The 459,667-nt window shown below is 59.7% G+C and carries 430 protein-coding genes and 22 pseudogenes (2 of these 452 cut by a window edge); 249 read left to right on the top strand and 203 right to left on the bottom strand.

What is annotated here, in order from left to right:
• The 5 genes in view from BS630_RS32350 to BS630_RS32330 are tightly spaced (at most 47 nt apart) and all read right to left on the bottom strand, a layout consistent with a single transcriptional unit that may run on beyond the window.
• Positions 1–794, bottom strand: partial view of a dioxygenase family protein gene (locus tag BS630_RS32350; protein ID WP_077980705.1) — the 5' portion only. 55 nt of this gene lie to the left of the window's left edge; only the first 794 of its 849 coding nucleotides appear in the window; the start codon lies at positions 792–794; the stop codon falls past the left edge of the window.
• Positions 795–814: 20 nt separating this feature from the next.
• Positions 815–1,873, bottom strand: coding sequence for a maleylacetate reductase (locus tag BS630_RS32345; RefSeq protein ID WP_077980704.1), 1,059 nt, complete (start codon positions 1,871–1,873; stop codon positions 815–817).
• A gap of 1 nt (position 1,874) precedes the next feature.
• A complete protein-coding gene (gene tsdA, locus BS630_RS32340) occupies positions 1,875–2,855 on the bottom strand; it encodes a gamma-resorcylate decarboxylase (RefSeq protein WP_077980703.1) in 981 nt (326 codons plus the stop codon).
• A gap of 47 nt (positions 2,856–2,902) precedes the next feature.
• Positions 2,903–4,135: a flavin-dependent monooxygenase gene (locus tag BS630_RS32335; protein ID WP_077980702.1), complete on the bottom strand. Its 1,233-nt coding sequence runs from the start codon at positions 4,133–4,135 to the stop codon at positions 2,903–2,905.
• A 10-nt stretch (positions 4,136–4,145) separates the two neighbouring features.
• A complete protein-coding gene (locus tag BS630_RS32330) occupies positions 4,146–4,685 on the bottom strand; it encodes a flavin reductase family protein (protein ID WP_077980701.1) in 540 nt (179 codons plus the stop codon).
• A 201-nt stretch (positions 4,686–4,886) separates the two neighbouring features.
• Here BS630_RS32330 and BS630_RS32325 point away from each other — a divergent pair, with 201 nt between their 5' ends.
• The 4 genes from BS630_RS32325 (at position 4,887) to BS630_RS32310 (ending at position 7,670) form a co-directional block, all read left to right on the top strand.
• The gene (locus BS630_RS32325; protein WP_077980700.1) at positions 4,887–5,339 is read left to right on the top strand and encodes a MarR family winged helix-turn-helix transcriptional regulator; all 453 of its coding nucleotides are present in this window, start codon (positions 4,887–4,889) and stop codon (positions 5,337–5,339) included.
• A 182-nt stretch (positions 5,340–5,521) separates the two neighbouring features.
• Positions 5,522–6,823 (top strand): MFS transporter, encoded by a 1,302-nt coding sequence (locus tag BS630_RS32320; RefSeq protein ID WP_183594501.1) that lies wholly within the window; start codon positions 5,522–5,524, stop codon positions 6,821–6,823.
• Positions 6,824–7,000: 177 nt separating this feature from the next.
• Positions 7,001–7,234 carry a BrnA antitoxin family protein gene (locus BS630_RS32315; RefSeq protein ID WP_077980698.1) on the top strand — a complete coding sequence of 78 codons (234 nt, stop codon included), beginning with the start codon at positions 7,001–7,003 and terminating at the stop codon, positions 7,232–7,234.
• Between the two features lie 40 nt (positions 7,235–7,274).
• Complete coding sequence (locus tag BS630_RS32310) at positions 7,275–7,670, top strand: hypothetical protein (RefSeq protein ID WP_077980697.1); 396 nt, start codon at positions 7,275–7,277, stop codon at positions 7,668–7,670.
• 95 nt (positions 7,671–7,765) lie between these two features.
• Here BS630_RS32310 and BS630_RS32305 read toward each other — a convergent pair whose 3' ends face one another.
• The 6 genes from BS630_RS32305 to BS630_RS32280 form a co-directional block, all read right to left on the bottom strand.
• Complete coding sequence (locus tag BS630_RS32305; protein WP_077980696.1) at positions 7,766–8,665, bottom strand: carbohydrate ABC transporter permease; 900 nt, start codon at positions 8,663–8,665, stop codon at positions 7,766–7,768.
• 40 nt (positions 8,666–8,705) lie between these two features.
• Positions 8,706–9,638 carry a carbohydrate ABC transporter permease gene (locus tag BS630_RS32300; protein WP_017956497.1) on the bottom strand — a complete coding sequence of 311 codons (933 nt, stop codon included), beginning with the start codon at positions 9,636–9,638 and terminating at the stop codon, positions 8,706–8,708.
• Positions 9,639–9,721: 83 nt separating this feature from the next.
• Complete coding sequence (locus tag BS630_RS32295) at positions 9,722–11,026, bottom strand: ABC transporter substrate-binding protein (protein ID WP_077980695.1); 1,305 nt, start codon at positions 11,024–11,026, stop codon at positions 9,722–9,724.
• 148 nt (positions 11,027–11,174) lie between these two features.
• Positions 11,175–12,242: an ABC transporter ATP-binding protein gene (locus tag BS630_RS32290; RefSeq protein ID WP_077980694.1), complete on the bottom strand. Its 1,068-nt coding sequence runs from the start codon at positions 12,240–12,242 to the stop codon at positions 11,175–11,177.
• A gap of 166 nt (positions 12,243–12,408) precedes the next feature.
• On the bottom strand, positions 12,409–13,395 hold the full coding sequence (gene denD / locus BS630_RS32285; RefSeq protein ID WP_077980693.1) for a D-erythronate dehydrogenase: 987 nt from the start codon (positions 13,393–13,395) through the stop codon (positions 12,409–12,411).
• A 21-nt stretch (positions 13,396–13,416) separates the two neighbouring features.
• Entirely contained in the window at positions 13,417–14,145 is a 729-nt protein-coding gene (locus BS630_RS32280; protein WP_077980692.1) for a FadR/GntR family transcriptional regulator, read from the bottom strand.
• A gap of 207 nt (positions 14,146–14,352) precedes the next feature.
• Here BS630_RS32280 and BS630_RS38330 point away from each other — a divergent pair.
• Both BS630_RS38330 and BS630_RS32270 read left to right on the top strand, forming a co-directional pair.
• Positions 14,353–14,587 (top strand): annotated as a pseudogene (locus tag BS630_RS38330) (PRC-barrel domain containing protein).
• Positions 14,588–14,654: 67 nt separating this feature from the next.
• Positions 14,655–15,290: a hypothetical protein gene (locus BS630_RS32270; RefSeq protein ID WP_077980691.1), complete on the top strand. Its 636-nt coding sequence runs from the start codon at positions 14,655–14,657 to the stop codon at positions 15,288–15,290.
• Between the two features lie 63 nt (positions 15,291–15,353).
• Here BS630_RS32270 and BS630_RS32265 read toward each other — a convergent pair whose 3' ends face one another.
• Together BS630_RS32265 and BS630_RS32260 are read right to left on the bottom strand one after the other, a co-directional pair.
• A complete protein-coding gene (locus tag BS630_RS32265) occupies positions 15,354–15,833 on the bottom strand; it encodes an LBP/BPI/CETP family protein (RefSeq protein ID WP_077980690.1) in 480 nt (159 codons plus the stop codon).
• A 323-nt stretch (positions 15,834–16,156) separates the two neighbouring features.
• On the bottom strand, positions 16,157–17,035 hold the full coding sequence (locus tag BS630_RS32260; RefSeq protein WP_077980689.1) for an alpha/beta fold hydrolase: 879 nt from the start codon (positions 17,033–17,035) through the stop codon (positions 16,157–16,159).
• A gap of 214 nt (positions 17,036–17,249) precedes the next feature.
• Here BS630_RS32260 and BS630_RS32255 point away from each other — a divergent pair, with 214 nt between their 5' ends.
• Positions 17,250–17,804, top strand: coding sequence for a methyltransferase family protein (locus tag BS630_RS32255; RefSeq protein WP_077980688.1), 555 nt, complete (start codon positions 17,250–17,252; stop codon positions 17,802–17,804).
• Positions 17,805–18,144: 340 nt separating this feature from the next.
• On the opposite strand, the gene ligD (BS630_RS32250) is transcribed toward BS630_RS32255, so the two are convergent.
• Complete coding sequence (gene ligD / locus BS630_RS32250; protein WP_077980687.1) at positions 18,145–20,790, bottom strand: DNA ligase D; 2,646 nt, start codon at positions 20,788–20,790, stop codon at positions 18,145–18,147.
• A 143-nt stretch (positions 20,791–20,933) separates the two neighbouring features.
• On the bottom strand, positions 20,934–21,245 hold the full coding sequence (locus tag BS630_RS32245) for a DUF982 domain-containing protein (RefSeq protein WP_077980686.1): 312 nt from the start codon (positions 21,243–21,245) through the stop codon (positions 20,934–20,936).
• A 275-nt stretch (positions 21,246–21,520) separates the two neighbouring features.
• Here BS630_RS32245 and BS630_RS32240 point away from each other — a divergent pair, with 275 nt between their 5' ends.
• Complete coding sequence (locus tag BS630_RS32240) at positions 21,521–23,287, top strand: SLC13 family permease (RefSeq protein ID WP_077980685.1); 1,767 nt, start codon at positions 21,521–21,523, stop codon at positions 23,285–23,287.
• Positions 23,288–23,345: 58 nt separating this feature from the next.
• Here the strand turns inward: BS630_RS32240 and BS630_RS32235 are convergent, their stop codons facing one another.
• From BS630_RS32235 to araD, 7 genes are all read right to left on the bottom strand, one after another.
• On the bottom strand, positions 23,346–24,407 hold the full coding sequence (locus BS630_RS32235) for an Ldh family oxidoreductase (protein ID WP_077980684.1): 1,062 nt from the start codon (positions 24,405–24,407) through the stop codon (positions 23,346–23,348).
• Positions 24,408–24,478: 71 nt separating this feature from the next.
• Positions 24,479–25,999: an ABC transporter substrate-binding protein gene (locus BS630_RS32230; protein WP_077980683.1), complete on the bottom strand. Its 1,521-nt coding sequence runs from the start codon at positions 25,997–25,999 to the stop codon at positions 24,479–24,481.
• A gap of 93 nt (positions 26,000–26,092) precedes the next feature.
• Entirely contained in the window at positions 26,093–26,998 is a 906-nt protein-coding gene (locus BS630_RS32225; RefSeq protein ID WP_077980682.1) for a 5-dehydro-4-deoxyglucarate dehydratase, read from the bottom strand.
• 12 nt (positions 26,999–27,010) lie between these two features.
• Positions 27,011–28,528, bottom strand: a complete 1,518-nt coding sequence (locus BS630_RS32220; RefSeq protein WP_077980681.1) for an aldehyde dehydrogenase (NADP(+)) — start codon at positions 28,526–28,528, stop codon at positions 27,011–27,013.
• A 66-nt stretch (positions 28,529–28,594) separates the two neighbouring features.
• Positions 28,595–29,305: a ribonuclease activity regulator RraA gene (locus BS630_RS32215; RefSeq protein ID WP_017956481.1), complete on the bottom strand. Its 711-nt coding sequence runs from the start codon at positions 29,303–29,305 to the stop codon at positions 28,595–28,597.
• Between the two features lie 22 nt (positions 29,306–29,327).
• Entirely contained in the window at positions 29,328–30,518 is a 1,191-nt protein-coding gene (locus BS630_RS32210; protein ID WP_077980680.1) for an L-talarate/galactarate dehydratase, read from the bottom strand.
• Between the two features lie 9 nt (positions 30,519–30,527).
• Positions 30,528–32,264, bottom strand: coding sequence for an L-arabinonate dehydratase (araD, locus tag BS630_RS32205; RefSeq protein WP_077980679.1), 1,737 nt, complete (start codon positions 32,262–32,264; stop codon positions 30,528–30,530).
• Between the two features lie 143 nt (positions 32,265–32,407).
• Between araD and BS630_RS32200 the strand changes: the two genes are divergently transcribed.
• Positions 32,408–33,127, top strand: a complete 720-nt coding sequence (locus BS630_RS32200) for a GntR family transcriptional regulator (protein ID WP_077980678.1) — start codon at positions 32,408–32,410, stop codon at positions 33,125–33,127.
• Between the two features lie 27 nt (positions 33,128–33,154).
• On the opposite strand, the gene BS630_RS32195 is transcribed toward BS630_RS32200, so the two are convergent.
• From BS630_RS32195 to BS630_RS32165, 7 genes are all read right to left on the bottom strand, one after another.
• Positions 33,155–34,102: a 2-hydroxyacid dehydrogenase gene (locus tag BS630_RS32195; RefSeq protein ID WP_077980677.1), complete on the bottom strand. Its 948-nt coding sequence runs from the start codon at positions 34,100–34,102 to the stop codon at positions 33,155–33,157.
• Complete coding sequence (locus tag BS630_RS32190) at positions 34,099–35,733, bottom strand: ABC transporter ATP-binding protein (protein WP_077980676.1); 1,635 nt, start codon at positions 35,731–35,733, stop codon at positions 34,099–34,101. The genes BS630_RS32195 and BS630_RS32190 overlap by 4 nt, the downstream gene beginning before the upstream one ends.
• A complete protein-coding gene (locus BS630_RS32185; RefSeq protein WP_017996180.1) occupies positions 35,726–36,652 on the bottom strand; it encodes an ABC transporter permease in 927 nt (308 codons plus the stop codon). Before BS630_RS32185 ends, BS630_RS32190 begins: the two co-directional genes overlap by 8 nt.
• Positions 36,653–36,655: 3 nt before the next feature.
• Entirely contained in the window at positions 36,656–37,570 is a 915-nt protein-coding gene (locus BS630_RS32180; RefSeq protein ID WP_077980675.1) for an ABC transporter permease, read from the bottom strand.
• A 156-nt stretch (positions 37,571–37,726) separates the two neighbouring features.
• Positions 37,727–38,602, bottom strand: a complete 876-nt coding sequence (locus BS630_RS32175; protein WP_077980674.1) for a DMT family transporter — start codon at positions 38,600–38,602, stop codon at positions 37,727–37,729.
• A 272-nt stretch (positions 38,603–38,874) separates the two neighbouring features.
• On the bottom strand, positions 38,875–39,156 hold the full coding sequence (locus BS630_RS32170; RefSeq protein ID WP_025397396.1) for a hypothetical protein: 282 nt from the start codon (positions 39,154–39,156) through the stop codon (positions 38,875–38,877).
• A gap of 171 nt (positions 39,157–39,327) precedes the next feature.
• Complete coding sequence (locus BS630_RS32165) at positions 39,328–39,792, bottom strand: NUDIX hydrolase (RefSeq protein ID WP_025397397.1); 465 nt, start codon at positions 39,790–39,792, stop codon at positions 39,328–39,330.
• A 392-nt stretch (positions 39,793–40,184) separates the two neighbouring features.
• Between BS630_RS32165 and BS630_RS32160 the strand changes: the two genes are divergently transcribed.
• Positions 40,185–40,865, top strand: a complete 681-nt coding sequence (locus tag BS630_RS32160) for a redoxin domain-containing protein (protein ID WP_077980673.1) — start codon at positions 40,185–40,187, stop codon at positions 40,863–40,865.
• Positions 40,866–40,955: 90 nt separating this feature from the next.
• On the opposite strand, the gene BS630_RS32155 is transcribed toward BS630_RS32160, so the two are convergent.
• From BS630_RS32155 to melA, 9 genes are all read right to left on the bottom strand, one after another.
• The gene (locus BS630_RS32155) at positions 40,956–42,026 is read right to left on the bottom strand and encodes an ABC transporter ATP-binding protein (RefSeq protein ID WP_077980672.1); all 1,071 of its coding nucleotides are present in this window, start codon (positions 42,024–42,026) and stop codon (positions 40,956–40,958) included.
• Between the two features lie 66 nt (positions 42,027–42,092).
• Positions 42,093–43,391 (bottom strand): D-tagatose-bisphosphate aldolase, class II, non-catalytic subunit, encoded by a 1,299-nt coding sequence (locus BS630_RS32150; protein ID WP_077980671.1) that lies wholly within the window; start codon positions 43,389–43,391, stop codon positions 42,093–42,095.
• Positions 43,388–44,341, bottom strand: a complete 954-nt coding sequence (locus tag BS630_RS32145) for an SIS domain-containing protein (protein ID WP_017956466.1) — start codon at positions 44,339–44,341, stop codon at positions 43,388–43,390. The genes BS630_RS32150 and BS630_RS32145 overlap by 4 nt, the downstream gene beginning before the upstream one ends.
• A gap of 11 nt (positions 44,342–44,352) precedes the next feature.
• Complete coding sequence (locus BS630_RS32140; protein ID WP_020485889.1) at positions 44,353–45,186, bottom strand: carbohydrate ABC transporter permease; 834 nt, start codon at positions 45,184–45,186, stop codon at positions 44,353–44,355.
• Between the two features lie 23 nt (positions 45,187–45,209).
• On the bottom strand, positions 45,210–46,127 hold the full coding sequence (locus BS630_RS32135; protein ID WP_017956464.1) for a carbohydrate ABC transporter permease: 918 nt from the start codon (positions 46,125–46,127) through the stop codon (positions 45,210–45,212).
• Positions 46,124–47,380, bottom strand: a complete 1,257-nt coding sequence (locus BS630_RS32130; RefSeq protein ID WP_077980670.1) for an ABC transporter substrate-binding protein — start codon at positions 47,378–47,380, stop codon at positions 46,124–46,126. Before BS630_RS32130 ends, BS630_RS32135 begins: the two co-directional genes overlap by 4 nt.
• A 30-nt stretch (positions 47,381–47,410) precedes the next feature.
• On the bottom strand, positions 47,411–48,370 hold the full coding sequence (locus BS630_RS32125) for an N-acetylglucosamine kinase (RefSeq protein ID WP_077980669.1): 960 nt from the start codon (positions 48,368–48,370) through the stop codon (positions 47,411–47,413).
• Positions 48,367–49,161: a DeoR/GlpR family DNA-binding transcription regulator gene (locus BS630_RS32120; RefSeq protein WP_077980668.1), complete on the bottom strand. Its 795-nt coding sequence runs from the start codon at positions 49,159–49,161 to the stop codon at positions 48,367–48,369. Before BS630_RS32120 ends, BS630_RS32125 begins: the two co-directional genes overlap by 4 nt.
• A gap of 184 nt (positions 49,162–49,345) precedes the next feature.
• Complete coding sequence (gene melA, locus BS630_RS32115) at positions 49,346–50,662, bottom strand: alpha-glucosidase/alpha-galactosidase (protein WP_077980667.1); 1,317 nt, start codon at positions 50,660–50,662, stop codon at positions 49,346–49,348.
• A 99-nt stretch (positions 50,663–50,761) separates the two neighbouring features.
• Here melA and BS630_RS32110 point away from each other — a divergent pair, with 99 nt between their 5' ends.
• The gene (locus tag BS630_RS32110; protein ID WP_077980666.1) at positions 50,762–51,628 is read left to right on the top strand and encodes a helix-turn-helix domain-containing protein; all 867 of its coding nucleotides are present in this window, start codon (positions 50,762–50,764) and stop codon (positions 51,626–51,628) included.
• Between the two features lie 44 nt (positions 51,629–51,672).
• On the opposite strand, the gene BS630_RS32105 is transcribed toward BS630_RS32110, so the two are convergent.
• The 3 genes from BS630_RS32105 to BS630_RS32095 form a co-directional block, all read right to left on the bottom strand.
• A complete protein-coding gene (locus tag BS630_RS32105; protein ID WP_245310586.1) occupies positions 51,673–51,846 on the bottom strand; it encodes a hypothetical protein in 174 nt (57 codons plus the stop codon).
• 64 nt (positions 51,847–51,910) lie between these two features.
• Positions 51,911–52,870, bottom strand: coding sequence for an HD-GYP domain-containing protein (locus BS630_RS32100; protein ID WP_170269202.1), 960 nt, complete (start codon positions 52,868–52,870; stop codon positions 51,911–51,913).
• Between the two features lie 84 nt (positions 52,871–52,954).
• Positions 52,955–54,769 carry a putative bifunctional diguanylate cyclase/phosphodiesterase gene (locus BS630_RS32095; RefSeq protein WP_077980663.1) on the bottom strand — a complete coding sequence of 605 codons (1,815 nt, stop codon included), beginning with the start codon at positions 54,767–54,769 and terminating at the stop codon, positions 52,955–52,957.
• Positions 54,770–55,149: 380 nt separating this feature from the next.
• On the opposite strand from BS630_RS32095, the gene BS630_RS32090 reads away from it, so the two are divergent.
• From BS630_RS32090 to BS630_RS32060, 7 genes are all read left to right on the top strand, one after another.
• Positions 55,150–55,473, top strand: coding sequence for an antibiotic biosynthesis monooxygenase family protein (locus BS630_RS32090; protein WP_025397412.1), 324 nt, complete (start codon positions 55,150–55,152; stop codon positions 55,471–55,473).
• A gap of 123 nt (positions 55,474–55,596) precedes the next feature.
• Positions 55,597–56,607: a LacI family DNA-binding transcriptional regulator gene (locus BS630_RS32085; protein ID WP_077980662.1), complete on the top strand. Its 1,011-nt coding sequence runs from the start codon at positions 55,597–55,599 to the stop codon at positions 56,605–56,607.
• Between the two features lie 42 nt (positions 56,608–56,649).
• The gene (locus tag BS630_RS32080; protein ID WP_077980661.1) at positions 56,650–57,924 is read left to right on the top strand and encodes an ABC transporter substrate-binding protein; all 1,275 of its coding nucleotides are present in this window, start codon (positions 56,650–56,652) and stop codon (positions 57,922–57,924) included.
• A gap of 72 nt (positions 57,925–57,996) precedes the next feature.
• Positions 57,997–58,848 carry a carbohydrate ABC transporter permease gene (locus BS630_RS32075; protein WP_077980660.1) on the top strand — a complete coding sequence of 284 codons (852 nt, stop codon included), beginning with the start codon at positions 57,997–57,999 and terminating at the stop codon, positions 58,846–58,848.
• Entirely contained in the window at positions 58,845–59,696 is an 852-nt protein-coding gene (locus tag BS630_RS32070) for a carbohydrate ABC transporter permease (protein WP_077980659.1), read from the top strand. The genes BS630_RS32075 and BS630_RS32070 overlap by 4 nt, the downstream gene beginning before the upstream one ends.
• 13 nt (positions 59,697–59,709) lie before the next feature.
• Positions 59,710–60,768: an ABC transporter ATP-binding protein gene (locus BS630_RS32065; protein WP_077980658.1), complete on the top strand. Its 1,059-nt coding sequence runs from the start codon at positions 59,710–59,712 to the stop codon at positions 60,766–60,768.
• Positions 60,769–60,787: 19 nt separating this feature from the next.
• Positions 60,788–62,056 carry an MGH1-like glycoside hydrolase domain-containing protein gene (locus BS630_RS32060; RefSeq protein ID WP_077980657.1) on the top strand — a complete coding sequence of 423 codons (1,269 nt, stop codon included), beginning with the start codon at positions 60,788–60,790 and terminating at the stop codon, positions 62,054–62,056.
• Between the two features lie 13 nt (positions 62,057–62,069).
• Here BS630_RS32060 and BS630_RS32055 read toward each other — a convergent pair whose 3' ends face one another.
• From BS630_RS32055 to BS630_RS32005, 10 genes are all read right to left on the bottom strand, one after another.
• Complete coding sequence (locus tag BS630_RS32055) at positions 62,070–64,697, bottom strand: AAA family ATPase (protein WP_077980656.1); 2,628 nt, start codon at positions 64,695–64,697, stop codon at positions 62,070–62,072.
• A complete protein-coding gene (locus BS630_RS32050) occupies positions 64,694–65,818 on the bottom strand; it encodes a metallophosphoesterase family protein (protein ID WP_077980655.1) in 1,125 nt (374 codons plus the stop codon). The genes BS630_RS32055 and BS630_RS32050 overlap by 4 nt, the downstream gene beginning before the upstream one ends.
• A gap of 317 nt (positions 65,819–66,135) precedes the next feature.
• Complete coding sequence (locus tag BS630_RS32045) at positions 66,136–67,782, bottom strand: acetolactate synthase large subunit (protein WP_025396847.1); 1,647 nt, start codon at positions 67,780–67,782, stop codon at positions 66,136–66,138.
• Positions 67,783–68,073: 291 nt separating this feature from the next.
• Positions 68,074–68,601, bottom strand: a complete 528-nt coding sequence (locus tag BS630_RS32040) for a GNAT family N-acetyltransferase (RefSeq protein WP_025396848.1) — start codon at positions 68,599–68,601, stop codon at positions 68,074–68,076.
• Positions 68,598–68,876 (bottom strand): type II toxin-antitoxin system TacA family antitoxin, encoded by a 279-nt coding sequence (locus BS630_RS32035; protein WP_025396849.1) that lies wholly within the window; start codon positions 68,874–68,876, stop codon positions 68,598–68,600. Before BS630_RS32035 ends, BS630_RS32040 begins: the two co-directional genes overlap by 4 nt.
• Positions 68,877–69,096: 220 nt before the next feature.
• A complete protein-coding gene (locus BS630_RS32030) occupies positions 69,097–69,975 on the bottom strand; it encodes a DUF6030 family protein (protein ID WP_077980654.1) in 879 nt (292 codons plus the stop codon).
• 478 nt (positions 69,976–70,453) lie between these two features.
• On the bottom strand, positions 70,454–72,568 hold the full coding sequence (locus BS630_RS32020; RefSeq protein WP_077980652.1) for a carboxy terminal-processing peptidase: 2,115 nt from the start codon (positions 72,566–72,568) through the stop codon (positions 70,454–70,456).
• A 148-nt stretch (positions 72,569–72,716) separates the two neighbouring features.
• On the bottom strand, positions 72,717–73,196 hold the full coding sequence (locus BS630_RS32015; RefSeq protein WP_077980651.1) for an MEKHLA domain-containing protein: 480 nt from the start codon (positions 73,194–73,196) through the stop codon (positions 72,717–72,719).
• A 59-nt stretch (positions 73,197–73,255) separates the two neighbouring features.
• Positions 73,256–73,978 (bottom strand): response regulator transcription factor, encoded by a 723-nt coding sequence (locus tag BS630_RS32010; RefSeq protein WP_003562390.1) that lies wholly within the window; start codon positions 73,976–73,978, stop codon positions 73,256–73,258.
• A 13-nt stretch (positions 73,979–73,991) separates the two neighbouring features.
• Entirely contained in the window at positions 73,992–75,230 is a 1,239-nt protein-coding gene (locus BS630_RS32005) for a GAF domain-containing sensor histidine kinase (RefSeq protein ID WP_020046916.1), read from the bottom strand.
• A 280-nt stretch (positions 75,231–75,510) separates the two neighbouring features.
• Between BS630_RS32005 and BS630_RS32000 the strand changes: the two genes are divergently transcribed.
• From BS630_RS32000 to BS630_RS31980, 5 genes are all read left to right on the top strand, one after another.
• Complete coding sequence (locus BS630_RS32000) at positions 75,511–76,527, top strand: ABC transporter substrate-binding protein (RefSeq protein WP_077980650.1); 1,017 nt, start codon at positions 75,511–75,513, stop codon at positions 76,525–76,527.
• 70 nt (positions 76,528–76,597) lie between these two features.
• The gene (locus tag BS630_RS31995) at positions 76,598–78,049 is read left to right on the top strand and encodes a sugar ABC transporter ATP-binding protein (RefSeq protein ID WP_077980757.1); all 1,452 of its coding nucleotides are present in this window, start codon (positions 76,598–76,600) and stop codon (positions 78,047–78,049) included.
• The gene (locus tag BS630_RS31990) at positions 78,046–78,993 is read left to right on the top strand and encodes an ABC transporter permease (RefSeq protein ID WP_077980649.1); all 948 of its coding nucleotides are present in this window, start codon (positions 78,046–78,048) and stop codon (positions 78,991–78,993) included. Before BS630_RS31995 ends, BS630_RS31990 begins: the two co-directional genes overlap by 4 nt.
• Entirely contained in the window at positions 78,990–79,940 is a 951-nt protein-coding gene (locus BS630_RS31985; protein WP_077980648.1) for an ABC transporter permease, read from the top strand. The genes BS630_RS31990 and BS630_RS31985 overlap by 4 nt, the downstream gene beginning before the upstream one ends.
• Positions 79,941–79,954: 14 nt before the next feature.
• Positions 79,955–80,869: an SMP-30/gluconolactonase/LRE family protein gene (locus BS630_RS31980; RefSeq protein WP_077980647.1), complete on the top strand. Its 915-nt coding sequence runs from the start codon at positions 79,955–79,957 to the stop codon at positions 80,867–80,869.
• Positions 80,870–80,958: 89 nt separating this feature from the next.
• On the opposite strand, the gene BS630_RS31975 is transcribed toward BS630_RS31980, so the two are convergent.
• Complete coding sequence (locus BS630_RS31975) at positions 80,959–82,590, bottom strand: GMC family oxidoreductase (protein WP_077980646.1); 1,632 nt, start codon at positions 82,588–82,590, stop codon at positions 80,959–80,961.
• Between the two features lie 194 nt (positions 82,591–82,784).
• Positions 82,785–83,582: an alpha/beta fold hydrolase gene (locus BS630_RS31970; protein ID WP_077980645.1), complete on the bottom strand. Its 798-nt coding sequence runs from the start codon at positions 83,580–83,582 to the stop codon at positions 82,785–82,787.
• A 141-nt stretch (positions 83,583–83,723) separates the two neighbouring features.
• On the opposite strand from BS630_RS31970, the gene BS630_RS31965 reads away from it, so the two are divergent.
• A complete protein-coding gene (locus BS630_RS31965) occupies positions 83,724–84,191 on the top strand; it encodes a MarR family winged helix-turn-helix transcriptional regulator (RefSeq protein ID WP_077980644.1) in 468 nt (155 codons plus the stop codon).
• A 21-nt stretch (positions 84,192–84,212) separates the two neighbouring features.
• Here BS630_RS31965 and BS630_RS31960 read toward each other — a convergent pair whose 3' ends face one another.
• Entirely contained in the window at positions 84,213–84,992 is a 780-nt protein-coding gene (locus BS630_RS31960; protein ID WP_077980643.1) for an SDR family oxidoreductase, read from the bottom strand.
• Positions 84,992–85,312 (bottom strand): nuclear transport factor 2 family protein, encoded by a 321-nt coding sequence (locus BS630_RS31955; protein ID WP_077980642.1) that lies wholly within the window; start codon positions 85,310–85,312, stop codon positions 84,992–84,994. The genes BS630_RS31960 and BS630_RS31955 overlap by 1 nt, the downstream gene beginning before the upstream one ends.
• A gap of 94 nt (positions 85,313–85,406) precedes the next feature.
• Here BS630_RS31955 and BS630_RS31950 point away from each other — a divergent pair, with 94 nt between their 5' ends.
• Complete coding sequence (locus tag BS630_RS31950) at positions 85,407–86,309, top strand: LysR family transcriptional regulator (protein ID WP_077980641.1); 903 nt, start codon at positions 85,407–85,409, stop codon at positions 86,307–86,309.
• Positions 86,310–86,388: 79 nt separating this feature from the next.
• Here BS630_RS31950 and BS630_RS31945 read toward each other — a convergent pair whose 3' ends face one another.
• Entirely contained in the window at positions 86,389–87,615 is a 1,227-nt protein-coding gene (locus BS630_RS31945) for an MFS transporter (RefSeq protein WP_077980640.1), read from the bottom strand.
• 118 nt (positions 87,616–87,733) lie between these two features.
• On the opposite strand from BS630_RS31945, the gene BS630_RS31940 reads away from it, so the two are divergent.
• Both BS630_RS31940 and BS630_RS31935 read left to right on the top strand, forming a co-directional pair.
• Positions 87,734–88,324, top strand: coding sequence for a TetR/AcrR family transcriptional regulator (locus BS630_RS31940; protein ID WP_077980639.1), 591 nt, complete (start codon positions 87,734–87,736; stop codon positions 88,322–88,324).
• 192 nt (positions 88,325–88,516) lie between these two features.
• Entirely contained in the window at positions 88,517–89,854 is a 1,338-nt protein-coding gene (locus tag BS630_RS31935) for an epoxide hydrolase family protein (RefSeq protein WP_077980638.1), read from the top strand.
• A 124-nt stretch (positions 89,855–89,978) separates the two neighbouring features.
• Here BS630_RS31935 and BS630_RS31930 read toward each other — a convergent pair whose 3' ends face one another.
• Genes BS630_RS31930 through paoA form a run of 5 tightly spaced genes read right to left on the bottom strand, consistent with a single transcriptional unit; the run spans position 89,979 to position 95,354 of the window.
• The gene (locus tag BS630_RS31930) at positions 89,979–90,590 is read right to left on the bottom strand and encodes a nucleotidyltransferase family protein (RefSeq protein ID WP_077980637.1); all 612 of its coding nucleotides are present in this window, start codon (positions 90,588–90,590) and stop codon (positions 89,979–89,981) included.
• Positions 90,583–91,503, bottom strand: a complete 921-nt coding sequence (locus BS630_RS31925; RefSeq protein WP_077980636.1) for an XdhC family protein — start codon at positions 91,501–91,503, stop codon at positions 90,583–90,585. Before BS630_RS31925 ends, BS630_RS31930 begins: the two co-directional genes overlap by 8 nt.
• A gap of 54 nt (positions 91,504–91,557) precedes the next feature.
• The gene (paoC, locus tag BS630_RS31920) at positions 91,558–93,756 is read right to left on the bottom strand and encodes an aldehyde oxidoreductase molybdenum-binding subunit PaoC (RefSeq protein ID WP_077980635.1); all 2,199 of its coding nucleotides are present in this window, start codon (positions 93,754–93,756) and stop codon (positions 91,558–91,560) included.
• A 3-nt stretch (positions 93,757–93,759) separates the two neighbouring features.
• Positions 93,760–94,710: an FAD binding domain-containing protein gene (locus BS630_RS31915; RefSeq protein WP_077980634.1), complete on the bottom strand. Its 951-nt coding sequence runs from the start codon at positions 94,708–94,710 to the stop codon at positions 93,760–93,762.
• Positions 94,707–95,354 carry an aldehyde dehydrogenase iron-sulfur subunit PaoA gene (gene paoA / locus BS630_RS31910; RefSeq protein WP_025396878.1) on the bottom strand — a complete coding sequence of 216 codons (648 nt, stop codon included), beginning with the start codon at positions 95,352–95,354 and terminating at the stop codon, positions 94,707–94,709. The genes BS630_RS31915 and paoA overlap by 4 nt, the downstream gene beginning before the upstream one ends.
• 233 nt (positions 95,355–95,587) lie before the next feature.
• Here paoA and BS630_RS31905 point away from each other — a divergent pair, with 233 nt between their 5' ends.
• Positions 95,588–96,454: a creatininase family protein gene (locus tag BS630_RS31905; protein WP_183594505.1), complete on the top strand. Its 867-nt coding sequence runs from the start codon at positions 95,588–95,590 to the stop codon at positions 96,452–96,454.
• On the opposite strand, the gene BS630_RS31900 is transcribed toward BS630_RS31905, so the two are convergent.
• Complete coding sequence (locus BS630_RS31900) at positions 96,417–97,406, bottom strand: LysR family transcriptional regulator (protein WP_077980633.1); 990 nt, start codon at positions 97,404–97,406, stop codon at positions 96,417–96,419. The genes BS630_RS31905 and BS630_RS31900 overlap by 38 nt on opposite strands.
• Before the next feature lie 184 nt (positions 97,407–97,590).
• On the opposite strand from BS630_RS31900, the gene BS630_RS31895 reads away from it, so the two are divergent.
• The 6 genes from BS630_RS31895 (at position 97,591) to BS630_RS31870 (ending at position 103,649) form a co-directional block, all read left to right on the top strand.
• Positions 97,591–98,607: an ABC transporter substrate-binding protein gene (locus BS630_RS31895; protein ID WP_077980632.1), complete on the top strand. Its 1,017-nt coding sequence runs from the start codon at positions 97,591–97,593 to the stop codon at positions 98,605–98,607.
• A gap of 73 nt (positions 98,608–98,680) precedes the next feature.
• Positions 98,681–99,505 carry an ABC transporter ATP-binding protein gene (locus tag BS630_RS31890; RefSeq protein ID WP_077980631.1) on the top strand — a complete coding sequence of 275 codons (825 nt, stop codon included), beginning with the start codon at positions 98,681–98,683 and terminating at the stop codon, positions 99,503–99,505.
• Positions 99,505–100,347, top strand: coding sequence for an ABC transporter permease (locus BS630_RS31885; protein WP_077980630.1), 843 nt, complete (start codon positions 99,505–99,507; stop codon positions 100,345–100,347). Before BS630_RS31890 ends, BS630_RS31885 begins: the two co-directional genes overlap by 1 nt.
• A complete protein-coding gene (locus tag BS630_RS31880) occupies positions 100,347–101,660 on the top strand; it encodes a cytosine deaminase (protein WP_077980629.1) in 1,314 nt (437 codons plus the stop codon). Before BS630_RS31885 ends, BS630_RS31880 begins: the two co-directional genes overlap by 1 nt.
• Before the next feature lies 1 nt (position 101,661).
• A complete protein-coding gene (locus BS630_RS31875; protein WP_077980628.1) occupies positions 101,662–103,071 on the top strand; it encodes an FAD-binding oxidoreductase in 1,410 nt (469 codons plus the stop codon).
• On the top strand, positions 103,068–103,649 hold the full coding sequence (locus BS630_RS31870; RefSeq protein WP_077980627.1) for an NAD(P)H-dependent oxidoreductase: 582 nt from the start codon (positions 103,068–103,070) through the stop codon (positions 103,647–103,649). Before BS630_RS31875 ends, BS630_RS31870 begins: the two co-directional genes overlap by 4 nt.
• Here BS630_RS31870 and BS630_RS31865 read toward each other — a convergent pair.
• From BS630_RS31865 to BS630_RS31855, 3 genes and pseudogenes are all read right to left on the bottom strand, one after another.
• Positions 103,646–104,035 carry a RidA family protein gene (locus BS630_RS31865; protein WP_077980626.1) on the bottom strand — a complete coding sequence of 130 codons (390 nt, stop codon included), beginning with the start codon at positions 104,033–104,035 and terminating at the stop codon, positions 103,646–103,648. The genes BS630_RS31870 and BS630_RS31865 overlap by 4 nt on opposite strands.
• A gap of 232 nt (positions 104,036–104,267) precedes the next feature.
• Positions 104,268–105,291 (bottom strand): annotated as a pseudogene (locus BS630_RS31860) (methyltransferase).
• A gap of 223 nt (positions 105,292–105,514) precedes the next feature.
• Positions 105,515–107,392, bottom strand: a complete 1,878-nt coding sequence (locus BS630_RS31855) for a HAMP domain-containing methyl-accepting chemotaxis protein (RefSeq protein ID WP_077980624.1) — start codon at positions 107,390–107,392, stop codon at positions 105,515–105,517.
• A gap of 209 nt (positions 107,393–107,601) precedes the next feature.
• Here BS630_RS31855 and BS630_RS31850 point away from each other — a divergent pair, with 209 nt between their 5' ends.
• Positions 107,602–108,321 carry a 4'-phosphopantetheinyl transferase family protein gene (locus BS630_RS31850; RefSeq protein WP_077980623.1) on the top strand — a complete coding sequence of 240 codons (720 nt, stop codon included), beginning with the start codon at positions 107,602–107,604 and terminating at the stop codon, positions 108,319–108,321.
• Here the strand turns inward: BS630_RS31850 and BS630_RS31845 are convergent.
• The 3 genes from BS630_RS31845 to BS630_RS31835 are packed head-to-tail and all read right to left on the bottom strand — an operon-like array spanning position 108,294 to position 113,876.
• A complete protein-coding gene (locus BS630_RS31845; RefSeq protein WP_077980622.1) occupies positions 108,294–109,652 on the bottom strand; it encodes a lysine N(6)-hydroxylase/L-ornithine N(5)-oxygenase family protein in 1,359 nt (452 codons plus the stop codon). The two genes, BS630_RS31850 and BS630_RS31845, sit on opposite strands and share 28 nt — an antisense overlap.
• Positions 109,649–113,638 (bottom strand): non-ribosomal peptide synthetase, encoded by a 3,990-nt coding sequence (locus tag BS630_RS31840; protein WP_077980755.1) that lies wholly within the window; start codon positions 113,636–113,638, stop codon positions 109,649–109,651. Before BS630_RS31840 ends, BS630_RS31845 begins: the two co-directional genes overlap by 4 nt.
• 19 nt (positions 113,639–113,657) lie before the next feature.
• Positions 113,658–113,876 carry an MbtH family protein gene (locus BS630_RS31835; protein ID WP_077980621.1) on the bottom strand — a complete coding sequence of 73 codons (219 nt, stop codon included), beginning with the start codon at positions 113,874–113,876 and terminating at the stop codon, positions 113,658–113,660.
• A gap of 205 nt (positions 113,877–114,081) precedes the next feature.
• Between BS630_RS31835 and BS630_RS31830 the strand changes: the two genes are divergently transcribed.
• The 3 genes from BS630_RS31830 to BS630_RS31820 are packed head-to-tail and all read left to right on the top strand — an operon-like array spanning position 114,082 to position 117,687.
• On the top strand, positions 114,082–115,071 hold the full coding sequence (locus tag BS630_RS31830) for a GNAT family N-acetyltransferase (protein ID WP_077980620.1): 990 nt from the start codon (positions 114,082–114,084) through the stop codon (positions 115,069–115,071).
• A complete protein-coding gene (locus BS630_RS31825; RefSeq protein WP_077980754.1) occupies positions 115,068–116,489 on the top strand; it encodes an MATE family efflux transporter in 1,422 nt (473 codons plus the stop codon). Before BS630_RS31830 ends, BS630_RS31825 begins: the two co-directional genes overlap by 4 nt.
• Positions 116,490–116,499: 10 nt before the next feature.
• The gene (locus tag BS630_RS31820; RefSeq protein ID WP_077980619.1) at positions 116,500–117,687 is read left to right on the top strand and encodes a PLP-dependent transferase; all 1,188 of its coding nucleotides are present in this window, start codon (positions 116,500–116,502) and stop codon (positions 117,685–117,687) included.
• On the opposite strand, the gene BS630_RS31815 is transcribed toward BS630_RS31820, so the two are convergent.
• Positions 117,578–118,237, bottom strand: coding sequence for a sigma-70 family RNA polymerase sigma factor (locus tag BS630_RS31815; protein WP_077980618.1), 660 nt, complete (start codon positions 118,235–118,237; stop codon positions 117,578–117,580). The two genes, BS630_RS31820 and BS630_RS31815, sit on opposite strands and share 110 nt — an antisense overlap.
• Before the next feature lie 163 nt (positions 118,238–118,400).
• Here BS630_RS31815 and BS630_RS31810 point away from each other — a divergent pair, with 163 nt between their 5' ends.
• Positions 118,401–118,892 (top strand): GNAT family N-acetyltransferase, encoded by a 492-nt coding sequence (locus tag BS630_RS31810; protein WP_077980617.1) that lies wholly within the window; start codon positions 118,401–118,403, stop codon positions 118,890–118,892.
• A gap of 81 nt (positions 118,893–118,973) precedes the next feature.
• Here the strand turns inward: BS630_RS31810 and fhuF are convergent, their stop codons facing one another.
• From fhuF to BS630_RS31790, 4 genes are all read right to left on the bottom strand, one after another.
• On the bottom strand, positions 118,974–119,762 hold the full coding sequence (fhuF, locus tag BS630_RS31805; protein WP_077980616.1) for a siderophore-iron reductase FhuF: 789 nt from the start codon (positions 119,760–119,762) through the stop codon (positions 118,974–118,976).
• 4 nt (positions 119,763–119,766) lie between these two features.
• Positions 119,767–121,938: a TonB-dependent siderophore receptor gene (locus BS630_RS31800; RefSeq protein ID WP_077980615.1), complete on the bottom strand. Its 2,172-nt coding sequence runs from the start codon at positions 121,936–121,938 to the stop codon at positions 119,767–119,769.
• 299 nt (positions 121,939–122,237) lie between these two features.
• Positions 122,238–122,663, bottom strand: a complete 426-nt coding sequence (locus tag BS630_RS31795) for a type II toxin-antitoxin system VapC family toxin (RefSeq protein WP_077980614.1) — start codon at positions 122,661–122,663, stop codon at positions 122,238–122,240.
• Positions 122,660–122,914, bottom strand: coding sequence for a FitA-like ribbon-helix-helix domain-containing protein (locus tag BS630_RS31790; protein ID WP_065282799.1), 255 nt, complete (start codon positions 122,912–122,914; stop codon positions 122,660–122,662). The genes BS630_RS31795 and BS630_RS31790 overlap by 4 nt, the downstream gene beginning before the upstream one ends.
• A 648-nt stretch (positions 122,915–123,562) precedes the next feature.
• Between BS630_RS31790 and BS630_RS31785 the strand changes: the two genes are divergently transcribed.
• The 9 genes from BS630_RS31785 to BS630_RS31745 all read left to right on the top strand — a co-directional run bounded on the left by BS630_RS31785 (position 123,563) and on the right by BS630_RS31745 (position 133,139).
• A complete protein-coding gene (locus BS630_RS31785; RefSeq protein WP_077980613.1) occupies positions 123,563–124,849 on the top strand; it encodes a GGDEF domain-containing protein in 1,287 nt (428 codons plus the stop codon).
• Positions 124,850–125,024: 175 nt separating this feature from the next.
• Positions 125,025–125,768 (top strand): FadR/GntR family transcriptional regulator, encoded by a 744-nt coding sequence (locus BS630_RS31780; RefSeq protein ID WP_077980612.1) that lies wholly within the window; start codon positions 125,025–125,027, stop codon positions 125,766–125,768.
• Positions 125,752–127,350: an ABC transporter substrate-binding protein gene (locus BS630_RS31775; RefSeq protein ID WP_077980611.1), complete on the top strand. Its 1,599-nt coding sequence runs from the start codon at positions 125,752–125,754 to the stop codon at positions 127,348–127,350. The genes BS630_RS31780 and BS630_RS31775 overlap by 17 nt, the downstream gene beginning before the upstream one ends.
• Before the next feature lie 71 nt (positions 127,351–127,421).
• Positions 127,422–128,381, top strand: coding sequence for an ABC transporter permease (locus BS630_RS31770; RefSeq protein ID WP_077980610.1), 960 nt, complete (start codon positions 127,422–127,424; stop codon positions 128,379–128,381).
• A gap of 2 nt (positions 128,382–128,383) precedes the next feature.
• Positions 128,384–129,262: an ABC transporter permease gene (locus BS630_RS31765; protein WP_003550548.1), complete on the top strand. Its 879-nt coding sequence runs from the start codon at positions 128,384–128,386 to the stop codon at positions 129,260–129,262.
• An 18-nt stretch (positions 129,263–129,280) separates the two neighbouring features.
• A complete protein-coding gene (locus BS630_RS31760; RefSeq protein WP_077980609.1) occupies positions 129,281–130,198 on the top strand; it encodes a dihydrodipicolinate synthase family protein in 918 nt (305 codons plus the stop codon).
• 8 nt (positions 130,199–130,206) lie between these two features.
• Positions 130,207–131,223, top strand: a complete 1,017-nt coding sequence (locus BS630_RS31755) for an ABC transporter ATP-binding protein (protein ID WP_077980608.1) — start codon at positions 130,207–130,209, stop codon at positions 131,221–131,223.
• Positions 131,224–132,177: an ABC transporter ATP-binding protein gene (locus BS630_RS31750; protein WP_077980607.1), complete on the top strand. Its 954-nt coding sequence runs from the start codon at positions 131,224–131,226 to the stop codon at positions 132,175–132,177.
• Positions 132,178–132,203: 26 nt separating this feature from the next.
• Positions 132,204–133,139, top strand: a complete 936-nt coding sequence (locus BS630_RS31745) for a dihydrodipicolinate synthase family protein (protein WP_077980606.1) — start codon at positions 132,204–132,206, stop codon at positions 133,137–133,139.
• A 47-nt stretch (positions 133,140–133,186) separates the two neighbouring features.
• Here the strand turns inward: BS630_RS31745 and BS630_RS31740 are convergent, their stop codons facing one another.
• Positions 133,187–133,951 (bottom strand): IclR family transcriptional regulator, encoded by a 765-nt coding sequence (locus BS630_RS31740; RefSeq protein WP_077980605.1) that lies wholly within the window; start codon positions 133,949–133,951, stop codon positions 133,187–133,189.
• Between the two features lie 193 nt (positions 133,952–134,144).
• On the opposite strand from BS630_RS31740, the gene BS630_RS31735 reads away from it, so the two are divergent.
• From BS630_RS31735 to BS630_RS31705, 7 genes are all read left to right on the top strand, one after another.
• Positions 134,145–135,719 carry an ABC transporter substrate-binding protein gene (locus BS630_RS31735; RefSeq protein WP_077980604.1) on the top strand — a complete coding sequence of 525 codons (1,575 nt, stop codon included), beginning with the start codon at positions 134,145–134,147 and terminating at the stop codon, positions 135,717–135,719.
• Between the two features lie 146 nt (positions 135,720–135,865).
• The gene (locus tag BS630_RS31730; protein ID WP_077980603.1) at positions 135,866–136,720 is read left to right on the top strand and encodes an alpha/beta hydrolase; all 855 of its coding nucleotides are present in this window, start codon (positions 135,866–135,868) and stop codon (positions 136,718–136,720) included.
• Positions 136,717–138,327 (top strand): gamma-glutamyltransferase, encoded by a 1,611-nt coding sequence (gene ggt / locus BS630_RS31725; protein ID WP_077980602.1) that lies wholly within the window; start codon positions 136,717–136,719, stop codon positions 138,325–138,327. Before BS630_RS31730 ends, ggt begins: the two co-directional genes overlap by 4 nt.
• A gap of 66 nt (positions 138,328–138,393) precedes the next feature.
• A complete protein-coding gene (locus BS630_RS31720; protein ID WP_077980601.1) occupies positions 138,394–139,368 on the top strand; it encodes an ABC transporter permease in 975 nt (324 codons plus the stop codon).
• 3 nt (positions 139,369–139,371) lie between these two features.
• Positions 139,372–140,286, top strand: a complete 915-nt coding sequence (locus BS630_RS31715; protein WP_077980600.1) for an ABC transporter permease — start codon at positions 139,372–139,374, stop codon at positions 140,284–140,286.
• Positions 140,283–141,260 (top strand): ABC transporter ATP-binding protein, encoded by a 978-nt coding sequence (locus tag BS630_RS31710; protein WP_077980599.1) that lies wholly within the window; start codon positions 140,283–140,285, stop codon positions 141,258–141,260. Before BS630_RS31715 ends, BS630_RS31710 begins: the two co-directional genes overlap by 4 nt.
• The gene (locus tag BS630_RS31705; protein WP_077980753.1) at positions 141,260–142,285 is read left to right on the top strand and encodes an ABC transporter ATP-binding protein; all 1,026 of its coding nucleotides are present in this window, start codon (positions 141,260–141,262) and stop codon (positions 142,283–142,285) included. The genes BS630_RS31710 and BS630_RS31705 overlap by 1 nt, the downstream gene beginning before the upstream one ends.
• Before the next feature lie 27 nt (positions 142,286–142,312).
• Here the strand turns inward: BS630_RS31705 and BS630_RS31700 are convergent, their stop codons facing one another.
• From BS630_RS31700 to BS630_RS31690, 3 genes are all read right to left on the bottom strand, one after another.
• On the bottom strand, positions 142,313–142,738 hold the full coding sequence (locus tag BS630_RS31700; protein WP_027664465.1) for a CBS domain-containing protein: 426 nt from the start codon (positions 142,736–142,738) through the stop codon (positions 142,313–142,315).
• Between the two features lie 101 nt (positions 142,739–142,839).
• Positions 142,840–143,280 (bottom strand): DUF2267 domain-containing protein, encoded by a 441-nt coding sequence (locus BS630_RS31695; RefSeq protein ID WP_077980598.1) that lies wholly within the window; start codon positions 143,278–143,280, stop codon positions 142,840–142,842.
• Between the two features lie 91 nt (positions 143,281–143,371).
• On the bottom strand, positions 143,372–144,421 hold the full coding sequence (locus tag BS630_RS31690; protein ID WP_077980597.1) for an AI-2E family transporter: 1,050 nt from the start codon (positions 144,419–144,421) through the stop codon (positions 143,372–143,374).
• A gap of 142 nt (positions 144,422–144,563) precedes the next feature.
• On the opposite strand from BS630_RS31690, the gene BS630_RS31685 reads away from it, so the two are divergent.
• The 3 genes from BS630_RS31685 to BS630_RS31675 all read left to right on the top strand — a co-directional run bounded on the left by BS630_RS31685 (position 144,564) and on the right by BS630_RS31675 (position 146,906).
• The gene (locus tag BS630_RS31685; RefSeq protein ID WP_077980596.1) at positions 144,564–145,517 is read left to right on the top strand and encodes an alpha/beta fold hydrolase; all 954 of its coding nucleotides are present in this window, start codon (positions 144,564–144,566) and stop codon (positions 145,515–145,517) included.
• Between the two features lie 163 nt (positions 145,518–145,680).
• Positions 145,681–146,355 carry a L,D-transpeptidase gene (locus BS630_RS31680; RefSeq protein WP_077980595.1) on the top strand — a complete coding sequence of 225 codons (675 nt, stop codon included), beginning with the start codon at positions 145,681–145,683 and terminating at the stop codon, positions 146,353–146,355.
• A gap of 14 nt (positions 146,356–146,369) precedes the next feature.
• Complete coding sequence (locus tag BS630_RS31675) at positions 146,370–146,906, top strand: OmpA family protein (protein ID WP_025396922.1); 537 nt, start codon at positions 146,370–146,372, stop codon at positions 146,904–146,906.
• Between the two features lie 317 nt (positions 146,907–147,223).
• Here BS630_RS31675 and BS630_RS31670 read toward each other — a convergent pair whose 3' ends face one another.
• Positions 147,224–147,694 (bottom strand): Hsp20 family protein, encoded by a 471-nt coding sequence (locus tag BS630_RS31670; protein ID WP_025396923.1) that lies wholly within the window; start codon positions 147,692–147,694, stop codon positions 147,224–147,226.
• 253 nt (positions 147,695–147,947) lie between these two features.
• Here BS630_RS31670 and BS630_RS31665 point away from each other — a divergent pair, with 253 nt between their 5' ends.
• Positions 147,948–148,283, top strand: coding sequence for a hypothetical protein (locus BS630_RS31665; RefSeq protein WP_077980594.1), 336 nt, complete (start codon positions 147,948–147,950; stop codon positions 148,281–148,283).
• An 88-nt stretch (positions 148,284–148,371) separates the two neighbouring features.
• On the opposite strand, the gene BS630_RS31660 is transcribed toward BS630_RS31665, so the two are convergent.
• On the bottom strand, positions 148,372–150,855 hold the full coding sequence (locus BS630_RS31660) for a glycoside hydrolase family 3 C-terminal domain-containing protein (RefSeq protein WP_077980593.1): 2,484 nt from the start codon (positions 150,853–150,855) through the stop codon (positions 148,372–148,374).
• Positions 150,856–151,058: 203 nt separating this feature from the next.
• Here BS630_RS31660 and BS630_RS31655 point away from each other — a divergent pair, with 203 nt between their 5' ends.
• The gene (locus BS630_RS31655; protein ID WP_077980592.1) at positions 151,059–151,697 is read left to right on the top strand and encodes a TetR/AcrR family transcriptional regulator; all 639 of its coding nucleotides are present in this window, start codon (positions 151,059–151,061) and stop codon (positions 151,695–151,697) included.
• A 66-nt stretch (positions 151,698–151,763) separates the two neighbouring features.
• Here the strand turns inward: BS630_RS31655 and BS630_RS31650 are convergent, their stop codons facing one another.
• The gene (locus BS630_RS31650) at positions 151,764–154,790 is read right to left on the bottom strand and encodes an alpha-mannosidase (RefSeq protein WP_077980591.1); all 3,027 of its coding nucleotides are present in this window, start codon (positions 154,788–154,790) and stop codon (positions 151,764–151,766) included.
• Positions 154,791–155,147: 357 nt separating this feature from the next.
• On the opposite strand from BS630_RS31650, the gene BS630_RS38325 reads away from it, so the two are divergent.
• The gene (locus BS630_RS38325; RefSeq protein ID WP_025396930.1) at positions 155,148–155,336 is read left to right on the top strand and encodes a hypothetical protein; all 189 of its coding nucleotides are present in this window, start codon (positions 155,148–155,150) and stop codon (positions 155,334–155,336) included.
• Between the two features lie 208 nt (positions 155,337–155,544).
• A complete protein-coding gene (locus tag BS630_RS31640) occupies positions 155,545–156,684 on the top strand; it encodes an ROK family transcriptional regulator (protein WP_077980590.1) in 1,140 nt (379 codons plus the stop codon).
• A 27-nt stretch (positions 156,685–156,711) separates the two neighbouring features.
• On the opposite strand, the gene BS630_RS31635 is transcribed toward BS630_RS31640, so the two are convergent.
• On the bottom strand, positions 156,712–157,758 hold the full coding sequence (locus BS630_RS31635) for a Gfo/Idh/MocA family protein (protein ID WP_077980589.1): 1,047 nt from the start codon (positions 157,756–157,758) through the stop codon (positions 156,712–156,714).
• Between the two features lie 368 nt (positions 157,759–158,126).
• On the opposite strand from BS630_RS31635, the gene BS630_RS31630 reads away from it, so the two are divergent.
• The 6 genes from BS630_RS31630 (at position 158,127) to BS630_RS31605 (ending at position 164,522) form a co-directional block, all read left to right on the top strand.
• Positions 158,127–159,425 carry a type 2 periplasmic-binding domain-containing protein gene (locus BS630_RS31630; RefSeq protein WP_027664475.1) on the top strand — a complete coding sequence of 433 codons (1,299 nt, stop codon included), beginning with the start codon at positions 158,127–158,129 and terminating at the stop codon, positions 159,423–159,425.
• Positions 159,426–159,495: 70 nt separating this feature from the next.
• Positions 159,496–160,425 (top strand): carbohydrate ABC transporter permease, encoded by a 930-nt coding sequence (locus BS630_RS31625; RefSeq protein WP_003550501.1) that lies wholly within the window; start codon positions 159,496–159,498, stop codon positions 160,423–160,425.
• Positions 160,422–161,264 (top strand): carbohydrate ABC transporter permease, encoded by an 843-nt coding sequence (locus tag BS630_RS31620; RefSeq protein WP_011649125.1) that lies wholly within the window; start codon positions 160,422–160,424, stop codon positions 161,262–161,264. Before BS630_RS31625 ends, BS630_RS31620 begins: the two co-directional genes overlap by 4 nt.
• A gap of 38 nt (positions 161,265–161,302) precedes the next feature.
• Complete coding sequence (locus tag BS630_RS31615) at positions 161,303–162,541, top strand: ROK family transcriptional regulator (protein ID WP_077980588.1); 1,239 nt, start codon at positions 161,303–161,305, stop codon at positions 162,539–162,541.
• A gap of 42 nt (positions 162,542–162,583) precedes the next feature.
• Positions 162,584–163,438, top strand: a complete 855-nt coding sequence (locus BS630_RS31610; RefSeq protein WP_077980587.1) for a sugar phosphate isomerase/epimerase family protein — start codon at positions 162,584–162,586, stop codon at positions 163,436–163,438.
• A 22-nt stretch (positions 163,439–163,460) separates the two neighbouring features.
• Positions 163,461–164,522 carry an ABC transporter ATP-binding protein gene (locus BS630_RS31605; RefSeq protein ID WP_077980586.1) on the top strand — a complete coding sequence of 354 codons (1,062 nt, stop codon included), beginning with the start codon at positions 163,461–163,463 and terminating at the stop codon, positions 164,520–164,522.
• 164 nt (positions 164,523–164,686) lie between these two features.
• On the opposite strand, the gene BS630_RS31600 is transcribed toward BS630_RS31605, so the two are convergent.
• A complete protein-coding gene (locus BS630_RS31600; RefSeq protein ID WP_077980585.1) occupies positions 164,687–165,160 on the bottom strand; it encodes a ProQ/FINO family protein in 474 nt (157 codons plus the stop codon).
• A 277-nt stretch (positions 165,161–165,437) separates the two neighbouring features.
• Between BS630_RS31600 and panC the strand changes: the two genes are divergently transcribed.
• Together panC and panB are read left to right on the top strand one after the other, a co-directional pair.
• The gene (gene panC / locus BS630_RS31595) at positions 165,438–166,313 is read left to right on the top strand and encodes a pantoate--beta-alanine ligase (RefSeq protein ID WP_077980584.1); all 876 of its coding nucleotides are present in this window, start codon (positions 165,438–165,440) and stop codon (positions 166,311–166,313) included.
• Entirely contained in the window at positions 166,310–167,131 is an 822-nt protein-coding gene (gene panB / locus BS630_RS31590; RefSeq protein ID WP_077980583.1) for a 3-methyl-2-oxobutanoate hydroxymethyltransferase, read from the top strand. Before panC ends, panB begins: the two co-directional genes overlap by 4 nt.
• Positions 167,132–167,152: 21 nt before the next feature.
• On the opposite strand, the gene BS630_RS31585 is transcribed toward panB, so the two are convergent.
• Positions 167,153–168,067, bottom strand: a complete 915-nt coding sequence (locus BS630_RS31585) for a hydrogen peroxide-inducible genes activator (RefSeq protein WP_077980582.1) — start codon at positions 168,065–168,067, stop codon at positions 167,153–167,155.
• Between the two features lie 143 nt (positions 168,068–168,210).
• On the opposite strand from BS630_RS31585, the gene katG reads away from it, so the two are divergent.
• Complete coding sequence (gene katG, locus BS630_RS31580; protein ID WP_077980581.1) at positions 168,211–170,391, top strand: catalase/peroxidase HPI; 2,181 nt, start codon at positions 168,211–168,213, stop codon at positions 170,389–170,391.
• 64 nt (positions 170,392–170,455) lie between these two features.
• Here katG and BS630_RS31575 read toward each other — a convergent pair whose 3' ends face one another.
• The 3 genes from BS630_RS31575 to BS630_RS31565 form a co-directional block, all read right to left on the bottom strand.
• Positions 170,456–170,749: an antitoxin gene (locus BS630_RS31575; RefSeq protein ID WP_077980580.1), complete on the bottom strand. Its 294-nt coding sequence runs from the start codon at positions 170,747–170,749 to the stop codon at positions 170,456–170,458.
• A gap of 81 nt (positions 170,750–170,830) precedes the next feature.
• Entirely contained in the window at positions 170,831–171,388 is a 558-nt protein-coding gene (locus tag BS630_RS31570; RefSeq protein WP_077980752.1) for a DUF3299 domain-containing protein, read from the bottom strand.
• 256 nt (positions 171,389–171,644) lie between these two features.
• Positions 171,645–172,103, bottom strand: a complete 459-nt coding sequence (locus BS630_RS31565; RefSeq protein ID WP_077980579.1) for an SgcJ/EcaC family oxidoreductase — start codon at positions 172,101–172,103, stop codon at positions 171,645–171,647.
• Positions 172,104–172,289: 186 nt separating this feature from the next.
• Between BS630_RS31565 and BS630_RS31560 the strand changes: the two genes are divergently transcribed.
• From BS630_RS31560 to BS630_RS31545, 4 genes are all read left to right on the top strand, one after another.
• Positions 172,290–173,420 (top strand): sensor histidine kinase, encoded by a 1,131-nt coding sequence (locus tag BS630_RS31560; protein ID WP_131663377.1) that lies wholly within the window; start codon positions 172,290–172,292, stop codon positions 173,418–173,420.
• Positions 173,417–174,079, top strand: a complete 663-nt coding sequence (locus tag BS630_RS31555; protein WP_077980578.1) for a response regulator — start codon at positions 173,417–173,419, stop codon at positions 174,077–174,079. The genes BS630_RS31560 and BS630_RS31555 overlap by 4 nt, the downstream gene beginning before the upstream one ends.
• A complete protein-coding gene (locus BS630_RS31550; protein WP_077980577.1) occupies positions 174,076–175,998 on the top strand; it encodes a sensor histidine kinase in 1,923 nt (640 codons plus the stop codon). The genes BS630_RS31555 and BS630_RS31550 overlap by 4 nt, the downstream gene beginning before the upstream one ends.
• Positions 175,999–176,068: 70 nt before the next feature.
• The gene (locus BS630_RS31545; RefSeq protein ID WP_077980576.1) at positions 176,069–176,536 is read left to right on the top strand and encodes a response regulator; all 468 of its coding nucleotides are present in this window, start codon (positions 176,069–176,071) and stop codon (positions 176,534–176,536) included.
• 45 nt (positions 176,537–176,581) lie between these two features.
• Here the strand turns inward: BS630_RS31545 and BS630_RS31540 are convergent, their stop codons facing one another.
• Positions 176,582–177,049, bottom strand: a complete 468-nt coding sequence (locus BS630_RS31540; protein ID WP_077980575.1) for a nuclear transport factor 2 family protein — start codon at positions 177,047–177,049, stop codon at positions 176,582–176,584.
• A 137-nt stretch (positions 177,050–177,186) separates the two neighbouring features.
• On the opposite strand from BS630_RS31540, the gene BS630_RS31535 reads away from it, so the two are divergent.
• A complete protein-coding gene (locus BS630_RS31535; RefSeq protein WP_077980574.1) occupies positions 177,187–177,558 on the top strand; it encodes a winged helix-turn-helix transcriptional regulator in 372 nt (123 codons plus the stop codon).
• A gap of 12 nt (positions 177,559–177,570) precedes the next feature.
• Here the strand turns inward: BS630_RS31535 and BS630_RS31530 are convergent, their stop codons facing one another.
• On the bottom strand, positions 177,571–178,545 hold the full coding sequence (locus BS630_RS31530) for a zinc-dependent alcohol dehydrogenase family protein (protein ID WP_077980573.1): 975 nt from the start codon (positions 178,543–178,545) through the stop codon (positions 177,571–177,573).
• Positions 178,546–178,595: 50 nt separating this feature from the next.
• On the opposite strand from BS630_RS31530, the gene BS630_RS31525 reads away from it, so the two are divergent.
• From BS630_RS31525 to BS630_RS31515, 3 genes are read left to right on the top strand one after another with little or no spacing between them, the layout of a single operon-like run.
• Positions 178,596–179,012: an acyl-CoA thioesterase gene (locus tag BS630_RS31525; protein WP_011649139.1), complete on the top strand. Its 417-nt coding sequence runs from the start codon at positions 178,596–178,598 to the stop codon at positions 179,010–179,012.
• 29 nt (positions 179,013–179,041) lie between these two features.
• Entirely contained in the window at positions 179,042–180,565 is a 1,524-nt protein-coding gene (locus BS630_RS31520; RefSeq protein ID WP_077980572.1) for a class I adenylate-forming enzyme family protein, read from the top strand.
• Complete coding sequence (locus tag BS630_RS31515; RefSeq protein ID WP_077980571.1) at positions 180,543–181,745, top strand: thiolase family protein; 1,203 nt, start codon at positions 180,543–180,545, stop codon at positions 181,743–181,745. The genes BS630_RS31520 and BS630_RS31515 overlap by 23 nt, the downstream gene beginning before the upstream one ends.
• Positions 181,746–181,765: 20 nt before the next feature.
• Here the strand turns inward: BS630_RS31515 and BS630_RS31510 are convergent, their stop codons facing one another.
• On the bottom strand, positions 181,766–182,224 hold the full coding sequence (locus tag BS630_RS31510) for a carboxymuconolactone decarboxylase family protein (protein WP_077980570.1): 459 nt from the start codon (positions 182,222–182,224) through the stop codon (positions 181,766–181,768).
• 397 nt (positions 182,225–182,621) lie between these two features.
• On the opposite strand from BS630_RS31510, the gene BS630_RS31505 reads away from it, so the two are divergent.
• Positions 182,622–183,386, top strand: coding sequence for an SDR family oxidoreductase (locus BS630_RS31505; RefSeq protein WP_077980569.1), 765 nt, complete (start codon positions 182,622–182,624; stop codon positions 183,384–183,386).
• A gap of 49 nt (positions 183,387–183,435) precedes the next feature.
• Positions 183,436–183,849: a cupin domain-containing protein gene (locus BS630_RS31500; RefSeq protein WP_025396952.1), complete on the top strand. Its 414-nt coding sequence runs from the start codon at positions 183,436–183,438 to the stop codon at positions 183,847–183,849.
• A gap of 45 nt (positions 183,850–183,894) precedes the next feature.
• Here BS630_RS31500 and BS630_RS31495 read toward each other — a convergent pair whose 3' ends face one another.
• The 21 genes from BS630_RS31495 to oiaX form a co-directional block, all read right to left on the bottom strand.
• On the bottom strand, positions 183,895–185,178 hold the full coding sequence (locus tag BS630_RS31495; RefSeq protein WP_077980568.1) for a cystathionine gamma-synthase family protein: 1,284 nt from the start codon (positions 185,176–185,178) through the stop codon (positions 183,895–183,897).
• Between the two features lie 73 nt (positions 185,179–185,251).
• On the bottom strand, positions 185,252–186,331 hold the full coding sequence (locus tag BS630_RS31490) for a YihY/virulence factor BrkB family protein (protein ID WP_077980567.1): 1,080 nt from the start codon (positions 186,329–186,331) through the stop codon (positions 185,252–185,254).
• A gap of 2,625 nt (positions 186,332–188,956) precedes the next feature.
• Entirely contained in the window at positions 188,957–189,127 is a 171-nt protein-coding gene (locus tag BS630_RS37150; protein ID WP_158081440.1) for a hypothetical protein, read from the bottom strand.
• Between the two features lie 51 nt (positions 189,128–189,178).
• Positions 189,179–190,090: a protein-L-isoaspartate O-methyltransferase family protein gene (locus tag BS630_RS31480; RefSeq protein ID WP_077980565.1), complete on the bottom strand. Its 912-nt coding sequence runs from the start codon at positions 190,088–190,090 to the stop codon at positions 189,179–189,181.
• 275 nt (positions 190,091–190,365) lie between these two features.
• Complete coding sequence (locus BS630_RS31475; protein ID WP_077980564.1) at positions 190,366–190,875, bottom strand: GNAT family N-acetyltransferase; 510 nt, start codon at positions 190,873–190,875, stop codon at positions 190,366–190,368.
• A gap of 153 nt (positions 190,876–191,028) precedes the next feature.
• Positions 191,029–192,099, bottom strand: a complete 1,071-nt coding sequence (locus BS630_RS31470) for an ABC transporter ATP-binding protein (RefSeq protein ID WP_077980563.1) — start codon at positions 192,097–192,099, stop codon at positions 191,029–191,031.
• A 20-nt stretch (positions 192,100–192,119) separates the two neighbouring features.
• On the bottom strand, positions 192,120–193,640 hold the full coding sequence (locus BS630_RS31465; protein WP_077980562.1) for a DUF5060 domain-containing protein: 1,521 nt from the start codon (positions 193,638–193,640) through the stop codon (positions 192,120–192,122).
• Positions 193,641–193,673: 33 nt separating this feature from the next.
• Entirely contained in the window at positions 193,674–194,558 is an 885-nt protein-coding gene (locus BS630_RS31460; protein WP_077980561.1) for a carbohydrate ABC transporter permease, read from the bottom strand.
• On the bottom strand, positions 194,555–195,454 hold the full coding sequence (locus BS630_RS31455; RefSeq protein WP_077980560.1) for a carbohydrate ABC transporter permease: 900 nt from the start codon (positions 195,452–195,454) through the stop codon (positions 194,555–194,557). Before BS630_RS31455 ends, BS630_RS31460 begins: the two co-directional genes overlap by 4 nt.
• A gap of 93 nt (positions 195,455–195,547) precedes the next feature.
• Positions 195,548–196,801 carry an ABC transporter substrate-binding protein gene (locus BS630_RS31450; protein ID WP_077980559.1) on the bottom strand — a complete coding sequence of 418 codons (1,254 nt, stop codon included), beginning with the start codon at positions 196,799–196,801 and terminating at the stop codon, positions 195,548–195,550.
• A gap of 71 nt (positions 196,802–196,872) precedes the next feature.
• A complete protein-coding gene (gene dhaL / locus BS630_RS31445) occupies positions 196,873–197,517 on the bottom strand; it encodes a dihydroxyacetone kinase subunit DhaL (RefSeq protein WP_077980558.1) in 645 nt (214 codons plus the stop codon).
• Between the two features lie 3 nt (positions 197,518–197,520).
• Positions 197,521–198,525 carry a dihydroxyacetone kinase subunit DhaK gene (locus BS630_RS31440; RefSeq protein WP_077980557.1) on the bottom strand — a complete coding sequence of 335 codons (1,005 nt, stop codon included), beginning with the start codon at positions 198,523–198,525 and terminating at the stop codon, positions 197,521–197,523.
• A 55-nt stretch (positions 198,526–198,580) separates the two neighbouring features.
• Positions 198,581–200,443: a D-apionate lactonase gene (gene apnL / locus BS630_RS31435; RefSeq protein WP_077980556.1), complete on the bottom strand. Its 1,863-nt coding sequence runs from the start codon at positions 200,441–200,443 to the stop codon at positions 198,581–198,583.
• Positions 200,440–201,474 carry a Gfo/Idh/MocA family protein gene (locus BS630_RS31430; protein WP_077980555.1) on the bottom strand — a complete coding sequence of 345 codons (1,035 nt, stop codon included), beginning with the start codon at positions 201,472–201,474 and terminating at the stop codon, positions 200,440–200,442. Before BS630_RS31430 ends, apnL begins: the two co-directional genes overlap by 4 nt.
• Before the next feature lies 1 nt (position 201,475).
• Positions 201,476–202,540: an ABC transporter permease gene (locus BS630_RS31425; protein WP_025396967.1), complete on the bottom strand. Its 1,065-nt coding sequence runs from the start codon at positions 202,538–202,540 to the stop codon at positions 201,476–201,478.
• Positions 202,537–204,087, bottom strand: coding sequence for a sugar ABC transporter ATP-binding protein (locus tag BS630_RS31420; RefSeq protein ID WP_077980554.1), 1,551 nt, complete (start codon positions 204,085–204,087; stop codon positions 202,537–202,539). Before BS630_RS31420 ends, BS630_RS31425 begins: the two co-directional genes overlap by 4 nt.
• Positions 204,084–204,728 (bottom strand): DUF2291 family protein, encoded by a 645-nt coding sequence (locus BS630_RS31415; protein ID WP_077980553.1) that lies wholly within the window; start codon positions 204,726–204,728, stop codon positions 204,084–204,086. The genes BS630_RS31420 and BS630_RS31415 overlap by 4 nt, the downstream gene beginning before the upstream one ends.
• 73 nt (positions 204,729–204,801) lie before the next feature.
• A complete protein-coding gene (locus BS630_RS31410; RefSeq protein ID WP_077980552.1) occupies positions 204,802–205,743 on the bottom strand; it encodes a D-ribose ABC transporter substrate-binding protein in 942 nt (313 codons plus the stop codon).
• A 76-nt stretch (positions 205,744–205,819) separates the two neighbouring features.
• Positions 205,820–206,647, bottom strand: coding sequence for a phosphogluconate dehydrogenase C-terminal domain-containing protein (locus tag BS630_RS31405; RefSeq protein WP_077980551.1), 828 nt, complete (start codon positions 206,645–206,647; stop codon positions 205,820–205,822).
• 120 nt (positions 206,648–206,767) lie between these two features.
• A complete protein-coding gene (locus BS630_RS31400) occupies positions 206,768–208,105 on the bottom strand; it encodes a four-carbon acid sugar kinase family protein (protein WP_077980751.1) in 1,338 nt (445 codons plus the stop codon).
• 5 nt (positions 208,106–208,110) lie between these two features.
• Entirely contained in the window at positions 208,111–209,367 is a 1,257-nt protein-coding gene (gene oiaX, locus BS630_RS31395; protein ID WP_077980550.1) for a 3-oxo-isoapionate-4-phosphate decarboxylase OiaX, read from the bottom strand.
• A 177-nt stretch (positions 209,368–209,544) separates the two neighbouring features.
• Between oiaX and BS630_RS31390 the strand changes: the two genes are divergently transcribed.
• Together BS630_RS31390 and BS630_RS31385 are read left to right on the top strand one after the other, a co-directional pair.
• Entirely contained in the window at positions 209,545–210,249 is a 705-nt protein-coding gene (locus BS630_RS31390; protein WP_077980549.1) for a transcriptional regulator NanR, read from the top strand.
• 173 nt (positions 210,250–210,422) lie between these two features.
• Positions 210,423–210,737 (top strand): hypothetical protein, encoded by a 315-nt coding sequence (locus BS630_RS31385; protein ID WP_077980548.1) that lies wholly within the window; start codon positions 210,423–210,425, stop codon positions 210,735–210,737.
• A 165-nt stretch (positions 210,738–210,902) separates the two neighbouring features.
• Here BS630_RS31385 and BS630_RS31380 read toward each other — a convergent pair whose 3' ends face one another.
• Positions 210,903–211,784: an MBL fold metallo-hydrolase gene (locus tag BS630_RS31380; protein WP_077980547.1), complete on the bottom strand. Its 882-nt coding sequence runs from the start codon at positions 211,782–211,784 to the stop codon at positions 210,903–210,905.
• Between the two features lie 7 nt (positions 211,785–211,791).
• Positions 211,792–212,304 carry a ferritin-like domain-containing protein gene (locus BS630_RS31375; RefSeq protein ID WP_077980546.1) on the bottom strand — a complete coding sequence of 171 codons (513 nt, stop codon included), beginning with the start codon at positions 212,302–212,304 and terminating at the stop codon, positions 211,792–211,794.
• A 196-nt stretch (positions 212,305–212,500) separates the two neighbouring features.
• On the opposite strand from BS630_RS31375, the gene BS630_RS31370 reads away from it, so the two are divergent.
• The 9 genes and pseudogenes from BS630_RS31370 to BS630_RS38320 form a co-directional block, all read left to right on the top strand.
• Entirely contained in the window at positions 212,501–213,325 is an 825-nt protein-coding gene (locus tag BS630_RS31370; RefSeq protein WP_077980545.1) for a manganese catalase family protein, read from the top strand.
• Positions 213,326–213,388: 63 nt separating this feature from the next.
• Positions 213,389–213,886 carry a DUF4142 domain-containing protein gene (locus BS630_RS31365; protein ID WP_077980544.1) on the top strand — a complete coding sequence of 166 codons (498 nt, stop codon included), beginning with the start codon at positions 213,389–213,391 and terminating at the stop codon, positions 213,884–213,886.
• On the top strand, positions 213,883–214,854 hold the full coding sequence (locus tag BS630_RS31360; protein WP_245310582.1) for an alpha/beta hydrolase: 972 nt from the start codon (positions 213,883–213,885) through the stop codon (positions 214,852–214,854). Before BS630_RS31365 ends, BS630_RS31360 begins: the two co-directional genes overlap by 4 nt.
• Positions 214,855–215,162: 308 nt before the next feature.
• Positions 215,163–215,921, top strand: coding sequence for a FadR/GntR family transcriptional regulator (locus tag BS630_RS31355; protein ID WP_077980543.1), 759 nt, complete (start codon positions 215,163–215,165; stop codon positions 215,919–215,921).
• 23 nt (positions 215,922–215,944) lie between these two features.
• Positions 215,945–216,919 (top strand): sialic acid TRAP transporter substrate-binding protein SiaP, encoded by a 975-nt coding sequence (locus BS630_RS31350; protein ID WP_077980542.1) that lies wholly within the window; start codon positions 215,945–215,947, stop codon positions 216,917–216,919.
• Positions 216,920–217,036: 117 nt separating this feature from the next.
• Positions 217,037–217,609, top strand: coding sequence for a TRAP transporter small permease (locus BS630_RS31345; protein WP_077980541.1), 573 nt, complete (start codon positions 217,037–217,039; stop codon positions 217,607–217,609).
• A 4-nt stretch (positions 217,610–217,613) separates the two neighbouring features.
• The gene (locus BS630_RS31340; protein ID WP_077980540.1) at positions 217,614–219,020 is read left to right on the top strand and encodes a TRAP transporter large permease; all 1,407 of its coding nucleotides are present in this window, start codon (positions 217,614–217,616) and stop codon (positions 219,018–219,020) included.
• 9 nt (positions 219,021–219,029) lie between these two features.
• The gene (locus tag BS630_RS31335; RefSeq protein WP_077980539.1) at positions 219,030–220,064 is read left to right on the top strand and encodes an L-idonate 5-dehydrogenase; all 1,035 of its coding nucleotides are present in this window, start codon (positions 219,030–219,032) and stop codon (positions 220,062–220,064) included.
• Between the two features lie 23 nt (positions 220,065–220,087).
• A pseudogene (locus BS630_RS38320) lies at positions 220,088–220,323 on the top strand (FAD-dependent oxidoreductase); the annotation flags it as partial.
• Positions 220,324–220,416: 93 nt separating this feature from the next.
• On the opposite strand, the gene BS630_RS31325 reads toward BS630_RS38320, so the two are convergent.
• The 9 genes from BS630_RS31325 to BS630_RS31285 all read right to left on the bottom strand — a co-directional run bounded on the left by BS630_RS31325 (position 220,417) and on the right by BS630_RS31285 (position 230,936).
• Complete coding sequence (locus tag BS630_RS31325; RefSeq protein WP_077980538.1) at positions 220,417–222,072, bottom strand: alpha-keto acid decarboxylase family protein; 1,656 nt, start codon at positions 222,070–222,072, stop codon at positions 220,417–220,419.
• A gap of 38 nt (positions 222,073–222,110) precedes the next feature.
• Complete coding sequence (locus tag BS630_RS31320) at positions 222,111–222,935, bottom strand: MBL fold metallo-hydrolase (RefSeq protein WP_077980537.1); 825 nt, start codon at positions 222,933–222,935, stop codon at positions 222,111–222,113.
• A 114-nt stretch (positions 222,936–223,049) separates the two neighbouring features.
• Positions 223,050–224,078: a sugar phosphate isomerase/epimerase family protein gene (locus tag BS630_RS31315; protein WP_183594509.1), complete on the bottom strand. Its 1,029-nt coding sequence runs from the start codon at positions 224,076–224,078 to the stop codon at positions 223,050–223,052.
• Between the two features lie 128 nt (positions 224,079–224,206).
• Positions 224,207–225,145: a myo-inosose-2 dehydratase gene (gene iolE, locus BS630_RS31310; RefSeq protein ID WP_077980536.1), complete on the bottom strand. Its 939-nt coding sequence runs from the start codon at positions 225,143–225,145 to the stop codon at positions 224,207–224,209.
• Positions 225,146–225,184: 39 nt separating this feature from the next.
• Positions 225,185–225,673: a hypothetical protein gene (locus tag BS630_RS31305; protein WP_077980535.1), complete on the bottom strand. Its 489-nt coding sequence runs from the start codon at positions 225,671–225,673 to the stop codon at positions 225,185–225,187.
• A complete protein-coding gene (locus BS630_RS31300) occupies positions 225,670–226,788 on the bottom strand; it encodes a ferritin-like domain-containing protein (protein ID WP_077980534.1) in 1,119 nt (372 codons plus the stop codon). Before BS630_RS31300 ends, BS630_RS31305 begins: the two co-directional genes overlap by 4 nt.
• Before the next feature lie 81 nt (positions 226,789–226,869).
• Positions 226,870–228,741, bottom strand: a complete 1,872-nt coding sequence (locus BS630_RS31295) for a GMC oxidoreductase (RefSeq protein ID WP_077980533.1) — start codon at positions 228,739–228,741, stop codon at positions 226,870–226,872.
• Positions 228,742–228,836: 95 nt separating this feature from the next.
• Positions 228,837–230,264, bottom strand: coding sequence for a glycoside hydrolase family 15 protein (locus BS630_RS31290; RefSeq protein ID WP_077980532.1), 1,428 nt, complete (start codon positions 230,262–230,264; stop codon positions 228,837–228,839).
• A 327-nt stretch (positions 230,265–230,591) separates the two neighbouring features.
• Positions 230,592–230,936 (bottom strand): helix-turn-helix domain-containing protein, encoded by a 345-nt coding sequence (locus tag BS630_RS31285; RefSeq protein WP_077980531.1) that lies wholly within the window; start codon positions 230,934–230,936, stop codon positions 230,592–230,594.
• A 182-nt stretch (positions 230,937–231,118) separates the two neighbouring features.
• Between BS630_RS31285 and BS630_RS31280 the strand changes: the two genes are divergently transcribed.
• Both BS630_RS31280 and BS630_RS31275 read left to right on the top strand, forming a co-directional pair.
• Positions 231,119–231,757, top strand: coding sequence for an acyl-homoserine-lactone synthase (locus tag BS630_RS31280; protein ID WP_077980530.1), 639 nt, complete (start codon positions 231,119–231,121; stop codon positions 231,755–231,757).
• A 162-nt stretch (positions 231,758–231,919) separates the two neighbouring features.
• The gene (locus tag BS630_RS31275) at positions 231,920–232,645 is read left to right on the top strand and encodes a helix-turn-helix transcriptional regulator (protein WP_077980529.1); all 726 of its coding nucleotides are present in this window, start codon (positions 231,920–231,922) and stop codon (positions 232,643–232,645) included.
• Positions 232,646–232,661: 16 nt separating this feature from the next.
• Here the strand turns inward: BS630_RS31275 and BS630_RS31270 are convergent, their stop codons facing one another.
• Positions 232,662–233,126, bottom strand: a complete 465-nt coding sequence (locus BS630_RS31270; RefSeq protein ID WP_003550368.1) for an Lrp/AsnC family transcriptional regulator — start codon at positions 233,124–233,126, stop codon at positions 232,662–232,664.
• A 126-nt stretch (positions 233,127–233,252) separates the two neighbouring features.
• Between BS630_RS31270 and alr the strand changes: the two genes are divergently transcribed.
• From alr to BS630_RS31255, 3 genes are all read left to right on the top strand, one after another.
• The gene (gene alr, locus BS630_RS31265; protein ID WP_077980528.1) at positions 233,253–234,386 is read left to right on the top strand and encodes an alanine racemase; all 1,134 of its coding nucleotides are present in this window, start codon (positions 233,253–233,255) and stop codon (positions 234,384–234,386) included.
• 29 nt (positions 234,387–234,415) lie between these two features.
• Positions 234,416–235,666, top strand: a complete 1,251-nt coding sequence (locus tag BS630_RS31260) for a D-amino acid dehydrogenase (RefSeq protein WP_077980527.1) — start codon at positions 234,416–234,418, stop codon at positions 235,664–235,666.
• An 83-nt stretch (positions 235,667–235,749) separates the two neighbouring features.
• A complete protein-coding gene (locus tag BS630_RS31255) occupies positions 235,750–236,772 on the top strand; it encodes a helix-turn-helix transcriptional regulator (protein ID WP_077980526.1) in 1,023 nt (340 codons plus the stop codon).
• Between the two features lie 84 nt (positions 236,773–236,856).
• On the opposite strand, the gene aptA is transcribed toward BS630_RS31255, so the two are convergent.
• Positions 236,857–238,191: an omega-aminotransferase AptA gene (aptA, locus tag BS630_RS31250; RefSeq protein WP_077980525.1), complete on the bottom strand. Its 1,335-nt coding sequence runs from the start codon at positions 238,189–238,191 to the stop codon at positions 236,857–236,859.
• A gap of 144 nt (positions 238,192–238,335) precedes the next feature.
• On the opposite strand from aptA, the gene BS630_RS31245 reads away from it, so the two are divergent.
• Positions 238,336–238,884, top strand: coding sequence for a cupin domain-containing protein (locus BS630_RS31245; protein ID WP_003550363.1), 549 nt, complete (start codon positions 238,336–238,338; stop codon positions 238,882–238,884).
• Positions 238,885–238,979: 95 nt separating this feature from the next.
• On the opposite strand, the gene BS630_RS31240 is transcribed toward BS630_RS31245, so the two are convergent.
• The gene (locus BS630_RS31240) at positions 238,980–239,762 is read right to left on the bottom strand and encodes a pyrroline-5-carboxylate reductase (protein WP_077980524.1); all 783 of its coding nucleotides are present in this window, start codon (positions 239,760–239,762) and stop codon (positions 238,980–238,982) included.
• A 40-nt stretch (positions 239,763–239,802) separates the two neighbouring features.
• Here BS630_RS31240 and BS630_RS38600 point away from each other — a divergent pair.
• Positions 239,803–239,959: pseudogene (locus tag BS630_RS38600) on the top strand (SDR family NAD(P)-dependent oxidoreductase); the annotation flags it as partial.
• A gap of 89 nt (positions 239,960–240,048) precedes the next feature.
• Positions 240,049–240,906 carry a hypothetical protein gene (locus tag BS630_RS31230; RefSeq protein ID WP_077980523.1) on the top strand — a complete coding sequence of 286 codons (858 nt, stop codon included), beginning with the start codon at positions 240,049–240,051 and terminating at the stop codon, positions 240,904–240,906.
• Between the two features lie 38 nt (positions 240,907–240,944).
• On the opposite strand, the gene BS630_RS31225 is transcribed toward BS630_RS31230, so the two are convergent.
• From BS630_RS31225 to BS630_RS31210, 4 genes are all read right to left on the bottom strand, one after another.
• Positions 240,945–241,529, bottom strand: coding sequence for a TadE/TadG family type IV pilus assembly protein (locus tag BS630_RS31225; protein ID WP_077980522.1), 585 nt, complete (start codon positions 241,527–241,529; stop codon positions 240,945–240,947).
• 1 nt (position 241,530) lies between these two features.
• On the bottom strand, positions 241,531–242,061 hold the full coding sequence (locus BS630_RS31220) for a TadE/TadG family type IV pilus assembly protein (RefSeq protein WP_077980521.1): 531 nt from the start codon (positions 242,059–242,061) through the stop codon (positions 241,531–241,533).
• On the bottom strand, positions 242,058–243,419 hold the full coding sequence (locus tag BS630_RS31215) for a TadE/TadG family type IV pilus assembly protein (protein ID WP_077980520.1): 1,362 nt from the start codon (positions 243,417–243,419) through the stop codon (positions 242,058–242,060). Before BS630_RS31215 ends, BS630_RS31220 begins: the two co-directional genes overlap by 4 nt.
• A gap of 708 nt (positions 243,420–244,127) precedes the next feature.
• Positions 244,128–244,481: a MarR family transcriptional regulator gene (locus tag BS630_RS31210; protein WP_077980519.1), complete on the bottom strand. Its 354-nt coding sequence runs from the start codon at positions 244,479–244,481 to the stop codon at positions 244,128–244,130.
• 91 nt (positions 244,482–244,572) lie between these two features.
• On the opposite strand from BS630_RS31210, the gene BS630_RS31205 reads away from it, so the two are divergent.
• The 15 genes from BS630_RS31205 (at position 244,573) to BS630_RS31135 (ending at position 256,290) form a co-directional block, all read left to right on the top strand.
• Complete coding sequence (locus BS630_RS31205) at positions 244,573–245,115, top strand: hypothetical protein (protein ID WP_077980518.1); 543 nt, start codon at positions 244,573–244,575, stop codon at positions 245,113–245,115.
• Positions 245,116–245,118: 3 nt separating this feature from the next.
• Complete coding sequence (locus BS630_RS31200) at positions 245,119–245,781, top strand: lytic transglycosylase domain-containing protein (RefSeq protein WP_077980517.1); 663 nt, start codon at positions 245,119–245,121, stop codon at positions 245,779–245,781.
• On the top strand, positions 245,778–246,077 hold the full coding sequence (locus tag BS630_RS31195; protein ID WP_065282894.1) for a TrbC/VirB2 family protein: 300 nt from the start codon (positions 245,778–245,780) through the stop codon (positions 246,075–246,077). The genes BS630_RS31200 and BS630_RS31195 overlap by 4 nt, the downstream gene beginning before the upstream one ends.
• 4 nt (positions 246,078–246,081) lie before the next feature.
• On the top strand, positions 246,082–246,420 hold the full coding sequence (locus BS630_RS31190; RefSeq protein WP_077980516.1) for a VirB3 family type IV secretion system protein: 339 nt from the start codon (positions 246,082–246,084) through the stop codon (positions 246,418–246,420).
• Entirely contained in the window at positions 246,413–248,779 is a 2,367-nt protein-coding gene (locus tag BS630_RS31185; RefSeq protein WP_077980515.1) for a VirB4 family type IV secretion/conjugal transfer ATPase, read from the top strand. Before BS630_RS31190 ends, BS630_RS31185 begins: the two co-directional genes overlap by 8 nt.
• Positions 248,779–249,477 carry a P-type DNA transfer protein VirB5 gene (gene virB5 / locus BS630_RS31180; protein ID WP_077980514.1) on the top strand — a complete coding sequence of 233 codons (699 nt, stop codon included), beginning with the start codon at positions 248,779–248,781 and terminating at the stop codon, positions 249,475–249,477. The genes BS630_RS31185 and virB5 overlap by 1 nt, the downstream gene beginning before the upstream one ends.
• Positions 249,474–249,707, top strand: a complete 234-nt coding sequence (locus BS630_RS31175) for an EexN family lipoprotein (protein WP_077980513.1) — start codon at positions 249,474–249,476, stop codon at positions 249,705–249,707. Before virB5 ends, BS630_RS31175 begins: the two co-directional genes overlap by 4 nt.
• 3 nt (positions 249,708–249,710) lie before the next feature.
• Positions 249,711–250,631 carry a TrbL/VirB6 family protein gene (locus BS630_RS31170; RefSeq protein ID WP_077980512.1) on the top strand — a complete coding sequence of 307 codons (921 nt, stop codon included), beginning with the start codon at positions 249,711–249,713 and terminating at the stop codon, positions 250,629–250,631.
• A 52-nt stretch (positions 250,632–250,683) separates the two neighbouring features.
• Positions 250,684–250,968 (top strand): hypothetical protein, encoded by a 285-nt coding sequence (locus tag BS630_RS38315; protein ID WP_077980511.1) that lies wholly within the window; start codon positions 250,684–250,686, stop codon positions 250,966–250,968.
• Between the two features lies 1 nt (position 250,969).
• On the top strand, positions 250,970–251,641 hold the full coding sequence (locus BS630_RS31160; protein WP_077980510.1) for a VirB8 family type IV secretion system protein: 672 nt from the start codon (positions 250,970–250,972) through the stop codon (positions 251,639–251,641).
• Positions 251,638–252,492 (top strand): P-type conjugative transfer protein VirB9, encoded by an 855-nt coding sequence (virB9, locus tag BS630_RS31155; RefSeq protein ID WP_077980509.1) that lies wholly within the window; start codon positions 251,638–251,640, stop codon positions 252,490–252,492. Before BS630_RS31160 ends, virB9 begins: the two co-directional genes overlap by 4 nt.
• Before the next feature lie 9 nt (positions 252,493–252,501).
• On the top strand, positions 252,502–253,674 hold the full coding sequence (virB10, locus tag BS630_RS31150; RefSeq protein WP_077980508.1) for a type IV secretion system protein VirB10: 1,173 nt from the start codon (positions 252,502–252,504) through the stop codon (positions 253,672–253,674).
• Between the two features lie 7 nt (positions 253,675–253,681).
• Positions 253,682–254,722, top strand: a complete 1,041-nt coding sequence (gene virB11 / locus BS630_RS31145; protein ID WP_077980507.1) for a P-type DNA transfer ATPase VirB11 — start codon at positions 253,682–253,684, stop codon at positions 254,720–254,722.
• Positions 254,723–254,815: 93 nt separating this feature from the next.
• Positions 254,816–255,271, top strand: coding sequence for an NUDIX hydrolase (locus BS630_RS31140; protein ID WP_077980506.1), 456 nt, complete (start codon positions 254,816–254,818; stop codon positions 255,269–255,271).
• The gene (locus tag BS630_RS31135) at positions 255,268–256,290 is read left to right on the top strand and encodes an extracellular catalytic domain type 1 short-chain-length polyhydroxyalkanoate depolymerase (protein WP_077980505.1); all 1,023 of its coding nucleotides are present in this window, start codon (positions 255,268–255,270) and stop codon (positions 256,288–256,290) included. Before BS630_RS31140 ends, BS630_RS31135 begins: the two co-directional genes overlap by 4 nt.
• A 202-nt stretch (positions 256,291–256,492) precedes the next feature.
• Here BS630_RS31135 and BS630_RS31130 read toward each other — a convergent pair whose 3' ends face one another.
• Both BS630_RS31130 and BS630_RS31125 read right to left on the bottom strand, forming a co-directional pair.
• Positions 256,493–256,708 carry a DUF3072 domain-containing protein gene (locus tag BS630_RS31130; protein ID WP_077980504.1) on the bottom strand — a complete coding sequence of 72 codons (216 nt, stop codon included), beginning with the start codon at positions 256,706–256,708 and terminating at the stop codon, positions 256,493–256,495.
• 123 nt (positions 256,709–256,831) lie between these two features.
• Positions 256,832–257,740: a nucleotidyltransferase and HEPN domain-containing protein gene (locus BS630_RS31125; protein WP_077980503.1), complete on the bottom strand. Its 909-nt coding sequence runs from the start codon at positions 257,738–257,740 to the stop codon at positions 256,832–256,834.
• Between the two features lie 369 nt (positions 257,741–258,109).
• Here BS630_RS31125 and BS630_RS31120 point away from each other — a divergent pair, with 369 nt between their 5' ends.
• The gene (locus tag BS630_RS31120; RefSeq protein ID WP_077980502.1) at positions 258,110–259,243 is read left to right on the top strand and encodes an RHE_PE00001 family protein; all 1,134 of its coding nucleotides are present in this window, start codon (positions 258,110–258,112) and stop codon (positions 259,241–259,243) included.
• Positions 259,244–259,339: 96 nt separating this feature from the next.
• Positions 259,340–259,930 (top strand): sce7726 family protein, encoded by a 591-nt coding sequence (locus tag BS630_RS31115; RefSeq protein WP_077980501.1) that lies wholly within the window; start codon positions 259,340–259,342, stop codon positions 259,928–259,930.
• On the opposite strand, the gene BS630_RS31110 is transcribed toward BS630_RS31115, so the two are convergent.
• From BS630_RS31110 to BS630_RS31100, 3 genes are read right to left on the bottom strand one after another with little or no spacing between them, the layout of a single operon-like run.
• Positions 259,884–260,966: a beta family protein gene (locus tag BS630_RS31110; protein ID WP_077980500.1), complete on the bottom strand. Its 1,083-nt coding sequence runs from the start codon at positions 260,964–260,966 to the stop codon at positions 259,884–259,886. The genes BS630_RS31115 and BS630_RS31110 overlap by 47 nt on opposite strands.
• Positions 260,963–262,225, bottom strand: a complete 1,263-nt coding sequence (locus BS630_RS31105) for a helix-turn-helix domain-containing protein (RefSeq protein ID WP_077980499.1) — start codon at positions 262,223–262,225, stop codon at positions 260,963–260,965. Before BS630_RS31105 ends, BS630_RS31110 begins: the two co-directional genes overlap by 4 nt.
• Complete coding sequence (locus BS630_RS31100; RefSeq protein WP_245310580.1) at positions 262,212–262,742, bottom strand: DUF6932 family protein; 531 nt, start codon at positions 262,740–262,742, stop codon at positions 262,212–262,214. The genes BS630_RS31105 and BS630_RS31100 overlap by 14 nt, the downstream gene beginning before the upstream one ends.
• 280 nt (positions 262,743–263,022) lie before the next feature.
• On the opposite strand from BS630_RS31100, the gene BS630_RS31095 reads away from it, so the two are divergent.
• A complete protein-coding gene (locus BS630_RS31095; RefSeq protein WP_245310578.1) occupies positions 263,023–263,838 on the top strand; it encodes an alpha/beta hydrolase in 816 nt (271 codons plus the stop codon).
• Between the two features lie 45 nt (positions 263,839–263,883).
• Here the strand turns inward: BS630_RS31095 and BS630_RS31090 are convergent, their stop codons facing one another.
• On the bottom strand, positions 263,884–264,693 hold the full coding sequence (locus BS630_RS31090; RefSeq protein ID WP_077980497.1) for an SDR family NAD(P)-dependent oxidoreductase: 810 nt from the start codon (positions 264,691–264,693) through the stop codon (positions 263,884–263,886).
• Positions 264,694–264,739: 46 nt separating this feature from the next.
• On the opposite strand from BS630_RS31090, the gene BS630_RS31085 reads away from it, so the two are divergent.
• The 5 genes from BS630_RS31085 (at position 264,740) to BS630_RS31065 (ending at position 269,147) form a co-directional block, all read left to right on the top strand.
• Entirely contained in the window at positions 264,740–265,126 is a 387-nt protein-coding gene (locus BS630_RS31085) for a winged helix-turn-helix transcriptional regulator (RefSeq protein WP_077980496.1), read from the top strand.
• 77 nt (positions 265,127–265,203) lie between these two features.
• Positions 265,204–265,815, top strand: coding sequence for a TetR/AcrR family transcriptional regulator (locus BS630_RS31080; protein ID WP_245310577.1), 612 nt, complete (start codon positions 265,204–265,206; stop codon positions 265,813–265,815).
• Between the two features lie 80 nt (positions 265,816–265,895).
• Positions 265,896–267,314 carry an MFS transporter gene (locus BS630_RS31075; protein ID WP_077980495.1) on the top strand — a complete coding sequence of 473 codons (1,419 nt, stop codon included), beginning with the start codon at positions 265,896–265,898 and terminating at the stop codon, positions 267,312–267,314.
• A gap of 88 nt (positions 267,315–267,402) precedes the next feature.
• Positions 267,403–268,158 (top strand): SDR family oxidoreductase, encoded by a 756-nt coding sequence (locus tag BS630_RS31070; protein ID WP_077980494.1) that lies wholly within the window; start codon positions 267,403–267,405, stop codon positions 268,156–268,158.
• A 269-nt stretch (positions 268,159–268,427) separates the two neighbouring features.
• Complete coding sequence (locus BS630_RS31065) at positions 268,428–269,147, top strand: aspartate/glutamate racemase family protein (protein WP_077980747.1); 720 nt, start codon at positions 268,428–268,430, stop codon at positions 269,145–269,147.
• A gap of 19 nt (positions 269,148–269,166) precedes the next feature.
• Here the strand turns inward: BS630_RS31065 and BS630_RS31060 are convergent, their stop codons facing one another.
• On the bottom strand, positions 269,167–270,078 hold the full coding sequence (locus BS630_RS31060) for an AraC family transcriptional regulator (RefSeq protein WP_077980493.1): 912 nt from the start codon (positions 270,076–270,078) through the stop codon (positions 269,167–269,169).
• Positions 270,079–270,171: 93 nt separating this feature from the next.
• Here BS630_RS31060 and BS630_RS31055 point away from each other — a divergent pair, with 93 nt between their 5' ends.
• From BS630_RS31055 to BS630_RS31020, 8 genes are all read left to right on the top strand, one after another.
• Positions 270,172–270,999 (top strand): oxidoreductase, encoded by an 828-nt coding sequence (locus BS630_RS31055; RefSeq protein WP_077980492.1) that lies wholly within the window; start codon positions 270,172–270,174, stop codon positions 270,997–270,999.
• Between the two features lie 50 nt (positions 271,000–271,049).
• The gene (locus BS630_RS31050; RefSeq protein WP_077980491.1) at positions 271,050–271,640 is read left to right on the top strand and encodes a TetR/AcrR family transcriptional regulator; all 591 of its coding nucleotides are present in this window, start codon (positions 271,050–271,052) and stop codon (positions 271,638–271,640) included.
• 67 nt (positions 271,641–271,707) lie between these two features.
• Positions 271,708–272,334, top strand: a complete 627-nt coding sequence (locus BS630_RS31045) for a hypothetical protein (RefSeq protein WP_077980490.1) — start codon at positions 271,708–271,710, stop codon at positions 272,332–272,334.
• 110 nt (positions 272,335–272,444) lie between these two features.
• Positions 272,445–273,299 carry a cytochrome b/b6 domain-containing protein gene (locus BS630_RS31040; RefSeq protein WP_077980489.1) on the top strand — a complete coding sequence of 285 codons (855 nt, stop codon included), beginning with the start codon at positions 272,445–272,447 and terminating at the stop codon, positions 273,297–273,299.
• On the top strand, positions 273,296–274,072 hold the full coding sequence (locus tag BS630_RS31035) for a molybdopterin-binding protein (RefSeq protein WP_077980488.1): 777 nt from the start codon (positions 273,296–273,298) through the stop codon (positions 274,070–274,072). Before BS630_RS31040 ends, BS630_RS31035 begins: the two co-directional genes overlap by 4 nt.
• A gap of 34 nt (positions 274,073–274,106) precedes the next feature.
• A complete protein-coding gene (locus BS630_RS31030) occupies positions 274,107–274,436 on the top strand; it encodes a hypothetical protein (protein WP_077980487.1) in 330 nt (109 codons plus the stop codon).
• Between the two features lie 51 nt (positions 274,437–274,487).
• Positions 274,488–275,090: a hypothetical protein gene (locus tag BS630_RS31025; RefSeq protein ID WP_077980486.1), complete on the top strand. Its 603-nt coding sequence runs from the start codon at positions 274,488–274,490 to the stop codon at positions 275,088–275,090.
• A 24-nt stretch (positions 275,091–275,114) separates the two neighbouring features.
• Positions 275,115–275,408, top strand: a complete 294-nt coding sequence (locus tag BS630_RS31020) for a chorismate mutase (RefSeq protein WP_077980485.1) — start codon at positions 275,115–275,117, stop codon at positions 275,406–275,408.
• Between the two features lie 70 nt (positions 275,409–275,478).
• Here the strand turns inward: BS630_RS31020 and BS630_RS31015 are convergent, their stop codons facing one another.
• Positions 275,479–276,342 carry a LysR family transcriptional regulator gene (locus tag BS630_RS31015; RefSeq protein ID WP_077980746.1) on the bottom strand — a complete coding sequence of 288 codons (864 nt, stop codon included), beginning with the start codon at positions 276,340–276,342 and terminating at the stop codon, positions 275,479–275,481.
• 109 nt (positions 276,343–276,451) lie between these two features.
• Between BS630_RS31015 and BS630_RS31010 the strand changes: the two genes are divergently transcribed.
• From BS630_RS31010 to BS630_RS30985, 6 genes are all read left to right on the top strand, one after another.
• Positions 276,452–277,276, top strand: coding sequence for an oxidoreductase (locus tag BS630_RS31010; RefSeq protein ID WP_077980484.1), 825 nt, complete (start codon positions 276,452–276,454; stop codon positions 277,274–277,276).
• Positions 277,277–277,323: 47 nt separating this feature from the next.
• Positions 277,324–278,172: an alpha/beta fold hydrolase gene (locus BS630_RS31005; protein WP_077980483.1), complete on the top strand. Its 849-nt coding sequence runs from the start codon at positions 277,324–277,326 to the stop codon at positions 278,170–278,172.
• Between the two features lie 99 nt (positions 278,173–278,271).
• Positions 278,272–278,802, top strand: coding sequence for a VOC family protein (locus BS630_RS31000; protein WP_077980482.1), 531 nt, complete (start codon positions 278,272–278,274; stop codon positions 278,800–278,802).
• Entirely contained in the window at positions 278,799–279,530 is a 732-nt protein-coding gene (locus BS630_RS30995) for a L,D-transpeptidase (protein ID WP_077980481.1), read from the top strand. Before BS630_RS31000 ends, BS630_RS30995 begins: the two co-directional genes overlap by 4 nt.
• A gap of 108 nt (positions 279,531–279,638) precedes the next feature.
• Positions 279,639–280,397, top strand: coding sequence for an alpha/beta fold hydrolase (locus tag BS630_RS30990; protein WP_077980480.1), 759 nt, complete (start codon positions 279,639–279,641; stop codon positions 280,395–280,397).
• Between the two features lie 379 nt (positions 280,398–280,776).
• Complete coding sequence (locus BS630_RS30985; RefSeq protein ID WP_077980479.1) at positions 280,777–281,166, top strand: RidA family protein; 390 nt, start codon at positions 280,777–280,779, stop codon at positions 281,164–281,166.
• Positions 281,167–281,351: 185 nt separating this feature from the next.
• On the opposite strand, the gene BS630_RS30980 is transcribed toward BS630_RS30985, so the two are convergent.
• Positions 281,352–281,822 carry a nuclear transport factor 2 family protein gene (locus tag BS630_RS30980; RefSeq protein ID WP_077980478.1) on the bottom strand — a complete coding sequence of 157 codons (471 nt, stop codon included), beginning with the start codon at positions 281,820–281,822 and terminating at the stop codon, positions 281,352–281,354.
• A 223-nt stretch (positions 281,823–282,045) separates the two neighbouring features.
• Between BS630_RS30980 and BS630_RS30975 the strand changes: the two genes are divergently transcribed.
• The 10 genes from BS630_RS30975 (at position 282,046) to BS630_RS38310 (ending at position 289,714) form a co-directional block, all read left to right on the top strand.
• Positions 282,046–282,954, top strand: coding sequence for a LysR family transcriptional regulator (locus BS630_RS30975; protein ID WP_077980745.1), 909 nt, complete (start codon positions 282,046–282,048; stop codon positions 282,952–282,954).
• A gap of 570 nt (positions 282,955–283,524) precedes the next feature.
• Entirely contained in the window at positions 283,525–284,322 is a 798-nt protein-coding gene (locus tag BS630_RS30970; protein ID WP_077980477.1) for an NADPH-dependent F420 reductase, read from the top strand.
• A gap of 93 nt (positions 284,323–284,415) precedes the next feature.
• Positions 284,416–284,826 (top strand): nuclear transport factor 2 family protein, encoded by a 411-nt coding sequence (locus BS630_RS30965; RefSeq protein ID WP_077980476.1) that lies wholly within the window; start codon positions 284,416–284,418, stop codon positions 284,824–284,826.
• A gap of 119 nt (positions 284,827–284,945) precedes the next feature.
• On the top strand, positions 284,946–285,317 hold the full coding sequence (locus BS630_RS30960) for a DUF427 domain-containing protein (protein ID WP_077980744.1): 372 nt from the start codon (positions 284,946–284,948) through the stop codon (positions 285,315–285,317).
• Between the two features lie 135 nt (positions 285,318–285,452).
• Positions 285,453–286,373 (top strand): LysR family transcriptional regulator, encoded by a 921-nt coding sequence (locus tag BS630_RS30955; RefSeq protein WP_245310575.1) that lies wholly within the window; start codon positions 285,453–285,455, stop codon positions 286,371–286,373.
• Positions 286,374–286,693: 320 nt separating this feature from the next.
• Complete coding sequence (locus BS630_RS30950; protein WP_077980474.1) at positions 286,694–287,392, top strand: NADPH-dependent F420 reductase; 699 nt, start codon at positions 286,694–286,696, stop codon at positions 287,390–287,392.
• A 63-nt stretch (positions 287,393–287,455) separates the two neighbouring features.
• Positions 287,456–288,223: an SDR family NAD(P)-dependent oxidoreductase gene (locus BS630_RS30945; RefSeq protein WP_077980473.1), complete on the top strand. Its 768-nt coding sequence runs from the start codon at positions 287,456–287,458 to the stop codon at positions 288,221–288,223.
• A gap of 53 nt (positions 288,224–288,276) precedes the next feature.
• Entirely contained in the window at positions 288,277–288,987 is a 711-nt protein-coding gene (locus BS630_RS30940) for an NADPH-dependent F420 reductase (protein ID WP_280952180.1), read from the top strand.
• A gap of 8 nt (positions 288,988–288,995) precedes the next feature.
• Entirely contained in the window at positions 288,996–289,592 is a 597-nt protein-coding gene (locus tag BS630_RS30935) for an SDR family NAD(P)-dependent oxidoreductase (RefSeq protein WP_245310572.1), read from the top strand.
• Complete coding sequence (locus tag BS630_RS38310; RefSeq protein WP_245310571.1) at positions 289,511–289,714, top strand: SDR family oxidoreductase; 204 nt, start codon at positions 289,511–289,513, stop codon at positions 289,712–289,714. The genes BS630_RS30935 and BS630_RS38310 overlap by 82 nt, the downstream gene beginning before the upstream one ends.
• 130 nt (positions 289,715–289,844) lie before the next feature.
• Here the strand turns inward: BS630_RS38310 and BS630_RS30930 are convergent, their stop codons facing one another.
• Together BS630_RS30930 and ligD (BS630_RS30925) are read right to left on the bottom strand one after the other, a co-directional pair.
• Entirely contained in the window at positions 289,845–290,618 is a 774-nt protein-coding gene (locus BS630_RS30930) for an SOS response-associated peptidase family protein (RefSeq protein ID WP_077980471.1), read from the bottom strand.
• A 63-nt stretch (positions 290,619–290,681) separates the two neighbouring features.
• On the bottom strand, positions 290,682–291,746 hold the full coding sequence (gene ligD / locus BS630_RS30925) for a non-homologous end-joining DNA ligase (protein WP_077980470.1): 1,065 nt from the start codon (positions 291,744–291,746) through the stop codon (positions 290,682–290,684).
• Between ligD (BS630_RS30925) and BS630_RS30920 the strand changes: the two genes are divergently transcribed.
• The 5 genes and pseudogenes from BS630_RS30920 to BS630_RS30900 all read left to right on the top strand — a co-directional run bounded on the left by BS630_RS30920 (position 291,745) and on the right by BS630_RS30900 (position 298,125).
• Entirely contained in the window at positions 291,745–291,936 is a 192-nt protein-coding gene (locus BS630_RS30920) for a hypothetical protein (protein ID WP_077980468.1), read from the top strand. The two genes, ligD (BS630_RS30925) and BS630_RS30920, sit on opposite strands and share 2 nt — an antisense overlap.
• 91 nt (positions 291,937–292,027) lie before the next feature.
• A pseudogene (locus tag BS630_RS30915) lies at positions 292,028–292,781 on the top strand (ImuA family protein).
• Entirely contained in the window at positions 292,702–294,213 is a 1,512-nt protein-coding gene (locus tag BS630_RS30910; RefSeq protein ID WP_077980467.1) for a Y-family DNA polymerase, read from the top strand. Before BS630_RS30915 ends, BS630_RS30910 begins: the two are co-directional and overlap by 80 nt.
• A complete protein-coding gene (locus tag BS630_RS30905; protein ID WP_077980466.1) occupies positions 294,210–297,503 on the top strand; it encodes an error-prone DNA polymerase in 3,294 nt (1,097 codons plus the stop codon). Before BS630_RS30910 ends, BS630_RS30905 begins: the two co-directional genes overlap by 4 nt.
• A gap of 133 nt (positions 297,504–297,636) precedes the next feature.
• Complete coding sequence (locus BS630_RS30900) at positions 297,637–298,125, top strand: P-loop NTPase family protein (RefSeq protein ID WP_077980465.1); 489 nt, start codon at positions 297,637–297,639, stop codon at positions 298,123–298,125.
• A 106-nt stretch (positions 298,126–298,231) separates the two neighbouring features.
• On the opposite strand, the pseudogene BS630_RS30895 reads toward BS630_RS30900, so the two are convergent.
• The 3 genes and pseudogenes from BS630_RS30895 to BS630_RS30885 all read right to left on the bottom strand — a co-directional run bounded on the left by BS630_RS30895 (position 298,232) and on the right by BS630_RS30885 (position 301,368).
• Positions 298,232–299,222, bottom strand: a pseudogene (locus BS630_RS30895) (tyrosine-type recombinase/integrase).
• Entirely contained in the window at positions 299,219–300,139 is a 921-nt protein-coding gene (locus BS630_RS30890) for a tyrosine-type recombinase/integrase (protein WP_077980464.1), read from the bottom strand. The pseudogene BS630_RS30895 and the gene BS630_RS30890 overlap by 4 nt, the downstream one beginning before the upstream one ends.
• The gene (locus BS630_RS30885; protein ID WP_077980463.1) at positions 300,136–301,368 is read right to left on the bottom strand and encodes a tyrosine-type recombinase/integrase; all 1,233 of its coding nucleotides are present in this window, start codon (positions 301,366–301,368) and stop codon (positions 300,136–300,138) included. The genes BS630_RS30890 and BS630_RS30885 overlap by 4 nt, the downstream gene beginning before the upstream one ends.
• A 535-nt stretch (positions 301,369–301,903) precedes the next feature.
• On the opposite strand from BS630_RS30885, the gene BS630_RS30880 reads away from it, so the two are divergent.
• The 4 genes and pseudogenes from BS630_RS30880 to BS630_RS30865 all read left to right on the top strand — a co-directional run.
• Positions 301,904–302,266, top strand: a complete 363-nt coding sequence (locus BS630_RS30880) for a DUF5655 domain-containing protein (RefSeq protein WP_077980462.1) — start codon at positions 301,904–301,906, stop codon at positions 302,264–302,266.
• Between the two features lie 146 nt (positions 302,267–302,412).
• Positions 302,413–302,862 carry a DUF2383 domain-containing protein gene (locus BS630_RS30875; protein ID WP_025398059.1) on the top strand — a complete coding sequence of 150 codons (450 nt, stop codon included), beginning with the start codon at positions 302,413–302,415 and terminating at the stop codon, positions 302,860–302,862.
• A 43-nt stretch (positions 302,863–302,905) separates the two neighbouring features.
• Positions 302,906–303,481, top strand: a complete 576-nt coding sequence (locus BS630_RS30870) for an alpha-ketoglutarate-dependent dioxygenase AlkB (protein ID WP_077980461.1) — start codon at positions 302,906–302,908, stop codon at positions 303,479–303,481.
• Positions 303,482–303,611: 130 nt separating this feature from the next.
• Positions 303,612–303,785 (top strand): annotated as a pseudogene (locus tag BS630_RS30865) (NADP-dependent oxidoreductase); the annotation flags it as partial.
• Between the two features lie 498 nt (positions 303,786–304,283).
• Here the strand turns inward: BS630_RS30865 and BS630_RS30855 are convergent.
• Positions 304,284–304,646 (bottom strand): response regulator, encoded by a 363-nt coding sequence (locus BS630_RS30855; RefSeq protein ID WP_077980460.1) that lies wholly within the window; start codon positions 304,644–304,646, stop codon positions 304,284–304,286.
• On the bottom strand, positions 304,643–307,045 hold the full coding sequence (locus BS630_RS30850) for a PAS domain-containing sensor histidine kinase (RefSeq protein ID WP_077980459.1): 2,403 nt from the start codon (positions 307,043–307,045) through the stop codon (positions 304,643–304,645). Before BS630_RS30850 ends, BS630_RS30855 begins: the two co-directional genes overlap by 4 nt.
• A gap of 1,103 nt (positions 307,046–308,148) precedes the next feature.
• Here BS630_RS30850 and BS630_RS30840 point away from each other — a divergent pair.
• Positions 308,149–308,829, top strand: coding sequence for a response regulator transcription factor (locus BS630_RS30840; RefSeq protein ID WP_077980457.1), 681 nt, complete (start codon positions 308,149–308,151; stop codon positions 308,827–308,829).
• A 108-nt stretch (positions 308,830–308,937) separates the two neighbouring features.
• Positions 308,938–309,870 (top strand): LysR family transcriptional regulator, encoded by a 933-nt coding sequence (locus tag BS630_RS30835; RefSeq protein WP_077980456.1) that lies wholly within the window; start codon positions 308,938–308,940, stop codon positions 309,868–309,870.
• 48 nt (positions 309,871–309,918) lie between these two features.
• Here BS630_RS30835 and BS630_RS38305 read toward each other — a convergent pair.
• Positions 309,919–310,037 (bottom strand): annotated as a pseudogene (locus tag BS630_RS38305) (VOC family protein); the annotation flags it as partial.
• A 165-nt stretch (positions 310,038–310,202) separates the two neighbouring features.
• Between BS630_RS38305 and BS630_RS30825 the strand changes: the two are divergent.
• Genes BS630_RS30825 through BS630_RS30810 form a run of 4 tightly spaced genes read left to right on the top strand, consistent with a single transcriptional unit; the run spans position 310,203 to position 314,037 of the window.
• Positions 310,203–311,489 carry an epoxide hydrolase family protein gene (locus BS630_RS30825; protein ID WP_077980452.1) on the top strand — a complete coding sequence of 429 codons (1,287 nt, stop codon included), beginning with the start codon at positions 310,203–310,205 and terminating at the stop codon, positions 311,487–311,489.
• A 37-nt stretch (positions 311,490–311,526) separates the two neighbouring features.
• A complete protein-coding gene (locus tag BS630_RS30820; protein WP_077980451.1) occupies positions 311,527–312,336 on the top strand; it encodes an SDR family NAD(P)-dependent oxidoreductase in 810 nt (269 codons plus the stop codon).
• A gap of 34 nt (positions 312,337–312,370) precedes the next feature.
• On the top strand, positions 312,371–313,399 hold the full coding sequence (locus BS630_RS30815) for a D-cysteine desulfhydrase family protein (protein ID WP_077980450.1): 1,029 nt from the start codon (positions 312,371–312,373) through the stop codon (positions 313,397–313,399).
• 44 nt (positions 313,400–313,443) lie between these two features.
• Positions 313,444–314,037, top strand: coding sequence for an NADPH-dependent FMN reductase (locus tag BS630_RS30810; RefSeq protein WP_077980448.1), 594 nt, complete (start codon positions 313,444–313,446; stop codon positions 314,035–314,037).
• Between the two features lie 78 nt (positions 314,038–314,115).
• On the opposite strand, the pseudogene BS630_RS30805 reads toward BS630_RS30810, so the two are convergent.
• Positions 314,116–315,646, bottom strand: a pseudogene (locus BS630_RS30805) (aldehyde dehydrogenase (NADP(+))).
• 461 nt (positions 315,647–316,107) lie between these two features.
• Here BS630_RS30805 and BS630_RS30800 point away from each other — a divergent pair.
• From BS630_RS30800 to BS630_RS30790, 3 genes and pseudogenes are all read left to right on the top strand, one after another.
• Positions 316,108–317,193, top strand: a complete 1,086-nt coding sequence (locus tag BS630_RS30800) for an NAD(P)H-dependent flavin oxidoreductase (RefSeq protein ID WP_077980447.1) — start codon at positions 316,108–316,110, stop codon at positions 317,191–317,193.
• 178 nt (positions 317,194–317,371) lie between these two features.
• The gene (locus tag BS630_RS30795) at positions 317,372–318,604 is read left to right on the top strand and encodes a YbfB/YjiJ family MFS transporter (protein ID WP_245310569.1); all 1,233 of its coding nucleotides are present in this window, start codon (positions 317,372–317,374) and stop codon (positions 318,602–318,604) included.
• A gap of 197 nt (positions 318,605–318,801) precedes the next feature.
• Positions 318,802–319,098: pseudogene (locus tag BS630_RS30790) on the top strand (YybH family protein); the annotation flags it as partial.
• Positions 319,099–319,164: 66 nt separating this feature from the next.
• Here the strand turns inward: BS630_RS30790 and BS630_RS30785 are convergent.
• Positions 319,165–320,202 (bottom strand): LLM class flavin-dependent oxidoreductase, encoded by a 1,038-nt coding sequence (locus BS630_RS30785; protein ID WP_077980444.1) that lies wholly within the window; start codon positions 320,200–320,202, stop codon positions 319,165–319,167.
• Between the two features lie 173 nt (positions 320,203–320,375).
• Positions 320,376–321,413 carry an alpha/beta fold hydrolase gene (locus tag BS630_RS30780; RefSeq protein ID WP_077980442.1) on the bottom strand — a complete coding sequence of 346 codons (1,038 nt, stop codon included), beginning with the start codon at positions 321,411–321,413 and terminating at the stop codon, positions 320,376–320,378.
• 221 nt (positions 321,414–321,634) lie between these two features.
• Here BS630_RS30780 and BS630_RS30775 point away from each other — a divergent pair, with 221 nt between their 5' ends.
• Positions 321,635–321,856: a hypothetical protein gene (locus BS630_RS30775; RefSeq protein WP_143529543.1), complete on the top strand. Its 222-nt coding sequence runs from the start codon at positions 321,635–321,637 to the stop codon at positions 321,854–321,856.
• A gap of 298 nt (positions 321,857–322,154) precedes the next feature.
• On the opposite strand, the gene BS630_RS30765 is transcribed toward BS630_RS30775, so the two are convergent.
• Both BS630_RS30765 and BS630_RS30760 read right to left on the bottom strand, forming a co-directional pair.
• Positions 322,155–324,449, bottom strand: coding sequence for an FdhF/YdeP family oxidoreductase (locus BS630_RS30765; RefSeq protein WP_077980439.1), 2,295 nt, complete (start codon positions 324,447–324,449; stop codon positions 322,155–322,157).
• Positions 324,450–324,693: 244 nt separating this feature from the next.
• Positions 324,694–325,251, bottom strand: coding sequence for a VOC family protein (locus BS630_RS30760; protein ID WP_245310568.1), 558 nt, complete (start codon positions 325,249–325,251; stop codon positions 324,694–324,696).
• 303 nt (positions 325,252–325,554) lie between these two features.
• Between BS630_RS30760 and BS630_RS30755 the strand changes: the two genes are divergently transcribed.
• The 3 genes from BS630_RS30755 to BS630_RS30745 all read left to right on the top strand — a co-directional run bounded on the left by BS630_RS30755 (position 325,555) and on the right by BS630_RS30745 (position 327,244).
• Positions 325,555–326,265 carry an SDR family NAD(P)-dependent oxidoreductase gene (locus tag BS630_RS30755; protein ID WP_025398041.1) on the top strand — a complete coding sequence of 237 codons (711 nt, stop codon included), beginning with the start codon at positions 325,555–325,557 and terminating at the stop codon, positions 326,263–326,265.
• A gap of 73 nt (positions 326,266–326,338) precedes the next feature.
• On the top strand, positions 326,339–326,971 hold the full coding sequence (locus BS630_RS30750) for a DsbA family protein (protein ID WP_077980438.1): 633 nt from the start codon (positions 326,339–326,341) through the stop codon (positions 326,969–326,971).
• 36 nt (positions 326,972–327,007) lie between these two features.
• The gene (locus tag BS630_RS30745) at positions 327,008–327,244 is read left to right on the top strand and encodes a tautomerase family protein (protein WP_025398039.1); all 237 of its coding nucleotides are present in this window, start codon (positions 327,008–327,010) and stop codon (positions 327,242–327,244) included.
• Between the two features lie 129 nt (positions 327,245–327,373).
• On the opposite strand, the gene BS630_RS30740 is transcribed toward BS630_RS30745, so the two are convergent.
• A complete protein-coding gene (locus BS630_RS30740; RefSeq protein ID WP_245310566.1) occupies positions 327,374–329,401 on the bottom strand; it encodes an ATP-binding protein in 2,028 nt (675 codons plus the stop codon).
• A 146-nt stretch (positions 329,402–329,547) separates the two neighbouring features.
• A complete protein-coding gene (locus tag BS630_RS30735; protein WP_245310564.1) occupies positions 329,548–330,756 on the bottom strand; it encodes a hypothetical protein in 1,209 nt (402 codons plus the stop codon).
• Between the two features lie 391 nt (positions 330,757–331,147).
• On the opposite strand from BS630_RS30735, the pseudogene BS630_RS36895 reads away from it, so the two are divergent.
• From BS630_RS36895 to BS630_RS30730, 4 genes and pseudogenes are all read left to right on the top strand, one after another.
• Positions 331,148–331,291: pseudogene (locus BS630_RS36895) on the top strand (DNA polymerase Y family protein); the annotation flags it as partial.
• Positions 331,288–331,457 (top strand): annotated as a pseudogene (locus BS630_RS38790) (PHP domain-containing protein); the annotation flags it as partial. The pseudogenes BS630_RS36895 and BS630_RS38790, both read left to right, overlap by 4 nt.
• Positions 331,454–331,620: pseudogene (locus BS630_RS38785) on the top strand (ABC transporter ATP-binding protein); the annotation flags it as partial. The pseudogenes BS630_RS38790 and BS630_RS38785, both read left to right, overlap by 4 nt.
• Positions 331,621–331,931: 311 nt before the next feature.
• Positions 331,932–332,312: a RidA family protein gene (locus tag BS630_RS30730; RefSeq protein ID WP_025398035.1), complete on the top strand. Its 381-nt coding sequence runs from the start codon at positions 331,932–331,934 to the stop codon at positions 332,310–332,312.
• A gap of 193 nt (positions 332,313–332,505) precedes the next feature.
• On the opposite strand, the gene BS630_RS30725 is transcribed toward BS630_RS30730, so the two are convergent.
• On the bottom strand, positions 332,506–333,309 hold the full coding sequence (locus BS630_RS30725; protein WP_077980436.1) for an AraC family transcriptional regulator: 804 nt from the start codon (positions 333,307–333,309) through the stop codon (positions 332,506–332,508).
• A gap of 74 nt (positions 333,310–333,383) precedes the next feature.
• Here BS630_RS30725 and BS630_RS30720 point away from each other — a divergent pair, with 74 nt between their 5' ends.
• Positions 333,384–334,325, top strand: a complete 942-nt coding sequence (locus BS630_RS30720) for an NmrA family NAD(P)-binding protein (RefSeq protein ID WP_077980434.1) — start codon at positions 333,384–333,386, stop codon at positions 334,323–334,325.
• 201 nt (positions 334,326–334,526) lie between these two features.
• Here BS630_RS30720 and BS630_RS38590 read toward each other — a convergent pair.
• A pseudogene (locus BS630_RS38590) lies at positions 334,527–334,670 on the bottom strand (DUF1236 domain-containing protein); the annotation flags it as partial.
• Positions 334,671–335,098: 428 nt separating this feature from the next.
• The gene (locus tag BS630_RS30715; protein WP_077980431.1) at positions 335,099–335,425 is read right to left on the bottom strand and encodes an NIPSNAP family protein; all 327 of its coding nucleotides are present in this window, start codon (positions 335,423–335,425) and stop codon (positions 335,099–335,101) included.
• 525 nt (positions 335,426–335,950) lie between these two features.
• Between BS630_RS30715 and BS630_RS30705 the strand changes: the two genes are divergently transcribed.
• On the top strand, positions 335,951–336,268 hold the full coding sequence (locus tag BS630_RS30705) for a hypothetical protein (RefSeq protein WP_077980430.1): 318 nt from the start codon (positions 335,951–335,953) through the stop codon (positions 336,266–336,268).
• 290 nt (positions 336,269–336,558) lie between these two features.
• On the opposite strand, the pseudogene BS630_RS30700 reads toward BS630_RS30705, so the two are convergent.
• From BS630_RS30700 to maiA, 3 genes and pseudogenes are all read right to left on the bottom strand, one after another.
• Positions 336,559–336,782: pseudogene (locus tag BS630_RS30700) on the bottom strand (SOS response-associated peptidase); the annotation flags it as partial.
• Between the two features lie 109 nt (positions 336,783–336,891).
• Entirely contained in the window at positions 336,892–337,335 is a 444-nt protein-coding gene (locus BS630_RS30695; RefSeq protein WP_077980428.1) for a MarR family winged helix-turn-helix transcriptional regulator, read from the bottom strand.
• A 57-nt stretch (positions 337,336–337,392) separates the two neighbouring features.
• Entirely contained in the window at positions 337,393–338,019 is a 627-nt protein-coding gene (gene maiA / locus BS630_RS30690; RefSeq protein ID WP_077980427.1) for a maleylacetoacetate isomerase, read from the bottom strand.
• 129 nt (positions 338,020–338,148) lie between these two features.
• On the opposite strand from maiA, the gene hmgA reads away from it, so the two are divergent.
• From hmgA to BS630_RS30660, 6 genes are all read left to right on the top strand, one after another.
• Positions 338,149–339,486 carry a homogentisate 1,2-dioxygenase gene (gene hmgA, locus BS630_RS30685; RefSeq protein WP_183594514.1) on the top strand — a complete coding sequence of 446 codons (1,338 nt, stop codon included), beginning with the start codon at positions 338,149–338,151 and terminating at the stop codon, positions 339,484–339,486.
• 46 nt (positions 339,487–339,532) lie between these two features.
• A complete protein-coding gene (gene fahA / locus BS630_RS30680) occupies positions 339,533–340,801 on the top strand; it encodes a fumarylacetoacetase (protein WP_077980425.1) in 1,269 nt (422 codons plus the stop codon).
• A 4-nt stretch (positions 340,802–340,805) separates the two neighbouring features.
• A complete protein-coding gene (locus tag BS630_RS30675; RefSeq protein WP_077980423.1) occupies positions 340,806–341,756 on the top strand; it encodes an MBL fold metallo-hydrolase in 951 nt (316 codons plus the stop codon).
• A gap of 21 nt (positions 341,757–341,777) precedes the next feature.
• Entirely contained in the window at positions 341,778–343,412 is a 1,635-nt protein-coding gene (locus BS630_RS30670; RefSeq protein ID WP_077980422.1) for an FAD-dependent oxidoreductase, read from the top strand.
• The gene (locus BS630_RS30665; protein WP_077980421.1) at positions 343,405–343,602 is read left to right on the top strand and encodes a DUF2783 domain-containing protein; all 198 of its coding nucleotides are present in this window, start codon (positions 343,405–343,407) and stop codon (positions 343,600–343,602) included. The genes BS630_RS30670 and BS630_RS30665 overlap by 8 nt, the downstream gene beginning before the upstream one ends.
• Positions 343,603–343,851: 249 nt before the next feature.
• A complete protein-coding gene (locus tag BS630_RS30660) occupies positions 343,852–345,795 on the top strand; it encodes an acetoacetate--CoA ligase (protein WP_143529541.1) in 1,944 nt (647 codons plus the stop codon).
• Positions 345,796–345,960: 165 nt separating this feature from the next.
• Here the strand turns inward: BS630_RS30660 and BS630_RS30655 are convergent, their stop codons facing one another.
• The 3 genes from BS630_RS30655 to BS630_RS30645 are packed head-to-tail and all read right to left on the bottom strand — an operon-like array spanning position 345,961 to position 348,818.
• Positions 345,961–347,316 carry an aminotransferase class III-fold pyridoxal phosphate-dependent enzyme gene (locus BS630_RS30655; protein WP_077980419.1) on the bottom strand — a complete coding sequence of 452 codons (1,356 nt, stop codon included), beginning with the start codon at positions 347,314–347,316 and terminating at the stop codon, positions 345,961–345,963.
• Positions 347,317–347,345: 29 nt separating this feature from the next.
• Positions 347,346–347,993 carry an HAD-IA family hydrolase gene (locus tag BS630_RS30650; RefSeq protein WP_077980418.1) on the bottom strand — a complete coding sequence of 216 codons (648 nt, stop codon included), beginning with the start codon at positions 347,991–347,993 and terminating at the stop codon, positions 347,346–347,348.
• The gene (locus BS630_RS30645) at positions 347,994–348,818 is read right to left on the bottom strand and encodes an IclR family transcriptional regulator (RefSeq protein WP_077980417.1); all 825 of its coding nucleotides are present in this window, start codon (positions 348,816–348,818) and stop codon (positions 347,994–347,996) included.
• Positions 348,819–348,930: 112 nt separating this feature from the next.
• Here BS630_RS30645 and BS630_RS30640 point away from each other — a divergent pair, with 112 nt between their 5' ends.
• The 13 genes from BS630_RS30640 to BS630_RS30580 all read left to right on the top strand — a co-directional run bounded on the left by BS630_RS30640 (position 348,931) and on the right by BS630_RS30580 (position 365,745).
• Positions 348,931–349,869, top strand: coding sequence for a tripartite tricarboxylate transporter substrate binding protein (locus tag BS630_RS30640; RefSeq protein WP_077980416.1), 939 nt, complete (start codon positions 348,931–348,933; stop codon positions 349,867–349,869).
• A gap of 75 nt (positions 349,870–349,944) precedes the next feature.
• The gene (locus BS630_RS30635) at positions 349,945–350,526 is read left to right on the top strand and encodes a hypothetical protein (protein WP_077980415.1); all 582 of its coding nucleotides are present in this window, start codon (positions 349,945–349,947) and stop codon (positions 350,524–350,526) included.
• Complete coding sequence (locus tag BS630_RS30630; protein WP_077980414.1) at positions 350,523–352,013, top strand: tripartite tricarboxylate transporter permease; 1,491 nt, start codon at positions 350,523–350,525, stop codon at positions 352,011–352,013. The genes BS630_RS30635 and BS630_RS30630 overlap by 4 nt, the downstream gene beginning before the upstream one ends.
• Complete coding sequence (locus BS630_RS30625; protein WP_077980413.1) at positions 352,013–353,494, top strand: aldehyde dehydrogenase; 1,482 nt, start codon at positions 352,013–352,015, stop codon at positions 353,492–353,494. Before BS630_RS30630 ends, BS630_RS30625 begins: the two co-directional genes overlap by 1 nt.
• Positions 353,491–355,962: an FAD-dependent oxidoreductase gene (locus BS630_RS30620; protein ID WP_245310562.1), complete on the top strand. Its 2,472-nt coding sequence runs from the start codon at positions 353,491–353,493 to the stop codon at positions 355,960–355,962. Before BS630_RS30625 ends, BS630_RS30620 begins: the two co-directional genes overlap by 4 nt.
• A 26-nt stretch (positions 355,963–355,988) precedes the next feature.
• On the top strand, positions 355,989–357,230 hold the full coding sequence (locus BS630_RS30615) for a Tm-1-like ATP-binding domain-containing protein (protein ID WP_077980411.1): 1,242 nt from the start codon (positions 355,989–355,991) through the stop codon (positions 357,228–357,230).
• 7 nt (positions 357,231–357,237) lie between these two features.
• Positions 357,238–359,274 carry an oxidoreductase gene (locus BS630_RS30610; RefSeq protein WP_077980410.1) on the top strand — a complete coding sequence of 679 codons (2,037 nt, stop codon included), beginning with the start codon at positions 357,238–357,240 and terminating at the stop codon, positions 359,272–359,274.
• A gap of 20 nt (positions 359,275–359,294) precedes the next feature.
• Entirely contained in the window at positions 359,295–360,407 is a 1,113-nt protein-coding gene (locus tag BS630_RS30605; protein WP_077980409.1) for an aminomethyl transferase family protein, read from the top strand.
• A 15-nt stretch (positions 360,408–360,422) separates the two neighbouring features.
• Positions 360,423–361,172 (top strand): electron transfer flavoprotein subunit beta/FixA family protein, encoded by a 750-nt coding sequence (locus tag BS630_RS30600; protein WP_077980408.1) that lies wholly within the window; start codon positions 360,423–360,425, stop codon positions 361,170–361,172.
• Between the two features lie 150 nt (positions 361,173–361,322).
• Positions 361,323–362,252 carry an electron transfer flavoprotein subunit alpha/FixB family protein gene (locus BS630_RS30595; RefSeq protein WP_077980407.1) on the top strand — a complete coding sequence of 310 codons (930 nt, stop codon included), beginning with the start codon at positions 361,323–361,325 and terminating at the stop codon, positions 362,250–362,252.
• A gap of 27 nt (positions 362,253–362,279) precedes the next feature.
• The gene (purU, locus tag BS630_RS30590) at positions 362,280–363,164 is read left to right on the top strand and encodes a formyltetrahydrofolate deformylase (RefSeq protein WP_077980740.1); all 885 of its coding nucleotides are present in this window, start codon (positions 362,280–362,282) and stop codon (positions 363,162–363,164) included.
• Between the two features lie 3 nt (positions 363,165–363,167).
• Positions 363,168–364,070 carry a bifunctional methylenetetrahydrofolate dehydrogenase/methenyltetrahydrofolate cyclohydrolase FolD gene (folD, locus tag BS630_RS30585; protein ID WP_077980406.1) on the top strand — a complete coding sequence of 301 codons (903 nt, stop codon included), beginning with the start codon at positions 363,168–363,170 and terminating at the stop codon, positions 364,068–364,070.
• Between the two features lie 19 nt (positions 364,071–364,089).
• Positions 364,090–365,745 carry an electron transfer flavoprotein-ubiquinone oxidoreductase gene (locus BS630_RS30580; RefSeq protein ID WP_077980405.1) on the top strand — a complete coding sequence of 552 codons (1,656 nt, stop codon included), beginning with the start codon at positions 364,090–364,092 and terminating at the stop codon, positions 365,743–365,745.
• Between the two features lie 252 nt (positions 365,746–365,997).
• Here the strand turns inward: BS630_RS30580 and BS630_RS30575 are convergent, their stop codons facing one another.
• The gene (locus BS630_RS30575) at positions 365,998–367,278 is read right to left on the bottom strand and encodes a DUF3422 domain-containing protein (protein WP_077980404.1); all 1,281 of its coding nucleotides are present in this window, start codon (positions 367,276–367,278) and stop codon (positions 365,998–366,000) included.
• Positions 367,279–367,674: 396 nt separating this feature from the next.
• Between BS630_RS30575 and BS630_RS30570 the strand changes: the two genes are divergently transcribed.
• Positions 367,675–369,102 carry an aldehyde dehydrogenase family protein gene (locus BS630_RS30570; protein ID WP_077980739.1) on the top strand — a complete coding sequence of 476 codons (1,428 nt, stop codon included), beginning with the start codon at positions 367,675–367,677 and terminating at the stop codon, positions 369,100–369,102.
• On the opposite strand, the gene BS630_RS30565 is transcribed toward BS630_RS30570, so the two are convergent.
• Positions 369,096–370,025, bottom strand: coding sequence for a LysR family transcriptional regulator (locus tag BS630_RS30565; RefSeq protein ID WP_077980403.1), 930 nt, complete (start codon positions 370,023–370,025; stop codon positions 369,096–369,098). The two genes, BS630_RS30570 and BS630_RS30565, sit on opposite strands and share 7 nt — an antisense overlap.
• A gap of 297 nt (positions 370,026–370,322) precedes the next feature.
• Between BS630_RS30565 and argE the strand changes: the two genes are divergently transcribed.
• From argE to BS630_RS30550, 3 genes are read left to right on the top strand one after another with little or no spacing between them, the layout of a single operon-like run.
• Positions 370,323–371,447 carry an acetylornithine deacetylase gene (gene argE, locus BS630_RS30560; RefSeq protein WP_077980402.1) on the top strand — a complete coding sequence of 375 codons (1,125 nt, stop codon included), beginning with the start codon at positions 370,323–370,325 and terminating at the stop codon, positions 371,445–371,447.
• A 9-nt stretch (positions 371,448–371,456) separates the two neighbouring features.
• On the top strand, positions 371,457–372,380 hold the full coding sequence (locus tag BS630_RS30555) for a 2-hydroxyacid dehydrogenase (protein WP_077980401.1): 924 nt from the start codon (positions 371,457–371,459) through the stop codon (positions 372,378–372,380).
• A 28-nt stretch (positions 372,381–372,408) separates the two neighbouring features.
• The gene (locus BS630_RS30550; RefSeq protein ID WP_077980400.1) at positions 372,409–372,762 is read left to right on the top strand and encodes a cupin domain-containing protein; all 354 of its coding nucleotides are present in this window, start codon (positions 372,409–372,411) and stop codon (positions 372,760–372,762) included.
• Between the two features lie 342 nt (positions 372,763–373,104).
• On the opposite strand, the gene BS630_RS30545 is transcribed toward BS630_RS30550, so the two are convergent.
• Genes BS630_RS30545 through BS630_RS30520 form a run of 6 tightly spaced genes read right to left on the bottom strand, consistent with a single transcriptional unit; the run spans position 373,105 to position 379,171 of the window.
• Positions 373,105–373,548, bottom strand: coding sequence for an Lrp/AsnC family transcriptional regulator (locus tag BS630_RS30545; RefSeq protein ID WP_077980399.1), 444 nt, complete (start codon positions 373,546–373,548; stop codon positions 373,105–373,107).
• Positions 373,549–373,566: 18 nt separating this feature from the next.
• A complete protein-coding gene (locus BS630_RS30540) occupies positions 373,567–374,352 on the bottom strand; it encodes a homoserine kinase (RefSeq protein ID WP_077980398.1) in 786 nt (261 codons plus the stop codon).
• Positions 374,353–374,382: 30 nt separating this feature from the next.
• Positions 374,383–375,780 (bottom strand): aspartate ammonia-lyase, encoded by a 1,398-nt coding sequence (locus BS630_RS30535; RefSeq protein ID WP_077980397.1) that lies wholly within the window; start codon positions 375,778–375,780, stop codon positions 374,383–374,385.
• A complete protein-coding gene (gene dapA / locus BS630_RS30530) occupies positions 375,770–376,672 on the bottom strand; it encodes a 4-hydroxy-tetrahydrodipicolinate synthase (RefSeq protein ID WP_077980396.1) in 903 nt (300 codons plus the stop codon). The genes BS630_RS30535 and dapA overlap by 11 nt, the downstream gene beginning before the upstream one ends.
• A gap of 1 nt (position 376,673) precedes the next feature.
• Complete coding sequence (locus BS630_RS30525) at positions 376,674–378,110, bottom strand: aldehyde dehydrogenase family protein (RefSeq protein WP_077980395.1); 1,437 nt, start codon at positions 378,108–378,110, stop codon at positions 376,674–376,676.
• Entirely contained in the window at positions 378,110–379,171 is a 1,062-nt protein-coding gene (locus BS630_RS30520; protein WP_077980394.1) for a homoserine dehydrogenase, read from the bottom strand. Before BS630_RS30520 ends, BS630_RS30525 begins: the two co-directional genes overlap by 1 nt.
• A 492-nt stretch (positions 379,172–379,663) precedes the next feature.
• Here BS630_RS30520 and BS630_RS30515 point away from each other — a divergent pair, with 492 nt between their 5' ends.
• The 4 genes from BS630_RS30515 to BS630_RS30500 all read left to right on the top strand — a co-directional run bounded on the left by BS630_RS30515 (position 379,664) and on the right by BS630_RS30500 (position 383,916).
• On the top strand, positions 379,664–381,172 hold the full coding sequence (locus BS630_RS30515) for an NAD-dependent succinate-semialdehyde dehydrogenase (RefSeq protein WP_077980393.1): 1,509 nt from the start codon (positions 379,664–379,666) through the stop codon (positions 381,170–381,172).
• Positions 381,173–381,278: 106 nt separating this feature from the next.
• The gene (locus BS630_RS30510) at positions 381,279–381,632 is read left to right on the top strand and encodes a cupin domain-containing protein (RefSeq protein WP_077980392.1); all 354 of its coding nucleotides are present in this window, start codon (positions 381,279–381,281) and stop codon (positions 381,630–381,632) included.
• Between the two features lie 233 nt (positions 381,633–381,865).
• Positions 381,866–382,702: a GNAT family N-acetyltransferase gene (locus tag BS630_RS30505; protein ID WP_077980738.1), complete on the top strand. Its 837-nt coding sequence runs from the start codon at positions 381,866–381,868 to the stop codon at positions 382,700–382,702.
• A gap of 371 nt (positions 382,703–383,073) precedes the next feature.
• Positions 383,074–383,916 (top strand): GNAT family N-acetyltransferase, encoded by an 843-nt coding sequence (locus tag BS630_RS30500; protein ID WP_077980391.1) that lies wholly within the window; start codon positions 383,074–383,076, stop codon positions 383,914–383,916.
• A gap of 304 nt (positions 383,917–384,220) precedes the next feature.
• Here BS630_RS30500 and BS630_RS30495 read toward each other — a convergent pair whose 3' ends face one another.
• The 5 genes from BS630_RS30495 to BS630_RS30475 form a co-directional block, all read right to left on the bottom strand.
• Complete coding sequence (locus BS630_RS30495; RefSeq protein ID WP_077980390.1) at positions 384,221–384,697, bottom strand: Lrp/AsnC family transcriptional regulator; 477 nt, start codon at positions 384,695–384,697, stop codon at positions 384,221–384,223.
• A gap of 254 nt (positions 384,698–384,951) precedes the next feature.
• Positions 384,952–386,025, bottom strand: a complete 1,074-nt coding sequence (locus BS630_RS30490) for a tartrate dehydrogenase (RefSeq protein WP_077980389.1) — start codon at positions 386,023–386,025, stop codon at positions 384,952–384,954.
• A 229-nt stretch (positions 386,026–386,254) separates the two neighbouring features.
• Complete coding sequence (locus tag BS630_RS30485; protein WP_245310559.1) at positions 386,255–386,896, bottom strand: GntR family transcriptional regulator; 642 nt, start codon at positions 386,894–386,896, stop codon at positions 386,255–386,257.
• Positions 386,897–387,038: 142 nt separating this feature from the next.
• On the bottom strand, positions 387,039–388,409 hold the full coding sequence (locus BS630_RS30480; RefSeq protein ID WP_077980387.1) for an aspartate aminotransferase family protein: 1,371 nt from the start codon (positions 388,407–388,409) through the stop codon (positions 387,039–387,041).
• A gap of 8 nt (positions 388,410–388,417) precedes the next feature.
• A complete protein-coding gene (locus BS630_RS30475; protein ID WP_077980386.1) occupies positions 388,418–389,494 on the bottom strand; it encodes a phosphotransferase in 1,077 nt (358 codons plus the stop codon).
• 533 nt (positions 389,495–390,027) lie between these two features.
• Between BS630_RS30475 and BS630_RS30470 the strand changes: the two genes are divergently transcribed.
• On the top strand, positions 390,028–390,717 hold the full coding sequence (locus tag BS630_RS30470) for a haloacid dehalogenase type II (protein ID WP_077980385.1): 690 nt from the start codon (positions 390,028–390,030) through the stop codon (positions 390,715–390,717).
• Between the two features lie 606 nt (positions 390,718–391,323).
• Here BS630_RS30470 and BS630_RS30465 read toward each other — a convergent pair.
• Both BS630_RS30465 and BS630_RS30460 read right to left on the bottom strand, forming a co-directional pair.
• Positions 391,324–392,295 carry a threonine/serine dehydratase family protein gene (locus tag BS630_RS30465; RefSeq protein WP_077980384.1) on the bottom strand — a complete coding sequence of 324 codons (972 nt, stop codon included), beginning with the start codon at positions 392,293–392,295 and terminating at the stop codon, positions 391,324–391,326.
• A 2-nt stretch (positions 392,296–392,297) separates the two neighbouring features.
• Positions 392,298–393,293, bottom strand: a complete 996-nt coding sequence (locus BS630_RS30460) for an ornithine cyclodeaminase family protein (RefSeq protein WP_077980383.1) — start codon at positions 393,291–393,293, stop codon at positions 392,298–392,300.
• A gap of 357 nt (positions 393,294–393,650) precedes the next feature.
• Between BS630_RS30460 and BS630_RS30455 the strand changes: the two genes are divergently transcribed.
• From BS630_RS30455 to BS630_RS30435, 5 genes are all read left to right on the top strand, one after another.
• Positions 393,651–394,319 carry a haloacid dehalogenase type II gene (locus tag BS630_RS30455; RefSeq protein ID WP_077980382.1) on the top strand — a complete coding sequence of 223 codons (669 nt, stop codon included), beginning with the start codon at positions 393,651–393,653 and terminating at the stop codon, positions 394,317–394,319.
• 454 nt (positions 394,320–394,773) lie between these two features.
• On the top strand, positions 394,774–395,727 hold the full coding sequence (locus BS630_RS30450; RefSeq protein WP_245310557.1) for a phosphotransferase enzyme family protein: 954 nt from the start codon (positions 394,774–394,776) through the stop codon (positions 395,725–395,727).
• A 95-nt stretch (positions 395,728–395,822) separates the two neighbouring features.
• Positions 395,823–397,151 (top strand): aspartate aminotransferase family protein, encoded by a 1,329-nt coding sequence (locus BS630_RS30445; RefSeq protein ID WP_077980380.1) that lies wholly within the window; start codon positions 395,823–395,825, stop codon positions 397,149–397,151.
• Positions 397,152–397,215: 64 nt separating this feature from the next.
• Positions 397,216–397,692 (top strand): Lrp/AsnC family transcriptional regulator, encoded by a 477-nt coding sequence (locus BS630_RS30440; RefSeq protein WP_077980379.1) that lies wholly within the window; start codon positions 397,216–397,218, stop codon positions 397,690–397,692.
• Positions 397,693–397,755: 63 nt separating this feature from the next.
• Complete coding sequence (locus BS630_RS30435) at positions 397,756–399,030, top strand: NAD(P)/FAD-dependent oxidoreductase (RefSeq protein WP_077980378.1); 1,275 nt, start codon at positions 397,756–397,758, stop codon at positions 399,028–399,030.
• Positions 399,031–399,064: 34 nt separating this feature from the next.
• Here BS630_RS30435 and BS630_RS30430 read toward each other — a convergent pair whose 3' ends face one another.
• From BS630_RS30430 to BS630_RS30405, 6 genes are all read right to left on the bottom strand, one after another.
• The gene (locus BS630_RS30430) at positions 399,065–400,387 is read right to left on the bottom strand and encodes an NAD(P)/FAD-dependent oxidoreductase (protein WP_077980377.1); all 1,323 of its coding nucleotides are present in this window, start codon (positions 400,385–400,387) and stop codon (positions 399,065–399,067) included.
• A gap of 19 nt (positions 400,388–400,406) precedes the next feature.
• Positions 400,407–400,832, bottom strand: coding sequence for a RidA family protein (locus BS630_RS30425; protein ID WP_077980376.1), 426 nt, complete (start codon positions 400,830–400,832; stop codon positions 400,407–400,409).
• Positions 400,832–402,010: an alanine racemase gene (locus BS630_RS30420; protein WP_077980375.1), complete on the bottom strand. Its 1,179-nt coding sequence runs from the start codon at positions 402,008–402,010 to the stop codon at positions 400,832–400,834. The genes BS630_RS30425 and BS630_RS30420 overlap by 1 nt, the downstream gene beginning before the upstream one ends.
• 78 nt (positions 402,011–402,088) lie before the next feature.
• The gene (locus BS630_RS30415; RefSeq protein WP_077980374.1) at positions 402,089–402,817 is read right to left on the bottom strand and encodes a nitronate monooxygenase family protein; all 729 of its coding nucleotides are present in this window, start codon (positions 402,815–402,817) and stop codon (positions 402,089–402,091) included.
• 11 nt (positions 402,818–402,828) lie between these two features.
• Complete coding sequence (pdxA, locus tag BS630_RS30410) at positions 402,829–403,803, bottom strand: 4-hydroxythreonine-4-phosphate dehydrogenase PdxA (protein WP_077980373.1); 975 nt, start codon at positions 403,801–403,803, stop codon at positions 402,829–402,831.
• The gene (locus BS630_RS30405; protein WP_077980372.1) at positions 403,800–405,011 is read right to left on the bottom strand and encodes a four-carbon acid sugar kinase family protein; all 1,212 of its coding nucleotides are present in this window, start codon (positions 405,009–405,011) and stop codon (positions 403,800–403,802) included. The genes pdxA and BS630_RS30405 overlap by 4 nt, the downstream gene beginning before the upstream one ends.
• Positions 405,012–405,118: 107 nt before the next feature.
• On the opposite strand from BS630_RS30405, the gene BS630_RS30400 reads away from it, so the two are divergent.
• Positions 405,119–405,988 (top strand): LysR substrate-binding domain-containing protein, encoded by an 870-nt coding sequence (locus BS630_RS30400; protein ID WP_077980371.1) that lies wholly within the window; start codon positions 405,119–405,121, stop codon positions 405,986–405,988.
• A 197-nt stretch (positions 405,989–406,185) separates the two neighbouring features.
• On the opposite strand, the gene BS630_RS30395 is transcribed toward BS630_RS30400, so the two are convergent.
• Positions 406,186–406,854 carry a FadR/GntR family transcriptional regulator gene (locus tag BS630_RS30395; RefSeq protein ID WP_077980370.1) on the bottom strand — a complete coding sequence of 223 codons (669 nt, stop codon included), beginning with the start codon at positions 406,852–406,854 and terminating at the stop codon, positions 406,186–406,188.
• Between the two features lie 217 nt (positions 406,855–407,071).
• Here BS630_RS30395 and BS630_RS30390 point away from each other — a divergent pair, with 217 nt between their 5' ends.
• The 8 genes from BS630_RS30390 to BS630_RS30355 all read left to right on the top strand — a co-directional run bounded on the left by BS630_RS30390 (position 407,072) and on the right by BS630_RS30355 (position 417,607).
• On the top strand, positions 407,072–408,715 hold the full coding sequence (locus BS630_RS30390; RefSeq protein WP_077980369.1) for an ABC transporter ATP-binding protein: 1,644 nt from the start codon (positions 407,072–407,074) through the stop codon (positions 408,713–408,715).
• A gap of 57 nt (positions 408,716–408,772) precedes the next feature.
• The gene (locus tag BS630_RS30385; RefSeq protein WP_077980368.1) at positions 408,773–410,443 is read left to right on the top strand and encodes a peptide ABC transporter substrate-binding protein; all 1,671 of its coding nucleotides are present in this window, start codon (positions 408,773–408,775) and stop codon (positions 410,441–410,443) included.
• Positions 410,444–410,507: 64 nt separating this feature from the next.
• Positions 410,508–411,458: an ABC transporter permease gene (locus BS630_RS30380; protein ID WP_077980367.1), complete on the top strand. Its 951-nt coding sequence runs from the start codon at positions 410,508–410,510 to the stop codon at positions 411,456–411,458.
• A 32-nt stretch (positions 411,459–411,490) separates the two neighbouring features.
• Positions 411,491–412,369: an ABC transporter permease gene (locus tag BS630_RS30375; protein WP_024323559.1), complete on the top strand. Its 879-nt coding sequence runs from the start codon at positions 411,491–411,493 to the stop codon at positions 412,367–412,369.
• Between the two features lie 225 nt (positions 412,370–412,594).
• Positions 412,595–413,929: an NAD(P)/FAD-dependent oxidoreductase gene (locus BS630_RS30370; RefSeq protein WP_077980366.1), complete on the top strand. Its 1,335-nt coding sequence runs from the start codon at positions 412,595–412,597 to the stop codon at positions 413,927–413,929.
• A 146-nt stretch (positions 413,930–414,075) separates the two neighbouring features.
• Positions 414,076–416,025 (top strand): acetate--CoA ligase, encoded by a 1,950-nt coding sequence (gene acs / locus BS630_RS30365; RefSeq protein WP_077980365.1) that lies wholly within the window; start codon positions 414,076–414,078, stop codon positions 416,023–416,025.
• Between the two features lie 218 nt (positions 416,026–416,243).
• Entirely contained in the window at positions 416,244–416,918 is a 675-nt protein-coding gene (locus BS630_RS30360; protein ID WP_077980737.1) for an MreC domain-containing protein, read from the top strand.
• Positions 416,919–417,046: 128 nt separating this feature from the next.
• On the top strand, positions 417,047–417,607 hold the full coding sequence (locus BS630_RS30355) for a hypothetical protein (protein WP_077980364.1): 561 nt from the start codon (positions 417,047–417,049) through the stop codon (positions 417,605–417,607).
• 128 nt (positions 417,608–417,735) lie between these two features.
• Here BS630_RS30355 and BS630_RS30350 read toward each other — a convergent pair whose 3' ends face one another.
• The 3 genes and pseudogenes from BS630_RS30350 to BS630_RS30340 all read right to left on the bottom strand — a co-directional run bounded on the left by BS630_RS30350 (position 417,736) and on the right by BS630_RS30340 (position 418,692).
• The gene (locus BS630_RS30350; RefSeq protein ID WP_077980363.1) at positions 417,736–417,960 is read right to left on the bottom strand and encodes a hypothetical protein; all 225 of its coding nucleotides are present in this window, start codon (positions 417,958–417,960) and stop codon (positions 417,736–417,738) included.
• Between the two features lie 76 nt (positions 417,961–418,036).
• A pseudogene (locus BS630_RS30345) lies at positions 418,037–418,321 on the bottom strand (transposase domain-containing protein); the annotation flags it as partial.
• Positions 418,322–418,326: 5 nt separating this feature from the next.
• Complete coding sequence (locus BS630_RS30340) at positions 418,327–418,692, bottom strand: winged helix-turn-helix transcriptional regulator (RefSeq protein ID WP_077980362.1); 366 nt, start codon at positions 418,690–418,692, stop codon at positions 418,327–418,329.
• Between the two features lie 97 nt (positions 418,693–418,789).
• Here BS630_RS30340 and BS630_RS30335 point away from each other — a divergent pair, with 97 nt between their 5' ends.
• A complete protein-coding gene (locus BS630_RS30335; RefSeq protein ID WP_077980361.1) occupies positions 418,790–419,536 on the top strand; it encodes an SDR family NAD(P)-dependent oxidoreductase in 747 nt (248 codons plus the stop codon).
• Positions 419,537–419,896: 360 nt separating this feature from the next.
• Here the strand turns inward: BS630_RS30335 and BS630_RS37540 are convergent.
• The 4 genes and pseudogenes from BS630_RS37540 to BS630_RS30315 form a co-directional block, all read right to left on the bottom strand.
• Positions 419,897–420,013, bottom strand: a pseudogene (locus tag BS630_RS37540) (IS110 family RNA-guided transposase); the annotation flags it as partial.
• A gap of 30 nt (positions 420,014–420,043) precedes the next feature.
• Positions 420,044–420,476: pseudogene (locus tag BS630_RS30330) on the bottom strand (NUDIX hydrolase).
• Between the two features lie 298 nt (positions 420,477–420,774).
• Positions 420,775–421,644 carry a pirin family protein gene (locus tag BS630_RS30325; protein WP_077980360.1) on the bottom strand — a complete coding sequence of 290 codons (870 nt, stop codon included), beginning with the start codon at positions 421,642–421,644 and terminating at the stop codon, positions 420,775–420,777.
• A 1,494-nt stretch (positions 421,645–423,138) separates the two neighbouring features.
• Positions 423,139–424,251: an FAD-dependent monooxygenase gene (locus tag BS630_RS30315; RefSeq protein WP_077980358.1), complete on the bottom strand. Its 1,113-nt coding sequence runs from the start codon at positions 424,249–424,251 to the stop codon at positions 423,139–423,141.
• 435 nt (positions 424,252–424,686) lie between these two features.
• Between BS630_RS30315 and BS630_RS36875 the strand changes: the two genes are divergently transcribed.
• Positions 424,687–424,980 (top strand): hypothetical protein, encoded by a 294-nt coding sequence (locus BS630_RS36875; RefSeq protein WP_143529538.1) that lies wholly within the window; start codon positions 424,687–424,689, stop codon positions 424,978–424,980.
• Positions 424,981–425,604: 624 nt separating this feature from the next.
• Here the strand turns inward: BS630_RS36875 and BS630_RS36865 are convergent.
• The 3 genes from BS630_RS36865 to BS630_RS37715 all read right to left on the bottom strand — a co-directional run bounded on the left by BS630_RS36865 (position 425,605) and on the right by BS630_RS37715 (position 426,650).
• Complete coding sequence (locus BS630_RS36865; RefSeq protein ID WP_143529537.1) at positions 425,605–426,021, bottom strand: hypothetical protein; 417 nt, start codon at positions 426,019–426,021, stop codon at positions 425,605–425,607.
• A 117-nt stretch (positions 426,022–426,138) separates the two neighbouring features.
• Positions 426,139–426,240 (bottom strand): hypothetical protein, encoded by a 102-nt coding sequence (locus tag BS630_RS38780; protein ID WP_376774676.1) that lies wholly within the window; start codon positions 426,238–426,240, stop codon positions 426,139–426,141.
• A gap of 17 nt (positions 426,241–426,257) precedes the next feature.
• Complete coding sequence (locus BS630_RS37715; RefSeq protein ID WP_245310554.1) at positions 426,258–426,650, bottom strand: IS3 family transposase; 393 nt, start codon at positions 426,648–426,650, stop codon at positions 426,258–426,260.
• Between the two features lie 434 nt (positions 426,651–427,084).
• Here BS630_RS37715 and BS630_RS30300 point away from each other — a divergent pair, with 434 nt between their 5' ends.
• The 15 genes and pseudogenes from BS630_RS30300 to BS630_RS30245 all read left to right on the top strand — a co-directional run bounded on the left by BS630_RS30300 (position 427,085) and on the right by BS630_RS30245 (position 436,717).
• Positions 427,085–427,897, top strand: a complete 813-nt coding sequence (locus tag BS630_RS30300; RefSeq protein WP_077980356.1) for a class I SAM-dependent methyltransferase — start codon at positions 427,085–427,087, stop codon at positions 427,895–427,897.
• A 266-nt stretch (positions 427,898–428,163) separates the two neighbouring features.
• A complete protein-coding gene (locus BS630_RS37145) occupies positions 428,164–428,322 on the top strand; it encodes a hypothetical protein (RefSeq protein ID WP_158081439.1) in 159 nt (52 codons plus the stop codon).
• 154 nt (positions 428,323–428,476) lie between these two features.
• A pseudogene (locus BS630_RS36855) lies at positions 428,477–428,546 on the top strand (potassium-transporting ATPase subunit C); the annotation flags it as partial.
• Positions 428,547–428,658: 112 nt separating this feature from the next.
• The gene (locus BS630_RS30295) at positions 428,659–429,003 is read left to right on the top strand and encodes an ArsR/SmtB family transcription factor (RefSeq protein WP_077980355.1); all 345 of its coding nucleotides are present in this window, start codon (positions 428,659–428,661) and stop codon (positions 429,001–429,003) included.
• Between the two features lie 154 nt (positions 429,004–429,157).
• Complete coding sequence (locus tag BS630_RS30290; protein ID WP_077980354.1) at positions 429,158–429,403, top strand: transposase; 246 nt, start codon at positions 429,158–429,160, stop codon at positions 429,401–429,403.
• Positions 429,388–429,576: a hypothetical protein gene (locus BS630_RS30285; protein WP_077980353.1), complete on the top strand. Its 189-nt coding sequence runs from the start codon at positions 429,388–429,390 to the stop codon at positions 429,574–429,576. Before BS630_RS30290 ends, BS630_RS30285 begins: the two co-directional genes overlap by 16 nt.
• A complete protein-coding gene (gene tnpB / locus BS630_RS30280; protein ID WP_077980352.1) occupies positions 429,573–429,968 on the top strand; it encodes an IS66 family insertion sequence element accessory protein TnpB in 396 nt (131 codons plus the stop codon). Before BS630_RS30285 ends, tnpB (BS630_RS30280) begins: the two co-directional genes overlap by 4 nt.
• Positions 429,965–431,156 (top strand): annotated as a pseudogene (tnpC, locus tag BS630_RS30275) (IS66 family transposase). Before tnpB (BS630_RS30280) ends, tnpC (BS630_RS30275) begins: the two are co-directional and overlap by 4 nt.
• Positions 431,157–431,413: 257 nt before the next feature.
• Positions 431,414–432,223: a CE1 family esterase gene (locus tag BS630_RS30270; protein ID WP_077980351.1), complete on the top strand. Its 810-nt coding sequence runs from the start codon at positions 431,414–431,416 to the stop codon at positions 432,221–432,223.
• A gap of 132 nt (positions 432,224–432,355) precedes the next feature.
• On the top strand, positions 432,356–432,904 hold the full coding sequence (locus BS630_RS30265) for a hypothetical protein (RefSeq protein ID WP_077980350.1): 549 nt from the start codon (positions 432,356–432,358) through the stop codon (positions 432,902–432,904).
• A 100-nt stretch (positions 432,905–433,004) separates the two neighbouring features.
• On the top strand, positions 433,005–433,469 hold the full coding sequence (locus BS630_RS30260; RefSeq protein WP_077980349.1) for a YHS domain-containing (seleno)protein: 465 nt from the start codon (positions 433,005–433,007) through the stop codon (positions 433,467–433,469).
• A 153-nt stretch (positions 433,470–433,622) separates the two neighbouring features.
• On the top strand, positions 433,623–433,790 hold the full coding sequence (locus tag BS630_RS37140) for a hypothetical protein (protein WP_158081438.1): 168 nt from the start codon (positions 433,623–433,625) through the stop codon (positions 433,788–433,790).
• A gap of 43 nt (positions 433,791–433,833) precedes the next feature.
• Positions 433,834–435,657, top strand: a complete 1,824-nt coding sequence (dsbD, locus tag BS630_RS30255) for a protein-disulfide reductase DsbD (RefSeq protein WP_077980348.1) — start codon at positions 433,834–433,836, stop codon at positions 435,655–435,657.
• Positions 435,658–435,690: 33 nt separating this feature from the next.
• The gene (locus BS630_RS30250) at positions 435,691–436,308 is read left to right on the top strand and encodes a DsbA family protein (RefSeq protein ID WP_077980347.1); all 618 of its coding nucleotides are present in this window, start codon (positions 435,691–435,693) and stop codon (positions 436,306–436,308) included.
• A gap of 3 nt (positions 436,309–436,311) precedes the next feature.
• Positions 436,312–436,717: pseudogene (locus BS630_RS30245) on the top strand (DoxX family protein).
• Between the two features lie 107 nt (positions 436,718–436,824).
• On the opposite strand, the gene BS630_RS30240 reads toward BS630_RS30245, so the two are convergent.
• From BS630_RS30240 to BS630_RS30220, 5 genes are all read right to left on the bottom strand, one after another.
• Positions 436,825–438,042 (bottom strand): CaiB/BaiF CoA transferase family protein, encoded by a 1,218-nt coding sequence (locus BS630_RS30240; protein WP_077980346.1) that lies wholly within the window; start codon positions 438,040–438,042, stop codon positions 436,825–436,827.
• Positions 438,043–438,049: 7 nt separating this feature from the next.
• Positions 438,050–439,189 carry an OpgC family protein gene (locus BS630_RS30235; RefSeq protein WP_077980345.1) on the bottom strand — a complete coding sequence of 380 codons (1,140 nt, stop codon included), beginning with the start codon at positions 439,187–439,189 and terminating at the stop codon, positions 438,050–438,052.
• The gene (locus tag BS630_RS30230; RefSeq protein WP_077980344.1) at positions 439,176–440,807 is read right to left on the bottom strand and encodes a thiamine pyrophosphate-binding protein; all 1,632 of its coding nucleotides are present in this window, start codon (positions 440,805–440,807) and stop codon (positions 439,176–439,178) included. The genes BS630_RS30235 and BS630_RS30230 overlap by 14 nt, the downstream gene beginning before the upstream one ends.
• A gap of 88 nt (positions 440,808–440,895) precedes the next feature.
• Positions 440,896–441,378 (bottom strand): hypothetical protein, encoded by a 483-nt coding sequence (locus BS630_RS30225; protein ID WP_018069722.1) that lies wholly within the window; start codon positions 441,376–441,378, stop codon positions 440,896–440,898.
• Positions 441,379–441,394: 16 nt separating this feature from the next.
• A complete protein-coding gene (locus tag BS630_RS30220) occupies positions 441,395–442,735 on the bottom strand; it encodes a tetratricopeptide repeat protein (protein WP_077980343.1) in 1,341 nt (446 codons plus the stop codon).
• A gap of 256 nt (positions 442,736–442,991) precedes the next feature.
• Between BS630_RS30220 and BS630_RS30215 the strand changes: the two genes are divergently transcribed.
• From BS630_RS30215 to BS630_RS30185, 7 genes are all read left to right on the top strand, one after another.
• Entirely contained in the window at positions 442,992–443,708 is a 717-nt protein-coding gene (locus BS630_RS30215; RefSeq protein ID WP_077980342.1) for an SDR family NAD(P)-dependent oxidoreductase, read from the top strand.
• 226 nt (positions 443,709–443,934) lie between these two features.
• Entirely contained in the window at positions 443,935–444,096 is a 162-nt protein-coding gene (locus BS630_RS37530; protein ID WP_018069726.1) for a hypothetical protein, read from the top strand.
• Positions 444,093–445,184, top strand: coding sequence for a Rieske 2Fe-2S domain-containing protein (locus BS630_RS30205; RefSeq protein ID WP_077980340.1), 1,092 nt, complete (start codon positions 444,093–444,095; stop codon positions 445,182–445,184). The genes BS630_RS37530 and BS630_RS30205 overlap by 4 nt, the downstream gene beginning before the upstream one ends.
• Entirely contained in the window at positions 445,184–445,948 is a 765-nt protein-coding gene (locus BS630_RS30200) for a hypothetical protein (protein WP_077980339.1), read from the top strand. The genes BS630_RS30205 and BS630_RS30200 overlap by 1 nt, the downstream gene beginning before the upstream one ends.
• Before the next feature lie 2 nt (positions 445,949–445,950).
• Complete coding sequence (locus tag BS630_RS30195; protein WP_077980338.1) at positions 445,951–446,163, top strand: hypothetical protein; 213 nt, start codon at positions 445,951–445,953, stop codon at positions 446,161–446,163.
• A 181-nt stretch (positions 446,164–446,344) separates the two neighbouring features.
• Positions 446,345–446,536: a DUF2934 domain-containing protein gene (locus BS630_RS30190; RefSeq protein WP_077980337.1), complete on the top strand. Its 192-nt coding sequence runs from the start codon at positions 446,345–446,347 to the stop codon at positions 446,534–446,536.
• A gap of 50 nt (positions 446,537–446,586) precedes the next feature.
• Positions 446,587–449,238 (top strand): MGH1-like glycoside hydrolase domain-containing protein, encoded by a 2,652-nt coding sequence (locus tag BS630_RS30185; RefSeq protein ID WP_376774678.1) that lies wholly within the window; start codon positions 446,587–446,589, stop codon positions 449,236–449,238.
• Between the two features lie 68 nt (positions 449,239–449,306).
• Here BS630_RS30185 and BS630_RS30180 read toward each other — a convergent pair whose 3' ends face one another.
• The 4 genes and pseudogenes from BS630_RS30180 to BS630_RS30165 form a co-directional block, all read right to left on the bottom strand.
• On the bottom strand, positions 449,307–449,504 hold the full coding sequence (locus BS630_RS30180; protein ID WP_077980736.1) for a DUF2934 domain-containing protein: 198 nt from the start codon (positions 449,502–449,504) through the stop codon (positions 449,307–449,309).
• A gap of 111 nt (positions 449,505–449,615) precedes the next feature.
• The gene (gene msrA, locus BS630_RS30175) at positions 449,616–450,155 is read right to left on the bottom strand and encodes a peptide-methionine (S)-S-oxide reductase MsrA (RefSeq protein WP_077980335.1); all 540 of its coding nucleotides are present in this window, start codon (positions 450,153–450,155) and stop codon (positions 449,616–449,618) included.
• Entirely contained in the window at positions 450,152–450,601 is a 450-nt protein-coding gene (msrB, locus tag BS630_RS30170; protein WP_077980334.1) for a peptide-methionine (R)-S-oxide reductase MsrB, read from the bottom strand. Before msrB ends, msrA begins: the two co-directional genes overlap by 4 nt.
• A gap of 28 nt (positions 450,602–450,629) precedes the next feature.
• A pseudogene (locus BS630_RS30165) lies at positions 450,630–451,014 on the bottom strand (peptide-methionine (S)-S-oxide reductase); the annotation flags it as partial.
• A 487-nt stretch (positions 451,015–451,501) separates the two neighbouring features.
• Here BS630_RS30165 and BS630_RS30160 point away from each other — a divergent pair.
• The 7 genes from BS630_RS30160 to BS630_RS30135 all read left to right on the top strand — a co-directional run bounded on the left by BS630_RS30160 (position 451,502) and on the right by BS630_RS30135 (position 457,347).
• Positions 451,502–452,872 carry a tetratricopeptide repeat protein gene (locus tag BS630_RS30160; protein ID WP_077980333.1) on the top strand — a complete coding sequence of 457 codons (1,371 nt, stop codon included), beginning with the start codon at positions 451,502–451,504 and terminating at the stop codon, positions 452,870–452,872.
• A gap of 7 nt (positions 452,873–452,879) precedes the next feature.
• Positions 452,880–453,011, top strand: coding sequence for a hypothetical protein (locus tag BS630_RS38475; RefSeq protein WP_269207218.1), 132 nt, complete (start codon positions 452,880–452,882; stop codon positions 453,009–453,011).
• On the top strand, positions 452,977–453,627 hold the full coding sequence (locus BS630_RS30155) for a haloacid dehalogenase type II (protein WP_245310547.1): 651 nt from the start codon (positions 452,977–452,979) through the stop codon (positions 453,625–453,627). The genes BS630_RS38475 and BS630_RS30155 overlap by 35 nt, the downstream gene beginning before the upstream one ends.
• Positions 453,628–453,829: 202 nt before the next feature.
• Positions 453,830–454,219, top strand: coding sequence for an IS66-like element accessory protein TnpA (gene tnpA, locus BS630_RS30150; RefSeq protein WP_011651738.1), 390 nt, complete (start codon positions 453,830–453,832; stop codon positions 454,217–454,219).
• Positions 454,216–454,569: an IS66 family insertion sequence element accessory protein TnpB gene (gene tnpB / locus BS630_RS30145; protein ID WP_011651739.1), complete on the top strand. Its 354-nt coding sequence runs from the start codon at positions 454,216–454,218 to the stop codon at positions 454,567–454,569. Before tnpA ends, tnpB (BS630_RS30145) begins: the two co-directional genes overlap by 4 nt.
• Before the next feature lie 69 nt (positions 454,570–454,638).
• A complete protein-coding gene (tnpC, locus tag BS630_RS30140; RefSeq protein ID WP_077980332.1) occupies positions 454,639–456,195 on the top strand; it encodes an IS66 family transposase in 1,557 nt (518 codons plus the stop codon).
• Between the two features lie 318 nt (positions 456,196–456,513).
• Positions 456,514–457,347, top strand: coding sequence for a hypothetical protein (locus BS630_RS30135; RefSeq protein ID WP_245310545.1), 834 nt, complete (start codon positions 456,514–456,516; stop codon positions 457,345–457,347).
• A 950-nt stretch (positions 457,348–458,297) separates the two neighbouring features.
• On the opposite strand, the gene BS630_RS30130 is transcribed toward BS630_RS30135, so the two are convergent.
• Positions 458,298–458,996: a DUF1223 domain-containing protein gene (locus BS630_RS30130; protein WP_077980331.1), complete on the bottom strand. Its 699-nt coding sequence runs from the start codon at positions 458,994–458,996 to the stop codon at positions 458,298–458,300.
• A 183-nt stretch (positions 458,997–459,179) separates the two neighbouring features.
• Between BS630_RS30130 and BS630_RS30125 the strand changes: the two genes are divergently transcribed.
• A protein-coding gene (locus BS630_RS30125) for an alpha/beta hydrolase (RefSeq protein WP_206118250.1) crosses the window boundary here: on the top strand, positions 459,180–459,667 show its 5' portion. Its footprint extends 256 nt past the window's final position; only the first 488 of its 744 coding nucleotides appear in the window; the start codon lies at positions 459,180–459,182; its stop codon lies off the right edge, out of view.

Here is a 459,667-nt window from a genome sequence, read left to right as displayed (position 1 = left end):
GTCGGGTGATCGACACGCTCGAAAGGCGCGACCAGGCTGTTTTTAACGCCAAACACCGTATCGGATTCCAGATAAGGATCGTCGCCGACAAACGTGTGGGTGACGAGCTTCTGATAACCTGAAGCCGTAATCAGGTAATGGGTATGGGCTGGACGGTAGGGATGGCGGCCGAGGGACGCCAACATCTGGCCGACCGGGCCGTCATCCGGGATCGGATAGGAAACCGGCTTTATGCCAACGAAGCTATAGACGCCATCTGCGCCGGTGACGAAAATGCCACGGTTGTTCCACTTCGGCTGGATATCCGGCTGCTGGACGTCGTAGAAGCCATCGGAATTATCCGACCATACATCGATCCGGGCTCCCTCGATCGGATTGCCGTCAAGATCCAGCACCCGGCCGATGAAGAGACAACTCTCGCCCTTGCCGTCGAGCGAGATCTTTTCACCCATCTGCCGTACGGGCGCCCCTTCGACATGGAATGGTCCAAACACCGTATTTTCCGTGGCGCCTGGCGGATGCCGATTGTTGATCGCATCCACCAACATCGACAAACCCAACGTATCGCTGAGCAGGATGAACTCCTGTCGCTCATCATGACAGAGATGGCCGGTACGGGTCAGGAAGTGTATTGCCAGCTCCCATTCCTCCTGGGTCAGGCTGATATCCTTGGCAAAGGCATGCAGGTGCTTGACGAGCGACTCCATGACTTCGGCAAGGCGCGGATCAACGCCCTGCCCCATCCGCGAGTTGACGGCTTCCACGGATCTCTCTTCGGTGAAATATTCAGTCACGTGGCCATCCTCCTAAAGCATTAACGCGGCCGCGCGCCCTCCCAGGCGCTCTGCAACAAAGCCCGGATCGCTTTCCGTTCGATCGGGCGCGGGTTCCAGTAGGGATTCCGGGCGGCGAGTTCCGCCGCATGATCCAGATCGGCTTCCTTCATACCCAGATCCCGCAGCGCCATGGGCGCGCCGATCGAAGCGGCAAAATCATAAAGACCGCCGCCCAGCGAGCCGCCAAAAAGATCGGCAGCGGGCTTTAGCGCATCCGTCGCGGCTGCGGCATTGTAGGCAGAAGAATGGGGAAGAATGACCGCATGGGTTTCGGCATGCGGCAGGTCGAAGCTACCGCCCAGCGTATGGCAAAGCTTGTGATGCAGGGCCATGCCAACCGCTCCGAGCACCGTGCCGCACAGCCAGGAACCGTAAAGCGCTTCGCTTCGCGGCTCGATGTCCCCAGGTGCATTGACGATTTGAGGCAAAGCCTGCTTCAGCGCGCGCAAGCCCTCGACCGCCATCATCGACGAAATGGGGTTGCGATCCTGCGCGTAGAGACCTTCGACCGCATGCGCCATCGCATTGAGCCCGCTGCTGACGCTGATGTTGACCGGCAATCCCAGTGTCAATTCAGGATCGTAGATCACCACTTCAGGCAGGATGCCGGCCCCGCGGACCGTCGTCTTCTGCCCGTTCTCTGTCTGACCGAGGATTGGTGTTACCTCCGACCCCGCATAGGTCGTCGCCACCACGATTTGCAGCGCGTCGTTGCGATAGGCGATTGCCTTGCCGAGACCGATCGTCGATCCGCCGCCGATCGCGACGACGCAATCGGCACCGGCTGCGTTATAGGCCGCCATCGCGCGCTCGGTCACATCGACCGGCGTATGCATCGTCGCATCGTGGAATAGTCCAGCCGCAAGCGGGCCGAGGGAAGCGGCGATCCGTTCAGCCTCCGCTTTCTGGTGCGGGGTCGAAAGGATCAGGGCGCGTTTGCCGCCCTGCCCTGCAATCGCCTCGGCGAGACGGTTCAACGAGCCGCTCCCGAATATCACCTGGGCCGCGCTGGCCGTGTATCTGAAAGGTACAACCATGCTATCGATCGAGTTTGAAGAGTGAAACCGCGTTGGTGCGACCGATCTTCAGACGGTCGGCTTCGGAGATGGTCGTGCTGTCGAACCAGTTTGCAGCATGGTCGACGTTCTCGAATGGCCAATCTGTCGAGAACAGAATTCGGTCCGCGCCGATTTCCAGCATAGCATCGATAAGCGATTGGGTGCGGAAGTTCCCCGACGTCGTGATGTAGAAATTTTCGTTGAAATAATCAGCAATCGGGCGTTTGGCCGGATAGCTCTTTTCCACCTTGACCCACGCATTCCGGTTGTCGATGCGCCACATCATGTATGGCAGTCCCTCGCCCATGTGGCCAACGATGATCCGCAAGGCCGGATGTTCATCAAACAGGCCGGACCCCATCAGGCGCAGCGCATGAACAGCGGTCTCCTGCGCGAACGCCCAGGTCGGCCCCATCAGCCAGGAATGGCCGGCATAGATCCGGCTATCCTGCGGCAGCGGGTTGCGCGGATGCAGATAGAAAGGAACGTTGAGCTTTTCGACTTCGGCCCAGAACGGGCGGTATTGCGGCAGGTCGTAGTAGAGCGGCGTCGTTCCGTCGCCTTCCTGCGAGAAGCCATTGACTAGCGCGCCGACAAAACCCAGCGTCGTCACGCAGCGCTGCAATTCCTGCGCTGCGGCATCCGGATCCTGCAGGGGCAATGCTGCAAATCCCAGAAAACGGTTCGGGTTCTTGACGCATTGCTCCGCCAGGAAGTCGTTGGCGCGTCGGGAAATCTCCAGCGCCTTTGCCTTGTCCGGGATCGCCTGCACGGCCGGAGCGTTCAGCGACAGGATCATCTTCTCGATGCCGTGGGCATCCATCAGCCGCAAACGCTTTTCCTGGATATCTAGGAGACGGGCGGATAGTTCCGTCCAGTAGTCGCCCGGCACGAATCCGGCAGAATCCTGCAGCGTCTCGGGAATGGCGAAATGTTCTTCAAGCGCGATCTTGCCTTGCACGATATGTTCTCTTTCCTGTCTTGAATCGAAATGCTGAGGATGGCGGATCAGAATTGTCCCTTGGGCGGAAGACCGAGCAGTTGCTGGCCGGCCATGGTGCCGACGGCATCCCAGTTCATGGAAATGTGGCGCCCGACGGCATTTGCATCGCGCCACGCCCGCTGGACGGGGTTGGACATCTGGAGGCCGAGGCCGCCTGTCGATGCATTGAGTGCTTCGACCGCCCGAAGGGCCAGGCTGACCGCAAAGGACTGGCTGCGGCGGGCAAGAATCCGATCTTCCTCGGTGATCTCGCCGGTGCCATCCTCGCGGGCCTGGGCCAGTTGCTGCGCCCGGGCAATATCGCGCAGAATGATTTCGCGGGCGGCATCCACCGATGCGGAGGCTTCCGCCACGCGAAGCTGGATCGTCGGAAACTCCGCGATCTTGTTGTTGCCACCGGCCACTGCACCACGTGTCACACGGGTCCCGATCTGGTCGATATAGCTATCCAGTGCGCCCTTGGCCGCACCGACGGCGGCGCTGCCGAGGCAGAACGGAACTCCCATGAGGAGCGGAATGTTGAAAAGCCCGATACCCTTGTAGCCACGTCCGCCCGGCGTTCTGCCGGAGGTCGCATCCGGAAAGCTCAATATGCGGTATTCGGGAACGAAGACATCCTTAAGGATCAGGCTTTTTGAGCCGGTGCCTGCGAGGCCGACAACGTCCCAGGTCTCGGCGATGGTATAGTCGCTGGCGGGAACCAGAAGAAACGCCGGTACAGGATGCTCCCCCTCGCCGTTTGGCGGAATGATCGCCGCACAGAGCGCCCATTGGGCATTTTCGCATCCGCTCGCAAAGGCCCAATCGCCGGATAGCCGGAAACCACCCTCGACGCGTTCCGCCATGCGGACCGGCGCGTAGGAACCGCAGAGCAGCGCATCCGGATTGCTGCCCCACACGTCCTGCTGAACCCTTTCATCGAACATGGCAAGCAGCCATTGATGCGCGGAAAGGAGGCCGGCAACCCAGCCGGTGGAGGCGCAGGCCGACGATAGCTCGATATTTGCATCGACAAGCTCGGCAAAGGATCCTTCGTCGCCGCCGAAACGGGCCGGCTTGACGACATCGAAATAGCCGGCGGAGCGCAGCAGATCGATAGAGCGGACCGGCACACGGCCGGATTTTTCGGTATCGCGCGCGCCGGCACGGATTTCGTCCAGCACCGGGGCGATGCGATCTGCAAGACATGCGGTCTTGACCCGCGCCGAGGCGGGAAACAGGGCGGCTGTATTGTTCATGGGACTACCTTCAGTTCTGGGATGCAGGAAGCGCGTGCTGCGGCGCGCAATATTTCGAATTTTCGTACATCAGCGCGATCGTGTTTTCGGAATGGCGTGTATCCACCACCTGCCCGATGAAGATCGTGTGCGTTCCATAGGGAACTGCGCCCATGCGGCGGCAGACAACCGAGGCATGAGCGGTGTTCAGCACCATCATGCCGCGCTCATGGCGAACCCAATCGGCAGCGTCGAACCGACGCTCAGGCGCGATCTTGCCGCTGAAACCTTCCGATACGGCTGCCTGCCTGTCGGTCAGAATGCTGACTGCGAATTCCGGCACCTCAAGCAGCATGTCATGCAGGTAGGTGCGATTGTTCAGGCAGATGATGAGAGATGGCGGATCCATCGAAAGTGATGTGACGGCGGTCGCCGTCATTCCATGATCCGCGCCGTTGCGACAAGCAGAAATGACTGTCACCGTCGCCGGGAAACGGCGCATGGTCGATCGAAACGCATCGCTGATCGGTGCGGGGTCCGGCGCTATGCCGAGGGCAGCAGTGGCAGACATGATTTCCTCCCGTGTCTCCTCGGCATCTAGATTATTGCATTTGCAACTATTGTCAATGCAAGTTTATAAATTGAGCGGGAAAATGCTGGCCTTACTCGACCTTTCTCGACGGCTGAAAGCCAATCGTGTTGTCTTTCCGGTCATTTAGGTGCATGTCGGAGAGAGCCCTCAGCAAGCGAAATCCCGCCAGCAGACAGAGACATGTACAAACTTACCGATTCCGTTCCTTATCTTCTCAATCGCGCCGGCGTGCGGATAGCCGAGGTATTCGCGCAGAGAATCGCCGAAGACAATCTCAGCGTGGCGATGTACCGGGTTCTGGCCATGCTCAAGGAGCGCCGGGAGAGCACCCTTGGAGATCTCGCCGACGTCGTCTCCGTCGAGATTTCGACGCTGTCGCGCCTCGTCGGCACACTGACCAAGCGGAAGCTGGTGTCGAGAACACGTCCGGAAGATAATGGCCGTATCGTCATCGTAAGGCTGACCCCGCAGGGCGAGGCGCTGACCGAAAGGCTCATGCCGCTTGCCGTCGAGCTTGAACGCACCGCGGTTCAGGACATGTCGGACGAGGAGGTCGCAGCACTGAAGAAGGCGCTGCGCCGCATGCACAGCAACCTGCCGGCAATGTCCGGAAAGGGAAAAGTTGCGAGCTGAAAAGTTTGCAGTTGCAAATATTTTATTCGCAAGTATTTAATAGCGTGTCATCGTTGTCTTGACATAGCCCGTTTGCGGGTGAGTCTGGCGCTGGGAGGAACCACGCCGGCAACGATCCAGGAGGATTTGTACACGGATCGACGCGGACCTGCCGCTGGCAGGAGCGTACTTCCTGTACGCAAATGTATGGGGAGGGAACATTGGCCATACAAGATCTCGCTATTATCAACGAACGCGTTCGCAGCCCGAATATCATCATCGCCCTTTGCGGTCTGCTGATCCTGTTCGACGGCTATGACCTGATCGTTTACGGCGCAGTCGCGCCGGCTTTGCTCGGTGAAGCCAGTTGGGGCCTGACGCCGGGCATGGTCGGACGGGCTGCCTCCATCACCCTATTCGGTATGCTGCTGGGCGCTCTCGTTGCCGGAACACTTGCTGACAGGATAGGTCGTCGCAAGGTCATCATCGCCAGTCTGCTGAGCTTTTCCGTGATGATGATCGGCAGCGGTCTTGCGCCGAACTTTCTCGCTTTCGAGGGAACACGTTTTCTCGCCGGCCTGGGCCTTGGAGCTCTTTTTCCGACGGTAACCGCTCTAATCATCGAGTTTTCTCCGCCGAAACGGAAGGCAATGGCCTATTCGATTGCTCTTCTGGGTTACCTGGCCGGCGGCATCATCTCGGGTATCCTCGGAATGCTGCTGATACAGAAATACGGATGGCGTCCACTGATGATTATCGGCGGTGCACCGATCCTGCTTCTGCCTTTCTTCATCCGTCTCATCCCCGAGTCCCCCGAATGGCTGGCAACGAAGAACCGCCAGACCGAAGCGAACCAGATTGCAAACCAGTACGGGCTGCCCAATCCTATAGCCAGGCCTGCTGCGTTTCGACAAGTGGGCATCCGGTCGCTGTTTTCCGAAGGTCGCCTGCTGCCGACATTGAACGCATGGGGCATTCACTTCTGTTCGCTTCTGCTCACATTCGGCATGGTCAACTGGCTTCCGACCATCATGAACAAGATGGGCTATGACCTCGGTTCTGCCCTCCTCTTCTCCGTAACGCTCAATCTCGGAGCGGCCGTCGGCCTCCTGATCGGCGCAAGGATTGCCGACCGCGGAAATGTCAAAATAGTCGTGGCTGGGATGTTTCTTCTCGGTGCCTGCTCGATCTGGTTGCTGACGCAGGTGGATCAGGGCCTCCAGGTTTATGGTCTCGTCGCACTTGCCGGTACGGGAACGATCGGTACGCAGATCCTCGCCAACGTTCTCGTTGGAAACCTCTATCCGGTCGAGATCCGCGGAACCGGCCTTGGTTTCTCGCTCGGCATCGGCCGTATCGGAGGCATGATAGGACCGGCCATCGGCGGTGCGGTTCTGGGTGCAGGCCTGGCTCCGCAGTGGAACTTCTACATCTTTGCATCCGTCGGAGTCTTGGGATGCGTCCTCGCACTCATGACATTGCTGTATCGCAAAAAGGCTGATTGACGCCCAGATTGTCGGCAGGTCTGGCATCCAGAACCTGCCGGCAATGGCTCCCGCACGCCGGCGGTCGAGCAGGTCGGCTAAATCGCCCTGATGAAACGACCTAAATAGTCGACGAAGCAGCCGAGATCCCGTATGCCGCTCATATGTCGATCCGACAGGCAATAGAAAGTCATAACGATGGCAAACTCGCCCCGCAGACCTGTCAATCCAATGGATGCTGCCGAAGCGTTGTTCAATCCCGCGAAGAAGAAGCCGAAACAAGCTGTTGAGCGGCCGGCGCTGCCGAATACAAAGGAGCTTGTTTCGCTCAAGATCGACAGTGATGTGCTTGCCTATTTCCAGGAAGATGGCCCTGGCTGGCAGGATCGGATCAACGACATTTTGCGCGCCGCGATGAAGAACAGGCTCTGACCCTGTTGCACCATCTTGTCCGCCACGGGTGGTCGTTGTGATGCCGAATGCACTGCACCGGCTTCTCCGCAGCGGCCTTGTCCATGTTCTCTTCGCCTCTTTGGTAATGGGCAGCTGGGCGGTCTTCGCCAATCGGGCGCACGCCATGCCATTGCCGCTCTATGCCGGGCTTGTGCAGGGTACGATATCCGCCTGCCTGACGCTTTTCCTGAAATCTGTGATTGACTGGCTTTCCAAGCGCTTCGACGGATCGGTACGATTTTGGGCGCCGCCTCTCATTGCTTGTCTCGGCTCAGCCAGCATTCTCGTGGCAATCCATGCGGCGACCGGCACACCGGAAATACTCAAGACCATCGCATTTCCGCTGCTCGTATCGACGAGCTACGCGACAGTTTACAATTATTCGATCTCGGCAAGACGAGGTTTCGATACATGATGGGAAGGCACGTGATCCCATTTTCGCGGACACGCCTCCTGCAATAACAAGCAGTCGCATGCTGCAGGAAGCAAGGGCGTGTCCGGGGTAGAATGTCACTCCTTCACCGCCCCGGTCATCGATGAGACGTAGTAGTCCACGAAGAACGAGTAGAGGATGACCACCGGAAGCGAGCCGAACAATGCGCCCGCCATCAGTGCCCCCCATTCGAAGACGTCGCCGCGCACCAGTTCGGTCAGTACGCCCACAGGAATGGTTTTGTTTTCCGACGACTGGATGAAAGTCAGCGCATAGATGAATTCGTTCCAGGACAGCGTGAAGGCGAAAATGCCAGCTGAAATCAGCCCGGGTACTGCGAGCGGCAGAATGATCTTGGTGAGAATCTGCCACCTGTTGGCGCCGTCCACCAGCGCGCTTTCCTCCAGCTCGAATGGAATCGAGCGGAAATAGCCCATCAGCAGCCAGGTGCAGAAGGGAATGAGGAAGGTCGGATAGGTGAAGATCAGCGCCAGCCGCGAGTCATAGATCCCGAGCTTGAAGACGATGAAGGCAAGCGGGATGAAGAGGATCGACGGCGGCACGAGATAGGCGAGGAAAATGACGAGGCCGACCGAACGCGAGCCGGTGAAGCGGACGCGCTCGATCGCATAGGCGCCGAAGACTGACGCCACCAACGAGAGGAAGGTGGAGCAGACCGCCACCAGCATCGTGTTCCACAGCCAGCCCGGATAGGATGTCTCAAAGAACAGGTATTTGATGTGATCGAGCGTCGCCCCCACGACCCAGAAGGGGCTGTAGTTGTTATAGTCGGTCAGCTGATCGTTCGGCTTCACCGCGGTGATCGCCATCCAGTAGAACGGGAAGAGCAGCACGACGACGAAGACCGCCATCGGCAGGTAGAGCATCACGATCCGCCGCGGCAGGCGGTTCAGATAGCTCATACCTTCGGCATTGTCGGTCACGACCTGATCGGCGGCGTTTGAATTTATCGACATCGTCACTCTCCCTAACCCCAATTTGGCTCTAACCCTGGCCTTAATCCTGGCCGCCCTGTTGCCATTTGCGCCGTTGCAGCCCGAAGAAGCTGAACATGATGGCGCCGAGCAGGAAGGGCACCATGGCGACCGCGATGGCCGCACCCTCGCCGAGCTGACCGCCTGGAATGCCGCGCTGGAAGGATAGCGTCGCCATCAGATGCGTCGCGTTGACGGGTCCACCCTTGGTCAGCACGTAGATGAGCTGGAAATCCGTAAAGGTGAAGAGCACCGAGAAAGTCATCACCACGGCGATGATCGGCGTCAACATCGGCAGCGTCACATAGCGGAAACGCTGCCAGCTCGTGGCGCCATCGAGCGAGGCGGCCTCCTGCAGCGACGCCGGAATCGTCTGCAGCCCCGCAAGCAGCGAGATCGCCACGAAGGGAATGCCGCGCCAGACATTGGCGACGATGACGGATATGCGCGCATTTATGGGGTCCCCGAGAAAGTTGATCGGCCCGCTGATCAGTCCCAGCTGCATCAGCGACCAGGAGATGATCGAAAATTGGGAATCGTAGATCCACCAGAAGGCCAGGGCCGAAAGCACCGTTGGCACGACCCAGGGAAGCAGCACGATGGCCCGGAAGAAGGATTTGAACGGCAGGTGCTGATTGAGCAGCATCGCCAGCCAGAGGCCGAGCGCGAATTTCAGCACCGAGGCAACGGAGGTATAGAGAATGGTGTTGAAGACCGACAGCCAGAAGACGCCGTCGTCCATCAGGAACTGGTAGTTCTCCAGCCCGATGAAGATGCCGTCGCGGCCGATCCTCGTATCGGTGAAGCCGAGCCAGACGCCGAGCCCCAGCGGATAGGTGAGAAAGCAGACGAGGAACACCGCCGCCGGCAGCATGAACAGGAAGCCGAGCACGTTGTTGTTCTGCAGGAGCGAAGAGATCGGCCCGCGTCTATCCTCCGGATTCACCATCGACATTGCTTATCTCCAGATTACGTTTTGAACTCGCAGAGTGCTAGCGGCATGCCGAAGCCGGCATGCCGCTTGCTTTGAAGCGCGGCTCAGACGCGATAGTAGCGGTTTGCCCGGCGTTCAGCTTCCTTCATCGCATCTTCGGGCGACATCTGGCCGGTGACGGCGGCCGCATACATGTCGACCAGAACGTAGTCGGCCATGGTCGCTGCCGAGGCATAACCGAGTGGGCCGCCATAGCCGTTCGGGCGCAATTTTTCCGAGGCGCGCGCATAAGGCGCGTGGATCGGATCGGATGTCCAGATCGGGTTCTGGGCGAAAGCCTTGAGCGGCTGGCAGCAATAGGCGCTGGAGCCCTGGATCCAGGCATTCATCTGGTCGGCTTCCATCATGAACTTGATGTAGGCCTTCGCCGCTTCCGGATATTTGGTGTGCTTGAAGAGAAGCAGTGAGCTCGTCTGGAAAAGCTCGACGCTCTGGCCAACCGGGCCGACCGGGAAATTCGTCGTGCGGATGTCCTTGGCGATCTCGGCGAGCTTCGGGTCGTTCTTGGCTGTGTAATAAACCGAGACGCCGTTGGCGATCAGCGAAACCTGGCCGGCGAGGAAGGCACGGTTGTTGTTGACGTCCTGCCAGCTTTCCGTGCCTGGAATGAAGGTCGCATAGAGCTCCTTGGCATAGTTGATCGAAGCCAGCGTTTCCGGGCTGTTGATCGTTACCTTGCCGCCTTCGTCGACCATCTTGCCGCCGTGGCTCCAAAGCAGCCAATGGGCGTAGTTGTTGCCGTCGCCAACGGCCTTGCCGTGCGGGAAGCCTGCCGGCGTGCCCTTGGCTTTCATCGCCTTGCAAAGCTCAAGCAAGCCTGCCGTGTCTTTCGGGAATTCGCTGAAGCCGGCCGCCTTCACGTGAGTGTCGCGATAGACCACCGCATTGCCGATTGCGGCCAGCGGCATGGCGATGAATGTGTCGCCGCGCGCCGCATAGCCCTTCACACCATCATACCAGCCGCCATATTTGTTGCCGAGATAGTTGGCGAGCTCGGTCAGGTCGACCAGCTTGTCGGGATACTGGTGAGCGTCGTCGAACCAGCACATGATGAGGTCCGGGCCGGAACCGACATTGGCCGCGACGGCAGCCTTTGGGCGGATATCTTCCCAGCTTTCCTTGTCGATGCGCACATCTACGCCGGTCGCGTCTGTGAATTTCTTGGTGTTTGCAATCCAGGCCTCCTCATCGCCCTTGACGAAGGGTGTCCAGCGCAACAGCCGCAGGCTGGCGCCGCTTTCCGGTGTATAGGTCGGTTCGGCCTGCGCGAAGGTCGGCCGGATGCCTAGGCCGGCGGCGCCGGCAACGGCAGCCGAGGCGGCAAGAAAGTCACGTCTCTTAAAACTCATGATATTCCTCCTCTTCAGAAAAGCGGGTGCGAACTCCCCGACGTTCACCTCCCGCATTGCGAACGACGGTCCTTGAATCCCTAAAACGGGGTGCTGCCGGCTTGCGGGCGACGGGGGCTCCTCCGCCCCGCGCAGCCGCCGGACGGCGTCAGTTGGTCAATCTCCGGCCGCTCTCGGCATCGAAGAGATGAACATGCGCGGCGTCGATCGCAACGCGCAGGGTCTCGCCCGGCCGCGCGCTGACGCGTTCGCGGAAGACGCAGCTGAGGTCGCTGCCGCCGAGCCTGAGGATAAGATGCGTCTCGTAGCCGGTCGGCTCGATCACCACGATTTCGCCGGGCAGGCCATCGGCATCGAGCAGGATGTATTCCGGGCGCAGCCCATAGACGAGGTCGCGGCCCAGGGCGTCGGCAGGCGGATTGGAAACCGGGAGCGCCGTGCCGTCCGGCGCCTTGAAACTTTTAGGGTTTTCGGGGTCGATCCTACCCTTGATCATGTTCATCGCCGGCGAGCCGATGAACCCGCCAACGAAGAGATTGGCCGGCTTGTCGTAAAGCTCGAGCGGCGTGCCGATCTGCTCGACGACGCCGTCATGCATGACCACGATCTTGTCGGCCATGGTCATGGCCTCGATCTGGTCGTGGGTGACGTAGACCGTCGTCGTTTTCAGCCGCTGGTGCAGTTCCTTGATTTCGGCGCGCATGGCAACGCGCAGTTTCGCATCGAGGTTGGACAACGGTTCGTCGAATAGGAAGACTTCCGGATCGCGGACGATGGCGCGGCCCATGGCGACACGCTGGCGCTGGCCGCCGGAAAGCTGGCGCGGATAACGGTCGAGCAATTTGTCGAGACCGAGGATGCCGGCGGCATATTTCACCCGCTTCTCGGCTTCCGCCTTCGGCGCCTTGTTCAGCATCAGCGAGAAACCCATGTTCTCCTGTACCGTCATATGCGGATAGAGCGCATAGTTCTGGAACACCATGGCGATGTCGCGGTCCTTGGGCGGCAGCGTGTTGACCACGCGCCCGCCGATCTTGATCTCACCGCCGGAAATATTCTCAAGTCCCGCCAGCATCCGCAGAAGAGTGGACTTTCCACAACCCGACGGGCCGACCAGGATAACGAACTCCCCGTCGGCAATGTCGATATCCACGCCTTTGATCACCGGAAACGACCCGAATGATTTCCGCACATCCGCGAATTGAACGCCTGCCATACCCACTCCTCCCAGAAATCGAGCGCTACATGCTATGTCTTCGTATTTTCGTATATCTTGCCGGCGGCCTTATCTTCTCAAGTCCTTCTGCCGTTGCAATCCCGCATATGCGGGTGTGCCCTGGCGGTACTCTCCTCCTATGGCGCGGTTTTAGCCCAGCCCAATCTCATCCGGACGCACCCGGAGCGTCTTCGGCGAGATAGACCTCGATCAGCTCGTCCACCGTGGTTTCGGCGGAAAAACCCAGTTGCGTCGCGCGTTCGGGCGAAAAGGACTTCGGCCATCCGGCGACGATCCCTTCAATGACCTCGTCGCGGCGGTGATCGATCAAGTCCGCCGCCTCGGGACCGGCAGCACGGCGCAAGGCGGCAATCTGGTCGGCAACGGTGGCGGCGACGCCTGGCATGGTGAGCGTGCGCCGAACACCCAGCGCCGCCGTGTCGAGCGTCGCAGCATGGATCAGGAAGTTGATGGCGGATCGCGGGCTTGCCAGCCAGTGCTTGACCGTTTCTTCGACCGGAAGAACAGCCCGCTGGCCTGCGAGCGGTTCACGCAGGATTCCGGAAAAGAAGCCCGATGCGGCGGCGTTCGGCGCACCCGGCCGGATCACGATGGTCGGCAACCGAATTCCGACGCCGTCGATAAAGCCGCGCCGCGAATAGTCGGCAAGTAGAAGCTCGGATATCGCCTTCTGGACTCCGTAGCTGGTCAGAGGCGCCAGCACGTAATCGTCGGGAATGGGATCGGGAAACGGCGAGCCATAGACCGCGATCGATGAGGAGAATACGAAGCGGGGAACATAGGCCTGGCGGCTTCCTTCCCGGCGGATCGCTTCCAACAGCGATCGCGTGCCGTCGAGATTGACCCGGTAGCCGAGTTCGAAATTGCGCTCGGCTTCGCCGGAAACGATCGCGGCGAGATGGAAGATAACGTCGGCCCGGCGAGCCGCCAGGGCTTCCGCTGCGGCGCTTTCGGAAATATCGGCAGCCAGTGCTTCGACCGGCACGGAGGCGCCGGCCGGCACCAGCGGAGCCGTGACATCCGAGAGCGTCATGCGCGTGATTGCATGATCGCCGAGGGAACCGCTGCGCCCCAGTGTGGCGGCGAGCTTCCCGCCGATCATTCCTCCCGCCCCGATAATGAGAATATGCATCGTGTTTCGCCTCCCTGCGAACTACGAGAAGAGCAGTTTGGTGGTCGTATAAATGCGGGTTTCGTGTATCGCGAAGGCCGCGCATGCGGCGTCCGGATCCCGCGTCTCCAAGCCGGCGAGGATCATCCGGTGGTCGGCGATGCTCGTTGCGATACTCCCGGGCTGCGATACGACGCGCCTTCGGTGGCTCAGAAGATAGGAATAGAGGTCGGCGGCCATATCAGCCAGCACCGCGTTGCCGCCGGAACGATAGATAACGGTGTGAAATTCCCGGTCACATATCAAAAAACGAACAGGATCGTCACAGGCGGCCTCCTGCGCTGCGATCGACTTGCGGAGATAATCAAAAGTTGAAGGTTCCATCTTGAGCGCGGCAGCCCTGACGACCTGTGCTTCGATAAGAAGCCGAGCCTCATGAACATTGTCGAGACTGTAGGCCGCGATGTCGCGATACCGCGCAGCCTGAACGGCCAATTCGCCGACGTCCTCTGATGCCACCACCGTGCGCGTTCCTTGCACAACCGAGAGAATCCCATGCGTGGAAAGGATAAGGATCGCCCCACGGACGGTCTCGCGGCTGACCGAGAGTGCGGAGGCGAGTTCACGTTCGCTTGGCAGCGGATCGCCCACCTTGAGAATGCCGGTGGCAATGAAGGTCGCAATCTTCTGGACGACGAAGTCTTTCATCGACTTCTTCGGCGCTCCACCGAGCGCCGCAACCTCGTCTTCGAGCATCGCTCGAACGTCCATTGCTTTTCCCCTCCCCGCGCTCAGGTCTACTGGTCCGGTAAGTGGACCAGTAGACCTGAGCAAAAGAGGGTTGTCAACGCATGATGGCACGCGATTTACCAAACCGTTATTTGGAGCAGTTTTGCGAATGGCAATATCAGCACGCCGCGAAAACCAGCTGATCACATCGCCGGACGGGCGGACCCCTCCTTCACAAAAGAGGAAACGATCAGGGAACACACCAACCACGTACGCTTGACGACTTCAGATTACGCCTGCCGTCCTCGAAGGTGCCGCCATCTATGGAGCCGACCATCACAAGGTCGGCAAGGTCGATCATATCCATGGCGCGGGCGCCGGCGGCTCCGCGGTCATGCGCGATGAAGACGGCGACGTTCATGCCGTTACGAGCTGGACCAAGGACGAGTTCAAACAGATGCCCGAGTACCGCGACTGGGCGTAATCACATGATGCCTTCCGTCCTGACGTAGTCGTTGACGCTGCAGAGCGGAAGGCCCATCTACTCGTACATGGCAAAACCCAAAACCACCGACGATGCGGAGCTGATCAAGGAGTGGCCCCTATCGACCGCAGCCACGCTCGGATCATCCGTTCGCGCGAAGGGGATTCTGCTGGAGATTCGCGCACGTCTGCCTTTGGCGGTGAGAAAGTCGCTCGAAATCGAGGCGGGTGCTCTGACACTGGCGATGGCTGAAACGGCTAAGAGTGCGTTCCGTGCTGCTTCGTCAGTCGTTTCCAACGCGCTCGAAGACATCGAAAGCCTGCCTGTGATCCCCCGTGAAATCCAGGATATCCTGACGATCTCTACTACCGAGAGACTTCGCTGGCTCAGCGACGGGCGCTTGCCCAGTGCAGGAACCCGCACGGTGAAGCTGCGTGGGCGGGCGAGGAAGATTACCTTCCACGTATTCGACCCGCGCGTGGTGGAGGACATCCTCGACCGAGACATGGTGACAGTCTGGCGCGAAGAGGATGCTGAAGCGACGGCCGAGAAACGACGACGGGCAGCCTTGAAAGCGAAGTTGACGCGTTCGTTGAAGACCAAGGCCAAGACCCCTTCGAAACTTGATGCCGACCCCGACGATGCGTCACGTTCGAAACCTCTCGGCTGGGAAGAGTTCTGTCGCGATGGGTTGCTCCGCTGAGGCGGCGGCACCTCTGCAACGCAGTCTTCGATCCCTTCCTGTCTAACGGTGTCGATCCGCTGATCACTTCTCGCAAAGCTTGGCCACGTTCCTCTCCAGACTTCGCCGGAGGGCGCCAGAGATTTCAGTCTCAAGTCCTTTGACGATGTCGCCGAACCGGCCACCGGTCTTCACGATCTCGATGGAGGTCTCGGTCATCTTGCAGGTCGTAAGGTCGACCTTCAGCCGAACCTCAGCGGTCGCTGAAAACCCTCCTTGTACCAGCGCTTCGTCCGAGGTCTTGCAAGCAAGCGTGCCGCGGGCGCTCGCCTCCGCGGTGTTGCCATTGACCGACAATTGCAGGTTTTCGATCTTCACCGAATCGAGCTTGTCGACGCCTACCTCCACACTGATACCGAAGCTCGATACCTTGGTCTTCAACGACCTGCATGGCTGCGCATCTCCGATGGCCCTCTCCAGGGCATTCGGTGCCTGTGCGTTGGCGAAGGAGCATGGCTGGAGGAGAAAGACTCCTGCCGCTAACAGGCCTAAACGTTTCTGCATCGCTCTCCCATCTCCCTGGATTTCATGCAGGCGCCTCTGAATGATAGGGCGGGATCGGTCTGCGGGAAAGGCAATGGCGGTTGCCCGACCATGACCGTCGCATAATGAACTTAGACGTCAAATATTGTTTTACGACCGATGGAAACCACGTCGTTTGCAGTACGAGTTCGTGGCCGCGGCAAATGGCGAGCCACATCCCTCGCATTCCGATCCGATTACCTGCCCTGAAAGATCCTGTGTCGTCTTTCGAGCCGCTCGTCGATCTTCCCGCGACATGTTTCGGAAACTGTAAGCACAGGAGACCGCAGCTCCGCGTATTGCTCTTAGAACACTGATCTGTTCGAAAGAAAGTGATGATTCTTCAGATCGATATTGGCTTCATGAGCGGCGACTGTGTTCAGGAACCGGTCGAGCATCGAGTTGAAGCTCTCCGGCTTTTCCCAGAAAGGCGCGTGACCAGCACCTTCCATTACATGCGCTTTGCCTTCGAAGAGCAACTGGATGTTCAGGCCCGAAAAATAGCTGAGTTTGACAAAGGGGTCATGAAATCCATTCACAAAAGCAATGGGTATATCAGCCTGTTCGACGGTGCGGCGCTGATCCACCCCCTGCCCCCGCAACATTGCGCGAGAAAAAACGCTCCTTAGTCTCCCGTCTGCGCGCGCTATGGCGTCGCGAAAGGAGGGGTTGCTCGTGTCTCCAAAGCAAAGAGACTGAAACCGCTCCACGTCACGCGATGTAAAGTTCTCTTTTGATGCCAGAAGAATATCAAATGATGGATGGAATCCCCGCAGCATTCCGAGGAGACCGCTGGGGACCGGTGGCGTGCCGCACAACATCAGGCCCGAAATGCTGTTGCCGCTGCCCGCCATCTCAATCGCGACGTGACCGCCAAGCGACCATCCCAGCACGGGAAAGCGATGAAGCCCCAGGCGGGCTGCCACCTCTCCTATGCAGTCGGCAAGACCGGTGACGGTATAAGTTGACTGCGGATCTCGAGCGTCGCTCGATTCGCCATGTCCCGGAAGATCGAGCGCAATCAGACGCCAATTCCGGGACAAATGGCTGTGTAGTTGCCGTGAAAAGACCGTCCGTGAGCTGCCGGAACCGTGTATCATAACCAGTGGTGCAGCGCCATCGATAGTGTCACTGATGCCCACGGCGCCGTGGCTGGTGTCGATTGTACAGTGAAATACGTCCATAAGCTGCGACCCCTAAAGCCCAGCCCGAAGTCTTGCACGAAAATATCTACGGCCGGTGCATGATCATCGTAAACCAGATCTAAACCAGGTCGTGCAATCATGACTCGTTTCAGTGCGGTTGCGTATCATACATCAATCATTTGCCTAGGCGTTGTATACGGGCTAGGTCTGTCGCAGCAGCAATTGTAACCAACCTTTCAAGCCGGGCATCGAGATGCAATTTCTTCTGGACTTCATTATTTCGATCACCAGCCTGACTATCGTCGGGTCCTACGCGTGGTCGTTGCGAGGCCACTTCAACTCACCGAAGATGGAAGCCGGAGCAAAGCTGATCTCCGTCGGCGTCATCGCGACGACGGCGTTTTTCCTGTACCTGGTTTGGTCCGGGACCCAGATGCTATGGGTACAGGTAGTAGGACTGGGATTTGAAATCGGGTCGGCGGGCTTGTTCTGGTGGGCGGTGTCGGCCTCGCGACAGGCCAGGTTGCGCTTTGTGTTCACCCTCGATCATCCAGATAGTCTTGTCACCGACGGTCCCTATCGCTACCTGCGGCACCCTTTTTACACGTCCTACCTGCTCTTCTGGTCGGGGTGGGCGCTGGCATCTTGGTCGATATGGTCGATCCTGCCGGTCTTATTTTTTACGGTTGTCTACGTGATTGCAGCCCGCAATGAGGAGAGGAAGTTCTCCCTATCACCGCTGGCATCCGAATATGAAGCCTATCGGCGCAAGACGGGCTTGCTGACACCGTGGTTCGATTGGCGGTAAACCTGCTTCCGAGGGAGGGTACGCATGGCGAAACCGCGTCAGACGCGATGAAGCTGTACCACGAGGCAGCGGCTCGATAGGCGACTGACCTCCCGACGATGCGATAAAGCAATCAGCGTCGAAAGCCTCCGACCGATGGACTTTTCGGACTGCTCCACGGAAACTGTCGATCGTGGCCAGGCGAGTGTCGTTGCCTGCAACAAATCCAACTTGAACACATGGCATTAATCCGACGCCTGGCCCGGCTGTCGCCACGGTGGATCGCCGGGCGCGAACTCCCAAAGCAATTGCGGTTCGCGCTAACTATCACCTCGAACCCGGTCCGCGGTAAGCCCCTCAATCAAGCCGCGACCCGCGCCTTGGCGAAGCGCTTGATCGCCTGTTCCAGTGGCCGTTGGCCGTCGCAATAGTCTTCCCAGGCCGACGATTTCGCCAGAAGAGCAGGAACGGTGCGGATGGTGAAGCGCTTGGGGTCCAGGTCCGACTTGACCTGGGTCCAGGTCAGTGGCATCGAGACGGTGGCGCCCGGCCGGGCGCGCGGTGACAAAGGCGCCACCGCCGTCGCCATCCGGTCGTTGCGCAGATAGTCGAGGAAGATCCGGCCGTTCCTCAGGCTCTTCGTCATTTTGATCAGATAGAGATCGGGATTGTCGCGCGCCATCTGCTGGCACACATCGTGCGCAAAACCCTTCGCTTCAGCCCACGAAAGCGGCTTGCGCTTGTTGACCGCGAGCGGAGTGACAACGTGCAGACCCTTGCCGCCAGTCGTCTTGCAAAAGCTGATCAGGCCCAGCGCGTCGAGACGGTCCCGCATTTCCCGGGCCGCCGAAACCACAGCGGAGAACGGCACGTCCGGACCTGGATCAAGGTCGAAGACGAGACGCCCGGGCACCTCGGGCTGATGCGGTTCGCAATTCCAGGGGTGCAGCTCGACCGCGCCGATCTGCGCGACGGCGGCCAAGCCTTCGACCCGGTCGATTTGCAGATAGGGCTTTTTATCGCCGAAAACCTTGACCAGTTCGAGAAGGTTCGAGGTGCCGGGCATCGCATGGCGCTGGAAAAATTGCTCGCCGCCGATCCCGTCGGGTGCGCGGATGACCGAACATGGGCGTCCCTTGATGTGCTCGATCAGCCAGGAACCGACGGCTTCGTAGTAGCGGGCCAGCTCTTCCTTGGTGACCGCTTCGCCGTCATTCGCATCCGGCCATAGCGGCTTGTCCGGGTTTGAAATCAGCACCCCCATGACCTCGGCTTTGGCGCTTTTTCGGCGGACGGGCCTGGCCTTCGCCTGCACCGCCGGCTGCGGCACGTCAGTTCGCGCGGGTTTCGCCGGCCGTTCAGCCTTGACCTCTTTCGCCGGCTTGTCTTCCCTCAGCCCCTTGAAGGCCGCCTGCCGGACAATACCGTCTGAGGTCCATCCTGCGAATTCGATTTCCGCCACGAGCTCGGGCTTCAGCCACGTGACCTCGGCCTCCTTTTTCGGTGCGCCGACACCGGTGAAAGGCGATTTCGCCGTCTCGAGCGCCTTCAACTTCGGCAGCAGCGTTTCGACTTTCTTTGCGCCATATCCAGTGCCGACGCGGCCGACATAAACGAAGTGGTCGCCACGATAGACGCCGACCAGCAGGGATCGGAATTTCCCGTTGGTCTTTGCGTAGGCGCCAATTACCACCTCATGGCCGGCGCGGCATTTCGACTTCGCCCAGCTTTCAGTACGGCCGGATTGATAGGGTGCATCCGCTTGTTTGGAGATGATGCCTTCCAGCGAGAGCTTGCATGCAGACCGGAGAACTGCATCGCCGCCAGTCTCGAAATGTTCGACGAAACGAATGCGCGGATCGCTGCCGGCGTCGGACAGGAGGCTTTGAAGCCGCGCCTTGCGCTCGACGAGCGGCAGAGATCGCAAATCCTCCCCTCCCTCATAGAGTAGATCGAAGGCGAAATAGACGAGTTCGCTGGTCTTGCCTTCCGAAAGGGCAGCCTGCAGGGCCGCGAAATCAGGAGCGCCACTATCGTCGAGGGCGCAGATCTCGCCGTCGATGATCGCATCGGGCAATGCCGATGCCGCCTCGGCGATATCGGGATATTTTGCAGTCCAGTCGAGCCCTTTCCTGGTCTTCAGCGTCGCCTCACCATCGAGCACGCGCATCTGGATCCGGTAACCGTCGAACTTGATCTCGTGAATCCAGCCGGTGCCTGCCGGAGGGCGCTCCAGGGTCTGGCAGAGCTGCGGCGCAATGAAATCCGGCAAATCGACCTGTGTCACCGTCTTGGAGTCTCCTCCAGTTCGGGCATCCTCTTTTCTCTCGTCGGCAGCCAGTCCCTGATTGCTGTCCCAGACCGCATCGGCCCGAACATCGCCGCCCTCGACCATGAAAGGCTTGGGCTTTCGTCCTTTGCCGGCCGCGATCATTTCCATGGTTCGGCCGGAGGCAACCGATGTCTGATTTTCTTCGAGGATAGTCGCGCCGTTCTCGTCGACGGAGAACTCGTCGTGGTGTTTGATCAGCAGCCAGTTGGTGCGCTTGCCACGGTCGCGATCGTTGCGCATCCGCACCAGCACGAAGCTGCCGTGCAGGCGTTTGCCTTCCAGCGTAAACTTGAAATCGCCTTTTGCCAGCGCCTGCTCCGGGCTCTTCTTTCCTTCCGGTTCCCAATAGCCCCGATCCCACAGCATGACAGTGCCGCCGCCATACTGGCCTTTCGGAATGGTGCCTTCGAAATCACCATAGTCCAGTGGGTGATCCTCCACCTCGACGGCCAGCCGCTTGTCGTGCGGATCGAGGGATGGCCCTTTCGTGACAGCCCAGGACTTGAAGACGCCGTCCAACTCGAGTCTCAGATCGTAGTGCAGCCGGGTGGCATCATGTTTCTGGATGACGAAGCGACGGCGGTTGCTGCGCGTCAGGCGCTTTTCGCCGCTCGGCTCGGCCGTTTTTTGAAAATCGCGCTTCGATCGATAAGTCGATAGTTTGTCGCTGGCCATAATCGCTCCAGAAAGCAGCCCCGACAGCGAAATGCCGGCTGGCAGCTGGAAGTTCCATCAGGGCGTTTATACCGGCGCTCATCGGGAAAACGCGCGCTTCGGCAAGACCTCGCCTCATCGGAGGCGAGGTCATCACTGATACCCTAGATGGCCGCGTGACGCGCTGGCCGGGGCGGATGCGGAGCGGGCTTCCTCTTCCACGGGACCAGGACGGCCGGCATTCCGACTTCGAGACAGGCCGCCACGAAGGCCTCACGCGCGACGATGCCGGGAATGATCCCGTTAAGCGCGCCGCGGCACGTCTTCACCGCTCGCTCATGGCGCTCTCCATGACGCAGCGGCCATTCGTTCTCGAGAAAATCCAAGGCGTCGTAAACGCCTGTGAAGGTACGCTCTAAACCGCACTGCAGCCGGATCGTCACCGGCCGGATCCATGGAACATCGTTCAGCGGCATCTTTTCCTCCTTTCATGCCACCAATGGTCCTGACGAAATGATATTGTGGCTGTGCGCCGACGGTTCAAGGACCGCCGTGAAGCGTCTCTCAGATGATCTTCTCGATACCGGCATTGGCCCGTCCAGCTCCTGTAGCGCCTGCCTCGGCATGCGTCCTGGGATCAACCCGCCGCAACTGTCAGAAGATAGAGCGGTGAGTATCGGAACAAAAAATTCACCTCACCAAGCATCGTTATCCATGCTCAAGCGTTAATCGCTACCATCAGGATGCAAAGATGCGCTGGGATCAATGGCTGTCCGTTCTCGTCATCACGCTGATGATGGGTGCGTTTCTATGGGATCGTTATCGATATGATATCGTCGCCGTGAGCGCACTTCTCATCGCGATCATTATCGGGGTCGTCCCCGCCAAAAATGCCTTTACCGGCTTTGCCGACGACATCGTCATTATCGTCGGCAGCGCGCTCATCGTGAGTGCGGCGATATCCAGATCGGGGATCATGGATGTCGCCTTGCGCAGATTTTCGCCCGAACGACGTGGGCCAAGGATGCAGCTGATCATCTTGGTTGCCATAGTCGCAGCCCTGTCAGCCTTTATCAAAAACATCGGTGCGCTGGCGATCATGATTCCGGTCGCTGTGCAAATGGCGCGAAAGTCAAACGTATCGCCGTCCATGTTCTTGATGCCGATGTCTTTCGCCTCCCTGCTTGGAGGGCTCATGACGCAGATCGGCACGTCGCCAAACATCATCGTGTCCCGGGTGCGCGAGGAGATCACCGGGCAGCCGTTCATGATGTTTGACTATACGCCTGTCGGCCTGGCGCTCTCGGTCGCCGGCGTTGTTTTTCTGGCGCTCTTCTACAGGCTGCTGCCTGAAAGATCGCGTGTAGAGACATCGATGGACGAGGCGGTAGCGATCAAAAACTATACCACCGAAGCCAAGGTCGCAGCGCCGTCCGGGGCGATCGGGCAGTCGGTCAGCTGGCTGCAGAAACCTGCCGGCGGCGATGCGATGGTCACCGCCATTATCGGCGGCGGCGGGCAAAAGCGCACGCCCCTTCCCGACACCGTGCTCAAGGATGGCGACCTGCTTATTATCGAGGGCGAGCAGAGCGCGCTCGACAAGATCGTCAGCGAAGCCAAGCTTCAACTGTCCGATCGCAAGCACCAGCCGGAGGCGCGCCGCGACATAGGTTCTGTCGAAGCCATTGTCGGCGAACATTCCCGATTGATCGGCGTCAGCGCAAAAGACGTCTCGCTTTTTGACAATACCGGCCTCAACCTTCTTGCCGTCAGCCGCCGCGACAAACGCTTCACCGAGCGTCTGGGGGAGATCAAGATCCGCAACGGGGACGTCTTGGTCCTGCAGGGCAACCTGCAGAAATTACCGGATCTTTTGCGCGAGTGGGGATGCCTACCGCTCGTCGAACGAAATCTGAAGCTCGGCAGCGCCCGCAATGGCCTGGTCCCCGTCATCATCCTCTTGGCGACGATGGCGGCCACGGCCTTTGGCGGGATCCCCGTTGCGACGGCGTTTTTCGCCGCAGCTTTTTTGATGGTGGTCACCGGATCCATCCCTTTGCGGGAAGTTTATCAGCATCTCGATGCGCCCATTCTGATCATGCTGGCCGCTCTCATTCCGATCAGCGACTCGCTCAGGACCACAGGAACCACCGACATCATCGCGGACCTCCTTTCGCGAACCGCCGAAATGCTCCCGCCCTTCGGTGCGTTGGCTCTCATCCTGGTTGCGGCCATGGCCGTAACCCCGTTTTTGAACAACGCAGCGACGGTTCTGGTCATGGCCCCGATCGCCGCGACCTTTGCCGAGCAGCTGGGCTTTAGACCCGATGCTTTTCTGATGGCGGTGGCAATTGGAGCCGGCTGTGACTTCCTCACCCCCATCGGACACCAGTGCAACACGCTCGTGATGGGACCGGGCGGATATCGGTTTGGTGACTACGCGCGATTGGGTCTGCCGCTCTCGCTCATTGTGGTGGTCGTCAGTGTGCCGATCCTGCTATTGGTCTGGCCGATCTGATTGCACCTGACCGGGCGTTGCGGCGACCGATAGAAGTTTCGAAGCCGAGATGTTTTCGTCAAGCAGCGACGTCAGGAAGAGGCAAGCCCAGGATCTCGGCATGTTTACAAAGCTTCTGCCAAGCCACCTCGCCGACCGGCACGCCCTCTTCCAACGCCGAGCGGCGCTTTCGTGCGGCGCTGTCGCCCGGCATGCGAACGGGGCCATTGTTCCAGGGCGCCGGAGGATTGCTGCGGCATGCAGAGGCGAGAAAGTCAGACTGCGCCGTAAAGGCATCCAGCCCGGCAAAAAAGGCGGGATCGATGACCTGAAGGAAAGCGCTTTGCGAAAAGACACCGGACGGCGTGTTGGCCCGTCCCTTGCCGGAAAGCCCCTGCCCCAGCAATTCGACGATCAGCCCGAGCCCAAAACCCTTGTGCCCCTTCAACTGGCCGCCAAGAGGCATCATTGTCCCGCCCCGTTCGGTCACTTCGCGTGGATCATCGGTCGGCTCGCCTGCGGCGGTGAGAGCCCAGGCCTCAGGAAATTTCTTGCCGGCCTTCGCCAGGTTTTGCGTCATGGTCGTGGTGGTGATCGAGGCCGAGACGTCGATCAGGATCGGATCCCTGGACGTCGGGAAGCCGGCCGCCATCGGGTTTGGCGTCAGAAGCGGCTTCGTGCCGCCATAGGGCGCAACGCGGCTTGCAGCGGGATGCGAGACCGACAGCTGCACGATGAGGCCCCGGTCGGTCACCTGCCGCATGAACGCTGAAAGAGCGCAGGTATGATGGCAGTTGCGGATCGCGGCGGTGACGACGCCATGATCGCTTACGCGTTCGCAGGCTTGCTCGATCGCCTTGGTCAGCAGCCATGCACCCGGGAGGGATTTGCCGTCCCAAACAAAGGCTGCGCCGCGGTCATTGACGACCTCATAGCTGCCGGACTTCGCCAGCGAGCCGTCCTCCAACGCCTCGACATACCAGTTCAAAAGGCTGACGCCATGGGTTTCGTGGCCGATCATGTCGCCCTCCACCAGCACGGCGGCAGTCGTTTCGGCCTTGTCGGGCTCCATGCCGGCGCGGGTCAATATCTGCTCGGTGAATTGGGTCAGGGCAATGCGGTCAATCAGCGGCATAGGCATTCCTCCCTCACGTCATGGAAAGCACGGGCCGCTATTTGCGGGCGGCCCGTGCTTAAGTGCGGCAACCCGGCTTACTTGAAGCGGATCTGCGACAACTGCAGTTCGGAATTCGTCGCGATCGTCGGCTTGAAGTCGAGACGCGGCGAGACGCGGGTGAAACCGACCATGTGGAACATCGGGATGTCGGCGATGATTTCGGTATTCACTTTGGCGAACAGCTCCTTCCAGAGTTTTGTTCGCTCGTCGCCGGTGGCAGACGTCGCCTTGGCGATCAGCGCGTCGACGGCAGGATCGCGAACCATGGAGTGCGAGCCGTCGGTCGCGTATTTCACGAATGCGGTGAAGACGGGATCGCCGGTCGCATTGTCGTGCTGCGACTGGGTCAGCGTCGGACCGGAATCGGCGACAAAGGGTGCGACGAAGTAGCCGTTCCACACGGAAACGTCATACATGTCGAGCTTTACGTTCAACCCAACTTCCTGAAGCATTGCCATCATCGCTTCCATCGCTTCGGTGGCATTGGGATATTGCCCATTACGGCCGATGATGCGGATCTCGCGATCGACCGGCACGCCGTCCGTTTTCGCTGCTGCGACCAGTTCCTTTGCTTTTTCGGGATCATACGGCCAGGCGGGAATATCGGCATTGTAGCCGATCGTGGTCGGCACGACGAGCTGTGTCGCGATCTTGGCCTGTTCGGGGAACAGTGTTCCGAGCATCGCCTGACGATCAATAGCGAGGTTCATCGCTTCACGGATGCGCCGGTCGTTAAGGGGTGCTGCGCGCGTATCGATGCGCAGCGATGTCGTCTCCGAATTCGGATAGGCGAAATCGGTTTCCTTGTTGGTGGCATCCTGCACGGATACGGCCGGGACGATATCGGCTTCGCCGGCATCGACCATGGCGGCAGCAACGGCGCTGTCGGAGCGGAACAGATAGGTCGCCTGTTCCACCTGCGGCTTTTCCCCCCAATATTCCGGATTGCGTTTCAGCACGATCGACTGGCCGATTTCCCATTTGTCGAACGTATAGGGGCCAGTGCCGATCGGCTTGCGGGTGAATTCGTCTGCTGGTGTCGCCTCGGCCGATTCCACGGCCATCACGGTCATCAGAAGCGGAAGAATCGGTTGCGCCGGTTTTGTCGTAATCCGGATCGTGTTGGCATCCGGCGTTTCGAAGCTGAACTCGGTGCCGCCGAAATATTTGCCGCCGGTCTCACAGCTGAGCTTCTTGTTCTTGTTGCGCTCGATGGTGAACTGGACATCTTTGGCGGTGAACGGCTTGCCATCGTGCCATTTGACATTCGGGCGCAGCTTGAACTCCCAGGTGTCGTCGTCAATCTTCGACCATTCCGTCGCCAGGCGGGGCTTGAGGCCGCCATTGACGTAGTCGAATTCCACCAGCATCTCGTTGACGTTTTCAGAAATGACCCGGCCGACGTCCTGGCGGGCAGCCATACAGGGCTCGACGACATCGACCGTTTCGGCAAGCACAATAGTGACGTTGCTCTTGGCATCCTGCGCCTGAGCCGAGCCGAAACTCAGCGCGAGCACCGTTGTTGAAAAGCAGGCAGCTAACAAATGCAGTTTCATTTCGTTCTCCTCCCATGCGCCTTTGGCGCTCCTCACACTAAATCTGTGTCCCGTTTTCCGGTGCTCCGGCATCCACTCGGCAGGCGCGAAATTTTACCCGGCCGAAGCGATCAGTTCGCGCATCATCTCGACTTCCTCGTCGGTAAGATCCGTCAGCGGCGCCCGCACCGGACCGGCATCAAAGCCGCGCAAACGCACGCCTGCCTTGACCGCAGAAACAGCATAACCGGCCTTGCGATCGCGGATGCGGGCAAAGGGATAGTAGAAATCGCGCAGCATCTGCTCACAGGCCGCGTCTTCACCGGCGAGGAATGCCTTGTGGAATCTCAGTGCCGTTTCAGGCACGAAATTGAAGACCGCCGAGGAATAGGTCGGCATGCCGGCTCCGCGATAGGCTTGAGCAAACAGTTCGTGTGTCGGCATGCCGCCAATATAGGAAAGGCGGTCCCCGAGCGCGATCGTGACACGGCGTACCGTATCGATGTCGCCGGTTCCATCCTTGAAGCCGATCAGATTTGGGCATTCGTCGGCAAGCTGAGCAAGCTGCTCGGCCGAAACCCGCGCCTGGCCACGATTATAAACGATGACGCCCATATTGGTGGCCTTGCAAATGGCCCGTACACGCGCGGCAATGCCATCTGCCGGCGCCTCGGTCAGGTAATGCGGCAGCAGAAGAATGCCGTCGCCGCCCGCCGCCTCGATGTCGCGCGCCATGTCGCAGGCAATCCGCGTGCCGTAGCCGCATCCGGCAATAACGGGTGCATCGCCGGACACGGCGCGGGCGGCCTTTACCACCTCGACCACCTCACCCGGCGTCAACGAGAATAGCTCGCCGGTGCCGCCGGCAACGATCAGGCCGGCAACGGGGTAGGATGACAGCCATTCCAGATGCGCTGAAAATGGCCTGGCGGCAAACCGGTCTTCGGCATCAAAAGGCGTGACAGGGAAGGACAGCAGGCCGTTGCGAATGATCTCGCGAAGTTCAGTCGGGGCAATCAATTTGGCACTCCTTCAATTGCGCAGGTCTTGGGGCAACAGGTCCGCGGGGAAATTCTGGTAGGCAACGGGTCGCAGAAATCTGCGGATCGACATGGTCCCGACGCTTGTTGCGCCGAAGTTGGTCGAGGCCGGGTAGGGCCCGCCATGCACCATGGAATCGACAACCTCGACACCAGTAGGGAAGCCATTGACCAGCAATCTGCCCGCCTTTCTTTCGAGGATCGGCAGCAGGTCGCGGGCAAGGCCAAGATCGGCGTCGTCCATATGGATCGTCGCGGTCAACTGTCCCTGGAAGCTTTCGGCAAGGGCGAGCATCTTTTCAGGCGAGCCGACGCGTACGACGAGACCGAGAGGACCGAATACTTCTTCACTGAGCGAATGATCGGCAAGCCAGGCCGAGCCGTTGGTCTCGAACAGGTTCGGCGCTGCGTCCCGGCCGGCACTCTCTGCAGCGAGTACCGGCGCGACGGCATTGCTTGCCCGCAGGCGGTCCACACCGTCGTGATAGGCTGTGGCGATGCCGTTGGTCAGCATCGTCTGCGTCGCCACCTTTTCAAGAGCCGCCTTGGCGGCACTGGTGAACTTGTCCGCCTCCGGCCCGTCGACGACGACGGCGATACCGGGTTTGGTGCAGAACTGGCCGGCACCAAGCGTCAGTGAACCAGCCCAGCCTGAACCGATTGCCTCCGCCCGGGCAGCGGTAGCGGCCGGCAGCAGGAACATCGGATTAACGCTGCCCAATTCCCCGAAAAAGGGGATTGGCTCAGGGCGCTGGGCGCAAAGGTCAAAGAGCGCCCGCCCGCCGGCAAGCGAGCCGGTAAAGCCAACTGCTTTGATGGCCGGATGGGTCACCAGAGCCGTTCCGACATCACGGCGGCCGCCCTGGATCAGACTGAAGACGCCGGCCGGCATTCCGGTGCGTTCGCTAGCAGCGGCGATCGCCTCGGCGATAATTTCTCCGGTGCCGGGATGGGCTGAATGTCCCTTCACCACGACCGGGCAGCCCGCCGCAAGCGCGGCTGCCGTATCGCCGCCGGCGGTCGAGAATGCCAGCGGAAAATTCGAAGCGCCGAAGACGGCGACGGGGCCGATCGGCCGTTGCACCAGGCGGATCTCGGGGCGCGGTGCCGGTTGCCGGTCCGGTTGCGCCGCATCGATGCGCGCGTCGAGATGCGCGCCCTTGCGGATATGCTCGGCAAACAATCTGAGTTGGCCGGTGGTACGAGCACGTTCGCCGTTGAGCCGGCCCTCTGGAAGTCCGGTTTCCTGCGTTCCGATGAGGGTAACGGCCTCGCCACGCTTGTCGATCTCCTCGGCGATTGCCTCGAGGAAAATGGCGCGTTCCTCGCGTGTCGTTGCCGAAAATGCTGCAAAGGCAGCTTCAGCAGCGCGGCAGGCGCGGTCGACCAGTTCCGTTGTGCCGACAGCGAAGTCATGTGCCTGCCCATGCGCCGGCTCGGACCGAAATGTCGTCGTTCCGGCAATCCACTCGCCGGCGATGAAATGCCTGCCTGAAGGGGTCCAGCTCATTGTTATTCTCCTCGGCGGAGCCTTGCTCCGTCTTGATACGTGAAGTGGTGTTCAAGATGCGCCGCCCTAGCGGCCATTCACCTTCCGCCATTCGGCAAAGAGCGTCAGATTGCTTTCGTCGGTGGCCGGGTAAAGGCCAATGATCGTGTGACCTTGCTTGACGCGTTCTGTCACGAAATCCTCGTAAGCGGTCATCTCCACTGCTTCATCGGCGATCTCGTCGGCGATCTCGGCAGGGATGACGATCACGCTGTCGTCGTCGCCAACCATGATGTCGCCCGGGAAGACCGCAACATCGCCACAGCCTATCGGCACATTGATGTCGATTGCCTCGTGCAGCGTCAGGTTCGTCGGACTGGAGGGACGGTGGTGATAGGCGGGGATATCAAGGCCACCGATCGTCATGGCGTCCCGGAAGCCGCCGTCGGTGACGACGCCGGCTCCGCCGCGCATCATCAGGCGGGTAATCAGGATGTCGCCGGCAGACGCTGCGCGCGGATCCTTGCGGCTGTCCATCACCAGAACAGCGCCGTCCGGGCAAGTCTCGATCGCAAGCCGTTGCGGATGTTTCGGGTTCCGAAAGACGTTCATCGCGTTGCGGTCCTCGCGCGCCGGCATGTAGCGCAGCGTGAAGGCCGGTCCGACCATATTGCGACCCTTCGGCTGGACCGGCCGAACATCCTGTATCGTCTGGTTTCTCAGGCCGCGCTTGAACAGGGCCGAGCAGAGCGTCGCGACGGAGACACCCATCAGTTTTTCACGGGTTGCGGGGTTCATATTTCCTCCTCCTCGTTCTCGTTCAGGCGCCGAAGCTGCGGGTTTCCACAGTCCAATCACGCGCCTTGCCTGTCAGGCTGCAGCCGAGTCCAGGACGAGCCGGCACGATCATTCGGCCGTCCTTGATCTCGAGTTGTTCGTTAAACAGTGGCGCCAGCCAATCGAAATGCTCGACCCACGGCTCATGCGCATAGGCGGCCGCCAGGTGCAGATGGATTTCCATGGCGAAATGCGGCGCCAGGCGCATACGTTTCGCCTCTGCGTGCGTGCAGATGCGCAGAAAGGGCGTGATGCCGCCGACACGCGGCGCATCCGGCTGAATGAAGTCGACCGCATCGGCCCGGATCAGCGCCATGTGCTCGTCGGCGCTTGCCAGCATTTCGCCGGTGGCGATCGGCGTGGCAAGTTCCCGCGCCAGTGCGGCATGGCCCTCGGCGTCATAGGCATCGAGCGGCTCTTCGATCCATTCGAGGTTGAGCGGTTCGACCAGCCGGCCGAAGCGCAAGGCCGTCGTGCGGTCCCATTGCTGGTTTGCATCGACCATCAGCGGGACACGGCCATCGATATGGCTGGTCACCGCATCAAGCCGGCGAAGGTCGATCATCGGGTCCGGCTGTCCGACCTTGATCTTGATGCCGCCGATACCGGAGGCGATCGAGTGGTCGATGGCATCGCGGATTTCCTCGACGCTCGATGACAGGAAGCCGCCGGAGGTGTTGTAGCAGGCGACACTGTCGCGATGGGCGCCAAGCAGTTTTGCAAGCGGCAAGCCGGCGCGTTTCGCCTTCAGGTCCCAGAGGCAGATGTCGATGGCGGCGATTGCCTGTGTTGCAATGCCGGAGCGGCCGACCGAGGCTCCGGCCCAGCAGAGCTTGTCCCAGATGCGCGCGGTGTCGTTGGGGTCTTCGCCGATCAGGTTGTCGGCAAGCTCGCAGGCATGTGCATAAAGGGCAGGTCCGCCTGCCCGCTTCGAGTAACTGAAACCGAGACCGCTATGGCCGGCCTCGGAGACGATCTCGCAAAATAGAAAGGCCACCTGGGTCAGCGGCTTCTGTCGGCCCGTCAAAACCTTGGCATCGCTGATCGGCCGCGCCAAAGGCAGGTAAACGAGCGACAGGGTGACCGATCGGATGGCGTCCAGCTTGGACGGACCGGCAGCGAAGCCAGCCTTGGGAGGCTGTGCGGGAATCGTACGTCGATCGGGATCAAACATCGTGGTGCCTCAGTTGATAGCCGGTTCCGGCGTCTTGCCACCGAATTGCGTGGTCAGGAAATCAAAGTCGCAGCCTTTGTCGGCCTGCTCGATATGGCCGGAGAACATAAAGCCGTAGCCGCGCTCATAATGCCGCGTCGGCGCCACCCACCCGGCCCGCCGCGCTGTGATCTCTTCTTCGGAAACCAGCATATTGAGGCTGCGTGCCGGAATATCAAGCTCGACCATGTCCCCCGTTCTCAGCAGGGCCAAAGGCCCGCCAACATAAGATTCCGGTGCGACATGCAGCACGCAGGCACCGAAACTGGTTCCGGACATGCGGGCGTCCGAGATCCGCACCATGTCGCGCAGGCCGAGCTTCAACAGCGCCTTCGGCATCGGGATCATGCCCCATTCCGGCATGCCCGGTCCGCCCTGGGGGCCGGCATTGCGGAGCACGAGAACGGTGTCCGGCGTCAGCGGATAGTCTGGATCGTCGATGATCTTCTTCATCTCCGCATAGCTGTCTGCGACCAGCGCCGGGCCGCAATGGCGATGGAATTTCGGGTCGCAGGCCGCCGGTTTGATGACCGCGCCGTCGGGACACAGGTTCCCCTTGAGCACGGCCAGCGAGCCTTCGTGATAGACCGGGTTCGACAATGGCCGGATAACGTCGTCATTGTAGATCTTCACCTGGTCCAGACCATCCACCAAGGGTTTTCCCGTCACGGTGATCGCGGTGGGATCAAGCTTGTCGCCGAGCTGCTTCATCAGAGCGCGCAGGCCACCCGCATAAAAGAAATCCTCCATCAGGTAGGTCGAACCGGAAGGCCGGATGTTGGCGAGAACCGGCGTCGTGCGACCGATACGATCGAGATCATCAAGCTCCAGCGGGACGCCAGCGCGCCGCGCCATGGCAATCAGGTGAATGATGGCATTGGTGGAGCAGCCGGTCGCCATGGCGACGGTGACCGCATTGTCGACGGCCGCGGGCGTGATGATCTGGTCCGGCGTCAGATCCTCCCACACCATATCGACGATGCGGCGGCCGCAGGCCGCCGACATGCGCTGGTGGTTGGCATCGGCTGCTGGGATCGAGGATGCGCCCGGCAGCGTCAACCCCATAGCCTCGGCGATCGCCGTCATCGTCGATGCCGTGCCCATGGTCATGCAATGGCCGTAACTGCGGGCGATTCCGCCTTCGATGCCCTGCCACTCCTCCTGGGTGATCATGCCGGCGCGGCGCTCGTCCCAATATTTGAAGCCGTCGGTACCGGAGCCCAGCGTCTTGCCGGCATAGTTACCGCGAAGCATCGGGCCGGCCGGCAGATAAATGAAGGGAATGCCCATGCTGACTGCGCCCATGACAAGGCCTGGTGTCGTCTTGTCGCAGCCACCCATCAGAACGGCGCCATCGACAGGATGGCTCCGCAACAGTTCCTCGGTCTCCATCGCCAGCATATTGCGATAGAGCATCGTCGTCGGCTTGACGAAGTTTTCGGAAAGGGAAAGAGCGGGCAGTTCCATGGGGAACCCACCCGACTGAAGAATTCCCCGCTTCACCCATTCGGCCCGTTCACGGAAATGCATGTGGCACGGCTGCGCATCGGACCAGGTGTTGATCACGGCAATGATCGGCTTTCCCTGCCAATCCTCCGGTGCGTAACCCATCTGCATGGTCCGCGACCGGTGGCCGAACGAGCGCTGATCATCCGGCAGCATCCATCGGGCGGACCGCAATTGCTCGTAGGTTTTCCTCGCGGTCACGGCCTTCTCCCACCTTTTCGCTTGCTTATTTCAGCGTTTGCACCAACTGATATTTTAGTTTGACATATATATCAATGGAAAGTTTGCGTTCTTGTGCATTAGGTCGTGCAAAGCTATGAATGGAGCCGAAAAGGACGCCTCACATGAATTCCCAGTTCGCCTCTACATTCGGCCTGACCGCGCCCGGCTTCCCGGTCGTCGCTGGCAGTACCGTCCAGCGAGTCTATGATGATCTGCGCAAGCGCATCATCACCATTCAGTTGCCGCCGGACACCACGCTGTCGCGCACCGAGCTCACCGAGACTTATCAAGTCAGCCAGACTCCCATCCGTGACGCATTGCAGCTTCTCAAACAGGAGGGTCTGGTTCGCATTTATCCGCAGTCCCGCACTGTGGTGACCAGGATCGACGTCCTGCAGATTTACGAGGCGCATTTCCTCCGCGTTGCACTGGAAACCGAAGTTTGCCGCCGCCTCGCAACCGATCCGGACCCGGATCCGAGCGTCATTACCCGCGCCCGGTCGATCATCAAGATGCAGGCGGCAGTCGCCGACGACGCCGATCAGATCGCGATCTTCCAGGAGCTCGACGAGCTCTTTCACCAGACATTGTTCGCAGGCGCCAAGCGCAGCAGCCTCCACCAGTTGATACGCGAGCGCTCCGGCCATCTCGAGCGTATTCGTCGCCTGCATCTGCCCGAAAAGGGCAAGATCGTCAGCATTCTCGATGGGCATCACGCCATCATCGATGCGATTGCCGCGCGCAACGAACAGGGTGCCGTCGACGCGATCCGTGAGCATCTCAGCCGCACCGTCGCAAAAGTGGAAGACCTGCGGAAGGAGTTCCCGGACTACTTCGTCTGATCCGCCCCGCCGCGGGTTTTGCCGGAGTCAATTGACGGGCGTCAGCAGCGGCCTGCCTGCGAAGAAGGCTGCAAGGTTGTCGACCGTCAATTGCGCCATCCTGTCGCGCGTTTCCTCGGTACCGCTGGCATGGTGGGGATAGAGCACAACGTTGTCGAGCGCTGCGAAGCGCGGATCGGGATTGGGTTCGTTGAGGTAGACATCGATGCCGGCCGAGGCGATCCGCCTTTCCTGCAAGGCCTTGATCAAGGCCGGCTCATCGACCACGGTGCCGCGGGCAATGTTGATGAAGCTGCCGGTCGGTCCGAGCGCATTCAGCACGTCCGCCGAAATCAATCCTTCGGTGGCGGGGCCGCCAGGCGTCGCGACGATCAGGATATCGGCCCAGTCCGCCAGTTTTACCGGCGTGTCGAAATAGGCAAAATCGTTGCCTTCTTTCTTCGTCCTGCCGTAATAGCCGACCGTCAGTCCGACAGCTTCGCATCGCTTGGCAATCGCCATCCCTATGCGGCCGAGGCCGACGATCCCGGCCTTCTTGCCCGACGTCGATGTCGTCAGCGGCATCATCCCTTTCTGACCCCAGTCGCCGGAGCGCACATAGCGATCGCCTTCCGGCAGGCGCCGGCGTGCCGCAAGCATCAGAAGCAGTGCCATGTCGGCAACGTCGTCGCACAGCACCTCGGATGTATTGGTGAGCTTGATGCCGCGCCGTGTCATCGCCTCGACGTCCATCTGGTCGTAGCCAGCCGAGGAACAGGCGGCAAGCTTTAATGCCGGCAATTTCGAAAGCAGGGCTTCGTCGATCGTCACATGGCCGTTGCAGACCAGCGCGGAAGAGCTCGGGCCGGCTTGCTGCAAGAGAGCATCCCGCTCTTCGCCTTTGACCAGATCGAGCCGGTGCAGCGTGTAGGTCTCCTCCAGCATCGCCATCTGATGGGGCCGGAGCGGATAGGCGACGATAACATCGGGCTTCATGCGGAAACGAGTCCTTCCTGTCGTTGGCGGGCGGCGCGTCGGGTGGCCTGGATCTCAGGATCGGGATCGAGGCTCGCGGCAAGAAGCGCCTGCGTGTAGGGGTGGAAGGGCGCGTTGAAGATCTGCTCCACCGGACCCTCCTCGACAATCTCGCCGGCCTTCATGACGATAACGCGATCGGCGAAATCGCGAACCACCGGCAGGTCGTGTGCGATGAAGAGGTAGGACAGGCCGAATTCGCGACGCAGGCCCTCAAGCAAAGCGATCACCTGCGCCTGGATCGACACGTCGAGTGCCGAAACCGCCTCGTCGCAGATGATCAGTTTCGGCTCCATCGCCAGCGCCCGGGCAATCGCGATGCGCTGGCGCTGGCCGCCGGAAAACTGATGTGGATACCGGTCGGCCATATCCGGTTTCAGGCCAACCTTGACCAGCAACTCGGCCACTCTCTCCTTCCATCTCGCTTTCGGCAGGATATCCGGGTGAATGACCCAGGCCTCCGAAATCAACCGGAACACACTCATCCGCGGGTTCAGTGACTGGGTCGGGTCCTGAAAGACCATCTGCAAATCGCGACGCAGCCCGAATATTTCCCTCGGGGTCATCGCAAGCAGATCGTTGCCGCGGTAGAGAACCTGGCCCTCCTGCGGATCATCGAGGCGAACGATTGCCCGGGCAAGGGTTGACTTGCCGGAACCGCTCTCACCGACAACGGCAACCGTCTCGCCGGGCATAATGACGAAATCCACGCCCTTCAGCGCCTGGAATGCGCCAAAACTCTTTTTCAAGCCGATGGCGCGCAGCAGCGGTTCGCCCTGCCGGTCGCGCTCTTGCGCCATCGCACCCTTCCCCGGTGCGGCGGCTATCAGCTTCTTCGTGTAGGCGTTCTGCGGGTTGCGATAGACTTCGGCCGCATTGCCGGTTTCGACCACGCAGCCGGAATTCATCACCACGACCCGGTCGGCGATCTCGGCAACGACGCCCAGATCGTGAGTGATCAGCAACAGGCCCATGCCGGTTTCCTGCTGCAACTCCTGCAGAAGTTCGAGCACCTGCGCCTGTACCGTCACATCGAGCGCGGTGGTGGGTTCATCCGCGATCAGGATATCGGGCTTGCAGGCGATCGCCATGGCGATCATCAGGCGCTGCCGCTGGCCGCCGGAGAACTGGAATGGATACTTTCGCATCGCCGCCTGAGGATCGGTTATGCCGACGCGTCCGATCAATTCGAGCGCCCTCGCGCCGGCGCGCTCCGCCGACTGGCCATGTGTCGTCATCATCTCGGTGATTTGCCAGCCGACCGGATAGACCGGATTGAGGTGGGCGAGCGGGTCCTGAAAGATCATGGCGATCTTGGCGCCGTTGATCGAGCGCCGCTCCTCGGGCGTCATTTTCAGCATGTCGCGCCCGTTGAGGAGAATGGCGCCGCTGGTGATCTTACCGGGCGGCATGTCGATCAGATTCATGACCGCCGAGGCCGACACGGATTTGCCTGAACCGCTTTCCCCAAGGATCGCCAGCGTCTCGCCGCGATCGAGATGCCAGCTGACATCATGCACCGCCTTGACGGTCCCGCTGGCGGTGTGAAACTCGACCGAGAGGTCACGCACTTCCAAAAGATGTTCAGCCATTTTTCCTGCCCCTCATTTCAAGGCGCCAGCGTTGCGTCGGATCGAGCGCGATGCGCAGCCAATTCGACAGAAGGTTCAGCGACAGCGTCGTCAGGATGATTGCAAGGCCCGGCCAGAAGGAAAGCCACCACGCATTGGTGAGATAGGGTCGTCCTTGAGCAACCATGAGACCCCAGGTGATCTCCGGCGCCTGAATGCCGATGCCCAGGAATGACAGGGAGGATTCCGCCAGCATGACGAAGGCGAAATCCAGCGTCGCAATGGTCACCAGTGTTGGGAAGATCACTGGCAGGATGTGATGGAAGACAATGCGCCAATACGATGCTCCCATGACCTTCGCCGCCTGCACGAACATCCGCTCGCGCACTTCCAGCACTTCGGCGCGCGTGGTGCGCAGATAGATGGGAATGCGGGTGATCGCCAGGACGAGGACGATGTTGGTGACCGAGGGCTCGAGCATGTAGAGCACGATCACCGCCAGAAGCAGCGACGGAAAGGACATGATGACGTCGCCGAGGCGCATGATCCATTGAGCAGCAGAAGAGCGGCTATAACCTGCCACCAGACCGAGCGCCGTACCGACGACGGATGATGCCAGCACGGCTGCTGCGGCCACCAGGATGGTATTTTGCGCCGCCACGATGACGCGGGCAAGAAGCGGCCTGCCCAGCGCATCGGCGCCGAGGACATAAAGCATTCCGCGGGTGATATCGAACGGCGGCGCGTTGCGGCCCCGCAGGTTCTGCTTGGTGGCGATGGCCTCCAGCAGGAGCGGGCCAAACAGCGCACAGAGCAGAACGATCAAGAGGAACAGAGCCGCGAAAAAAGCGAGCTTGTCCGCCCACAGCATCGTCAGCCAGCGCCCGATCGGGCCGCTTGGTTTTTTCTCGGCGAGGATTTGTGTGTCGGCCATCGTCATCGCTCAATACCGGATGCGTGGATCGAGCAGCGCATAGGCGATGTCGATCAACAGGTTCATGATGAAGATCGCCAGTGCCGAGACCATGATGACGGCCAGCACGACGGCGAAATCGCGAAGCAAAATGGAATCGATCATCAGCTTGCCGATGCCCGGAAAGCCAAACACAGTCTCGACGACGACGGCACCGTTCAAGATGGCGGCCGCCTGGTCGCCGATGACGGTGATCACCGGCAGCATGGCGTTGCGCAGTCCGTGAATGAAGATGATTGATTTCGATCGGACCCCCTTGGCGCGGGCCGTCTTCACATAGGCGGAAGACAGAACACTGATCATCGAGCCGCGGACCACCTGCAGGATCAGGCCGAAAGGCCGGATGAACAGCACGCTGACCGGCAGGACCCAGTGCCAGAACGTTCCTGTTCCCGATGTCGGCAGGACATGCAGTTTGACGGCGAAAATGACGATCGCCACGATGGCCAGCCAGAAGTCCGGCGCCGCAGCGCCGATCAGCGAGAAGAAAGTGGCGAGACGGTCGAAGACGCCGCCGACACGAAACGCCGCGAGCGAACCGATGACGATCGCGGCGACCGTGACCAGCGCCATGGTGATGACAGCCAGCCAGAAGGTCCAGACGAAAGCCTCCAGCACGACATCCATGGCCGGACGGGCCTGTCGCAGTGACTGACCGAAATTGCCTTGGGCAAGATCCGAGACATAACGACCGAACTGGATGATCAACGGATCGTTGAAACCGTTCATCTCACGGAATTGCTGGCGCATTTCGGTGGTCGCATCGATCGGCAGATAGAGGTCGGTCGGATCGCCCGTCAGCCGGGACAGGAAGAACACGATGACGATAAGCACCACGAGCGATACGCCACTGGCGATCGCGCGTTTGCCGATGAAACTCTTCATGCACTCCTCCCGAGTGAACCCCATGGGGGTCGTGATGTCCGGTTTCGTCTTCGTCTGTGCTGCCTGTGATACCCCTCCGGCAACAGGCAGCTCGACGACCAGTCGCTAGAACTGAAATATTAGTGCATCTAAAATTTTTGTGAACCCCAAAAATGATCAGGGCTTGTCAACCGGCGGCTTGCGTCGCCATGTCATGCCGCGCGTTCCGATAATGGCCGCGCCGATGATCACCGCCGCGCCGATCCACGTCTGTGCGGCCGGAACTTCCGAGAAAAATGAGAAGGCCATAAGGGCCACGACGGGCAGTCGGAGAAAGTCGAGCGGTGCCAGAACGCTTGCGGCCGCCATACCGAAGGCGCGCGTGATCAGTGTCATGTTGAGCGCGCCGAGTGCCCCTTGCAGGGCAAGCAGTCCGAGTTGGCTCCAGGTCGGCATTGACCAGACCGGCAGCATGATGATCAGGCCAAGCGGCACCGTCGCTATCAGATTCCATGCAACCAGCCGGTCGGCACTATCCCTCAACGCCATCCGCCGCAGCATCAATTGGCTGGCCGCCGTCAAGACCGCTCCTGCCAGCGCAAAAAGCAGCCATTGGTCGAAACCGGACGCTCCAGGGCGAATGATGATCATGACGCCGATAAAACCTGCGACAATGCCGGCCACGCTGGAGATGCCGACATGCTCCTTGAGCACCAGCCACGCGCCGAGAACGAGAAACATGGGCATGGTGAAATTGATCGCCGTGGCATCGGCGAGTGGCGCGTGCGCAAAGGCGACGAACAAAGCAACCAGTGAGGCAAGCTTCAGACCTGCACGCACGACATGCAGAACACGATAGGGAGAGGATTTCAGGTCGACCCGTGACACGATCCAGGGCGTGACGACAAGAAGCCCGAAAAACGACCGGAAAAAGCCGATCATCAAGGGATGCACGTCGCCGGCCAGCAAACGCACAATGACCGCGTCGAAACTATTTAAAAAAGCGGCAGCCACCATCAAGCAGACGGCAAGGCCTGTGCGACCAGGCTGCATTACGCTGCTCCTGACCGAACAAAGGTGAACCCTGCTATATCGGCCACTCGACACGGTAGCGCATTGAACCGGCAATCCATTGGAAATAAAGCCTTCCCTGGCGTGTCTGCAATTCTCCCGCTGCCGCGGTTTGCCGCAGCGGAGACCACTCGTTCTCGCCAGGGGCCGGCGGCATCCGCTATTCCCCGGTACGGATCAACGGCTTTATCTCAATCCTTCAGCCTCCGTCACACTGACAGAGCGCATTGCTGACGGGAGCGCCTCGCTCACTGTTAGTGGATCATTCCGTTCGTCTTCGCCCGGTTCGAGAACTGGTGGACGAGCATGATGCCCTGCTCAAGGAGCAACTCGGCCGCCTGCAGATCGCGGGGCGTCATGTCCCCGGATAGACCGCGAATCGTATTGGCGACGCAGATGGAGTTGGCGACGAAGCGGGTGTCGCCTTCACCTTCCGCCTCCTCGGCCGTTGCTTCTAAGGCATCGGCGACGGTGTCGAGCAGGCTCGAGCGTTCGACAAGCGTCATGTCGTTCAGGGTTTTGGAAATGCCGTTCATGATTGTCTCCTCGCGCGTGCTCAAGGCGAATCGCAGCTCGATTTCTCGATTTCAGTCATATGGCGGTGACTGTCAGATAGGATGGCTGTCTTCAGAAGCAACTCATGGCTGCCGCGCACGTCATGCATGGGTGCAGCGAAATGGCGCGGCTCAATCAATAATTCGAGCCTATCATTTCAGATGTGTCAGGAGGTCGGCAAGCATCGATCGCTGCCCTTTCAACAGCTTTATGGCTGCGTCGGGAGGGGAAAACCACCCCGCCCGATCGACTTCAGGAAAGCTCTTTACCTGGCCCGACCGTGGTGGCCATTCCATTTCGAATTGGCAACTTTGTATCGCATTCACGTCGAGTATCGGATCGGCTTCGATCGCCCACGCGACGACTATCTTTCCGCCGGGTTGTCGGTATTCGCCCAACGGTGTGAACCTGCCATCGACTGCTACACTCAGCTCTTCGGCCGTCTCCCTTATTGCCGCCGCAAGCTCATCTTCTCCAGGTTCGACCAGCCCCTTCGGGATCGACCACGCAGCCTCGTCTTTCCCAGCCCAAAAAGGGCCGCCCGGATGGACGAGAAGCACTTCGATGTCGCTGGAAACACGCCGGTATAGCAGAAGTCCGGCGCTGCGGATTGCCATCGCCTTGTGCCCTTCTTGTGTCGATCAGGAGGCCAAGCATTCCTCACAGATGCCGCAGCCGTCATCGTCCATCCACTGACGCCGGCGCTTACAGCAAAGGCAAGCACGACTATCGGGTTGTTCCTTTGTGTCTTCCGGTGGAATGATCTCGATCGTCATGTCGATTAGAGTGTCGGCCACAAGCTCCGCCATCTCGTTGCTCCATCAGTCTATTCTAAATAAGATAGGAGCGGCGATCGATACCGGCAAGGCTCTCGACGCCGGTCGGAAGGCCAAATGGCATGCCGAACCACATTCGGCGATCTCAGCATCGAACGCTGGGCCTTCTTGCGACAAGTGATATAGTTAAATTTCGGTCGTCTACCTGGACGATACGACAAAGGAACTATTCCATGGAAGACCAGAAACGCCCGCTGCAACCAGGAGAAACCGCCCCCGCCTTCGCGCTCGCCACGGCCAACTTCGACGGAACCGTCTCTTTCGCCGATTTGAGCGGTCGCCCGTTCGTGATCGGGTTCTTTCGCGGGTTGCACTGCCCGTTCTGCCGGCGCCAGGTCGAACAGCTTGCTGGCATACAGCCCACCCTGCGCGCCGCCGGAGTGGAGACCGTGGCCGTTATCAACACACCGGTAGAACGCGCTCGCCTGTATTTCCGCCACCGTCCGACGCCAGTAACGCTGCTATGCGATCCCGACTGCCACACACATCGGGCCTATGGTGTGCCCCATGCTGAGTTCCTGCCCGATGGGAGCAGCAAGCAGCCCGAATGGCCTTATAGCGCGACGATGGCGCAGTTCCAGGCGGCGCGCATCAACCCCACGGGCGAGTTGCCGGAATTGCTACAACCCATGGAAGCCAATACTATACTCAACGCCAAGGACCACTTCGAGCTTGATGAAGCCGATATGGCGATCTTGGCGAACCACGCTACCCAGCTCGTCGGGCACTTCCTGGTCAATGCGAACGGCACCATCGCCTGGTCGCAAATCGAGGCGCTGGACGGGCCGGACGGTCTTGGCATCTTCCCGACTGCGGCGGAGATCATCGCCGCCGCCGGCAGCCTTGAACGCTGACTTTCAACGAACCATTGGCCAGCGTTGGCCAACTCTCCGACCTGTCATCAGTTGACCTCCGCGTTCCGCCAGCCCGAGAAAATAGTCACGTTAGACAGACTTCAACCGTTGCTCGGTTTTTGCGTCGAACAGATGCAGTTTACTGAGATCCGGCGCAATGACGATCCGGTCGCCGGCGCGGAGATCAAGGCGCTCTCTTACCGTCGCAACAAGATGATCCTCACCAAACTTCGTGGTGACCTGGATCTCAGCACCGGTGGGCTCGACGAGAACGACCTCAACGGCAACGGGACCTTGTCCGATTGTGAGATGCTCAGGGCGAATGCCGTAGATAAGCTGTGCACCGCGTTCCAATGACGCTGCTTCGGGTAGTGGCAGCCTACCTCCGCCGTCCGCGATCAACTCCAGCGGCCCTGAAGTGCTGACCTGGCCTCGAATAAGGTTCATCGCCGGCGAACCGATGAAGCCCGCAACGAAGAGGTTTGCCGGCCGGTCGTAGAGATCGAGTGGCGAGCCTATCTGCTCGACGAAGCCGTCCCGCATCACAACAATCCGATCGGCCATCGTCATGGCCTCGATCTGATCGTGGGTGACGTAAATGGTCGTTGTCTTCAGTCGCTGGTGCAGTTGCTTGATTTCCGAACGCATCTGCACACGCAGCTTCGCGTCCAGGTTCGACAATGGTTCGTCAAACAGAAAGACCTGCGGATTTCTAACGATGGCACGGCCCATCGCCACACGTTGACGTTGGCCACCCGACAGGTTTTTCGGATATCTATCGAGCAGATGCCCTAGCCCCAGAATTTCAGCGGCCTCCCGAACACGTTGCCTGGTCTGTTCCTTTGGGGCTTTCGCCAGCTTCAGCGAAAAACCCATATTCGCCTCGACTGTCAGATGGGGGTAGAGCGCGTAGGATTGGAAAACCATCGCGATATCGCGTTCTTTTGGCGCGACATTGTTCACGACCTTGCTGCCGATCGATATCCGGCCAGCTGAAATCTCTTCGAGGCCGGCGATCATCCGCAACAATGTCGACTTCCCGCACCCGGAGGGACCGACCAGGATTACGAATTCGCCGTCTTGGATATTAATATCCACCCCATGCAGAACTTCGAAGTGACCGTAGCTCTTGCGGGCATTCGCCACACTTACTGACGCCATAACTTTCTCCGGCTGAATGTTGGTATCTTCGGATGCAGCCGCTCGTTGGACACGGCTGTCGATTGCTCATTGGATTGCCGTGGCGGCTGAATAAGGCGCCAGTACCGCGTCGATCGCAGCAAGGCAGAGTTCGCGGGCCTTCGGAGCGACCCGCTTTGACACCACGTCGGAATAGAGTCGGCCGAGATATTGGCTGATCAGAGTTTCGGGAATTTCATCGGGGAGCCGGCTGAACAATTCGCCGACCGCGGCGGATGCGCGAGGATCCGGCCAGTAATAGCGAATTCGATCACTATAGCTGAAATGCCGTTGCAGTCGCTCCTCATCGGGACTTCCGCCATAGTGGGCCGCCCAGCTTGCCGGTTGCTCGACCATGATCTTTTCCATGGTCGTCACCAGTCCGGTTCGCGGGTTCCCCCCGGCAAGCACGTCAGCGATCGCATCGAGACCGTAGAGCGCTTCGCGCAGCGCGAAAGTCAGCCCCGGTCCGACCTTGAGGATTGCAAAGCCGCCGTCGACGAGAGCAGACAAGGCTTCGGCCGGCTGGTAGTCGGTGGAATGTGCTTCGAAAACCAAGCCCGGCATGTCGTCCAGCGAACGAATGAGGCTCTTGGCTCGTTCAGGCTTGTAGAGCGCCACGTCCGCGTTGCCAAATTCCACGCCCGGTTGAACCACGATTCCAATGACCCGCTCCATCGCCGACGCCAAACCTGCTTCGGCAAACGACGCCCGGTGTACCGCCAGCGTTTTCGTCGCCGCACCGGCCCGGGTAATTTCGATGTCTTCAAGTGCGTGCGTTGCACCACCTGGAGGCGGCACCTCGGTTCCGATGATATAGACCGGCGGACGGCGGCCTGAACGACGAGCGGCCTCCTCAGCGGCCTTTGCCAATCGAGCGGCCCGCGCCGCGGTCAATTCGTCATCGAGCGCCGCTGGTTCACCGGCACAGCCCATCGACGTATCCAGGTGAATCTTTTCAAATCCTGCCTCGACATAGGCCGTCACCATAGCCTCGGCGCGCAGCATTGCCTCCTTGGCCGCCAATTTTCTCCATGGGTTGGGACCGAGGTGATCGCCTCCCAGGATGATGCGTTCGGCTGGAAAATCAGTCGCTGCGGCGATGTCCTCGATGAAACGGCGAAAGTCCGCCGGCGTCATCGCGGTATAGCCGCCCTCCTGATTGACCTGATTGCAGGTGGCTTCGATGAGGACCGCCCGGTGCTCCATGCCGGCGCGCCGAAGCGCGGCCTCGATGACCAGCGGATGCGCCGAGCAGACCGAAGTGACGCCATGGGGAAAAGGCAGGTTTCGGGCACCGAAAAGCTTTCGGAGCGCGGTCTGCCGGTTCTCTTCGATCGACGTCATGCGAGCGTTACAACCTTCGTCAGGTGACGGGGAGAGACCGTGTCGATTTGCCGAGCCTGCGCGGCGCGTTCGCCGAGGACCTGCAGCGCCGGAAGGACAACGAGGCCCGCAAGCGACAGATCGACATCGACGGCGAGTTCCAGATCGCCTGGACCACCCACACCGATGACGACCGCGCCTTTTTCTCTCAGTTCTCCCACCAGTTTCGTCTCCGCCTCCCTCTGGTCGGAGCTGTACAGCATGACCGCAACCGTCTTTGCGTCAACGAGGCTGATCGGCCCATGACGGTATTCCAGCGGGTGGAAGGCCTGGGTCATGATCTGGCTCATTTCCATGAGCTTGAGCGCTCCCTCCAGGGCGATGCCGAAGAGCGGCCCGCCACCGAGAAAGACGAAGTGCGACCGGTCGGCGATAATTCCAGGAAGCGCCGCATCGAGAGCGCTCGCGAGCTGGCGGGCGGAATTCACCACAGAGGCAGGAACCTTCTGCCCGATCATCTGCAAACCGAGAAGGACCATGAGGCTAGCCGATACCGTCATGACGATACCTTCGTCCGGATGGGTTTCGGCCGCGATCATCCGATCGCAATTTTTCGCGAGAGAGCTTTCCGGTTCGACGGTTATCGCCGTCACGAAGGCGCCGGCGGCGCGGCTTGCCTTTGCCGCGGCGACTGTCTCCGTCGTCTCGCCGCTTCGGGAAAGCGCAACGACGTGTGTGTTGCGCCACTCCGGCCAGAAAGCCGAGGGCCGGTTTTGCCATTCCGCACCAGGGACCGCGATTGCCTTGCGTCCGGCCATATTGGCATAGGCTGCCAGCGAGAGTGCAAGATTGAAGGAGGTGCCGCAACCGACGAAGACGAGCAGCTCCGCGCGGTCGTCGGCAGAATTCAATTCAATGGCCTTCTCCCAATAGGGAAATTGCTCGAAAATAACCTTTTCGGTCGTGCTCATGAAGTCTCCGATTATTTGACGGAACCGGCCAACAGGCCGCTGACGAGGTAACGGTTGAGAAAAATGACGACGAGGGCGGGGATGACGATCGCGATCGAGCCACTCGCTGTGATGAGGCCGTAGTCGATGAAGTTCTTCGTTACGAATTCCGGAATCAGAACCGTTAGCGGCTTCGTCGCCTGCGGCGAAAAAATGAGCGGTACGAGATACTGCCCCCAGGCACCCAGAAACGTGAGGATTGCCGCTGCCGTCAGACCCGGTCCGGCCAGCGGCAGGACGATGTTGAAGAAGATGTAGAGCCGGCCCGCTCCGTCGAGTTGCGCCGCCTCTTCCAGTGCGATCGGAAGAGCTTCGAACACGCTCCGCAACAGCCAGAGCGACAGAGGCAGGAAGGCCGAGACATAGATCAGCGAAACACCCACATAGGTATCGACGAGATGCAGCTTGATCATGATCTGATAGAGCGGGATCAAGACAGCGTAGGCGGGAATGGCCAGCGTCGCGACAACGGCGACAAAAAGCGCTTTCCGGCCGGGAAACTGAAGCCTGGTGAACGCGTAAGCCCCCAGAGAGGATATCGCGACGCAAAGCAGCGTGGCAGCGATTGAAGTCACCACGCTGTTGAGCAATGCGGCCCGGAACTGTTTGAACACCTCCACACCCCCGATCCGCGCAATATTGATGCCGAGCAGCCGGGAGTAGTGATCGAGCGTAAAGTGCTGCGGGAAGAAGTTGATCGGCCGGGTCGAAAAGTCTTCGCTGGGCGTAACCGAACTCGCAATGGTCCAGTAGATCGGCCCAAGAGACCAGATCAACAGGACGACGACACCGGCCCAAATCATCATTCGATAGGCAATAGTAGATCTCATCAGTCGAACCGTGTGTTGCGATAGACACGAAGGACGTAGACCAGCGAAATCAGCAGAGACACGAGAGTGATCACGACCGAAAGCGCCATGCCATACGAGAAGCGGAGATTCTGGAAGGTTTCGAGGTAGATCTGGACGAGCACCGGTCGGGTCTCGAGGCTGGCGCCCGCCAGAACCCAGGCCTCGTCGAAGAGATTGAAAGCGTTCACGGTTGCGTTCGTCATGGCAACAGCGATCGCGCTGCGAACCAGCGGCAGGGTTACCCATCCGAACATCTGAACGCGCGTGGCCCCATCGATCCGCGCAGCCTCATAGAGATGAACAGGGATACTCTGCATCGCCGCAAGAACGATGACGATCGTCAAAGGCATCATGCGCCAGACATGGACGATCGTTACGGCGACGATTGCGCTGGTACGATCGTTGAACCAGACGTGATTTTCGAAGGGGAGCCCGAGCGCTGAAAGAATGCCGTTCAACAGACCCGCGCCCGGTTGATAAATCCAAAGCCAAATGACCGAATTCACAACGCCGGGCAGCGCCCAGGGCAAGATCACCGCAGCGAGAACCCATTGCCGCCCGACCTTGATCTGATTGATGAGAGCGGCTGCAAGAACGCCGAACACGGTTTCGGCGGCGACAGCCAGAACAACATACATGAGCGTGTTGCTCCAGGCCGTCGCGAGCTGGCCATCCGACAGCATTCGGCTGTAGTTCTCAAGACCGACGAATGGCGTGCCGGCCTGCATGGGGTTGACCCTGTGCAGGCTGTCCCAGACGGTTCTTCCCATGGGGTAGAAGACCAAAGCTGCCATCGTGATAACGATGGGCGACACCAACAGCAAGCCGAGCGTGGCGTCGGCGTTGAAGCCGACCCCACGTTTGCTCGTGGCCCCTTCGGACGCCAAAGCTGTCATTGCGCCATCGCCTGCTTGGCGGCGGAAGCGATAGCCTCCATCGCCTGGTCGACGCTCATCTGTCCCTTGGCAGCGCTGTTGATCGCCGTGTTTACGCCGCTGGAAAATTGCGGATACCAAGGCGGCGTGCCTTGCGGGAACAGCGGCTCAACCGTCTTCGACTGCGCCACGAGAGCGTCGCCGCTGTTCAGCTTTCCGGATTCGTTCAGTTCGGAAAGCGCCGACGTGCGTGTCGGCAGGAAGCCGTTCACGGCATTCTTCTTCTGGAAGTCCTTGCTGGTGAACCATTTGACGAAAGCGATCGCCGCCTCCTTGTTGGCAGAGACGTTTGGAATAGCCAGCGCTTCCGGAAGGCCGAAACTGCGCGTTTCACCGCTTGCCGTCGGCACGAGGATCGCCTCTACCTGGCCGGCGACTTTCGACTGCTTGGGATCGTTCATCTGGCCAAGACGACCGGGCTCACCGGAGATCATGATGCTGGTGATGCCCTGCGCGAACATGCTCTCATTGATCTGGCTGTCCTTCAGGCCGGTAGACGCCGGATCGACCAGCCCTTCCTTGAGGAGCATCAATTCGAAAGCAAGCGCCTTGTAACCAGCCGAATCCGGCGAGGTGAAGAGCGGATTGAAGTCCTTGTCGAAGAGTTCGCCACCGAAGGCCTTGGTCAGCAGGTACCAGCTCGTTGACGCGCCTTCCGTTGCTGAAACCGGCAGGCCAATCGGATATTCGACAATGCCTTTTTCCTTGATCTTCTTGGCGGCAGTGACCAGGGCGTCCAATGTTTTCGGCATCTCGGTGATGCCCGCATCCGTGAAATGCTTCTTGTTGACGAGCATCACCCGGAAGTCGTTGGTGTAGGGAATTCCCAATAATTTGCCGTCAACCGTGAAGATCTTGGCAACGCCGATATCTTTCACCGTATCGGCGTCGATCACGTCGTTGAGCGGCATATACCAACCGGCCGCGCTGAACTGACCGGTCCAGGACCAATCGAATTCGGTCACATCCGCTGGCGCTGTACCGGCAACCAAGGCTGTCACCAGCTTCGGGCGGATGTCGTCCCACGACAGGGTCTGCAGGTCGACGTGAATGCCGGTTTCGGCTTCGAAGTCAGAGGCGATGTTCGGTCCCTGCGGCGATGGCATGAGCACCGTGATCGACTGACCGGCAAGCGGCTTGGCGTCCTGGCCAAGAGCCGGTGCGGCGATTGCCAAGGCCGCCGATGCAAGTAGAGGCAAGATCAATTTATGCATGTTCCCATCCTTCATTATTCTTGAGCTCAATTACTGGGATGCGTAGTCACCGCCTTTGGCCGTGGCCACGATTTGCCCGAACCAGCCGTCGTCTAACGGCCAGTCGAGAAGTTGGGCGGCAGCCAGGAGCGCGCCGCCAATGGGGGGAAGTTTCGGCAAAGCCGGAGGCCTGCCAATTCGCCGTTCAAGCGCCTCCAAAAGCAGCCGGCTCGAAAAAGTACCGCCGGCATAGGTCCAGTCGGCATCCGGATCACAATGGCCGGCAATTGCCGCATGATGCTTCGCCAGTTCATCGGCCGCCTGCTCGATCAACCCGACCGCCCCTTTATCGCCGCCAAGTGCGACCTGATCGACGAGGGTCGAAATTGCTGCAATGTCCGCCCGTGGGTTTGCCAGGGAGCTGGCCCAATCGCCGAGCCCATTCATGGGATTGCTCAAGTCGATGCGAAGGTGGTCAAACAGGGCCTTCGCGAGAGCTGTTGCCGAAGCACGCCCATCCAAGCTTTGGCTGACGAGATTGAGCGCCCTCTGCCCGATCCAATGGCTGCTGCCCTCGTCACCGATGAGATCTCCCCAGCCGCCGGTGCGCGCCGATCGGCCTTCGGAGTTACGCGCCCATGCCATTGAACCCGTGCCGGAAAGAATGAGGATACCCGGCTCGCCCGCAAAAGCACCGAGGTGCGCCGCGTCCACATCGTTGAGGACGCGCCGGTGGACGTTTGGGAACAGCCGCTCGATCGCATCGCGCTGTAGAGCCGACAGGCGCTCAACCTCGCCGTAGGCGGGCAGCGCTGCGGCGACGGCCGCCAGATTTCCTTCATCGCGAAAGGGAAGGAGATGCTGCTCCAGCTCATGGAGCCAATTCGGATTGTCCATGGGATTGACGCCATGGCCGCGGGAACGCCGCAATATCCGGCCACGCTTGTCCGCGAGGGCAACCAGCACCTTGCTTCCGCCACCATCGATGCCGAGGATCAGCGCGTCGCTCACTCTTTCGCCCTCAGATCCGCGATCGTTGCGTCGACGCCGAAGTTGACGAGCTCGTCACGCCAATGCCGCGAAAGCCCGGAATCGGTAATGACTTTCGCGGTGTCCAGCGGTGCGACCTTGTAGGTCGCGGTGGTTCCGAATTTCGAGGAATCGGCCAGAACGAAACGATTGGCCGACCGAGCCAGCATGCGCCGGTTAAGGCTCGCCTCCGCACTGTCCACGCTGTAGATCGCGCCGTCGGAGCTGATGGCGCTGGCGCCAAGAAAGAGCTGGTCGAACCATAATGTTTCCAGCATTGCCTCCGCCTGAGGTCCGACGAGCGACGCATTTTCGCTACGCAGCTGACCGCCGAGAAGCACCACCTCCAAATTCGGAATATTCAGGAATTCCTGCGCTACCGTCAGGCCGTTGGTGAATATCCTGAGCGGCATGGGGTTGATGCGAACGAGGCGCGCAAGCTGCAGGACGGTGGTTCCCGCGTCGAGAAAGATCGCCGTACGCGGATGAAGCAAGCCATAGGCCGCGGTGGCAATCGCCCGTTTGGCCGATAGATGGCGCTTTTCGCGCTCCTGAAATGCAACCTCAACCGACGATCCTTCGGCAATGCGCGCTCCACCATGCACGCGATCAATGGCGCCTTCCTGCTCAAGGATCTGCAGGTCTCTACGAACCGTGGCAAGCGATGCTCCGATCGCATCGGCAAGCGCCTGAATGGTCGAAAAGCCGTTCGCGTAGAGGTGGCTGCGAATGGCATCCAATCGATCGACCTTCACTCCAACTGCCTGGCTCAACGAAAACCTCCCTCACGGCCGATCCCAATTTCGATCATGGTTTCATTTCAAATGATCAGTGTCAATCAATTTTCTGACGTTTTGTGATTTATTGGATGATGGCTGGAATGAAAAAAACGCGCCGTGAATTCACGGCGCGTCTAAACGAATGCCATACGCTTGTGGCTGGCTTATCCACGGGATCTCACTGATATCTCGGCAGCAAATCGCCGTGTGCGACGATCAGGTCGTCGACAAGGTTCCAGATTTGGTCTGGCGACAGTTCCGCAGACGTATGCGGATCGAGCAGAGCGGCCTGGTAGATGCGCTCGCGGTTTTTTGTAAGAGCCGCCTCGACCGTCAACTGTTGAACCGAAACGCTCAGGTTCATGACGGCGGAAAGCTGAGAAGGGATCCGACCGACCCGGACCGGCTGAATTCCATTTCTGTCGACATGGCAAGGCACTTCCACGATGCATTCATCGGGCAGATTCTCGATCAGGCCGTTGTTTGGGACATTGCCGTATATCAGCGCCGGGTTGCCAGTTACCGCGGCATGAATGATGCCGGCCGCGTATTCGTTGCTGCGGCACACCTCGATCGGCTTATCGCCTTCCAGTTCCTTGCGCAGGGCATGCCACTCTTTGATCTGCACCTCGCAGCGCCGGATGTATTCGTCCAACGGAATATTGAGCTGATCGATCAGGTCCCCTCGTCCCTCCTTGATGTACCAGGAGGTATACTCGGAGAAATGCTCGCTGGATTCGGTGACGAAGTGGCCGAGCCGTTTGAGAACATCGAACCGCACCCGATCGTCCGGCGGAACGCGGCCATCGGCGGCGAGAGCGTTCAGTCTCGGATAAAGATCTTCCCGCCGTCCGTCGCTATGAATTTTCTCATATTTCAGGAAGAAGGCGACGTGGTTGATCCCAGCCGAAACATAGTTCACGTCGGCAATGTCCTCGCCGAGGCATTGGGCGAGATGCCCGGCTGTGTGCTGCACACTGTGACACAAGCCGACGGTGCGGATTTCCGGGGCCAGATCCTTGATCGCCCAGCAGTTGATGGCCATCGGGTTGACGTACTGCATCAGAAGAGCCTGCGGGCAGACCTCCTGCATGTCTCGGCAGATCGCCTCAAGGACTGGTATCGTCCGCAAACCGCGGAAAATGCCGCCGATGCCAAGGGTGTCGGCGATCGTCTGACGCAAGCCATATTTTTTTGGAATGTCGAAGTCCGTGACGGTCGCCGGTTTGTAGCCACCGACCTGCATCATGAGGATCACGAAATCGGAACCGCGCAGCGCTTCCCGCCGGTCGAGCGTGGCGTCGATCCTGACGTTTGAAAGCTTAAGCGACTCGCAGATCCGGCGAGCGACGATCTCTGATGTCTTCAGTCGCTCTGGATCGACGTCGAAGAGGCTGATGACGTAGTCGCCGCCTCTCTGCGAGGACAGGACGTCTCCCAGAATGTTCTGTGCAAAAACGGTGCTACCAGCGCCTACCAGGCAAATCTTCGGCATTGCAATCTCCCTATCGGTTGTGATTGCTTAGTGCTCCTTCTAGGTCAGAATTTCCTCCCGGCATCGGCCTATTAATTCCGGAATTCGAGTCTTGGACGCATGAAACATACCCAAAGCCGCGGCGAATGGATTGGATCCCGAGGGGAGTTCCTGGTCGAGCGTCACATCGCTGATGCGATGGCAGCACCGCATTGGCACGACCACGTTGAATTAAACCTGCTGATGGCAGGCCAGATGACTTACCTTTTTAATGGAAGGCGGGAACAGGTTGAGGCCGGCCGCCTGGTTCTATTCTGGGCCGCGATTCCCCATCAGACGATCGCTGTTGCCGAAAACGCGCCGCTCGTATGCCTCTATCTTCCCCTTGTCGATTTTCTGGGTCTGCCGGTGGACAGAAAGGCAAGGCAGTCGATCATGCAGGGGAGATTTCTGTCGCAGGGAAATCGGGAAGCGATGGATGCTTTGACCCTCCCACGATGGGAAAAGGAATGGCAGCGCGGCAGTGCGGCAAGACGGAAACTGGTCGTGGAGGAAGCACGACTGCGAATACGACGTCTGATCCTGGACAATGCTGAAAGCGGCAATTCGCCAACCCATGTCTCTCCGACATCGTTGGCCGGCCAGGCAGTGCGCCACGTCGAGCTGCTGATCGACCTCATCAATTCCCGCTACGCGGATCCAGTAAGCGTAGCCGATCTCGCCAAGCTTGCGGGAATGCATCCAAGCACCGCCAACAGCGCTTTCCGAAAGGTTCTGGGAATATCAGTCAACGAATACCTGACCCGACATCGGATTGCCCGGGCGATGCAGCTGCTGACGGACACGGACGATCCGGTCCTCCAGATCGGTTTTGACTGCGGATTTGGTTCCAGCAGTCGCTTTTACGAGATTTTCAAGGAGCGAACGGGTACGACCCCCCGTCATTTCCGGGAAGCGGTGAACTCCAAGAATACTCCAGCGCCTTAATGAGATTCCAACAGACGGGGTTCGTGATGGCTCTGGGTGCCTACTTATTTCGGCTCACTACCTGAGCAGATGCGTGCGGCTTGCGCTTCGACCTCACGCGGATCAAGCGTCGCCGTTTGGTCCCGGCGATAGAACTCGGCGGAAATCACCGCCAGGCATCGATCAAAATCGGAGGGGCGGATGAGGATCGCGCCACCAACGATGATCGCGGAAAGCAAGATCGCCCCTGCCAGCAGAATATCACTTCTGATCATGTTCCCCCAGTGCGACCGCCGTACGGCTTTAGTGGAGCGTGCCGCTGATCACCATTTTTGACACGAATGCGGAAAGAAGCTGGCTATCGAAATGGCCCGGCGAATTCATCATCATGTTGATCGCCTCTGCTTGCGAGAAGGCGCGCTTATACGGCCTGATTGTGGTCAGCGCTTCGTAAACGTCACAAATCGCCGCAAGCCGGGCTACGTAAGGGATCTTCTTTCCGGCGAGCCGGCCAGGATAGCCCGAGCCATCGAATTTTTCGTGGTGGTAGCGACAAATGTCGAGCACCGGCTTCGGGATATGCGCGACATGGGAAACCAGCTCATATCCCCGCTGAGGATGCCCGCGGACAAGATCCATTTCCTCGGCCGTCAGCTTGCCGGGTTTCGTCAAAATCTCGTCCGGCAGCGCCATTTTTCCAAGATCGTGAACCAGTCCGCCGAGTCCCAGGACCCGCACATCCTCTTCTCCATGACCGAGGCTGCGCCCTAGGGTGATCATCAATGCGCTAACCGCCAGCGAGTGGAGAAACGTCAGTTCATCTTTTTCCTTCAGCTTTGCGACTGCGATAAGCGCGCCGGCATTGTCGAAGGCTGCCGACATGATCCGCTCCACAGCTGCGCTTGCCGCATCACTGGCGAAAGAGGCTTTGATCCTGGCGTGGGCAAGCATTTGACGGATCTGCGGTCTCGTATCCTCGACGCATTCCCTCGCCTGCTTGATATCCTTTGCCGAAAACACGGCACGAAGCTGGGCTTCAAACGCAGTCCGGTCGATGTCCTGTGCCCCGCCCGGGTCGACATCCGCGCCTTTTCCGACGTCGATAACAACCGTCATCAGGCGGTTTGCCATCAAACTCTCGACCTGACCGGCGGCCGAGATCAGGAACGGCTTGAACCGGCGTGTCCTGTCTTCTCCCTCGATTTCGACGTCCTCGACATACATTCCTACCCGCAATTGGCTGACATGTATCCGTTTTCGCATCTCTGATCCGTTCAAAATAATCTTGGTACTCAAGCGTTGTCTCAGCTATCCGGGGCTGGCCCGAGCGCGAAAACCTCGCTCAGGCTATCGGGCTCCGGCACGGGTCTTGTCTTGGTTGAGCCGTTGTCCATGCTGCTCTAAAATGGCCGCGGCAACCGTTCGATCGACTGCTTTCGAAAACAGATAGCCCTGCCCGAGCTTGCAGCCGAGCTGGCTCAATTGAACAGCTTGGGGTTCTGTTTCAATGCCTTCTGCGACGACCCGGATCCCCAGCTTGTGAGCTATTCCGATCAGGCCCTCAACGATGAAGGTCCCAGCGTCGCCCGGCACCATGCGGTCGATGAAGGACTTGTCGATCTTGATGATGTCGACCGGCACCGTCAGCAGATGGGTCAAAGACGCGTAGCCCGTGCCGAAGTCGTCGAGGGCAACCCGCAAACCCCTGGACCGAAGAGCCTTTATCTCGTCCGCTACGACATAGTCCCGTTGTCCGAGATAAACCGATTCCGTCACTTCGAGGATGATATGCTTGAGAGGAACCTCCGCTTCCCCGAAAATTCGGCACAGCCTGTCTTGCAGATTGCCGCCACGAAAATCTGCGGCGGACAGGTTGATGCCGACATGCTGGAGAGGAAGGCCCCGGGCGAGCCAGCTGCGGATGTCTCTCGCAACCCTCAGCAACATCCGTTGGGTCAGCTCAGCAGCAATATGCGCGTCTTTTGTCGCCTCATGGAAATGCGCTGCGGCTATGATTTCGCCTGAAGGCGTGGTCATTCGACACAAGGCTTCGAAACCGACAATTTCCCGCGTATCAAGGCGCAAGATCGGTTGGTAATGCGCGTCGATCCTATCGTCTTCCAGGGCGACGCCCACGTCCCGAACCGCCCTGAAGCGTCTGGTCAGGGCGGTGCCCAGGCCGGGATAGTGTTGCACGTATCGACCGCGGTTGTGTTCTTTCGCATGATAGAGCGCCACATCGGCGTTCTGGCGGATCTGGTCAGGGTTTGTTTCGGTCTCTGCCAACGCACCGCCAATCGTCGCGGCGGGAAAGACGACATGACCGTCGCACGTTGAAGGAGAAGACAGCGCTTTGAGGATGTCGGAGGCCCTCGCACTCAGATCAAGGTCTTTGTCGTCCGACACAATGACAGCAAACTCATCTCCGCCAAGCCTAAAGGTGTTTTTGGCGCCTGCTGCCGTAGCGACTCGGTCTGCAACCACTTGAATCAATGCGTCGCCGGCTGCGTGCCCGAACGTGTCGTTCACGAGTTTCAAGTTGTCGATGTCAACAAGCAAGATGCCCCAGGCGCGGCGGGATCGAGGCAGATCTTCGGCGAGAAGCTGGTTGAAACGAGCGCGATTAGACAGTCCCGTCATGGCGTCGCTATATGTCAGTCGCTGACGTTCCATCACCCGTTCTTCGCGATCGATGGCGATTGTGCAGAGATGGACACAAGCTTCGACGAGGTCTCGTTCGACGGCCTTCGGACCGCCGTGTTCTCGATAGTAGAAGGCAAAGGTGCCGATCACCCGCTCGCCACGCTTGATCGGGCTGGACCAGCAGGCCTTAAACCCCAGCGGAAGGACCAGGGACTTGAAGTCCTGCCAACGAGGATCGGTCTCGATATCGGTGACAACGACCGCTTCTCCGAAATAGGCGGCAGCGCCACAGGAGCCCGCAAGAGGACCGGCTTCAAGATTGTCGACAGCCGCTGAATAGTCAGGCGGAAGGGAGGGGCCAGCAAGTGTGTGAAGACGACTCCCATCAAACGTCAGCACCGAAGCGATGATTCCAGGAACGGCGGCCTCAACCCTGAGGCAAAGTTGCTCGATCGTTGCTGCCAGCGGTTCCCCTTTGGCAATCATTTCCAGAATGGCATTCTGCAACTGAAGGATCATGACGTTACTTCCCGGAAGGAGACCCTGCCTACCAAACCGACTTTCAAATCAGGTTACGCCGTTGATTAGATTTTGATCGAATAGACACACTCGCGAGCCATCAACGGCCGAGCCCCGAAGCGGAGTTAGAAAGTCCAGACCAGAGGCAGGGTCGATCGGCTCACGCGGGCCTTGAATAATCGATCGTGGGACTCATCTCCTTTTGCTCGTGGAACAGACGTTCCGGGCTGAATGGGTGTGATGCCCGGATTGGCGCATGCCTGGCGCATAATCGCCTCTGATTGGCAGGGCTTGATACCCTGTTCCACGATGCCGTGCCGTTTGAGGCAGACGTCCTCGACCGTCGGCTTGCTTCATTCAAATGTCACAGGGTGCAGAACATGACGAAAGTTCCAACTATCGCCCGTATCTGGCGCGGTCGCACGAAGCCGGAATTTGCTGATGAATACGAAGCTTACAATCGCGCTGAGGGAGTTCCGCCGCTACAAAAGACGGCACTCGGCGTCCAATTGCTGCGCGAAGATCGAAAGGATGAAACATGGTTCACGACGATCTCCTACTGGGCCGACATGGAATCGATGACGGCGTTTACGAAAGGTGATCCAGAGCAGGTTCATCATCTGGCGCGAGATGCAGAACTGCTGTGCGAACTTCCTGAGCGTATCCAGATACACAAGATAGTGGTTCCGCCAAACCTGCGTTGAGCGTTCCTAGCTGTCTCCTACAGCTCCCGCGCTTTTCCCGGCTAGAGATGATCGTTCCAAAACGTTTTGGCTTGACTCCCAAAACGTTTTGGAGAATGTTTTTCTCACTTCGGGAGGAAGGTCTTGGCCAATCTCAAACAACTCGCGCAATCGCTGGGACTGTCGATCACCACGGTGTCGCGTGCGCTCGACGGTTATGCCGATGTGTCGGCCACCACGCGCGAGCGGGTTCGCGAGGCTGCCGACAAGGTCGGCTACCGGCCGAATGCTTCGGCCCGCCGCCTCCGCAAGCAGCGAGCCGAGCTCGTTGCCGTCACGCTGCCGAGCGATCCCGGCCATATCGGCCCTCCGCATTTCCTCGATATGTTGTCCGGCTGCGCCGAACATCTTGCTGCTGCCGGCCTCAATCTGGTGATTGCACCGGTGCCGCGCGGCGAGAGCGAACTCGACATCTGCCGCCGCTTCGTCGATGGCCGCCGCGTCGATGCCATGCTTCTCGTCCGCACCAAGCGGAAGGACGAGCGCGTCGAATTCCTGCAGTCGCGCGGCATTCCCTTCGTCACCAACGGCCGCACCGAAAGCCTGGCGCCCCATCCCTATATCGATGGCGACGGCTTTGCCGGCTTCCGGGCCGCGACCTTGCGCTTCCATGCTGCCGGCCACCGCCGCATCGGCCATATCGCCGGCCCGCAGGAATATTACTTCGCACATGACCGCTGCCGCGGCTGGCGGGCGGCGATGGAGGAATGCGGCCTGGCCACCGACCTCTGCGCCGAAGGCGCGCCGCTGGAACAGGGCGGTTATCTCGCAGCACTCGAACTTCTGCGCCAACCGTCGCGTCCGACCGCCCTCGTCTGCGCCACCGACGAAATGGCGATCGGGGCGCTTCGGGCGCTGCGCGAGGTCGATGGCGGCAACCAGATCAGCATTGTCGGCCATGACGACCTGCCGATGGGCGCCTTCACCAGCCCGCCGCTCTCGACGATGCGTATGACCGGCGAACACCTCGGCGCAAGCTTCGCCTCGCTGCTGCTGCGTGCCATTGCCGGCGAAACCGCCGAAGAACTCCAGGAACTTCATGCGATCGAATTTGTCGATCGCGACAGCCATCGCCGTCCGCTTAGAGCGGCATAGACAGCAGTGCATCTCAAACAAAGAACAATGAAGGAGGAGAAGATGAAACATATCATGTCATTTGGAATTCTGGCTTCCACCGTGCTGGCCTTCGCCTCACCGGTGCTTGCCCAGACGGTTTTCGTGTCCACCCAGCTTCGTCCGATCGAGGAGGCGACCGTCGTCCGCGAAGAACTCCTGAAGGACGTCGGCCCGGTCGATTACGTGGTCGAGGAGCCGCCGCAGTTTGCCGTCCGCATGGAGGCCGAACGCCAGGCTGGCAAGCACACCGTCAGCCTCGTCGGTGCGCTCCATGGCGAGCTTTCGCCGCTCGCCGACAAGGACACGCTCGAACCGCTCGACGATCTCGCAAAGAAGCTGGCAGCGAGCGGCATGCCGCAGTCGCTGCTCGACCTCGGCAAGCTCGGCAAGTCGACCCAGCAATATATCCCGTGGATGCAGGCGACCTATGTGATGGCTGCCAAGAAGGAAGCCCTGCAATACCTGCCTGCCGGCGCCGACGTGAACGCGCTGAACTACGATCAGCTGATCGAGTGGGGCAAGAACATGCAGGAAGCGACGGGCCAGCCGCAGATCGGTTTCCCGGCCGGCCCGAAGGGGCTGATGGCGCGTTACTTCCAGGGCTATTTCTATCCGTCGTTCACCGGAGGCGTCGTGCGCACTTTCCAGAGTGCCGACGCGGCTGCCGGCTGGGAGAAGCTGAAGGCGCTGTGGGCCTATGTGACACCGAACTCCACCAGCTACGACTTCATGCAGGAGCCGCTGGCCGCCGGCGAAGTCATGGTCGCCTGGGATCATATCGCCCGCCTGAAGAATGCCATTTCCGCAGCACCTGACGATTATGTCGTCTTCCCCGCCCCCGCCGGTCCCAAGGGTCGCGGCTACATGCCAGTCGTTGCCGGTCTCGCCATTCCGAAGGGTGCGCCCGACAAGGCCGGTGCAGAAAAAATCATCGAACACCTCTCCATGCCGGAGACGCAGCTCCTGACCGCCTCCAAGGTCGGCTTCTTCCCGACCCTGAACGTCAAGCTGCCGCCGGATCTCGATGCCGGCGTCGCCCTGCTCGCCGGTGCGGTCACCGCCACCCAGGCTTCCAAGGACGCGGTCATCTCGCTGCTCCCGGTCGGTCTCGGCGACAAGGGCGGCGAGTTCAACAAGGTCTACATGGATAGTTTCCAGCGCATCGTGCTGCAGAACGAGCCCGTTGCAGACGTGCTGAAGACCCAAGGCGCGACGATGGCCAAGCTGATGACCGACACGAAGGCTGCCTGCTGGGCGCCCGATGCCAAGAGCGATGGCCCCTGCCCGGTTCAATAAATCCGCTTAGCAAGCGTCCGGGCGGAATGCCCGGGCGCTCTTTCAACCCTCTGCTCGTCTAGGCCGGAGCCGATGACCAACAGCCGACCCTGGATCCCTTATCTGCTGATCCTGCCATCCGTCGCCTTCCTGGCGCTGTTGTTCGTCGTGCCTCTGGTACAGACGATCTGGCTGGCGGTTTCGGACAATGGCGCGCCATCGCTCGCAAATGCCGAGCGCATGGTCACCGACATCAATTTCACCCGCTCGGTGAAGAACACCTTCCTGCTGACGATCGCGGTCGTGCCGGTGCAGATCGCCATTGCGCTGGCCATGGGCACGATGGTCGCCAAGGTCGGCCGTGGGCGGGAGACGATCCTGTGGATCTGGACGATTCCGCTCGGCATTTCCGATCTCGCCGCCGGTCTCGTCTGGCTGTCGATCCTGCAGAACACCGGCTATCTGAATTCGCTGCTCTTCGGCCTCGGCATCATCGGCAGGCAGGCAAGCTGGCTCTCCTACCAGACGCCGGTCGCGCTCTTCCTCGCGATTGCGGTTGCCGAAATCTGGCGCGGCACGGCAATCGTCATGGTCATCATCGTCGCCGGTCTCAATCAGGTGCCGAAGGAGTTCAAAGAAGCCGCCGAAATCTTCGGGGCTGGCCCGTGGACGCGCTTCTGGCGCATCACCCTGCCGCTGGTCCGCCCGGCCCTGCAATCGGCGTTGATCCTGCGCACCGTGCTCGCCTTCGAGGTCTTCGCGGTGGTCTATGCGCTCGGCGGACGCAACTTCCCGGTTCTCGTCGGCGAGGCCTATAACTGGCAGAACCAGAACCAGAATTACAGCGTCGCCGCCGCCTATGCGGTGCTGATCATGATCATCTCGCTTGCCGCCACGCTTATCTATCTGAAAGCCTTAAAGGTCGATCCGGAGCGCCTGCCATGACCACGGATACCGTCAACACGGCTGCGGACTACGCCGCCGGCTTCGTCTCCTCGCGGCGCTGGCTGCTGTGGAGCGGCATCGCCGCACTCTGCGCCTGGGTGCTGGTGCCGATCTATCTGGTCGCGCTCGGCGCGCTTGGCGGCCGCCAGGGCGTCTATATCTGGCCGAAGACCGGCCTTCCCACGGGCATATCGCTCGAGCCCTTCATTCTCTTCCTGAAGACCGAAGGCGTCGTCCAGTCCTTCCTGAATTCGCTGGGGGCAGCCGGCATCACGGTGGGGCTTTCGATCCTGCTCGGCGCGCCGGCAGGTTATGCGCTCGCCCGCTATGATTTCCGCGGCAAGGACAGCTACCGCCTCCTGGTGTTGCTGACCCGCGCCTTCCCGCTGGCGATCCTGGCACTGCCGCTGACGGTCTCCTTCATCCGGCTCGGCCTCTACGATACGATCCTCGGCGTCGGCCTTATTCATACGGTCCTCGCCCTGCCTTTCGCCGCACTCGTTACGCAGGGCATTTTCCTCGGCGTGCCGAAGGAGTTGGAGGAAGCCGCCTGGGTGTTTGGCTGCACCCGCATCCAGGCCTTCTTCAAGGTGGTGGCGCCACTCGCTCTGCCCGGCATCGTCGCGACCGCGGTCTTTGCCTTCGTCATCTCCTGGAACGAGGTTTTTGCCGCCTCGGTGCTGACGGTGCGCAATCGCACGCTGACCGCCTACCTGCTGACCGTGCTTTCGGAAAGCCCGATGCATTACCGCTTTGCCGGGGGCCTGATGCTCATCCTTCCCTCGGTTGTCTTCATCTTCGCGGTCAGGCGCTACCTCTTCGCGATCTGGGGCATTTCCTCCAAATAACGGGACCATCGATATGGCCAATATTGTCATCGACCGCATCCGCAAGAGCTTCGGAGCCTTCCAGGCGCTGAAAGAGGTCTCGCTGACGATCAACGACGGCGAATTCGTCTCGCTGCTCGGTCCGTCCGGCTGTGGCAAGACCACGCTGCTGCGCATCATCGCCGGCCTCGAGACGGCAACATCGGGAGATGTCCGTATCGGCGACAAGTCGGTGATCGGCCTGGCACCCCGGGATCGCGGGCTTGCGATGGTCTTCCAGAACTATGCCGTCTTTCCGCATATGACGGTCTACGAAAACGTCGCCTTCGGGCTGCGGATGCAGAAGGCCGACGACGCACGCGTGAAGGCGCAGGTCGAGAAGGCCGCCGGCCTCCTGCATATCGAGCAATATCTCGACCGCTACCCGAACAAGCTTTCCGGCGGCCAGCGCCAGCGCGTTGCGGTCGCTCGCGCCCTTGCCGTCGAACCGAAGGTTCTGCTGATGGACGAGCCGCTTTCCAATCTCGACGCGCTGCTCCGTCTCGAAATGCGCACCGAGCTTAAGACCGTGCTGCAATCGGCAGGCACCACGACGATCTATGTCACCCACGACCAGACGGAGGCCATGGGCCTTTCCGATCGCATCGCCGTCATGCATGGCGGCGTGGTCGAGCAGGTCGGCCATCCGGTCGAGATCTACAATCACCCGGCGACACGTTTCGTCGGCGGCTTCATCGGCAACCCGCCGATGAACTTCATCAAGGTGCCGGTGACGAACAGCCAGGTGGCGGCAGGCGCCGAACGGCTTGCAGCGCCTCAAGGGTCCGGCAGTGAAATAATCCTCGGCCTGCGCGGCGAGGCGGTCGAACTCGCGCCGTTGCCGCAGGGTCTCGAAATGCGGGTTCGCGTTGCCGAACCGATGGGCTCGCACCTGCTTCTGACCGGCTCGATCCACGACCAGCCGGTGCGCGTCATCCTGCCGGCCTCGGAAACGGTGAAGAGCGGCGACACGATCGGCCTGAGGCTCGACCAGAAGCGCATTACCTGGCTTTCGCCTGAAAGCGGCAAGTCCTTTCCGGCCGTGCTGGCCTAAGAATACCGGAGCATCCAGAATGAACACGCATATCGACCAGGCGAAGCGCATCCTCGCTGTGAACGATCGCGGCGGCTATACCGTGCCGACCGACCGGCTCTACCCTTTCCAGTGGAACTGGGATTCCGCTTTTGTCGCCATGGGCTTTGCGCTCTACGATACCGGCCGCGCCTATCGCGAACTGGAGCGGCTGGTCGAGGGCCAGTGGGCGGATGGAATGATCCCGCATATCGTCTTCCACGCGCCAAGCGAAACCTATTTCCCGGGGCCGGATGTCTGGCGCACGAAGCACACGATCCCGACCTCCGGCATAACCCAGCCGCCGGTCTTCGCGATCGCACTGCGCAAGCTGCATGAGGTCGCCGGCAAGGAGGACGAGACGCGCACCCTGCCCCTCTACGAGGCGGCGCTGAAATGGCACCGCTGGTGGTATTCCGCCCGCGACCCTGAAGGCACGGGGCTCGTAGCACTCCTTCACCCCTGGGAAAGCGGCAGCGACAATTCTCCCGCCTGGGACATCGCGCTTGCCCGCGTGCCCGTCACAACCGACACGCCTGTCGTGCGCAAGGACACCGGCCATGTCGATGCCGGCATGCGCCCGCGCGACGAGGATTACCGCCGCTTCATCCATCTCGTCGATACCTATGCCGCCTGCGGCTGGGAGCCGGCGAGGCAATGGGAAAAGGCGCCCTTCAAGGTCGCCGAAATCCAGACGACCGCGATCCTGCTCAAGGCGGGCGAGGACCTTGAGCACCTTGCCCGCCTGTTCGGCCGGACCGAAGACGCGATCGAGGTCGCTGCCTTCAACAACCGCACTCGCAAGGCGATGATGGCCCAATGGCGGCCGGGCCTCGCCCGCTTCGTCTCGCGAGACCTGATCTCCGGCGAAGATGTCGAAGCCGCAACGCAAGCCGGTTTCATCCCCCTCCTCTCGCTGGACCTCGACAAGCAGGTTGCCGACGCCCTGATCTCGGAAATGAAAGCCTGGTCCAAGGATCTCAAGGTTGCCTTCCCCACGACCAAACCCGGCATCGCCAGCTGGGAGCCGAAGCGCTACTGGCGCGGCCCCGCCTGGGCGATCATCAACTGGCTGCTGATCGACGGACTCAGGCGCAATGGCCATGCGGATGTGGCCGAAGACCTGCGGAAATCGACCGTCACAGCGATCGAAACGGAAGGTTTCGCCGAATATTTCGATCCGGTCACCGGCGAAGGTTGCGGCGGCCTCGGCTTTTCTTGGACGGCTGCAGCCTATCTGTGGCTTGAGCGTGGCAGAGTGCTCGCCTGAGCATTGATCCTCATCAATCCGGCTGCCACGGCTGCATCGTGAGCACATTGCCGCCCAGCTTGGCGAAGGCGCGCTGGCGGCAGGAGAAGACCAGGATCTGCTGGTCGCGCGATTGGCGGTGCAGCGCATCGAACATCCGCTCGATCCGGTCGTCGTCGGAATAAACAAGCGCGTCGTCGAGGATGACAGGCGCCGGCCGGCCGTCGCGGGCAAGCAGCCTTGCGAATGCGAGGCGGGTCAGCACCGAGAGCTGCTCCCGCATGCCGCCGCTCAGGCGATCGACATCCTCGTCCAGGCCATTGCGGCGCACGATCTGCGGCAGCAAGGTATCGCCGTCGAAGGTAATCGTGATGTCGTCGAACAGCAGGCCGAGCAGCGGGGCGAGTTCGTTCATAACAGGCTTGAGATAAAGGTCGCGCGCGGCTGCCCGCGTCGCCGTCAGCGCCTTGCGCAGGCGATCGAGCACGGCGACCTCCGTCTCGAAGCGCTTTACCTGTTCCCGCGCCGCGTCAAGCAAACCGCGAGTTTCCAACCAGTTTTCTTCCACCGCACTGTCCGAGCGGGTGCGGATCTGACCGCCGAGATCGGCAAGCTCTTCGCGAAGCCTGGCAATTTCGCGGCTTGCGGCGTCGGCGACCGAGCGCGCCCTGGCAAGGGCGGCCTCTGCGCCGGCGAGGTCCCGTCCTGTCCTGCGCAAAGGCCCGGCCCGGAGCTCAACCGCGTCGCATTGTTCTTTGGCGCTGGAAAGCCTTGCCGCAAGGTCCCGTTGCAATTCAGTTCGGCCGGCTTCGGGGCCGATGACCATCTCGATCGCCTCGAGTTCCTGGCCAAGCCTGGCGTGCTCGGTCTGCGCCCGCAATATGGCCTCGCCGGCTTCCGTGCGCATCACTGACGCCTCCCGCGCCCTGTTGCGCGCCAGTTCGATGCGCCGTGTCGCATCCGCGAGACCGGCACGCACCTCTTCCGGGTTGGCGTCGAGTTCGACCGCACCCTGGCTGAGTTCGGCAAAGCGTGCGGCGTCGAGGTGAAGCTCGTCAATGCCATTCGGGGCGAGATCGGCGAGCCGCTGGCGCGCCCGCACCAGTTCCTCCTGCTTATTCCGCGCAGCAATATCGCGCTGCCGCGCCGTCCGCAGACTGTCGACACCGAGCTTGGCAAGCAATGTTTGGCGCGTGGCTTCCGCGGTCTCCAACACCCCATTGTGATCGGCCTGCCGGCCGGAATGGATGGTCAGCGTGCCGACGCCCGCTATGTCGAGCCTCGCCATCCCGGCAAAGCTCTTATCCTCGCCCCCATGCAAAGGCTGGCGGTCCATGCTCACCAATCCGGAGACGTCCTTCAGGTAATCGATCCTGAGTGAGGGAAGGCCGACTTCGGCGGCTGCGCGCAAGCCGACGATCTTGATGTCGAGTGCTTCAAGTCGTTCGATGGCGTCGGCTGGAATGGCGAGCATTGCGTGCGCAGCCTCTCCGTCCTCGATCTGCTGCCGCGCCGCTTCCGCCTGTTCGAGATGCAGACGAACCTCCGCCAGCCGCTCTGCGGCGTGACGCGAACGGAGTGCTGCCTCCAGCCGCGCCAGCAATTCGCGGTTTACCCGCTCATCCTCTTCGGCTGCCTGAACCTCCGCCGTAGCGGCCTCGCTTTCGGCCAGCGATGCCGCGCGTCGCTCGGCTGCATTTGAAAGCTCCTTTTCCGCCAAGGCGAAACGCCGCGCGAGTTCGCCACTGCGGTTCAATGCCGTGTGGAAGCGGTCGAATGCCTGCTGCGCCTCATCGCGGCGACTGGCGGCCAAAGTAGCCTCGGCGTCGAGCGCCTTGAGTTCCCTGTCATGCAGTTTAGCGGCTTCGAGCACCGACTCGGCGTTGGCAATCGCCGTCTTCCGGCCGGCCTCTTCGTCCGAATTTTCCAGTTCGCTGAGTCTCGCCTGCACTGAGCGGCGGCGATCGAGTGCGCCGTGCAGCATCTCCACCTCCTTGGCCAGCCGCGCCTCCTCCGCCTGCAACCGGTCACACTCCTCGAGCGCGGCGGCAAAGCGGCCTCCGGCCTTTGGCCGGAGCGTCGCGGTGACCAGGCGATTGAGTTCATCCTCGCAGGCTTCGAGCACTGCCGACATGCGCCGCCCGCCCGTCAGCGCCTCCACCTCGCCCTGCACCGAAGACAGCAGGCTTTCGCGCACCCGCTTGTCGTTTTCTTCCTCGCTCTTGCTGCGATTTTCGATGCCGGTGACGCCCTGGCGCACCCAGAGCAGGCCTGCCGGGCCGGCCGTTCCGCCGGAAATGAGATCGCCGATGAAAGCCTCGGCCTCGTCGGCCTGGGCGACGAGCCGGCCGCTGCCGAGATCGGTGACGCTGGCGCGCCGTCCGCCATAGAACTGCTTGGTCAAGCGGTAGCGGCCGGCTTCAATCGTGATATCGGCCTCGACGATCGGATTGCCGCCGCTATAGGGGCGCAGCATCTGCACGCTCTTTGGCGTGCCGCCGTGCGGCTGGAAGAACAGCGCATGCAGCGCCTCGAAACAGGTCGATTTGCCGTGTTCGTTGGCAGCGCTCAGCACATTCACGCCGTCGGCGATTCCTTCGACGGATATGCCGCGGCCGGCGAAGCGTTTGACGTTGTGAAGGCGAAGAGCGTTGAGTTTCATCGATCGATCGCCTCGCAATAGGAAAACAGGCGGATCAACGCCTCACGCGCCACACCCCTGTCATCGCCAGAGCGGGATTGGTCGAGGCTTTCGGCAAGCAGCAAATCCGCAGTATCGCGCAACGCACCGGCTCGGTCGATGATCTCCAGATCATCGCTCTCGCAATCGGTCCCCAGCAGTTCCGTATCGATCTCCAGATGCGCAAATTCCGGCGCGACCTGCTGCAGCAGGCTGGTCATTGCCGTGCGCCCGTTCAATCGGGCACGGCCGGACAGCGCGACGCGCAACAGGGTTTGTCGCCGCGCGAACGGTTCCGGCAGCGCGGCCTTCAGCGCTTCAACACCGTCTTCCGCTGCCAGCAGCGGAAGCTGCAATGTCTGCCAGGAAAAGCTGGCAGTTGCCACAGCCGCCGTCGTCGGCATCGCCCCTTGTCCTGCAATGGAAACGACCATCGCCTGTCCCGGCCGGTCATGCTTGAAACGGTCCGGCTCGGGCGCGCCGCTGTAATACGTTCTGGCGTCCACCGCCACCGATCCGTGCCAATCGCCGAGCGCCATGTAATCGAGGCCGGCCAGCGCCGCGCGGTTCGGCGCAATCACGTTCGTGGCCGCGGCATCCTCCGAAAATTCCTGGATCGGGCCATGGGCGAGGCCAATGCGGATGGAGCCGTCCGGCGTGGCGGCACCCGTCATCCATTCGGTCAGGTCGCGGCCCGGCCTCCTGGTCGTGCAAGGCGCCGGCAGCAGGACGACATCCGGTCCAAGCGGAAGAGGCGTCGCTTCCGTCGCAAGGATGACATTGTCGGGCACCACGCCGCGCGCAGCACTCCAGAGCTGATCCGCCAGCAGTGAATCGTGATTGCCCGGAAGCAGGACCCAGCGCAGCGGTGCGTTTCGGGCCATCTCGCCAAGCGCTTGCCGAAGTACGGCCGGCGTCGGCGTCTCGGTATCGAACGTGTCGCCTGCGAGCAGGATGACACCTGCCCCATGCTCACGTGCCGCACCGGCAAGCCTGGCGATCACGCTATGCCGCGCCTCGCGCAGGCGCCCTCTCAAATCCTCCGGAAGATTGCCAAATCGTTTGCCAATATGAAGGTCCGAACTGTGCAGGAAGGAAAACATTAATCAGCCATGTTTGCGATGCGCCGCGAGCTTTCGAGCATGGCCTCCAGCGCCGCGCGTCTTTTCGGACACGCAAGGACACTGTAGCGCTTTGCAGTAGGCCTCGTCCGCGGTTCGCGATTCCGTTGTTCCGCGACAGACCATGCCTCCCGATATCAGGCGAGGCAAGCCTATCCTGGCTTAACAAGCTCTTATCCAACGCTTATCTAATTCTGCGGGATATTCGACACCGTAGCCATCCTGCTCACGGACGAGGACGGCTGCTAATACCGCCGGTAATCTCCGGGCGGAGTGCCGCCTGATCCGTCGGCCATCTCTCAGACCTCCAATATATCAGGGAGCCGTTCACGAAGCTCCTTCACCAGCACGCGCTCATTTTCCGAATAGTCGACCGGAACGTTCACCAGATGGACGCCACCTCCGGAGAATGCCTCTTCGAGAACCTGTTTGAACTGGCCGATATCGTCGACCCTGGTTCCCCTGGCGCCGTAGGATTCGGCATATTTCACGAAGTCGGGATTGCCGAAGGTCATCCCGAAATCCGGGAATTCGTCTACGGCTTGCTTCCAGCGGATCATCCCATAAGCATTGTCCTCGATGACAAGAACGACGAGGTTGAGCTTCAGCCTGACGGCGGTCTCGAGTTCCTGGGAGTTCATCATGAAGCCGCCGTCACCACAGATCGCCATGACCCGCCGCTCGGGGTATAGCATCGAGGCAACCATCGCCGACGGCAGCCCGGCTCCCATCGTTGCAAGAGCATTGTCGAGCAGCAGCGTGTTCGCCATCCGCGTTCGGTAGTTGCGCGCGAACCAGATCTTGTACATGCCGTTATCGAGCGCCAGGATGCCATCATGCGGCATCACCTCTCTTATATCGTAAACCAGTCGCTGCGGCGTGAAGCGATCCTCCGTCGCCCGCGCGGCAATGCGCTCGAGAATGCGCTCCCGCAGGTGAAGAAGCGCCTGCGCGTTTGGCAGCTTGCCCTCGAGGCGATCCGCCAGCGCCTTCAGCGAAGGGCCGATGTCGCCGATGACTTCGGATTGCGGGAAGTAGACCTGCTCAACGGTCGCCGGCTGATATCCGACATGGACGACCTTCGGGCCGCCCTTGCCCATGATGAAGGGTGGCTTCTCGATCGTGTCGTGCCCGATCGTGATGATAAGGTCTGCCTGTTCGATGGCCTCGTGGACATAATCCCGCTCCGACAGCGCGGCGGTGCCCATATAAAGTTCGGTTCCGCCGGGCACCGTTCCCTTCCCCATCTGAGTGGTAAAAAACGGAATGCGCGTACGGATCACAAACTGCGCAATATCCGATGTCGAGCGGGGACGCGAGGCGGCGGCCCCGAACATCAGAAGCGGACGTTTGGCTGCGGCGATGAGGGCGGCGGCGCGATCGAGGGCCGCATCGCTTGCCGTCGGCAGTTCGAGCTGATGCGGTGCAATCAGTGCCACTTCCTGGCATTCTTCAGCCGCAATATCTTCCGGAAGCTCCAGATGTACCGGCCCCGGCCTTTCCTCCTGGGCGATGCGGAACGCCTCCCTGACCGTCGTCGGGATCATCTGCGGCGACACGATCTGCCTTGCGAGCTTGGTCAGCGGCTTCATCGACGCGACGACATCGACCACCTGGAAACGCGCCTGGCGGGACGAGAGAATCCCCTTCTGACCGGTTATCATCACCATCGGCATCGCGCCGAGCAAGGCATAGGCGGCACCCGTCGAGAGGTTCAGAGCACCAGGCCCGAGCGTCGTCAGGCAGACGCCGGGCTTTCCAGTCAGGCGGCCATAGGTCGCGGCCATGAAAGCCGCCGCCTGTTCGTGTCGGGTGAGGACGAGCTCAATCGACGACTTTCGGATGGATTCGACGACGTCGAGATTCTCTTCGCCTGGGATGCCGAAAATGCGCTCGACACCTTCGTTCTCAAGCGCTGCCACTAGAAGATCGGAGCCTTTGGTCATTGGATGTTTGCCCGTGCTGTTTGGATCGAGGCTTCCAGAAAGGAAGGCCTCTTGAAGATATGTTCTTTTCCGGGCCTGTCCATGCGTTCGGCGGCATCGCCTCAATCTTAGTCGCCGAGGATTTCTGGATAGGACTTGCCGCGGGAATAAAAAAGCTCTCCGCGGTTCTGCTGGCAAACAGCTTTGACTGATGGTGTGAGATGTCGCGGTTCAAGCCGGCACCTCCCGCCCGCAACGCGCAGAGCCCTGTTTTGCTGTATCCAGGATATCAATGGCTTGGCGGCTAACCGGCTACAAGAGCCCCTTGGCCTTGAAGTCGGCGGCGAAGGTGGCAAGCGGCATAACGAGGGTGAGTGGTTTCCCTTGCAGCGGTTCGGCGCCATAGCTGGCATACCAATGGGCGGCGCGTTCGCTCTTGGCATCGATGATGAGCAGGATCCCGCCGCCCTCGCTGGCGAGCCGCAGGCAACGGAGCGCTGCAGCAGCGATGAGCTGGCCGCCTAAACCCTTTCCCGCCACCTTTATGTCGGTTGCCAAGCGCGCAAGCTTGAAGCCTGCGACTTCATGGCGTGCGAGGCCTCTCGTCAGCTTTGGAGGCACGGCCTCATGTGTAACGGCCGAAGGCGCGACTGTGTAGAATCCGAGGATGCGATCAGGTTGGGCCTTGTCGATGGCGCAGAAGGTCTTCGCCGCATTCTGCTCATGGCTCTGCCGAGCGAAGCGCCGAATGAACTCGTTCATTGCCCCATCGCCGCAATCGAATGAGGCCCGATCGTGCGACTTAGCGATCGGCTCTTCATGCCAGACGGGGAGGGTCACAGGGCATCCGGTAGAGCAGAGATCGCAGCGCGTAGTTTCGCGTTCGGTTTTGGCGGGTGTTCAAGCAGGTCGAGGATGCGGATGAAATCGCGGCTCGACACGGTCTCAACTTCAGCAGCCTGGATGACGGCTTCGGCTTCAGGTACTATCTTATCGAGAATGAAATCTGCCATATCCTTGTTCGAGAGGGCAGCCGCGCGCGCGATAATTGCCTTCTGCTTTGGCGGGATACGGAGCTGGTAGCGTTCGGTTTTGTTGTCCGCGGTTCTCGGCATAATTATCTCCTTAATCGCAATGTAGCGTACACATAGTATGTGTACAAGAAGTTCCTGAGATGATCGCAGCATTCATGGAATGGTTCAGCGAACACTACTTCGAGGGCCTTCGGCGGGCTTGCGACCTCCTGACCCATTGCCCGTCCATTATCCTTCAAGCGTCCAGTTCGGCTGCTCGGCGTGACGCTTTCATCGCTCAATACGATGAAATCGTCGATGTTCAGCCACAGTTGCTTGATCTTGGATTGTGACGGGTGCTAGCGACGTCATTGAGCGCAGGTGGCTGATATGGACGTGCCCGAGCGCTCCCTGAGGATGAAGCTCGCTGGAACACGACGGGCATTCGGAGCCAGCGCTCGGTCGAAAAATACGCCTTAGTCCTCACCTGCGAATCTGAAGTCGCCTTAAGACCAAGAACAAAATTGAAGATATTTCCGCTGCCGGCTTCACGCGTGAAGCTGAGATAGGAGCCGAATCGTTCGTATTCGACATCTTGAAGGTTTTGGATGGACGCAAGAGCATCCTCGAAATCACGCCAGCACGCCTGCTTCACGATGATCTCGAAAATCCGCAGGACGGCTGGGGCGAGACGCCCCTGAGCGTCGGTCGTCGGCCCAATGATCTTGGCGCGGAGCTCAAGAATATTGCCCAATTCATCTCCGCGAACCTTAACGAAGGTCGAGCTGAGTGGACGCACCTCGTCCCGTTCGTAGATGCGCTGAAAATAACATTCATAGCTGCGATTGCGCATCGATGCGGCTTTCCATTCGCTCATATCGATGCCGGCTTCTCGAAGAGCACCGCAAAAGTTCGACCCCGAGACGCGCCACATCCGCAGAAATTGACTTGCCAACTCCAACTTCGGGATCTCGATCAGCTGCAGCGATATCGGCGTCGGCGGGAGGGGAGAAGGAGCCGCCGGATCAGGGCGGGCGGCTATGCGAGGTGATCGGGCAGCTTTATTGAGAACTCGATTTTCGAAGGGACCGACCGGATCTTCGAGGTGATGGATTTCACGGTAAAAAACGACGGTGCCTGCAAGAAGCAAAATTAATATCAAAAGCCCTGGCCAAAGCAGGGACCAGCGGTTCCTCGGCATTGGGAAATTCCCGTGCCAAGGCGGGCTGTCGCGAGGAGGATCGACTGCTGATGGCACTTTATCCACGGCGCGACCTCACAAGCAAATAGGAGCGGCTGCGAGTTCGAACTCAATCAATCTCGATCCTATTTGCCGATCAACCGGTGTCAGTCGGCGCATGGACCAATCAAACCCTGCTGGCGACTCCCTCTGAGGTGAGCAACGGATGCGAAAAACGGTACAGTCTGTCCGACTCACCTTCGATACTGCAAGTGTGAAGTCGCGGGCGTGGAGCGTCAAGCAGCAACCCCAGTGGATGGCGTTCGTCCCCTTTCTTAGCAAGCAGCTCGGCGGCGCGATCGATCAGGTTGCGCGTCGCAGGTTTGATGGCATATTCAGTGGCGCGCTTGCATCCGGACAAGCGGCGTCAAGATTTTGTCGTTACACGATCGCGTTCCGAAATTTGTCACAGGACCTGAACCTACACCCGTCGGACTGACTATTTTCCGTCCGTGTTTCCCGATTGTTTTGCGGCTGCCTTGAGCACGCCTTCCTGCAGATCCGCCTGGTCTGCAAGAATGGCGGCGGCCTCGTCCAGCAAGACGTCTTTTGCATTCTTGCGGGCATTCTCGATGGCAATATCAGCGCTGAGGCTGCGCTCGCCTGCCTCCAGGCCATCATCTCCAAGATCCTCGCCATCCCCTGCTTTCGCTCGATCCTTGAACCGTTTCTCGCGAGCCGTCGCTTCTTTGCGTCTTTCGGCTTCATTGAGGGAAACGACCCCTTTTTCGCGCTGCGCCTTGAGGTCGGCAATGTCTTTTATCAGGCGTTGGAAATCCGGATCGCTCTCAACCCGCGCATCATGGCGGCTTTGCAATGTCGGCAGCAACCTCGTGACCGTGTCGGCGGCCGTGTACTTCGCAGGTTTGATCTGCGCCCACGGCAAGGCATTGTCATAACTGGTCTCGCCGAAGTTCGCCGGATCGAAAAGTCCTGGCAAGCTGATATCGGGCGTCACGCCGTGCAACTGCGTCGTACCGCCGTTGACCCGGAAAAACTGGGCAATCGTCACCTTTAGCTCCCCGAACTCGGGTTTGCTGTTGCGGACGATCCGGTCAAGATCGACGACGGTCTGAACGGTGCCCTTCCCGAAACTGGGTTCGCCGACGATCACGCCTCGGCCGTAATCCTGGATTGCCGCGGCAAAAATCTCCGAAGCCGACGCCGACCCGCGATTGATCAGGACACCGATCGGGCCTGTCCAGACAGGCGCTGCAAGCTCCGAGCTCCTGACCTCGACCTTGCCATCGCTGCCGCGTTGCTGAACGACCGGACCATCGCCGATGAACAGGCCAGTCAAATCGATCGCCTCGTCCAATGAACCGCCGCCGTTGTTGCGCAGGTCGATGAGAACGCTGTCGACCTTTTCTTGGCTCAGCTCGCCGAGAAGCTTGGCGACGTCGCGGCTTGCACTCTTGTAATCCTTGTCTCCTTTGCGCTTGGCTTCAAAATCCTCATAGAATACCGGCAGGGTAATGATCCCGATTTTACGCGTGACGTCGCCCGCTTTTACGGACAATACAGCCTTTCTGGCGGCTTGCTTGTCTAGGCTGATCTTATCGCGCACCAGGCTGATGACGCGATGCGTGGCATCAGCTCCGGCATCTGCCGGCAGGATGTCCAAACGCACGACGGAACCCTTTTTCCCGCGTATCATCTGCACGACTTCATCGAGGCGCGTGCCCACCACGTCCTTGATCGCGCCGTCCTTGCCTTGGCCAACGCCGGTAATCCGGTCTCCGACCGAGAGCTTGCCGGACAGTTGTGCCGGTCCGCCAGGCACGAGCTCGCGGATCGTCGTGTAGTCGTCGCGCTCCTGCAGGACCGCACCGATACCAAACAGCGAAAGCTTCATCGAGACATTGAAGTCGGCTGAAGCGGCCGTACCGAAATAGTCCGTGTGCGGATCGATCGACGTTGCGTAGGCGTCCATAAACGATTGGAAAACGTCGTCGCTTTTAAACTTGTAAGCGCGCTCGAGTGTGTTTTCATAACGTTTGTCGAGTGTTTCGCGAATGGCCGCGTCGTTTTGGCCGCCCAGTTTCAACCGCAACCAGTCGCTCTTGACGCGCTTGCGCCAAAGCTCATTGCTCTCGGCCTCCGACTGCGGCCACGGCGCTTTATCGCGCAGCACCGAATAATCTTCCTGCGCGCTGAAATCGAAGTCCTGCTTAAGCAGGTTGCGCGCATAGTTCATGCGGTCGACAACGCGCTGCTGATACGCTTTGAAGATCGCAAACGGGATCTTCAAGTCTCTCTCCTCGATGGCATCATCGATCTCGCTGCGGTCGGACATGAATCCGTCGATGTCGGCTTGCAGGAAGAGCATGCGGTCCGGATCAAGTGACTTGATGAACCCATCCATGATCCTGGCCGACAAGGCGTCGTCGAGTGGAACGGGCTTGTAGCTATACCGCGAAAGAAATTGTGCGCTCAACTCGGCGGCTTGCGCCTGTCGCTTTAGCGGCGCCAGAGCAGGCGGTGATGCAACTTCAGCATATGCGGACTGTGCAATTGCAAGAAATGCACCAAGGAAAAAGTAGGCTATGCGCATTCAGCGTTGATCCAATTCTTGATGCCGAGTGTCGATGGGCGATTTATGTGACGCAATCATGGTTTTTTGGCAACCAAATGGCAAACGACATGGTTTTGCAAAGCTGCGGACATTTCTGGCGCCTGGTTGGTGTCTCCGCAGCCGGCGCTCAATCCGCCTGCACGTCTTGCCAGGAATCGAATGTCGCAGCCTGACCACGACGGCATCCGCTGCGGTCGACAAGATCCCAAACGATGGCTTTTTCGATATAGAAACGCCGCCCTGACTTGGCGATGCGAAGTCCGCGATAGTCGGCGATAAAGCCATTCGCCGCCACGGCATTCAACAGCCTCTCACGTTCGGCGCGATCGGGCGCCTCCGCCGAAAGACGCGATGGCAAAGTGATGAACTCGTCCCATGAGTATTCGAAGCAGGCCTGGGCTGCGCGGTTCGCGTAGATGAAGCGCGGATCGGCGTCGGTGTTGTGGGCAAGGACGACAGCCGGCGACTGGTCATAAAGCCATTCGGCACCCTGGCCTTCCGGCGCCAGACGCCGTCCTACGCTTCGTTCGAAGCTTTCCGCCATAAGGGCGTAAAATTCGGGGTCGTATGACAGCTCGAGTCCAGAGTCGTTATAGTTGGCAATCATATCTGCGCATCCTGGATTACGGCGAGAGATGTTGACGTGATGGTCTCGGCTCCGGAAAACTACTTCCCCTCAAGCCACTCCTGCAGCTCTGCTTCAGCTCGCTCCAGAGCGCTGTAGTTCAGGAGTTTGCGCAGGAAAGCGACCGTAACGGCACGGGCGCGCAGATTGAAGCGGCCGTCCTCGTGGTCGTCGCCAGCGCTCTGGTAGACGTCGAGCTTGTCGTAGAGCTGCTGCAGGCGGTTCTGCACGCTGCGCAGCGAAAGGCCCCGACGTTTGGCGATGGCCCGGTCGGTGAGGCCAAGCGCGATATCGACGAGGATCTCGTATTCGGAATCGGTAAAGCCGTTCGTCTGGCCGAGGCTCTTCTGCTGCAGGCCCCGCACCTCGCGGTCGATGACGCATTGGCTCTCGATGAAGATCGAGCGTAGCGCAAGTTTCAGTCGCTCGTCGGAGGCGGATTTCAGCACATAACCATAGGCGGCGCCATCCGGCACGATGCGGGAGACGCCGCGCACATAGGCCTCGTCCGAGTAATTCGACCAGAACAGGATCCGGGTCTCCGGCCGCTCCTTCCAGATGGTGCGCGCCGCTTCGATGCCGTTGCGGTTCGCCATCTGCAGGTCCATGACGATATGCGCCGACTTGTGGTCGCGGGCGAGCTTCTCGCCGACGGTTCCGTTCTCCGCCTCGATCACCGTGTCGCATTCCGGCAGAGCCGCGTTGACCGCCTCGTGCAGATAGGACCGGTGCAGCGGGTCGTCCTCGACGATCAGAACCTTCATCATGCCCTTCTCCTCAGTTTGGCCCGCTCGGCGGGTCGTTCGGTACGAGCGGTAGCACGACGCGCACCACAGTGCCGCGATTGTTGTGGCCGGGGCCGGTCGTGAACCGCGCCGAAATCAGCCGCGCACGGGTCTTCATATTGTCGATGCCGCCGCCGATCCGTCCCCGCGCCTTGGCGAGGCCGGTTCCGTCGTCGGAGATTTCGATCGATAGCCGGTCGTCATCGGCCTCGAGCCGCACCGTGACGGCCAGTGGCGCGGCATGGCGCACCGCATTGTTGATCGCCTCCTGGGCGATCCGGAACAGCGCGACGCTGACGGTCGGTTCCAGTCGCTCCAGTGCGCCGTGCGTCTCGTCGACAAGGCCCCACTCGATCCCCGATCCCGTGTCGCGGGTCGATCGGTCCAGATGATGCTCGATTGCCTGGGCGAGGCCGAAGAGCTGGAGCACGGAGGGTTTTGCCTGCTCGATGATCTGCCGCAGATCCTGCATGCAATGCTGCAGGGAACGGGAGATCGGCTCCAGCGCCTCGGGCGCCACCTCGCCGTTGCGCGACAGCCGATCGATCCGGCGGGCGAGCCGCGTCAAGTCGGCGAGCGTCTGGTCGTGCAGGTCCATGCCGATGCGCTGGCGTTCCTGCTCCAGCGCTTCGGTAAGCTTCAGCGCACCTTGCCGCAAACCCTCCTCGCGGGCGCGGGCCTCTGCCTCGACAATGGCCGAGCGTTGCGCCTGCTCGGCCGCCTGCAGCGCGAAGAAATAGGGCGTCAGCAGGTCGGCGATGATGCGGGCGCGTTCGATATCCTCCATCGTATAGACGCCCGCCCTGTGCGACGAACAGGAGAGCGCTGCGATGATCGTGCCCTGCACTTTCATCGGCACATGTAAGCGGCTCCTCAGCGACTGTTCGACGATCGGCCGCTTGAAGGCGCCCTCGAAGTGGAAACGCGGGTCGGTCATGGCGTCGTCCGCCAGCAGAAAATCCACCTCGCCCCAGAGCAGCGAACGGATGGGGCTGTTGACAACAGGCGCGCCGGCAAGCCCGCCCCAGGCAGTTTCGATGCCCGTCTCGTAGGCCGTGTGGTAGTTGCCGCCCTCAAGCAGCACGCAGACATCGAGGTGGTCGTGCGGGATGATATGGGCGACCTCGGCGGCAACGGAACGGATAGCCGAGCGAAAGTCGAGCTGGCCCGCTAGCAGCCGGGAGATGCCGAGATAATGGTCGAACATGGCTGCGGGTACGAGATGCAGCATCGTCAGTTCCTCCCCGAGGCGGCGGCAGGCTCCTCAACCGGCCGCGACCCTTCGCAGTAAGCGCCCGCGGAAGCGCCGCCGTCTTGCGTAAACCCGCAGCTTGTTGCGCAAATCCCGCAAACGGATTGCCGCCTTGCCCCTGTACAGGCCGGTCGATCTCCCGCATCCTGCCCTTACTGAGAGGAGGAAGCTCAGTGCAAGAACAATTTTCACTCAGACCCAATTGGGCCGGCAGGAGTGAAGCGATCCGCCGACCAGCGCGATCATCAGGGAGGAAGACATGACAATCCGTAAGATGCTTCTGGCATCGGCCGCTATTGCTTGCGCCGCGATGCCCGTTTCCGCCTTTGCCGACACGTCGGCCAAGAAGATCGCCCTTTCCAACAACTATGCCGGCAACTCGTGGCGCCAGGCCATGCTGACGAGCTGGGGCAAGGTGACGGGCGAAGCCGTAAAGGCGGGCACCGTTGCCGCAGCCGACCCTTTCACCACCGCCGAGAACCAGGCGACGGAACAGGCCGCGCAGATCCAGAACATGATCCTGCAGGGCTATGACGCCATCGTGCTGAACGCCGCCTCGCCGACGGCGCTGAACGGCGCGGTCAAGGAGGCCTGCGACGCCGGCATCACCGTCGTCTCCTTCGACGGCATCGTGACCGAGCCCTGCGCCTGGCGCATCGCCGTCAACTTCAAGGAAATGGGGCGGAGCGAGGTCGAGTACCTGTCGAAGAAAATTCCGAATGGTGGCAACCTGCTCGAGATCCGCGGCCTTGCCGGTGTCTTCGTGGACGACGAGATCTCTGCCGGCATTCACGAGGGTATCAAGCAGTTCCCGCAGTTCAAGATTGTCGGCTCCGTTCATGGCGACTGGGCGCAGGACGTGGCGCAGAAGGCTGTCGCCGGCATCCTTCCGAGCCTGCCCGACATCGTCGGTGTGGTAACGCAGGGCGGCGACGGCTACGGCGCCGCCCAGGCGATTGCCGCGACCGACCGGAAGATGCCGATCATTATCATGGGCAACCGCGAAGACGAACTGAAGTGGTGGAAGGAGCAGAAGGACGCGAAGGGCTACGAGACCATGTCCGTGTCCATCGCGCCCGGCGTTTCCACGCTCGCCTTCTGGGTGGCACAACAGATCCTCGACGGCAAGGAAGTCAAGAAGGACCTCGTCGTGCCTTTCCTGCGCATCGACCAGGATAATCTCGAAACCAACCTCGCCAATACCCAGGCCGGCGGCGTCGCCAACGTGGAATACACGCAGGCAGACGCAATCAAGGTCATAGAGTCGGCAAAGTAATTCTCCCGGCGACTGCCGCGCGGCCGCAGAAGGTCGCGCGGCATTTTTTGCAGCAGGCATGGCGGGCAGCATGGATGACGTTTTGAAGGCGGTGATCGCCGTCGATGGCGCCAAGGTGAGTTTCGGCGCAGTCAGGGCACTCGATGGCGTGACCCTCCACGTCATGCCGGGCGAATGCGTCGGGCTGGTCGGACACAATGGCGCCGGCAAGTCCACCATCGTCAGCGTGATCAACGGCGGTCTCGCGCCGCATGAAGGAAGTGTGGCGAGCGACGGCGAGCGGCTGGAGCGCTACGGCATCAACGCCGCGCGTGCCCGCGGCCTGCGCTGCGTCTTCCAGGAGCTTTCGCTCTGCCCCAACCTTTCGATCATCGAGAACACGCGCATCATGCATCGCCATCTCGGTGGTTTGGGTTGGCGGAAGCGCGCCGCAAAAATCATCGAGACGAGCCTCGACGCCGTCTTTCCCGGCCACGGCATCGACAGCAGCCGGGCCGTGGGAGATCTTTCGATCGCCGAGCGGCAGATGGTCGAGATATCAATGGCCTTTTCCGACTCCGGCATTGCACCGAGGCTGGTGATCCTCGACGAACCGACCTCGTCGCTCGATGCAAGCCTTGCCCGCCAGATGCTCGACCATGTCCGCCGCTTCATTGCCGAGGGCGGGTCCGTCATCTTCATCTCGCATATCCTGCACGAGATCCTCGAAACCGCCGACCGCATCATCGTCATGAAGGACGGTCGCGTCGTCGCCGAGCGCCCGGCGCGGGGCTTTGACCACCACGGCCTCGTCGAAGCCATGGGCACGGTTGCGAAGGAGGAGACAGGGCAGCGCTCAGTGCGCGAACTGTCCGCCGCTCCGGTCATCCTATCCCATCAGGGGAAGGGCCTTTCCTTTGCGGCGCGCAAGGGCGAGATCATCGGCCTGGCGGGTCTGGCGGGCCATGGGCAGACGGAGCTCCTGCTCGCCCTGCATGCCGCCCAGTCCGGCAACTGGCTGCCCGAGCGCGATCCGCTCGTCACCTTCGTCGCCGGCGACCGCCGCCTCAACGGCATCTTCGAACTCTGGAGCATCCTGCGCAACTTCTCCATCGCCTCGCTCGGTGACCTCTCCCGACGCGGCCTCATCCTCGCGGGCGAGGAGGGCACGAAAGGCGCCGACTGGAAGCGGCGGATCGAGATCCGCACGCCCGATATGGACAACCGCATCCTGTCGCTTTCGGGCGGCAACCAGCAAAAGGTGCTCTTTGCCCGCGCGCTTGCAACGCGCGCGCCTGTTGTCCTGATGGACGATCCGATGCGCGGTGTCGACGTCGGCACCAAGCAGGAGGTCTACGCGATCATCCGCGAGGAAGCGGCGCGCGGCCGCACCTTCATCTGGTACTCGACGGAGATGGACGAGGTCCGCCTCTGCGACCGCGTCTACGTCTTCCGCGAAGGCCGCATCACGGCCGAACTCGCCGGTGATGCCGTCAACGAGAAGAACATCATCGCCGCCTCCTTCGAAGGGGTCGCCGCATGACGTTCCGGCTGTCGTCCGACGCCCTGCGTCTAGCCATTCCCGCCCTATCGCTGACGCTGCTGCTCGCCGCCGTCTTCTGGCTGCAGCCGCGCGCCATGAGCTATGTCGGGCTCAACCTGCTGTTCAACCTGGCTGTGCCGATCGCGCTTGCGACGATCGCCCAGATGGTCGTGATGGCGGTCAACGATCTCGATCTCTCGATGGGCGCCTTCGTCAGCTTCGTCGCCTGCGTCACCGCGACCTTTCTGCGGGATGCTCCGGTGATCGGCGTGCTGATCCTTGCAGGCGCGATCGCAACCTATGCAGGCCTCGGCGTCGTCATCTATCTGCGCAACCTGCCGTCCATCGTCGTGACCCTCGGCATGAGCTTCGTCTGGGGCGGCCTTGCCGTCCTGCTGCTGCCGGCACCGGGCGGGCAGGCGCCGGACTGGGTGCGCTGGCTGATGACCGTCAAGCCGCCGCTGGCGCCGATGGCGATCGTCGCCAGCATCGTCATCGCCTTGGTCGCCCATCTTCTCGTCATGCGGTCGTCGCTCGGCGTGCTGATGCGTGGCATTGGCGGCAACCAACGCTCGGTCGAGCGCGCCGGCTGGTCGATTGTCGGAGCGCGCGCTGCCGCCTATGGTCTTGCCGGCCTCTTTGCCGTGCTCGCCGGCATCGCCCTCGTCGGCCTGACCACCTCGGCCGATTCCAATATCGCGCTGCGCTACACGTTGCTGTCGATCGCCGGCGTGATCCTCGGCGGCGGCGAGTTCATCGGCGGCCGCGTCTCCCCGATCGGCGCCGTCATCGGCGCGCTGACGCTGACGCTTGCCGGCTCGTTCCTGTCCTTCCTGCGCATCTCGCCGGACTGGCAGATCGGGGCTCAGGGCGCGATTCTGATCATCGTGCTGGCACTTCGGCTGATGCTGAACCGCCTGGAGAAGCGGGAGAAACGCCGATGACCCCGCTCCTTCGCCTATTCCGCAAACCCTGGATCTGGTCGTGGCTTGCCGCCTTTGTCGTCTGGTTCCTGACGATCATGGTGACGCTCGGCGCCAGCGCTCTTGGCCTGTCGCAGGCAGCCCTCACCTTCGCGGCCTTCTCGGTCATCGTCGGCATCGGCCAGATGTTCGTCATCACGCTCGGCCCCGGCAATATCGATCTCTCGGTTCCCGCCACCATGACGCTTGCCGGCACGGTGGCGCTGAAGCTGATGAATGTCGAAAACGGCATGATCCTGCCCGGCCTTCTCGTCGCCATCATCATCGGTGTTGTCGTCGGTCTCGGCAATTATGCACTCATCAAGGCGCTGCGCATTCCGCCGATCATCGCCACACTGTCCATGAGCTTCATCGTGCAGTCCGCCGCCATCTGGACGAACCGGGGCTTGCGCATCAAGCCTCCGAGCGTGCTGGCGGAATTCACCACGTCGAACACGCTCGGCGTGCCGAATGTGGCGATCGTGGCATTCCTCATCTCGCTGCTTGCCTGGTTCCTGCTCGAAAAGACGATCTACGGGCGCTGGATCTCGGCGATCGGCCAGAGCATGCCGGCTGCGCGCATGGCCGGCATACCGGTCGATGGCACGCGCTTCGTCACCTATCTCTTCTGCGCCGTGCTCGCATCGGTCGCAGGCTATCTGCTCGCCTGTTTCTCCGGCGGCGCGGCGCTCAACATGGGCTCGGAATATCTGCTGATGTCGATTGCCGTCGTCGTGATCGGCGGCACGGCAGTCGCCGGCGGCGATTCCAACGTGCCGGGCATCTGGGGCGCATCGCTCTTCATGTTCCTGGTCGTTTCCATGCTCAACACTTACGGGCTCGGCGCGGGCATCCGCCTGATCATGACCGGCCTCATCATCATCAGCGTCATCATGCTCGCCGGCGGTCGCCGGGCCGGCATGCGATAAACGGAAAGACCGCCATGGCCGAGGCCAGCATTTACGAAATCCACGACCCGCGCTTCCGGCAGATGATCGTGACCAGCGCCGGTCTCGACGAACTCCATTCCGGCTGCCGCTGGGCGGAGGGTCCGGTCTGGTTCAACGATGCGAACCAGCTGCTGTGGAGCGACATTCCCAACCAGCGCATGCTGCGATGGACACCTGACAGCGGCGTCTCCGTCTATCGGCAGCCGTCCAACTTCACCAACGGCCATACGCGCGACCGGCAGGGACGGCTGATCTCCTGCGAACATGGGGCGCGCCGCGTCACCCGCACCGAGGTCGACGGCTCGATCACCGTGCTCGCCGACCGTTTCGAGGGCGCCAGGCTCAATTCGCCGAACGATGTGGTGGTGAAATCAGACGGCACGATCTGGTTCACCGATCCCACCTACGGCATCATGTCGGACTACGAAGGCTATCGCGCCGAGCCGGAGCAGGCAACGCGCAACGTCTATCGGCTCGATCCGACGACAGGCGCGCTTGCTGCTGTCGTCACGGATTTCATCCAGCCGAACGGCCTCGCCTTCTCGCCTGACGAGACAATCCTCTACGTCGCAGACTCAGCCGCCAGCCATGACGAAAGCCTGCCGCGCCACATCCGCGCTTTCGACGTGGTTAACGGCAGCAGCCTGGCAAACGGCCGCGTCTTCTGTCTCATCGACAACGGCATTCCGGACGGCATCCGCACAGACGTCAACGGGAACCTCTGGTCGAGTGCGGCCGATGGCGTGCATTGCTTTGACCCGGCGGGCAAACTGATCGGCAAGATCCGTGTACCCCAGACCGTCGCCAACCTCACTTTCGGCGGGCCTCAACGCAATCGGCTGTTCATTGCGGCGACGCGGTCGGTTTATTCGGTCTATGTCGCCGTGAGTGGGGCGCAGGTGCCGTGAGGTTAGTCGCCTTGAACCAATACAAACCCGTTGCTAAAAAAGCTCGGCGGCCCACGCATGCGCCGCCGAGCTCCACATAAATCTCTTCATCATATGAGCTGATTGAACCCTCCGCTCGAGTCCGTAAGGCCATGCATTTCCCGGATCAGATCGGCCGCCCGCTCTCCGATGACAACACAAGGCGCCATCGTGTTGCCGGTGGTGATGCGAGGCATGATCGAAGAGTCTGCGATGCGAAGGCCATCAATACCATACACTTTGAGCTCGTTATCGACCACCGACATGCTGTCGCGCCCCATCTTGGCTGTGCAGGATTGATGCCAATAGGTGACGGCCGAACGCCGTATAAAGTCGATCATCCCCGATCGGTCGCGCGCACCCGGAGCAGTCTCGGCCGTTACCAAGGGCTTGAAAGCGTCGCTATTTCCCAATTCCCGGCATAGCTCCACCGCGGCCAGGGCAGCAGCCATGTCTTCTGGTTCACTCAAAGAGTTGGGTTCGATCAGGATGGGATCGTTTGTATCCGGCCCGGAAAGCCGTAGTCGGCCACGGCTTTGCGGTTGGGCGAGACCGTTAAACATAGTCCAGCCATGTTCGGGCGTTTCGAGACCCGTCTCGATCGGCGATGGCACTGCGAACTCCAACTGGCACTGAAGAATGTCCGGCTGGGCAAGACGCGAGTCGCTCTTCCAATATAGTTTTGCTTCGCAGCCGCTACCACCGATTGTTTCAGGTTTTCGATATGCCCAGGTGCAGCCGAATGCGAGGTGATCCTGATGATTGCGACCGACACCAGGTAAGTGCTGAACGACAGGAATGCCATGAGCGTGTAACTCATCTTCCGGGCCTATACCGGACTGCATCAGAACTTTCGGCGTGTTGATCGCGCCAAGCGAAAGCACCGTCTCGCAACGCGCCGTGAACTGACGTCGCTGACCTTCGACGAGAACCTCGACCCCAATCACCCGCTTGCCATCGAAGATGAGACGCGTGACCAGCGCATCGGTCAGCACCGTCAGGTTCGGCCGCGACATGAGCGGACGCACATAGGATCCGAACACGGATTCCCGCTTGCCATCGCGGATCCGCAGTTCAGCGATCGATGCCCCTCCTGGCCCCTCCATCATTTCACCGTTCGAGCTATCGTAGACGGGAATGCCGATAGTGGATGCCGCACGCAACAGGGCCTCTGCGATCGGTTGGGGCGCCTGCGGCTGCGCTACGTAGGCAGGTCCTCCCACGCCGCGACGCGTTGGGTCCGGAGCGCCGTGCCAGTCTTCGATCCGGCGATAGTAGCCGAGGATCGACTGGTAGCCCCACGCGTCATCGCCGGCTTCAGCGGCAAAGTGGTCCCAATCTCCCTTGTGTCCTCTGGCCCACACCATGACATTGATGCTCGAACCGCCACCGAGCCCCTTGCCCATGCTGAGAGGGAGACGTCGTCCATCTAGGCCGGGGGTCGGTTGTCCAACAAGACCCCAGTCCCGGCTCGAGCCGAGATTGAGCGGCCACTGCGCAGGGTCCGTAACGGTTTCGGCCGCATCGTCCCCACCTGCCTCGAGCAGCAGAACGCTCGCGTTCCCATCCTCTGCCAGTCGCGCAGCGACAACGGAGCCGCTGGACCCGGCGCCGCAGACGATGAAGTCGAAAACAGCACCGACCTCGCGCTGAGGAATGGGCGGATTTTCGGGTGCATTTTGGTCATGACTATTCAGCTTCACGTGACTACCTCCGTGAATGGATTCAAAATAATAGCGAAATTGCTGGGGATCCCGGGGGCGAATGCGGGCAATGGATCCCAGTCCGAGATCGTGCGGCCTTCCATGTGCGCGCTTCGGCCCGACCTCGCTCGGTTCGACAGCCCCTGCTCGTCGTCATCGGGACAGTGCGGACTGTCCCGATGAGGCTACGTCTGTCATTGCTTCTTCGCCGAGACGGCCTTAGCGGCCTGATCAATGGTATCGGCGACGACCTTCGGCTGCGTCATGAACAGGGCGTGGCTTGCCGAAACCTTGGTGATCTTCGCCTTGATGCGCTCTGCCATGTGGATCAGCATCGCCTGATCGAATGCCTTGTCTTCGGTAGCGATGACGGCCCAGCTCGGCTTGGCGCGCCATGCAGCATTTTCCAACTTCGTGCCGAACGCCGACATGTTGATCGAAACCTGCGCATCCCTCATGAATGCAACATCCGCATCGCTGACGTCATGAGCAAAGCCAGTCTTGAACTTTTCCGGGCTGACATATCCAAAGCCATCTTTCGTGGTCTCAATGACGAATGCCGATGCAGGAGCAAATCCTTGGTATTGCTGTGCCGTTGTCTCGCCGGCACCGGGGGACAGAGCAGAAACATAGACGAGGCCAGCAACCTTTGCGTCGATACCCGCTTCCGTGATGACCGTGCCGCCCCAGGAATGTCCAACGAGAATGACCGGACCATCCTGCCGTTCCAACGCACGTTTGGTGGCGGCAACGTCGTCTTCGAGGGAGGTCAGCGGGTTCTGGACGATCGTAACGCGATAGCCGCGCTTGGTGAGATTGTCGTAAACACCCTTCCAGCCAGAACCGTCCGCAAAGGCGCCGTGGACAAGCACAACGTTTCTGACGGACTGGTCTTGAGGGATGGTGTCCGCTGCGTTCGCCGGCAATGCGGCAGCGGACAGTGAGGCTGCAGCAGCAATTGCGGCTACGGTGGTCGCGGTCTTGCGTGTCATGGCTATCTCCTATTAACTGCGATAACTGTTATCGCGATATATGTAAGCTCGCAGACTTTAGATTGCTCGTCAAGATAATTCTTATCGCGATATTTAATTTTGCTATTGCATAGGCTATATGGAGGTCTACAGGAGCTTAAAATGACCAAACCTCACAACGATCCACCGCCTTTACACGACCAATTGTGCTACGCGATTTACACCGCCGGCATCGCCATCCAGCGTGCCTACAAGCCCCTTCTCGATGAGTTGGGCCTGACTTACCCGCAGTATCTCGTGCTCAACGTGTTATGGAGCGAAGATGGGCAAACGGTGGGCTCAATTGCCAACGCCCTTGCTTTGGAATCCAGCACGTTGACGCCGCTTCTGAAGCGCCTCGAGGCATCCGGCCTGCTGCGCAGGACCAGAAACCTGAGCAACGAGCGGCAAGTGGTGATCGCGTTGACCGAAGAAGGCCGCGCCTTGCAGCACAAGGCAGGTTGTCTCAGCGACACTTTGCTTGCAGTCTCGACCCAAACACCGCATGAGTTGGCCGCGCTGAACCGCGACGTACGTCATCTCCGCAATGCAATCTATTCCCAAATTGGCGGGTGGGACGCACCCGCCTGATCTGCACGTGCATGGCAGCATCTATGCAGTGGGGACCGTCCCCCCATCAATCGTGAATTCGCTACCGGTGATCGAAGCAGCGCGGTCGGAGGCGAGGAATGCGATCAGATTCGCGACCTCTTCCGGTTTGGCCGGACGACCGAGCGGAATGCCGCCAAGCCCATCCATGATGATCTTTTTGCCGCCTTCAAGGTCAGTTCCGGCCTGCTTCGCCAAGCGCTCAGCAAGGCGAACGGAGGCTTCCGTTTCGATCCAGCCCGGCGACACCCGAACGACGCGGACACCCTTCGGCGACACCTCCTTGGACATGGCCTTGCTGTAGGTAGAAAGTGCTGCCTTGGCTGCAGCATAGGCGGTCGTCGATTCTGGAAGCGGCAGCACTCTCTGTATGGAAGTGACATGCACGACCACGCCGCTCCCTCGGGCGACCATGTCCGGGACGAGCAGCCGATCCAGTCGAACAGCTGGAAACAGATTGAGAAACAGCTCCTTTTGCCATTCGTCGTCTGTTAAAGCGGAAAATCCACCGCCGGCCGCTGACGAACCGCCCAGCATGTGAACGATGATATCAACGCCGCCGAGACGTTGGCGCGCGGCATCCGCGACCATTGCACAGCCTTCCTCGGTGGTCAGGTCCGCTTCAACGAACAATTCATCCGGCAGGGCTTCCGGACGCGCCCGCGCTGTCGTCAGCACCCGCGCGCCGAGTTCCCGAAACAAACTAACGGTCGCAGCGCCGGCGCCCTTGGTCCCAGCCGTAATGAGGACGCGTTTGCCTTCCAAATCGAGAAAGTCAGTCATTATCGGATCTCCAGGCTGACGATCTTGCCGCCTTTGATGGCGAAGTCGTAGGCGAGCGTCACCGGGCTACCGGGAAACTGGCCGCTCACCTTGGCTCGGAGAAGCGCTTTGTCGCCGTCGACCGTGCATTCCAAAGGCTCAGCAACGTACTGAGCCGCCTTCTTCGCAGCCACCCACCATTCTCGGATTGCGGCGACGCCCTGATGGCGCGCTCCTTCGTCTTCGACGACGGCTTCGATCGCAAAGGTGTCCAGCAGCGCATCCGCGTCATTGCGACGGTCTGCTTCAAAGTACGTGTTTATGATTCCGGGCGTATCCATTGTGTTCTCCTCATAACCTAACCGATACTTATCCCTCGACCATTGCATAAATAAGTGGGATAAAGCGGCATGCGATGATGAACAGTGCGGGACAATGGAGCTAGCCAGCCTGAAGGAACTTGAAGCTGCCATTGCAATTGCGAGGCGCGGGACTTTTCGAGCAGCGGCCATTGATCTCGGCATGTCCACGACCGCGTTGAGCCATACGATAAGCCGGCTCGAGGCTGGACTTGGCGTGCGGTTGTTCAACCGTACCACCCGCAGTGTGTCGCTGACGGATGCCGGCCGGTTGTTTGTGCAGCAGGTAGGGCCCACGCTTAAGGACCTCCATGCTGCTCTGGATCTGGTACGCGCCCACCGCGAGACTCCTTCCGGAACAATACGGATCAACGCAGCGCCGTTTGCGGCGCGCGCCATCATCTCACCGCTCGTGCTGGAGTTCCTGCGCCGCTATCCCGACATGAATGTCGATATCGTCACCGAGGGTAAGTTGGTCGATATCGTCAAGGACGGGTTCGATCTGGGCGTCAGGGTTGAGGGCCTCGTTCCCAGCGACATGATTGCCGTTTCGCTCGGCCGGCCTCAGCGACACGCAGTGGTTGGGTCTCCCGAGTATTTCGGGAAACATGGTAAGCCCATGGTGCCTCCGGATCTTCTCAATCACAGGTGCATTCGTGTGCGCCTGCCGGACGGCTCCTTGTTTCGATGGCGGTTCGAAAAAGACGGCGAGCCGGTGCAGATAGACGTGCGGGGGCCAATCGCACTCGATGAGGCCAGCCTTACGCGGACTGCTGTGCTCGAAAGCGCCGGCGTGGGCTACCTCTTCGAACAAGACATTCTCTCGGACATAGAGGCGGGGCGCGTTATTCGTGTTCTGGAAGATTGGACGCCGCCCTATCCAGGCCTATGCCTCTACTATCCTGGACGCCGGAATCTATCGGCCGGCGTCCGAGCATTCCTCGACTTAGCTCGTGAGTTCTCCCGAAAAGCTGCGTGAGCCACTGCCTTCACCTTGAACGGTTTCGAACCGTTCAAGGTGAATCCTCCTGCGTCGCTCCTGTCTACCGTCCGCCCTTCTACTGCGCCGGCTCCAGCATCGCGCAATCTTCCCCGCCGGTGCACTCGCCCGAGAGGGTACGCTGACCGAGGGTAATGATAAGGACGGTTACGGCCCCGGCGGCCGCAGACACCCAGAATCCGCTCTGGGGACCGTAGGTGTCGACGACCCAGCCCGAGACGAAGGCGCCGAGCGCCATACCGATGCCGATGCCGGTCATCACCCAGGTGACGCCCTCGGTCAGCACCGATTCCGGCACGCGACGCTCGATCAGTCCGAAGGCCGTTATAAAGGTCGGCGAGATCGCGATGCCGCTGACGAAGACGGCGACAGCAAGCAGGGTTACCGAGCTGCCGGCGACGAGCAGCGGCAGCGAGGTCAGTGCGAGGATCGCAACAGCGATCAGCAGCTGACGGTGCAAGGGGATGCGCAGATTAAGCGCGCCGAGGGTCAAACCCACTAGGAAGGAACCGAGGGCATAGACACCGATCACCAGGCTTGCCGCATTCGGCTGACCAAGCTCCTTGGTGATGGCGACAACACTCACTTCCGCCGTTGCGAAGATCGCGCCGACGAAGATCAGCGCGAGCGTGATGATCTGCACCGGACGCTGGCGGATCGCGGAGCCAACCGAAGCCGCGCCGGCGACATGACGCACCTTCGGCTCGGTGCCGCGCTGCAGGATGAAGGCGACCGTCCCGAGCGCCAGAAAAGCTGTGCTCACCATCATGCCGGCTTCGGGGAATAAGGCGACGGCCAGCCCGACCGACAGCGAGGCGCCGGCGATATAGACCAGTTCGTCCGCGGCACTTTCGAACGCGAAGGCGGTGTTGAGTTCGGGCCGGTTGCGAAACAGTTCCGTCCAGCGCGCCCGCATCAGCGCCGGAATGCTCGGCATGGCTGCCGCGAGGAAGGCTGTGGCGAAGAGTGTCCACACCGGCCAGTTCTGATTGGTCGCGGCGATCAGCGCGATAAACGCCAGCACGGATACGATGGTTGTGGGAACGACCACTGCCGTCTGGCCCAGCCGGTCGACCGCTCGCGAAATCTGCGGCGAGATCATCGCATTGGTGAGCGCATAAGTCGCCGACACGGCGCCCGCCAGCCAATATTCGCCATGTGCCTGGGAGAGCATGGCAACGATGCCGATCGGCGCCATGGCGATGGGAAGGCGTGCGAAAAAGCCGGCTGCGGAGAAGCCCTTGGCCCCAGATGCCGCGAATATTTGTTTATACGGATTTGACATGGGACGATCCTTCCAGCTATCGGATAGAACACTTATATACGGAGCGTATGTGTTTAGATAATGCATACGTCCCGTATGTCAATGAAAAAGATACGCGGCGTATGCCAATGGAGAAGCCATGCGCAAACCGCGCCAGGAGATGATCGCAGAGACCCGCGGCAAACTTATCGCAGCCGGGCGACGTGCCTTTGGCACGATCGGCTATGCCGAAGCCTCGATGGACGATTTCACCGGCGAAGCGGGGCTGACGCGCGGGGCCCTCTATCACCACTTCGGTGACAAGAGGGGCCTGCTCCAGGCCGTGATCATGGAAATCGACGCGGAAATGACGGAGCGGCTGAACGAGGTCTCGGCCGCCGCTCCGACGCGCTGGCAGGGCTTTGTCGACGAGTGCTCCGCTTATATCGAAATGGCGCTTGAGCCCGAAATCCAGCGCATCATGTTTCGCGATGGCCCGGCTGTACTCGGCGATATCTCGCAATGGCAGAACACTCCCGGCTGTATCGCCGCCCTCTCCCGCAGCCTCGACCGTCTCAAGACCGATGGCGAGATCATCGACATCGACACCGAAACCGCCGCTCGCCTCATCAATGGCGCCAGCAGCCATATGGCGCTTTGGATCGCGAATGCGGAGAATCCGGAGGCGGTTTCGAAGCGGGCGGTTGCGGGATTCAAGGCTATGCTGGGCAGCCTCCGCAGACAGCAATGAGGTATTGATTTTCTATTCAGGCGCCGTGGGGCCAGGTCGGTCCTCGACGACCGCGTTCCCGCCCCTGTGTAGCCGCCACTCCACACTCTGATACGTTTTTGGCATTTCTTGAAACATGCCAGATACGCAGACCCGTCAGACATCACTCCGTCACGAAATGTCGCCCCGGGCGACAAGAACATGGAGTGCCACATGAAGAAGTTTGACAATATTTTTGCCTGGCGCCGGCTTGCCCACGGAGCAATGGTGATGGCGGTTGGACCGATGTTGCTGTTCCCAGCCGGTTACCTTGTGCCAGCGAGTGCCGCCGATGTCACATCGGACGGGCCGACGACGCCGATCGAGGCCGACGAAACGATCCGCCCGTTCCAGATCCACGTTCCGCAGTCACAGCTTGACGATCTGCGCAAGCGCATTGCCGAAACGCGTTGGCCAGACAAGGAGACCGTGAGCGACACCTCGCAAGGCATTCAGCTTTCGCGCGTCCAGGATCTGGTCCGATACTGGGGCACTGATTACGATTGGCGCAAAGCCGAGGCTGAACTCAATGCACTTCCGGAATTTATCACGACGATCGATGGGGTCGATATCCAGTTCATCCATGTGCGATCGCGTCATCCCAACGCCCTTCCGGTCATTCTGACCCATGGTTGGCCGGGTTCGACCTTTGAGTTCATCAAGGCGATCGGCCCTCTTACAGATCCGACTGCTTATGGCGGTAAAGCGGAGGACGCATTTGATGTCGTCATCCCTTCCATCCCCGGCTACGGCTTTTCGGGTAAGCCGACGGAGCTTGGCTGGGGGCCTGACCGCGTTGCGCGAGCATGGGACATCCTGATGAAGCGGCTCGGCTACGCGCACTACGTTTCCCAGGGTGGCGACCACGGCTCCGTTATCTCCGACGCGTTGGCGCGCCAGGCACCCAAGGGCCTGCTTGGCATCCATCTCAACATGCCGGCGACCGTTCCGGGCAATCTCACCAAGGCGATCAACAGTGGAGACCCGGCTCCTGCGGGACTGTCGGCGCCCGAGCGGGATGCCTATGAATCGTTGAGCACCTTCTTCGGCCGGAATGCGGCGTATGGGGCCATGATGGTGACGCGTCCGCAGACGATCGGCTACTCGCTTTCCGACTCGCCGTCGGGTTTGGCTGCCTGGATCTACGAAAAATTTGCTCAATGGAGCGACAGCGAGGGCGTTCCCGAGCGCGTTTTTTCCAGGGACGAAATGCTGAATGACATCACTTTGTACTGGCTGACCAACACTGGGGCATCCTCGTCGCGGTTCTATTGGGAAAACAACAACAACAACTTCAGCGCAGACGCGCAGAAGACCAAAGAGATCAAGATCCCGGTGGCAATCAGCGTATTCCCAAAGGAGATCTACCAGGCGCCGGAGAGTTGGAGCAAGGAGGCCTATCCCACGCTGCATTATTACCACCGTGTCGATATGGGCGGTCACTTTGCCGCCTGGGAACAGCCCCAGCTTTTCGCTGAGGAACTGCGAGAGGCATTCAGGTCGGTGCGTTGATGACATCGGCTGCAGAATGACGGCTTGGCATATCCGCGGCTGAGAGTGGCGAATTCAAAGCCGCGGAGAATCCAGCTCGAACCGTTGCGTCAAATCATCCTCATCTCACTGTATTTTCCGCTGGTCAGTTCATTGCGCCACCAGCGGCCAATACCTCGTCCGGCGTATCGACGTCGAGCAAGGCCGCGTCGCCAACATCGACATCAAGCACGGGCAGGCCTGATGTGGCGATGATAGCGCGAGCGCCGACATCGCCTCGAAGTCGGAGGACTGCCTGAGTGAGAGAACGTGGCAGGATAACAGGATTGCCGGGCTTGCCCTGTGAAACGGCGCGCACGACGGCCTTGCCGCCCGCGTTGCGAAAGGCGGAAATCAGGGCGTCGAGATGCGTCGTGGAAACGCCGGGCATATCGGCCAGCATGACGAGAATGCCTTCGGCGCTGTCAGCGTCCCCCGATGAGAATCCTACTATGAGCGAGCTTGCCATGCCGCTGGCGTAATCGGGATTATCGATGAAAGTCAGATCGAGCCCATCGAGCGCGGCCTCGATCTCGCTCCTGCGATGGCCCGTGACGACAATCACGGACGCTGCATCCGCACCGAGCGCGGTCAATGCCGACCGCCGCACGAGCGGCACGCCGTCGAACTTGGCCAGCAGCTTGTGCTTCCCGCCCTCACCCATCCGGCTTGCCTTGCCGGCAGCGAGAATGACGATCGCGACCGACGCTTTACGCATAAGCCACCAGTCTTGCCGCGGCGACATCGGCCAGAACCGACAGGGCGAGCGAGGTTGCATCCCGGGTCGGGCCGAACATCCCGATGGGCGCCTTGATACGATCGATATCGTCACGTCTGAAACCCAAGGCTGTCAACCGCTCGACACGTCGACGATGCGTCCGGGTGCTGCCGAGCGCGCCGATATAAAAGACGGGCGAGTGAAGCGCGGCCTCGAGAATGACGGCTTCGGCGTCGAGGTCATGATGCAGGAGCACGACGGCGGTGAAGGGGTCGATGGTGTCGGCGGCACCCTCGCCCCGTCCTCTGACGATCACGTCGTAGCCGGAAGCCTCGGCCAGCCGTGCGACGGCCTGTGCTTCGATCGTCCGCCCGGAAACGACGACGCGGGTGCGGGGACGATAGACGGTCAGGAAATTACCCTCGGTCCAGCACGTCCGCAGCGGCGGGTCGACGGATATAAGCGTCTGCCGCTCCCCCGAGTAGACAAGAGCGGCTGCCTGCCGCCGTTCGAGACGATCGAGAACATGCCGCAGAGCGCCGACATCTTTCAGGACATGGATTGCAACGGTGATCCCGCCGCCGCAGGGAAGGACAATGTCGAAGAAGGGAGAGCCGTCGCCGAATTTCACCATACGGTCCCGTCCTTGCGCCATTGCCAGAAGCGCTTCTGCGGCGACGGCGGCTTCGACGCATCCGCCCGAGACATAGCCGCAGAAACGCCCGTCCGCGGCAACTGCCATATGGGCGCCAAGCGAGCGCGCAGCGCCACCGCGGATTTCGACAAGGGTTGCAAGAGCCGCCGCGCCGAGGCAACGGGCGTCTATCGCGAAGCGAAGCAGTTCCGCAGGATCGTCGGTGGACGAGGCCCTGACGGGAATTGGTGCCGCAATGGGCGCAAGTGTCTGATCCATGCAAGATCCTACAGAAATTGACGGCGGTCCGGCTTTAAGGCCGCCGCCGACTAATCAGGCCACATCCGGCAAGCCGCCGATCAGTTTGTCAAGGGTCAGCGGGTAATGCCGAACCCTGACGCCGGTTGCGTTGTAGACCGCGTTAGCAATCGCGGCCGCCACGCCGCAAAGGCCAAGCTCGCCGACGCCCTTGGCCTTCATCGGCGAGGACATCGGATCGGTCTCGTCCATGAAGATCACCTCCTGGTGCGGAATGTCGGCATGCACCGCCACTTCGTAGCTGGCGAGATCGTGGTTGACGAAGAAGCCGCGACGGGTGTCGACCGCCAGTTCCTCGGACAGCGCGCCGCCCGCCCCCATCGTCATCGCGCCGATGACCTGGCTGCGGGCCGTGATCGGGTTGAGGATCCGACCTGCCGCGCAGACTGCGAGCATTCTGCGAATACGGCTTTCTCCTGTGGCAACGTCGACGCCAACCTCCACGAAGTGTGCTCCAAATGTCGATTGCTGATGGGTCTCGGTGAGCTCGCCCCATTTGATCGTGTCCTCGCCGACAAGGCCATCGGGACCGGCAGCCTCGGCAAGCGGCACCGAACGATTGCCCGAGCGGACCTCGCCATTCTCGAAGACGATGTCTTCGGAGTTGAAGCCGAGCTTCTTGGCAATGGTCTCACGCAGCTTGACACAGGCTGCGTAGACGCCAGACGTGGAAGAATTAGCGCCGAACTGTCCGCCGGAGCCCGCAGAAACCGGAAAACGCGAGTCGCCGAGTTGGACGGCGACCTTGTCGATCGTCACTCCCATCATCTCGGCGGCGGTCTGGGCGATGATCGTGTAGCTGCCCGTCCCGATGTCGGTCATGTCGGTTTCGACCGTTACGACGCCTTCCTGGTCGAGCTTTACCCTTGCTCCGGAGGGAAGGACGAGGTTGTTGCGGAAGGCAGCGGCGACGCCCATGCCGACCAGCCAGTTGCCGTCCCGCCTGGAACCCGGCCTTCCCCTTTCACCCCAGCCAAACCGCTCGGCACCGAGCGTCAGGCAGCCGACGAGATTGCGCTGGGAAAAAGGCCGCTGCGGCTTTTCCGGATCGACCTGCGTGTCGTTGACGATCCGAAACTGCACAGGATCGATCCCAACTTTTTCGGCAATCTCGTCGATGGCTATTTCGAGCGCCATCAGTCCGGGGGCTTCGCCCGGAGCGCGCATGGCATTGCCCTCGGGAAGGTGAAGTGTCGCCAGCCGCATCGCGGTCATGCGGTTTGCCCCGGCATAGAGAAGACGGGTCTGATTGACGGCGGTCTCAAGCTGGCCGCCGGGTTGGTCGCCGGACCAGCTTTCGTGCGCAATAGCGGTTATCTTGCCGTCACGCTCGGTTCCAATACGGATCCGCTGGATTGTCGCCGGCCGATGAGTTGTGTTGTTTGGCATGAGCGGTCGTGGAAGAGCGACTTTTACCGGACGCCCAACAGCCTTCGCTCCGAACGCGGCAAGCACGGCGTCGGCTCGCAGGAAGAGCTTGCCGCCGAACCCGCCGCCGATGAACGGCGACATGAGATGGACCTTTTCCTTGTCTATGCCGAGTGTGGTCGCCAGATCCGTGCGCCACCAGTCGATCATTTGACTTGACGTCCACACCGTCAGTTCATCGCCGCTCCAGGCGGCGATGGAAGCATGCGGCTCCATCATGGAATGGGATTGGTCGGGCGTCGTGTAGGTCGCGTCCAGAGTGACGGGCGCTGACTTGAAGGCAGCATCGAAATCGCCGACCGCAGTATCGGGCTGCTGCGATTCGTCCGGCTTGACGGCGTTATCCTTTGCCTGCCCGAGGTCGTACGCACCCTTTTCTTCGGCGTAATCGACCTTGACCAGAGCGGCTGCGGCACGGGCCTGCTCGAAGCTCTCGGCAACGACGACGGCGACTGTCTGGTGATAGTGCTGAACCTCATCGCCACCGAAGAGCTTGGCGGTGTTGAACGTGCCCTTCTTCCGCTCGCCGACGTCGAGCGTCGTCACCACCGCAAGCACACCAGGAGCCTTTTTGGCGGTTGAAACGTCCATGGACGTGATGCGGCCTTTGGCGATGGCCGCGCCAACGGGATAACCATAGGCGTAGCGCATGTTCGGATCGTGCCACTCATAGGCGTACATCGCCCGGCCGGTCGTCTTGAGCTGGCCGTCGATGCGGTGGATCGGCTGGCCGACAACCTTCAGATTGTCGATCGGGTTGGTTGTCGCTGGCTTATCGAACTGCATGGCTCAACCCCTTGCTTCGGCAATGACCGCGCCGAGCGTACGCTCGACCAGGTCGACCTTGAAACGGTTCTGTTCGGTCGGATGGGCATCGGCAAGAAGCACGCCTGCAGCCGCTCGCGCGCCTTTAGGCAGCTCGGTTTCGGCTGCCTCGATGCGCCACGGCTTGTGGGCGATGCCGCCGACGGCGATACGTCCTGTCCCGTCCGGCTGGATGACCGCTCCGACCGAGACGAGTGCGAAGGCATAGGAGGCGCGGTCTCGCACCTTGCGATAGATTTGCTTGCCGCCGATCGGGGGCGGCAGCAGGACCGCCGTGATGAACTCGCCGCGCTCGAGAACGGTCTCGATGTGGGGCGTGTCGCCGGGCAACCGATGAAAGTCGGCGATCGCGATCGAGCGGCGACTGCCGTCGGCCTTGACCGTTTCCACAACGGCATCAAGCGCCCGCATGGCGATGGCCATGTCACTCGGATGCGTGGCGATGCAAGCTTCGCTTGTGCCGACGACGGCATGCTGGCGGCTGAAGCCGCCGATGGCGGAACAGCCGCTGCCCGGCTGCCGCTTGTTGCACGGCTGGTTCGGGTCATAGAAATAGGGACAGCGCGTGCGCTGCAGGAGGTTGCCGGCAGTCGTTGCCTTGTTGCGCAATTGCCCGGAGGCACCCGCGACAAGCGCCCTGGAGATCAGGCCGTAGTCACGGCGAACGGTTTCATGGGCGGCAAGATCGGTGTTGCGGACCAAAGCGCCGATGCGCAGCCCGCCCTCTGGCGTGGGTTCGATCTTGTCGAGGCCGACACCATTGACGTCGATCAGATGCGTTGGCGTTTCGATCTCGAGCTTCATCAGATCGAGGAGGTTGGTGCCGCCGGCGATGAATTTTGTTTCGGGATTGGAAGCGGCTGCTTTGGCCGCGGCCTCGACGGAGGAGGCGCGTTCATAGGTGAAGGCTCTCATGCTTTGATCCCCGCGACTTCAGCAATGGCATCGACAATGTTGGAATAGGCGCCGCATCGACAGATGTTGCCGCTCATGCGTTCGCGGATCTCGGCCGGAGTGACGGCCGCCTGAGCCGTAAGATCGCCGGTGACGTGGCTCGGTATATTCGCCTTGATCTCCTCGAGCACCGCCACGGAGGAACAGATCTGTCCCGGCGTGCAGTAGCCGCACTGGAAGCCATCATGCTTCACGAAGGCCGCCTGCATCGGATGAAGGTTTTCAGGCTGGCCGAGGCCCTCGATCGTGGTGATTTGATCGCCTTCGTGCATGACCGCCAGCGTCAGGCAGGAATTGATGCGGTGGCCGTCGACCATGACGGTGCATGCGCCGCATTGGCCGTGATCGCATCCCTTTTTCGTGCCGGTGAGATGCAGGTGCTCGCGCAGCGCGTCGAGCAGCGACGTTCTGTTGTCGACCTCGAGATCGCGGTTCTCACCGTTAACTGAGAAGGAAACTTTCGATGTATAGGCCATGTCATTTCCTGGGGACTGTGCCGCCGCGGGCGCGACGGCTCCGGTGACCGCAATCGTTGCGGCCGACGAGATAAGTAGGTCTCGCCGGGAAATTTCCAGTTGTGTCTGGCTTGGCATGAACTGTTCCACCTTGCTCGTTGGACATAGGCGCGCGTCAACGCCGTCTGCAGACTTAGTGCAACTCTGCCTTCTGATTAGGTCCTTTATTCTGCATACGGTTATCGATCTGGCTCATGAATTCCCCGAGCCGCGGTCATAAGATGCCGCGAGCCACAACTCAATGAAGTTGCCTTGGACGCGGAAGCGCCAGCGGAGCAACGCCCGCCGATGCGCGCGAAAAAAAGCAGCGCCATGCGCAAAAAATGATGCTTTTCCGGCTCATCATTATTTCCTACTCCCTATCGAAGCAGGTGACGAAAGGGGAAGACCGCATGCCCACGCCGTTTTACTGGAACGAGCTCAATACATATGATTTTGCCGGCCTCTCCCCCGAGACCACGATTGCCGTTCTGCCCATCGCCTCGACGGAACAGCACGGCCCGCATCTGCCGATCGCAACGGATGTCGCCATCGCGACCGGCATGCTGGCGGAGCTGAAGAGGCAGCGGCCGGAGGATCTGGACATGCTGGTCCTTCCGACACAGGAGATCGGCAAGGCCAACGAACATATCTACGGCCCCGGCACGCTGTCGCTCAGTGCAGAACTGCTCATCCCCGTCTGGACGGCGATCGGTGCAAAGGTTGCCGAAGCCGGGGTGCGGAAGATGGTGATCGTCAATTCCCACGGCGGCAATGTCGACATCATGAGCATCGTCGCGCGCGAACTGCGCGTGCGCTATCAAATGGCGGTGGTCTCCACGCAATGGGGCCGCTTCGGCCATCCGGAAGGCATGGTCAGCGATCACGAGAGCAAATACGGCATCCACGGCGGCGATGTCGAGACGTCGTTGATGCTGCACTTCCGCCCCGAGCTGGTGCGGATGGACAAGGCGCAGAACTTTACCTCGAAAGCCGAAGGGATGCGGGAGCAATCCAAATTTCTTCAGCCTCTGCCGCCGCATTCGCTGGCCTGGATCGCGCATGACCTCAATCCCTTCGGTGTGGTCGGCGATGCCTCGATTGCCACTGCCGAAAAGGGTGAGGCGATCTGCCGCCATCAAGTCAACGGGTTCGTCGAGCTGCTCCGGGACCTCAAGGCCTATCCGCTTTCGAATCTCTATGTGAAATAGGATCAGCCGCGGGTTTCAGATCTGGTGGGATATGACCCTTGGCCTGCAATTCCTGCACCAGGCCGAGCAGTTCGGCGAGCAGATATTCGACGAAAAGGCTGGTGGCCGCGTCGAGGGGCGCACGGGCACGGGCAAACAGTTTCATCTGCTGGTAACGCGCATGCGGCTCGGCGATCGGCCGGAAGACGAGTTCGCCGCGCCGGCATTCGGTGATGACGTCGAGCGGATTGAGCAGCGTCAGCCCGGTGCCGCATTTAACCAGCTGTTTCAGCATCTCCGATGCATTGGTTTCCAGTACCGGCTCGACCGAGATGGGCAGGCGCGCAAAAGCAAGGTTGATCACCTCGCGCAGGCTGGTGCCCGGCTGCGCCAGAACCAGTTTTTCCTGGGTGACATCGGCGAGGTTGATCGGCCCGGGACCGATCAGGTGATGCCCCGGCGGCAGCACGACGCCGATCGGGATATCGAAATTTCCGAGCGTGCGGATGCCGGGCATGGCGGGGATGTTGAAGCCGAGACCGATATCCACCTCGCCTGAAACAACGGGGCTGGCCGTCGTACCACCGGTGTCGTTGCGCAGCTGGACGAAGACGCGTGGATGCTCTGACAGAAAGCGCGCGATGATTTCAGGCAGTGGCCCGGCTGCAAGCCCAACGGTCGTCACCATACGCACCTTGCCCGCCTGCTGCATCTTGAGGCTGCGGATGCGCCCCTCCAGGCGCTCGTAATTCTTCAGCACGTCCCGAATATGCTCGATGCAGAGCTCGCCGGCAGCCGTCAGCCGCAGGCCACGCGGCAGCCGCTCGAAAAGCGGCGCCCCGATCTCCTCCTCCAGCGCCAAAATCTGCCTGTTGACCGCCGATGACGCCACGTTGAGGCGCGCAGCCGCCTTGCGGATCGAACCGCAACGGGCGATCTCGTTGATGTAGAGAAGGCGTCTGGAGTGCAGCATAGTCTCTCCGATGCATATATTTTGCGCAGGCCGCACAAATTATTTTCAGCTTTCCGACAGATGCCGAAAAGGCATCAATGTGCACGAATTTTGATGCTTTTCAAAGCGCATGGCAATGGCTCAAATTCTCTCAAAAGGGAGCCGGATAAGGCTTCCCTCGGTTACAAAAGGGGAACTGCCGACCATGTTGAAAGCACAGACGAAGACGCGATTCCTGAGCTGCCTCGGCCTCGCCTCGATGCTTGCCGCCGCCTCGCCGGCGCTTGCCCTCGACAAGGTGAGCTATGGGACGAACTGGCTTGCCCAAGCCGAACATGGCGGCTTCTACCAAGCCGTCGCCGACGGCACCTATGCGAAATACGGCCTCGACGTCACCATCGTCCAGGGTGGCCCGAATGCTGCAGGCAGCGCGCTGCTGATCTCCGGCAAGCTCGATTTTTACATGGGTGGTCCTCAGGGGGAGATATCCGCCGTCGAGCAGGGCATTCCGCTGGTCGATGTCGCCGCGATCTTCCAAAAGGATCCGCAGGTGCTGATCGCCCATCCGGACAACGGCGTCGGCAAGTTCGAGGATCTCGCCAAGCTGAAAACGCTGTTCCTCAGCAAAGACGGCTACCTCACCTATTTCGAATGGATGAAGGCCAACTTCAAGGGCTTCAAGGACGAGCAGTACAAGCCCTATAACTTCAGTCCCGCCCCCTTCCTCGCAGACAAGGATTCTGCCCAGCAGGGGTACCTGACCTCCGAACCCTACGAGATCCAGAAGCAGGCAGGCTTCGAGCCGAAGGTCTTCCTGCTCGCCGACAACGGCTACTCGCCCTATTCGACGATGATCACGACGACGCAGGCGATGATCGACGGCAAGTCCGACGTCGTGCAGCGCTTCGTCGATGCTTCGATCGAAGGTTGGTACAACTATCTCTACGGCGACAACACCAAGGCGAACGAACTGATCAGGAAGGACAATCCTGAAATGACGGACGGCCAGATCGCCTATTCGATCGCCAAGATGAAGGAATACGGCATTATCGAATCCGGCGACAGCCTCGACAAGGGCATCGGCTGCATCACCGACGCCCATTACAAGAAGTTCTTCGACGAGATGACCGCCATCAAGGTGTTCAAGGCCGATACCGATTACACCAAGGCCTTCACGACGAAGTTCGTCTGCAAGGGCGCCGGAATGGCACTGAAGAAGTAGGCCGACCGACGGCTCTCCTGGTCCGCCATCGACGATGTGGCGGGCCGTATCCTCCCGCATGAACGAGACAGCAATGCTCCCAGCAGACGCCCAGGCGGTATCCCCGAAAGAGACGCGCAAGCGGCCGCTTGTTGTCATGCAGTCGGTCTCGAAGGTCTTTTCCAGCGGCACTGTCGCCCTTTCGAATATGTCGCTCACGGTCGAAAGCGGCGAGTTCGTCAGCCTGCTCGGCCCTTCCGGCTGCGGCAAGTCGACGGCGCTGCGCATCATCGCCGGTCTCGGCGATGTCACCTCGGGAACGATCGACTGGCCGAGTTCGCGCATCAATTCCAGAGGTCTGCCGGAGGGCGATATCGGCTTTGTCTTCCAGGAGCCGACGTTGATGCCCTGGAAGAACGTGTTCGACAACGTCCATTTGCCGCTGAGGTTGAGGCGCGTTCCGAAGGCCGCCGCGCATGATCAGATCATCGAAGTTCTAACCACCGTCGGCCTTCAGGATTTTGCCAAGGCCTATCCGCGCGAACTTTCCGGCGGCATGAAGATGCGCGTCTCGATCGCCCGTGCGCTGGTGACGAAGCCGAAGCTGCTGCTGATGGACGAGCCTTTCGCCGCGCTTGATGAGATCACCCGTCAGAAGCTCAACGACGACGTGCTGCGGCTGTGGAAGGCGACCGGCATTACGGTGATTTTCGTGACGCACTCGGTCTTTGAGTCCGCCTATCTCTCGAACCGTATCGTCGTGATGAAGGCAAGGCCCGGGCGCGTGCATGCCGACGTCCCGCTGATCACAAGCCTCGAACGCGACGCGCACTACCGCACCTCGGAAGAATACCGCAAGGCCTGCGAAACGGTGTCGCATTCGTTGATCGGGGCGATCAATTCGGCAGGGGATCATTGATGAGTGACGAAACAGACACATCGCCGCTGCTCGTTAAGGGTACCGCAAGCGCAAGGCGCCGCGATCTTGCGCTGCGCATTGCCATCCCCTTCCTCGTCATCGCCCTGATGATCCTCGTCTGGTACGCCTATGTGAAAATGTCCGGCGTGCCGCCCTATATCCTGCCAGGACCGGCCGCTGTGGCAAACGCCTTCGTGACGGATTGGGGTACGCTTGCCCCTGCCCTCTGGGTCACCACCAAGATCACCTTCATGTCGCTGATGCTGGCGCTTGTCGGCGGCGTCGGTTTTGCGATCTTTCTCGTGCAGTCGCGCTGGGTCGAGCTTGCCTTCTATCCCCTTGCCGTCATCCTGCAGGTAACGCCGATCGTCGCCATCTCGCCGCTGATCCTGATCTATGCGCCGTCGACGCAGGTCGCGCTGCTCATCTGCGCCTTCCTCGTCGCCTTTTTCCCGATCCTTTCGAATATGGTCCAGGGACTGAAGAGCGTCGACCACAATCTGATCAACCTCTTTGAGCTCTACGGCGCTTCGCGCTGGCAGACGCTGCTCTTTCTCAAACTGCCTGCCGCCCAACCCTATTTCATGACCGGCCTCAGGATCGGCGGTGGCCTTGCGCTGATCGCCGCCGTCGTCGCCGAATTTGCCGCAGGCTCGGCCGGTGCCGGTTCCGGCCTCGCCTTCCGCCTGCTCGAAGCGCAGTACCGGATGAACATCCCGCGGCTCTTCGCAGCCCTTTTGATGCTCTCCATGCTTGGCGTAGCGATCTTCGGCCTCACCACACTGATCGCCTGGCTGAGCCTTCATCGCTGGCATGAAAGCAGCATTAAACGGGAAAACTGATGACCTATTCCTTCATATCCCCGCCGAACGCGGCCCGCTTCGTGCTGAGCAATGCGACAGTGCCTGCCGTCAGCCTCGAGCATGTCGACGTGCCGGTCACGGAAGGGCTGGCAACGGTCGATATCGTCATCAGTGACGGCATGATTGCCGCCATCCGGCCGGCCGGCGCCGCACCCGCCGATTATGCCAGGACCGATCTTAAGGACGGCATGGTCTGGCCGTGCTTCGCCGATATCCATACCCATCTCGACAAGGGCCATATCTGGCCGCGCCAGGCCAATCCCGACGGCAGCTTCATGGGGGCGCTCGATGCGGTCAGGGCCGACCGGGAAGCCAACTGGTCGGCGGCAGACGTCAAACGGCGCATGGAATTCTCGCTGCGCTCCGCCTATGCCCATGGCACCAGCCTGATCCGCACGCACCTGGATTCGCTTGCGCCCCAGCATCGCATCTCCTTCGAGGTCTTTGCCGAAATCCGGGATGCCTGGAAGGACAGGATTGCACTGCAGGCGGTCGCCCTCTTCCCGCTGGATGCCATGGCAGACGGCATCTTCTTTGCCGATCTCGTCACAACAATCCGACAGACCGGCGGCCTGCTTGGCGGTGTCACCAGGATGGGGCCGGAGCTTGTCTGGCAGCTTGACACACTCTTCAGGACTGCCGCAGAGCATGGCCTGGATATCGATCTGCATGTCGACGAGACGGATGATCGCGGCGCCGAGACGCTGAAGGCGATCGCCGAGGCCGTGTTGCGCAACGGGTTCGACGGCAAGGTGACCGCCGGCCATTGCTGCTCGCTCGCCCGCCAGGACGAGGACACCGCCGCGCGCACCGTCGAGTTGGTCGCCAAGGCACGTATCGCGGTCATCTCACTACCGATGTGCAACATGTATCTGCAGGATCGCTATCCCGGCCGCACCCCGCGCTGGCGCGGCGTCACGCTGTTCAAGGAATTGGCCGCCGCCGGTGTCGCGACCGCGGTCGCCTCCGACAATACCCGCGACCCCTTTTATGCCTATGGCGATCTCGATCCGGTGGAGGTCTTCCGCGAGGCCGTGCGGATCCTGCATCTCGACCACCCGCTCGATACCGCCGCCCGTGTCGTCACCACCTCGCCCGCCGCCATCGTCGGACGGCCGGACAAGGGCCGTATCGCCGCCGGCGATCCGGCCGATCTCGTGCTCTTCAGCGCGCGGCGCTGGAGTGAATTCCTTTCCCGTCCGCAGTCTGACCGCGTCGTGCTTCGCCGCGGCAAGGTGATCGACCGCAGCCTGCCGGATTACCGTGAACTCGATAACGTCGTTGGAGGCTGACATGGCCGATTATCAGAAGATCAAAAAGGAAATCGAGGGCATCGCCGTCGAGGACAATCCGGCGCTCGTTCGCCAGAAGAGCCGGGATTTCTATTGGTACTCGCCGATCCTGAAGGCGCAGCTCGACAATGTTTCCGCCGATCTCGTCGTTACGCCGAAGACCGAGGAAGAGGTCATAAGGACGCTGAAGGTCGCCTATGCCCATGGCGTGCCGGTCACGCCGCGCGGCGCCGGCACCGGCAATTACGGCCAGGCCATGCCACTTTCCGGCGGCATCGTGCTGAACCTTGCGGCGATGGACAAGATCAAGGAGATCCATCCCGGCCGCGTCATCTGCGAACCCGGCATCGTGCTTGCCCATCTCGACAAGCAGACCAAGGCCCATTCCGGCCAGGAGCTGCGCTTCCACCCCTCCACCGCCCAGACGGCGACGGTCGGCGGCTTCATCGCCGGCGGCTCGGGCGGCGTCGGCTCGATCACCTGGGGCGGCTTGCGCGACCTCGGAAACATCCTGCGCCTGCGCGTCGTCACCATGGAGGCCGAACCGCGCGTGCTCGACCTCACCGGCTGGGATCTCCAGAAGGTGAGCCACGCTTACGGAACCAACGGCATCATCACCGAGATCGAGATGCCGCTTGCACCTGCCTATGACTGGGTCGATGTCCTGGTTGGCTACGATGATTTCATGGATGCCGTGCGCTTTTCCGACGCGCTGGCGAAATGCAACGGCATCCTCGTCAAGGAGATCGCGCCGATCGCCGCTCCCATTCCTTACGACTATTTCACCCGCCACAAGCCCTACATCCGTCAGGGCCAGTCGATCGTCGTGCTGATGATCGCGCCGCACTCCCTGGATGCCTTTCTGGCTTTTACGGCGGCGCAGAAGGGCGAGATCATGTTCCGCTCCGACAAGGTGGAAAGCATGCGCGGCATCCCGCACGCCTATGAGCTTGCCTGGAACCACACGACATTGCGCGCGCTGAAGGTCGACCCGAGCTTCACCTATCTGCAGGTTCAATATCCCGGACCGGATCATGTCGCCAAGGTTCGGAAGATGGTCGAAATCTTTGGTGACGAAGTGCCGTGTCATCTCGAATTCATCAAATTCGACGGCCAGATCCAGTGCTCCGGCCTGCCGCTGGTGCGCTATACCACCGAGGAGAGGCTGGAGGAGATCATCAAGATCCACCAGGACAATGGATGCCCGATCTTCAACCCGCACCGATATACGCTCGAAGAAGGCGGCATGAAGCGCACCGACGCGGTTCAGCTCGCCTTCAAGCAGGAAACCGATCCGAAGGGCCTGCTCAATCCCGGCAAGATGATCGCGTGGGAAAATCCCGATTTCGACTTCAACGCCGGCAAGAACTATCTCTTCCCTGGCCTGGCGGCCCTGATGGAGGCCTCATGAGGGTTCTCGTCCTCCACTCTCACCCGGTCGAGGAAAGTTACGGCAAGGCGCTTTACCGGCAGACCGTCGAGAGCCTGCAGAAGGCGGGGCATAGAGTGGATGCCTGCGACCTCTATGAAGAGCAGTTCGATCCCGTGCTCTCGCGCCGCGACCGGCTCGTCTATCACGATTATCCGGAAAATCTTAAGCTGGTGGGATCGCATGTCGACCGGCTGAAAGCGGCCGAGGGGCTGGTGATCTGCACCCCGATCTGGAACTTCGGCTTTCCGGCAATCCTGAAAGGCTATTTCGACCGCGTCTGGCTGCCAGGCGTTTCCTTCGAGCTGGTCAACGGCAAGGTGGAATCGCGGCTGCGCCACATCCGCAAGCTCGCAGCCGTCCTGACTTATGGCGCAACGCCCTTCCGGGCCTTCGCCGCCGGCAACCCGCCGAAGAAAATCATCAAGCGCGTGCTGAGGGCGCAGATCAATCCGGTGAGGCCGGTGACGTTCCTCGCCCATTACGACATGAACAATTGCACGCCGGAGACGCGGGCAAAGTTCCTCGCCCGCGTCGGAGACGCGATGGAGCGCTTCTAGAAGATTTTCGCGGCCGTCACTTCCACTTCGACCAGGAACTCAGGGCGCGTAAAGCCGCCGATGACGAGCAAGGTGGAAACAGGCTTCGGATCGAGCGTATAGCGATCCCGCACCGCCATATAGGCCGGGAAATCCTCGCGGCGGGTGACGAAGCCCGAAATACGGATGACGTCGGCAAAACTCATCTCCGCCTCTTCGAGGATCGCCTTGATCGCCTCGAAGCAGAGTTCCGCCTGAGCAGTGATGTCGCTCGGAACAGCATCGTCAAGACCGATACCAAGCTGGCCCGACGTGACGAGAAGTGATGCGCCGGGCGGCACCAGCAGGCCGTGATTATAATTTCCAAAAGGCCGGCGCACCAAGGCCGGATTGAAAGTCTTTTTCATCGATCTGAAATTCCTGAGGGCTGCAGATATCAAGCCTACAGGATGCGGCGGGATATGAGAATATCGCCTGCGTCCATAATGTTTTGCGACAAAAAGCAGGACGACCGCCTTGAACGGAACCGCCGGGCACGAGCAAATGCGGCGAACGATAAGCGCTTTTTGTAGCGGCTACATGCTTCAGCGCAGCGACTCGGCAGGTGTCAGCTAGGCGACGCAAACGACGGTCGACCGGCTATTCAAAGAGAATAACGCTTGCCGGAGTTGGCGGCATCGATTTGATCGTGACGCCGGCAAGGCCGGCAAGTCTTGCCATCTCAGTCAACTCACTTTGCGTATAAGCCTGGCCAGCCGGCGTGCTGGCGAGCATCTCCCAGGAGAACGCTGCGGGAAAAGGCGGCGACACGCCATCTTCGTTCGGCACGAAATCGACCGCGACGATCCGACCATGCTCTGCAAGGCTGGCGATGATCTTTCGTAACAGTTGGGCACATTTCGGCAAATCGAAGTGGTGCAGAAAATTCGGAAGCAGGACAAGGTCATAACCCGTGCCCCACTCAACATCGAAAGCACTGCCGGCTATCGTCTGGTACCGGTCAGCCACGCCGGCTTTTTCCGCATTCTGCCTCGACAGTGCTAATACGGCGGCCCAGTCGACCGCGACGATCTCCGCCGTTGGAAAGGCCTTCGCAATTTCGATCCCGAAAACGCCTGGACCTGCAGCGATGTCCAACACCTTTTTTGGAGGCCTCGGCCAGCCGGAGATTTCGCCAGCCAGCATTTTGGCGCTGAGCCCGGTAAAGGAGCCCATGCCGCGCGCAAACTTCAACCAGACGGGGTTGTCTGCCGACACGTTCGCAAGCCCGGCCGAACCGCCGTTTCGCACGACGGCGGCCGGATCGCGCAGAAAATTATCCAGTATTTCGGGTGCGGCCGTGAACTCGACGGCCGCGCCCATATAGGCCGGCGAATTGCGATCGAGGAACATTCTGGTCGAGGGCGTCATTCGGTACTGTCCGCTCTCCTTTGTCAGAAAACCATGTACCACAAGGTAGTCGCACAGGATGCGCACCCCACGCTCCGAGGCGCTTGTTGCCGACGCCAGCGATGCTGCCGTCTCGCCCTCGTTTATATGAGTAAAGAGATCAAGCTCGATGGCCGCCTTTATCGCCGCCGTCTTTCGACACGCAAACAGTGCATCGACTACGAGTTCGGGCGACACTACGTCAAACACGGGCGTCCTCGACGATTGTTTCCATGGGATCTCCAGAGCCCTCGATCAATCTTGCCTAGCAGCGGCAGCCGCGGAAATTATGCGCATATCCGCATATTCTACAATACTTACCGCGCTAACCCTATCGGGTGCCCGCCTCAAATGGCCGAGCTGTCCTGCCGGCCCCCCGCCGACACTATGGTACGCGTTGCAGAAGCTCGAGACTACCAGGACAAAATTCGTGTATCTGATCTGACGTCAGCCGCGCGTCATCTTTGGATCACGCGCCGCTGAGCGACCAACTGGATTGGCCTGTTGCCTTCGAAGGGCCGCCGGCTGCGCTGCACGTCCGCCGTGCTTTTGTCGTCGTCCAATTGAAACTGATTGACCAGATCCCGCAGGCGGCCCGCCTCGGAGGACAATGAGGCAACGGCGGCCGTCGACTGCTCGACCATCGCCGCATTTTGCTGGGTCGCCTGGTCCATCTGATTGACGGCCGTATTGATCTCGGCAAGTCCAGTCGACTGCTCACGCGCCGATGTGGCAATCGCATCCATCAGTTGGTTGATCTGGACGACGTACTCACCGATCGACTTGAGCGAGGTTCCGGTTTCAAGAACCAGTTTCACGCCATTTTCCACATCAGCTGATGACTTTTGAATAAAGCCTTTGATTTCCTTGGCCGCTTGAGCGGCACGCTGGGCGAGTTCACGGACTTCCTGAGCGACAACGGCAAAACCCTTGCCCGCCTCACCCGCCCGGGCAGCCTCAACGCCGGCATTCAGCGCCAGGAGGTTCGTCTGAAAGGCGATTTCGTCAATTGCACCGATGATGTTCGAAATCTGCTGTGAACTGTCTTCGATGCGTCGCATGGCCTGTTCCGTCTGCGAGACGACATTTGCCGACCGCTGAGCGCTGATATCGGCTTCTTTGGCCACGTTGCGTGCCTCGTCGGTGCGTTTGGTCGACATCGTCACATTCGACGTGATCTCGTCCAAGGCTGCAGCCGTCTCCTCAAGAGAGGCTGCTTGTTGTTCGGTACGCTTGGAAAGATCCTGCGCGGCAGATGCAATCTCGCCGGTACCATTATCGATGCTGTGTACCGTCTCGAGCACGGCACCGATCGTCGCACCCAATTGCCGGAGCGAAGCGTTGAAGTCTTCCCGCAAAGTTTCGTATTGGGCAGCAAACTGCTCCGAAAGCTGGAAGGATATGTCGCCTGCTGCAAGCCGCCGGAGCCCTTCGCCCAAGGTCGTGGTTGCGAAGCGCAATTGTTCCGCCTCGCGTTCGGCGCGCTGCTGCGATGCGGCGCGCGCTGCCTCACTCTCGCTACGTGATTCAGCGGCTTCCTTCTCGAGCCTGACGACGTTCAGGGCATTCTGGCGGAAGATTTCAACCGCACCCGCCATCTCGCCGATTTCGTCGGCGCGACCGGCATAGGGAATATCGCTGTCAAGATCACCATCGGACAAGCGCCTCATGGCGGAGGCGATGCTTCGGATTGGGCTGGCGATGCCCGAAATGGCAAAGAAGATGCCTGCCACAGCAAGAAGCACGGCCAGCGCTGCGATCGTGGCCGTCAGCATGAAAGCGGATTGTGCGGAAGCACCGCTCGCGGCCACAAAGCCTTCGGCCTGGCTAAGAATAAAAGCGGCCAGATCTGCCACCGCCTTGTTCACCAACTCGGCTTGTGGCTCCATATTTTCCTTGAAGAAACGGATTGCTTCAGGCGTCTTTCCGTCATTTTCTAACGCGATCATCTGCTCTGCCAGCGCGCGATATTTGGTGAGTTCCGGCTTGATCTGATTGATCAGTTCGCGCCCCCGCTCGGTGCGGACGCCTTTTTCGTATTCGGTGACAACTTTCTCGAGTGCGGCAGCGGCGGCATCGATTCTTTGCTGCCCGAGATTCCGCTCTTCCGCTGTATCCTCCAGGAGGTAATGGGCATAAACCAATTTCAGGTCAAGAAAGTCATCCTTGATCTCGCGAGCCGTCACAAGCCGCTGCATCCAGAAGGTCCCGATCTGCTCAGTATTGCCGCGAAGTGTCGAAATCGTGCTCAGCGAGACATAGGACAGGCCAACCAGGAACAGGCTGATGATCGACAGCTTTAAGATCAGGGCTTGCTTGATACTCGGGCGCTTCATGCGGGTCTCCTCGAAGGTAGCTGGGACGACCGGCGTGCCGGCTGATGCAAGATCTCGCACCAGATTCAATAATTTAGTATTAACTAAACAATGTTCCCGCTTCATTTTCGAAGATCTTCTGAGTTGACCGATACTTCCGCGATCAATTAAACGCGTTACGACCCAGAGTTCTTGAAAATTCAGGAAGATAGCAGCCACGACGAGCGAAAATGCACCAACCTGAAGACCAAGCCGCCGGCATTGAAATCGCGCTTTGGCAGTATTCTGAGAACGAAGGCGACCGAAACCGCCGGATGCAGTCGCTTTCAACGGATGAACGGGAGCGCGCCGCGACCTACCTGTTTGACCGGGATCGGGCCTCTTTCATTGCCGGCCGGTATCTCCTGCGGCGGCTGTTGAGCGTGCATACCGGGATATCGCCGAGCAAGCTCCTGTTGTCCCCGGACAACCGCGGCAAGCTGAGGCTTGAGGGGCGTGAGAGGCCGCAATTCAGCCTCTCGAATACCGACGGGCTCGTGGCGGCCGCTGTCGCTTCAGCATGTGACCACCTGGGAATAGACTGCGAGCGCGCCGATACCGAGATCGAAGCGGCGGCAGTGGATAGCTATTGCAGTGCAGACGAACGGCGCTGGCTCGCGGAATTGCCTGCGTCCGAACGCGGGCGCGCGGCGGCCGCACTCTGGACGCTCAAGGAGAGTCATCTGAAGGCACTCGGCGTCGGGCTGCGCGAGGATCCCCGCAACGTCGCCTTTTCCTGGAAGGATGGTATCCCAGTGATGGTCGATGGCGGCGATCGTGACCGGCAATGGCATCACCGTCTGGTCGAAAGTGGCAGCCAGCACGTCGTTGCGCTGGCTGTTTGCTCTCAATCCGGGTTCCCCGGCATTTCGACACGCCTGTTTCAGGACGACAGCATGCCGTCGGAATAACCAGTCCGGAGCTGATGAGGCATTGCGGAAGCGATCTCCGTCGCCCAGGCGAGTTGCCCGTTGTCGGGTTCCGCATCGAAATGCTGCCGGCCGAGAAGCGTATTGACGATGGTTGCGCTGCGCCAAGCCATGAGGCTGAGCTGAGAGTCGGCGATACCGTGCGAGTACCGCCCCGCATTCTGCGCAAACAACCGGTTGGCCCTCGGACCCGTCCACTGCATCGTGTAGTCGTCATTGAGAAGCGGATAACCGTTTCTGTCGAGCGCTATCCTGTCGCCCAGCGAGCCGAGAGCATCCGGCAATCGGAACCGGTATCCGGTTGCCAGAACCACCGCATCCGCATGCAGCACCTCGATTCCGCCGTCGAATTGGTTCCTGACGATGAGCCGATAGGCATTGCCGTTCCGCTCCATCTGGATCACATCGCGATTTGGCGCCAGAGATGCATTGAGCGTGCTCGGTTCGAGATAACGCAACGCATAAAGGCGGCGATAGATCGAATGAATCGTCGAAATCGACAAGCCGTCGCTGGTCAGGATAGAGTTCCTCAACGCGGCCTGCTTCTGCTCGCCGCTAAGCTTCAGATAGGCCTGCACGTATTCCGGTGAGAAGACCTGGTTTGAAAACGGTGTATCGTTGATCGGCTCGAAATTATGACGCCGGCTGATCCATGTCAGCTCCGTCATGGAACCGGGATCGGCAAGCAAGGCTTCGACGACTTCGCCGCCGCTTTGACCGCCGCCGACCACGACGATGCGGGCGGCGCCGAGATCGCTGAGACGCGACTTGGCCTCGCTGTTATGAAAGCAATCGGCACTCAGGAACGGTTTTGCCCAGTCTGGCACGAAGGGCGACGACCCCGTGCCGATCACCAGGTTTCGCGCCTCCTCCTGACCGTTGTCGAACCGCAGGAAGAACCGGTCGTCGCGGTGCTCGACGTCGCGGATCTCCGTTCCAAAGCGCAGGCCGTCCACCCCGTTGGCGACCCAGGCGAGATAGCGCGCGAACTCCTGCCGGGGAACGGCGTCATAATTGGCGTTCAGGAAGGCGTAGAGCCTCTTATGGGCAACCAGATAGGAGACAAATGACCAGCGGCTGGTCGGCAGGACCGGGGTGACGAGGTCTTTCAAAAAGGACGACTGCAGTTCGACGCCGGGCATCATCATGCCGGGATGCCAATCGAAACATGGCCGCCGCTCGAAGAAGCAGCTCCTGATCTCGGGCACCGACTCGAACAGGCAGGCGAGGCTCAGATTGGAGGGCCCGATACCGATGCCGGCAATATCGAGCGGCTCGCTCACGGCATCCCTGCGGGCAAAAGCGACGGTCATGCGATATCCTTCTCTGTTTCCTTGAGACGCAGGGCAAGCCTTGAATGGAAGGCGGGAGACCCGATCATATGCAGATGGTTGGTGCCGGTGATGATTTCGGCCGCATGCGCCCGCGGCGACAGGCGGTGCCAGTCGATCAGATTGAGGCCGCGGTTGAGGCTGTCGTCGGCAGCCCAGGGATAGATCGGCACATCGTGAGGAACGAGCCGATGCTTGCGGAAAATCAGGGCATTGTCGATCAGCACCCAGAAGGTATGCTCCCGGCTGCTGATATCAGGCCCGTCGTTCGGAAGCGGGTCCTTCTCGTCGCCGACGAAACGCAGGAATTGATCGTAAGTATCCGCGTCCATCGTCGACAGCAGCCGGTCCCATTCGGGACGCATCGCCGTTTTTCCTAGCCACGCCTCTACGTCTCGATGAAGCTCGTCGCGCTCGCCCGGCCGGAACTTCGGCTTTGCGCCGATCGCGAATTCCGATCCGAGATCGCACACGTCGACCATCGCCATCATCCTGACGTCGACCTCGTTGCCGAGGGTGCGGGCAGCCTCATAGGCCAGAAGCCCGCCCCAGGACCAGCCGAGGAAATAGCAGGGCGCTCCCTGGCTATGCGTCCTGATATGGTCGACATAGCTCTCAATGATCTCTTCGACCGGAGCGCCGATTGCCTTTTTCTCGGAAAGCGAGTGGCAAATGAAGCCGGTCGCCGGCTGGTCGGCTCCGAGATAGTCGACGAGCTTGACATATTCACGGGTGCTGACGAGAAGGCCTGGGAAGCAATAGAGCCGCGGCTTGGCGCCGGAAGCACGCAGCACGATCACCTCTGACAAATCCCGTTGGTCACCCTGCTCCATCACGCCGGCAAATGAGCGCACTGTCGGATTGTTGAAGATATCGGCGAAGGTGAGCGGGGTTTTCGGCCGGCGCTGCCGCAGCTGCGAAAGGATGCGGATCGCGCCGAGCGAATTGCCGCCGATCGCGAAGAAATTGTCCTCGACGCTGATTGCTTCCAGCTTGAGAACCTGCCGCCAGACATCCAGCACCTCCTCTTCGAGCGCGGTCGCCGGCTCGACGATTGTGCGTTTGACCGGTTGTGGCGCTGGCAGCGCAAATCGATCGAGCTTGCTGTTCGGATTGGTCGGCATTTTCTCCAGTTCGACCACGGCAGCCGGCACCATGTAGGATGGCAGGCTGCGCTCGAGGCCGGCACGGATCGTCTCGACGTCCAACCTCTCGGCTTTCTTGGCAACGACGTAGGCGACGAGCGCCTTCTCGCTGGCATCGTCATCACGCAGGACGACAAGGGCTTCGCCGACGCCGGGTTGCTGGAGGAGAGCCGCTTCGATCTCGCCAAGCTCGATCCGGTAGCCGCGCAGCTTCACCTGATGGTCGACACGGCCGACGAATTCGACGGTTCCGTCATCACGCCAACGCGTCAGATCGCCGGAGCGATAAAGCCGGCCGCCGTCGCTCGAGAACGGATCGGGGATGAAGCGATCCGCCGTCGTATCCGGCTTGCCGAGGTAGCCGCGTGCGATACCTTCGCCGCCGATATAAAGCTCACCGGTCACGCCGATCGGGCACGGATTGAGGTCGGTGTCGAGCACATAGACGCGCCTCAACCCGACAGCGCGGCCGAGCGGAGCATAGACTCCCTGGAATTTCGTGCCAGCCCTCACCTTCCAGACCATCGGCGTCATGATGGTTTCGGTCGGCCCGTAGCCGTTGATCAGCCATTCCGATTTCAGCGCCCGCGACAGAAGATCGAAGGTCGGCTGCGCCAGCCCCTCGCCGCCGAAGGAATAAAGCCGCATCGGAGGCGCGCCGTCGGTAATATCCGCCCATTCCGCCAGCTGCTGCAGATAGGTTGTGGGAATGCTGGCATTGTTGGCGCCGTGCTTGCGCATGGCCGTCAATGTTTCTTCCGGGGTCCACAGCGGCTGATCGGGAAGAATGATACTGCCGCCCTCCATCAGCGGGTTCATCCATCGCTCATGGCCGCCATCCGAACTGAAAGGCAGGAACGGCAGCTCACGGGAGGCCGAGCTCATGCCGTAGACACGCGAGGTGTTCTGCAGATGGTGCGTCAGCGGGCCGTGCTCGACGGCCACGCCCTTCGGCAATCCGGTCGATCCTGACGTGTACATGACATAGGCGAGCTGATCCTTGTGAGTGGGAATATCAAGCGGCGTATCCGGCTCGTCGTCGAGGTCGATCTTGTCGAGTTCGAGGATAATGGCGTCGAGCTCTTCCGGCAGCCGATGGCGAAGCCAGCTATGGGTCAGGACGATCTTGACGCCGCCGTCGCGCAGAATGTGATGGTTGCGGACCGGTGGATGGTCGGGCTCGACCGGGATATAGGCGCCGCCCGCCTTCAGCGTCGCGAGGATTGCGACGATGGCCTCCGGCGATCGCTTGATGAAGATGGCGACCGTCACCTCGGCGCGAACACCCACATGCCGCAGCCGATGTGCGAGGCGGTTGGTGCTGGCTTCCAGCCAGCCATGGCTCCATTCCTCGTCACCGTAGACGATCGCCGTCTTCTCCGGCGTCTGGCGCGAATGGACCGATATCAGCTCGTGGACCGGCCTGTCGTCGTTGACGACCTCGTCTTCGTAGGGGGCCGACAGCTGGTTGAGCTCATCACTCCCCACGAGTTCGATATCCTTGATCCGCACATTGTCACGCACAACGATCTGTTCGAGTACAAGGGTGAAATGCCGGGAGACACGGGCAATCAGGGCGCTGTCATAGAGATCACCTGCATAATCGATCAGCCCGTATGCGGCGCCATCCAGGCACGCCTCGATCACCAGGGATAACTCGCTGTCGGCGCGCGCCCCCAGCGGCTCCAGATTGGTTGCGTGCCTGGGGACCGAATACGGCTCCCGGAATTCGAACAGGGCCTTGACCACGGCTTCCTGGGCAGCGGCTTCGTCGACGACCAGTTCCTGGGTGATGCGCTCCAGCGGAACGAGCCGGGCAAGGCCCTCCTGCGTTGCCGACGAGATCGCTGCGATGACATCGTCGAGAGAGCTTCTTGATGTCAGCGACAGGATGAGGGGAAGGACCTGTTCGGCACGGCCGCGGTTCGCAAGGTGTTCCTTCTCCGGCCGCGCGACCAGGAGCCCGGTCAGCAAGGCATAATTGCCGCTGTAACGCGCCAGCAGCGCACAAAAGGCGGCATGAAGCACGCGCTCGACCTGATATCCCTTATGCTGTGCATGCCGACTGAGCTTTTCCCAGAGATCGGGCTCGATCGAAAATCGGTGCTGAGCGCGCGCCACACCTGCCAGCCCGCCGCTGTTGAAGCGGGTGGGAAATGTCGAGGCCGAATAATCGAGACCGATCGTGTTCCGCCAATAGGAGAGGGATTCCTGCGCCTGCTCCGTCTGCAGCCAGTCAGCCTCCCGCGTTCCGGCCGAGATTTCAGCCGGCTGTGTGTCGCCGGCGGGTGCGCCGTCGAGAATTCGCGTCAGGGAGCCGACGAGAATAGACTTCTCGCGATCATCCGAGATCACAGGATGAAGCACGATCGTCAGAAGCGACTGCCCATCGGCAAGCAAGATAATCTGAATACGCGCAGGCGAACCAGCAAGGAGATCGAAGCGCCCGTCGCGGAAGGCTTTCTTGGCGGCCAACGCATCCGCCTCTGCAAGAGCAGCGCCTTCGCCGACAATCTCGATCGGTACTGCGGTCAATGTGCCGCAGTATTGCTCGACGCGGCCGCCCGCCAGCCGGCGAAACCGTGTGGCAAGCGACGGATGTTGCGCCACGAGCGTCCGGCAGGCGCCGGCAATGGTCTTGACGTCGACCGCCGGGCTCAATCGCAGCGAAATGACCTGGTCGGGAAACACCGTGTCATTGCCGATCTGCTCCAGCGACCAGATACGCTTCTGCGCGATTGTCAGCGGGAAGCTCTCGAAGACCGCGTCCGTTGCGACATCGGTCGGGTAGGCATCTGCGAAGTTTGTGATCTGTTTGTTCATCCGTGCCATCCAGCCGTTTTCAGAGACGCGCATCGCCGGCGACTGCCGAGCGCAAGGAGAGGGGGCGCGGATCCGCCCAGACGTCACGGATATGCGCCAGGCATTGCTGGCGCGAACCGGTAAAACCCGCCGGCTCCCAGCCGATGGGAATCCGCTTGTCCTGCGGCCAGACCGAGTAGCGACGCTCGGTGTCGATGACGGCGATCCAGAGATCGTTATGGGGCTCAAGATTGTCCATTCGCAGCTCCTGCGGTGATGATGGTCATGCGCAAGTGACGGATCAGGCGGGCTGCAGTTTAGAAAATTGATGAGAATTTTTTTCTTCGCTTACCCCTAAACCCAGGGGGAGATGGATCGTCATTCTACTAAATCGGCGCGAGAGCACGCTTCATGCTCGCAGCGCCAAAAGCCCGATCGGTCCTCGACCGGCCATGGAGAACATCATGGATTTCGACGCCGTCAAACAAAGGCGCGCTCTGCAGTCGCGCAGCTACGTCAGTCTCGCCCCCAATCTCATCCATCTCAAGACCGCTTACGGCCACCACGAAGCCGCATTCGAGGTCGAGGCCGGCATCGCGTCGGTGACCTTCTACCATGGAGATCCGGTGCAATCGGCAGAGCTTCTGATGGCAGCCGCCGAAGCGTTGACGGCAGAAGATCGCTCGATCACGTCAGTCGTTTTCGAAGGGCATCAGGCCAGCCTTTCGCCGCACATTGCGGCCCCGGACGGAAGGCTCGATTCGGCGATCCTATGGCAATGGCCCTCGCTATGGTTGCCGCAGCTGTCCTATCCGCTGCCGCCCGTGCAGGAGATGACCGCGGGCCGGTATCATCCGCGCCGGCCTGCAAAGCCCAAGGGCACGATCTACAGGCGTTTCATTCCGTGGCTGGAACGGGATATCGCCTTCACTGTGGCCGATCCCGAGACCGATCTTGCTGCATTTCATCGCTGGATGAACGACGAAAAGGTCAACACTATCTGGGAGGATGCGGGTTCGATCGACAAGCACCGGGAGATCCTGGAAGAAAGGATCGCAGATCCGCATGTCCTGCCGCTGATCGGCAGTTTCGCGGACATCCCCTTCGGCTATTTCGAAGTTTACTGGGCGAAGGAGGATCGTCTCGGTCCCTTTTACGATGCCGACGACTATGATCGTGGATGGCATGTCGCGATCGGCGAGCCCGGCTATCGCGGCAAGAAATGGATCAGCGCATGGCTTCCCTCGCTGATGCATTTCATCTTCCTCGACGATCCGCGCACGAAACGCATTGTCGGCGAGCCGCGCGCCAGTCACGAACAGCAGATCCGCAACCTCGATCGTTCCGGTTTTGCCAAGGTCAAACATTTCGATTTTCCGCACAAGCGAGCGCTCCTGGTGATGCTCGGCCGCGAGCGTTTCTTCGGCGATCGTCTTTGGGTGCCTGCATCATGAACGATATGAGCGACGTCAGCGGCAGCTTCCGGAGACGGCAGCGTCTCGCACCGGAAGACCTTGCCAGTCCTGAGCTTTTCAGGCTGCTGCTTCGGCTTGGACTGCCGGCCATGTTCGGCCTGTCGATCAACGCCGCCCATCATACGATCAACATGATCTTCGTCGGGATGATCGGTGACGACCAGATCGCGGCGATCATGATCGTCCTGCCGATCCTCATGCTCATAGCCGCCTTCGGCGAGGGGATCGGCGTCGGTGTTGCAACGGAGGTCGGACGCACGCTCGGCGCCGGCAACCGATCCCGGGCCGGCGCCATTGCCTCGATCAGTCTTGCTGCCGGCGTCGTTTTCGGCGCGGCAAGTGCCATCGCAATCGTCGCATTTCCAGATTTTTTGCTGTTCGGCGCCACGCCTGCCCTTCAGCCGCTCGCGCAGCATTATCTGATGATCATTGCGATCTCGGTGCCGCTGACGATGGCGCAGATCATTCTCGATTTCCTGGCGATCGCAGAGGGCAATGCCCGCTTCAGCATGTGGACGCTGGTCGCCTGCTTTGCGCTGAACATGATCCTCGACCCGATCATGATCTTCGGCTTCGGCCTCGGCCTGCAGGGCGTTGCAATCGCAACCATCCTGTCCCAACTGGTCGCGCTTTGCATCTACGGCGCCTACCACACCAGGCGGCTTGGGACGGTCCGGCTGACGTTTGGCTGGCGGTTGGGAGAAATCGGCTATCTCAAACCGGTGCTTGCTGTGGGCGCGCCGACGACGCTGACCAGTCTCGCAACCGCAGGCGCGATTGCGGCAATGGTATCGCTCGCCGGCACCTATAACGGAGAAGCCGGCATTGCCGGCGTCGGAATTGCCTTGCGGCTGCTGGCGGGGGGAACCCTCCCCGTCATCGGCATCTCACTCGGAGCACAGTCGATCCTGAGCTTTGCCTGGGGTCGAGGCGATACCGCGCGGATGCTGTCGGCAGCCCGCATCCTCACAGTGGTCACAACTGCCATGAGTGGCGCCTATGGATTGGCCGCGCTCGTTTTCTCCGAAGGACTTGCCTCGTTCTTCACCGACGATGCGGTGGTGATCGGGATCGCAGGGCAAGCGATCATCGCGACCCATCTTCCGCTTCTGCTGTTCGGCCTGCGGCAAACGGTGCTGATCCTCTTCCAGGCCCAGGGCAGACCAAAAGCGGCGGTTGCCATCGGTCTGGCGCAGAACGGCTATCTTCTCTTTCCGCTGCTTGCTCTTCTGCCGCCGTTCGTCGGCTTTTCAGGCTTGCTGGCGGCAATGTTCCTGGCCTCTGTCCTGACCGGCCTGTTGTCCGCCGTCTGCCTGGCGAGGACGCTCAGCGCGCTCCGGCAGCGCTCTGCCGACCATCTGACCGCCATCCGTCCATATCCCAGCTTTTGTCCATGAGAGGATGACCATGAACCAGTCGATCAATCCGCACGACCTTGGCGCCCATGCGGCCGCTGACGATCTCTTTACGCCTATCGATCCGGCGGCATTCAACGCCGTGTCTCCGCCGATCTTCCAAACGTCGCTCTTCACCTACGACAGTTATGAGGCGATGGAGGATGTTTTCGCCGGCCGCACGCGCAACTACATCTATTCGCGCGGCGACAATCCGACGGTCCGCGAATTCGAACTCCTGGTTGCCCGCCTCGAGGGCGCCGAGGATGGGCGTGCCTTCTCCAGCGGAACGGCTGCCATTACATCGACAATTCTCAGCCTTGTTGAGGCAGGCGACCGGGTCGTTGCGGTCCGCCATCTCTACAACGATGTCTACCGCCTTCTGGTGAAGCTGCTTGCCAGGCTCGGTGTCGCGGTGGATTTCGTCGATCCCGCCGACCATGACGAGGTCCGCAAGGCGCTGCAGGGCGCCAAGCTGCTCTACCTCGAAAACCCCACGTCCTTCGTCTTCGAACTCCAGGACATTGCGGCGCTGTCGGCCATGGCAAAGGAGGCCGGCGTCACCACCATCATCGACAATTCCTGGGCAACGCCGCTCTTTCAGAAACCGATCCAGCATGGCGTCGATATCGTCATTCACGCCGCCTCGAAATATCTCGGCGGTCACAGCGATACGGTCGCCGGCGTCGTCGTCGGCTCGAAAGAGGCCATCGCCAGGATCAATGCCACATCCTACCCCTATGTCGGTGCCAAACTGTCACCGTTCGAGGCCTGGCTGCTGCTGCGCGGCATGCGCACGCTGCGTGTCCGTCTCAAGGAGCATGAGCGCAGCGGGCTTTTGCTGGCCGGGCGGTTGAAGGAGCATTCTGCGATCGGACGCGTTCGTCACCCGGCGTTTCAGGAGCACCCCGGGCGGGCGACGTTGACGGGTTATGCCGGGCTGTTTGCCTTCGACCTCCATCCCGATATCGATGTCGCACGTTTTGTGAATAGCCTTCGCGACATCCGTCTCGGTGTTAGCTGGGGGGGACCAGAAACGCTGGTGGTCCCCGCCAAGGTCGCGCTGCAGATCCCCGACCGGATGACCTCCTTCATCCGGTTCGGCGTGAGCGAGCAGACGGTTCGTTTCGCCGTTGGCCTGGAAGAGCCGGAACTGCTGTGGAGCGATTTGCAGCAGGCGCTGCACGCAGCGAAACGGTAGGCTCCTGCCGGCGCGCATGATCGGGGCGGGAAGCAGGTTCGGCGATCGCCAGATGGCAATGTTCCTCTGCCGCCTTGATCATGAAGTTGACGAGGGTCCTTGAGACGCCGAGTTCGGCTGCAATATCCTTCTGCGGCACGCCGTTGAGGCGATGGCGAATGAAGGCATCGTTGGTTCGCTTCGGCAGCGCCTCGAGCGAGGCAAGCACATTGCGCAGGGTCTCGGCAGCGACGAGCTGGTCGAGCACGGTGGGGACGGGAGCCGTGATCTCCTGAATCTGGTCTATCGACCTATGGTTGTTCATCTTTTGGCGTCGCCGGCGGCTCTCATCGAGTGCGAGATTATAGACCATCCGGAAGGCGTAGCCGATCGGGCAACGAATGTCGTCGGTTTTGACCCCATAGGCTTTGATGACTCCATCTTGAAATATATCCTCGGAATATGACCTTGATTTGACAACGCTTTCAATCGTTTTAAGGAGCTTGTCCTTGTTTTCGATCATGGCATTGACTACGGCATTTCCGTTCACATCACGATGCAATGTGTGCATTGTCCTGTACCCTTTTTACAAATGGAAAATCAGGCTCTGTCGTTGCTGGCTGGTTCGGTCTTAGCCATCCTTTTTCGAGGAAAGTACACGACTTGATTGCAGTGTCTATTTTAAGGTGATAACAGGAGTCAAGTTTAAATCGACCGATCGGAGGCGAGAGAAAATGGGAAAAACAATTGAGATCCTGACCGGCAAGGCAGAGCTCTGCCGATCGATCATGGGGGCTTTACCCGACTGGTTTTCAGAACCTGAGGTCATCGAAGCGAGCGCCCACGCGATCGAAGACCTGCCGGTGTTCGGCTATGTCGAAGCGAATGTCGTGACCGCGTTGATCGCCTTGAAGCCGCACCCGCCCGACGCCGTCGAGATCGCGCTGATTGCGACCCGACCGGAACATCACGGTCGCGGCGCCGGACGCCATCTCATCGATGCGGCCGAACGTTTCGGCCATGAATTGGGTGCGCGGCTGCTGACGGTCAAGACGCTCGCCCCGCGCGGCCTCGATGAACCGCAGTTCGAGGCGACGCGGCGCTTCTATGACCGGAACGGCTTTGTGCGGGCGGAGGTCTTTGCAAAGCTCTGGCACGAGGACCATCCATGCCTGTTCATGGTCAAGTCACTCGCCGACGTCGAGGCAGGTGAGGCTATGCTTTGAGACGACGAGACTTTCTGCTTGGCGGGCATTGGCAATAACTGGGGCGCAGGGCACCGTCTCTGCGCGCGGTGGGCCTAGGAGCTAGTGGCGCCCCTCCGGCAGCGGGCAGGCTTCGCCGCAGCCGCCGACGCCCGGCAGGTTATAGCGCAGGCAGCAGACTTTCCGGCGCACGAATTCGAGCCCGCATTGCTGGCGCGCAATGCGGATCATGCCGAACATCGGGTTGCGCCCGCCGCCCGGCCATTGAGCTTCTTCCAGCAGCGCCAGGCCGCCTTCGACGAGGGCGGGCTCATGGCGATGAGCGATCTCTTTCAGAATCCAGGAGAGATAGGCCGCGACATTGTTCCAGAGAAGCTTCGGCGCAACGCCGGCATTGACGGCGATCGCCGCGATGACGGGCTCGGCATGACCGAGCATCAGCCGGTGAAGCTCGCCGGCCGGGTCACTCGTCACCTCGGGCCTGCCTGACATCACGAATGCTTCCGGCTCGCCTGTCTGTTCGTTGCAGACGAGCGAAAGCCGATCGACCTCCAACGGTAGCGCGATGCGGTTCATGAACATATGGACGCTCGGAGCAATCGTCAGCATGCTGAAATAATAGAGCGTCCACATGGAGACGATCGCACGACGGTCGCTGCCCGGGAATTTTTGCGCATATCGGCCAATGATCTCGTCGAAGATCGCCGGGTCACAAAGATCCCTGCAGGAAACAACGATGCCCGTCTGCGGGAGAGTGCTGATCAGCTTGCCGCGGCAATAGGAGAACGCGCCGTCGCCCACCAGACCGTCGAGGTCGACGGCCCGATGAGCGACGGGGTGTTCAGCGATCAACGTCGCGGGCTGGAGCGCTCCATTCGTCTCCGCCGCCATGTATTTACCACCGATACTTCAGGGTGCCGGTCATGTTGCGGCCCTGGCCGAGATAGCAGAAGCCCTCTTCGCAAACTGTTTCGCGCTCATCGGCTATGTTGCGGATGTTGAAGGCGGCTGTCAGGCCCTCGTATTTCTTGTCGACAGCGCCGAAATCATAGGAGGCCGATGCATCGACGTAGAAAGTCGCAGGATTCTTCGAGGTATTGGCCACATCCGTCCAGGTCTCACCGATGTAGCGGACGCCGGCGCCAACCGACAGACCGTTGAAGGGGTTGCTTTCCTGGAACGTGTAGTTCGCCCAAAGGCTTGCAATATGGGTCGGGGTGATGGCCGGAGTATTTCCGACGTTGTTGCCCCCGGTCACTTCGGAGTCGTTGTAGGTATAGGCCGCAATAATATCGAGACCGTCGGCGATCGCCGCGCGGGCTTCAAGCTCGATGCCCTTTCCGGTCACCTCTCCTTGAGAATCGTAGGCAAATGTCAATGGGTCGGCGAGCCTCGGCTTATTCTGCTCGACGATGTGATAGGCGACGGCCGACAGCAGGATATCGGAGCCGGGAGGCTGGTACTTCACGCCGACTTCGTATTGCTCGCCCTTCGTCGGCGGAAGAATTGTGTTGGTAGCCGATCGGTTGGTGACCGGATCGAAGGAGGTCGCGTAGGAAACGAATGGCGCGATGCCGTTGTCGAAGAGGTAAAGGGCGCCGGCCTGTACAGAGAAGGCGTTCTTGTCGACCTCCTCCGAGCTGACCGTGGGCAAGGTCGCATCTCGCGTCTGATTCACCCAGGTCTGCCGGCCGCCGAGGTTGAAGCGCCAGTTTCCGACCTCGATTTGGTCCATGACGTAAATGCCGACCTGCCGCATGTCGGCATCGGAAGCCAAGACATTATAATCCGGCGTGGCGCCCGAGACTCCATAAGTCGGATTGGCGATATCGAAGTCGAATGCCGGATCGGCGGCTCCGGCGCCATAGCCAAAACTCGACTGGAGATTGGTGTAGTCGAGCCCGAACAGCATCGTATGCGCAAGCGGGCCTGTGTCGAACTTCGCCTCGAGCTGATTGTCGACCTGGAAAACGTTCATTTCGTCCCGGATCGCATTTGTGCCACGATGCGCGACGGTCCCGGTCCAGCTGGAAACGCCGAGGTAGCGAGCCCTGAGATCGAGATGCGAATAACGCAGGTTCTGCCGGAATGTCAGGCCATTGTCGAATTCATGCTCGAACTGATAGCCGACCTGCTGCTGCTTGACCTTCTGGTAGTCATAGTCGGGATCGCTCGCCCTAATGTCGAGGATCCTCCCGTCTGAGGTCGTGATCGCGCCGACGTTAGAGTCGGTCTCGTCGGCCTGCGCCAGGCCATAAACCGTAAAGGACGTGCCCTCGTCAGGCCTCCAGGTAAAGGACGGCGCTAGCAAATAGCGGTCGTCGGCAATATCGAAATTGGTGTCGCCGCGGCGGGCGACGCCGACGATGCGATAAAGAAAATCCTCGTTGTCTTCGCTTATCGGCCCGCCGAAATCGAACATCCCCTGCACCCGATCCTCGGTGCCGTAGCTAATGCCGACTTCGCGGATCGGCTCCTCGGTCGGAAGCTTCGATATCTTGTTGACGAGGCCGCCCGGCGAACCAGAACCGTAAAGAACGGAAACCGGCCCCTTTATCACTTCGACCCGCTGCAACTGATAGGGTTCGGTACGGAACGTGCCGTAATTGATATAGGGCTGGCGCAATCCGTCACGATAGTCGCCGACCGTCGTGGCGTTGTAGCCCCGAATGTAGATCTGATCGAAGCGCGGATCGAAGCCGCTCGTTCCTGTCGTCACGCCGGCCGAATAGCGCACGGCCTCGATGACCGTCTGCGCGCCGCGTTGCTCGATTTCCTTCTCCGTCGTCACCGAGATCGAACGCGGCGTCTCAACGAGCGGCGTGCTGATCTTGGTTGCGCCGGCGCTGTTTTTGGCTGTCACCGACGTCCGGTCGGTCTTGCTATCAGAGGCTGCACCTTGAATGACGATCGGTTCCAGCGCAGTCGCGTTGGCATCTGCGGAAGCGGTCTGGGCGAAGGCCGGCGGCACCGCAACGCCAATCAGGAGGATCGCTGTCGTGGCAAATAGCGTCTCTCTGTAAATTGTTAGTAGATTATTAGAAACGTTCAAAAAAACATAAGCCATTGCTTGGTCCCTACGTCACGGATGCGGGCGGAACCTATGGAGCGAAATTGGCCTTGTCAACATAAGATGATTATTTTAGTCACCTTTTAATCCATAGATTCCCGCGCCCACATTCTCGAAAAGGTTGCACGTAGCATCGAGGCCTCGTAGCATTCTGTGCTAGGTGAAATGCCCAACGCAGGCGGTTCTGTCGTGCGAGGAAGGGGCCTAACAGGGGACCGAGACGACTGTCAACCTACCGCTCTTGATGGGTCGAGCTGGCGATTGCGGCTCCGCAATCATCTGACGCTTTGTCGCTGCTATGTTGGTGCGTACCACGGGTTGATAACGTTAAGTCCTGCGGCTTCGAAGGGACTAGTGTCGCGGGTGGCGACAATAAATCCGTTCGCAGCGGCAGTTGCGGCGATATAGGCATCTGCTTTACCGATTGCCCGACCTGCTAGGCGTGCTCGCGCCATCAATTCCGAATAGCTCTGTGACGCAGCCATGTCGAAGGATAGAACGCGCCCTAAAAATAGAGGCAGAACTTCCTGTTCTAGTCGATCGTAGAGGACGGTCTTTCGTCTTCCGCTAGGCATCGCGGCAATGCCGAACCGCAACTCAGCTACTGTAATCGCCGAAACGAACAGGGTTTCCACTGCTTGAGCATCGATCCACGCCAGCACCTGATAATCGGGTGTGGGCTTCCATGGCTCCGAGATGACGTTGGTATCGATCAGGATCATTCGAAACTCATAGGTTCCGCAGCTGCTTTGTCTCGGACTAGCTGCAGATTATCCACGTCGTTGTTGGAAAGTCCTGCCTCGCGGCCGATCGATGCTAGCAACGAGCCCAACATGACGCGCTCAGCTGGCCGTACCGCTGTTTCAAGGATGTCACGGATTTCTGCTTCTGTACTGCGGCCGTGATGAGCTGCCCTCACTCTTAAGGCACGGTGTGTCTCGTCAGACAAATTGCGTATTGTAACTGCAGCCATCGATTGCACTCCCTTAAGGCTGATGGTTATGCTATCAATATATGGAGTGCGATATCACCTGGCAACTCCTCGCGTGGTTTGGAATGGCGCTTTTGGAACTGCGACAAATTGCAGCCGTCATCCACCGTCCATTTGCCGCTGAAGTGGCTCGCCGGATAGGTCGTCCGCCGGATTTGCGCAAAACCCTATCGCGCTCAGTTGAGCAACTGCCACTCCCATTACAGCCGCCGGTCAAGAGGCCCGTATTGTCCTGTCATAGATGCCGATGTCAGCGATGGGAAGGAGCAGCCATCGAGATGCACCACAACGCAGTGCAGACGGTCAAGATCCTGCTCAACGAGGGCTGGCTGGAAATCAGGTCACGGCGTGAGCGGCCGTCATTCGGAAACCAGACGTCAAGTCGAACGCTTACTATCCCGCTCTGACGGAGGGCAAATCACGTGTCGGTCTACCGACTGAAAGGTGATCGCCGTGAAAAGAATTGAATCGTGAGTTCGGCCTGGCACGAACGAGACTTTGACCCAATATGATACGGTAACGACATACTGTTGTCCCGTGGTACAAAATCATTAGGGCAAGCATATCGTCTTTTGGGGCGGAATTCGCGGCTCGTCTTGCCTCCAGTCGTCTGCTCCCTAGATCCGACACATGGATACCGAGCGAACCACAGCTCCTATCAAACCGGTAAGGGCGTCTTCGCGGAAACCTCTTCAGAGGTTGAGCCCGGCCATTGTAGAGCAAGTCGAGCGCCTGCTCGGTGGACGCACGCGTGATATCCGCCTCAATGGGGAACTGGCCCAGCTTTTTGGCGAACGCTCCTGGCCGCGGACTGCCAAGATCATCCGCGCGTGGATGGTTTGGGTTATCGTGCTCGACGTCCTGACGTTGGGTCTCAACGCGATCTTGCTTCCGACCGAAACCGTCATGTCGATGCTTTGGCCAGCGTCTATCCTTCCCCCAGCGGCTCTTGTCGCCGCGATAGCCTTCCTGCGGCCGCATGCTTTGTGGGTGCAGGGAGTTTTCCTCCTCTCGGCCGTTTTTCTCATCCTCCTGTCGGTAGCCTTGGTTGGGGTTAACAGCGGTGGTGAGTTTTACGAGCGGCATTTGACCATCATGCTTTTTGTGGCCGTCACTGCTATTATCATATTTCCGATTCCACTCAGTTGGGCGATGGCGATCGGCGCTGCTGCCCTCGGTCTCTACCTTGTGTTTCAGCTGCGCAATCCAGACATTGAAGCGGGAAGTGCTCTGGCCGGGACGCTGTTTTTCGCAAGCGGTGTGGCTGCAACCGTCGTTGCCCGCCGCACCGCCACCATCTTCGCTCAGAAGACTTTCTTGCTCGAGTTACGAGATCGAAGTCGCCTCGCGGAGCTTACAGACGCCAACTCGCAGCTGGAATTGCTGGCGCGGACCGACCCGTTGACGGGTGTCGCCAACCGGCGTTCGATGATGGAAACGCTAAATCATTTCTGGAACGAAGACCTCAAAAGAACGAACGGCGCGGCGATGCTGATGTGCGATGTCGACGACTTCAAGCATCTCAACGATAATCTCGGACATGCCGAAGGCGACCGCTGCCTGGTGAAAGTTGCCGGCATCATTCAGAGCAGCATGAGAGACGAGCGGGACCAGGTCGCCCGGTACGGAGGCGAAGAATTTCTCGTCTTTCTCCCAGGCTCCGATCAACAGGAGGCCGGGGTGATCGCTGAGAGAATTCGCAGCCGAGTAGAAGCTGCGTCTCTTCCAAATCCTACTTCCCGCGTCGGTCCCTGGGTCACTGTCAGCATCGGACTAGCGATATCGATGCAAAACGGTGAACCCGTGTCAGCAGAGCACATGCAGCGACAAGCGGATGCGGCCCTCTACCTTGCCAAAAAGACCGGCCGCAACCGCGTGGTGGTCCACTCTCCAGAGGTCGATCAAAGCCTCCAATGAAGTAATTCCGGCAAAAGTGCGCCGTTCTTGTGGTCCTTCCGGTGCCCAAAAACTCCCGCCTCAAACGGCTGCCAGCCGGGTTCGGCGGCAGCTCTCCAAACCTGACCATTTGACAGATATCCTACAAGTCGATATGTAACTTCAATCTTATCGGCGATGCGGGAAAGTGACCGGCATGACATTGAAATCGATGAAGCCGCTAACGCGCGCGCCGCTGTTGCATGTCTCCGTGCAGGAAAGTCTGCGCGCCTATATCGGCGACAATGGCCTTGCGCCCGGCACCCTGCTTCCGGCGGAAGGAGAGCTCGCCACCCAGCTCGGCGTCAGCCGCAATTCGCTGAGGGAAGGCATAAAGGCGTTGGAATCGCTCGGCGTGCTGGAGACGCGGCGCGGCGTCGGCATCTTCGTGAAGGCCTTTTCCTTCGAGCCGCTTCTCGACAACCTCGCTTATGGCCTCGGCGGCGCCCTGCGGCAGATCGAGGAGGTCCTCGAAATCCGGCGTACGCTGGAAGTGGGATTGATCGGCAAGACGATCGACGTGATCGGCGAGGAGGACATCGCCGAGCTGCGCGCCACCGTCAATCGGATGCGCGCCCATGCTGAGCGGGGCGAAACCTTTGCGCAAGACGACCAGTTGTTCCACCGACTGCTGTTTCGCTGCCAGGACAATGAAACGCTGGTGCGGCTGATCGATGTCTTCTGGCTCGCCTTCTATAAGGCGTCGGATTTCGTCAACCTTGAAAATGCCGATCCGATGGCGACGTGGCGCGACCATGCCGCGATCGTCGATGCGATCGAGGCAAAAGATCTGGAGGAGGCGCGCAGACGCCTGGATCGTCACTACGAAGGCATTGCCCGGGTGATTGCCAACAACAAGACAAGTTCAAACGTGGGAGGAACACATGAAAAGACTGTCTAGATTATCCGTCATTGCGCTTGGCGCCCTGCTGTCGACGGCTGCCGTTCCGGCTCTTGTCGTTTCGGGCGTTGCAGCTGAGGCTCAGGCAGCCACGCTGTCGGGCGGTTTCGATGTCGGCCCCGGAGGCTTCCAGGGCAACTTCAATCCGCTCGCCGCGACCGCCGGCTTCACCTGGCTCAGCGTCTACTACGAACCGCTGATCACCTATGACGAGAAGCTGCAGAAGGTCGTCGGCGCGCTGGCAAGCTCCTACGAGGTCAGCTCCGACCAGATGACCTACACGTTCAAGCTGGCGGACGCCAAATGGCATGACGGCAAACCGTTCACCGCCAAGGACGCGAAGTTCACCATGGGCCTTGCGATGGAAGCGAAAACCGGCTCGGTGCTCGCTGCCCGGCTGAAGGGCATATCGTCGGTCGAGACACCGGACGATCACACTGTTGTCATCAAGCTCAGCGCCCCCAGCAGCAGTTTTCCCGACACGATGACCAAGGTGATGATGCTGCCCGAGCATGCCCTCTCCTCGATTCCGGCCGACCAGCTGGCGAAGAACGCGTGGTGGTCCACGGCCCCGATCGGCACCGGTCCGTTCAAATTCACCAAATACGTCTCGGATCAATATGTCGAACTTGCCGCAAATACCGATTACCGCGGTGGCAAACCCGCACTGGAACGCGTCATCAATCGCTATTTCGCCAACCCGGCCGCAGCGATCGCGGCGCTGAGATCCGGCGAAATCCAGTTCACCTATGTCGATTCCAACGACGTGCCGACCTTCAAGGACAACAAGGACTTTAAGGTCATCGAAGGCAACTCTTTCGTCGTCAACTATCTCGGCTTCAACCACGATTCCCCGCTCTGGAAGGACGTGCGCGTCCGCCAGGCGGTGATGTACGCGATCAATCGCGATGCCATCATCCAGAGCCTCTATGGCGGCGCGGCCAAGCCTGCCAATTGCGCCTATGTCGCCGAACAGCTGATACCTCAGGGCATCGACACCTATACCTACGATCCCGAGAAGGCCAAGCAATTGCTGACGGAAGCCGGTTGGGACCAGATCAACGGCAGCAAACCGATCACGCTTCTGACCTATTACACTACGCCGCTGGCGACCAACGTGCTTGCCGCAGTCCAGGCAATGCTTGCCCAGGTCGGCATCAACATCGTCCCGCGCGCCGTCGATGCGCCGACCTATAACAGCATCGTGCTCAATGCGACGCCGGATATTGCCCAGTTCCAGTTGGTTTATGCCGGGCTGCAGAACGGGCCGGATGCCGGAAGCATCAATGTCGGCCTCAACGAGAAGCAGATCCCTCCGGCCGGACCGAATGTCGCCAGGGTTCGCATGCCTGACCTCACCAAGGCGCTCGATAGTGCCTTGGCCGAGCCTGATAGCACCAAGCGGGATGCCGCCTACCAGGACGTCTGCAAGGCGATGAACACGAACCTGCCCTGGGCGACGCTCTGGGTGGCAAACCGCTACGGCATCGTCTCGACCAAGGTGAAGGATTTCGTCTGGACGCCGGCGCCGGGCGGCGGCCCCTACCAAGCCAATCCGCAGAAATGGTCGATTGCCGAATAGGCGTTTGCCGGGAAAGCCTCGAGGGTGGCCTCGGCCACCCTCACAAGACGGCCCGATAAGACGGATTGCCGATGCTCCAATACAGTCTCAGACGTCTGATCATAGGAATAGGCATGCTCGTTGCCCTGAGCATGCTGATCTTCCTGCTGCTGCGCCTGACACCCGGCGATCCGATCGATGCCTATATCGATCCGAATCTGCCGATGTCGCCGTCAGATCTTGCCGATCTGCGCCGAAGCCTCGGGCTCGATCAGCCCTTGCCCGTGCAGTATCTGGGCTGGTTGCAGCAGGCGCTGACCGGCAATCTCGGCTATTCGATCAAGCGTCTCGATCAGCCGGTTCTGGGTTTAGTGCTGTCACGGATCGGCCCGACAGTGCTCTTGATGGGCACCGCACTTGCCTTCGCCATCGTCGCCGGCATTACCTTCGGGGTGATCGGCGCCGTCCGCCGCAATTCGCTTGCCGATCTCTCCTTGTCGGTGGTTGCGCTTGCCGGCATTTCGAGCCCTGCCTTCCTCAGCGCGCTGATCGGGCTTTATATTTTCTCCGTCCGCCTGCACTGGATGCCATCCGGCGGCATGCTGACGCCGGGCGAGGAATTCTCGCTCGGTGATCTCCTCCACCATCTGATCCTGCCGGCGGCACTTCTGTCTGTCGCGCAAGCCGCATTGATCATGCGTTACATGCGCGCGTCGCTGCTCGAAGTCCTGAACCAGGATTACGTGCGCACGGCCCGCGCAAAGGGCGTTCGCGAGTTCTGGGTCATCACCAAGCATGCCTTGCGCAATGCGCTTCTTCCGATCGTGACGCTGATCGGCTCCACCATCGGGCTTGCAATCGGCGGCGCCATCTTCATCGAGAGCGTCTTCAACTGGCCGGGTATGGGTCTCTTGCTTGTCGATGCCGTGCAGACTCGCGACTACCCCGTCATCATGGGCGCGACGCTCGTCATCGGTGCTTGCGTTATCGTCGTCAATCTTCTGACCGACATCACCTATGCGGTCGTCGACCCGCGCATCAAGGTGGGCTGATCATGCTGGCACGCTCTTCCGAACGCCGGAGCCCCGGACCATTGGCTCGCGCCTTCAGTCGGTTTCTGCTCAACCGCGCAGCCGTTGCCGGCGTCTGTATTGCCATTCCAATGCTGCTGCTGATCCTCTCCTATCCGCTATGGTGGGCTTTCCGGCCGAACGACATCGATCTTCTGGCGATGAATAGCGGCCCGACGGCAACGCACTGGTTCGGAGCCGATGGCGTCGGCCGCGACGTCTTCGCCCGCGTGCTCGAAGGCGGCCGCATTTCGCTTCTGGTCGCCGTCGCATCGACCGCGCTTTCGGCAGTCATCGGGTTTCTCTTCGGGGCAATCTCGGCGCTTGCAGGACGATGGACGGACGCCGTCTCGATGCGCTTCGTCGATTTGGTAATGACCCTGCCGCCCGTCATCTTCCTGCTTGTGCTCGCCTCGATTGCCGGTACCGGCATTTGGCCGACGGTGCTCGTCATCTCGCTGCTTTCCTGGCCGCTGCTGGCGCGCATGATCCGTTCGCGGCTGCTGGAATTGCGTGAACGCGACTTCGTCATGGCCGCCCGCGGCATGGGCGCCGGCATCGGACATCTGCTCTTTCGCCACGGCCTGCCGAACTCGATCGATATCCTCGTGGTCTATGCAACGCTGCAGATCGCCAATGCCATTCTGCTCGAGGCGGGCCTGTCCTTTCTCGGTCTCGGCATCGCCCCGCCGGCGGCAAGCTGGGGCAACATGCTGAACGCGGCCCGCTCGACCGCCGTGCTCGAACAATATCCGTGGCAATGGCTCTTCCCCGGCGCCGCGCTCATCCTTGCCGTCCTGGCAATCAACTTCATTGGCGATGGCCTCAGAGATGCCTTCGACCCGCGTGCCGAACTGAACTGACAATCGAAAGAATCGAAAATGACCAAATTCAAGGGTGTCATCCCCCCTGTCGTAACACCGCTCAATCCCGATCTCACCGTCGACTATCCATCCTATACACGCGTGCTCGAGCATCTGATCGATGCCGGTTGCCATGGCGTATTCGTGCTCGGCTCGACGAGCGAGGTGATCTTCCATGACGAAAAGACCCGGCGGGAAATCATCGAACATTCGGCCAAGGTGGTGAATGGCCGGGTGCCGCTGATCGTCGGCGTCATTGACCCGACCACGGATCGCGTCATCGCCCATGCGAAGGTCGCAAAGGCCGCCGGCGCCGATGCGGTTGTGGTGACGGCCCCATTTTATACGGTCACCAGCCAGTCCGAGATCCTCGACCACTTCCGTTATATCCGCGACGCGGTGGACATTCCGCTGGTCGCCTACGACATTCCCGTCTGCGTTCACGTCAAGCTGCAGCGCCACACCGTGGTCACGCTCGCCAGGGAAGGCGCGATTATCGGCCTCAAGGATTCCAGCGGCGACGACGGCAACTTCCGCTACGCGCTCCTCGATCTTGCCGAACACAAGGACGTCTTCCTGATGACCGGCTCCGAGATCGTCGTCGATACTGCCCTGCTGATGGGCGCCCATGGCGTCGTTCCCGGTATCGCCAATGTCGATCCGCACGGCTATGTCCGCCTTTGGGATGCTGCCCAGCGCGGTGATTGGGTCGCCGCGAGGAAGGAACAGGAGCGTCTCTGCCGCCTGTTCGAAATCGTCTGGGTCGCGCAGGGCCGCGTCAGCGGCGGCGCAGCCGGCATCGGCGCCTTCAAGGCGGCGATGCGCAGCCTCGGCATCATTGATTCCGCCGTCATGCCGCGGCCGCGTGCCTCCCTCAACGATGCCGAAACGGCGCGGATCGACGAGATCCTGCGTGCAACCGGTCTGCTGAACTGAGCCGGCTGATGGAACAGACCGCCGAACCCGTACTCGACATCAGGGGATTGCGAACGGTCTTCCGCATCCGCGGCGGCGAGATCACGGCGGTCAACAATATCGACCTGACCGTTGCCGCCGGTGAGACGCTTGCACTGGTCGGCGAATCCGGCTCCGGCAAGTCGGTCACCAGCCTATCCGTCATGCGGCTGCTCACCCGCAACATCGGCGTGATCGCTGCAGGCAGCATCCGCCTTGCGACCAGCGACGGCGTGGTCAGAGATCTGGTCTCCCTAGATGACGAGAGCATGCGCAGGATCAGGGGCGACGACATCGGCATGATATTCCAGGAGCCGATGTCGAGCCTCAATCCCGTCTTCACCATCGGCGACCAGATCGCCGAGCCGATCCGCATCCATCGCGGAGCGGACCGCAAGGCGGCGATGAACGCAGCCGTCGCGTTGCTTGAAAGCGTCGGCATACCGGATGCCCAGCGCCGCGCCCGCCAATATCCGCACGAACTGTCGGGCGGCATGCGGCAGCGTGCCACGATCGCCATGGCGCTCGCCTGCGATCCGGCGCTGCTGATCGCCGACGAGCCGACAACGGCGCTCGACGTGACGATCCAGGCGCAGATTCTCGACCTGCTCCTCAAACTGCAGCGCGAGCGCGGCATGGCCATGCTCTTTGTCACCCACAATCTCGGCGTGGTCGCCGAAATCGCCCATCGCGTCGCGGTAATGTATGCCGGCCGGATCGTCGAAGAAGGGCCGGTCGGCGAGGTTTTCCGCAATCCCAAGCACCCCTACACGATGGGCCTTCTCGCCTCCATGCCGCGCCTTGGCGATGCCGCGCGGATGAAGCTGGCCGGCGAAAAGCTTGCGGCCATTCCCGGCATGGTTCCGAGCCTGATGAACATGCCGAGCGGCTGTGCCTTTTCCCCGCGCTGCAAGTTCGCGATCGATGCCTGTCGCGCTGCCGTTCCCGCACTCGAACAGGTCAATCCGCAGCATCGCAGCCGCTGCATCAGATGGCAGGAGATCTAGATGAGTGCACCGCTGCTCTCCGTCCGCGACCTTTCGAAACATTATACTTCCCGCGGCACGCGGCTGAACATTCTTGAGGGTATCTCCTTCGACATCGGCAAGGGTGAAGTCGTCGGGCTTGTCGGCGAATCCGGCAGCGGAAAGACCACGATCGGGCGCTCTGTCCTTCGCCTGGTCGAGCCGTCGTCAGGCAGCGTCCGTTTCGACGGCACAGAACTCACGGCACTTTCCGCCTCCGCGCTCAGAAGGCAACGGCCGCGCATGCAGTATATTTTCCAGGACCCCTTCGCTAGCCTGTCGCCGCGTATGACGATCGGCGAGATCCTGACGGAAGGCCTGAAGATCCAGGGGATCGGCACCGCCCGTGACAGGCTCGAACGGGCGCAGTCGGCCTTGACCCAGGTCGACCTGCCCGCCGATGCGATCAATCGATATGCCCATGAATTTTCCGGTGGCCAGCGCCAGCGCATCGGCATTGCCCGTGCGTTGACATTATCGCCAGAATTCATCGTCGCCGACGAGCCGGTCTCGGCGCTCGACGTGTCGATCCAGGCGCAAGTGATCAACCTGCTGCGCGATCTGCAGCAGCAGCTTGGCCTGACCATGCTGTTCATCTCGCATGACCTTGCAGTTGTCGAATATATCTGCGACCGGGTGATCGTGCTTTATCTCGGCCGCATCATGGAAATCGCGCCGAGTGTTGATCTCTATGCGAGACCGCAGCATCCCTATACACGCGCGCTTCTCTCGGCGATTCCGTCGCCTGATCCGGATGCCCGCCGTAACAGGCAGATCCTGAAAGGCGATATTCCAAGCCCGGCCAATCCGCCGAGCGGATGTGTTTTTCGCACGCGTTGTCCGAGCGCGCTTGAAGCCTGCGCGGGCGCCGTTCCGCAACTGCGGGAAATCGCTCCCGGCCACTTCAAGGCCTGCATCCGCGACGACCTCAACTGATCCGTCATCCATCGGAGAAACAAGAGATGAATGCGAAGACGCCGCGTCCCGCCATCGGCGGAAATTGGGCGAGCCTGCTTCTGCCGATCGCAGCCGATGACAGCATCGAATTCGACAAGCTTGGTGAAGAGATCGACATCCTCATCGATGCCGGCGTCGATGGTATCTATTCGAACGGCACTGCCGGCGAATTCCACAATCAGACGGAGGCGGAGTTTGACAGCATCCAGGCAATGCTGGCCGAACGCTGCAAGGCATCTTCAACGCCATTCGTCATCGGCGCCTGCCAGCCCGACCCGCTGATCATGCTCAATCGCGTCCGCCGCGCCGCCGTGCTCGATCCCCGCGCCATTCAGGTCATATTGCCCGACTGGTGGCCGCTCAACGATGCCGAAGCGGTCGACTTCCTCAAACGAGCGGCCGAGGCTGCCGACGGCATTCCGCTCATCCTCTACAATCCGCCGCATGCAAAACGGGTGCTGGCGCCAAAGGACCTCGGCATGGTCTGCGCGGCGGTGTCTGAGGTGATCGGCATCAAGCTCGCCGATGGCGACGCTTCCTGGTATGTCGAGGCGCGCCTGTATCTGTCCGGGCTGTCGCTCTTCGTCCCCGGCCATCATCTCGCAACCGGCACCAAGGAAGGTGTGGCAGCAGGCTCTTTTTCCAACGTGGCCTGCCTTAGTCCCCGCGGTGCTCAGACCTGGACGGTCTCGATGCGAAACGATATAGACGCCGCACTCGATTTGGAGCGACGCATCTGCACGTTTATGGACGCGCATATCGTCCCCTTTCGCCAGGAATTTGGCTATTCGAACGCCGCTCTCGACAAACTTTTGAGTGCGATCGGCAATTGGGGACCCGTAAGCACCCGCTTGCGGTTTCCCTATCGCTCGATAGACATGGCAGAAGCGGTCAGATTGCGACGCATCGCACGCGCCGAACTCCCCGATCTTTTCCCCTGAGTTTGCCTAAAGAAGGGGCCTTTCCGCATGGCGCGCAACGAAAACTTCTACCATCCCAGCCGGGCGGATATCTTGCTGGAGGCCTCCTTCAGCAGAACGATGAAGCGGTCGACGTCGCTTTTTTGTGTGCGGAAGGCCGGGGCGCCGACATTCACCGCGGCGATCACGGACCCGTCGAATGCCAGAACCGGCACTGAGACGGAGACGAGTTGCTCGCTGACTTCACCATAACTCACACAAAATCCCTGGCGGCGGATTTTATCCAATTCAGCAACCAGCTTGCCACGATCCGTGATCGTGCGCTTGGTCAGCCGCGGCAAAGTCTCCGGGATCATTTGTAACTGCACCTGGGGGTGGAGATAGGCGAGAAGCACCTTGTACGAGCCGGCCGTGAGCGGCCGTCTTCGACCGATCATCGCCTGCACCCGCAAGTCGCGCATCGGTTCGAACTTTGCAATGCACAGGGATTCCCCATTGTCGATGATCCTGAGCTGGGTCGTTTCGTTCGCCTTTTGGCCGACTTCTTCAAGGATAGGATTGGCTATTCGCACCAGATCAACCTGTGTCGAGGCAGCGGTCCCGAGAATGATCGCAGTCGTCCCCAGCCGATAAGTGCCCGTATCGCTCTTCCGCACCAGGCCGCGCCGTTCCAGTGTGCGTAACATGCGCAAAATTCTCGGCTTGGTTTCCCCGAGGTTCTGCGCCACCTCAGTCAGTCTGATATCCGGGTTTTTGGCGACATTCAGCAATACGTCAATGCAGACATCAACAGATTGCACGGTATCGCTTTTTGATGGTTGTCTTTTGTCCATAAGACCAGAAGTTTCTCCGCGACTAAGGTCGAAGGATTGGCATACTTTCAAGTTACGCCTATCGTAACGCGCTTGTTTTCCGTTTGACAGCCCCCTTGAGGCCCCCTTACCAATTTGTGTCAAGAGCGGACGGGAACCTGCTCGCACCGACCAAGCAAGGTCGGCCCAAAAACGCTAAACCGGGATGGATGGAATGGCCGCAAAAACATTGACGCGGGCAGCGATCGGGCTGCTCGGAACGATTGCTATTCCTGCAATGGTCGTCGCACAGGAAGCCCCGCTGACGATCGGGATGTCGACGACGCCGACGACGCTGGATCCCCATGAAGACAGTTCGGCGCCAAACAATGCGACCTCGCGCCATATCTGGGACAGCCTCATAAACCTCACGGGAACCTCGGCAAATGCTCCGGAGCTCGCCACCGAATGGAAGGTCGTCGACCCAACCCACTGGGAATTCAAGCTGCGGAAGGGCGTGAAATTCCATGACGGCAGCGAGTTCAACGCCGATGACGTCATCGCTTCGCTTCTGCGTGCCCGCGACAAGCCCAGCCAGAGCTTTGCTTCCTACACCCGCAATATTGTCAATGTCACGGCCACGGATCCCTATACCATCGTCGTCGAGACGAAGGTTCCGGATCCGATCCTGCTGAATTCCGTCAGCCGAATTCGCATTATCAGCGCCGATTGCAAGGAGGCGCCGGTCCAGGATTTCGACAACGGCAAATGTGCAATCGGAACCGGGGCCTATTCCTTCGTCTCCTATTCGCCAGGCAGCAACCTGACCTTGAAGCGCAATGACGGCTATTTCGCTGGCCCCTCGCACTGGTCGAACGTCACGCTGCGCTTCCTGCCCGATGACGGCGCCCGTCTGGCATCGCTTCTTTCCAACGAGATCGACATTGTCGAAACTCTTCCTGCCGATGGAATGGCACGCGTCGAAGCGAGCGATAATCTGCAAGTCATCAACGGCCTATCTTCCCGCTTCGTCTATCTTGGGCTCGATGTCAGCCGCGATGTTTCACCTTTCGTGAAGGCTGCGGATGGTTCCGATCTCGACAAGAACCCGCTCAAGGATGAACGGGTGCGTCGCGCAATGCTGATGTCGATCAACCGGCCGGCAATCGTCGACCGCGTCATGCAGAAGAATGGCACGGTGGCCGACCAATTCGTCGTCCAAGGCTATGCGGGCTATTCCGAAAAAGTCGAGAAGGTGGGCTATGATCCTGCTGCAGCCAAGGCGCTTCTGGCTGAGGCCGGTTATCCGGATGGCTTCAGCCTGACCCTGCATGGCCCCTCTGGCCGTTACGTCAAGGATGCCGAAGTTCTGCAGGCGGTCGGCCAGATGTTCACGCGCATCGGCATCAAATCGAAAGTCGAGGTCCTGCCCTGGTCGATGTATTCGGAAGCCTATTCAAAGGGCACCTACAGCACCTATTTCGGCTCCTGGGGTGTGAACACCGGCGAAACCACCAATCCGACTGTTGCACTCGTCGCCACGCGCGACGAGAAAAAGGGGACCGGCAGATATAACGGCGGCGGCGTGTCCGATCCGAAGATCGACGAGGTGCTGGCCAAGGCGAGTTCGACACTCGATGAAGCTGCACGCGCGCCCCTTCTCAAGGAGCTGTCGACAGAGACCTTCAACAACCTCTGGCTCCTCCCAATGCATTACGAAAACGTCGTGCTGGGCGCAAAGAAGACCGTGTCCTACACCCCGCGCGGCGACAAATATACGCTCGCTTACGACGTGAAGCCGGCGGACTGATGCATCTCGTCCAAAAGCGTGCAGCGGTTTTGGGACAAATAAAGATTTGAAGTGCGTCGCATCGATCCAATCGATGCGGCGCGGTTTAAAACAGCAGCATGGGGCCGCCCCGAGGCCACCCTTTCTTCATCTCCCAGGAGACATTCATGCAGGAACTTGGAACGGGCGAAGCCGTCGCCCGGGCGAAGGCCATCTATGACTATGGCCAGACGGCCATCTTCGCCTCTCAGGCCGATCCCCGCCTCCATATGGTGCTTTATGTGCCGCCGACGGCGGCAGACGGCCGCAAGCTCGACCTCCTAGTCGCGGTCCACGGCACCGGGCGCACGTCGGCCATCGACTTCCGCGACGGTTTTGCCGAATTCGGACTCTACAACGACTGCGCCATCCTTTGCCCGATCTTCCCGGTTGGCGTTCTCGGCGATGGTGCGCGTTCCGGCTACAAGTTTCTTGAGGAAGGCGACATCCGCTACGATCAGGTCGTCCTTGCCATGGTCGCGGAGATGGCCGACAAATACCGCCAGGACTGGTCCAAATTCGCCATGTTCGGCTTCTCCGGCGGCGGGCATTTCGTGCACCGTTTCACCATCCTGCATCCGGAAAAGCTCTGGGCGGCATCGATCGGCGCACCTGGTTCCGTCACCCTTCTGGATCCGACGCGTGACTGGTGGGTCGGCATTCGGGATCTGGAGGCACGCTTCGGCAAGGCCTTCCGGCCCGAGGATCTCGCCAAGGTGCCGGTGCATATGATCGTCGGCGACGCCGATCTGGAGACCTGGGAAATCACCCATAAGCCGGGCGGCAAATATTATATGGATGGCGCAAACGACGCCGGCAAAACCCGGCCAGAGCGCCTTGCCGCCTTGGCGAGCTCATTCCGCAAAGCGGGTGTCGATGTGACATTCGATCGTGTTCCGGGCGTCTCTCACGACCGGATGAAGGTTCTCGGTCACGTCAAGACCTTCCTGGCAAAGGTACTGGAGGGCCGTCGCGCGAAATGAGAAATGCAACGATCGTGGCGCCTCAGCCGGAGGCAGTCGAAGCCGGCGCGGAAGTTCTCGAACGCGGCGGCAATGCCATCGACGCAGCACTTGCCTGTGCTTTCGTCCAAGGTGTGGTCGACCCGCAGATGGCCGGCATCGGCGGCTTCGGCTCCATGCATGTCTATATGCCGAAAAAGGGCGTGCACGAGATCCTCGAATTTTATGCGCGCGCGCCGTTGAAGGCTGCGCCGGACATGTGGCTCGACAAGATCAAGCACCAGAGCCGCGACGGCTTCGGCTACGTGCTTGAAGGCAATATTTCCGATATCGGCTACCTTGCCGTCTGCACTCCCGGCTCGCTAAAGGGCTATGAGACCGCGCTACGCAATTACGGCACCTTCGATTGGGCCGATCTCGTCAAGCCGGCCATCCGCCTGGCCCGTAACGGTTTCATGATCCGAAACCACATGCACTGGTATTGGGCCAAGGACCAGTCGAATGACGGTTTTGCCAACACGCTCGACAAGCTGCGCTTTTCTGCAACGGGCCGGAAAGTCTATTTCCACGACGACGGCACGCTCAAGAATGTCGGCGACCTGCTCGTCAACAAGGACATGGCACAGACCCTCGAACGCATCGCGCGAAGCGGCGGCTCGGACATCTTCTATCACGGCGAACTGGCCGAGCAGATCGCCGACGATTTCAAGGCAAATGGCGGCTTGATCGATCGGCAGGATCTGGCGCGTTACGAATTGTCGAAGGTAGAGCCCGTTTGGGGCGACTACCGCGACAACCGCATCGCCACCTCGCCTCCACCAGGCTCGGGCTTCCCGATGCTTGAACTCCTGCATATCATGGAGCAGTTCGATGTCGGCTCGCTGCAGCATGGCAGCGCCGAGCATGTCCGCATCCTGTTCGAGGCGATGAAGCGGATGACGATCGACAAGGACGCACATATGGGCGATCCCGCATATGTCGACGTGCCCTATGAAAAGCTGGTTTCGAAAGAGCATGCAAAGGCGCATGCCGGCGCGATCAAGGCGGGTGAGATCGCCAGCGTATCGCGCCTTGATGGGTCGCAACGCGACACCACCCATATCTCGGTGATCGACAAGGATGGCAATGCCGTCGCGATGACCCACACCCTCGGCAGTCCCTCGGGCGCGATCACCGATGGCCTCGGCTTCATGTACAATGGCACGATGAGCCGCTTTAATCCGCTTCCGGGCAAGCCCGGCTCCATCGCGCCCGGCAAGCGGCGTCCCAGCTCGGCGGCACCGACGATCGTCTTTAAGGGCGACGAGCCCAGCATCGTCATCGGAGCGCCAGGCGGCAGCTATATCGCGCCGGCCGTTGCGCAATGCCTGATGAACATGATCGATTTCGACATGTCCGTGATCGAGGCCGTCTCGGCGCCAAGGATCGTAGGAGTGTCAAACACGATCGACATCTGCAATCGCATTCGCCACTCTGTCGAAGATGAGTTGCGGGCGCAGGGCTACCAGGTGGCGCGGTCGCCGCAGACATATGCGTTCGCCGCAGTCCACGCGATCAAGATTGACGGCGGCATCTCGAAAGGCGCGGCCGATCCGCAGCGCGACGGGATGGCGATCTCCGTCGCCTAGATTCAAAAATGTTACAGCGTCCTTTGCGGCTCTCGAAAAGACGCGCGGTGCTGTGGGAGAGGTTCAATGGTCACATCCATTATCAGGCGGTTGATACAGGCGCTGCTCGTCGTTGTCGCGATGACGATCATTGTCTTCATCGGCGTCAATGTGATTGGCAACCCGGTCGACATCTTGATCAACCCGGACGCCAACCAGGCGGAGCGGGCACTCGTTATCGCGCATTACGGCCTGGATCAGCCGCTGTGGAAACAATATCTGCTGTTTCTCCAAGGACTTCTGCACGGGAATTTCGGCAACAGCTTCGTCTATGGGCGGCCGGCGCTGGGTCTGATCCTTGAACGTCTCCCAGCGACACTCGAACTGGCGATCACGGCTCTCGGCATCGCGCTGCTGTTCGGCTTACCGCTTGGGCTGTATGCAGGGCTCTACCCCAATCGAATTTCCTCCCAGCTCATCATGAGCGGTTCGATTCTGGGCTTCTCACTTCCGACCTTCTGGGTCGGTCTCATGCTGATCATGGTATTTTCCGTCGAGCTCGGCTGGTTGCCGACGAATGGCCGCGGCCCGACGCAAGAACTGCTTGGCGTACAATGGTCGTTTCTGACCGCAGACGGCATCAGGCACCTCTTATTGCCCGCCTTCAACTTGGCTCTGTTTAAAACGTCGCTCATTCTTCGGCTGACCCGCGCCGGTGTGCAGGAGGTCCTTCCCCAGGACTATGTGAAGTTTGCCCGCGCCAAGGGATTGCGAGAGCGGCGGATCATTTCCGTGCACGTTCTCAAGAACCTGATGATCCCGGTGGTGACCATCATCGGCCTCGAATTCGGGTCACTGATCGCCTTTTCGGTCGTCACCGAAAGCATCTTTGCGTGGCCCGGCATGGGCAAGCTCATCATCGACTCGATCAATCTTCTCGATCGCCCTGTCATCGTCGCCTACCTGATGATGATGGTGCTGCTCTTCGTCGTCCTCAATTTCATCATTGATATCTGTTATACCCTTCTGGATCCGCGGGTCCGGCTGGAAGGAAAGGCTTGACCCATGGCCGAACCAAACACCCAAGACACAAGCGCTCCAGCGCCCGAACCCAGTCGTCTGTCGAAAGGGATTGCGGATTTCTTCAGCTCTCCTGCAGCCGCGATCGCCTTCCTCACGCTGGTGATCATCTGTTGCCTGGCGCTGTTCGCGCCATGGATCTCTCCGCAAAACCCCTATGATTTGATGCAGCTCGACATCATGGACGGACGGCTGCCGCCGGGGTCCGAATCCATGACCGGGCTTGTCTATCACCTCGGTACCGACAGCCAGGGCCGCGATATTCTGTCCGGCATCCTCTATGGCCTGCGCACCTCGTTGCTGGTGGGCGTTCTGTCGGCTTTCGCTGCTGCCATCATCGGAACCTCGGCCGGACTGTTCGCCGCTTACATGGGAGGTCGCACGGAAACCGCGATGATGCGGCTCGTCGACCTTCAGCTCTCGTTTCCGACCATATTGATGGCGCTCATGATGCTCGCTGTGCTCGGCAAGGGCGTGCCCAATGTCGTGATCGCACTGATCATCGCCGAGTGGGCGACCTATGCCCGCACCGTCCGCGGCACCGCTCTGGTCGAGCGCGAGAAGGAGTATATCGAGGCGGCCCGGATGCTGCGCCTGCCCGGATGGCGCATCCTCTTCAGGCACCTGCTGCCGAACTGTCTTGCGCCGGTCATCGTCATCGCCACCATGCAGATCGCCAGGGCAATTGGCCTCGAAGCAACCTTGTCCTTCCTCGGCCTCGGTGCATCGGTGACCGAACCATCGCTCGGCATGCTGATCTCGACGGGCTACCAGTATCTTCTGACGGGCCTCTACTGGATCAGCTTCTTTCCCGGCATTGCCCTTCTGGTCACGATCGCGGCGATCAATCTCGTCGGCGACCGGCTGCGCGATGTCCTCAACCCGAGGAACATGTCATGACCCCATTGCTGCAAGTGAGCAATCTCGTCACCGAATTCGGCGGCGGCAGGGGACGGCCCAGCCTTTGCGCCGTCAATGATGTGTCATTCACGGTGGAGCGCGGCAAGGTCCTTGGTCTTGTGGGAGAATCCGGATCCGGAAAGTCGGTGACCGGCTTCTCGATCATGCGGCTCCTCGATAAGCCCGGGCGGATTGTCGGCGGCAGCGTCATCTTCGACGGCGCCGACATCGCGAAATATTCGGACGAAGAGATGCGGCAGCTGCGCGGCAAACGGATCGCCATGGTATTCCAGGATCCGATGATGACGCTCAATCCGGTTCTGACGGTCGGCACGCAGATGGTGGAAGCCGTGCAGGCACACGAGCGAGTCTCGAAGGATGCTGCCCGGCAGCGGGCGCGCGATGCTTTGGCGCTGGTCGGAATACCAAGCCCTGAAGAAAGGCTTGCCGCTTATCCGCATCAGTTTTCCGGCGGAATGCGCCAGCGTGTGGCGATTGCCATCGCGCTTCTTCACAAGCCGGACCTTATTATCGCCGATGAACCGACAACGGCGCTGGATGTGACGATCCAGAGCCAGATCATTTCCGAATTCCAGAAGCTCACCGAAGAGGGAAATACGGCGGTGATCTGGATCACCCACGATCTGGCGATCGTCTCAAGATTGGCCGACGAGATCGCCGTCATGTATGCTGGCCGCCTCGTCGAGACCGGACCCGTGGGCAAGGTTCTGACCGATCCTCATCATCCCTACACGGCCGGTCTGATCGCGTCCGTTCCTTCGCAAAACAGACGCGGAGAGCCGCTTCGCCAGATCCGCGGCATGACGCCGGCCATCAACCGCCTCCCACAGGGATGCAGTTTTCGTACGCGCTGTGATCGGGCAACCGACGGCTGTCTGGTCATGCCGGCGCTCGTGCCGGAAGGCGATCGCTCCTTCCGCTGCATTCATCCCGTAACGAAAGAGGTAGCATGATGACGGCGACCGCCGCGCCCCTGATCGAAGCGAGGAACGTGTCGCAGCGCTTCGGAGCCAAGCCCGATCTCGCCGCTAAAATCGCGCTCAAGCTCAAACTGGCCAAACCGGCGCCTGTCGTTCACGCGCTTGATAATGTCAGCCTCAGCATTCGGCCCGGAGAGGTTGTCGGCCTCGTCGGCGAAAGCGGTTGCGGGAAGTCGACGCTCGGCCGCGCCATTGCCGGGATCACCTCGCCGAGCCAGGGCCAGATTCTCTGGAAGGGGATGGATCGAAGCGCCATGTCGAAAGGCGAGCAGCATCAGTTCGGTCTCGCCAGCCAGATGATCTTCCAGAACCCGATGGCGGCTCTCAATCCGCGCATGACCGTCGAGGAGCTTATCTGGGAGGCGCCTCGAACGCATGGGCTTGCCCGCTCGACGGAACGCGACGTCTATGTCGACAGATATTTGATGCTGGCCGGTTTCGACCCGGCCATGAAAAAGCGATACCCGCACCAGTTTTCCGGTGGCCAGCGGCAACGTGTCAATATTGCGCGTGCGCTTGCCGTGCAGCCGAAATTCCTCGTCTGTGACGAAAGCGTCGCCGCACTCGACGTTTCCATCCAGGCCCAGGTGATCAACCTGTTCATGGAACTTCGTGACAAGCTCGACCTGACCTATTTGTTCGTCAGCCATGATCTCGGCGTCGTGGAACATATTTCCGATCGCGTTGCGATCATGTATCTCGGCCGCATCGTCGAAGAGGCGCCCGTCGAGGAGGTTTTCAGGCGGCCCAATCATCCTTACACGAAAGCGCTATTGGCCGAGGTGCCGCGCATCGAATCCGGCAAGCGACAGTTCAAGCCCGTCGATGGCGAACTCCCCAGCCCGATAAACCCGCCAAAAGGCTGTCACTTCCATCCGCGATGCCCGTTTGCGATGGACCGCTGTCATATGGAAGTGCCAGTGAAAAAGGAAATTGCACCGGGGCACCTGTCGGCTTGCCACCTCAACGATGAAGGATCTCAAACGACAGGATGCTGATTGCTTCAGGCCTAAAATCATCCTCCTCTAATGTGCATGAGCACCGCCCGGTCGGGAAACCTTTTTCAACCCGGCCCCTGCTGCAGCGGTGTCCGCCAGGGACGCGTCGCCGAGCGAGATGACGCCGGTAAGGCGTTTGTCACGATTGACGACGGGAAGGCGGCGGACCTGGACCTGCCCCATATTGCGGGTCACGTCGTCGACATCTTCGTCTTCGAAACAATATTTGACATCGCGCGACATGACTTCGCGCACCTTTGCATCGCCCCCTAATCCGCCGGCAAGCCCGCGCACGACGAGATCGCGGTCGGTGATGGTTCCGACGAGCCGGTCGTTGTCGCCGACCGGCAGGAAGCCGATCTGCCTGTCGGCCATGCATCTCGCGATTTCGGCTATCGTCTGGTTAGGGTTGGCGATTTCTACATCGCGCGACATGATCTCTGACACTTTCATGGTCTTTCCTCCTGCCTTTTGCGGTTAGTGGACGTCGAATGTTCCGGTGAGAGTCGTTTCCGAAACGATGTGGTTGCGGCTCCTGTCACTCTCTTGAGGCCCTAATGGCGCATATCCGGATCCGGCCAGAGCGCCTGGACTTCTGCCGGCAGTCCGTGGCGCACTTTCCGCACCTCGCCCGGATCGATGTAGTGGGAAAGCACACGGAAAACCGACCGCACGGCCTCCTTCGCGTCTACCGGATGCGTCGATGAAAGCTCGTGGTTCACCTGCTCCAGGAACTCATCCAGGGAACGGGAGCGGACGGGTTGATTGGAAGGATCGTATCGATCGTAATAGGCGCCGCGCACAAGGAGCGGCAGCTGAGCCGACAGATGCGCAGCCAGATCGATCGGCAGACGATCTCTCAACGTATGAAGAACCGCGCCAAGCACATGCCAGGCGAGCTGCCGATCAGGTCCCTGGTCGGCCATCAGATCGTCGAGCCATATATTTGTGGTTTGCAGGGTCTTATCGAAGACGGCGACACCCGAAGCGCTCATGGCTCACCTCCATGATGATGGTTCGAATCTGTTGAACCATTGAGGGAGATGAAAGTTCCGGAAGCCATCGTTAAATGCTCCGGCCGCATCGTCAGGAATCCGACGTGCCCTCCTCCTCCACGAATATCCCCCAAGCGGCGATGAAGAGAGCGGCTATCAACGGGCCGATCACGAAACCATTGATGCCTACGAGAGAGATGCCGCCAATGGTGGAAATGAGGACGACATAGTCGGGAAGCTTGGTCTCCCTGCCGACCAAGGATGGCCTCAGAAGATTATCGACAAGACCGATGACGAGGGCGCCGACCGCAACCAGCACAATCGCCTTCATCCAAAAGCCGGCCAGGGCCAGGTAAATGGCCGTGGGCACCCAGATCAATGCGGCGCCGACCGCAGGCAGCAGCGACAGGAAGCTCATCAGTACGCCCCACAGAAGGGCTGGCTCGACGCCGAGGGCCCAAAAGGCGATGCCGCCGATCGAACCCTGGATGATGGCGATGATAATATTGCCTCGCACGGTCGCGTGAACGACCGAAGTGAATTTGGAAGTGAAGCGAAGGGTATGGGCATCGCTGAGAGGCAGCGCTCTTCTGATGGCGCGGGCAACGGCGCGCCCATCCCGGAACATGAAGAACAGGAGATAGAGCATCACGCCGAAGGTGACGAAGAACCGCAGGGTGTTCTGACCGAGGCTTAAGGCGCGTCCGGCAAAAAAACCGCCGCCCTGCATCAATGCCGAGGAAACGCGATCCTGTAACGTATCGACGCCGTTCAGCTCGATGCTCCGGAGCCAGTCGCGGAGGAACAAGGGCAATGCTTCCTGCAGATTATGAATAAAGCTCCGGACGTCGATCTCGCCAGTGTCCATACGTTGGTAGAGATGGTTGCCCTGCTGGACGAGTGAACTGAGGACGATCAGCCCGGGAATGATAACGACGCAGAGACAGATCAACACAGAGAGCGCTGCAGCAAGGTTTCCGCGCCCACCCAGCCGAGCCTCGATACGGGCGTGAAGCGGGAAGAAGATGATAGCGAGGACGACTGCCCAGAATATCGCCGAATAGAACGGTAGCACGACGGCGACGAACGCTATGGTCACGAGGACCAGAAGCACATAGAAACTGACACGCTGAAGGAGCATTCGATCTTTCCGCTTCGAGACCGCGATGATGGTAGCACAGATAAGGCGGCAACGCTGGGCCTCCCTTCCATCCTACACTAACGGTTCATTGCCGTAGGCGCCGTCCCCCAACCGGCCGGAACTTCTTCTTCGGATTTTAGTTATGCGGTTCATGTTAGTGAAGCCACTCCAGCCGACGCTCGGAACAACAATTCACGTTGAAGATCAGGATGTTCACATCCTTGACGGTGGCAACTCACATGGCATCCCAGTCCTCCTCCTGCATGGCTGCGGCAGCCTTGCGCAGGAAATTTTGCTTCCCTTCGACAACAGCGATTTCCGGATCATTGCACCCGACCGGCCTGGCTATGGACGGAGCACGCCGCTTGCACCGGCTGAGCGCGGACCTGAGGGACAGTCCTTCTGGCTTGAACGCCTTCTCGCGTCTCTTGATCTGCCGGAGGTGAGGATCGTCGCGCACTCGATCGGCAGCGCAGCGGCGTTACACCTTGCTGCAAGAAGACCAGACCTCGTCAGCGGAATTTTTCTCATGTCCCCGTGTTGCGCCCCTGTGCCATCGAAGCCATTGATCGTGCTTAGATCGGCGGTCGCTCCGGTGGTCGGGCCGTTGATCCGCCAGCACGTCATCGGTCGGTGGCCAGCATTCTTTCTGGATCGAGGTCTGAGGTCGTCCTCTTTTCCCAATCCCCTGCCTTCTCATCTCTCGGGCCTGCCGGCCTCTCACGTGGTCAATCCCATTACCATCCGCACGATGGCCGACGAGTTGCGCGCCTTCAACCGAGACATGGAGCGCCTTCCAGATCTGCCTGGCGATCTTCCCCTGCACGTTCTCTTCGGGGTGGCGGACCGCGTGATTTCACCGCACTGGCATATTGATTGGCTTTGCAGGAAGCATCCGAGGCCGATCGTCAGATTGCTGGAAGGTGTCGGGCACTTGCCCCATCATGTGGTCCCTGGCGTGGCGCGAGAGATGCTTTGTGCTCTTGTGGAGGCATTCGAAGAAGCGGAACTGCCGCGTGTGAGGAGCATCGGCTCGCAGGCGGTTGCGGAAGAGTACATGCCGATCTTCAGAGGAGATGAATGCCCGGCTCCTTAACTCGAAGCGCCGCGGCATTCCAGAGTAACGATGGGCAATACCAGACACAGGAGGACTGTGACCCGATCTCCGCCTTTGGGGAGGAGATGATTTTTCTGTTGTGGCAAATGAAAAATCTGATTTACTGACGCTTCGCTGCTTGGCTTTAAGGGGGATATTGCCGATGCCGTGGACTCGCAGAAATATTGTGCTGGGTGGTTTGGCGTTACTTGGCGCCGGTGCAATCCGGAAACCCGCATTTGCCGCGGCGTCTTCCTATTTCGACGGCACCGCTGTCGACAATGGCGTGACGTTCCGAAGGACCAACTTCGCCAAGATCGACAAACAGTGGCACCGCCAGGTTGTCAAATATTTCAGCAGCGAGCCGATCGGCACCGTCGTCGTCGACACGAGGCACCATTTTCTCTACGTGATCATGGAGAACAAGACGGCCATTCGCTACGGCGTCGGCGTCGGTCGCGAGGGCTTCAAATGGTTTGGCCGCGCGACGATCGACAGCAAATCGCTGTGGCCGCGCTGGACGCCGCCGCCGGAGATGCGCAAGCGCCATCCGGAACTGCCCGAATTCGTGGCGGGAGGCTCACCGAAAAACCCACTCGGGCCACGCGCCATGTACCTGCATCGCGACGGCGTCGATACCGGCTATCGCTTCCACGGCACGCTGGAGCCCTGGAGCATCGGCAAGGATGCCTCCAGCGGCTGTATCCGTATGTTTAACGAAGACGCCATCGATCTTTACCAGCGTTGCCCCATCGGCACTGCGGTGCAGGTCCTGCCGCATATCGCAGACCAGGCTGAAAGCGCCACTCAGGTCAGCCAGACAACCCCGGTCGAATAAGGAATATCACCTTGATCTCTATTGCGACCGGATTTACGAGGCGCCTTCTCGCCGCGACAATGCTCTTGGCGCTTGCCGCCTGCTCCACCACCGAACTCGCCTCGCTCGAAGAACCTGCGGCGGTGCCAATGACCGGCCAGACGAACGATCCGGCGCCTGGTTTCGAAAACGTCGCGGCTGGCAGCGAGCAAGATTTTATCCTGAATGTCGGCCGACGGATCTATTTTACGCAGGACTCCGCCAAGCTCGATTCCGTCGCCATGGCGACGTTGGACAAACAAGCCAGCTGGCTCAACAACAACCCGACCTGGATGCTCAAGCTACAGGGATTCGCCGACGATTCAGGGTCTGCGTCTAATATGGAGACGCTGTCGCAGAAGCGTGCCGACGCGGCAATGGCTTATCTTATCTCAAAGGGCGTGGACGCAAAGCGGATGTGGGCCAAGGGTTACGGGAACGAGCGCGAAGTCCGCGATTGCACGGAGCGCTCCTGCAAAGTGCAGAACCGGCGCGTCGTCTCCAATCTTCGCAAGCAGCCCGACGCTGTCTGATCTCTTCGCGAATGCCCCTTGTGCAAAAGGGGATGAAGCCACGTAATTCGCGGCAAGACGACGTCGCTTAGGGGCATTTGCGGGGGATGCGGCGAAGCCATTATGGTGGTCCGTCGGACAAAGGGCCGGCCACCAAGCCGGCCCTCCTTGCATGCAACTCAATTCAGGATCGCGCTACCGGAGCCGAGGCTCCCGAGCGGAGCTTGTCAAGAAGCTTCGAGAGCACACGCTTTCCTGCGTCCTTTGCACTTGCCCCGCGGCGTTTCCTGATTTCGACCGTGAACGGCTTTTTCCGGGACTTCATCGAGAAGCGCTCCTTAAGCCACCTGGCGCTCTGCTTCGATCTGAAGAGGCGCCTGCTGAAAGGAGCCGTCTCCAATGGCGATTTTGCGCGGCTTCATGGCTTCCGGCACCTCACGCTTCAGCGCGATCGAGAGAATACCGTTCGTCAGGGAGGCATTCTCGACCCTGACGTGGTCCGCGAGTTCGAAGCGACGTTCAAACGCGCGCCCGGCAATGCCGCGATGCAGATATTCGCCATCCTTCCCTTCGGCCTTCTGGCCTTTCACCACGAGCACGTTCCGCTCCTGGGTGATCTCGAGATCGGCCTCGGCGAAACCGGCGACTGCCATCTGGATACGATAGTCGTCTTCGCTCGTCTTGACGATGTCATAGGGCGGCCAGGTCTCGATCGCCTGCAGCCGCTGCGCATTGTTCAAGAGGTTGAAGACCCGGTCGAAGCCGATGCTGGACCGGTAAAGGGGTGCGAAGTCAAGTTCGTTTCTCATAGCCATATCCTCCGTAAAGCAACATGGAATGGAGACGCGTCCAAAACGCGTCCCCGGTCTGATCGACCCGCCTTTGCGCTGTCGACGAAAATGATCTGGTTTCGCGCGTTTTTCGATTCAAGAGGACATCAAAAAATTTTTTGGCCGAGGCTCAAGGTCGGCTGTAAGCCTCTTGAATGCTGTTTTCCTTCACCTAAATCGAATGGTGCCTGAAGATGTTCTTCACTTGTGTGGAAATTTTTGGGAGAAGTTCATGACCGGCAAAAGCACCAGCACGACGCCTCCGGATGGCGTTATCGAGGCGATCTCCGCCTCGCACATTCTTCATCCCCATCACCATTTCACCTCTCCGAACGAAGTTCTCGCCGCCGACATCTCTGCGCAGGAGAAGAGAGCGATCCTGGCGTCGTGGGCTTCGGATCTCTATGCGATTGAGTCCGTTCCGGCTCTACGGCAGCCGCCTGGCGTACCGTCGCCGGTGCGTTATGCCGACATCCTCGCCGCGCTCAAAGCCCTTGATGGCGAAGGACCACCTCGGGAAAGGACTGCGACGCGCGCTTCCCTGACGTCCAAGGCCCAAGCCGGTTGAAATTCAGTTGAGAGATCGGCGCGCCCGAAATTGCCCTGTCGAGCGCGCACTTCGTCGGTCGAATAGGCGGAATAGTCGAGGCGGCGAGCTATCCGAAGAGGGTGGCCGCTGCGTATGCAGGCGGCAACAGGGTGTCGAGCGGTGACGGCAGATCGATGATGAACCTGATATCCGCGGCATTTGCCGCAACGACCAGCTGGTAGCCGCCGGGCTCGGCGCGGAAGGCGCCGGCCTCAACGTCGAAATAAGCAAGATCACGCGGCAGGATCTTCATCACGGCTGTCCCTGTTTCACCGGGCAGCAGCGAATGCTTTGCGAAGGCGCGCAGTTCCTTGTCCGGCCGCTCCACCTTGGACTTTGGCGAACGCACATAGAGCTGGACCAGTTCCGAGCCGGCCCGGTCGCCGATATTGGTCAGATCGACGCTGACGGTCACGCCTTCGGCCCCCATGTCGCTGGCCGACAGGCGCGGCTTGCCCCAGCTGAAGCGCGTATATCCGAGGCCGAAACCGAAGGGGAAGAGCGGCTCGATAGCGCGTGTATCGTGATGACGATAGCCGACGAATACACCTTCGGCATAGCGCACATGCCCATCCTTACCCGGATAGACGGCTGGATCGCCTGTTATTGCGGAATTGTCGGCAAGCGCCTTCGGGAATGTCTGCGGCAGGCGTCCGCCGGGCTCGACATCGCCGAAGAGGACATCAGCGACGGCATTGCCCAGCTCTTGTCCGGGATACCAGATCTGCAGCACGGCACGAACCTTGCCGAGCCAAGGCATTTCCACCGGGCCGCCGGTCTGCAGCACGACCACGGTGTTGGCGTTGACGGCCGCAACCCGCTCGATCAGTTCCTCCTGCCGGCCGGGAAGTCGCATGTCGGGCAGGTCCAAGCCCTCGGTATCCCATTCGCCATCGCGGCCGACAAAGAGAAGCGTCACGTCGGCATTCAGTGCCGTCTCGACGGCTTGCCGCATATCGGCCTCGCCCAAGGGCTTTTCGACGCCGAAACGAATGGCGGTAAGGTTGATCCCCTCCCCGGTCGCCACCGGCGTGTCATACTCGACGGTGACGGTATGGGCCTTGCCCGCATCGAGCGCCACCGTGCCGCGTTGTTCGTCATTGGCGGTGCCGAAATAGTTTTCGCCGCGTGTCCAGCCGTCATGGCCGTCGACCGCGAGCCTGTCATTGACGAAGAGCCGCGCCAGTCCGGCATTGGTCATGCCGAAGAGGTGATCGCCGCTTTCCTCCGGCACGAATTGCATCGTCATCCGCGCCGAGAAATCTGCGGGGTCGAGTTCGCCTGACGGCAACTCGAACCAGAAGAACTCGCCCTTGTCGACGGTCTCGACATGAAGCGGATCGCCCTGGCACCCACGCCCCTTGAAATATTCGACGGTGATCTTTCCCTTGAACACCTCGGTCAGGCGGTTATGGCGGCAGCCGACGGCGTGGCTGACGCTGTTGGCATTGGAAAGGGCGGCTCGAATGCCGTCGAGCGGGCTGACTGTATAATGGGCGGCGATCTGCGCGCTGCCGCCGCCCATGACGCGCGCGCTCGCGGCGTTGGGTCCGATGACGGCGATCCGGTCGAGCGACGTCTTGGCAAGCGGCAGGATGCTGTCGTTCTTGAGCAGGACTGCGCCTTCGGCGCCGAGACGCCGGATCAGCGCCCGGTCTTCCGGCAGGTCGACCGCCTGCTCCGTAAGGTCAGGCTTCTTCTCGAACGCGCCGACCCGCTCGAGAAGCAGCAGGATCCGCCGTGCCGCCGCCCGCACGGTCGCCGCCTCGACCTTGCCCTCACGCACGGCCGCAACCAGCTTCTCGCCGCGATCACGCGCCGGGCCAGGCATTTCGAGATCAAGACCGGCATTGATCGTCTCGGCCGTCGAATGCGAACCGAACCAGTCGGACATAACGATCCCGTCGAACCCCCATTCCTCGCGCAGCACCTTGGTCAGCAGCCACGCATGCTCGCTCGTATAGGTACCGTTGAGACGGTTATAGGAAGACATGACGGCCATTACGCCGGCGCGCCTGACAGCCTGCTCGAAGGGCGGAAAGTAGATTTCGCGCAACGTCCGCTCGTCGATATCGGAGGACATGGTCTGCCGCTCGATCTCGGATTCATTGCCGGCGAAATGCTTGATCGTCGCGGCGATCCCCTGGCTCTGCACGCCCTTGATATAGGCGACGGCGAGTTCCGCGGTCAGCATCGGATCCTCGGAATAACACTCGAAATTCCGCCCGTTGAGGCCGGAACGATGGATATTCACCGTGGGGGCGAGCAGCACGGCGGCACCCTTGCTCTTTGCCTGCTGGGCAAGAGCCACGCCCATGCGCTCGACGAGATCGGGATTCCAGGTGGCGCCGAGCGCAATGGCGACAGGAAAGCAGGTCGCCTTGACGCCGCCGACCAGCGAACCCGCGCCGCGAGCCCCATTCGGCCCGTCCGTCACCTTGATCTTCGGCACATTAAGACGCTCGACGGGAACGGTCGTCCAGAAATCGGCGCCTGATAGCAGCGAGACCTGCTCCTCGAGCGTCATCTTGTCGAGAATGGAATCGATCATGCAAACCTCTCCTTCAATGGAATTCGGGCATTGCGAAGTGCTGGGCGAGCATGCTTGATGCCAGTTCATCCGGCGGCGACGCCAACTTCTCCACGCGCCATGCAGTTCTTAAACCTACCGATTACTCGGTATTTTTAAGATGTCAACTGTCGAGTTGTGATGTATGGATGGAGGACGGAAGAAAGAGGCAGGCGGAAGAGACGATGGCAGAGGTTTCGGAATCGAATACCGGACAGGACGAAAAGCGACGGCGCCGATCTCGCAAGGGCGAAGCACGCCGCACGGAGATCCTGTCGGCTGCGATGCAACGTTTTGCCGAAGACGGCTACCAGAATTCGGCTATCGGCGATGTGGCTCGCGACGTCGGCCTGTCGCTGCCGGGCCTGCTGCACCATTTTCCGACCAAGGTCGATCTCCTGCTTGCCATTCTGGACAAGCGCGATCTCGAATGTGAAAGCTTCATCGGGCCCTATCGTTCCGATCTCCGCGGCCTGCTCAAGGGCATGGTCGAGGTCTTCCGCCGCAACGCCGAAATGTTTGAGGTCGTCAGGGCCTTCGCCATACTGAACGCCGAGAGCCTGATGAAGGATCACCCGGCCAAGGCATGGTTTCTCGATCGTGCCACCCAGCTGCAGAACGACATCGCCGCCACCTTCGAACTGGCCGTCGCCGATGGCTCGATCGACCGCAAGATTAATGGCAAGGCGATGGCGGCTGAACTGATCGCAGTGATGGATGGCCTTCAGATGCTCTGGCTGCGCGATCCCACCCGCTTCGACATGGTCGGCGGGTTGGAAGCTTATGTCGGCCGCCTGCTGGCGAGCCTTGGTTTAGAGGGCTGAGCTTGGCTGAGCGCCGTGGATCATTCCGCGGCACCGAAACGAAGGGCCATCTGCCAAGACATGTCGTCAGCCATTTCGCAGCTTCCAGGTCCGGATTTCGAACGGCATAATGTCGGCAGGTCCCTTCCGCTCCATCGGCTCTTCGAGAATGTTCAGCGGCTGTGATGCTGCCCATCCGGAAGGTAGGTCGAGGGCGAGCCTGCCGCGCCGGCCGGCCGGTTCGTAAAGACGCAGGATGAGGCCGTCGCCCTCTTCCGCCGGTTTCAGGCCTGAGAAAGCAACGGGGATGCCGGTGACCGCAAGCGGCGTGAAAGTGCCGGCGGAGAGGCCGCTGGATTCAGCCGAGACGAGCGGTTGGTTGAGATCGATCGCCTCATCGAGAACGCCGCCTTCATGCCAGGCGCCTTCATGCGGCATCAGCGCATAGGTGAAGCTCTGCTCGCCTTCATCGGCCAGTGGATCCGGATAGATCGGCCCGCGCACGAGGCTCATGCCGATCACGTTGCCGCGCGCGCTATGGCCGTATTTGGCATTGTTGAGCAGCGCGACTCCGAAGTCCGGCTCGCTGATATCGACGAAGCGGTGCGCGACGGCCTCGAACATCGCCTGTTCCCAGGACGTATTCGTGTGCGTTGCCCGCTCGACGATGCCGAAGGCGCATTCGAAGGTCGCCTTGCGGGCCTGTGCGGCGACCGGGTTCAGGGTTCGCAGAAGCGTGCGGCGATCATGCCAGTCGATCGTCGTTTCGATGTCGAGCCGCCTGGCGTTGGCCGTCAGCACATAGGTCTGCGTGACGCTCGAATTCCGGTAGCGGTAAACGACGCGGATCGCCGCGCGGTGCGGGCCGTCTTCCACGAGGGTGATGCTATCAGGCGCATCGAGGCGGACGGCCTTTTCGGCATAATCCGCATCGATATCCCAGGCGTCCCAGTTGCGCGGCTTGTCGGCCGGATAGACCCAGAGCTGATTTGCCGAGCCGTCGACCGCCTCCCGGCCTGTGGCCTTGTGAACGAGGCTTGCAACCGCCCCGTCCCTGCCGATGGAGACCGAGAGGTGCTCGTTTTCGAGACGCTCGGCCCCCGCCTTCAGCTCGCCCGCCGGCTTGAGTGAGCCCTTGTCGAAGACTGCGACGGACAAGGGCGCGACGAGATCGGCGGCCGCAATGACCGTGCCGTCAGAGAGTGTCGCGCTGAGCGGCCTCGGCGAAAGCGACGGATTGACGACGACGAGGGCGCCGCCAACGCCGCCCTTCGGCAGCTTGGCCGACAGCGCCTGCAATGACTTTGCCTGCTCGGCCTTGGCATGTTCGATGGCGCCGCCCAGTTCCTGCTCCGCATCCTGATAGACTTCACGGATGCTCGAGCCCGGCAGAATGTCGTGAAACTCGTTCTTCAGAACAACGCGCCAATCCGCTTCGAGGCTTCGGGGCCTGTCTGCTCCGAGCATATGCGCCAGCGAAGCGATGGTTTCGGCGGTGATCAGCGCCCGTTCGGCCTGGCGGTGCTTGCGCTTGACGCCGCTTTGCGACGTCAGCGTGGCGCGGTGCAGTTCGAGATAGATTTCACCATCCCACACCGGAAGGTTCTTTTTCGATGCGGTACGGTGGGCCTGCTCGTAATAGCTTTTGACGGTGCCCCATCGCGCCTGCGGGATAGCCGGGAAATCGCGCAGCTGCACTTCGCGCTCGACCATCTCCGGCGTGACGCCGCCGCCGCCGTCGCCATAGCCGACGGCCAGCAGCGAAGTATCGTGCTGGGTCTTGCCGCGGAAATTCTTCCATGTCGGCACGTAGCAATCGGGTTGCACGAAGCCGTTATAACCCTGCATCGGATTGTCGAACGTGTGGGTCAGCACCTGGCTGCCATCGAGGCCCTTCCACCAGAAGAGATCGGAGGGGATATGGTTGGTCTCGCTCCAGTTGACCTTGATCGTGAAGAAGCTGTCGATGCCGCCCTGTTTCAGGATCTGCGGCAGCGCGCCGGAAAAGCCGAAGCAGTCTGGCAGCCAGCAGACCGTATGGCGGGTGCCGAAGGTCTTTTCGAAATAACGCTGGCCATAGAGAACCTGACGGGCGAGGCTTTCGCCGGTCGGCATGTTGGTGTCGGGCTCCACCCACATGCCGCCGACGGTTTCCCACTTTCCTTCAGTGACCTTCTGCTTGATGCGCTCGAGAAGCTCCGGGTCTTCCTCTTCCATCTGCGCGTAATAATGAGCGGTCGATTGATTGAAACGAAAATCGTCGGAGCGCTCCATCAGCGAGAGCGCCGTATTGAAGGTGCGCCGCATTTTCCGCCGCGTCTCGCGATAGGGCCAAAGCCAGGCGAGATCGATATGCGCATGGCCCGTCAGCAGCAGTTCTCCGTTCGGGGGAAAGCGCTTCTGCAGCTCCTTCAACCGCGCCGTCAGAGCCTCGAAGGCCGTGGCCGCCGAAGCGCTCTGCTCGTCCGTGAGGCCTGCCGGATTAGCCTCGAGCTCCGGCAGTTCCCAGATCTTCTGCTGCATGACGGCGCCGGACGTGCGGGAGATATAGGTGGCCGTATCCGACGGCCAGTCGAGGCTGCGCAACGCATGCTCGGCGGCATCCATCAGATGCGGCACGACTTCATGCTCGCCGAGCGTCTCGATTGCCTCGGCAACCTGCTTCAACAGAAGATGCAGGCGGTGAGCTGGACCATCGAGCCAGATAAATTGGGCCTTGTTGAGCCGTGGAGCGCGATTGGGCTCGCCGAATGGAAACCGGGCGACGGTTTCCGTTGCGATCGAAAAGCGGCGGCCCTTCAGCGGGAATTCCTGATGGTAGGGATCGAGACCGAATGTTTCCGTCTCGCCGTCGGGGTAGCTGAGCGTAATCAGGCTCTCGCCGCCGAGGTCGAGCTGCAGGCGAATATCGTCGAGAGGCCACGCCTCCGGCGCTTCAGCGGTCGCGGCAAAATGCACCACTCCCTGGCGGTGCGGCCAATCCTGGTGATGGCCAATCGGCTCGCCCTCGAAAGTCCAGCCGTCGATCGCAGCACTTTGTCGATCTCGCCAATGCGCCAACTCGGCAATGCGAACTTTCAGACGATCGAGGCGCTGGGCAATGGTCAGAGGCATGGCTTATCCTGTTGAAAAATCGACGGCTGACAATCTTGTCGTCATGCTTTTGGGGTCGTGGTCATTGGTTTGGGGGAGATGAAGATGGCGCGACAAGGATCGCGTTTTGCCGGCCCTCCTCCCAGCGGGTCCTGTCGACGCTTAGATTAAGTAACTTTGATTTCCCGTCAAGCCCGGAAGAACTGAACCGCTCCGGGTTTGCGGTCGTCCCAGCCGTTCTCGATCGGAAGCCGGTGATGGGCCTTCACCGGATAACGAGATCTTGATCGAGGACAATAGTTATCGAAACCCCTGTCGGCCCTATTTGACTGAGAATTGCACTGATATGGCAGATTTCAGGCAGCTGGGGAGGGTGGGATGTTTCAAGTCCGCAAATTATTGACAGCCACGATAGCCGTCATCGTGATTGCCGTATCGTCGTCATCCTGCACGACGGCCTCGAATGATTCGATGCAAACTGGCTCGGTTGGATATAGCAGCGTCGACTATGGGCTCAGACCTGCCTGCCGTGACGGCTTCGGCAACGATCGTCCTTGCAGCTACTAACGACCGATAGAGTGAAGCTCCGATTGCCGTGTCGTTTCGAGGGTCTGTTGACGCATTTTGCGGCATTCGCCCGCCGCGCTTCGTCAGCGCCGTGATGGCCCTGATCCCGATTGATAGGACGTTCAGCCCAAAAAGCGGCTGCTAAGCCCGGCTTTCCCATAGCCCGTGGATGAAGTACACAACCGGAAAGGCTCTAGGAAAGACAGTCATGCGGTATCTTCGGTCAGGGCCGCGTCGGCTTCACACTCAGGAGATGGGCGCCCAGCGCGCCAAAACGGTCGGTCTGCGGTCCGGCGAAATCGCCGATCGAAACATTCGCGTCATTCTGGAAGCCATCCGCCGCCATGGCCCGCTGACGCGTATGGAACTCGGCCGGCATTGCGGCCTGACCGGCCCCGGCATTACCAATATTCTCCGCCGGTTGGCTGACGAAAAGCTTGTCACCTCCAACCGCCGCAACGGCGTTGGCGGAGGGGCCACCGCTACCGAGTTTGCCTTGCGCCCGGAAGGTGCTTTCTCGATCGGCGTCAAGCTTCGCCAAAGGCGTGGTGAGGCCGTGCTCATCGATCTAAGTGGCCAGGTCCACGACCGGGTCTACATCGAGCTGGATCCCGCTGACAAAGTCGGCGTGGTGCATGCGGCGGTCAGGGATATGGTCGATCACCACGCCGCATTGCCGATCATCGGCCTCGGCATCGCCGCCAACGACTGGACAGAGGATCAAAGCGAGCAGATCGCCGCGATGTCGACGATCGCGCGTCCCTATGTCGAGAACGAGTGCACGGCGAGTCTTCTCGCCGAACGCACGATCGGCAGCTCCGGCAGGGAAGGCGGACTTGCGATGATCATCATCGACGACGACGTTCAGGCCGGCTTTCTCATTCGCGGTATTCCCTATTCCGGCGTGCATGGCCGGGCAGGCAGCATCGGCGAAATGCTGACAGGCCCGGACAATGTCCAATTGAACACCGTCGTCGGTTTCGAATCCCTGAGATCACGGATCGGCGACCGGGCATTCACCCGCCTGCTGCAAGGAGAGGAATTCTCCTCGCCGTTACTGTCGCAATGGATACGCGAAGCCGCAGGCCATCTGCTCGACCCGATCATCGCCATGGCCGGTTTTCTCGCCCCGAGCGTCGTCATGATCGGCAGCGACCTGCCGCAGGGCGTGATCGAAGCGCTGATCCATCAGCTTTCGATTGAGCGGCGCGACACCTCGACGAGACCATTGCTGACGCCCTGGATTTCGCCGATGAAACCCGCGAGCTTCAGCGGCGGCGGCGTTGCGCTCGGTGCAGCCCTCCTGCCCTTCCTCAACACGTTGCTGCCGCCGCCGGCTTCGGCCTGATGGCCCAACCAGCCGCTTTGGCGTGACTCAGCCGAGCGCTTCATCGGCGTGGCTGAGATCGGAGGCCAGCGCCTTGTCCAAGACTTTCTGGATATTGGCCGCCCGCCGGAACGAGGGTTCCTGGGTCCTGCCCGCCCGCACGGCCTGGACGAAACGCTGGTAGTTCGTCTCGACCGGATCGAAGGGGACGTCACGCCAGGTCGCCGTGTGGACGTCTTCGCCGAGACAGGCGCGTAGCGTCGATTTTCCGGTGTCGTAGATTATCTCGATCGAGCCGGTTTCGCCATAGACCCTGAGGCGCAGCTGATCCATCTGTCCGGCCGCCGTGCGCGTCGCCTGGATCGTCCCGATCGCTCCGCCGAAGAAATCGACATTCATCGTAAAGCTGTCATTCGCATCGAGATCATACTCGCCGATCTTGTGGCCCGGCGCCTTGTCGAAGGTCTTCAGCCGGGCGAAGACATGAGCAACGTCGAGCCCGGAACCGTATGATGCGAAATCGACGATATGAATTCCGATATCGCCGAGCGCGCCATTGGATCCGTGCTTCTTGCTCAGCCGCCACAGCCATTTGCTTTCGCTCTTCCAGTCGCCCCAGTGACGACCGACCAGCCAGCTTTGCAGGTGGGAGGCCTCGACGTGCCTGATCTCCCCGATTTCGCCGGCGAGCACCATCTGTCGGCCTTTCTGAAGAGCGGGCGAATTGCGATAGGTGAAATTGACCATGCCGACCTTGCCCGATCGCTCGATGGCCTCGGTCATCTCCATGGCCTTGACGGCATCCGTGGCGAGCGGCTTTTCGCAGAAGACATGCTTGCCGGCTGCGATCGCCTGCAGCGTCGTCGGGTGGTGAATGCGGTCCGGCGTGACGTTTGCCACTGCGTCGAACTCGCCCCAGGCGAGAGCATCCTCGAGGGTCGTGAAATGATTGGCGATGCCATGTTCGGTGCAAAAGGCCGCGAGCCTTTCCGGGACAACATCGACGCCGCCCACGACATTGACGCCTTCGATCGCCTTGAAGTTGGCGGCATGCTGGTTGGCCATTCCGCCGGTACCGAGAATGAGTAGACGCATCTTATCCTCCATGGAATTAACTGCCCGCGGCAGCTCAGCCGGGCAAAACCGCACTCGCGCCATCGCAGCCATCCGCGATTGCCTCGTGCTCTTCTTCAGGAAAATTGCGGTGGATGCGCCGCGCGTGCCGCGGGACGCTCCAGCACTTTCACGGCGCATGTTGTTTTCCGGAAATCGATCTCGATTTTCCGGAACTGTGCGCTAGCTGCTGTTGATTGTCGCCAGCATCTCAACCTCCCAGGTCTGGCCTCCAAGCTGTGGCTTGACATCAAATCAAAGTAACTTAATCTAATTAATGCAGCACGGAAATGAGGAGAGGTCAACTGACCGCCAGGCTGTATCCGTTCAAAATGGGGAGGAGACCCATCATGAAGAGCGCCACCGTCAGCGCATTTGCGCTGAGCACCATGTTATTTTCAGCATCCGTTTCATTTGCCCAGGAACTTGCCACGAAAGACAGGATCGGCCTTGCCGATGCGCCGAAATCCCTCGTCGTCCGTCTGACGAACGATAGTCCGAACAATTCGGATCCGGCGATCGCCGAAGGCTATCAGAAGCTGTTCGTCGATTTCATCAAGAAGCATCCGGACTGGAAATTGCAGATGCAATTCATGTCGTCGGACATCGGCACGGAACAGGCCAAGATGCTGGAGCAGGCCAAGGCCGGCAACGCGCCTGACTGCGCTGCTGTCGACTCCTTCGTCCTCTCGCAGTTCATGGTCAATAAAGTTCTTGCGGACTTCACGCCGTATTTTTCGAAGGAGGAAGTGGATGACCTGTTCCCCTTCATCCGCAGCGGCATCACGGATAAGGACCAGACGGTCCGTGCCTGGTGGTGGGATACCGATCTTCGTGTGCTTTACCGCAACAAGTCGATCGTTGCGGATGCGCCGCAGACATGGGACGACCTGAAAACGGCCGCGCTCGCCTCCACTAAGGAAGGCATGGAGGGCGTTCTCTTCAACGGCGGGCGCTGGGAAGGGACGACGTTCGACTGGCTCGCGAATTATTGGGCGCTGGGCGGCAAGCTCGTCGACGACTCAGGCAAGCCAGTGTTCGGCGAAGGCGAGAACAAGGAGAAATTCCTGAAGGCGCTGAATTATTTCAAGGATCTCGTCGATTCCGGTGCAGCGCCGAAGCGCGTCAGCACGATCGCGAATTACGACGATATGAATGCCGCGGCCGCCGCGGCGACGACGGCTCTCTTCATCGGCGGCAACTGGCAATATGCGCAGCTGAAGGCCACGCTCGACGAGGACGAGTTCAACAACTGGACCTTCTCGCCGATCCCCGGCCCCAGCGCCGATCAGCGTTCGACCGGCACCGGTGGCTGGACGATCGCCTCCTTCAGCAAGGACAAGGACAAGATCGAGATGTGCGCCAACCTCGCACGCGAGGTCTATATGGGGCCGGCCAATGCGCTGCAGCAGCAGTTGCCGACCAGGAAGTCGCTGTTCGACAAATATGAGGTCTTCTCCACCGAAGCCAACAAGACCTTCGCCGCGGCTCTGGTCGATGGACAGGCACGCCCGGGTGTGCCGATCTATCCTGAAATCTCCAACCAGATCCAGATCATGATGGGCGACGTGCTCTCGGGGACCAAAAAGCCGGAAGACGCCTTGAATGCCGCCTTCAATGCGGCGCTGGAGGCCTACAAGCGTCTCTAGTGCTTCCGACCGTGACGGCGCCTGCCCGCCAGGCGCCGTCGACATTGCGAAACCCCGCACAGAGAAGCCAATGAGCCCCATTGCCATCGAGGCTGACAGCCCGCCTCAAAGCAGAACGTTCATGCGCCGTTTCGCCGGTGCGCCCCTGCCCTGGATCATGCCTGTGATCGTCGTCATCGGCATCTTCTATCTTTACCCCGTCATCGACGTTTTCAGGCTTTCATTCACCAATGCCACGCTGATCGGCGACAATCAGGATTATACGCTGGGGTCGATCACCAATGCGCTGAGTTCGCCGCAGCTGCCCGACATTTTGTGGGCGACCCTGATCTTCGTCGGCGGCAGCGTCATCGGTCAGCAGATCCTGGGCCTTGCGGTGGCCGTCGTGGTCATCCGCGGCGAAAAGCGCGGCCTGTTCGGCACCACCATTCTGAGGACAACGGCGCTGGTTGCGTGGGTCGTTCCCGGAATTGCCGGCGGCATCATCTGGCAGATGCTCTTTTCCGAAGCGCCTTATGGTGCGCTGAACAGCATACTGCGGTTGATGCACATGCCTGTTGTCGCCTGGCTCTCGGACCCTGCTATTGCGCCGTGGTCCACCCTGATCTCCAACATATGGCGCGGCACTGCATTTTCGATGGTCGTCATGTATGCGGCGCTGAAGTCGATCGATCCCTCGCTCTATGAAGCGGCCGAGGTCGACGGTGCGACGGCATCACAGCAGTTTTTCTTCGTGACGCTTCCCCAGCTGCGCGCGGCGATCCTCGTCAACATGATCCTCATCACGATCCAGACGGTGAATACTTTCGATGCGATCATCACCCTGACGGGCGGCGGTCCGGGGCGTGCGACCGAGGTTATCTCGCTCTACGTGTTCAATATCGTCTTTAGAAACTACGACCTGTCCGGCGGCAGCGTGCTCTCCGTGCTCATGCTGATCATCAGCCTCGGGCTAGCCTTTATCTATGCGTCGTTCCTGCCGAAGGAGGAAGAGCAATGAGTGGACGGACCGGAACGCGGCTCGGCGATGCCATGAGCTATCTGTTCATGCTGGTGATGTTCGTGTTCTTCGCCGGCCCCCTCACCTATCTCCTGTCGATGGCGATGCGCGACAAGCGTGAGATCTATCGCGGCGCGGCGCGGTATATTCCCAACAACCCCACCATCGACAATTTCATCACCGTTTTGAACAACAGCTATTTCCCGATCTATCTCTGGAACGGCCTCAAGCTTGCCGCCCTCAGCGGACTGGGCGTCCTGATCGTCGCACTGCCCGCGGCTTACGCCTTTTCCCGCTTTCAGTTCCGGGGCAAGGGCCTGTCGATGATGGGGCTGCTGCTTTTCCAGATGATCTCGCCGCTCGTCATCATGGTGCCGCTCTACCGCTACATGAACCGCCTCGGCTTGCTGGATACGCATTTTGCCGTCGTCATGGTCTATATCGCCCTTGGCGTTCCGCTGGCGACCTGGCTCTTGAAGAGCTCGGTCGACGGCATCCCGCGCAGCCTCGACGAAGCGGCGATGATCGATGGCTGCAATCGATTTTCGGTCTTCTGGCGTATCATTCTGCCATTATCGGCGCCGGGCATCGCCTCCGTCTTCATCATCACGGTGATTGCCGGCTGGTCGCAATTTCTGGTGCCTTTTCTGTTGCTCACGAAAAATGATCTGATGCCGATCGGCGTCGGCATCTTTAATTTCCGCGGCATGCAAACCGACTCATCCATCCAGCTGCTTGCCGCCGCCTGCCTGATCGCGGTCGTTCCGGCGATCGTCGCCTTCCTGTCGCTCCAGCGGTTGATCCTCGGTGCGATGACCAGCGGCGCGGTCAAGGGATGACGAGTGGTTCAAGCTATGCGCAAGGAAGGATTTCGGGCATGAACCAGACACTCGGCGCCAGGCTCTCCCCGGATCTGACCGGCGCCAATGTCGAAGATGCCGGTGAGCACAACAGGGCTGTCGTCCTGCGCTGCATTCATCGCCAGGCGCCGATTTCGCGAGCTGAAATCGCCAGGAGGACGGGTTTTACCAAACCGGCGATCGCCCGGATCGTCGATCGCCTGCTGGACGAGGGCCTGATCATGGAAGCCCGCCGGCGGCATGGGCTGAGAGGTCAGCCGGCGATCGAACTCGAAATCAATCCGGATGCCTGTTTTGCCATCGGCATCAACATCGATCGCGACCATCTGACGATCCTGGCCGTCGATGCCGTCGGCAATGTCCGCGCCCGCGTGCATCACGAGAAACGCTTCATCCTGCCGGCGGAATTCCTGCAGCTCACCGCCGATGCGATTTCGCATTTCCAGCGCAGCCGGCTCATCGACGACGCGCGCCTCGCCGGCATCGGTCTGGCGATGCCGGATTGGCTTGGCGAAATTTCGCTCCTCGGCAAGCCCGAGGCTTATCAGGAATGGACGGAATTCGATGTGCGCGCCGCACTGGAGAACCTGACACAGCATCCCGTCTTCATCGAAAACGAAGCCAATGCCGCAGCCCTTGCCGAACTCGATTATGGACTGGGTGCTGAAAGCAGCAGCTTCTTCTACATCGCCATCAATCCATGCCCGGGCGGCGGCCTCGTGCTCGACGGCAACGGTCATCGTGGCGCCATGGGCCTCAGCGGCGAAATCGGCTGGCTTCCGATTGCCGATGGCGGGGGCGGGAAGGCCCAGAAGGTCCAGCTTCTCGGCGAGATATTCTCGTTGTTCTTCCTTTATGATTTCCTCGCGCGGCACGGCGTCGAGGTGAGTGTTCCCCACGATCTCCTGACGTTGGATGCGCATGGCAGGCGCCTTGTGTCGCAATGGCTGAAGGAAATGAGCGCGCATCTGGCTGTCGCCGTCAAGCATATCGGCATGGTCGTCGACCCCGACGCCGTCCTCGTCGGCGGCAGATTGCCGATCCGCATCGTCGACGAATTGCTGCGCTATGTGCACGAGCATCTCGATGCCGAGGACACCAACCTTCCCTCGCTTCATCGCGCCTCGCTCGGAGAGGATGCCTCTGCCATGGGGGCGGCGGTCATGCCGATGGCGGCAGCCCTCATGCTCGCATCGGCGGACGCTGCGCAACGCACACGTTCGCCACTCAAGAACATGGATCGCCTGAACGGTTGAAACGGCCGCAAGGCCCACGGATTTTGGTGAAGGAGGATTTTGGTGAAGATCGGCTTTTACACTTCGACATTCAACGATCGCCCTCTGGAAGAAGTGGTGGATTTCGCAGCATCGGCCGGTTTCAACTCCATCGAGATCGATGTCGGCGGTCATATCAAGACGCCCGATCGGGTGGAGGCCGCCGTCGCGCTCGCACGCAGCCGCGACCTCTTCGTGTCGTCGATCACCTATTTCGGCAATCAGCTCGATGCCGACCGGGCAAAGCGTGAGGCACTTCGGGCGAAGACCGCCGAATTTGCCGACGCGATCGGGCGAGCAGGTGTCCCGATCTTCGTGATTTTCCCGGGCCGGGACGACACAGCAAGCGACGAAGCCAATTATGATGACTTCGCCGATTTCGCCAACGGGCTGATCCAAGAGACGCAGCCCTATGGCCTGACCTTCGCAATCGAGAACTGGCCGGGTCCGAAGGACAATTTCATCGGGACGACGCCGAAAGGATGGCAGGAGCTTTTTCAAAGGATCGAGAACCCCCGCTTCGGCTTGGAATTCGATCCCTCGCACCTCATCCGCATCGGCGTCGATCCCTATCAGGCGATGGAGGCGGTGAAGGATCGCATCGCCATCCTGCATGCCAAGGACACGGCAATCGATCCGGAGAACCTGCAGGCTGTCGGCTATCATGGCAAGGGCTGGTGGCAATACAAGCTGCCAGGGCTCGGCCTCATCGATTGGCCGAGGTTTCTGCGCCAGGCCCGCGGGGCTGGTTTCGACGGCACGCTGTCGATCGAACACGAGGATGCCGCCTATGGCTGGCCGGGCAAGGACTTAGCCGCGCGCAAGGACGGCGAGCGCCTCGGCCTCGATTATTTGAGAAATGTCCTGAGCGGACTTTGACAGCGATTTCGGGAGGACGGCAATGGCTCATGTTTCGGTCAACAATGCGCGCAAGGATTACGGCGCGTTCAAAGCCATCAAAGGCGTATCCGTCGACATCGGCGACGGCGAGTTCGTCGTTCTGGTCGGCCCTTCGGGCTGCGGCAAATCCACGCTTTTGAGGATGATTGCCGGCCTTGAGGGCATCACCTCGGGGCAGATCCAGATCGGCAAGCATATCGTCAACGAGCTTGCCCCCAAGGACCGGGACATCGCCATGGTGTTTCAGAACTATGCGCTCTACCCGCATATGACCGTTGCCAAGAACATGGGCTTTTCGCTGCGGCTGAAACGGATGCCGAGGACGGAGATCGATCAGCGGGTCGGCAACGCCGCGAAGATCCTCGGTCTCGAAACTCTCCTAGAGAGATATCCCAAGCAACTGTCGGGTGGCCAGAGACAGCGTGTGGCGATGGGGCGGGCGATCGTGCGCGACCCGGCCGTCTTCCTCTTCGACGAGCCCCTGTCGAACCTCGACGCCAAGCTCAGGGTGCAGATGCGCTCGGAGATCAAGGAACTGCATCAACGGCTGCAGACGACGACCATCTATGTCACCCATGACCAGATCGAAGCCATGACCATGGCCGACAAGATCGTCGTCATGAAGGACGGCCTGATCGAGCAGTCGGGTTCTCCGCTGGAATTGTACGATCGTCCGAACAATCTTTTCGTCGCCGGTTTCATCGGCTCACCGGCGATGAATTTCATCAGCGGCAGCATGACGGAAGACGGGTTTCGAACCGCCGACGGCCTGCTCCTGCCGAGCGACCGGCATCCGCCTGCAGCAGTGACCTACGGTATTCGACCCGAGCATATCCGGTTGGACCCGGGCGGCATCGAGGTCACGACGGTGGTCGTCGAGCCGACGGGCTCGGAAACGCTGGTCATCGTCCGGCTGGGGACACAGACGCTGACCTGCGTCTTCAGGGAACGGATCAGGGCAGCCCCCGGCGAGGTGCTGAGGATCGCGCCGATCCACGATACCGTCCACCTGTTTGGCGCGGACGAGCAGCGGATCACATCAGGCGAAATCCCGTTGAACTGACCCGGCCGATTGCCCCTCCCCTTCGGTCGGCGCCGGCCGGGGGCGCGTTTTCCGCGCCCCCGATGCGGCCAAGTTCAGAGAGCGACTCCGTCGAGCTTTAAATGACGGTTACGCTACGCAAGACCGCGCAATGACTGCAAGCGAGACGCTAATGTCATCCCGCTCTAGCTGGCGGCGTTCCTTTTGCCGAGGAGGGCTGCGCGGATCTGTTCGCTTTTGCTCAACAGGGGAGCGGGGATCGGTGCTGTCTGCTCGGGCGCGTCTGTCTTACCGGTGGTCTGCTTGAGGCTCAGAAAGCGTTTTTGCGCGACCAGCCGGTCTTCGGACGACAGTGGTTCGACAGGTTCACCGTCAAGACTATGGCGCATGGAATCGGGTTGGGCGCTGGCGAAATAGTAGCGCCGGCAGTGGACATAGGCCGCGGTCGCTCGCCTGAGCGTCGTGACGCCGGCATCGGGCTTCAGGAGCGGACGGAGTTCGTTGAAAAGGCCGACGGCAAAAGGAAGGACGGGATCTCCCGCCTTGGCCGGAAGGACGCCGACCGGCCGGATCAACAGCACATTGATCGCGTTTGCCTTCTCCACGTCGAGCTCGGTTGCCGCAATCGGTCCGCGGCTGATCTTCCAGGGCTTGTCCATGAGTCCTCCATGTAACGTCCATAGCGATCGACTGTGATGGTATCTTGACGGACAGGGCGAGTAACGGAAGTCGCACATCGTCGGTTCCACTGCAAGCAGGTGAGATGTGGAACAGGAGCCAAGTGACGAAAATCAGTTCCCCGGGGCTGATATGGTCCGGTGTCATCGGCTTGGCGTTTCATCTAATCGTTTTTATCGAGGAATATGCATTGACCTGCCGCATCGATTACACTTCTTATCCGCGCCCAAGATGGAGTGACCGGCTAGGGGAGGATATATGCGGGTTTTCTCGAGCATTGACGAGCTGCGCCACACGCTCGACGCGCTGAGGCGGCAGGGGCGAACCGTCGGCCTTGTTCCGACGATGGGCTATCTCCATGCCGGTCATATGGAGCTCGTTTCGCGCGCTCGAGCCGAGAATGACATCGTCGTCGTGTCGATTTTCGTCAATCCGCTGCAATTCGGCCCTGCGGAAGACCTCAGCAACTATCCGCGCGATCTGGAACGCGATGCCGCCATGCTGAAGCAAGCCGGCGTCAATTTCCTTTTTTCGCCTGGCGTCGAGGACATGTATTCCCGCCCGATGTTGACCGTCGTCGACGTTCCCGATCTCGGGCGCGAACTCGAAGGAGCGGTACGGCCCGGGCATTTTGCCGGCGTCGCCACTGTCGTCTGCAAGCTTTTCAACATCGTGCAACCGCAGACCGCTTATTTCGGAGAGAAGGATTACCAGCAGGTCGTCATCATCAAGCGCATGGTGGACGATCTGGCCGTGCCGGTGCGCGTGATATCGGTGCCGACGGTCAGGGACAGCGACGGCCTCGCATTGTCGTCGCGCAACGTCTATCTCAGCGAGGCAGAGCGGCGTGCCGCGGTGATCATCCCTCAGACCCTGGACGAGGCCGAGCGTCTGGTCGCCGACGGCCTTACCGATCCGGTGGAACTAGAGGCAAGGCTCACGGCATTTCTCAATCGCGAGCCGCTGGCAAAGCCCGAAGTCGTCGCCGTCAGGGATGCCTCGACACTGCAGCCGGTCACGTCGATCGCAGATCCTGTCGTCGTGGCGCTCTTCGTTCGAGTCGGCTCGACGCGGCTGCTCGACAACAGGACTATCGGCCGGCCGGGCTTGCCGGGAAAGGGAGTGACCAGATGAGTGCCGTCGGAATTCAGAAGCGCCTTACACCAAGGCACATCTCAGCCATGAAGGGCGGCAAGCCGATCGTCTGCCTGACCGCCTATACGACGCCCATGACGCGCTTGCTCGACGAGCACTGCGACCTCCTGCTGGTCGGGGATTCGCTCGGCATGGTGCTCTACGGCATGGAGACCACCATCGGCGTCACACTCGACATGATGATCGCGCACGGCAAGGCGGTGATGCGCGGCGTCGGCAAGGCCTGCGTTGTCGTCGACATGCCGTTCGGCAGTTATCAGGAATCCAAGGAGACCGCCTTCCGCAATGCTGTTCGCATCCTGCAGGAAACCGGTTGCGATGCCGTCAAGCTGGAGGGCGGCGAGGAGATGGCCGAGACCATCGCCTTTCTGACGAAGCGGGGGATACCGGTGATGGGCCATATCGGCCTGATGCCGCAGCAGGTCCAAACCGCAGGCGGATATCGGTCCGTCGGCCATTCCGAACACGAGACGTCGAAAATCCGTCGCGATGCCCACGCCATTGGCGGCTCGGGCGCCTTTGCCGTCGTCATCGAGGGCACGGTGGAGCCCCTCGCCCGGGAGGTGACGGCCGCGATGCACGTCCCGACCATCGGTATCGGCGCTTCTTCCGCCTGCGACGGTCAGGTTCTGGTTTCCGACGACATTCTGGGGCTCTTCAACGATTTCACCCCGCGCTTCGTGAAGCGCTACGACGAACTCGGCAAAAGGATTTCGGCCGCCGCTGCCGCTTACGCCGAAGAGGTCCGATCGCGACAGTTTCCGGCAGCGGAGCATACGTTCAAACGGCGATCTTGAGGCGGGGCCATATCAGGTCCATCACCGGGCGGCATACTGTTCGCGCATGCTGTCGGCCGACCGGCGAACCGCCTCGGAAACCTGCTGGAGCTGTTTGGCCATGGGCGTCGAATTGCGCCAGATCATGCCGATCGTTCGCGACGGCCGCGGAGACTGAAAACGGGAGATCGAGACATGCGCCGAGCGCGTTTCGAGGGGAACGGCCATCTCGGGAATTAAGGTGATGCCGATACCGGCGCTGACCATCTGGACCAGGGTGGATAAAGAGCTGCCTTCCATGACTTCCCGGGGACGGGCCTGCCCTATCTTGCAGAATGACAAGGCCTGATCGCGGAAGCAATGGCCTTCCTCGAGCAGCAGCAACCGCATTTCGCGCAGCGCCTCGCGTTCGGGCACCGGCTTACCCTCGTCTTCGGGCCGCCGAACCAGCACGAACTCTTCCTTGAAGAGCTGGAGTTCTGCCAGGGAGGGTTCCGACACGGGCAAGGCAACGATTGCCGTGTCGAGTTGACCTTGCGCCAACTCCTGAACCAGCTTCGACGTCTGCGTTTCGCGCACTTCGATCTGAATGCCTGCAAAGCTCCTGTTCAAATCGTTGATGATTGCCGGCAACAGATAGGGCGCAATCGTCGGGATGATGCCGATGCGCAGCCGCGTCAGAAAAGGATCGCGCGCGGCGCGCGCCAGTTCCGCCAGTTCGTCCACGCCACGCAGGATATCGCGGATCCTGAGAGCGACGGTCTGACCGAAAGCGGTCAGCTTCACCTCACGTGCGTTGCGTTCGAAAAGCTCACCGCCCAACTCCTGCTCAAGTTCTTTGATCTGCATTGATAATGCCGGCTGGGAGATCGCACAGGCATCGGCGGCACGTCGGAAGCGGCCATCTCTTGCCAGTGCTTCAAAATAACGCAGCTGTTTCAGGGTAAGGTTCTTCATAACCTCAGCTTATCGCAACTATCAGTAAATCAAACTTAAATTTATGAAGCGCTTCCGATATGAAGACTGCAGGGAGAGAGTGGGGCGCCAGCTCGGCTCATCTTTTTGCACCGCAGACAGATCAAGCAATCAAGGAGACGATCATGGACAATCCCACTGACAGTGCAGGCAAATGTCCTGTCGCGCACGGCAATACGCCTCGCGGCAGATCCAATCGCGACTGGTGGCCGAACCAGCTGAACGTGCAGATTCTTCACCAGAATTCCGGCCGCGCCGACCCGCTCGGCCAGGCCTTCGATTATGCCGAGGAGTTCAAGAAGCTCGATCTCGACGGCCTGAAGAAGGATCTTCACGCGCTGATGACGGATTCGCAGGACTGGTGGCCGGCCGATTTCGGCCATTACGGCGGCCTGTTCATCCGCATGGCCTGGCACAGCGCCGGCACATACCGCATCACCGATGGCCGCGGCGGCGCCGGGGCCGGCCAGCAGCGTTTTGCGCCGCTCAACAGCTGGCCGGACAACGTGAACCTCGACAAGGCCCGCCGCCTGCTATGGCCGATCAAGCAGAAATACGGCAACAGGATCTCCTGGGCTGACCTGTTGATCCTCACCGGCAACGTCGCGCTCGAATCCATGGGTTTCAAGACCTTCGGTTTCGCCGGCGGTCGCGCCGACGTCTGGGAGCCGGAAGAACTCTACTGGGGTCCTGAGGGAACATGGCTGGGTGACGAACGCTATAGTGGCGAACGCGAACTGGCAGAGCCGCTTGGCGCCGTGCAGATGGGCCTTATCTATGTCAACCCGGAAGGCCCGAACGGCACTCCGGATCCGCTGGCATCCGCCCGCGACATCCGCGAAACCTTCGCCCGTATGGCGATGAACGACGAAGAAACCGTGGCGCTGATCGCCGGCGGGCACACCTTCGGTAAGACCCATGGCGCTGGCGATCCGTCGTTTGTCGGTGTCGACCCGGAAGGCGGCGAGCTCGAAGCTCAGGGCCTGGGCTGGACCAGCAAGTTCAACACCGGCGTCGGTCGCGATGCCATCGGCAGCGGCCTCGAAGTGACCTGGACCCAGACGCCGACCCAGTGGAGCAACTACTTCTTCGAAAACCTGTTCGCTTTCGAATGGGAGCTGACCAAGAGCCCGGGCGGCGCGCATCAGTGGCAGGCCAAGAACGCCGATGCCTCCATTCCGGATGCCTATGATCCGTCGAAGAAGCATCTGCCAACCATGCTGACCAGCGACCTGGCACTGCGTTTCGATCCCATTTACGAAAAGATCTCACGCCGCTTCCTGGAGAACCCTGCCGAGTTCGCCGATGCCTTCGCCCGCGCATGGTTCAAGCTGACCCACCGCGACATGGGGCCGAAGGTGCGCTACCTCGGTCCGGAGGTTCCGGCCGAAGACCTGATCTGGCAGGACGTGATCCCGGCCGTCGATCATCCGCTTGTCGACGACAAGGATATCGCCGACCTCAAGGCAAAGGTGCTCGCAACGGGTCTCACCGTGCAGGAACTGGTCTCGACCGCCTGGGCGTCTGCCTCGACCTTCCGCGGCTCTGACAAGCGTGGCGGCGCCAATGGCGCGCGTATCCGCCTTGCCCCGCAGAAGGACTGGGAGGTCAACCAGCCGGCGCAGCTCGCCAAGGTCCTCGGCGTTCTCGAAGGCATCCAGAGGGACTTCAACGCTGCTCAGACCGGGGCGAAGAAGATCTCGCTGGCCGACCTGATCGTCCTGGCCGGCGCCGCCGGCGTCGAGAAAGCGGCAGCGGCCGGCGGTCATGCCGTCAGCGTGCCGTTCACGCCGGGCCGCATGGACGCTTCCGAGGCACAGACCGACGCGCATTCCTTCGCGGCGCTGAAACCCCGCGCTGATGGTTTCCGCAACTACATCGGCGGCCGGCAGTTCATGAAGCCGGAAGAAGCCCTGGTGGACCGTGCCCAACTGCTGACGCTGACCGGACCTGAAATGACCGTTCTCGTCGGCGGCCTGCGTGTGCTGAAGGTCGGTGCGCCCGAGCATGGCGTCTTCACGGCCCGCCCGGAAACACTGACCAACGACTTCTTCGTCAACCTGCTCGACATGGCCACGCTGTGGTCGCCCGCTGCCGGCAGGGACGGCGTTTACGAAGGGCGTGATCGCAAGACCAGCGAAGTCAAGTGGACCGGCACCCGCGTCGACCTGATCTTCGGCTCGCACTCGCAGCTGCGCGCCTTTGCCGAAGTTTACGGCCAGTCCGACGCCAAGCAGAAGTTCGTCAAGGACTTCGTCGCGGCCTGGACCAAGGTCATGAACGCCGATCGTTTCGATCTCGTCTGATCGGCAGCATTTTGCCCGGGCGCTGTTTCGGCTGCGCCCGGGCATTTTTCATCGGAGACCGGACCTACCGCCCGACCGTCCAGTCGATGAGATGGGTATCACTTGAACAGATCCTGAAGACAGGCCTTTCTTGCCCCTTCGGCTGCTCTCGCCCTTCCGCCATGAAATCGTCGCTGAGGCCGCGCTCCAAGGCGCTATGCAACAATGCCCACCGCACGCCGCGATCTGCCCGTGGCCGAAGGATCACAGCATCCCCTTCCCGCGTCACCTCCACCTGGTCCACGTCGAAGCGGAACTCCTTCGGCAGCCGGACGGCCTGCGAATTGCCGGATTGGAATACACGCGCATATAGCGGCATGAGAACCTCCGTAGTTTATATATGCCGTAGGATATACGCATTTGGCGGCATCCATGCCAGAAACCGTCTCTGAGACTTCCACTAGCGAGGCTGGATGCCGAAAGGCGAAAGTGACAGCAGATCGGGATCGGTCGCCGCCGTTACTGTCGCTACCTGGGCATGGTTTATGCTGTAGCCGTAGGTGAGGACGCGGTCACCGTCGACCATGAAGAATTGCGCCTGATCCAGGCCGGGCCGCAGAGTTCCCGTCACGGTGACGGTCTCGTACATTCTTGCCAGGTGCAAAGGCTCTTCCGGAACGACACGAACCAGTTGGTTGGGCGGAGGGGAAGGCATGTGGCTGCAGGCTCCGGCCCAAGGTACCAGCATGAATTCGTAGACAAGATCGCCGTCCTGGTCGATCGGCAGAACGAAGCCCGTCAATTCGATCGGATGCTCCTCGCCATGCCAGGCGAGTGTTTCTCCCTCTGGGCCGTTCGCCGCCTTGCCCGACAGCGGCACCGTCGCCTTGGCCTGATCGGCCGGCCGTAAAGCTCTCCAGAAGATAGGCTGCGCGGCAGCGAAAACGTTGGAAATTGGCCATGCGGAACAAAATGCCAGCGCCGCGAACGTCAGGAGGAAAGGTTTGTGCTTCATGATTGGATCTCCACCGGGCCGGCGGCTTTGACCACCTTGCCGCTGCCGCATGGATGCTACTCCCGATCCCGCTTCGCCGTCAAAGCTTCGAACCGTCCTGCTGCTGTTCGGCAAGAAAGCGACCGCAGCGCCAAGGGATCGCTGCCATCGACCGGAGGCAATAGCGCGAGAGAGCGACGACCGAGTGGCTGGAAGTCAGGAGATCCCGCGTGAGGTGAATACGGGGATCTCCCTGCCGGACCGGCAGGCTGGTGAAGCCTTACTTCTCCGGCATCATCGAAGAGTGGTGCGAGGTGATCAGCCAGTTCCCGTCCTTGAACTCATAGGTATAGGTGTAGCGGGCGGGAACCTTCGAACCGTTTTTCATGGTGAAGGTGTAAGTGCCGAGGTCGACGGCCCAGTTGCAGCCGATCTTGATGTCGCGGCTGTCGACATGGCCCTTGGGCTCATTTGCCAGGAAGTGCTCGAAATAATCGATCCGTTCGGCCTGGGTGAGGCGAGGCTTGTTCGACAGCGTCGCGAGCAGCACGGAGTCCTCACTGTAGTTCTTGGCGACCTCCTGGGGGCTCAGCGTCGCGAGTGAGGTATTCCAGCGGTCGAAGAGCTTGGCGATTTCCGCCTCGCTTGTCGGCTCACAGGTTGCCGTTTCGGCAGCCGCTGCGGCCGACTGGACCTGAACGAAACCGAGAACGAGGGCGGCAGCAATGATGGTACGCATTTTGACTTCCTATGTGGCGGTTCCGGCGGACATCGCATCGGTCGACCGCATGATCGACATCTAAGGCGCCCAGTGCCGCCGCCCCATCTGCCGGGTGGCTCCGATCGGGTCTGCCGAACGGCATAGATGACATTCCCGCCGGAATGACTATCGTGCCGGCGTCATTCATCTTCGGAGCAATCCTGTTTGGAGCACGATACAAGTACGACGCATTCGCCTGGTGTCGCGGAACTGAGGGCGCTTTATCGGGCGGCGGAAGCGCGGGCGGCTCGTCTGCGTTTCATCATCGAAGTGCAGAACCTTCTCGACGCCGCGGCATTCGAAACGGCTGCCCAGGAAGTTCTGTCCCGGCTTGCCGACTTCGCGGGAGCATCGTACGCCAGGCTCGGTTTTCCGCCACTGCAGGGAACCGCGCCGCCCATGCAGCTGACGGTGGGCAAGTCGACGAACCCAGGGCACGACGGCATCCTGTTCGCTTCGCAAGCCGGTTCCAATCTTCGTTTGATGCTTATCGGGTCGCCGGGAGGGCGCGCCATGGATCCCGACGACCGGCAGACATTGGAGGTGGTGGCGGGGCAACTCGATGACGCCTACAATCTCAATCGGCAGGCAGCGGAAAACCAAGCGCTTCTCGGCGATCTCCAGCGGCAGCGAAGTGAACTCGCGGCCCTTGTCGCGCAATTGATCCAGGCGCAGGAACAAGAGCGGCAGCGGGTGGCGCTCGATCTTCACGACGGCTCGGCGCAGCTGGCCGCAGGCCTCAGCTATCGCCTGCAGGACCTCGCGGCGCGCATCGGCGAGGCGCATGTCCTGAAGTCCGAGATCGACCAACTCGCTGCACTGGCGCGCCATTCCGTTGCCGATCTCAGGGCGGCCATCGCCGATCTTCGCCCGCCCGAACTCGATGATCTCGGTGTCGCCGCGGCCCTGCGCACGCGTCTCGATGCGATCGACGGTCTCGAAGTGATCGCCGACCTCGATGCCGCCTCCGACCGCTGGCCGACATCGACCGGGATCATCTTCTATCGCGTAGCGCAGGAAGCGATCACCAATGTAATCAAGCACGCCGAGGCGAGCCGATTGGTCGTGCGCCTCTTCGAGGACGGCAAGGGCGAAGCGCATCTCGAAGTGATCGATGATGGCAAAGGCATCGGCGAGTTGCGCCATCCCCAGATGCGGGGCGGGCAACTCGGCATCGTCGGCATGCGGGAACGGCTGGCGCTGCTCGGCGGCCGGATCGAGATCGACGCCGGGTCTTCGGGCGGCACGCATGTCCGCGCCGCCGCCCCCCTTGCGCAGGACACGACATCAGAATGACGGCATCGATCCTTGTCGCCGACGATCACGACATCGCCCGCGCCGGTCTTATCGCCATGATCGGCGGTCGGGACGATTTCCATGTCGCCTTAGATGTGCGCGACGGCGTCGAAGCGGTGGAAGCCGCAGCTCACCACAAGCCGGATCTGGCACTGCTCGACATCCGCATGCCGCGCATGGACGGCCTCGCCGCGACGAGGGAGATCCGGCGCGTATCGCCGGCAACACGTGTCATGATCATCACGATGCATGACAGTCTCGATTACCTGGAAGCGGCGATCGAAGCAGGCGCCACGGGCTATCTGCTCAAAGATGCCAGCCGGGAAGACATTCTCCGCACGATCCGCCGCGTGCTTCAGGGCGACGCCTTCTTCGACGGTCCTCTCGTTGCCAAGCTGCTGCGCCGCGCCGCCACCAAGCCGCAGACCAACAGCAGCGCCCTGGAGACGCTGACGATCCGGGAACGCGAAGTCTTGTCGAAGGTGGCCGAGGGTCTGACGAACAAGGAGATCGCCAGGACCCTGAAGATCTCGCCCGGTACTGTGAAGATCCACGTCGAGCGCATCATCGGCAAGCTGGGCGCCGGCGACCGGACGCAGGCCGCGGTCATGGCCGTTCGCGGCGGGCTCGTCGCAACATCCCGGGAGGAAGAGCCATGACCCTGCGTTTCGCCGATCTGCCGCTGAGGGCGAAGGGCATCGTCATCATCACGGTGCCGCTGGCGCTGCTGCTTGCGGCTCTCGCCTCCGTCTTCGTGGCCGACCGTCAAAGCCGGATTGCCGAGGATCAGGTGCGGGTCACGCTCGAAATCCAGTCGGGCATCCAGGAGATCCACGCCTCGATCGCCGAAGCGGCCACCGCGATGCGCGGTTATCTGCTGACCGGCAGAACCGATTTTCTCGATCCCTTCAACCGGGCCGAAGACAGGCTGCCCGTCGTGCTCGACGAGGTCGGTCGGCGGTTGCGGGATGAAGAGCAAAAGAGCCGTCTCGAACGCATCCGCACCCTCGTCGTCGCGAAAGTCGATCGTCTCCAACTCCTGAAACAGGCCGACATCCTGCGCGCCGATGGACGCGAGGACCTTGCGGCCAAGCTCATCGAGGGCAAGCAGGTCCTCGATGAGCTGAGACAGGAAATCGACGCGATGAGCCGGCGGGAGGCGGATCTGCTTCACGCGAGGACCGAGGCCGCGGAGCGGGTTCGCACTCTGTCGCGAAGCCTGATGATCGCAGCCGGCTTTCTTGGTTTTGCCGGCGCGCTCGTCGCCGTCTTCCTGTTTTCCGCAAGCATCGTGCGCCGTGTGCATGCGCTGAAAGCTGAGGCGCATCGGCTGTCGCAAGGCAAGGTCGTGACGGTGGCGGACCCCTTCCGCGATGAACTCGGAAGCCTCGGACAGGCGCTCGAGGATGCGAGCGTCCTTCTGAAAAAACGCGAGGCGGACCTGACCGAGAGCGAGGAGCGTTTTCGGCAACTGGTCGAAGGCGTCAGCGACTACGGCATCTTCGGGCTCGATACTTCAGGACGGGTGATAAGCTGGAATGCGGGTGCCGAGCGGATCACCGGTTATGGCGCTGAGGAGATCGTCGGGCAGCATTTTTCCCGCTTCTATCCCAAGGAAACCAGGGACACATTTCCGGCAGAAGAGCTTGCGGAAGCAGCTCTTCACGGACGCACCGAAACGGAAGGCCGGCGCGTTCGCAAGGACGGATCGCAATTCTGGTCGCACGTCGTCGTGACCGCACTCCATGACGAGACGGGGCGGTTGCGCGGCTTTTCCAAGATCACGCGCGATATAACCGAGCGCAAGCAAATCGAAGAAGCCCTGCTTGGTGCCCGTGAGGACGCGATCCGCGCGAGTAACGCCAAGAGCGAATTTCTGTCGCGCATGAGCCACGAACTGCGCACGCCGCTCAATTCCGTGCTCGGTTTCGCGCAGCTTCTGGAAATGGACGTCACCGATACCGAGTCCAGGGAGAGCGTCGCGCAGATCTTGAGGGCCGGACGGCATTTGCTCAGCCTCATCGACGAGGTTCTCGACATGGCGAGGATCGAGGCCGGGCACATGGATCTCGCTGTCGAAGCACAGCCCGTCGCCGAGGTGATCGATGAAGCCGTGTCGCTTGCAAGACCGCTCTGCGGCAAGCAGCAGATCACGATCGAGGTCGTCGAGCCGGCCGAGCCGGATCTTTCGGTGCTCGCCGACCGACGGCGTCTGCTGCAGGTGTTCCTCAACCTCCTCTCCAATGGAGTGAAATACAATCGCCCCCGGGGAAGCGTAACCGTCAGCCACCGCGCGATGGATGGCGGCCGTATCCGCATCGAGGTCAGCGATACCGGTCCCGGCATTCCGGCCGGACGCGTCTCCCGGCTTTTCACCCCGTTCGATCGGCTGGGAGCGGAACGGATCAGCCAGGATGGAACGGGTCTCGGGCTCGCGCTGTCGAAACATCTAACAGACGCCATGGGCGGAACGCTCGGTTTCAGCAACCGCGAAGGCGGCGCCACTTTCCACGTCGATCTGCCGCGCGCGCCTGCAGCGGTAGAGGCAAGACCGGTTTCGATGGGAAGCCCGCCGTAAAGGCATCGCCCTTGATTTGGCCGCGCCGCTTGATATCAGTTCGGCATCGCTTCAACGAAATATTGGGTCCATGACAGATTCCACCGATATCGTGCGCCGATCGACAATCCTCATCGTCGACGACGAGCCCGCCAATGTCTCGCTGCTGGAGCGTATCCTCAAGCGCGAAGGCTTTACGGCGCTGATCAGCACCACCGAACCACGCGAGGCCTTGCGGCTCTTTCGCGAACATCCTGTCGATCTTGTTCTTCTCGATCTGATGATGCCCGATCTGGACGGTTTCGCGCTGCTGGAGAACTTTGCGAGGCTCATCCCGGAAAACAGCTATCTGCCGATCCTGGTGCTTACTGCCGATGCGACCTTGCCGACGCGCCGGCGGGCGCTTTCTCTCGGCGCGAAGGACTTTCTGACGAAGCCCTTCGATGCGATCGAGGCCATTCTGCGCATCTTCAACCTTCTCGAAACCCGCATCCTGACCCTGGAGCTTGCCAAACACGGACTGACAACGCCGAAATCGGAGCGTCCCCGGATTGATTGATGCGGATCGCGCCGGGGGCCAGTCAGGACGCCGGCCCCGCACAACTCAGAACATGGTGTTCTTGTTTGCCGCCTCTTTCGGAACGGCCTGGATCACGTCCCAGTGCTCGACGATCTTGCCGTCCTTGACGCGGAAAATATCGACGATCGCCTGGCCGCGGTCGTCGGCGCCGTTCGTCGCGTGCACATGCAGCCAGACGAGATCGCCATCGGCGGCGCTGCGGACGATCTCGGCCTTCGATTGGGCATTCTCCTTGAAGAAGCCGGTGAAGAAGGAAATCAAAGGCTTCTTCCCGTCGGGAACTTGGGGATTGTGCTGCCGGTAGTCGTCAGCGACGACCGAGGCGGCCTCGATATCGTGCTTGTTGAAGAACCTGTCGGAGAATTCCACCACCAGCTTCCGGTTGGCTTCCTCGATCTTCAAATCCCGCGAGGCCGATTCAGCAAAAGCGCCGGCCGGCGCGGCGACACCTGCCAAAATGACGAGTGCAAAAAGCGATTTCCCGAATGTCATGCATCAAGCTCCTTGGTGTGGATTCGCGATCTAGTCTAGAAAGAAGACTATGAGAGCTGGTCTATGAAACCGCGGCATGCCGAGCAAGAAGGCAGGTTTTAGTGGCAAGGTCAGCCGACGATGACCGAGGACGGAGCATGCCCAAGGAAACGGACGAGCCGAAACAACAGCCCGGGGCGGGATGCCCGATCAGAGGCGTGCTCGATCGTATCGGCGACCAATGGAGCCTGCTCACCCTCGAGGCACTGGAAGGCGAAAAGAAACGCTTCAACGAGCTGATGCGCGAGATCGGGGACATCTCGAAACAGATGCTCTCCAAGACGTTGAAGCATCTGGAGCAGGACGGCTTCGTGCGGCGCACCGTCTATCCGGAGGTTCCGCCTCGCGTCGAATACGAACTGACGGAGCTGGGGCGATCCTTCCTCATCCCCATGAAAACCCTGATCGGATGGGCCGAGCCGAACCATGCGGCAATTACCATCGCGCGGCAACGGCACGAAGACGCCTAGGGCGAAGCCCTATCAGGCCAGGAGCACCTTGCCGCCCGTTCGCAAGGGAAGCGCGGACTGCAGGGCTTGCCGGACCTTTTCCAAGGGGAATACCTCCCGCACCTCGGTCGCGATGACCTTCGAAACGATCTGCGCCGCGACCTTGGAATAGGCGTGCTGCACGTCGTCCATGGCTTCGGAATGAACCCATTCCCTGAGGTGAAAATAGGAAAAGGAAATATCGGGATGGGACGCCCAGAATGAATTCGGAATGCTTTGGCCCGAAAGCAGGCCGTAATGCACGAAGCGTCCGCCCGGCCGCAGCGCATCGGCGAGGACTGCGGCGCGCGCGCCTCCGACGCAATCGAGCACCGCGTCGAGCCCATGCCGGCCGGTGAGCTCGGCAACCAGATCACTTTCGCTTTCTTCCCTATCGATGATGACAGCCTCGACCCGGCCGAGCAGGCGCTCAAGTGATCCTTCGCTGCGGACGATGGCGACCGGCTCCACGCCTGCGGCGTTGGCGAGACCGATCAATATCGCTCCGATCGAAGAGGCGGCGGCGTTGATGGCGATGCGCATGCCCGGCCTCAGCCCGATCTTGGCATGCAGCATCAACCAGGCCGTCATCGGATTGACGTAGCTCGTCGCAGCTTCGAAGTCGGTGAGATCGTCTGGAACGCGCAGGCACCAGCCCGGATCGGTATCCTTGAATTCCTGCCAGCCACCGGCGCTGCGCACCGGCAGCACGCGTGTTCCCGGAGAAAGCCCATGAACCTCCTCGCCGCACTGTTCGACCACGCCGAACGCTTCGAAGCCGGGAATGAAGGGCAATGTCGTGCGTCCGCTATAAGCTCCTGATATGGTGATGATATCGGACGGATTGATCGCCCGCGCCAGCAGGCGCACCCTCACCTGATCGCGCCGCAGCGACGGCAGCGCAGCCCGCTCGAGCTCGACGACATCCTGAGCCGAGCCGAATTTTCGCACGACCGCCTGATATTGCATTGCATCCCCCACACACTGCGGTTAGATCACGCCGTCGAATTGGTGATCGAATGAGCGTTGACGACAGGCCTTTAGCATCGTTCCGGGTCTCGATGCGAGACATCGACATCTATGGTCATGTCCACAACTCCCGTTATCTCGACTATTGCGAAGATGCGGTCGTCGAGTTCCTGCGGCAACGGCAAATTCTCAGCCATTTTCGTCACACTTCCTCCGGCGTTGCCTATCACGTGAAGAAGGCGGAGATCACCTTTCACAGCCCGATCGACCTCGATGATGTTGTCGAGGCAAAGGTGGATGTGGAGAAAATCGGGCGCACGAGCCTGTCCTTTGCCATAGAACTCTTTCGCCAGCGCGATGGCGCCCATTGCGCATCGGCGCATTTCGTTTGGGTCTGCGTCGGCCTCTCCGACAGCCGCCCGACGCCGATCCCGGAAGCGACCAGAGCCGCTCTGTCTCCCGGCTGATTGCCGATCATTCAAACCAGCGGGTGTCCATGCCGATCCATGCGCAGCTTCTTCGACATGCAACGGAGACACCGGACAAGCCGGCGCTGGTGATCGACGGGCGCTCGCTCAGCTATGGCGAGCTCTATTTGCGCGCCAAGGCAATTTTCCGGTTTCTCAAGGAGCTCCCCCGCTCGAACCACCGCATGTTCGATCTGCCCGGCGTGGAGACGCTTGCCGCTCTCAGCCTTGGCAACCATATCGGCTTTGCCGAGTATTTTGCGGCGGCGACCGCTTTCCCGAACGCCTGCGCGGTCATCGACCCGATGATGCCGTCGAAAACGGTCGAACGCATCATCGAGCGCCTGGCGCCGGACGTTTTGATCGTCGACGACATTGCGGGGCCGAGCGCTGAAATTGCCCGAAGACTCGGCATCCCCCTCGTCGTCGCGGGAGCGGAGCCCTTCGACCTCGGCGCGGGGGGAGACGATCTGCCTGTCGATGCCGACGGGATATTCCTGATCGGCTTTACATCGGGAACCACCGCCGAGCCGAAGGCCTATTATCGCTCGCGCGCGCCGTGGCGCAGGAGCCTCGATCGCGGACGCGTCGTTTTCGAACTCGAAGACGCGCCGTCGACAATGTGCCCCGGAGCCCTCGCGCATGGCCTGGCGCTTTATGCATTGGTCGAAGCTTTGGATGCCGGGGGGACCTTTCATTCGGTCCGGAAATGGGATCCGGGCGTGGTCGCACGCACTCTCTCCTCCTGGCACGTCGAACGGCTGGTTGCTGTGCCCACCCATATAGCCGGAATTGCAACGGCCCGGGCGGGTGAACCCGCTCTGACCTCTCTGCGCGATGTCCTCACCGCCGGCGCAAAGCTTGACAGGAACGAGGTCGACTCCATGCGCCGACTGTTTCCGAATGCCCGTATCCGGGAATATTACGGCGCCTCCGAGCTCGGTTTCATGACGGTCTCGACCCTTGTCGGCGGCGAGATCGATTTTCCGATCGAGCGGGTCGGACAGGCCTATCCCGGCGTGGGAATATCCATTCGCGACCCCGAGGAGAACGACGTCGGGACCGATGTGGCGGGAACCATATTCGTCAAGAGCGACCTGATCGCGGATGGATATCTGTGGGGCGATGACGGTCATGCGTTCCGGGTCACAGAAGCGGGAGCGACGGTCGGAGATCTCGGCGAACTCGATGCCGATGGCATGCTGCGGGTGATCGGCAGGGCCGGCGGCATGATGATATCAGGCGGCAACAACATCTATCCCGCCGAAGTCGAGAGCGCGCTGAAAGCCTGTCCCGGGGTAGAGGATGCCGTTGTCTTCGGGCTGCCTGACGCCTATTTCGGCCAGCGGATCGTCGCTGTCGTCTCGGGGGAGACGGTGGACCCGAAAATCCTGGCTGATCATTGCGCGCAGATGCTCGGGAAGTACAAGATCCCCAAGCAATTCTACCATATAAGGTCCTGGCCGATGACGAGCAGCGGCAAGATCTCGAGGGGGCAAGTGGAGCAGGCCGTGATTTCTGGAGATGATCTTGTCCTACGCCTTTCAGCCTGACGAGGATTGGCAGCCAGTCGTGGTTGCCGCCTACCGGTCGCCGATCGGCCGGGCTTTCGGATCGCTTGCGACTGTCGCGGCAGAAGACCTGCTTGCGCCGATCATCCATCGGATCCTGTCCGAGACGGGAATTGCGCCCGAAAGCATCGACGATGTGCTGGTGGGCAATGCCGCCGGCTGCGGCGGAAATATCGCGCGGCTGGCAGCACTCGCCGCAGGCCTGCCGATGACGGTTCCAGGTGTTGCGATCGATCGGCAATGCGGCTCAGGCCTGGAAGCGATCATCATGGCAGCCCGCCTGATCCAGGCGAAAGCCGGCGCGTGTTTTCTCGCCGGCGGTGTGGAGAGTGTCAGCACCGCGCCATGGCGCGTCGAAAGACCAAAGGCGAATGGGATGCCGCCGCGTTTTTACGGGCGCGCCCGGTTTTCGCCTGACACGATCGGCGACCCGGAAATGGGTGTTGCTGCCGAAAACGTCGCCCGTCAGTTCGGCATATCGCGGCAGAGACAGGATGAATTCGCCCTGCGCAGCCATAGGCTCGCCGTAGCGGCGGCCGAGGCAGGCATCTTTCGCCCCGAGATCGTTGACATTTCCACCGGCCACGGTCTGATCGAACGGGACGAATGCCCACGTGCGGCTACATCCTTCCAGGCGCTCGCAAACCTCCGGCCGGTCTTCCTGGCCGATGGTTCGGTGACAGCCGGCAATGCCTGCCCGCTGAACGACGGCGCCTGCCTGGTGCTTGTTATGAGTGGCGGAATGGCGAGAAGCATGGGCATCGAAAAGGGCCTTGCCTTCATCGACAGCGCCGCTGCCGGCGTCGACCCCAACCTGCTCGGCATCGGCCCGGTCGCCTCGACCAGAAAGCTGCTGCAGCGTCAGCCCGGGCTCTCACTCGTAGACATCGATGCCATCGAATTCAACGAGGCCTTTGCGGCCCAGGTTCTGGCATCGCTGGACCAGCTCGCTATCCCTGCCGACGCGATCAACAAGGACGGCGGAGCCATTGCGCTCGGCCATCCATTCGGGGCCTCCGGCGCAATCCTCGTTACCCGACTATACAGCCAGCTGATCCGCGACATCGGCGGATGGGCGCCGGGCGCGACCGGCCTGGCCATGATCGGTATCGGCGGAGGCATCGGGCTGACCGCCATGTTCGAGGCTGCCCAGCTTTCCTGACCCGGCGATGGCGCAGACCGTCAGGCGGCGGCGCGTTTGTGATCGGCCGGATGCTGAAGCCGAAAGCCGATCGCTAGTCTGTTCCAGGCATTGATCATCGCAATACCGATCGAAAGCGCCACGAGCTCGTCATCCGAGAAGTTGGTGTGTGCCTCTTCATAAACATCATCTGGCGCATGGCTTTTCGCGATCTGAGTAAGAGCCTCCGCCCAGGCGAGTGCCGCCCGCTCCCGTGTGCTGAAGAGCTGCGACTCCCGCCATGCGTTGAGAAGCAGCAGCCGGTCATCCGTTTCGCCGAGCTTCAGTGCGTCCTGGCGGTGCATGTGCAGGCAATGCGCGCATCCGTTCATTTGGGAAACACGCACTTTGACGAGTTCGAGCAGCTTCGGATCGAAGCTCTTGGCAATCCAGGCTTCAACAGCCACGAGGCCGTCGATGCCGCTGTTCTTATGGGCCATGAAGTTCAGACGCTTGGTCATTCTTATCTCCATCGTGAGGATTGACGGCCGAAGTCACCGGCTTGCAGACCGGTGAATACGCCTTGCCTTCCGGGTCCGTCATCTGCCCCGACGGTAGGTTCGGCCCATGCCTGTCGACGTGATGGTCCTCCATTTCAGCCAACCGGCTCGTCGCAGAGCCAGTTGGCCTACTGCGTTCGCATAGGGTGACAGCGACCGAGGGAGAATAGTTTGGGACCGCGATCGGGCGCATTCTCTGCCCATCGGTTACACCGGCCGTACCGGCGACGGTCCCGATGAAGCCGCTTCACTCATAGAGGACGCGGTTTCGCCACGCCGAGCAGTCGCCTGCTCGCTTTCAAGTCAACAAAGGCAAGTCAACAGAGGAAACTCCTCGTAAAGGACAAGGAGACTACCCATGAAAATCGTCGTTATCGGCGGCACCGGCCTCATCGGCTCGAAGACCGTGGAAAGATTGCGCAAGAAGGGGCACGAGGTGTTGGCGGCTTCGCCGAATTCGGGCGTCGACACGATCACCGGCAAGGGCGTGGCCGAAGCGCTCGCTGGCGCGCAGGTCGTGCTCGATCTCGCAAACTCGCCCTCGTTCGAGGACAAGGCCGTCCTGGAATTCTTCCAGACCTCGGGCCGCAATCTGCTCAAGGCAGGGGCTGCCGCCGGCGTCAAGCATCATATCGCGCTGTCGATCGTCGGCATGGAGCGGCTGCAGGGCAGCGGCTACATGCGCGCCAAGATGGCCCAGGAAGAGCTGATCAAGACGTCCGGCATACCCTACACCATCGTGCACTCGACACAGTTCCATGAATTCATGGCTGGCATCGCCCAGTCAGGCACCGTCGGTCAGACCGTGCATCTATCGACGGCCTACGTGCAGCCGATCGCCTCGGACGACGTCGCCGACGTCATGGCCGAGGTGGCGCTCGGTACGCCTGTGAACGGCACGATCGAGATCGGCGGGCCGGAGAAAGTCCGCCTCACCGAAATCGTGACGCGTCTCTTCAAGGCGACGAACGATCCGCGCCAGGTGGTCGCCGATCCGCACGCCCGCTATTTCGGCGTCGAGCTCGAGGACAATTCGCTCGTGACCGGAGCCAAGGCGCGGCTTGGCCAGATCCGCTTCGACGATTGGCTCAGCCGGCAGCCGCCGCAGAAAAAGAGCGCCTGACGGACTTGGTGCGCCGGTGCGCTCGTTTATCAACGAAAGGAGACCAGACATGCTCAGGAAAATGATCTCGGCAGCGGCCTTCGCCCTTGTCCTTGCCGCCGGCACTCAGGCTCACGCCGGAGGTGGGAAAGCGAAGATAAGCGTCGTTTTCGACCAGAAGCTTCCCAATGTTCCCGGCAAGAGCATGAGGGCTGTGATGGTGGAATATGCGCCCGGCGGCATGTCGCCCGGCCATACCCATCCGAATTCCGCTTTCATCTACGCCACGGTTCTCGAAGGGGCGATCCGCAGCGCGGTGAACGACGGACCGGTGAAAACGTATAAGGCCGGAGAAAGCTTCGCCGAATTTCCCGGCGATCATCACAGCGTCAGCGCAAACGCCAGCGACACCAAGCCGGCGCGCCTGCTTGCGGTCTTCGTGCTGGACACGGACGAGACGGAACTGACGATCGACGACAAATAATGTGGTACACGATGCCCGCCGCCGCCGGGCATCGTTTCCTCCCGATCACGCAGCCTGCAGGGCTATCTCCAGGTCGGCGATCAGATCGTCCGGATGCTCGATGCCGATCGAAAGGCGGATCGTCGATTCCAGAACGCCGATGCGCTGGCGGACATCGGCGGGCACGCCGGAATGCGTCATGGTGGCAGGATGGCTCGCAAGCGATTCCGTGCCGCCGAGGCTGACCGCGAGCTTGAAGATCTGCAGCGCGTTCAGGAATTTGAACGAGGCTGGCTGACCGCCGCGAATGTCGAAAGAAAAGGTGGAGCCCGCGCCGGTGCATTGCGCGATGAAGGTCCGGCCGGCCGGCGATTCCGGATCGTGGTAGGGCAGATAGTGGACCTTCTCTACCTTCGGGTGGTCGCGCAGATAGTCTGCGACGGCCCGCGCGTTGCTGTTTGCCCGTTCCATGCGCAGCTGCAGCGTTTCCAGCGAACGGCCGAGCATCCAGCAGGAATGTGGATCGAGCTGGGTGCCGATCGCGCCGCGCAGGGCCTTGATCTGCTTGATCACCGCCTTGCGACCAAGAACGGCGCCGGCGATCAGATCCGAATGACCACCGACATACTTCGTCAGCGAATAGAGCGAGATATCGGCGCCGTGCTCGATCGGCCGCTGGAAGACCGGCCCGAGCAGGGTATTGTCGCAGACGATAATCGGCATGTGGCCTTGTCTTGCACCGATCGCGTCGGCCACGCGCCGGATCATCGCCACATCGACCAGGCTGTTGGTGGGATTGGCTGGCGTCTCGATCAGGATAACGGAAACGCGGCCGTTGGCCATCGCCTCTTCAGCCGCCTTCTGCACCGATCCTTCGCTGATGCCGTCGGCAAACCCAATAGCGGCGACGCCGAAGTTCAGAAAAGTCTTTGCCAGCAACGTTTCGGTTCCCCCATAGAGCGGCTGTGAATGCAGGATCGCATCCCCCGGCCGGACGAAGGCGAACAGAGTGGTGGCGATCGCCGCCATGCCGGATGAAAACAGCACGCCGCTTTCCGTCCGTTCGTAGACGGCGAGCCTGTCTTCGACGATTTCGCTGTTTGGGTGGTTAAAGCGCGAATAGACGAGGCCGGCACCCTTCCCTTCGGGCGGCTCGCGGCGGCCAGACACGTAATCGAAGAAGTCGCGGCCATCCTCGGCCGTGTTGAACACGAAGGTGGAGGTGAGGAATACCGGCGGCTTGACCGCCCCTTCCGAGAGCTCCGGATCGTAGCCGTAATTCAGCATCTGGGTTTCGGGATGCAGGGCATGATTGCCGATATGGGTTTTGGAAGGATGCGGGGCAGTCATCATCGTCTCCTCTATCGGGAATGGCGAAATGTCAGAATACATCAAAACTACAGGAGAGGAGCAATCTTCGCGGTCAGTTCCTGATCTCGCCCAAAGTATCCGCGACATAGGCGCCTCGCGCTCCCATTGGCAGCGGCGTTCCTGTCGTCGTGTCCCTCGCGGTCTGATGCTCCAGTTCTGCGTTGAGCTCTCCTCCGACGATGAGAATGACGACGGAAAGCCAGATCCAGATGAGGAAGCCTATCAGCGCCCCGAGCGTGCCGTATGTCGCGTTGTAATTGGCGAAATTCTCTAGATAGAAAGAGAAGCCGAGCGACATGGCGGCCCAGGCGACCGTGGTCAAAACCGCGCCCCACGTCATCCACCGGACCTTGGCAGCCTCCCGGCTTGGGCCAAAGCGGTAGACCATTGTGACGGCCACCGCAACCACGAGCAGAAGCAGCGGCCACCTAAGGAGAAGAGCCATGTGCTCCTTGAATTGATCGAGCCAAAGATAGGAGAGCACAACTGGCATCACACCAACGAGGGCCACCATGACGATCGCAAAAGCTATCGCACATAGGGTAAAGCAGAGGCCCGTCAGATTAAGCCGCACCAGGCTTCGCTTCTCCTTTTCCTCGTAGGCCACGTTCATAGCGTCGAATATCGCCAGCGTGCCATTATGGGTGCTCCATAGCGCGACCGCGAGGCCTACGAAAAAGGTTAGGCCAAGTGTGCCGTCGCGCCGCTCGACGAGCGCCTTGATCTGATCGGCAAGAAGATCGAATGCGCCGGGTGGCAAGAGGACAGCCAACTCGCGAAGATGTTCGGATATGGTAACCGGATCGGCAACCAACCCATAGAGAGCGACGAGGGCCGCCAGGGCAGGAAATATCGCCAGCAAGAGATAGAAGGTCACGCCCGCCGCGATGAGAGTGACGCGGTCGTCTAAAATTTCATGGAAGACGCGCCAGAAGACGTCGCGAAGGCCGCTGAAAGGGATAGCCTCGGGCGTACTGGCGCTGCGGCCATGATCGTCACCTGCGTGGCCAGTATCCGCAGACGGAGCGGCCGACCTGCGCTCGACTGCCTGCATGTAGACAAGCGCGCCGATCGCTGCGGCCATCATTGCAGCCGCGGTGGAGAATCTCTTACGTTGAACCACATCACGCATGTGGATGGTCTCCGATCTAGTGCGGAGATAACGCGGCGCGTCGCTAAAGGATGCAAGCCATTGCTTTTCTGCGGACATTTGATGCAAGACCGAGATCGTCCGTTTCCCTAATCGGGTGAGGAAGCAGGGATTGAAACGATTGAGCCGCGTCGCCACTGCGCTCAGTATCTCCTAAAGCAAGGCCAATGGTGTAGTTTCAGAAATCATAATACATTGATATTGCCGCACAAATCACCATTCGCGGAAGCAAACGATGGCTTTAGTTCCCTTGCTGCCTGCTGGTGCTTGGGCGCCGCCAGAGGGTAGATCCGGTGCGGAGCCAAAATCGGAAGCGGCGCTTGGCCCTTGCTGTCACCCGATTCCCGCGCCTATCAGGCATCTGCAACGATGCTTTCTGTATCGGTCCGCAAAACAATAGCGCCGCTGACAACGACGTGCAATAGCCGCTTCTGGCTTCAACGCGCAAGTGCCGATCCGTGGCTGCGAGCCGATTGTTTTCGCTCCGTGTACCCCGTGGCAAGCGTCGGTGATACCGAGAGAATGCCCGCCTGCGGACGCGATCTCGATGGCGTCGGTGGTTGCTTGATAGTGTCTCGGCGGTACGCGCTTAAATCGATCAAGTGGCCACGCGTGGGCTGAGCTGAGCGCCCGGTGGTGGAGATGCGGTGCGCGCCGCTTCGGACACAGCGTGGCGCTACTTTGCGGTAGCGGCCCCTCCCCGACCGCCACTGCAAGAGCTGCTCCGGCATCCCGTTTGTAGGTGCAGGAACATCTTCCGGCGTATCGGCCGGGGATGAACGCAGCTCTTCTGCAGTGGCTGGCAGCGGGGCTGCACGCTATCAAATGCCTGTATCGGAGACGGGCGCCGCCCATTCGGGCATGTGGGACGGTCTGGGCTCTACGGTCGGCGATCTCAGGGCAAAGTGGACCCAACGCTGTCCCCACATATGCTCGGCTCGCTGCCGCAGGCATATCGACGATAGTCGCCGCTGCGTCGGTGCGCTGACGGACGTGCTCTACCTCAGCGACTGCCTGTTCGCAATGGGCTGATGCGCCCGACGGGTTCGACGGCGTGAGCTGCCGATCCTGCAGAATGAAAGGATGCCCCTGCCCTTCCGCTCGGCCGTACGAAGAAACGCATGACAGCGAGACGGTCGGACTGCTGGCCGACTTCTAAGGAGCCGACTCCATGGCCGATGGAGCAGCCGACCCTCCGCCCTTTCCCCGGTGAAATCCCCAAATCCCAGCTGCAAGCCCTAGCGTTGGCTCATCCTGTTGTTGTCCGCGGACAACCGGATGTTCCGCCAGGTCGTTTGATCGCGAAGCGGGTTCCGCAGCAACTGGTTCGCAAGGGTATTGCGGCCGCGTCAACGGCTCTGCCTGACGTCATCGAAAAGCGGTTTCATACGCCGGCCGAACAGGCGTGGCGTATCCGGCTTGAAGATCTCTGACAGCTCCGCAATGCCTAAGCCTGTACTATGTTTGGCGAGGAGAAGAGCGCCGTCCAGTCGAAAAAATGCGGGGCTGTTGGCGCTTCGGTTTCATTCATCGGGAGAGATGTACGGCAAGGATGCGGGCAGCCGCAGCCCCATCGTCCTTGCGGCTCTTGCGTCCCCATGGTGGGGCGGCAATCGATGGCTCCCATCGCTTAAGGAAAAGCTGGCTGACTAAGGGCAACGCGGCGCTCCGGCAGAGCGGGTGCCCCAACTGAGTTGATCGGGAAGACGGGCAGGCCCGTCCTTCGAGGCTCCCGCTGGCCGCCTCAGTCCGGGTAGAGAGGGTGGCGCGTGACGGCAGGCACTGTAGGCCAAAGGCTGAACCCTTGGGTGATGCAGCGGATAGCCGAGCGCCGGCCGCAGCATTCGCAAGTGTGGGCGGATGGTGGTTGTTGTCGCCGTCGTTGGTGATCGGCGCCCGATCTGTCAGGTTGGTGATCGCCTTGTCCGACGCCGCGACCAATTCGGCCGTCAGTCGGGTGGAGATAAGTGAGGCAACATCATGATCGGGCGAAGGATGGGGCACTGCGCGGCCAAGACGGATCGTCGTCGATCTTTTGGGACGATCTCCCTCGCGGCAGGCTTGGCGCACCCACAGTGCGATCCTGGTGCCCCATCAATTGTTTCGCGGTGGACCAGATCGTTCTGCAGGAAGTCGGAGGAAATCGCTGCCCCAGATCCCCCGCTCGGCAAGTTGTCCGCGGACAACCCGCGCGCCCAGGCCCAATCGCGTGCCAGAAAAGGCTGAATTCGCCTGTGGCTCGTCTATGATATCGGTGCGGCCGCTAGGCTTGAATTTGCCGCATTGCGGCACTACCTCGTGACAGACCGAAGCGCTTAACCCCTCCGAGCCGCTTCGGTCCGACGGACAGCACTCCTCCTCCCACGGCTGTCGGTCCCTATCGAAGCCCGGCGCACCTCTCCCGCGCCGGGCTTTTGTCATTCTGGCAATGCCCGGCGGGCGGGCAATGAAGCCTCGTTTCCCATGAGAATCGATCCGCTCCTGGTAAGATGTACAGGCATCTGGCGTCCTTTGGTCCGATTATCAAAGATGAAGGCCGACAAATCTCAGGCTGGAGGTTCTCCGGCACCGGATAGGGCAGGGCTCTGATAGCCAGCTTGCGCGGAGCTAGAAATGGTCCAGTTCCGAGCCTGCTTTTGAGCGTGCTGCCGTGCGTGCTCCTGCGCCAGATGTGGGTGTGTTGACGGCGCCGTCGGCCAGAAACGAGGCGAGCTGACTGCGTAGATCGAAAGGCAGTATCGCCTCGAGAACGTCGAGCTCTTTGGCGAACTGCACCACATCGCTCTCGTTCCTCGCTGAGATCAGGCAGTGGACTGCCGCACGGATGGTTCATTCGTCGTCATAGCACAGCGCCCATTGGTCGCCGATATACCAGCAGCGTCCTATCCGCGGCTCCGTTTTCCAGAGCAGGCTTTTGACGAACTCGATGCCGCCGCGCCTAAAGGCGGCTGTCAGCGCCTCGATCTCGTTGTCACCGATAGACAGGCCACCATTGGCGCAGACGAAATAGGCCGTGCCGATCCAACGCGCCGCAAATCCACTCTCGCCGCGCTCAATCCGAAGGGCGGCCCCATGGGATGCATGACGGCCGCCTTTCGGCGGTCGGTCCTGGCGCGGCACGCCGAGTGGCAACACGAGGCGCCCTCCAGGCCGAAGCCTTTCGATCCAGGGTTCCGCGGGTCGCGCGACGGCGAAATTCACATAGATCGCATCCACCTCTTCCTGCGGCCATTGACTGCCGTCGGCGTTTATGACGCTGACATTGGCGCGATCGGCAAGTGCTGTTTGAGCGTGGGCAGCCAGATCGGGATCCATCTCGACGGCATAGACATGACCGGAAGTTCCCACAAGCTCCGAAAGAATGGCGCTGTAATAGCCGGTGCCGGCACCGATATGCGCGATGCGATCCCCGATTTGTATGTCCAGCTCTGCCAGGAGTCGGGCATGCAGTGAGGGACTGCCATTGTTGACACCTTTGTCGGTCTGCAAGGCAAATAGCACGTCCTGATAGGCCAGAACCAAGTCGGAGGAGGGGAGGGGGCGATATCCTCCGCCCAGATTGGCGATCTGCCATGGCGGCGCGCCGAGGAATTTTTCGCGCGGGACGGTGGCAAAGGCGGCTTCGATCCGCGGGTTCGTCGTCGCGGCGGTTGCCACCACCTGATGGGCGTAAGCGCGGCGGATCACCGCCAGTTCGTCGGCCGTAAACATCGCAGTTGGCATGGACAAATCTCCGGGCATGGCTTTGACCTGTTCCCTTTTTACGTCCTTGCGGCTCCAAATCCATCTCTATCCCAAATGCTTGATTTCATGGGTAGGAACTCATGACGGAAGTTAAAGGTCACTTCTCTTCCATTGTGGAAAACTACGCTGTTACTTCATAAGCTTAATACTCGAGCGTGGCCTGCAACGATGCAGTATCGGCTTATCGGCCTCGTTCCCTTACAGCAGGCGACGCTGGGCAAGGCGGTCCGGCCCTTGGATGCCAAGCGCTCCCACAGCGCCATCGACACGTTTCAGGCGTCGGGTATCGTGAGGTGTCTGGCGTCTAGTCTGAAACGCTTCTTGATCCTGTCGACGGGCGTCCCGTCCTGAAGCGGAACCTGGACCAGCCGGTCATAGGTCTCGAAGCCCATCTTTGCGTAATAGCCAAGGCCGCTGACATTGTCGGCGCGAATGGTGGCATTGATGAATTCGAGCCCGAACTCTTCCGCTGCGGCTCGGGTTGCGGGGAAGAGAGCGGTGCCGACGCCCGGGGTTCTTGGATTCATGCGGGCAAAGGTCGCGATGTCGGCGAAGCCTTCCGGCGGATCGCCGTATAAGCTGAGCGATTGAAAGCCGACGAGTAACTTATCGTGCTCTGCAACATGGCAGGTAAGCGGAAACTCGCCGTCGATGAACCAGTCCGCGAACTCGGCAGCCGAAAGCGGCGTTTCGAGTGCGGTCGTTCCACCGGCAAGGATGATCTCGTTCAGGAGACTGCTCAGCTCCGCCGCGTCGGCGGAGACGGCCCTTCGAATGTGCATGCCTTGGCTACCTCGTTTTGGAGGTACAGCCTATCGGCGAGATCAGAGATTGCAAGTCGCCAATTCGCTGCGAAGACGAGGAATCATGAAGCACGCCCGATGCCGTCAAATTCCGGTTTCGTGTTCGACGGACTTGCTCCGGGCCCTTCATCTTCAGGCGCTCAAACGCTGCTGCGTCTGCCGGTCGAAAAAGTGAACCTTGGCCGTTTCGAAAGAAAGCTTCACCGGCTGTTCCGGCACCAGCTCGACACGTTCGCGAACGACCCATGTCAGCTCCCTGCCTTCGAGCTCCACCGCGACATGGGTTTCCGATCCCGTGGGTTCGACCACCTTGACCACGGCATCCACACCGTTTTCGCCACCGAGGGTGATGTCTTCGGGACGAATACCCAGCGTCAGCGGCCTGTTGGCGGAATTGGCTGGAGCCCGCGAAAGCGCTACGCGTGACCCACCCGACAGCGACAATGCCGGGTTGCCTGCGCCCTCAAGGGTTCCCTCGAGAAAGTTCATCGCGGGGGAGCCGAGGAAGCCGGCGACAAAGATGTTGCGCGGCCGGTCGTAGAGTTCGAGCGGACTGCCGATCTGTTCGACGCGACCGCCGTGGAGCACGACGATCTTGTCGGCCATGGTCATGGCTTCGATCTGGTCATGGGTGACGTAAACGATCGTGGTCTTCAGGCGCTGGTGCAGAGCCTTGATCTCCGCTCTCATCTTCACCCGCAGTTTCGCATCCAGATTGGAGAGCGGCTCGTCGAAGAGAAAGACTTTCGGATCTCGAACGATGGCTCGGCCCATGGCGACGCGCTGTCGCTGTCCGCCCGACAGCTGCGCCGGCTTTCGATCGAGAAGCGGCTGCAATCCGAGAATTGCTGCAGCCTCACCGACCTTCTGTTCGATTTCCGGCCGTTTGACCCCGGCGAGCTCGAGCGCAAATCCCATGTTCTGGGAAACCGTCATCTGCGGGTACAACGCATAGTTCTGGAAGACCATCGCAATATCGCGATCCTTCGGCTGCAGATTGTTCACGACCCGGCCGTCAATGCTGATTTGACCGGCGGTGATATCCTCGAGCCCGGCAATCATGCGCAACAATGTCGACTTGCCGCAGCCGGAGGGGCCGACGAGAATGGTAAACTCACCGTCGGCAATCTCGACGTCGACACCATGAATGATATCGACCGTACCGAAGGATTTCTTGACGTTTCTGATACTCAAGCCAGACATTTCGTACCCCTTGTCATCTTCTAGCGCTTCCTGCGCACACGCAGCGCCTGGTACGGCTTGCGCGGAATTTTGACGCCGAAGGCTGCGTCCGGCTTGCCACCGCGCACGACCGAGCCATGGCGCGTCGGATGCGGAACGGGAGCCGCCACCTTTTCGACCGGTGTGATCGTCATCTCCCACGTGTCGATGAGATCGACATCATAATCGTCGCTGTCGACCGGCAGACCCGTGGACCAGATCACCGGCTGATGCTCGCCGAAATAAATCAGGCGGAAATCGCCGTCGCCGTCGCGCGCGCCCGACACGCGGGACCAGGGCCATTCGCCGATGATGCCCAGCGGTTCGAGGCCGTGCTTGACATCGGCTTCCAGGAGGTCGCGGAGGAAGGCGATGCGCTTCCACGCTTCGCCGCGCAGTTCCCCGCCTTTGGCCCACCAGATCAGGTCCTCGGGATGGGAATAGGTTTCGCCATGGCCGGCATAGCCGCCGCGTGCCATGGTGATCCAGAAGCGATGCACGAGCTCCTGCGCATTGAGATTGCCCCATGACTGCAGGATGTCGCCTTCATATTCCGGCTCGTCGTTAACGACAGGCTTGCCGTAAGCATCGCGCCATTCCTGGGTCCGCTTGACGTCGGGGTTTTGAATGCAGATGTGCGTGACCCATGGCTTGCGGTGATCGAAATTCGCCGTCACGTCGCCATTATGAATGGAGCGCAGGTGCTGGTAGGGGTCGTTCTCTTCCAGGATGTGGAAGTAGCGATCCCACTGCTCCATCGGCTTCGTATCGATGAGGAAATCATATTCATTGGCAAGCGACCACCAGACGTTCCGGTAGGCGGCGAGACGAGCGGCGAGATATTCGACATAGCGAAAATCCTGTTCGGCCGACATGTCGGCATAGCCCCACCGGTCATAGGGGTGGAAGATGATGATATCGGCTTCGATCCCAAGTTGGCAGAGCGCTGCGACCTGCTTTTCGAAGTGCTGGAACGAGGCGGGGTTCGGACGGTCGAAGTCTTCCCTTCCGTCCGCCCCGCGTTCGAAGCAGGCGTGCAGCGGCTCGTTGACGTTATAGGGATAGTCCTTCGGAAACACGCCCATCCGCATCTTGTTGAAGCGGGCCTTCTTGAGGGTTTCGAGGGTCTGCTTCTGCATATCGAGCGGCTGGTGCGTCCAAGCATAGCAGGTCGTCCCGAAGGATAGGAAGGGGGTGCCGTCGGCATAGGCGAAGTGGAACTTGTTGCGCACGCGCACGGGGCCGTGATTGCCGGCCGAAGGCCTGGTCGCAATCAGTGCGCCGGTCTTGCCGTCGAGTGCGGTTGTCTTGGAACGGGTCAGAAACGACCATTCGCCCTCACTATCCGGCATGAAGCGGATGCGGTAGGTGCCGTTGCCATCATAAAAGCCCGGCACGCGAACTTCGCGGCTCTTGTGGGTGAACACGGCATCGAATGCCACGTCGAGATGGGGATTTCCATCGGAGGGTCCATCAAAGGAGGCCTCGAACACGCCCCATTTTTCGACTGTTGCATCAGACATAGAATATTCTCCTCGTGAATGCTTTTGTGGTCGCTAGCCTTTGACGGCGCCGGAGGTCAGGCCAGAGACGAAGTAACGCTGGAAGATGAGATAGACGATCGTCGCCGGCAGGACGGTCATCACGATGGCCGCATTGAGCTGGCCGTAATTGCTCGAGAACTGCCCCTGAAACGACATCAGGCCGAGCGGTAAGGTCCACATGTGCTGATCCTGGAGCAGCACCAGCGCCATGGCGAATTCGTTCCAGGTGGAGACAAAGTCGAGGATGAGCAGTGCGGCAAGCACGGGCAGGCACACCGGCAAAAAGATCCGTCTGAAGATGATGAAGTGGCTTGCGCCGTCGATCAGTGCTGCTTCCGACAGCTCCTTGGGAATGCTCTTGAAGAAGCCGTGCAGGATGAAAACCTGATAGGGAACGCCGAAGGCGATGTAGGGAAGGATGACGCCGGGATAGGTGTCGATCAGGCCGAACGAATTGACCAGGGTGAAGAGCGGCGCAAGCATCACCTGGAAGGGGATCATCGTGCCGAACACCACGAGCAGCAGCAGGGCCTTGGTGATCTTCAGCTTGATCTTGGCAAGGGCATAGGCGGCCATCGCCGAAAGGAACAGCCCGAGTGGCACCTTGATGACGGTGATGATGACGCTGTTGAAGAAGGAGTTTGCGAAGTTGCCGCGGCTCCATGCGGCGCTGTAGTTTTCGAAAGCGAGCTCGGTTGGCGGCACGAAGGCGCCCGTACCTGTCACCGCCGCCGGCGTCTTCAAGGAGGTGAAGACGATGAAGACGAATGGCGCGACCCAGACGAGCGCCACGATGACAAGCGTGATCCAGAGGCCGATCAGAATCGGATCCCGCTTCACCGACGATGGTTCGACCTGCAGATGCACTGCGGTCTGGTCGGTCGGTACTGCTGTCACGATTCAACCTCCTCGTGCTTCTGGGTCCATTTGAGATAGGGAATGACGACAGCCATGGTGATCAGCAGCAGCACGACCGAAATCGCCGCGCCTCGTCCGAAATCGAAGATCTGCATCGCCTGCGTGAATGCCCAGAGCGCCAGCATCTGGGTGGACTGCGCCGGCCCGCCGCCGGTCAGGCCATAGACGATGTCGAAGGCCTTCAGCGAGGAGATGACGGAAAGAACGAGAACGATCGTGATGGTCGGGCGCAAGGCCGGCAATGTCACATGCTTGAACACCGCCCAGCGGCCGGCGCCATCGATGCGGGCGGCCTCGACGAGTGTCTGAGAGACGTTCTGCAGGCCCGCCAGGAACAGGACCATCGAGAAGCCGACCGTCTGCCAGAGATAGGCGACGAAGACCGAATAAAGGGCGATATCCCTGTTGCCCAGCCAGTCATTGATCCAGCCCTGCATGCCCCACGAGGTGAGCAACTGGCTGAAAAGGCCGAAGAACGGATCGTACATCCACTTCCACATGGTGGCGACGGCAATCGGCGCGATGATAACAGGCAGATAGAAGATGGCCCTGAGGCCATTGCGGCCGAATATCTTCTGATTGAGGCTGAGCGCCAGCAACAGTCCGACCATAGGGGGAAAGATCAGGCTCATCACGGTCCAGATCACGGTGTTGCGGAAGGCAACCCAGAAGACCGGATCTTTGGTGAAAATCGCCGAATAGTTCGCAACGCCGACAAATTGCCGATTGGGATCGAGCCCGTTCCATTTCTGGAAGCTCAAGATGACGACATTGAGCATCGGATAGAGGGCGAAGACGGCATAGATTGCCAGGGCTGGCACGAGCAGGATGAGCGCTTGTACGCGCGGATCATGTGTCGATTGTCGAAGTGACATGCTTTCCTCCTGGCAGTGAAGCGGCTGCCAGCTGATGAAAGAATGTGCCGGTCGATCGACAGCTGGGTCGATCGACTGGCACCTCGGGAGGAATCAGGTTCTGCTTGCGATGAAGCTCTGCAGCTGCTTGGCGGCATCGGCCGGCTCGGTGTTGCCGGAAGCGACGTCATTGATAACGCGGAAATATTCCGTCGTGACATCGAGCGGGAACGCCTGGTCGCCGTTCATGTAGACCTTGCCGTATTTCTGGAAGATCCCCAGCCATTCCGCCTCGAGTGGCTTCTGGTTGGCATATTGTACGTTCTTGTTGACGGAGGTCGAACTCAGCTGGCCGAGCAGGTCCTGCTGGACCTTCGTCGACAGGAAGTAGTCGAGGAACTTCGCCGCTACGTCAGGGCTCTTGCTCTTGGTGCTGATGTAGTTGTACTCGGCGAAACCGTAGAGACGATCGGTGTTGGTCGGGAAGGGGAAAATCCCGTAGTCGTCGAGATTGGCGCCGGAGCCGTTAAGCTGGCTGACCAGCCAGTCGCCTTCGAGCATCATCGCTGCACGGCCTGCGGTGAAGAGGCTGTAGGACTGTTTGTTGTCGATGCCCATGAATGGCTGCAGCGTATAGTCCTTCGTCCACTTGGCGAACTCCGCGAAAGATTCCGTCGCGCAGGGCTCCTTGGTCCAGTCCAGCGTCATCGCCTTCAGCGCGTCATGCTTTTCAGCACCGCACTTCGTTTCAAGGATAACGTCCATGAGGCGCATGACGTGCCAGTTGACCGTGCCGCCGAAGGTGAAGGCAGGAATGCCTGCAGCCTTCAGCTTATCGGCCGCGGCAAGGAATTCGTCGTAGGTCTTCGGCTCTTCCTTGATGCCGGCCTGTTCGAACAGCTTCTTGTTGTAATAGACGGCCTCGCCCTTGAAGGTGAAGGGGACGCCGTGCTTGCCGCCGGGATAGAGGTCCGCGAAAGCCGCTGCCGAGGGCAGCAATTCGTCGCTCCACTTGTACTCGGCATAATACTTGTCGAGAGGCAGGGACAGGCCGGCCTTCACATATTCGCCGCCGAGGCCGAGGCCGGCCCAGCTGAAATAAATGTCTGGCCCCTTGTCGGAGCCAGCAGCGACGCGCAAGGCGGTCTTATGCTCGTCGACCGCGCGCTGAACGATCTCGACATGTGTTCCGGGGTTTGCCGCTTCGAAGTCCGTCGCCACCTTTTTCAGAGCCGTGTTGGCAGCATTGTTGTCGAAGTTGAGGGTCCAAAGCGTGATGTCTTCCGCAAGAACCGGCGTGGCCGATAGCGACGCCACGGCGATCGCAACGATGCTCGCAGTCTTCAATTTCGCAGAAAGGGTCAGCATTACCGTCCTCCTCTTGTAAAGCCGGGCCCCTTGTTGCAGATAGTCATCGACATGTCAACTGGTATGATGAGCTAACCATTGTCGCACTGCGCAAATTTTGCCATTGCGGCGATGATGATGACGGCCGAGGCGGCACCAGGATCGGTGTGCCCGATCACGCGGTCCCCCAATCGCGAAGCCCGTCCCTTGGCCGCCGTCATGTTGCTGGTCGCTTCACAGCCTGCCCGCGCTGCCCGCTCGGCTGCCTCGAAGCATTGGGGGAGGGGCTTTCCCGACTGCCAGGCATCGAGTGCCGCGTCAGCCGCGGGCTTCCAGGCGTCAACCATCGTCTTTTCACCGGGTTCAGCCTTTCCGCGTTCCTGGATTCCCTGTCCCATTGCCGCAAAGACGCGCAGGAAGTCGTCGTCGCTCAATACCTGCTTGTCTTTGGCGGCGGCTCCGGCGCGCATGAAGGCCGTGGCATATAGGGGGCCGGACGAAGCGCCGACTGCATTCAGGAAAGCCTTTGCCGCGACGTTGAATGCGGCTGTCGGGGCGATCTCGGCGTCAAGCTCGCCGACCGCTTTCGCCGCGGCCTGGCAGCCTGCATCCATGGCAAGGCCGTGATCCCCATCTCCGATGGCACCGTCCAGTTCGCAAAGTTGATCTCGTTCCGCCGCGATATCCTCTGCAATCCCGGCAAACATGCGCTGCAGGTCTTCGGTCGTAAACGTCATCGATTACCTCGCAAACATCGCGCAATCACAGGGGTAGTCGATCAATTGCTGAAGCTCGTCGTCGAGATGCATGACCGTGATCGACGCGCCGGCCATTTCGAGCGAGGTGCAGTAGTTCCCTACGAGCGATGTATGGAGGATGAGCCCGGCATCGTCGAGCCGGGACTTCACGCGCCGCATCAGAATGTAGAGTTCCATCATCGGGGTCGAACCCAGCGAATTGACGAGCACGGCGACACGATCGCCCCGGGCTGCTTTCATATCGCGAAGAATGCTGTCGATGAGTTCGTCCGTCACCGCGTCGGCCGGCCTCAGCGGCTCGCGCGCCACGCCAGGCTCCCCATGGATTCCCATTCCGATCTCCATCTCCCCTTCGCCGATCAGGAAGTTCGGCCGGAGGGTCTGGGGCAGCGAACATGGGGAAAGCGCGACACCCATCGTATAGGTTCGCGCATTGGCATGGCGGGCGACACGCTCGACATCGTCAAACGAGTAGAGAAGATCGCAGGCTGCGCCAGCGGCCTTGAAGATGAAGACGTTGCCCGCCACGCCCCGTCGCCTGTCCTTCTGATCGGCAGGGGCGGATGCCACGTCATCCGTGGTGAGCACGGTGCGTACCTCGATCTCGTCAAGCGCAAGCATTTCGGCAGCCATGTCGAAGTTCATCACGTCGCCGGCATAATTGCCATACATGAACAGCACGCCGGCGCCGCCGTCGACCGCCATGGCGCAGGCGATGATCGGATCGGGTGGCGGCGACGCGAACACGTTGCCGATTGCGGCCGCGTCCGCCAGCCCCTTGCCGACAAACCCCAGAAATGTCGGTTCGTGCCCCGATCCGCCGCCGATGACCAAGCCGACCTTGCCCTTGCGGGGCCCGTTTCTGGCAATGATCGCGCGGGGCATGTTCTCCACGGCGTACAGATGGCGCGGATGCGCCGCCAGAACGCCTTGCAGCATCTCATCGACGGCATCTGCGCCGGCATTGATAAGCTTCTTCGTCTTCATGCTGATCCTCCCAGTGCGAGCTCCACCTGCATAAATGCGATTGCACCGCCGAAGGTCAATCCGCCAGCGGGAGGGCTGCGGTCGCAAACGGCGCGAGCAGCAACTCTTTGCCCGCATCTGCCGGCCGGCATGCGCCGCAATCGACCATTCGTTCCTCGCCCGTCAGATTGACGACGTGAAGCCTGGCGCCTGCGACATCCCGTGCAACGAAAGACAGGACCTCGGAGGGCGAGGAGGAGACGCATTCCTGCCAGGATGCGCCAGCCAATCGGGACAATGTGTGCACTGTGTTGAACAACGGGCGCCGCCCGCCTTGCTCGGTCGGTTCGGCCGGACCGGCGATCAAACCGAACGGGCCTGACAAGGCCGAGAGCGTCAGGCATTCCAGACCGGCATCCAGCACCCGTATCGCATAACCGAACCCGAAGGCCTCCGCGAAGCGTCCATTGTGGCGTGGGTCGCTATTGGCCATGGGAATGCGTGCGCCCGCCGGATTGTCCATCGTGCGGCTGCCATAGGGGTTTTGCCGCATCGGGATCGTCGACGGGCCGATCCGGTAGGGCTTGTCGCCATAGATCGCTCGAACGGATCGCGTGATGAAGGGCAGCGCTTCCAATGTCTGCATGACGCTGAGATCGTCGGCGGCATGCACGATCGGATTGGTGCAGTGGCTGACGAAGTCGAGCTGTCCATCGGGGACGCGCTTCCGGTTGAGTTCGGTGAAATAGCTCAGCATGCCGCCACCGATGCGAATGCCGGGAAAGGCGGCGCGGGCAGCTGTATAGACCTCATCCAGGGGCGGGCATTCCGGCCATTTGCTGCCGGGCGGCGTCGATTGCCGGTCGACGGATGGCGAGATCATGATCGCATCCGGTCTGAATCCCGCCAGTTGCATCTGGCGGGCGATCTCGGCAGCCTCGCTTGACGGCGACGATTTGCAGGGGAGGGCGATCTCCAGTGTCGAGCGGCCGCGATGGGCCGCGGCGAGTACGGCGAAGTGCGCGAGCGCGTCGATTCCGTGCCCGGCGCCCGGGTCGAAATGGAAGAGGAGTTCCCGGGGAGCGACCTCCGACAGGACGGACTTTGCCGACAGCGTCGCATCGGCCTCCTCGGGCGTAATGATCACGCCGATATCAGGCATGGTGCCGGTTCGCGTCCCGAGTTCGAGGTTTATGGGGACACCCGAGGTCGCGGCCGGAGGGCGTTGCGCGGAACGGCTGATATCCTTGATAACAAGCGACGTTTTCTGCCGAACGGGCCGATTGGCGACAATCTCATACGGCCAGGGAAGCGCGAGCGGTCTGACATAGGTCTTATAGGATGCGTCCGACCAGTTCCTTTGATCTTCCATTTCAAAGGTGTCGCCCTCCATCCGGCATTCCGCCCGAACGCCAGGCATGACCTCGTGGGTGATGGCCCGCATATCCTTGAACGGCTGCCACGGCTCGATGACATCGGGAAACCGTGTCGCCACGATCTGCCCGTCGACCTGCTCGACCGTCGCCGGTGAACCCGCCACGCCGACGATCGGATGCAGGATGCAGAAGCCGCAACGGTTGGTCTCGAATCCGGTCGGGGCGATGGCTTCGGCCTCGAAGGCAAGCCGGTCCGGACTCCCGACGATGCGAACGTCGATGATGAGTTTGGTATCATCCGGTCCATCGCAACGGGCGAGATAGGTGACCTCGAAACGATCGTCACTCTGCTCGATCTTGAGATCGGCGATCTCGGGGCTGTAGGTGCCCCAGTCCCGATCGCGAACGAGATAGGAAATCCCCCTCAGCACCTCGGTTCCATCGTAGCGGATCGTGCGGAGGTTGCCGTTGGCGAGATCGGCTTCCAATTTTCCCGCTCTCAGGCGAACCGGTGGCGGATCGACGATATGGGTGCCGTAGAGCTGGAACGCATCGATCGTCATCGCAGCATCGCTCCGACATCGATTGTCTGTCCCCCGGCAGCGCTGTCATAGGCTGCCTCGACCAGGGCGAAGGTCTTCAGATTGTCCGCCCCGGAGGTCGAATGCTCCGCGCCGCGCTCCAGCTGGTCGACCCAATGCTGCTGGATCGCGTAGACGCTCTCCTGGATATTGTGCCAGGGCCGCGAGGCCCATGGCAAAAGCTTCGGCGACACGTCGGTGGTGGTGGTGCCCTTGGCGTTGGTGATTTCGAGGCCGTAACCCTGGGTCAGGCGGATCGTGCCCTCCGCACCGTCGAGCTCGATCAAGGTCTCGGGGAACGGCTCCCTCGAGAGCCTGGTGGCGTAGCTGACGTCGACGACCGACGTGGCGCCGCTTTCGTGATCGAGCAGAATGGTCGCGACATCCTCGCCCTTGATTCTCGGATTGACCCGCTTGGTGCGGGCCGTGAGCGAGCGAACGTCGCCTAAGATATAGCGGGCGATGTCGAGCGTATGGATGCCGAGGTCTTCGATGATGAACCGTTCGCCGTCGGCAAGATAGGGCTGGCCGGAGAAGACGTCGTAGGCCGAACGGAAGGAGAAACGGCCCCAGAAGGGCGTGCCGATGGCATTCGAATCGAGGGCTGTTCGTACAGCCTGGATCGGCGTCTGCCAGCGAAAATTCTCGTGCACCATCAGCGGGATGCCGGCATTGCGACACGCCTCGACCATCGCCGTCGCGTCTGACAAGGTCTTGGCGAACGGCTTCTGGCAGATGGCCGGCACCTTGTTCCGAGCCGCCATTTCGACGAGAAAGCGGTGGCTCTCGACCGTTGTGGCAATGTCGACGAAATCAAAACCGCCATCGGCGAACAAAGCCTCGGCATCACTGTATCGACGCTCGATGCCGAACTGATCGCCAACGATCTTCAGTCGCTCCGGATCGCGATCGCAGATCGCAACAATGTCAGCGCCCCGAACGTCATTCCAGGCATGCATCTGGTTGATCGCAAAGAAACCGCAGCCGATCAAAGCCCCCTTCAATTCCGTCATCTCAACCTGCCTTTGCCATCTGCATGAGGGTGACGCGCTGCTGCAGGCGGCGCTGCGCCTGGTCGACCACGACGGCGATGATAATGACGAGGCCCTTGATGACCATCTGCCAGAAGGAGGAGACGCCCATCATCACCAATCCGTCGGAGAGGATGCCGATGACGAAGGCGCCGATGATCGTGCCGCCGATCGTGCCGCGGCCGCCCGACATTGAGGTGCCGCCGAGCACCGCTGCGGCAATCGCATTGAGCTCGAAGCTTTCGCCGGTCGCCGGATGGGCTGCCATCAGTTCCGAGGAGATGACGACCCCGACGATTGCCGCGCAAAGTCCGGAGAACATGTAGACGAAGATCTTCACGACGTCGACCCGGATGCCGGACATGCGCGCGGCCCGCTCATTTCCGCCGACGGCGAAGATGTGACGGCCGATCGGCGTCGAGCGGGCGACATAGGCGGCCAGCAGCGCCAGCACGATCAGGATCCAGATCGATACCGGCAGACCGAGAATGCGTCCCGCGCCGAAGAAATCGAAGCCGGTCGTCGCATATTCAGGCCGGCCGACAAGGTTCGGAAAAGTCTGCCCGTCCGACGACAGCAAAGCCAGACCGCGGGCGATATAGAGCGTGCCGAGTGTGGCGATGAAGGGCGCGACGTTGAGTTTGGTGATCAGCAGACCGTTGATCAGACCGATAAGCAGGCCGATCGACAGGGTGATCAGCACGATCTCGAAGAGGTTGAAAAAGATGGTGTAGCCGATCGGCAATTCGATGCCGTAAAGGATCAAGCCGCCGGCGACCATGCCGCAGAGCCCGACGATCGATCCGACCGAGAGATCGATGCCGCCTGTGATGATGACGAAGGTCATGCCCATCGCCAGGAAGGCGTTCAGCGCTACATGTTTCGACATCAGGATCATGTTCGCCGTCGAGGTGAAGTTCGGGGCGAAGATCGCAAAGAAGATGATGACGGCAAACAGCGCGATGAAGGTCCTGAGCTTCATCAGCGTCAGAAGCACGGAGCCGTTGGCGCCCTTCGGCGCGAGAGTGGTTGATGTAGCCGCCATCATGACGCGAGTTTCCCTTGATGTCCGTGTCCCTTGGACGAAGCCGCGATAATGGCTTCTTCCGTGGCCTCGTTGCGGTCGAAGACGGCGACCAGCTGGCCGTTGCTCAAGACCGCGATGCGATCGGAAAGCGCCATGACCTCTTCGAGGTCGGAAGTCGAAAATAAAATGGCGAGCCCATTTGCCGCCAGCCGCCGCATGGTGCGGAAGACATCGGCCTTGGCGCCGACATCGATGCCGCGGCTCGGCTCGTCCATCAGCAGCACCTTCGGATTGGTCATCAAGGCCTTACCGATAACGACCTTCTGCTGGTTGCCGCCTGACATCGAGGTCACCTCGAAATCCGGGTTCGGCGCCTTAATCGAGAGGTCGCGGATTGCATCGCGAATGGCACTCTTCTCAGCACCCCTGTTGATATGAAAGAGCCGGGTGAAGCGCCCAAGGCTCGCCAGCGTCAGGTTGGAGGCGATGGAAAGCACCTGGACCAGGCCTTCCCGCTGCCGGTCTTCCGGAATGAGTGCAAGGCCGCGGCGGATGCGCCGGGTGGTGTCGCGGGCGCGAACCTGCTTGCCGTCGATGAAGATCTTGCCGGTCGAGTGTGTGTGACGGCCGATCACGCATTCGAAGAATTCACTGCGCCCGGCACCCATCAGGCCGTAGATGCCGAGAATTTCGCCCGCCTTGACCGACAGGGAGACATTGTTGACCGAAAGACCGCCTGCCGGCCGCGGCAGGCTGATATTTTCGGCGCGAAAGACCTCGGCTCCGACGGCGTGGTCCACGGACTTTGCAAAGTCCTTGGCATCCGAGCCGATCATCGAGCGCACGATCCAGCGTGTGTCGATGTCGCGGACCATTGCCTCACCGGTGACCTGACCGTCACGCAGCACCGTGATGTAATCGCCGATCCGCATCAGTTCTTCGAGCCGGTGCGAGATATAGACGATTGCCACACCCTGGGCCTTCAGTTCCGCGATCACCTTGAACAGGATCTCGACCTCGGCTGCCGAAAGAGCCGACGTCGGCTCGTCCATGATCAGGATCCGGGCATCCAGCGACATCGCCTTGGCGATCTCGACGAGCTGCTGCTGGCCGATCGGCAGGTCCTCGACCATCGTATCCGCCTCGATCCCGGCATCGAGACGTTTCAAAAACGCATTGGCCTTTTGAACCTGTGCCTTGTGATCGATGCCGAGGATGCCGCGGGTGATTTCGCGCCTGGCGAAGATGTTTTCGGCGACCGACATGTTGGCGAAGAGATTGAGCTCCTGGAAGATCATGCCGATGCCATTCGCCTGCGCGTCTGCAGGGCTGTCGAAGGATACGGGCTTGCCATCCAGGATGATGCGGCCGAGCGTTGGACGCTCGACACCGGCGATGATCTTCATCAGCGTCGACTTGCCTGCTCCGTTTTCGCCGACAAGGACGTTCACTGCGCCGCGGCGAAGCTCGAGATTGGCGCGCTTGACGGCGACGATGCCCGAATAGACCTTCGACACATCGTCGAGGCGCAGGATAACATCGTCCTTTTGTGCCTCTCCTTGGGTCATGGGCCAACCTTCAGTTCCGAAGGTGTTATGAGCGGCAGCTCACCGCTCCTCGGCAACGGAAAGGCGCCGATCGCGGTCACCGTCTTGCCGGCGAGGTCCTCACGCGGGATGGCGGAGAGAAAGGTGGTATTGGCCTTCTCGTTGAAAGCTTTGCCGAACTGCGCCCACTCGATCTGGTTCTTGAATTCGTTGAAATTGACGAATTCCAGCGTGTCGCGCAGCGCCGTGCCGCGCAGCGCCGGCCCGATCTGCAACTTCGCATCGGCCTTGCCGTCGCCATCGGCGTCGACATCGAGCGTTGCCGCGCGCGAGGCTGTATCGGCCGCGACGACCTTGCCGGTGATCTTCACCGCATAGGTCCATGGCGAGCTGCTCTGCTTGCGGGGATTACCGTATTTCTCGCCTGCGGCGTCGGGACTGGAAGCGGAAAGCTGCATGACGTCCTTCAGGTCGCCGGCGCGCTTCTCGAAATAGGGTACTGCCTCGGACTGCCAGATCGCCTCGACCTTCGCATTCGGGTCGAAGGCGGTCTTGGCCGCTGCCGCAGCCTTCTCCTCGGCCGTCGGCGTCTTGATGATCTTGCAACCGGGCAATGCTGCCGCCACGACGGCAGCGAGCAGGGCGCCCTTCACTCTCAACATGCTTTGAACCTCGACGTCTTGCAAAATGCATTACGGAGGGCGCAGCCGCGCGCCCTCCGCAAGTCGCTGCTGATCAGTTCTTCAGGGCGAAGGTTTCGAGCTTGTCGGCATTGTCGGCGTTGATGAGAACGCAGTCCATCAGCTGCTTCTCTTCCTTTGGCGTCGTCTTGTTCTTGATGTAGGTGTCGGCCTGTTCCACCGCCAACTGAGCCTGCGCATAGGCGGGCTGCAGGACCGTTGCCTTGATGCCGCCCGACTTGATGGAGTCGCGCACGTCGTTGGAACCGTCGAAGCCGACGACGATCACGTCCTTGCGGCCGGCCGCCTGCAGCGCAGCGATCGCACCCATGGCCATGGTGTCGTTGCCTGAAATCACGCCCTTGATGTCGGGATTTGCCTGGAGGATGGTTTCCATCTTCGAATAGGCTTCCGTCTGGCTCCAGTTGGCAGACTGCTTGGCGACGGACTTCAGGTCCGGATAGTCGTCGATGACGTCATGATAGCCTTGCGAGCGGATGCCGGCATTGGTGTCGGACTCTTTGCCCACCAGCTCAACGTAATTGCCCTTCTCACCCATCAGCTTGACGAATTCCTGCGCCCCGAGCTGGGCGCCCTGGTAGTTGTTCGAGACGATCTGGGCGACGGCAACGCCGGTGGCGTTGATTTCGCGGTCGATCAGGAAGGACGGGATGCCTGCATCCTTTGCCTTTTTGACGGCCGCGACGGAGGCGTCGGCTCCGGCATTGTCGAGAATGATCGCTTTGGCGCCGCGCCCGATCGCCGTGTCGATCATTTCGGACTGCTTGTTGGCGTCGTCGTCATGCGTCATGACGAGGGTTTCGTAGCCGAGTTCCTTCGCCTTGGCTTCAGCGCCGACGGCTTCGGCCTTGAAGAAAGGATTGTCATGCGCCGGCGTGATGATGGCGATGAGATCGGCCGCAAAGGCCGGAAGAGCTGTTCCGAGCGCCAATGCTCCGGCAAAAGCTGCAAGTGTCAGTCTGCGCGTCAGTTTCATTGTTTCCTCCCTGTTGTGAATGAAGCCCCTTCTCCCTGGGGCGGTTGAGGGGAGGGTTTGCCCTCCCCAAGCCTGTTCAGGTGATGCGCCGGATGCTTTCGACGATCTCCTGCGGTTCGAATACCTTTTTCCAGTCGTCGCGCATCAGAGCAGGGATGCCGAACTCTATCGCCTTGTTGCAGGCATCCGAGAATACGCCGTCGACTTCCTTGAAGATGACCGCGCCGAGCACGTTCATATGACCGAGCAGGAAGTCGCGGGCGGCCTGTTCCGGAACGCCGCGTGCCACGCATTCGTCCATGGCCTGTCGCATGACGACGAGCAGCGATGCGCAGACGGTTTCCGACAAGCCCGGTTCGAGCATGGCAAGCTGATCGACCGTGACCCGGTGCGAGCGCATGACCGGGGCCCAGATCAGCTTGGCGATTTCCTCGCCGAGCGCGTAGGCGCTTTCCGGACCCTGCATCAGTGCCGAGACGATATGCTGCTTGGCGAAGAGGCCGCCGAAGTGGTCCTTTTTCGCCTGCATGTCCGTCTCGTCGTTGAAGATCGGCGGATGGCAGGGATGGGTGACGAAGTAGGTGAGATCATCGCGCTTCGGCAGGTGGCCGGCAAAGGGAGCCGCAGCGTCCAGCGCGATCACCATGGTACCTGATGCGAGCTGATCGACGATGCCTGCCGCGACTTTGCCGATCGCCGTGTCCGGCACGGCCAGGATCACCACGTCGGCGCCGTCAAGCCCGACATCGACGGGCACGCAATCGACACCGAGATCATTCTTCAAACGGGCCTTGCCTGCATCGCTCACCTCGACATGGCGGACGTCGAAACGCGAGCCTTTGAGATTTTTGGCGAGCCGGTATCCCATTTTCCCGCCTGCGCCGAAGAGGGCAATCTTAGTCATGTTTCCTCACCTTTTCCGTTTCTGGATAGGATCATATACTGGTATGATGAGTCAATCACCATATCACTTAAATAATATGATCCACACGTTTTTCTGGGTCGAGCCGGATCAGGGAAACCATCAGTGTTTCCTTCCCTCGCGGATCTGCGTGAAATAACCGTCAGTCCCGACCTGGCCGCCTTTGAGTGCGATCTGCAGGCCGTTTGTCGGTTGATGATCGCCATGCGCAAGGCAAAGCGGAGAGCCTGGGGTCTGAGGCAGTGGAAGGAGCGTCGTCAGCGCGTCGATCTTCAACTGCCTGAGCGCGTGACTGGATGTGTCGCCGCCGGCGACGACCACACGTGATAGTGCTTCGTTCTCGATCAGGCGGCGCAACATCGTGCCGAGCGCGCTCCCGAGCCGGTGACGAGCGCCCGGAACCCTGTCTATGTCGGCGCCACGGTCCGCAGACGGGCCAAGCGCGGTATACAGGATGACGCTCTTGCCTTGCCTGAGCTTCTGGATGCCGGCCTCTACCGCCGCATCCATCGCGGCTTCGCAATGTTCCGAGACCAGCGCAAGGGGATCGAGCGCGATGCTCTCGAAGCCGTTCTCGACAGCCGTCCGGATCTGGCGCTCGGTCGTCGGCGATACGCTGCCCGACACGACGGCGAGGCGGTCGACCGGGCCGACATCCGGAAACTCGGCGCCGGCGTTGGCGATGAAGCCGCTCCGCCGCCAAGCGCTGAGCATGGCATATTCAACCCCGGAGGAGCCGGCGACAAAACTTCCCGAGCGGCCGGTGACACGAAGCAGCTGTCGGCCCGCGGCCTCCTGCGTCGCCTCGGAGTCGACATCGATGAGCAGGATCCCTTCCGAACCCGACGCCAACTCGTCGAGACGCGCATCGGCGTCCGTCGCGGTGATGGCGACGAGATCGGCGACCAGGACGGGAAGGCGGGTCTGTTTCGACAGGTGGACCGCAAGGTCCGCCTCGTCCATCGGGGTCACCGGATGGCGGCTCATGACGGGATGGCGGTCGATGCGAAAGATCCGGCCCTGGTAAGCGGCAAAGAGATTGCCGAATGCCGTGTAGCGTTTCAATTGCGGCGCGCCGACGATGACGGGCACGACGGATTGCCCGAAAACCGATCGGCCGATTTCGATCGCCTTGCCGATATTGCCGATGTCGGGGCTGGAATCGAAGGTCGAGCAGACCTTGTAGTGGCAGATGTCAGCACCGAGCGAATTCAGCCACTCGAAAGCGGACGAAAGGTGCTCTTGCATCCAGGCGGGGGTCTCGCTGCGGCTTGTCCCGGCAATGCCGATTGCGCGGCAATCCCGAAAGCGTCCAAGCAGTTCCGGCGTCGGAATATCGAGGAAGAGCACGGTCGACACGCCGTTCGAGGCTAAGGCCTCCATGACATCGGTGGAGCCGGTGAAGTCGTCCCCGTAATAGCTGACGAGAGGTTGATGCATCGCGGTCACGCGCCCTTGCCGTCGCTGAATTTCGCAATCGAGGCGGCGAGCTCTGGATGATCTTTCGCGTAGGTCTCCAACGGGATGTCTGCGACGGCTGCCTGCCAGGCCTGCTGCACGGCCCGAACGCCGGCCGCCGGGCCGCCGGGATGGCTGACGATGCCGCCGCCGCAGAGATAAAGAAGATCGACGGTGCGGCCGGTCCGTTGATAGGTCTCGGGCGCCTGTCCTCCCCACTGACCCGAGCCGGCAACCGGAAGCGGGCAATCGGAGGCATTAAACAGCGGCGTGCTAACGGCCTTGAAGGATGAGACGAAGCTGTCGTCCGGCTCCCAATATTTGACCCTGATACCGTTGATCTGAAACTGATCGACCCCGAGCAGCCGCCAGAACTGCTGGTAGACCCTGAAGTCCATGCCGGCGCCCGGATCGCGTGTCAGCACGTCCCAACCGTTTCGATGCGCGTGCAGCACCAGATTGGAGCGCTTGCGCAGAAAGCTCATGCCGCCGAAGCCGATCGAGTTGATGTTGACGACGGCGCAATTGCCGCCGGCCTTGGCGACGATGTCGTGGTTACGCATCATCTCGTCTGGGTCTGCATGCGAGATGCCGAAGGCATACATAACCTTCTTGCCGGTCTTTTGCTCGTGATCGAGAATGCGCGGCATGATCGCCGCAACGCGGTCCTTGAGCGGCGAATAGGCCGGGCTCATCAGTTTCTCGTCATCCTTGATGAAGTCGACGCCGGATGAGATCAGCTCGCCGACGAGTTCCGCCGTTTCGTGCGGTCTGAGACCAAGTGCCGGCTTGACGATCGTTCCGATGATGGGCCGGCCTTCGACGCCGGTGAGGCGGCGGCTTCCGGGGATGCCGAACTGCGGTCCGGGATGCTCGCTTTTGAAGGCTTCGGGCAGTGTCATGTCGACGATGCGGATGCCGGTCATGCCCTTGATGGAGTAGACGCCGCCGATCGCAATGGTCATCAATGCCGAAAGGTCTGTCCCGATCGCGTCCAGCGGAAAGGCGATGTCGACATCGGCGCGATGAAGCAGCGTGCCGGGCGCGACCTCGGGCCAAGTCGGATGACGCGCATCTTCGAGCGGGCGGATCGCCAGCACACGGGCGGCGACGCGCGATTTCAGCTCTTCTGTCTCGCCGGGGACCGGAACGAAGGTTCCGGTCGACTGGTCGCTCGCGATCTTTTCCGCCATCGCCTCGACGTTGCCGGGCGTTTCGATGCGGTAGGTCAGGGTAATCATCATGAAACGGACGGTTGCTCCTCTCGCCACGCATATTGCCGTGGCGTCAACTCGTGATCTGGTATAATGAGTATTCCAAATTATGAAAAGTAGAATCTTCGGATCCGCAAATTTTCGCCGACAGCTTTGTTCTCGACCCGGAAACTGTTAGGAGGAAACATTTTGAGCCAGCGAGATGTGATGACCCAGCCCCTCGAACAAATCGTCCGCCGGAAACTCTCTGACGAAGTGTTTGATCGACTTGAGCGAATGATCACCTCGGGCGAGCTTCAGCCCGGCGACGAAATGCCGTCCGAGCGCGTGCTGATGGAACGCTTCGGCGTCGGCCGGCCGGCGATCAGGGAGGCCATGCAGTCCCTTGCCAATAAAGGTCTTGTCAGCATTTCGCATGGCGAGCGGGCGAAGGTCCTCAGGCTGACGGCGAAATCGATATTCCGCCAGGTCGATCTCACTGCCAAGATCATGCTGTCGCAATCGTCGGACTCGCTGGAATATCTGAAGAGCGCCCGCATCTTCTTCGAGCGGGGCATGGCGCGGGAGGCCGCGCAGCGTGCCTCTGCAAATGATATCGCCGATCTCAGGAACATCATCGAGCGCCAGCGAATGTCGCTTGGCCGGGCCGAAGAGTTCATCGACGCGGACATGGAATTCCACACCCGCATCGCGCAGATATCCGGCAACCCGATCTACATCGCCGTCAGCGAAGCGATGCTTGCCTGGCTGAAGGAATATCATACCGAGATGCTGATCTGGACCGGCAAGGAAAAATTCACGCTCGCCGAACACGATGAGATCGTCGACCGCCTTGAAGCAAACGACGTCGATGGCTCGGAAACGGCGCTCCTCAAGCATCTCGAGCGGTCGCGAGCGCTTTACACGAAGTAGTCGCCATTCCCCTTGCGCGTCATAGCTGTCCCTTTTGCTGTTTCAGACCTCAACCTGACTGCGCGATGGCTGTGGGCGCGGCAGTGCATTTTGTCGGCTGCAGCCGGAACAATGATCCAAGAATGAGGTTCTGAGTGGGTCAAGTATGCAAGGATCCCAAGGAGGACATCACAATGCGTATGAAACTCGTAGCAGCGTCACTTTTGGCTATCGGCATGGCCACATCCGCCTTCGCACAATCGAATCCGGCGCCGGCAGGTGCGACCATTGATAAGAGCCAGTCCGACCAGGGTGGCGGCGCAGGCACAGACACGAAGGCCAAGAAGCCAATGGCAACGGATACCACCACGACGGGTTCCACGACCAGCGGCACGAAGGACAAGGTCAAGTGCCCCAATCCGGTCAATAACTCTGCCAATCTCCAGACGCAGGGCGGCACGAGCAACGCCACCCCGATGGACGAAGCCTGCGCAGCCCACAACAATTGATCGACCTCTTCACGCAAACCTCGCCGGATGGGCTGACCCCGTAATTGGGACGGTTTATCGACCGAGAAGATTCAAGGGCTGGATCCTGTATGTTACAGGACCCAGCCCTTGGCGTTTCGGTCTGATGCGATCGTTTTCGTTTTGCCGATAAAGTATCCGACAGTTTCAGCGAAAGGCGTCGTTACCGGATTTGCCGGGCTTTGCCGGGTCAAGATCGTAACGACCGCCTTTTGGCACGGCAATGTCGCGGAACGACTTGGCTAGACGATGCAGCTTGTCCCTGGCATTTTGGCCTTTTACCGGTAGGCCGTGTCCGCTGATGATAAGCTCCGGCTCCAGCGAAGCGAGAAATGCCACGGATTTTTCCGCCTCTTCCCAGTCGGGCGTGAAATACCGGGGCGGCCCGTGCATTTCCGGGGTCTGCACGATCGCCTCATATGCCGATTCCTGTCCTGTCGTGATAATGGCATCGCCTGAAATCAGCGTGCGGTCGCTTTCGCGCCACAGCGATATATGGCCTGGCGAATGGCCGGGCGTGTGGATCCATTTCCATCGCGGCATTCCCGGGACCGTTTGGTCGGGGGGCAAGATTTTGAGCCACGGGCGGACGTCGACCGGCGAGCGCGGGTAAAGCGGTGAAAGCAACGTCATCGCACCTCCGCCCGCCATGGGATCGGCGGGAGGATAGGACGCCTGTCCTTCCAGGTATGGCCTTTCCAGCGGATGCGCAAAGACCGGCACCTCCCAAAAGCTGGCGAGACTTTCGACCGAACCGGCGTGATCGAAATGCGCATGGGTCATCACGATCGCGGCAGGTCGCGCGTCGCCGAAGCGCAGGGACGCACAAGCCTTGATCTTGTCGGCCGAGGTCGAAAGTCCTGTATCGATCAGGACCCATGGCTCCGGTCCCATCGGATCGCCATAGAAGACGACGTTGACGATCGACATGGTGCGATAGGCGAGATCGGCGGCGATAACGTTTGTTCCATCCGCCGATTTCTGCGTCGGGGCAAGGTCCGTCTCGGACAAAGGAAGTTGATTGACCATGCCGGACCTAGACCTTCGCCGTCTCGCCCACCTGTCGCAGCGAGAGAAACTTTGCCGTGACCGCGGCCAGATTGTCATTGAGCCATTCGGCCATCGCCAGCTCCTCGGTCAGATTCGCCTGAAGGCCAGTGACGGCGGCGCCATATCCCCCTGCCTCGGCGACCACCAGCAGCGACTTGTAAGCTGCCGCCTCGTAATTTTCGAAGGCGAAATTGGCAAAGGAATTCTTCAGAATTTCGTCGCCTGCAACGGTATGGCCGAGGGCTGCCATGGATCCTGTGAACGACAGCGCCATATCTTTCAGCGTCGAATTGTCCTCGTTCAGACTGTCAAGGATTTCCTCCAGACGGACGATCTGCCCGTCGGTTTCCCGGATATGCGCGTCGAGCCGTTGGGCAACCTCCGGGTAATTCTCTATACGTTTGAGCTGCGGTTTCATGATGCTAAGCGCTTGGTTTTCCATCGCATGGGCATTTTTCAAACCGGCGACGAAGATGTCCCTAATGTCGGTTCCTGGCATTTTAGGTCCTCCTTGTTGGTTGATGCCTAACTGCGATCAACCGCCCTGGTTCCGCGACCTCAGCCCGGAAAACAGCTTCAATTCCAGGATATTTCCAAGAGGCGGGAACCGTCTCTCACATTTCTTGTTGGGGCCGCTTCTGGATGTCAGGTCCACTCGCCGAACGTGGCGAGCAACCCTCAAGAAGGAGAAATCGATGTTTTACACGGACGGAAAGCTGCAGTTCCCGGTTCGGGTCGAAAGCCCCGATCCCCACTTCGCCCGCGCGCTGCAACAGGCGATCGGCGGGGTCGAGGGCGAGATCAGGGTCGCCATGCAATATTTCTTTCAAGCCTGCGGCGCCCGCGGCAACCCGAAGTTTCGCGACCTGTTGATGAACACCGCGGCGGAAGAACTCGGGCATATCGAGATGCTGGCGACCGCGGTGGCGTTAAACCTCGAAGGCGCGCCTGTCTCGGTCAAGGAACAAGTTGCGGGTGACCCCGTGGCAAGCGCGGTTCTCGGTGGACTGAATATGAAGAACCTTCTTTCGGCCGGTCTTTCGGCGATGCCCGTCGATTCGGATGGCGTCCCGTTCGACATGTCGCACATCTATGCCAGCGGCAATATCGCAGCCGATATGACCGCGAATGTCGCGGCGGAATCCACCGGTCGCGTGTTGGCGACGCGGTTGTTCAATCTCACCAATGATCGCGGGATGAAGGAGATGCTTTCCTACCTCATCGCCCGAGACACCATGCACCAGAACCAGTGGATGGCGGCACTAGAGGAGCTTGGCGGGCCATCGAAGGTCTTCCCGATCCCCAACGGCTTCCCTCAGGAGCAGGAGTTGCAGGAATTCAGCTACGCCTATCTCGGGTTTCAGCAGGATGGCAGCGAGCCGGTTCCGGGACGATGGTCGGACGGCAAGTCGATCGACGGCAAGGGAAGCTTCAAGACAATGGTGCCGCAGCCCATGGGACAGAAGCCCGTTCTTGGGCCGGCAAAGCCTGATAGCGGCGCACAAGCCGAGCAGAGTTGAGCCGGCAAGTGGGCGGGCGACCAGTCGTCGCTCGCCTTCGCCCTGCGCATTTGGAGAACAATGATGAAGCTCACGTTCAATCTTTACATTCTTTTGTTCGTTGCAGCGCCCGCCTTTGCTGCCGATGACGCTGCCCGTCAAAAGGCCGTGGATTTCGCCACCCGCGCCGCCATGTCAAACATGTTTGAGCTGAAAGCAGCCGAGATTGAAGTCTCCAAGGGCGCGGCCGAAGATGCAAAGCAGTTTGCAGGCGACATGTTGAAAGATCATGGGCGAGCCGGCCCGATTCTGGCGGACGCCGCCAAGGAAGATGGCGTTCAACTGCCCGCTGGCCTCGATGACGAGCACAAGAAGAAGCTCGAAGCGCTGCAGCAAAGCGATCGAGAAAACCTGGACCAAGCCTATCTTTCGACGCAAGTGACCGCGCATCAGGAGGCCGTGGCGCTCTTTTCAGATTATTCGAAAAATGGCCCGGACGGGGCATTGAAGCGCGCCTCGCAGAAGATTTTGCCCGATCTGAGAATGCATCTGACGAGGATAGAAGGGCTGACCTCAAAGTGAGAGGAGCGACGATCGGGGACGAAGCAGGCGACGGGACACTGTCCTTCACCACGCAGGAACTAAGCGGCGCCCGAAAGCTCAATGCCTTCCTCGGCCTTCTTCCCCGCTATCATGTCGACCGGCGCTGGAACGCCAGATGCGTTCAAACAATGACTAAGGCGGCGCAGTCGCTCGTGCCCGACGGACCGATACGCCGCGGCGAAGCCGTCAGGCGCGTCGTCGCTGCCAACGGCAGGGAGATCGGCTTGAGGTTGATCGTTCCGAAGGGGATTCGCCATGGTCTCTATGTCCATTTCCATGGTGGTGCCTGGGTGATGGGTAATGCCCGTCTCGACGACGGCATTACCCGCCCGATCGCAAGGCGTTGCCAGACACTGGTGGCCGCCGTCGATTTTCATAATGCCATCGATGATCGTCTCGACGTCACTGTGCACGACTGCAGGACGGCAGTCGATTGGCTCGTCGACCATCTCCCCGAACTCCAGGTCAAGCGCATCATCCTCGGTGGAGAGTCGTCAGGCGCGCATCTTGCGGCAGAGGCGCTGCTTCATCTGCGCCAACGCGGCAAGGCGGAATCCGTCGCGGGGTTCATTTCCATGTGCGGCGGCTTTGATCTGACGGGCTCGGAAAGTCTGCGACAGTCAACGGGAAGAAGCCTTGTCATCGATGGACCATCGGCACTTCGAAACCTTCAGCGTTTGACGCCGAGCCTTTCCGGACGTCAAGCTCGCGGCCCCCGGTTTGCCGATCTGTCCAGCCTTCCACCCGCTTTGTTCATCGCTGGAGCACTCGATCCGATCATCGATGACAGCCTGTCAATGAGCCTCCACTGGCAACAGCAAAACGGCAACGCCGACTGTGTCGTTTTTCCGGAGGCGCCGCATGGCTTTAATCGATTTCCAACGAAGTTGGCGGCAAAGGCAAATGGCCTTGTCAGAGCGTGGATCTCCCGCCGCCTTGACCAATAACAATTTGGATCTCCCCGGGCGGGTTAGGCGGCCAATCGCGGCAGCCCACCGGGCTGCGAAAAATCCGACCCCGGTATCACAAACATGTTTCGTCCGGAGACGAGATAGCAGCCGGCTTCGTCTGCGCTGGCATTGATCTCTCCGTCGAGATGGCGGACGAGATGTTGGACACGGCCCGTTAAACCCTGCCCGCTTGTTTGTTGCGCGGCGCATTGACGCACCACCCGCGGAATGATACCTCTAGATTAATTGGTCAGGCCAGTTGACCAGCTGCGGGGCTTGAGGAGAAGTCCGCCGGGGAGGCCATCATGTTTTCGCCTGTTGAATCACGCCGCCTTTATCGGCAGGTCGCAGATCAGATCCGCTTGATGATAGCAAGCGGCGAGCTTGCTGTTGGTCAACGGCTGCCGGCCGAGCGAGACCTGGCGGAGCAACTGTCGGTTTCACGCCCGACCGTCCGTGAGGCGCTGATCGTCCTGGAGGTCGAAGGTCTTGTCAACATCCGCATGGGATCCGGGATCTATGTGATACGCCAGAATGCCGCTGTCGTCGCAGGCGCCGAACGGGAGCCTGTCGAGGGGCCTTTCGAGCTGCTGCAGGCGCGCGCCCTCATCGAATGCGCCATCGCCGAAGAAGCTGCCGGTCGCGCCAAACCGGACGATATCGCCCTGCTCGATGAAGCTCTGACGCGCATGAGTGGCGTCGTCAACGATGCAATCGCAGTGCTTGACGCCGATCGCGCTTTCCACACCGGAATTGCTGCCATCGTCGGAAATGCAACATTGATCCGGGTGACGGGCGAGATGTTCGACATGCGCATGACCCCATATTTTGCAAGGCTTGCCAGCCACTTCGAGGGGCCGACGACCTGGCGCAGGGCATTGGACGAGCATCGGGCTATCCGCGATGCGATCGCAGCCGGCGATGCAGGCGGCGCCAAGGCTGCTATGCGCGCGCATCTGACCATGTCGCAGAAGAGGTTTTCCGAGAGCTTCGGGGAGGAGTTTTCGGGGGAAGAGGAGCGCGGCCGCAACGAGCGGCCGTCGAAAGGAAAGATCAAGACTTAACCCAAGCTCAGGAGGAGAGAGCAATGAAGAGCAGACTGGCAACCATACTTTGCACCGCAGCCGCGATCATGGCGAGCACCGCGATTGTGCAAGCTCAGACAGTGCTGAAATGGGCGCATGTCTATGAAACGTCCGAGCCCTTCCATACGGATTCCGTATGGGCTGCGGAAGAGATCAACAAGCGCACCGACGGGCGCTACAAGATCGAGGTCTATCCGGCATCGCAGCTCGGCAAGGAAGCAGACATCAACCAGGGCCTCAAGCTCGGGACGGTCGACATGATCATCTCGGGATCGAGCTTTGCGGCCCGCGACTACAAGCCGATCGGCGTGACCTACTTTCCCTATATCTTCCGCGGTCCCGATCATCTGATCGCCTACACCAAGAGCGATGTCTTCAAGCGCCTTGCGAAAGGCTATGAAGACAAGACCGGCAACCACATCACCGCCGTCAGCTATTACGGCACGCGCCATACGACATCAAACAAGCCGATCGCCAAATGCGCCGATATGCAGGGCCTGAAGATCCGCGTGCCTGACGTTCCCGCCTATCTCGCCATGCCGCGCGCCTGCGGCGCCAACACGACGCCGATCGCCTTTGCCGAGGTCTATCTCGCCTTGCAGAACGGCACGGTCGAGGCGCAGGAAAACCCGCTGACGACAATCGAGGCGAAGAAGTTCTACGAAGTTCAGAAGAACATCATCCTCACCGGTCACATCGTCGATCACCTCAACACCGTGGTCTCGAAGACACGGTGGGCGAGTCTTTCCGATGAGGACAAGAAGATCTTCGGCGAGGTCATGCAGGAGGCGGCCGAGCGCACAAGCAAGACGATCGCTGGCAAGGAAAACAGCCTGATTGCGACCTTTAAGGAAAAAGGCCTGAATGTCACCGAGGTCGACAAGGCCGACTTCGAGAAGACCGTGATGGAAAAGGTCAACTTCGAGGATTTCGGCTACGAGAAGGCCGATTGGGAAGCAATCCGCGCGATCCAGTAAACTCCGTGGCGCGGCGCCGTAAGGCGCCGCGCGTCTTTCGGACGCGCAAAGCACGCTGTCGCACTTTGGCTGCTGCAGGCGCTGCGCTCCTTCATTCCGAACCGGACAGGATCGATCATGTCGCAAGAAATTCATACGCAAATCACCGCTGAAGAAATCGGCCACGAGTTCGAGGGGCATGCGCCGACCGCAAACGTTTCGGACTATGCCATCGAGGACTGGATCACGCTGATCGTCTTCTGGCTGATGGCGGGTTGCGTCTTCCTGCAGTTTTTCACGCGCTATGTGCTGAACGACAGCTACGCCTGGACCGAAGAGATCGCCATCAACTGCCTGATCGGCGTCGTCTTTCTCGGTTCCGTCATGTGCGTGCGCACATCCCGGCATATCCAGGTCGATGTGTTCTATCACTATATGCCCGCAGGTCTTGCGCGTGTGCTTGCAACCTTCGTCGATATCGTCCGGATCGGCTTCTTCGCCTATGGCTGCCATCTGATGTGGCGCTATGTCGACATCGTGGCGGAAGAGCAGATGGTGACCATCGACCTGCCGCGCAATATCGTCTTCTACGCCGTTCTCGTCGCCTTCGTGCTGATGCTGATCCGTGCGATTGTCGTCTTCATCGCCAATATCCGCCGCGGCTACTCCGTTCTGGAGCGCCCCGAAGAATTCCAGACGATCGAGGGTTGATCTGATGCTGCTGCTTCTTGGCTCGTTTCTGGTGCTGATGCTGGTCGGGGTGCCCGTTGCCATCTCGATGGCCGTCGCATCGGTGCTTTACATCGTCCTTTACGGTGTCGCTCCCGACATCATCGTCGCCCAGCGCATGATCGCCGGCGTCGAAAGCTTCCCGCTGCTTGCAGTGCCGTTCTTCATCCTCGCCGGCAACCTGATGAACTCGGCCGGTGTCACCGGCCGCATCTACTCCTTTGCGGTGGCTCTCGTCGGCTGGATGAAGGGCGGTCTGGCGCAGGTCAACATTATCGGTTCCGTCATCTTCTCCGGCATGTCCGGCACGGCGCTCGCCGATGCGGCGGGTATCGGTACGATCGAGATCAAGGCGATGAAGGATCACGGCTATCCGGTCGAGGCGGCGGTCGGCGTGACGGCGGCGTCTGCCACGCTCGGCCCGATCTTCCCGCCGTCCCTGCCTTTCGTGATCTACGGCATGATGGCGAACGTCTCGATCGGCGCTCTTTTCATGGCGGGCATCCTGCCCGGCATCGTCATGACGCTGCTGATGATGGTCACTGTCGCCGCCTTCGCCTATAAGAAGCGCTGGGGCTCGGACGCGCCGTTCGATGTGAGGCAGCTGCTGTCGGCCGGGATGGAAATCGTCGTCGTTCTGGCGGTGCCGCTGGCCATCTATCTGATGATACGTGCCGGTGTGTCAGTGAATGCCGCAGCGGGCATTGCTCTTCTCGTCCTTCTTGCCCTCGACTGGTATTTCCGCTTCTCCGCCGTCATGGCGCTGATGACGCCCGTCATCCTCATCGGCGGCATGACGATGGGCTGGTTCACGCCGACGGAGGCGGCCGTCGCAGCCGTCCTCTGGTCTCTGTTCCTCGGTCTGGTGCGTTACCGCACGATGACGCCCTCGACGCTCGCCAAGGCAAGTTTCGATACGATCGAGTCGACGGCATCCGTTCTCTTTATCGTCACCGCGGCATCGGTCTTCGCATGGCTGCTGACGGTGAGCCAGGCGGCACAGCTGCTCTCCGATGCGATCCTGTCGATCACCGACAATAAATGGGTTTTCCTCATCCTGGTGAACCTCCTGATGCTCTTCGTCGGCTGCTTCCTGGATACGATCGCCGCCATTACCATCCTCGTGCCGATCCTTCTGCCGATCGTCCTGAAATTCGGGATCGATCCGGTTCAGTTCGGCCTCATCATGACGCTGAACCTGATGATCGGCCTGTTGCACCCGCCGCTCGGCATGGTGCTTTTCGTCTTGTCGAGGGTGGCGAAACTCTCCGTCGAACGCACGACCATGGCGATCCTGCCCTGGCTGGTGCCGCTCTTCCTGGCGTTGATCCTGATCACCTTCGTGCCCGCCGTATCGCTGTGGCTGCCGCAGCAACTCGGGCTGCTGAGATAGGAGCGCAAGATGCGGACACGTGTGGCACGGCTTTACGAAAAGGGCGATCTCAGGATCGAGACCGCCGCGGTTGCGGCACCCGGTCCCGGCGAGGTGCTTCTCAAAATGGCGGCCGCAGGGATTTGCGGCTCCGACCTGCATTATTATCAGGACGGCGGTTTCGGGCCGGTCCGTGTTCGTGAACCGATCATACCCGGCCATGAGGCCTCGGGGACTGTGAGCCAGACGGGCGAGGGGGTCGACCTGAAGGCCGGGACGCTGGTGGCGGTCAATCCAAGCCAACCCTGCGGGCATTGCGAATATTGTGAGAAAAACATGCCGATCCACTGCCTGGAAATGCGCTTCATGGGCAGTGCGATGCGCCTGCCGCATGAGCAGGGCATGTTCCGGGAATGGCTGGTGGTGCCGGCGAAGCAATGCTTTGCGGTCGGAGCTGCGACAACTGCCGCGGAAGCGGCCTGCAGCGAGCCGCTCTCCGTCTGCCTGCACGCGGCATCGCGCGCGGGAGAGATTACAGGCAAACGGGTGCTGGTCACCGGTGCCGGCCCGATCGGCGCCTTGATGGTTGCCGTCGTCTCCTATCATGGCGCAAGCGAGATCGTGGTGACCGATCTTGCGGATGCGGCGCTGGACCGGGCCAACGCGATGGGCGCCAGCCGCACGATCAATGTTTCCAAAAATGCCCAGGCGCTTGCGGAATACGAGGCGGGCAAGGGCTATTTCGATCTCGTCTTCGAATGCTCGGCCGCCGCTCCGGCCATCCGCGGCGCGATTGCTGCTATCAGGCCGCGTGGGACAATCGTGCAGGTTGGCGTCACGGGAGACGTGCCGATCCCTCTCAACGCGATCGTCGGCAAGGAACTTCAACTCCACGGAACGCAGCGCTTCCACGAGGAGTTCGGTACTGCGGTCGAACTGATCTCCAGCCGCAAGATCGACGTGCGGCCGATCATCAGTCACTGCTTGCCGCTCGCAGAAGCCACCGCAGCCTTCACGCTCGCCAGCGATCGTGCGGCCGCCTGCAAGGTACAACTCACCTTTTAAAGCGCGTCCCGGAACTCACACCTGTGCTCGGCGGGCCGCGCACGCCACGGCCTGCGTTGACCGGACCGGTCATTGCCGACGTCGCGATCATCGGCGGTGGTTTCGCCGGCCTCTCCGCGGCCCGGCACATCTCGCGCCTGGACCGGGCCGCGCAGATCGCCGTCCTTGAAGTGGGCAGCGTCGGCGAGGGCCGGCGGGCGCGAATTCGGGCTTCATCATCGACCTACCGCACGAGGTCTCATTAGACGATTTCAGCGGGGGCAATCCGTGCTCAGACAGCGCCAATGCTTGCGGTGTTGGGTAGCGCTCCAGCAAGGACTGAAGCCCCAGAATTTCTGCGGCATCGGCTATTCTAGTTTGCTTTCCAGTTCGCATTGTCGGGGATCGACCGCTGAGGCACGACGACCTGGATGATGGACGGACTGTTCAGGTTTTCTTTGGCGCCGTTTATGGCGTCCTGCAGTTCGCCATAGGTATCCACTTTCCAGCCTTGGCAGCCAAAGACCTCTGCCAACTTGCTGTAATTCCATCGGTGCAGGATGCATGAATTGTAGAACGGCTTGTTGCCGTGGAAAACCGATGCATCGGCAAGCCATTGCTCCACGCCATAGATGCCGTTGTCCATCACGAAGATGATCGGGTTGAGATTGAAACGGGTTTGTGTCGAGAGGCATTGAGCGGTCATCTGAAACCCGCCATCCCCGGCAAAGACCAGCAGCCTCTGGTTATCTTGCTTTGCCAACGAAACCCCGGTCGCGGCCGGACCGATATAACCGATAGCCGAATAGGATGATTGGACGATGAAACCGCGGCGAGCCCTCACTTCAAGAAGCAGGCTGCCGAAATAATTCAAACTGGCGTCGGCACCGACAATGGTATTTCCGTCGATCTGCTGCTGAATGAAATCGTAGAAGCCCTGATAGGTAATTTCGCCTGCCGGCACCGCGACCGGCGCTTGCCTGGCCGTTTTCGCTGGAAGAGTTTGGGCTTTGCATGTCAGCCTTTTGTCGATCAAGCCGTTGACGAGATCCGCCAGCGACACCTGTGCGTTGAAGATCGTGCCGTATTTCACGGTATCCCAGGAGGCGAATGCGGTTTTATCGAGATCAATAGGCCAACCCAAATCATTGATATCAGTCAACCAGACGCCCAGCGCCAATACGAAGTCGGAGTCTTTGACCAAAGACTGGACATAAGGTGACGATAATTTGCCGTCAAACACCCCGGCAAATTGGACATCGTCTTCCGACAGGATGGCCTTGCTCAAAAGCTCGGTCACGTAGGGGATTTTGAGGTCCCGAATGAGCCGCTCTGCCTGGTCGTGCAGGCCAAACCGGTCGATCTCGACGCCGATCCAGATCAGGGGTTTGGTGACATTCTGCAATCTTTCGCTGATCTGCGCGATCGACTGATTGAGACTGTCCTCGTCGGATATGTCAGGCGCCGCTTTTAATGCATTCGACGGGCGCGTGCATTGCAGGTCGACCATATCCTCCAGCAACTCGATATAGACAGGACGTCTTTCCGTGATGCACTGTGTCAGCGCGTAATCTATGAGCATTGGCGCAAGATGAGGGCTGTCGATGCGGACCGCAGCGGCCGTTATGTATTCGAACACCTGAAGATCCGTTTCCCGTCCGCTGATGAAGTGATGCGAACTGTAGCCAGTTTGTTCGAATGTGAGTGTTTTCTGGATGCTCGGCGCACCGTTGATCAGAACGACCGGCACTTTCTCGACGTAAGATCCGGCGATCGCATTTGTTGCGCAAAGCGAGCCTGCGGAATAGGTGACGCACAGCGCACCAATTCCTTTCAGCCTCGCATAGCCGTCGGCTGCATAACCGGCGTTCAGTTCATTCACCTCTTCGATGACCTGAATATCGCTTTTCTCGACATAGCTGTTCACCCATTCGATCGAATAATCGCCCGCTACGGAAAACAGGTGTGCCAGGCCCAGTTCGCGAAGTCTGTCGACCAGATATTGTCCAACCGTGTATGTATCGCCCATGTTCCAGCGGCTCCCCTGCTAACGAGAATTGACGAATATTAGAACTCGCTCGCGTTATCGAATAAGCGCGGTATGTATATGTCGAATATTCCGGGGCATTTTCGTTCGGGAAATCTTTCCAGCAGGAAGCGCTTGAAAGCATCATTGGTGAGGCCGTTGCCGGCGGCCTCCATGGCGACGGACAAATACTCTATATTTTTGGCAACCTCGTTTTTGTCAGCCGGAAAGCCATGACCGGGAAGGAACAGCTCATAGTCGGACAGCAGCATGCCCTGCAAAATCCCGATCCAATGCTCCATGTATTTCGTCAGATAAAGGTGCGTTCCGCTGTAGATCAGGTCTTGCGCAATAAAAACGCCCACATCCGGAAGACCTATGGTGAGGAGAAAATCGATCTCCGTATCAACGACTTCATCAAATACGTATTTGACTCCGTCGATGATCTCGTGGCCGGCACGGACGGTTTTTTCGGGAATTACCAAGCTCGTCGGAGCGAGGTTGCCAAGTTTCCAATGGTCATTCAGGGAATCCTGCCCATGCTGCCTCAGGAACTCCTTCGTTTCCGACAATGCATGAATCGGAATGTCGCTGAATGCGGCTCCCAGGCCGAACCAATGGTCGGGGTGCCTGTGCGACAGGTAAATCCGGTCGATCTCCTTGCCGATACTGTCGGCATATGCCCTGAATTGCAGCGCATAGGGAACGAGGAATTGCCCATCGACAAGAACAAGCTTGTTCCTGCTTTCGATGATGTGCGTTGCATTGGCGATATTGTCATCCGTGAAAGCTGAAATGAAAGTATGAATACGGACATCGCCTGCTCGCCTGACGATTTTAATGGGCTCCGGCAATTGCGTCACCATCGGTATCTCCCTGTTTGAAGGTCGTTTGCTGAGGTTTGACGTTCACCTGGGGATGGCGGAGATATGGTTCCCCAGCATTCCCGGGCTGTTTCCAACATGCGCGCCGGAGCGCCATCACGGATGAGATCGTCGGCCGTGGGACGCGATCTTTTCCTCCAATGTCCTCAGGGCTGCGCGCGCAACGTCGTACGCGCTGTCGACGCCCGCCTCCGGCGCGTCCTCGCCGGGCCGCCAGAAGCGTCTGCGCGTCATTCGCATCGAGCTCTCGAAGGGGGGAATAGCGTTGAAGACTTCGACGAGATAAGGGCCGGAATAGACCGGCTCGATTTCGTCCAGCATAATCTCCCAGGGAATCCAGCTATCTCTAACAGCGCCCCGGTCCGGCGCTGAGATATGAACGTAATTCAGCCGGCTTTGCTGTGCGGCCCGGGCGACATTTTTCCTGAAGATTGCCGGCCCCTGGCTTTCCATCACGACCTGGGCTGTATCGATCGTGACGCCAGAGACCGGAATGTCGGCGCTTTCGAGAAAATTCAGCACTTCCGAGACCATTGTCGGCCCGGGCGTTTCCCAATTCTTGACGGGTTCGATGGCGAGCTTCACCCGCTTCTCGGCGGAATATTGCGCCAATTCTCGGAAGATGGAGGCCGCCGCCGCGTAGCGCGGCTTCATCCAATCCTGAAGCGCGTCGCTCCATATCCCTTCACCGTCATCCGTCAGCGGAAAGATGCCATAGGGGTAGAGGAACGGCCCTGACATGATCGTATTCTCCCCGCCCAGCACCGAGGTGATGTCGACGCGGGATTTGAGATAGGACAGAGCCTGCTTTCGCTGTTCCTCGTAGGGCGAGGTCGGATCGAAGGTTCGTGTGGTCCCCACATTGGTTGTGAACTTCACATCCCGGAAGCCGGCCTGATCGAAGGCTCGTCTGAGGCTGATGTAGCTTTCGACCTCAGCATGATGACCGACATGGGCCGGTCCCGGGGCGATATGCACATCGAAGCCCGTGTAGCCAATCTCGGTCAGAGCTTTCAGATGTCTGACGAGAACCTGTGTATAGCCCGCGTCATTCGGCCTCAAGTCGGCTGTAAACATAAAGAAGCTGAAATATATATCTCGCCTGCGTGCCTCTTCCATCTTCATCGCTCCAGCTGTCGCTATCCGGTAATGCGTGGTTCAGGATGATGTCTCGCCCGGCATTGTGATGAGGCGAGATCCGTCCCCGCCTCCTTCACATCGCCATCGGGCTGAAACAAATGGTCCGCGCCGGGCTACCATCCAAGCAGCTTGCGCAGATATTCGCGGCCCATTTTCGCGTATTGCAGCGGATTGGCCTTGGCCGGGTCCTGCTCCGCCTCGATGCAGATCCAGCCGGCGAAATCCGCCTCGGCCAACGCATCGAGGATTTCCGGAAAGGTCTCTATGGAGCCGTCGCCCGGCACGGTGAAGATCCCCGCCTCGATCCCTTGCTGGAAGGACAATTCTCCGGTGTGAATCTTCGTAACCACCTTGGCGCGAATGTCTTTCAGATGTACATGCTTAATGCGGTGGGCGTATTTTCTGGCCAGCGCCAGCGGATCGACGCCGGCAGCCGCCTGGTGCGCGGTATCGAGCAGCATGTTGACCAGGCGAGGATCCGTCTCGTCCATGAGCCGGTGGATCGCCTCCGTCTTCATCACCCCGGTTCCGAGATGCGGGTGATAGCAGAGCCGGCGGTTGCGGGCCCTGGCTTTCTCTCCGGCTGCATGCAGGCCCTCGATCAGCTGTTTCCACTCGTCCTCGGAGAATTCGGGGCAATTCGGAAACAGAGCGACTGGAAGCGGATTGACCGCCCCGCCAAACTCGGCGACGACAAGATCCGCCCTGCGCGGATCGTCGCTGCCGCCTTCCATGGCTTCGAGGAAGTCGAGCTGAGCATCGACGTCTTCAAGCGTATGACGATTCATCGCCTTGATGGTGAAGTAGGTGCTCACCCAAGGCTCGGAAATCCGCAATCCCCTGAGTTCGAGGACAGGCCGCAGTATTTTCGGGTCTGTCGGATACTTATGCCCGACGCCGCATCCGACATAACCGGCGAGCGCCATTTCACTCAGAGCCTGCTCGTAGGGGATGCCGATGTCGATGTTGATGAAATCGTCATTCCACCAGAGCGTGGGGATGACACCGAGCCAGACCTTGTCGGGCGTCAGTCGATGCAGATGTGTCGTCATGGCAATGATCCAGTTCTTTGAAGACAAACGGAAGCGGCGTCAGGTCAGGTTTTGGAATCGAGAGCCGGAAAAAGCCGGAATTTTCGGCGGAGAGGCCCAGGAGCCGAAACCAGGCCCCTTGGCGCCTGCAGGGTGGGCTCCGATCGCCTTCCAGAGCAGGCCCTCGACATAGGCATCGGGAGATACGACGAAGGTGATATTCGCAGGCCTGGGGCCAAAGCGCTCCGTCCAGGCGGTGGACAACTCGAACCATGTGCCGGAATACCAGAGCTTGATCAGTGCGCGGGCCACGTCTCCCAGCAATTCATTGCCGAGAATGGTCGTGCGCACGGCCTGGATACGGGCCTCACCTTCCGGCGGCGGCAGGGCGGTGAAAGCGGCCAGCAACGTGTCGGTGATCTCGCTCCCGACCACCTTGTCGAGCGTGGCGAGATAGCGTTCCGCCAGGCCGGTTCCCAGAAGATCGAAGTAGGAGAAGGCCGTCAATTCGACGGAGAGACCCAGAAATGGTTCGAAACGGCTGCTCATGCGTTCACCTCCTTTTGCCGGGTGACGGCTGGCTGTGTCATACGGCCGGGGATCTCATAGGTGGGGCTGCCGTTCTTACCGGGATGCTTCGGCAGGGGATTGCGGATGAGTTCGAGGATCATGTTGCGGAATTCGAACATCATCGGAACGGCTTCCAGCAGCAGGCTGGGCTGGCCGTTATAGGCACGCGTCAAAAGCTGGAGAAATTCCCCATAGCGCGTGTTGAAGGCGATCGCCGCCTCACGCAGTTCCGAACCTACGAGTATATCTTTTACTTTCAGGTTCTCTTTTATGGGATAGGCGCCCTCCCAATCGACCTGTAAGTGCGGACCCGTGGGCTGGCCGGGCTGGTCGCCCTTCTGGTAGTAGCGGCCTTTGACCAGCTCCTCGAAACGATAGTAATGGGCCAGTTCGTGGTCGTTGTCGTCGTAGATACCGCCGCCGTCGCCCTCGCCCTGTTCGATGATGAGCTCGATGGCTTCCAAGGCGCTTTTCAGATCGGTCACGGGAAACAGCTCGCCGCCGCCGGAGTAATAATATTCCGAGGTGATCTGGCGCGACCTGTCGCCGGTAAAGATAGTTGTGCCCGCCCCATGCGCTTCAGCTTCCAGATATTTGATGCCTTCCGCAATGGCCGAGTAGAACTCGCCGATACTGTAGAAATGGAGGTCCTCATGGCTCGGATGGCTGGCAAGCGCGGTGATGTCGGCGGGAGTTTTGCGGTACATCAGGCCCTTGCCGACGAGATGTTCAGGACGCTGGGCCGGCCGCTCGATTTTCAGGAAAGTCGCCAGCGCCTCACGGCCGAATGCCTGGATGCCCACCTTGAAATCGGTCTCGCCGTCCGGCAGGGCGGCCGGATAGCTGGCTACGAAGTCCGGCCTGACAAGATCCGGCTTGCCGCCGATGGCATTAAGAATATTGGCCGCGATGGTCAGATGCAGCATTTCTTCCACGACGATCACGCGCAGAACCTGGGTCGCATCCTGGTTGACGCCGGGCTTGATCGAGTAAAGCGCCGTAAGATACGGCGGAATCGTCGCATGTTCGAGCTGCATCGCCCGGTAGAGAAACTCTTTCAGCTCATCGAGCGTCTTGATACTGCGGGAATCCATGCTCAAGCTCCATGAAATAAGTTGAGTGCACCGGCCGGCTTCGTGTCGCATCGGTTCTGCGCAGCGGATGCCGGTGTTCGTTCAATGCAGAGACTTCAGAATGTCGCGACCGCTTCGGAAGCACATGGCGGCCAGCGTCAAGGTGACATTGGCCGTGCCGATCGTCGGCATGCTGCCGCCGCCCACGAGATAGAGGTTTTCGTGGTCCCAGCTGCGCTGGTTCTTGTCCACGACGGAATTGGTCTTCGTCGTTCCCATGATATGGGTGCCGGCCAGATGATTGCCGCCGCGGATCGCATAGCCTTGTCCCTCATAGGCCACATAGCCGAAATCGCTGGGGTCGTAATGGGTATGGTCCTGCGCGCCTAGGCGGGTAAAGACGGTGCGCGCAAACTGGCGGCCATAGGCGGCACCCTTCATGGTATATTCCGGAACCGTGAAGGACAGGATGGGCCGCATGTTGCCCAGAGCATCGGTATATTGCGGATCCACCAAGATGCGGTTGCTTTCGACGGGCATGACCTCGATCATGAACGCCAGCAGCAACTGCCGCGAAACCTGGTCGACCATGCCGCGCCGAAGATCCGCGCCGTAGAGGTTGCGATTATCCACCAGTTCCAGAAGGTCGGAGGTCGGCGCACCCGTGGCCCAACCCCAGCCGTCGTTATGGATATCGATGGCGAAGGCGGCCTGCTTTTCCCGGAAAGGGCCGTCCCGCAGGTCGACGATACCGCCCGTCGAGCTGGTTCCGCGCATCGTGCCGCAGATCTCAGGCATCAGCGCCCAGTTCAGCAGGTAGGCGTGGTCCATCAGATTGCGTCCGACAAGACCGCTGGTGCTGCGCAGGCCGGAGGCCAGCATAAGACGCGCGGTTTCGATGGCGCCTGCCGCTAGCACGAAAACCTTGCCCTTGACGGTGATGGTCTCGTGAGCCGGTGAGGCCGGGTCCTTGTAAATCTTGACCTCGAGAGAGCGGACTTTCCCGCTATCCGGATCGATGTTGACCTTCGATGCGACCGCCTGCGGCAGCAGTTCGACAAGCCGCTCGCCGCCATTCCCGTTTGCAGCGAACGCCTTGGCGAGCGTTTTGCCGGAGTGGTAGCGCGCTTGCACGGGACAGAGCGGTACGCAGTTGGTGTTGCCTTGGCACCGGCCGCCCTCTTCGACCTGATGCGTATCAACGGCGCCGATTGGACGGTAGCCCTTCCCTTCGTCATAGGCCGGGTTGGGTATGCCATTGCGACCCTGCGGATAGGGCCTGACCTTCAGGGGATAGGTCTTGTCGTAAAGTTTGACGCTGGTGCCTTCGATGCCCTTGTTGACCTGCTGATCCAGATAGGAAAGCGGCAGGCCGCGCATGGGAAAGACATAGTCGTCCGGGAAGGTCTGCCCGAGATATTGCTGATCTTCGACATTCGCCGATACGCCGATTTCCCGCTCGGCCAGGCGGTAATCCTCCTCGACTTCCTCAAAGCTCAGCGGCCAGTCCAGCCCGTGGCCGAAAATGGTGCGCGTCTTGAAATCGGAGCGAAGCAGGCGGGGCGTTTTCGCCTCCCAGTGCATGGTCGTTCCGCCAAAAATACGGGTATATACCGTATCACTGACGTAAGGGCCGGATTGAACGATATAGTTCGAGCTATCGGTTTCCCCCGCCTGCAGCTTGCGAAGCTGCGGGCTGCGGGGTATGGCCGCGTTCGCATTCAGCGGAAAGGGCGACTGGTTGTCCTTGGAGGCTGCCGAATAGAAAGTCGTCAGCAGATTGTCATAGCCTGCCAGAGTGACATTGGAACCGGTTCCGGCTTCAAGGATAAGGACACGTTTGCCCGCTTCCGCAGCCTGCTTGGCAATGATTGCTCCGGAAATGCCGCTGCCGACGATCACGATATCGTAGTCGCCAGACTCTGCGACGGTCTTGGCATCGGCTCTTATCGCCGATTCGAGGGGAAAAAGCACTTTGGTCCTCCATTAATCCCGGAAAGCTGCATCAGCTTTGCGAACCATGCCGTTCTGGACTCGATCGAGATTTCAGGCCCTGCGGCCTTCAATCGTCATGATTTCGGGCCGCGAGAGTTTCGGGGTTTGGACTTGGCGGCCGGGGCGGCGGCGCGGGCTCTGACTGCCGAGAGAAAGGAGGCGTAGCTCCAGGTCAGATTCCGGACGCTTTTCTCGTAGCCAACGGTTCCATCGAACTGTTCGCTCAGCTCATAGTGATCGCTGTGATAGACGATGGCGCGCAGCATGGCGTCAGACGAAGCCCGCAAGGCAGCCGACGCGTCGGCGGCGCTGCTGGATGCGCCAAGTCCCAGTTCCGCGAAGAAGGGTTCGGAGAACTGATCGAGGGCGATAGCGCCGCTGGAATCGATGGCATTGGCAAGCCGATATTGAAACTCGGCGAAGTTGGCGGTGCACAGAGCCCAGGGATGCCCGCCGGCAACCGGCGCCGCCACATCGCCATCGTAATGGTCGCCTGGATAGCGCCCCAAGAGTGGTCCGAGCCCGTTGGCCGCGTCGGCGCCATTGACCGGGTAATAGTTCGAAGACGAAGGATCGGCCCACTGGCGCCGCAGGATGGCCGCCGTTGCCAGAAGCTTGGTATCGGTTGGCTCGATCCCGCCATAGCAGACCGAAGAGACGATATCGATATTCGCGTCGTAACCGGCTTGATCCGCGGCATCCAGAATGCTCACATAGAGCTGCCCGTTCCAGTGGGTTGCCAGTTGGCTTTCCAGCCAGGAGATGGCGTCGGCCACCCCGACAGGCACCGCAATACCGATCGTGTTTGTGGAAATTTCCCGGAAAAAGCGCAGCTGTACGGCTCTTGCGAAAAACGAATAGCCCTCATATTCCTCCCAGAGATTTGTGGTCTTGTTCTGGTAAACTTCGAGAAGATAAGCGAGGTTGGCCTGGACCAGTTGTTTGGCGATCGTCTGCGTGGCGCCGTCCAGCTGATCGAACAGGGTCAGGATCGCAATCGACTGAATGGCCGGCCCGTCATTCTGCTCCGACCACGGACGAACCTCGCCGGTGATGGTGAAGCAGGCGTGGCCAAGTGTGACGGTGTCGGAATTCTTCGCATTCGCCTGGCAGAGCGCGGCGAAGTTCACGTAGTCGACCAGGCTCGGCAAAACTCCGCCCGGAACGGGCAGCAAGCCGGCAAGCGCGATCTCGATTGCCGTAATCGCCCCGTCGCGGACCCAGTTGAAAACATAGTCTTGGTCGACCCCAGGCGTGTTCGCTGGATAGGAGGGTGCGGCGATGACGCAGCCGGGGGCAGAGAAGACGCCGGGCGATGTGGGATCCTCGATGACATAGCCATCGCTTGTGATGTTGCGCATCATCAGAAGAGAAAAATAGCGCGACAACGCGACCAGGTCGGTCTGCGCGAAGGCAGGCCGCGGTTTGACGGTAGGCGCGTTGGCACCGATATGGGCCGGGTTCGCACCTGTCATTGACTGACTCCAAAGCGCAACTGTCATTGACTGACTCCAAAATCGGTTGAGGCTTGCCGGGACCAGATCGAGAAAATATTCCGGACCCGGATGGGAAAAATTTTGCGGCCGAATGGGTGGCGATGCGTTTTTCGATAATTTCCGTCCAGCGTATTTCACGTCAAAAGCCGGCGCCAACGACCCTTCTGCGTTGAGAGTGAAAACAACGTCTCTGCGGCGGCGAGGGCAGGGCGGCTGCCGCCCTGTTGTGCCGCCCTTGAAGCTTTAACTAGAAAGATCATCGACGATCAGCTTTTTATCAACCTGAAGCTGTTGATCTCAGGTCAAAAAGTCTCACAGAATTGCGCTTGGCGTTTATGGGTGCTCCGGAGGGATGGATTCGACCAGCCCAACGAGATTGGACCGTGTTGCCGCAGATCGGTTGCGCAACGCCAGAACCATTTGCAATTCCGTGGCGGAGATCGCGCTGTTCCTATGCCAGTCCATGGTGCCTCGCCCGAGCAGCAGCCAGTCGAGGGAGACATCCAGCAGGTTGGCGAGCGCGCAGGCGCTTTCCAGCGAGGTATGACCGCCATTCTGCCAGCGTGAGACGGCGGCGACGGACACGTCTAGTTCGGCCGCCAGCGCGTGAACTTTCCGGAACTTGCCGCGGGATATCGCCTCTCGAATACGTTTGCCGCGTGCCATGTCGTGGGTCATCAAGAATCCTCCCGTTGGTTGCGTTAAAATTGGCAATTACCAAGAGCTTTCGATCGACGAACATCAGAAATTTCTTATGAAATGGGAAGGCAAAGCCAAGCACCGGTCAACCTGGTGAAATATCCAGATTGCTCCCGGTCGACCTCTTGTTGTGAAACGTCAGCACATCAGGAGGGACGGATATGTTGCGGATACTCACCAAAGACATGCTCGACACCGATCGACGTGCTTTCGATGAAATGTTTCGGGCTCGCGCCGCCGTTTTTCGCGATCGGCTGGGATGGCAGGTCGATGTCCGGGACCAGTGGGAAAGGGACCGATACGACGAGGCTGAAGATCCCGTATATCTCGTCACGCAACGACCTTCCGGCACGCTGACGGGTTCGCTGCGCCTGCTGCCGACCACAGGAGCGACGATGCTCAAAAGCGAGTTCCGGCATTTCTTCGATCAGCCTATCGACGTCGATAGCCCGACAACCTGGGAATGTACCCGCTTTTGCCTTCATCCGCTTGCCGGACACATAGACCAATCGCGCACAGTCGCCACGGAGCTGCTCTCAGGGCTTTGTGATCTTGCGCTCGACACCGGTATCGAAAGCATCGTCGGCGTCTATGATGTCGCGATGGTTGGGGTGTACCGCAGGATCGGTTGGAGGCCGACGCCGCTTGCTCGATCTCGGCCTGAGATCGGCAAGCTGTATGTTGGCCTATGGGATGTGACCGCGGACAATTGTCGAACACTTCGGGCCAACCTGTCCCGACTGCTGGAGCAAGCCTCTCCCTATCCTGCCAGAGCCCTTGTCGATGGCGGCATGCAGTAAGTGCAGTCGCTGTCCCACGCCCAGCAGTGGGATAGGTCTCGCCAGCTCTTTAACCTGTTCTTCACGTCGCGCCATAGTTGCCATAAAATATGCTGTTCTCGGCAATCTCGAAATGTTACCATCGCGAGCAGTCAGGACAACACACAACCACGAGTCCATCTCATGCTGAGCAGTTCTCGTTTTTTCTACAGTCTGGACCGGATCTCCGCATCGCCGACATTGGGGGACCTGGAAACGACTCTGGACGAAGTCCGCCACATCTATGCGATATCGCACATGGTTTTGCATGTAACACGCTCCTCGGGGGCGACGGCCAGCAATCCATTGCTGATGCTGACCTACCCGCCCGAGTGGGTAAAGCAATATCTTGACCGGGATTACTTCAGCATCGATCCCGTCGTGCGCCTCGGCCAGCGCGGCTTCCTGCCCGTGGAATGGTCTGCGTCTAAATGGGATTCAGGCCAGGCCTATGGCTTCTTCAAGGAGGCGATGGCCTTCGGTGTCGGCCGGCAAGGCGTTACCCTGCCGGTGCGGGGACCTCACGGGGAGCGATCGCTGTTTACGGTGACCTCCAACCATCCCGACGCCTACTGGCGACAATTTCGCATGGACAGCATGCGCGACCTCCAGTTTCTCGCCCACCATCTCCACGACAGGGCGATGGTTCTGTCGGGGATGAGAAAAATTGCGGATTTTCCGCAACTGTCCCGCCGCGAGCTGCAATGTCTTGAGATGACGGCCAGCGGCCTTCTGGCAAAGCAGATCTGCGCCCGCCTGTGCATTTCGGTAAGCGCGGTGCAGCTCTATCTCGCCTCGGCACGCCGGAAGCTGACCGTCGCCACGACGAGCGAAGCGGTCGCCAAGGCCACGGCACTCGAATTGATATAGGCTTGGTGATCGCGGTTCAGCGCCTGCCCCTCGTGCGCGTCGCCAGAACATTGCGGATCGAGAAGCTGGAATGAATCCTGAGGACGCCGGGCAAGGTCGACAGGATCTCCTTGTGGATCCGCTCGAACTCGCCGGCATTGGCAACCTCCACGCGCAGCAGGTAGTCGGAACCGCCGGTCATCAAAAAACATTCGCGGATCTCGGGATGCCGGCGGACCGCCGCCTCGAGGCGGTCGAGATAGTCCTCCGTTTGTCGTTCGAGAGTGATGTTGATGATCACGGCGATCATCTCATCCGCATTGCCGGTGTCTACCAGCACCGTATAGCCGCGGATCACGCCTGATTTTTCCATGATCTTGATGCGCCTGAGACAGGCGGATGGAGAGAGACCGATCTCGGCGGCGAGCTTGGCATTGCTCATGCGGGCATCGAGGCGCAGCAGTCTCAGGATATTGCGATCGATGGCGTCGAGAGCGGGCATAGTGGATCGTTCCAAATTTTTATCGATTATGCGGATAATAGGCGGAGCATGCAATAATCAACTACTGAATGATCGGCAATTTCGCTCATTATTTCATAAACTCCCTGAGATAGAAAAGGGGTGGACATGGATAGCGATATTTTGGTTTCCCGCACACGCATTGCGACGACCACGCAGGGAGCCACGGGTTATCTGACAATCGATCTTGCCGCCCTTGGCCGTAACTATCGCAAGCTCGTATCGATGCTGGCGCCGGTCCGCGCCGGCGCCGTCGTCAAGGCTGACGCCTATGGCCTTGGCGCTGAGCGGGTGGCGAGAACGCTTCACAGTGAAGGTTGCAGGCATTTCTTCGTCGCCCAGTTTGTCGAGGCCGTGAGGCTCCGGCCGGCACTTGCGCACGACGCCCAGATTTTCGTGCTGAACGGCTTGCAGCCGGGCAACGAGATCGCCTGCGCCGAGATGGGCATTGTCCCGGTTCTCAATTCACTGGCGCAGTGGCGGCAATGGTCGGCGGCTGCGCGCATTCTGAAGCGCTGCCTGCCAGCCGTCCTGCAGTTCGACACCGGCATGTCGCGGCTCGGTTTTCCCAGGGAAGAGCGAGCAGAGCTGGCGGCGGCTCTTCGCGATGGCAGCAATGTCGAAATCCTGTTCATCATGAGCCATCTGGCTTCGGCCGATGACATCGACAGCGAGCAGAACGGCGACCAGTTTGAAGAGATGTCCCGCATCGCCGAAGAATTTCCCGGCTTCGATATTTCCTTCGCCAATTCCGGCGGCGTTTTCCTGGGCCACGCCTATCACGGCGTGCTCGCTCGCCCGGGCATCGCGCTTTATGGCGGCGCTCCGAACGCCGGCGAGAAGAACCCGATGGAGCCGGTCGTCAGCCTCAATGTCGCCGTCGTGCAGACGCGCACTGTGCCCGCGGGTGCGAAGATCGGCTATGGCGGCGCGCATGTGACGCAACGGGAAACGCGTCTCGCCACCATTGCCGCCGGCTACGCCGATGGCCTGCCGCGATGCCTCGGCGACCGCGGTGCCGTCTATTTCAAGGGCATCCGCCTGCCGATCGTCGGCCGCGTGTCGATGGACAGCGCGACCGTCGACGTATCAGCACTGCCCGAAGGCGCGCTGACCTTTGGCAGTCTCGTCGAAGTGCTTGGCCGCCATCAGACGCTCGACGACATCGCTCGAGACGCCGGCACCATTTCTTACGAAATCCTAACCGGCCTGGGCGATCGTTACGACAGGCAATATCGCTAAGAGCCGGCGGCTCCATCATTGGGAACATCATGAAAGTCATCGTTCTAGGAGCCGGCATCGTCGGCGTCACATCCGCTTATCAGCTCGCCAAGGCCGGCCATGAGGTCACGGTCGTCGACCGGCAGCCGGGTCCGGCGCTGGAGACGAGCTTTGCCAATGCCGGCGAAGTCTCCTTCGGCTATTGCTCGCCATGGGCAGCGCCCGGCATTCCCATGAAGGCCATGAAGTGGCTGTTCATGAAGCACGCGCCGCTCATCCTGCGCCCGAAACTCGACATGGCCATGCTCTCCTGGATGGCGAGGATGCTGTCGAACTGCACCTTCGAGCGTTACGCGATCAACAAGAGCCGCATGCTGCGCCTTGCCGACTACAGCCGCATCGCGCTAGCCGACCTTCGCGCCGAGACCGGCATTGCCTATGACGAACGCATGCAGGGAACCCTGCAGCTGTTCCGCACTGAGCAGCAGCTCGATGCCTCGGCAAAGGATGTCAAGGCGCTGGCTGCCGACGGCATTCCCTATGAGGTGCTGGACCGGGACGGCTGCATCCGCTTCGAACCGGCGCTGAAGCATGTGCGCGACAAGATTGTCGGCGGTCTGCTGACGCCGAAGGACGAAACCGGCGATTGCTTCAAGTTCACCAACGCGCTGGCGGCCAAAGCCGAGGCGCTCGGCGTCCGTTTCGCTTACGGGACGACGATCAAGGCGCTGGATGTCGAGGCCGGCCGGGTGCGCGGGATCATCACCGATCGTGAGCGGATGAGTGCCGAGGCGGTGGTGGTCGCGCTCGGCAGCTATTCGCCGCTGCTGCTCAAGCCGCTCGGCATCAGGCTGCCGGTCTATCCCGTCAAGGGCTATTCGCTCACCATCCCGATCACCGATGCGTCACGCGCGCCGGAATCGACCGTCATGGACGAGACCTACAAGATCGCGATCACCCGGCTCGGCGACCGCATCCGTGTCGGCGGCATGGCCGAAATATCAGGCTACACCAATGATCTCGGCCTCGCCCGCCGCAGCACGCTGGAATATTCGGTCACCGATCTCTTCCCCGGAGGCGATATTTCCAGGGCCTCCTTCTGGTCCGGCCTGCGTCCGATGACGCCTGATGGCACGCCGGTCATCGGCGGGACGAAAGTTGCCGGCCTCTTTCTCAATACCGGTCACGGCACACTCGGCTGGACCATGAGCACCGGTTCGGCGCGGCTCATCGCCGATCTCGTCAGCGGCGGCCAGCCGGAGATCGACGCGAAGGATCTCGCAATCAGCCGCTACGGCTGAACCTGTCCTGGCAACGCAAACAAGATGAGCATGATTGCGTAAATCCGCTATCACTTGTTGTACATCGTCTTTTGAGGTCACGAATGTCTGTCAATTCTCATATCCGGAACAACGGCGGCCTCACCCGACAGCTGGCGGAGCAGGGCATGTCGTTTCGGGAGACAGCACACAGTGGAACAGACCCGGATGAGCTCTCGGAAATATTGTCGACGCCGAACTCCCCGATCAAGGTTGCGGCCGAAGGCAATATGCCGATTGCATACCGCTGCAATTTCGTATCCGTGGGAGAAGAGGTAACCGTCGCCGACTGCACCTACGAAGGCACAATCCTGATCAGGCGGGAGGCGCCCAGCGACAGGATGATCGTTTTTCTGCCGATGGAAGGAAACGCATCTTTCGAAGGCATGCGGGAGCAAATCTATTCGGTTCCAGCCCGCGGTACGATCCTGGAGGCAGGTCGCGCCGCCGGTGCCCGCCTGTTTGGGCCACGCCGTCATTTCGGCCTGTTCGTCGATCAGGCGAAGATCGTCAGTCACCTCACGCATATGTTCGAGAGAACGATCAGCGGCGACATCGATTTTCATCCTCACATCGATCTGACGAACGGCCCGGGGCTCGTGTTGCAGCAAATTGTCTCGAGCCTGCATCGCGGTCTCAGTGGGGACGGACCGCTGCAACGGGCGCCGCTGGCGGTCAGCTCGCTGTGCGACGCGGCGATCTATCTGCTTCTGGAATCCTGCCCCAATCGTTATTCGAACGAGCTTGCGCTTCCTGCTCCTGCACCGGCTCCACGCCATGTGAAGTGGGCGATCGACTTCATGCAGGAACACATCGCCGAGCCGATTTCGCTCAGCGACATCGCGATGGCAGCCAAGGTAAGCGTTCGGACTTTGCAACAAGGTTTCCGGCAGTTCAGGAATACGACCCCAATGTCCTACCTGCAGGACCTTCGGATGGCCGCCGCCCATCGAGATTTGCTCGAGTCCGACGCGAGGCAGGCCATCGCCGACGTCGCGCTAAAATGGGGATTTATGCATCCGGGGCGATTTGCAGCCGAATACAGGAAGCGTTTCGGCCAGCTGCCGTCACAGACATTGAAGCGCTGAGCTCCATTTCGGCGTGCCGGATGGTTCCGCCGACGATGGACCAGGTGTCTGATCGCCGGCGGGAACGGCAAGCGAGATACGGATCTATGCCGCACGCTTCAGGGCATCACCGAGGATCGAAACGATCGTGTCGATCTGGCTTTTCTCGATAATGAGCGGCGGCGAGAGGGCGATAATGTCGCCGGTTACCCGGATCAACAGGCCCTTGTTGAAGCAGTCAACGAAGATGTCATAGGCGCGGGTTCCAGGCGCCCCGTCACGAGGAGCCAGTTCGACCGCGCCGACCAGGCCGAGATTGCGGATATCGACCACATGAGGCTGGCCTGTCAGCGAATGCAGAGCCTCCTGCCAGTGTTCGGCCAAGGCGGATGCGCGCGTCAGCAGGCCTTCCTCCTCGTAGATCTCCAGCGTAGCGAGCCCGGCTGCGCAGGCGACCGGATGGCCGGAATAGGTATAGCCATGGAAGAGTTCGATCGCGTTTTCCGGTCCGACCATCAGGCCGTCATAGATCTTGCGGCTGGCAAAGACTGCGCCCATGGGGATCGCGCCGTTGGTGAGGCCCTTTGCTGCCGTGACCAGGTCAGGCACGACGCCGAAATAGTCGGTCGCGAAAGGCGTACCGAGACGGCCGAAACCGGTGATGACCTCGTCGAAGATCAGCAGGATGCCGTGTTTGTCGGCCGTCGCACGCAGCTTCTCCAGATAGCCCTTCGCAGGCAGGACCACACCCGCCGATCCCGACATCGGCTCGACGATAACAGCCGCGATTGTTTCGGCGCCATGCAGCTGCACCAGCCGCTCAAGATCGTCCGCCAGTTCGACGCCGTGCAGGGGAAGGCCCTTCGAAAACGCATTACGCTCGACGTCGAGCGTGTGGCGCATGTGGTCGGCCGGTATTTGAGGGAAGACCCGCCGGTTGTTGACGAGACCGCCGACGGAAATGCCGCCGAACCCGACGCCATGATATCCCTTCTCGCGTCCGATGATCCGCGTGCGGGTGCCTTGGCCGATCGCCCGCTGATAGGCGATGGCGATCTTCAGCGCCGTATCAACCGATTCCGAGCCAGAGCCGGTGAAGAAGATCCTGTCGAGCTTGGCTTGCGGACCGCCCGGAGCGTTCGCAGCCAATTTCGCGGCGAAGTCGAAGGCGATCGGATGCCCCATCTGAAAGGTCGGCGCATAGTCCAGTGTCGCAAGCTGTCGCTCGACGGCTTGGGCGATCTTCTTGCGGCCGTGGCCGGCGTTGCAGCACCAGAGACCGGCCGTGCCGTCAAGCACCTGATGTCCATCGACGTCGGTGTAGTACATTCCCTCCGCTGCTGCGAGAAGGCGCGGCGCGGCCTTGAATTGCCGGTTCGCGGTGAACGGCATCCAGAAATTTTCGAGTACGGGCGCGTTCGTTTTGCTGAGCTGGTCCATCCTGGCCTCCTTTGGGAATGGCGCCGAGAATGACAATTTCTCCCTTTCAAACAAGTCGTTTTCTTTGTCGGCGCAAGCCGTTGAAATTAAACAGATCGAAAGATATGATTTTGGATATTCTGGACAACGCAAACGAACCGCATCATGTCAGTCGACATCGGCAGCCGCCTTCGCCATCTCCGCATCGCCCATAAGCTTTCCCAGCGCGAGCTCGCCAAGCGCACCGGTGTGCCCAATTCGACGATCTCGCTGATCGAATCGAACGCTTCCAATCCCTCGGTCGGGGCCTTGAAGCGAATCCTGGACGGCATCCCCATCGGTCTGGCGGAGTTCTTCGCCTTCGAGCCCGAGCGTCCCAGGAAGGCCTTCTATGCGGCCGAGGAGCTGGTGGAGATCGGCAAGGGCGCCATTTCCTACAGGCAGGTTGGGGAAAATCTCTTCGGGCGCAGCCTGCAAATACTCAAGGAATGTTACCAGCCGGGCGCGGATACCGGAAAGGTCCCCCTTGTTCACGAGGGGGAGGAGGGCGGGATCGTGCTCTCGGGAAGGCTCGAGGTGACGGTCGATGACGAGCGGCGGATCCTTGGAGCGGGTGACGCCTACTATTTCGAAAGCCGGCGCCCGCACCGCTTCCGCTGCGTCGGACCGGTGCCCTGCGAGGTCATCAGCGCCTGCACGCCACCGACTTTCTAGAGCGCCGTGCGTCCCTTCGGACGCACAAAGGACGCTCTAACACTTTGAAGTTACGCATTGGCCCGAAAATCGATTCTGATTTTCGGGCCAATGCGCTAGTTCCTGCCCTCGATCCGAGCAAGCACGCCGTCGAGTGCAGCGGTCAGCGCGCCAAGGCCGCCCTTCTTCTCGAAGTCCGAAAGAACCTGCTCGTTCAGTCCGCCCTTGGTCGCGAATTCGCGGCTCAGCGCGCTGAACGGTTCGTTGCCGGGGCTGTTCGCTTTCTGCGCGAGGCTTGCAAAGAGCGGGGCAATGTAGGCCTGTCCCTTCGCCTTTTCGAGGCCGCTTCTTTCCAGCCAGACGGCAACCTGCTCCATGATGCCGAAATAGGTCGACATCATTGCGCTCGCTGCTGCGAGAAGATCGTATTCCTTCCTCGACTGGCATTGGACAGCCGTTCCGAGCGTATCGAAAAGCGCTGCGACGGCGGTATCGGGCGGATAGATGGCGGTGACGCCTTGCCGGTCGGCGACGAAGGGCAAGGGAATCGCCTGCACGAGGTGCACGTCGGCGGCGATCCATTCTGAGAGGGCCTGGCGCTCCGTCGCCGCAACGAGGCTGACGACCATTTGGCCATTCCTGAACGATAGCGCGCGCACGACATCCTCGGCGACCTGCGGCCGTATCGCCAGGAACACCATGTCGCTGCGCTCGACGACGTCCTGATTGTCCTTGGCAATTCTGACAGTGGCAAATTCGTCTGCCAGCGTCGCGGCGATGTGAGCGCTTCGTGGAGACACGTGAATCTCGGAGGCATAGGCCGGCTCAGTAAGAAGCCCGCGAACCATCGCCTCGGTGATCGCGCCGGTTCCGACGAATCCGATACTGTCGATTTTCATTTGACTACTCCGCAGCCCGCAACGGGCCTAACGCGACATCCCTGCGTCGAACCACATCGCCTTTAAGCGACAAAGGCGGCGGTCGCCGCCTTCACCAGAACCTCCGCGACTATGCACCCGACAAGCTGCGGGTCAATGCCGTCTGCCCCGGCAAAATCCTTACGCCGATGCTTGACGCCGTTATCATGCGCGCCGGCGGACGCTTGATCCTGCTTTCGATTCGGATTTCATCCGTCTACAAGGCGAGGAGGCTGCGAAAATTCGACCGAACGGAAGGGCATCGATCTTGAATCTCCTGCGTCGCGCGCTCTTGGCGTCCATCGGGGCGATGATCAGCTGGAAACCGTCGTGGTCCAAGGAAATCAGCCCGGATTCCGGCGAGGAAACGTCTAACCACGACGAGACGGAGGAATCCTCGGTGACGCCCCGGCATGTCCTTTGTTTCCTCGGCAACGAACGTGACCTCAGCCCCTTGTCCGACGCAGCATCGAAGGCGATCCGTGACTTCGCCACCGGCTTCAGCGTCCACGAGGATTATTCCCAGGCCGAGCCAGATGACCGTATGAGCCAGTCATTCGCCGTGTGCTGGGATCGGGTCGAAGCCAATGCCTGGAGCCCGGCAGACGAAGATGCCGTCGCCGATCATCAGTCGGTCCTCTATGTCCTCGGGCCGAGCATGGCACAGGCGGAGACGGTAAAGGTTTCGATGCTGGCGTTGCGCCTCGTCGAGCGGTTGATCGATGCGGGAGCGGTTGCGGTAAAGGGCGAAAGCGCCGGTATTGCCCATGGCCTCGACCGATGGAGTGAGTTGATCCGACAAGGCGCAGAGGCGGTAAAGGCCGCCGACCCGCTGGCTGAGCAGCGCATCGGCCGACTAGCCTTCGCGAAACGGCCGCTATCGGTTCCGGGATATCTGGCGAGTGTCGGTTTCCATCTCGTCGGATTGCCCGACGTCTATGTGCCTGAGACGGCCGGCAGCGAAAGGGAAATCGTCGCCATCATGGACGCGGTTGCCGACGAAATCGCGCAGCGGGGCCTTGAGCCGACGCTGAAGGCTCGCCGCGCAAGCCTCTCCTTCGATTCGACCTACGAACCGGATGAGTTCAAGTTCAATCCATACGGCATCGTCAAGCTGCCCAAGTGAGCCTGCGCTGTCGCAGTGCAGGGCTTCGACCTCCCGACTTATTGGTAAGTGATCGTGTCGCCGACCCGCGGGCGATTGAAGTAATGGCGATCGAAGCTGTAGCCATTCTGCCCGGTGAAGTTTGAAAAGAACGAAGAGACCGGCGTCGTCAATGTGTACTGCACCCGGGTCAGCACGACCTGTACGCCGTCATCCTGGATCTCCGAAGGGACCTCGATTGTGCTCGCCGAGCCTGAGGTAAGTGCGGAGGTGTTGAGCGCTGCAGACCAGTTGACCGTCGCGCTGCCGCTCTTGGCGATGTCATCGACCGCCAGCGTGATCGTCAAGCCCGTCGTGTCATAGGGCTGCAGGATGAAGCTGGCGCCGGAAAGAAGCTTGGCGACATCGGACTTCGTCCAGGAACCCTGCTGTGAAATCATGTCGCCGGTGGAGGAGGCGATCTCATCTATCTTCCGGCTGACCGTCAGTGCATGGCCGAGATCGACAGTGCCGAACAGGAGCATCACCAGGATCGGCAACACGAGCGCAAACTCCACACCCGACGCCGCCGACCGATCGCACATGAGACGACGGGCGCGGGCTCGGGCGAAGCGGAAGTAGGACAGGCTCCGTTTTATGATCATGTCAGAAAGGCTCGTTGCGGAACAGAACGGAAGATCCGAGCAGGTAGCGGCCGTCCGAAAGCTTGGCGCTCGACAGCCTGAAGAAATTGACGACCGCTGTCCACGGCAGGAACGTCTGAACCAGGATGTAGTCGCTGCCCTTGCCGATATCATAGGTCTCGGTGACTGCGAGATTGCCGCTGGCGTCGATGGGATCGGTGCTGGCGGCGGAAGAGAGGTCGGAAAGCACGATCACCTTGACCAGCAGACCGCCGGAGCAGCTGAACGACAGAAGCATGTCGTTGCAGATCCTGGCCTTGAAATCGGCCAGCGTGACGTTGGAGGACGCAACCTCGCCGGTGCGGATCATCCGGGAGATCTTGTGCACAGACGCGTCCAGCGCCGAGTTGACGAAGAACATCAGCGACACTTCGATAATGCCGAATATCATGATGAAGAGCGGCAGAGCCAGGATCGCAAATTCGATCGCAGCGACCCCTTTGCGATCGCCGAGCAGACGGCGCAGCGATGCGAAGCGTTTTTCTCGCCTCATTGGGTCAGCCTGACGGATGCGAGATATTGGGTGAAAAGCGCCGACAGGCCCGCCGTGATCTCGGTCGACGAGGACGCGGATATGAACAGGCTCTTGGAAGATGCGCAGTCGGAAAGCGCATAGGGGATGTAGTCGCGTCTGGTGATGCTGTTCGACACGCCGGTTTGCATGGTGCCGCCGTAAGTGCTCTTCCAGCTGGCGCTTGCCATGGTCGAGCCGACTGTTGCGTTGTAGCCCCAATCCGAGGTGATCGGCAGGTATTCGGTGTAAAGAACCGCCATGGTGGCGGACTGGTTTTTGAGGTAGGCGCACCAGTCCGGATTGAGAGGCGCCACCTTGTTCCAGTATGCTCCGTAGGTGGCCTTTCCGTTTTTCCATGTCACTTTGTCGGTCACCCATTCGCGCTGCGACTGGACGCCGTCCGTCAGCAGGAGAACCAGCTTGAGCGGCGAGCCCGAGGAGGCTCCGTCCCCGCCCGTGCCGACTTTCTGCTTGAGCGTCGCAAGCGACACGTCAAAATAGGTGGCTGCCTTCGAGGTCGCGCTGGTAAGGCCGTAACTTGCGTCCGCAAGGCGATTGCGCGCCGTGTCAGTGCTCAGCGTCGGGGTCAGAACTTCCGTGAGGGTATCACCAAGGCTGTATAATCCGACCTTGATGCGTTGATGATTGCTGTCGGACGTGTCGATCATGTCAAGCACGTCTCTGACGGCATCACCGGCAACATCGGTGCGAAGCTTTATGCTCTTGGCCTTGCTGTATTCGTAATTGTTGGCGTATTTCGTCTTGCCGATCGTGTGTGCATCGCCGGTGTGGCAGGCGAACTGGCATCCGAGGCCGGAATACATTGTCGCCTGGCCGGCCGTTGTCGCCGCCAAAAGCATCGACGGCGATGTGTCGATAACGATATATACGTTCAGATAGGAGGTGGCCGGCCCCTTGACGGCGCTTGCCACGCTGACGTCAACGGTGTCGATGTTGGCAATCTTCATCAGCGTCGTCGGAACCGTGCCGCTGGCGGTCGCCGTGATCTTGTGGTTCGACGTATCGATGTCGATGTCGCCGAGCGTATAGCTGTTTTCCACCTGCGCGTGGAACCAGTCCGCAACTTTTTGCTTGAGGGCATCGGCGTCGTCGGTATCGATCTCTTTGACGGCGGCGATCAGGGCCGTGTCGAGGTCGCTCTGCATCCTCTGGCGGACATTGTAAGTCCTGATGTAGTCAAAGCTCGCGCCGACTGCGACGATCATCGGCACCAAGGTGAGGGCAACGACGATCGCCACATTGCCGCCCCTGTCCTTCCCGAGACGGTGCAAGCCTTTGAAGGCCCTAGCAAATGAATATGAAAGACCCGAGCCCAAAACAGCCACCGCCACATAAAGTCATACTTATGTGCAAGAAGTATCAAAACTGTTTAAGTCTCTGTTAATTTTTAAGTTTTCCGGGCAAATGCCGACCGTCGAATCCGTGTTTCGTGCGCAAATCGTATATGTCTGCGAGTTATGGATATTTGCAGGGCGACATATCAACCGTCTCTCTCTCTCTCTCTCTCTCTCTCTCTCTGCACTCGCATGGCAGTGTCGCGTCGTTGGCGTCCAGCGGGCGGCACTGGTCAAACGCGCCGATCAGCGCATCAGGCCAGCCGGTCGGCTTGATCCTTCCGATCGCCAAGACTTTCCCGCTGAGTGAGACTTTAGGCACTGACCGATTGTTCTCCTATGCCGACCGGCCTGGAACCGTTGACCTGGCCAGGGCTGGCAAAAGTCGCCGCGAGGACTTCTTTGATGCCTGGCCTCGCATGCGACCAGATCGCAATCTTTTGCTGGCGGTGCACGATGCCTTGGGCTGGCTCATGACATCGAAAACAGGCCGCCGGGCGAGTTGGCGACGTTCCGCAGTGAAGCTGGCATCGGTGGCGCAGCACTTCGAAAACACTTCGGCCCCCGAAAAGGCGGCTCTCTGTTCGATGTGTCGAGAACAGGCCGAGGCGTTGCAATCATGTCCCAGCCCTGCGGTGACTTCTCAATTGGCTGATTTAGAACGACCAAAAACGCCAGTTAAATCCGATTTCATCCGGTTCCGAACGAGTTCAGTTTCTCCAGAAGAGCCTCTGAAATCTCGAACTGACGGGCCGTTCCACGTCCCATCGAATTCTTGACGATCGTCTCGTCCAGCATCCCCCGTTTGACCAGGAGATCGACCGTCTCCTTGACGCCGCTGCGCGTTAGTGCGGTGATTTCCATGATGTTGGAAAGGGTTAGCTTCTGATGCGCCTGGTTCATGCTGTACAGAACCGTCATCATGCCGACCTGCTTCAGCCTTGCCTGAGGCGTCTCGTCTTCGAGCGGATGGTCGAGGATTTCGTGCAGGATGAGACCTGAGAAAGCCAGATTGCGCCATTGGGTTGTAAGTGCTCTTGTCATGCTCTTTTACTGTGTTATATAAATCAGTATAAACGCCGTTACAGGCAAGCCACCTCTTCCGCTATGGGCTGTCCTCTGGAGGGTCGTACTCATGAAAAACCTTCTGCTCAACTCGGTCGTCGCGACCTGCTGCATATTGCCACCCTACCTTACTTCACCTGGCCAGGCTCAGGCAAATGAATGGGGCTGCGAGGTTATCCTGTGCCTTTCCAACCCTGGAGGTGCGACGCAGTTCGCGGCATGCCGCCCGCCGATCCAGAAGCTGTGGCGCGAGCTTGCCCAGGGACATCCGTTCCCGACATGCAGCGGCTCCGGCTTTACAAGTTCGCGCCCCGGCTATGAGCCCTATTACTGCGAAACGGGTTACCGGCTGGAAACCGATTATGGTCCTCGCGGACAGGAAACTACCTGCGTGTCGACGTCCCTCCAGCCGGTGAACAATGCATACTGCCCCAGTGTTTTTGGAGATGATCACAAATTCAACAAGGATTTGGTGCGGTCACCACGCTGGCAACGGGAGGATGGGCGCCGCCGGTGCATGGGCTATTCGACGGCTCGCCCGAACGTACGCCCGCAGCCCCACTATGTCGACGTCACCATCGACGGCGCGGCAACGCAGCGGGTCTGGTACTGAACGATGGCCGTCACTTTCGTGGATCTCGCGCAGAACTGCGCACCCATGGTGGAGGTGAGAACGCTTGCCGCCGTCATCAGTCTCGAGAGCGGCTTCAAGCCCTTCGCCATTCGTATCAACAGTGGCCCACCGCTTGAGCGTCAACCCGCGTCGAAAGCGGAAGCCATAGAGCTTGCGACCTCGCTTACCGCTGATCATCAGGACATCCAGATCGGCCTAGGTGGCATCGGCATGGAAGAGTTGCGCAAGCTGAAGCTTTCGATTTCGGATGCGTTCGATACCTGCCTAAACCTCAAGGCGACGGCTACTCTGCTCAACAGCTATTATCGCCTCGCATTGCATGCCGGCGCCGATACCACGCAGGCCGAGAAGGTCATGCTCCAATCCTATCATGGCCGGAACGACCCGTCGGTCGGCCAGATGGTCAGATATGACGAGCAGGTCCGCAAGGAAATGGTCCGCCTGTCTTCCAACCTGGCCTCTGTCGCCATCGGCGAACCGCGCGAAGAAAGCCCTCCTGATGAATCGGCAGAGAGGCGGCAGGCGTCAGTAATCAAAGAATCCATTCCGCAGCCCAATGAAGCCGCATCGTGGGACGTCTTCAACGCCCGGCGGCAGACTCAGGTTCTCGTGTTTCAGAATGAACGATTGGAGCAAAGCCAATGATCTCAACAGCAACCCTTCGCCCTGTCGCGGCTCCCGCGTTGATGGCAGTCGCCATTGTCGCCTGCCTGGCAGAACCGGCTTTTGCCCAGGCAGCCGGCGTCGAAACCGTGTTGCAGAACATCGTCGACATGCTGACCGGCAACATCGCCCGGCTGCTTGCCGTCATCGCCGTCATCATCATCTGCATCGCCTGGATGTTCGGCTACATGGATCTGCGCCGCGCCGGGTTCTGGATCATCGGCATCGGCGGGATTTTCGGGGCGACGGAACTCGTCAATACGATCGTCGGAAGCTGATGACATGGTGATAGCTGCCGCCATCGAGGAAGACACCCTGTTCCTTGCCTGCACCCGCCCGGCGATGATTGCCGGCGTGACGATGGAGGCGATGGGTATGAACGTCATGCTGACGACGATCCTTTACATCACCGCGGGATCGATCGCCTACGCACTGGTCGGCGTCGTCTTTCATTTCATATTCCGGACGCTCGTCAAGCACGACCACAACATGTTCCGGATCCTGATCTCGTGGATCGACACCCGCGGCCGGTCACGCAACACCGCCTATTGGGGCGGCGCCACGGTCTCGCCGCTGACGCTCATCCGGCACTATGACGAAAGGGATCTGAGCCTTGCCTAGCATCGCAACGCTTCGCTCACGCGAACTCGGCCCCGAAACCTTCATTCCGCACGTCCGCCATGTCGACGAGACAACGATCGCGCTGAAGTCCAGAGCGCTGATGGTGATGCTCGCGCTTGATGGCGTATCCTTCGAAACCGCTGATGTTCTGGACCTGAACAGCCTTCACCGCGACCTCAATACGCTTTACCGCAACATCGCCGACGAGCGACTGGCACTGTGGACACATGTCATTCGCCGTCGCGACAACGCCTATCCGGATGGAGAGTTTGCCAATCCATTCTCACGGGGGCTGAACGCAAAATACCGCGAACGTATGATCGATGAGGACCTGTTTCGAAACGATCTTTACCTCTCGCTCGTCTGGCATCCGGGCCGGGATCCAGCCGAAAAAGCCGCCAACCTTGTTTCTCGCCTGCGCAGGGCAGGCCGCGCCGGCGTCGAAGTCGACGAAGATGGCTTGAAGCACCTGAAGGACAAAGTATCCGACGTCACCGCGGGCCTGAGGCGCTTCGAGCCTCGAGTGCTCTCCCTTTACGAGCAGGACGGCATCCTCTTTTCCGAACCGAGCGAGGTGCTGCACCAGATCGTCGGCGGCCGGCGGGAGCGCGTCCCGTTGACGGAGGGCAGGATATCTTCGGCGATCTATTCGGATCGGGTGATCGTCGGGCGCGAAACCATCGAGATCCGTCATGAGGCCGATAGCCGCTATGCCGGCATCTTCGGGTTCAAGGAATATCCGGCGACGACCCGCGGCGGCATGCTCGACGGCATCCTGACCGCCCCCTTCGAACTCATCCTGACGCAGTCTTTCGCCTTCGTCTCGAAAGCCGAAGCGCGCACGATCATGGGGCGCAAACAGAACCAGATGGTCAGCGCCGGCGACAAGGCGGCCTCGCAGATCGAAGAGCTCGGCGATGCCATGGACGATCTGGAGTCGAACCGGTTTGTCCTCGGTGAGCATCATCTCGCGCTCTCGGTCTTCGCGCCTTCAGTGAAGGAGCTTAGCGACCATATGGCGAAAGCACGGGCGTACCTCACCAACGGCGGTGCGGTCGTCGCCCGCGAGGATCTTGGTCTCGAGGCAGCCTGGTGGGGGCAGTTGCCGGGCAACTTCCGCTATCGGGCACGGTCGGGCGCCATCACCTCGCGAAATTTTGCAGCACTCTCTCCCTTTCATTCCTATCCGACCGGCAGAAAGGACGGAAATGAATGGGGACCGGCCGTCGCCATGCTGAAGACCGCCTCCGGTTCACCCTTCTATTTCAACTTCCATCATAGCGACCTTGGCAACACCTTCGTCTGCGGACCGTCGGGCGCCGGCAAGACGGTGCTCTTGAACTTCATGCTCTCACAGCTCGAAAAACATGATCCCCACATGGTCTTCTTCGACAAGGATCGGGGCGCCGATCTCTTCGTCCGGGCCGCGGGCGGTACCTACCTGCCGCTTCGGAACGGTGTTCCCACCGGCTGCGCACCGTTGAAGGCACTCGACCTCACGCCGGAAAACAAAGTGTTCCTCACAGGCTGGGTTGGCAGGCTAGTGGGAGCGGCGACGCGGGAACTGACCGTCACCGAGCTGCGCGACATCGCCTCGGCTGTCGACGGTCTGGCGGACCTTCCTGCCGAGCGCCGCTCCATTGGCGCCTTGCGCACCTTCCTGAACAACACAGATCCCGAGGGCATCGCCTCGCGGCTGAGGCGATGGGAAAGGGGAGGTCCGCTCGGCTGGGTGTTCGACAACGAGACCGACGACATCGGCATCGGTGCCAAGTTCATCGGCTACGACATGACCGACTTCCTCGACAACGTGGAAATTCGCACGCCACTGATGGCCTACCTGTTCTTTCGCATCGAGCAGCTGATCGACGGGCGGCGCATCATCATCGTCATCGACGAGTTCTGGAAGGCCCTGCAGGACGAAGGCTTTCGCGACCTCGCGCAGAACAAGCTGAAGACGATCCGCAAACAGAACGGGCTGATGTTGTTTGCGACCCAAAGCCCGCGCGATGCGATCGTCTCGCCAATCGCCCATTCGATCATAGAGCAGTGCCCGACGCAGATCTTCCTACCCAATCCGCGCGGCGATCATGCCGATTACGTCGAAGGGTTCAAACTGACGGAGCGCGAGTTCGAGGTTCTCTCCCGCGAGCTTCCGGTCGAAAGCCGCCGCTTCATCGTCAAACAGGGGCACAACAGCGTCGTCGCCGAACTGAACCTCAGGGGTTTCGACGACGAGCTCGACCTTCTCTCCGGCCGCACCGCCAGCGTCGAGCTCGCCGAGGCGATCCGGAAGGAGGTCGGCGATCGGCTCGAAGACTGGCTACCGGTGTTTCAGCAAAGAAGGAGAATGGATTGATGGAAAGGGTCAGAATGGGATTTGCTCTGGCGATGACGGCTGCACTGTTGCCGGTTGGAGCGGCATTCGCACAGGGTATTCCGGTCATCGATCAGACCGCGATCGCCAAGCAGATCGAAAGCATCACGCAGCTGAAATCGCAGCTCGATGCGCTCAATCAACAGCTTCAGCAGGCACAACAGCTTTACGCATCGCTGAACAAAGTCACCAACATGGCCGATGTCGCCGGTCTGCTGAACGACCCCTCGATCCGCAAGGCGTTGCCGCAGGATTTTGATGACATCGAAGGGGTGCTGAAAGGCTCGGGCACCGGCGCCATCGCAACCTCCGCCTCGAAATTCCTCGAGAATAATTCCACCTATCGCACCGATGCCAATGACTTCTATGCGCAGGAACTGGCGCGCGCCCAGAACCGCAATGCCGGCCAGATGAGCCTTGGCCAGCAGATCTACGATGCCGCCACCAAGCGCATCGACGGCATCGATCAGCTGCGCCAGCAGATCTCCAGTGCCGGGGATGCCAAGGATATCGCCGATCTTCAGGCACGCCTGCAGGCCGAAACCGCCTTCCTGCAGACCGACGTGCTGCGCATGCAGGCTCTCCAGATGGTCCAGCAGGCTGAGGTTCAGGTCGATGATCAGCGCAAGGCCGAGGATTGGCGCAAGCGCCTGGATGCCATGGGAGAGGCGCTCAAATGAAACATCTCCTGCTTGGCATCGTCATGCTCACCCTTTCTGGCTGCTTCGGCGACGAAGACAGGATCTATACTGTCGACGAGCTGATGGATGATGAGGTCCTGCTGGCGAAGATCACGAGTGAATGCCGCAACAACCCCGGCGCCTTGCGTCAGACGCCCAATTGTCAAAACGCCGCGGCGGCGGACTGGAAGTTGCGGCTTGAACGCATGAACAGGGCGCTTGGAGGCTGAGCTATGTACCAGGTCTTCAGCTTCGTCGACGGCCAGTTCAAGGCGCCGCTGGAAAATTTCATCTCGTCGGGCACGTCGAACATTGCCAGCTGCATCGGCGGCCCGCTCACCGCGGCGCTGACGCTCTATGTCGTGCTCTATGGTTACCTTGTCCTGCGGGGCTCGGTACCGGAGCCCATCCTCGAATTCGCGTTCCGGGCGATGAAGCTTGCCATCATCGTCATGCTGGTGCGCAACGCCAGCGAATATCAGACCTATGTCACCAACATCTTCTTCGAGACGCTGCCGCGCGAGATCTCGCAGGCGCTGAACTCCGGGACGGCGCCCAGCGCTTCCACCTTCGACAGCCTGCTCGACAAGGGCCAGAAATGTGCTCAGGAAATCTGGGCGCGGGCGACCTGGCCGGCCGACATCGTCAACGGCATCGGCGGGATGATGGCGATCGGCGCGAGTTTCACCGTGGCGGCGATCGGCTATATCGTCTCGCTCTATGCCCGGCTGGCGCTCGCCATCGTGCTGGCGATCGGCCCGATCTTCGTCGCGCTTGCGATGTTCCAGTCCACCCGCCGTTTTACCGAATCCTGGATTGGTCAGCTCGCCAATTTCGTCATTCTCCAGGTCCTGGTCGTCGCCATCGGTTCACTGCTGATCAGCTGCATCGACACGACCTTCACGGCAATCGAAAGCTACACGGATGTCATGATGCGTCCGGTCGCCCTTTGCGCCATCTGCCTTGCCGCCCTTTACGTCTTCTACCAGCTGCCCGGCATTGCTTCCGCGCTTGCAGCGGGCGGGGCGTCGCTAACCTACGGCTATGGTGCCAGCCGAGACGCCCATGAAAGCACGCTTGCCTGGGCTGCCTCGCATGGCACCAGAGCAGTTGGGCGAAGCGTCCGTTTCGTCGGCCGCCGCCTCAGATCTTGAGGGGCCGGATAACGCCTTCTTCACGTCAAATGTTTCAGAGGTTTGCATTTCAATGATCCGCATTATCGTCTCGCTCCTCCTTGCCTTGGAGCTCACTGGCTGCGCATCGCGGTCCCACCCTTTGCCCAAATGCGACGGTTATTCGCGCCGGCCGCTCAACCGCGCCATGTGGCAGTGGGAGGACAACAAGCCCGCCAAGCAAAGCGGCAATGACGCAGTCCCGGCGACAGCGACCGGCCAGCTGTCTTCCCATAGTGGAGAGCCGCTGACGGAGGAACCTGCCGCCTTCGCGCATTTCGATGCTGTGGGTTCGTATCGGCCATGCCAGGAGGGGTGAGATGGTGAATGAGGACAGTCTGAAGAGCTATTTCGACAAGGCGCGCCGCTTCGATCAGGATCGGCTTATCCAGGTGGAGCGGTCGGCACGCATCGCCTGGTCCATCGCGATCGCCGCAAGCGTGCTTGCCGCCACCTCGATCGTCGCCGTTGCCGGCCTCACCCCCTTGAAGACGGTCGAGCCCTTCGTGGTTCGGGTCGACAATTCGACCGGCATCGTCGACGTCGTCTCGGCGCTTACCTCGACGGCCGGCAGCTATGACGAGGCGGTGACCAAGTATTTTGCCGCCAAATATGTGCGTGCGCGGGAAGCCTATGTCTGGAGCGAGGCCGAGGAGAATTTTCGCACGGTCGCGCTGCTCTCGACCCAGCCGGAACAGACGCGTTTTGCGGCAATCTACCGAGGCGGCAATCCGGACTCTCCGCAGAATATCTATGGCCGCGGCGCGACGTCCCGCATCAACGTCGTCTCGATCTCTCTGATCAACGCGAATGTGGCTTCGGTTCGCTATACCAGGACCGTCACGCGCGGTGACGAGGTCAGGACCACCCATTGGGTGGCGACGCTCACCTTCTCTTATGTCAACGCGCCGATGTCCTCGACAGATCGGCTGACCAATCCGCTTGGTTTTGCCGTCAGCGAATACCGCGCCGATCCGGAGGCCATCAATTGAAGCAGACTGTCCTGATCGCCCTCCTTCTTGCCGGCCTCTCCACGACAGCGTCAGCGCTCGATATTCCGCGCGGCGCATCGCAGGATAGCCGCATCCGTTTTGTCGACTACCAGCCGTATAACATCACGAAGATCGTCGGCACCTTGCGGTCCTCGGTGCAGATCGAGTTCGCCGCCGACGAGGAGATCGCCCACGTCGCGCTTGGCAACAGCGTCGCATGGGAAGTGGCGCCTGCCGGCAATATCCTGTTCCTGAAGCCCCGCGAAAACCAGCCCGTGACTAACGTCTCGGTCGTCACGGCCAGGCGGGACGGGTCGACCCGCAGCTACCAGATGGAGCTGACGGTTCGCGACGGCACCGTCGAGGCCGGGCAAAACACCTACTTCTATGTGAAGTATCGCTATCCCGCCGATGAGGCCGAACGCCGAAGGCTCGATGCCGCTGCTCGTGCGCAAGCGGCTCAGGCCGGCGAAGCGGACAAGGTTCTTGCTCTTCACGAAGCCTATGGTCCACGCAACTGGCGCTATTCGGCGCAAGGGTCGGCGGCACTTGAACCGCAGGCGGTCTACGACAACGGCAAAGTCACCACCTTCGCCTTTGCTGGCAACCAGGAAATGCCAGCGATCTACATGGAAAGTTCCGACCGCAGCGAGAGCCTCGTGCCGAAGTCCGTCGAGAACAACCTGGTGCTTGTGCACGCGATCAGCCGCAAATTCATCCTGCGCAGGGGAGGCGACGTGCTGTGCGTCTTCAACGAGGCCTATGATCGGATCGGCATCAACCCCGACACCAATACGACCTCACCCTCTGTCGAGCGCATCGTGAAGGCGCAGGCTGCGACAGGACAATAGGAGGACGTCATGGCCGAGGAAGACAGCACCAACATTCCTGGCGAGCGCGCGGAAACGTCGACCGGCCGAGGCCCCGACACCAATCCGACGCTGAGACGTGGCGTCGTGGCGCTGGCCATAATCGCCTTCGTCGGATTTGCGCTCTGGTCGATGCGCGGACAGGATAAACCCGCCGACGGAGTCCAGCCCGAGCGCGTCGTGATCCGTCAGACATCCGATTTCGAGCCGGCGAAGGAGCCGGTCCAACCCGCCGCCCCGCCACCGGAATCAATCCTGCCGACGCCCGGAATGCCCGAGCAGGACGGCGAGGATGAGAAGCTTCTCGACGCTGCCCGCCGCGCGCCGGTCATGGCTTATGGCGCTGAAAAATCCCGCCAGCCTCATGCTCGAGACCAGGATGCCAGCACCGATGCCGCGTCGAACTACGTTCCCCTCGGAAATAATCCAGGCGGCTTCAGTGCCGAGGCGGAAAACGAGGACCAGCGCTTCAATCGCATGCTGGCGCCGACACAGCCGCAGGGCTCGCGTGCCGGAACCCTTGGCAATCGCGACTTCATCGTCGCCATGGGGACCTCCATTCCTTGCGTCCTGGAGACGGCGCTGTCCTCAGACCAACCTGGGTTCACGAGCTGTGTCATCAACCGTGACGTCCTGTCGGACAACGGTCGCGTCGTGCTGATGGAGAAGGGCACGCAGGCCGTCGGCGAATATCGCGGCGGCCTTCGCCGCGGCCAGAAACGCCTGTTTGTGCTCTGGAACCGGGCAAAGACACCGACGGGCGTGATCATCACCCTGGCGTCACCCGCAACGGATGCCCTTGGGCGTGCCGGTGTCGACGGCTATGTCGATACCCATTGGTGGGAGCGTTTCGGCAGCGCGATACTGTTGTCGATCGTCGGCGACGCGACCTCCTATGCCAACAGCCAGCTGCAGGATAGCGATGTCGAGGCAGACAACACGACGAGCGCCGGCAAGCAGGCCGCGACCATCGCCGTTGAGCAGTCGATCAACATTCCGCCGACCCTGTTGAAGCATCAAGGCGAGCTGGTCTCGATCTTCGTGGCGCGTGATCTCGATTTCTCGAGCGTCTATCGACTTCGCGTGAGCGAACCGCGCAATCGCATCTACGATCGGGCGGTACTTGGAGATTTCAGTCCAGCTTCGACCCTGGTCACGAAATAATCCGGCCATGACAGAGGGAGCAGACTCCGGCGTTGTGCGCGAGCTGCTGGTACCGCTGTCGCCTTTTCTCCGCGACAAGTCCCTCTACGAGGTCATCGTCAACTGGCCGACCCAGGTGGTCACCGAGGGCACGGCCGGCTGGCAAACGCACGAACTGCCGGAGCTGTCGTTTGACAAGCTGATGCGCCTGGCGCGGGCTGTCGCAAGCTATTCCAACCAGTCGATTGACGAAACCCGGCCCATCCTTTCGGCAACGCTGCCGGGCGACGAGCGCATCCAGATGGTCATCCCACCGGCGACAACGAAGGGAACAGTCAGCATCACGATCAGAAAGCCCTCGTCGGTGTCGCTGAGCCTGAACGACCTCGATCAAGGCGGCTTGTTCGCCGAGGTGGCACGGGAAGACGCGGACATCCCCTCAGTCGACCGTAGGCTCCTGGAATTTTACCAAAATGGATCCTACCAGGCCTTTCTTCGTGAAGCGGTCCATGCGCGCAAGAACATCATCATCTCCGGGGCGACCGGCTCCGGCAAGACGACGCTTTCCAAGGCGTTGATCCGCCATATTCCCTCGAGCGAGCGCATCATCTCCATCGAAGACACGCCCGAACTCGTCATCCCCCAGCCGAACCATGTCCGTCTCTTCTACTCCAAGGGAGGCCAAGGGCTGGCGAAAGTCGGGGCGAAGGATCTGCTCGAATCCTGCCTGCGCATGCGGCCGGATCGCATTCTCCTGCAGGAACTGCGCGACGGGACCGCGTTCTACTACATTCGCAACGTGAACTCAGGCCATCCGGGCTCGATCACCACCGTCCACGCCGACTCGGCCAGGCTTGCATTCGAACAGCTGACACTGCTGGTGAAGGAATCGGAAGGTGGGCGGGATCTAGAGCGAAACGACATACGCGAGATGCTGAAGATTGCGATCGACGTCATCGTCCAGTGCAAGCGCATCGATGGCCGGTTTCGGGTGACCGAGATCTATTATCGGGCCGCTGAGGGAACCAAGACCATCGACGCTGCTCGCAGCGATCGTCGAAACTGCTGACGCCGTGGTTCCCACCACGCCAGGACTGAAGCAAACTGGACTCTTGAACGTCTCCCAGCTAGCTTGCGCGGGCTTCGAAACCGGAGGCGGACAGTGCTCAACGAAGACGCCCAGGCGGAACTTACGAAAACCTTGTCTGGTCGCGATGTCGCGCAGGCTGGTGCTCTTTGCTACCGTCGGAGCGAAAACGGTGGACTTGAAATCCTTTTTGTAGGCAGCCGACGGAACGGTCGATGGGGCATTCCGAAGGGGCACGTCGAAGATGATGAAACCAGCAGTGCTGCGGCGCTGAGAGAGGCCTTCGAGGAGGCCGGAGTAGCAGGCATCGTCGACAAGACCGTGTTCGGTTGGTTTTCGTATCGCAAGGACACGAGTCCCAACCGCTACCATGTGGCCGTCCATCTCCTCCAGGTGTCGAGGATCGCGGACAGGTTTCCGGAGAAGAGCATCCGTAAAACACAGTGGTTCCCACTGAGGGACGCCGTGCGCGACGCCGCCCAGCCAGGTCTGCGAACGCTCCTGTCGCGGGTTGAGAACCTTGACCTATGAAGGTCAGTCTCGGCAGATCGCTGTTAAAGGTCCTCAGAGCCCAAAAGAAAATCAGCAAGCGGATCGAGAAAGCTCTCGAAACGACCCGAAGTAGAACGAAACGTTCAACATCCCGTCCCGCGAAACCGATTTTGGTCGAGACAACCGCGTTCGGAAGTAACCCGGGCCGCCTGCTGATGAAATCCTTCGTCCCGACCACGCGGCTGCCGAAAAACCCCGCGCTTGTCGTCTTGCTTCATGGCTGCCATCAGACTCCCGAAAGCCTGGATGCTGCGGCCGGCTTCTCCAAGCTTGCGAAAGAGCGCGGTTTCGTTCTTCTTTATCCGCAGCAGAAAAGAGCAAACAATTCGCAAAATTGCTTCAACTGGTTTCGACCAAGCGCGGTCGCTCGAGACCGCGGCGAGGTGCGTTCGATCAAGCAGATGATCGAGCACATATGTGAGCGACATCGCATCGACCGTTCGAGGGTTTTCGTCGCGGGGCTGTCCGCCGGCGGGGCGCTGACGGGCGCACTCGTCGCGAACTACCCGTCATTGTTTGCCGGCGCCGCGATCATCGCCGGCATGCCATTCGGATCTGCCCGCGACGCGATGTCGGCCCTGCGCGCGATGAAGTCAGGTGCGCCGTCGCCACCGGGCGGATGGGGAAGACCCATTGCTGAGATTTCCCCGGAAGCCAAGGTATGGCCTGCGATAACCATCTGGCAGGGCATGGACGACCGGGTGGTCAAGCCCGTCAATGCGCTCGCGTGTGTTGCTCAGTGGCTCGAAATCCAAGGCATTGCAGAAAACAGCGGCCGTTTGGAGGAAAAACCATGGGGCAGGTTGCAGTCATGGAAGGTGAGCGGCGAGCTGAAAGTGGCCCTCTATTCAGTCAGCAACATGGGCCACGGACTTCCGATCAAGAAGCGCAAGAGCCTCACGGCGCTAAGATCTGCAGACCCCTACGTGATCCCGATAGAAATCTCAGCTCCAGCAGAGATGATGCGATTGTGGGGTTTGTCCAGGCTTCGAACATAACCAGTTCGCAGCAAGTTCGGCCGTAGCTGGCAAATTCCGGTCGGCGATGGGTTCTACGGATGCAGCATCTCGGTGCGGGCAACGAAACACTAGGCGAGCACCCTCAGCTTGCATTCGAACAGCTTACACCGCTGGTGTTGCGGCGCGCAAACGTTCTCCTCGGCTTTCGGCTTCACCCAATTGGTTATCGCCAGGCGGCCGCTCATTCCAAATTGAGCGCCTGCTTTAATTCGTCGATCCTCTTGGACGCTTCCGCCTTGGTCAGATCCTCGGCATAGGCATCGGGCTGGTGCGCCTGTTCGGACAAGGTTTTTAGATAGGACCGCTGCGCGCCGGTCATCGGCTCGTCGCCGCCCACCCAATCGTCGGGGTCCTTTTGTGTGTTGGACGATGTCTTGGTTTTCGGATTGTCACTCATAGCGGCCTCCTGAATGCGTTCTCTAAACGTTCCAGGTGATGCCCCGGTTCCAGCCGCATGTCGATGTCGCATTGGGCTCGATCGTAGCCCCTTCAGTCGGGCGTAAAGGCCACACGCCACCAGCTAGTGGCTGTCGTGTTTCAGCCTTTCGAGATGCTCGGAGCAAACCATCCGGACCAATTCAAGCAGCACGGTTGTCCTCTCGCCAAACCAGGCGAGAGCCTCCTCGCTGATCTCGTAATGTTTTGAATAGCGCGCCTTCACATATGCCTCGTTCAATGTGTTGAACCACGCGCGTTCCCGGTGCTGATCACGTGGAAAGGCCTCGGCCAGCCGGCGATCCTGCTCCTCGGCGAGCGAGCGCAGAAACTTGATGTTGTGCGATGGTGGACCGTAATTGGTGAGAGTAAGGAGAATGCAGGAATAGGCTTGCTCGAGCGACTGATGAAAAAGAAACCCCGCTCGTTTCCCGTAGCCCCTAGTACGTGCATGTTCGGCCAGATCGAGAAATTCCGTCGAAGCCTCGATCCGCTCTTCAAAATGCTCCTTCGCCACGCGAAGCCGGTCCTCAGTCGAAAGGGGCTCGGGCTCAGCCAACGGCTCATCGTCCAGTTCGTAGAGAACGATGCCTTCCTTGCGAATGTCAGAGAAGAAATACTGCCCCTCCTTGAGGTAGGTATTCACCTCGCGTCTGGAATGGACGATGAAGCTCACTGGTGTTTCGATCGCGGCTTCGTGGATCAGCCGGTCGGCTGCCTTGTGCCAGTATTCGGCGAACTCGCAGAGCTTGCGATTGTTGACGATGATCAGCAGATCGAAATCGGAGCGATACCCCTTCATGGTGAACGGTTCATCGACCCAGCCACCCTTGGCGTAGGAGCCGAACAGGACGATCTTCAGTATCCTGCCACGCTTCTTGAAATCGGCCGTGCCTTCCTTCAGCGCGTCCTCGAATTCCTCGTGGAGGATTTCGAGAACCCGTCCGAGTTCTCGCTGCTTGCGGAGCGGCATATGTTCAAGCGACGATTTCATAAGCAATCGATAGGCGAAAGATCTCGTACCGTCTACTCGCAGTTTTGAGAGGGAAACTGTAGGACGTGGTCACATCTGAGATCACCTTCTTTCGAGAATCGTGTTGATCAAAGATGACCGTGAATGCCGGTTCCTAGGCAGGCCTCACACTCAGTAGGAACGGGAAGGAAAGACCCGCCACCCGACGCATTTGCTGGAGGTAACGCTGAAAAGAGAAATGGTCTGGCGCCTCTAAACGGGATCTGCTCAGAGCGTGATCGTCTCACCATCGATAACCAGTACTTATCGATGGTTAAACACCCAACCGGCAATCATACGATGTGACGGACACAAACTATCCACTGGTGTCCGTGTCGCAAATCACTTACCATGATTTCAATGGCTTACGATCTCGCGAAAATCAGCATGTCAGCCCTGATGCGGCCCTCTTTCGACGCCGGCATTGCCTTGGCGCGTCTGGACGAACGGGTCGCACGTTCGCCGGTCGGCGCAGGTTGGATCGAACGCATGCATTTTGCCGACGCCTGCGCCTCGTTGTGGATCGACGGCGAACTCGTGCATCTCGAAGACCTGGTGCTGCATGACGCCACGAAGGATATTCGCACACCGACCCACGAGCTGACCATCGCTCGCGATGTTTTGCGCACTCGGCGACGGATAGCCTCTCAACCATCTGGCTGGGCGCTGAGCCCCGACGGTCTGCGCAGCCTCCGCGGCCACGGCCTCGCTGCCGGCGTGTCTACTATGGTGCAAGACGCCGATGGCGCCCTGGGTGTTGACGAGACCGGAGGAGGGGAGGGGCCGGATGGCGATGATGGCGCCAGCCCACTCGACGCCGAGTTCGCCGCCATCGACGCGCTGCTCGCCCGCTCGGACTCTGCCATCGAGCAGGCGAAGAAGCCCGGTCGCGCCGGCGGCCGCGAAAAGGATCCGCTGGTCTATGACCTCGATTGGGACGAGGACGAGCGTCTCGACGAGTGGCGCGGCGTGTTACGGCAGTCGCAAGACCTGCCCGCAGTGCTGCAGGCGGTGGTCGCCCTCGATGCCTGGAATGATTTATCCGTGCTGCAGCATACGCCCTGGCTCGGTCGGCTTCTCGCAGCATCGATCCTGCGTCAGGCCGGACTGACGACGGCGGTCCATCTGGCCGCCTTCAATTTGGGCCTGAAAACTATCCCCGTCGATCGCCGCCGGCATCGCCATCGCGAAACCCGGTTGCTGGCCATTCTCGGCGGTATCGTTGCCGCCGCAGAGCTCGGCCTGAAGGAACATGATCGGTTGGCGTTGGCGCGAAAAATGATGGAGCGGCGGTTGATCGGGAGGCGCACGTCGTCAAAACTCCCAGAGCTGATCGAGCTGGTGATATCACGGCCGCTGGTGTCGACCGGAATGATCGCAAAAGAACTTGCCGTTACGCCGCGGGCGGCGCTGCGGCTCGTCGAGGAGCTGGGCTTGCGGGAGATGACGGGCAGGGGGAGGTTTCGGGCTTGGGGAGTGATCTGATTGCTAGACCGTCGCCACATGTGCCGGATCAATGACAAGAATTAGAACTTGGCTATCATCTCGAAATCGGCCAGTAGGTGTGATAGGGGAAAAATCATGCTCGCTACGAATGATCAGGAAATCAGAGCCGCGCTTCATCATAAGAAGCTTCGGTCATACCAGAAGGCCCGCAGTGCCATCATCGTCGACGAACTTGGTTTGTCTCATGCCAGGGTAAGGATCGATGTCGCGGTTATATCTGCGGAAGTCCACGGTTTCGAGATCAAAAGCAGCCTCGATACGCTTGATCGACTTCCGGGGCAGCTCGAGTTTTATTCGAAGGGTCTAAGCAGGCTGACACTTGTTTGCGCCGACAAGCACCTGGCGAAGGCAGAAAGGATCGTCCCGGACTGGTGCGGGCTAATCCTTGCTGAAAAAGGATCGCGAGGCGGTATTACGTTTGAAACAGTGCGGCGCGCTCGCGCCAATCCATCCGTCGATGCTATTCAAGTTGCTCACTTGCTCTGGCATTCGGAAGCTGCCGAGCTGTTAGCAGGGTTCGGAGCGTCGCCGCGTGAACTCAAGCGAAGCAGGCTACAGCTCTACATCGATTTGGCCGCTCAGATGCCGATCGCGGACTTAATTGCAGCGATCCGAAATTTCATGGCCCAGCGCTCGACGTGGCGAGATCAGCCAGCACATGCATGATGTGATGGCTGATCCCATTTTCCTTCCAGCGCGTGAGATTTGACGGCGTAGCTAACTTCTTCGCACACAGGTCGATGTACTCGTCGCCCGCTGAAAAATGAGGGCCGCAAAACTGGCCCGATCTCAGAATGCTGTCGCAATGCGTGTGCATCTGTCCCGGGTCAGATCTGAATGCCCCACCCTTTCGAACATTCCATGTGTCGCCTGCCGTATAGACGAGCTTGCCCGCTGGCTTCAACATCCGCATGTCCTGAGCGGTGAATTCGGGGTGGACAATCGTGTAATCTCCAAAGTTCGGGATCCGCCCAATTCCGGCAAGCTTGGTGCGCAGTGTTTTGTAAAAGACCCAGTCGTGCCGCGGCAGGTGTCCACCCGGTTTGTCTATGCCAAGTATCTGCGGAAAGCCAGTGCCGATCACCACCAGAGAGCGGTAGCTGATCAGCGCAGACACGTTGTCCATCGCCGCTATCAGCCCATCTGCGAAGTCTGCGTAGGGCTGAAAATTCGGCGCGCCAAGATCGATGATGAGGTCTGTGTGCTCTCGCGTGAGACCAATCGAAGAGATCAGTGCGATTAGTCGTGCATCGAAGTTGGGCTTCATAACGTGCTCAAGGCGAGCTCGGATACCGACACCGAGCTTGTCGATTGTTGCGATGCCAGCCACGACAGCATTGACGGCCGGCGGGGCGTCCAACGAGGTGATTGGCACAGCCCTCGATCCGAAGCTCCGTATCTCCTCGAATACGTACGACATGGGCGTTCGGCCATCCGCCATGCTTGTCGTGGCTATATTCGTATGGACGTCGATCCACGCGGGTCTCTTGCCCCACTTTTGCTGGTAGCGCTTCGGAAACGTCTGCACCTGCTCTTGAACCGTCTTCTTCGGTCGACCTTCCTCGAAATCGTATTCCGGCTCCGGAACAAGTATGAACGGAACGACGAGCTGCTTTGCCGCGTCACTAAGTCGGAACAGCGCTTGGTATTCGCCTTGGCGCCATCGCAGTGACGGAACATACGTGCTGGGAAGTAGCTTCATTCCGTCAATCCCTCAAACTGCGTCCGAACGGTTCCCGACCCGACCAGATTAGTAAAGAGGCGAAAATCGTTTCTCTCCTTCCTGATCCTGCCAGCAATGATACTTGCACTGATCCCAAGCTTTTCTGCATCGATGAGGACCGCTTCTTCCGTCAGCGCAAATCGAGATAGGCACTTGCGCCAAACGTCTTGCGGAATGAGCTGATCCAGGGAAAACTTGTCCGCGTCCTCCTCATACTGGTCGCCTTGATGGCCATCCTCTTCGTCGAAAAAATCGAACCGAAGAGAGTTGTATAGATGCAGGAATACGTGTCCCAGTTCGTGGAACAGGACGAACCAGAAGTTATCCAGGCGATCGAACCGAAGGGTTAGGGCAACAACTGGATTTCCAAATGGAGCGACCATGGCCGCGCCATCAAGATAAGTTCCGGGAAGATGATTTTGAACGATCATCCCAATGCCGTTTTGGCTGAGCAGATCCTTGGCCTTGCGGGGTCCGTCGCTGTCCTTCGTGAGAGCGACCAACTGACCCAACCAACGATCGTTCAGGCTGAACTCTCCTATCAAGCCCGCATTGAAATCATCGGTTGCCTTCTGAAGCACGCGTGCTTGCCACGCTAAGAGAGCGTGTTCGTTTGGTGCGTTGCCACTATGCATTTTTTTGCGGTGAAGAGCCGTCGCGAACTGAGGCCCGGCCACCTGATGAAACCAGGTGCGAGCTGACGTTGCCAAGTCATCACCCTTGATCCAACCGCGTCTAGCCATCTCCCGAAGCGGGAATTTGTTCCATTCAATGGAACCAGCATCAGACCAGGCATAAATTGCCCCCTCCGAACGCTCTTCACCTGATCCGTAGGATGCAGAGACGCGAACGCCCAACATGCTGGCGACTTCCATCAGGCGCGCAAGGCTGGCGCTCATGTAGTTAGTTGCTTCGTATCGCTGCACTTGTTGCGCTTTCAGGCCAAGACGCTCAGCGAGATCTGTTTGGGACAGGCCTCTTGCGATACGCGCCTGTATTAGAACGCGGGGCAGCTCTTCAAAGGAGAATTCCTCCGTGAATCCAGCAGCTCCAGACTTTAGATAGTCGTACTCTGCCATCTCTCGCTGAATGTCCGCGATTTGGCTTTGGAGCGCATTGGACTCGATTTGCTTCAACCAATCTAGCCTACCTTCGCCAACTTGGTCAGCGAACGCAGCGGTTCTCAGATTGTTGAGCTGTTCCTTCGATACTGCGTACTGTCTATCACTGAATATCATGAGCTAGCCTCCGAAGGATCGTCGCATCCGTCATGATCGAAACTTCAATAATTCCCTTTTTCCCACCCGAATGTTTTTCAACCTGGAAAAAGTCCAAGAACGCCCGTCCAGAGCCAGCTTCCACGATGCTCGAAGGGAAGAACTCACCCCCGAAACGAGCCTTTTGTCGGGCTCTCCCATCGCTGAAATCCGTGAACACGGGATCGAGGAGGGAGCTGAGAACCCCAGCTGGATCCCAACATGCGTCGTAGTCACCTGGGATCGGTTTAGCTGTGACAAAGCTTCCGTCCAGGTAGATTTTCGAACATCCGGCCCTCACCAACGCAGTGGCGCCATCGACCAACCCTGAGAGCAGTGTGCGGCGCCGCTCGTTGTATCCATATGCAATTTGTATCTCATCAAGAGACGCAGGATGAATGCCGCTCGGCAGCACATCCCAAGGAGAACCGGATAGGGAAACGAGCGCTGGAATCATATTACAACAATAATGTTGTAAGCGAAGAAAGGCAAGGGGCAATTTATCCGATCGGCGATGGTATGGGCTCTTGCGGCCTGCTTCCACCCGATGTTGTGACTGCGTCGCAGTCGAGGTGATTTCTGATTTCTCGTTGTTCAGTTCCAGTTCGAAATGCGATGCGGCCTGACGCAGCGCTGCGATGATGTCCTCGCCTCATCCCCCACAGTCCATTAGCGTAGAAGCGCAAGCGTCACTGTCGCGCCTGGTCGACGAGAACGGCAGCCCCATCAATGCGCGCTATGAAATGCCGTCTCCGGGCGATTTCTCAGGATGGATGACGATGAAAGCCGCAGCAGATGCGCACTACGCCGCTGCGATTAAAGGGCTGGCGGCGAGCCACAGTCGACTGTCGAGACGATCACCGTCGAACATGCAACGATCCATGTCGCGACGCCGCACGGGCAATTTGATGCTCGTGGCGCACTCATCGACCTGCACGGCGGCGCATTGGTGTTCGGCGGTGGAGAGGCCTGTCGCGTCAGTGCGAGCCTTCGGGCGGACCAGCATGTCGTTCGATGCTAACGGCGTCGATTACCGGATGCCGCCTGAGCATCCATATCCGGCCGCTCTTGATGACTGCTTGGCCACGTATCGTCATGTCTTGAACGGTCATTCCCCCGACAAGGTGGTCATCCTGGGTAGATCGGCAGGCGGCAATCTCGCGACCGCCATGCTGCTGCGGGCGAGAGATGAAGGCATGCCAATGCCCGGCAGATTGGTCTTGCTCTCGCCACAGGTTGACCTCACCGAATCGGGCGACAGTTTCCAAACCAACCAGATGATTGATCTCGTTCTGCCTCGCCCGCTCAGATCAAACAACCTGCTCTACGCCGGTGGTGCGGATCCTTCCAATCCCTATCTATCGCCGCTCTTTGGCGATCTGCGGGGCTTCCCGCCGACGTTTCTGCAGACCGGCACGCGTGACCTGTTCTTATCGAACACGGTGAGGATGCATCGAACCTTGCGAAAAGCTGGCGTGGAAACCGAATTGCACGTCTTCGAAGCCATGCCCCATGGTGGCTTCATGGGTGGGACGCCGGAAGACCAGGAACTCGAAGCGGAGATCCGCCGGTTCGTCATGGCAAGCTGGAACTGATGCGGGGAACCCAGACAGGTTTGGCGCCGCTCCTCTGTTGTCCTGCTACATCCCTGGCCACATTCCTCCGTCAAGTCGGAGGTTTGCCCCTGTGATATAGCCGGCACGGGGGCTCGAGAGGAACGCGATCGCATCCGCAATCTCCTCGAGGGTTCCGACCCTTCCAAGGGGTACCTGAGCAAACATTGGCAGGATCTCCCTCTCTATGTCGTTCCAGGGGGCGTCAATGGCCATCCCCCTTTCAATGGCTTTCTTACGGAATGCGGTATCCAAGCTAATGCTATGCACCGTTCCAGGCGAGACGGTGTTTGCGGTGATGCCGTGTGCGGCAACGTCTTTTGCGAGCGACGCCGTCATCGCGATCATGGCTGCCTTGGCGGCAGAGTAGTCCGGTCGACTTGCGGGCGGCATCAGGGCCGCCATGCTCGAGATGTTTATGATCCGACCCCACCGCGACGCTTTCATTGCGGGCAGAACGAGCGAGATGATCCTCACAGATGCGAGCACGTTCCTGTCATAGACAGCGGCCCACGTTTCAGAGTTTGTCGAGGCCCAATCCTCTGCCGAAGCAGATCCGCCGGCATTGTTGACCAGGATGTCGATCGATCCTGCTGCAGCCTTCGAATCCCTAACAAGACGATCGACCTGATCCGGCACTGTTAGGTCGCCGAATACCGCGAATGCCTGCCCCCCAGAGGATATGATGTCATGGGCGACTTCCTCTGTTTTCATTCGGTCGCGACCGTGGACAAGAACGGTCGCCCCTTCCTTTGCGAGGCCTCTGGCCACACCCTCGCCAATTCCCTTACTGCTTCCCGTTACGAGCGCAACCTTGTTTTGGAGTTGTAAGTCCATGATATTTGATCCGTGTTATCGTCTCCGGCAGATATGAGGTTTGTCGATGAAGCAGGCAATTACGCACTTTAAAGTGCCTGTCGAGGACACGTCGACATGCCTTGGAGCCGACGGATCTGTCTCTCATGTCAGCAGGGTGCTGCGGATGATCACAGGACGTTGGAAACTGCCGATCCTTTTCCGATTGTTCGCCGAGCCCTCTTTGCGGGCATCGCAGTTCATGCGTGGTATACCGGACATATCCCAGAAGATGCTGACGCAGCATCTCAGGGAACTTGAAAGTGACGGCCTCATAAGCCGACACGACTTTCAGGAGCAGCCTCCTCGAGTCGAATATTCGCTGACTTCAGCGGGCCGCGGGCTTATGCCGATTTTGATGGCGGTCAGGGAATTCTCTCGGGACTATCCTGTCGATCCGACTGTCGGCCACTGACCTGGATGCCGAACGCTTGACGAAGCATTCCCAAAATATCACTTGCATTATGAACCAAATGGTTCCAAATAGTTGCTATGGTAAAGCGCAATCAGACATCCGCATCCGTTGGTCGCCCTCGCGAATTCGAACTCGATCAAGCAGTTCGCAAAGCTATGGACGTCTTTTGGACCCGGGGATATCATGATGCATCTCTTCCCGACCTGCTCGAAGGCATGGAGCTTTCCAGAGGCAGCTTTTATAAGGCTTTCGTCGACAAGCGAGGCGTCTATCTGCGCGCCCTCGACGCTTACATCGAGGACGCCGTTCGCTCGGTCGGTGAAACGCTGCATTCCAATCCATCGCCCAAAGCCGCAATTCGCGAAGCATTTTCTCAACAAGTGGATCAAGCATCGGGAACGGAAGGTTTGCGTGGATGCTTTGTCGTCTTTGCAGCCGTCGAGATGCTTCCAGAGGATAAAGAGGTCGCACCACGTATTTTCCGGCTGTTCAGGCGGCTGCAAGATCTTTATGCGGCGGCGATCATAAGAGCGCAGGCCTTGGGCGATATTGATCCCGGGCTGGATGAACGAACGCTTGCCAGGTTCCTCGTGTGTCAGATTCAGGGCATGCGGGTTTTGGCCAAGGCAGGAGCGGATCGCGCTGAGACGAGGGCCATGGTCGAACTGGCGCTAAAGGCGCTTGGCTGACTTCAATTTGGAACCAAACGGTTCCAAATTTTTAACATTGCAAACCGTCGATCGGTTTTTCGGCCGATGTGGAGACACTTATGAGAGACACCAGCAATCCCAATGATAAACTCGATCCACGTCGATGGATGGCACTGGTAATCCTTTTGACTGGCGCCTTTTTGCCACCGCTCGATTTCTTCATCGTCAATGTGGCGCTGCCCTCGATCCGGGCGGATTTCAGGGCCTCTGCATCAACGATGCAGCTGATTATCTCCGGTTACGCCACCACCTATGCTGTGATGCTGATCACTGGGGGCAGGCTTGGAGATCTCTATGGTCGACGAAATGTCTTTCTGGCTGGAATGGTCGGGTTTGCAGCCGCATCTGCCTTATGCGGGTTTGCCTGGTCTCCAGCCGCGCTGATCGTCGGCCGTTTCCTTCAGGGGTTTGCAGCGGCAATTATGGCACCGCAAGCCTTGGCTTCCATCAATGCAATTTTCCCAGACCACGAAAAATCAAAGGCCCTCGGCTTTTATGCCCTGACGTTCGGGGTGGCATCGATGGTTGGTCTGTTTCTCGGTGGCGCGTTGATTGCGCTTGATATCCTTGATCTTGGATGGAGAGCCATCTTCCTCATCAATCTGCCGGTTATCGCGGTCGCCGCGCCGTCCGCCTTCATCACGTTGCGGGAAACCCGATCGCAGCACCCAAGCAAACTGGATCTTGGCGGAGCATTGCTGATCGCGATTGCGCTGTTTGCACTGATCGCACCGCTGATCGAGGGGCGGGAGCAGGGGTGGCCGATCTGGCTAATCCTGATGCTTGCCACGTCCCTCCCGTTTTTCCTCCTGTTCTGGCGGCATGAGAAACATCTGGAGTCGACGGGGAGAGATCCGATTCTTGCACCTAGCCTGCTGCAAAACCGTGGACTCATGCGCGGGCTGCTGGCTGCCTTGTTCTTCTACGCCCTTGCGGCCTTCTGGCTGATATTCTCGGTCTATCAGCAGGGTGGCCTTGGTCGGACGCCTTTCGAGGCCGGGCTGGCGATCCTTCCTGCGGCCGTCGGCTTCGTCCTTGGTCCTTTTGCAAGTGAGCGCATCCTCAGCGTCTTCGGAAGATTTTCCGCCGGCGCCGGGATGGTGCTGCAAGCTGCAGGGTTGTCTGGAACGGCGGTCTTGATCTCGAATGGCCTTCCGCGATTCCTTTTTGTTGCGCTTTTTCTCATCGGGGCGGGGCAGGGGATCGCCCTTCCAAACCTGGTGAGGAGTATCGTGCAAAGGGTAGACAGAACGCAGTCGGGATTGGCCTCCGGTCTCGTCAATTCGATGTTTCAGATTGGCGGTGCGTTGGCAGCCGCAATCGTTGGCGGATTGTTCTTTTCGATCTTGGGATCGGCCACAGACGTTCAGTCCATTGGCCTAGCATACAGCGTTGCAGCCGTTGCAATTGCCATTTGTCTTCTCATTGCGGGATGGCTTTCCGTCAGCCTGACATCGACCAAACCGTTACGTCCATGAGCAGGGCCATTGCAGCGCATCGTCAGCCGATCGTGCGGAAACGGCGTGAAACTCCCGAGCAAAACAGAAACATTCAGAGGTACTCTCCATGAACAACATCTCCACACTACCTCTCGCCGGCAAGCGCGCGCTGGTCACCGGTGCGGCACGCGGTATCGGTGCGGCCATCGCGCTAAAACTGGCCGAGGACGGTGCCGACGTTGCGATCACCTATGAGAAGTCGGTCGAGAAGGCGGAAGCTCTCGTTGCCGAGATCCGCGCCATGGGCCGAAAAGCGATCGCCATCCATGCCGATGCCGCGCAACCAGAAGCGGCAAGGGCCACTGTCGAGCAGACCGTCGCCCACCTCGGCGGCCTTGATATTTTGGTTAATAACGCCGGCGTCCTTTTCGCAAGTGATTTCTCCACGCAGCCACTTGAGGAGATTGACCTGCAGCTAAACGTCAATGTTCGGGGCGTCTTTTTGATCACTCAGGCGGCGCTGAAATACATTCCCAACGGAGGTCGCATCATCAGTACCGGCAGCAATGCGGGTCTGGCTGTGCCGTTCGCGGGGATCGCGGTCTATGCCGCGACCAAGTCTGCGCTGGAAAGCTTCACGCGCGGTCTCGCACGTGAGCTGGGCTCTCGGGAAATTACGGTCAATCTGGTTCGACCAGGTCCGATTGATACTGACATGAACCCTGCCGATGGCGCGCTCGCAGCCGCGATCCTGCCAAACCTCTCGATTGCTCGATACGGTAAAACCAGAGAAGTCGCAGTGGCCGTCGCCTTTCTCGCGGGGCCCGGTGCAGCCTACATTACCGGCTCAGGCATTCTCGTCGACGGCGGCATCAGTGCTTGAGCAATTGACATGAGGCGGTCCCTCGCCGCTCCACCCTGTAGGTGATAACGCGGAATTTAGGCGCGCATTGGCCGCGGAGTTCCCTCCGCTGCACTGTGCGCGTAAATTTGGCGAAGCGGACGGCGGCCATCATTCAGGAATTTCTCTCACTCAGTTGGTGGTTTTCCTGACGTTGCAATCGTACCGGGGTAGCGAATATGGGAGGCCTGGTTTCTGCTCAAGCGCCCGTTGAGCGGTAACAGGCCTAACGTATGAACATGGAGAAACATTTGAAGACCATCGGCATACTTGGCGGAATGTCCGCGACATCAACCCAGATTTATTACCGAGAACTCTGCAGGCTTACCCGCGAGAGCCTGGGGGGACTTCATTCTCCCGAGCTTCTCATACGGTCTGTCGACTTCGACGAAATCGAAAAGTTGCAGGCATCCTCCGATTGGGACGCGGCGGGCCACATCCTCAATGAACATGCTATCGCGCTGCAGCGCGGAGGTGCTGACCTCCTCATCCTGGCGACGAATACCATGCACAAGGTGGCGGACAAAATCGTGGGCGGGGTGTCGATCCCGTTCGTGCACATCGCGGACGCAACTGCGACCGCTATCCTCGACGGCGGTTTCCGCAGACCGGGTTTGATGGCAACCGCCTTCACTATGGAACAGACCTTCTACACCGACCGCCTCATCGCTCAGGGACTGTCGCCAACGATTCCTGAAGCTGATGATCGAGCAGAAACCCATCGTATTATCTATGACGAGCTGTGCCGCGACATCGTTCGCGAAGAGAGCCGCTTGACCTATCAGCGGATTGCGCAGCGCCTGGTCGACAAAGGCTGCGACTGTCTTATCCTCGGCTGCACCGAGGTGGGTATGCTGTTGAACCAGGATAACATTGGCGTTCCCGTCTTCGACACGACCCTCATTCATTGTAAAGCCGCCCTTCAAGCTGCTTTACGCTATGTTGCGTCTTTGACGGTCGATCGATTGTGAGAACGATGAGGGGCAATGGTCAAACCTGTTCGCCCAGATGATGTTGGACCCACTTGACTTCTTCCGACGCGGTGCGCCCGAAATGCCGTTTGAAGTCGCGGCTGAATTGCGCCGGGCTGACATAGCCTACCGATGCCGCCACCTCTGCGATCGTTCCACTGTGGCGGGCGATCATCAGTCTCGCCTCATGGAGCCGCATCGCTTTCACATATTGCATCGGACTGGAGCCGGTCAGATCCTTGAAATGAACGTGGTAGGAAGGAACGCTCATGCCCACCGCTCTGGCAAGGTCCGCAACGGTGATTTCAGAGCCGTAGTTCTTGCGCAGCCATGCCAGGCTCTCGACCAGTTTTCCCGACGTCCCCTTCCGCTGCAGGGCCGCGATCACTGCGCCGCCTTGCGGCCCTGACATGACCCGGTAATGCAGTTCACGCAGGATGGAGCCGCCAAGGACGGCGACCTCAACCGGGCTGCCAATCGCCGTCAGCAAGCGCAACAGGACATCCTCGATATCGCTCGCCATTCTGCTCGACAGGAGACCTCTTGGCTTGGCATTTGCAGGTCCGGCGAGTTTTTCGAGCTGCGTGGCGATCTCGGCCGCCATCTGCATATCGAACTCTAAATAGACCGCGAGCAGAGGCCGCCGTGGACTGGCTGTAGATGTCATCCGGAAGGGAACGGGTACCGAAACGGCAAGATAGTGGTCCTCGTCGTAGAGGTAGATTTCCCCGTCCAGAATGCCGTGTTTGCTCCCCTGCAATACGAACACGGCCCCCGGCTTATAAAGAACCGGAATGTCATTCAGCACTGCTTCCGTGCGTAGGATACGGATACAACCGAGCGCGGTCTGATTGTAGCCGAGACGAGGAGCGAGTTGTCCGGCCAAGGCGGCAGACTGGTCATGTGTAGAGGGCGGATTTTTACAGTTCATAGGAATTGGCAACACTCTAATAGGATTCGCAATCGAACTGGCGTGGTCTCCAGATTATCTGTCACATCAACGGGCAATCAAGGAGTTTCAGAAATGTCGCCAAAGACTTTCTTCATTACGGGGGCGAACTCAGGCTTTGGGCTGGCCATCGCCACTGCCGCAATCGATGCCGGTCACAAGGTTATCGGGACTATCCGCTCCGAAGCCTCTCGTGACGTGTTGTCAAAGAAACTGCCAGCGCTCCACTCAGTCCTATGCGATGTAACCGATTTTGACCGCATTCCGGTCGTGGTTCAGCAAGCGGAGGAAGACCACGGCCCAGTCGATGTGCTGATCAACAATGCAGGATACGGGCACGAAGGTGTACTTGAGGAATCACCGATCGAGGAGATGCGCCGCCAGTTCGACGTGAACGTGTTCGGCGCCGTTGCTGTGGCCAAGGCGTTTCTTCCGAGGTTCCGTGAGCGCCGCCGTGGCTTTATCGTCAACGTCACGTCGATGGGTGGTATGATCACCATGCCCGGCATCGCATATTACTGCGGCAGCAAGTTTGCGCTGCAGGGCATTTCAGAGGTCATGCGTTCGGAAATGGCGCCGTTCGGTGTGCACGTGACAACCCTTTGCCCCGGTTCGTTTCGGACAGACTGGGCAGGTCGTTCCATGGTCCGCACAGAGCGTTCCATTGCGGATTACGACAGCCTATTTGATCCGATCCGCGAGACGCGCCAGGCGGTGAGCGGCAAGCAACTCGGTAACCCGCAAAAGCTCGCCGCTGCCGTGCTGACCCTCATCGTATCCGACAATCCTCCACCGCAACTTCTCCTTGGCAGCGATGCGCTTAAACATGTAACGGCGCGGATCGAACGCCTGACCCAGGAAATCGAAGCTTGGAAAGACGTGACCGTCTCCACGGACGGCTGACGCAAATATTTGCTCTTGACGCTCTGCCTACTAGAAGGTAGAAAAGCTGGATGAGCAATCTTTCGACCACCTCGGACGACATTCTGGCGTCCACCCGAAACCTTCTGATAAGCGGCGGCTACAATGGCTTCAGCTATGCTGATATCTCGGAGATTGTCGGTATCCGCAAGGCAAGCATTCATCATCATTTTCCTAGCAAGGTCGATCTGGTGCGTGAACTGGTCAAGCGTTATCGAGAGGATGGCCAGGCAAGCGTGGCAGTCCTTGAGCAGAAGGTTCCGAATGCTCTGGACATCCTCAAGGCTTATGCAAACCACTGGGCTGCATGCATTGAGGATTCCAGCAGACCCTACTGTGTCTGTGCTATGCTTGCCAGTGAGCTGCCTTCCCTCCCCACGGAAGTCGCAACCGAGGTGACGAACTTTTTTCGCTTCATCTCCTCGTGGCTGGCTTCTGTCATGGAGCGCGGCTCCAAGCAGGGCGAACTGAGTCTTACCAGTGCGCCGCATGTTGAAGCCGAAACATTTCTGGCAACCGTATACGGGGCGATGCTTTCGGCGAGAGCCTATGGGAAAGCCGAAGTGTTCTCAATGATACTCGAACCTGCCCTCAATCGTCTCACGCCGACAGTCTCTCACTAATCCTGCGTGGCAAGTCTACTCGGGTCAATCGCATCCATCGAAACTACCAACTAGTAGGAAGATAGAAATGAAGAATGTTTTTCCCGCCTTGGCCCTTGGGCTGACCAGCATCCTTTCTGTAACTGTCGTTTCGACACCCGCATCTGCCGAAGATAAGAAAGCCTCGCCGGTCCATGTCCGCGGCAGCATCGTCGACTACCAGGGTTCAACGCTCAAAGTGCAGACGCGTGAAGGCGAGACAATCGATGTCGCGCTTGCCGACGACTGGAAGGTGGCAGGCGTCGCGAATGCCAAGGTCACCGACATCAAGCCGGGCGATTTCGTGGGCATCGCATCCTTGCCAAAGGCCGACGGCGGCGATGGAGCGCTTGAGGTCCTCATTTTCCCGCCGGCAATGAAAGGCACAGGCGAGGGTAGCTACGGTTGGGATCTGAAGCCCGACAGCAGCATGACCAATGCGACGGTCGCGGATGCAGTTAAGGGCGTCGATGGCCGGACTGTCACCGTGACCTATCATGGCAAGGAAAAGAAGATCGCCATTCCGGATGGGACACCTGTCGTGACCATTGCCGCGGCCACCAAGGATGATCTCGTTCCCGGCGCCGTTGTCTTCATCACAGCTGAAAAGGCTGCAACAGGCCCGATCGCCCACCAGGTGGTGGTCGGCAAGAATGGTGTGGTTCCCCCCATGTGAAGACCACGCCGTCACTGGCCGGAGCAGCCGCCATACTGCTTCGGCCGGTGACTACAGATCGAGGCTGTTTGAACTGCAGCCGTAAAATGCCACAGATGAAAGACCCTGAGATGAGCGCAACCGGTTCCAATGACAATGTTCAGTATCCTCGGACGATCTTCATCCGCCGCCACTCCGTTGTGACGCGGCTTACGCACTGGCTGAACGTGCTTTGCCTGAGCTTCCTCCTTTTGAGCGGGCTGCAGATCTTCAATGCCCACCCTGAGCTTTATTGGGGTCATTATGGCGCGAACGGCGACCCCGCCGTTCTGGCAATCGGCTCCGACGACGATGTAGGGACGCCAAGCGGCTTCTTGCGTGTCGCAGGGCTACAGATCCCTACAACCGGCGTCTTGGGTGTTTCCAATGTTGATGGGGAGCCGACTGCGCGAGCTTTCCCGTCCTGGGCAACAATCCCCTCGTTCCAGGATCTTGCGGCTGGACGTCGCTGGCATTTCTTCTTTGCCTGGCTGTTTGTGATCAATGGTATTCTCTATCTTGGATTCAGCCTGCTGAGCGGACATTTCAGGCGAGACCTTGCACCGAAGGTGCACGAACTCTCGCCCCGCCATCTTGGCCGCGAGGTTCTCGACCACGCCCGTCTCCGCTTTCCCGAAGGGGAGGAGGCCAGGCATTACAACGCGCTTCAAAAGCTCACCTATCTAGCCGTCATTGTCATTCTGCTCCCCCTGATGGTGCTGACGGGTCTGACCATGTCACCCGGCGTCGACGCCGCTCTTCCCGCATTGGCCGATGTCTTTGGAGGACGCCAGTCAGCCCGCACTATCCATTTCATCACAGCAACAGCGCTGGTCGTCTTCGTCATCGTCCATGTGGCAATGGTGGTCCTGTCCGGGACTTGGAACAACATCCGCTCGATGATCACCGGACGCTATGCGATCCAGGAAAAAGGCCCACAATCATGAGCAAGCTTCTCACCCGACGCCGCTTTCTCATCGGCGGCACGCTTGGCGCGAGTGCCCTGACCCTTTCCGGGTGTGACCTGCTGGACCAGAATGCCGACGTTGCCAGTGTCCTTCGCTCTGCCGAGCACCTGACCATGAAGGCGCAGAGACTGCTTCAGGGGCGCGATGCCCTGGCGCGTGAGTTTGACGAAAAGGACATTTCCCCCTCCTTCCGTGTCAATGGAACGAGTGCTCCCGACAGCGATGAATATGCGGAACTGTTGGAAGGTCACTTTGCAAACTGGCGACTGAAGATCGACGGTCTTGTTGATCGGCCTAGAGAGATCTCGCTCATCGATCTTAAGGCGCTTCCCTCCCGCACCCAGATCACCCGCCATGACTGCGTCGAAGGCTGGAGCGCCATCGGCAAGTGGAGAGGCGTTCCGCTCGCCCATCTGTTGCGGCTCACCGGGGTCAAGCCAACGGCGCGCTATGTCGTATTGCATTGTGCCGACGAGCTCGAAAAGACGCTCGATGGCAGCGGCCGCTACTACGAGAGCATCGATCTCATCGATGCGGTTCATCCTCAAACCATCCTCGCCTACGAGATGAACGGCCAGGACCTCAGCGTCGGCCACGGGGCGCCCTTGCGTCTCAGGGTCGAGCGGCAGCTGGGGTACAAACAGGCCAAGTACATCATGCGCATCGAACTGGTCGACAGCTTCGCCGGCCTGTGGGGCGGGAACGGCGGCTATTGGGAAGATCGCGGCTACGAATGGTACGCCGGCATCTAAGGCCATCAAATGGCGAACCACGGGAAAACAATCCATGAGCAGACGCAAAGTCCAGAAAGTGATGCCGATTTCAGCAATTGCGCCTTCACGACAGGTCGAGATCAACCAAAGCAGTTCGATCCTCTCCGATCCTGACGGCCGATGGGCGGCCAGGCGGCAGAAGGCGATCAGCGATGCCTTCGAGAAAAGCATGCGCATCAAGGGTGCCCACGGCGGCGGGGCAAAGGTTCCCTCTCACGGCGGCCCGCATGACCTCGATAGTTCCGAAATGTCAGCCGGGAAACTCTCCGGCGAAAGCGATCGGATCGGCCGTACTGAATGGGACGAGAACACCCTCTTCGGCAAGCATGTCGGCTTCATCTGACGACGCTAGCGCGAACCATCAATCAACCAGTTCAGAAAGTGGAAGAAAACAATGTCGAACAACCAGACCTCCCGTGCCCCGCGCGGCAACGACCAGTGGCTCAAGCAGTATTACTTTACCAGAGCGGCCTTCTCAGTGCTGTGGGTCGCGGCTGCATTGACTGCCGGACGGCATTCCTTTGCGGTGGCTGCCGCACTGCTGATCGTCTATCCCGCTTGGGATGCAATTGCGAACGTTACCGATGCCGCGAGGAGCGGTGGTCTTGCCGCCAACCGGAGCCAAGCGATCAACGTCGCAGCGAGCTCTGCTATGACGATAGCCGTGATCCTGGCGTTGACAATGAACATGAACTGGGTTCTCGGCGCTTTCGGTCTATGGGCGATCTTTTCGGGGCTGTTGCAGCTTGGAACTGCCGTGCGGCGTTGGAGAACGAGTGGAGGTCAATGGGCGATGATTTTGAGCGGTGGTCAATCCGCTGTGGCCGGCGCGCTGTTCATCTTTCAAGCGCAAATGCCACAGGAGCCCTCTATCTCCACGGTCGCGGGGTATGCTGGCGTTGGGGCATTCTACTTCCTGGTCTCGGCAATATGGCTGACGATCGCTCTGTCGCGTCGGAGTGATGCACCCCTCGGAAACTCCACCTCGCGCCAATGAAATCGCTTGTAAGGAAATCGAACGATGACACATGATACGGCAGAGCAACTTGCTTCCTATCGGAGGACCATCGACAATCTGGATTCAGCTCTCCTCTATATCCTGGCTGAACGCTTTCGCTGTACCGAGCAAGTCGGCCACTTGAAGGCCGAACAGGCGATGCCGGCAATCGATAATGAGCGAGAGCGTCGCCAATTGGATCGACTGAAGAGCATCGCCAATGATGTCGGCCTCAGTCCGCACTTTGTCGAAGGGCTGATGAGAATGATCGTGGGCGCTGTGGTGGAGCGGCACAGGCAGATTGCGGCCGAGAAGTAAGTTGTCTGTCGCGCCTGTCTCCCACCGCATCCGTCGGTCGGCAGGGAAAAATCGATCTTCTTCGGGCGGCTTACCATGCGGGCGCATTTGTGAGGTGGTCCGAGACGGTCGAGATAAACGCCCGAAGACGCTGAAGACGTCGTAGGTCCCGGTGATATCCCATCCAGATGTCTCGCGCCGGCGGGGCCTTGGGCAGTCCCAGTCTGCGGATACCCGGGACCTGATTGCCCACCACGCGCGGCAGTACGGCGATCCCAACGCCCTGCTTGCACATTCGCCCTTGGACGTTACGGTTGTTTGATCGCAGCACGGGTCTCGCGTTCGGGAAACTCTCGCCGAGCCATGCGATGTCGGGGAACTGCCCGGTCGACGTATCGTGGGTTATCAGCCGGAAGCCGGTCCCGTCGCCAAATTTGGGGTCATGTGACTCCTCGGCGATGTAGACGCCGTATTCGAGCCTGAAGAGTCGCCGCTGAATGACATCGGCATTGTTGAACGGAACGATACGAAAAGCGACGTCGGCCTCCCGTTGGGCGAGGTTGAACAGGCGAGTGCCGGTCAGGATCTCGACGTCTACATTTGGGTAGGCTTTCGAGAAATCTGCCAGGATGGGAGGCAGGACATAGGCGCCGAACCAGTCCGCTGACGAGATGCGCAGATTACCCTTGAGGTCTTGCTCCTGCCCGGCAAGCCTGCGCTCCATGGCCAGCGCGCCCTCTTCCATCTGCTCTGCCAGCGCGATGATCCCATGGCCCTCCTCGGTCAGCACGAGTCCGTCCGCGGTCCGCTGGAAGAGGGTGTGGCCGATCGCCTCCTCAAGAGCGCGCAGCCGTCTGCCAACCGTCGGATGGCTCGTATGAAGGGCACGCGCAGCGCCGCCGAGCGTGCCGGATCGCGCAATCGCAAGGAAGATTTTTACGTCACTCCATTCCACGGCCAAGCCCTTACAAAAATGAACATTGAAAATACAAAACTGTCACTTCAAGTACAAATCTAAACCTCTAGATTCAAGTCATCTTTCGAAAACACGCGGAGAAAACATCATGAAAACATGGTTCATCACAGGCTGCTCGAGCGGCTTCGGACAACGGCTCGCGCTCGCTACGGCACAGCGAGGCGATCAGGTTGTCGCGACTGCCCGAAACGTCAAATCGATTGAAGAAATGGCTCGGCCATTCGAGGGGCGCGTGATCACCTTGCCGCTCGATGTAACGGATACGGCGGCGGCCAATGCCGCGGCCGCAAAGGCCGTCGAGACATTTGGGGGTTTTGACGTGCTGGTGAACAATGCCGGCTACGGACTGTTTGGCGCGCTCGAGGAAGGCACGCCCGAAGAATATCGACCGATGTTCGAGGTGAACGTTTTCGGTCTTATCGAAACCACCAGGGCAGCCTTGCCTGCCCTGCGACGTTCGGGCGGAGTGATCGTCAACCTGTCGTCTGGCGCAGGGATCGCGGGGAGCGGCGGCGCAGCATATTACAATGCAGCCAAGTTTGCGGTTGAAGGGGTTTCCGAGGCGCTCTCCGGCGAGCTGAAGCCGTTCGGCATCCGCGTGCTGATCGTCGAGCCTGGGCCATTTCGAACCGACTTCCTTGGCCGTTCGATCACGATGGCGGCCAAGGAGATGCCAGAATACGCCGCGAGTTCGCGCAGGCATTATCGCGAAACCAATAACGGCAACCAGGCAGGCGATCCCGACAAGGCGGTTGCTGTGATCCTGCAGGCGGTTGACGCCGATGACGCCCCGCTTCATCTGCCGCTCGGCCCGGTCGCGCATTCGATCGCTGAACGAAAGCTGGCTTCGTTCCGCAGCGATATCGACGCCTGGCGCAATATCTCGATCGCTACCGATTTCGATCAGCCCTGAGCTGGTCGTTAGCTCTGTTTAACATCAACATCGACGGGAAAGAGGTTATGATCCCAACATTGAGAGGGTTTACCCAGCAGTTGGTGCCGGTGAATGGCATCAAGATCAATGCCGTCACGGGAGGCTCCGGCCCGCCGATCCTTCTGCTTCACGGTTGGCCGGAAACGTGGTGGGAATGGCACCACGTCATGCCGCTGCTGGCCGAGCAGTTCAGCGTGGTCGCCATTGATCTGCGTGGTGCGGGTTTTTCCGACTGCCCGCTTGATGGCTATGACAAGGCGACGATGGCGCGCGACGCGCACGAGGTAATGCTTGCCCTTGGGCATAAACGCTATGCCGTGTGTGGCCATGACATTGGCGGAATGGTCGCATTGCCGCAGGCCGCTATCTATCGAGATGCGGTTACTCACCTGGCCGTCCTCGATGTGCCGCTTCCAGGTTGGAGCCAGTGGGAGGCGACGACGGCAAAGATCTGGCACTTCGCGTTCCATGCTAACCGGGATCTGCCGGAGCGCCTGATTTACGGCCGCGAATATGACTATGTCTCGGCCTTCATGGCCGAGCGGTTCTACGATCACAGCACATTCAATCCTGAAGATATCGACATCTATGCGAAAGCCATGGCCCTCCCTGGCCGCACGCGAGGCGGCTTGGAATGGTATCGTACCCTTGCCGCCGATCATGCAGCCGCGTTGGATTACAAGCAGCACCCGCTTGAGATACCGGTTTTAGGTCTTGGCGGGGAGCATCGCTTCGGTGCGCATATGGTCCCGATGCTGCAGGAATTCGCCAGCAATGTAACTGGCGGCTCGATTACGCGATGCAGCCACTATGTCGCGGACGAGCGGCCGGAAGAAGTAACGGCAGCTCTGATCGATTTTCTCAAGGCAAATTAAGGATCTGCGACCGCCCGTCTTGAGCCGGGCGAAACTCGATATTGCGGGCGAGTTGCGCCCGATCGCGCTCGATTGATTTAACAAGGAAGGAGAATTGTCATGACCGCACCTGTCATTCGCGGCGTCAATCACATCGGCATCACAGTGCCCGACATCGAAGCAGCAAAATCATTCCTGGTAGAAGCTTTCGGCGGCCAGGTGATCTACCAATCCTTCGGACCCCAGGATCCGCCGCGTCAGGGTGCCGAATTCGAACGGGCCACTGGCGCATTCCCGGGAACCGTGATCCGTGCACAGGCGATGGTCAAGATCGGAACCGGTCCCGACATCGAGCTTTTCGAAATGCACGGCCCCCAACAAGCCCAGCCTGTTCGCCCTAGCGATTTCGGCATTACCCACTTCGGCGTCTATACCGACGACATCGACGCATCGGTCGAACGCTTTGAGAAGGCAGGAGGCACGCCTCTAACCGCGCCGCGCGATATTCCCTATGCCACCGAGAAAGGCCAAGGGAACAAGGTCTGCTACTGCCGCACGCCGTGGGGCACGATGATTGAGTTCATCACCACACCCGACCGCATGGGCTATCACGACCAAACGGATCTGCGCAGGTGGCAGGACGAGGAATGAGCGTGCATTTGGAAAACACTGTATCACGCCGCAGCTTTATATCGCTCTCGGCGATTGCTGCGGCGTCAGCGCTGGCAGGGTGCACGTCAATCTCCGGCACTCGCCAAACAGCTGGGCGGCCGGGTTCGTTGCCTGAAACCATCCGTGCCGTCCAGCCGGCCCCCGCGCCAACGGATGCCGAGCTGGCTGTTATGTACGGCCCGATCGAAGATGGCGGCTTTCTGATCCCGGCGGTCCGCTACAAGCAGATTGATCCGCGTTACTATCGCCAGCAGGTCGTCGACCCGACGGGCGAGGCGCCCGGCACGATCGTTGTCGATACCCCCTCGCGCTTCCTCTATTTGGTTCAGCCGGGAGGAATCGCAATGCGCTATGGGGTCGGCATCGGGCGCGACGGCTTTGCCTGGCAGGGCGACGGTGCCATCCAGTGGCGGCAAAAATGGCCGCGTTGGAAACCGCCAAACGAAATGGTGGCGCGTCAGCCGGAGCTCGTCAAATACTCGATCGAGAACGGCGGCATGGAGCCGGGCCTGAAAAATCCGCTCGGTGCGCGAGCGCTCTACATGTTCTCTGGCGGCCAGGACAAGCTCTACCGTCTGCACGGTAATCCAGAATGGCGCTCGATTGGCAAGGCCGTTTCGTCCGGCTGCGTGCGCCTGCTCAACCAGGACATTATCGACCTCTATGAACGCGTGCCGATCAAGGCGCCAATAGTCGTCAAGCAGTAAGTGCAAGCGATCACGTCCGTCTCTCCCTGGATAGAGGCGAGACATGTCCTTCAGGCGATCAGCAAAGCCTCAGTCATTCCACGCACAAAACTCAAGGAACTACCGACCATGTCGAACTTCAGTAAAGCGGCCGTTGGCCTTATAGCCGCGTTTTTGTCTTCTGCTGCCCTAACAGCCCCAGCCTTAGCGGACGCGCGCAACATCGTGCTTGTCCATGGCGCGCTCGTGGATGGTTCGGGCTGGCGCGGCGTTTATGACATCCTGACCCGCGACGGCTACAATGTCAGCATTGTGCAGCAGCCGCTGACAAGCCTGGACCAGGACATTGCAGCCACGATGAGTGTGGTCGATCAGCAGGACGGAGACGTCGTTCTCGTCGGTCACAGCTACGGCGGTACGATCATCACGGCAGCAGGTGATGACCCCAAGGTCAAGGCACTTGTTTACGTTGCGGCACTGCAGCCGGAAAAGGGCGAAAGCACGGCACATTTGCTCCAATCGATGCCGTCACCGACCAATGATATCAAGCCAACGAAAGATGGTTTCCTGCTTATTGACCGGGCAAAGTTTGCAGCTGATTTCGGGGCGGATCTGCCCAAAGAGCAGGGCGAGTTTATGGCCCGGTCTCAAATGCCTGTCGCAGTCGCTGCCACCAGCGCGCCGGTTTCGGTTGCCGCTTGGCACGACAAGCCGAGCTACGGGATTGTTTCGAAAGACGATTTGACGATCAATCCGGACCTTGAGCGCTGGATGTACAAGCGTGCCGGTTCAACGGTGACAGAGATCGACGGTAGTCACGCTATCTACATCTCGCAGGCCGCTGCAGTCGCAAAGGTTATCGAGGAAGCAGCCAAAGCTGCCAAGTAGCGGCGGCATGCATTCTGCAAAAGGCGCTTGTCTCGATGAATTTGCTAGCTGTGTCACGTCTGGGAACGTGACGCAGCTATTTCGAGACATGTACCTGAGCTTGGGAAAGAGCCGTTCAAAACGCAGCCGTCTCTGGCTCAACGATGAAGAGCGTCATCGGCTGAGTTGGCCTGACGCCTTGTGAGGTTCGTCACCATTTTGAGCCGCGTGATGAACCCGTTCCATCTCAACTGCAAATATACAGATGTCACTCCGGCGGGCGAAGTGAAGGATTGCCCGACATCGCTGGCCGTTTGTACTTTTTCATCCAGCGGCGCTTGAAAATTCGCGACGCATGTACCAGCGCCGCTAGCAACCAGCAAAGATTGCGAGGACCACTATGGATCGAGAGATCATCATACCCGACGAGATGCAGGAGATCGTCAGCCGAGCAGGCTATGCTCCTGCGGTTAAAGTCGGAGACACAATTTACGTCGTCGGCCAAGTTGGGCGGACCAAGGATCTCAAGATTATTCACGATCCCTCAGAGCAATTCAGAGCTATGTGGGACAATTTACGGATTGTCCTCGAAGCCGCTCATTGCACGTTCGATGACATCGTGGAAATGACAAGCTATCACGTCGAAATGTCCAAGCACATGGACGTGTTCCGGACTGTCAAAAACGAGGTGTTTCCGAAGGGAACCTATGCGTGGACCCGGATAGGTGTCTCTGAGCTCGCGCACCAGGGACTCCTCGCTGAGGTGAAATGTGTTGCCGTAAAGCGATGATGGAACCTATGTGTCGCGAACGAACGCTTCCACGCTGAGCATAAAAGTTACAGCAGCTTAGTGTATCCGAGACGATGGACTATGGTTCGATTCCCTTCAAGGCGTATTTACACCAGGCCAATCTCCGCCGTTTCCCGACATTTGATTTCCCCACATATTTCCGGACATCAAAACCCTGGCAGTGATCACCTTCGGCTGCCGCAGCTTAGTGTCCAAGAAACCAAATTTCTTTCAGTCGGCGCAGCGGCGGCAACGGCTGAGGTGCTCTCGTACATCTGGCCGCCGACGATCTTCCCGTTGCGCATCTCGAATCGGGCGAGGAAGTCGCTGTCGGCGATCCTCGCCGTTTCTTGGTGGCGCAGGCGGAAATGGCCTTCGACGAAGACTTGCGTGCCGGCATCGGTGAATCGCGTGGTCTCGTAAGCGAGCAGTTCGTATTCTGAGAAGAGAAGCGCAGTTAGGCGTCGGTAGCCTTCGCGGCCTCGATGCTCGTAGCCAGCCCAAGGGATGGCAGCGCGCAGTTCGTCGTTGCACACGCAGGAAACCACGAAGCTGAAATCCGGATGCACGTAGTTGGCAAATGCGTCATCAAGATCGCCGCAATGCTGCGCGGCGAAGAAGCCCTTCGCGGCTGTGATGTTCGGCTTATCGGACATGATGTCAGCGCCTTTTTCGCTGGCACCGATCGCAAGCCAGCATGGCTGCGACGTGCGCGGGCATGCGGACGGCGGATGTTGCCGGTTGCTTGGCCGGCACGTCCGGTAAGTCTCGTCGTCATCGCCTCAGTGCTCATCCTCGGGGTCCCTTGTGCGCGAATGATGCAAGATGACAGTTGTACGCATATTGATAATGCGATCAGAAAGTGACAGAGTGTTGTTTATGACGACAACAGTAGATTTCTTGGAGATGCAGGCCTTTATCGCTGTGGTGACGGAAGGGTCTTTCACTGCGGCGGCGGAACGCTTGGAAACCGACAAGGCGCGAGTGAGCCGCATCGTGCGGCGAATGGAAGAGAAGCTGGGCGCGCGGCTTTTGAACCGATCGACGCGGCACCTAAGCGTGACGGAAGTTGGGCGAGACTATTTCGAACGCGCCTCGTCGATCTTGGCGGCCGCCGAAGCGGCGGAATCCGCGGTCGCTCAGCGGACGCAAGAACCGAAGGGCCGCCTTAAGATAACGGCTGGCGCTGAATTCGGGACGATGCGGGTCGATGGCTGGATTGCCGCGTTTTTGCACAAGTGGCCCAAGGTAACCGTCGAAGCGGAATACACGAACCGTCTCGTCGACATCATTCATGAAGGTGTCGACGTGGCGATCCGCATCGGCCCGTTGCAGGATTCGGAGCTTTCGGCGCGCAGACTCGGAGAGTTGACTTACGGTTTGTACGCATCTCCCGAATATTTGCGGGGAGCTGCGCGTGTTCTCACGGTCGAAGATCTCAAGCGGCACGACCTTATCATGCACGCCCCACGCGGTCGCCCGGGCTGGACCTTGGTGAATGGCGAGGAGGCGGAGAAGGTTTGGCAGGCACCGCGCTGCGCCCTCAACAACACCGTAGCCGCCATGAACTTGGCGCTGTCAGGTTTGGGTATCGTGCAGCTTCCGCGATACATGGCCGAGCGGCACGTAGCTGAAGGCGGCCTCGCCGTCGTCTTACCGGGTTGGGCTCGCATCCCCGTGCCCATCCACGCCGTCTTCGCTTCGACACGCTATATGGACCCGAAGGTGCGGGGTTTCGTCGACCTCTGCCGTGACCACTTCACGAGCGATGTCCAAGGATCGGGATGAGATGACCCGCTGCTGCCCGGCTCGGCTCAGACGAAACGACATCAAGATTGCAAGATGTGCTGAGCGTAAGGCGCGACGCTTGCGAGTAAATGACGCAGTTCAACGGCGTCCGCGATGAGTCGGTGCCATAGCCATACCGACGATGCCGTGCCCAACGCGCCCAGTGGGAAAGCAACGGTCAGTTACACTCTTGAAAAAGGGCTTTCCAGCGTCAGAGGGAGCTTAGAGATCTTCCTCGCTCTTCTGGCGCCATACAAGGCGTCTTGCCGGTGTATGCGCTGACCTCCTTGCGGAGCTCGACGCAAGGCGCCTGGCGCCATGCTATCGACGTCGGAAGCTTGATTTCAATGGTCGGCTAAGGCGTCACCGTATCGCGCGGACCTGCCGCGCCATTGTCGGTGCAAGGGACAACAGTCTGTTGCCCGCTGCCGGACTGTTAACTCTTCGGTCAAATCCATATTTTCGCTGTGTCGCTTGCTGCAGCGCTCGTCCTTCGAAGGGCGCGCGGGACAGCACCGGCGCAGGAATCCTGTCGGCGGCTACCGCCCCCTATGAAGAAAGACAAAGTTCATGGCACAAACTATCGGAATTATCGGCTCCGGCCTCGTTGGCAAGGCAGTCGCGCGCCTCGCGACCGCGGCTGGCTACAAGGTGGTGATCAGCAACTCCCGCGGCGCGGACACAATCAAGGACCTGATCGAGGAGCTTGGTCCGCTGGCGAGCGCCGGCACCACGGAGGAGGCCATCGCGGCGGGTGACATCGTCACGCTCTCGATTCCGATCGCCGCTTCCGAGCAACTGCCCGCCGACAAGTTCGCGGGCAAGGTCGTGCTCGACCAGACGAACTACTATCCCGCATTCGGCAACAATGACGTCCTCGACAAGGCTGAGCTGACCTCCAGTGAGCTGATCCAGCGGCGTTTGCCGGGAGCGAAGGTCGTCAAGGGCTTTCACAACCTCAGCTGGCTCCACATGAAGGCCAACGCGACGCCGAAGGGTTCGGCGAACCGCACGACGCTGCCGATCGCGGGCGACGACGCCGGAGCGAAGCAGGCGGTGACCGAGTTCTTCGACAAGATCGGCTTCGATACCATCGACGCGGGCTCACTAGCAGACAGCTGGCGGATCGAACCGAGCACGCCGATCTACTTCTGGGCCTACGCTCCGTCGGTAGACCTGCAGGCGACGGGTCCGGAAGCCGAGCGCGCCTACACGCAGCCTGGTACGCCCGTGTCGCGCGAAGATGCTCAGCGCCTGATCGACGAGGCAAAGCGCCCGTCGCCGATCGGCGGCACGTTCGAGGGCATGCCGCAGGTCCACGTCGACCTCTTCATGGCCCAGGCCAGCGCCGCGACCGTCGCAAACTGACCCCCTGCCGGACGCCCCTCCAATGGCGTCCGGCATTCGGTTGTGGGAGCCCTGCGGGGCTCGCCGGGCCTCACATATTCAGGAGCCGCAGCGATGCCGAGCGAAGACCACCTCACCCCTTTCCTCGAGGCGATGCATGAGGGCGACATTGCGCGCGTGAGCGCGCATCTGTCCGAGACCGTCGAACTCAATAGCCCGATCCTGCCCACGCCATTCAAGGGGCGCGCCAGCGTGTCCGCTGTCCTCGGCGCCCTGCTATCCACGATCGACGCGTTCGAGCCCAAGATGATGATGCGCGAGGGCGCCGACGTCATTGCGGTCCTTACGATCCGGTTCGAGGGGCATGTGATCGACGCCTTCGACCACGTCCGACTCGGCGAGGACGGCCGCATCGAGACTATAACCATAGCATGGCGCCCACTGCCCGCCGTCGTCGCGGTCCAGCAGCGGCTCGTCCCCAAACTCGGCGGGCAGGCGATGCGCCTCGTTCCAGTCGAACAGTAGGCACACTCGAACGTCCGCGGGCCCCGGTCGGGCGAACGCCGGTGCGCGCGTCTCTCGACAAGCAGGCCGCGCGCGGCGCGAGACTTGCACACGATTTAGCGAACAAAAAGGAGCACGACATGCAAGGTGGAAGAAAGCCAGGTCCCGACCATCCGATTACCATCGCTCCGGCGGGGGAAAGGGTTGTCGTCAAGCTAGACGATGCCATCCTCGCCGACAGCCGCGACGCCCTCATCCTCAAGGAGGCGAGCCTTAATCCGGTCTACTACATCCCGCGCGCCGACGTCGCGATGGGCGAACTCAGCATGAGCGACACCAGCACCCACTGCCCGTACAAGGGCGACGCCAGCTATTTTAGCGCGCGAAATGGCGCCGCTAGGGATGTCGCCTGGTCGTACGAGAACCCTTTCGACCACATGCTGATTATCCAGGGATACCTCGCGTTTTACCCGGACCGCGTCGACGCCATCGAGACAACGGCTCGCGACTGATTGCTGGATCATCGATTCGGCAAATCGGCCGAATTCTGCTGTTGTTCCGATGACAACAGTGCAGTCGGATGGAGCCAACTAGTGTCGAATATATAAGGGTCGCGCTGATTGATCGCTCAAGCGGCGCGTGACAGAATGTTGTCCATGACATCAACAGTCGGTTTTTCAGAAATGCAGGTTTTCGTCGCGGTGGTGATGGAGGAGTCCTTCACCGCTGCGGCCGATCGCCTCGAGACTGACAAGGCTCGGGTGAGCCGCATCGTGCAGCGGATCGAGGAAAAACTCGGCGCGAGGCTGCTAAACAGGTCCACCCGCCGGCTCAGCGTGACGGAAGTCGGTAGGGACTATTTCGAACGCGCCTCTTCGATCCTTGCCGCCGCAGAGGCGGCCCAAGCAGCGGTCGCCCAGCAGCGCCAGGAGCCCCAGGGCCGTCTGAAGGTTACGGCGACACCAGAATTCGGCACCACACGGGTCGACAACTGGATCGCCGCCTATTTGTCCAAGTGGCCGAAGGTCACGGTGGAAGCGGTATACTCCATTCGGTTCGTCGACATCATTCATGAGGGAATCGATGTCGCGATCCGCATCGGCACCTTGCAAGATTCTGATCTGTCGGCCCGCAAGCTTGGAGAGATAACGTACGGCCTCTATGCCGCGCCGGAATATTTGAAGGAAAGTGCGGAGCTCCGCACCGTCGACGATTTGAAGCGCCACGACCTCATTACGAAGACATCCAGCGGCCGCGCGAGCTGGACCCTTGTCAATGGCCAAGCAACAGAAAAGGTCTCGCAGACGCCACGCTGCGCACTCGATAACATCGTTGCCGCGAAGAACCTGACCGTATCCGGGTTGGGAGTGGCGCAACTTCCGCGGTTCATGGCTGAGCCACATGTGGCGGAGGGAACCCTGGTCAGGGTTTTGCCGGGCTGGGCAAGCATACCAATGCCGGTCCATGCTGTTTTTGCCTCCACGCGCTACATGGATCCGAAGGTGCGCGGTTTCGTTGATCTTTGCCGCGATGCTTTCGGGGATGGTAGCGACGCCAGCCTAGCCTGAAGCGAGCCGACCATAGCCTTAGTCGCCATCGGCAATCCTCAAGTAGGACCGCCCGTGGGCCTCACCGAAGGCTGTAGCTCGTGCAAGGCGGGAGCCGCGACGTGCTTCCCGCCGGTATGGCTGGACCAGACAGCCGGCCTCGTACATTGAGTTGCGCGCCAGCGCCGCGACCGAACCGCGGCTACCTCCGTTCATCATTGTTGCTCGCACGAACAACAGACTGAGGTTCATGGGGCATCTAATCTATGCCTGGGCGATATCCTAACTTTCAACAGAACCGCTCCTCGGGGGCATAAATGTTGAGGTAGATAGGATATCTAATGAAGATCGGAGTTTTGAGCGCCGGCAATATCGGCAGTCGTTTGGCCCGCGCCTGGGCAGCCGCAGGTCACGAACTCGTCATCGCCAAGGATGGTGAGGACCGGAAGATCGAACCACTACTTGCGGAACTGGGCGACAAGGCTCGGCTCGGTACGATCCGCGAGGCGGCGGAGTTCGGTGAAGTCGTACTTTTCTCGATTTACTGGCCGCGAGTCGAAGCAATCGTTGCCGAGGTCGGCGACGCGCTCGACGGCAAGGTCGTGATCGAGACCATGAACCCGCTCGGCGTTACCGCCGATTTCGTGCACTTCCACGATCTGGAGTTCATGCGCGACAGCTCGACTTCAGAAGAACTGCAACGGCGCTTGCCTAAGGCGCGCATCGTCAAGGGGTTCAACCTGATCGCGGCTCCGTCGCTTGAGGCGGCGGCATGGGCTGAAGCGCCGGTGCAGGCCAATGTCTTCTACGCAACCGACGACCGTGCCGCTGGCGACGTAACGCGGGGCCTCATCGCCGACGCGGGCTTCAAGCCCGTCAACGCCGGCAATCTCAAGGGCGCCCGGCAGCTCGAACAGGTCGGCGTGCTTCTGCATCACGTCGCAGACAATGAATATGGCGGCGACCCTGACCTGATCCGCCTCGCGCTCGCGGTCGTCGAAGCCAATCCTGGCCCGATCACGCGCGAACGTGTCGCCTGATCGAGCGAGCCAGCTCGAGCGCAAATTCCAAAATCGCAATTCGCTTTACGAAGGAAATCTCCAATGGCGCAGACGTTGAATGGTAAAACCGCCCTCGTGACCGGAGCGGGCCGGGGCATCGGTCGGACGATCGCTGAACGGCTCGCGGCGGACGGCGCGACGGTGGCGATCACGTACAATGCCAGCAGCGCTGGCGCGGAAGAGGCGGTCGCAGCGATCGAGAAGGCGGGCGGCACCGCCTTTGCGCTGCAAGCCGATCTCTCCGATGCCGGGTCGATCCCTGGCTTGTACGACGAGCTGGATCGCGAGCTGACGGAACGCAAGGGCAGCAAGACGCTCGATATTCTCGTCAACAATGCGGGCAATTCGGGTTGGGGCGGTCTCTCCGACGCCACGCCGGAGGCTTGGGACACGATGATCGCGGTCCATGCCCGCGCGCCGTTCTTCATGGTCCAGTCGGCGCTCAGCCGTCTGTCGGATGGCGGGCGGATCATCAATATCTCATCGGGCCTCTCCACGCGCCCGCAACCAATGGTGCCGATCTATTCGATGGCGAAGGCGGCGATCAACAACCTCACCCACGCGCTTGCGATGGAGCTTGGTCCGCGCGGGATTGCGGTGAACGCGGTGGCGCCGGGTTGGACGCGAACGGACATGAACGCCGCCGTCCGAGAGGATGCCAATACCGTGAAGGCGATTGAGGCCGACACCGCGTTCGGCCGCTTCGGTGAAACGTCAGACATCGCCGCGGTTGTTGCCTTCCTCGCATCTGACGATGCCCGGTGGGTGACCGGTCAGGTGATCGAGGCGAGCGGCGGCTACAGGCTCTGATCGGCTGAGCTGCCCCGGCAACGGCGCGCCGCCACGCAGGCGACGGCCAAACCATTCCACAGCTTGGGAGAGCGATGATGAAGGTTGGAATCATAGGATCAGGGGAAATCGGCGGCTCGCTGGCCCGACGGCTCTCAAAGCTGGGCCATCAAGTATCCATCGCCAATTCGCGCGGCCCTGGATCGCTTGCGGATCTCGCCGCCGAGACCGGCGCCAGGGCGGTGACCGTCCATGAAGCGGCACGCAGCGGCGACATCGTCTTCGTCGCGATCCCGGCCTTCAAGATCGCCGATCTGCCGAAGGATCTGTTCGACGAGGTCGATGCCGATGTCGCCGTCGTGGAGACGGGAAATTACTATCCCCAGGAGCGGGATGGGCGGATCGATCCGATCGAACAGGGCATGGCCGAAAGCCGCTGGGTGGCAAATCAGCTCGGTCGGCCGGTGCTGAAGGCCATCAACAATCTGCACTGGCGCAGCCTGCTCGATGGCGGAAAGCCTGCGGGCACGCCGGGACGCATCGCGTTGCCGGTGTCGGGCGATAATGAGGCCCATAAAGCCAGGGTCATTCGGCTGTTCGATGAACTCGGATACGACGGTGTCGACGCCGGCCCTCTTGACGAGTCCTGGCGTCAGCAGCCCGGCACGCCGGTATACGCCGCTAATCTCGATACGGATGGTGTCCGTAAAGCACTTGCCGAAGCCAGTCCTGAGCGAAAGCCGGAATTTCGTGCTGCGCTCAACAGCAGCATCGGCAAACCTTAGGAGGACCAATGGATACGCAGCCAAAGGGACGGGTCGTCCTCGTAACAGGAGCCAGCCAGGGTATCGGCCGGGCTATTGCCTTACGCCTCGCGAGAGACGGCGCAAAGGTCGGACTGGTAGATCTGAAGGAAGAGAAGCTCGCTGAGGTAAAGAAGGAAGTTGAGGCCCTCGGAGCGAGCGCCACGTCATTTGTCGCCGATGTCAGCAAGCGCGATGAGGTGTTTGCGGCGGTACATCAGGTCGAGAGGGAGCTTGGTGGCTTCCACGCCATCGTCAACAATGCGGGCGTTGCGCAGGTCAAGCCACTCGCCGACGTGCTTCCGGAAGATATGGATCGCATCTTCCGAGTGAATGCCGATAGCGTGGTATGGGCATTCAAGCCGCTGCGGCCAAGTTCAAGGCTCGGGGCATCAAAGGTAAGATCATCAACGCATCCTCCGCCGCTGGCCACGAAGGCCTGCCAGTATGCGAGCGCCGGCATCACGGTGAACGCCTATTGCCCCGGCATAGTCGGAACTGACATGTGGGTCGAGATCGACGAGCGCTTTTCACAGCTCACGGGCGCGCCGAAAGGCGAAACCTACAGGAAGTATGTTGGGGTATAGCGCTCGGTCGCGCCCAGACGCCCGAAGATGTAGCGGCCCTTGTTGCATTCCTCTGTAGCGACGATTCCGACTACGTCACTGGGCAGGCGATCCCGAGCGATGGCGGGCTCGTATATCGCTAGGCCCAACTCCCACTAACACGCGATGCGGCAAGGCAGGAGCCACTGGAAGGACTCCGCCAGAAACGTGCTGCCGCGGTGCGGCTATGAAGGCAGAGCCGTTCGGACGACTGATTTTGCCACGCGAGACTGGCTAAAAAAGGCTTGTTTGACGTACAGGCTCTCCGGATTTAGTGACAATCGTCGATCCGTACGGTTCGCGCGAGGAAATGATCAGCGCGTAATTCGGTAGTGGACGGGCCAGCTCCTTGGCTTCATCCCAGGGCGCCCGCATCCAGGTGTCGGTCTCTTCCTTCGTCAGCAATAGGACCGGCATGGCCTTGTCATGGATCGGTTTCACCAGGTCGTTGGGATCCGTGGTCAAAAACCCATAGAGATCGTCAGTGGTCAGGCCGTCCCTGACCTTTCGGACACTCTGCCATTGCGGCACATGGAGACCGGCAAAGAACATCAGCGACTTCTGCTCGTCGCGGGCGAACCAGGCATTGGGCACGTTTCCGCCATCCGCCTGGCTGGCCGGATCCGGTTCCGCGAAACTGGTAACCGGGACAAGGCATCTGTTTTCGACGCCAAACCATCGCGTCCAGTGCGGAAAACTGAGCTTGCGCACGTTGGTCGTGCCGCGGTCGGCCTCCATGCGGATCAGTTCTTCGAGATCGAATGGCTTGCCTTTGGCCGCAAGTTTCTCGGCCTTGATTTTGGCCGTCTTCTCAAGTGCGAAGCGCGGCGAGGGCAGTCCCCAGCGCGCATGGACCAGTTGCTTCTTCCCGTCGGCGGTGTTGCGGACGATCGGCCCCATCTGACCAGGATTCATTTGGTAGGCAGGCATCAGGTTGATCAGGCTTTCGGCATCCTGGGCCCATTTTGCGACCCAGTCCCTGTCTTCCATGCGATAAAGATTGTACATAGCAGGCCATCTGCTCCGCTTGAGCTCGAATGGCGGACAATCTAGCGGACGGCGCTGATTTCGCTAGTCGAGCCGGAAGACGTCGGCATTGTCCTGACGTTCTCGCAAGCCCTTGTAGGACGGATGGCGGAGTTTCCCGTCTGTCGACCAGGCGCGAAACTCGATCTCGGCGATCAGTGTCGGTTCGACCCAGACAATATCGGCGCTTCCGGAATAGGGCAGGGGCGGCTGCTTTCGGTTCCATCGCAGTGTGTCCAGCATCTTCCGCAACCTTATGATCTCGGCTTGCCTGAAGCCCGTGCCGACGCTTCCGACGTGGACGAGGTCGGCACCGCGGTAGGCGGCAAGCACCAACGAGCCGAAGCCCGAAGGGAATGCCGTCGACTTCTCATAACCGACAATGAAGAAGGCCTCGCTCTGGACGCATTTGACTTTCACCCAATCCCCGGTCCGGCCCGAGCGATAGGGCCGGTCGAGGTGCTTGCCGACGATGCCTTCCAGCCTGAGGCGGCAGACATGCTCCAGCAGGACAGCTGGTTCGCCATCGAGTGTTTCCGATAGCCTGACGGCGCCGACTTGATCATTCATTTGGCCGTTTAACGTGTCCTCGAGAAGGTGGCGTCGAGACCGGTATTCGACACCGCGCAGATCGTGGCCGTCCAGATAAACAAGATCAAAAGCGTAGAGGACGGCGTTGGAGGCACGGTTGCCGGCTTGTTTGCCGGATGCGCCCAGCGATTGCTGCAGCAGCCCGAAATCCGGACGACCCTCTTCGTCGAGCACGACCGCCTCGCCATCGATGATCATCGTCGCCGGCCCGAGCGCTCGGGCGGCCTGCTCTATCGCCGGAAACCGATGTGTCCAGTCATGTCCGCCGCGGGTGAGGATCCGGATCCCCTGCGGCTCGATATGGACGGCAAGGCGATAGCCATCCCATTTCAGCTCCCAGCTCCACTCGTTTCCTTTTGAGGGACGGGACTTCAGTTGCGCCAGCGCAGGCTCGACGCGCTCGGGCATGGGATCGAACAGCAGCTGTGGTTGGGCTGGATTACGCTTCCCGCGCGGCCGGGAACGGATCGGGGCCTCGGTGTCACGAAGGAGGGGTTTTGATCTCGGAGGCTTCGTCATGCCGGGAGTTCAGCAGAAAAATCTTAAAGACACTGTGACGATGCCGACTTGTCCCCGCAATTCACACAAAGGGATTAGCGCTCGCAAACGCTCGGAAAAAAATCCGCCGCCCGCTATTCTGCTGATTCCCTTCGGTATTCTGCTGATTTCTAATGTTCAGGATAATATTCCCATTCCTCCGGTTGCTTGACTCTTTAATTGCGTCGGAACAGAAAGGGAACATCCGCATTTGTCTGACATGATGTCGGCCGCCAACACGACCTTGAAGGGAGCCGTGAACGATGACTGCTGCCCGTGAAAGGGTGATTTCCGATCTGCGCGAGCGCATTACATCGCTGGAAGGCGTGTCAGCAAGAAAAGCCGGCTGTCTCTCCTTCGGGGTGCCGGAAATCGATGCAGTCCTGCCGGGAGGTGGTCTGGCCTATGGCGCCCTGCACGAATTTGCCGGCGGCGGAGCAGGGACCATCGATGGGGCCGCCGCGGCCCTGTGTGCGGCGGGGATCGCGGCCCGCACCAAAGGCCCGATCGTCTGGTGCCTGACGCGCCCCGATCTGTTCTTTCCGGCGCTCGCCCAGGTCGGCCTGCATCCCGACCGGGTGATCTTTGTCGAATCCGACAGGGAGGAGGACGTGCTCGCCAATATGGAGGAAGGGCTTTCCTTCGGTGGGCTCGGCGCCGTCGTTGGTGAACTCGTTCGCCTGCCGATGGTCAGTTCGCGCCGGCTGCAGTTGGCGGCTGAGCGAACGGGCACGATGGCGCTTGCCGTGCGGCGCTGGCGACGGCAGACGGGAGGCCAATGATTTTGGCCAACCGACGGCGTCGACCACGCGGTGGCGGGTCAGCGTCATGCCGTCGGAGGAATTGCCGGTGCCGGGCGTGGGGAGGGCCCAGTGGTTGCTGGAATTGATGCGCGTGAAAGCGGGTGAATGTGCTGAGTTTCTCGTGAGGGCGTGCGATGACAAGGGTTGTCTCGATCTATCTTCCGGATCTGCCGACGGATCGCATTCGTCGCGCCGATCCCTCTATTCCGCCTGAACAGGCGATTGCCGTGATCGCCAGGAGCGGCTCGAAACGCTGGGTGTCGGCCGCAGACGCCGCCGCTAGGAAATCCGGCGTGCATGTCGGCATGCCGGCGGCCAAAGCGCAGGCGCTGTTCCGCGGCCTGATGCTGGTCGATGCGGATCCTGCGCTGGATGCTGCAGCACTCGAACGCATCACCCTCTGGGCGCTGACGCTTTATTCCCCGATCGTTGCCGTCGATGGGATCGACGGGATCGTCATGGACACCGAGGGTGCCGATCACCTGCAGGGCGGCGAGCTCGCCATGGTGATGAAGATCGCTAATCAGTTCCTGGCAAAAAAACTCACCGCCCGTGTCGCGATCGCCGACACCTGGGGTGCAGCGCATGCCTGCGCCCGTGCCATCACTCGCGAGACAGTCATCGTGCCTTCAGGTGAGACCGTCCGCGCCGTCGAAAAGCTACCGATATCGTTGCTGCGCCTTCCGGGGAAAGTCGTCAGCGATCTGCGCACGCTTGGCTTCCAGACGATCGGCGAACTGGCCAACACGCCGCGCGGGCCGCTGACGCTCCGTTTCGGTCCGGAGATTGGCCGGCGGCTGGACCAGATCTTCGGCCGCGTCTCGGAACCAATCGATCCGATCCGCACCGCCGAGCTCGTCGAGGTGAGCCGCGCCTTTGCCGAGCCGATCGGTGCTGCCGAAACCATCGACAAATATGTCGGCCGGCTGGTTGTGCAACTGATCGAGGAGCTGCAAAGGCGCGGTCTTGGTGTCCGGCGCGCCGACCTGATCGTCGAAAAGGTTGACGGTACGCGGCAGGCAATCCGCGCCGGCACGGTGAAGCCGGTGCGCGATGTCGCCTGGCTGACGAAGCTGTTTCGCGACCGGACGGAAAAGATCGAGCCCGGCTTCGGGATCGAGAAGCTGACCCTGGTTGCAGTGATGGCTGAGCCCCTGGAGGAGCGTCAGAAATCCTCCTCGCTGGTCGAGGAGGAAGTGAAGGACGTGACGCCGTTGATCGATATTTACGGCAACCGCGGCCAGCGTGTTTATCGGGTGGCGCCGGTTGCCTCCGACGTGCCCGAGCGCTCCGTCCAGCGTATCAGTCCTGCTGCCGATCCGGTCGAGGTCACCTGGTTCAGTCATTGGCGCCGGCCGGTCCGGCTGCTGGCCCGTCCCGAACTGATCGAGGCCATCGCCTTGTTGCCGGACCGGCCGCCGGTCTCGATCACCTGGCGCGGCAAGCGCCGGAAGGTCAAGCGGGCCGACGGTCCGGAACGGATCTTTGGCGAGTGGTGGCAGCGCGACGCCGAGATGGAGGCGGTGCGCGATTACTTCGTCATCGAAGACGAGGCCGGCGAGCGCCTCTGGGTGTTTCGCTCCGGTGATGGCATCGATCCGGAAACCGGAAGCCATCGCTGGTACTGCCATGGGATCTTCGCATGAGTTATGCCGAGCTGCAGGTCACGACCCATTTTTCCTTCCTGCGCGGTGCAAGCTCGGCGCAGGAACTGTTCGAGACCGCCAAGGCTCTTGGCATCGAAGCCCTCGGCGTCGTCGACCGCAATTCGCTTGCCGGAATTGTCCGGGCGCTTGAAGCATCGCGTGCCACCGCCTTACGCCTCGTTGTCGGTTGCCGGCTTGATCTGGCCGACGGCATGTCGCTGCTGGTCTACCCGACCGACCGGGCTGCCTATTCCCGGCTGACCCGTCTCATCACGCTCGGCAAGTCGCGCGGCGGCAAGAACAACTGTATCCTGCATTGGGACGACGTCATCGCCTACAGCGACGGCATGATCGGCATACTTGTGCCGGATCTGCCGGATGACGTCTGCGCGATCCAGCTGCGCAAGATGGCCGAGCTGTTTGGTGATCGGGCCTATGTGTCGCTTTGTCTGCGACGCCGGCAGAACGACCAGCTGCGGCTGCATGAGATTTCCAATGTTGCGGCGCGGTTCAAGGTGCGGACGGTCGTCACCAATGATGTCCTCTTCCACGAGCCAGGCCGCCGACAGCTGCAGGACATTGTCACCTGCATTCGCACCCGCACGACCATCGATGATGTCGGTTTCGAGCGCGAGCGCCACGCCGATCGTTATCTGAAGCCACCGGAAGAAATGCAGCGGTTGTTTCCGCGATACCCGCAAGCCCTGGCGCGAACCCTGGAGATTGTCCGTCGCTGCACGTTCTCGCTTGAGGAACTCACCTACCAATATCCGGAGGAGGCGATCGTGCCGGGCAAGGACGCCCAGGCTTCGCTCGAGCATTATGTCTGGCAATGCGTGCCCGATCGCTATCCCGAAGGACTGCCGCCCGATGTATTGAAGGTCGTGCGGCACGAACTCGATCTCATCCGCACCATGAAATACGCGCCCTATTTTCTGACCGTCTTCTCGATCGTGCGTTATGCGCGGTCTGAAGGTATCCTTTGCCAGGGAAGGGGTTCTGCCGCCAACAGCGCCGTCTGCTACATTCTCGGCATTACCAGTATCGACCCCTCGACCAACGACCTTCTGTTCGAACGCTTCGTCAGCCAGGAGCGCGACGAGCCACCTGATATCGATGTGGATTTCGAGCACGAGCGGCGCGAAGAGGTCATTCAATGGATCTATCGCACCTATTCCAGAGAAAAGGCAGCGCTCTGCGCCACCGTGACGCGCTACCGCGCCCGCGGCGCGATCCGTGACGTCGGCAAGGCGCTCGGCCTGCCGGAAGATGTCATAAAGGCGCTGTCATCGGGCATGTGGTCCTGGTCGGAAGAGGTCTGCGATCGCAATGTCCGCGAGCTCAATCTCAATCCAGATGACCGGCGTCTTGTGCTCACTCTGAAGCTCGCGCAGCAACTGATGGGCGCCCCAAGGCATCTCGGCCAGCATCCCGGCGGTTTTGTCCTCACCCATGATCGGCTCGACGATCTCGTGCCGATCGAACCGGCGACGATGAAGGACCGTCAGATCATCGAATGGGACAAGGACGACGTGGAAGCCCTGAAATTCATGAAGGTGGACATCCTGGCGCTTGGGATGCTGACCTGCATGGCCAAGGCCTTCGATCTGATCCGCGAGCACAAGGATCGGGATCTCGACCTGTCTGACATCGAGCAGGAGGATTCTGCGACCTATGCGATGATCCGAAAGGCCGATACGCTCGGCACCTTCCAGATCGAAAGCCGCGCGCAAATGGCGATGCTGCCGCGGCTCAAGCCGCGGACCTTCTACGACCTCGTGGTGCAAGTCGCCATTGTCCGGCCCGGCCCGATCCAGGGCGACATGGTTCATCCCTATCTGCGCCGGCGCGAAGGCAAGGAGGCGGTCGAATATCCGACGCCCGAGCTTGAGGCGGTGCTGGGCAAGACGCTCGGCGTGCCGCTGTTTCAGGAGTCGGCGATGAGGGTGGCGATGGTCTGCGCCGGCTTTACCGGTGGCGAGGCCGATCAGCTGCGCAAGTCGATGGCGACCTTCAAGTTCACCGGCGGCGTCTCGCGGTTCAAGGATAAACTCGTATCGGGCATGGTGAGGAACGGCTACACGCCGGAATTCGCGGAAAAGACGTTCTCCCAGCTCGAAGGTTTTGGCTCCTACGGTTTCCCGGAAAGCCACGCGGCCTCATTTGCGCTGATCGCCTATGCGTCGAGCTATATCAAATGCCACTATCCGGAAGCCTTCTGTGCCGCGCTGATCAATTCGCAGCCCATGGGTTTTTACGCGCCGGCGCAGATTGTCGGCGATGCGAGAGCCCACGGCGTCGAGGTGCGGCCGGTCTGCATCAATCGGTCCCGGTGGGACTGTACGCTGGAGCGGATCGGCAATTCTGGCCGCCATGCTGTCCGGCTCGGTTTCCGGCAGGTGAAAGGACTGGCGGTCGCTGACGCGGCGCGCATCGTCGCGGCACGCATGGACAATGCCTTTGCCTCGGTTGACGATATGTGGCGACGATCCGGCGTGCCATCGGAGGCGCTCGTCCAGCTTGCCAAGGCCGACGCCTTTCTGCCGTCGCTGAAGCTTGAACGCCGCGACGCGCTGTGGGCGATCAAGGCGCTGCGCGATGAACCCCTGCCGCTGTTTGCCGCCGCGGCCGAACGGCAGATGGCTGCAATTGCCGAGCAGCAGGAGCCGAAGGTGGCACTTCGGCAGATGACGGACGGGCATAACGTCATTGAGGACTACAGCCATACCGGTCTGACATTGCGGCAGCATCCGATCGCCTTCCTGCGCAAGGATTTATCAGTGCGCAACATCATCACATGTGCCGAGGCGATGAATTCGAGAGACGGGCGGTGGGCCTATACCGCCGGCCTTGTCCTGGTGCGGCAAAAGCCCGGATCGGCCAAGGGCGTCATGTTCATCACCATCGAGGACGAGACCGGGCCGGCCAACCTCGTCGTCTGGCCGACGCTGTTCGAAAAACGCCGGCGGGTCGTTTTAGGTTCTTCGATGATGGCGATCAATGGTCGGATTCAGCGTGAAGGGGAGGTGGTCCATCTTGTCGCCCAGCAGCTGTTCGATCTGTCAGGCGATCTGACCGGCCTTGCCAATCGGGATGAGGAGTTCAAGCTGCCGGCCGGCCGTGGTGATGAGTTCGCCAGAGGCGGCGGGCCTGATCCACGGGACAAGCCGAAGCCGGTTATCGCCGCGCGCGACTTGTTCGTGCCTTTATGCCGAACTCGGCATAAAGGCACTTATCCCGAGCCGGATACTATGCCGAGCCCGTTTCCTAAAGCACGGGATTTCAGGTAAAGCCGCCTGGTAAGCTCGGCATAGTTTCAAGTACTGAAAGGCGGAAAATCAGCCCTACGGACATCTCGCCAGCCAGAGCATTGCCAGACATACTTGTAGAACGGCCGAAACAGTCCTCGGCGGGAGAGCGTTTATGGACCGGATTTTTATCGTAGGTAATGGCGGTAGCGGCAAGTCGTGGCTGGCTAAAGAGTTGGCGGCCAAGCTTAAGTTTCCGGTCACTCACCTGGATGATTTGCATTGGCTACCCGGTTTCGCGGGAGAGCGTCCACGCCATGAGCGTGATCAACTCGTGGCTGAAGCCGCAGGCAACGCCTCGTGGATCATAGAGGGTATATATGGTTCAGTTCTTAAGCAGATCTTTCCTCGTGTAACAACATTGATCTGGCTCGATATAGTTGACGACGAATGCATTGCAAATTTGCTGCGACGGGGGCAAACCGATGGAGGAACGCCAGAGCAATTCGAAGAGCTGCTGGAGTACACTCGTGGTTACCGCCTCCGAAAGAACCACCTGAACTCCTTTGAGGCGCACCACTGGTTCTACGAGCAACATCTCGAGCAAAAATATAGGCTGACGAGCCGATCTGAGGTCGTCGATTTTTTGGTTGGCCTCCGATAGACACTTCACGTTTGAGTACGCCCCGCGGCATCTGGCGCAAAAACGCGGACAAGTGCCTGAAGGGTGGGTGCAATAACGCCGCAGGAGTGTCTGCGGCGTTAGACTTCTACAGGGTGTCGAGAAACGTCAATAGCTTGTCGTCGGCTTTAAATCGGCGAAAGGGTTGCTCGTTCAATGAGTCTACCTTCGCAAGGGCCGCCTCCTTTATCGCAAGATGCGCATGAAGGTAGGCTTGCGTGGAGCGTGTCGATTCATGGCCCAGCCATAGCGAAATCACCGTGCTATCGACGCCAGCATCCAGCAATTCCATCGCCGCGCTGTGACGAAGAACGTGCGGTGAAATGCGCTTGGCTCGCAATGACGAGCATTGCGGTGTTGCCTGCTTCACATACTTCGCCAGCAGATATTGAACCGCGTCCGGACTCATCCGAGATCCATGCACGGTCGGGAAGAGGATGTCGGAATGGCCCAATCTTGGCTCGTCCAGCCATTGTTTAAGCACAGCGCGCAGAAATTTGGTGAGCGGCGTAACACGCTCCTTCCGACCCTTTCCGAAGCATCGAATATGCCGGCATCTAGTGTCACAGCGCCGCGATCAAGGCCTACCAGTTCGGAGAGCCGCATGCCCGTCTGAATTGCCGTCAGGAGCAGGCAATAATCGCGGCGACCAACCCATGACCGCTTGTCCGGTGCTGCCAGGAGCGCCTTGATCTCATCCCGGACGAGGAATTGTACCTCGCGCTTCGCGCCGATCTTGCCGGGGATGGCGAGCACGCGTTGGATCTGGTGGCTAAAAGCAGGTTCCTCGAACGCAAGGAACCGAAAAAACGCGCGAATGGCGGTGAGCCTGAGATTATAAGTTGTGGTGCCCACGCGCCTTTCCGCGGTGAGATCATCCAGGAACGCTATGACGAGCTCGGCGTCGAAATCCTCAAGCATGAGGGATGATGGCGGCTTTCCCGTCTTGCGGTGGGCAAACCTCAAAAAGAGCTTGAAGGTGTCGCGGTAGGAGGCGACGGTGTGCATGCTGACATTGCGTTGGCGCATCAGCCGCAGCTGAAGAAGCGCTCGATAAGCCGTGGGAGCGAACTCGTCATTGTGACGCCTCCCATCGCGCGTCCAGACGGAGTTTGGCTTCCTCCAGAAGATCGGGATGTGCGCTGAGATACCAGTAGGTATCGGCCACCTTTCCATGGCCGAGATATGTCGAAAGTTCCGGAATTCGAAGGTCGACGTCATCGCCGTTCCTGTACCAGTCCAAAAGCGTGCGCACCGCGAAGGTATGGCGAAGATCGTGGATCCTCGGCCCTTCTGCCTCGGAAGCTCCCCGCAGTCCGGCCTCACGGGTCCAGAGAATGAAGGAGAAATGAGGGTTGGCATGGTTCAGACCCCGCCCACGATCCCCTGTGAAGAAGAACCTGCTGGCGCGTCGGGTCGGCAAACGATCTCGCTCATCAGAATACCGTCGGAGTGCGTCCCAGGTGCTGCGATGCAAAGGTATGTGTCGGCTCTTACCGAACTTCGTCTCACGGATCGTCAATGTTCCGGTGTCCATGTCGGCATCCTCCCGTAAGAGGCGCGCGGCCTCGGAAAACCGCATTCCTGTCGATGCGAGCAATCCGAAGAAATAATGATAGGTCACGCCTCGGAAGCTGCCCGGATGCAGGCGAGGCATAGCGCTCAGAAGATCAGCGACCTGCTCGTCGGAATAGATGAAGGGTCGGGGTCGTCGCTGCGGTACGAAAATGCCAGAGGGTGGGACCTCTGTCTTTGGATCAGTCAGTGCGACATGGCGTGAGAAAGACCGGACCGTCGACAGTCGCGACGACCAAGTCCGCGGCCCGCACTGGTGCTCCGCCCATTCAACGGCGAGCTTTGCGGTGATGTGGTGTTGGCCCCGTGCCTGGGCATACGCAATAAATTTACGTAGCCGGCTTTCTTGGCTGCTAAGTTTGAAGCCGAGGGACCGGCGTAGCGCCAGATATTGCTCGAGTGATGCCAGCAGCGTGCTCATAGGCTTGCTCCCAACCACGGCCGGGCAAGCGATCGAAGGCCTTCGGTATCGAGCTTCGCGTAGATTCTTGTTGTGTCTGGTTGCTTGTGCCGAAGGACCTGCGCCAGTTCCGTGAGGCTGACGCCTGAGCGGATCGCCATCGTCGCAAACGTGTGCCGGAATATATGGGCATGATGAGAGCGGAGCCCGGTGATCTTGGCGCGCTTCAGAGCCCGTCTGGCGATGAGGATGACGGGCGTGGCATTTGAGAACGGCGTGCAGGGCGTCTCGACCCTATGGAAAATGGTCCGCGCTCCGGAGCTGGGGCGGCCATCTACAACGTAATCCGCGATCGCTGCGCCTACGTCCTGTGGGAGAGGCATTGCCGCCACCCGGCCGCCTTTGCCATGCACTTGAACGATGCCACGATGCCAGTCGATGTCGTCCAAAGACAATAGGGCGACTTCTTTCGCGCGTAGGCCAAGTCGGGACATGAGCATCAGGATTGCGAAATCTCGACGACCAGCGACAGTGGCTCGATCGCAAGCAGCCAGAACCTGATCGAGCTGAGCGACACTCATGAACGACGGCAAGGACGATAGCCGGTGGTTCTTGACCATCGGGACGGCCTGCGCGAGATCAAGTTCTATAACTCCCGCATTCCAGCAAAACTGGAGAAAAACCCGAAGTCTGGATGAAATGATCTTGGACGTCGCGGCTGTGTGGCGTTCGAATTGGCCCGCTAGATAGTCGCGAATATCGTCGTACTGGAGGTGAGCTATGCCTGACCTGTCGATCCATAAGGCGCGCAGAAATTGTCTGCTATACCTGAGATGGGCCGAAATCGTCGGCGCAGCGTAACCTCTGCGACGGAGGTCGATGGCAAACCGGCCTGTCAAGTCATCGATTGGGTGAGCGGCCGGCGGTGCTTGGTACACCACGCCCACCTCTATGAGCTTCGCCCTTAGATGCTGGATTGAACGGCGCTCTCCGTGTCGTAACGTGGCCGCGGCGGCACGGGATTCGATAAAGCGGTCGATATCATCGTAGAGGACCACTGTCGGCTCGCCGTTCCGGCAATCCTTCTTCCACTCGACAAAGGCTGAAATGGTCTGGATCGTCGATCGAATGCTTTTGGCACTATAGCCTTGATCCGTCATCATGCTGACGACGCACCGGGCGCAATCCTGATGAGGCCAATCGTTGATAATTTGCGGGAGAATCGTGTTCTCCACAGGCAAGATCGTCATGCTCGTCTCCGCTTAATTGTAACAGCGGAGACTGGATATTATGCCGAGCTTACCAGGCCGCTTTACCTGAAATCCCGTGCTTTAGGAAACGGGCTCGGCATAGTATCCGGCTCGGGATAAGTGCCTGACCTTCATATCGATACGCTGAAGGTGAAGAGCAGGAATTTTCACTAAGAAATCCAGCTGGATTGCTGTCCCAAATATGGCCGTCGGCGGTTCGATTCCGCTCAAGCTCGTCAGCTGGCGAGGACCATTCCGGCCGTTCGCACAGGTCCAACGAGTTCCTGAAAGCTGACAGCCGTCTTAGCCCTAAGTGTCTCCAGTGGGCGGTCCATTCTCAACGATTGAAGTTTGATGTGCCAAGCCGTCAGCGGTGAGCCAGTTCGTCACATGCGCTTGTGGCCCGCCGGTCCATGAGACGGGCAATTTCGGGTGGAACCTGCCTTGGCGGCTCGGGTTAGCGAGATGCTCCGGAATCCTACAGCGGGATCATTCACTCTCAATCGCTTCGAAAAACCGGAGATATTGAAACATCATGACTATAGAAAACAAGATGACGGGTGATTTCAGAAGCAAGCCAAAAACCATGGAGATCGCTGAAAAGATCATCACCTTTACGAAGGGGCTCGGGCCGAGCCGCCAAGAGATAAAGGGCCAAATGACCTTTGCAGGGAAGCGCAAATTTCTTTGGATGTGGACTTACGGTGGCACGGGCGATGGCACATTGTACCTCACGGTCTGCTTGGATCGTGAGGTGAAGGATCCGCATTTTCATTACGTGAAGCAGACCAGCCCGACACGGTGGAATCACCACGTAGTCGTAAAATCGCTCAACCAGATTGAGAGCCCATGGTTTAAAGACCTGGTCAAAGCGGGGTATGACTTCGCCAACAAGTAGACTAACCTTTGCGAACTCACTCGCAGACGCAGGTTGGGCACGGTGATCGACGGCGGCCCTGCTGGCCGCTGTCGCTCTCAACGCCGTCGGAAGGGAACCACATTTCGCGTAAAAGGTTTGTCCTCCTCAACCGACAGGAGGATCACATGGTAACGATGGTAGGCAACGAGTCCGACATCAAAGGTTTGGTCAAGGATCTAATTTATCTTGAGCATGACGCGATCGCTGCGTATGATTCCTGCATCGCTCGCCTCGACAACAAGAAGTTTGCGAGCCAGATCGCCAGCTTCAAGCAGGATCACCTGCAGCATCTTGAGGTACTAAACGAGATGGCGCGCGAGCTTGCGATCGAGGCCCCGACGAGGGGCGACATGAAACAGATGCTGACGACCGGCAAGGTCGCCCTCGCCGACCTAATGGGGGATGCCGCGATCCTCAAAGCAATGAAAACGAATGAAGATGATACCGTGACCGCCTACGAGCGAGCCTCGCGTCACCAAGACGCTATACCGGCCTCGAAAGCGTTCTTCATCAAGGCGCACCAGGACGAGGAACGGCATCGGGCGTGGATGGATACGACCGCGAAGGCTTTGTGACCTGGCACGGTACGGGATAGAATGCGAGATCAGCGACATCGCGATGAACCGAACGCACCAAGGAGACCTGTTTGCCCAAGCCGAGGCGGATCTGCCTGAAGGCTTCCGCTACGGAGCAACCGTTGTTCCGGAAGCCGAACAGTCCCGTCTCCTCGAGCAAATACCTTTGTTGCCGCTCAAACCTTTCGATTTTCACGGCTTCGAGGGAAAGAGAAGGGTCGTCTCCTTTGGCTGGAAATACGACTTCGAGACAGAAAGAATGAAGCCCGCCGAGAGCATCCCGGATTTCCTTCTTCCCGTGCGTGAGCTTGCCGCCGCCTTTGCCGGAATCGAGGCCAGCCTGCTGGAGCAAGCGCTAGTCAGCGAGTATGGCGAAGGCGCGCCGATCGGATGGCACAAGGACAAAAGGGTATTCGGCAGGATCGTCGGCGTCTCGCTATTATCTCCATGCACATTCAGGCTGAGACGGCGGGCTGGCTCCAAGTGGCAGCGCGTCTCGCTCACTGTCGAGCCAGGATCAGCATATCTGCTGTCTGGGCCGGCGCGAAGCGATTGGGAGCATTCCATTCCGCCGGTCGACAAACTCCGCTATTCGATCACGTTCCGCGAAATGAGCTGATCGATGATAAGTTGGTGACCTTACAAACGGCTGCAGGGCTCACGAATGGAGTGGTGATCGTTGCCTCGCGCGGTCGGCTGGTTCTGGACGTTTCTTCCCGACCGGGCCGTCCTCTGAGGGCGGCCGCCCGCCGGGCGACGTCGACTTCACGGTCGGCGCAAGTCTGCCGATATCTGGCCTAACCGCGTGGCAGAGACTGTTTCAGCATGGCCGCTTTCAAGCCGGGCAGACTGTGCTCGCACACGGCGCGGCTGGTGCCGTCGGCTCACAGCAGGCGACGGGAATGATTGCGGGAACATCACGATAAGAATTTCGCCAATTATTTCCCGATCTGGGATCATCTGTTCGGCACCTATTACGAGGGCGATGCAGACGTGCAAAGCTCGGTCTGGACCGCGACTACTTCAACCAAACCGATCTGTTCCGCGAAAGCACCGCCACAGAAATCCGTTTCTTCCAACGCGCGGGGCAAGCTGCCAAGGCCAAGTGCGGCATAATCCGTTTAGGGCGGAGCCCTCCGTAGACACCCTTGGAGAGTTTGTCAGCGGGCGCCAGATTACTGCTTGCCAATCTACGGGTCCCAACACGTCCCCGCTGGCAACTGCCAACAAACGTTACACCAATCGCTCAGGCTCTAAAAGCAGCGGAGAATCTCCCCCGAGGGATTGAATACCAATCCGAGGCAACGGGGACCCAGCCTACTGATGACCCATCAGTTTCAGCAGCCCACGGCGCCCGGCAGTCCTCGCCTGACTAAAACCATCATGTGATAGAATTGCGCGCAGCGCAGGCGAGGAAAGCCCTAGCTGAACACCTTCTGCAAAGCTTCCTGAAGCGCCACATCGCTGAATGGCTTGAACAGGCAGGCGACCGCTCCGCCTTGAAGAAGCGGGGCTCGTTCATTTTCATCCTTATGCGCCGTGATGAATATGATTGGAATCTTTTCGCCCCGTCTAAGCAACTCTTCCTGGAGTTCGGGTCCAGACATGCCCGGCATTGCGATGTCGAGTATCAGGCAATCGGTTTGCGACATCCATTCGGATCCCAGGAACTCGATGGCGGAAGAGAAAGCTCGCACCTCGAAACCAAATATCCGTATCAAGTCAGGGAGCGCCTCCCTGACAGACTCGTCGTCGTCGACGACCGAAATGAGTGCTTTTTTCATGGATGATCTGCCTCGGCAACGGCACCGGGGTTACCGGTTGAGGCCGCCTGAATCGGTATCGAAAAGCCGAAGATCGAGCCACCGGCAGGACTCGGCTCGGCCCAGATTTTCCCGCCGTGCCCTTCGATGATTGAACGGCTGACGGAAAGGCCGATCCCAACGCTATCGAGTTTGGTTGTATGGAACTCGTCGAACATCCTTGCGATGTTGCTGGTTCCGTGACCTGCGCCGGTATCCTCCACTGTTAAGTGCACCTCTTTAGTGCCCACGGGCGCTGTGCGCACGACGATGTTTCGCGACACTTGATCGACGCCGGCCATGGCGTCGATCGAATTGCGTAGGAAGTTCATTATGACCTGCTGAAGTTGTACCCGGTCTCCTGCGACAAGGGGCAGAGCCGCCGAAAGTTTAACATCTAGAGAGATCCGTCCGCGTTGCATATTGTTCGAAAGAAGGCTGATGACCTCGCGAGCCGCTTCGTTGAGGTCTACCGGTTCGACGACGGTAACGCCTAGTCTGACCAATCTCCTTAACCGCGCAATCACTTCAGCGGCACGGTTGGCGTCGCGAATGGTTCGTCTCGCCGTCTCAATCGCTCCTTGGATATTGGTCGGAGTCGCGGACAGCATGCGAAGAGACGTGTTGGCATTGGTAATAATTCCGGACAGTGGCTGGTTGACTTCGTGCGCAATGGACGCTGCCATCCTGCCCAGGCTCATGACCCTCGCGAGTTGCGCCAGTTCGGTGCGCAGCTTGTCCCGCGCAAGCTCGGCAACACGCTGTGCCGAAACGTCCTGGATGGCTCCTATGCATTCGGTGGTGTCGTCCAAAAGTCGAACAATTCGACCGACCACCCTGACATATTTGACTTGGCCGTCTACAAACAGCCTGATTTCGTAGTCCGGATTGTCTGCTCCCTGCCGAACGTCGGCCATCTTTTTGGCCAGTAGAGGAAGATCCTCTTCAAAAACCCTCTCGGTGATCTTGTTGAAGTCGACCACCGTCTCGGGTTCGAATCCGAATATCCTATTGAGTTCCTCGGAGAAGGTAATTTCGTCAGTATCGACTTTCCAGGAAAACGTCCCCGTACGACTAATCCGCTGCCCTTCCGCCAACAGGACCTCGCTTCGCCGGAGCCGCTCCTCGGCGATCTTCCGGTCGGTTATGTCGGAAACGGCGCCGATGAACTCCGGATCGGCCGGATCCGATCCAATGTTCTGCAGGACGACGTGGACGTATTTCACTTTCCCGTCGGGCATGAGCAGCCGATGCTCAAGTTCCATGTCCTCGCCATCCTGCATCGCCCGCATGACTAGACTGCTTACCAGCGGCAGATCTTCTGGATGGCAACGGCCGAGCATCAAATCAACGGTGGGAGTTTGTGTGGTGGGATAGCCCGCCACGCGGTAGGCCTCGTCGGACCAGAGGATTTCCTCCGTCGCTGGCCTCCACCATACGCTTCCTGTTTCTGTCAGCCGTTGGCCCTGTGCAAGGAACGCCGCGCTACGCCGCAAGTCCTCTTCGGCACGCTTGCGATCGTCAATGTCGGTATTGGTTCCGTACCACCGAACGATCGAAGCATCGTCCGTGAAAAGAGGATTCGCGCGGAAGAGGAACCACCTGTATTCCCCGTCCCATCGGCGTAGGCGGGCCTCGGCCTCGCCGGCTCGTCCCGATGCCAACATTTCAATCCACACCGCCTTCAGACTTTCCGCGTCATCGGGATGAAGGGCTGCGGCCCACCCCCATCCAGACGCTTGCTCGGTCGTAACACCGAGGTATGACAGGAAGTGTTCGTTGAAGAAATCCGCGCTGCCATCTGGAAGAGTGGACCACGCCATTACCGGGATCGCGTCAACAATCCTGTTGTGCGCCTTTACGGCCCCTCCTGAAGCATCCTCACCAAGCCGAAGTACTTCGTTCAGAACGCCGGCGGCCTGATTCGCGGCTACATGAAGAATGAGCCTGTCCTGCTCGCTCGGAAAGGAGGACTTGCGGGTCCCCGCTACGAGCACGCCGATGCAACGATGGATGCCGAGGTGCTGCTGAACGGTAACATAGTCGGCGTTGTCACACCGTAGCTTCGCAGCCTGCGGCCACTCTGAGACGACGTCGCCCAATAGCTGGGACAGAAAGCCGCTTAGTTCCGCCGTATGGCTGAGGCCTCCGTCGGGGCGGATTCGAGCGATTTCGACTTTCGGCTGGCCGTTCTGCGGTATTATTCTTAGGAAAAGAAAATCAACATCGACGATCTCGGCCAGAACGTTCAGGAGGGAATTGCAGATGTCAGCCGCACTCTCTCCTTTCCAGGTTTCTGGAAGAATTGTGATCGTCAGCAGATTGTCCATGCAGCGTCGGAGTACGTCGTTCTCCGACGCCGCTTTAAGCAAATCGGACATATCAGCCGCTGCCCCTTTGATGTACGCCTGTTGCTCAACCGCTCCCCCAAGTGAACCGGTCGAATGTGAAACGGGTTTTTCTGCATCGTGTGGCCAGTGGCAACGAGCGGCTGCGTCCGTGTGCCCCCGATGGTATCGCCGCCGAACGTGATCGTGGCCTTGGAGTCGAGCAGACGGGTTTCGTGGATCGAGTCCGTGCCGATCCTCCCGCAGCCAAGGTGAGGCAGATGGGGTCGAGTTAAGTCGGGGCAGAATAGCGGAACCAAATTTTTGTGGCACCCGCTGATGTGTCTGGGCCGCCCCGGACCGGATCCCGCCAAGCGGATGTCTTCAAATCGCTCGTTCGTTAAGAAATACCATTTCGACAAGGACTGCCCAATTTTGCTGGAGTATCACTGCGATCATCGACCGCAATACGCTGGGCTCACTTGCCCAGTCGCGCACGACAATGCACCATGCGCGGCGGTTGGCCTATTGTACTATGGTGTTGGCAATGGATTAAAGAAGCCGCGTCGGGAACGCGCGAAACCGCCAGCGAGGGCAGCTTCTCTTTGGCGGCCGAGAGCCATCAACGTTTTATCCACGAACGAAGCGCTCGTCGCAGAACACCTTTCGCCTGTTTTTACGCGGCAAAGCGCCCCTTCTGGCAAGCTTGTTGAAATGGATCACCTTCGGTACTCCAACTTCTCGGCGCCGCATAGATCTCTGGGAAGACCTGACGGTGGCGGTATCCTTGATGTTCTTGACCACGAGAACTCGAGCTTGATCTCGCAGTAAGACAGGCCGACGAGACGGCAGTGTTCGTAGCTCCGGCTGTCGTGGTCGATCACCCATCTGCCTTCAGCCAAAATCGATCACGCCAAGCGAGGCGCATCTTTTGGGAGCGGGTTTGGTCCGCATGTGTCGAGGTATGGCGGTCTCTGGGCACAAGCTCAGGTCTGACCATCGATACCATTGTACAATGGACTTCCAGGAAGTCCGGTGCATTCTCGCTCGGCGGCTCGCCGAACCTGGTTGTAAAAGCGCTATCGTCGACATTGCGTTCCGGTGGAGTTACGTTTTTTAGCACGACGACTTTGGCGCCTTCTTCGCGGAGGAAGCACATGTATCGGATAATTTCAGCAATGATTGATGCTAGTGCCACATCTCTTGACGCAATCGGGTTACCGACCGTCTTTGTAGTCGACGACGATGTCTCGGTCAGAGAGTCTCTTGAGCTGTTGATCACCTCAGCAGGCTGGCAGCCGCTTTTGTTCGAGTCGGCGCAGTCCTTCCTTGAAGCGCCTCCCACATCGGTGCCGAGTTGCGTCGTTCTCGATGTCAACATGCCCGGTTTGAATGGTCTCGACCTGCAGAGCATGATCAGTGTCAGCGGGAAGAAGATGCCAATAATATTCGTTTCCGGGTTCGGAGACGTTCCTATGACCGTCAGAGCTCTTAAAGGCGGCGCATTGGATTTTCTCACGAAACCGATCGACTCCGCCGCGCTTTTGGAAGCCATACGATCCGCGCTCTCACGAAGCGAGGCACTTTTGCGCGAAGGCGAAGAGTTAAGTCGACTGCAGCGTTGTTATGGCGCTCTCACGGTGCGTGAGCGCGACGTGATGTGGCGCGTGGTCAAGGGTCTTTTAAACAAACAAGTCGCCTTCGAACTCAATATCAGCGAGATAACGGTCAAAGCGCATCGCGGCCAGGTTATGCGAAAGATGGCCGCTCGGTCACTTGCGGAGCTTGTGAACATGGCCGCACGGCTTCGTATTGAGGACGAACCCGAAATCCACTAGCTGACCTCATGTCCACGATGGCTTCCTCGCTAAAACAGTCCGATCACTACATCTCATGGCTCAAGATCGCTCCGGCGGAGGTCCGTGAAAAGCTTGGAGGTAGCCCTGATGGATCGTATCGACGCAATGAAGGTCTTCGTCACGGCAGTCGAAGAGGGAAGCCTGGCAGGTGCTGCTCGCAGACTGAAGCGGCCTCCAACGGCGATCAGCCGCGCCTTGGGGCTGCTCGAGCAGCATGTCGGCGTGGAACTTCTTCATCGCACGACACGGAGCCTGAAACTAAGCGAAGCCGGCCAGCGCTACGTCGAAGCCTGCCGGAGGGTGTTGGTAGATCTGGAGGAGGCCGACATGATCGCCGGTTCGGAGCGATCCTCTCCTTTGGGGACGGTGACCATCTCCGCACCGCCTATTCTTGGCGAGGAAGTGCTTCGGCCCATTCTCGACAGCTTTCTCCGCGAATATCCGGGCGTCTCGGTTCGGCTTCTGATGCTTGATCGCTTCGTGAATCTAGTCGACGAAGGCGTGGATGCGGCTCTTCGAATCGGTAACCTCGTGGACTCGACGCACGTCGCTACCCGCATCGGTGGCGACGTCAGGCGCGTGGTGGTGGCTGCCCCTGAATACCTAGAAACCCATCCCGCAATCGATGAGCTTTCCGATCTCGCCAAACACGACCTCATCGCCTTCTCGAATTTTGGTCTCGAATCCTGGAGCTTTGCGCCAGCCGAGGGTTCTTCCGTCCCGAGAACCGTCCACTTCGCCCCTCGTTACCTCGTGAACAGCGTCCGAGCGGCCGCAGCGTCCGCAGCGGAGGGAATGGGTGTGACGCGGCTTTATTCCTATCACGTCGCCGACTACGTCCGCGACGGCCGCCTGCGGATCATTCTTCCCCATGCCGAGCCGCCGGCGTTGCCCGTTCATATCCTGACCCCTCGAGGCCGTTCCACTGTTCCCAAAGTGCGAACATTCATTGACTTCGCGGTGCCGCGTCTCCGGTCGGAACTGAAACGTATCGCGGCAGAATCCGGCAGCCTCGCCTGATCATTGATCATGCCGAATTGCAGATGGGTGCGGCGCGATCGCCGCATGCGCCAGCTCGATGTTCGAGACGACGAGATGCAATCCTTGTGCGGAATTAGATGCCGCTGCCGTCACGTTCGACCCGAAGATGACGGGGCAGGGGAAGCGGGCGGAGTGACCTGAAGGAGGACAACGGGCCGGCTTCAGTCGCATTTGTCGAAGACGGCGATCCTTCGAGCGCCCGGTCAAACTGATCCATAGGTATCGCCAATACCTTCGCACAATATCATCGGTATCCTTTCCGGACGATCTCTATGACGCATTCCAATCATTCCATCCCAACGGAGGACGTCATGTCAGCAGACGATAAAACGAGGATCGCACAATCGCCGACGCGGCGCGAACTGCTAGCAGTCACGGCCGCGACCGCCGCCCTCAGCATTCTCCCTAAGCCCGTTCGGGCGGCGACAGGAGGCGATGCGATCCGTCCCTTCAGGTGCGCGATCCCGCAGAAGGAGGTCGACGAGCTTCGACGCAGGATCCGCGCCACCCGCTGGCCTGGCAAGGAAACGGTTCCTGATCGATCGCAAGGCGCGCAACTTCTAAAATTGAAGCCACTCGTCGACTACTGGGGTACCGAATACGATTGGCGGAGGGGCGAGAAGAAGCTGAACGCGCACGCGCAGTTCATGACCAAGATCGACGCTCTCGACATCCACTTCATCCACGTCAAGTCCAAGCACGAAAACGCGCTGCCACTGATCATGACGCACGGTTGGCCGGGTTCTGTGCTGGAACTCGTCAAGACGATCGGGCCTCTCACCGATCCGACGGCGCATGGCGGCACCGCCGAGGATGCCTTCCACGTCGTCATTCCCTCCATGCCGGGTTACGGCTTTTCCGAAGTCCCGACTGAGACCGGTTGGGGGCCGGACCGCATTGGCCGCGCTTGGCATGTGCTGATGAAGCGGCTTGGCTACAACCGCTATGTCTCGCAAGGCGGCGACTGGGGTGCCGTGGTATCCGACAAGATGGCGGCGCAAGCGCCGGAGGGACTGCTCGGCATTCACACCAACATGCCGGCAACGGTTCCTCCTGATATCGCCAAGGCGCTTGCCAATGGCGAACCTGCCCCGGCCGGGCTCACCGCAGACGAGAAGGCCGCATATGAGCAGATGAATGCTCTCTACACGAAGGGAGCGGGATACGCCCTGATGATGGTGACGCGGCCGCAGACGCTGGGCTATGCGTTGACCGATTCGCCCGTCGGTCTCGCCGCTTGGTACTACGACAAGTTCGCGGACTGGACATATAGCGGAGGCGATCCGGAGAAGTCCCTGACAAAGGACGAGATGCTCGATGACATCTCGCTCTACTGGTTCACCGGAACCGCCACCTCGGGCGCGCGCCTGTACTGGGAAAACAACGCCAACAACTTCAACGCGGTCGACATCAAGATTCCGGCCGCGATCACCGTGTTCCCCGGCGAGATCTATCAGGCGCCCAGAAGCTGGGCCGAGAAGGCATACCACAACCTAATTTACTACAACAAAGTCGACAAGGGCGGCCACTTCGCCGCCTGGGAGCAACCAAGCCTTTTCTCATCGGAACTGCGCGCGGCGTTCAGGACGCTTCGCTGACGGCATTCCGAACGCACCTCAATCAAGGAGAACCACAATGACAAACTTTCCAAGAGGCACTGCGCTGATCACTGGCGGATCGTCGGGTATCGGAGCGCTCTATGCCGATAGGCTCGCCCGCCGCGGCTACGACCTGATACTGGTGGCGCGCAGCCAGGATGCGCTCGCCAGGATTAGCAAGGACATCGCGAGTTCGACCGGTCGGATTGTGAAAACCGTCCGCGCCGACCTTGGCCAGCGCGATGACCTTCTGAAGGTCGAAGGAATCCTTCGGAGCGACCCCTCGATCACCATGCTTGTCAACAACGCCGGGGTCGGCGCGGTCGAGCCGTTGCTCATGTCCGACGTCGAGGCGATGGAGAGAATGATCGCGATCAACGTCACGGCCTTGACCCGTCTGGTCTACGCCGTCGCGCCGTCCTTCGTCGCTCGCGAGCACGGCACGATTGTCAACATGGCCTCCGCACTGGGCGTCGCGCCCGAAATCCTCAACGGCGTTTATGGCGCGACGAAAGCATTCGTCATCGCCCTGACGTTCTCGCTGCAGAAGGAACTGGCCGAGAAGAACATCCGCATCCAGGCCGTCCTTCCCGGCGCCGTCGAAACTCCGTTCTGGGAAGCTTCCGGTGGTTCGTTGGACCGTCTCCCCGACCAGATCGTCATGAAGGCGGAAGACGCTGTCGATGCAGCACTCGCCGGTCTCGACATGGGCGAGCTGATCACACTTCCTTCGGTGCCTGACATCGGTGACTGGAACGCCTACGAGGCAGCTCGCCAGAAGCTGATGCCGAACCTTTCGCGCAATGTTCCGGCCGCTCGCTACCGGTCGCCGGCGCTGGCGTCCTGATAAGCCGCACGACAACAAACGAGCGAGGTCAGAGATGTCCCACAGCGATCTTTTGAATCGGTTCCCGCGGGTACGCCTAATGCGCGGGCCGACGCCGATGCAGCGGCTGGATCGTCTGGAGCGGGTGATTGGCGAGCGACGAAGAGGCGTCTCCATCTGGGTGAAGCGAGACGACCTCATGGAGCTAGGCGGCGGCGGCAACAAGCTGCGCAAGCTTGAGTTTCTGCTCGGGCAGGCGATCGCCGAAGGCTGCGACACCGTAATCGTGACAGGCGGAGTGCAGTCGAACTTCGCCCGATTGGCCGCCGCTGCCTGCGCCAGAACTGGACTTGCATGCGAACTGGTGCTTGCGCAGATGGTCCCCCGCCATAGCGAGATCTATCAGGGCAACGGCAACGTGCTGCTAGACCGGCTGTTTGGTGCAAGCCTTCATATTCTGGCGGAGGGAGACGACGCCAGCGGCTTCGCAAACTGCCGGGCTTCCGAGATCACGGCATCGGGCGGAAAGGCGTTCGTTGCCACCCTCGGAGGTTCGACGCCGGTCGGAGCTCTAGGATATGTCGACTGCGCGATCGAGATTGCGGCTCAGTCCGTCGAAATGGGTATCGCGTTCCAGCAGGTCGTCATTCCCAATGGCAGCGGCGGCATGCACGCCGGCCTGGTGGCGGGAGCGGCTGTGGCCGGGAAAGATCCTTCCCGAATAAGGGCGTACACCGTCCTGTCGTCAGCGGACGCATGCATCGCCGCGACGGTCGACAAGGTCAACGCGGTCTTCGAGCTCCTTGGGAAAGAAGACCGCGTTCAAGCGGAAGACCTGACGATAAGCGGCACGCAGCTCGGTCGCGGCTACGGCATGCCGACCTCCGAGATGGTCGAAGCGGTCCGGATCGTCGGCCGGTCGGAAGGCCTACTCCTCGATCCCGTTTACGGAGGGAAGGCCTTTGCCGGTCTGCTGTCCGATATCGAAAACGAAGTCATCGCGCCAGGATCGAACGTCCTGTTCGTCATGACGGGCGGTTCCCCTGGGCTCTATGCATACGCAGACGTCCTGAGCAGCAACTGATCCTCTCTTCCCGAGGGTAATCTTTATCAACTCCGAGGAATACCATGGCTACGAAACCAAAGATCGCCATTATCATCGGCTCCACGCGGCCTACCCGTTTCGCCGACAAACCGGCCAAGTGGATACTGAAGCAGGCGCAGGCCCGCGACGACATCGACGTCGAAGTCGTCGATCTGCGCGACCATCCTCTGCCGTTCTTCGACGAGGTCGCCTCGAACGCATATGCACCTAGCCAGAATGCTGAAGCTGTCCGCTGGCAGCAGACCGTCGGCCGCTACGACGGCTACATCTTCGTCGTCGCAGAATACAATCGCTCGATAACGGGCGTGCTCAAGAACGCCCTCGACCAGTCCTACACGGAATGGGCTCGCAAGCCGTTCACTGCGATCGCTTATGGCACTGCTGGCGGTTCGCGCGCACTCGAACACCTGCGGGGGATCGGGGTCGAGCTGCAGATGGTCTCTACCCATGCGGCCGTTCATATCGGCGGCAGCGATTTCTTCACGGTTTTCTCGATGGGCGGCAACAAGCCAATCGAGGAGATCGAAGCCAATCTCTTGCCGTCGGCAAAGACTGCGCTGGACGAGCTGGTCTGGTGGGCGAAGGCGACGATGGCCGCCAAGGCTGCAGAGGTCTGACCTCGGCAATTACATGCCGTGGGGGCGTGAACTGCCCCCACGGCATCGTTCTTCTTGAGGTGGTCACGGCCACCTAGACTAGGATTTTTTCAGCGGTGCCGGAAGCAAGTCGACCGGAAAGTCCTGATAGGAGACCGGGCGCAGGAAGCGGTAGATCGCCAACGTGCCGACTGAGGTCGATCTCCCGTCCGATGTGGCTGGATAGGGTCCGCCATGGACCATCGCCGGGGAGACCTCGACCCCCGTTCCGAAGCCGTTGACGAGAAGTCGGCCCGCGAGCAGCTCCAACTGCGAGATCATCGGCGAGGCGGCCCCGATGTCTCCAGCGTCCACGTGCAGGGCGATGGTCAACTGACCTTCCAGGGATCCCACGACCCTTCGCAATTCCTCGTCGTCACGGCAGCGGACGATCAGTCCCGAGGCGCCGAAAACCTCTTCCTGCAGTTCCGGATTCGCGAGGAATGCAGCCGCGGTCGTCTCGAAGAGCGCCGCCGCTGCCTGATGGGGCGTTCCGTCTTTTCCCGCGGCCACTTGCGAGACGGAAGACGATGACGACAGCCTTGCGACGCCATTGCAGTATGCGTCAAAGATGCCACCAGTCAGCATTGTTTGAGCCTGCGATTCCGAAAGCGCTGCGGCGGCACTCTCGATGAAGGCGTCGAGGCCCGCACCCTCGACGGCGATGATCAGGCCAGGATTGGTGCAGAACTGGCCAGCGCCGAGGGTCAGAGAGGATACGAACGATTTTCCGATCTCCGCTCCTCTGCTGCGAAGTGCGTTGGGATAGAGGATGACAGGATTGATGCTGCTCATTTCGGCGTAGACGGGTATCGGCTGCTTCCGCTCCGACGCGATCTTCATCAGCGCGGTGCCGCCGCGGCGCGAGCCCGTGAAGCCGACGGCGCGTATGCGGTGGTCGGCGACCAGGGTCTGGCCGACCTCGAATCCTGCGTCAAACAAAAGCCCAAACGTCCCCCGCGGAAGGCCGCATGCAGCAACCGCGTCCGCGACGGCTCTGCCGACCAGCTCGGACGTGCCGGGATGGGCGGAGTGCGCCTTGACGATAACCGGGCAGCCGGCGGCGAGGGCGGAGGCGGTGTCACCGCCAGCGACAGAGAAGGCGAGGGGAAAATTCGATGCCCCGAACACCGCGACAGGGCCGAGGGCAACGTTTCGCAGCCGAAGGTCCCGGCTTTGCAACCGGCCTGCGCTCCGTATCGGCCGGATCGAAGCGAAGTTCCTGAAACCTGCCGTCGCGAACCTCCTTGGCGAACAGGCGAAGCTGTCCGACGGTCCTGGCGCGCTCTCCCTCGATGCGGCCGCGTGGCAGGCCAGTCTCGTCAATCGCTCGCAGGACGAGATCGTCGCCGAGTGCAAGAATGCCTTCGGCGATGGCTTCCAGGAACCGAGCCCGATCATCGAGCGACGTATCCTTGTAGATCGGGAAGGCATCCCACGCCAAACTCGCGGCCTCTTCCACCTGCTCCTTCGTCGCGCCCGCGAAGCTCGGTTCCATCGGGTTGCCGGTGGCGGGATTGATTGCGCAGAATGCCGCGGCCGAGCCGCGCACGTTCGCGCCGCCGATAAGAAGGTCGCCGGAGAGTGTCATCGTGGATCCTTTCGAAATGTGGAGCCATGACGGTATTCGTACGTAGAATCGGAAGATCGACGTGAACCGTCGGGGGATGGCTGTGGACCTGAGATAGGCTTCAGCGAAAGGCATTCCAGCCCCTGGCGCGCAAAAGTATTACTTTTCATTACGAGCCAGCGGCGCAGTTTCAAATTGGTGCCCGCGCGACCTGCCGTGTCACACGCAGGCCGCCCCAGCCTATTTGTCGGCGGCCAGAGACTGCGTGATGTGTCCGCCCGGCTTCGGCGTCCGGTCTTTTTGCGAGCCCGCGTCTTCCGCTCTGCGGAGACCATCGCGCGAAAAAACGAGCGGCGATATTGTACCAAAGTGTCTCCGATACCTTCGGATCGGGTGGGCGCTTCAGCACACCAAAGTCCAATAGACGTTGAGGGTGACCGGACGTATCAGCGTTGCAACGTCACGCACGATAAGGAGTCCACATGACCCGCTGGCCAGATCGTCGAATTCTCGACCTGTTCGGAATCGAGCTTCCCATCATCCAGGCGCCGATGGCCGGCGCGACGACGGTCGACATGGTCGTCGCCGCGGCCAAGGCCGGCGGTCTTGGCTCTCTCCCAAGCGCACAGTTAAACGCCGAGGGACTGCGCCAGGCCTTGACCGAAATTCGGACCGCGACAAAAGCTCCGGTCAACGTTAACTTCTTCTCGCATGTTCCACCGCCGGGCGACCCGGCTTCCCAGATGCGATGGAGAGCTTTGCTTGCGCCCTATTTCGTAGAGGTAGGACTCGACCCCGCCGCGCCGATGTCGGCGGCAGGGCGCGCACCTTTCGATTCTTCGTTTTGCACGGTGGTGGAGGAGTTGAAGCCCGAGATCGTGAGCTTTCATTTCGGGCTGCCCGAAAAGGCACTGGTCCATCGAGTGAAGGCGACAGGCGCAAGGATCATATCATCCGCGACGACCGTGGCCGAAGCCGTCTGGCTCGAAGCAAACGGTGTCGACGCTGTCATCGCCATGGGTTTCGAAGCCGGTGGACATCGTGGAAACTTCTTGACTCAGGACATGGCGACGCAGGTCGGGACAATGGCGCTCGTTCCCCAGGTGGTCGACGCCGTGCGGGTTCCTGTCATCGCGGCCGGCGGCATCGCCGACGGGCGAGGGGTGGCCGCCGCCCTGATGCTCGGCGCTTCCGCCGTCCAGGTTGGAACGGCATACCTGTTTTGCCCGGAGGCGAAGATTCCAGCGGTTCAGGCCGCGGCGCTAGCTTCCGCACGGGACGATAGCACTGCGATAACGAATGTTTTCACCGGCCATCCGGCGAGGGGTGTCGTGAACCGTCTTATGCGCGAGCTAGGACCGATTTCGGAAAGCGTGCCTGCATTTCCGACTGCCGGAGGAGCTCTCGTTCCCATTAGAGCGATAGCCGAGGCGGAGTCGCGAAACGATTTCACGAACCTCTGGTCGGGTCAGGCGGCCAGTCTCGCCTTGAGGGTTGGGGCCGAGGAACTGACGCGAGAGCTCTATCAATCGGCGTTGGACGTCATCGCACGCGGCAGCGCCACGTAACGGCCACTTCGCCGATCATTGCGAATTGCGGCGGACAGCCTGCCGCCGGCCGACCGTTCACGCAGACGTCGGCCACCACTATGTGGAGGCACGACCGCACGCGCCTCTCGCAGTCGTGTCGACATATTCCAACTAACCGAAGGACAGCGTGATGTCTAAACACAGCCCGAGTCCATATATGGTCGTGCTCGCAGGATCAGCGTCGCTCGCCATCGCCATGGGCGTTGGTCGGTTCGCCTTCACTCCGATCCTGCCGATGATGCTGCACGACGGTGTGCTAGACCTTTCGCGAGCCGGAGAACTCGCCACCGCAAACTACGTCGGCTACTTGGTCGGTGCCGTGGCTGCGATGGCCGTACCCAGAAGGTGGGATCATACCTTCGTCATCCGCCTGACACTGGTTACCACAATCCTGCTCACGGCTCTCATGTCTGCATCCTATGCTGAGGCCTGGGTCGCTCTTCGGTTCCTGGCGGGCGTGACTTCCGCGGTCGGATTCGTCTTCACTTCCGGATGGTGTCTTGCCCAGCTTTCGGGAACCGGCAGCTCGATCGGAAGCGCCATATTCACAGGGCCCGGCGCGGGCATCGCAGTATCTGGACTGACCGCCAGTGGGATGACCGTGCTCGGGCTATCCGGCAGCACCGCCTGGCTGGTATTCGCGGCGATCTCCGCCATCATCAGCGGGATTATCTGGAAAACCTTCGGGAAGAGCTCGAAACCATCCGACGCCTATTCGGTCGGTGCACCGACAAGGGCCTCCGGCAAGGTGCCGAAATCAGAAATGCCTTTGTTCGCAATCGCCTACGGGCTGGCGGGCTTCGGCTACATCGTCACGGCAACGTATCTCCCGGTGATCGCGAAGAACAGCATCCCTGGCTCGCCTCTCCTCACGGTCTTCTGGCCACTTCTCGGACTGGCGGCCGTCGTCGGATCGCTGCTGGCGGCACGCGTGAAGCACGGCGCCGACGTAAGGCTTCATCTTACCGGCGCGTACTTAGTGCAGGCGGTGGGAGTTGCACTGTCAGTCGTATGGCACGACGCTTTCGGTCTTGCCATTAGCAGCATCCTCGTCGGCCTGCCGTTCACCGCCATCAGCTTCTTCGCGATGAACGAAGTAAGACGGATCAGATCGAGCCACCACTCGCGCTACATGGGGCTGCTGACGGCGGTGTTCGCCATCGGCCAGATCCTGGGGCCGCCAACTGTCGGAGCGATCATGGATCGCGTGGCCGACGTCGATGCGGGGTTCGATCTTGCTCTCGCCGTTGCCAGTATCGCACTGGTGGTGGGCGCAGCGCTATACGTGCTCATGATCCTGCTTTTTCCGGGCGAGCGGGAGCGCCAGAAGAGCAGGACGACCGGCCCGTCAAACTTGAAGGGTGAAGCGCCTCGATCTTCCCCGATGTGATCGCCTGCGCATCTGCAAAGTTACCGACGACACCATCGTACAATAGAAGCCGTGGTCTTTCTTCAGCATGCTGCCCGGGGTGAAGACGGGCAGTATCAGGTCTGGCCAGCCCGACGAGGGTTACATGCTCTCGCAACGTTAAATCCGGCAACCTTCGAGCAACGTACGAGGAGAATACCAATGAACCGGCATCTCACAGCATGGACAACCCTATCGGTGGCATCCGCCGCGGATGGGACCAGATCGTCGACGGGTATTCGAAGCTCTTCAAAGGTCAGGCGAAGGTTCGCGTGACCTCCCACGACTTCACGAGCCAGGGCGCCGACGACTGGCATCTGTTCGTCGGTCGCGAACACGGTGTGTGCAGGACGGCAAGGGAGACGCTCGACGTCGCCTTCCGAACGACAAGGTGGTTCGTGCGTAGGGACGGCGGCTGGCGACAGCTACACCATCACGGGTCGGTCGAGGATCCGAAAATGCTGGCTGACTACCAAAATAGATCTTCGGATAAAGAGAACGGGCGTCGGCCGCAGCCGGCGCCCACGGCAGAGGCGCTCCAGTTAGTTGCGAAGTTCGCCCCGCACCAAAGGCACAACGCCGGTTCCCAGCAGTTCGATCGAACGACGCATCGCTTTCGCCTCGAGGGCGGCGGTGCTCATCTGGAAGGTGATGCGAGCGACGCCTCCTAACGCCCTGTTAACATGCAATACCTTGGCAGCTACCGTTTGCGGGCTGCCGACTAGGAAAGCGCCACTTGGCCCGCACATGTGCTCGAACTGAGCTTGCGTCGGCGGCGGCCAACCGCGCTCCCTTCCTGCGTCTGTAAACATCTGGAACCAGCCGGGGAAGAACGCATCCTTGGCAGCGGCGTCGGTCTCCCCGACAAATCCGAGAGCGTGTACGCCGATCCGCTGGTTCTCTGCGGGATGGCCGGCGGCGAGCCAGGCGCGACGATAGAGATCGACCAAGGGCAGAAAACGCTCGAAGCTTCCGCCGATAATGGCCACCATCAGCGGCAAGCCGAGCGCCCCCGCGCGGATGAAGGACTCGGGCGTGCCGCCGACGCCCAGCCAGATGGGCAAGACAGGCTGGTGGGGGCGGGGAAAAACACCCTCGCCACTGATCGCAGGACGAAACCGGCCCTTCCACTTGATATTGGGCTGCTCCCTGATCTTGAGCAGCAGGTCCAGCTTCTCCACGAAGAGCGCGTCGTAGTCTCTCAGGTCGAAGCCGAACAGAGGATAGGCCTCCACGGAGGAGCCACGACCGACCACGATCTCCGCTCGTCCGCGGGAAATTAGATCCAGAGTGGCGAACTCCTGAAAGAGCCGCACGGGATCGGCGGCGCTCAAGACGGCGACGGCGCTCGTCAGCCTGATCGACTTCGTCCGCGCCGCGGCTGCGGCGAGGATCACGGCGGGCGCGGAATCAAGGGCGTTCTCTCGGTGGTGTTCGCCCATTCCGAAGACGTCAAGACCGACTTGATCCGCCAACTCGACTTCGGCCAGCACGTTCTCCATGCGATCGACTGCCGGCTGCAAACGGCCCGTGTCGGGGTCGGTCAAGAGCATTGCGAAACTATCGATACCGATTTCCAATAGGTGGATCCTTTCATGGCGACGTCGCCCCCGGATCGCTTAGCTGTCCGATGCGCTTTCGGTGGAAACGCGCTCTCATCACACGGCTGACCGACGCCACACCAGCCTGCTTTTTATGATGAAGATCATCGAAATATTCGATAACTAGGCCGCTCGACGGGACGCTGTTTCCGTCACGCCCAGGAATTGACATCATCCACCGCCTTGGCGAAGGCTTCGGGAGCCTCCTGAGGGATGTTGTGGCCAATCCCACCGGAGATCAGGCGGTGCTCGTACTTCGCCTTGAATTTTCCGGCGTAGGCTTTTGGATCCGGATGGGGGGCTCCGTTTGCGTCACCTTCCATCGTGATCGAGGGAACGTGAATTTCGGGGGCTGAAGCGAGCTTGGTTTCGAACTCGTCGAACCGCGTCTCGCCTTCCGTCAGGCCAAGCCGCCAGCGATAGTTATGGACGACGATCGCGACGTGGTCGAGATTGGCAAATGCTGCGGCACTCCGTTCGAACGTCGCGTCGTCGAACTTCCACTGCGGGGAGGCGAGCCGCCAGATCAACTTGGCGAAGTCGTTCGTGTATTTTTCATAGCCGTCGCGGCCGCGGTCCGTGGCGAAGTAGAACTGGTACCACCACTGAAGCTCCGCAGAGGGCGGCAAGGGCGCCTTTCCAGCAGCCTGGTTTCCGATCAAATAGCCGCTGACGGACACCAGGCCTTTGCATCGTTCCGGCCACAGCGCGGCGACGATGTCGGCGGTCCGCGCACCCCAGTCGAACCCCGCCAGGGTGGCCTTGTCGATCTTCAGAGCATCCATCAGCTTGACAGCGTCGACGGCAAGGGCCGATTGCTGGCCGTTGCGCATGGTGCTGTCGGAAAGGAACGTCGTGCTGCCGTATCCGCGCAGATGCGGTACGATCACGCGATGACCCTGGTCGGCCAGCAACGGGGCCACCTCGGCGAAGGCGTTGATGTCGTAGGGCCAGCCATGAAAAAGGATGACTGGTGACCCATTGCGGGGACCTAGGTCGGCGTATCCTACATTGAGATCTCCGGCGTCGATGCGTCCGTCGGCGACCAGGCCATGGCTGTTCTGGCGAACGGCTTTTTCCCCCTGATCCGCCCCCGCGGTGCGTCCTGCAAGGATTCCGGCGACCGTCAGCCCAAGAGCGACCCCGCCGAGGGACCGACGTGTGAGGTTTCCAGTTTCAAGATTGGGCATGACTGCTTCTCCGGTCATAGACGATGAATGGCTGCCGCTAGATCCTCGAGAGTGACGTTGGCCAGCGAAGTTTGAGACTGGCGGGTCGGATCCGCTAGTGAACTAAGGTGTCGGGCATACGAAGGTATCGTCGATACCTAGGTGCAACAGCCACGGTTTACGGTTCGACATATTGATTTCCTGACCGCGGTGGTCTGCCGACAACGCTTCAGGAGATGACGATGAGTTACAGAGACGACGAGCCGAAGGGCACCATTTTTCCCGGCGTCGTACTCCTTCTCGCGATGGCAGGTCTTGTCGGCGCGTTGGTTTCGATGAGGCAATCGACGGCACCGGTCCGGGTCTGGGTGCCCGTTCAATCGATGAGTTTGCCGGCCGGAGTCGACGGCGACCCTCTCGCCCGTCTGAGCTGGCTGCAGTATGGGCTCAATCTGAGATCCTGACTAAGGGGCAAGACAGATGAAGCGGAAGTACAACACTTGCGCGGCGCCCCTGTGGCCGGAGGACGTCGCCATGATACGCGGCCTCGTCAGAGAGTATTGGGAGCGCCGGCAATGCGAAAGACAAGGCGCCGTAGCAGAAGATTCGGCCAAGCGGCTTCTCTGGTGGTTCCAGAGCGGAGGGACAGACGCGGACAGTCTCCGTGGCCTTCTTAAGCGCGTGAATGTCGAGGACGCGCCGGCTACCGTAGTCATGTCCACCGATGAGGGAGAGTGAAACCTTTGTGTTTTACGCGTCTGCTCAGGAGGCGGCGGCCGTAACTCGAACCGGAACGCCCTTGTAAGATGGCGTGCCGGACTGTCGATCATAGTGATGAAGTGACATTACCACGTTCATCTCTGGATAGTAGCCGGCGATCGAACCTCTGGGAATATCATACGTTACCGCGGTGAACCCGCTCACGAGATGCTTGTCGTCCGGCCCGCCGATCAGGCCAAGGACGTCGATCCTGTCGCCGTCCTTCAGCCCTCTGTCCGCCAGATCCTCGGTATTCATGAAGACGACGTCGCGCCGCCCGAACACGCCGCGATATCGATCGTCGAGACCGTAGATCGTCGTGTTGTACTGGCCGTGGCTGCGGATGGTGGTCAACATCAGGACGTCCTCGTCGGCGGAAAGCGAATCCTCGAACAGTTCCGGACACGTTAAGAAGTTCGCTTTGCCGTCCGGCGTGTTCCAACGCCGAAATGACGCGGCGACATCGAGTCTGAAGCCACCCGGTATGCGCACGCGCGTATTGAACTCAGAAAATTGGGGGAAGACCTCCTCGATTTTGTCCCGTATTAGGTCGTAGTTCGCGATCATCTCGTCCCAATCGATGCCGTGTCGGTCGCCTAGAGTTGCTTTGGCGATCCCTGCGATGATCGCTGGCTCGGATCTAACGGACTCCCCCGGCGGGTTCAGAAACCCTCGCGACGCGTGGACCATGGACATCGAATCTTCGACGGTGACCGACTGTGGGCCGGATGCCTGCAGGTCGAGATCGGTGCGCCCCAGACACGGCAGGACAAGCGTCGTTCTTGCCGTGAGCAGGTGGGAACGGTTGAGCTTCGTCGCGATATGGACCGATAGATCGAGATTGCGCATGCCGGCGAACGTTGCCTGTTGATCGGACATCGCCACGGCAAGATTGCCGCCGAGGCAGATCAGCGCCTTTGCGCGGCCGTCGATCGCGGCTTCCACCGCCTCTATCGCATTGTGGCCTTTCTTGCTCGGCGGCCGAAAGCCAAAGGCGCGTTCCATGCCATCGAGAAGCGCCTTGTTCGGGACTTCGGTGATGCCGACCGTCGGGTCGCCCTGAACATTCGAGTGGCCGCGGATGGGTGCGATTCCAGCGCCCTGGCGGCCGATGTTTCCTCGCAGCATTAGCAGGTTTGCGATCTGCTGGACGTTAGAGGTTCCCCGCGCATGCTGCGTGATCCCCATGCCGTAGCAGACGATCACCCTCTCGGCGTTTGCGTAGACGCCCGCAGCGCTCACGATCGCCTGCTTCGTCAAGCCGCTGGCGGCGACGAGTTTTTCCCAACCGGTGGCTTCCAAATCGACACGCAGGTCGTCGAACCCGGACGTGTGTTCGTCGATGAATGGCCTGTCGAGAACACCGTCTCCTCCCGCGGCGAGACTTGCGGCGTCCAGTTCAAACACCGCCTTCATCAGCCCCTTGAGAGCGGCCAGATCGCCGCCGACGCGGACTTGGTGATAGGCTGAGGCGATCGGGGTCGAGGACATCGTGACCATCTCGAGGGGATCCTGGGGCGCGGCGAACCGCTCGAGCGCGCGCTCCTTCAAAGGATTAAAGACGATGATCGGCACGCCGCGACGGGCCGCCTGATGGAGGGTCGTCATCATTCGCGGGTGGTTGGTGCCCGGATTGTGCCCGAAGCTGAAGATCGCATCCGCATGATCGAAATCTTCAAGTGTAATGGTGCCCTTGCCGACGCCGATGGATTTCGGAAGGCCGACGCTTGTGGCCTCATGACACATGTTCGAGCAGTCTGGAAAGTTGTTGGTGCCGTAGGCGCGCACGAAAAGCTGATAGAGAAACGCAGCCTCATTAGAGGTTCGTCCGGACGTGTAGAATTCTGCCTGGTCGGGAGGACCGAGCTTGTTCAGCCCGCTGGCGATCAACCCGAAGGCCTCGTCCCAGTCGATCGGTTCGTACTGGTCGACGACCGGGTTGTATCGCAGCGGGAGCGTCAGCCGCCCGGCGTCTTCAAGCTCGTGGTCCGTCCACTCCCAGAGTTCCGACACGGTGTGGTTCGAAAAGAAGCTTGCATCGGTCCTCTTCGCGGTGGATTCCCATGTGATCGCTTTGGCGCCGTTCTCGCAGAACTCAAACGAGGAGGTGTGTTTGGGGTCGGGCCACGCGCATCCGGGACAATCGAATCCTTCCGGTTGGTTCGCCTTCAGCAATGTCCTGCTGCCCTGCGCGACTATCTGCTGACGCGCCAGCGTCTTGGCGACCGCCTTCAGCGCGTCCCAACCGCCGGCCGGATGGTCGTAGGGCCTGATGCCGGGGGGACGGGACTTCTTCATTGCAGCCTCCTAAGCGTGCGTCGGCTTGAGCGATGCATTCGGCGCTGAGACTACCCACGATAGGTTTCGCGGTCGATGCACGCCTGCGTGTGCGGGTTTTTGAAAGGGGCCGTCTCCTGGCGGAAGGAGACGGCCCAAGGCGGATCTCGGCTCGATCCGCGCGTTCCGGCAGAGGGGAGAACGCAGGAGCGGTTCGATGCTTGTCGAGGAGCACAGCTAGCAAAAGTTTCAGCAACGGGATCGTTTACCCTACGGATCCCCAAACGGCCTGGTGAAGCTGCTCCGTAAAGCTCGTGTCGGTGCGTGCACCCGGTAGGCGCGCCGTCACCTCCTGCAACGTCCATCCGTTGCCGTCTGGGTCCTCGAACGTAACATAGGAGGCGTAGCTTTTTCTGTCCGGGTTTGGTCCCTTGGCGATTTCCACGCCGTTGGAATGATGAAAGATTCCGCCGACGTCGTGGAAGGGTTCGCTGACTTTCACGCCGCGTCTTACGAGGTCGTCACGCGCGGCGAGGACGTCGGGCACCACGAGGTGCATGCCCTGGGCGGATCCCGGCGCCGCCGTGGTAATGTTCTCACCGAACATTATCGAGCCTCCGGAGCCAGCCGGGGTCAACTGGACGATACGATAGTCGTCGCCCGTGGCGTTGTCGATGTCGAGGTGCCAACCGAGGCTTTCGTAGAACTTTCTGGCTTGGTCCACGTCGGAGACCGGGATAACGAGTAGTTCAAGATTCATGCTGGTCGGGCTTGTGGCTGATGCTCTAGCTGGAGGTTTCGATTGCAGCATGGCGTCGGTCATGGTCGGCTCCTATCGATATCCGCCTCACGAACTCGCGGCGGCTACCGCAGACTACCAAGTCAATTTTGGTCCGATATTGTCCAAAGGTGTGCCCGACACCTTAGTATTGCACATCTGACCTGCACGCGGATTGTTGGAGAGCCACCATAAATGCAATCTAACATTATCCCGAAAAACGGTGGAGTGAATGCCGCTCTTCAGTAATTCTCCCGAAGATCGTGAGCGCTTAAATCAGTTGCACCGACGCCGAGGGCGTAGGGCGGCCCGGACAAGGACCGCTGCAATTGAAAGGATGTAATAATCATGAGCAATCAGCAGAAGGTCGCCATCATCACCGGTGCGTCTCAGGGCATCGGCGCGGGTTTGGTCCGCGCCTATCGTGAGCGGAACTATCGCGTCGTCGCCACCTCGCGTTCGATCAAACAGGGGTCGGACGACGGCGTGCATGCCGTGGCGGGCGACATCTCCAATTCCGAGACCGCAGAGCGCGTCGTCCGCGAGGCGATTCAACGCTTTGGCCGGATCGACACGTTGGTCAACAACGCGGGCGTATTCACCGCAAAGCCCTTCGTCGACTTCACGCAGGAAGACTACGACCTGAACTTCGGCGTGAACGTTTCGGGCTTCTTCCACATCACGCAGCGGGCTGCGAGGGAAATGCTCAAGCAGGGTTCCGGACACATCGTCAGCATCACGACGAGCCTCGTGGACCAGCCGGTGTCGAGCGTTCCCACGGCTCTCGCTTCGCTCACCAAGGGCGGTCTGAACGCCGTCACGAAGGAACTGGCCATCGAGTTCGCCAAGACGGGAGTCCGCGTCAACGCCGTGTCTCCCGGCGTCATCAAGACCCCGATGCACGCTCCCGAGACTCACGAGTTCCTGTCCGCTCTCCATCCGGTCGGGCACATGGGCGAGATCAGCGACATCGTCGATGCCGTGATCTACCTCGAGAGCGCAAGCTTCGTCACGGGAGAGATCCTACACGTCGACGGTGGCCAGAACGCCGGCCGCTAGTGGGCCTCGAACAGGACGCGGGCTCGTGGCGTGGCTACGCCGCGCGCCCTGCAAGCGAGTGAAAGGAAAGAAAATGGAACTTGTACTAGCCGCAGATCCCATGTGCTCGTGGTGTTATGGATTCGGCAAGCAAATGGAGCTGCTGCTCGAGAGGCGTCCGGACGCCTCGTTGAAGATCGTCCTCGGTGGACTCCGGGCGGGCGCGACGGACGTTCTTGACGACGCGGGCAAGCAGTTCAGACTACGTCATTGGGCGAAGGTCGAGGAAGCCAGCGGCGTGTCGTTCAACCGAGAAGGCCTGCTTGCAAGAACTGGCTTCGTCTATGACACCGAGCCCGTATGCCGTGCGGTCGTAACTGCCCGGATCCTTCGTCCGGAAGCGGATCTTCTGAAAGTCTTCCGTGCATTCCAACACGCCTTCTACGTCGGTGCGCTCGACACTACGAACAGCCTGGTCTTGGCGGAAGTCGGATCCCGTGCTCTTGAGGAACTTGGTCATCCCGTCAGCGTTGACGAATTTCTCGAGACCTACAAGAAGCAGAGCACCATCGATGAGGCCGCGACAGACTTCGCGACGTCTCGTGTCATGGGCGTTTCGAGCTTCCCCACGCTGTTCCTTAAGAAGGATGGAACTCTTCGAAGGGTCGGCGCTGGATATGCGCATGTCGATGAACTTGAGAAGCACCTTGCGGCAATGGCCGCCTAGCAGATCGATCGAGATCTTGAATAGGGAGACCACGAAATGCCCATAGTCACCGTACAGGTAACCCGTGAAGGCACGGCACCTGATCGCAGCTCGGTTACCGCCGAAGAGAAAGCCGCAATCATCGCCGGCGTCAGCCAGGTCATGCTCGACGTCCTCAACAAGCCGCTGGAATCCACTTACGTGGTGATCGAGGAGATCGACCTGGACAACTGGGGCTGGGGCGGCCTTCCAACAGTTCAGTATCGGAAGAAGAAGGCTGAGGGAAAAGCATGACCTCAGGTTAATCCACGAAACCTGGGGGCCGCAGGTGATCACCTGCGGCTTGTGCGTTCGTGCGCCAGGCATCGCGCGCGGTGTGAGAACACCGTTTGGCCGGCGTGGTAGTCCTATCGAACTGGACCCTCATTGGGGTGGGCTCCGAAGTGGTATCGAAAACGCGACGGTCGCGCCCGGCCCGTCGTTCGGTTCGGCCCACATTATGCCACCGTGATTTTCGATGATCGAGCGGCTGATAGCGAGACCGATTCCCATGCCGTCCTGCTTTGTGGTGAAGAAAGCTTCGAACATCTTGTCAGCATTCTCCAGCGGAAATCCTATGCCCACATCGGTAATCGACAAGACTGCCGATTCTTCAGTGTCCACGTGCGTGCTCACGGTCAGGATTCTTGGCCGGCTTTCGATATCGCCCATTGCGTCCCTCGCGTTCAACAGCATGTTTAGGATGACTTGTTGCAACTGGACGCGATCCCCCATGATCAGAAGTGCTTTGGGCTCTAGTTGAGCGGTCACACTGATCGATTTCTGATGCATGTCTCTTGCAGACAAAATGATGACCTCGCGGGCAAGGTCGTTCAGGTCGGTATACTCCATTGTAGATGGCTGGCGCGCGAACATTGCCCGGAGCCGCTTGATTATCTCCGTAGCGCGCATCGTATCGCGAATGGTCCTTCGCGCCGTTTCGGAGGCGGCTTGGATATTGGGGGGGCTGAGGGCCAGCAGGCGCAGACATGCATTGGCGTTGGTAAGAATCCCAGCCAATGGCTGGCTGACCTCATGTGCGATCGATGCTGTCAGCGCGCTGATCGTCATGACGCGCGAGACGTAGGCCAAGTCTTCGCGGGCTTTAACTAGAGCTTCCTCTCCGCGCTGAAGTGCTTCCTGTGCGTTTTTGAAATCAGTAATGTCCTGAACGGTCCCCACCAAAACCGGATTATCACCGACATGATAGGAAATTTTGGCCAACCCTCTCAGGAATTTGAGAGCGGCGTGTGAAGTCACGATCCTGAATGTGACGTCAATGCTTTGCCCAGAAAGCGCGCGCTGTAATTCCCCGTTGAACTTGTCGAGATCGTCACGATAGACTCGCTTCCGGACGGCGTAGATGTCGGGTTCTAGGGACGGGTCGATATCGAATATCCGGTACAGTTCTTCAGACCACACGCATTCGTTTTTCTGGATGTCGAACGTGAAGCTTCCTGTCGAACTGATGCGTTGGGCTGCAAGAAGCTGAGCTTGGCTTCTGCGAACCTGGGTCTCCCGCCTCACCAAGGCTTCTTCGTGACGGGTTCTATCGATCGAGATACCGATGATGTTTATCGCTCGATCGACCACCTGTTGCTCAAATAGTGAGAAGGCGGCATAGCGCTGACGATATATGGTGAAGACACCGGCCGTGTTTCCATAGGGAGAAAGTATCGGCTTGGCCTGGCAGACATTGAAGCCGTTGAGGAGCATGAGCCTCCCCTCGGCGGTTCCTGCCAGGGCGTCAGAAGCACAGTCGGGAACCTCGACGGGACGCCGGCTGGTTGCAGCAAGGCCACAAGGTCCGAGGCCCGCGGCGACCTCGCTTCCGTCGAAAACACCCTTGAATTCGCCCGGCAACCTGGGTGCTGCACCAAAACGGAAATGTCGGCGATCCAGAGACAGCTCCAGAATGCAGCAAAAGCAATCGTCGATTAGTTCCTCGACGAGACGGCAGACCTTGTCGAAAACCTCCGCTGTCGCTGCCCCTCTCGCGACCATTTCGAGTATTTCGGTCTCACTGGCAATAAGATGGCCGGCCTGCCCCGAATCCTCGACCCTTTGAATGATGAAATTGTCGCCAGCACGCTTGTTGCGCTCGACGGCAACCCAACAGTATTTGACAGCGGCACCGTCGCCCCATGTCGAGGCCGACAACGCAAACCAGCAATACTCACCGCTCAACCGTCGAAGCCGCACATCGGTTTTTACGTCTAATCCTTCTCTACGAGCGTTGCGGATTTTAACAGGCAGTGTGATCGCATCATCTGGATGCAACGCGTTAAGTCCATCGGTCGCATGAGATTCTGAGCCGAAATATGCTCTGAAGCGGCTGTTGCCATAGATAGTTAAGCCGGCCTCGTCCGTTGTCCAAACGATTGCAGGAATTTGCTCGCATATCTCTGACAAGCTTAGTTTCGACAGAAATGCTGCCCCACCGAAAGAAAATGCACCGCTTTAAGTTGCCTCGACTGAATAAGTGCATCCCACTATTCAAGCTCCAGCAAAAAGTACATATCATTCCGGCCATGAAGGCTGAAGAGTTTTTTGCTCTCTTAGGTCTCGTTGTGTTGACCGCGAGGCATCTCGGGCGCGGCGGGATTAACGAGGAGTTTCGATCTGCGAACGCCGTGAAAGCCCAAGATCAAACGCCGCGTTAGGAGGCCTAACGCGGCAGATGCGAGAAGAGCGGTGGCGATGTGCAAAGTAATGACGATCGATGTCCAACCGATTAGTGCGGAGATAAGGATCGTTGCGGCCGAGGTTGTCGTTTTAAGAAGCGAGAATACCTCAGGCCTCATCTCCGGTGTTACCCGATTTCCGATCTCGAACGAACAGTAAGCAATGAGCGGCACTCCGGCTGCTCCAACGATCGCGGAACCGAGCAAGGATGTTGCCAGGGAGTAATTGATTGCAACCAGCGCTGCGCCCGCGGTTGCCAAACTAAGCATAATGAGAACATGACACGCGGGATATTGTCGGTTGCGCATGCTCATCCAGGTGGATCCAGCAAGAGATGCCACGCAAAGTGTGCCCGTGATGACAGCGCCATGCTCTGGCTTCAAGCTTAAACCAAGGGCGATGGAAACAGCGCCGATTTCTATCGCACTGACAGCGGCGGCGTTGACACAGGCGCATGCAAGCCAGACCTGCACGCCCCGCGGGACCACCCCTTTGGGCGATAGAGCCGTGGGCGTCGTGGCCTGCGCTATATTAGGCAGAAAGATAGCCGGGGTGGATCCAATTATCGCGATTGCTGCTATGGCGAGAGCGGCGGACACGCTGCCGAGAGCGGCTGAGAATATCGGCGTGATGAGGAAGGTGAATTCCGCGGCGATCACTCCGATCCCGAGAGTCTTAATCATTCGGGCCGGTTCAATGAGTTGGTTGGCGGCGTTTCGGAGATAGCCGAAGGCGGCTCCCTGAACGAGACCTGCTACGGCGGCGGAACCAATTAATATTTGAATGGAAGCGTGCGAGGCGCAGGCTATGGCGCATGCCAACATTGCGGCCGTTCGAATTGCGATCAAGATTCTGAAGAACGAGCTTCTGTTTAAATGACGCCCCAGCCTTGCAATTGGAACCGCACCGAGAAGTTGGGCGGACGTCATGGCGGCAAGAACCTTAGCGCCGTCGCGGGCGTCTCCGGTCGAGGCCAGTGCCGCCAATGCAAACGCTATCGGAGCGCCCGCACGGGGCACAGAAAACAGCCCATAGCAAGCAGCCCAACGCAAGCTATTGCAATTTGAAACGCCCCAATCCATTCTTGACGCCATATCCCGTCGGGCCTTCGTCAACGATCATAGCCAGGGAAGCTCATTGCACGCGATGCAATTCGAAACTTTCTCGTGTTCGTAGTTTCAACGAGAAGCTGCTCTAAGACAACTATACCTAGGTATCGGTGGCATGGACCGGCATTATCCTGTCTGGAGGGAACTCCGGCAGGCGTTTCAGGACGGACGGGGCGACCCTCTGGGGCACGGTGCCCATTGTTTGTGCCGACTCGGCTGAGGGCGACCTTCGTCACGGCGCCGTGGACTTTTTGCAAGTCAGGCAGACTTTCGCGCCGTTCGGGAGCAACCGCCAGCTTCGCCTTTTCGGCCCGACTGAGAGCGCCGTGGGTGGAAAAGGATTATCGCAGGACAGATGGAAGCGCGCCACGCGGAGATGGAGACGGTGCGGGATCATTTCGTCATCGAAGACGAGGCCGACGAGTGTCTCTGGGTGTTTCGCTCCGGTGATGGCATCGATCCTGAAACCGGAAGCCACCGCTGGTTCTGCCGTGGGATCTTCGCATGAGCTATGCCGAGCTGCAGGGTTACAACGCATTTTTCCTTGCTACGCGGTGCGAGTTCGGCGCAGGAAACTGTTCGAGACCGCCAAGGCTCTCCGCATCGAAGCACTCGGCATTGTCGATCGCAATTCGCTTGCCGGAATCGTCCGGGCGCTTCAAGTATCGCGCGCCGCGGCGTCACCACGCTCTTCGTCATCCACGGCCGGGAGGAGGCCTAACGCTCGCCGACCGCATCGTCATAATGCGCGACGGGTGCACCGAACAGATCGCGCCGCCGATCACCATCTACCGGCAGCCGCAGACGGCTTTCGTGGTCGGCTTCATGGGGTCAGTTCCAGCTGAGGGCGAAATGACACGCTAAGCATTCTGCTCTTTGGGCCACAGATACTTAGCGTGACCAGTCGCCTCACCACCGAGAATATCGATCGCTGACAAGGACGAAACACATGGTGGCAGCGAGCGCGAGCATCATGCCGCCGCCTTGAAGATCGCCCTTGTAGGGGATCGACGGCTCCCTCGGCGGGATGACAATTCGCGGCGGCGATCTTGCCGGTCGGGCTTTGCGCGATCGCGGCATAGCTCGGCGCGGTCGAATTCAAGGCGGAAACCGAATAAGGTTACGCTGTTACCCACACGGAGCCCAACATGTCCCGCACCATCATAAGAACAACTAATGCACCACCGCCGCCGCCAACATTCAGCCAAGCCGTCAAGGCCGCAGGCCTTGTCTTCGTATCGGGGACGAGCCCGATAGATCCCAGTACCGGCAAGATCAAGGGCGAGACCATCCAAGAGCAGACACACCAGTGCCTGACTAATATCTCCGCCATCCTCAAAGAATCCGGCAGTTCGCTGGACAAGGTCGTAAGCGCGACCGTCATCATACTCGAGGAAGAAGATTTCGCCGGCATGAACGAGGAATGGCTGAGCTGGTTTCCGATCGATCCGCCGGCACGCCAGGGCGCGAAGCTGCCTGTGCGCGTTCCCGGCATGAAAATTTCCGTTGCGGTGATCGCAGAGGCATGAAGTCGATTAGGACAGGGAATCGTTGACCCGCGAAGCGCAGGACGCGACGGCGTGCCGATTTCTTCTTGGGATACGAATACGCTACCGGAGTTTATCCTCCCCTCGATCCCAATTTCCCGCCTGAGATGGCGCGGTTGAGAAGGACGCAGCCGCAAAGGCCGACCAGAGTTGCCGAGTTTGGCCATTCGGCAAATCAGTTCGCGAAGTAGCGCGTTGGCGTTGTGCCCAATGCCTTCTTAAACATGACGATAAAGGCGGTAGCGGATTCATATCCCAAGTCGCTCGACACCCTCTGGACCGTCGCGCCGCTGGCTAGTTCGCGCAATGCGAGGACCAGGTGCAGTTGCCGCCGCCATCGGCCGAAGGTCAGTCCCGTTTCCTGGACCATCAGCCGCTTCAAGGATCGCTCACTCATGGAAACGTGTGCCGCCCAATCGACCAGGGTGCGACGGTCGCTCGGCTCCGCCATCAGGGCAGCAGTGATCGCGGCGATTTTGGGATGGCTAGACGCGGGTAAGTCCAGCCCCTGTAGCGGCATTTGCGCGAGTTCATCCAGCAAGACCCGCACCATACGGCCGACATGGTCGTCCGGAGCATAGTTGACCGATACATCCGCCAGTCTGAGGATCATCTCGCGGAGCATCGGCGACACAGACAGAGTGCAGCACTCCTGCGGCAGCGTCGCCGCGTCCGGTTGAACGAACAGATAGGACAGGCGTGCGTTGGACGTGACCTGGTTGCTGTGGGGCACGCCGCCGGGTATCCAGACCCCGCAGTCCGGTGGGACAATCCAGATGCCATTCTCCGTTCTGCATGTGACAGCCCCGTGCAGGGCCAAAATGAGCTGCCCTTGCTTGTGCTGGTGCTGGGGCACTTCAGCTTCATAGTCACTGAAGTCGAGGCGGACGGCGGCGGCCGGGCGATCCAACCAGTCGGGGTCGAAGTCGTCGTAGCAGGAACGCAGCAGTTTTGCGGATTGGCCCGATTCGGAGATCATTTGGCATTATCTCCAAATTCGTGCGCGCCGCAATAGTCTACTATCGGGCGATCAACAACCGAAAGGAGACTGTCATGCGAATTTCTGTCGTCGGCGCAACAGGACGAGTTGGCGCCAAGCTGACCCGGACCCTGCTGAGCGCCGGGCATCAGGTCAGAGCGTTGTCGAGAGGCGGCCCGGCGCTCGACGCACTCGTCGAGCTCGGAGCAGAGCCATTCCTGGGAAGTTTTGACACGGGAGCGGGAGACCTTGACCAATTTTTCCGGGGTGCGGATGCCGCGTTCCTGATGGTGAAGACCGATTGGAACAACATCGAGGGACACTACCCCGCAGTTGCCCAGCGATTTGTCGATGCGCTCGAAAAATCCTCCGTCAAATTGGCCGTAAGCCTGACGGCCATGGGTTCGGACGTGAAGGGGAAGACGGGTCATTTTGAGTGCTTCCACGATCTGGACCAAAAGCTCAACGAACTCGGCAACATCGATTTGGTCCACCTGCGCGCCGCCTGGTTCATGGAAGACGTGTCGGCATGGACGGCACCGGTTGCCAAATACGGTCGAATTGCCTGGTTCTGCAAACCTGATTTGAGGATGCCCTGGGTGGCGACCGATGACATCGCATGGCTGGCAGCGAAGGAACTGACCAATCCGACGGGCAGACACCGCCTCCACCTCGAAGTCGGCTCGGAAGATGTCTCGATGAACGAACTGGCCGTGATCATTGGCAAGGAGGTCGGGAGGCCAGTGGAGTACCGATACATCGAGACGACCCGCAAAGACGTGGAAGCTGAATTTCTGGCGCGGTTTGGGACGTCGGAGAAGTGGCAGGACGACACCCTGAGTGCCGACGCTTTGAACAATGGCATCGTAAGGTTCCATGGGGAGCATGAGGATCGTCCGAAATTGCCCACGACGATGGAGGTGTTCATTGGTGATGTTTGGAAGCCGCGTTACCTGGAGGCGGTCAGAGCGGAAGACCAACGAGAAACGTTTCCCATGTGGACCGCCAGGGACTAGCTGGATGTTATGCTGGTTCTTTTGGAACCCTGCGAGCAATCTGGCGTCTTTATTGGACGCTACGCAAATTATTAAATTGCGGTAGCTATACGACCGCAATTGGCGCAGGGGCGACCACCGGCTCTCGACGATGCTCGCGTTGTGCCAGTGCCTCGCAGGGCAAAAAAAGGGCGCCGGCCGAAGTCGACGCCCACAATCATCCTATGTCACTGCGACCGGATGCCGGTATGGCGGACCTGTACCACGGCGAGTCTGCGGTCCGACGATGACGCGCTGCTGGCCTATCAGGACATAGCCATATTTCGGATCCTCTGGGACTGGGGTTACCACGACGGCGGGGGAAGGCGATGCGGCCGTTCGTCACCTGGGTGGAGATGTGCAGCGGGGTTCGCTCACCACCTTAGTTGCTCCAATGGGTGTGGCAAGTCCACCTTCAAAGGCCTAACCGGTATTTTGAAGCCGATCAGCGGTGCTTGCGTTCCAGGTTTTTCGGTGTCTTGTTCTTGGCGCAGCAGTCTGAACTCGATACCGAAAATCAAACCGCTTCACTATCCAGCATACGAATGTCTCTGAGCGGGAGTTCTATAAATCAACGTTTTCCCGCGCGGATGTTGTAAACAGCGGGTCGAGCGTTCCGATCGTTTCAAGGCGTGCATCGCTGGTTTTCGCAATGGCGGCTGGCTATATCCTACGTGTTGCGGTTCTTCGTCACTTCCGCGGATGACCAGATCGGATGGAATTCCGACTGGCGGCAAGCGGGGATCGGTAGCGTCTCATTTTACTGCCGAAAAGGCAGTCGGTGACAACAACTGGCTAGAGATATTGGAGAGGATTTGCCCGTCGCGCTCTGACTCGTCGCGGACTTTAAGCCATGCTGGATCAGTGGTGAAAGCTTTCCATTTCACCTCGCGGTCGGCTAGCGATTCCCAGGCAATGAGATAGGTGAGACGCTGGCTGCTTTCGCCCACGATTGTGGTGAAAAAACCAGCCTGCTTGATGCCGTGCTTGTCCCATATTGCCAGCGTATGTTCGGCAAAGCGGTTGAGCAGTGCGGGCAATCGGCCGGGCAGGCACTCGTAAATTCTGAGCTCGTAGATCAAAGTTTTGCTTCCTTATGTCCCTTGAGAACGACATGTGTTCGGCACTTGCTCCCTGCGCCCACGATGTCCTCCGAACCTGCAGCAACGTCATTTTCACTATTAGATAGGGCCCTGCAGATATCTTCGAACCGGTAATCTTCTGTCAAGCTGATCGCCTGTGTTTTGGCGCCGATTGGCCATGATGTTTACGAACGTCGAGCACGGTGGCCGTGTCGGCAGCCAATCGTGGGAATGCGCCCGTTAGAGTAGCTCTTGGCAATGGAGACAGGCCGCCCAGGTTCCGCACTGGCCAATCTCCGACAGCAATGTCTGCCGGCTTGTGCAGCCTTCGAGGTTCACTATCTCTAGTGTACCGAACTTCTCATCACGGTCCGGCGGAAGAATTTCGATGCATACTTTCGGCCGCGCTTCGATCCATGGCCATGCTCCAGTGAAGTGTGCGTCGGATGCAACGGCATGTCCTTGCTGTCGAAGGTAACGTCCGGCCTCGAGCATGGATGACGATGGCTGCGGGATCTGCGACGAATGCCGGGCACCATGACCGACGGCAAGAACCCTCCATCGGTCCAGGCGACATTCGAAGACGCGCTTGCGAAATTGCCGAACGGCTATGTCGATGGACATTTTGGTAAGCGACCATGGGGCGTGACCGTCAAGCGGTTGGAGGATGGCAAACGGACATGGCTTTATGGCGAGGAGCTTAGCGGAACCGATATCGTCAGTTTCAACCTCTATCGATTGGCTGGGCCGATCTTGAAGCCGTGCGAAATGTCTTCCACCAAGGTGATCGAATTCGTTCTCGGTTTCGAGACAATCATAAAGAAGCCTCCGTCTCCACCATAGTGGCCGAAAAATGAGCACAGGGACTATATTGCATTGCAGCAAGCGCATGGCTGCACGGCCATCTAAGCGCTGGCGATCGGGGTAGCCTCTGGTATCTTCAAGTCATCGAAGCAATGCACCTCCTCCCGCAGAGCTTCGTGTTTCAGGCGACCCACTCCTCCTCCCAACGGGTGCCTGACGGAACAACGGCACTCCTCCTCCCAGCCGTTGTTCAATTTTTTGGAAAGCCTGCCGCACCTCCTCCCGCGGCAGGCTTTTTCGTTTTCCGAAACAAGTCCGGAATTCAGGCGTCAAAGCAGACTGCCCTGTTCCACCAGCTCTCCGGATTTCGGCACGATCGTGGATCCGTACGGTTCGCGTGAGGAAATGATCAGCGCATCATTCGGTAACGGACGGGCCAGTTCCTTGGCTTCTTCCCATGGCGCCCGCATCCAGGTGTCCGTCTCTTCCTTCGTCAGCAACAGGACCGGCATGGCCTTTTCATGGATCGGTTCACCAGGTCGTTGGGTCCCGTGGGCCGCCTTTTTCTCTCATTTGAAAGCTATCGCGGCATCCGATAATGGAGAAGCTAGCTGAAGTCGCGTGATAACGTTTGGCCCTTGGGGAGGGGCGTTGAGTAGCCGTCAACGCTTCATCAACATCCCCAGCAAATGGATAAGTTCGTTAGAGATCTGCTCCCCAAGATCTGCCCGCAATTTTCTATCATATTCGTTTGCGCGATGTCCAAGATCGCGGAACACAGTCATTCCCTGCTCAGTAAGACTGAGAAACTCGGCCCGTCGGTCATCCTCGCTTGGCGTTCGCAGGAGAAAACCTGCTGACTCAAGTGTGGAAACGGCGCGGCTAACTTTGCTCTTTTCGATATGAGAGATGTCGCAGATGTCCTTTGCCGTCATCGCGCCAAACTTGCCAAGGTTGGCCATCACGCGCCACTGCGTGCGTGTCATACCGTAAAGATCAACATACACCGCCTGAAACGAGCGCGAGGTTGCTTCCGCCGCCTGATTGAGCAGATAGGGGAGAAACTGCTCTAGATCGAATTCCGGGTCGGTATCGTGCTCTGCCATTCCGACATCCATTATAATCCCGCCCGACCGTGCCACAGGATTCGGGATAAGTCACGATTAGGGACTTGCTCTGTCGGGGTGAGCGGCAAGAAATGCCTCTAGCTGTTCTAGCTGAGCGGCGATAGCCGCAGTTTTTGGAAACTCTGACATATCCACGTTCCAGCGCGCCGCGTTGTAGACCTGCGGAACAAGGCAAATATCAGCAAGGCTAACCGCGCTGCCGTGGCAATATTGGCTTGGGCGTCTGGTCTGGGCGAGCATGGCTTCGAAATCGGCAAGACCATTACGGATAAAATGCTTCATCCAATCTTCAAGGGTCGTTCCGCCAAGCGAAACTGCATAGCGCGCGACGCGGAGATTGCAGACCGGGTGAACCTCCATTGCTATCGCATATGCTAGCGCTCGGATACGCGCCTTCTCCAGTGAGGCCGAGCCAAGCCAACCGGCGGCATGCGTCTCGTTGAGATACTCAAGAATGGCAAGTGATTGCGTCAGGACGACGCCGTCAATTTCGAGGGCGGGCACAAGCCCCTGAGGGTTGCGAGCGAGGTAGTCGGCGCCACGCTGATCGCCCCCGAGCAAATCAATGGATACGCTTCGATAGGGCAATCCAAGCAAATTCAAGCCTATCCGCACCCTGTAGGACGCTGAAGACCGCCAATAGTCATGAAGAATCGTCTGCATCGCAGTTCCTGCCTTACCATCCATCAAACTTTATCTTGACAAAGTTGCGAATGCAACTAGTTATTCAGTCGATCAGAAGACATGCTCCTTCAGGAGGAAACGATGCACCACCATCCGATTGCCCCGGCCATGACCCGAGCACTCACAAACACGGGCCCGCATGGTGGGTACATGCCCGGGTTCGGAAATGATTTTGAGACCGAAGCGTTGCCCGGCGCGCTCCCTCAGGGGCAGAATTCGCCGCAAAAATGCAGTTACGGCCTCTATGCAGAGCAGCTATCTGGGACCGCCTTCACCGCTCCGCGAGGGCAGAACGAGCGCACCTGGTGCTATCGCATCCGCCCCTCGGTCAAGCACACCGGGCGCTTTGCGAATATCGACATCCCGCATTGGAAGTCTGCTCCACATGTTCTGCCTCACGTGGTCTCATTAGGCCAGTATCGTTGGGATCCAATCCCGCATGCCGCTGAAAGGCTGACTTGGGTGACTGGCATGAGAACGGTGACGACCGCCGGCGATGTGAACACGCAGACCGGTATGGCGAGCCATGTCTATCTCGTGACAGACTCGATGATCGACGAGTATTTCTACTCCGCCGATGGCGAGCTCCTCGTAGTACCGCAGGAAGGCAGGCTTCGATTCTACACGGAGCTGGGGGTGATCGATCTTGAGCCGAAGGAAATCGCGATCCTGCCACGCGGTCTGGTCTATCGAGTCGAAGTTCTGGAAGGACCTTGCCGCGGGTTCGTCTGCGAGAATTATGGCCAGAAATTCGACCTGCCCCATCGTGGACCGATCGGAGCCAACTGCCTGGCCAATCCACGTGATTTCAAGTGCCCGGTGGCCGCATTCGAGGATCGCGAGGTGGCTTCACGCGTTATCCTGAAATGGTGCGGTCAGTTTCATGAGACCAGCATCGGCCACTCCCCGCTCGATATCGTCGCATGGCACGGCAATTATTGCGCCTACAAGTACGATCTGCGCACCTATTCGCCCGTCGGCGCGATCCTGTTTGACCATCCCGACCCATCCATTTTCACGGTGCTCACGGCGCCATCCGGGCAGGAGGGAACCGCCAACATCGATTTTGTACTGTTTCGCGAACGCTGGATGGTCGCCGAGCATTCCTTCCGTCCGCCGTGGTACCACAAGAACATCATGTCCGAGCTGATGGGCAACATCTATGGGGTGTACGATGCCAAGCCACAGGGCTTTGCGCCTGGTGGCATGAGCCTCCACAATTGCATGCTCCCGCACGGACCCGACCGCAACGCATTCGAGCAGGGTTCGAACGAGCCGATGGTTCCGCAGTTCCAGTCGGAGACCATGAGCTTCATGTTTGAGACGCGCTTCCCTCAGCACCTCACGGAATGGGCGGCCAAGGACGCGCCGATGCAGGACGATTACATCGACTGCTGGGACAGTCTGGAGAAGAAGTTCGACGGCACTCCTGGCGTAAAGCCGTAAGCAGCCCACAGGTTGACGTACACATCCTTAGAAATGGATTTTCAAAATGCCGCTTAAACGCAGCTGGGTCGAAGGCGCCAACGATGCCGGATGTCCTTTCCCGCTCAACAATCTGCCGTGCGGCGTCTTTTCCACCCCAGACGGTGCAAGACGTTGCGGCATAGCCATAGGCAATCGTATTCTTGATGTGACGGCACTTGAGAAGACCGGCTTGATCAGCCTAGACGGGGGGCCGCTTCTCGATCAACCCCGGTGGAATAGCGTGATGGCGGCCGGTCCCGCAGTCTGGAACGCACTGCGGTTGCAACTGACGAAACTTCTCCAAGAGGGCGCCGCGCGTCACCGCGCGGTCGAGGTCCATTTGGTGCCGCTTGCAGGGGCCCAGTTGCATCTGCCATTCCAGGTCGTCGAGTACACCGATTTCTACGCGGGCCGGCATCATGCCTTCAACGTGGGCACCATGTTTCGAGGGGCGGAAAACGCGCTGCCGCCCAACTGGCTACATATTCCGATCGGCTATAATGGCCGCGCCTCGTCGGTGGTGGTCTCGGGCACGGACGTGCGTCGTCCTTGGGGACAGTTAAAAGGCCCCGATGATGTGGTGCCGCGCTTTGCTCCGTCGCAGCGCTTCGATATCGAACTGGAAATGGGCGCGGTCGTTGGCTTGCCCTCTAAAAGTGGACAACCCGTCACCGTGGCCGAAGCGGACGCGATGATTTTTGGATACGTGCTGCTGAACGATTGGTCGGCGCGTGACATCCAGGCATGGGAGTATCAGCCGCTCGGACCATTCCAATCGAAGGCGACTGCCACGACAATCTCGCCCTGGATCGTGATGAAGGCGGCCCTTGAGCCTTTCCGCATCTCGACACCGGTACGTGAAGTGCCGCTTCTGCCACATTTGGCGGAACCGGGGCCGCTGCTCTACGATATCGACCTCGACGTCGGCCTTACGCCTGAAGACGCCGCCGAAACGATCCTCAGCCGCACCAACTACCGGGAAATGTACTACTCGGCAGCCCAGCAGCTCGCCCATCATACAACCGCCGGCTGTCCGATGAACACGGGCGATCTTCTCGGCTCCGGTACGATTTCCGGACCGCTGAAGGAAAGTCGTGGTTCCCTGCTCGAGCTCAGTTGGGGTGGCAAGGAGCCGCTCACGCTTGAGAACGGAGAGACGCGCAGCTTCCTTCACGACAACGACATCGTCACCCTGCGCGGAGTTGCGAAGGGTGACTGCTACATAATCGGTTTCGGCGACTGTACGGGACGCATTCTTCCGGCACTCGCCGACCCTTACTCACGACAAGGATAGTTCCATGGCCAAAGCATTTGCTTCGCAAGGCGACCTCGCCGACAAGAAGATCAGCTTCACAGAAGTCGGGGAGGGGCTCTATGCCTTTACCGCCGAAGGCGATCCTAATTCTGGCGTTATTATCGGTGATGACAGCGTGATGATCGTGGAAGCTCAAGCTACTCCGCGTCTGGCGCAAAAGGTGATCGACTGCGTTCGCACCGTCACCGACAAGCCGATCAGCCATGTCGTACTGACGCACTATCATGCGGTGCGGGTGCTCGGGGCCAGTGCCTTCAACGCCGGCCAGGTGATCATGTCGGACGCCGCCCGCAAGATGGTGGTCGAGCGCGGGCAGGAGGACTGGGAAAGTGAATTTCAGCGCTTCCCGCGCCTGTTCCAGGGACATGAGTCCATTCCGGGCCTGACTTGGCCTACAACGACCTTCAACGCCAAGATGTCTGTTTTCCTCGGCAAGCGCCGCGTCGATATCATGCAAGTCGGCCGCGCTCACACTGCCGGCGACGCCGTCATTCACGTGCCGGACCAGAATGTCATGTTCACCGGTGATATCGTCGAGGCGCACTCGGCCTGCTATTGCGGCGACGGGCATTTTGCCGACTGGGGTGCGACCCTGGAGGCAATCCGCGCCTATGACCTGGCGGCCATCGCACCGGGCCGTGGCGATGCAGTGATCGGCCGTGATGCGGTGAATGGCGCGCTCGACCGAACCAGGGATTTCGTGGACTCAACCTACAAGCCGGTGGTGCGCATTGCCGCACGTGGGGGCTCTCTCCGCGAGGCATGGGACGCCGTTCGTTCCGAGTGCGATCCGAAGTTCAAGGATTATGCCATCTACGAACATTGCCTGCCGTTCAATGTGGCGCGGGGCTATGACGAGGCGCGCGGTATCGACCATCCACGTATCTGGACAGCCGAGCGCGACATGCAGATGTGGGCAGACCTTCAAGGCTAACCGTTTCCCGGAGGAGGGATCATGAGAACTCCCGTCACGGAGCGCTATCCGCTAGCGTTCCGCCTGTATCCTTACGTCAAGTCACCGGACCAGACCGCCGTAACGCCGATCAGGCACAAGGTGGTTGTCGCTGGAGGCGGGCCAGTAGGGCTTGCAACCGCACTCGATCTTGGCTTGCGCGGCGTTCCGGTTCTCGTTTGTGACGACCAGGAGGGAGCGGGGCTCGGCAGCCGGGCCATCTGCTTTGCCAAGCGAACGCTGGAGATCTGCGATCGGCTTGGGGCGGGCGCGGCAATGCTGGCCAAAGGCGTACAATGGAACGTTGGAAAGGTTTTTCACGACAACAGGTTGCTCTATGAGTTCAATTTATTGCCGGAAAACGATCATGCGTTTCCGGCATTCGTCAATCTCCAGCAGCCGCTGTTTGAGAAGTTCCTCCATGAAGCTATTGTCAAGGCGCAGAGCCAGGGCGCGCCGATCGAGATTCGCGGCGGCAACCGCATCGACGTCGTGGTAAGGCATGAGGATCACGTCACGATCGATGTTATGACACCGGACGGTCCTTATGTGTTGGAGGCGGATTGGCTGGTCGCCTGTGATGGCGCTCGCTCTCCCATACGTTCCATGCTGGGTCTCGGCTTTGACGGACGCGTGTTCGAGGACAACTTCCTGATTGCTGACGTCAAGATGAAGGCGGATTTTCCGACCGAGCGCTGGTTCTGGTTTGAGCCGCATTTCAAGTCGGGCGACAGCGCTCTTCTTCACAAGCAACCCGATGACATCTGGCGCATCGATTTTCAGCTCGGCTGGAATGTCGATCGGCAGAAGGAACTCCAGCCGGAGAATATCAGAGCCCGCGTGAGCGCAATGCTCGGGCCGAATGTAGACTACGAGCTAGACTGGTGCTCGATCTATAAATTCCAGTGTCGCCGCATGGACAAGTTCCGCCACGGGCCGGTTCTCTTTGCAGGGGACTCGGCCCATCAGGTGTCGCCCTTTGGCGCGCGCGGTGCCAATTCTGGGGTGCAGGACGCCGACAATCTCGGCTGGAAGCTGGCCCTTGTGGTACATGGACTTGCGCCTGATGCTCTGCTCGATACCTACGATAGTGAGCGGGTCTACGGGGCGGACGAGAACATCGCGAACTCGACGCGAGCAACGGATTTCATTACTCCGAAATCAGCCATTTCAAAGCTTTTCCGCGATGCTGTGCTCCAACTCGCCGAGACCGTTCCCTTCGCGCGAACGGTCGTTAACTCCGGTCGTCTGTCCATGCCTTGTACCTACGATGGTTCCCCACTCAATGGTCCTGACGTGGCGAGCTTTCCTGCGCGAACGAGACCGGGGAGCCCATGCCCGGACGCGCTTATCGGCGCTGACTGGTTGCTTCACCTGCTTGGCGGCAATTTCACCCTTCTCGCTATCAATGCCGATGTTCCGACGACATTTTCCGCCTATGGCATCCCGTTGAGCGTGCTCTCGGTCTCAGGCCGTGACAACAAGGCGCTCGTCGAACGCTATCTCGGACATGCCACAAGGGCAGTATACCTTATACGCCCCGATCAGCATGTGGCTGCGCGCTTTGAGCATTTCAATGCCAAGGCCGTCGCAGCCGCCCTTGGCCGCGCCCTTGCAAAGGAGCTCGTCGATGCTTGAGACCAACCTCAATTTCAACCGGCCCGACGAATCCTATGCGCTTTTGATCAAGGCGCATGAGGGCCTTTCGGAAGCCGAAAGCCACGCCATGAACGCCCGTCTGATCCTCATCCTGATGAACCAGATCGGTGATCATGCCGTGATCGCCGACGCACTCGCCCTTGCACGAGACCTGCATGCCGCGACCTGACGGCGTTAACGTCCTTATCTGTCGCATTGGCTCGTGTGGCAGGCGTGATGGCTCTGCGAGGAAGCGATCCTACCAACAGGGTGCGGCCGGTCGAAATGAGTGGCAACTATCCGGCCCGTCATTCGCACTGTCGTTTGGCACTGCCGCCCCGACATGGCGGCGTTATGCTGGCGAGTAGAACAGAAATGACGGGCCGGCGGCCCCAAGGCCGCGACCGTGTTAGAAGGGGATCGTCTGATGGAGGGAAGCATGTCGCTGCATTTTACGCCGAGTGAAACGCGCATTGAAGAGGCGGAGATCACCCGCTTTCGGCTTTGGTGCGCGGAAAGGTTCGGCGTTTCCCTGCCATCCCATGACGCTTTTCACCAATGGTCCGTCCGCCAGCGCGGCTCGTTCTGGTCGGGGCTCTGGGACTATTGCGGCGTGCAGGGCCATAAGGGCGGGACGGCGTTACTTGAGACAGGTAAAATGCTGGAGGACAGGTTTTTCCCAGAGGCCAGACTGAACTTCACGGAAAACCTCCTCGCAAAACGCGGGGTCAACGATGCGTTGATCTTTCGCGGTGAAGATAAGGCGGCAAGCCGTTGGAGCTGGGACAGGCTCGCTGAGACCGTCTCGCGTTTGCAGCAGGCCTACCGCGCACTCGGCATTGGACCGGGCGACCGCATCGCCGCCATGTTACCAAACGTGCCCGAAACGGTAGCCTGCATGCTCGCGGCAGCGTCGATCGGGGCCATCTGGTCGTCCTGTTCTCCTGATTTTGGCGAACGGGGTGTGATGGACCGTTTCGGCCAGATCGAGCCAAAACTATTCCTAGCCTGCGACGCGTACTGGTATAACGGCAAACGCATCGATGTGGGCGAGAAGGTGACGGCGCTGGAGCCACGGCTCGGCGTTCCGGTCGTTATCGTGGAGTATTGTGGCGGAGCGGAATGCCTTGCCGCGATGCTGTCGAATGGGCGTACACTTGAGGCTTTTATGTCCGCCCATGACGCACGCGAACCGGTGTTCGAGCAGTTGCCATTCTCCCATCCCCTGATCATCCTGTTTTCATCGGGGACGACGGGCGTGCCGAAATGCATCGTCCACTCAGCCGGGGGAACGCTGCTCCAGCATCTGAAGGAACACCGGTTCCATTGCAATCTCGGGGTCGGGGACCGACTCTTCTACTATACGACCTGTGGCTGGATGATGTGGAACTGGCTGGTTTCCGGCCTAGCCAGCGGGGCCACGCTTTGCCTCTACGATGGCTCTCCCTTTTCGCCCGATGCAAAGGTCTTGTGGGATTATGCCGAAGAGGAGCGGTTTTCCATCTTCGGCACCTCGGCCAAGTATCTCGATGCTCTCGCCAAGGCAGAACTAAAACCTCGCGAAAGTCATCGGCTGGACCACCTGACAGCTGTACTGTCAACCGGCTCGCCCTTGTCGCCCGCCAGTTTCGACTATGTATACCGGGACATAAAGCCCGACGTGAGCCTCGCCTCGATGTCGGGCGGCACCGATATCGTATCCTGCTTCGTGCTTGGCAATCCGGTGAAGCCAGTTTGGTCCGGCGAAATTCAGGGGCCGGGATTGGGCATGGCAGTCGAGGTTTTCGACGACCTCGGAGAGCCGCTGGCGAGCGGCAAGGGCGAACTGGTTTGCACCTGTGCATTCCCTGCGATGCCAATCGGCTTCTGGAACGACCCGGACCGCTCGCGCTTCCGCTCTGCTTATTTCGAGCGCTTCGAAGATAACTGGTGCCATGGGGATTTTGCGGAATGGACCGGCCATGGCGGCATCGTGATCCATGGCCGCTCGGATGCCACGTTGAACCCCGGGGGTGTTCGGATTGGCACGGCCGAGATTTATAACCAGGTTGAGCGGATCACCGAGATCGAAACCGCTGTCTGCATCGGCCAGGATTGGGACAACGACGTTCGCGTCGTCCTCTTCGTCAAGCTCCGCACTGGTGTGACGCTCGACGCGGCCCTGACGCAAAAAATCAGGCAGAAGATACGAACCGGGGCCTCACCGCGGCACGTGCCAGCGAAGATTATCGCCGTTGCCGATATTCCGATGACCAAGACCGGCAAGGTGGTCGAGCTTGCGGTGCGTGAGGTTGTGCATGGGCGGCCAGTCAAAAATCAGGAAGCGCTGGCTAATCCGCAGGCCCTTCTCCTGTTCGCCGGCCTAGCGGAGCTGGCAGGCTGAGCCCAAAGGTGATCGCCTGCTACGGCTTGCGTTGCCTTTGTCTCTTAGACCAGGCTCGTGTTCCTAAGGCTTGATTTCGAAGCCCTGCTTTCCGTGGCGCATGCCTTAGAATTTCTTGGACCACCCGGTGACCGGGAGGTCCAGCCTCCCGGTCACTGGGAATGATCAGTTCTGCGCGGACTTCAGCCCTGCATCGAGAGCGTCAAGAATGCGCGCGACATCGGCCTTCGAAATGATCAGCGTCGGCGACAAGATGATGTTGTTGCCCGACGTGCGGATCATCACGCCGGCGTCATAGGCCCCCTTGTACACCTTCCCCACGACATCTTTCCCAGCCGGTGTCTTGTCATCTCTGTTGGCGACCAGTTCGAGTGCGCACATCAGACCCTTGCCGCGCACATCGCCGATGATCGGGTGGCGAGCCTGCAGATCATTCAGGCCAGCGAGCAATTCCACACCGCGCGCTGCGGCATTCGTGGGCAGATCCTGCTTGATCGTTTCAGCAAGGCAGGCGAGGGCAGCTGCCGCTCCAACAGGGTGACCGGAGTAGGTATAGCCATGACCGATGCTCCCCATTGCAGTACGGTCAGCTTCGAAAGCCTCCGCGATGCGACTGCCGATCATCACAGCGCCGAAAGGGAAGTAGCCATTGGTGATGGCCTTTGCCGTGCACATCATGTCCGGTTGAACTCCCCAGAGTCGGCTTCCCGACCACGCACCGGTGCGGCCGAAGGCGGTGATGACCTCATCGGCGATCAGCAGGATCCCGTTTTTGTCACAGAGCGTGCGCAACCCAGGCATCAGACTCTCATGTGGAACGATGACGCCCCCAGCGCCAAGTACGGGCTCCATGATGAGGGCGGCAATTGTGTCCGCGCCATTGAAGACGATCTCGTCGGCGAACTGCCGGATGATGGCGTCTGCGATCAGCTTCGGGTCATCGGTATTGAATGGGTTGCGATAGGCATACGGTGCTGCCAGATGGATAGTGCCCGGTAGGAGCGGCTCATAGGCGCGACGGAAATTTTGATTACCGTTGACACTCGCGCCGCCGAAATGTGTGCCGTGATAGCCTTTCTTTAGCGACACAAATTTCGTCCGCTCCGGTTGGCCATTGATTTTGTGGAACTGCCGGGCAAGGCGAAGTGCTGTTTCAACGCTGTCGGATCCACCAGATGTAAAGAAGCTGCGCACCATGCCATCGGGGCCGAAAAATTCGGCAAGAGCTACAGATAATTCTATTAAAGGCCCGTTCGTCGTGCCGCGAAAAGCCGAGTAATACGGCAGCTCGTTCAGTTGCGCAGTGATCGCATGTTTGACCGGGTCGCAGGAATAGCCGAGGTTGACATTCCAAAGGCCTCCCACGCCATCGAGCAACCGTTTGCCGTCTACATCAATGATTTCCGCTCCTTCCCCACCAGTAATGATCGTCGGAGGATTGGCCCGCATTTCTGCTGGATGTGCCATTGGATGCCAGACATGGCGGGCGTTGTGCTCGGTCAGGAAGTTGCTATCGGCCATCGTATCGTACTCCTTGGAATCGGTTTCGTTCAGGCGGAAAGAAGCGAAAGGGCGCGCTCGTAGCTAGCGCTTGGGCGGGTTACATCGAAATGCACGCAGGACATCCCAATGGCCTCACCGCCACGGATGTTCTTCAGCTGATCGTCGACGAAAACGCAGTCGCCGGCGTCTATTGAAAGTCCGTCGGTAATGAAGGCGAAGGCGCGTGGATCGGGCTTCAGGATCTCGGTATAGGTGGCGTCGACGATCAGGTCGAAACCGGCGAGGAACGGCAGCTTGGCGCGGAATTCCTTGCCATAGAAGAGATCAAGTTCGTTGGACAGAATGGCCAATCGATGGCCCGCACGCTTTGCTGCGCCGATCGCTTCGAGCGCTTCGGGACGGATCACCTCCGATGGATCGTTGCCGCGAACGGCGGTGAGGAAAGGCGGCAGTGTGTTCCAATCCTCGCCCACAAGCCGTCCGGTCTCTCGCGCGCGCGTCGTCCAGTAGTCACGCTCGGTGATGACGCCAGCCTGCATGTCGCGCCAGAGCGGATCCGTGTCGACGTCAAAAGGGCCACGCCAAGTCAAAGTACCAGCGGCAAGGTCGAGCGCCCTTTCGCTCAGGTCGTGCGTCTCGAAAAGGGTTTTCGATATCACCCCTCCAAAATCCAGCACCAGTGCTCTTCGCGTCATTTATGCGTTCTCCCTGATCTTCATGAGAAAGGTTTTCGGCGGCTCTCCACCCATCGCCCGCGTTGCGGTGACCGATGCCCGCAGCACGACGCCCTCAATTTCGCGTTCCAGCGCTGGTGTCATGCGCGTGGAGATGCACGCGGCTGAGATCGTCGCCTGGATCTTGCCGTGCCAATTGAAAATTGGAGCGGCGATACCAGTGACATCATCTTCAAAACTTCTGCTGGAGATGGCGCAGCCATTCTTCCGGATCTCATCCAGCCGCTGTCGAAGCTCACTCTCGGATTTAACGGTCCTATCGGTAAAGGTTGTCGGCACATGGAGGTGCCGCAGCGTTTCATTGACGATCGCATCGTCGGCGTAGGCCAGAAACACCAGACCGGAGGCTGTGGCGTGGATGGGAAGAGGCTGCGCCGGATCGATAAATACTCTCGTAGACCGGTGCGGCTCGGCAATAGCGATTGTCGTCATGTCCTTGCCGGAGAACAAGCATGCATGCGTCGATTCCCCCACCTCCTCCGTAAGGGACTCGAGTATCGGCTGTAGTACCGCAATCACCGGAAAACTTGCCTCACGGATGCGGGCGAGGCGCAGGACTGCGGTGCCCAGACGATAGCGCCGGGTCTCCGGGTGCTGTTCGACAAAACCACTCGTAACAAGCGAGGCGAGGATCCGCATCGTCGTGACCTTGTCCATGTCAGCTGCGCGCGCGAGATCGCTCAGTCGATACTCCGGTGTTTCTGGCGAGAAAAAGCCAAGCAAAAACATGGCCTTGTCAATAGTTTTCATGGTTGAACCAGGACGCTTTTCTTTGCTCTCGTTCATTTTCCAATCCTCGTCATTTTTAAATACTTGACAGAAACTAGTCGCGGATGCAACATGTTTGAAACAGCGTAGATAATAATGGAACAGAACGCAACCCGACTGGAGGAATCGAATGAAAAATTTCCTGAAGGGCGCACTTATTGCGCTGTTGGCAACGACCGGAATGGTCGGAAACGTTCTCGCCGAATATCCGCAGCGGCCCGTTACGATTATCGAGCCCTGGCCACCCGGTGATGTGGATGATCAGCTTGTTCGCGTGATAGCTGAAGAATTCACGAAGCAGACAGGCGTCCCGGCGAAGGTTGTCAACCGGCCCGGCGGATACGGTGTCGAAGGCGCCCAATCAGTGCTGAGCTCAGCCGCCGACGGTTATACGGTCGGCAATTTCCTAGTCGATATACCGACCAGTTACATCATTCAGGGCATCGCGCCTTTCGCGCGCGAAGACATGGAAGTGGTCGGCCTCAACATGAACTTCCCCTTCATTCTCGCGGCCAAGAAGGATGCGCCCTACAATAACCTTGCCGAGCTCGCCGAGTATGCGAAGAAGAACCCGGTCAAGCTGGCCCATTTCGGCTTCGAGACGATCCCTGCGCAGCAGACGTTTGAGGCTGCGCGCCAGCTCGGATTCAAGTTCTCGACTGAAACAGGCTACGACGCGACGGACTGCACGACGCTTGCCAACGGTGACGCCGACGTCATGAACTCCACCGTCGGGCTGGTGCTGGCTTGCAAGGACGACATCAAGGTTTTGGCCGCCTACACCGAAAAGCCGATCTCCGTCTTCCCAGAGGCGCCTTTGCTGCGGGATCAGATCACGGGCCCAACCTTTGCGCTGTGGTCTGGGCTCTTTGTCCCGAAGGGCACGCCTCAGGAGGTGAAGGATTTGCTCGGGGCAATCGCGGAAAAGGCGATGATGTCAGAGCAGGTCAAGCAAATCTCGGCCACAACCGGCGCAGAAGTCTATTGGCAGGGCTCGGCCGAGGCGCAGGCGCGTATCGACAAGGATTTTGAAGCGGTCAAAGACCTCTTCTCGAAGATGAAGAAATAAGTTTCCGCATCGGTCGGGGCTCTCCTCCGGAAAGCCCGACCGTCCTCCGTCTATAACGTGTCAGGATATCGCGCCATGACTGCCCGTATCGATCACATTCCGACGGCTGCGGATGCGGAAACGCCGCAGCCTGAGGATGACGTCACACCCGAAGCCGCATCCACGGCAGGGACCCTATTCTGGATTTTTGCAGCGTTCGCGCTCATTCTTCTGCCCTTTGCAACAGTCGCAGGCAAGCGTCCACTCGGCTGGATCCAGGAGCCGTGGTCCTGGCCTTTCATCGTGCTGGTATTCGCTCTTGTCGGCGGCGGCGGATTGGCCTTCGACTATCTGAGGCTGCGCCGGAACCCGGGATTTTCTGTGAAGGCAAACGAAGCCTTCGCAGGGATGGGACGTTCGTTCGCCTATGCAGCCGCCTTTTTGGCCTTCATCGGCGGGGTATGGCTGATTGGGTTCACGTTGGCCTCCATCCTCTTCATGCAGGCTCTATATTACATGTCCGGTCTTCGGGGTGCGAAGTGGAGCCTTATCGGGCTCGTTGTGACCGTGGCGATCCTTCTCGCCTTCCGCGTCGGCCTCGGCATCTGGTTCCCACTCCCCCCTATCATGCTTCTCTTCCCGGACTGGGTAGGCAACGCGCTTGGAGAATATCTATGATGGATTCGATCATCCTCGGCTTCCAGGAAGTCGCGCAGTGGCAGGTGATCGCTGCGCTCCTGATCGGTGCCATCGCCGGCATCCTGGTTGGCGCAATTCCCGGCATGGAGCCCGCCGGCGCGATGGCGATCGCTCTGCCGTTCACGCTGACCATGGAGCCTCTGCCGGGAATCATCCTTCTGCTCGGATGCTATGGCGGCGCATGGTATGGTGGCGCCATTCCGGCAATTCTGATCCGGGTACCGGGAACGCCGGTGAATGTGCTCACGACCTACGACGGTTATCCGCTGGCCCAGAAGGGCCAGCCGATGCGGGCTCTGTCGCTGGCCTATTCGTCGTCCTTCGTCGGCGGCGTGGTTTCGATCCTCGCTCTAATCTTTCTGGCGCCCTTCATGGCCAAGATTGCCGCTAAATTCGGCCCTCCCGAATTCGCAGCCGTCATGATCCTGGCGTCGGTCTCGGTGGTTCTCGCCCATCATCAGAACATTCGCGGAGCCATTCTGACCTTCGGCATTGGCATGTTTCTTGGCACGATCGGTTTCGAGAGCCCACACCACACGCTGCGTTACACCTTCGACCAGACCTGGCTGCTGGGCGGGATCCCCATGGTGCCGATGGTGATCGGACTGTTCGCTCTCAGCCAGGCCTTCATCCTGCTCGAAACGAAGTCACCGCCAAAAGTGCCGGAGAACCTCGCAACGACCGGACGGTTCGTCGGTCTGTTCGAGGTATTCAAGTACCGTGCAACCGTCATCCGGTCTTCGCTCATCGGGCTGACCATGGGGCTGCTTCCGGGCGTCGGTGAATTCGGGGCGCAATTTCTATCCTACTCGCTTGCTCGCCGTTTTTCGAAGAAGCCAGAGGAATTCGGCAAGGGCTCGCCGGAAGGCCTCGTTGCCTCAGAGGTTTCGATCAATGCGTGCACATCGACGGTGCTCGTTCCGCTGCTGTCTCTCGGCATTCCCGCCGATCCCTTGATGGCCATGCTGCTCGCAGTGTTCATGGTCCATAACATCGTTCCCGGGCCGCAGCTTTTCGTCGAACATGCGGACTTCATTTCTGGCCTTTATATCTCGCTATTCCTGCTCAACGTCTTCGTGATGATTTTCCTGCTGATCTTCACCAAGTATGTTGTGCGCCTGTCATCAATCTCGCCACGGGTCATCGGCGCTGCCATCATGATCCTCGGCTTTATCGGCACATATACGCAGAACTTCCGCATCACTGACGGTTTGATCACACTGGCATTCGCCATTGTTGGCCGCTTTATGCTGAAGAACGGCGTGCCGGCTTTTCCGATGGTGGTGGGTCTCGTGCTTGGACCAATGATGGAAGGCCGGATCAAACAGACCTTCAGTATCTCCGACGGAGATCCGACTATTTTCCTCACGCGTCCTCTCGCTGCGGCGTTTCTGACGCTCGCCGTTGTCGCAGTCGCAACTTTTAGCTGGAACCACTTCCGCAACAAGACCGCAGAGGCAAGCTGATGCAGGATAAGATCAATGCGATGCGGGGAGCGGACATCGCGCCGCAAGGCTTACTTATTGACGGCAAGTTCCGCTCTTCCATGTCCGGTCAAGAGATCGAGGTTCTCTCGCCAGTCAACGGAATGCGTCTGACATCCCTTGCGGATGCGGGTCGGGAAGATGTCAATCTCGCCTGTCAGTCGGCCCGCGCTGCCTTTGAGGCGGGTGTCTGGTCGCGGACGGCGCCTGCCCACCGGAAGAAGGTGCTGCTGAAGCTGGCCGACCTCATCGAGAGAGAAGCCTTGAAGATCGCGGTCCTCGGCGTGCGCGACAACGGCACCGAGATCGCCATGGCGTTGAAGGCGGAACCGATGAGTGCGGCTTCGACTTTCCGTTACTACGCGGAACTGATCGATAAGACATACGGCGAGATTGCACCGACCCAGAGCGATGTGCTCGCGCTGGTGCACAGGCACCCGGTTGGCGTGGTTGCTGTCATTGTGCCTTGGAACTTCCCGCTGATGATCGGCGCTTGGAAGATTGCACCGGCACTCGCAGCCGGCAACAGCGTCGTGCTGAAGCCTGCGGAGACCGCTTCGCTCACATTGCTGCGGATTGCCGAGCTGGCGCTCGAAGCCGGCGTTCCGCCTGGTGTCTTCAATGTCGTAACGGGACAGGGGGCTGTCGCCGGTGAAGCACTTGGGTTGTCGATGGAGGTCGACGTGATGGCCTTCACCGGCTCCGGTGGCGTCGGGCGAAAACTCCTCGAATACTCTGCCCGTTCCAACCTGAAGCGGGTCTATCTCGAACTCGGTGGCAAGAGCCCGAACATCGTCTTTGCCGATGCGCCCGACCTGGACAAGGCTGCGAAGGTGGCTGCCTACGGCATCTTCCGTAATTCCGGTCAAGTCTGCATTGCAGGCTCGCGTCTGCTGGTCGAGGCGTCGATCGTCGACCAGTTCGCAGAAAAGGTGGCAGCGATTGCGGCGTCCATGAAGGTCGGAGATCCGCTTGATCTTACGACCGAAGCCGGCGCCCTCAACTCTGAGACACATCTGGACCGTAGTCTCGGCTTTGCCGCGCGGGCTCAAATGGAAGGTGCTGAGCTTCTAACCGGCGGCAGCCGCATCCTGCAGGAGACGGGAGGGTGGTTCATGGCGCCGACCGTCCTGTCAAAGGTTCGTCCGGAAATGGAAGTTTCGCGGAACGAGGTCTTTGGCCCTGTCCTCGCCATCACGCCCTTTACCGACGAAGCGGATGCTATCCGCGTGGCAAATGGCACCGATTTCGGCCTGGCGTCTGCGGTTTGGACGTCCAATCTTTCGCGGGCGCATCGAATGGTGGAGAGCCTTCGCGCTGGCTTGGTACACGTCAACACCTATGGCGGCTCGGACCTCACCGTGCCGCTTGGTGGTGTCAAGCAGTCTGGCAATGGGCATGACAAGTCTCCGCACGCACTCGATAAATATCTCGACCTCAAGACTGCATGGATACAGCTGTGACCGTGACCAAAGCTCTTCCGCCATCCGCACCGGCCGTCATTATTGGCGGCGGCATCATCGGTGTCTCGACACTTTATCACCTTGCGAAGAAGGGGATGGAAGGAGCCGTCCTTTTGGAACGCAAGCAGCTTGCGTCCGGCACTACGTGGCATGCGGCCGGCATTGTGGGCCAGTTGCGTGAGAGCTCAGCGCAGACCGAGCTTTCGAAATATACTGCGCGCCTCTTTACAGAACTGGAAATCGAAACAGGGCAGGCAACCGGTTACAAGCAGAACGGAACCCTGCATCTGGCCTTGTCGGATATCCGCGCCGAGCAACTGCTCCGGAATCAGGATCATGCGGCCCGCATGAAGATTGAAAGTCGCATTCTCTCGGTCGAGGACATAAACGAGCTTTGGCCACTCGTCGACACGTCCGATGTGCATTGCGGCTTTCTTGTTCCCTCGAACGGGCAGGTTAATCCACTTGACGTGACCCAGGCGCTGGCAAAAGGCGCCAAGGCGCGAGGCGCACAAATCTTCGAGAACACTAAGGCCATTCGTATCCTGACACGGAACGGCAAGGTGGTCGGCGTCGAGACAGATCAGGGCGTTATTGCAACGGAGAAGGTTCTTCTGGCGGCGGGCATGTGGTCGCTGCGTTTTGCCGCCGAGCATGGCGTGACCGTTCCGCTCCACGCGGCCGAACATTTCTACATCCTCACCGAAGCCATCCCTGACCTGCCGCGCACATTGCCCGGTCTCGTCGTTCTTGAGGAACGGCTCTACACCAAGGAGGATGCCGGCAAACTTCTGATCGGTGGCTTCGAAGCACGGGGCAAGGCCTGGGGTCGCGAGGGCATCCCAGAGAGTTTCGAATTCGACGAGCTACCCTTCGACATGGATCATGTGGAGCCGGTACTGGAGAAATTCTTTACGCGTTTCCCGGCTCTTGAAACGATGGGTATCCAGACCTTTTTTAATGGACCGGAGAGCTTTACACCGGACGGACGGCCATACATCGGTCCCGCTCCGGAGATGCCCGGGCTCTTCATCGCCGCCGGCATGAACTCGAACGGCATCCTCAATTCTGGCGGTGTCGGGCTCACCATGGCAGCCTGGATGACGGAGGGCCAACCACCGCGCGCTGTCGCCTCGATGCTGGCCGCACGAGCGCATCCTTTCCAGAAGAACATGGCCTACAATGCCGAGCGTGTGACCGAAGGCGTCGGTCTTCATTGGGGCTTGCATTGGCCGGGCCGGCAGATCGAGACAGCGCGCGGCGTTCGCCGGGTACCGCTGCATGACCGTCTACTTGCGGCCGGGGCCGTTATGGCCGAGCGTATCGGCTGGGAAGTGCCGATGTACTTCGACCTCGAAAACCCGAGCTGGACTGAGCGTGCAAGTCTGGGTTGGCAGGACTGGTCGGAACGGGTCAAGGCAGAGTGTTTTGCAGCACGCGATCATGCGGTGCTCATTGACCAGTCGATGTACGGAAAGATCCTCGTGCAGGGACCGGATGCCGTCAAGGCTCTGAACCGTGTCTCCGGCGCCGAAATCGATGTTGCGGTCGGCACCTCGGTCTACACGCAGTTCCTCAACGAGAAGGGCGGGATCGAAGCGGATGTCACCGTGACCCGCATCGCCGCGGAACAGTTCATGGTCGTGACCGGTCATCCAAGCCAGATCCGCGACCAAACCCACATTCGCGCCCATGCAGAACCCGCCTGGCGCTTCGAGATTTTCGACGCGACCTCGGCCTATGGTCTTTTGACCATACATGGCCCGCAGTCCCGTGCGATCCTCCAGCAGCTTTCGGCGGACGACCTGTCCAATGAGGCATTCCCGTTCGGCGCGGCGCGCGAGATTGACCTTGGCTTCGCGCGCGTCTGGGCCATCCGCCGCTCGTTCCTGGGCGAGCTCGGTTATGAGTTGATGATTTCGAGCGAGTTCACGGCGCACGTATACGACGAAATCATGCGTGCCGGCGCTCCACTAAGTCTGCGCCACGCCGGCATGTTTGCACTCGGGGCTTGCCGCCTCGAAAAGGGCTTCCGGCACTTCGGCCACGATATCGGTGAGGAAGACACGCCAATCGAAACCGGCCTCGGCTTTGCTGTGAAGCTCGCTAAGGAAGGCTTTGTCGGTCGCGAGGCGCTGATGCGCCAGAAGCAGTCGTATGGTGCCGCCACGCCGCATCGCAGCGTTTCCGTGTTGGTAGAGGGTGCGTCTGCTGAAACAGGTCCATATCTCATTCACAACGAGCCGGTCTTCAAGGATGGCGCACTCGTTGGTCATATTACCTCCGGGGGCTGGGGCTGGAGACTGAACGCGATGATTGGACTTGCTTCTCTTAACCGCGAGAACGGCGTCACCAAGGATTGGATCGATGAAGGTCGTTTCGAGGTGCAGGTGGCAGGCAAGCTTTATCCGCTCCGGGTCCAACTCGGCGCTTTTTATGATCCAGCCGGGACGATCATGCGGGGCTGATTCACACAAAAAAAGGGGAACTGAAGATGAGCGCAATAAAAACAATCCTCGTGATCGGCACTTACGACACGAAGGATCAGGAGCTCAACTACGTCGCTGATTGCATCAAGAAGCTGGGTGGGAACGTGATCTCGATGGACGTCAGCGTGCTTGGGGATCCGTCGCAACCAACGGATATTTCCAAGCACGAGGTCACTGCCGCAATTGGAAAGACTATCGATGAGGCGGTGAACGCCGGTGACGAGAATCTGGCCATGCAGATCATGGCTTCTGGTGCGTCCACGCTCTGCGCCAGACTCTATGCCGAAGGTCGCATAGACGGCATGATTGCCCTTGGGGGCACCATGGGTACCGACCTAGCATTGGATTGCGCCCGTGCGCTGCCGATGGGCGTTCCGAAATATGTTGTCTCGACGATCGCGTTTTCACCGCTGATTGCGCCGGATAGGCTTTCCGCGGATATCCAGATGATCCTGTGGGCTGGCGGTCTCTACGGCCTCAACGACATCTGCAAGGCGACGCTCAGCCAGGCGGCCGGCGCCATCTATGGCGCGGCGCTCGCAGTGGAGCCGCCTGACCCGGACCGGCCAGTCATCGGTATGGTGAGCTTCGGCTCTTCCGCGCTTCACTATATGATTCACTTGCGACAGCCGTTGATCGACCGCGGCTTTTCGGTCGCAGTCTTTCATGGAACTGGCATGGGGGGCATGGCTTTGGAAAGCCTTGCGGAGCAAGGTTACTTCGCGGCAGTGCTGGAGCTCGCGGTGGCCGAGATCGGCAATCTTATGGTCGGTTCTGTCGTGAACGCCGGCGCCAACCGCATGACGGCTGCCGGCCGCTTGGGCACACCGATCATTGCCGCACCCGCCTTTGGCGACATGATTGACTTCGCGACATGGCAGCCCGTGCCCGAACGGTTCCGAGATCGGCCCTATCATGCTCACAACCGCCTGCTCGCCTCTGCCTCGCTGACTGCGGATGAACGCCGCGAACTTGCTCGTGAAGTGGCTCACCGGCTGCAGCAGTCCTCGGGGCCGGTCCATTTCGTGCTTCCGACGCAGGGCATTCATGCCTGGGACGTTGAGGGCATGCCCGCGCATGATCCGGAAGCGCTTGCCGAAATGGTAGACGAGTATCGGAAGGTGATGGTCGATCCGATCGAGCTTTCGGTGCTCGATTGCCACATCAACGATTTGGCCTTCTCAGAAAAGGTGCTCGAGGTCATCGATCGGTGGATTGCTGACGGCACCATCAAGATGACGCGGTAAAGATGTGATGGATCCGCGCTATTCAATACTTTTCGAGCCGCTGAAGATCGGGCCGGTCACCGCGCCAAACCGCTTCGTATCGATGCCGCATGCAATCGGCCACAGCTATCTGATGCCGAACGGAGCAATTGGTATCCGCGAAACCCGTGCCGAAGGTGGCTGGGGCATTGTTGCAATGCAGCTGAGCGAAATAGATCCCACTTCTGATCTCGCCGGCTTGCCATATGAGCGGCTTTGGGACGAGGGCGACGTTGCCGCGCATGCGCGATCTGTCGAGCGTATTCATGCCCATGGAGCGCTCGCCTCGATTGAGCTTGCGCATACGGGTATTCGTTCGCGGGGGATATCGACAGGATATCCGGCGATGGGGCCATCCGTCGTGCCTATCCTGAAGCCGGACATGCCCTTCATGGCAAAGGCTATGGACAAAGACGATATCCGTAATCTGCGTCAGATGTACCGCGCGGCAACGCGACGGGCAAAGGCCGCAGGTTATGATATCGTCTATGTCTATGCCTCGCACGAAGCCTCGATTTTGTGGCACTTCCTGTCTCCCGCTTACAACTTCCGGACAGATGAGTATGGCGGCAGCTTTGAAAACCGGTTGCGGCTTTTCCGCGAAGTGCTGGAGGAAACCAAGGAGGAAGCGGGTGACGCCATGGCGGTTGCTGTGCGTTTTGCCGTGCATGAGCTTTCCGGCCCGAAGCGTATCCTGAATAGCGGCGAGGGCAGGGATGTCATTGAGGCGCTCGCCGACCTACCTGACCTTTGGGATGTGAATGTCTCGTCCTGGAGCCGAGACAGCGGCACGGCTCGCTATGATGCCGAAGGTTTTCAGGAGGAATTTACCAGCTTTGTGAAGCAGGTAACCGGCAAACCGGTCCTGGGCGTCGGGCGCTTCACCTCTCCGGATGCGATGGTCAGCCAGATCAGGCGTGGTGTCCTCGATCTCATCGGTGCAGCCCGTCCGTCTATTGCGGATCCATTCCTGCCTGCAAAAGTCCGTGAGGGCCGGATCGAAGACATCCGAGAGTGCATTGGCTGCAACATTTGCGTCGCCGTCGAGACGATCGGGGTCGAACTGCGATGCACGCAAAATCCGACGATTTCCGAGGAATGGCGTCGCGGTTGGCACCCTGAGAAAATCCCTGCGGCCGGCAATGCAAAGACCGTACTGATCGTGGGCTCTGGACCTGCGGGTCTTGAGGCGGCGCTCGTTCTTGCCAAGGCCGGCCACGAGGTGACGGTGGCCGAACGCGCCGACGAGATGGGTGGCCGCTCGGCTCGCGAGGCCCGCATTAGAGGGCTCGCATCCTGGGGGCGGGTTAAGGACTATCGGCTGTATCAGCTTCACCAGATGCCCAACGTCAATCTCTATCCCGGTAGCGAACTGGATGCCGGTGGCATTGCTGAGTTCGGGGCTGACCATGTCCTCCTCGCAACCGGTGCTCCATGGCGCGGCGATGGGGCTGGGCGAACGCGCCTTACTCCAATACCTGGTTTCGCGGGTGCAGCTCTGACGCCCGACGATGTCATGGACGGGGCTGCGATAGCCCATTCAGTCGTCATCTACGACGACGATCACTATTACATGGCCAATGCGCTGGCGGCGGATCTGGCTGCCAGGGGACACGCCGTGCACCTGGTAACTCCCATGCCATCGCTTTCGGCCTGGATGGTGCATACGCTCGAGCAACCCCGCATGCTGGCCGAGATGAAAGCCGCCGGTGTGCGTATGTATCCGAACAGCGTCGCAACCGGCTGGAGCGGGGAAGGGCTTGCTGTCAGCCGAGGTGACACGGGAGAGGCGCTACCGGCAATTGCGGGTGCGACGTTGGTCGCCGTGGGCACACGGCTGCCTGACACGCGTCTTGGCGAGGCGCTCACCGCACAAGGCTTGCCTTACCGGACCATCGGCGATGCAGAGTGTCCGGGCATCATTCAGGGCGCAGTTTATTCCGGCCATCGTCATGCGCGCGAACTGCTTGGCACGGAGCCCGATGACCGCGTTTTCAAGCGCGAGCGACCAACACTTTTTCTCTGAGATCGAAGGGATCGACAATCATGACCGCAAAACGGACACCGCTTTATCACGCCTTCAAGGCGCGAAATGCAGAGATGGCCGAGAAGGCCCATTTTCTCACCGCCAACGTCTTTACGGATGCGAAATCAGAACATGAGGCCGTGCGAAACGCGGCAGGCCTGTTCGAGATTTTCGGGCAGTTTCTTGTCGAAGTCGCAGGCGCAAAAGCCGAGACATTTCTGAACGAGACGTTCGTGGCGGATATGTCAAAGGTCGCTCCGGGAAGGGGCATCTATGGCGGCATCCTGAACGAAAATGGCGGTTTCATCGACGACGTCATCACGTATCGACCCGCGCAGGACCTGTTTTGGGTCGTTCCTGCGCCCCATCGTGTCGAAAAGGTCGAAGCTTACCTCAAGGAGCGCGGAAAGCCATACGGCGTGCACGTTGTTTCGCTCGGATATCGTTATGTTTCGCTCTCCCTGCAGGGGCCGCAGTCGCGTGCCTGCCTTGAGCGCGTCACTAGTCAGGATCTTTCCGGGGAGGCGCTTCCAGGTTTCGGGATGGTCAAGACGACGGTAGCCGGCGTGGACGGCGTCGTCGTGACCCGAACGGGTTTCACCGGCGAACTTGGTTACGAACTCTGGGTGCCGACTGAGCACATCGAGAGCTTCTATGACACCGTACTTGAAGCTGGCAAGCCGCTGGGGCTCGTACCATGCGGGGCCGGGTCGATGGGCTCGCTTCGCATCGAGAAACGTTACCCGATCTGGGGTCGGGATATCGGTGAGGACACGACACCCGTTGAAGCGGGATTGGGTTGGACGGTGAAACCGAAGAATGCGTCCTATCCCGGCAAGGCGGTTGTCGAACGACAGAAGCAGGACGGAGTAGAACGCGCGCTCGTTCTTCTCGAATTGCCTTTTGGTACTGTTCTTCCCGCCATCGGTACGGTGGTGAAGTTCGGCGGCGACCCCATCGGAAAAGTCACCTCGGCTGCCCATGGACACACTGTCGGGTGCGGACTTGCCTTGGCTTACGTCCAGATCGGCTGCGCAGGCGACGGACAAGTTCTCACACTGGAAGATGGGACAGGCGTTACGGTTCGCAGGGCCGCCGTCTACGACCCAAAGTCCGTCCGTTCGCGTGCTTAAGCAGGAGGATCGTTCATGAAAATTCTGGTCACCGTAAAGCGTGTCGTCGACTACAACGTGAAGATTCGCGTCAAGCCGGATGGTTCCGGCGTCGAACTCGCCAATGTGAAGATGTCGATGAACCCCTTCGACGAAATCTCCGTCGAGGAAGCGCTCCGCCTCCGGGAATCCGGCAAGGCGACCGAAGTCGTCGTCGTGTCCGTGGGGCCTGCCAAGGCTGAAGAGACCTTGCGCACCGCGCTCGCAATGGGTGCCGATCGGGCAATCCTGGTCGAGACCGACGATCAGGTCGAGCCGCTCGCCATCGCCAAGATCATCAAGGGTGTGGCTGAAGCAGAACAGCCGGGGCTGATCATCGTCGGCAAGCAGGCGATCGATGATGACTCCAACCAGACCGGCCAGATGCTGTCGGCTCTGCTCGGCTGGGCGCAGGGCACGTTTGCCTCCAAGGTCGAAATCGGTGACGGCAAAGCGCAGGTTACCCGCGAAGTCGATGGCGGTCTGCAGACCATCGAGATCAAGCTTCCGGCGGTTGTCACAACAGACCTGCGCCTCAACGAACCGCGCTATGCTTCGCTGCCCAACATCATGAAGGCCAAGAAGAAGCCGCTCGATAAGAAGACGCCGGTTGATTTCGGTGTCGATACGAGCCCGCGCCTGAAAGTTCTGAAGACCGAAGAGCCCTCGGGGCGCAAGGCTGGCATCAAGGTCAGGTCGGTCGCTGAATTGGTCGACAAGCTGAAAAACGAAGCCGGCGTGCTGTGAAATCCGTGAGGCTCGCCTGCAAACGGCGGGCTGCTGCGCTTCCGGTGCTCACGTACCTTTAAGTACGCGGCGTGCCGGTTCTCGCACCCCACCGTTTTCGGCAGGGCCTGACGGATTTCAGGAACCAACACTTTAAGAGGAACAAACATCATGGCCATTCTTCTTCTGGCTGATCACGACAACGCAACCCTGTCCGACCAAACCGCCAAGACGCTGACGGCAGCGTCCAAGATTGGCGGCGACGTGCATGTGCTGGTCGCCGGCAAGGGCGCCCAGGGTGCTGCCGATGCCGCCGCAAAACTGTCCGGCGTTTCCAAGGTCCTGCTCGCCGAAAGCGACGACCTTGCCAACAACCTCGCAGAACCGCTCGCAGCGCTGATCGTCTCGCTGGCCGGCTCCTACGACACGATCCTTTCGGCGGCGACATCCGTCGGTAAGAACGTGCTGCCGCGCGTCGCAGCTTTGCTCGACATCGTCCAGATATCTGAAATCACCGAGGTTGTTTCGGCCGAAACCTTCAAGCGCCCGATCTATGCCGGCAACGCCATCCAGACGGTGCAGTCGTCCGAGGCCAAGAAGGTGATCACCGTGCGTACGGCTTCCTTTGCCTCCGCGGCTGAAGGCGGCTCGGCTTCTGTCGAGAACGTATCGGCTGCCGCCAATCCCGGCCTGTCCACCTTCGTCAAGGACGCACTGTCCTCATCGGATCGTCCGGAACTGACATCGGCCAAGATCATCATTTCAGGTGGTCGTGCACTTGGCTCGTCGGAGCAATTCCAGGAGGTCATCCTGCCGGTGGCCGACAAGCTCGATGCCGCCGTCGGTGCATCGCGCGCTGCCGTCGATGCCGGCTACGCTCCGAACGACTGGCAGGTCGGCCAGACCGGCAAGGTCGTCGCCCCGCAGCTCTACATCGCGGTCGGTATTTCCGGCGCGATCCAGCATCTCGCCGGCATGAAGGACTCGAAAGTCATCGTCGCTATCAACAAGGACGAGGAAGCCCCGATCTTTCAGGTCGCCGACTACGGCCTCGTCGGCGATCTCTTCGTCATCCTGCCGGAACTCGAAAAGGCACTCTAGTCAACATAGGGCCAAATGGATCTGAATATGAAAACGTACATTCTCAACGTATCATGCGTGTCAACGCGCGGCATCGTAGCCGCGATCACCGGTTTTCTGGCAGACAAAGGCTGCAATATCGTCGACTCCTCGCAGTTCGACGATCTGGACACAGGCATGTTCTTCATGCGGCTTACCTTCACGAGCGAGGAGGGCGCAATAATTGGCGACATTGCCGCCGGCTTCGAGACGATCAAGAAGAAATTCGACATGGTCAGCGAGTTCCACGATGGGGGCACCAAAATGAAGGTGCTCCTGATGGTCTCGCGCTTCGGTCACTGCCTCAATGACTTGCTATACCGCTGGAAGATCGGCGCGCTTCCAATCGACATCGTCGCCGTCGTCTCCAATCACTTCGACTACCAGAAGGTGGTCGTCAACCACGACATCCCCTTCCACCATATTCCGGTGACCAAAGCCAACAAGCCGCAGGCCGAGGCCCGAATCATGGACGTAGTCGAGCAGACCGGCGCGGAGCTGATCGTGCTCGCCCGCTATATGCAGGTGCTGTCCGATGCCGTCTGCCAGAAGATGTCGGGCCGTATCATTAACATTCACCATTCCTTCCTTCCTTCCTTCAAAGGGGCAAATCCTTACAAGCAGGCCTATGAGCGCGGCGTGAAGCTTATCGGGGCGACGGCGCATTACGTCACCGCTGATTTAGACGAGGGGCCGATCATCGAGCAGGACGTGGCCCGCATCACGCACTCGCAGTCGGCATCTGACTATGTCTCCATCGGCCGTGACGTAGAGAGCCAGGTGCTGGCTCGTGCCATCCACGCCCATATCCACCATCGGGTATTCCTCAACGGCAACAAGACCATCGTATTCCCGGCAAGCCCAGGCTCTTACGTGTCAGAAAGGATGGGCTGAGGGATGGCGACAAAAATCGATGGGAAGCAAGTTGCCGCCTCGATAAATGACGCCGTGAAATCAGCGACGTTGGCGCTCGAAAAGGATACCGGGGTCAAGCCGGGTCTTGCCGTAGTCATTGTTGGCGAGGATCCGGCAAGCCACGCCTATGTCGGAGCGAAAAGCCGGATGGCAAGAGAATGCGGCTTCAATTCGATTCAGCACACTCTGCCCGAAGGAGCAACCCAAGAAGAGCTTGCGACAATCGTCGAGGCGCTCAACGCCGATGAGACCATCCACGGCATCCTCGTCCAATTGCCGCTGCCGAGGCACCTCAACTCCGACTCGATCATTCAGTCGATCAGGCCGGAGAAGGATGTTGACGGCCTGCACATTGTAAATGCCGGCAAGTTGGCGACTGGCGATCTTGATGGAGGCCTCGTCTCCTGCACGCCGGCCGGAGCGATGATCCTCGTGCGCCGCACCCATGGCGAAGACCTCTCTGGGCTCAGCGCCGTTGTGATAGGCCGCTCCAACCTCTTCGGAAAGCCGATGTCGGCGCTGCTGCTTGCCGCCAATGCGACTGTGACGACTGCTCATTCGCGCACCGAGAATCTTTCCGGGATCTGCCGCAATGCAGATATTCTCGTTGCCGCGGTCGGCCGTCCGGAAATGGTCAGGGCGAGCTGGGTAAAGTCGGGAGCGACCGTAATTGATGTCGGCATCAACCGCATTGCCGCCTCTGAGAGAGGCGAGGGCACGTACCGCCTAGTTGGCGATGTCGCCTTCGATGAATGTGTGGAGGTCGCCGGCGTCATTACGCCGGTTCCGGGTGGGGTAGGCCCTATGACGATTGCCATGCTGATGGCAAACACCGTTATCGCGGCCCACCGTAAGGCGGGCAAGACGCCACCAAAATTTTCGTAGATAGTGAGGCTGAAGCTAAATGAGAGAGATGCCTGAACGCGAAAGCATGGAATTCGACGTGGTGATCGTCGGTGCCGGGCCTGCCGGTCTTTCGGCGGCGATCCGGTTGAAGCAGGTCAATCCGGATCTCTCCGTCGTCGTGCTGGAGAAGGGCGCGGAAGTCGGCGCGCATATCCTCTCTGGCGCCGTGGTCGATCCGATCGGCATTGACCGGCTGCTGCCCGGCTGGCGCGACGAGGCCGACCAACCGTTCAAGACCAAGGTCACGGCCGATCACTTCCTGCTGCTCGGCCCCGCCGGCTCTGTTCGCCTGCCGAATGTGCTGATGCCGCCATTGATGAACAATCACGGCAACTACATCGTCTCGCTCGGAAACGTCTGTCGCTGGCTGGCGACCAAGGCCGAGGAGCTCGGCGTCGAGATCTATCCGGGTTTTGCCGCCACCGAAGTGCTCTACAATGACCAGGGTGCGGTCATCGGGGTCGCCACCGGCGATATGGGCATCGAGAAGAATGGCGAGCCTGGCCCGAACTATACCCGCGGCATGGAACTGCTCGGCAAATATGTGCTTATCGGCGAGGGCGTGCGCGGCTCGCTCGCCAAGCAGCTGATCGCCAAGTTCGATCTGCAAAAAGACCGCGAACCGCAGAAATTCGGCATCGGCCTCAAGGAACTCTGGCAGGTCAAGCCGGAAAACCACAGGCCGGGCCTGGTGCAGCACTCCTTCGGCTGGCCGCTCGGCATGAAGACCGGCGGCGGCTCCTTCCTCTATCATCTGGAAGACAATCTGGTCGCCGTCGGCTTCGTCGTCCATCTCAATTACAAGAACCCCTATCTCTATCCCTTCGAGGAATTCCAGCGCTTCAAGACCCATCCGGCGATCCGCACCACCTTCGAGGGCGGCAAGCGGCTGTCCTATGGGGCGCGTGCCATCACCGAGGGCGGCTACCAGTCGGTGCCGAAGCTCTCCTTCCCCGGCGGGGCGCTGATCGGCTGTTCGGCCGGTCTCGTCAACGTGCCGCGCATCAAGGGCAGCCACAATGCGGTGCTGTCGGGCATGCTGGCCGCCGAGAAGATCGTCGCCGCGATCGCGACCGGCCGCAGCCATGACGAGGTGGCCGAGATCGAGAATGAATGGCGCAAGGGCGACATCGGCAAGGATTTGAAGCGGGTGCGCAACGTCAAGCCGCTGTGGTCGAAGTTCGGCACCGCACTCGGCGTGGCGCTCGGCGGCTTCGACATGTGGACCAACACGCTGTTCGGCTTTTCCGTCTTCGGCACGTTGAAGCATGGCAAGACCGATGCTGAGAGCCTGGAGCCGGCGTCGCAGCACAAGCCGATCGCCTATCCGAAGCCCGATGGCGTCCTGACCTTCGATCGCCTCTCCTCGGTGTTCCTGTCGAACACCAATCACGAAGAAGACCAGCCGGTGCATCTGCAGGTCAAGGACATGGCGCTGCAGAAGCGTTCCGAGCATGACATCTATGCCGGCCCCTCGACGCGTTACTGTCCGGCCGGCGTCTACGAATGGGTGGAAAAGGACGGCGAAGAGGTCTTCGTCATCAACGCCCAGAACTGCGTCCACTGCAAGACCTGCGACATCAAGGATCCCAACCAGAACATCAACTGGGTTCCGCCGCAGGGTGGCGAGGGGCCGGTCTATCCGAATATGTGACCACAGCTCCATAAATTAACATTATACAACAGCGGCTTATTCTGAGTAGGGCGTCGCCGGTTCACGTCCCTTCAAAAAGCATGCTACATCAAATAAAGCCTGCACAACCCGGGGTTTTGCCGAGTGATCCAGCAACGCAACACCACGCCGCAATGGAGGTAGGAAAACTACCGCCTCCGCAGAAGCGCTGGCTGGAGATACAGAAGACCCGCGTTGATTGATCGAGCATTCCCGGCTCGGGCTGCGCTACCTCTAGCTCTCTGTTTTTAGGGCATGCTTGACGCGGAGTATGGTGATCACAACAGACCCCACAACCACCGGAACAGCGACAAGCATGATCATCGGATCGAAATGGAAGCCTGCGTGGTCTGCTGTCTCATATATAAATTTCAGCAAGCTCAGCAAGTAATAGCTAATTGCGATCATCGAAAAGCCTTCGACCGCGCGCTGGATCTTAACCTGCGTCGCGGCGCGATCAGCCATCGCCTGGATCTGCGCAGCGTTTTGGAACTCAATCTCGACCTGGATTCGCGTTTGGAGCAGGTCGAGCAAGTGCATCGCGGCCCTTGACAGGTGCTCAAGCCTCAACGCGGTTGCTTCGCAGGTACGCACCGCAGGCTTGAACCGTCGCTCCACGAAGGTACCGAACCTTTGAAAGCCTGGGACATGGGTCTCCCGTAAAAGAGCAATCCTCTCTTCAACAATTTTGGCGTAGGCGGCGGTTGCGCCAAATCTGTTTCTGGTCTCCGCGGTGGCTGAAATGATATGCGACGAAAGAACAGTAATCTCTTCAAGCAATTGTTTGTGCTGATGTGCCGGCGTACTCAAGTTGCGGTTGGTGAGCCGAACAAGTTCCGCGTCATATCCGCCCAGAAGCGGGGCAAGACGACGCGCCTCCGGCAATCCGAGGAGCGCCATTGACCTATAGGTTTCGATCTCAAATATGCGACGGACCATGCGCCCCAGGCGATGTGCATTCAGGTCCTTGTTAAACAGGACGATTCTGCTTGAATTGTCCTCTCGAACGCGAAAATCGGAGCAAACCTGCGCCGCCCCGCCGCCAATCGATGACGTGGCGGTATCGCCGAAGTCGAGGGTTTTCAGAACCGTTCCCAGCTGGTCAGGAGGGTTCCCGAGGACAAGGATACTCACGTGGCAAACCAGCAGAGGAGAGCTCAATCCAGCTAGCCGCGCAAAGTCATCTTCACAAAGGTCAGTTTCCGGCCAACCCTCAGGCTCGCTGGCCAATTTTCGGACCCGCGTGACAGTCACGAACTCAGTGTGCCGTTCAACTCTGACGGAAATTCCACCGTCGGCTTTGAGACTATCGTGGAACTCCTTGATCGCGCCATCCAATGGCATGAAAGCAACATGCTCGACGATCGCCGGACCGGTAAAATAAATCGACGGTCGAGCGTGAAGCTCCGAGTTGAAGTCTGCGGCCTTCTGTTCAAAGGCAGCTGGACTAGAGACCTGTGGTGCGGAAGCAGACACCGTTGGAAAGAATGCTCCTTCTGCGCCCTTTGAAATCATGTCTGTCTTCCCCATTCCCAAAAGCACACGAACCGGCGAACCTATATGAAGCGAATGCAATCAAATTGAAAAGCCCCGCCGGGGTGCAAAGAATTTGCGGTCGATTTGTGCGGTAAGCCAGGGGCGTTGCTTTCCTGTTGACAGGACTATCAATAATCGGTCGGCTAACGTCGACGCCGAGTGTGCCGCCATGCCCACCCACCATTACGAGCTTTTGAAGAGACATACGGGTGGTAAGGCCGATGCCACCAATGTCAGATCCGACAATGCGTGTTCTTTGTTAACACGCTTCTTAAGCAACCATTCACACGACATGAATTGTCATCTTCTAGTCTTTCCGGGCATCTTCTCAGGCAGGTCGGAATGGCCGCAAATTTTGTGACGCGAGGTGAAATTATGCTGACCGAACGCGAGGACCAGTTTTACATTGGTGGGCAATGGCAGGAATCCGGGGACGTAAACCGTCTGCCTGTTGTGAATCCCGCGTCGGAACGTGTTGTCGGGCATATTGCTGCGGGCGGTGCTCATCACGTCGCTCTCGCGGTTGCCGCTGCGCGCAACGCGTTCCCAGCCTTCTCTCAAACAACTGTGGCTGAACGGCTCGGTCTGCTCGGCAGGATGCATTCTCTCCTGAAAGAAAGAGCGGAGACGTTCGCGGAGGCGCTCGCAATCGAAATGGGAGCGGCGATCAGCTTCGCGCGGGCTTCCCAGGTTCCCTTTGCTTCCGAGCACATCCGTGTCCAGATGGAAACTCTTGAGAAGTACCGCTTCGTAACGATTGATGGGCGTACCGCGACCGCCAAAGAGGCGATCGGGGTTTGTGCTCTGATTACCCCCTGGAACTGGCCACTTTACCAGATCACTGCCAAAGTCGCTCCCGCGATTGCGGCAGGCTGTACCGTCGTCCTCAAGCCCAGTGAACTGTCACCTTACAGCGCTTTGCTCTTCGCCCAGTTGATGCACGATGCCGGGGTTCCGGCCGGTGTATTCAATCTGGTCAACGGAACTGGCGAGAGAGTTGGCGCAGCGCTCGCCAGCCATCCCGAGGTCGACATGATCTCGATCACAGGTTCTACCCGCGCCGGAGTACTCGTCGCGCAGGCGGCCGCACCGACGGTGAAGCGAGTGGTTCAGGAACTCGGCGGCAAGTCGCCGAACATTTTGCTCGATGATGCCGACTTCAGCCAGGCCATATCCAAGGGCGTGCTCGCCGGAATGCGCAATGTCGGCCAGTCGTGCAGCGCCCCGACGCGTATGCTGGTACCCACACACCGCCTCGGCGAAGTGGAGGAATTGGCAAGTGCCACTGCGCGTGCGATCCGAGTCGGCGCTCCGCTTGATCCTGCGACGGACATGGGTCCCATCGCTAATCTTCCCCAGTTCGAGCGGATACAAACCATGATCCAAGCCGGTATCGACGATGGCGCCAAGCTGCTGTGTGGCGGTCTGGGCCGGCCGGCCGGCATCGAGCGGGGCTTTTTCACGCAGCCAACGATCTTTTCCGAGGTGAAGTCCGACATGCGGATTGCTCGTGAGGAGATCTTCGGTCCCGTACTTTCGATTATGCCCTACAAGAACGAGGAAGAGGCAATCGCCATTGCTAATGACACCGTCTATGGATTGGGCGCCCATGTCCAGTCTTCAGATCCGGAGCGGGCACGGCGTGTCGCACTGCGCATCCGTGCCGGCCAGGTTCATATCAACTATCCCGCTTGGGACGGAGCGGCAGCCTTCGGTGGCTACAAGCGATCAGGTAACGGCCGCGAGTATGGGGTATACGGGCTCGAAGAGTATCTCGAGACGAAGTCGATCCTTGGCTATTGACCAGGCGTCTGCGCGAGTCGGGCTCGCCAGGGCAGTGGTTTCAGCGACAGACGAAGCATCGTCAGGAAAGCGGCAGTCCGGGCACTTCGCCCGTGCCGCGATCCGAGGATGGCGACTATATCAGCCGACGGCAGCAGCCAATGGGGAAGTACCTGCCTCAACCGTCCCTCGGCGAGGTCTTCTGCAACGGCCCATTCAGAGCGCATCATGATGCCCTGACCCGCCAACGCCCAATCCCGAATGACGGCACCATCGTTGCTCGACATAGCGGGATTAACGCGCACTGTCGCACTTTCCTGCCTTGATCCCTTGAACCGCCAGAGCGTTACGTCCTCCTCGTTCTCGCGAACGACGAGGCAGCGATGTCGCGCCAGATCGGCAGGCGTAGAAATGGGTTCAGCCGAAGCCAGGTAGTGTGGACTTGCACAAAGAATCCGACGGTTCGGCGCCAGTGTCGTCACGACTTGATCCAGATGCGCTGATGCCCCGATGTGGACAACCACCTCATAGCTATCAACGACCAGCGCCGTGGGATGGTCGGACAGTTGGAGGGTGGCGGTGGCACTACGATGCTCTCGAGAAAACGCCTCCACGACTGGCGCCACGTAGATCCGTCCAAATCCGTGAGGCGCTGCGACCCTGAGGTGCCCGCGAACCGCACCCTCGCGATCAGCCAAGGCTTCGGCAAGCGAGTCTATGGCATCGCTGACAATGACGCTGTGAGAAGCAACCAACGAGCCCTCTTCGGTAAGGCGCAGGTGGCGTCCGGACCGGTCGATCAGCCTTACCCCGACCTTCTCTTCAAGCGCGCGCAGGCGCTGGGTCACCGCAGGAGGCGTCACGTTCAGCTTTCTCGCGCTTTCTGCGAGAGATTTCGAGCCCGTGAGGACCGAAAAGAAGGCAAGATCGTCGGACGTGAGCATTAAGCGGCACCTGAAGCGATCATTCACTCAGCATTAATTGCCATCTTTAGCATATGGCTACAAGGTCAGATTCAAGTCGGATATCGGATTCATGTATCCAGCGGACTTTGATTTATCCATGTGGTTGGCTGGCCCGAGCGGTTTGAGGTGCTGCAAACCGGCGTTTCTGGATGTGGAAACTGTATGGGCAGGAACGCGGGGACGGATCCTCGAATGGTGAATGCGCTCGCTGCTCAGAGCCTGGGGTCAGTGGTCGCCAATACCTTGTGGTGCCATCGACACGAAGGAGAACCTGGGATGAATGCTAAAGACATACTCGAGCAGCTTATCGGCTTTCCATCCGTCGTCGGGACTCCGAACGGCGACATCGTGGCATGGGTGAAGGGCTACCTCGAAAGTCATGGCGCCACCGTGACTGTGTTGCCCGGACCGGAAGGCGATCGGGCGAATCTATTTGCCACCATCGGCCCGAAAGACAAGCCCGGCTACATTCTTTCCGGCCATATGGATGTCGTTTCGGCGTCCGAACGGACCTGGACGTCGGAGCCCTTCCGCCTGCGGGCAGAGGGCGATCAGCTTTTCGGCAGGGGGGCGTCCGACATGAAGGGCTTTCTTGCCGCCGCGCTTGCCGGACTTCCCGCTATGGCAAAGATGCCATTGAGCCGCCCGATCCACTTCGCTTTCTCGTATGACGAGGAAGCCGGCTGCCGCGGTGTACGCCACATGTTAGAGCGAATCGGCAACCTATGCGCTCCGCCCTTGGGAGCAATTATCGGCGAACCGAGCAGCATGGTGGCAATTCGCGGTCACAAGGGAAAGGCGGCCGCCCGTATCGAGATTCATGGCGCGACTGGCCATTCGTCGCGCCCTGACAAGGGTTTGAACGCCATTCACGCCATGACTGCGGTAATGAATGCGACGCTGAAGACCATTGATGCTCTGCGAAGCAGCGCCTCAGATCAGAACTTTGAGCCGCCTTATTCTACCCTGCAGATCGGAACGATCTCGGGCGGGCGCAGCGTCAACATCATTCCGGATCTCTGCGTCCTGGAGCTGGAAGCACGTGCGGTGCCCGGCGTATCGCCAACAGTTCTTCTTGAACCTATAAAGGCAACTGCCGAGGCCTTCGAGAATGACGGTTTCCGCACTACCTGGGAAATCAGCAGCACCTATCCCGCGCTCTCGCTTGACGTCGACGCGCCGCTCGCCCGGCTGATGGAGGGATTAACCGGAGCGTCGACCTTGGCTGCCGTCAGCTACGGCACGGAAGCCGGGCTCTATCAAGCCGCTGGCATCGACGCGATCATCTGCGGGCCGGGGGACATCGCCCGCGCCCATCGCGCCGACGAATTCATCCGCCTCGACGAACTTATTGCTTGCGAGGAAATGATCCTGCGGCTTGCCGCAACACTGCGAGGCTGAGAGGGAACTATGGTTTTCTGGTTCAATTCGGATCGAGAAAGAGGCCGCGTCTTCGCCGATGCTTTTGCGCGCGATCTGCCGGACCTGCCTTTCGTAATGGATATCTCGGAGCGCAATCCAGACGACATCCGCTACATTCTCACTTGGACCGTGCCGCCCGATCTTCATCGCTTCAGGAACTTGGAGGTTGTCTTCTCGATCGGAGCCGGCGTCGATCAATTCAAGCCGCAAACGCTTCCCCCAAACGTCATGCTCGTCCGCATGGTCGAGGACGGCATCGTCCGGATGATGCAAGAATATGTGACGCTCGCGGTGCTGGCTTTGCACCGAAAACTGAAGGCATATATTGACCAGCAGGCCGAGGCCACCTGGCTTTCGCTTCCTGTGCGCCAAGCTAACCAGCAGCGGATCGGTATCCTGGGCCTCGGCACGCTCGCCGCGGCCGTCATCGAGCGACTGAAACCCTTCGGCTTTCCACTTGCCGCCTGGAGCCGCTCGGAGCGACAGGTGGAGAATGTTGATTGCTATCACGGTCCGGACGGCCTCACGCTGTTTCTGGCGCGTACCGACATCCTGATCTGTCTCCTGCCGCTGACGCAAGAGACGGAAGGACTGCTCGACGCCTCGCTCTTAGCGACGCTTCCAGCCGGGGCGACGCTCATCCACGTGGGACGCGGTGCCCAACTCGATCACGACGCGCTCATTGCGGCTCTCGACGCGGGGCATCTGTCGGGCGCGGTCATCGACGTTACCGAACCTGAGCCCTTGCCTCCCGAACATGGTTTCTGGCGCCATCCAAAGATTATTCTGACGCCGCATATCGCAAGCGCAACGCAACCGGAAACGGCGGCCCGCGCCGTCATCGACAACATCAAGCGCCATCGCGACGGCCGCGACCCGATAGGGCTCGTCGATCGCGACCGCGGCTATTGAGCTGCAACCAGGAGAGCAAGGAGAAAACATGTCCCTCCTCAAGACCATCATACCCAACAGCACCGAAGTGCCGCGTGAGTCGAGGCCCGGGCCTGAACGCCTGATCTCCGGTGATCCTTCGTTCAAGACCTGGGCCCAGGACGTGGCGCGAGACGAATTGATTCATACCGGGGTCTGGGAAGCGACTCCTGGCCTCACGCGCTCCGTCAAGGGCGAGACATTCGAATTCTGCCACATCATTGAAGGTGTTGTTGAAATCACCCCGGACGGCGGTGAACCGGTTACCTACAAAGCAGGCGATAGTTTCGTGATGAAACCCGGATTTATCGGCACCTGGCGGACCGTGGAAACTGTCCGGAAGATCTACGTCACCGTCATGTAGCCAGCCGCGGCAGCATGCGTGGGCAGGACGGATGGGCCTGGACAAACAGTGAGCCACAAAACGGCGGGGAAATGTCTTTTCTCCGCCGTTGAGAGCGTGACGACGCAAACTCGGAGACAAGCATGTAGCCCTGGACATAGGCTCCGCAAGAACAGGTCAGCTTAACGAGCCTCGAGCCCGCTTCAGAATGCCTTCGGAATGGTCAAATCCGCTCATCCAAACATGGTAGCGCTGAGTAACTTCGCGACAATGCGGCCAGTCGTAGAGGTGCCGCTTGCCCCAGCAATCAAGCTTGGCCCCCAGGGTGACTGCTCGACTACACACCCGAACCGATCCACTGCACTATTTTCGGATCACGGAGGAGAGAGCGAACGCAGTTAGTGTATCGCGCACACTGGGCATCTCCGCAATCAGCTGCCAAATCTGCCGGATGCGGTCAGCCTCCGTCGACTCGACCCTAACGAGAAGGTCGAAATCACCCGTCATTACGTCGCACGCCACGACTTCGGGGATCTTCCGCAATGCTTGAATGACGTCACCACCCCTCATGCGATCGTGACGATAGACGAAAATCAGTGCGGTTGTGACGTGTTGGCCGTTCCCTCCGTCGCCGGTGACGATCGTATATCCCTTGATGAAGCCTTCTCGCTCGAGCCGTTCGATCCGCACTCGCACGGCATTGCGAGAAAGGTTCACCTTCGCCGACAACTCCGCATGCGAGATTCGGGCATTGGCCTTCAATTCCGCAAGTAATTGTTCGTCAGTTCGATCGAGAAGATATTTCATGGGACTTGAGCCGGGTCGCTAGCCTAAAATGTCGGGCGTTACCGACTGATAGGCTAACACGGCGATCTCCGGTAGTAAGGCTCTTTCCTTCCGGCTCGCAAATCGCTTCGATGTCGAAGCCATTATGAAACCTGGCAGCGCCTCCTTTTCCGCATCCGTCAGGCACCGAATTCCCTGATAGCCCTGCAGTAGCGCTCGCGCCCGCTCTTTGTTTAGCTCGCCGTTGGTTTCGCCCGCCCAACCGACAAGCACGTCAGCAAGCTCCGACACGAGCGCATCCTCGTGCCTTAGTCTGAAGTTGATGACGCCGCTGACTTCCTCGCCGAGGAAAAAGACGTTCGCCTGGACCAATGCGCCATGAATTGCTCCAGTGGGAAGATCTCTTGACGCGCACTTCACCCTTCGTTCCAAAATAGTGTGAATTTGAGCCATCACACGACCTAGGCTTAGGCATTTTGCCGGGCCCGCCAACGTGGGTGAGGCGCCTGGCACGAAGCTGACGACGGCAACCAGTCGACCTGCGGCCAGAGATGTGGCTTGGCCATCTATGGTGCGCAGCGGTTTGGGGCAGGGGACGCCATGTCGATAGAGCGCCTCCATGGTTTCGAAGGCCCTTTCCAGATCTAAAGGCTGGGCTCCGTTCTCGAAAAGCGTAACGATGTATTCGCCTTGCCCGGTCCGAAACAGGTAGGTCGTCTCGGAGTCGCCGTCTGCAATCCCAATCACTGAAAGAAGCGACGTAAAGCCGTAGGCTGCGGTAATGGTTCTGCGATCTTCGTCAGAAAGCTCGGTAAAAACAGCCATTTTCCTACCCCTATCAGACCCATAAACTCATCAGAAATTTGCGAACTCCGCGCTGCCTTCAAAGAGCTGTTCAATTTGACAGGGCGCTAATACGCCTTCCTCTTCCACGACCTGCCGCAGCCCCCTCTTCTCGGCCAGCGCCTTCTTGGAAAGGTGCGCTGCCTTGCTGTACCCGATAAGCATTGCCAACGGCGTCGCGAGGACGAGAGACTGGTCGAGGAGTTCCTTGCATCGGTCGACATCAACTTCAATTCCGTCGACGCATCGCTGCTTAAAAATTTCCATTCCCCGCGTCAACATCCGCATGGACTGAAGGATGTTGAGAATGATCACTGGCTCCATCGCATTGAGCTGCAACTGCCCCGCGCTTGCCGCCAGCGTGACAGTGAGATCATTTCCAACAACCTGGAATCCGACTTGGTTCATCATTTCCGGAATGACTGCATTGACTTTACCGGGCATGATTGATGATCCAGCTTGCACCGGCGGAAGTCGGATTTCACCCAGGCCGCCCCTCGGTCCGCTGCTCAAGAGCCGCAGATCGTTGCAGATTTTTGTCAGTTTCACGGCAATTCGCTTAAGAACGCTGGAGAACGAAACGAAGCCGCCGGTGTCGGATGTCGCCTCAATGAAATTTCGAGCGGGGATTAGCTGGATACCGGAAATCCGGGTGAGGTAGCCGCAGGCCGCGCTGGGAAAGCCGCGCGGAACGTTAATTGAGGTTCCGATTGCAGATCCGCCGAGATTAACCTCTTGCAACAATCTGGAAGCGGACTGCAACTGGTTGATATCTTCGTCGATCAGTTCGGCGAAAGCATCAAATTCCTGCCCGGCTGTCATTGGGACGGCGTCCTGCAACTGAGTGCGTCCGACCTTAAGCGCGGTCGCATACTCACGCGCTTTCGCACGGAATGCATCGCGCAGCCCTACCTGGGACGCTAGGAGTCCTTCGCAAGAGCGAAGAATGGTCAGACGCAGAGCGGTCGGATAAACATCGTTTGTCGATTGGGAAAGGTTCACATCATCATTTGGGTGAACCTTGTCGTAGTCGCCGACATTCGCCCCAAGCTTCAGGAGCGCCAAGTTTGCGACAACCTCATTCACGTTCATGTTGGTAGACGTGCCCGCGCCACCCTGCATCATATCGACGGGGAAGTTTTCATCAACGCCCTTCAGCTCGATGAGATTATCGCAAGCCTCTGAGATCGCAGAGGCTTTTTCCGCGGGAAGAAGCCCAAAGTCAGCGTTTGCGCAAGCGGCTGCTTTCTTGACCATAGCCATAGATTGAATGAGCTCGGGAAAGTCTTTCAGGCGAAGGCCCGAAACGTTGAAATTGAGCTCAGCGCGACGCGTATGGACGCCGTACAGAACGTCACCGGGGATAGGAAGGGCGCCGATCAAGTCGGACTCTACGCGTTCAATTGCCATTCTCTCCGCTCCCCCGGTCCAGAATTCCGGCGTAGCGCATCGCATGAGCGACTGCCTCCTTAACCGGCGGGCTCACCTCCACGAGAGGAAGACGCAGGTCGCCGCTGATCTTTGAGAGTTGCGCCAATGCGAATTTCACGCCAGCGGGACTGGTCTCGAGGAACAGCGCGCGGTGTAGGGGCATCAGTCTATCTTGAAGAGCCAGTGCCGCCGTGAAGTCACGTTTCAGGCATGCCCGCTGGAAGTCTGCACACAGCCGGGGAGCAACATTCGCGGTCACCGAAATGCAACCGTGGCCGCCATGGGCCATGTAACCCAGCGCAGTGCCGTCTTCGCCGGTGAGAAGATTGAACTCGTTGCCGCAGGCCATCCGCTCCAGCGACGGGCGCAAGAGGTTGCCCGTCGCGTCCTTGACGCCCTTGACGTTCGGGCAATCCGTGAAAATGCGGGCGAGCGTTTCGACTTGAATATCGATCACGCTTCGACCGGGGATATTGTAGACGATTATTGGAACTGAAGCTTCCGCGTCGATGGCCTTAAAATGCTGATAGATCCCCTCTTGCGTGGGTTTATTGTAGTACGGTGCGACGATCAGCACACCATCCGCGCCGACCTGCTGGGCATGCCGCACGAAGCCGATTGCTTCCTCGGTGCTATTGGAGCCTGCGCCGGCAATCACCGGAACGCGACCATTCGCGGCCTCAATCGCGATTTCCACGACCCGATTGTGTTCGCGATGGCTGAGGGTCGGGCTTTCCCCCGTTGTTCCGCAGGGGACAAACCCTGACGTACCCTCGGCAATCTGCCATTCAATCAGGCTACGAAGTGCAGCCTCATCGACTTTCCCACGGGCAAATGGGGTGACAAGCGCGGTGATGGATCCTTTGAACATCTCAACTTCCAAATAGCGGCGAAGGGCGCTGCAGCGAGGTGATGCAAACGACCTTCGGCTGGGTCATGTCCTCATAAGCAAAGCGAACGCCTTCGCGTCCCATGCTGCCATATTTGAACCCCCCAAACGGCATTGCGTCGAACCGATAGTCGGACGACTGGTTGATCATGACTCCGCCGGCATCGATCCGCATGGCGGCCTCGAGGGCATCGGCAAGATCGTTGGTAAAGATCCCGGCATGGAGGCTGTATTCCGGCTTGTTAGCCAGCCGTATGGCCTCATCAAGTCCATCGAACGGCTGCAGGATGACGACCGGGGCGAAGACCTCGTCGTTCAACAGATCGCAAGTCGCCGGCACATTTTCCAGGACGGTCGGGGAATAGAGTGCGCCTGACGGCTTGTGACCGCAAAGCACCGTCGCACCAGCAGCGATTGCGCGCTCCACCATAGTGGCGGCGCGTTTCACCGCCTGTTCGGAGATCATCGGGCCCATGTCCGTGTCAGCGTTCATCGGGTCGCCGATTTTCATCTTGATGGTCTGAGCAACAAACTCGGTCTTGAACCGTTCATAGATCGGGCGCTGGACCAGTATACGCTGCGTTCCGATGCAGTTCTGGCCAGCCGCCCAGAAGGCGCCTGAAACGCAATCTTTCACGGCAGCGTCAACATCGCTGTTTTCCATCACGATAACTGGTGCATTACCACCGAGATCCATCGCGAGTTTCTTGATGCCGGCGGATTTTGCAATGGCTTCGCCAGTCGCAAAACCGCCTGTGAAGGAGATCATTCGAACGTCATTTGCCGAAACGAGCGCCTTGCCCAAGTCCGCACCGCCGACAGCAACGGTGATGACTTCGCCCGGCAGACCGCTTTCGATAAGCACGTCCGCCAGCTTGATGGCCGAGAGAGGGGTAAGCTCGGAGGGCTTCAGGAGTATCGCGTTGCCGCCCGCGATGGCGGGGCCGAGCTTGTGGGCAACGAGATTAAGCGGATCATTGTAGGGCGTGATCGCCGCGATGATGCTCAGTGGCTCTCGAGTATACCAGCCTTGACGCGATTCCGATCCGGCATAGGCGTCGAAAGGAATGACTTCGCCGGCGTTTCGCTTGGCCTCCTCCGCCGAGAGCTTCAAAGTGTTGACACAGCGTGTCACCTCCTTGTGCGCCTGGATGATTGTCTTGCCGGCTTCGCGCACGATCAGGAGCGCAAAGTCCTCCTTGCGGGCTTCAATTGTCGCGGCAGCCTTCTCGAGAATTGCGGAGCGCTGGTGGCGGGGAAGCAATCGGGCGATCTGCGCGCCACGATTGGCGCGCTCAAGCAGCAGGTTCACCGCGCTCGCACTCGTCTCGGAGACCACACCGACCAAGCTGCCATCGAATGGATTGCTGACCATGATCTCGGCTGGAGATATCTTTTTGCTCAGGGCGAAGCTTGCCATCACGCAGCATCCTTCGCGAGGCTGCCAGACCGGGCATTATGGATGGCGACAATGTCGGATAGCAGCGCATAGGCGGTCTCGGTCCGCCCGGCGCCTGGACCTGTGACAGTGACAGAGCCCAGCAGTTCGGTGTTTAGCGAGACTGCATTTGTAGCGCCGTTGACCCCCGCGAGCGGATGCTCGAGCGGCAGCTGCTTGGGAGCAACGCTGCCGGTTATCGTCCCGTCGGCGTTGCGAACGGCCGATCCGATCAACTTCCAACGGCTGTTGGCCTTTGCCGCTGCATCGATGTCGGAAGGAGAAAGCTTGGAAATGCCTTCACAGGAGACTTCCTCCGGCTTGAGGTTTGCTCCCAGCAGCTCGTTTGCGAGGATCACCACCTTGAGGCGGACGTCGAGACCTTCGACGTCGGCGGTCGGATCGGCTTCGGCAAAGCCGAGTGCCTGCGCTTCCGCGACGGCGCTGGCGAAGTCGAGACCATTCTCCATGCGGCCGAGGACGAAGTTTGATGTGCCGTTCAAGATACCTTCGAACCCTTTTATCTCTGCGCCTGAAAGGGTCTTCTCTGCCATACGTAAGACGGGGGTTCCGCTCATGACGGAGCCCTCATATTCGAAATGAACGTTGTTTGCCTTGGCAAGAGCCTTTAGCTCCTGAGCGGCGATTGCGACTGGCCCCTTGTTGGTGGTGACGACATGCTTGCCGGATTTGAGGGCCCAGCGGCAGTGCGAAATAGCCGGCTCGCCGTCCTTGGGGTTTGTAAATGTCGCTTCCACAACGATGTCGACAGGCGCCGACTTGATGATCGTCTCGTTGTCGGCTTCCGCGCTACCCCCAGAAAGCCGGCCAAAGCCGCCCTTTGCGAAATTCGCTTCAATGAGTGTCTTGGCGTCGAGGCCGTTCGGCGAAATTACGGAACCGAGATAAAGGTCGCTGACAGCAACGATGTTCAGGCGGAAGCCGAGATCCCGTTCCCACAGCGAGTTCTTCGTCGCGATCAGTTCGGTCAACGCGCGGTTGACGCCACCAAATCCGATCAGAGCGATGTTGTAGATTTTCATGTGGTACCCTCCGGTGAAGCGATTTGTGCGCATATCATCAGATGCGGATCGCTCAGTCGGAACGGTACAAACAGACCAATCTGCCGTGCATTCTGCTCATTCAGCTGCCGTCTTGCGGCGTGCCGTCCCTTCCCGCTCGAGTACTCGAACGGATAACATGATCAGAGGAACGCTGATTTGCTTCAGGCGCATCCGTAAAAATGGCAGCTGTGTTTCAGCCAGAGTGACGCCCTGTCGCCGTGGGGATCAAACACCGTCAGGAGAATCGATCAAAGTCGATCGGAAACCGACCCGCATAACAGCCGCGGCTTTGTCGCATTAATGCTGCCATCGGCCCTGAAAATCCTGTGGTACACGCCGAACCCAGCCCTGTCCTCGCATCCGCCACTCTGAGATCATGGAAAATAATCCGCGCAACCAATTTGATCTATATTGACACCAATCGTGAAACCAATTGTATATTGATCGCACGACGATCCTGATTGGTAGCGAATGGTGGTGAATGTGAAAACGACTCCAACACTTGAAACAACCCGTGTTGCTCCTTCGCAGGCGGCTGCCGTAGCATGCGATGCTCCCAGCCAACTGTTCATCGGCGGCCAATGGGTCGCCGCGAAAGGCGGCCGGACCTTTGATGTGATCGATCCCTCGACTGCTGACGCAATCGCCACTGTCTGTGACGCCGACATACCGGACGCAATGGCGGCCGTCGAAGCGGCAGAAAAGGCAGCTGCGGCCTGGAAAGCAACTCCGCCGCGCCGGCGCTCGGACGTTCTGATGAAGTGTTTTCACCTTCTCCTCGAACAGGCAGAATGGCTGGCGCGACTGATCACAGTTGAAAATGGCAAGGCACTTGCCGACGCAAGATCGGAAGTCGCCTACGCGGCCGAGTTTTTCCGCTGGTATGCCGAAGAGGCGGTGAGATCTCCCGGTGAATTCGGACCTGCACCTTCCGGCGCGAACCAGATCATCGTGAGCCATGAGCCGATTGGTATCGCCGTATTGGTAACGCCTTGGAACTTCCCGGCAGCAATGGCTACGCGCAAAATTGCTCCCGCGTTGGCCGCGGGTTGTACTTGCATCCTGAAACCCGCAGCCGAGACCCCCCTTACGGCGCTGGCGATCGGAGAACTCATGCGACAGGCAGGTGTTCCCGCCGGGGTGGTTAACATCGTTACCACGAAGAGAGCAGGCCCTGTGGTCAGCGCGATGCTGCATGACAAGCGGGTACGGAAGCTGTCGTTCACCGGCTCGACAGGCGTTGGCAGGATCCTGCTGCGCGAGGCGGCGGACCAAGTCGTCAGTTGTTCAATGGAACTGGGCGGTAATGCGCCTTTCATCGTTTTCGATGATGCCGATCTGGAAACCGCTGTCGCCGGCGCAATGGTCGCCAAAATGCGCAATGGCGGTGAGGCTTGTACGGCCGCTAACCGCTTCTACATCCAAAAGAGGATTCTGGCTGACTTCACGCGGCGTTTCGCGGAAGAGATGGCCGCACTCAAAGTAGGACCAGGCCTGGCTGCGGATAAGCAGCTTGGCCCATTGATCACCGAAGCCGCGGTGGCCAAGGTCGACCGCCTCGTAGAAGACGCTGTCGCCAAGGGAGCCCGCCTGGTTACAGGTGGCAGCAGATTGAGCGGCGAGGGCTTCTTTTATCTTCCGACCGTTCTCGCCAACGTCTCTGCCGACGCTGAGATACTTCGCGAAGAAATCTTCGGTCCGGTCGCGCCAATCATCGCGTTCGATACTGAAGACGAGGTCGTCGAGCTAGCCAACGACACCGAATATGGGTTGGTGTCCTATGTCTTTAGCCGGGACCTCAAGCGTGCGCTCGCAGTCGCGGGTAGGTTGGAAAGCGGCATGGTGGGAATCAACCGAGGTGTCGTTTCCGACGCTGCCGCGCCGTTCGGCGGCATGAAACAGAGCGGCCTCGGACGCGAAGGCAGCCACCACGGCATGCTCGAATATCTCGAAACGAAATACATCGCCGCCGCTTGGTAGGGGCGCGATCAACGCAGGTACGTTTCGCTATGCCATGGGAAGTCATGCCGGCTCAAAGCCATCCAAAGGTGAGGCGGGTGGCTCAAGCCAGACCTAGGAGAGATAGATGTCGCTACTGAAAACCATCGACCCGAATCCATTGTTCGAGCCGAAGCATAAAACTGCAGAGCCGGATCGCCTCATCGCGGGCAGCCCAGCCTTCAAGACATGGTTGCAGGACACCGCCAAGGACGGCACAGTCAATACCGGCGTCTTCGAGGCGACGCCCGGCGAAACGCACTCCATCAAGGGTGAGACTTTTGAGTTTTGCCATCTCGTCCACGGTGTCATCGAACTGACCGAGAAGGGAAAGGAGCCTGTCACTTATCGTGCAGGCGACAGCTTCGTGATGAAGCCCGGCTACATCGGCGTTTGGAAGACTATAGAGACGGTGCGAAAAATCTTCGTCACCGTCACCTGATCACGGGACTCTCGACTACGGGGCGCAAGGGGAGCGATCCGGCAGGCAAGGCCTTCAGATGCTTCCACCCAAAACTGGATGGTTTATCCACCCATGCCGACTTCCAAACTCGAAGGCCTGTATACCAAGCTTGTCGCGGTTCGGCCTAGACGTCAATCTTACTCCCCTGTGTCACCAAAACCCGCCGCTGTTGTTTCGAGGTGAGCGCAGGGATCCACGAAATGGATGAATTCATGCAAACGGAATCGATCGTTCTTGCGCCTTTCGAGACTCGCCACCTGGATGATGCGGTGGCGCTTTCGCGTGCGGCGGGCTGGGCTCACAGGAGAGAAGACTGGGAAATGATATGGTCGTTGAGCCAGGGGCGCGTTGCACTCGCCGGCGACCGGGTTGTGGGAACCGCTCTCATGACTCCCTTCGGCGACACCTGCTCATCCATCAACATGATCATTGTCGACGAAAGCCAGCGTGGCCGGGGATTGGGAAGAAAATTGACCACCGCCGTGCTGGAACTCGCCGAGAATCGAGAATGCCGCTTGACGGCGACAAATGACGGCCTGCCGCTTTACGAAAAACTGGGCTTTGTTGCGACAGATCAGATCGTCCGCCACCAGGGCATCGTCAATCGCGTCAACGCACCTGAAAATGCTGAGTGGGTTGAGCCCGATGCCCTGCCGGCAATCAAAGCGCTCGATCGTGCGGCATTCGGCGCCTCCCGCGACGCGCTAATCGATGTGCTGGCGAAGCAGGGAAGGTTCGCAGCCATCCGGAACGATGATCGTATCGTCGCATTCGCATCGACGCGGCTGTTCGGGAAGGGCGAAGTCGTCGGGCCAGTCGTTGCGGAAAACGTCGAACAGGCGAGGGATTTGCTTGCCTTCATCCTCTCCGGCAAGGAAGGTCATTTCGTCCGGACCGACATTCCTGAACAGACGGGCCTTTCGTCGCAGCTCGAAGACTGGGGGATGCCTCAAGAGGGTGAAGTCGTTGCGATGGTTCGAGGCGCTGTGGGCCGCTCTCAAACACCAGCGGTTCAAACTTTCTGCCTGGCCAGCCAGGCTATTGGCTGACTTGACGGGCGGAAGTCTGAAGCCTTTCTTGCTGAATATTAGGCAGCAGCGTTTTCCTGAATGACCTCTCTCCTTTTGGCGTCACAGAAGTATCGGCACAGCGTGTAGCGCAATCACCAGGGTGGTGAACGGGGAGAATGGTGGCCGCGTTCGCCCCGACTGCAGCAGATTGTTCTGTCGAAGCTTTGGCTGGGAGTTGCGGCCGGCGCTTTACCGAGTTTAGGCATCGGCGTAGGGGCTCCGTCACGGTCGGCACAAGATGCGGCACAGGCGAAGATAGCGCGAACGCATGGCGCATGTCGGTACGTCGGGAGGAACTGCTGTCTTGTGCGGATTACCTTAATCCTTGAAGATATAGTCGGAACCGCATCATGACCAACCAAGCGATCATTCTCGAGAACATGACACCAAAGCATCTGGACAGTGCATTGGACCTGTCACTCCAGGTCCAATGGCCGCATCGGCGCGAGGATTGGGAACTGGTTCATTCGATAAGCCAGGGAATCGCCGCACTCCAAAAGGATCGCCTCGTCGCGACCGTCATGATGATGCCCTATGGCGATGACGCCGCCACCATCAACATGGTCATCGTCGATGCCGCGATGCGCGGCCGCGGCCTCGGCCGGAAGATGTTGGAAGAGGCGCTCGCCAAAGCGGGAGACCGGACCTGCTATCTGGTGGCGACGCAGGAAGGGCTTCCACTCTACGAGAAGGTGGGTTTCGCTGCGACCGGCGAGACGGTGCAGCATCAGGGCGAGCCGTTGCAGGTTGAGGTGCCTGCCCATGTGAAATGGACCGAGAGCGGTGATTATGCTCGCGTGGTGGCGCTGGATCGCGCGGCAAGCGGCCATGACCGTTCGGCATTGATGGAGATTCTGGCCGAACGGGCGAGGTTTGCTGTCATTCGCGATAACGGCGAGATTCAGGCCTTCGCGGCAATCCGGACTTTCGGCCGTGGGCTAGTCATCGGACCGGTGGTAGCGAGGAACGCTTCCGAAGCCAAGGCCCTGATCGACTTCCTGCTCGCCCATCACCAGGGCAGGTTTGTCCGTATAGACTCGGATGTCTCCACGGATCTTTCAGGATGGCTCATCGGGCGCGGGCTCAACCAGGCCGGCCGTGGGATTAGGATGCGGCGTCCTGGGTCCGCCCGCAAGAAAAGCGAGCCCACGCATCACCGCAACTATGCGTTGGTCAGTCAGGCACTCGGTTGATCTTGGTGGAAAAACGGAACCGCTTGTGAAACTCGACGGTGCAATTTGATTCCGCTGTCCCCCACAGCACCGCTAGCGACACGAGAGCTGGCCCGGATGTCGGTCCGGCTTATCGTCTGCTGTCATTCGAGAATGTAGAATCCATTCTTCAGCAAGGCACTCCTCCATCACAACATCGCCGCTTCCGCCGCTTTGAAATCGCCGGTTCTTCAATGGCCTCTCATCAATCTACCGGCACGAGATGCCGCCTGCTCATCAATGCCGGACGGCCGCGACACCGAACCCATCGAGCTCTGCTACGAAGTTACTTCTGGAACAGGGTTACCAGCGGCAAATGCGCTTTGATCAGGGGCGATTTCAGCGCGACGAAGCTGAAGTACTTGTCGATGCCGATCTCCGAATCGAGGAGCCGCTCCATGATCGTCTGGTACTCTTCGATTCCGGAGGTGACGAATTTTACAAGATAATCGTAGCCTCCCGAAACCAGATGACATTCGATGACCTGATCGACCTTCTCGATCGCAGTAAGAAATCTCGCGAAGTCGAGTTGACGGTGGTTCTTCAGCGTCATTTCGGTGAACACCGTCAGCGTCTGGCCCAGTTTTCCGATGTTGATCCGCGCAGAGTAGCCCTCGATATACCCCTCCGCCTGGAGCTTTTTCACTCGCAGCAAACAGGGACTTGGCGAGAGATTGACCAGTTCCGAAAGCTCGACATTCGTAATTCGGCCATCGGCCTGCAATACATTCAGTATCTTGACGTCAATCCGGTCAAGTTTCATTGGCTAACTCCCGCAGCATATCGACGCCATCGATAACATCGCAGTCACCTGCGATCGCCCATCTTCCATCTCGCGCCTTCAAGGCGAACGCCTTTCCGGCGCCGATCACGACACATCTGCCTTTCGGCGGGACGGCAGATGTCGCGGAACGATCAACGCGGGGTCGGCACAGCCCAAAGCAGAGTCGAAGATCAGTGGTAATGCCTTGCTTGCTTTCTTTCTGAACGTTCCAGATCATAGTCGGCCACGTGTCCCTAGACGTTAGAGGAGTGGATCGCGTCGCAGACAGCCTCGGTAACCTCCAGCGTAGTGGCTGAACCGCCCACATCGGGGGTGAGGATTCCGGCGCCGGTCACCCACTCGACAGCGCGCATGAGGCGGGCCGAACCTTCCCGCTCGCCGAGGTGGTCGAGCATCTGGGCAGCAGTCCAGAAGGCCGCAACCGGGTTAGCGATGCCTTTACCGGCAATGTCGAAGGCGGAGCCGTGGATCGGTTCGAACATCGAGGGAAAGCGGCGCTCCGGATCGATGTTCGCCGTCGGTGCAACCCCCAGACTACCGGCAAGCGCACCAGCGAGATCGGAAAGAATGTCGGCATGCAGGTTCGTTGCCACGATGGTGTCGAGGCTCTGCGGCTTGAGCGTCATCCGGACCGTCATAGCGTCGACCAGCATCTTGTCCCACGTCACGTCGGGGAATTCCTCCGCCACCTCGGAGGCGATCTCGTCCCACATGACCATGCCATGCCGCTGAGCATTGGACTTCGTAACGACCGTAAGCAACTTGCGCGGTCGGGATTGGGCCAACCTGAAGGCGTAGCGCATGATGCGGGTGACGCCGACGCGGGTGAAGATGGCGACTTCAGTGCCGACCTCTTCGGGCAGGCCGCGGTGGGCGCGGCCGCCATGGCCGGAATATTCGCCCTCGGAGTTCTCACGCACAATCACCCAGTCGAGGTCGCTGGCGCTGCAATTGCGAAGCGGCGTGGTTATGCCAGGCAGGATCCTTGTTGGCCGGACATTGGCGTATTGGTCGAAGCCCTGGCAGATCGGCAATCTGAGCCCCCACAAGGTGACGTGGTCCGGAACATCCGGTGCTCCGACCGCGCCGAAAAAGATAGCGTCGAACTTCTTGAGCTGCTCCAGCCCGTCCGACGGCATCATCACACTGTGTTTCTTATAGTAGTCAGATCCCCAGTCGAAATTCTCGAAAGTGAATTTTACGCCGCCAAGTCGCATCTCCAGGTTTGCAAGAACCGTCTGGCCGGCGGCGATCACCTCAGGTCCGATGCCGTCGGCGGGTATGGTTGCGATGGAGTATTCCCGCATTAAACTTCTCCGTAGCGTTTCGATCAAGTTGGCTGGCAGCCGTCGTTAGTGCGTCTTCGGCGCCATACGATCCGTCGACGCCGCGACTCCGCCCAAAAAGCAGGCTGGGGCGGAGCCGGAGAGGAAGCATCCGAGATGGTATTTGCTCCGCGTCCAACTTGCGGCACCGGCGTCCTCAGCGCCTGGCAGGTAATCTTTCCGAGCTGTCAAACTCCGCAGGCAGCGTTGGTCAGCGTTGATCGAGCAATTTGATTTGGAGGTCTTCCCAGTGCTCCTGAAACGCCTCTTGCGCCGTATCGTAGTGGCGGCTTCTCAAGCTGTTGATGAGCCGCTCGTGTTCTTCCGCCATTTCTTCGGCAGTGGCGTAGAAATCCTGCCGCTGTGCGAGGAGAAGCTCGATCTCGCCCTCCAGGTCTGAATAGGTCCTCTTCAGCCGGGCGCTACCGCTGGCGGCGATGATCGCGCGGTGGAAGTCGCGGTCCGCAGCAACCAGCAGGGATCTATCGGAGGATAGTATCGACCTGCGCATAACGCCTACCGCGTCAAGCGCCTGAGATGGGATGACGCCGGTCAGTACGATCAGACGAATGGCCTCGCCCTCGATGGCGCCGCGCACGCGTGTGATGTCGACAATATCGTCTGGCCCGAATTCGGGCACGACGAAGCCTCGGTTCGGTATCTGACGCAGCAGGCCCTGGGTGACGAGCACCTGGGCTGCTGTACGGAACGTGTGCCGCGAGGTCGAATGCTCTTCACACATCTTCACGTCGCGGAGGAACTGGCCCGGTCGGAAATCCCCCGACAAGATGCGCCGTCGCAAGGCGTGGGTCAGGATTTCCACCGCGCTGACGGGCAAGGGCTCGACCTTCATCTCTGGATCTTCGCTTGGATTCCTGGCGGGCAACGGCGGCATGGCTTTGGCTTTGCTCGTGGTTATGTTCGTCTACCTACGCCACATGCGGCGGCGTAGGGCAAGGGAGATGATACTGTGCTTACTGGCCGCATGGTGGCGCCTACATCTGCACTGACCGAAGCGCCTCATCGACGCCTTCCAGCAGACGCGCCGCGTTGGCCGATGTGAAGATGAGCGGGGGCCTGATCTTCAGGATATGCGCGTCCGCTCCCGTCGCGGAAATGAGGATACGCCGGTCGCGCAAGGCATTGACGGCTGCAAGCGCGCGGTCCATGTCCGGCGTTTTCCGGTCTCTATCCTTAACGAGTTCGACCGCGAAATAGAGGCCGGCCCCGCGAACATCGCCGACAAATTCATATTTCTTCTGTAGGTCCCGGAGGCCGTCGAGGATTTCACCGCCGACCTTGACGGCGTTGTCTAACAGCCCGTCTTCGAGGATCGTGTCGAGCACGGCCCTTGCAGCGGCGATAGCGACGGAATTGCCGCCAAACGTGTTGAAGTAGCGCATGCTGGATCCAAAATCGGCGACGAGTTCGGGTCGCAGGACTACGCCGGCAACGGGATAGCCGTTGCCCATGGGCTTGCCCATGGTAACGATGTCCGGATCGACATTGTGACGGCGGTGACCCCAAAACTGGGTGCCGGTCCGCCCGAATCCGGATTGCACTTCGTCGGCGATGAACAAGCCGCCCGCCTTGCGCACCACCTCCGCCACCGGCGCCAATACGTCCGTGGGTTCGACGTAGAGACCATCGGAGGAGAAGACGGAGTCGGCGATGAAGGCCGCTAGGCCGCCGCCATGTCGCTCCATGTCGGCGATCTGCCACGCGACATCCTCCGCCATCCGGCGGCCAATTTCCTCGACAGGCAGGCGATAGGAATCCGGCGCCGCGACCGTGCGAAGATACGGATCCAAAACCGACTTCCTGCCGAGCGACGGCGAGATCGCAGCTACGGCGCCGCTGTTGCCATGATAGGCTTCCGCCGTAACGATGACGCCGGTCTTGCGCGTGTGTTGACGAGCGATTCGCAGGGCGAGATCGTTGGCTTCCGAGCCCGTGCATGTGAACATTGCACATCCGGCACGACCGAGTTCGCCACCAAACGTAGCGATTAGGGCTTCGGCATAGTCCAGCAGGGGTTCCTGCATGTAACGCGTGTGGGTACAGAGTACCTCAAGTTGCCTCTGGATCGCCTCGACGACACGCGGATGAGAGTGACCCAGCGATACCACGTTGTTGTAGGCGTCAAGATATTCGTTGCCGTGCTTGTCGTACAGGAAAACGCCCTTGGCACGGGAGATCTCAACCGGTGTCTTGTAGAAGAGCCGATAAGCAGGCCCGAGCAGCCGTTGCCGCCTCGCGACATGCGCCAGATCTTCACTTGTGAGATGAGACGTGTCCTGAGGGTTGAAGCCATTTGGCATGTCGCCACGGAAGCCCTTGGGCACAGTAGTCGCTTGCTTGGACATTGTGGTTCCTATCGTGCCAGAAGATCGGAAATATGCGCGGTGGAAATCGAGTGGAACCACTCGAGGTGGGCCCAGCCGGCTTCGGTATTGCGCAGGATATAGCGGCTATTCTCTGGGAAGACCTCGGCGCGCCAGCTTGTCAGCAGCGCACGAACCGCAAGACGGCCCATCGACAGGAAGGGGATGAGCCGGAGCTCCTCGTCCGTCAGTTCGGCGTGACGGAGATAGCCGCGCAGAACATCGCGCGGTGCCTCGAACAGGTCACGCCGGTTCCCATGGTCGAACGTTTGTGGCATCTGGTTCATCAACGCCGTGGAGACATCGACGGCGATGGCGGTACGGACGGCATCGCCGAAGTCGATGACGCCGGTCAGGAACCGCGGACTAGCGTGATCGACGACCAGGTTCGACGTATTGAAGTCATTGTGGAGCACTTGCCGCCGGCACCGGTCGAGTTCAGGCTTGATTTCGGCAAATCGCTCGAGCGCGCTGACTGTCCATGCCCGCTTGCCGCCTCTAGGGATGAAGCTCAACAGATCGCTGAGGTCGAGCAGATGGGTGACGTCCCATGCCACCGCCCGGCCGTCAGCGGGATGCGAGAAATCGGCCATTGAATGACGCAGCTTTGCCAGAATTTCGCCGATCCGTTCGCGCTGTGGGGCTGTGCAAGATGTCCGGTCGAGCGGAGTACCGACCATGAAGGTCATGAGCCGCACCACTCGCCGCTCGCCGGCGCTCGTGGTGACGATGGGAAAATCCGCTCCGTCGACGTCGCGAAGCGTGCGGGGGATGGGTAGATCGGGGGCCCGCTGCTCGAGATGACGCATCAGCGCGACCTGGAAATCGAGCTCCTCTACGCGCTCAAGAGGATGAGCGATCTTAAGCACAAACTTCCCCTGGGTCGCGCAGTCGAGGAGGAAAGTGTCGTCCTTCTCGGTTTCAAAGCGCGTTGCGGAGCCGCGTGTACCATAGAGCCGTTCGGCGATTGCTTCAGCTTCCGTGGCGTCCACGGGATGGCACGCCTCTGAAAGCTCAGCGGCGCGGGCTGGCCCGCACTGATGCTTATGATCCATCTTCACACTCATTCAGATCCTGCCTCGAGAGTTGGAGCTCGATGGACTCACTATTTCATGTCCCCAGTTTTTGTACAACAATTTTTTCTATGGCGGTGGCAACTAGGTCGATTCGCTAATGGCAAAAGAGCAGATCCTTTGAATAATTTTGACCAACTCCAGGCAAATATCTCTATATTACAGTAGGATAATCGACAAATTGGTTGTTAATTGGTTGTTAATTGAGTAGCGACGACACAAGTCGGGGAGAATCGCTTGAGGGCAGATCCTAAAAATCGTTGGACAATCGGTTGCCATCGCGACAAACTTATGTCAGTGTGCTCCCACTGTTCGGAATGCAGCAACCAAGTTGGAGTTCTCCGCTTGGGTGGTTGGCCCGGTATCAACAAAGGCAGAGGAAATGACCAGTTACGGTCGCAAAGTTTCCTGCGCCGCTGTTGCATCACGGTCTCTCGGAACCGCGACCTCTTTAGACAGGCGGCAAGCCCGCTACGATGACCTTGGATCGGCACACCGTGCCATGAAAATTGGAGGGAATACACACAATGACCCAATTTCGACCGAAGTACGTGACCTTCGACTGCTACGGCACGCTCACCAATTTCGATATGGCCGGCGCTGCGCGACGCGCCTACGGCGAGCGCCTCTCCCCTGAAGCGATGGCCGCTTTGGTCGAGGCTTTCAGGGGCTATCGCCTTGACGAAGTGCTAGGGCAATGGAAACCTTTCGTCGAAGTGGTGCACAATTCAATCGAACGCAGCTGCAAGCGCATCGGTATCCCATTCAAACCCGAAGACGCGCAACGCATCTATGAAGAGGTGCCAACCTGGGGTCCGCATCCGGACGTCCCGGCTGGCCTGTCCAGGGTGGCCGAGGAAATTCCGCTGGTCATCCTGTCGAACTCCATGAACAGCCTGATCATGTCGAATGTGGAAAAGCTGGGTGCGCCCATCCATATGGTAATCACGGCAGAAGAAGTCGGGGCATACAAACCTCTGATGAAGGGTTTCGAATACATGCTCGACAAGCTCGGCTGCGGACCGGAAGACATTACTCATGTTTCCTCATCGTTCCGCTACGACCTCATGACCGCCTATGACCTGAGCATCAAGAGCAAGGTCTGGGTCAACCGCGGCCATGAGCCGGCCAATCCCTATTACGAATACACTGAGATCAAGGATATCGGCGGGTTGGCTGCCGCCGTTGGCCTAGAGCCAGCCCTGAAGCGTGCCTGAAAATCAGGGCTCATAGGCTTTTGCTGATGAGACGGGGCGGTCCCTTCGCCCTTCTCTTTATAGTTCGAAGGGGGCAAACATGACCTTTTGGGGGAGCCCTTCCGCACGCGTGACTTGCCGGCGTTAGATGATGTTGTGATCCTCGGGCTCGAAGATAACCCGAGGCTGTTCCTCAACGATTGATGGCGCGCACAGCGCTCGTCCGCAAAGCGTGGGGGATGGCTGGACGAAGTCGATCCTCGGTTGGATCCTGCAGAAACGGCGCTTCAATTAGAGGCGCAGCCGCCAGTACTGCAAATTCAACTTGCTCTGAGATAGTTAAGGCGTGGTCGACGTCGATTCCGAGGTATTGTACCGGTGCTCTCCATCCTCTGGTGGCCGAGCATGAGGGGCGGCCAGGTTTCTGTCTTATTGTAGATGTGAGGCGACCTTTATCCGCTTCATCGAGTGTGTGCCTACTTTTGGGGTAAAGCCCGATGCTCGACACCCACTTTCGACGACTCTGTTATGTTCGGGTGTCGCATTTTCGCATTTGTGAGAGAGGATATGAGAATTGCAGGCGTCGAACAGCGATCGGGGTGCTGTACTGACCGAAGCTGAGAGCGATCACGGCGCCAAATTGTAAATCTCGGCAAGGTCGCTTAGATCCCAATTCCCGCCGGACAAGACCGCACACACTTTCTCATCTGGCTTCACGTCTATGCTGCCTGCCAACAGTGCTCCTATTCCGATGGAGGCGGCTGGTTCCGCGATCAATTTCGCATCCTTAGCAAGGGCACGCATTCCGGCGATGATGTGTTCGTCTTCAACAAGAACAATCTCGTCGACATACTTTTCGATAATCGGGTACGGATTTTGACCCGGCACACTTAACCTCAAACCATCCGCAATCGTGTTCTTTAACGGAAGCGATGTGCGTTCCTTGTTCTTGCGGCTGTAAAAGTATTTCGGCGTCAAGGCAGGCTCTGCCCCGATAACGCGCACTGATGGCTTTGTTTCTTTTATCGCAGTGGCGATGCCCGAGATCAGCCCTCCACCGCCCAGGGGTACTATAACCGTGTCCACATCTTCCAAGTCTTCGAGGATTTCACACCCGATCGTTCCCTGACCAGCCATTACAACGGGGTCCTCGAAGCCGTGAATAACCGCATAATTATTTCCTTCAGCGATCTCGTAGACTTTTCTCCATCTAGCAGCATTGTCACCATCAAAAAGAATGACTTCCGCGCCAAAGGCTTCTGTATTGGCGATCTTGATTTTTGGTGTGGTGACCGGCAGCACCAGTATCACTTTTACGCCAAGCATCCTGGCGGCATAAGCAAGCGCCTGGGCGTGGTTGCCCGACGAGGTCGCAATGATCCCGTTTGCGATCTCTTCACGGGGAAGCGAGAGAGCCTTGTTCAAGGCCCCGCGGATCTTGAATGCACCAGTAATCTGAAGTGTTTCGGGCTTGAGATAGAGCTGACAACCAGCCGCTTTCTCGATTTTGTCTGCACGCAATAGCGGCGTGCGTCTGATGTGCGGCTTTAGCCGTTGCTGCGCTTCACGGATGTCCTGAATGGTGGGATAGTTGCGCATGGTCATTCCTCAAGAAATTGGAAGAAAGTGCCGACATTGTTCGCTATGGCGTTGCGATAAATTTTCGTGGCGGTCGTATTGTCTTGTATGGCCATCCCGGTGGAGTCAAAAATGGTGATTTCGTCATCCCTTTCTCGTCCCGGCTTCCTCCCCAACAATACCTCGCCGATTTCGCCGTGGATGAAGTCCTTGGTAATGATGTTTTTATTGAGCGGGTGCCAAGTCTCGCCCTTTTCCGTGCATTGCGAAAGCGAGTCGACGATGATTTTGGCGTTTCGGAAAAGCTCCGGATCCAGCTCCTGTTTGCCGCGTTGATCCGTGCCGATCGCAACGATGTGTGTACCGGGTTTTACCCATTCCGCTTCCACAAGCGACCCTTTCCCTCGGGTCGTTGTGATCAAGATGTCGGCCCGCTCGACCGCCTCCTTCTTCGAGGTTGCGACGGTGACGGGAATGCCGAATTCGCGCTCGATGTCCGCCTTGTATTTGGAACTTGTTTCGTAGGTGCTGTCCCAGGCGTGGACCTCTTCGATCTTCAGGATCTCGTTGATCGCACGGATTTGCATTCTAGCCTGATTGCCTGTGCCGATCGACGCGATCGTCCTGGCGTTTTTTCTCGCCAGTGCTTTGACGGAGACGGCTCCCGCCGCCCCGGTTCTGAGGCCGGTAATCAAGCTACCATCCATGATACAAATCAACGCACAGCTCCTGGCATCAAACAGGAGAATGGTGCCCATGCTGTTCGGCACGCCGTGTTCTACCGGGTTGTTGGTGAACCCTCCGGAATGCGCCTTCATAGAGATTATTTCAGCGACCTTATAATAGCCAAGCTTGAAGTCGATCTCGCCACGCAGGGAGGGCAGATGAATCCCGATATAGTCGGGCTGCTCCACCTGATCGCTGCTGAAAGCCCTGTAAGCCTCTTCGACCGCGCCGATGACTTCCGTCATGCCGATAAGCCGTCCTACGTCATTCTTCTTGAGCAGCAGCGTTTTCATGCGTGACCTCTACTTCAATTCGTCGGGTGCCATCGGCGCATCACGACCTGAGCCGCACTAAGCATATTGAGCCCGCTGTGAGTCTATCGGCCGTATTCGTGTAGCCCCAAGCAGATTGTTTTATATCGCATGGCGATTTTGGCAGAGAGTACCGGCAGGCGCCTTTCGGAGCTTGGGCGGTGTGTTGGAACTAACCCGCCACCGCGGATCACTGTGACCCAGCACTCACAAGGGGAAATGATGTTTCCCTCCAGCATTTTGTGCTGATGTTCCGCAATCTCCGGGCAATTCGGATACGAACGCCGGGCTATATTGGTCATAACTTAAACACCTCCCCGCAAAGCAAGGACGAAGCGCATGACCACATTCCGCCCGAAATACATCACGTTCGATTGCCACGGCACGCTGATCAACTTTCAGATGGCGGAGGCGGCACGCGATCTCTACGCCGAGCGCATGAGCGAGCAGAAAATGCTGCAGTTCATCGCCGACTTCTCGGCGTACCGGCTTGATGAAGTCATGGCCGACTGGAAGCCCTATGCGGAGGTGGTGCATAACGCATTGACGAGGACCTGCAAACGCAACGGCATCCAGTTCAAGGACGAAGACGCGCAGATGGTTTACGAACGCGTTCCCACTTGGGGGCCGCATCCCGACGTTCCGGCCGGTCTTGCCAAGGTGGCAAAGGAAATTCCGCTGGTCATCCTGTCGAATGCAATGAACTCCCAGATCATGTCTAACGTCGAGAAGCTCGGCGCGCCGTTCCACGCCATTTACACCGCCGAAGAGGCTCAGGCCTATAAGCCGCACTTCCGGGCCTTCGAATATATGCTCGATATGCTTGGCTGCAGACCGGAGGACATACTGCATTGCTCTTCTTCATTCCGTTACGATCTCATGTCCGCGCACGACCTTGGGATCAAGAACAAGGTCTGGGTCAATCGCCGTCACGAGCCGGCTAATCCCTATTACGGCTACACCGAGATTGCCGGCATCTCGGCCTTGCCGGGCGTTGTCGGGCTTTAAGGAAGCCCGAATACATCTGAAAATCTCTCTTCCACCGGTCCGACAGCGAACCTCGGTTTGCCGGAGATAAAGGGCCGAGGGCATTGCGGTGCCGCCGTGTTCGGCGGTGCGATCAAGGATTCCGGCACGGGCGAGGTAACAATGCCGGGGCCAGGACAATCGTGCTGAAGGCGGGGACGGTGGTTCCAGCGCCTTCAGCAGCATCGCCATCCTTCACCGAGGATGGCCGAAGCGGACTGGATGCCATACCGACGGTCGTTTTTCGGATGACCATTGCCGTCCGGCTCCAAACAGTGCGAGGGTCTCAATCGTGAGTGCTTGTAACGATGCGGTTCCAGACGACGGCGCGGGTCATCTCGACGGCTACCAGTCGGTCGGCGAGCCATTCACCGAAGCATATTTCAGGGGTGCTGCCGCTATTCTGGCGACTAAGCCGAGCCCTGCCGATGCGCACGTGTCCGGTGAGCTGCTAATGCGCCACTACGGATTGACGGGAACGATCAGGGTTCTGTCCTCGGAAGTGGAATGTACCGCCGAGGTCACTCTCTTGAGCGGCGATCGGTTGATCCTCAAAACGTCAGCGCGGCCGGAAGGACGAGACAGTTTCCGCTTCCAGGTTGCGGCCCTTGCAGGGCTGGAAGGCGCTTCCGGTTTCGCGGCACCTCATCTGGTGCGTACCGGCGCCGGTGCGCTGATGTTCGAAGAGGAGGAGATTCGCGGCTACCTGCAGACCCGACTTTCAGGGTTGTCGCTGCACCAGGTGAACGCAACTCCGGACGTCCGCTACCGGGTCGGCCAGGCGCTTGGCAGGCTCAGTTTGGCGCTCAAGCCTCTGAAGCTGCCCGCCATGCATCGCCCGGTACTTTGGCATGTCGGATGCTGGCCGAGCCTAATGGAACTGGAGGAGCACCTGCAATCAGAGCCTGTCGCGGCCTCAGTGCGTCTTGCCATGGGCAATTATGTCGAACTCATCCAGCCGCAACTGCGCGAGGTAGCATGGCAGGTTACGCACAACGACCCCAGCCCTTTCAACACGCTCCTGGCCGGTCAGGGTATCGCATTCATCGATTTCGGCGACGGCTGCTGGGGTCCTCGGATTCAGGATCTCGTGGTTGCTGCAAGCCACTTGGTAACTGACCCATCTTTGGCTCTCGGCGGCTCAGAAAATCTCATCGCCGGTTATGCTTCGGTGGCTCCGCTTTCCACGCTTGAGGCGAAACTGCTGGTCGGATTGATGAAGGCGCGCCAAAGCGCCCTCATCCTCATCAACTACTGGCGAGCCGAGCTGTTTCCGGCCGAAGCGGCATATATCAAGAAAAACGTGGCCAGGGCCGAACGCGGGCTCTCTATCCTGTCGGCGTTAAGCGCGGGTGAGGCCGATATGGCTGTGCGTAGCGCAGGACCTTAGTCCGGCCGCATCTAAACCTTGCGTCGCTCGCGTTGGTAATCAGGACCGTAAGCCGCGACCTACTCGCGGATAGAAATCTAAGCAGGATCAAAGCTATGTCCACAGATCTCATGCCCAACCGCTTCACTCCCGGGGAAGCCCAAATTTCCACCCGGGAGTCTGAGCTGATCGCCCGGCGCGACAGCGTATTGGGAGCTTCCTACAGGCTCCAATACCGCCGGCCGGTTCATTTCGTTCGGGGCGAGGGCATGTGGCTCTTCGATCCGGATGGACGTCCCTATCTCGATTTCTACAACAACGTGCCCTCTCTCGGGCATTGTCACCCAGAGATCAACGCTGCCATGGCAGAACAAGCCAGCCGAATTAGCGCAAACACGCGCTATCTTGAACCGAGGCTGGTCGATTATGCCGAACGGCTCGTGGCCACCTTTCCCCAGGAGCTGAACCGCGTTGTCTTTACCTGCACGGGTAGCGAATCGAACGACTTGGCACTCCGGATTGCAAGGCTGGCCAGCGGCAGCGAGGGCGTGATCGTCTCTTCCCATGCCTATCACGGCACCAGTGCGGCCACCGCGATGGTGTCGCCTAATCTGGGCGATGCCATCAAGCTCAGCCCTGCCGTGCGCATGGTGTCGTTGCACGGTCCCTCGGGCATACCCGAGCGGCAAGCTGCGGCATTCTTTGAAGAACAGGTTCGCTCCGCAATCGCTGATTTGAACCGGCGTGGGATTGGCATCGCGGCACTTCTCATCGACACGATTTTCTCCAGCGACGGCGTCTGGGTTGACCCTCCTGGCTTCATCGCCGGTGGAGTTAAAGCGGTGCAGGAAGCAGGTGGCCTCGTGATTGCCGATGAAGTTCAGCCAGGATTTGGACGGACGGGCACACACATGTGGGGTTTTGGGCGTCACGAAGTAGTGCCCGACCTCGTCACTCTCGGTAAGCCTATGGGCAATGGATTTCCAATCGGCGCGGTTGTTGGCCGCAAGGCACCGATGGATCGCTTTGGCGCGACTGCCCGGTACTCAAACACTTTCGGCGGCAATACCGTCGGGATCGCGGCCGCTGACGCCGTCCTGACCATTTTGCACAGAGATCGCATCCCCGAGCATGCGCATGCGATGGGTGAACGCCTGAAAATGGGGTTGGAGCATCTTGCCAAGCTGCACGGCGGTATCCGCGGCATTCGAAATGCCGGTCTGTTCTTCGGCATCGACATCGGGCTGGATGGAACGCGAGAGGCAAGCCGGCGGGCCATGGCATTGGAGATTGTAAACCTGGTGCGTGAAAATGGCATTCTTATCAGCACGACTGGCGCCAACGAGGATACGCTGAAAGTTCGGCCCCCACTGATTTGTCAGGCGGAGCATGTGGATCGGTTTCTCGAAGCCATGGAGTCCGCGATCAGGAAGGTCGTCGCGTAGGTGTTACATCCGCTGCCTCGGCAGCGTAATCGGGTCGGCCATTTATCACCGAAAGCTAAAGTCCATGAAACTCGATCGGACAGACATCAAGATCCTGCACATCCTGCAGCAGAATGGTCGAATGACCAATGTGGAGCTTGCTGAGGTTGTCAACCTATCGCCGAGCCCCTGCCTCATGCGCGTCAAGAAGCTGCAGTCGGAGGGCTATATCGAAGGCTACACGGCGCAGATCAATGTCGCCAAGTTGGGGCAGGCGCTATTGGTGTTTACTGAGGTCACGCTGAAGAACCACCGGCAGACCGATTTTGCACGCTTCCTCGCCGCTATCGAGAAGGTCGAGCAACTCATTGAGTGTCATGTGATCTCGGGGGGCTACGACTATCTCCTGAAATTCGTGACTACCGGCATAGGCGAATATCAGGAGATCATGGAGCGGCTGATCGAGCTGGACGTCGGTATTGACAAGTATTTCAGCTACGTCGTGCTGAAATCGCCGATCCGCAGGGCGCAACTGCCGCTGACGAAGCTGTTTCAACCTTAGGCTCCGATAAACTCCTCGCCCTTTCTCCGGGTGATCCAATCTCTAGAGACAAGGCGCGCCACCATGAAGTTCTTATCCTACTGGCACGACACTGCTCCGGCTTTTGCCGGGGCCGAAGAGGGTCCGGTCGACGGCCATTACGATGTCGCGGTGGTCGGCGGCGGCTTCACCGGTCTTGGCGCCGCCCGGCAACTCGCAAAGGCGGGTGCCAAAGTCGTCGTGCTGGAAGCCGAGGCGGTGGGCTGGGGCGCCTCCGGCCGCAATGGCGGGCACTTGAACAACGGGCTTGCGCATAGCTATCTGGCGGCAAAGGCGGAGCTCGGCACGGAACGCGCGATTGCGCTTTATAAGGCGCTGGACGACTCGATCGACACGATCGAGGCTCTCATCGAAGAGGAGAAAATTGATTGCAGCTTCCGCCGCACCGGTAAGCTGAAGCTCGCCTCCAAGCCCCAGCATTTCCAAGCGATCGCGCGCAACTTCGAAGCCGTGCACTCCGAAGTCGATTCGGACACGGCGTTGCTAAGCGCAGACGACCTGAAGCAGGAAATCGGCTCGCCCTTCCACGGCGCGATGCTCTCGAAAAAGAGCGCGATGATGCATATGGGTCGCTACGTCATGGGGCTCGCCGAGGCAGCGAAGCGTCACGGCGCGACGATCTTCGAGAACGCGGCCGTCACGGGCCATCGGCAGGCGGACCGCCGTCATCATCTGAAAACCGGCCGCGGCAGCGTCACCGCCGATGCGGTGCTTGTTGCCACCGGCGCCTATACACCCTCGACCTTCGGCTATTTTCGGCGCCGGATCATTGCGGTAGGCAGCTTCATCATTGCCACGCGGCCGCTGACCGAAGCGGAGATCGCGGCGACGATGCCCGGCAACCGCACCTGCGTCACGTCGAAGAATATCGGCAACTACTTTCGGCTCTCGCCCGACAACCGGATTATCTTCGGAGGCCGCGCGCGCTTCTCGGCAACTTCCGACCACGGGTCGGACCCTAAGATCGCAGCGACCCTAAAGGCAAGCCTCGCTGAGATCTTCCCGCAACTCGCCAGTGTCGAAATCGACTATTGCTGGGGCGGTCTCGTCGACATAACCAAGGATCGGTTCCCGCGCGCAGGCTGTCATGACGGCGTCTGGTACGCCATGGGCTACTCCGGCCATGGCGCCCAGCTTTCGACCCATCTCGGAATGCTGATCGCCGACGCGATCCTCGGCCGGCCCGACTGCAATCCGATGAAGGGGCTCGAATGGCCGGCCGTCCCCGGGCACTTCGGAACCCCTTGGTTCCTGCCGCTGGTCGGCATGTATTACAAGATGCTGGACAGCGTCGGCTAAGGACTTCTTGTCCTACCTTCGCCTTCCGCCATGATCAGAGCCCGCCGACCTCGACTCTGGAGCCGTCAAAGAAGCGCGACAGCCGGAAGGGCGTGGGATCAACGCAAGGCCTATCGTTAGCAACCAGATCAGCGGCGAGGCGGCCGATGCCCGGGCCAATGCCGAAGCCATGGCCGGAACCGCCCGCGGCCAAATAAAGGCCTTTCACATGAACAGACGCCGAGATAACCGGTACCGCGTCCGGTGTGCAATCCACATAGGCGCCCCAACTGTCAGCGATTTCGATACCCGCAAGCGCCGGGAACTGCTCGGTGACGCCCTTCAGGATAGCGGCGATCGTCCGGCGGCTCGGTTTTGGATCGAGAACACGGATTTTCTCGAAAGGCGAAAGCGTATCCTTGTTCCAACTCGCCAAAGCTTCCGGTCCATGGAACGTGGACTTGCTAACGCCAATCTGGACCGCTTTCAGTCGCTTCAGAAACATTGGCATGAACCAGCGCGCGTAGCGCAGGCCCTGCGGCGTGATATCCAACGTCGCCCTTCCGCTGACAGCAAGCGTGTAACTGCCGTCCAACCTGCGGGTCAGCGAGCACTCAGGCGTATAGATCGCCTCGCCGAGATTGGTTGTGGGTCGTGTACGAATTGCAGTCTGACGCACGCTTGCCTGCGGGAACTGCACGCCGTACTGGCGACAGAACAAGGAGGTCCACGCACCGCCGGCGTTCAGAACGGTCTGCGACCTGATGATCCCTTTTTCGGTGATGATGCCAGCAACTGCACCATTGACGATATCGAGACCCCGTGCCGCGCATTCCTGGTGGATAGTCGCTCCGAACTTGCGGGCACCATTCGCGATGGTCGGTGCCGCAATGGCGGGTTCGCCCTTGCCATCATCGACTGAATGGACGCCGCCGAGCCAGCGGCGGCCTTGTGCGGGAATTCTGTCGTGCGCCTCCCGAGCAGTTAGCATCTTAGTATTCACGTTGAATTGCCGGGCAAGATCAAGCCATTGTTCCCATTCCGCCAGTTGCTGCGGGTTGTCCGTCGCATAGAACAGACCGCATTGGCGGAAGCCGACGTCCTCCTCGATTTTGGCTGCAAACTGGTCCCACGCCTGCATGGAAATCCCCGAGAGCGGTAGTTCGCGCTCATCGCGGTTTTGCCGGCGGCACCAGCCCCAATTTCGGCTGGACTGCTCACCGCCGATATAGCCCTTCTCGACCAAAGCAACTGAGAGCCCACGCTCTGCAAGAAAAAATGCCGCCGACGCGCCGATAATGCCGCCACCAATGACGACGACGTCGGCCTTCGCGGGAAGCTCTTGATCGCTCGGTATGCGTTTGAGGAGTGGTGACATCGTGGCTGACCTGAATTGATTAGTCGGAGCTGTTTTCTGCCTGCGGCGCAGAAGCGTCTTGCGCCAGCACGGCGATCGCGTCTATCTCGACGAGATAGCCGTAGTGGAGTTCGGGCACCGGGACCACGGTGCGCGCCGGGCGCGCCTCTCCCAGCCGCGCTGCATAAACCTGGTTAAAGCGCGGCCAGTTGCTGACGCCAACGATGTAGGCGGTCACCCTGATGAGATCGTCCGGGGTTCCGCCTGCGGCTTCGAGGACCGCCAGCATGTTGTCGATGGCCTGCCCAGCCTGCGTCTCGAAGCTATCGTCGGGAAGCGGCGCCCCATCCGGCCGGATCGGGAGCTGCCCTGATATATAAAGATGCTGGCCCGCCAGCTTGGCCTGGACATAATGACCGGCAGGGCTGGGCGCGCGATCGGTGTTTACGGTTATGACGTTCGACATCACCAGCCTCCGAACCGCGGCCAAGAAGCCTCGACGGCATGCGAGTCACTGCGGACAACATGATAGACCGGGTGCTGCGCAGCGGTGGCGCATGCATGGTTCGGCAGGATCCGCACCCGGTCTCCGATCGCCAGATCCGGAAGGCGAGCGTTCGAGCCGGGCCGCACGGCGAGGATGCCATGCTCCTGGTTCGCATCGGCAACGATGATGTCCTGGTAGGCATTGCCGTCGATATCACTGACGAGGCCATATCCCTGGTCGATAGCCTGCCTGCTGGTGCCGCGGTCCCGCGACAAAGACATCCATCCGCCATCGGTTATGATCCAACCCTTCTCGCGCTGGTGTCCGATAACCGTCGCAAGAACGCTGAGCGCGATGTCATCGACCTGGCAAATGCCGATGCCTGCCATCACCAGATCGAAGAACACGAACACCCCGGCGCGGACTTCGGTCACGCCTGTTACATCCTTCGCATGATGGGCCGTCGGCGTCGAACCGACGCTGACGACCGGGCACGCCAGACCAGCACCACGAAGAAGCTGCGCGGCTTCAACAACGGCCAACCGCTCCGCCTGCGCATAGCGCTGCTGCGCCTCGTCGCCTCCACCTCTGTAGCTATCGCCGGCATGGGTCAAAACGCCACGCAGCTCCGCGCCTGCCGCCAGCGTCTGCCCAATCTCCAGCAACTGCGCGTGATTGCCAGGCACAACACCCGAGCGGTGGCCATCGCAATCGATCTCGATCATGGCTGGGATCCGCATTCCGGCGTCTCGGGATGCCTCGGCAACCGCCTGTGCCTGTTCGACGGTGTCCAGTACTACCACGAGATCGACGCCCTTGGCGCGCAGATCGGTGACACGCGCGAGCTTTGAAGGAGCGATGCCGACCGCATAGATCATGTCGCGAACGCCAGCGGCCGCGAACTGCTCCGCTTCCTTCAGCGTCGAGACGGTCGCCGGTCCCTCTGGCGCACTCATCAACCGCCGGGCCACGTCAATCGACTTCGCCGTCTTCAGATGCGGTCGCAGCGACACGCCGAGGTCATCGAGCCGGTTCCTGAGCCGCTTGATATTGCGGTCCATCCGGTCCGCATCCAGAACCAGACAGGGTGTTTCCAGCGCCTCAAGCGTGGTCGTTGCTGCCAAGCGAGGGGAGGGGGCGAACGTCGCTAGATCCATTTGTCTGGTCTCCAAATTCGAAACTCACCTTGTCGCCAAATCGTAAAGACGGCAATTAATGATCGGTGAAGCTTCGATTCAGGTGCGGCTTAATACCGATGGTGCAATACCATCCGCGTCAGCTTGAATCCGCTCAAGAACGTTGATCTCCGCCTCGATCTCCAATCGCAGATCGGCACTGCCGGAAAAAGCGCCATTGAAAGCCGCCGTTCCGATGGTAAAGCCTGCAGCACCAGACCGTACGACCGCCGCCATCCTTTCAGGGCTGTCGATGGATCCGGCGACGACCACAGGCTTGGCCACGGCCTCGCACACCCGCGTCATCAGCGCTTCGACATCGCCGCCGAAGCGATAGGCGAGCAGATCGAGACCGCTGACACCGTTGATCGCCGTCAAATGCCGGGCACTTTCCACAATTGTGTCGATCGTCCCTTCGAGCTTGCTCGGATGACCGACGATCTTGCCGGGGAACGGATAGTATTGGATGTTTCGCCCAGCAATAACTGGGAGAACGACATGTGGTCGGGTGCCACCCATCAAGATGTCGACGCCAAGCTCGACCGCGGCCTGCGCGGATCGTCGCTCGCTCTCTTCGTCGAGGCTGACCACTTCGAGGTAGAGCGCGGCACCCCCCGCCTTGATTGCCGAAGCAAGGCCCAAGAGTTTGTCGAATGGCAGGCCAATATCCTTGAATCCCACATGTCTGATGCCGGCGGCAAGCACATCCTGGAGGCGCTCGGCCGCGTCGGCAACAGTGCGGTCCTGGTTGGTCAACATAAAAATGAAGTCGGGAGAAGTCTGGGGCATCGAAAGCGCTCCTAGATTGCGTTGAGAAGCAGCGCCTGATAGAAGGCGTAGCGAAGTGAGGAATGGTCGGCCGTACCTTGGCCCGCGATGTCGAATGCGGTGCCGTGATCGACACTGGTCCGGATGAAGGGCAAGCCGATGGTGACGTTGACGCCGCTGTCGATGCCGAGATACTTGACCGGAATGAGGCCCTGGTCGTGATATTGCGCGACGACGATATCGAACTCGCCCCTGCGGGCCCGCATGAAAATCGTGTCTGCTGACCATGGACCGGACGCGTTTATTCCAAGTTCCTGGGCCCGGCCGATTGCCGGCGCGATAATGTCGAGATCTTCGCGTCCGAACATGCCGTTTTCACCGGCATGGGGATTGAGGCCGGCGACGGCGATGCGGGGTGAGGCGATGCCATATGCCTTACCTGCCCTGTGCGCCAATTCGATCGTCCTGAGCACAGATTCCTGCGTCACGAGGTCAATGGCATTTCGCAACGACACGTGGATCGTGACCAGGATGACACGCAGCTCGTCGTTTGCCAGCATCATCGCGAACTTGTCGGTCCCCGATCGTTCTGCAAGGATTTCAGTATGGCCGGGATAATTGAGCCCCCCCATTTTCATCGCTTCCTTGTTGATCGGCGCGGTGACGATCGCCCTGATGTTGCCTGCCAGCGCTTCGTCGATCGCCCTCACAACATAGTCGTAGCTGGCGCGGCCAGCGCGCGCGTCCACCTGCCCGATCGGTAAATCGTCAGGTAGATCGGAAACGTTGAGAACGGCCATGAGTTTGCCGTCTGGGACAGCCTCGTCGACCGAAGTGACGGGCTGCACCTGAAGCGGAAGATCGAGGGCTCGGACAGCACGTTCCATCACCTTGGCATCGCCGATCACCACCGCGTGCTCAGGCAGTCCGTCCGCAAAAATGCGTGCGACGATTTCCGGGCCGATTCCACAAGGATCGCCCATGGTTATTCCGATAGGCTTCTTCATTTCTTATCTCCAAGCCAGAGGCCCCGAAGCAATTCGGCTGATTTCAGCAGCACGTTCGACGAACCGAAGCCTCCCGCTTTTGTGATGATGTGCATGGGATGCGATCCGGTCGTGCGCGCGAGCGGAATTCCAGGCTCGATCTCACCCAAAAGTTCGAGCGAACCAATCTCAAGTACGCCCAACACGGATTCAGCAGTGTCGCCGCCGGTCACGAAGAGGCCGGTCACGGGATTTCGCTCCATAACCATGCGGACCGCCTGGCCAAGAGCAATTGCGATGGACCGTGGCTCGGCCGACGTGCCGCGCTCGGACGTTGTTAGAATGACATCTCCTGTAGCCCCAGACTGGCTATATTGCGCAACGGCGCGTTCGGCCGCGAGAACGGGAGAGCGAGACGCCTGCTCGGCGTCGACCACGATCTGGCGCACGTTGCCAGTGCTCATCAGCCTTGAGCATTGCTCGCGGCTCAGAGGGTTGACGCTGCCGATGACGAAGAGATTGAGCGCCGCCTTGGTGGTCCACATTGCGACGTGGTCGGCGGGGCCAACATAGTCCGCCAAGGCAGTCGCCAGTCCCGGAGAACCACACCAAAGAATGGACCTAGGATCGGCCGCCGATTTCACCAGCAGAGCCAGGTCGTCCTGGGTTGCTGCATCGGCTATCAGTAACTTGCTGTCATTTGCGACAAGTTCGCCGGACTTTAAGGCGCGAATTTCCGCAAGCCCAAGAAAACGCACTTCCTCCTCTGGAATGTCCCGGAACAGAGCCCGAAGATGAGAGTCTTTTATAGGATGGAGCGGGTCGCTCGCAAATTCGGTCTTCTCCAACGGCACCCCACGCAGAAGCTGACGCCCTCCTTCAGTCGTTCGCCCGCCCGCTGGGAAGGCCGGAGCGACAATTGCAACAGCCCGACCGGATGCTGCGCGTGCAGCAGATACTTCAGCTCCAACGTGGCCTCGAATGGTGGAATCCACCGTGTTGTAAAGAATCTCCGCCGACGCCAGGCTTTTTGCCGCCAGCGTCGCCCGATCGACAGCGTCTCCAATGGATACTGCACGGCTTGCCTTGTTCACGGAGATAATCGCAGCATCTTGCAGAGACGATCGCTGATAATCGTTGAAAACAAAGCATCTGTGCCCCATGCTCACGAATGGCGCGGCGCCGTCCGTTGCGCTCGTCAGATCGTCGGCGAGAATTCCTACCTTCAAAATCGCTCTCCCGTCGGTTCTCAATGTGACGAAAGACTATTAGCGCTATTGCTTCTGACAAAAAAACGATGAATTCTGACAGAAACCCGTAACTTCAAGTCACAGATATGGCCGCACGAGTCCCTGCATTATCCGCACTGAGAGCCTTTGAATCCGCTGCACGTCATTTGAATTTTGGGCGCGCCGGCGATGAATTGTTTGTGACGCACAGCGCCATCAGCAAGCAAGTCCGCTTGCTTGAGGAAGACCTTGGCGTAGCTCTTTTCGAACGAAGAAACAGGGCCGTTTTCCTCACCGACGCGGGGCGACGCCTTCTTGTCACGATGAGTGAGGTGCTTCGCCAAATCAGCGATTGTTGCGAGGAAATAAGAGTTGGCGGTTCGGCGCCGCTGGTGGTCTCATGCGAGCCGACATTCACGCAGCGGTGGCTGATCCCTCGCCTCCCACGATTCAATGCACGTCATCCGGATGTCGAGGTTCATGTATTGGCCGCTGGTGGTCCGGTGAGCTTCGACAGGAGTCATATTGATTTAGCGCTACGGAGAAGCGATTTTAGCTGGTCGCCGGAGCTCTTTGTGGAAACGGTCGTCGAAGAACGTGTCGGCCCCGTATGCGCGCCACGCCTGTTGGCTTCCGGCAGCGATGGTATTCTCTCATTGCCTCGCATTCATTCGGCCACGCGGCGAGACGCGTGGTCGCGATATATCGCCGATAATTTGCTTGCAGATCCAAATCCACCCGGGAACCAGGTATTCGAACATTTTTATCTGAGTATTGAGGCGGCAATCGCCGGCTTAGGTGCAGCAATCGGCCCAGAGCCGTTGGTAGCCGATGCTGTAGAAAGCGGGCAGCTGGTGGCGCCGCGGGGATACTCCGGCAACGGATACAGCTACATCCTTTTGAGCCGCCTCCCATTCGAAGGCGATGCCAGAAAACGAAACTTCCTCTCCTGGCTTCGGCGGCAGTTTGGTCCCTGAAGCGCGCAGTCTGGTCTGGCAGGGACCGTGGCCCGCGCGCCGCACCCTCCGGGCTCGGGTGCGGCTATCAGTACCTTGAGGCCGATCTTCCGCTACGTGAGATAGTGGGGCTAATGAGCATCGTGGAGATCGCAGCCGGGGACGGCCGCAGCGGACAACGCGACGCGTGCCTAACATACCAATCGCTCTGACCAAGTTCAGATGCTGGGGCCGAGGATGTTTGCTCTGGCTTCAATGATATGGTCGTACATGTTTCGCTCGGCCTCTCTGCTGTCGCGGTCTTTGATTGCGTCAAGAATCGCCTGATGGCTGACGATATAGGTCGCCATGCGCTCAGAGGTCAGCGACTGTTCTTTCATTTTTCCCCAGAGGTTTCCCGCCCGTACCGCGTGAATGCCTTCATAGAGCGAGGCAAGAAGACCGTTACGAGCGGCTTGAACGATGATGCGATGAAAGACGGCGTCCCATTTCTCGAAATCGCCTAGAGATTCCGACGTGCTGCCTCGTGCGATTGATTTCTGCATTTCTTCGACTTCCTGCCTTGTCGCCCGTAACGCTGCCAAGGCAGCGATCTTGGGTTCAATGATCAGCCGCGCCTCAAACACTTCCGCCGGATAAGTGCGCAATGTGTCTCCTTCATTGGTTGCCGGCCGGCGAAGGGCGCTGGAGCCAACGCCGCTGCCGGCGATAAAGGTGCCTCTGCCGACGTGCCTGATAAGGCGGCCTTCCTTCTCCAACGAACTGAGCATCCTTCTGAGGGCGGTACGCGGCAGCCCGAGTTTCAGCGCCAAGTCACGCTCGGGGGGCAGGCGATCGCCTGGTTCCAGACCTTCCGCCTCGATGAAATCCTTCAACACCACGCTCATGTGTCCTCCACAACAATTATTTTGCTAAACCAATTTGATCTATATTGACACCAATGGCAATACCAATCTTATATTGATCATCGAACCAACGCCGATTGGTAGCGAATGGTGTCGAGCCAAGGAGCTGTGCACCTGCTCGAAGAGATTGTGCGGCAGCATGCATGAATCGGTGACAATATTTCAATCGAGACGCTGCGTAGATAAGGGAGATAGACCGATGGCCGTTATGACAGAGGCTGTTACAGCGGGCGACGTAGCGCTTACGGTGCGCGGCCTCACTGTCGACCTGCCGAAAGGCATGGAACGGGCTCATGCCGTCGAAAATGTCTCGTTCGACCTCAAGCGTGGTCAGATCCTTTGCATTATCGGTGAGTCTGGTTCGGGCAAGTCGGTGACTGCAAACACAATCATGGGGCTCTTGCCCAAGATCATTCCGGTCTCATCGGGCGCGATCAATCTCAATGGAACCACCATAGTCGGCGCGCCGGCAAAAAAGCTGCGCCAGCTGCGTGGCCGTGTCGTGTCCATGATCTTTCAAGATCCGCTTTCGGCGCTTAACCCGCTGATGACGGTCGGCGACCAAGTCGCTGAAGTGATGGCGGCCCATGGAGTGGGCACCAAGGCCTCACGGCGTGCGCGCGCCCTTGAATTGTTGACCGAAGTCGGCCTGCCTGATCCGGAGCTGATGTACCACCAGTATCCTTTCCGGCTTTCCGGTGGCCAGCGGCAGCGCGTCATGATCGCTATTGCGCTGGCCCTTGAGCCGACCATTCTGATCGCAGACGAACCAACCACCGCCCTTGACGTCACGACGCAGGCGCAGATCCTGAAGCTCATCCGTGACATTCAGCGTCGCAAGGATATGAGCGTCATGTTCATCACCCATGACTTCGGTGTTGTGGCTGAAATTGCCGACAGCGTCGTGGTTATGGAGAAGGGGCGGATTGTCGAACAGGGCAGCGTCGATCAGGTTCTCAAATCCCCCAGCCACCCCTACACACAGCGCTTGATCGCGGCCGTTCCGCACCTCACGGGCGAAGACAGAAAGTTCAAGGCGCAGACGAGCGACGAGACGATCCTGACGGTCAATGGGTTGTGCAAGACCTATCGCAGTGGCAGCGCGCTGTTCGGTAGCCAGCGTGTCGTGCCTGCGGTGAAGGACGCCTCATTCACGTTGGCCGCGGGCCGCACCCTCGGCATTGTCGGCGAAAGCGGCTCCGGAAAATCGTCGCTGGGCCGGCTTCTGATCAAGCTTCAGGACAGCGACAGCGGTCAGATCTTGTTTGAGGGCAAGGATATCGTCAAGCTTTCGGAATCCGAGTTCCGGCCGCTGCGCCCTCGAATTCAGATGATCTTTCAGGATCCTTTTGCCTCGCTCAATCCGCGATCCACGATTGGTCAAATACTGACCGTCGGGCCTGTCGCACATGGTATGTCCTACGCGCAGGCGCGCGAAGAGGCCCGGGCGTTGCTTTCCCACGTCGGTCTCGATGCCGGCGCCTTCGGCCGCTACCCGCACGAATTCTCGGGTGGGCAGCGCCAGCGCATCGGAATCGCCAGGGCCCTGATGTTCAAGCCTAAGCTACTGATTGCCGACGAAGCAGTCTCCGCGCTTGACGTGTCGATCCAGGCCCAGATCCTCAAGCTGCTTGACCAAATCCAGCGCGAGACGGGCGTATCAATGATCTTCATCACCCATGACCTTCGTGTCGCCAGTCAGATCTGTGACGAAATCGCAGTGATGCAGAAGGGCAGGGTCGTCGAGCGCGGCCCGCCGTCTCAGATCTTCCTGAAACCGCAATCGGACTACACCCGCGAACTTGTCGCTGCAATTCCGGGAGAACGACGGAAAGACGCTTGAGAAGGTTCAATTAACCCCTGGCAGTCGCTGCCTAATGAACAAAAGAGAGGGAATAAAGTGACAAAAGATTCTACCACCAAAGTGGACTATTCACGGCGCGACGCGCTGCGCTTGATGGCAGCAGGCGGCATCGCGTGCTTTGTCGCCCCCAACCTGATTGGCAAGCCTGACATTGCCCAGGCCGCTGAGAAGAAACTTGCGGGTCGCGTCGTGGTCGGGCTTTCGCAGGAACCGACGGTCTTCAATCCGCTGATGGCACACATCGAAGTGGACGATGCTGTACACTTCTCACTCTTCGACGCGCTTTTTCGCATGGATCCCGGCGGTGTGCTCCAGCCCAATCTTGCTGCTGAAGTGCCCACGCAGAAGAACGGCGGCATCTCGCAGGATGGCCTGAATTGGCGCGTCCGCCTGCGTGACGATGTTCGCTGGCATGACGGCAAACCCTTTACGGCGGAGGATGTGAAGTTCACCCTTGAACTGATCAACAATCCGAAATTCCGCGCGTGGCGTACGGGCGGCCATTCGTTGGTGCGCGACCTCACTGTGGTCTCGCCAACGGAAATCACCTGGCGCATGGAGCAGGTTTTCGCTCCTTACCTGTCGTTTCTCACCGAAACCTTCATCGTGCCGAAGCACCTTCTCGAGAAGGAGCCTGATCCGAACGCAGCGGCCTTCAATCAGGCACCCATTGGCACCGGCGCCTTCAAGTGGAGCCAGCGTGTGGCCGGCGACCATCTCGAACTGGCGGCGAATCCGGATTATTTTGGCGACGGTCCGTATCTCGAACAGGTTGTATTCAAATACATTCCTGACCAAACGGTCCTCTACACCCAATTCAAGAGCGGCGACATCGATCTCACCGACCAGGCGTACATCACGGCCGACCATTACGACGAAGCCAGCAAACTGCCGGGCCGTGTGGTGAGCCTGGTGCCTGGTGCCTCCGTCGAGTCGTTCTATCTGAATCTTGAGCGGCCGCAGTTCAAGGAACTTGCGGTGCGTCAGGCACTCTATGCTGCAATGGACAGAAAGGCGATCATCGACGCCCTCTATTTCGGCGTGGTGACAACGACGGAAACCTTCATGCCGAAGGAGTCGTATTATTTCAATCCGAACCTTCCGGCGCAGGAATACAATCCGGACGCAGCACGCAAGCTCCTCGACGATGCCGGCTGGGTGCCGGGGTCGGATGGGATTCGTGAGAAGAATGGAGTGAAGCTCGCGTTCAACAACTCGACGACATCCGGCAACAATCTCCGCGAGCAGGTGCAGCAGTTCCTGCAGCAGACATTCGCGGAAATTGGCGTCCAGATGACCATCTCGAATTTGCCGGCTGCCGTCATGTTTGGTGAATTCTGGCTGAAGTCACAGTTCGACACGGCGATCTCGGGCGTTACGCATCTGATTGCCGCGGATCCCGACGCCACCAACCGTCTTGCCAGCAGCGCGATTGCCGCGAAGGGTGGAAAGGGATCGAATGTCGGCCAGTATTCCAATCCGGAAGTGGATGCGCTGCTCAAGAAGGGTGCCCAGACCTTCGATCCGGAAGCACGTCGTGAAATCTACCGCCGTATCCAGGAAATCGTGCGTCAGGACCTTCCCTTTCTTCCGCTGTTTGCCGCCACCTATGTGGTTGGCACGAAGGAAGGCCTTGAAGGCTGGCAACCGAATACGAACACGCGCACGGCATCATGGCATGCTGCCGGCTGGCACTGGAAGAGCTGAGTTACCTAACGTCGCCGCCGCGCGTTGCGGCGGCCTCTATTGGCGCTATCACAGGGAGAGCTCAATGCGTAGCTTCCTACTTAATCGGTTCGCTCAGAGCCTGGTACTGCTCCTGATCGTTTCCGTCATCGGCTTCGTAGTTCTAAACCTGATTCCGGGTGGGCCCCTGGCACAATTTGGGCTGGATGCGAGCATGACGCAGGATGACTTGAACCGACTGACGGAGCAGTTGGGCTTGAACCGTCCTCTGTGGATTCAGTACATGGATTGGGCCTGGCGCCTTTTGAAAGGAGACTGGGGCCACTCCTTCCGCGACGGAGCGCCAGTCCTCGACGTGATCGGTCGACACCTCATGGCAACGCTGTTGCTGATGGGATCCTCTACCGTCATCGCGATTGCCATCGGTACGTGGATCGGTGTTCGAGGCGCCGTAAAGCGTTATTCGATTTTCGATTACATGGCGACGGTCGGTGCGATGGTGGCCCTTTCGATCCCGACCTTCTGGTTCGGACTGATTGGCATTTACGTATTCTCGCTCAGACTTGGCTGGCTGCCGGCCGGCAACATGTACACGATCGGTGACGAGTCCGTTCTGAACTATCTCCACCATCTCATTCTGCCCAGCGTCGTGCTTGCGCTGGTGCATGTGGCCATCTGGAGTCGCTACATGCGATCGGCTACTCTCGATGTGATCAATCAGGAATTCATCAAGACGGCCCGCGCCAAAGGACTGAGCGAGCGCCGCATCCTGATGAAACACGTCATCGGAAACGCGCTTCTGCCGATGATCACGCTCGCGGGAATGCAGCTTCCCAGCGTCCTGACAGGTGCTTTGGTCACGGAGACGGTATTCACCTGGCCGGGAATGGGCCGCCTCTTCCTCGACAGCCTCGGCTACAGTGATTACCCGGTGGTGATGGGATTGCTCATGTTCTCGGCGATCCTTGTCGTAGTGAGCAACCTCGCCGCCGACATCGTTGTCGCCATCATCGATCCCCGGATCCGTCTGAGTTAAGCGCCTTAAACGCTCATCAGGAGTCAGCCATCATGACTGCCATTGCCGCAAATTCGCCCCGGGAGCGCTGGTGGAACAGCCGATCTGCGCACCGTTTCATGAACCACCATCTGGCCCTCATAGGCATGGTGATGATCGCTCTCCTGACGCTGGCATGCGTCTTGGGGCCCCACTTGTTGCCGTACGATTCACTCTATATCGATCTGCGCGCCCGCTTCGCTCCGCCGCTGACCGGGCGGCATTATCTCGGCACCGACCCGCTCGGAAGGGATCTGGCCGCCCGGTTGTTCATGGCGGGCCGGATTTCGCTCCTGGTCGGTTTCTCGGCAATGCTGCTGTCGACGCTGATCGGGACCCTTGTCGGCGTGGTGGCGGGATATAGGGGTGGCCTGGTCGGCACGGTGCTGATGCGTGCCGTGGATGGCTTCCTTTCCTTCCCGTCCATCTTCCTCGTGCTTGCTCTTGCAGCTGCGCTGAAGCCAAGCCCGATCATGATTACCGTCGTTATTGCTGCCACGAGCTGGATGGAAGTTGCCCGCATTGTCGAGGCCGAAGTCCGCTCCCTGCGCGAGCGTGAATTCGTGCTGGCCGGCCGCATGCTGGGACTGAGCGCAACGCACATCATGTTCCGAGAGATCCTTCCCAATGCCATAGGTCCGATCATCGTCGCGGCCACCCTGACCATCGCCCGGGCGATCCTGATGGAGGCGTATATCAGCTTCCTCGGTTATGGAATTCAGCCGCCACTTCCAAGTTGGGGCAACATGCTGAATGGCGCGCAGCAGTATCTGGGGACAGCACCGTGGCTGGCGATCATCCCCGGGGCCGCCATAACGATCGCTGTAACCAGCTTCAACTTCATCGGCGACGGGCTGCGCGACGCGCTCGATGTTCGCGGTGATCACAGCTGAGTGAACACCATCTCGGGTGAGATGACGACGGTCTAACGCAAAGCGATCGACACTAGGATGTCGAAAAGGCTTCTGCCGATGACATAAGCGAGGAGCCGGCGCAACAGAATTCACCTCATCGCTATCGCTGATGGGTTGGAAACCTCGCGTGTTGCCACGGATGATTGTTGAGGCTTCAAACGTGCCTGTCGGAGATGCCGCGCACGATGCCAGAGGAATAGGTCTATGCCTGTCGAAGTTCAGAAAGTAAGTGACAGCTTTTCGTTTCCAACCGAGGTCGACGTCGTTGTCATCGGGGCGGGAATTGTCGGTACCTGCACGGCCTATGAGCTCGCCCGCAAGGGGGTGTCCGTTGCTCTGCTTGAAAAAGGTATCGTTGGCGGCGAGCAGTCAGGCCGCAATTGGGGATGGGTCCGACAGCAGAACCGCGACCTCCATGAACTTGCGCTTGCCATGTATAGTCTGCGGCGCTGGGAGGAACTGAGCACCGAGATCGGTCGCGATCTTGGGTTTCGTCGAAGCGGGATACTTTACTGCACGAAGAACGAGGCTGATGTTGCTCGGTGGGAAACGTGGGGTAAGGCTGCGCGCGTTCAAGGATTCCACAGCCAGATACTGAGTGCTTCCGAAGCCAACAATCGGGCTTCGGGTGGCACATCCGCGTGGGTCGGCGGCGTTTGGTCTCCGACCGATGGCAGAGCTGAGCCCAGTCTGGCCGTGCCTGCCATCGCGGAGGCCGCCAAGGAAAGCGGTGTATCGCTCCATCAAAACTGCGCAGTCCGGGGTCTCGACATTGCCAACGGCCGAGTAACAGGCGTGTGGACGGAACGCGGGCTCGTGAAAGCTACTACTGTCGTTTGCGCTGGTGGAGCATGGGCTTCCCGGTTTTCTCATCGATACGGTATCGAGCTTCCAGTCGCAAACATCTCCGGGACCGCAATTAAGACGACTCCCGCGCCCGAGATCATCCAAGCGGGGTGCCTCTCGGCTTCAAACTTCGTGTTGCGACGTCGGACAGACGGCGCCTACACGATCGCCGTACCCGGACGTGGTACGCTCGACCTCACTCCGAGGGGGATGCGATACGCGTTTAAATTCTATCAGATGTACCGCAGCAAGGTTGGGAAGAAGCTGAAGTACCGTCTGAGCAGCAGCTTCTGGAATGGGCCCGATGCTTTCAGTAGCTGGGAGAACGATGAAATATCGCCGTTTGAAAAAAACCGCATTTTAGATCCTGCGCCAGACGGGGAACTCGTGAAGCTCGCATTGAAGAACCTTGAAAGCGAATACCCGGCACTCAAGGGAATCGGTGTCGAACGCGCGTGGGGAGGGCTCATCGATACTTCGCCAGATCTAGTCCCCGTTATTTCACGAGTGGAGCAATTGCCGGGTTACGTGATTGCTGCGGGGTTCAGCGGGCACGGCTTTGCCATAGGACCGGGTGCCGGTCGGTTGGTCAGCGAGATCGTGATGAACGAGACCCCGATCACCGACATCTCACCCTACAGGCTGAGCCGGTTCAGCGATGGCTCGGCGATCAGACGACCGGAGATGATGTAACGGTTGATTTATAGTCCAAACCGCTGCTGTCACTGTGCGCAAAACGGGCCACGGACTGACATGATCGGGAAATCAATAAGGCAGAACAGGTCTCAAATTCTTGTCGAGCGGGATCGTTTTCAGGAGCCAATCATAGGGAGCAAACAGTGGTCCTCGAGCGCTACACCGTGCCGCGCCTTGTCCGGCAGCGAGCATTCATAGACCGGGAAAAGTACCTGAAATGGTATGAGGAAAGCGTCGAGAACCCGGAAAAGTTCTGGGGCAAGCACGGCAAGCGGATCGACTGGTTCAAGCCCTATACCAAGGTCAAGAACACTTCTTTTACCGGCAAGGTTTCGATCAAGTGGTTCGAGGACGGTCAGACAAATGTCTCCTACAACTGCATCGACCGTCATCTGAAAACGAATGGCGACCAGGTGGCGATCATCTGGGAGGGCGACAACCCCTATATCGACAAGAAGGTCACCTATAACGAGCTCTACGAGCATGTCTGCCGGATGGCGAACGTGTTGAAGAAGCACGGCGTCAAGAAGGGTGATCGCGTCACCATCTATATGCCGATGATCCCGGAAGCGGCTTATGCGATGCTCGCCTGCGCCCGCATCGGCGCGGTGCATTCGGTCGTCTTCGGCGGTTTCTCGCCCGAGGCGCTGGCCGGGCGCATCGTTGACTGCGAATCCACTTTCGTCATCACCTGCGACGAAGGCCTGCGCGGCGGCAAGCCGGTGCCGCTGAAGGACAATACCGACACGGCGATCCATATCGCCGCCCGCCAGCACGTCAATGTCAGCAAAGTGCTGGTCGTTCGCCGCACCGGCGGCAAGACCGGCTGGGCGCCCGGCCGCGACCTCTGGTATCACCAGGAAATTGCTACCGTAAAGGCGGAATGCCCGCCGGTGAAGATGAAGGCGGAAGATCCGCTCTTTATTCTTTATACGTCCGGCTCGACCGGCAAACCGAAGGGCGTGCTGCACACGACGGGCGGTTATCTCGTCTATGCGGCGATGACGCATGAATATGTCTTCGATTATCATCACGGCGACGTCTATTGGTGCACGGCCGATGTCGGCTGGGTGACCGGCCACTCCTATATCGTCTATGGGCCGCTTGCGAACTGCGCGACGACGCTGATGTTCGAGGGCGTGCCGAACTTCCCGGACCAGGGCCGTTTCTGGGAAGTCATCGACAAGCACAAGGTCAACATCTTCTATACGGCGCCGACGGCGATCCGCTCGCTGATGGGTGCCGGCGACGACTTCGTCACGCGCTCCTCGCGCTCTTCGCTGCGCCTGCTCGGCACGGTCGGCGAGCCGATCAATCCCGAGGCTTGGGAATGGTACTACAATGTCGTCGGCGACAAGCGTTGCCCTGTCATCGATACGTGGTGGCAGACGGAAACCGGCGGCCACATGATCACGCCGCTGCCCGGCGCTACCGATCTGAAACCCGGTTCTGCGACGATCCCGTTCTTCGGCGTCAAGCCTGAGTTGGTCGACAATGAGGGCAAGGTGCTGGAAGGCCCTGCCGACGGCAATCTCTGTATCACCGACAGCTGGCCGGGCCAGATGCGCACGGTCTATGGCGATCACGAGCGCTTCATCCAGACCTATTTTTCCACCTACAAGGGCAAGTATTTCACCGGCGATGGCTGCCGGCGCGATGCGGACGGTTATTACTGGATCACCGGCCGCGTCGACGACGTGCTGAACGTCTCCGGCCACCGGCTCGGCACGGCGGAAGTGGAATCCGCGCTTGTCTCGCACAATCTGGTTTCGGAAGCCGCGGTCGTTGGTTATCCGCATCCGATCAAGGGCCAGGGCATTTATTGCTATGTGACGCTGATGTCCGGTCACGAGGGATCGGATACGCTTCGCCAGGAACTGGTGAAACATGTGCGGGCCGAAATCGGCCCGATCGCCGCGCCCGACAAGATCCAGTTTGCGCCTGGCCTGCCGAAGACGCGCTCCGGCAAGATCATGCGCCGCATCCTGCGCAAGATCGCCGAAGACGATTACGGTGCGCTCGGCGACACCTCGACGCTCGCCGATCCGTCGGTGGTGGAGGGCTTGATCGCTAGCCGCCAGAATACGAAGTAACAGCCTATGTTTAGGTTCAGCTAGTTCCATAAATGCCTGTTACGCCACTAACACTGATATAGCGGGGACAACGGTTCTAGAACGGCGCTTTTCGAGGTCAGCGCCCGTGCGGTGGATCTGATATGAGCATGTCTATAGACTGGCAGTCCGCTAACCGTTATTGCGGGTATACCAGCATTTCACCAAACATCCCGCGGATCCTCCAAGGCCCTCCTATATTGAAAAAAGTGCAACGCAGTTTTGCCGTCGAGTACAAAAGCGGCAGACGAAAGCTTGATACCAGGTCGAACTCGATCTGGGGCAACATGGATCTAAAGTCCGTCGCTCGTGACCTGGAGGAAGAGGCATTGCCGTTTCTGTCGGGTAGCTCTCAGAGTGGCAAATCCAACAATGAGATGTCTTTACCGGAACCAGATCAAGCCGAGCCGTTGTTGACACTGCCTCTCGGGGCGTCGACAACTGCATCAGATACACAGGAGATGAGCATGGCCGACGAGACTGATACAGCAACCAGTGCCGATGCGCCGATCGTTGTTGAAACGCCTATTGCGCCGAAGAAACAGCGCAAACCCCGCGCCAAGAAAGCGGCGGCACTCGAGAGCGCGTCAGCTGACGCTATGGCAGAGCCATCAGCTGCTCTGGCCGGGGCCGGTGGTGTGAAGAGGAGAGGGCGTAAGGCAAGGGTGATCGAAGCTACGGCCAGCGCCAAACGCGCACCTTTGCGCCGTGCTCCAAAGGGTGTGCAGACAGCGCCGGCCGCGCCGATGACCGCGATCGATGAGATGGCGGATCTCTTGCAGTTGGAAGAGGAAAATCAGCGGCTGCGCAAGCTTCTGGCTGAAAAGCTTCGCGCCGAAAATGCCGATCTGCGCAAGCGGCTCAAGCTCGATTGATAAAGGCAGCCGGTCAACCGCCGGCCGCATTTCCATGCTTATCCAGTATACATTTTGGCGGCGGTGGGTGCTGTTGCCGGAACTAAAACTCACTGCCTGTTTGCGGAATAAAGCGCGAGGTCGGATAGATGGCGTCTCCCTGGAAAATTCTTGCCCGACTGATCTCACCAGGGCGCGAACAAAAGCGAGAATACGGCTCGACCGCGAAGGTTACGCCGGACGCATTGGCTATTGCCGGTCCGACTGAAGCGCCTGCCGAGGAGGGCGTGAGTGGCACCGATCGACCGGCAAGCGAAGGGCCACCTCGTCACGGTCAAGTCGCTACAATTTCCGTCGAGCCGGTGCATTCCGAAGAAGCCGTGAACGGTGGCGGCAATAAGGTCGATCTCGAAGATACCAAAACCGTCGAGGCCGCGCATCCGGCTTTATCCGGCGGTATCGACGTCACCGCTGCGCATGGTGATGCTATGCAAATCAGGCGAACTGTCAAAGTCCCACCGCGCAAGCAAAGAAGTCGCCGCAAAGAAGCGGTGGCGATTTCGAACGGTTCCCAGGCTTCCCAGATCGTGCACGCTGCAGATCAAATGAACCTGGATGAAGAGATCAGGGTGCTCAGGGGTCAGCTGGCCGGAAAGCTGAAGCTGCAAAATGCGCGATTAAGAAAAATGTTGGAGCGGTTTGAACGGTGAAAATGTTGCGGTGCTTTTGAGCCAAGGATCGACTGCAAGCCTGTTGCAAGTGGACAATCTCAGATTTGAATAAGGTGTCGCCGGTTCGATTCTGTTCAAGGCGCCCATAGGCGGCCCTTCGTATCGGCTCACCACCGCGAATATCGATCGCTGACAAGGACGACCCACATGGTGGCAGCGAGCGCGTGCGTCATGCCGCCGCCTTGAGGATCACCCTTGTAGGGATCGACGGCTCCCTCGGCGGGATGACAATTTGCGGCGGCGATCTTGCCGGTCGGGCTTTGCGTATCGCGGCATAGCTCGGCGCGGTCGAATTCAAGACGGCAACCGAATAAGGTTACGCTGTTATCCACACGGAGCCCAACATGTCCCGCACCATCATATGAACAACCAATGCACCGCCGCCGCCGCCAACATTCAGCCACGCCGGCCGCAATTGATCGCGCGTGGCTTGGCAATCCTCTGTTCGGCAGGAGTGTCCGCCTCATCCTCGGCATGGATGGCGGCCATGGCCGTTTCCAGGTCTTCGAGGGCCAAGTCGAACTGATCGGGATCAGTCTTCTCGGACTTGCGCCCGACGGCTGCCCGCTTGAATGCCGCAACCAGCTTCTCAAGCCGTATCCGCTCGTCCTTGCTCGCTATCGCGAAGTCCTTTGACCGCTGGTGGCGCTTCTGCGTCAAGACGCCTGGTGGCCCGAAGCTGTCATCAGCCATGCAAATCAGGCGATCCTCTTCAGCCCTAAAGCTTCTCGACGTGAGACAAGTTGTTCGACCGCTAGCAAGTGCTGCGTTCCCCAAGCGCAGAGCGGCTTCAGCGCATCAGCTAGTGTCTGCCCGAACGGGGTGAGCGAGTACTCGACCTTGGGAGGAAGCTCCTTGAAGTCGAACCGATGGACGATCCCATCCGCCTCCAGCTCTTTGAGCTGCTGGATGAGCATCTTGTCGGTAACGCTGCCGATAGCCCGCCTGAGGTCGCCGTACCGCCGCGCTCCGTAGGCGAGGTGGAACAGGATCAATGGCTTCCATTTTCCGCCAATGACGGCCAGTGCGGCATCAAGGCCGCACACGAATCCAGATGTGGTCATTCGGTCTTCTCCAGGTACTTACCAAATGGTGCATACTGGTATAAATGAAATCCGCAGTCTATCTCGATGTAGCATTACATTTTCATAGGAGATCGATATGGGCAGGCTTCAAGGTAAGATCGCTGTCATCACTGGCGGCAACAGCGGAATTGGCCTCGCGACCGCCAAGCGTTTTGTCGCGGAAGGGGCAGAGGTTTACATCACTGGTCGTCGGCGGGAGGAGCTCGACAGGGCGGTCGACGCAATTGGTGCCGGTGTAACGGCAGTACAGGGCGATGTTTCCCGGCTGGGTGATCTCGACCGACTGTTTGAAACGGTAGGCGAAAGGAGCGGACGTATAGACATCCTCTTCGCCAACGCCGGATTGGGTACCTTTGCTCCCCTTGGCGCTATCGACGAGGGGGCCTTCGATCTGACATTCGGCGTCAACGTCAAGGGCACATTGTTCACAGTACAGAAGGCGCTGCCGCTGATGCAGGCGGGAGCGTCGATCATCCTCACCGGATCGACTACCGGCTCCATAGGCACTCCCGCGTTCAGCGTTTACAGCGCGACGAAGGCAGCTATCCGTAATTTCGCCCGAAGCTGGGCCCTGGACTTGAAGGGATCGGGCATCCGAGTCAACGTGCTGTCTCCCGGTGCCACCGAGACGCCGGGTCTGAAGGGCCTCGCAAATGCTGGAGAAGAGGCCGCATTGCTACAAAGCCTTGCCGAGCAGATACCGCTCGGCCGAATCGGCAATCCTGAGGAGACAGCAGCGGTGGCGGTTTTCCTTGCATCGGACGATAGCAGCTTCATGACTGGCAGCGAAGTTTTCGCTGACGGTGGTTCAGCGCAGGTTTGAGGCCTCTCTTAAATGGTATCTGCGGCTTAATAAGACACTCGCTCATCCAGCAGTAACATCAAGTCCGCAATTGGCGCTTTGCAGCCGAAATCGCCGCTCGACATTAGGTCGGCTAGCTTATTTCCATCGTGCATTTGGCGCTCAACTTCTATTCGCGGCCCGCGCTTCTCTCCGGGATCGGCCTTGGCCCTTCCATAATGGTCCAGTAGATGATGTGGCCCAATCTAAGCTGCATCCTGATGACGGGTCATCGGAATAAACGCCGCCACGAGCTCACATCACCATCGTCCGCGAAGGACGTCTTCCGCCGCTACACGGAACCTTGAATTCGAACCTCTATACCCTGTTTACGGCTTACGGCTACGCCGCCGAGTTTGCGATATTCTCTTCCTTCGTCCAGCGAAACTCCGAGCCATCCACCCACATTCGATGCATGACGACAACGAGACGGCGGGCCAGTGCCACTTTGGCTTTCTTGCTGTGTTTCGGCCCGGCCAGAACCAGGTCTTAGTTCCAGATGGGCGGTAACCGATCAAGCATCTCCCCCGAGCCAAGATCGAGACGTGCCCGTGCCGATGCGATGTCGATCCAGAAAAATCGAAAAAGGATTGGTGCCCCACCACCAGACGGTGTGGTCATCGAAATGATCCCAAGTGTCGGGAAGACCATCCTCAAGCGACAAGTGAAAATATGTGCGATGAAGGTTATGGAGCTTTCCATCTCGTTCAAAGGTGCGGTGGCTGTCCCCCAAAAGCCGAAACCCTGTTCGATCAACCAATCCAGTCTCTTCGCCGAATTCCCGGCGGGCGGCGTCGATCACCGGCTCCCCTTCTTCGACTGTCCCTCCGGGCACTTGTAAAGGAGCTTCAGGAAAATCGGGTTCGTCGAACACCAAAATCCCACGGGAATTGGTGGCGTAAATCAGGGCTTTCTCGATCATTTTTATTCCTTCCGCCCGCGATCGGCGACGATTGGAGGCAAAGTCAGGATTTTCGCGATACCGTGGCGAAGCACCATCATTTGGTTTTCGACAGCGTTTTATCTAGAAGATGTAGGAACGTCCGCTCCACGGAATGGGTCACGACTTAAATAACTTCGAACCCGAGCGATCAGGGTTACACCAGCAAGCACCACCAGCATGGAAGCGATCAGCGGGTCGTCGGTGTGGCCGACAAGCGTTCGCCACAGCAGGAGCCCTGCGGCGGCAAGGCGGAGAACAACCAGCGCCACGAGATGCGTTAGACCGGGAAGCCCGCGCTCCGAAGGCCGCCGAATTTGCCGGCCCGATAGTCGCTATTTGCCGCCGCGATCTCGGCTTCGGTATTCATGACGAACGGACCCCCCGTGACCACCGGCTCGCCAATCGGGTCACCGTGACCGAAAACGATCAGCGCTTCCTCCAATGCCTCAACGTCGATGACGTCGCCGTCTTCGAAGGTTACCAGGTCGCCCGCAACAGCCTTCGCACCGCCGACGGTCACTTCACCGTTCACGACGTAAAAGAGCACGCATCGCTGCCCTGGTGTTGGAAGCGAGGCATGTCCGCCCGCCTTTAGGGAAACGGTGGACATAAATAGGCCTGTCAGCGAAGCGACTGGCCCGATCGCTCCTGCAAACTCACCTGAAATGAGTGTCACGGTTCCGCTGCCGTCCTGCAGCGGAACCGTCGCCAACGCGCCCGCCTCGACGCCTTGGTAGTTCGGCGGCGTCATCTTCAGCCGCGCGGGCAGATTGACCCACAATTGCAGCATATGGAATCTCCCGCCCTCCTTCCAGAAGCGTTCGGGAGCCCTTTCACTATGCACCACACCCGCCCCGGCCGTCAGCCACTGGACACCGCCGGCATGGATCAAGCTCTCATTGCCCTCGGAATCGCGGTGCCAGAGCTCCCCATCGAGAATGAGCGTCACTGTCTCGAAGCCGCGGTGCGGGTGCGGATCAAATGGCGGCTCCGCGCTGTCCGGCGGAAAGTCGTGCGGGCCATGATGGGCGAGCACGAGGAACGGGTCGAGCATGTCCGCAGCCGTGCCGGAGAGCGAAAGTCGCGTGTACAAGCCGGCGATGTCGTGCCGCCGGGCAGCGCGGATTGCTTTAATCTGACGTTTCATGATCTTGCTCCAGACAGTTATGCGGCTATAGGTGGCGGTACCGGCGTACGACTACTGGTGAACGCCGGATCAGAGCGCATACTCAAGACAATTTGAGGCTGGCAGGGCAGGCGGTTCAGGTCCCACGAGCCCGTTTGTTAATACTGGAGTGCTTAAAAGCTCATAGCTGCGACTTTCCGGAGGCCGATGCGCTCGTGAACGGGTAGGCCGGTCGCGGCGGCATCAAGCGTGCCCGTTTGTCGCGGCAATCTAGCCGGTTGCGGTTCGCCGTCTTCTCGTAAACGCGGGCAAAATCGTTCCGGGTCCGTTCCCGGCGGGACTCAATCGTTCATGGTGTACTCCTAAGTTGGCATGGTGAGCAGCGGATAGCCTAGGCACCAGTTCAGATCGCTCGCTTTGAAGCTAAAGATTCTTCTGGTACCGGTAGCCACTACGTTCGACCATTAGTCTTTGTTACATTCGCGGGCCGACCTGGCGCCATTTCAGGACCGGCAAGCTCAGAAGTGGGCACTCGGACTGACGCGTTGGCCGAGCCGCCATACCTTTCGCATGCCGTAGACTTCGAATATCGCCTCGATATTCCGACGGATGGCGTCCCAAAGGGCGGCGCTCCGAAGCGGGCCCTAGCCAGGATCAGTCTTTGAGCGGCATGCTGGTGTGCGGTCGACCGGGCATCGGCAGGACTGCACAGATCGGCTTTGCCTCGTAGACGCCAGCAATGCTACACGATGAAGTGCAGGCACCGTCGATCTCGCCCGCAGGGACAGAGAGACGGCGCAGCACCTTGGCTTTCTCGACCCGATGGGTTCCATCCCACCTGTCGGCATGGTGGTAGCAGTGACCGATGGCCATCGCTTCGAGGACGAGGCACACCGGTGGCGCCACCGCCCGGCTCAGGGACTGTACCGCTTGCGAAATTCCCCGCAGCGAGATGTCCCGCTGCATTGCTATTACGCTAGCGTTCTGATCTTGGGCACGGGCAGTCTTGCCTCGTCGAAGGGCTCCAGGAATTTGTGGTAAAGATCGTTGCCGTTGCCGAAGGAGAAGCGACAGGCCGATCCGCTATCTGGTTGCGGCGTTGATCAGCCAGCCGACGTGGGCGTCGTAAAGGGGAGAGCGATATCATTGTCCTACGCTGGTTCCGTTGAGTGCCGCCGCCGCACGCCTGCATCAGAAACCCATAGCCTGTGCGATCGGCATAGAGGCCTGTCTGACTAAAGGCTGAAATCGCCCGTCAGACGATATCCGGCTAGATCCAGCGGATGTCCTCGTAGGCGATACCGCGGCGCGCGAGGTCGAGCGGCTTGTAGCTCTCAACGATGACGTCTCTCCGTCCGCTCGCTTGCCTGTTTTACAGAATGCGGCGAGGCACTCCGGGCAACCCGATATGAGACACGAGGGGCCTGCATGAGGGCTATCTTGCGGACCAACCGGTACGAAAATCTCATCGATTTCAGGAATGATGAACGGGAAACAGGGAATTTTTGCATCCGACTATGGCCATACCTTTAAGGGATCGTATGTTGATGCATAACTACGAGGTCCTATGAAGGGCATCGCCAAAGTGCGGAACCATTCCGGCAAACTTGCCGCACGAGACATGCGATCTGTCGCTGCCTGGACATGAGCGGCCCGGGGCTGTCGCCGAGCCTCATATCTCTGGATAGCTGTATTCCAGTCTGAAATGTTGGAGAGCTCTTCGGCAAGAACCAACGCGTCCTCAAGGCCAAGCGCGGCACCCTGCGCCCAAACGGGCGCCATAGCATGTGCTGCATCGCCGGCAAGAACAATTCGGCCCGTTGCCCATCGAGATAGACGTATGTCAAAGAGGGGCGAATGATGCATCCGTGAGGGATCTGCCAGCGCACTTCTTATCGCCTCTCGAACCACGGCAGGGAATTTGGCAAAAGTAACCTCTAGAGCCGGCGGCTCACGTCCGTTCCCCGATTGCTTGGGCATAGCCCAGGCATATGCTTCGCTCTGGCTTAACGGCATTAACAGGAATACTGCGTCTGCAGAAGCAAACACAGTCCAGCATTCCACGCCCGGATTCGGTATCATAAAGCGCCAGCTTGCCTTGCCGATAAGCGAGGCTTTTTGGTGGTCACCCGACAACATTGCAGCACGAGTTGTCGAATAAACACCGTCAGCTCCGATTACAAGTTCAGCTCGTAGTTGGCGGCCGTCTTCAAGCGTAGCGACAATCGCCTGCTCGCGTTGCTCCAGCGCGGTAACGCCACAGCCGCGCAAGACGGACGAGTCAGTGGAGCCGCCGCCAAGAATGGTAAGCAAATCTTTGCGCAACATGGCATGCGGCCGCATTGCCTTCCCCCAGAACGCGTCTTCGTCCACACGAAACAAAAGGCGCCCTGCCGATGTTCGATACTCTCGCCGGCGGATTGGTGTACCCAAATGCGCTACTTGGTCTGCTAGACCCAGTCGGTCAAGCGCCGCGATTGCGTTACCCGGAAGGTTTATTGCAAGCCCACCATCGCTGGCAGTTTCCCGTTTTTCCAAGACGAGATGATCAACGCCCTTTATACTAAGAGCCCGGGCCAAAGCGGTCCCTGTGATGCCAGCACCTATGACGACGACTCGGTGATCCATATTTTTCTCTTCAGATGGTAGTTAAGTTGCAGCGATCGGGAGCAAGGCTCAGGAGGGGCGCAATCAGTGCCGCAGATTAAGTGCCTTGCCCGACAGCTATTGCGCCCTACAGATTTCCGAAAGTGTGTGGCCTACCGCCTTAGTCTGCACACAACACGTATGGAGAAGGCGATTGTCTCATCCATGTCGATGGCCCGTAAGTTAATGTATTGGGCTGTCGTGGGGCCACGGGCCGTGGCTCTGCATAACTTGCGGTGATGCGGATTCAAGCAGCCCCTTGTGAAGGATTGATTTGATTCCGGGAACGCGCGTGCTTACTCAGGGTTCGCTTGTGTTTGGACAAAAGTGGATGATGAGCTCCCCGGCAAATTTCATCTCCATCTCTAAGTGCTTTAGGGGTGTAAGTGCGCATGCGGGTAGGTTCTCGGAGTTCGCTTGAACTATCGTGTGAGGGATACGCATCCGCTTGGCGAGTTTTTGGCATACCTCAAGCTCAACGTCAGAAATGCAGTAACAAGTGATCGTCGGAAGAAGCGGCGGCTTGGTCGTGTTCGTTTTAGCCACGAACCCAGTCATTCGGGTCAGATAAGCTACGAAGCTCAACCAGAACTTATTGCCGCCCATCCCCTTAGAGTTATGCGCGCAATTCTGGCAACGACGGCCTTCCGTGTGCTGGGATTTGATCTCGCTCATTGCAACCTTGATCGTCAATTTCGTACAAATCGGTAAAGAACAGGCAAGCAATTGCTCGCTGCCAACTAGTACGTTCGCTTGGATCAAATTGTTACAGGAAGCGACAGTCTGCAAACTCTCGAGGCATGTCGCCCCCTGATTCCGACTTGATGCCGCCCCCTGAAGAGGGTGTTTGTCGATGCGTCCTGCTGGTGAGACGTTCGTCTTGTTTGTTTGCCTGAAAGGAAGGAACGGGATGTCAGCGAAGAGACTAAAGATGCGGCGTATCCGCGAGACTCTGAGAGATATAGATTAGAAGATTTGCTCGGTCACAAGTCGATTGCGGCGCGGTAATACGGCTCCCTCGACGGTGCACGAGACGCGGGCGACACCGTCACGATGGTCATCGATCGACTGTCGGGAAAGACGCGGCAAGCCCTGTTCGTTATTGTGCTCGGGGCATCGAGCTTTTCGTTTGTGCATGCCCCCTGGAGCGAGACGCTTACAGATTGGATTTAATGCCGTCTACTGGCGCTTGACGCCTTTGGCGGGGCGCAGGCATTGCTCGTGCCTGAACGACGGGTATCGTTGAACTATCAGCAGTCGGCTAATTGAGTATCGCAAAAAATGCCGTTGTACCAACCCGCTGGCAATATGAAAGGCCATGCAGCCGCAGACCCTTTACGTCGACACATCTAGTTGTGCCGCTGTTTTCACGGGATCGAGTGACTTATTGCGTTTGCGATTAATAGACTGCGCTGCCATATAAACAACTGAACTAGCTGGAAGCAGGGGCAATATAGTGTATCCGCTTTGGGCAAATTCTAATGCCCAGATGTGTATGTTTCCGCTGTAAATGTTGTGTTTCGCCAGTTTTTCAGAAATCGCTGTTTCTGAAGGCGTCTCACAATCTGTGCTGTTGGCGCGTAGGGCCGATTTGTTAAGGACATGAGATGGCGCGGCTACGCGTTGATCGATCTGGCGAAGTTCATCCGCGAATGCGACAAGGTGTTCGGTAGGTCTGAAAATTGTGCGACTCTCGAATAAAAGATCCGCACTATTGCTTCGCAGGTGGCAGACATTTAAGGGTTCGATCATTGTTTGCGCTGCCTCTTAACAATTCTAGATTTTGCGCCGGTGCTAGTACCATACTGACAGGCCTCGCGCTGATACGGCGGTTACGATTATCTCAATACGTCTTTGATGGTCGGATTGTTACATACGACTATGTTTCCGGCTGCAGGCATCGAGAATGACAGCCAGATAACAGAAGCCAGTGGGAATTCGGATGTGCGTAGAATCGGCCACCCAGACCATGTTTGGTCGATCCGGGATCAGGTTGCGGTACAGGATCGGGTAGATGTGTGATCGTGGCGGCTATCCGTCGTGCGAACATACCACTTGCGCGGCTTGATCCCCAATTGATTGGCCCGCACCACCCGCGCTACACGCTTGTGATTGACGAGATGACCCCGTCGGTTAAGCTCACGGGTCTCGCGCCGATATTCATAGCAGGACAATTCGTCCCGGATTTCCTCAATAATCGCAACGAGTTCGGCATCGCCGAGGTTTGGGGCACTCGTCGGTTTTTTTATCAGGTCCAGTTCCATCGTCAGTTGGCCGACCTTGCGTTCCAACGCCGCGATTTGCGCCTCATACTCAGCTGTGAGGCTCGCTTCAGCTTCTTCATCATTGATTTCGCCGGGATCGAACTGAGTCAGCCACAACTGATGAGGTTGGCCGACACCCCGTAAGTGCGTTGCGCGTCACGCCACCCAATGACCGTTTCGGATATCCTGGGAAAGCTGCAGCTAGAATGACGTTGAATGGCGTCGATATGGTCCTCTGGATATAATGAGCCTTCTCCGATTCCCTAAGAGCGCATCAGTTTTTCGTATCCCGTGGTCCAGCCCGAGGGTTCACTCCAGACAGTTTTGACTCATGGTGCGAAATGTAGCGTTCAGATAAACGCGTCAACATTTGTAACAACGAGTTATCTGCAGCCGTATAAGTCTTCATCGGGCGGGGAGAACGTTTTTCCGGCGCTCCGCAAGACGGGGCAGCGGTGTACAGACACCGCACCAGCACAGATAGCGAGAAGAGATGTGAGAGGCGCCAGCATTTATGTACTGGCTGCACTATTCAAAAAGGAGGCCGAGGAATGAGTAACGGCACAAGCGGCCCGTTAGATTTTGGCGAGCTGGTGAATTTTTACGAGCAAGTGGTTGATCCCTTGACGCTTCCAATTGGCTTAAGCGCGCTGGATTTTATAAATATCGCTTCAGGCTACACGTTGATCGACGCAGGTGCCGGGACGGGTGCGTTAGCTATGCGAGCAGCGGAGCGCGGTGCGCGTGTTCTTGCGACTGACATCGAGCCAAAAATGGTCGAGCGGGCGGCCGAGCGATTGCGTCAGCACGCTACCTCCGAGGCACGCGTAGAAGACTTTAATTCGCTGCAAGTGCCGGATGCATCGTTCGACGCTGCAGTGTCAATCGTGGGCGTGTTAGCATTTGAAGGCGGGGAAACCGGACTGCGCGAGCTGGTGCGGGTTGTACGCCCAGGAGGCCGCATCGCGGTTGCAACATGGGATCAGGAGGAAAATAAAGCGCCGCACTATTTGGCTAGTGAGGTATATCGTGACTTGTTTCCAAATCGACAGCTCTGGCCTGAAGGATTTTTCCCATCCTGGACCAAAGTCGCCGTCTCCGCCGCGTTGCTCCAAGCGGGTTGCGGACGCGCCGAGGTGCACGATTTCAAAGGAGAATGGGAAGTCACGTCCCCTCGTACCGTGATGGATGATAGCGGATCGTCCATCCGAATGTTTCCAGGATACAAGGCGCTGAGCGATTGGGAGCGCGCGGAGTTCGAGAATGCCTTCGTTGCTGCACTGACCAAATATACTGGTTCCGATGGCGTGGCGCGGGTCGCCACACGCGCTTTCATTGCAGTGGGACATTTGCCCGTTAGCTAGTCGCCCAGTAAGTCACCCAGTCACCAACATCGAGGCTTCACCACCCATATCAATAGAGTGGCATTGCCTGGGCTAGGTTACCTTGTGCGGTCAAGGATTCCCTCAACCGCGCCGCCGCGTGGTAAGTCATTAAAGGCGGAATTGGGTCGTGTACCGCGGCTTAAATAGGAAGCAATTAACTTTTGCCTAGCGACGAAACCGTCTGCATTTGGAGGTGGCATGATGAACCTGGTTTTTTCGTTGGTAAGTTATTTCGGGAGAGGAGAATGGCGAACATCGATGACGAACTGCGAGTGCTCCAAAGCGCGTTGAGAAATCTTGAGAAAAAGCAGCGTCGCGGTGGAGATGAAACCTACCGGCTCCAGATCAAGCAACTTAACGAGATGATTGCCGCGCGCCGCGCGAATAGCTCCTCATCGGCCTGAACGTGGTTTTACGACGTTTACTTTAGGCATGAGGTGATTACGGCACCGGGCGCTGATTGTGTGCAGGTTCCGCGGGTGATCGCAGCGCTCCGCACGTTCTTGGACGGAGAGCTCCATATAGTCGATTCGTCTGAACACTCGAAGGAGTAAGACAATGGTGAAAGAACTTCGTCCTGCGGTCGTCATGATCGTTGCCACCACCGCCATCACCGGCCTGCTGCCGGAAGAGGGCAACATCGCCGTCCAGGCCGGTTATCCGCCTGATGGCCGAACTTTTCTGGAGTTCAGAAATGCGGAACTGTTAATCTCGATGTCAAGGGACGCTGTATAAACTTTATGAGACCGCTCTTTCACCCCGCCCTGGAGGACATCAAGCCCGAGGCGATCCTCTATGCGCTGTCCGATCCGGAGCGCGTTGCCATTTATGCAAAGCTTGCCGGCGCCAGCGGTGGCGGGACGTGCTCCTCGCATGCCGATCTCGGCGACCGCGTCATCCCAAAGTCGTCGCTTTCCAATCATTTCAAGGTGCTGCGCGAGTCCGGGCTGATCCGGAGCGAGCGCCAGGGTGTGGAGATGCGCAATCAAAGCCGCTGCAACGAGCTGGACGAACGCTTCCCGGGCCTGATCAGGGCCATTCTGACGGCTTACGGACAGCTTCCCGAGCGGCCGAAGACGGACTGATCGCCCGTAGAGCGGCAACTGCCGACGGAGATTCGCCTAGGTGCTTACAGTCGACACGAACGCTGGATTCAGTCGCGCTTTCCATCGGCGACGGACCTGGCCCAGGCTTTGCCGATGATCGGCGGGCTGGCAATGGGCAAATTCTTGAATATTGATGTTGACGGTGACGTCCTTGATGGTCCCTTCTCGTCGGACACCCCCCACCTTATGGCATCGCCGTCGGCGGTGGTCTCGCGAGGATAAGGAGCGGCTTGTAGCAGCCTGCCTCGAGCCAGGAGCGGTTCTTTCCGAGATTGCGCGATCGGCCGGCATTCATGTGAGCCAGCTCTTTCGGGGCGTAAGGAACTCTGCCGGAACGAGGAGCCGTCGGCGCAGGCGGCCAATATGCTGGTTCCGGTGACCGTGTCGAATACTGCACCATCAATCCAGGTCGCGGCCACGGAAGCGCCGGCGCCATCGCGCCGGAAGCGCAGCGATGTGACGATTGAGCTTGGCCGCGATCGCCGTGTCCGCGTGAACAGCGACATCGACACAGAGGCGCTTGGCCGCATTCTCGAGCTGGGTCGGCGATGATCTCTGTCCCTGCTGGTGTGAAGGTCTGGCTCGCGACCGTCCATACGGACATGCACAAAGGCTTTCCTGGTCTGTCGTTGATGGTGCAGGAGACGCTGAAGCGCGATCCGATGTGCGGACATCTGTTCGTGTTCCGGGGGCGCGGTGGAGGTCTGAACAAGGTGATCTGGCATGACGGACAAGGAGCCTGTCTGTTCACGAAGAAGCTGGAGCGCGGCCGCTTCATCTGGCCGTCAGCCGCTGACGGCACGGTGGTGATCACACCGGCGCAGCTCGGTTATCTGCTCGAAGGCATAGACTGGCGGATGCCGCAAAAGACCTGGCGGCCAACATCGGCAGGACGAGCAAAAGCACTGAATGGCGGACTCGGATATGATTCCATCCTGCCATGAGCGACGCGACTGATGAGCTTCCGGACGACCTTGCCAGTGCGCTTGCACTGCTGGCCGAGGAGCGTGCCCGGCGTATCACTGCCGAGGCAGAAGCTGCGACCGCCAAGGCGCAAGCCGCCAGCGCAAAGGCGCTCGTGTCGCATTCCGAAGCGCTGATCGCGCGGTTGAAGCTGGAGATCGAGAAGGTTCGCCGTGAACTTTACGGCAGCCGGTCAGAACGCAAGGCGCGACTCCTCGAACAGATGGAACTGCAGCTCGAGGAGCTTGAGGCTGACGCTGGCGAAGACGAACTGGCGGCAGAGGTTGCAGCCAGAGCCTCGACGGTCAGGGCTTTCGAGCGCAAGCGTCCATCACGGAAACCATTCCCTGAACATCTGCCGCGCGAGCGTGTCGTTATCGCGGCCCCGGCGAGCTGCCCTTGTTGCGGTTCGGGCAAGCTGTCGAAGCTGGGCGAAGACATCACCGAGACCCTGGAGGTCATCCCGCGTCAGTGGAAGGTGATCCAAACGGTGCGGGAGAAGTTCACCTGCCGCGAATGCGAGAAGATCACCCAGCCACCAGCTCCTTTCCATGTGACGCCGCGGGGCTTTGCCGGGCCCAGCCTTCTGGCGATGATACTGTTTGAGAAGTTCGCGCAGCATCAACCGCTGAACCGCCAGAGCGAGCGCTATGCCCGAGAGGGTATCGACCTTAGCCTGTCGACGCTGGCAGGTCAGGTCGGCGCTTGCGCCGCGGCGCTGAAGCCTATCCATTCGTTGATCGAAGCGCATGTCCTGGCTGCCGAGCGGCTGCATGGTGACGACACCACAGTGCCGATCCTGGCGAAAGGAAAGACCGATACGGGTCGCGTCTGGACCTATGTCCGAGACGACCGGCCGGTTCGGCGGGCAATTGCCGCCAGAGGCTCTCTACTATGCTTCGCGAGATCGACGACAAGAGCATCCCGAGCGCCACTTGAAGACCTTCACCGGCATTCTGCAGGCTGATGCCTATGGCGGCTACAATCCGCTGTTCAAGGTAGACCGCGAGCCGGGGCAGCTGACGCAGGCGCTCTGCTGGTCGCACGCGAGGCGCAAGTTCTTCGTGCTGGCCGACATCGCCACGAATGCCAAACGCGGCAGCCGCGCCATTGCTGAGCGTTGCGACAAGGCTGCAAGAGCTGTCGCGGCACTCTCGCCAGACCTCTGAGCCTGCACACCATCAGGGCCAGATGCGGTACTCACCGGATGCTTACGATACTTATTGGATTGCTGAGTCAGATGTCCAAAGAGGCAATGTTGCGGACCTGCAACGCTGGCGATGGCGTTGTCGTTGCGAACAACAATAATGGCACGCTCGCGCATTTAATCGCGAAAGGTTGCCCCTCTCGCCAATGTGATTCCTCGCAAAACTGCTCCCCAGCTACAAGCCTTTAGCACGCGGGCGATCAACCGGAGAGGAACACCATGCTTTCGCGCTTATTTGGCGTACTCGTCTTTTTTGTCGCCATAACATCAAGCGTCTTCGCCATGACGACTTGCGGGGGCGAAGTTGCCTGTTCGGTTCGAGGAGGAGATTATCACATCGAACTACCGAGCGATGGCGATCTTCGAGGCGTCTACGTGTTTTTCCATGGATATAAGAGTTCCGCGAAGTTACAGATGCGGCAGCGGCGACTGGTTGATATGACTCTCGCGCATCATCTTGCGTATGTAGCGGTGGATGGAATCGGGGGAAGTTGGTCCTTTCCAAACAGCGCCCAATCGGGGCGCGATGAGAAGGCTTTCATCGCCGACGTCTTCCAAGACCTGCATAATCGCTACGGCTTTAGTCCCGATAAGACGGTGATCGGCGGATTTTCTATCGGCGCTTCGATGGCTTGGTATACTGCCTGCCAGCAAGGCGAGAGGACAAGAGCAATGGTGACGTTTTCGGGCGTGTTCTGGAATCCACTTCCGAAAGCGGCTGATTGTGTCGCGGCTATTCCACCGATCATACATTTTCATGGGACCGCGGACCAGACCTTCCCACTTTCCGGACGCGCCATTGGTGCGCGGTTTCGTCAAGGGAATGCCTTCGAGAGCATAGCGATTATGCGGTCCCGCGGTAAATGCGATGTCACAATTGTCAGGAAAGTCACTCTGGACGGAATTCAGTGTGACGATGTCCCCCGCTGCATTCGGGGCGACAGCGTCATGTGCATTCACAATGGCGGCCATGAGGCCCGCGCCGACATGCTCGACGCTGCACTGACCGCTATCGGGTTTCCTCGATGAGCCTTCTCCGAAGAATTTTGTACGTCTCTGTAACAAGCGGGCCGCCGTGTGCGAACTCGTAGGGTAACAAGGCGTTTTGCCTTGGTTTGCCGGACCACCAGTTCCGTCTAACCGTTACAAAGGAGAGTTGTCATGCAACATTCTGTCGTTTGTCCGAATATAGGGCATTCAATCGTTCATCATTTTGGAGAGGGCGCTGCTGTTTGGGGTCAGGCGATCACGCCAAGCATCGCTCACCTGGTCCAGGGACACCGCGAACTAGCGATCGACTATGCGCAGATTCGGCCGGGAATTGTTTTTGAGACCGTACCGAGCATCGCGATGCTTCCGCATGTCATTGATATATCGACCTTTCGCATTCATGTGGACACTGCAGTATTCCGTCATACGGCCGGCCGATCCGGAGCAGCGATTGAAGCCATACTTCGTTGCGACGCCGGTGCTGAATGCTCTTTGAAGCTTTGGGGTCGCGTGGTGGTAGAAGACGGTGCTTCGCTGCCGGATCAACTGTCACGCGCTGATCGCTCCTCGACGCTCCCGGTGCTGTTTACCGTTGCGTTCTGGGAAATCTCACGCGCAAGCGACGCACGAATGCGAAGCATGGCCAGGGTATCGGCCGAGAAGGATGGAAGGATCCAGGAACTGGAAATGAAGCTTGCACTCACGATGTGCTCGCAGTGAGGAGATAAGGGCCGACACACGAAGTCGTGAACGTTGGGGAAGTAACAAACCTCCGCTCCGGTGCGAATTGGGTCATGTCAGTCTCAACAGAGGAACGACCATGACCCCATCATTCCGGCATTTCCTGCCATTGGCTGCAGCCACGGCGCTTGCTCTTTCGACAGCTTCGATCGCGCTGGCCGATGAAATATATGCGACCAACGGCGTCGCCATAAACGGCTACGACGCCGTTGCCTACTTCACCGACCACAAGCCGGTCAAGGGCTCCGACAAATTCACTGCCACCTACAAGGGCACAACGTTCTACTTTGCCTCCGCAGCGCATCGCGACACCTTCGCGGGTAATCCCGAGCATTTTGCACCGCAGTTTGGCGGCTATTGCGCGTATGGGACGGCAGACGGGCATAAGGCCCCGACAGAGCCGCAGGCTTTTACCGTCGTCGATGACAAGCTTTACCTCAACTACAACGACCATGTCATGCAGACGTGGAGGACGGACGTTGGCGGCTATATCAAAAAGGCGAACGCCAACTGGGATACGGTGAAAGAACAGCCTGCTCCGTGACTGTCCGTCTTCACGGTGAACTGCCTGCCCGCCGACATGCGGGCGGGCGGCGTCCCGATCAATCTACCGAAGGCAACCGCCCGAGCCATGATTTCTACACCCCATTTTTCTCAAGGTCACCCCAGCCGCCATCGCGATTGTCAGAGATCGGTCGTGACGCAGCTGAACGATCTGGTTGACCGGGCAGCGACGGCCGGCTGGAGCCGCCGCGAGGTAATCGTGGCACTCGCCGACTTGCTGGATGCCGAACCCGATGATGCTAGCGGCTTGCTGCAGATGATGGCGGCCAATCACCGTCAGCCGGACGCAAAGCGCGCATGATGGCGATCGGGCGAGGCGGCCTTAAACCTAGCGCGGGAAAATCATGCGGTTAATCGCAATAGTGTTCCTGTTCCTTTTCGCCGTCGGGAACGCGATCGCTGCGGGCGCACCGCTTGCGATGAACGATGCCTTTCGGCTGACGTTGGACAAAACGCCGGGCGGGGTGATCCATCTGCACTGGGCAATGCCGCCAGGATATTATCTCTATCGGCAGTATATCTCGGCCAAGGCCACAGACGGTGCAGCCATCCCGCTCAGCATGGCGCCTGGGGTGGAGAAAAACGACGAGAATTTCGGCAAATCGGAAGTCTATTTCGAAAAAGCCGATGCTGAGCTCAGCCCTGTCGGCTCGTCCTTCACGTTGACCTATCAGGGCTGCCAGGAACATGGGCTGTGTTATCCGCCTGCGCGGCGCACGATCGACACGGCAACGCTCGCGGTTTCCGAACAGCCGATCTTTTCGCCGCCAACCGGCAGGCAATCGGACTGGTCCGAACCAGCAGCAGCTGACAACGCTCAGACAGTCAGCGGGACTGCCGCGGATGCAAGCAGACAACAGACAAATGGCGGCAACATCGTCGATCGGTTCCTTGCCCGTGGCGGCGTTCCGCTCTTACTTGCGGCCTTTCTCGGTTTTGGGATCCTGCTGGCTTTCACGCCATGCGTTTTCCCGCTCTATCCGATTGTCGCCGCGATGTTGTCGCGTGAAGGCGAACGACTGGATGCTCGGCGCGGTTTTTTGCTGTCGACAAGTTATGCCGTGGGGCTCGCTGGGGCGTTTGCCATCTTTGGTGGGGTCGCAGCGTGGACGGGCGAAAATCTGCAGATAGCCCTGCAATCGCCCTTCACGGTCGCGGTGGTGGCGTTGATATTCGTGTCACTCGCGCTTTCCATGTTTGGCGTCTTCGAACTGCAGCTACCTTCAGCTCTGATAACCAAATTCGGGCGTCGGGAAACAGCGGGCGGGTCGGTCGGATCGGCAGCAGCGCTCGGTTTTTCGTCAGCCTTCATTATTGGTCCCTGCGTAACGGCCCCGCTTGCCGGCGCGCTTCTTTACGTCGCGCGCACCGGCGACACGGCTCTTGGCGCAGGGTTGTTGTTTGCGCTCGGTCTCGGCAAGGGCATTCCCCTGGTCGTCTTTGGCACGGTCGGCGCTCATGCGCTACCGCGTGCCGGGGCATGGATGAATTCGGTCAGGTATGTCTTCGGTTTCGTCTTTCTCGCCTTTGGCATCTGGATGGCGGAACCCCTGCTGGCGGAATGGATGTCGATGCCACTTTGGGCCGTATGGGCGATGGCTGTGGCCGTCTTTCTCGGAGCCTTCGACCTCGCAAAGGGGCGTGCGACGCCGGTACGCATGGGCTTGCAGGCTCTTGGCTTGTTGTCGGCGGTCTATGCCGTTTTGCTCATCGTCGGACTCGCTTCAGGCTCGACCGATCCATTGCGGCCGCTTGGGGGTATTGGCGGCGACCGAGTGGTCGCGCAGGTTGATCCGGCAAAAATCATGCTGTCCGTCGGGTCGAAGGCAGAATTTGCCAGCCAACTCGAATCTGCCGGTGCGACGGGGCAGCCGAGCCTTGTGTATTTCACGGCTGATTGGTGCGTGAGCTGCCGCTCGATCGACCGGAATGTTTTTTCCAGGCCGGAAATTGCCCAGGCGTTGAGCTCCTTGAAGACGCTCAAGGTCGATCTGACCAATATCGACCCCGCTCAGCGCGCTTTGATGCGCGAACTCGATGTCGTCGGACCGCCGACAATGATCTTCTTCGGGCGCGACCGGCAGGAAGCAGCGAATGGTCGACTGGTCGGTGAATTCGGGGCGGCCGATGTGCTCCGGGCTGTTTCAGATGCCCGAAGCGGGAGTTAACCCATACTTCGTAACTTATCGAGGATAAGAACAATGAGAATGATCGATCGCAGACGCCTTCTTTCGGTCGCGGCGAGCGCTGCCATTTTGGCGGTCGTGGCTCCGCGAACCGGGTCAACGCAGCAACTCACACGGGACGATGTCTTTCGCGATCCGGATACGCCCGTGCTCGGCAATCCCGACGGCGATGTCACGGTGGTTGAGTTTTTCGACTACCAATGTCCCTATTGTAAAAAGAGCCACCCCGATGTGAAATCGGTCGTCGCTGAAGACGGAAATGTCCGTCTTATCATGAAGGATTGGCCCGTATTTGGCGACGCGTCCGTCTTTGCTGCGCAGGCCGTGCTCGGCGCGAACGAAATCGGCGTTTATGAGAAAGCCATGGACGTGTTGATGGCAACGCCAGCTTCGCTGAGTGAAGAAGACGTCAAACGACTACTGACGTCCGCGGGGCTCGACCTCGGCAAGATCGCAGCAGCTGTGCGCCAGAACGACAAGAAAATTTCCAATCTTCTGACGCGGAACTACGATCAGGCTCTGGCCTTTAACTTCGGAGGAACGCCGTCTTTTGTGATCGGAAAAACGGCCTACTCCGGCGTTCTCAGCAAAGATCAACTCCGCGACCTTATCAAGCAGGCTCGGGCAGCGTAAGAAATGACGCTCGCGACACTCGTGGAAATGGTTCAGAGCCTCATTCGCAGTGTCGCGCAGCCGACATTCGTTCAGACCGTCATCCGTGTCGCGCTGGCCGTGCCTTTCTGGAGGTCCGGCGTGCTGAAATGGGATGGCTTCCTGCAGCTGAACGACACCGCCAACACCCCCTTCACCGACGAATTCATGCTGCACTTGCCGGGCGGCGCCTTATCCGGCCCCCGTGGTCATGGCTTTTCTCTCCGGCGTAGTCGAGATCGCCTTGCCGATCCTTCTGGTACTCGGCTTCGCCACCCGCTTTGCTGGCGACCGCGTGCGGTTCATGACTTTGATTGTCGAATTGACCGGGCCCGACGGATGGCCGATCCATATTACCCGGGCTGCAATGGCACTATCGACTACGGCCTGAGGTCCGGAAAAGCTGTCGGTCGACACTTGGTCGAGCATTTGTTTGGCCGCCGGGCTAGTTGACGGTGAAGCATCGGTGGCAGCTGTCTGGCTGCTCCGAAGCTTGACCTAGTCGAGCACACCCTTCGCGGCTTCGAGCTCAGCGAGTTCATGAAGGATTTGTGCTCTGTCCTCGTCGAGATGCGGAGGAGGTCGGTCGAGGCGGACTGGTGTCCCCGACATCTTGAGGGGATTTCCGAGAAGGCGCAACTGCTTACCGCCCTGCGTCTGGATTTCAACGACCATTTCCCGGGCAATCGTATGGGGGTTGGAAATGACCTGATCTATCGTGGCAACCCGGCCCGCCGGAATTTCGGCAGCGACGAGGCGTCGCTCCCAGTTTACGGCGGTGTCGGCTTGCAGCGCGTCAGTCACGAGCTCGTCCAGGGCGTCGATATTGACGACGCGGTCCCGGTTGCGCCGGAAGCGTTGGTCATCGGCCAGTTCGGGAACGCCGATCGTTGCGCAGAACCGGATGAACTGCTGGTCGTTGCCGATCGCAATGGCTATATCGCCGGCGGATGTCGCAAAGGTCTGGTAGGGGGCGATGTTGGGATGCCGGTTGCCGATGCGGCCCGGCACCTTGCTCGTGACCAGATGGTTCGTTGCGGCATTGATAAGCCAGGCGACTTGCGCGTCATAGAGCGCCAGATCGATATACTGACCTTCGCCACTCCGGTCGCGGTGGCGCAGGGCGGCAAGGATGCCTACGGTCGCATACATGCCACACATGACGTCGGCAATGCCGACGCCGACCTTGACGGGCCGGCCGCCGGCCGCATCGCTTTCCCCAGTGATGCTCATGATGCCGCCCATGGCTTGAACGAGGAAATCATAACCGGTTCTTTCGGCATAGGGACCGGTCTGGCCAAATCCCGAAATCGCGCACCAGACGATATCCGGCTTCACCTTGCGAATGTCCTCGTAGCCCAGGCCGCGCCTCGCCAGATCGCCAGGCTTGTAGTTTTCGATCACGACATCGGAGATGGCCGCAAGCCGCTTGACGAGCACGACGCCCGCCTCGCTGGTAAGGTCGATGGCGATCGATCGCTTGTTGCGGTTTGCCGACAGGAAGTAGGCGCTGAGATCGCCGTCGTTGCCGTCGGCATTCGGGACGAAAGGCGGACCCCAGCTCCGCGTATCGTCGCCGACGCCGGGTCGCTCGACCTTGATGACATCGGCACCGAGATCGGCGAGCAATTGCGTGCAAGTCGGCCCCGCTAGGATGCGCGAGAGATCGAGAATACGCAGACCGTCGAGGCTAGCGGATTTATTGCATTCAGACATCGAAGCCTCACGATTTCCAGGGCGAACTTTTGAACCACCTGACGAGATAAGCGGTCGCGATCAGCGTCGCGAAGCCGAACAGGTTTCCAATCGCTTCGGCGGCCGTGGTGCGACCGGCATGGTCCAACGCGATACCAATCGGCTGGGCGATTACCATGCCGGTGATGAAGACGGCGAGCGATTGCTGGCCGACGACAGTCAGCACGCGCACGAGGGGACCACGCAGACGCGAACCTCTTTCGCCGACCAGATGCACGGCGATGTAGCAGAGCGCCATGAAATGAACGAACCGCAGCGGCCCGAAGTCCGTCTTGTCGGCAAATGGAGCAAGCTTTGCCGCTGCCATCTGGAAGAAGGGGTGAAGCTCTTGAAACCGAACCCAGGCGAAAGGCACCGTGAGAATGACGATTCCAATAGCGAGCGCCATCAGCCGGCGGTCGAATGCCGGCGCCGGCAAAGTGCCGCGCATCAGAAAAAAGCCGGTGAAGAACAGGAACTGCCACCCGAACGGATCGAAGAACCAGGGACGATCGGACCAGGGCTCGGCCGGCAGCCCCGTAAAACCGAATTGCGTGGCAAGCCACAGCGTCAGCATGAGCGCAAAGGGCAAAAGGCGCTGCACACTTGAGGCGAGGATCATCACCGGCATCAAGGCAAGGATGACGATGTACATCGGCAGGATATCGAAATAGTTCGGCACGTAGGTAAGGGTAAGCAGGCCGACGAGAAGATGGCCCGGATCCTTCATAAAGGGCACGAGATTGAGGCTATCGACATAGGTGACGCCGTCATAGCGCGTGCCGGCCACAACCATGATGGCGACAACCGCGACAAAGACGGCGATGTGAGCCCAGAAGATCTGCCAGATCCGCTGGGCGATGCGCGCGACGAGGACGAGGGCGCCGCTGCGATCGAACGTCGAGCCGAAGGCAATGGCCGAGGCCATTCCCGATTGGAAGACGAACATTTCCGTCGCGTCGGAAAAACCGAACCGTGCCGGGATCCACAACGCCCAGCCGTCACTCGGGATATGTGCCAGCACGATGATCAGCATGCCGACGCCGCGGAAGAAATCGAGCCTTGGATCGCGCGGACGTTTGACCTTCTGAGGAGCCGGCACTGTTGGGGCAGATTCAGAAGGCGCCATCGTAGGCGTTTGCGTCGAACCGGCAAGCGATGAGGCTGAAGCCTCCACGTTTGCCGGCAGCCTCAAGCTCGCGACTGAACTCATCGGAATTCTCCACATTGACACCATAGCCGCCGAAGCCTCGTGCGACCGCGGCGAAGTCGGTTTCTCCCAGCGTGACGCCGGCGGGAGCCAACCCGGCAGACGCCTGTTTCAAGGCGATCAGGGCGAGACTGCGATCCTGGAACAGAACGATCGTTACCGACAGATTGAGATCGCGAAGCGTCGCGAGCTCACCGATCCCCATCTCGAGCCCGCCATCACCCATCACGGCGAAAACCCGTCGTGATGGATCGGCGACTTTGGCGCCGATGGCCAAGGGCAACGCCGCGTTCATGGTGCAGAATCCCGCGGACTGGAGCAGCGAAAAGGGCTTGGTTGCCACCCATTTTTGCGACAGCAGAATGCGATGTGCGCCGCTGTCGGCCGTCACAAGCCCGTCAGTGCCAGCCGTATCGTTCAGACGATCCACAATCGCGTGAGGTCCCCACGCGGTTCTGGTCGCGAAGATTTGCCCCAACTCGTCTTTAGCAACACGAGGCTCGGCGTTTATCCAAGTTTGTTTCTCGATAACCGAGCCATTAAGCGCCTGGACAATCGCCTTCGGATCGCCGGTGACCCTGGTGCCCGCATGATGCATCGCGTGGTCGGGCGCAGTTTTGCCGATGTCCACTAGGTTCGATCGGTCTTCGACAAAGTCCAGCCAGCCAAGGCGCATCTCGATCGGATCATAGCCAATCATCAGCACGAGATCTGATTTATTAACCAGGCTTAGCATGACTTTGTCAGCCAGCGGCGAGAGACCGGCTCCGCCAAGAGACATTGGATGGTCCTCGGATAGGAGGCCCTTCGCCTTATAAGTTGTAATGACTGGAGCGCCAATCGTCTCGGCAAGGTGTTGGAGGGCTGCGCCGGCGTTGTTACGCGCAGCCTCGAGCCCCGCCAGGATTATCGGTCGTTCAGCAGCACGAATTCGTTCGGCCAAGTGCCGCACGCCGGGATCGGTAACCGAGACGGACGTGCCAAATTGAGTCGGTGGCGTGATGACCTTGCTGTTGGGACTCGCCAAAGCGGCAACCATCGGTGAAAGATCAAGATGAACGGGTCCCATAGGTTCTGTCGTTGCAATCGTTAAAGCGCGCGCAACGGTCGAAGCAGCACTTTCGGGCTCGATCTCGAAGGAAGCCTTGACGATAGGCCGTAGGAGCTGCGTATGGTCGATGACCTGATGCGTGTAGCGCGCTCGCGTGCCGCGATCGACGATGCCTGAGACGACGATCAGGGGAACACGCTCCTGGAGAGCATCGGCAATACCATTCACCGCATTTGCCAGGCCCGGGCCGACGGTCGTCACCAGCAACTCGGGTCGCCCGCTGATCGCGCTGGCGCCAGCGGCCATGATCGCTGCCGATGATTCATGGCGGGCAAGATTGAAAGAAATTTCTGCTTTCTCAAGGCCATCGATCAACGTCACCACCTCGCCTCCCGGCACCCCGAAGGCATGACGGACGCCATGGGCGTGGAGAGTCTTCGCGACGATATCAGCGACACGGCTTACATTCGTGGTGGTGTTGGTCATCGATCCTTCTTCGCTTTGAAAACAGTCGCGCTGATGGCAGCCTGCCCGGTGGATGGTGGTACCGGGCAGACCGACTCCACGGCCCGTCTCAGTGTCCGGTCTGGCGGACAACGAACGCTATAACCGTGCCGAAGAGGATATGACCGATGAGTGATGCCCAGGTCAAAGTGATAAAGCCAAGGAAAGGCGGCAGGCCTGCAAAAAGATGCGCCATCACATAGAGTGCGAAGACCCAAAGCCCGGTTCCAAAACCGATACCGGTCAAGAGCAACGGCAGCTTCGGGAAAATAAGGCGCTGGAGCGGCCGGGCGACGAAGAGGTAGCCGATCGGGTAGAAAATAATCCCCACCACGGCATGAATGCACTCGGCGAGCAACAGATTGTTGAAGCCGAAAACCGACTGGATCAGGCCGGCCGGCTCAAGTGGCCCACCGACCCACAGTGGCGTAATCAGGCGCGCCCAAATCTCCCAAGTGATATCGGCCGCAATGCCTGCGAATATGATCGTACGCCCCAGGCTCGGCTGGATCTCCGGAAAGACGTTCGTCTTGTTCATTTCCATCATCGACATTGGAATTCTCCTTTGGTTACAGGTTCGCTCGCGCGGACAAATTGGTGCCGACGGAGCGCTCAATTGACTTGAAAAGTTGATCGTCAGCCTTTAGGCGTTGCCGGATTTCGCCAATGCGGGAAACCGCCGCGTTATCGCCACCCGCGCCGACTGCTTTCGCGAGTGCGAGCACGAAGAAATCTCTTTGTGCGTTGCTGCCGCCGATCTTCGTGAGGTTCGCGACCATCCGGTCGATCATTTGGCGATCAGCCGGCGCATCAAGGCCGGCCAGCAAGCGGGCCATCGGCACGCCGATTTCCGCAGCGACGCGTGATTGCTCATCTGTACCTAGTGCTTTTGCATCTATTTGAGAAACGAGCTCCGCCACGCCGTCGCGTTCGCCGACGGCAACCATTGCAGCAAGGTTGTGGAGTGCGGCAAATATCAGCGTGGTATCGGTCCGGCGGCGATAAGCGGTCTCGGAAAGATCCGTCCAGCGGTCGCCGACGTGGACACCAGACTGCTCCATGCGCCACAGCAGCGAAACTGCATTGGCCATATCGCGAAAATCGTCAGTCTGCTGCGGTCGAACCTCGTCGTCGTAGATTTCGAGGACCCGATCGTGGTCGCCGCGTTCGAGATGCAGCAGGCCGAGATGCCAGGCCATATGGAATGCAAAATTGTTACACCGCGACCATGCCTTGCGGCTACCCTCCAGCCAGTCGACGCCTTGATCTGTATCACCACGCATCTCGAAGACATGCGAGACGGCATGCAAACCCCACGAGTCCTCAGGCTGTAGCGCGACCGCGCGCTGTCCAGCTGCGAGTGCTTCGGAGTAGCGGCCATGCTCTTCGAGCGCAAAAGCGTGACACCCGAGGACGAAACCTGCCGCGGCGGTAGAGGTATCGAGGTGATCTACCGCGCGTGTCGTGACCTGCAGCATGCCTGCCGCGTCTCCGGTCATGAACCGAAGGGAATGTGACAGCTTGAAGGGAAGAAATGTTGCAGGCCGGTTTTTAAAACCATGGTCAAGCACCGCAGCGGCAGCAGAGAATGATCCTTCCAGAGCGACCTCGAGTGCCTTGACGAGAATCCGCTCGTCGCTCGTCCCACCGCGTTTCCTTGTCAGTGACGCACGTGCATCCGCCAGCGCATTCGTCGCGATCGGCACTAACTCGGACCGAGCGAGAATCAGATTGGCGAAGCCCTTCAAGGCATGTCCGGCAACGTGATCAGGATCCGCGGAAAGCGTGGTCTGGAGTGCCAACCCTGTGCTCGGCCGATGAGATGCTACTCCGAAGACAGCACTCTCGAACGCCCGCTGCGCCTCGCTGCTGGCGGTGCTTGTTATCAGGTCATAGGCATCGCGTTTCATTCGTTTGCTCCTTGAGGAGGGACGTAGCCTGCAACCTCTGTGGCCTTGGGCGGAAGCGTCCGCCAAAGATCAGTACGGCCGCAGGTGTTCGTCCGTTACAGTGCTGAAGAAATATTTTTCGCAGATGCAACACGCCACGCGATCAACAGCATGAAGCCGAAAATATTTTAAAACATCTGTAACAAAATGATGCCCTATTGCGAAAAATGAACATGGCGGCTGATTCTAGGCGCTGATGGAGAGAAGGCGGCTGACTATGGAAACAGCAGGAAACGGGACGGTCGTGTTGGTCACCGGCGCTGCCGGAAACCTTGGGCGTGCAGTCGTGCATGGACTCGTGGCAAACCGATATCGCTTGGTTTGTGTCGAGCGCAGTTCTGAAGCTCTGGAGCGATTGTCCGCGGATTACGACCATGCGAGCGACATGGTGCGCTTGGGTGGAATAGATCTGACGGACGCAGATTCCTGCAAGGAAGCGGTTGACCGAGCCCTCAAGGAGTTCGGGCGAGTCGATGCCCTCGTCAATACCGTCGGCGGTTTTGAGACGGGACCTGTGGCTGAGGCGGGAGTAAATCAGTGGGAGCGGCTGTTCCGCACGAATGCTCAGACGGCTTACACAATCAGCGCTGCGGTACTTCGGCCGATGCAGGAGGCCGGCTACGGGCGCATCGTTCACATCGCCGCAGCACCTGGCCTCAAAGCAAGCGCCAACCAGGCTGCCTATGCTGCCTCGAAGGGCGCTGTTATCCGCCTGACCGAGGCAATCGCGGCCGAGAACCGCGACAAGCGAATTTCAGCCAATTGCATTCTGCCAGGAACGATTGATACTCCGCAGAACCGGGCCGCGATGCCGAATGCGAAAACCGACAGCTGGGTGCAGCCGGGTGATATCGCAAGGCTGATCGGTTTCCTCGTCTCGCCTGCTGGCGGCGTTGTCACCGGCGCTGCCATACCGGCAACCGGCCGCATATGAGGGCATCTCATGTTCGATATGTACGATCCAATCGCCGCCGGAGTGATGATATGGGCCGGCATCGGCCTCGCTGCAGCGGTGGCGTTTCTGTTATTCGGTTTCGACAGGATCGATCCGGGAGCTCACGAGGCTTACGCCGTTCGCCCGTTGCTCGTTCCTGGCCTAGTGCTCCTCTGGCCGCTCGTGATCTGGCGATGGATCATTCTTTCGAAAAAGGAGCGATAACATGCAGCGCCGCCACCGCCGCGCCCATACGGTGATCTGGACCGGCCTTGCAATCGCCATGCCGATTGCGCTCGCCATCATTTTTGCAAGCGTTCCGAAGCTGGCGACCGATGCACCGGCCGTGCGGCTCGATACCCCGGCAGGGGAAGGAGGGCAGCCGTGAGCGTATCCTACAAGCCGGTGATCTGGAACCGGGCCAAGATGATCTATGACGCGGTTCTGCTGGCCGGGATCGTCATCTATATCCTGGTCTTCCTGAAGCTCGGGCCGGTCCTGTCGCCGGCGCTGCGCGACACCGATCTTCCGACGCAGCGTATGCGCGCTTTTGGCTCGCTGGCGCTGCTTCTGCTGACCATAATACTTTCGATTGGACCGCTTGCGCGTCTCGATACACGCTTCATGCCGCTTCTCTATAATCGCCGCCATTTCGGTGTGATGACAGCAATTGTCGCCGCAACCCACGCCTACTACGTGCTTGGGTGGTACTTCTCCTACAGCCCAACGCCGCAGCTGACCGCGCTTTTCACCAGCAATACGAGCTTCACCAGTATTGTCGGCTTTCCGTTCGAGCTCTTCGGCATTCTCGCGCTCGTCATACTGGCGGTTCTTGCGGTGACGAGCCACGATTTCTGGCTTTCTTTCCTAACGCCGCCGCTGTGGAAGGCGATCCATATGAGCGTGTATCTTGCCTATGCTGCAGTCATTCTGCACGTGGCGCTCGGCGCACTCATCGATCGACGCGACTTGGCGCTCGGGTTGCTGTCAGTAGGTGGCTTGGCGCTGCTTTGCACCTTGCATTTGCTTGCAGGGCGGCGGGAAAGCTCGGCCGACGCCGCCGCATCTCCGAACGCTCCCGACGCACCCTGGATTGCCGTCGGTGATCTTGCTAAGATCGCTGAGGGACGGGCGATCATCGGAGCTGCGCCCGGCGGCGAACGCATTGCCGTCTTCCGCTCAAAAGGCGGGCTCTCGGCGGTCTCAAATGTCTGCTCGCACCAAAATGGCCCCATCGGCGAGGGCAAAGTCGTTCTGGGTTTTATCACCTGTCCGTGGCACGGCTATCAATACCGGCTCGAGGACGGCTGTTCGCCGCCGCCGTTCCGTGAACGCATCCGCAAATATCGTGTTCAGTTGCAGGGATCGACCGTTCTCGTCGATCCCGAACCGTTGCCGCGCGGCACCAAGCTAACGGCCTTTCCGATCCCAGTCGAATTTATGCCTGCCGCTCCGAAGAAAGAGGGAACAGCCTGATGCTCAGACCTGCTGAACGCGGTTTCTTTGTGGGTTATTTCAAGAAGGCACCGGCCTATGTCAGGGCGCTGATGATCGGGTTCATTGTGTTCTTCATCGCCGGTATGGCATCGGCCTCAGTGCTGATGTCGCTCAATACCGAAAGCCCGGGGGCGGGGAGCTACGCCGACGAGCTTCGCGGCGAGCATCTCATCGGGATAATGGAATTGAAGCCCTATCCGATCCTTCGAGTGCCTGCTGAAGGCTCAAAACCGGCACGGGCAGTAATGTTGGCAGGATCCGGCAAATTCGGGGTAGACGCCAGAGCGCTACCGCTTGTGGGCAAAACCGCACAGGTCGGCGGCATCTTTGTCAAGCGCGGGGATCTCGAAATGCTACTGATCGGCGGCGGCGACGATCTGAAAGCGGCCGATCTTCCGACCTCAGTCAATTTATCAATCGCTGGTCCTCAAAACCTTGGCCAATGGCGGCTGACGGGGGAGATCTGCGATGGGAAGTGCGGTGGCGGCGCAATGAAGCCCGGCACGGGGCTTTCGCACAAGGCCTGTGCCAATCTTTGTCTGAATGGCGGCGTTCCGCCGGTGTTTGTTTCCACGGCGCCGGTTGACGGTCATAGCTTCTTTCTGCTTTCATCAGAGGACGGTGGTCCGATGCCGGCCGCACTGCTCGACAAGACGGCCGTCCCGGTGGTGCTCGAAGGCAGTGTCGAGCGGCGCGACGATCTGCTGATCTTCAAGGTTGATCGGCTTGTCGATGGAGCCTGATCGTGAGTGAAAACGAAACGGCCACCCCGACCCGTCACGTCATCGGCCTTGTCCTGGCGGCGCTTGCAATCGGAATTGTTGTCCTGATCTGGAACTATGGGCTCCACTATCTGAATGGCACGATATTCGAGGAACTGCGATACCTCATTTTCGCCGTCGTCGTTATCGGCCTTCTCTCGGGACTCCAAAACTTCTTGTCCCGGTTCGATCGTTAACCTGTGAGACCGATCGGGCGGCATTTCGTGCTGCCATGAGCGCCGAATTGTGTCGGTACAATTAGGACGATGTAACAACCTGACCCATTCCAACGAAGAAGTTACGCGGACCACACGACATTGTCCGCGCGCCGTCGAATTGTCTCGGCGCAGCGTCAACGATCAGCACAGGAACAACACGATGGAAACAACGGCCGAGTCGACGAACGAAGCAAACGAAGATGATATCCGTCATCGCGCCTATCTGCTCTGGCTGGAAGAAGGGCAGCCCGACGGCCGGGCAGACGACCACTGGCATCAGGCACGGTTCGTGGCCGAGACGAAAGAGGCCGTGCCGGTGGCAGTGACAGTGCCGAAGGGAAAAGCGAAGTAACGATACTGGATTCAGGGCTGGATGGTGCCCTGATTTTCCAATCTAACGGTATGACGATGCACATGAAGCCACAATCAATCTTCGACACTGCCGAGGGACGCCGTCTGCGTGGGGGAAGCGATGCCAACTGGCGCCGATGGGGGCCGTACTTGGCCGAACGCCAATGGGGGACTGTCCGCGAGGATTACAGTGTCAATGGCGATGCCTGGAACGCGTTTTCGTTCGACGATGCACGAAGCCGGGTCTATCGTTGGGGCGAAGACGGGATTGCCGGATTCTGTGACGACAGCATGCGCTGGTGTCTGTCGCTGGCACTCTGGAACGGAAGAGATCCCATCCTCAAGGAGCGGCTGTTTGGCCTGAGCAACGAGCAGGGCAACCATGGTGAGGACGTCAAAGAAGTCTATCACTATCTGGATGCCACACCAACGCACTCCTACCAGAAAATGGCCTATCGTTATCCGCAGGCGGCATTTCCTTACGATGAGCTCATCCGCGTTAATGGCGAGCGTTCGCGTATCGAGCGGGAGTACGAACTCCCCGATACCGGCATATTCGCCGACGGTCGATTTTTCGATGTAACGATTGAATATGCCAAGGCGGCGCCGGACGACGTTCTCATGCGCATCGTCATTAAAAATGCCGCCGTCGAGGCGGCGCGCATTCATGTGCTGCCGCAGTTATGGGCAAGAAACACCTGGTCATGGAAGACTGGAAACGAGCGGCCTGTTCTTGAACGTGCCGCGATAGGAGATGTGCTGGCGCGACGGGCAGGCAAAAGGACATGGCGGTTGAGCGTCGATCGGCGCGCGGAGTTTCTTTTCTGTGAAAACGAAACCAACGCACCACTCCTGTTCGGATCGCCTGCAAAGGGTCCGTTCAAGGACGGCATCAACGACTATGTCGTCGATCGGAAGGCAGACGCTATCAGCGCGAACGGACGTGGCAGCAAGGTTGCCGCCCACTGCATACTCGACATTCCCGCTTTGGGGAGCCGCGAACTCCGGCTTCGATGGCGCCCAGACGGTATTGCGACGGAACCATTCATCGATTTTGACACGGTTTTCCAGGAGCGTGTCGCGGAGACGGACGAATTCTATCGTGCCCTCCAGCATGGCATCGACAACGAGGATGCTCGAAAGGTGCAGCGGCAAGCGCTGGCAGGCATGTTGTGGTCTAAACAGGTCTACTATTTTGATGTTCCGACCTGGTTGGACGGCGATCCTGCCCAGCCGAGGCCGTCGGCCGAGCGGCGCAAGGGCCGCAACGCCGATTGGCGTCACCTCAACAACGCTGACGTCATCGCCATGCCCGACACCTGGGAATATCCATGGTATGCCGCATGGGACCTAGCGTTTCACTGCGTCTCGCTGGCGCTTGTCGACCCCGCCTTTGCCAAGGGCCAGCTCGCTCTCTTTACACGCGAGTGGTTCATGCATCCCAATGGGCAGCTTCCGGCTTACGAATGGGAGTTCGGTGATGTCAATCCGCCCGTCCATGCGTGGGCTGCACTAAAGGTCTACCAGATGGACCGCGCGCTGACCGGCGTGGGCGACGTCGACTTTCTAAAGAGAATATTTCACAAGCTGATGCTGAACTTCACCTGGTGGGTGAATCGCAAGGATAGTGGCGGCCGCAACATTTTTCAGGGTGGGTTTCTCGGACTGGACAACATCAGTCCCTTCAACCGTTCGGAGGTTTTGCCGAATGGCGCTTCGATCGATCAGGCCGACGGAACGGCCTGGATGGCCATGTATGCACTGAACCTGATGCGCATTGCGATTGAACTATCGATGACCGATCCGGTCTATGAGGATATCGCCACGAAATTCTTCGAGCACTTCCTTTCAATTGCTGGCGCCATGGCTGACGTCGCGGGCAGCGGCCAGGCCCTCTGGGATAACGTCGACGGATTCTTCTACGATATTCTTCACACCAAGGAGGGGCGTATTCACCCGATCCCTGCAAGATCAATGGTCGGTTTGATCCCGATTTTTGCTGTTGAAGTGCTTGACCAGGCCGTTCTCGATAAGGTTCCGGGGTTCGCCAAACGTCTACAATGGTTTCTCAAGCATCGGCCGCAATTGGCGAGCCTGGTACCGAAGTGGACAGACCCAGGGGTTGGCGAACGAAGCCTTCTTTCGCTGCTGCATGGCGACCGGTTGAGAGACCTGCTGCGAAAGATGCTCGATCCGGACGAATTTCTTTCCGATTTTGGCATACGGTCGATGTCCAAAGCACATCTCGATGCACCATGCAGCGTCAGCTTCGCTGGCATGCAGCTTGACGCCACCTATACACCGGGAGAGGCAGTCACCGGCCTGTTCGGAGGCAATTCGAATTGGCGAGGGCCGATCTGGATGCCGGTCAACTTCTTGCTTATCGATTCGTTGCGGAAATTCCATGCTTACTTCGGCGACGACTATAAGGTCGAGTGCCCGGTCGGATCGGGTCACATGCTCAGTCTGAAGGAGGTGGCGGATGAGTTAAACCGGCGATTACAGAGGCTTTTCATAAGCGAGGCGGGCGGCCGACGGTCGTCTTTGAAATCGGACGCGACGATCGATGACAACCTGTTGTTCCACGAATATTTTCACGGCGACACCGGGGAGGGGCTTGGTGCCTCGCACCAGACCGGGTGGACGGCTCTTATTGCCAATCTTCTCCACGATCAGGGAATGGTAATGCCCGCGCGCCGGTAGCGCGAAAGGCTGACATGATTTTCCGCGGATTTCTTAACGCGCCATAAGCCAGACGGCGCCCGGTACAGTCACCCACCGCTCGCCTGCCTGCCGAGACGAGCAAGGATCTCGGCGCCGTCTATCGACGCTCGGCTCCGTTCCAGCGCATCCCTTTCTTCAACCGCCTGATGCCAATGTTCCGCGCTTTTGCCATCCGGCCGCCCTGCCGCCTCCCAGAGCGCATACGCACGTTTGCCAATCCATTGGTTTCGTTCTGCAAGATGAATCACGGCATGGTCTCCATCCGTTCCTTGTGATGGAAACGGACTCGGTTAGGGATTTGCACCGTGAGACGGGCACACGAACAAATCTGAAGCAGGATTTAGAATCGCCCAGCGCTAGGGCAGTTTCCCCGGCGCTGACGCCGCGACGTCGCCCTTGCGGCGCTTCGGCAGCTTCCAGCCGGGGCGGACGAAATGGCAGGTATAGCCATTCGGAATCCGCTCCAGATAGTCCTGATGTTCCGGCTCGGCTTCCCAGAAGTCGCTGTTGGCGGTCACTTCGGTGACGACCTTGCCCGGCCACAGGCCCGATGCATCGACGTCGGCGATCGTGTCCTCGGCGACGCGCTTTTGCTCGTCACTGGTATAGAAGATCGCCGAACGGTAGCTGGCGCCTCGGTCGTTGCCCTGGCGGTTCGGCGTCGACGGATCGTGAATCTGGAAGAAGAATTCCAGCAGTTCGCGATAGCTGATCTTGGCCGGATCGAAGATGATCTCGATCGCCTCGGCGTGGTTGCCGTGGTTGCGGTAGGTGGCATTGGGCACTTCGCCGCCAGTATAACCGACGCGGGTCGACATCACGCCGTTATAGCGGCGAATGAGATCCTGCATGCCCCAGAAGCAGCCGCCTGCGAGAACTGCACGTTCCGTCGTCATTGAACTTCCTCCACCTGATCGAGATAAGCGCCATAGCCTTCCGCTTCCATCTTGTCGCGATGGACGAAGCGGAGCGACGCCGAGTTGATGCAATAGCGCAAGCCGCCGCGATCGCGTGGGCCGTCGGGGAAGACATGGCCGAGATGGCTGTCGCCGTGGCTGGAGCGCACTTCGGTGCGCACCATTCCATGCGAGATATCGGTCAGCTCGCTGACATTGGCAGGCTCGATCGGCTTAGTGAAGCTCGGCCAGCCACAGCCGGACTCGTACTTGTCGACCGAGGCAAAGAGCGGCTCGCCCGATACGATATCGACGTAGATGCCCGGATCCTTGTTATCGAGATATGCGCCGGTGCCCGGGCGCTCGGTGCCCGACTGCTGCGTCACGCGGTATTGCTCCGGCGTGAGCTTGGCGATGGCGTCGGCACTCTTTCCATAGTGCTGCATGATTTTCTCCTAGCAATGACCTGCCACGTCAATTGCCTCCTGCAGACGCGACGAGAACGGGCTTGTCGCGATAATCCGACGGGAACATCTGCTTGAGGCTTGCGATCTTCGGCAGATCGTTGATCACAATATCGGGATAAGTCGGGGGTTCGTCAGGAAATCCTGATGGTAGTTGTCGGCTGTGTAGACCGTCTTGCCCGTCTCGTTGGTGACAATTGCCGCGCCAAACGCGCCGGCGTGATTGAGCCGGCCGATATAGGCCTTGGCGACCTTTGGCTGCTCGTCATTTGTCGGGAAGATCGCAGAACGGTAATTCCTTCCGATATCGGGGCCCTGTCGTTTGAGCTGGTCGGGTCGTGCGGGACGGAAAAATAGAATTGCAGCAGAAGCCCGTAGCTCACCTTCTTGGGATCGACGCAAGGGTATTCCGTCGCAGCCTGGCGCAGCACGGTGTATAGATCGCCGCTGAGCATGTGGCGCAATTCTTCGTTGGTATGGGCAACGACATATTGCGATGCGTTTTCAGCTCCAGCCTTGGTGAAGCCGATGCCCAACGCCGCGGCAGCACCGCCTGCACGGGCGGGAAGAGTTCTTCGGTTCAGCACACCTGTCTCCTTAGAGTAGGACGGGTTGTCCAGTCGAGATACGTTCGCCGGGACGCGGTTGTTACATTGGAAACTAATCAACACTGGAACGTGAGGCGCTGCAATCAACGTAAAACGAGTCCCGGCGTCCGCGTAGCAAACCGATCACGCTTGAGGCAGCAGTCTTCGACCGGTCCCGACCGTGCCAAAACTGAGATCACAGACGATCCCATGAAATTTTACGCTTGCTGTAACGGACCACGCGTCCTGTGCGTAACAGTCATGAAAAATTAACTGTATGACATGGTGATGTTTGATGACGGCAGACAGTGAGGTTTTCGCGCTCGCCCAGGTTCGCGAGTCCCTAAATCAGGCGATGAAGTTTCACGCTGCTGGCGAAATCGACCGCGCCGAGCAATATTATCGCGAGGTCCTCAAGGATCGCTACCGCGTTCTGGACGTGCTCCCACTGCTTGCCGGCATCGCTGCATTGAAAGGCGACGCCGAGGCGGCGATTGCTTACTGGACCGACATGCTTCGGATCAAACCAGACCATTTGGTCGCCCTTCTTGAAAAAGGCGCCCTGCTTCTCAAGCGTGGCGACACTGTGGAGGCTATAGGCTGTTTTGAAGATGCGGCGAAAGCTTCGCCCAACAATCCGCTGGTCCTCAACAATCTGTCCGTAGCTCTTGCACGGGCCAATCGCCACGACGATGCCCTCGATGGCTTCCGGCGGATGATGCAGCTTCAGCCCGAGAACATCTTGCCGGTACATCAGGTTCGTCGTCTGACCTCGAGGATCGTTCCCTTTTGGCATATTCCAATGTTGAACGATGTGCCCAGAAACGAGGCCTTCGAGGCGGCGATCACGAAAGCCGTTGCTGCGCATGGAACCTCGGCCCAAATTCTCGATATCGGCGCCGGCAGCGGGCTCCTGTCCATGATGGCTGCGAGAGCAGGCGCGACGAACATCGTCACCTGTGAAGCAGTCCCGGTCATCGCGGACACCGCCAAACGGATTGTGGCGCAAAACGGATTCTCTGCGCGCATTGCGGTTATCAACAAAATGTCCACGGATCTTGTCATCGGAGAGGACATGGAGAATCGGGCCGACATTCTGGTTTCCGAAATTCTGTCCAGTGACCTTCTCGCAGAGGAGGTCCTCAACACTTTTGAGGACGCACACACACGGCTGATAAGCGACGAGGCGACGATTATCCCGCGAGCTGCCACCGCTGTCGGTTGCTTGGTTGAGAGTAGTGTCCTCAGCAAATACTCATTTGTCGATGAGGTGTCAGGCTTCGACGTATCGGAATTCTCGGCGCTTGCTGCCAATCGATTGCCGGTACATGGCACGATGACGGAATGGAAGAGACTCTCATCGGATATCGAGCTTCTAACGATCGACCTGACCCGGCCAAAACATTCCGAAGAAATTCGTATTCTCGATATTCCGATTATCTCGGACGGTGTCGCCACCGGCGTCGTGCAGTGGATGAAAATCGACCTCGCGGAGGGGATCGAATTTGCAAACCACCCAGACGATTACTCCGATGGCGGTTGGCTGCAGGTCCTGCACCCGTTTCCCAAGCCGATAAACGTCCAAGCCGGCACCATGCTGAAGATCGTCGCAGGCCATGACCGGAATAGCTTGATACTGATGCCGGCGGTCTCGGCTCAAAATTGAGAGATCGATGAAAAAAGCATTTGTGTTTGATGCCTATGGCACGCTTTACGATCTGGAGTCAGTCGAGCAATCGGTCGAAGCCGCCTTTCCCCGGCCAGGGAAGCTTGATTGCCCATGTCTGGCGGATGAAGCGGCCTGAATACTCGTGGCTTAGAACGCTTATGAACCGCTATGAGGACTTCTGGTCCATGACGTTGCGATCGCTCGACTACACTCTTGGGTCGCTTCAGTTGGCCGCCAGCGAACAGTTGCGTCTGGATATCGCTGCCACCTATCTGGATCTCGCCCCCTATGATGATGCAGTTGTCTGTCTCGACAACTTGGTGCCACATCGTCGAGCAATCCTGTCGAATGGGACTCGATCAATGTTATCGGCCCTTGCCGCAAACTCCAGACTCGAACGGTATCTCGATCACATCCTCAGCGTCGATGCCGTTCGCGCCTTCAAGCCCGCGCCACAGGCCTATGAGATTGTGGAGCAGGCTCTCGCCGTCGAACGCAGCGACGTCGTGTTCGTCTCGTCAAACGGCATCGACATCTATGGTGCCAAGAGTTTCGGCTTCACGGTCGTCCGCGTCGCGCGCACCGATACCAGCGTTCCCGGGCCGCGCGTCGCGCCGAATAGCATAGACGAGCGGCTCTTCTACGGACTGATACGGGGTAACGCGGAAATGTTGTACCATACTGCGGACTTCACGGTTGCCTCATTGGCGGATATCTCCAGCCTGTTCTGCGATCATGGGAACAATGGATAATGTATCTCTACGTCAAGGCATTGCACGTTTTTGCCGTTGTCGCATTCATTGGAGGCATGTTGGCAATGGCGCTTGCGTTACGAGTCGCAATCGTTGCACCGCGGAACGTCGATGGTGGGTAACCGGTGTTCTGGCCCCACATTGCCCGTTGTCGCCTAATCTGTGATCGACGTTCCATGGACGAGCGACAAGGAGTTTCTCCATGGAGACTACATTGGAGGTTCTCACGAAGCGACGGAGCCGACGGGAGGCTCACCGCCAATGGTCGGACGAGGTGAAGGCACGGATCGTTTCGGAGAGCTTGCGTCCGGGCGTGACGGTGAACGAGGTCGCGGAACGTCACGGGTTGAAAGCCAATCATCTGTCGTCCTGGCGAACGCTGGCGCGGCAGGGGAAGCTGGTTTTACCGGAGCCGGAAGACGCAGTCGAATTCGCGGCCATGGTTGTCGAGATGCCCGCACCGGAGCCGCCGACCCCCAAAGCAGTGTCCCGCGCCGAGATTGTCGTCGGCCTTGTCACCATCCGTCTTGAGGAAGGTGCGCCTGCTGCCCGGATCGCCGCCATCGCGCGTGCCCTGGCGGCGGCGACATGATCTTTCCATCGAACCGCGTTCGGATCATGGTCGCGACTAAACCAGTCGACTTCCGCAAGGGGCATGACGGACTGGCGGCGCTTGTGAAGAACGAGTTGCACAAGGACCCGTTCACCGGAACAGTCTTCGTGTTCCGGTCGCGCAAGGCGGACCGGTTGAAGCTGATCTACTGGGATGGCAGCGGGATTGTGCTGGCCTACAAGCGGCTGGAAGATCACACCTTCACCTGGCCCGGCATACGGGATGGACTGATGACGCTGACCCACGCCCAGTTCGAAGCCCTCTTTGCGGGCCTCGACTGGCGGCGGGTTCATGCCGTCCAGACGAGAACGCCGGAGGCTATCGAATAGCTGCGGCACTGTGACTCAGCACGACAGATTCCAAGGGCAAATCGGCGCGGGATTTGGTAAATTCTGGCCATGCTTGATACCGCCGATCTTCCCGATGATGTTGCCGCCCTAAAGGCGATGCTGATTGCAGCCCAGGAACGCGAGTCAGGCAAAGACGCCCAGATTGCCCGCAAGGACGAGCGGATCGAACGGCTTGAGAAGCTGGTCGCGGCCTTCAAGCAGGCAGCCTTCGGGCGCAAGTCCGAGAAGACCGATCCCGACCAGTTCGATCTGGCACTGGAAGACCTGGAAACGGCAATTGCCACGATCCATGCCGAGGATGAGGCGGACGTTCCTACTGGAAATAGGATTGCCAAGCCACGCGCGATCAATCGCGGCTCTCTTCCAAAACATCTTCCCCGTGTGGTGGAGGTGATCGAGCCGGAAAGCCTGGTCTGCGCCTGCGGCGGTTGCCTACATCGCATCGGCGAGGATGTGTCCGAACGGCTGGATGTCGTCCCGGCGCAGTACCGCGTCATCGTCACTCGCCGCCCCAAATATGCATGCCGTGCCTGCACCGACGGTGTGGTTCAGGCTCCGGCTCCGGCACGCCTGATCCAGGCTGGCCTGCCGACGGAAGCGTCCGTCGCCCATGTGCTGGTCTCCAAATATGCCGATCATCTTCCGCTTTACCGCCAGGCCCAGATCATGAGCCGCCAGGGCATCGATCTCGACCGATCCACGCTTGCCGACTGGGTCGGGCGAGCAGCGTTCGAATTGCGCCCCGTCTTCGATGCATTGATCACGGACCTGAAGCGCTCGACCAAGCTCTTCATGGACGAGACCCGTGCCCCGGTTCTCGATCCCGGCTCGCGCAAGACCAAGACCGGCTACTTCTGGGCGCTGGCGCGGGATGATCGCCCATGGGGCGGCGGCGCTCCACCGGGCGTTGCCTTCACCTATGCTCCGGGTCGCGGGGGCGTTCATGCCGAGCGCATATTGCAGGACTTCTCGGGCATCCTGCAGGTCGATGGCTATGCCGGATACAACAGGCTGATCGCACCGGACAGGGTCGGCGCGGACATTCGGCTTGCGTATTGTTGGGCCCATGCCCGGCGCAAGCTGATGGAGATCACCCGCAACGGATCAGCACCGATTGCCGAGGACGGGGTCAAACGGATCGGAGAATTGTATCGGATCGAAGCCAAATTGCGCGGTCTTGATCCGCAGGCTCGCCTTGCTGGACGGCAGGAACGATCAGCGCCACTGATCACTGACATGCAGGCCTGGCTTGTCAGTCACCGTGCCCGTGTCGGTACGAAGTCCCCACTCGGCGAGGCTTTGGCCTATATGGCCAAATACTGGGAGGGTCTGAAGCTCTTCCTGACCGACGGCCGCATCGAGATCGACAGCAACAGCGTCGAGCGAACCATTCGGCCGATAGCCTTGAACAGGAAGAATGCTCTCTTCGCCGGGCACGACGCTGGAGCAGAGAACTGGGCAACTATCGCCTCGCTGGTTGAGACCTGCAAACTAAATGCCGTCGATCCGCTGGCCTATCTGACCGCCACGCTCAGCGCCGTCGTCAACGGTCACAAACAAAGCCGCGTCGAAGAACTGCTGCCGTGGAATTGCCTAGCAAGATAACATCGATCGCTGGCTCGACGCTCCATCGTGAAGACGTCTGAATAACTTGCGATAGGCACTTTCGATGGAGCTGACTGTAGCTGTCTCGTTGGCACTGATTGGTTTCAAAGGAGATTGTTGACCAACATCCATCGCACAACGCCAAAATCCATGACGCTCTGCCGACGACATGCAATAGTTGCATGATCCCGGCAAAGTGGCGAGAAGCGAATGAGTGCGAATGGACCGAACGACGATTGGCCAAGGGCTGTCATCGAATTCCTGAGGGAAAGTCTGCCGGTGGACAGTCGATCACCGCTGAGATGGTCCGATGGAAGCATGACAGCTTATCAGTTGGGGTGTGATGCGTTGGTGGCGTTGGGACAGGCAGAGCGCTTCGGGCCAGGCGCGCTGGCGAAGGACTGTCCAAGAATACCCGAAATTCTACCGCGCTGGGATGACCTATGCGTGACTGTCCTGGGACTGGCGGATGTGACGTTCTTGCATCCGGGAGCGCCCACCCCACCCGGGAGATATCAACCGGCTCGGACAACCCCAGATGCGAGTATCGCTGCCTACAAGACAGCGGACGCGGCACAGGCTAGCACAGACATTTTACCGCTGCTCGCCATCCTCGGTCTCACGGAGACGGGGCGATGGACAGAAGCTTCAGAGACGATCCACTGGCGAGGTGCGGACGGCTGGAAGCCTTCAAACGTCCAAGACGTTCGCTTTGTGGAAGCAGTCAAAATTGCCTGCGAGACAATGCCTGATGACATCAACGACGAAATGGACCGCCTCGTGACGATCACTGACGACGATGTGGAAAAGAGGGTGATACTCAGCGGCGAGGTCAGAGACTCAAACTATGCCAACGCCAAGCGACGAGGGCAGGACGTCGCGCCTCCCGAGATTGTCCCGTCGGAAATTGAGCTGGCGCGCGCGCGTGCTGGCGTCGAGCATAGCCGGTCAGGCAAACTCGACTGGATGTTTTATCGACGCTGGCGACTATCCGACGGTTGGCTCTCGGCTGAAGAGTCTCAAAGAGCGCTCGAAATATTCCACGATCCGCTTGCGCAGAATATGAGACGCGCCGTCATAAGCGAGCGGTATGATGGCCTCGTCATGGCTGAATTGGGCTGGAAGCCGCCAAACAAGTCATCCGCCTCATAACTCTCGGCAACGATCTGCAACTTTTGCTCGTCGCTCCACTCGAACCGCCGCCCGCTGGTAAAGACCTCAACCCGGCGCACCGGCTCTTGGGGTTCGAGCGTAAGCTGAAAATCGATGGACCGAACATCGTCAATCGAGCACTGATCCGGAAGGTGCGATCAGAACACCGCGTACGATGGTGGCCGATTTGGTGAAACCATTTTGCGTTGGGACGGCCTAGTGACTACCCCGGCTCTCGCCGTCGTTTGGATGGCGGGCTTCACGATGGCCTTCGGTGTTGGGTGGGAGAGTTCACCCTGGCTGTTGCTGAAAATGATCCCAGTGGTGCTATTGAGTGGTCTGCACAGCCTCCAGGCGACGGCGTTGAGACGTCTGCTGCGGGAAGGAAAAATGGTAGGACCACTGTTCCGCGCCGCTCCGGTAGCCATCCTCGTGGCATTCGCTTCATCGCTTGGCTCGCGGTCACCAAACCCTTCTGAGTTGCCTCTTCATCCTTATCTGAGGAACTAACCTTTTGATCGACCCGAGACTTGAATTCTAAACGCTCGAACTCGAACCGAGGGAATCTTGGTCGCAGATACACATGAGGTTTGACTGCCATGGAATTGGAGCAGGCGCTTGCAGTTTTCGGGACCGAGTTTGCCCGAACGGCGCCCGACGACCGAGTTACGCTCTACGAGGACGAAAATAGCCGACCTCCCGGCGACCTCCATACCAAACCCAGGATAACCTGATAACAGCACAATAGACTGAAGCAAGGCGGCTGTGATTACATGCTCAGCGCGGGCCGGCGCAGGCCGCTATGTCCTTTCTCTACTGAGCGCGAGTCGGTCGACGTACTGCGCCTTCGAGCAATGGGAACTCCGCCGCGATCGGGTTTCCTGACTGAACTCCGTGTCTATGGGACGCCATCGGAGATCGCGTCCCATCCGAGCTTGCGTGGGGAGAAGTCAATCGGTGATAGCCGATAAGATCTGCCCGCCGTTCGGACGTTGCACCAGCACAGCGGTCTTCAATCCCGCCTGAGGATCAGGCAGCGGAAAGGAGACCTCGTCGCCCGTCCAGGTGCCTAGCTTGTCGAGGCGACGGACCACATGGGTATGCTGCAATGTGGTTCCGCCATTCTCACCTCTTGCAACAGGAGTGGCCTCGATCCGTGGATTGTAACGTACGAGCCAGACGTCGGCGTCGCCGGCCTCGGCGCTAGCGCCGATCTGGATACGGTCTTGGCTGAATGCCAGGGCCGGTCCCCTTAAAGGAGCGGCGTCGGATATCAGAGCTTGAACCTCCGGTAAGCTGTTTCCAACCACCGTAGTCGAACCGTTTACCACCATTTGCGGCGTATAGGGACTGCTCTGCTTCAGGGCGGGCTCATAGGTGACTTGGCGCTGTGTGAATTCCCGCCTGCCATTGGTATCCTTCCAGCCGAGATAGTCCCAATAGGTCACGGCAAAGCTCAGTGCGAGGACGTCTGAGCGATTGCTAATCTTGATGAGATTGGCATTGGCGGGCGGGCAGGATGAACAGCCCTGGCTCGTGAATAGCTCAACGACGGTTAGCGACCCGTCGGCCGCGACCGCGGGCATCGCCGCGACCCACGTCAAAAGAGGCAGCAAGAAGAATCTACCAATCCTGCCGCGATGTTTCATGGTGAGGCTCCCAAGGTAAAACCCCGCGTCGGACAATCCGGGCGGTTGATTTAAGTTCGCGGGAAACAGAGGCATTGTTACGCCGTCACGTCTTAGTGATCGGTCCGTATGCAACGGTCCGCTGTAACGATGCGCCACCGCGCTGCGTATGGGAGAGGTCATCACGATCTCATGGGAGAAGACATGTTTCAACGACGATCCATTTTCCTTGCGGCTGCGGTCGCACTATGCCCCGCAATGGCGTTGCAGGCTCTTGCCGAGCCGATATCGTTTGCTGCCCGGGACGGTGTTCGGGTCTATGCGGAATTTGACAAGACGGAGGGAAAGCCACGCGGCACGATCCTCCTGTTTCACATGGCCGGATCTAACAAAAGCGAATATGCGCCGCTGGCGCCGATTCTCAACAAGGCGGGCTTTGCGACGCTCGCTGTCGACCAGCGCTCCGGAGGCAATCTGTGGGGCGATATTAACGAGACAGCGGCAAAAGTCGGGACCGGCTATGACTATGCCGACGCAATTCCCGATCTCGACGCGGCAATCGCCTACGCCAGCGCGCAGTATTCCGGCCCGATCATCGTCTGGGGATCGAGCTATTCTTCAGCATTGGTGTTTATTGTGGCCGCACGCCATCCTGAGGTGAAGGCGCTGCTCGCCTTTTCACCAGCGGAGTA

The organism is Rhizobium laguerreae, from assembly GCF_002008165.1.
Taxonomy (GTDB): Bacteria; Pseudomonadota; Alphaproteobacteria; order Rhizobiales; family Rhizobiaceae; genus Rhizobium; species Rhizobium laguerreae.
The sequence above is the reverse complement of the archived record's forward strand: the minus strand, read 5'-3'. Positions and strand labels throughout refer to the sequence as shown.

Coding starts and splice junctions, on each gene's coding strand:
- BS630_RS32345 (WP_077980704.1), bottom strand. CDS start 1,873: ATGGTTGTACCTTTCAGATACACGGCCAGCGCGGCCCAGGTGATATTC.
- BS630_RS32335 (WP_077980702.1), bottom strand. CDS start 4,135: ATGAACAATACAGCCGCCCTGTTTCCCGCCTCGGCGCGGGTCAAGACC.
- BS630_RS32330 (WP_077980701.1), bottom strand. CDS start 4,685: ATGTCTGCCACTGCTGCCCTCGGCATAGCGCCGGACCCCGCACCGATC.
- BS630_RS32325 (WP_077980700.1), top strand. CDS start 4,887: ATGTACAAACTTACCGATTCCGTTCCTTATCTTCTCAATCGCGCCGGC.
- BS630_RS32320 (WP_183594501.1), top strand. CDS start 5,522: ATGTATGGGGAGGGAACATTGGCCATACAAGATCTCGCTATTATCAAC.
- BS630_RS32315 (WP_077980698.1), top strand. CDS start 7,001: ATGGCAAACTCGCCCCGCAGACCTGTCAATCCAATGGATGCTGCCGAA.
- BS630_RS32310 (WP_077980697.1), top strand. CDS start 7,275: ATGCCGAATGCACTGCACCGGCTTCTCCGCAGCGGCCTTGTCCATGTT.
- BS630_RS32305 (WP_077980696.1), bottom strand. CDS start 8,665: ATGTCGATAAATTCAAACGCCGCCGATCAGGTCGTGACCGACAATGCC.
- BS630_RS32300 (WP_017956497.1), bottom strand. CDS start 9,638: ATGTCGATGGTGAATCCGGAGGATAGACGCGGGCCGATCTCTTCGCTC.
- BS630_RS32295 (WP_077980695.1), bottom strand. CDS start 11,026: ATGAGTTTTAAGAGACGTGACTTTCTTGCCGCCTCGGCTGCCGTTGCC.
- BS630_RS32290 (WP_077980694.1), bottom strand. CDS start 12,242: ATGGCAGGCGTTCAATTCGCGGATGTGCGGAAATCATTCGGGTCGTTT.
- denD (WP_077980693.1), bottom strand. CDS start 13,395: ATGCATATTCTCATTATCGGGGCGGGAGGAATGATCGGCGGGAAGCTC.
- BS630_RS32280 (WP_077980692.1), bottom strand. CDS start 14,145: ATGGACGTTCGAGCGATGCTCGAAGACGAGGTTGCGGCGCTCGGTGGA.
- BS630_RS32270 (WP_077980691.1), top strand. CDS start 14,655: ATGGCAAAACCCAAAACCACCGACGATGCGGAGCTGATCAAGGAGTGG.
- BS630_RS32265 (WP_077980690.1), bottom strand. CDS start 15,833: ATGCAGAAACGTTTAGGCCTGTTAGCGGCAGGAGTCTTTCTCCTCCAG.
- BS630_RS32260 (WP_077980689.1), bottom strand. CDS start 17,035: ATGGACGTATTTCACTGTACAATCGACACCAGCCACGGCGCCGTGGGC.
- BS630_RS32255 (WP_077980688.1), top strand. CDS start 17,250: ATGCAATTTCTTCTGGACTTCATTATTTCGATCACCAGCCTGACTATC.
- ligD (WP_077980687.1), bottom strand. CDS start 20,790: ATGGCCAGCGACAAACTATCGACTTATCGATCGAAGCGCGATTTTCAA.
- BS630_RS32245 (WP_077980686.1), bottom strand. CDS start 21,245: ATGCCGCTGAACGATGTTCCATGGATCCGGCCGGTGACGATCCGGCTG.
- BS630_RS32240 (WP_077980685.1), top strand. CDS start 21,521: ATGCGCTGGGATCAATGGCTGTCCGTTCTCGTCATCACGCTGATGATG.
- BS630_RS32235 (WP_077980684.1), bottom strand. CDS start 24,407: ATGCCTATGCCGCTGATTGACCGCATTGCCCTGACCCAATTCACCGAG.
- BS630_RS32230 (WP_077980683.1), bottom strand. CDS start 25,999: ATGAAACTGCATTTGTTAGCTGCCTGCTTTTCAACAACGGTGCTCGCG.
- BS630_RS32220 (WP_077980681.1), bottom strand. CDS start 28,528: ATGAGCTGGACCCCTTCAGGCAGGCATTTCATCGCCGGCGAGTGGATT.
- BS630_RS32215 (WP_017956481.1), bottom strand. CDS start 29,305: ATGAACCCCGCAACCCGTGAAAAACTGATGGGTGTCTCCGTCGCGACG.
- BS630_RS32210 (WP_077980680.1), bottom strand. CDS start 30,518: ATGTTTGATCCCGATCGACGTACGATTCCCGCACAGCCTCCCAAGGCT.
- BS630_RS32200 (WP_077980678.1), top strand. CDS start 32,408: ATGAATTCCCAGTTCGCCTCTACATTCGGCCTGACCGCGCCCGGCTTC.
- BS630_RS32195 (WP_077980677.1), bottom strand. CDS start 34,102: ATGAAGCCCGATGTTATCGTCGCCTATCCGCTCCGGCCCCATCAGATG.
- BS630_RS32190 (WP_077980676.1), bottom strand. CDS start 35,733: ATGGCTGAACATCTTTTGGAAGTGCGTGACCTCTCGGTCGAGTTTCAC.
- BS630_RS32185 (WP_017996180.1), bottom strand. CDS start 36,652: ATGACGATGGCCGACACACAAATCCTCGCCGAGAAAAAACCAAGCGGC.
- BS630_RS32180 (WP_077980675.1), bottom strand. CDS start 37,570: ATGAAGAGTTTCATCGGCAAACGCGCGATCGCCAGTGGCGTATCGCTC.
- BS630_RS32175 (WP_077980674.1), bottom strand. CDS start 38,602: ATGCAGCCTGGTCGCACAGGCCTTGCCGTCTGCTTGATGGTGGCTGCC.
- BS630_RS32170 (WP_025397396.1), bottom strand. CDS start 39,156: ATGAACGGCATTTCCAAAACCCTGAACGACATGACGCTTGTCGAACGC.
- BS630_RS32165 (WP_025397397.1), bottom strand. CDS start 39,792: ATGGCAATCCGCAGCGCCGGACTTCTGCTATACCGGCGTGTTTCCAGC.
- BS630_RS32160 (WP_077980673.1), top strand. CDS start 40,185: ATGGAAGACCAGAAACGCCCGCTGCAACCAGGAGAAACCGCCCCCGCC.
- BS630_RS32155 (WP_077980672.1), bottom strand. CDS start 42,026: ATGGCGTCAGTAAGTGTGGCGAATGCCCGCAAGAGCTACGGTCACTTC.
- BS630_RS32150 (WP_077980671.1), bottom strand. CDS start 43,391: ATGACGTCGATCGAAGAGAACCGGCAGACCGCGCTCCGAAAGCTTTTC.
- BS630_RS32145 (WP_017956466.1), bottom strand. CDS start 44,341: ATGAGCACGACCGAAAAGGTTATTTTCGAGCAATTTCCCTATTGGGAG.
- BS630_RS32140 (WP_020485889.1), bottom strand. CDS start 45,186: ATGATGATTTGGGCCGGTGTCGTCGTCCTGTTGATCTGGTCTCTTGGG.
- BS630_RS32135 (WP_017956464.1), bottom strand. CDS start 46,127: ATGACAGCTTTGGCGTCCGAAGGGGCCACGAGCAAACGTGGGGTCGGC.
- BS630_RS32130 (WP_077980670.1), bottom strand. CDS start 47,380: ATGCATAAATTGATCTTGCCTCTACTTGCATCGGCGGCCTTGGCAATC.
- melA (WP_077980667.1), bottom strand. CDS start 50,662: ATGCCGAAGATTTGCCTGGTAGGCGCTGGTAGCACCGTTTTTGCACAG.
- BS630_RS32110 (WP_077980666.1), top strand. CDS start 50,762: ATGAAACATACCCAAAGCCGCGGCGAATGGATTGGATCCCGAGGGGAG.
- BS630_RS32100 (WP_170269202.1), bottom strand. CDS start 52,870: ATGCGAAAACGGATACATGTCAGCCAATTGCGGGTAGGAATGTATGTC.
- BS630_RS32095 (WP_077980663.1), bottom strand. CDS start 54,769: ATGATCCTTCAGTTGCAGAATGCCATTCTGGAAATGATTGCCAAAGGG.
- BS630_RS32090 (WP_025397412.1), top strand. CDS start 55,150: ATGACGAAAGTTCCAACTATCGCCCGTATCTGGCGCGGTCGCACGAAG.
- BS630_RS32080 (WP_077980661.1), top strand. CDS start 56,650: ATGAAACATATCATGTCATTTGGAATTCTGGCTTCCACCGTGCTGGCC.
- BS630_RS32075 (WP_077980660.1), top strand. CDS start 57,997: ATGACCAACAGCCGACCCTGGATCCCTTATCTGCTGATCCTGCCATCC.
- BS630_RS32070 (WP_077980659.1), top strand. CDS start 58,845: ATGACCACGGATACCGTCAACACGGCTGCGGACTACGCCGCCGGCTTC.
- BS630_RS32065 (WP_077980658.1), top strand. CDS start 59,710: ATGGCCAATATTGTCATCGACCGCATCCGCAAGAGCTTCGGAGCCTTC.
- BS630_RS32060 (WP_077980657.1), top strand. CDS start 60,788: ATGAACACGCATATCGACCAGGCGAAGCGCATCCTCGCTGTGAACGAT.
- BS630_RS32055 (WP_077980656.1), bottom strand. CDS start 64,697: ATGAAACTCAACGCTCTTCGCCTTCACAACGTCAAACGCTTCGCCGGC.
- BS630_RS32050 (WP_077980655.1), bottom strand. CDS start 65,818: ATGTTTTCCTTCCTGCACAGTTCGGACCTTCATATTGGCAAACGATTT.
- BS630_RS32045 (WP_025396847.1), bottom strand. CDS start 67,782: ATGACCAAAGGCTCCGATCTTCTAGTGGCAGCGCTTGAGAACGAAGGT.
- BS630_RS32035 (WP_025396849.1), bottom strand. CDS start 68,876: ATGCCGAGAACCGCGGACAACAAAACCGAACGCTACCAGCTCCGTATC.
- BS630_RS32030 (WP_077980654.1), bottom strand. CDS start 69,975: ATGCCGAGGAACCGCTGGTCCCTGCTTTGGCCAGGGCTTTTGATATTA.
- BS630_RS32020 (WP_077980652.1), bottom strand. CDS start 72,568: ATGCGCATAGCCTACTTTTTCCTTGGTGCATTTCTTGCAATTGCACAG.
- BS630_RS32015 (WP_077980651.1), bottom strand. CDS start 73,196: ATGATTGCCAACTATAACGACTCTGGACTCGAGCTGTCATACGACCCC.
- BS630_RS32010 (WP_003562390.1), bottom strand. CDS start 73,978: ATGAAGGTTCTGATCGTCGAGGACGACCCGCTGCACCGGTCCTATCTG.
- BS630_RS32005 (WP_020046916.1), bottom strand. CDS start 75,230: ATGCTGCATCTCGTACCCGCAGCCATGTTCGACCATTATCTCGGCATC.
- BS630_RS32000 (WP_077980650.1), top strand. CDS start 75,511: ATGACAATCCGTAAGATGCTTCTGGCATCGGCCGCTATTGCTTGCGCC.
- BS630_RS31995 (WP_077980757.1), top strand. CDS start 76,598: ATGGATGACGTTTTGAAGGCGGTGATCGCCGTCGATGGCGCCAAGGTG.
- BS630_RS31990 (WP_077980649.1), top strand. CDS start 78,046: ATGACGTTCCGGCTGTCGTCCGACGCCCTGCGTCTAGCCATTCCCGCC.
- BS630_RS31985 (WP_077980648.1), top strand. CDS start 78,990: ATGACCCCGCTCCTTCGCCTATTCCGCAAACCCTGGATCTGGTCGTGG.
- BS630_RS31980 (WP_077980647.1), top strand. CDS start 79,955: ATGGCCGAGGCCAGCATTTACGAAATCCACGACCCGCGCTTCCGGCAG.
- BS630_RS31970 (WP_077980645.1), bottom strand. CDS start 83,582: ATGACACGCAAGACCGCGACCACCGTAGCCGCAATTGCTGCTGCAGCC.
- BS630_RS31965 (WP_077980644.1), top strand. CDS start 83,724: ATGACCAAACCTCACAACGATCCACCGCCTTTACACGACCAATTGTGC.
- BS630_RS31960 (WP_077980643.1), bottom strand. CDS start 84,992: ATGACTGACTTTCTCGATTTGGAAGGCAAACGCGTCCTCATTACGGCT.
- BS630_RS31955 (WP_077980642.1), bottom strand. CDS start 85,312: ATGGATACGCCCGGAATCATAAACACGTACTTTGAAGCAGACCGTCGC.
- BS630_RS31950 (WP_077980641.1), top strand. CDS start 85,407: ATGGAGCTAGCCAGCCTGAAGGAACTTGAAGCTGCCATTGCAATTGCG.
- BS630_RS31945 (WP_077980640.1), bottom strand. CDS start 87,615: ATGTCAAATCCGTATAAACAAATATTCGCGGCATCTGGGGCCAAGGGC.
- BS630_RS31940 (WP_077980639.1), top strand. CDS start 87,734: ATGCGCAAACCGCGCCAGGAGATGATCGCAGAGACCCGCGGCAAACTT.
- BS630_RS31935 (WP_077980638.1), top strand. CDS start 88,517: ATGAAGAAGTTTGACAATATTTTTGCCTGGCGCCGGCTTGCCCACGGA.
- BS630_RS31930 (WP_077980637.1), bottom strand. CDS start 90,590: ATGCGTAAAGCGTCGGTCGCGATCGTCATTCTCGCTGCCGGCAAGGCA.
- BS630_RS31925 (WP_077980636.1), bottom strand. CDS start 91,503: ATGGATCAGACACTTGCGCCCATTGCGGCACCAATTCCCGTCAGGGCC.
- paoC (WP_077980635.1), bottom strand. CDS start 93,756: ATGCAGTTCGATAAGCCAGCGACAACCAACCCGATCGACAATCTGAAG.
- BS630_RS31915 (WP_077980634.1), bottom strand. CDS start 94,710: ATGAGAGCCTTCACCTATGAACGCGCCTCCTCCGTCGAGGCCGCGGCC.
- BS630_RS31905 (WP_183594505.1), top strand. CDS start 95,588: ATGATGCTTTTCCGGCTCATCATTATTTCCTACTCCCTATCGAAGCAG.
- BS630_RS31900 (WP_077980633.1), bottom strand. CDS start 97,406: ATGCTGCACTCCAGACGCCTTCTCTACATCAACGAGATCGCCCGTTGC.
- BS630_RS31895 (WP_077980632.1), top strand. CDS start 97,591: ATGTTGAAAGCACAGACGAAGACGCGATTCCTGAGCTGCCTCGGCCTC.
- BS630_RS31890 (WP_077980631.1), top strand. CDS start 98,681: ATGCTCCCAGCAGACGCCCAGGCGGTATCCCCGAAAGAGACGCGCAAG.
- BS630_RS31885 (WP_077980630.1), top strand. CDS start 99,505: ATGAGTGACGAAACAGACACATCGCCGCTGCTCGTTAAGGGTACCGCA.
- BS630_RS31880 (WP_077980629.1), top strand. CDS start 100,347: ATGACCTATTCCTTCATATCCCCGCCGAACGCGGCCCGCTTCGTGCTG.
- BS630_RS31875 (WP_077980628.1), top strand. CDS start 101,662: ATGGCCGATTATCAGAAGATCAAAAAGGAAATCGAGGGCATCGCCGTC.
- BS630_RS31870 (WP_077980627.1), top strand. CDS start 103,068: ATGAGGGTTCTCGTCCTCCACTCTCACCCGGTCGAGGAAAGTTACGGC.
- BS630_RS31865 (WP_077980626.1), bottom strand. CDS start 104,035: ATGAAAAAGACTTTCAATCCGGCCTTGGTGCGCCGGCCTTTTGGAAAT.
- BS630_RS31855 (WP_077980624.1), bottom strand. CDS start 107,392: ATGAAGCGCCCGAGTATCAAGCAAGCCCTGATCTTAAAGCTGTCGATC.
- BS630_RS31850 (WP_077980623.1), top strand. CDS start 107,602: ATGCACCAACCTGAAGACCAAGCCGCCGGCATTGAAATCGCGCTTTGG.
- BS630_RS31845 (WP_077980622.1), bottom strand. CDS start 109,652: ATGACCGTCGCTTTTGCCCGCAGGGATGCCGTGAGCGAGCCGCTCGAT.
- BS630_RS31840 (WP_077980755.1), bottom strand. CDS start 113,638: ATGAACAAACAGATCACAAACTTCGCAGATGCCTACCCGACCGATGTC.
- BS630_RS31835 (WP_077980621.1), bottom strand. CDS start 113,876: ATGGACAATCTTGAGCCCCATAACGATCTCTGGATCGCCGTCATCGAC.
- BS630_RS31830 (WP_077980620.1), top strand. CDS start 114,082: ATGGATTTCGACGCCGTCAAACAAAGGCGCGCTCTGCAGTCGCGCAGC.
- BS630_RS31825 (WP_077980754.1), top strand. CDS start 115,068: ATGAACGATATGAGCGACGTCAGCGGCAGCTTCCGGAGACGGCAGCGT.
- BS630_RS31820 (WP_077980619.1), top strand. CDS start 116,500: ATGAACCAGTCGATCAATCCGCACGACCTTGGCGCCCATGCGGCCGCT.
- BS630_RS31815 (WP_077980618.1), bottom strand. CDS start 118,237: ATGCACACATTGCATCGTGATGTGAACGGAAATGCCGTAGTCAATGCC.
- BS630_RS31810 (WP_077980617.1), top strand. CDS start 118,401: ATGGGAAAAACAATTGAGATCCTGACCGGCAAGGCAGAGCTCTGCCGA.
- fhuF (WP_077980616.1), bottom strand. CDS start 119,762: ATGGCGGCGGAGACGAATGGAGCGCTCCAGCCCGCGACGTTGATCGCT.
- BS630_RS31800 (WP_077980615.1), bottom strand. CDS start 121,938: ATGGCTTATGTTTTTTTGAACGTTTCTAATAATCTACTAACAATTTAC.
- BS630_RS31795 (WP_077980614.1), bottom strand. CDS start 122,663: ATGATCCTGATCGATACCAACGTCATCTCGGAGCCATGGAAGCCCACA.
- BS630_RS31790 (WP_065282799.1), bottom strand. CDS start 122,914: ATGGCTGCAGTTACAATACGCAATTTGTCTGACGAGACACACCGTGCC.
- BS630_RS31785 (WP_077980613.1), top strand. CDS start 123,563: ATGGATACCGAGCGAACCACAGCTCCTATCAAACCGGTAAGGGCGTCT.
- BS630_RS31780 (WP_077980612.1), top strand. CDS start 125,025: ATGACATTGAAATCGATGAAGCCGCTAACGCGCGCGCCGCTGTTGCAT.
- BS630_RS31775 (WP_077980611.1), top strand. CDS start 125,752: ATGAAAAGACTGTCTAGATTATCCGTCATTGCGCTTGGCGCCCTGCTG.
- BS630_RS31770 (WP_077980610.1), top strand. CDS start 127,422: ATGCTCCAATACAGTCTCAGACGTCTGATCATAGGAATAGGCATGCTC.
- BS630_RS31765 (WP_003550548.1), top strand. CDS start 128,384: ATGCTGGCACGCTCTTCCGAACGCCGGAGCCCCGGACCATTGGCTCGC.
- BS630_RS31760 (WP_077980609.1), top strand. CDS start 129,281: ATGACCAAATTCAAGGGTGTCATCCCCCCTGTCGTAACACCGCTCAAT.
- BS630_RS31755 (WP_077980608.1), top strand. CDS start 130,207: ATGGAACAGACCGCCGAACCCGTACTCGACATCAGGGGATTGCGAACG.
- BS630_RS31750 (WP_077980607.1), top strand. CDS start 131,224: ATGAGTGCACCGCTGCTCTCCGTCCGCGACCTTTCGAAACATTATACT.
- BS630_RS31745 (WP_077980606.1), top strand. CDS start 132,204: ATGAATGCGAAGACGCCGCGTCCCGCCATCGGCGGAAATTGGGCGAGC.
- BS630_RS31740 (WP_077980605.1), bottom strand. CDS start 133,951: ATGGACAAAAGACAACCATCAAAAAGCGATACCGTGCAATCTGTTGAT.
- BS630_RS31735 (WP_077980604.1), top strand. CDS start 134,145: ATGGCCGCAAAAACATTGACGCGGGCAGCGATCGGGCTGCTCGGAACG.
- BS630_RS31730 (WP_077980603.1), top strand. CDS start 135,866: ATGCAGGAACTTGGAACGGGCGAAGCCGTCGCCCGGGCGAAGGCCATC.
- ggt (WP_077980602.1), top strand. CDS start 136,717: ATGAGAAATGCAACGATCGTGGCGCCTCAGCCGGAGGCAGTCGAAGCC.
- BS630_RS31720 (WP_077980601.1), top strand. CDS start 138,394: ATGGTCACATCCATTATCAGGCGGTTGATACAGGCGCTGCTCGTCGTT.
- BS630_RS31715 (WP_077980600.1), top strand. CDS start 139,372: ATGGCCGAACCAAACACCCAAGACACAAGCGCTCCAGCGCCCGAACCC.
- BS630_RS31710 (WP_077980599.1), top strand. CDS start 140,283: ATGACCCCATTGCTGCAAGTGAGCAATCTCGTCACCGAATTCGGCGGC.
- BS630_RS31705 (WP_077980753.1), top strand. CDS start 141,260: ATGACGGCGACCGCCGCGCCCCTGATCGAAGCGAGGAACGTGTCGCAG.
- BS630_RS31700 (WP_027664465.1), bottom strand. CDS start 142,738: ATGAAAGTGTCAGAGATCATGTCGCGCGATGTAGAAATCGCCAACCCT.
- BS630_RS31695 (WP_077980598.1), bottom strand. CDS start 143,280: ATGAGCGCTTCGGGTGTCGCCGTCTTCGATAAGACCCTGCAAACCACA.
- BS630_RS31690 (WP_077980597.1), bottom strand. CDS start 144,421: ATGCTCCTTCAGCGTGTCAGTTTCTATGTGCTTCTGGTCCTCGTGACC.
- BS630_RS31685 (WP_077980596.1), top strand. CDS start 144,564: ATGCGGTTCATGTTAGTGAAGCCACTCCAGCCGACGCTCGGAACAACA.
- BS630_RS31680 (WP_077980595.1), top strand. CDS start 145,681: ATGCCGTGGACTCGCAGAAATATTGTGCTGGGTGGTTTGGCGTTACTT.
- BS630_RS31670 (WP_025396923.1), bottom strand. CDS start 147,694: ATGAGAAACGAACTTGACTTCGCACCCCTTTACCGGTCCAGCATCGGC.
- BS630_RS31665 (WP_077980594.1), top strand. CDS start 147,948: ATGACCGGCAAAAGCACCAGCACGACGCCTCCGGATGGCGTTATCGAG.
- BS630_RS31660 (WP_077980593.1), bottom strand. CDS start 150,855: ATGATCGATTCCATTCTCGACAAGATGACGCTCGAGGAGCAGGTCTCG.
- BS630_RS31655 (WP_077980592.1), top strand. CDS start 151,059: ATGGCAGAGGTTTCGGAATCGAATACCGGACAGGACGAAAAGCGACGG.
- BS630_RS31650 (WP_077980591.1), bottom strand. CDS start 154,790: ATGCCTCTGACCATTGCCCAGCGCCTCGATCGTCTGAAAGTTCGCATT.
- BS630_RS38325 (WP_025396930.1), top strand. CDS start 155,148: ATGTTTCAAGTCCGCAAATTATTGACAGCCACGATAGCCGTCATCGTG.
- BS630_RS31640 (WP_077980590.1), top strand. CDS start 155,545: ATGCGGTATCTTCGGTCAGGGCCGCGTCGGCTTCACACTCAGGAGATG.
- BS630_RS31635 (WP_077980589.1), bottom strand. CDS start 157,758: ATGCGTCTACTCATTCTCGGTACCGGCGGAATGGCCAACCAGCATGCC.
- BS630_RS31630 (WP_027664475.1), top strand. CDS start 158,127: ATGAAGAGCGCCACCGTCAGCGCATTTGCGCTGAGCACCATGTTATTT.
- BS630_RS31625 (WP_003550501.1), top strand. CDS start 159,496: ATGAGCCCCATTGCCATCGAGGCTGACAGCCCGCCTCAAAGCAGAACG.
- BS630_RS31620 (WP_011649125.1), top strand. CDS start 160,422: ATGAGTGGACGGACCGGAACGCGGCTCGGCGATGCCATGAGCTATCTG.
- BS630_RS31615 (WP_077980588.1), top strand. CDS start 161,303: ATGAACCAGACACTCGGCGCCAGGCTCTCCCCGGATCTGACCGGCGCC.
- BS630_RS31605 (WP_077980586.1), top strand. CDS start 163,461: ATGGCTCATGTTTCGGTCAACAATGCGCGCAAGGATTACGGCGCGTTC.
- BS630_RS31600 (WP_077980585.1), bottom strand. CDS start 165,160: ATGGACAAGCCCTGGAAGATCAGCCGCGGACCGATTGCGGCAACCGAG.
- panC (WP_077980584.1), top strand. CDS start 165,438: ATGCGGGTTTTCTCGAGCATTGACGAGCTGCGCCACACGCTCGACGCG.
- panB (WP_077980583.1), top strand. CDS start 166,310: ATGAGTGCCGTCGGAATTCAGAAGCGCCTTACACCAAGGCACATCTCA.
- BS630_RS31585 (WP_077980582.1), bottom strand. CDS start 168,067: ATGAAGAACCTTACCCTGAAACAGCTGCGTTATTTTGAAGCACTGGCA.
- katG (WP_077980581.1), top strand. CDS start 168,211: ATGGACAATCCCACTGACAGTGCAGGCAAATGTCCTGTCGCGCACGGC.
- BS630_RS31575 (WP_077980580.1), bottom strand. CDS start 170,749: ATGCCGCTATATGCGCGTGTATTCCAATCCGGCAATTCGCAGGCCGTC.
- BS630_RS31565 (WP_077980579.1), bottom strand. CDS start 172,103: ATGCGTACCATCATTGCTGCCGCCCTCGTTCTCGGTTTCGTTCAGGTC.
- BS630_RS31555 (WP_077980578.1), top strand. CDS start 173,417: ATGACGGCATCGATCCTTGTCGCCGACGATCACGACATCGCCCGCGCC.
- BS630_RS31550 (WP_077980577.1), top strand. CDS start 174,076: ATGACCCTGCGTTTCGCCGATCTGCCGCTGAGGGCGAAGGGCATCGTC.
- BS630_RS31545 (WP_077980576.1), top strand. CDS start 176,069: ATGACAGATTCCACCGATATCGTGCGCCGATCGACAATCCTCATCGTC.
- BS630_RS31540 (WP_077980575.1), bottom strand. CDS start 177,049: ATGACATTCGGGAAATCGCTTTTTGCACTCGTCATTTTGGCAGGTGTC.
- BS630_RS31535 (WP_077980574.1), top strand. CDS start 177,187: ATGCCCAAGGAAACGGACGAGCCGAAACAACAGCCCGGGGCGGGATGC.
- BS630_RS31530 (WP_077980573.1), bottom strand. CDS start 178,545: ATGCAATATCAGGCGGTCGTGCGAAAATTCGGCTCGGCTCAGGATGTC.
- BS630_RS31525 (WP_011649139.1), top strand. CDS start 178,596: ATGAGCGTTGACGACAGGCCTTTAGCATCGTTCCGGGTCTCGATGCGA.
- BS630_RS31520 (WP_077980572.1), top strand. CDS start 179,042: ATGCCGATCCATGCGCAGCTTCTTCGACATGCAACGGAGACACCGGAC.
- BS630_RS31510 (WP_077980570.1), bottom strand. CDS start 182,224: ATGACCAAGCGTCTGAACTTCATGGCCCATAAGAACAGCGGCATCGAC.
- BS630_RS31505 (WP_077980569.1), top strand. CDS start 182,622: ATGAAAATCGTCGTTATCGGCGGCACCGGCCTCATCGGCTCGAAGACC.
- BS630_RS31500 (WP_025396952.1), top strand. CDS start 183,436: ATGCTCAGGAAAATGATCTCGGCAGCGGCCTTCGCCCTTGTCCTTGCC.
- BS630_RS31495 (WP_077980568.1), bottom strand. CDS start 185,178: ATGACTGCCCCGCATCCTTCCAAAACCCATATCGGCAATCATGCCCTG.
- BS630_RS31490 (WP_077980567.1), bottom strand. CDS start 186,331: ATGCGTGATGTGGTTCAACGTAAGAGATTCTCCACCGCGGCTGCAATG.
- BS630_RS31480 (WP_077980565.1), bottom strand. CDS start 190,090: ATGCCCGGAGATTTGTCCATGCCAACTGCGATGTTTACGGCCGACGAA.
- BS630_RS31475 (WP_077980564.1), bottom strand. CDS start 190,875: ATGCACATTCGAAGGGCCGTCTCCGCCGACGCGGCGGAGCTGAGCAGT.
- BS630_RS31470 (WP_077980563.1), bottom strand. CDS start 192,099: ATGTCTGGCTTGAGTATCAGAAACGTCAAGAAATCCTTCGGTACGGTC.
- BS630_RS31465 (WP_077980562.1), bottom strand. CDS start 193,640: ATGTCTGATGCAACAGTCGAAAAATGGGGCGTGTTCGAGGCCTCCTTT.
- BS630_RS31455 (WP_077980560.1), bottom strand. CDS start 195,454: ATGTCACTTCGACAATCGACACATGATCCGCGCGTACAAGCGCTCATC.
- BS630_RS31450 (WP_077980559.1), bottom strand. CDS start 196,801: ATGCTGACCCTTTCTGCGAAATTGAAGACTGCGAGCATCGTTGCGATC.
- dhaL (WP_077980558.1), bottom strand. CDS start 197,517: ATGACGTTTACGACCGAAGACCTGCAGCGCATGTTTGCCGGGATTGCA.
- BS630_RS31440 (WP_077980557.1), bottom strand. CDS start 198,525: ATGAAGACGAAGAAGCTTATCAATGCCGGCGCAGATGCCGTCGATGAG.
- apnL (WP_077980556.1), bottom strand. CDS start 200,443: ATGACGATCGATGCGTTCCAGCTCTACGGCACCCATATCGTCGATCCG.
- BS630_RS31430 (WP_077980555.1), bottom strand. CDS start 201,474: ATGACGGAATTGAAGGGGGCTTTGATCGGCTGCGGTTTCTTTGCGATC.
- BS630_RS31425 (WP_025396967.1), bottom strand. CDS start 202,540: ATGATGGCGGCTACATCAACCACTCTCGCGCCGAAGGGCGCCAACGGC.
- BS630_RS31420 (WP_077980554.1), bottom strand. CDS start 204,087: ATGACCCAAGGAGAGGCACAAAAGGACGATGTTATCCTGCGCCTCGAC.
- BS630_RS31415 (WP_077980553.1), bottom strand. CDS start 204,728: ATGTTGAGAGTGAAGGGCGCCCTGCTCGCTGCCGTCGTGGCGGCAGCA.
- BS630_RS31410 (WP_077980552.1), bottom strand. CDS start 205,743: ATGAAACTGACGCGCAGACTGACACTTGCAGCTTTTGCCGGAGCATTG.
- BS630_RS31405 (WP_077980551.1), bottom strand. CDS start 206,647: ATGACTAAGATTGCCCTCTTCGGCGCAGGCGGGAAAATGGGATACCGG.
- BS630_RS31400 (WP_077980751.1), bottom strand. CDS start 208,105: ATGCATCAACCTCTCGTCAGCTATTACGGGGACGACTTCACCGGCTCC.
- oiaX (WP_077980550.1), bottom strand. CDS start 209,367: ATGATGATTACCCTGACCTACCGCATCGAAACGCCCGGCAACGTCGAG.
- BS630_RS31390 (WP_077980549.1), top strand. CDS start 209,545: ATGACCCAGCCCCTCGAACAAATCGTCCGCCGGAAACTCTCTGACGAA.
- BS630_RS31385 (WP_077980548.1), top strand. CDS start 210,423: ATGCGTATGAAACTCGTAGCAGCGTCACTTTTGGCTATCGGCATGGCC.
- BS630_RS31380 (WP_077980547.1), bottom strand. CDS start 211,784: ATGGTCAATCAACTTCCTTTGTCCGAGACGGACCTTGCCCCGACGCAG.
- BS630_RS31375 (WP_077980546.1), bottom strand. CDS start 212,304: ATGCCAGGAACCGACATTAGGGACATCTTCGTCGCCGGTTTGAAAAAT.
- BS630_RS31370 (WP_077980545.1), top strand. CDS start 212,501: ATGTTTTACACGGACGGAAAGCTGCAGTTCCCGGTTCGGGTCGAAAGC.
- BS630_RS31365 (WP_077980544.1), top strand. CDS start 213,389: ATGAAGCTCACGTTCAATCTTTACATTCTTTTGTTCGTTGCAGCGCCC.
- BS630_RS31355 (WP_077980543.1), top strand. CDS start 215,163: ATGTTTTCGCCTGTTGAATCACGCCGCCTTTATCGGCAGGTCGCAGAT.
- BS630_RS31350 (WP_077980542.1), top strand. CDS start 215,945: ATGAAGAGCAGACTGGCAACCATACTTTGCACCGCAGCCGCGATCATG.
- BS630_RS31345 (WP_077980541.1), top strand. CDS start 217,037: ATGTCGCAAGAAATTCATACGCAAATCACCGCTGAAGAAATCGGCCAC.
- BS630_RS31340 (WP_077980540.1), top strand. CDS start 217,614: ATGCTGCTGCTTCTTGGCTCGTTTCTGGTGCTGATGCTGGTCGGGGTG.
- BS630_RS31335 (WP_077980539.1), top strand. CDS start 219,030: ATGCGGACACGTGTGGCACGGCTTTACGAAAAGGGCGATCTCAGGATC.
- BS630_RS31325 (WP_077980538.1), bottom strand. CDS start 222,072: ATGGGCGATACATACACGGTTGGACAATATCTGGTCGACAGACTTCGC.
- BS630_RS31320 (WP_077980537.1), bottom strand. CDS start 222,935: ATGGTGACGCAATTGCCGGAGCCCATTAAAATCGTCAGGCGAGCAGGC.
- BS630_RS31315 (WP_183594509.1), bottom strand. CDS start 224,078: ATGAAGATGGAAGAGGCACGCAGGCGAGATATATATTTCAGCTTCTTT.
- iolE (WP_077980536.1), bottom strand. CDS start 225,145: ATGACGACACATCTGCATCGACTGACGCCCGACAAGGTCTGGCTCGGT.
- BS630_RS31305 (WP_077980535.1), bottom strand. CDS start 225,673: ATGAGCAGCCGTTTCGAACCATTTCTGGGTCTCTCCGTCGAATTGACG.
- BS630_RS31300 (WP_077980534.1), bottom strand. CDS start 226,788: ATGGATTCCCGCAGTATCAAGACGCTCGATGAGCTGAAAGAGTTTCTC.
- BS630_RS31290 (WP_077980532.1), bottom strand. CDS start 230,264: ATGACAGTTGCGCTTTGGAGTCAGTCAATGACAGGTGCGAACCCGGCC.
- BS630_RS31285 (WP_077980531.1), bottom strand. CDS start 230,936: ATGACCCACGACATGGCACGCGGCAAACGTATTCGAGAGGCGATATCC.
- BS630_RS31280 (WP_077980530.1), top strand. CDS start 231,119: ATGTTGCGGATACTCACCAAAGACATGCTCGACACCGATCGACGTGCT.
- BS630_RS31275 (WP_077980529.1), top strand. CDS start 231,920: ATGCTGAGCAGTTCTCGTTTTTTCTACAGTCTGGACCGGATCTCCGCA.
- BS630_RS31270 (WP_003550368.1), bottom strand. CDS start 233,126: ATGCCCGCTCTCGACGCCATCGATCGCAATATCCTGAGACTGCTGCGC.
- alr (WP_077980528.1), top strand. CDS start 233,253: ATGGATAGCGATATTTTGGTTTCCCGCACACGCATTGCGACGACCACG.
- BS630_RS31260 (WP_077980527.1), top strand. CDS start 234,416: ATGAAAGTCATCGTTCTAGGAGCCGGCATCGTCGGCGTCACATCCGCT.
- BS630_RS31255 (WP_077980526.1), top strand. CDS start 235,750: ATGTCTGTCAATTCTCATATCCGGAACAACGGCGGCCTCACCCGACAG.
- aptA (WP_077980525.1), bottom strand. CDS start 238,191: ATGGACCAGCTCAGCAAAACGAACGCGCCCGTACTCGAAAATTTCTGG.
- BS630_RS31245 (WP_003550363.1), top strand. CDS start 238,336: ATGTCAGTCGACATCGGCAGCCGCCTTCGCCATCTCCGCATCGCCCAT.
- BS630_RS31240 (WP_077980524.1), bottom strand. CDS start 239,762: ATGAAAATCGACAGTATCGGATTCGTCGGAACCGGCGCGATCACCGAG.
- BS630_RS31225 (WP_077980522.1), bottom strand. CDS start 241,529: ATGATCATAAAACGGAGCCTGTCCTACTTCCGCTTCGCCCGAGCCCGC.
- BS630_RS31220 (WP_077980521.1), bottom strand. CDS start 242,061: ATGAGGCGAGAAAAACGCTTCGCATCGCTGCGCCGTCTGCTCGGCGAT.
- BS630_RS31210 (WP_077980519.1), bottom strand. CDS start 244,481: ATGACAAGAGCACTTACAACCCAATGGCGCAATCTGGCTTTCTCAGGT.
- BS630_RS31205 (WP_077980518.1), top strand. CDS start 244,573: ATGAAAAACCTTCTGCTCAACTCGGTCGTCGCGACCTGCTGCATATTG.
- BS630_RS31200 (WP_077980517.1), top strand. CDS start 245,119: ATGGCCGTCACTTTCGTGGATCTCGCGCAGAACTGCGCACCCATGGTG.
- BS630_RS31195 (WP_065282894.1), top strand. CDS start 245,778: ATGATCTCAACAGCAACCCTTCGCCCTGTCGCGGCTCCCGCGTTGATG.
- BS630_RS31190 (WP_077980516.1), top strand. CDS start 246,082: ATGGTGATAGCTGCCGCCATCGAGGAAGACACCCTGTTCCTTGCCTGC.
- virB5 (WP_077980514.1), top strand. CDS start 248,779: ATGGAAAGGGTCAGAATGGGATTTGCTCTGGCGATGACGGCTGCACTG.
- BS630_RS31175 (WP_077980513.1), top strand. CDS start 249,474: ATGAAACATCTCCTGCTTGGCATCGTCATGCTCACCCTTTCTGGCTGC.
- BS630_RS31170 (WP_077980512.1), top strand. CDS start 249,711: ATGTACCAGGTCTTCAGCTTCGTCGACGGCCAGTTCAAGGCGCCGCTG.
- BS630_RS38315 (WP_077980511.1), top strand. CDS start 250,684: ATGATCCGCATTATCGTCTCGCTCCTCCTTGCCTTGGAGCTCACTGGC.
- BS630_RS31160 (WP_077980510.1), top strand. CDS start 250,970: ATGGTGAATGAGGACAGTCTGAAGAGCTATTTCGACAAGGCGCGCCGC.
- virB10 (WP_077980508.1), top strand. CDS start 252,502: ATGGCCGAGGAAGACAGCACCAACATTCCTGGCGAGCGCGCGGAAACG.
- virB11 (WP_077980507.1), top strand. CDS start 253,682: ATGACAGAGGGAGCAGACTCCGGCGTTGTGCGCGAGCTGCTGGTACCG.
- BS630_RS31135 (WP_077980505.1), top strand. CDS start 255,268: ATGAAGGTCAGTCTCGGCAGATCGCTGTTAAAGGTCCTCAGAGCCCAA.
- BS630_RS31130 (WP_077980504.1), bottom strand. CDS start 256,708: ATGAGTGACAATCCGAAAACCAAGACATCGTCCAACACACAAAAGGAC.
- BS630_RS31125 (WP_077980503.1), bottom strand. CDS start 257,740: ATGAAATCGTCGCTTGAACATATGCCGCTCCGCAAGCAGCGAGAACTC.
- BS630_RS31120 (WP_077980502.1), top strand. CDS start 258,110: ATGATTTCAATGGCTTACGATCTCGCGAAAATCAGCATGTCAGCCCTG.
- BS630_RS31115 (WP_077980501.1), top strand. CDS start 259,340: ATGCTCGCTACGAATGATCAGGAAATCAGAGCCGCGCTTCATCATAAG.
- BS630_RS31110 (WP_077980500.1), bottom strand. CDS start 260,966: ATGAAGCTACTTCCCAGCACGTATGTTCCGTCACTGCGATGGCGCCAA.
- BS630_RS31105 (WP_077980499.1), bottom strand. CDS start 262,225: ATGATATTCAGTGATAGACAGTACGCAGTATCGAAGGAACAGCTCAAC.
- BS630_RS31095 (WP_245310578.1), top strand. CDS start 263,023: ATGAAAGCCGCAGCAGATGCGCACTACGCCGCTGCGATTAAAGGGCTG.
- BS630_RS31090 (WP_077980497.1), bottom strand. CDS start 264,693: ATGGACTTACAACTCCAAAACAAGGTTGCGCTCGTAACGGGAAGCAGT.
- BS630_RS31085 (WP_077980496.1), top strand. CDS start 264,740: ATGAAGCAGGCAATTACGCACTTTAAAGTGCCTGTCGAGGACACGTCG.
- BS630_RS31080 (WP_245310577.1), top strand. CDS start 265,204: ATGGTAAAGCGCAATCAGACATCCGCATCCGTTGGTCGCCCTCGCGAA.
- BS630_RS31075 (WP_077980495.1), top strand. CDS start 265,896: ATGAGAGACACCAGCAATCCCAATGATAAACTCGATCCACGTCGATGG.
- BS630_RS31070 (WP_077980494.1), top strand. CDS start 267,403: ATGAACAACATCTCCACACTACCTCTCGCCGGCAAGCGCGCGCTGGTC.
- BS630_RS31060 (WP_077980493.1), bottom strand. CDS start 270,078: ATGAACTGTAAAAATCCGCCCTCTACACATGACCAGTCTGCCGCCTTG.
- BS630_RS31055 (WP_077980492.1), top strand. CDS start 270,172: ATGTCGCCAAAGACTTTCTTCATTACGGGGGCGAACTCAGGCTTTGGG.
- BS630_RS31050 (WP_077980491.1), top strand. CDS start 271,050: ATGAGCAATCTTTCGACCACCTCGGACGACATTCTGGCGTCCACCCGA.
- BS630_RS31045 (WP_077980490.1), top strand. CDS start 271,708: ATGAAGAATGTTTTTCCCGCCTTGGCCCTTGGGCTGACCAGCATCCTT.
- BS630_RS31040 (WP_077980489.1), top strand. CDS start 272,445: ATGAGCGCAACCGGTTCCAATGACAATGTTCAGTATCCTCGGACGATC.
- BS630_RS31035 (WP_077980488.1), top strand. CDS start 273,296: ATGAGCAAGCTTCTCACCCGACGCCGCTTTCTCATCGGCGGCACGCTT.
- BS630_RS31030 (WP_077980487.1), top strand. CDS start 274,107: ATGAGCAGACGCAAAGTCCAGAAAGTGATGCCGATTTCAGCAATTGCG.
- BS630_RS31025 (WP_077980486.1), top strand. CDS start 274,488: ATGTCGAACAACCAGACCTCCCGTGCCCCGCGCGGCAACGACCAGTGG.
- BS630_RS31020 (WP_077980485.1), top strand. CDS start 275,115: ATGACACATGATACGGCAGAGCAACTTGCTTCCTATCGGAGGACCATC.
- BS630_RS31010 (WP_077980484.1), top strand. CDS start 276,452: ATGAAAACATGGTTCATCACAGGCTGCTCGAGCGGCTTCGGACAACGG.
- BS630_RS31005 (WP_077980483.1), top strand. CDS start 277,324: ATGATCCCAACATTGAGAGGGTTTACCCAGCAGTTGGTGCCGGTGAAT.
- BS630_RS31000 (WP_077980482.1), top strand. CDS start 278,272: ATGACCGCACCTGTCATTCGCGGCGTCAATCACATCGGCATCACAGTG.
- BS630_RS30995 (WP_077980481.1), top strand. CDS start 278,799: ATGAGCGTGCATTTGGAAAACACTGTATCACGCCGCAGCTTTATATCG.
- BS630_RS30990 (WP_077980480.1), top strand. CDS start 279,639: ATGTCGAACTTCAGTAAAGCGGCCGTTGGCCTTATAGCCGCGTTTTTG.
- BS630_RS30985 (WP_077980479.1), top strand. CDS start 280,777: ATGGATCGAGAGATCATCATACCCGACGAGATGCAGGAGATCGTCAGC.
- BS630_RS30980 (WP_077980478.1), bottom strand. CDS start 281,822: ATGTCCGATAAGCCGAACATCACAGCCGCGAAGGGCTTCTTCGCCGCG.
- BS630_RS30975 (WP_077980745.1), top strand. CDS start 282,046: ATGACGACAACAGTAGATTTCTTGGAGATGCAGGCCTTTATCGCTGTG.
- BS630_RS30970 (WP_077980477.1), top strand. CDS start 283,525: ATGGCACAAACTATCGGAATTATCGGCTCCGGCCTCGTTGGCAAGGCA.
- BS630_RS30965 (WP_077980476.1), top strand. CDS start 284,416: ATGCCGAGCGAAGACCACCTCACCCCTTTCCTCGAGGCGATGCATGAG.
- BS630_RS30960 (WP_077980744.1), top strand. CDS start 284,946: ATGCAAGGTGGAAGAAAGCCAGGTCCCGACCATCCGATTACCATCGCT.
- BS630_RS30955 (WP_245310575.1), top strand. CDS start 285,453: ATGTTGTCCATGACATCAACAGTCGGTTTTTCAGAAATGCAGGTTTTC.
- BS630_RS30950 (WP_077980474.1), top strand. CDS start 286,694: ATGAAGATCGGAGTTTTGAGCGCCGGCAATATCGGCAGTCGTTTGGCC.
- BS630_RS30945 (WP_077980473.1), top strand. CDS start 287,456: ATGGCGCAGACGTTGAATGGTAAAACCGCCCTCGTGACCGGAGCGGGC.
- BS630_RS30935 (WP_245310572.1), top strand. CDS start 288,996: ATGGATACGCAGCCAAAGGGACGGGTCGTCCTCGTAACAGGAGCCAGC.
- BS630_RS30930 (WP_077980471.1), bottom strand. CDS start 290,618: ATGTACAATCTTTATCGCATGGAAGACAGGGACTGGGTCGCAAAATGG.
- BS630_RS30920 (WP_077980468.1), top strand. CDS start 291,745: ATGCCGGGAGTTCAGCAGAAAAATCTTAAAGACACTGTGACGATGCCG.
- ligD (WP_077980470.1), bottom strand. CDS start 291,746: ATGACGAAGCCTCCGAGATCAAAACCCCTCCTTCGTGACACCGAGGCC.
- BS630_RS30910 (WP_077980467.1), top strand. CDS start 292,702: ATGACAAGGGTTGTCTCGATCTATCTTCCGGATCTGCCGACGGATCGC.
- BS630_RS30905 (WP_077980466.1), top strand. CDS start 294,210: ATGAGTTATGCCGAGCTGCAGGTCACGACCCATTTTTCCTTCCTGCGC.
- BS630_RS30900 (WP_077980465.1), top strand. CDS start 297,637: ATGGACCGGATTTTTATCGTAGGTAATGGCGGTAGCGGCAAGTCGTGG.
- BS630_RS30890 (WP_077980464.1), bottom strand. CDS start 300,139: ATGAGCACGCTGCTGGCATCACTCGAGCAATATCTGGCGCTACGCCGG.
- BS630_RS30885 (WP_077980463.1), bottom strand. CDS start 301,368: ATGACGATCTTGCCTGTGGAGAACACGATTCTCCCGCAAATTATCAAC.
- BS630_RS30880 (WP_077980462.1), top strand. CDS start 301,904: ATGACTATAGAAAACAAGATGACGGGTGATTTCAGAAGCAAGCCAAAA.
- BS630_RS30875 (WP_025398059.1), top strand. CDS start 302,413: ATGGTAACGATGGTAGGCAACGAGTCCGACATCAAAGGTTTGGTCAAG.
- BS630_RS30870 (WP_077980461.1), top strand. CDS start 302,906: ATGAACCGAACGCACCAAGGAGACCTGTTTGCCCAAGCCGAGGCGGAT.
- BS630_RS30855 (WP_077980460.1), bottom strand. CDS start 304,646: ATGAAAAAAGCACTCATTTCGGTCGTCGACGACGACGAGTCTGTCAGG.
- BS630_RS30850 (WP_077980459.1), bottom strand. CDS start 307,045: ATGTCCGATTTGCTTAAAGCGGCGTCGGAGAACGACGTACTCCGACGC.
- BS630_RS30840 (WP_077980457.1), top strand. CDS start 308,149: ATGTATCGGATAATTTCAGCAATGATTGATGCTAGTGCCACATCTCTT.
- BS630_RS30835 (WP_077980456.1), top strand. CDS start 308,938: ATGGATCGTATCGACGCAATGAAGGTCTTCGTCACGGCAGTCGAAGAG.
- BS630_RS30825 (WP_077980452.1), top strand. CDS start 310,203: ATGTCAGCAGACGATAAAACGAGGATCGCACAATCGCCGACGCGGCGC.
- BS630_RS30820 (WP_077980451.1), top strand. CDS start 311,527: ATGACAAACTTTCCAAGAGGCACTGCGCTGATCACTGGCGGATCGTCG.
- BS630_RS30815 (WP_077980450.1), top strand. CDS start 312,371: ATGTCCCACAGCGATCTTTTGAATCGGTTCCCGCGGGTACGCCTAATG.
- BS630_RS30810 (WP_077980448.1), top strand. CDS start 313,444: ATGGCTACGAAACCAAAGATCGCCATTATCATCGGCTCCACGCGGCCT.
- BS630_RS30800 (WP_077980447.1), top strand. CDS start 316,108: ATGACCCGCTGGCCAGATCGTCGAATTCTCGACCTGTTCGGAATCGAG.
- BS630_RS30795 (WP_245310569.1), top strand. CDS start 317,372: ATGGTCGTGCTCGCAGGATCAGCGTCGCTCGCCATCGCCATGGGCGTT.
- BS630_RS30780 (WP_077980442.1), bottom strand. CDS start 321,413: ATGCCCAATCTTGAAACTGGAAACCTCACACGTCGGTCCCTCGGCGGG.
- BS630_RS30775 (WP_143529543.1), top strand. CDS start 321,635: ATGAGTTACAGAGACGACGAGCCGAAGGGCACCATTTTTCCCGGCGTC.
- BS630_RS30765 (WP_077980439.1), bottom strand. CDS start 324,449: ATGAAGAAGTCCCGTCCCCCCGGCATCAGGCCCTACGACCATCCGGCC.
- BS630_RS30760 (WP_245310568.1), bottom strand. CDS start 325,251: ATGACCGACGCCATGCTGCAATCGAAACCTCCAGCTAGAGCATCAGCC.
- BS630_RS30755 (WP_025398041.1), top strand. CDS start 325,555: ATGAGCAATCAGCAGAAGGTCGCCATCATCACCGGTGCGTCTCAGGGC.
- BS630_RS30750 (WP_077980438.1), top strand. CDS start 326,339: ATGGAACTTGTACTAGCCGCAGATCCCATGTGCTCGTGGTGTTATGGA.
- BS630_RS30745 (WP_025398039.1), top strand. CDS start 327,008: ATGCCCATAGTCACCGTACAGGTAACCCGTGAAGGCACGGCACCTGAT.
- BS630_RS30735 (WP_245310564.1), bottom strand. CDS start 330,756: ATGGATTGGGGCGTTTCAAATTGCAATAGCTTGCGTTGGGCTGCTTGC.
- BS630_RS30730 (WP_025398035.1), top strand. CDS start 331,932: ATGTCCCGCACCATCATAAGAACAACTAATGCACCACCGCCGCCGCCA.
- BS630_RS30725 (WP_077980436.1), bottom strand. CDS start 333,309: ATGATCTCCGAATCGGGCCAATCCGCAAAACTGCTGCGTTCCTGCTAC.
- BS630_RS30720 (WP_077980434.1), top strand. CDS start 333,384: ATGCGAATTTCTGTCGTCGGCGCAACAGGACGAGTTGGCGCCAAGCTG.
- BS630_RS30705 (WP_077980430.1), top strand. CDS start 335,951: ATGCCGGGCACCATGACCGACGGCAAGAACCCTCCATCGGTCCAGGCG.
- BS630_RS30695 (WP_077980428.1), bottom strand. CDS start 337,335: ATGGCAGAGCACGATACCGACCCGGAATTCGATCTAGAGCAGTTTCTC.
- maiA (WP_077980427.1), bottom strand. CDS start 338,019: ATGCAGACGATTCTTCATGACTATTGGCGGTCTTCAGCGTCCTACAGG.
- hmgA (WP_183594514.1), top strand. CDS start 338,149: ATGACCCGAGCACTCACAAACACGGGCCCGCATGGTGGGTACATGCCC.
- fahA (WP_077980425.1), top strand. CDS start 339,533: ATGCCGCTTAAACGCAGCTGGGTCGAAGGCGCCAACGATGCCGGATGT.
- BS630_RS30675 (WP_077980423.1), top strand. CDS start 340,806: ATGGCCAAAGCATTTGCTTCGCAAGGCGACCTCGCCGACAAGAAGATC.
- BS630_RS30670 (WP_077980422.1), top strand. CDS start 341,778: ATGAGAACTCCCGTCACGGAGCGCTATCCGCTAGCGTTCCGCCTGTAT.
- BS630_RS30665 (WP_077980421.1), top strand. CDS start 343,405: ATGCTTGAGACCAACCTCAATTTCAACCGGCCCGACGAATCCTATGCG.
- BS630_RS30660 (WP_143529541.1), top strand. CDS start 343,852: ATGTCGCTGCATTTTACGCCGAGTGAAACGCGCATTGAAGAGGCGGAG.
- BS630_RS30655 (WP_077980419.1), bottom strand. CDS start 347,316: ATGGCCGATAGCAACTTCCTGACCGAGCACAACGCCCGCCATGTCTGG.
- BS630_RS30650 (WP_077980418.1), bottom strand. CDS start 347,993: ATGACGCGAAGAGCACTGGTGCTGGATTTTGGAGGGGTGATATCGAAA.
- BS630_RS30645 (WP_077980417.1), bottom strand. CDS start 348,818: ATGAACGAGAGCAAAGAAAAGCGTCCTGGTTCAACCATGAAAACTATT.
- BS630_RS30640 (WP_077980416.1), top strand. CDS start 348,931: ATGAAAAATTTCCTGAAGGGCGCACTTATTGCGCTGTTGGCAACGACC.
- BS630_RS30635 (WP_077980415.1), top strand. CDS start 349,945: ATGACTGCCCGTATCGATCACATTCCGACGGCTGCGGATGCGGAAACG.
- BS630_RS30630 (WP_077980414.1), top strand. CDS start 350,523: ATGATGGATTCGATCATCCTCGGCTTCCAGGAAGTCGCGCAGTGGCAG.
- BS630_RS30625 (WP_077980413.1), top strand. CDS start 352,013: ATGCAGGATAAGATCAATGCGATGCGGGGAGCGGACATCGCGCCGCAA.
- BS630_RS30615 (WP_077980411.1), top strand. CDS start 355,989: ATGAGCGCAATAAAAACAATCCTCGTGATCGGCACTTACGACACGAAG.
- BS630_RS30610 (WP_077980410.1), top strand. CDS start 357,238: ATGGATCCGCGCTATTCAATACTTTTCGAGCCGCTGAAGATCGGGCCG.
- BS630_RS30605 (WP_077980409.1), top strand. CDS start 359,295: ATGACCGCAAAACGGACACCGCTTTATCACGCCTTCAAGGCGCGAAAT.
- BS630_RS30600 (WP_077980408.1), top strand. CDS start 360,423: ATGAAAATTCTGGTCACCGTAAAGCGTGTCGTCGACTACAACGTGAAG.
- BS630_RS30595 (WP_077980407.1), top strand. CDS start 361,323: ATGGCCATTCTTCTTCTGGCTGATCACGACAACGCAACCCTGTCCGAC.
- purU (WP_077980740.1), top strand. CDS start 362,280: ATGAAAACGTACATTCTCAACGTATCATGCGTGTCAACGCGCGGCATC.
- folD (WP_077980406.1), top strand. CDS start 363,168: ATGGCGACAAAAATCGATGGGAAGCAAGTTGCCGCCTCGATAAATGAC.
- BS630_RS30580 (WP_077980405.1), top strand. CDS start 364,090: ATGAGAGAGATGCCTGAACGCGAAAGCATGGAATTCGACGTGGTGATC.
- BS630_RS30575 (WP_077980404.1), bottom strand. CDS start 367,278: ATGATTTCAAAGGGCGCAGAAGGAGCATTCTTTCCAACGGTGTCTGCT.
- BS630_RS30570 (WP_077980739.1), top strand. CDS start 367,675: ATGCTGACCGAACGCGAGGACCAGTTTTACATTGGTGGGCAATGGCAG.
- BS630_RS30565 (WP_077980403.1), bottom strand. CDS start 370,025: ATGCTCACGTCCGACGATCTTGCCTTCTTTTCGGTCCTCACGGGCTCG.
- argE (WP_077980402.1), top strand. CDS start 370,323: ATGAATGCTAAAGACATACTCGAGCAGCTTATCGGCTTTCCATCCGTC.
- BS630_RS30555 (WP_077980401.1), top strand. CDS start 371,457: ATGGTTTTCTGGTTCAATTCGGATCGAGAAAGAGGCCGCGTCTTCGCC.
- BS630_RS30550 (WP_077980400.1), top strand. CDS start 372,409: ATGTCCCTCCTCAAGACCATCATACCCAACAGCACCGAAGTGCCGCGT.
- BS630_RS30545 (WP_077980399.1), bottom strand. CDS start 373,548: ATGAAATATCTTCTCGATCGAACTGACGAACAATTACTTGCGGAATTG.
- BS630_RS30540 (WP_077980398.1), bottom strand. CDS start 374,352: ATGGCTGTTTTTACCGAGCTTTCTGACGAAGATCGCAGAACCATTACC.
- BS630_RS30535 (WP_077980397.1), bottom strand. CDS start 375,780: ATGGCAATTGAACGCGTAGAGTCCGACTTGATCGGCGCCCTTCCTATC.
- dapA (WP_077980396.1), bottom strand. CDS start 376,672: ATGTTCAAAGGATCCATCACCGCGCTTGTCACCCCATTTGCCCGTGGG.
- BS630_RS30525 (WP_077980395.1), bottom strand. CDS start 378,110: ATGGCAAGCTTCGCCCTGAGCAAAAAGATATCTCCAGCCGAGATCATG.
- BS630_RS30520 (WP_077980394.1), bottom strand. CDS start 379,171: ATGAAAATCTACAACATCGCTCTGATCGGATTTGGTGGCGTCAACCGC.
- BS630_RS30515 (WP_077980393.1), top strand. CDS start 379,664: ATGGTGGTGAATGTGAAAACGACTCCAACACTTGAAACAACCCGTGTT.
- BS630_RS30510 (WP_077980392.1), top strand. CDS start 381,279: ATGTCGCTACTGAAAACCATCGACCCGAATCCATTGTTCGAGCCGAAG.
- BS630_RS30505 (WP_077980738.1), top strand. CDS start 381,866: ATGCAAACGGAATCGATCGTTCTTGCGCCTTTCGAGACTCGCCACCTG.
- BS630_RS30500 (WP_077980391.1), top strand. CDS start 383,074: ATGACCAACCAAGCGATCATTCTCGAGAACATGACACCAAAGCATCTG.
- BS630_RS30495 (WP_077980390.1), bottom strand. CDS start 384,697: ATGAAACTTGACCGGATTGACGTCAAGATACTGAATGTATTGCAGGCC.
- BS630_RS30490 (WP_077980389.1), bottom strand. CDS start 386,025: ATGCGGGAATACTCCATCGCAACCATACCCGCCGACGGCATCGGACCT.
- BS630_RS30485 (WP_245310559.1), bottom strand. CDS start 386,896: ATGAAGGTCGAGCCCTTGCCCGTCAGCGCGGTGGAAATCCTGACCCAC.
- BS630_RS30480 (WP_077980387.1), bottom strand. CDS start 388,409: ATGTCCAAGCAAGCGACTACTGTGCCCAAGGGCTTCCGTGGCGACATG.
- BS630_RS30475 (WP_077980386.1), bottom strand. CDS start 389,494: ATGAGTGTGAAGATGGATCATAAGCATCAGTGCGGGCCAGCCCGCGCC.
- BS630_RS30470 (WP_077980385.1), top strand. CDS start 390,028: ATGACCCAATTTCGACCGAAGTACGTGACCTTCGACTGCTACGGCACG.
- BS630_RS30465 (WP_077980384.1), bottom strand. CDS start 392,295: ATGCGCAACTATCCCACCATTCAGGACATCCGTGAAGCGCAGCAACGG.
- BS630_RS30460 (WP_077980383.1), bottom strand. CDS start 393,293: ATGAAAACGCTGCTGCTCAAGAAGAATGACGTAGGACGGCTTATCGGC.
- BS630_RS30455 (WP_077980382.1), top strand. CDS start 393,651: ATGACCACATTCCGCCCGAAATACATCACGTTCGATTGCCACGGCACG.
- BS630_RS30445 (WP_077980380.1), top strand. CDS start 395,823: ATGTCCACAGATCTCATGCCCAACCGCTTCACTCCCGGGGAAGCCCAA.
- BS630_RS30440 (WP_077980379.1), top strand. CDS start 397,216: ATGAAACTCGATCGGACAGACATCAAGATCCTGCACATCCTGCAGCAG.
- BS630_RS30435 (WP_077980378.1), top strand. CDS start 397,756: ATGAAGTTCTTATCCTACTGGCACGACACTGCTCCGGCTTTTGCCGGG.
- BS630_RS30430 (WP_077980377.1), bottom strand. CDS start 400,387: ATGTCACCACTCCTCAAACGCATACCGAGCGATCAAGAGCTTCCCGCG.
- BS630_RS30425 (WP_077980376.1), bottom strand. CDS start 400,832: ATGTCGAACGTCATAACCGTAAACACCGATCGCGCGCCCAGCCCTGCC.
- BS630_RS30420 (WP_077980375.1), bottom strand. CDS start 402,010: ATGGATCTAGCGACGTTCGCCCCCTCCCCTCGCTTGGCAGCAACGACC.
- BS630_RS30415 (WP_077980374.1), bottom strand. CDS start 402,817: ATGCCCCAGACTTCTCCCGACTTCATTTTTATGTTGACCAACCAGGAC.
- pdxA (WP_077980373.1), bottom strand. CDS start 403,803: ATGAAGAAGCCTATCGGAATAACCATGGGCGATCCTTGTGGAATCGGC.
- BS630_RS30400 (WP_077980371.1), top strand. CDS start 405,119: ATGGCCGCACGAGTCCCTGCATTATCCGCACTGAGAGCCTTTGAATCC.
- BS630_RS30395 (WP_077980370.1), bottom strand. CDS start 406,854: ATGAGCGTGGTGTTGAAGGATTTCATCGAGGCGGAAGGTCTGGAACCA.
- BS630_RS30390 (WP_077980369.1), top strand. CDS start 407,072: ATGGCCGTTATGACAGAGGCTGTTACAGCGGGCGACGTAGCGCTTACG.
- BS630_RS30380 (WP_077980367.1), top strand. CDS start 410,508: ATGCGTAGCTTCCTACTTAATCGGTTCGCTCAGAGCCTGGTACTGCTC.
- BS630_RS30375 (WP_024323559.1), top strand. CDS start 411,491: ATGACTGCCATTGCCGCAAATTCGCCCCGGGAGCGCTGGTGGAACAGC.
- BS630_RS30370 (WP_077980366.1), top strand. CDS start 412,595: ATGCCTGTCGAAGTTCAGAAAGTAAGTGACAGCTTTTCGTTTCCAACC.
- BS630_RS30355 (WP_077980364.1), top strand. CDS start 417,047: ATGGCGTCTCCCTGGAAAATTCTTGCCCGACTGATCTCACCAGGGCGC.
- BS630_RS30340 (WP_077980362.1), bottom strand. CDS start 418,692: ATGACCACATCTGGATTCGTGTGCGGCCTTGATGCCGCACTGGCCGTC.
- BS630_RS30335 (WP_077980361.1), top strand. CDS start 418,790: ATGGGCAGGCTTCAAGGTAAGATCGCTGTCATCACTGGCGGCAACAGC.
- BS630_RS30325 (WP_077980360.1), bottom strand. CDS start 421,644: ATGAAACGTCAGATTAAAGCAATCCGCGCTGCCCGGCGGCACGACATC.
- BS630_RS30315 (WP_077980358.1), bottom strand. CDS start 424,251: ATGGATCACCGAGTCGTCGTCATAGGTGCTGGCATCACAGGGACCGCT.
- BS630_RS36865 (WP_143529537.1), bottom strand. CDS start 426,021: ATGATCGAACCCTTAAATGTCTGCCACCTGCGAAGCAATAGTGCGGAT.
- BS630_RS38780 (WP_376774676.1), bottom strand. CDS start 426,240: ATGGTCTGGGTGGCCGATTCTACGCACATCCGAATTCCCACTGGCTTC.
- BS630_RS30300 (WP_077980356.1), top strand. CDS start 427,085: ATGAGTAACGGCACAAGCGGCCCGTTAGATTTTGGCGAGCTGGTGAAT.
- BS630_RS37145 (WP_158081439.1), top strand. CDS start 428,164: ATGGCGAACATCGATGACGAACTGCGAGTGCTCCAAAGCGCGTTGAGA.
- BS630_RS30295 (WP_077980355.1), top strand. CDS start 428,659: ATGAGACCGCTCTTTCACCCCGCCCTGGAGGACATCAAGCCCGAGGCG.
- BS630_RS30290 (WP_077980354.1), top strand. CDS start 429,158: ATGTTGACGGTGACGTCCTTGATGGTCCCTTCTCGTCGGACACCCCCC.
- BS630_RS30285 (WP_077980353.1), top strand. CDS start 429,388: ATGCTGGTTCCGGTGACCGTGTCGAATACTGCACCATCAATCCAGGTC.
- tnpB (WP_077980352.1), top strand. CDS start 429,573: ATGATCTCTGTCCCTGCTGGTGTGAAGGTCTGGCTCGCGACCGTCCAT.
- BS630_RS30270 (WP_077980351.1), top strand. CDS start 431,414: ATGCTTTCGCGCTTATTTGGCGTACTCGTCTTTTTTGTCGCCATAACA.
- BS630_RS30265 (WP_077980350.1), top strand. CDS start 432,356: ATGCAACATTCTGTCGTTTGTCCGAATATAGGGCATTCAATCGTTCAT.
- BS630_RS30260 (WP_077980349.1), top strand. CDS start 433,005: ATGACCCCATCATTCCGGCATTTCCTGCCATTGGCTGCAGCCACGGCG.
- dsbD (WP_077980348.1), top strand. CDS start 433,834: ATGCGGTTAATCGCAATAGTGTTCCTGTTCCTTTTCGCCGTCGGGAAC.
- BS630_RS30250 (WP_077980347.1), top strand. CDS start 435,691: ATGAGAATGATCGATCGCAGACGCCTTCTTTCGGTCGCGGCGAGCGCT.
- BS630_RS30240 (WP_077980346.1), bottom strand. CDS start 438,042: ATGTCTGAATGCAATAAATCCGCTAGCCTCGACGGTCTGCGTATTCTC.
- BS630_RS30235 (WP_077980345.1), bottom strand. CDS start 439,189: ATGGCGCCTTCTGAATCTGCCCCAACAGTGCCGGCTCCTCAGAAGGTC.
- BS630_RS30230 (WP_077980344.1), bottom strand. CDS start 440,807: ATGACCAACACCACCACGAATGTAAGCCGTGTCGCTGATATCGTCGCG.
- BS630_RS30225 (WP_018069722.1), bottom strand. CDS start 441,378: ATGTCGATGATGGAAATGAACAAGACGAACGTCTTTCCGGAGATCCAG.
- BS630_RS30220 (WP_077980343.1), bottom strand. CDS start 442,735: ATGAAACGCGATGCCTATGACCTGATAACAAGCACCGCCAGCAGCGAG.
- BS630_RS30215 (WP_077980342.1), top strand. CDS start 442,992: ATGGAAACAGCAGGAAACGGGACGGTCGTGTTGGTCACCGGCGCTGCC.
- BS630_RS37530 (WP_018069726.1), top strand. CDS start 443,935: ATGCAGCGCCGCCACCGCCGCGCCCATACGGTGATCTGGACCGGCCTT.
- BS630_RS30200 (WP_077980339.1), top strand. CDS start 445,184: ATGCTCAGACCTGCTGAACGCGGTTTCTTTGTGGGTTATTTCAAGAAG.
- BS630_RS30190 (WP_077980337.1), top strand. CDS start 446,345: ATGGAAACAACGGCCGAGTCGACGAACGAAGCAAACGAAGATGATATC.
- BS630_RS30185 (WP_376774678.1), top strand. CDS start 446,587: ATGACGATGCACATGAAGCCACAATCAATCTTCGACACTGCCGAGGGA.
- msrA (WP_077980335.1), bottom strand. CDS start 450,155: ATGACGACGGAACGTGCAGTTCTCGCAGGCGGCTGCTTCTGGGGCATG.
- msrB (WP_077980334.1), bottom strand. CDS start 450,601: ATGCAGCACTATGGAAAGAGTGCCGACGCCATCGCCAAGCTCACGCCG.
- BS630_RS30160 (WP_077980333.1), top strand. CDS start 451,502: ATGACGGCAGACAGTGAGGTTTTCGCGCTCGCCCAGGTTCGCGAGTCC.
- BS630_RS38475 (WP_269207218.1), top strand. CDS start 452,880: ATGAAAAAAGCATTTGTGTTTGATGCCTATGGCACGCTTTACGATCTG.
- tnpA (WP_011651738.1), top strand. CDS start 453,830: ATGGAGACTACATTGGAGGTTCTCACGAAGCGACGGAGCCGACGGGAG.
- tnpB (WP_011651739.1), top strand. CDS start 454,216: ATGATCTTTCCATCGAACCGCGTTCGGATCATGGTCGCGACTAAACCA.
- tnpC (WP_077980332.1), top strand. CDS start 454,639: ATGCTTGATACCGCCGATCTTCCCGATGATGTTGCCGCCCTAAAGGCG.
- BS630_RS30135 (WP_245310545.1), top strand. CDS start 456,514: ATGACAGCTTATCAGTTGGGGTGTGATGCGTTGGTGGCGTTGGGACAG.
- BS630_RS30130 (WP_077980331.1), bottom strand. CDS start 458,996: ATGAAACATCGCGGCAGGATTGGTAGATTCTTCTTGCTGCCTCTTTTG.